Source organism: Gracilibacillus timonensis (assembly GCF_900086715.1).
Lineage (GTDB): Bacteria > Bacillota > Bacilli > Bacillales > Amphibacillaceae > Gracilibacillus > Gracilibacillus timonensis.
In genome coordinates this window covers 1-461,373 of sequence record NZ_FLKH01000011.1, presented here as the reverse complement: position 1 = coordinate 461,373, position 461,373 = coordinate 1, and the positions used below count along the sequence as shown (strand labels likewise).

At 39.4% G+C, this 461,373-nt stretch carries 462 protein-coding genes, 2 rRNA genes, 8 pseudogenes, 1 riboswitch and 2 other annotated features (1 of these 475 only partly in view); of the genes and pseudogenes, 118 read left to right on the top strand and 354 right to left on the bottom strand.

What is annotated here, in order from left to right:
- The 15 genes from BN6556_RS09535 to rfbA all read right to left on the bottom strand — a co-directional run.
- Window positions 1-634 carry the 5' portion of a M20 family metallo-hydrolase gene (locus BN6556_RS09535; RefSeq protein WP_066190246.1) on the bottom strand. 632 nt of this gene lie to the left of the window's left edge, so the window shows 634 of its 1,266 coding nt (coding positions 1-634); its start codon is at window positions 632-634; its stop codon lies off the left edge, out of view.
- Window positions 635-2,059, bottom strand: a complete 1,425-nt coding sequence (gene hydA, locus BN6556_RS09530) for a dihydropyrimidinase (protein ID WP_066190243.1) — start codon at window positions 2,057-2,059, stop codon at window positions 635-637.
- A 56-nt stretch (window positions 2,060-2,115) separates the two neighbouring features.
- A complete protein-coding gene (locus BN6556_RS09525; RefSeq protein ID WP_316245319.1) occupies window positions 2,116-3,189 on the bottom strand; it encodes an ABC transporter substrate-binding protein in 1,074 nt (357 codons plus the stop codon).
- 55 nt (window positions 3,190-3,244) lie between these two features.
- Window positions 3,245-4,096: an ABC transporter permease gene (locus BN6556_RS09520; RefSeq protein ID WP_066190240.1), complete on the bottom strand. Its 852-nt coding sequence runs from the start codon at window positions 4,094-4,096 to the stop codon at window positions 3,245-3,247.
- Between the two features lie 13 nt (window positions 4,097-4,109).
- Window positions 4,110-4,862: an ABC transporter ATP-binding protein gene (locus BN6556_RS09515; RefSeq protein WP_066190237.1), complete on the bottom strand. Its 753-nt coding sequence runs from the start codon at window positions 4,860-4,862 to the stop codon at window positions 4,110-4,112.
- Between the two features lie 81 nt (window positions 4,863-4,943).
- A complete protein-coding gene (locus tag BN6556_RS09510) occupies window positions 4,944-5,618 on the bottom strand; it encodes a FadR/GntR family transcriptional regulator (RefSeq protein ID WP_066190234.1) in 675 nt (224 codons plus the stop codon).
- A gap of 375 nt (window positions 5,619-5,993) precedes the next feature.
- On the bottom strand, window positions 5,994-6,398 hold the full coding sequence (locus tag BN6556_RS09505; RefSeq protein WP_066190231.1) for a hypothetical protein: 405 nt from the start codon (window positions 6,396-6,398) through the stop codon (window positions 5,994-5,996).
- Between the two features lie 17 nt (window positions 6,399-6,415).
- The gene (locus BN6556_RS09500; RefSeq protein WP_066190225.1) at window positions 6,416-6,715 is read right to left on the bottom strand and encodes a hypothetical protein; all 300 of its coding nucleotides are present in this window, start codon (window positions 6,713-6,715) and stop codon (window positions 6,416-6,418) included.
- A gap of 131 nt (window positions 6,716-6,846) precedes the next feature.
- Window positions 6,847-8,541, bottom strand: a complete 1,695-nt coding sequence (locus tag BN6556_RS09495; RefSeq protein WP_066190222.1) for a DUF6044 family protein — start codon at window positions 8,539-8,541, stop codon at window positions 6,847-6,849.
- Window positions 8,504-9,634 (bottom strand): dTDP-4-amino-4,6-dideoxygalactose transaminase, encoded by a 1,131-nt coding sequence (gene rffA, locus BN6556_RS09490; RefSeq protein WP_066190219.1) that lies wholly within the window; start codon window positions 9,632-9,634, stop codon window positions 8,504-8,506. Before rffA ends, BN6556_RS09495 begins: the two co-directional genes overlap by 38 nt.
- Before the next feature lie 4 nt (window positions 9,635-9,638).
- Complete coding sequence (locus BN6556_RS09485; RefSeq protein WP_066190216.1) at window positions 9,639-9,995, bottom strand: EamA family transporter; 357 nt, start codon at window positions 9,993-9,995, stop codon at window positions 9,639-9,641.
- Between the two features lies 1 nt (window position 9,996).
- A complete protein-coding gene (locus BN6556_RS09480; RefSeq protein ID WP_066190213.1) occupies window positions 9,997-10,689 on the bottom strand; it encodes a GNAT family N-acetyltransferase in 693 nt (230 codons plus the stop codon).
- Complete coding sequence (locus BN6556_RS09475; protein WP_066190211.1) at window positions 10,686-11,651, bottom strand: glycosyltransferase family 2 protein; 966 nt, start codon at window positions 11,649-11,651, stop codon at window positions 10,686-10,688. The genes BN6556_RS09480 and BN6556_RS09475 overlap by 4 nt, the downstream gene beginning before the upstream one ends.
- Window positions 11,627-12,655 (bottom strand): dTDP-glucose 4,6-dehydratase, encoded by a 1,029-nt coding sequence (rfbB, locus tag BN6556_RS09470; RefSeq protein WP_066190207.1) that lies wholly within the window; start codon window positions 12,653-12,655, stop codon window positions 11,627-11,629. Before rfbB ends, BN6556_RS09475 begins: the two co-directional genes overlap by 25 nt.
- Entirely contained in the window at window positions 12,648-13,580 is a 933-nt protein-coding gene (gene rfbA / locus BN6556_RS09465) for a glucose-1-phosphate thymidylyltransferase RfbA (protein ID WP_066190203.1), read from the bottom strand. The genes rfbB and rfbA overlap by 8 nt, the downstream gene beginning before the upstream one ends.
- A gap of 297 nt (window positions 13,581-13,877) precedes the next feature.
- Between rfbA and BN6556_RS09460 the strand changes: the two genes are divergently transcribed.
- Complete coding sequence (locus tag BN6556_RS09460; RefSeq protein ID WP_066190199.1) at window positions 13,878-15,050, top strand: MFS transporter; 1,173 nt, start codon at window positions 13,878-13,880, stop codon at window positions 15,048-15,050.
- A 52-nt stretch (window positions 15,051-15,102) separates the two neighbouring features.
- Here the strand turns inward: BN6556_RS09460 and BN6556_RS09455 are convergent, their stop codons facing one another.
- The 10 genes from BN6556_RS09455 to BN6556_RS09410 all read right to left on the bottom strand — a co-directional run bounded on the left by BN6556_RS09455 (window position 15,103) and on the right by BN6556_RS09410 (window position 24,521).
- The gene (locus BN6556_RS09455) at window positions 15,103-15,324 is read right to left on the bottom strand and encodes a hypothetical protein (protein WP_066190197.1); all 222 of its coding nucleotides are present in this window, start codon (window positions 15,322-15,324) and stop codon (window positions 15,103-15,105) included.
- A gap of 195 nt (window positions 15,325-15,519) precedes the next feature.
- Complete coding sequence (locus BN6556_RS09450) at window positions 15,520-15,732, bottom strand: hypothetical protein (RefSeq protein WP_130860575.1); 213 nt, start codon at window positions 15,730-15,732, stop codon at window positions 15,520-15,522.
- A gap of 22 nt (window positions 15,733-15,754) precedes the next feature.
- Window positions 15,755-16,999 (bottom strand): cytochrome P450, encoded by a 1,245-nt coding sequence (locus BN6556_RS09445; RefSeq protein ID WP_066190193.1) that lies wholly within the window; start codon window positions 16,997-16,999, stop codon window positions 15,755-15,757.
- A gap of 203 nt (window positions 17,000-17,202) precedes the next feature.
- Window positions 17,203-17,622, bottom strand: coding sequence for a NusG domain II-containing protein (locus BN6556_RS09440; protein ID WP_066191279.1), 420 nt, complete (start codon window positions 17,620-17,622; stop codon window positions 17,203-17,205).
- A 175-nt stretch (window positions 17,623-17,797) separates the two neighbouring features.
- Entirely contained in the window at window positions 17,798-19,513 is a 1,716-nt protein-coding gene (locus BN6556_RS09435; protein ID WP_066190190.1) for an ABC transporter ATP-binding protein, read from the bottom strand.
- A 32-nt stretch (window positions 19,514-19,545) separates the two neighbouring features.
- Window positions 19,546-20,595, bottom strand: coding sequence for an NAD(P)/FAD-dependent oxidoreductase (locus BN6556_RS09430; protein ID WP_066190188.1), 1,050 nt, complete (start codon window positions 20,593-20,595; stop codon window positions 19,546-19,548).
- A gap of 78 nt (window positions 20,596-20,673) precedes the next feature.
- A complete protein-coding gene (locus BN6556_RS09425; RefSeq protein ID WP_066190187.1) occupies window positions 20,674-21,696 on the bottom strand; it encodes an ABC transporter substrate-binding protein in 1,023 nt (340 codons plus the stop codon).
- A 13-nt stretch (window positions 21,697-21,709) separates the two neighbouring features.
- The gene (locus BN6556_RS09420) at window positions 21,710-22,471 is read right to left on the bottom strand and encodes an ABC transporter ATP-binding protein (RefSeq protein ID WP_066190185.1); all 762 of its coding nucleotides are present in this window, start codon (window positions 22,469-22,471) and stop codon (window positions 21,710-21,712) included.
- Window positions 22,472-22,474: 3 nt separating this feature from the next.
- Entirely contained in the window at window positions 22,475-23,500 is a 1,026-nt protein-coding gene (locus BN6556_RS09415) for a FecCD family ABC transporter permease (protein ID WP_066191276.1), read from the bottom strand.
- Between the two features lie 364 nt (window positions 23,501-23,864).
- Window positions 23,865-24,521, bottom strand: coding sequence for a LiaF transmembrane domain-containing protein (locus BN6556_RS09410; protein WP_066190182.1), 657 nt, complete (start codon window positions 24,519-24,521; stop codon window positions 23,865-23,867).
- A gap of 151 nt (window positions 24,522-24,672) precedes the next feature.
- On the opposite strand from BN6556_RS09410, the gene BN6556_RS09405 reads away from it, so the two are divergent.
- The 4 genes from BN6556_RS09405 (at window position 24,673) to BN6556_RS09390 (ending at window position 26,714) form a co-directional block, all read left to right on the top strand.
- A complete protein-coding gene (locus BN6556_RS09405; RefSeq protein ID WP_066190180.1) occupies window positions 24,673-24,942 on the top strand; it encodes a ribbon-helix-helix domain-containing protein in 270 nt (89 codons plus the stop codon).
- Complete coding sequence (locus BN6556_RS09400; RefSeq protein ID WP_066190177.1) at window positions 24,929-25,348, top strand: type II toxin-antitoxin system VapC family toxin; 420 nt, start codon at window positions 24,929-24,931, stop codon at window positions 25,346-25,348. The genes BN6556_RS09405 and BN6556_RS09400 overlap by 14 nt, the downstream gene beginning before the upstream one ends.
- Before the next feature lie 74 nt (window positions 25,349-25,422).
- A complete protein-coding gene (locus tag BN6556_RS09395) occupies window positions 25,423-26,352 on the top strand; it encodes a hypothetical protein (protein ID WP_066190172.1) in 930 nt (309 codons plus the stop codon).
- Window positions 26,353-26,486: 134 nt separating this feature from the next.
- Window positions 26,487-26,714: a hypothetical protein gene (locus BN6556_RS09390; protein ID WP_066190168.1), complete on the top strand. Its 228-nt coding sequence runs from the start codon at window positions 26,487-26,489 to the stop codon at window positions 26,712-26,714.
- Window positions 26,715-26,845: 131 nt separating this feature from the next.
- On the opposite strand, the gene nhaC is transcribed toward BN6556_RS09390, so the two are convergent.
- Window positions 26,846-28,291, bottom strand: a complete 1,446-nt coding sequence (gene nhaC / locus BN6556_RS09385; RefSeq protein WP_066190165.1) for a Na+/H+ antiporter NhaC — start codon at window positions 28,289-28,291, stop codon at window positions 26,846-26,848.
- 29 nt (window positions 28,292-28,320) lie between these two features.
- On the bottom strand, window positions 28,321-29,481 hold the full coding sequence (locus BN6556_RS09380; protein ID WP_066190163.1) for a trans-sulfuration enzyme family protein: 1,161 nt from the start codon (window positions 29,479-29,481) through the stop codon (window positions 28,321-28,323).
- Window positions 29,482-30,018: 537 nt separating this feature from the next.
- On the opposite strand from BN6556_RS09380, the gene BN6556_RS09375 reads away from it, so the two are divergent.
- The gene (locus BN6556_RS09375; RefSeq protein WP_066190159.1) at window positions 30,019-30,702 is read left to right on the top strand and encodes a FadR/GntR family transcriptional regulator; all 684 of its coding nucleotides are present in this window, start codon (window positions 30,019-30,021) and stop codon (window positions 30,700-30,702) included.
- Window positions 30,703-30,786: 84 nt separating this feature from the next.
- Here BN6556_RS09375 and BN6556_RS09370 read toward each other — a convergent pair whose 3' ends face one another.
- A complete protein-coding gene (locus tag BN6556_RS09370; protein WP_066190157.1) occupies window positions 30,787-31,365 on the bottom strand; it encodes a sugar O-acetyltransferase in 579 nt (192 codons plus the stop codon).
- 146 nt (window positions 31,366-31,511) lie between these two features.
- Between BN6556_RS09370 and BN6556_RS22630 the strand changes: the two genes are divergently transcribed.
- Window positions 31,512-31,679, top strand: coding sequence for a zinc-binding dehydrogenase (locus BN6556_RS22630; protein WP_262361301.1), 168 nt, complete (start codon window positions 31,512-31,514; stop codon window positions 31,677-31,679).
- Window positions 31,680-31,789: 110 nt separating this feature from the next.
- Here the strand turns inward: BN6556_RS22630 and BN6556_RS09365 are convergent, their stop codons facing one another.
- The 9 genes from BN6556_RS09365 to BN6556_RS09325 all read right to left on the bottom strand — a co-directional run bounded on the left by BN6556_RS09365 (window position 31,790) and on the right by BN6556_RS09325 (window position 40,810).
- Entirely contained in the window at window positions 31,790-32,668 is an 879-nt protein-coding gene (locus tag BN6556_RS09365) for an AraC family transcriptional regulator (protein ID WP_066190155.1), read from the bottom strand.
- 87 nt (window positions 32,669-32,755) lie between these two features.
- Entirely contained in the window at window positions 32,756-33,733 is a 978-nt protein-coding gene (locus BN6556_RS09360; protein ID WP_066190152.1) for a zinc-dependent alcohol dehydrogenase family protein, read from the bottom strand.
- A gap of 17 nt (window positions 33,734-33,750) precedes the next feature.
- Window positions 33,751-34,626: a 23S ribosomal RNA methyltransferase Erm gene (gene erm / locus BN6556_RS09355; RefSeq protein ID WP_078060011.1), complete on the bottom strand. Its 876-nt coding sequence runs from the start codon at window positions 34,624-34,626 to the stop codon at window positions 33,751-33,753.
- Window positions 34,627-34,959: 333 nt separating this feature from the next.
- Entirely contained in the window at window positions 34,960-35,688 is a 729-nt protein-coding gene (locus BN6556_RS09350) for an ABC transporter permease (RefSeq protein WP_066190149.1), read from the bottom strand.
- Complete coding sequence (locus BN6556_RS09345; RefSeq protein WP_066190147.1) at window positions 35,689-36,399, bottom strand: ABC transporter permease; 711 nt, start codon at window positions 36,397-36,399, stop codon at window positions 35,689-35,691.
- Window positions 36,396-37,307: an ABC transporter ATP-binding protein gene (locus BN6556_RS09340; RefSeq protein ID WP_066190145.1), complete on the bottom strand. Its 912-nt coding sequence runs from the start codon at window positions 37,305-37,307 to the stop codon at window positions 36,396-36,398. The genes BN6556_RS09345 and BN6556_RS09340 overlap by 4 nt, the downstream gene beginning before the upstream one ends.
- A 546-nt stretch (window positions 37,308-37,853) precedes the next feature.
- The gene (locus BN6556_RS09335; RefSeq protein ID WP_066190142.1) at window positions 37,854-38,708 is read right to left on the bottom strand and encodes a YitT family protein; all 855 of its coding nucleotides are present in this window, start codon (window positions 38,706-38,708) and stop codon (window positions 37,854-37,856) included.
- 81 nt (window positions 38,709-38,789) lie between these two features.
- Entirely contained in the window at window positions 38,790-40,145 is a 1,356-nt protein-coding gene (locus BN6556_RS09330; RefSeq protein WP_066190138.1) for a sensor histidine kinase, read from the bottom strand.
- A complete protein-coding gene (locus tag BN6556_RS09325) occupies window positions 40,142-40,810 on the bottom strand; it encodes a response regulator transcription factor (RefSeq protein ID WP_066190135.1) in 669 nt (222 codons plus the stop codon). Before BN6556_RS09325 ends, BN6556_RS09330 begins: the two co-directional genes overlap by 4 nt.
- A gap of 173 nt (window positions 40,811-40,983) precedes the next feature.
- On the opposite strand from BN6556_RS09325, the gene BN6556_RS09320 reads away from it, so the two are divergent.
- The gene (locus tag BN6556_RS09320; RefSeq protein ID WP_148436713.1) at window positions 40,984-41,445 is read left to right on the top strand and encodes a hypothetical protein; all 462 of its coding nucleotides are present in this window, start codon (window positions 40,984-40,986) and stop codon (window positions 41,443-41,445) included.
- A gap of 46 nt (window positions 41,446-41,491) precedes the next feature.
- On the opposite strand, the gene BN6556_RS09315 is transcribed toward BN6556_RS09320, so the two are convergent.
- The 4 genes from BN6556_RS09315 to BN6556_RS09300 form a co-directional block, all read right to left on the bottom strand.
- Window positions 41,492-41,845, bottom strand: a complete 354-nt coding sequence (locus tag BN6556_RS09315) for a DUF4260 domain-containing protein (RefSeq protein ID WP_066190130.1) — start codon at window positions 41,843-41,845, stop codon at window positions 41,492-41,494.
- 50 nt (window positions 41,846-41,895) lie between these two features.
- Window positions 41,896-42,468, bottom strand: coding sequence for a TetR/AcrR family transcriptional regulator (locus BN6556_RS09310; RefSeq protein WP_066190128.1), 573 nt, complete (start codon window positions 42,466-42,468; stop codon window positions 41,896-41,898).
- A gap of 210 nt (window positions 42,469-42,678) precedes the next feature.
- On the bottom strand, window positions 42,679-42,945 hold the full coding sequence (locus tag BN6556_RS09305; protein WP_066190126.1) for a hypothetical protein: 267 nt from the start codon (window positions 42,943-42,945) through the stop codon (window positions 42,679-42,681).
- Between the two features lie 36 nt (window positions 42,946-42,981).
- On the bottom strand, window positions 42,982-44,724 hold the full coding sequence (locus tag BN6556_RS09300) for an ABC transporter ATP-binding protein (protein ID WP_161485681.1): 1,743 nt from the start codon (window positions 44,722-44,724) through the stop codon (window positions 42,982-42,984).
- A gap of 456 nt (window positions 44,725-45,180) precedes the next feature.
- On the opposite strand from BN6556_RS09300, the gene BN6556_RS09295 reads away from it, so the two are divergent.
- Window positions 45,181-45,585, top strand: a complete 405-nt coding sequence (locus BN6556_RS09295) for a DUF4269 domain-containing protein (RefSeq protein ID WP_316245318.1) — start codon at window positions 45,181-45,183, stop codon at window positions 45,583-45,585.
- 11 nt (window positions 45,586-45,596) lie between these two features.
- Window positions 45,597-45,701, top strand: a complete 105-nt coding sequence (locus BN6556_RS22745) for a DUF4269 domain-containing protein (protein ID WP_316245317.1) — start codon at window positions 45,597-45,599, stop codon at window positions 45,699-45,701.
- Window positions 45,702-46,034: 333 nt separating this feature from the next.
- Here the strand turns inward: BN6556_RS22745 and BN6556_RS22065 are convergent, their stop codons facing one another.
- From BN6556_RS22065 to BN6556_RS09260, 9 genes are all read right to left on the bottom strand, one after another.
- On the bottom strand, window positions 46,035-46,175 hold the full coding sequence (locus BN6556_RS22065) for a hypothetical protein (RefSeq protein ID WP_161485680.1): 141 nt from the start codon (window positions 46,173-46,175) through the stop codon (window positions 46,035-46,037).
- Between the two features lie 209 nt (window positions 46,176-46,384).
- Window positions 46,385-46,543, bottom strand: a complete 159-nt coding sequence (locus BN6556_RS22295) for a hypothetical protein (protein ID WP_162840595.1) — start codon at window positions 46,541-46,543, stop codon at window positions 46,385-46,387.
- Window positions 46,544-46,892: 349 nt separating this feature from the next.
- The gene (locus BN6556_RS09290; RefSeq protein WP_066190119.1) at window positions 46,893-48,575 is read right to left on the bottom strand and encodes a glycoside hydrolase family 13 protein; all 1,683 of its coding nucleotides are present in this window, start codon (window positions 48,573-48,575) and stop codon (window positions 46,893-46,895) included.
- 18 nt (window positions 48,576-48,593) lie between these two features.
- Window positions 48,594-49,913: a class-II fumarase/aspartase family protein gene (locus BN6556_RS09285; protein WP_066190116.1), complete on the bottom strand. Its 1,320-nt coding sequence runs from the start codon at window positions 49,911-49,913 to the stop codon at window positions 48,594-48,596.
- 96 nt (window positions 49,914-50,009) lie between these two features.
- Window positions 50,010-50,828, bottom strand: coding sequence for a carbohydrate ABC transporter permease (locus tag BN6556_RS09280; RefSeq protein ID WP_066190114.1), 819 nt, complete (start codon window positions 50,826-50,828; stop codon window positions 50,010-50,012).
- 1 nt (window position 50,829) lies between these two features.
- Window positions 50,830-51,690, bottom strand: coding sequence for a carbohydrate ABC transporter permease (locus tag BN6556_RS09275; protein ID WP_066190111.1), 861 nt, complete (start codon window positions 51,688-51,690; stop codon window positions 50,830-50,832).
- A 54-nt stretch (window positions 51,691-51,744) separates the two neighbouring features.
- Entirely contained in the window at window positions 51,745-52,974 is a 1,230-nt protein-coding gene (locus BN6556_RS09270) for an ABC transporter substrate-binding protein (protein ID WP_066190109.1), read from the bottom strand.
- Between the two features lie 177 nt (window positions 52,975-53,151).
- Complete coding sequence (locus BN6556_RS09265) at window positions 53,152-54,156, bottom strand: LacI family DNA-binding transcriptional regulator (protein ID WP_066190107.1); 1,005 nt, start codon at window positions 54,154-54,156, stop codon at window positions 53,152-53,154.
- Between the two features lie 464 nt (window positions 54,157-54,620).
- Complete coding sequence (locus BN6556_RS09260; protein WP_066190105.1) at window positions 54,621-55,517, bottom strand: DMT family transporter; 897 nt, start codon at window positions 55,515-55,517, stop codon at window positions 54,621-54,623.
- A gap of 319 nt (window positions 55,518-55,836) precedes the next feature.
- On the opposite strand from BN6556_RS09260, the gene BN6556_RS09255 reads away from it, so the two are divergent.
- Both BN6556_RS09255 and BN6556_RS09250 read left to right on the top strand, forming a co-directional pair.
- Entirely contained in the window at window positions 55,837-56,580 is a 744-nt protein-coding gene (locus BN6556_RS09255) for an SDR family NAD(P)-dependent oxidoreductase (RefSeq protein WP_066190103.1), read from the top strand.
- A gap of 651 nt (window positions 56,581-57,231) precedes the next feature.
- A pseudogene (locus BN6556_RS09250) lies at window positions 57,232-58,101 on the top strand (IS4 family transposase); the annotation flags it as partial.
- Between the two features lie 131 nt (window positions 58,102-58,232).
- Here BN6556_RS09250 and BN6556_RS09245 read toward each other — a convergent pair.
- Window positions 58,233-59,389 (bottom strand): IS3 family transposase gene (locus BN6556_RS09245; RefSeq protein ID WP_205410313.1). Its coding sequence is split into 2 segments (ribosomal slippage): window positions 58,233-59,131 and window positions 59,131-59,389, totalling 1,158 coding nucleotides; the frame shifts between segments, so codons are not numbered across the junction.
- A 70-nt stretch (window positions 59,390-59,459) separates the two neighbouring features.
- On the opposite strand from BN6556_RS09245, the pseudogene BN6556_RS09235 reads away from it, so the two are divergent.
- From BN6556_RS09235 to BN6556_RS22625, 3 genes and pseudogenes are all read left to right on the top strand, one after another.
- Window positions 59,460-59,966: pseudogene (locus tag BN6556_RS09235) on the top strand (IS4 family transposase); the annotation flags it as partial.
- A 35-nt stretch (window positions 59,967-60,001) separates the two neighbouring features.
- On the top strand, window positions 60,002-60,583 hold the full coding sequence (locus tag BN6556_RS09230; protein ID WP_066190100.1) for an NADPH-dependent FMN reductase: 582 nt from the start codon (window positions 60,002-60,004) through the stop codon (window positions 60,581-60,583).
- Between the two features lie 159 nt (window positions 60,584-60,742).
- On the top strand, window positions 60,743-61,039 hold the full coding sequence (locus tag BN6556_RS22625; protein ID WP_316245323.1) for an SDR family oxidoreductase: 297 nt from the start codon (window positions 60,743-60,745) through the stop codon (window positions 61,037-61,039).
- A gap of 238 nt (window positions 61,040-61,277) precedes the next feature.
- Here the strand turns inward: BN6556_RS22625 and BN6556_RS09225 are convergent, their stop codons facing one another.
- Both BN6556_RS09225 and BN6556_RS09220 read right to left on the bottom strand, forming a co-directional pair.
- A complete protein-coding gene (locus BN6556_RS09225) occupies window positions 61,278-61,823 on the bottom strand; it encodes an NAD(P)H-dependent oxidoreductase (protein ID WP_066190099.1) in 546 nt (181 codons plus the stop codon).
- Window positions 61,824-61,883: 60 nt separating this feature from the next.
- The gene (locus BN6556_RS09220) at window positions 61,884-62,924 is read right to left on the bottom strand and encodes an LLM class flavin-dependent oxidoreductase (protein WP_066190097.1); all 1,041 of its coding nucleotides are present in this window, start codon (window positions 62,922-62,924) and stop codon (window positions 61,884-61,886) included.
- 205 nt (window positions 62,925-63,129) lie between these two features.
- On the opposite strand from BN6556_RS09220, the gene BN6556_RS09215 reads away from it, so the two are divergent.
- The 7 genes from BN6556_RS09215 to BN6556_RS09185 all read left to right on the top strand — a co-directional run bounded on the left by BN6556_RS09215 (window position 63,130) and on the right by BN6556_RS09185 (window position 67,487).
- Window positions 63,130-63,501: a winged helix-turn-helix transcriptional regulator gene (locus BN6556_RS09215; RefSeq protein ID WP_066190094.1), complete on the top strand. Its 372-nt coding sequence runs from the start codon at window positions 63,130-63,132 to the stop codon at window positions 63,499-63,501.
- A 694-nt stretch (window positions 63,502-64,195) separates the two neighbouring features.
- Window positions 64,196-64,525 (top strand): hypothetical protein, encoded by a 330-nt coding sequence (locus BN6556_RS09210; protein ID WP_066190090.1) that lies wholly within the window; start codon window positions 64,196-64,198, stop codon window positions 64,523-64,525.
- A 159-nt stretch (window positions 64,526-64,684) separates the two neighbouring features.
- Entirely contained in the window at window positions 64,685-64,960 is a 276-nt protein-coding gene (locus BN6556_RS09205; RefSeq protein ID WP_066190088.1) for an autorepressor SdpR family transcription factor, read from the top strand.
- Window positions 64,953-65,600, top strand: coding sequence for an SdpI family protein (locus tag BN6556_RS09200; RefSeq protein ID WP_066190085.1), 648 nt, complete (start codon window positions 64,953-64,955; stop codon window positions 65,598-65,600). Before BN6556_RS09205 ends, BN6556_RS09200 begins: the two co-directional genes overlap by 8 nt.
- On the top strand, window positions 65,597-65,809 hold the full coding sequence (locus BN6556_RS09195) for a PLDc N-terminal domain-containing protein (protein ID WP_066190082.1): 213 nt from the start codon (window positions 65,597-65,599) through the stop codon (window positions 65,807-65,809). Before BN6556_RS09200 ends, BN6556_RS09195 begins: the two co-directional genes overlap by 4 nt.
- Window positions 65,810-66,724 (top strand): ABC transporter ATP-binding protein, encoded by a 915-nt coding sequence (locus tag BN6556_RS09190; RefSeq protein ID WP_066190079.1) that lies wholly within the window; start codon window positions 65,810-65,812, stop codon window positions 66,722-66,724. It abuts the gene before it with no gap.
- Window positions 66,711-67,487: an ABC transporter permease gene (locus BN6556_RS09185; protein ID WP_066190077.1), complete on the top strand. Its 777-nt coding sequence runs from the start codon at window positions 66,711-66,713 to the stop codon at window positions 67,485-67,487. The genes BN6556_RS09190 and BN6556_RS09185 overlap by 14 nt, the downstream gene beginning before the upstream one ends.
- Window positions 67,488-67,634: 147 nt before the next feature.
- Here BN6556_RS09185 and BN6556_RS09180 read toward each other — a convergent pair whose 3' ends face one another.
- Together BN6556_RS09180 and BN6556_RS09175 are read right to left on the bottom strand one after the other, a co-directional pair.
- Window positions 67,635-68,543: an Rpn family recombination-promoting nuclease/putative transposase gene (locus tag BN6556_RS09180; RefSeq protein WP_235817499.1), complete on the bottom strand. Its 909-nt coding sequence runs from the start codon at window positions 68,541-68,543 to the stop codon at window positions 67,635-67,637.
- A gap of 110 nt (window positions 68,544-68,653) precedes the next feature.
- The gene (locus tag BN6556_RS09175) at window positions 68,654-69,502 is read right to left on the bottom strand and encodes an AraC family transcriptional regulator (protein ID WP_078060007.1); all 849 of its coding nucleotides are present in this window, start codon (window positions 69,500-69,502) and stop codon (window positions 68,654-68,656) included.
- A gap of 84 nt (window positions 69,503-69,586) precedes the next feature.
- Here BN6556_RS09175 and BN6556_RS09170 point away from each other — a divergent pair, with 84 nt between their 5' ends.
- Window positions 69,587-71,584: a beta-galactosidase gene (locus BN6556_RS09170; RefSeq protein ID WP_066190070.1), complete on the top strand. Its 1,998-nt coding sequence runs from the start codon at window positions 69,587-69,589 to the stop codon at window positions 71,582-71,584.
- Between the two features lie 366 nt (window positions 71,585-71,950).
- Here the strand turns inward: BN6556_RS09170 and BN6556_RS22620 are convergent, their stop codons facing one another.
- From BN6556_RS22620 to nagZ, 6 genes are all read right to left on the bottom strand, one after another.
- Window positions 71,951-72,076, bottom strand: a complete 126-nt coding sequence (locus tag BN6556_RS22620) for a hypothetical protein (RefSeq protein WP_262361287.1) — start codon at window positions 72,074-72,076, stop codon at window positions 71,951-71,953.
- Complete coding sequence (locus BN6556_RS09160; protein ID WP_066190065.1) at window positions 72,076-72,480, bottom strand: HI0074 family nucleotidyltransferase substrate-binding subunit; 405 nt, start codon at window positions 72,478-72,480, stop codon at window positions 72,076-72,078. The genes BN6556_RS22620 and BN6556_RS09160 overlap by 1 nt, the downstream gene beginning before the upstream one ends.
- Window positions 72,481-72,596: 116 nt before the next feature.
- The gene (locus BN6556_RS09155) at window positions 72,597-73,262 is read right to left on the bottom strand and encodes a hypothetical protein (protein ID WP_078060006.1); all 666 of its coding nucleotides are present in this window, start codon (window positions 73,260-73,262) and stop codon (window positions 72,597-72,599) included.
- A gap of 138 nt (window positions 73,263-73,400) precedes the next feature.
- The gene (locus tag BN6556_RS09150) at window positions 73,401-73,940 is read right to left on the bottom strand and encodes a hypothetical protein (RefSeq protein ID WP_066190063.1); all 540 of its coding nucleotides are present in this window, start codon (window positions 73,938-73,940) and stop codon (window positions 73,401-73,403) included.
- Between the two features lie 81 nt (window positions 73,941-74,021).
- Window positions 74,022-75,203, bottom strand: coding sequence for a sugar efflux transporter (locus BN6556_RS09145; protein WP_066190060.1), 1,182 nt, complete (start codon window positions 75,201-75,203; stop codon window positions 74,022-74,024).
- Window positions 75,204-75,346: 143 nt separating this feature from the next.
- Window positions 75,347-77,017, bottom strand: coding sequence for a beta-N-acetylhexosaminidase (gene nagZ, locus BN6556_RS09140; RefSeq protein ID WP_066190057.1), 1,671 nt, complete (start codon window positions 77,015-77,017; stop codon window positions 75,347-75,349).
- Between the two features lie 268 nt (window positions 77,018-77,285).
- Between nagZ and rhaM the strand changes: the two genes are divergently transcribed.
- Together rhaM and BN6556_RS09130 are read left to right on the top strand one after the other, a co-directional pair.
- The gene (gene rhaM / locus BN6556_RS09135) at window positions 77,286-77,600 is read left to right on the top strand and encodes an L-rhamnose mutarotase (protein WP_066190055.1); all 315 of its coding nucleotides are present in this window, start codon (window positions 77,286-77,288) and stop codon (window positions 77,598-77,600) included.
- A gap of 172 nt (window positions 77,601-77,772) precedes the next feature.
- A complete protein-coding gene (locus BN6556_RS09130; protein ID WP_262361299.1) occupies window positions 77,773-78,492 on the top strand; it encodes an SDR family oxidoreductase in 720 nt (239 codons plus the stop codon).
- Between the two features lie 95 nt (window positions 78,493-78,587).
- Here BN6556_RS09130 and BN6556_RS09125 read toward each other — a convergent pair whose 3' ends face one another.
- The 3 genes and pseudogenes from BN6556_RS09125 to BN6556_RS22740 all read right to left on the bottom strand — a co-directional run.
- Window positions 78,588-79,142: a DUF4256 domain-containing protein gene (locus tag BN6556_RS09125; protein WP_066190053.1), complete on the bottom strand. Its 555-nt coding sequence runs from the start codon at window positions 79,140-79,142 to the stop codon at window positions 78,588-78,590.
- Window positions 79,143-79,264: 122 nt separating this feature from the next.
- Complete coding sequence (locus tag BN6556_RS22395) at window positions 79,265-79,426, bottom strand: hypothetical protein (protein ID WP_205410318.1); 162 nt, start codon at window positions 79,424-79,426, stop codon at window positions 79,265-79,267.
- 45 nt (window positions 79,427-79,471) lie between these two features.
- Window positions 79,472-79,525 (bottom strand): annotated as a pseudogene (locus BN6556_RS22740) (alpha-L-rhamnosidase-related protein); the annotation flags it as partial.
- A gap of 106 nt (window positions 79,526-79,631) precedes the next feature.
- Here BN6556_RS22740 and BN6556_RS09120 point away from each other — a divergent pair.
- Together BN6556_RS09120 and BN6556_RS09115 are read left to right on the top strand one after the other, a co-directional pair.
- Window positions 79,632-80,006 carry a hypothetical protein gene (locus tag BN6556_RS09120; RefSeq protein WP_066190051.1) on the top strand — a complete coding sequence of 125 codons (375 nt, stop codon included), beginning with the start codon at window positions 79,632-79,634 and terminating at the stop codon, window positions 80,004-80,006.
- A 30-nt stretch (window positions 80,007-80,036) separates the two neighbouring features.
- On the top strand, window positions 80,037-80,306 hold the full coding sequence (locus BN6556_RS09115; RefSeq protein WP_066190048.1) for a hypothetical protein: 270 nt from the start codon (window positions 80,037-80,039) through the stop codon (window positions 80,304-80,306).
- A 258-nt stretch (window positions 80,307-80,564) separates the two neighbouring features.
- Here BN6556_RS09115 and BN6556_RS22290 read toward each other — a convergent pair whose 3' ends face one another.
- Entirely contained in the window at window positions 80,565-80,735 is a 171-nt protein-coding gene (locus BN6556_RS22290) for a hypothetical protein (RefSeq protein ID WP_162840594.1), read from the bottom strand.
- Window positions 80,736-80,858: 123 nt separating this feature from the next.
- On the opposite strand from BN6556_RS22290, the gene BN6556_RS09110 reads away from it, so the two are divergent.
- Window positions 80,859-81,788, top strand: coding sequence for an SDR family oxidoreductase (locus tag BN6556_RS09110; RefSeq protein WP_066190044.1), 930 nt, complete (start codon window positions 80,859-80,861; stop codon window positions 81,786-81,788).
- Window positions 81,789-82,131: 343 nt separating this feature from the next.
- Here BN6556_RS09110 and mmsB read toward each other — a convergent pair whose 3' ends face one another.
- From mmsB to BN6556_RS09070, 9 genes are all read right to left on the bottom strand, one after another.
- On the bottom strand, window positions 82,132-83,292 hold the full coding sequence (gene mmsB / locus BN6556_RS09105; protein ID WP_066190041.1) for a multiple monosaccharide ABC transporter permease: 1,161 nt from the start codon (window positions 83,290-83,292) through the stop codon (window positions 82,132-82,134).
- On the bottom strand, window positions 83,276-84,826 hold the full coding sequence (gene mmsA, locus BN6556_RS09100) for a multiple monosaccharide ABC transporter ATP-binding protein (RefSeq protein WP_066190039.1): 1,551 nt from the start codon (window positions 84,824-84,826) through the stop codon (window positions 83,276-83,278). The genes mmsB and mmsA overlap by 17 nt, the downstream gene beginning before the upstream one ends.
- A 64-nt stretch (window positions 84,827-84,890) precedes the next feature.
- A complete protein-coding gene (chvE, locus tag BN6556_RS09095; RefSeq protein ID WP_066190036.1) occupies window positions 84,891-85,982 on the bottom strand; it encodes a multiple monosaccharide ABC transporter substrate-binding protein in 1,092 nt (363 codons plus the stop codon).
- Window positions 85,983-86,478: 496 nt separating this feature from the next.
- Window positions 86,479-86,985: a type II toxin-antitoxin system PemK/MazF family toxin gene (locus BN6556_RS09090; RefSeq protein WP_066190034.1), complete on the bottom strand. Its 507-nt coding sequence runs from the start codon at window positions 86,983-86,985 to the stop codon at window positions 86,479-86,481.
- Window positions 86,986-87,496: 511 nt separating this feature from the next.
- A complete protein-coding gene (locus tag BN6556_RS09085) occupies window positions 87,497-88,684 on the bottom strand; it encodes a response regulator transcription factor (RefSeq protein ID WP_066190031.1) in 1,188 nt (395 codons plus the stop codon).
- Entirely contained in the window at window positions 88,653-89,489 is an 837-nt protein-coding gene (locus BN6556_RS22735) for a sensor histidine kinase (RefSeq protein WP_316245316.1), read from the bottom strand. Before BN6556_RS22735 ends, BN6556_RS09085 begins: the two co-directional genes overlap by 32 nt.
- An 8-nt stretch (window positions 89,490-89,497) precedes the next feature.
- On the bottom strand, window positions 89,498-90,478 hold the full coding sequence (locus BN6556_RS22730) for a cache domain-containing protein (protein WP_316245315.1): 981 nt from the start codon (window positions 90,476-90,478) through the stop codon (window positions 89,498-89,500).
- A 30-nt stretch (window positions 90,479-90,508) separates the two neighbouring features.
- Window positions 90,509-91,507 carry a substrate-binding domain-containing protein gene (locus BN6556_RS09075; RefSeq protein ID WP_066190029.1) on the bottom strand — a complete coding sequence of 333 codons (999 nt, stop codon included), beginning with the start codon at window positions 91,505-91,507 and terminating at the stop codon, window positions 90,509-90,511.
- A gap of 269 nt (window positions 91,508-91,776) precedes the next feature.
- Window positions 91,777-92,775, bottom strand: a complete 999-nt coding sequence (locus tag BN6556_RS09070) for an SDR family oxidoreductase (RefSeq protein ID WP_066190023.1) — start codon at window positions 92,773-92,775, stop codon at window positions 91,777-91,779.
- A gap of 104 nt (window positions 92,776-92,879) precedes the next feature.
- On the opposite strand from BN6556_RS09070, the gene BN6556_RS22285 reads away from it, so the two are divergent.
- On the top strand, window positions 92,880-93,044 hold the full coding sequence (locus tag BN6556_RS22285) for a hypothetical protein (RefSeq protein WP_162840593.1): 165 nt from the start codon (window positions 92,880-92,882) through the stop codon (window positions 93,042-93,044).
- A gap of 336 nt (window positions 93,045-93,380) precedes the next feature.
- Here the strand turns inward: BN6556_RS22285 and BN6556_RS09065 are convergent, their stop codons facing one another.
- The gene (locus BN6556_RS09065) at window positions 93,381-95,150 is read right to left on the bottom strand and encodes a heparinase II/III domain-containing protein (protein WP_066190021.1); all 1,770 of its coding nucleotides are present in this window, start codon (window positions 95,148-95,150) and stop codon (window positions 93,381-93,383) included.
- 317 nt (window positions 95,151-95,467) lie between these two features.
- On the bottom strand, window positions 95,468-96,334 hold the full coding sequence (locus tag BN6556_RS09060) for a LysR family transcriptional regulator (protein WP_066190016.1): 867 nt from the start codon (window positions 96,332-96,334) through the stop codon (window positions 95,468-95,470).
- A 120-nt stretch (window positions 96,335-96,454) separates the two neighbouring features.
- Between BN6556_RS09060 and BN6556_RS09055 the strand changes: the two genes are divergently transcribed.
- From BN6556_RS09055 to BN6556_RS09045, 3 genes are all read left to right on the top strand, one after another.
- Window positions 96,455-97,222 (top strand): class I SAM-dependent methyltransferase, encoded by a 768-nt coding sequence (locus tag BN6556_RS09055; protein WP_066190012.1) that lies wholly within the window; start codon window positions 96,455-96,457, stop codon window positions 97,220-97,222.
- Between the two features lie 82 nt (window positions 97,223-97,304).
- Window positions 97,305-97,547, top strand: a complete 243-nt coding sequence (locus tag BN6556_RS09050) for a DNA alkylation repair protein (RefSeq protein WP_066190009.1) — start codon at window positions 97,305-97,307, stop codon at window positions 97,545-97,547.
- A 24-nt stretch (window positions 97,548-97,571) separates the two neighbouring features.
- Window positions 97,572-97,730: a small acid-soluble spore protein P gene (locus tag BN6556_RS09045; protein WP_066190006.1), complete on the top strand. Its 159-nt coding sequence runs from the start codon at window positions 97,572-97,574 to the stop codon at window positions 97,728-97,730.
- A gap of 47 nt (window positions 97,731-97,777) precedes the next feature.
- Here BN6556_RS09045 and BN6556_RS09040 read toward each other — a convergent pair whose 3' ends face one another.
- Window positions 97,778-98,131, bottom strand: a complete 354-nt coding sequence (locus tag BN6556_RS09040; protein WP_066190000.1) for a DUF2200 domain-containing protein — start codon at window positions 98,129-98,131, stop codon at window positions 97,778-97,780.
- Between the two features lie 190 nt (window positions 98,132-98,321).
- Window positions 98,322-98,843 (bottom strand): general stress protein, encoded by a 522-nt coding sequence (locus BN6556_RS09035; protein WP_066189994.1) that lies wholly within the window; start codon window positions 98,841-98,843, stop codon window positions 98,322-98,324.
- Between the two features lie 173 nt (window positions 98,844-99,016).
- Here BN6556_RS09035 and BN6556_RS09030 point away from each other — a divergent pair, with 173 nt between their 5' ends.
- Entirely contained in the window at window positions 99,017-99,559 is a 543-nt protein-coding gene (locus tag BN6556_RS09030) for an HdeD family acid-resistance protein (RefSeq protein ID WP_066189992.1), read from the top strand.
- Window positions 99,560-99,588: 29 nt separating this feature from the next.
- Here the strand turns inward: BN6556_RS09030 and BN6556_RS09025 are convergent, their stop codons facing one another.
- The gene (locus BN6556_RS09025; protein ID WP_066189990.1) at window positions 99,589-101,100 is read right to left on the bottom strand and encodes a sulfatase family protein; all 1,512 of its coding nucleotides are present in this window, start codon (window positions 101,098-101,100) and stop codon (window positions 99,589-99,591) included.
- Window positions 101,101-101,257: 157 nt separating this feature from the next.
- A complete protein-coding gene (locus BN6556_RS09020; protein WP_066189987.1) occupies window positions 101,258-102,091 on the bottom strand; it encodes a class I SAM-dependent methyltransferase in 834 nt (277 codons plus the stop codon).
- Window positions 102,092-102,284: 193 nt separating this feature from the next.
- Here BN6556_RS09020 and BN6556_RS09015 point away from each other — a divergent pair, with 193 nt between their 5' ends.
- Window positions 102,285-103,154: an Hsp33 family molecular chaperone HslO gene (locus BN6556_RS09015; RefSeq protein WP_066189984.1), complete on the top strand. Its 870-nt coding sequence runs from the start codon at window positions 102,285-102,287 to the stop codon at window positions 103,152-103,154.
- Window positions 103,147-103,899: a MerR family transcriptional regulator gene (locus BN6556_RS09010; protein ID WP_066189982.1), complete on the top strand. Its 753-nt coding sequence runs from the start codon at window positions 103,147-103,149 to the stop codon at window positions 103,897-103,899. Before BN6556_RS09015 ends, BN6556_RS09010 begins: the two co-directional genes overlap by 8 nt.
- Before the next feature lie 45 nt (window positions 103,900-103,944).
- Here the strand turns inward: BN6556_RS09010 and BN6556_RS09005 are convergent, their stop codons facing one another.
- Entirely contained in the window at window positions 103,945-104,547 is a 603-nt protein-coding gene (locus BN6556_RS09005) for a class I SAM-dependent DNA methyltransferase (protein WP_066189979.1), read from the bottom strand.
- A gap of 143 nt (window positions 104,548-104,690) precedes the next feature.
- Here BN6556_RS09005 and BN6556_RS09000 point away from each other — a divergent pair, with 143 nt between their 5' ends.
- On the top strand, window positions 104,691-105,485 hold the full coding sequence (locus BN6556_RS09000; protein WP_066189976.1) for a YwqG family protein: 795 nt from the start codon (window positions 104,691-104,693) through the stop codon (window positions 105,483-105,485).
- Window positions 105,486-105,677: 192 nt separating this feature from the next.
- Here the strand turns inward: BN6556_RS09000 and BN6556_RS08995 are convergent, their stop codons facing one another.
- From BN6556_RS08995 to BN6556_RS08985, 3 genes are all read right to left on the bottom strand, one after another.
- A complete protein-coding gene (locus BN6556_RS08995) occupies window positions 105,678-107,444 on the bottom strand; it encodes a DUF2207 domain-containing protein (protein WP_066191264.1) in 1,767 nt (588 codons plus the stop codon).
- A 239-nt stretch (window positions 107,445-107,683) separates the two neighbouring features.
- Window positions 107,684-108,181: a DinB family protein gene (locus BN6556_RS08990; protein ID WP_235817481.1), complete on the bottom strand. Its 498-nt coding sequence runs from the start codon at window positions 108,179-108,181 to the stop codon at window positions 107,684-107,686.
- A 71-nt stretch (window positions 108,182-108,252) separates the two neighbouring features.
- Window positions 108,253-109,197: a helix-turn-helix transcriptional regulator gene (locus tag BN6556_RS08985; protein ID WP_066189971.1), complete on the bottom strand. Its 945-nt coding sequence runs from the start codon at window positions 109,195-109,197 to the stop codon at window positions 108,253-108,255.
- A 121-nt stretch (window positions 109,198-109,318) separates the two neighbouring features.
- Here BN6556_RS08985 and BN6556_RS08980 point away from each other — a divergent pair, with 121 nt between their 5' ends.
- Complete coding sequence (locus tag BN6556_RS08980) at window positions 109,319-109,876, top strand: nucleotidyltransferase family protein (protein WP_078060004.1); 558 nt, start codon at window positions 109,319-109,321, stop codon at window positions 109,874-109,876.
- A gap of 35 nt (window positions 109,877-109,911) precedes the next feature.
- Here the strand turns inward: BN6556_RS08980 and BN6556_RS08975 are convergent, their stop codons facing one another.
- From BN6556_RS08975 to BN6556_RS08900, 16 genes are all read right to left on the bottom strand, one after another.
- On the bottom strand, window positions 109,912-110,829 hold the full coding sequence (locus BN6556_RS08975; RefSeq protein ID WP_066189965.1) for a sensor histidine kinase: 918 nt from the start codon (window positions 110,827-110,829) through the stop codon (window positions 109,912-109,914).
- Window positions 110,830-110,852: 23 nt separating this feature from the next.
- Window positions 110,853-111,620 carry an ABC transporter permease gene (locus tag BN6556_RS08970; RefSeq protein WP_066189963.1) on the bottom strand — a complete coding sequence of 256 codons (768 nt, stop codon included), beginning with the start codon at window positions 111,618-111,620 and terminating at the stop codon, window positions 110,853-110,855.
- Entirely contained in the window at window positions 111,613-112,536 is a 924-nt protein-coding gene (locus BN6556_RS08965) for an ATP-binding cassette domain-containing protein (RefSeq protein ID WP_066189958.1), read from the bottom strand. Before BN6556_RS08965 ends, BN6556_RS08970 begins: the two co-directional genes overlap by 8 nt.
- Window positions 112,537-112,623: 87 nt before the next feature.
- Window positions 112,624-113,313 (bottom strand): response regulator transcription factor, encoded by a 690-nt coding sequence (locus BN6556_RS08960; RefSeq protein WP_066189955.1) that lies wholly within the window; start codon window positions 113,311-113,313, stop codon window positions 112,624-112,626.
- Between the two features lie 21 nt (window positions 113,314-113,334).
- Window positions 113,335-113,916: a hypothetical protein gene (locus BN6556_RS08955; protein WP_066189952.1), complete on the bottom strand. Its 582-nt coding sequence runs from the start codon at window positions 113,914-113,916 to the stop codon at window positions 113,335-113,337.
- A 196-nt stretch (window positions 113,917-114,112) separates the two neighbouring features.
- Window positions 114,113-114,949 (bottom strand): alpha/beta hydrolase, encoded by an 837-nt coding sequence (locus tag BN6556_RS08950; RefSeq protein WP_066189949.1) that lies wholly within the window; start codon window positions 114,947-114,949, stop codon window positions 114,113-114,115.
- 157 nt (window positions 114,950-115,106) lie between these two features.
- Complete coding sequence (locus BN6556_RS08945; RefSeq protein ID WP_066189947.1) at window positions 115,107-116,093, bottom strand: tRNA dihydrouridine synthase; 987 nt, start codon at window positions 116,091-116,093, stop codon at window positions 115,107-115,109.
- A 103-nt stretch (window positions 116,094-116,196) separates the two neighbouring features.
- Window positions 116,197-118,044, bottom strand: a complete 1,848-nt coding sequence (locus BN6556_RS08940; RefSeq protein WP_066189944.1) for a YecA family protein — start codon at window positions 118,042-118,044, stop codon at window positions 116,197-116,199.
- Between the two features lie 1,293 nt (window positions 118,045-119,337).
- On the bottom strand, window positions 119,338-120,120 hold the full coding sequence (locus tag BN6556_RS08935) for an IclR family transcriptional regulator (protein ID WP_148436709.1): 783 nt from the start codon (window positions 120,118-120,120) through the stop codon (window positions 119,338-119,340).
- 514 nt (window positions 120,121-120,634) lie between these two features.
- Window positions 120,635-121,537 (bottom strand): dihydrodipicolinate synthase family protein, encoded by a 903-nt coding sequence (locus BN6556_RS08930; RefSeq protein WP_066189941.1) that lies wholly within the window; start codon window positions 121,535-121,537, stop codon window positions 120,635-120,637.
- A 115-nt stretch (window positions 121,538-121,652) separates the two neighbouring features.
- Entirely contained in the window at window positions 121,653-123,083 is a 1,431-nt protein-coding gene (locus BN6556_RS08925) for a glycoside hydrolase family 1 protein (RefSeq protein ID WP_066189938.1), read from the bottom strand.
- 130 nt (window positions 123,084-123,213) lie between these two features.
- On the bottom strand, window positions 123,214-125,049 hold the full coding sequence (locus BN6556_RS08920; protein ID WP_066189935.1) for a beta-glucoside-specific PTS transporter subunit IIABC: 1,836 nt from the start codon (window positions 125,047-125,049) through the stop codon (window positions 123,214-123,216).
- 72 nt (window positions 125,050-125,121) lie between these two features.
- Window positions 125,122-126,315 (bottom strand): L-rhamnonate dehydratase, encoded by a 1,194-nt coding sequence (rhmD, locus tag BN6556_RS08915; RefSeq protein WP_066189930.1) that lies wholly within the window; start codon window positions 126,313-126,315, stop codon window positions 125,122-125,124.
- 854 nt (window positions 126,316-127,169) lie between these two features.
- Window positions 127,170-127,880 (bottom strand): MBL fold metallo-hydrolase, encoded by a 711-nt coding sequence (locus tag BN6556_RS08910; protein ID WP_066189925.1) that lies wholly within the window; start codon window positions 127,878-127,880, stop codon window positions 127,170-127,172.
- Window positions 127,881-127,953: 73 nt separating this feature from the next.
- Window positions 127,954-128,382, bottom strand: coding sequence for a hypothetical protein (locus tag BN6556_RS08905; protein ID WP_066189921.1), 429 nt, complete (start codon window positions 128,380-128,382; stop codon window positions 127,954-127,956).
- An 89-nt stretch (window positions 128,383-128,471) separates the two neighbouring features.
- Window positions 128,472-129,137, bottom strand: a complete 666-nt coding sequence (locus BN6556_RS08900; RefSeq protein WP_066189919.1) for a TetR/AcrR family transcriptional regulator — start codon at window positions 129,135-129,137, stop codon at window positions 128,472-128,474.
- Between the two features lie 136 nt (window positions 129,138-129,273).
- Between BN6556_RS08900 and BN6556_RS08895 the strand changes: the two genes are divergently transcribed.
- Both BN6556_RS08895 and BN6556_RS08890 read left to right on the top strand, forming a co-directional pair.
- Complete coding sequence (locus BN6556_RS08895; RefSeq protein ID WP_066189917.1) at window positions 129,274-130,209, top strand: DUF2268 domain-containing protein; 936 nt, start codon at window positions 129,274-129,276, stop codon at window positions 130,207-130,209.
- Window positions 130,178-130,960, top strand: coding sequence for a MerR family transcriptional regulator (locus BN6556_RS08890; protein ID WP_066189913.1), 783 nt, complete (start codon window positions 130,178-130,180; stop codon window positions 130,958-130,960). Before BN6556_RS08895 ends, BN6556_RS08890 begins: the two co-directional genes overlap by 32 nt.
- Before the next feature lie 128 nt (window positions 130,961-131,088).
- Here the strand turns inward: BN6556_RS08890 and BN6556_RS08885 are convergent, their stop codons facing one another.
- A complete protein-coding gene (locus BN6556_RS08885; protein ID WP_235817480.1) occupies window positions 131,089-133,659 on the bottom strand; it encodes a LuxR C-terminal-related transcriptional regulator in 2,571 nt (856 codons plus the stop codon).
- A gap of 361 nt (window positions 133,660-134,020) precedes the next feature.
- The gene (locus tag BN6556_RS08880) at window positions 134,021-139,009 is read right to left on the bottom strand and encodes an OmpL47-type beta-barrel domain-containing protein (RefSeq protein ID WP_066189910.1); all 4,989 of its coding nucleotides are present in this window, start codon (window positions 139,007-139,009) and stop codon (window positions 134,021-134,023) included.
- Window positions 139,010-139,257: 248 nt separating this feature from the next.
- Between BN6556_RS08880 and BN6556_RS22060 the strand changes: the two genes are divergently transcribed.
- Window positions 139,258-139,407, top strand: coding sequence for a hypothetical protein (locus tag BN6556_RS22060; RefSeq protein WP_161485679.1), 150 nt, complete (start codon window positions 139,258-139,260; stop codon window positions 139,405-139,407).
- Window positions 139,408-139,519: 112 nt separating this feature from the next.
- Here BN6556_RS22060 and BN6556_RS08875 read toward each other — a convergent pair whose 3' ends face one another.
- The 11 genes from BN6556_RS08875 to BN6556_RS08825 all read right to left on the bottom strand — a co-directional run bounded on the left by BN6556_RS08875 (window position 139,520) and on the right by BN6556_RS08825 (window position 149,966).
- A complete protein-coding gene (locus BN6556_RS08875; protein ID WP_066189907.1) occupies window positions 139,520-139,813 on the bottom strand; it encodes a hypothetical protein in 294 nt (97 codons plus the stop codon).
- Between the two features lie 300 nt (window positions 139,814-140,113).
- Window positions 140,114-140,776, bottom strand: coding sequence for a CadD family cadmium resistance transporter (locus BN6556_RS08870; protein WP_066189904.1), 663 nt, complete (start codon window positions 140,774-140,776; stop codon window positions 140,114-140,116).
- 223 nt (window positions 140,777-140,999) lie between these two features.
- Window positions 141,000-142,421 (bottom strand): dihydrolipoyl dehydrogenase, encoded by a 1,422-nt coding sequence (gene lpdA, locus BN6556_RS08865; RefSeq protein ID WP_066189901.1) that lies wholly within the window; start codon window positions 142,419-142,421, stop codon window positions 141,000-141,002.
- A 208-nt stretch (window positions 142,422-142,629) separates the two neighbouring features.
- Window positions 142,630-145,038 carry a heavy metal translocating P-type ATPase gene (locus BN6556_RS08860; RefSeq protein WP_066189899.1) on the bottom strand — a complete coding sequence of 803 codons (2,409 nt, stop codon included), beginning with the start codon at window positions 145,036-145,038 and terminating at the stop codon, window positions 142,630-142,632.
- Window positions 145,039-145,284: 246 nt separating this feature from the next.
- Window positions 145,285-145,725, bottom strand: a complete 441-nt coding sequence (locus tag BN6556_RS08855) for a ZIP family metal transporter (protein ID WP_235817479.1) — start codon at window positions 145,723-145,725, stop codon at window positions 145,285-145,287.
- Between the two features lie 150 nt (window positions 145,726-145,875).
- A complete protein-coding gene (locus tag BN6556_RS08850; RefSeq protein WP_066189527.1) occupies window positions 145,876-146,130 on the bottom strand; it encodes a DUF5348 domain-containing protein in 255 nt (84 codons plus the stop codon).
- A complete protein-coding gene (locus tag BN6556_RS08845; RefSeq protein ID WP_066189525.1) occupies window positions 146,127-146,927 on the bottom strand; it encodes an ExeA family protein in 801 nt (266 codons plus the stop codon). The genes BN6556_RS08850 and BN6556_RS08845 overlap by 4 nt, the downstream gene beginning before the upstream one ends.
- Window positions 146,920-148,188: a DDE-type integrase/transposase/recombinase gene (locus BN6556_RS08840; RefSeq protein WP_066189521.1), complete on the bottom strand. Its 1,269-nt coding sequence runs from the start codon at window positions 148,186-148,188 to the stop codon at window positions 146,920-146,922. Before BN6556_RS08840 ends, BN6556_RS08845 begins: the two co-directional genes overlap by 8 nt.
- A gap of 86 nt (window positions 148,189-148,274) precedes the next feature.
- Entirely contained in the window at window positions 148,275-148,856 is a 582-nt protein-coding gene (locus BN6556_RS08835) for a DUF6431 domain-containing protein (protein WP_066189519.1), read from the bottom strand.
- A gap of 119 nt (window positions 148,857-148,975) precedes the next feature.
- On the bottom strand, window positions 148,976-149,311 hold the full coding sequence (locus BN6556_RS08830; RefSeq protein ID WP_235817478.1) for a ZIP family metal transporter: 336 nt from the start codon (window positions 149,309-149,311) through the stop codon (window positions 148,976-148,978).
- A 253-nt stretch (window positions 149,312-149,564) separates the two neighbouring features.
- Window positions 149,565-149,966, bottom strand: a complete 402-nt coding sequence (locus BN6556_RS08825) for an ArsR/SmtB family transcription factor (protein ID WP_002454665.1) — start codon at window positions 149,964-149,966, stop codon at window positions 149,565-149,567.
- Between the two features lie 159 nt (window positions 149,967-150,125).
- On the opposite strand from BN6556_RS08825, the gene lspA reads away from it, so the two are divergent.
- Window positions 150,126-150,602 carry a signal peptidase II gene (lspA, locus tag BN6556_RS08820; protein ID WP_162493120.1) on the top strand — a complete coding sequence of 159 codons (477 nt, stop codon included), beginning with the start codon at window positions 150,126-150,128 and terminating at the stop codon, window positions 150,600-150,602.
- Between the two features lie 101 nt (window positions 150,603-150,703).
- Here lspA and BN6556_RS21550 read toward each other — a convergent pair whose 3' ends face one another.
- Window positions 150,704-151,420 (bottom strand): cytochrome c biogenesis CcdA family protein, encoded by a 717-nt coding sequence (locus tag BN6556_RS21550; RefSeq protein ID WP_078060000.1) that lies wholly within the window; start codon window positions 151,418-151,420, stop codon window positions 150,704-150,706.
- A gap of 536 nt (window positions 151,421-151,956) precedes the next feature.
- A complete protein-coding gene (locus BN6556_RS08810) occupies window positions 151,957-153,216 on the bottom strand; it encodes a cytochrome P450 (RefSeq protein WP_066189896.1) in 1,260 nt (419 codons plus the stop codon).
- A gap of 383 nt (window positions 153,217-153,599) precedes the next feature.
- Here BN6556_RS08810 and BN6556_RS08805 point away from each other — a divergent pair, with 383 nt between their 5' ends.
- The 4 genes from BN6556_RS08805 to BN6556_RS08790 all read left to right on the top strand — a co-directional run bounded on the left by BN6556_RS08805 (window position 153,600) and on the right by BN6556_RS08790 (window position 159,803).
- Window positions 153,600-154,151, top strand: a complete 552-nt coding sequence (locus BN6556_RS08805; protein WP_066191254.1) for a recombinase family protein — start codon at window positions 153,600-153,602, stop codon at window positions 154,149-154,151.
- A gap of 36 nt (window positions 154,152-154,187) precedes the next feature.
- On the top strand, window positions 154,188-157,136 hold the full coding sequence (locus BN6556_RS08800) for a Tn3 family transposase (RefSeq protein ID WP_066189894.1): 2,949 nt from the start codon (window positions 154,188-154,190) through the stop codon (window positions 157,134-157,136).
- 161 nt (window positions 157,137-157,297) lie between these two features.
- Window positions 157,298-157,666 carry an ArsR/SmtB family transcription factor gene (locus tag BN6556_RS08795; protein WP_066189891.1) on the top strand — a complete coding sequence of 123 codons (369 nt, stop codon included), beginning with the start codon at window positions 157,298-157,300 and terminating at the stop codon, window positions 157,664-157,666.
- Window positions 157,659-159,803, top strand: coding sequence for a heavy metal translocating P-type ATPase (locus tag BN6556_RS08790; protein WP_066189888.1), 2,145 nt, complete (start codon window positions 157,659-157,661; stop codon window positions 159,801-159,803). Before BN6556_RS08795 ends, BN6556_RS08790 begins: the two co-directional genes overlap by 8 nt.
- Window positions 159,804-160,379: 576 nt before the next feature.
- Here the strand turns inward: BN6556_RS08790 and BN6556_RS08785 are convergent.
- The 11 genes from BN6556_RS08785 to BN6556_RS08735 form a co-directional block, all read right to left on the bottom strand.
- Complete coding sequence (locus BN6556_RS08785) at window positions 160,380-160,601, bottom strand: helix-turn-helix domain-containing protein (protein ID WP_066189885.1); 222 nt, start codon at window positions 160,599-160,601, stop codon at window positions 160,380-160,382.
- A 10-nt stretch (window positions 160,602-160,611) separates the two neighbouring features.
- Window positions 160,612-161,103 (bottom strand): DUF2975 domain-containing protein, encoded by a 492-nt coding sequence (locus BN6556_RS08780; RefSeq protein ID WP_066189883.1) that lies wholly within the window; start codon window positions 161,101-161,103, stop codon window positions 160,612-160,614.
- A 114-nt stretch (window positions 161,104-161,217) separates the two neighbouring features.
- Window positions 161,218-161,823 carry a response regulator transcription factor gene (locus BN6556_RS08775; protein ID WP_066189881.1) on the bottom strand — a complete coding sequence of 202 codons (606 nt, stop codon included), beginning with the start codon at window positions 161,821-161,823 and terminating at the stop codon, window positions 161,218-161,220.
- Between the two features lie 17 nt (window positions 161,824-161,840).
- Entirely contained in the window at window positions 161,841-162,944 is a 1,104-nt protein-coding gene (locus BN6556_RS08770) for a sensor histidine kinase (protein WP_066189878.1), read from the bottom strand.
- A 57-nt stretch (window positions 162,945-163,001) separates the two neighbouring features.
- Window positions 163,002-163,868 carry an alpha/beta fold hydrolase gene (locus BN6556_RS08765; protein WP_066189875.1) on the bottom strand — a complete coding sequence of 289 codons (867 nt, stop codon included), beginning with the start codon at window positions 163,866-163,868 and terminating at the stop codon, window positions 163,002-163,004.
- A gap of 138 nt (window positions 163,869-164,006) precedes the next feature.
- Window positions 164,007-164,690 (bottom strand): ABC transporter permease, encoded by a 684-nt coding sequence (locus BN6556_RS08760; protein ID WP_066189872.1) that lies wholly within the window; start codon window positions 164,688-164,690, stop codon window positions 164,007-164,009.
- Window positions 164,687-165,424: an ABC transporter permease gene (locus BN6556_RS08755; RefSeq protein ID WP_066189869.1), complete on the bottom strand. Its 738-nt coding sequence runs from the start codon at window positions 165,422-165,424 to the stop codon at window positions 164,687-164,689. The genes BN6556_RS08760 and BN6556_RS08755 overlap by 4 nt, the downstream gene beginning before the upstream one ends.
- 1 nt (window position 165,425) lies before the next feature.
- Window positions 165,426-166,373, bottom strand: a complete 948-nt coding sequence (locus BN6556_RS08750) for an ABC transporter ATP-binding protein (RefSeq protein WP_066189867.1) — start codon at window positions 166,371-166,373, stop codon at window positions 165,426-165,428.
- Between the two features lie 103 nt (window positions 166,374-166,476).
- Window positions 166,477-167,334 carry a CPBP family intramembrane glutamic endopeptidase gene (locus BN6556_RS08745; protein ID WP_066189864.1) on the bottom strand — a complete coding sequence of 286 codons (858 nt, stop codon included), beginning with the start codon at window positions 167,332-167,334 and terminating at the stop codon, window positions 166,477-166,479.
- 233 nt (window positions 167,335-167,567) lie between these two features.
- Window positions 167,568-168,131, bottom strand: coding sequence for a winged helix-turn-helix transcriptional regulator (locus tag BN6556_RS08740; RefSeq protein WP_066189861.1), 564 nt, complete (start codon window positions 168,129-168,131; stop codon window positions 167,568-167,570).
- Entirely contained in the window at window positions 168,131-168,493 is a 363-nt protein-coding gene (locus BN6556_RS08735; RefSeq protein ID WP_066189858.1) for a VOC family protein, read from the bottom strand. The genes BN6556_RS08740 and BN6556_RS08735 overlap by 1 nt, the downstream gene beginning before the upstream one ends.
- Before the next feature lie 365 nt (window positions 168,494-168,858).
- On the opposite strand from BN6556_RS08735, the gene BN6556_RS08730 reads away from it, so the two are divergent.
- The 5 genes from BN6556_RS08730 (at window position 168,859) to BN6556_RS08710 (ending at window position 175,074) form a co-directional block, all read left to right on the top strand.
- A complete protein-coding gene (locus BN6556_RS08730; RefSeq protein WP_078059998.1) occupies window positions 168,859-169,980 on the top strand; it encodes a C40 family peptidase in 1,122 nt (373 codons plus the stop codon).
- Between the two features lie 320 nt (window positions 169,981-170,300).
- On the top strand, window positions 170,301-172,022 hold the full coding sequence (locus BN6556_RS08725) for a DUF6583 family protein (RefSeq protein WP_066189855.1): 1,722 nt from the start codon (window positions 170,301-170,303) through the stop codon (window positions 172,020-172,022).
- 40 nt (window positions 172,023-172,062) lie between these two features.
- A complete protein-coding gene (locus tag BN6556_RS08720; RefSeq protein ID WP_066189852.1) occupies window positions 172,063-173,289 on the top strand; it encodes an ABC transporter permease in 1,227 nt (408 codons plus the stop codon).
- Window positions 173,286-174,407 (top strand): ABC transporter permease, encoded by a 1,122-nt coding sequence (locus BN6556_RS08715; RefSeq protein ID WP_066189849.1) that lies wholly within the window; start codon window positions 173,286-173,288, stop codon window positions 174,405-174,407. Before BN6556_RS08720 ends, BN6556_RS08715 begins: the two co-directional genes overlap by 4 nt.
- On the top strand, window positions 174,400-175,074 hold the full coding sequence (locus tag BN6556_RS08710) for an ABC transporter ATP-binding protein (RefSeq protein WP_066189848.1): 675 nt from the start codon (window positions 174,400-174,402) through the stop codon (window positions 175,072-175,074). The genes BN6556_RS08715 and BN6556_RS08710 overlap by 8 nt, the downstream gene beginning before the upstream one ends.
- A 217-nt stretch (window positions 175,075-175,291) precedes the next feature.
- Here the strand turns inward: BN6556_RS08710 and BN6556_RS08705 are convergent, their stop codons facing one another.
- The 6 genes from BN6556_RS08705 to BN6556_RS08680 form a co-directional block, all read right to left on the bottom strand.
- The gene (locus tag BN6556_RS08705; RefSeq protein WP_066189842.1) at window positions 175,292-176,137 is read right to left on the bottom strand and encodes a carbohydrate ABC transporter permease; all 846 of its coding nucleotides are present in this window, start codon (window positions 176,135-176,137) and stop codon (window positions 175,292-175,294) included.
- A 2-nt stretch (window positions 176,138-176,139) separates the two neighbouring features.
- Window positions 176,140-177,021 (bottom strand): carbohydrate ABC transporter permease, encoded by an 882-nt coding sequence (locus tag BN6556_RS08700; RefSeq protein ID WP_078059996.1) that lies wholly within the window; start codon window positions 177,019-177,021, stop codon window positions 176,140-176,142.
- 273 nt (window positions 177,022-177,294) lie between these two features.
- Window positions 177,295-178,551: an extracellular solute-binding protein gene (locus BN6556_RS08695; protein WP_066189836.1), complete on the bottom strand. Its 1,257-nt coding sequence runs from the start codon at window positions 178,549-178,551 to the stop codon at window positions 177,295-177,297.
- A 154-nt stretch (window positions 178,552-178,705) separates the two neighbouring features.
- Window positions 178,706-179,446, bottom strand: coding sequence for a glucosamine-6-phosphate deaminase (locus tag BN6556_RS08690; protein WP_066189833.1), 741 nt, complete (start codon window positions 179,444-179,446; stop codon window positions 178,706-178,708).
- A gap of 53 nt (window positions 179,447-179,499) precedes the next feature.
- Window positions 179,500-180,876 carry a 6-phospho-beta-glucosidase gene (locus BN6556_RS08685; RefSeq protein ID WP_066189830.1) on the bottom strand — a complete coding sequence of 459 codons (1,377 nt, stop codon included), beginning with the start codon at window positions 180,874-180,876 and terminating at the stop codon, window positions 179,500-179,502.
- A gap of 16 nt (window positions 180,877-180,892) precedes the next feature.
- Window positions 180,893-181,807, bottom strand: coding sequence for a carbohydrate kinase family protein (locus BN6556_RS08680; protein ID WP_066189828.1), 915 nt, complete (start codon window positions 181,805-181,807; stop codon window positions 180,893-180,895).
- A gap of 462 nt (window positions 181,808-182,269) precedes the next feature.
- On the opposite strand from BN6556_RS08680, the gene BN6556_RS08675 reads away from it, so the two are divergent.
- Window positions 182,270-183,001, top strand: coding sequence for a GntR family transcriptional regulator (locus BN6556_RS08675; protein ID WP_066189825.1), 732 nt, complete (start codon window positions 182,270-182,272; stop codon window positions 182,999-183,001).
- Between the two features lie 127 nt (window positions 183,002-183,128).
- Here the strand turns inward: BN6556_RS08675 and BN6556_RS08670 are convergent, their stop codons facing one another.
- The 3 genes from BN6556_RS08670 to BN6556_RS08660 are packed head-to-tail and all read right to left on the bottom strand — an operon-like array spanning window position 183,129 to window position 186,708.
- A complete protein-coding gene (locus BN6556_RS08670) occupies window positions 183,129-185,018 on the bottom strand; it encodes a PTS fructose transporter subunit IIABC (protein ID WP_066189824.1) in 1,890 nt (629 codons plus the stop codon).
- Complete coding sequence (pfkB, locus tag BN6556_RS08665) at window positions 185,018-185,947, bottom strand: 1-phosphofructokinase (RefSeq protein ID WP_066189821.1); 930 nt, start codon at window positions 185,945-185,947, stop codon at window positions 185,018-185,020. The genes BN6556_RS08670 and pfkB overlap by 1 nt, the downstream gene beginning before the upstream one ends.
- On the bottom strand, window positions 185,944-186,708 hold the full coding sequence (locus BN6556_RS08660; protein ID WP_392388589.1) for a DeoR/GlpR family DNA-binding transcription regulator: 765 nt from the start codon (window positions 186,706-186,708) through the stop codon (window positions 185,944-185,946). The genes pfkB and BN6556_RS08660 overlap by 4 nt, the downstream gene beginning before the upstream one ends.
- 150 nt (window positions 186,709-186,858) lie before the next feature.
- Between BN6556_RS08660 and BN6556_RS08655 the strand changes: the two genes are divergently transcribed.
- Window positions 186,859-188,208 (top strand): hypothetical protein, encoded by a 1,350-nt coding sequence (locus BN6556_RS08655; RefSeq protein WP_066189815.1) that lies wholly within the window; start codon window positions 186,859-186,861, stop codon window positions 188,206-188,208.
- Window positions 188,209-188,280: 72 nt separating this feature from the next.
- Entirely contained in the window at window positions 188,281-188,751 is a 471-nt protein-coding gene (locus BN6556_RS08650; protein ID WP_066189812.1) for a DinB family protein, read from the top strand.
- A gap of 127 nt (window positions 188,752-188,878) precedes the next feature.
- Here BN6556_RS08650 and serC read toward each other — a convergent pair whose 3' ends face one another.
- A complete protein-coding gene (gene serC / locus BN6556_RS08645) occupies window positions 188,879-189,958 on the bottom strand; it encodes a 3-phosphoserine/phosphohydroxythreonine transaminase (RefSeq protein ID WP_066189810.1) in 1,080 nt (359 codons plus the stop codon).
- 54 nt (window positions 189,959-190,012) lie between these two features.
- Window positions 190,013-190,094, bottom strand: a riboswitch (ZMP/ZTP riboswitch).
- Window positions 190,095-190,290: 196 nt separating this feature from the next.
- Here serC and BN6556_RS08640 point away from each other — a divergent pair.
- The 3 genes from BN6556_RS08640 to BN6556_RS08630 all read left to right on the top strand — a co-directional run bounded on the left by BN6556_RS08640 (window position 190,291) and on the right by BN6556_RS08630 (window position 192,924).
- Complete coding sequence (locus tag BN6556_RS08640; RefSeq protein WP_066189807.1) at window positions 190,291-191,004, top strand: HAD family hydrolase; 714 nt, start codon at window positions 190,291-190,293, stop codon at window positions 191,002-191,004.
- Between the two features lie 57 nt (window positions 191,005-191,061).
- Window positions 191,062-192,219, top strand: a complete 1,158-nt coding sequence (locus BN6556_RS08635) for an MFS transporter (protein WP_066189804.1) — start codon at window positions 191,062-191,064, stop codon at window positions 192,217-192,219.
- Between the two features lie 306 nt (window positions 192,220-192,525).
- A complete protein-coding gene (locus BN6556_RS08630; RefSeq protein ID WP_066189801.1) occupies window positions 192,526-192,924 on the top strand; it encodes a helix-turn-helix domain-containing protein in 399 nt (132 codons plus the stop codon).
- 52 nt (window positions 192,925-192,976) lie between these two features.
- Here the strand turns inward: BN6556_RS08630 and BN6556_RS08625 are convergent, their stop codons facing one another.
- Window positions 192,977-193,204, bottom strand: a complete 228-nt coding sequence (locus BN6556_RS08625) for a hypothetical protein (RefSeq protein WP_066189799.1) — start codon at window positions 193,202-193,204, stop codon at window positions 192,977-192,979.
- A gap of 431 nt (window positions 193,205-193,635) precedes the next feature.
- The gene (locus tag BN6556_RS08620) at window positions 193,636-194,364 is read right to left on the bottom strand and encodes an EcsC family protein (protein ID WP_066189796.1); all 729 of its coding nucleotides are present in this window, start codon (window positions 194,362-194,364) and stop codon (window positions 193,636-193,638) included.
- 418 nt (window positions 194,365-194,782) lie between these two features.
- On the opposite strand from BN6556_RS08620, the gene BN6556_RS08615 reads away from it, so the two are divergent.
- From BN6556_RS08615 to BN6556_RS08605, 4 genes are all read left to right on the top strand, one after another.
- Window positions 194,783-195,499: a DUF421 domain-containing protein gene (locus BN6556_RS08615; protein WP_066189793.1), complete on the top strand. Its 717-nt coding sequence runs from the start codon at window positions 194,783-194,785 to the stop codon at window positions 195,497-195,499.
- Between the two features lie 220 nt (window positions 195,500-195,719).
- Window positions 195,720-195,893, top strand: a complete 174-nt coding sequence (locus tag BN6556_RS22055; protein ID WP_161485678.1) for a hypothetical protein — start codon at window positions 195,720-195,722, stop codon at window positions 195,891-195,893.
- A 147-nt stretch (window positions 195,894-196,040) separates the two neighbouring features.
- Complete coding sequence (locus BN6556_RS08610) at window positions 196,041-197,204, top strand: DUF4317 domain-containing protein (RefSeq protein WP_066189792.1); 1,164 nt, start codon at window positions 196,041-196,043, stop codon at window positions 197,202-197,204.
- 132 nt (window positions 197,205-197,336) lie between these two features.
- Window positions 197,337-197,918 (top strand): thioredoxin family protein, encoded by a 582-nt coding sequence (locus BN6556_RS08605; RefSeq protein WP_066189789.1) that lies wholly within the window; start codon window positions 197,337-197,339, stop codon window positions 197,916-197,918.
- Window positions 197,919-197,992: 74 nt separating this feature from the next.
- Here BN6556_RS08605 and BN6556_RS08600 read toward each other — a convergent pair whose 3' ends face one another.
- From BN6556_RS08600 to BN6556_RS08580, 5 genes are all read right to left on the bottom strand, one after another.
- Window positions 197,993-200,008 (bottom strand): putative bifunctional diguanylate cyclase/phosphodiesterase, encoded by a 2,016-nt coding sequence (locus BN6556_RS08600; RefSeq protein WP_078059993.1) that lies wholly within the window; start codon window positions 200,006-200,008, stop codon window positions 197,993-197,995.
- Window positions 200,009-200,183: 175 nt separating this feature from the next.
- Window positions 200,184-200,918 carry a glycerophosphodiester phosphodiesterase gene (locus BN6556_RS08595; protein ID WP_066189786.1) on the bottom strand — a complete coding sequence of 245 codons (735 nt, stop codon included), beginning with the start codon at window positions 200,916-200,918 and terminating at the stop codon, window positions 200,184-200,186.
- Between the two features lie 155 nt (window positions 200,919-201,073).
- The gene (locus BN6556_RS08590) at window positions 201,074-202,678 is read right to left on the bottom strand and encodes an extracellular solute-binding protein (protein WP_066189783.1); all 1,605 of its coding nucleotides are present in this window, start codon (window positions 202,676-202,678) and stop codon (window positions 201,074-201,076) included.
- A gap of 21 nt (window positions 202,679-202,699) precedes the next feature.
- Window positions 202,700-203,584, bottom strand: coding sequence for a carbohydrate ABC transporter permease (locus tag BN6556_RS08585; RefSeq protein WP_066189780.1), 885 nt, complete (start codon window positions 203,582-203,584; stop codon window positions 202,700-202,702).
- A gap of 21 nt (window positions 203,585-203,605) precedes the next feature.
- Window positions 203,606-204,520: an ABC transporter permease gene (locus BN6556_RS08580; protein ID WP_066191246.1), complete on the bottom strand. Its 915-nt coding sequence runs from the start codon at window positions 204,518-204,520 to the stop codon at window positions 203,606-203,608.
- An 803-nt stretch (window positions 204,521-205,323) separates the two neighbouring features.
- On the opposite strand from BN6556_RS08580, the gene BN6556_RS08575 reads away from it, so the two are divergent.
- A complete protein-coding gene (locus tag BN6556_RS08575; protein WP_066189777.1) occupies window positions 205,324-205,890 on the top strand; it encodes a glycerol-3-phosphate responsive antiterminator in 567 nt (188 codons plus the stop codon).
- A gap of 98 nt (window positions 205,891-205,988) precedes the next feature.
- Here the strand turns inward: BN6556_RS08575 and BN6556_RS08570 are convergent, their stop codons facing one another.
- The 8 genes from BN6556_RS08570 to BN6556_RS08535 all read right to left on the bottom strand — a co-directional run bounded on the left by BN6556_RS08570 (window position 205,989) and on the right by BN6556_RS08535 (window position 214,674).
- On the bottom strand, window positions 205,989-207,359 hold the full coding sequence (locus BN6556_RS08570; RefSeq protein WP_066189774.1) for an extracellular solute-binding protein: 1,371 nt from the start codon (window positions 207,357-207,359) through the stop codon (window positions 205,989-205,991).
- A 61-nt stretch (window positions 207,360-207,420) separates the two neighbouring features.
- Window positions 207,421-208,263: a carbohydrate ABC transporter permease gene (locus tag BN6556_RS08565; RefSeq protein WP_066189770.1), complete on the bottom strand. Its 843-nt coding sequence runs from the start codon at window positions 208,261-208,263 to the stop codon at window positions 207,421-207,423.
- A gap of 15 nt (window positions 208,264-208,278) precedes the next feature.
- Complete coding sequence (locus tag BN6556_RS08560; protein WP_078059991.1) at window positions 208,279-209,226, bottom strand: carbohydrate ABC transporter permease; 948 nt, start codon at window positions 209,224-209,226, stop codon at window positions 208,279-208,281.
- A gap of 93 nt (window positions 209,227-209,319) precedes the next feature.
- Entirely contained in the window at window positions 209,320-210,213 is an 894-nt protein-coding gene (locus BN6556_RS08555; protein WP_078059990.1) for a helix-turn-helix transcriptional regulator, read from the bottom strand.
- Window positions 210,214-210,261: 48 nt separating this feature from the next.
- The gene (locus tag BN6556_RS08550; protein ID WP_066189766.1) at window positions 210,262-211,020 is read right to left on the bottom strand and encodes a sugar phosphate isomerase/epimerase family protein; all 759 of its coding nucleotides are present in this window, start codon (window positions 211,018-211,020) and stop codon (window positions 210,262-210,264) included.
- 524 nt (window positions 211,021-211,544) lie between these two features.
- Window positions 211,545-212,618, bottom strand: a complete 1,074-nt coding sequence (locus BN6556_RS08545) for a Gfo/Idh/MocA family protein (RefSeq protein ID WP_066189763.1) — start codon at window positions 212,616-212,618, stop codon at window positions 211,545-211,547.
- Between the two features lie 25 nt (window positions 212,619-212,643).
- Window positions 212,644-213,660 (bottom strand): Gfo/Idh/MocA family protein, encoded by a 1,017-nt coding sequence (locus tag BN6556_RS08540; RefSeq protein WP_066189762.1) that lies wholly within the window; start codon window positions 213,658-213,660, stop codon window positions 212,644-212,646.
- A 150-nt stretch (window positions 213,661-213,810) separates the two neighbouring features.
- A complete protein-coding gene (locus tag BN6556_RS08535) occupies window positions 213,811-214,674 on the bottom strand; it encodes a helix-turn-helix transcriptional regulator (RefSeq protein ID WP_066189760.1) in 864 nt (287 codons plus the stop codon).
- Between the two features lie 192 nt (window positions 214,675-214,866).
- Between BN6556_RS08535 and BN6556_RS08530 the strand changes: the two genes are divergently transcribed.
- The 3 genes and pseudogenes from BN6556_RS08530 to BN6556_RS08515 all read left to right on the top strand — a co-directional run bounded on the left by BN6556_RS08530 (window position 214,867) and on the right by BN6556_RS08515 (window position 217,239).
- The gene (locus BN6556_RS08530; RefSeq protein ID WP_066189755.1) at window positions 214,867-215,436 is read left to right on the top strand and encodes a xanthine phosphoribosyltransferase; all 570 of its coding nucleotides are present in this window, start codon (window positions 214,867-214,869) and stop codon (window positions 215,434-215,436) included.
- A 102-nt stretch (window positions 215,437-215,538) separates the two neighbouring features.
- Window positions 215,539-216,098 (top strand): annotated as a pseudogene (locus BN6556_RS21545) (IS607 family transposase).
- 16 nt (window positions 216,099-216,114) lie between these two features.
- Entirely contained in the window at window positions 216,115-217,239 is a 1,125-nt protein-coding gene (locus BN6556_RS08515) for an RNA-guided endonuclease InsQ/TnpB family protein (protein ID WP_066189747.1), read from the top strand.
- 193 nt (window positions 217,240-217,432) lie between these two features.
- Here the strand turns inward: BN6556_RS08515 and BN6556_RS08510 are convergent, their stop codons facing one another.
- From BN6556_RS08510 to BN6556_RS08475, 8 genes are all read right to left on the bottom strand, one after another.
- Entirely contained in the window at window positions 217,433-218,572 is a 1,140-nt protein-coding gene (locus tag BN6556_RS08510; protein WP_066189744.1) for an MFS transporter, read from the bottom strand.
- Window positions 218,573-218,643: 71 nt separating this feature from the next.
- The gene (locus BN6556_RS08505; protein WP_066189742.1) at window positions 218,644-219,693 is read right to left on the bottom strand and encodes a Gfo/Idh/MocA family protein; all 1,050 of its coding nucleotides are present in this window, start codon (window positions 219,691-219,693) and stop codon (window positions 218,644-218,646) included.
- Window positions 219,694-219,706: 13 nt separating this feature from the next.
- On the bottom strand, window positions 219,707-220,570 hold the full coding sequence (locus BN6556_RS08500; protein ID WP_066189740.1) for a sugar phosphate isomerase/epimerase family protein: 864 nt from the start codon (window positions 220,568-220,570) through the stop codon (window positions 219,707-219,709).
- Window positions 220,571-220,594: 24 nt separating this feature from the next.
- Window positions 220,595-221,584, bottom strand: coding sequence for a Gfo/Idh/MocA family protein (locus tag BN6556_RS08495; RefSeq protein WP_066189734.1), 990 nt, complete (start codon window positions 221,582-221,584; stop codon window positions 220,595-220,597).
- Window positions 221,585-221,586: 2 nt separating this feature from the next.
- On the bottom strand, window positions 221,587-222,564 hold the full coding sequence (locus tag BN6556_RS08490; RefSeq protein WP_066189732.1) for a Gfo/Idh/MocA family protein: 978 nt from the start codon (window positions 222,562-222,564) through the stop codon (window positions 221,587-221,589).
- Between the two features lie 93 nt (window positions 222,565-222,657).
- Complete coding sequence (locus BN6556_RS08485; RefSeq protein WP_066189728.1) at window positions 222,658-223,623, bottom strand: Gfo/Idh/MocA family protein; 966 nt, start codon at window positions 223,621-223,623, stop codon at window positions 222,658-222,660.
- A 14-nt stretch (window positions 223,624-223,637) separates the two neighbouring features.
- Window positions 223,638-224,462, bottom strand: a complete 825-nt coding sequence (locus tag BN6556_RS08480) for a sugar phosphate isomerase/epimerase family protein (RefSeq protein ID WP_066189726.1) — start codon at window positions 224,460-224,462, stop codon at window positions 223,638-223,640.
- 10 nt (window positions 224,463-224,472) lie between these two features.
- A complete protein-coding gene (locus BN6556_RS08475) occupies window positions 224,473-225,708 on the bottom strand; it encodes an ROK family transcriptional regulator (RefSeq protein WP_066189722.1) in 1,236 nt (411 codons plus the stop codon).
- Window positions 225,709-226,275: 567 nt separating this feature from the next.
- On the opposite strand from BN6556_RS08475, the gene BN6556_RS08470 reads away from it, so the two are divergent.
- The 5 genes from BN6556_RS08470 (at window position 226,276) to BN6556_RS08450 (ending at window position 232,086) form a co-directional block, all read left to right on the top strand.
- Entirely contained in the window at window positions 226,276-227,226 is a 951-nt protein-coding gene (locus BN6556_RS08470; RefSeq protein WP_066191241.1) for an ABC transporter permease, read from the top strand.
- 41 nt (window positions 227,227-227,267) lie between these two features.
- Entirely contained in the window at window positions 227,268-228,161 is an 894-nt protein-coding gene (locus BN6556_RS08465) for a carbohydrate ABC transporter permease (RefSeq protein ID WP_066189719.1), read from the top strand.
- An 87-nt stretch (window positions 228,162-228,248) separates the two neighbouring features.
- On the top strand, window positions 228,249-229,877 hold the full coding sequence (locus tag BN6556_RS08460) for an extracellular solute-binding protein (RefSeq protein ID WP_066189716.1): 1,629 nt from the start codon (window positions 228,249-228,251) through the stop codon (window positions 229,875-229,877).
- Window positions 229,878-229,946: 69 nt separating this feature from the next.
- Window positions 229,947-231,209, top strand: a complete 1,263-nt coding sequence (locus BN6556_RS08455) for an alpha-L-fucosidase (protein ID WP_066189712.1) — start codon at window positions 229,947-229,949, stop codon at window positions 231,207-231,209.
- Window positions 231,210-231,243: 34 nt separating this feature from the next.
- Entirely contained in the window at window positions 231,244-232,086 is an 843-nt protein-coding gene (locus BN6556_RS08450) for an MBL fold metallo-hydrolase (protein ID WP_066189707.1), read from the top strand.
- A gap of 305 nt (window positions 232,087-232,391) precedes the next feature.
- On the opposite strand, the gene BN6556_RS08445 is transcribed toward BN6556_RS08450, so the two are convergent.
- The 10 genes from BN6556_RS08445 to BN6556_RS08400 all read right to left on the bottom strand — a co-directional run bounded on the left by BN6556_RS08445 (window position 232,392) and on the right by BN6556_RS08400 (window position 247,799).
- Window positions 232,392-233,627 carry an MFS transporter gene (locus BN6556_RS08445; RefSeq protein ID WP_262361286.1) on the bottom strand — a complete coding sequence of 412 codons (1,236 nt, stop codon included), beginning with the start codon at window positions 233,625-233,627 and terminating at the stop codon, window positions 232,392-232,394.
- Window positions 233,628-233,853: 226 nt separating this feature from the next.
- Window positions 233,854-234,831 (bottom strand): Gfo/Idh/MocA family protein, encoded by a 978-nt coding sequence (locus BN6556_RS08440; protein ID WP_066189704.1) that lies wholly within the window; start codon window positions 234,829-234,831, stop codon window positions 233,854-233,856.
- Window positions 234,828-235,841 carry a Gfo/Idh/MocA family protein gene (locus BN6556_RS08435; protein ID WP_066189701.1) on the bottom strand — a complete coding sequence of 338 codons (1,014 nt, stop codon included), beginning with the start codon at window positions 235,839-235,841 and terminating at the stop codon, window positions 234,828-234,830. The genes BN6556_RS08440 and BN6556_RS08435 overlap by 4 nt, the downstream gene beginning before the upstream one ends.
- Before the next feature lie 23 nt (window positions 235,842-235,864).
- Entirely contained in the window at window positions 235,865-236,677 is an 813-nt protein-coding gene (locus BN6556_RS08430; protein WP_066189699.1) for a carbohydrate ABC transporter permease, read from the bottom strand.
- Between the two features lie 14 nt (window positions 236,678-236,691).
- A complete protein-coding gene (locus BN6556_RS08425) occupies window positions 236,692-237,612 on the bottom strand; it encodes a carbohydrate ABC transporter permease (RefSeq protein ID WP_066189697.1) in 921 nt (306 codons plus the stop codon).
- Between the two features lie 67 nt (window positions 237,613-237,679).
- Window positions 237,680-238,936, bottom strand: a complete 1,257-nt coding sequence (locus BN6556_RS08420) for an ABC transporter substrate-binding protein (RefSeq protein WP_066189695.1) — start codon at window positions 238,934-238,936, stop codon at window positions 237,680-237,682.
- A gap of 33 nt (window positions 238,937-238,969) precedes the next feature.
- The gene (locus BN6556_RS08415; protein WP_066189693.1) at window positions 238,970-240,193 is read right to left on the bottom strand and encodes an ROK family transcriptional regulator; all 1,224 of its coding nucleotides are present in this window, start codon (window positions 240,191-240,193) and stop codon (window positions 238,970-238,972) included.
- 415 nt (window positions 240,194-240,608) lie between these two features.
- Window positions 240,609-243,761, bottom strand: coding sequence for an alpha-mannosidase (locus BN6556_RS08410; protein WP_066189690.1), 3,153 nt, complete (start codon window positions 243,759-243,761; stop codon window positions 240,609-240,611).
- A 9-nt stretch (window positions 243,762-243,770) separates the two neighbouring features.
- Window positions 243,771-246,029 carry a glycoside hydrolase family 3 N-terminal domain-containing protein gene (locus BN6556_RS08405; RefSeq protein ID WP_066189687.1) on the bottom strand — a complete coding sequence of 753 codons (2,259 nt, stop codon included), beginning with the start codon at window positions 246,027-246,029 and terminating at the stop codon, window positions 243,771-243,773.
- A 156-nt stretch (window positions 246,030-246,185) separates the two neighbouring features.
- On the bottom strand, window positions 246,186-247,799 hold the full coding sequence (locus tag BN6556_RS08400) for an extracellular solute-binding protein (protein ID WP_235817477.1): 1,614 nt from the start codon (window positions 247,797-247,799) through the stop codon (window positions 246,186-246,188).
- A gap of 751 nt (window positions 247,800-248,550) precedes the next feature.
- Between BN6556_RS08400 and BN6556_RS08395 the strand changes: the two genes are divergently transcribed.
- Entirely contained in the window at window positions 248,551-249,522 is a 972-nt protein-coding gene (locus BN6556_RS08395; RefSeq protein ID WP_066189685.1) for a tetratricopeptide repeat protein, read from the top strand.
- A 122-nt stretch (window positions 249,523-249,644) separates the two neighbouring features.
- On the opposite strand, the gene BN6556_RS08390 is transcribed toward BN6556_RS08395, so the two are convergent.
- From BN6556_RS08390 to cstR, 18 genes and pseudogenes are all read right to left on the bottom strand, one after another.
- On the bottom strand, window positions 249,645-251,432 hold the full coding sequence (locus BN6556_RS08390) for an L-fucose isomerase (protein WP_066189684.1): 1,788 nt from the start codon (window positions 251,430-251,432) through the stop codon (window positions 249,645-249,647).
- A gap of 13 nt (window positions 251,433-251,445) precedes the next feature.
- Window positions 251,446-252,921: a rhamnulokinase gene (locus tag BN6556_RS08385; RefSeq protein WP_066189682.1), complete on the bottom strand. Its 1,476-nt coding sequence runs from the start codon at window positions 252,919-252,921 to the stop codon at window positions 251,446-251,448.
- Between the two features lies 1 nt (window position 252,922).
- Complete coding sequence (locus BN6556_RS08380; RefSeq protein WP_066189680.1) at window positions 252,923-253,573, bottom strand: class II aldolase/adducin family protein; 651 nt, start codon at window positions 253,571-253,573, stop codon at window positions 252,923-252,925.
- Between the two features lie 139 nt (window positions 253,574-253,712).
- Window positions 253,713-254,732, bottom strand: a complete 1,020-nt coding sequence (locus tag BN6556_RS08375; protein WP_066189677.1) for a LacI family DNA-binding transcriptional regulator — start codon at window positions 254,730-254,732, stop codon at window positions 253,713-253,715.
- Window positions 254,733-255,018: 286 nt separating this feature from the next.
- On the bottom strand, window positions 255,019-255,846 hold the full coding sequence (locus BN6556_RS08370; protein ID WP_066189674.1) for a sugar phosphate isomerase/epimerase family protein: 828 nt from the start codon (window positions 255,844-255,846) through the stop codon (window positions 255,019-255,021).
- Window positions 255,847-256,006: 160 nt separating this feature from the next.
- Window positions 256,007-256,768: an SDR family NAD(P)-dependent oxidoreductase gene (locus tag BN6556_RS08365; RefSeq protein ID WP_066189669.1), complete on the bottom strand. Its 762-nt coding sequence runs from the start codon at window positions 256,766-256,768 to the stop codon at window positions 256,007-256,009.
- Window positions 256,769-256,818: 50 nt separating this feature from the next.
- Window positions 256,819-257,535: a sulfite exporter TauE/SafE family protein gene (locus BN6556_RS08360; RefSeq protein ID WP_066189665.1), complete on the bottom strand. Its 717-nt coding sequence runs from the start codon at window positions 257,533-257,535 to the stop codon at window positions 256,819-256,821.
- Between the two features lie 221 nt (window positions 257,536-257,756).
- Window positions 257,757-257,981 carry a helix-turn-helix domain-containing protein gene (locus tag BN6556_RS08355; protein WP_066189662.1) on the bottom strand — a complete coding sequence of 75 codons (225 nt, stop codon included), beginning with the start codon at window positions 257,979-257,981 and terminating at the stop codon, window positions 257,757-257,759.
- Between the two features lie 6 nt (window positions 257,982-257,987).
- Entirely contained in the window at window positions 257,988-258,614 is a 627-nt protein-coding gene (locus BN6556_RS08350) for a DUF2975 domain-containing protein (RefSeq protein ID WP_066189658.1), read from the bottom strand.
- 271 nt (window positions 258,615-258,885) lie between these two features.
- Window positions 258,886-260,103 (bottom strand): annotated as a pseudogene (locus BN6556_RS08345) (dicarboxylate/amino acid:cation symporter).
- 207 nt (window positions 260,104-260,310) lie between these two features.
- Window positions 260,311-260,922, bottom strand: coding sequence for a DUF624 domain-containing protein (locus BN6556_RS08340; protein WP_066189655.1), 612 nt, complete (start codon window positions 260,920-260,922; stop codon window positions 260,311-260,313).
- A gap of 21 nt (window positions 260,923-260,943) precedes the next feature.
- The gene (locus BN6556_RS08335; RefSeq protein WP_066189652.1) at window positions 260,944-261,813 is read right to left on the bottom strand and encodes a carbohydrate ABC transporter permease; all 870 of its coding nucleotides are present in this window, start codon (window positions 261,811-261,813) and stop codon (window positions 260,944-260,946) included.
- A complete protein-coding gene (locus tag BN6556_RS08330; RefSeq protein ID WP_066189648.1) occupies window positions 261,814-262,704 on the bottom strand; it encodes a carbohydrate ABC transporter permease in 891 nt (296 codons plus the stop codon).
- Between the two features lie 72 nt (window positions 262,705-262,776).
- Window positions 262,777-264,078: an extracellular solute-binding protein gene (locus BN6556_RS08325; RefSeq protein WP_066189647.1), complete on the bottom strand. Its 1,302-nt coding sequence runs from the start codon at window positions 264,076-264,078 to the stop codon at window positions 262,777-262,779.
- A gap of 222 nt (window positions 264,079-264,300) precedes the next feature.
- A complete protein-coding gene (locus tag BN6556_RS08320) occupies window positions 264,301-265,803 on the bottom strand; it encodes a response regulator (RefSeq protein WP_066189646.1) in 1,503 nt (500 codons plus the stop codon).
- On the bottom strand, window positions 265,800-267,542 hold the full coding sequence (locus BN6556_RS08315; protein WP_066189642.1) for a sensor histidine kinase: 1,743 nt from the start codon (window positions 267,540-267,542) through the stop codon (window positions 265,800-265,802). Before BN6556_RS08315 ends, BN6556_RS08320 begins: the two co-directional genes overlap by 4 nt.
- Window positions 267,543-267,712: 170 nt before the next feature.
- Entirely contained in the window at window positions 267,713-268,813 is a 1,101-nt protein-coding gene (locus tag BN6556_RS08310; RefSeq protein WP_066189640.1) for a GGDEF domain-containing protein, read from the bottom strand.
- A gap of 505 nt (window positions 268,814-269,318) precedes the next feature.
- Window positions 269,319-269,579, bottom strand: coding sequence for a persulfide-sensing transcriptional repressor CstR (gene cstR / locus BN6556_RS08305; protein ID WP_066189638.1), 261 nt, complete (start codon window positions 269,577-269,579; stop codon window positions 269,319-269,321).
- A 134-nt stretch (window positions 269,580-269,713) separates the two neighbouring features.
- Between cstR and BN6556_RS08300 the strand changes: the two genes are divergently transcribed.
- Entirely contained in the window at window positions 269,714-270,769 is a 1,056-nt protein-coding gene (locus BN6556_RS08300; protein WP_066189635.1) for a DsrE/DsrF/DrsH-like family protein, read from the top strand.
- Between the two features lie 15 nt (window positions 270,770-270,784).
- Window positions 270,785-272,110 carry a persulfide dioxygenase-sulfurtransferase CstB gene (gene cstB, locus BN6556_RS08295; protein ID WP_066189633.1) on the top strand — a complete coding sequence of 442 codons (1,326 nt, stop codon included), beginning with the start codon at window positions 270,785-270,787 and terminating at the stop codon, window positions 272,108-272,110.
- A 99-nt stretch (window positions 272,111-272,209) separates the two neighbouring features.
- Here the strand turns inward: cstB and BN6556_RS08290 are convergent, their stop codons facing one another.
- From BN6556_RS08290 to BN6556_RS08250, 9 genes are all read right to left on the bottom strand, one after another.
- The gene (locus tag BN6556_RS08290; RefSeq protein WP_066189631.1) at window positions 272,210-273,163 is read right to left on the bottom strand and encodes a 2-hydroxyacid dehydrogenase family protein; all 954 of its coding nucleotides are present in this window, start codon (window positions 273,161-273,163) and stop codon (window positions 272,210-272,212) included.
- 15 nt (window positions 273,164-273,178) lie between these two features.
- A complete protein-coding gene (locus BN6556_RS08285) occupies window positions 273,179-273,931 on the bottom strand; it encodes a maleate cis-trans isomerase family protein (protein ID WP_066189629.1) in 753 nt (250 codons plus the stop codon).
- Window positions 273,932-273,986: 55 nt separating this feature from the next.
- Window positions 273,987-274,670: a GntR family transcriptional regulator gene (locus BN6556_RS08280; protein WP_066189627.1), complete on the bottom strand. Its 684-nt coding sequence runs from the start codon at window positions 274,668-274,670 to the stop codon at window positions 273,987-273,989.
- A 22-nt stretch (window positions 274,671-274,692) separates the two neighbouring features.
- The gene (locus tag BN6556_RS08275) at window positions 274,693-276,012 is read right to left on the bottom strand and encodes an amidohydrolase family protein (protein ID WP_066189624.1); all 1,320 of its coding nucleotides are present in this window, start codon (window positions 276,010-276,012) and stop codon (window positions 274,693-274,695) included.
- A complete protein-coding gene (locus BN6556_RS08270; RefSeq protein WP_066189621.1) occupies window positions 276,013-276,822 on the bottom strand; it encodes a carcinine hydrolase/isopenicillin-N N-acyltransferase family protein in 810 nt (269 codons plus the stop codon).
- 15 nt (window positions 276,823-276,837) lie between these two features.
- On the bottom strand, window positions 276,838-277,632 hold the full coding sequence (locus BN6556_RS08265) for an ABC transporter ATP-binding protein (protein ID WP_066189618.1): 795 nt from the start codon (window positions 277,630-277,632) through the stop codon (window positions 276,838-276,840).
- 14 nt (window positions 277,633-277,646) lie between these two features.
- Window positions 277,647-278,456: an ABC transporter permease gene (locus BN6556_RS08260; RefSeq protein WP_066189615.1), complete on the bottom strand. Its 810-nt coding sequence runs from the start codon at window positions 278,454-278,456 to the stop codon at window positions 277,647-277,649.
- A gap of 64 nt (window positions 278,457-278,520) precedes the next feature.
- A complete protein-coding gene (locus BN6556_RS08255) occupies window positions 278,521-279,576 on the bottom strand; it encodes an ABC transporter substrate-binding protein (RefSeq protein WP_078059986.1) in 1,056 nt (351 codons plus the stop codon).
- A gap of 104 nt (window positions 279,577-279,680) precedes the next feature.
- Entirely contained in the window at window positions 279,681-280,904 is a 1,224-nt protein-coding gene (locus tag BN6556_RS08250) for a M20 family metallo-hydrolase (RefSeq protein WP_066189611.1), read from the bottom strand.
- 179 nt (window positions 280,905-281,083) lie between these two features.
- On the opposite strand from BN6556_RS08250, the gene allB reads away from it, so the two are divergent.
- Window positions 281,084-282,460 (top strand): allantoinase AllB, encoded by a 1,377-nt coding sequence (gene allB / locus BN6556_RS08245; RefSeq protein WP_066189609.1) that lies wholly within the window; start codon window positions 281,084-281,086, stop codon window positions 282,458-282,460.
- 91 nt (window positions 282,461-282,551) lie between these two features.
- Here the strand turns inward: allB and BN6556_RS08240 are convergent, their stop codons facing one another.
- The 5 genes from BN6556_RS08240 to BN6556_RS08220 all read right to left on the bottom strand — a co-directional run bounded on the left by BN6556_RS08240 (window position 282,552) and on the right by BN6556_RS08220 (window position 287,283).
- Entirely contained in the window at window positions 282,552-283,292 is a 741-nt protein-coding gene (locus tag BN6556_RS08240) for an SIS domain-containing protein (protein ID WP_066189607.1), read from the bottom strand.
- A 12-nt stretch (window positions 283,293-283,304) separates the two neighbouring features.
- Window positions 283,305-284,570 (bottom strand): PTS ascorbate transporter subunit IIC, encoded by a 1,266-nt coding sequence (locus BN6556_RS08235; protein ID WP_235817476.1) that lies wholly within the window; start codon window positions 284,568-284,570, stop codon window positions 283,305-283,307.
- An 88-nt stretch (window positions 284,571-284,658) separates the two neighbouring features.
- Window positions 284,659-284,940: a PTS sugar transporter subunit IIB gene (locus BN6556_RS08230; protein ID WP_066189598.1), complete on the bottom strand. Its 282-nt coding sequence runs from the start codon at window positions 284,938-284,940 to the stop codon at window positions 284,659-284,661.
- Window positions 284,933-285,385, bottom strand: coding sequence for a PTS sugar transporter subunit IIA (locus tag BN6556_RS08225; RefSeq protein WP_066191232.1), 453 nt, complete (start codon window positions 285,383-285,385; stop codon window positions 284,933-284,935). Before BN6556_RS08225 ends, BN6556_RS08230 begins: the two co-directional genes overlap by 8 nt.
- Window positions 285,382-287,283 (bottom strand): BglG family transcription antiterminator, encoded by a 1,902-nt coding sequence (locus tag BN6556_RS08220; protein WP_066189596.1) that lies wholly within the window; start codon window positions 287,281-287,283, stop codon window positions 285,382-285,384. Before BN6556_RS08220 ends, BN6556_RS08225 begins: the two co-directional genes overlap by 4 nt.
- Before the next feature lie 327 nt (window positions 287,284-287,610).
- Between BN6556_RS08220 and BN6556_RS08215 the strand changes: the two genes are divergently transcribed.
- Window positions 287,611-287,997, top strand: coding sequence for a GNAT family N-acetyltransferase (locus BN6556_RS08215; RefSeq protein WP_066189593.1), 387 nt, complete (start codon window positions 287,611-287,613; stop codon window positions 287,995-287,997).
- 133 nt (window positions 287,998-288,130) lie between these two features.
- On the opposite strand, the gene BN6556_RS08210 is transcribed toward BN6556_RS08215, so the two are convergent.
- Window positions 288,131-288,547 carry a helix-turn-helix domain-containing protein gene (locus BN6556_RS08210; protein WP_066189589.1) on the bottom strand — a complete coding sequence of 139 codons (417 nt, stop codon included), beginning with the start codon at window positions 288,545-288,547 and terminating at the stop codon, window positions 288,131-288,133.
- Window positions 288,548-288,975: 428 nt separating this feature from the next.
- On the opposite strand from BN6556_RS08210, the gene BN6556_RS08205 reads away from it, so the two are divergent.
- The 7 genes from BN6556_RS08205 (at window position 288,976) to BN6556_RS08175 (ending at window position 296,621) form a co-directional block, all read left to right on the top strand.
- On the top strand, window positions 288,976-290,136 hold the full coding sequence (locus tag BN6556_RS08205) for a XylR family transcriptional regulator (RefSeq protein WP_066189586.1): 1,161 nt from the start codon (window positions 288,976-288,978) through the stop codon (window positions 290,134-290,136).
- Window positions 290,137-290,505: 369 nt separating this feature from the next.
- Window positions 290,506-291,831: an ABC transporter substrate-binding protein gene (locus BN6556_RS08200; RefSeq protein ID WP_161485677.1), complete on the top strand. Its 1,326-nt coding sequence runs from the start codon at window positions 290,506-290,508 to the stop codon at window positions 291,829-291,831.
- Window positions 291,832-291,888: 57 nt separating this feature from the next.
- Window positions 291,889-292,827, top strand: a complete 939-nt coding sequence (locus BN6556_RS08195) for a carbohydrate ABC transporter permease (RefSeq protein ID WP_066189584.1) — start codon at window positions 291,889-291,891, stop codon at window positions 292,825-292,827.
- Window positions 292,828-292,840: 13 nt separating this feature from the next.
- Complete coding sequence (locus BN6556_RS08190; protein ID WP_235817475.1) at window positions 292,841-293,668, top strand: carbohydrate ABC transporter permease; 828 nt, start codon at window positions 292,841-292,843, stop codon at window positions 293,666-293,668.
- A gap of 114 nt (window positions 293,669-293,782) precedes the next feature.
- Window positions 293,783-294,892, top strand: coding sequence for a Gfo/Idh/MocA family protein (locus tag BN6556_RS08185; protein ID WP_066189577.1), 1,110 nt, complete (start codon window positions 293,783-293,785; stop codon window positions 294,890-294,892).
- Window positions 294,893-294,917: 25 nt separating this feature from the next.
- Window positions 294,918-295,769, top strand: a complete 852-nt coding sequence (locus tag BN6556_RS08180) for a DUF6807 domain-containing protein (RefSeq protein ID WP_066189572.1) — start codon at window positions 294,918-294,920, stop codon at window positions 295,767-295,769.
- 57 nt (window positions 295,770-295,826) lie between these two features.
- Window positions 295,827-296,621 (top strand): SDR family NAD(P)-dependent oxidoreductase, encoded by a 795-nt coding sequence (locus tag BN6556_RS08175; protein ID WP_066189569.1) that lies wholly within the window; start codon window positions 295,827-295,829, stop codon window positions 296,619-296,621.
- Between the two features lie 254 nt (window positions 296,622-296,875).
- Here BN6556_RS08175 and BN6556_RS08170 read toward each other — a convergent pair whose 3' ends face one another.
- The 5 genes from BN6556_RS08170 to BN6556_RS08150 all read right to left on the bottom strand — a co-directional run bounded on the left by BN6556_RS08170 (window position 296,876) and on the right by BN6556_RS08150 (window position 302,319).
- Window positions 296,876-297,952 (bottom strand): alcohol dehydrogenase catalytic domain-containing protein, encoded by a 1,077-nt coding sequence (locus BN6556_RS08170; protein ID WP_066189568.1) that lies wholly within the window; start codon window positions 297,950-297,952, stop codon window positions 296,876-296,878.
- Window positions 297,953-297,974: 22 nt separating this feature from the next.
- Window positions 297,975-298,949 carry an ABC transporter permease subunit gene (locus BN6556_RS08165; protein ID WP_066189567.1) on the bottom strand — a complete coding sequence of 325 codons (975 nt, stop codon included), beginning with the start codon at window positions 298,947-298,949 and terminating at the stop codon, window positions 297,975-297,977.
- Complete coding sequence (locus tag BN6556_RS08160; RefSeq protein ID WP_235817474.1) at window positions 298,949-300,451, bottom strand: sugar ABC transporter ATP-binding protein; 1,503 nt, start codon at window positions 300,449-300,451, stop codon at window positions 298,949-298,951. The genes BN6556_RS08165 and BN6556_RS08160 overlap by 1 nt, the downstream gene beginning before the upstream one ends.
- A 34-nt stretch (window positions 300,452-300,485) precedes the next feature.
- On the bottom strand, window positions 300,486-301,433 hold the full coding sequence (locus BN6556_RS08155) for an ABC transporter substrate-binding protein (protein WP_235817473.1): 948 nt from the start codon (window positions 301,431-301,433) through the stop codon (window positions 300,486-300,488).
- A 295-nt stretch (window positions 301,434-301,728) separates the two neighbouring features.
- On the bottom strand, window positions 301,729-302,319 hold the full coding sequence (locus BN6556_RS08150; RefSeq protein WP_262361284.1) for an ANTAR domain-containing response regulator: 591 nt from the start codon (window positions 302,317-302,319) through the stop codon (window positions 301,729-301,731).
- A 272-nt stretch (window positions 302,320-302,591) separates the two neighbouring features.
- Between BN6556_RS08150 and BN6556_RS08145 the strand changes: the two genes are divergently transcribed.
- On the top strand, window positions 302,592-304,442 hold the full coding sequence (locus tag BN6556_RS08145) for a histidine kinase dimerization/phosphoacceptor domain -containing protein (protein ID WP_066189559.1): 1,851 nt from the start codon (window positions 302,592-302,594) through the stop codon (window positions 304,440-304,442).
- Between the two features lie 161 nt (window positions 304,443-304,603).
- Here the strand turns inward: BN6556_RS08145 and BN6556_RS08140 are convergent, their stop codons facing one another.
- Together BN6556_RS08140 and BN6556_RS08135 are read right to left on the bottom strand one after the other, a co-directional pair.
- Window positions 304,604-305,125 (bottom strand): GNAT family N-acetyltransferase, encoded by a 522-nt coding sequence (locus BN6556_RS08140; protein WP_066189556.1) that lies wholly within the window; start codon window positions 305,123-305,125, stop codon window positions 304,604-304,606.
- Between the two features lie 165 nt (window positions 305,126-305,290).
- Window positions 305,291-305,614 carry a nucleoside triphosphate pyrophosphohydrolase gene (locus BN6556_RS08135; protein ID WP_066189554.1) on the bottom strand — a complete coding sequence of 108 codons (324 nt, stop codon included), beginning with the start codon at window positions 305,612-305,614 and terminating at the stop codon, window positions 305,291-305,293.
- 120 nt (window positions 305,615-305,734) lie between these two features.
- On the opposite strand from BN6556_RS08135, the gene BN6556_RS08130 reads away from it, so the two are divergent.
- Window positions 305,735-307,276, top strand: coding sequence for a histidine kinase N-terminal 7TM domain-containing diguanylate cyclase (locus BN6556_RS08130; protein ID WP_066189552.1), 1,542 nt, complete (start codon window positions 305,735-305,737; stop codon window positions 307,274-307,276).
- Window positions 307,277-307,624: 348 nt separating this feature from the next.
- Here the strand turns inward: BN6556_RS08130 and BN6556_RS08125 are convergent, their stop codons facing one another.
- Entirely contained in the window at window positions 307,625-309,334 is a 1,710-nt protein-coding gene (locus BN6556_RS08125; protein WP_066189549.1) for an ABC transporter ATP-binding protein, read from the bottom strand.
- Between the two features lie 116 nt (window positions 309,335-309,450).
- Between BN6556_RS08125 and BN6556_RS08120 the strand changes: the two genes are divergently transcribed.
- The 3 genes from BN6556_RS08120 to BN6556_RS08110 are packed head-to-tail and all read left to right on the top strand — an operon-like array spanning window position 309,451 to window position 314,183.
- Window positions 309,451-310,860 carry an ABC transporter permease gene (locus tag BN6556_RS08120; protein ID WP_235817472.1) on the top strand — a complete coding sequence of 470 codons (1,410 nt, stop codon included), beginning with the start codon at window positions 309,451-309,453 and terminating at the stop codon, window positions 310,858-310,860.
- Window positions 310,861-310,871: 11 nt separating this feature from the next.
- Window positions 310,872-312,368, top strand: a complete 1,497-nt coding sequence (locus tag BN6556_RS08115; RefSeq protein ID WP_066189544.1) for an ABC transporter permease — start codon at window positions 310,872-310,874, stop codon at window positions 312,366-312,368.
- Window positions 312,369-312,386: 18 nt separating this feature from the next.
- Entirely contained in the window at window positions 312,387-314,183 is a 1,797-nt protein-coding gene (locus BN6556_RS08110) for an ABC transporter substrate-binding protein (RefSeq protein ID WP_066189541.1), read from the top strand.
- Window positions 314,184-314,291: 108 nt separating this feature from the next.
- On the opposite strand, the gene uidA is transcribed toward BN6556_RS08110, so the two are convergent.
- From uidA to BN6556_RS08095, 3 genes are all read right to left on the bottom strand, one after another.
- The gene (gene uidA, locus BN6556_RS08105; RefSeq protein WP_066189537.1) at window positions 314,292-316,025 is read right to left on the bottom strand and encodes a beta-glucuronidase; all 1,734 of its coding nucleotides are present in this window, start codon (window positions 316,023-316,025) and stop codon (window positions 314,292-314,294) included.
- A gap of 262 nt (window positions 316,026-316,287) precedes the next feature.
- The gene (locus BN6556_RS08100) at window positions 316,288-317,598 is read right to left on the bottom strand and encodes a hemolysin family protein (RefSeq protein WP_066189535.1); all 1,311 of its coding nucleotides are present in this window, start codon (window positions 317,596-317,598) and stop codon (window positions 316,288-316,290) included.
- 160 nt (window positions 317,599-317,758) lie between these two features.
- The gene (locus tag BN6556_RS08095; protein WP_066189534.1) at window positions 317,759-318,076 is read right to left on the bottom strand and encodes a hypothetical protein; all 318 of its coding nucleotides are present in this window, start codon (window positions 318,074-318,076) and stop codon (window positions 317,759-317,761) included.
- A gap of 886 nt (window positions 318,077-318,962) precedes the next feature.
- On the opposite strand from BN6556_RS08095, the gene BN6556_RS08090 reads away from it, so the two are divergent.
- Window positions 318,963-319,286 (top strand): hypothetical protein, encoded by a 324-nt coding sequence (locus BN6556_RS08090; RefSeq protein WP_066189532.1) that lies wholly within the window; start codon window positions 318,963-318,965, stop codon window positions 319,284-319,286.
- Between the two features lie 175 nt (window positions 319,287-319,461).
- On the opposite strand, the gene BN6556_RS08085 is transcribed toward BN6556_RS08090, so the two are convergent.
- The 4 genes from BN6556_RS08085 to BN6556_RS08070 form a co-directional block, all read right to left on the bottom strand.
- Entirely contained in the window at window positions 319,462-319,716 is a 255-nt protein-coding gene (locus BN6556_RS08085) for a DUF5348 domain-containing protein (RefSeq protein WP_066189527.1), read from the bottom strand.
- Entirely contained in the window at window positions 319,713-320,513 is an 801-nt protein-coding gene (locus BN6556_RS08080; RefSeq protein WP_066189525.1) for an ExeA family protein, read from the bottom strand. The genes BN6556_RS08085 and BN6556_RS08080 overlap by 4 nt, the downstream gene beginning before the upstream one ends.
- Entirely contained in the window at window positions 320,506-321,774 is a 1,269-nt protein-coding gene (locus BN6556_RS08075; protein WP_066189521.1) for a DDE-type integrase/transposase/recombinase, read from the bottom strand. Before BN6556_RS08075 ends, BN6556_RS08080 begins: the two co-directional genes overlap by 8 nt.
- A gap of 86 nt (window positions 321,775-321,860) precedes the next feature.
- Complete coding sequence (locus BN6556_RS08070) at window positions 321,861-322,442, bottom strand: DUF6431 domain-containing protein (RefSeq protein ID WP_066189519.1); 582 nt, start codon at window positions 322,440-322,442, stop codon at window positions 321,861-321,863.
- Window positions 322,443-322,635: 193 nt separating this feature from the next.
- Here BN6556_RS08070 and BN6556_RS08065 point away from each other — a divergent pair, with 193 nt between their 5' ends.
- Together BN6556_RS08065 and BN6556_RS08060 are read left to right on the top strand one after the other, a co-directional pair.
- Window positions 322,636-323,292 carry a matrixin family metalloprotease gene (locus BN6556_RS08065; protein WP_066189517.1) on the top strand — a complete coding sequence of 219 codons (657 nt, stop codon included), beginning with the start codon at window positions 322,636-322,638 and terminating at the stop codon, window positions 323,290-323,292.
- A gap of 15 nt (window positions 323,293-323,307) precedes the next feature.
- The gene (locus BN6556_RS08060; protein WP_066189515.1) at window positions 323,308-324,015 is read left to right on the top strand and encodes a hypothetical protein; all 708 of its coding nucleotides are present in this window, start codon (window positions 323,308-323,310) and stop codon (window positions 324,013-324,015) included.
- Window positions 324,016-324,351: 336 nt separating this feature from the next.
- On the opposite strand, the pseudogene BN6556_RS08055 reads toward BN6556_RS08060, so the two are convergent.
- Together BN6556_RS08055 and BN6556_RS08050 are read right to left on the bottom strand one after the other, a co-directional pair.
- A pseudogene (locus tag BN6556_RS08055) lies at window positions 324,352-324,636 on the bottom strand (IS4 family transposase); the annotation flags it as partial.
- Window positions 324,637-324,654: 18 nt separating this feature from the next.
- Window positions 324,655-325,128, bottom strand: a pseudogene (locus BN6556_RS08050) (IS1634 family transposase); the annotation flags it as partial.
- A gap of 45 nt (window positions 325,129-325,173) precedes the next feature.
- Between BN6556_RS08050 and BN6556_RS08045 the strand changes: the two are divergent.
- Complete coding sequence (locus tag BN6556_RS08045; RefSeq protein ID WP_078059983.1) at window positions 325,174-325,656, top strand: helix-turn-helix domain-containing protein; 483 nt, start codon at window positions 325,174-325,176, stop codon at window positions 325,654-325,656.
- A gap of 16 nt (window positions 325,657-325,672) precedes the next feature.
- Entirely contained in the window at window positions 325,673-326,212 is a 540-nt protein-coding gene (locus BN6556_RS21885; protein WP_066191219.1) for an IS630 family transposase, read from the top strand.
- Here BN6556_RS21885 and BN6556_RS08035 read toward each other — a convergent pair.
- Window positions 326,204-326,473: a hypothetical protein gene (locus BN6556_RS08035; RefSeq protein ID WP_066189504.1), complete on the bottom strand. Its 270-nt coding sequence runs from the start codon at window positions 326,471-326,473 to the stop codon at window positions 326,204-326,206. The genes BN6556_RS21885 and BN6556_RS08035 overlap by 9 nt on opposite strands.
- Before the next feature lie 93 nt (window positions 326,474-326,566).
- Here BN6556_RS08035 and BN6556_RS08030 point away from each other — a divergent pair, with 93 nt between their 5' ends.
- A complete protein-coding gene (locus BN6556_RS08030) occupies window positions 326,567-327,238 on the top strand; it encodes an IS630 family transposase (protein WP_262361297.1) in 672 nt (223 codons plus the stop codon).
- Between the two features lie 136 nt (window positions 327,239-327,374).
- Here BN6556_RS08030 and BN6556_RS08025 read toward each other — a convergent pair whose 3' ends face one another.
- From BN6556_RS08025 to BN6556_RS08010, 3 genes are all read right to left on the bottom strand, one after another.
- Window positions 327,375-328,451: a C45 family autoproteolytic acyltransferase/hydolase gene (locus tag BN6556_RS08025; protein ID WP_066189498.1), complete on the bottom strand. Its 1,077-nt coding sequence runs from the start codon at window positions 328,449-328,451 to the stop codon at window positions 327,375-327,377.
- Window positions 328,452-329,076: 625 nt separating this feature from the next.
- Window positions 329,077-329,649, bottom strand: coding sequence for an ATP-dependent Clp endopeptidase proteolytic subunit ClpP (gene clpP, locus BN6556_RS08015; protein WP_066189493.1), 573 nt, complete (start codon window positions 329,647-329,649; stop codon window positions 329,077-329,079).
- A 37-nt stretch (window positions 329,650-329,686) separates the two neighbouring features.
- Window positions 329,687-330,346, bottom strand: coding sequence for a sigma factor-like helix-turn-helix DNA-binding protein (locus tag BN6556_RS08010; RefSeq protein WP_066189491.1), 660 nt, complete (start codon window positions 330,344-330,346; stop codon window positions 329,687-329,689).
- Window positions 330,347-330,801: 455 nt separating this feature from the next.
- Here BN6556_RS08010 and BN6556_RS08005 point away from each other — a divergent pair, with 455 nt between their 5' ends.
- The 5 genes from BN6556_RS08005 to BN6556_RS07985 all read left to right on the top strand — a co-directional run bounded on the left by BN6556_RS08005 (window position 330,802) and on the right by BN6556_RS07985 (window position 335,549).
- Entirely contained in the window at window positions 330,802-331,764 is a 963-nt protein-coding gene (locus BN6556_RS08005) for a metal-binding protein ZinT (protein WP_066191216.1), read from the top strand.
- A 147-nt stretch (window positions 331,765-331,911) separates the two neighbouring features.
- Window positions 331,912-333,645, top strand: coding sequence for a metal ABC transporter solute-binding protein, Zn/Mn family (locus BN6556_RS08000; RefSeq protein ID WP_066189488.1), 1,734 nt, complete (start codon window positions 331,912-331,914; stop codon window positions 333,643-333,645).
- A gap of 167 nt (window positions 333,646-333,812) precedes the next feature.
- Window positions 333,813-334,529, top strand: a complete 717-nt coding sequence (locus tag BN6556_RS07995) for a metal ABC transporter ATP-binding protein (protein ID WP_066189485.1) — start codon at window positions 333,813-333,815, stop codon at window positions 334,527-334,529.
- The gene (locus BN6556_RS07990; protein ID WP_066189482.1) at window positions 334,466-335,296 is read left to right on the top strand and encodes a metal ABC transporter permease; all 831 of its coding nucleotides are present in this window, start codon (window positions 334,466-334,468) and stop codon (window positions 335,294-335,296) included. The genes BN6556_RS07995 and BN6556_RS07990 overlap by 64 nt, the downstream gene beginning before the upstream one ends.
- Window positions 335,297-335,366: 70 nt before the next feature.
- Window positions 335,367-335,549 (top strand): hypothetical protein, encoded by a 183-nt coding sequence (locus BN6556_RS07985; protein WP_066189478.1) that lies wholly within the window; start codon window positions 335,367-335,369, stop codon window positions 335,547-335,549.
- A gap of 11 nt (window positions 335,550-335,560) precedes the next feature.
- Here the strand turns inward: BN6556_RS07985 and BN6556_RS07980 are convergent, their stop codons facing one another.
- On the bottom strand, window positions 335,561-335,782 hold the full coding sequence (locus BN6556_RS07980) for a hypothetical protein (protein WP_066189475.1): 222 nt from the start codon (window positions 335,780-335,782) through the stop codon (window positions 335,561-335,563).
- A gap of 101 nt (window positions 335,783-335,883) precedes the next feature.
- On the opposite strand from BN6556_RS07980, the gene BN6556_RS07975 reads away from it, so the two are divergent.
- The gene (locus BN6556_RS07975) at window positions 335,884-336,354 is read left to right on the top strand and encodes a hypothetical protein (protein WP_066189469.1); all 471 of its coding nucleotides are present in this window, start codon (window positions 335,884-335,886) and stop codon (window positions 336,352-336,354) included.
- 222 nt (window positions 336,355-336,576) lie between these two features.
- On the opposite strand, the gene tpx is transcribed toward BN6556_RS07975, so the two are convergent.
- A complete protein-coding gene (gene tpx / locus BN6556_RS07970; RefSeq protein WP_066189466.1) occupies window positions 336,577-337,074 on the bottom strand; it encodes a thiol peroxidase in 498 nt (165 codons plus the stop codon).
- 158 nt (window positions 337,075-337,232) lie between these two features.
- Here tpx and BN6556_RS07965 point away from each other — a divergent pair, with 158 nt between their 5' ends.
- From BN6556_RS07965 to BN6556_RS07935, 7 genes are all read left to right on the top strand, one after another.
- On the top strand, window positions 337,233-338,591 hold the full coding sequence (locus BN6556_RS07965; RefSeq protein ID WP_066189465.1) for an MFS transporter: 1,359 nt from the start codon (window positions 337,233-337,235) through the stop codon (window positions 338,589-338,591).
- Window positions 338,592-338,999: 408 nt separating this feature from the next.
- Entirely contained in the window at window positions 339,000-339,530 is a 531-nt protein-coding gene (locus BN6556_RS07960; RefSeq protein WP_066189462.1) for an ABC-2 transporter permease, read from the top strand.
- Between the two features lie 31 nt (window positions 339,531-339,561).
- Window positions 339,562-339,747: a hypothetical protein gene (locus BN6556_RS07955; protein ID WP_066189460.1), complete on the top strand. Its 186-nt coding sequence runs from the start codon at window positions 339,562-339,564 to the stop codon at window positions 339,745-339,747.
- Between the two features lie 96 nt (window positions 339,748-339,843).
- Window positions 339,844-340,047 (top strand): hypothetical protein, encoded by a 204-nt coding sequence (locus BN6556_RS07950; protein WP_066189458.1) that lies wholly within the window; start codon window positions 339,844-339,846, stop codon window positions 340,045-340,047.
- A 48-nt stretch (window positions 340,048-340,095) separates the two neighbouring features.
- The gene (locus tag BN6556_RS07945; RefSeq protein ID WP_066191213.1) at window positions 340,096-341,004 is read left to right on the top strand and encodes an ABC transporter ATP-binding protein; all 909 of its coding nucleotides are present in this window, start codon (window positions 340,096-340,098) and stop codon (window positions 341,002-341,004) included.
- Window positions 340,997-341,947 carry an ABC transporter permease gene (locus tag BN6556_RS07940; RefSeq protein ID WP_066189455.1) on the top strand — a complete coding sequence of 317 codons (951 nt, stop codon included), beginning with the start codon at window positions 340,997-340,999 and terminating at the stop codon, window positions 341,945-341,947. Before BN6556_RS07945 ends, BN6556_RS07940 begins: the two co-directional genes overlap by 8 nt.
- 15 nt (window positions 341,948-341,962) lie before the next feature.
- The gene (locus BN6556_RS07935; RefSeq protein ID WP_066189453.1) at window positions 341,963-342,361 is read left to right on the top strand and encodes a DUF4064 domain-containing protein; all 399 of its coding nucleotides are present in this window, start codon (window positions 341,963-341,965) and stop codon (window positions 342,359-342,361) included.
- Window positions 342,362-342,459: 98 nt separating this feature from the next.
- Here BN6556_RS07935 and BN6556_RS07930 read toward each other — a convergent pair whose 3' ends face one another.
- The 4 genes and pseudogenes from BN6556_RS07930 to tnpB form a co-directional block, all read right to left on the bottom strand.
- Window positions 342,460-343,266 carry a DUF899 domain-containing protein gene (locus tag BN6556_RS07930; protein ID WP_205410316.1) on the bottom strand — a complete coding sequence of 269 codons (807 nt, stop codon included), beginning with the start codon at window positions 343,264-343,266 and terminating at the stop codon, window positions 342,460-342,462.
- Between the two features lie 130 nt (window positions 343,267-343,396).
- Window positions 343,397-344,473 carry an RNA-guided endonuclease InsQ/TnpB family protein gene (locus BN6556_RS07925; RefSeq protein WP_066189449.1) on the bottom strand — a complete coding sequence of 359 codons (1,077 nt, stop codon included), beginning with the start codon at window positions 344,471-344,473 and terminating at the stop codon, window positions 343,397-343,399.
- A 5-nt stretch (window positions 344,474-344,478) separates the two neighbouring features.
- A complete protein-coding gene (gene tnpA, locus BN6556_RS21540; RefSeq protein ID WP_078060055.1) occupies window positions 344,479-344,877 on the bottom strand; it encodes an IS200/IS605 family transposase in 399 nt (132 codons plus the stop codon).
- Window positions 344,878-345,219: 342 nt separating this feature from the next.
- Window positions 345,220-346,340 (bottom strand): annotated as a pseudogene (gene tnpB / locus BN6556_RS07920) (IS200/IS605 family element RNA-guided endonuclease TnpB).
- An 83-nt stretch (window positions 346,341-346,423) separates the two neighbouring features.
- Here tnpB and BN6556_RS22280 point away from each other — a divergent pair.
- Entirely contained in the window at window positions 346,424-346,564 is a 141-nt protein-coding gene (locus BN6556_RS22280; RefSeq protein WP_162840592.1) for a ribbon-helix-helix domain-containing protein, read from the top strand.
- A 472-nt stretch (window positions 346,565-347,036) separates the two neighbouring features.
- On the opposite strand, the gene BN6556_RS07915 is transcribed toward BN6556_RS22280, so the two are convergent.
- The 5 genes from BN6556_RS07915 to BN6556_RS07895 form a co-directional block, all read right to left on the bottom strand.
- Complete coding sequence (locus BN6556_RS07915; protein ID WP_066189446.1) at window positions 347,037-347,390, bottom strand: RpnC/YadD family protein; 354 nt, start codon at window positions 347,388-347,390, stop codon at window positions 347,037-347,039.
- 127 nt (window positions 347,391-347,517) lie between these two features.
- Entirely contained in the window at window positions 347,518-347,961 is a 444-nt protein-coding gene (locus tag BN6556_RS07910; protein WP_066189443.1) for a GNAT family N-acetyltransferase, read from the bottom strand.
- Between the two features lie 26 nt (window positions 347,962-347,987).
- A complete protein-coding gene (locus tag BN6556_RS07905) occupies window positions 347,988-348,491 on the bottom strand; it encodes a DUF523 domain-containing protein (protein ID WP_066189440.1) in 504 nt (167 codons plus the stop codon).
- A 62-nt stretch (window positions 348,492-348,553) separates the two neighbouring features.
- A complete protein-coding gene (locus tag BN6556_RS07900) occupies window positions 348,554-349,210 on the bottom strand; it encodes an HAD hydrolase-like protein (RefSeq protein WP_066189437.1) in 657 nt (218 codons plus the stop codon).
- A gap of 283 nt (window positions 349,211-349,493) precedes the next feature.
- Window positions 349,494-350,015, bottom strand: a complete 522-nt coding sequence (locus BN6556_RS07895) for a helix-turn-helix domain-containing protein (RefSeq protein ID WP_235817471.1) — start codon at window positions 350,013-350,015, stop codon at window positions 349,494-349,496.
- 95 nt (window positions 350,016-350,110) lie between these two features.
- Between BN6556_RS07895 and BN6556_RS07890 the strand changes: the two genes are divergently transcribed.
- The 4 genes from BN6556_RS07890 to BN6556_RS07875 are packed head-to-tail and all read left to right on the top strand — an operon-like array spanning window position 350,111 to window position 352,711.
- On the top strand, window positions 350,111-350,350 hold the full coding sequence (locus BN6556_RS07890) for a PLDc N-terminal domain-containing protein (RefSeq protein ID WP_066189428.1): 240 nt from the start codon (window positions 350,111-350,113) through the stop codon (window positions 350,348-350,350).
- Window positions 350,337-351,215 carry an ABC transporter ATP-binding protein gene (locus BN6556_RS07885; protein WP_066189425.1) on the top strand — a complete coding sequence of 293 codons (879 nt, stop codon included), beginning with the start codon at window positions 350,337-350,339 and terminating at the stop codon, window positions 351,213-351,215. The genes BN6556_RS07890 and BN6556_RS07885 overlap by 14 nt, the downstream gene beginning before the upstream one ends.
- Entirely contained in the window at window positions 351,212-351,979 is a 768-nt protein-coding gene (locus tag BN6556_RS07880; RefSeq protein WP_066189423.1) for an ABC transporter permease, read from the top strand. Before BN6556_RS07885 ends, BN6556_RS07880 begins: the two co-directional genes overlap by 4 nt.
- A 12-nt stretch (window positions 351,980-351,991) precedes the next feature.
- Window positions 351,992-352,711, top strand: a complete 720-nt coding sequence (locus tag BN6556_RS07875; RefSeq protein WP_066189418.1) for an ABC transporter ATP-binding protein — start codon at window positions 351,992-351,994, stop codon at window positions 352,709-352,711.
- A 1,267-nt stretch (window positions 352,712-353,978) separates the two neighbouring features.
- On the opposite strand, the gene mobL is transcribed toward BN6556_RS07875, so the two are convergent.
- The 20 genes from mobL to BN6556_RS07770 form a co-directional block, all read right to left on the bottom strand.
- Window positions 353,979-354,560 carry a relaxase MobL gene (mobL, locus tag BN6556_RS07865; RefSeq protein ID WP_066189414.1) on the bottom strand — a complete coding sequence of 194 codons (582 nt, stop codon included), beginning with the start codon at window positions 354,558-354,560 and terminating at the stop codon, window positions 353,979-353,981.
- A gap of 3 nt (window positions 354,561-354,563) precedes the next feature.
- Window positions 354,564-355,034, bottom strand: a complete 471-nt coding sequence (locus tag BN6556_RS07860; RefSeq protein ID WP_078059980.1) for a hypothetical protein — start codon at window positions 355,032-355,034, stop codon at window positions 354,564-354,566.
- Window position 355,035: 1 nt separating this feature from the next.
- Complete coding sequence (locus tag BN6556_RS07855) at window positions 355,036-355,368, bottom strand: hypothetical protein (protein WP_066189410.1); 333 nt, start codon at window positions 355,366-355,368, stop codon at window positions 355,036-355,038.
- A 218-nt stretch (window positions 355,369-355,586) separates the two neighbouring features.
- Window positions 355,587-356,672 carry a hypothetical protein gene (locus tag BN6556_RS07850; protein WP_066189407.1) on the bottom strand — a complete coding sequence of 362 codons (1,086 nt, stop codon included), beginning with the start codon at window positions 356,670-356,672 and terminating at the stop codon, window positions 355,587-355,589.
- A gap of 23 nt (window positions 356,673-356,695) precedes the next feature.
- Window positions 356,696-357,835, bottom strand: coding sequence for a peptidoglycan DD-metalloendopeptidase family protein (locus tag BN6556_RS07845; RefSeq protein ID WP_066189404.1), 1,140 nt, complete (start codon window positions 357,833-357,835; stop codon window positions 356,696-356,698).
- Entirely contained in the window at window positions 357,835-358,545 is a 711-nt protein-coding gene (locus tag BN6556_RS07840; protein WP_066189401.1) for a hypothetical protein, read from the bottom strand. The genes BN6556_RS07845 and BN6556_RS07840 overlap by 1 nt, the downstream gene beginning before the upstream one ends.
- A 3-nt stretch (window positions 358,546-358,548) precedes the next feature.
- A complete protein-coding gene (locus tag BN6556_RS07835) occupies window positions 358,549-360,519 on the bottom strand; it encodes a VirB4 family type IV secretion system protein (RefSeq protein WP_066189399.1) in 1,971 nt (656 codons plus the stop codon).
- Between the two features lie 7 nt (window positions 360,520-360,526).
- Window positions 360,527-361,222 (bottom strand): hypothetical protein, encoded by a 696-nt coding sequence (locus BN6556_RS07830; RefSeq protein ID WP_235817470.1) that lies wholly within the window; start codon window positions 361,220-361,222, stop codon window positions 360,527-360,529.
- Between the two features lie 5 nt (window positions 361,223-361,227).
- Window positions 361,228-361,551, bottom strand: a complete 324-nt coding sequence (locus BN6556_RS07825; RefSeq protein ID WP_066189394.1) for a DUF5592 family protein — start codon at window positions 361,549-361,551, stop codon at window positions 361,228-361,230.
- A complete protein-coding gene (locus BN6556_RS07820) occupies window positions 361,523-363,397 on the bottom strand; it encodes a pLS20_p028 family conjugation system transmembrane protein (protein WP_066189391.1) in 1,875 nt (624 codons plus the stop codon). Before BN6556_RS07820 ends, BN6556_RS07825 begins: the two co-directional genes overlap by 29 nt.
- Before the next feature lie 167 nt (window positions 363,398-363,564).
- Window positions 363,565-363,852 carry a YjcQ family protein gene (locus tag BN6556_RS07815; RefSeq protein ID WP_066189388.1) on the bottom strand — a complete coding sequence of 96 codons (288 nt, stop codon included), beginning with the start codon at window positions 363,850-363,852 and terminating at the stop codon, window positions 363,565-363,567.
- A 95-nt stretch (window positions 363,853-363,947) separates the two neighbouring features.
- On the bottom strand, window positions 363,948-364,763 hold the full coding sequence (locus BN6556_RS07810) for a DUF2268 domain-containing protein (protein ID WP_066189385.1): 816 nt from the start codon (window positions 364,761-364,763) through the stop codon (window positions 363,948-363,950).
- A gap of 165 nt (window positions 364,764-364,928) precedes the next feature.
- On the bottom strand, window positions 364,929-365,474 hold the full coding sequence (locus BN6556_RS07805) for a hypothetical protein (protein ID WP_066189382.1): 546 nt from the start codon (window positions 365,472-365,474) through the stop codon (window positions 364,929-364,931).
- A 70-nt stretch (window positions 365,475-365,544) separates the two neighbouring features.
- On the bottom strand, window positions 365,545-365,781 hold the full coding sequence (locus tag BN6556_RS07800; protein ID WP_066189379.1) for a YdbC family protein: 237 nt from the start codon (window positions 365,779-365,781) through the stop codon (window positions 365,545-365,547).
- 21 nt (window positions 365,782-365,802) lie between these two features.
- Window positions 365,803-368,061, bottom strand: coding sequence for a VirD4-like conjugal transfer protein, CD1115 family (locus BN6556_RS07795; protein WP_066189375.1), 2,259 nt, complete (start codon window positions 368,059-368,061; stop codon window positions 365,803-365,805).
- A gap of 34 nt (window positions 368,062-368,095) precedes the next feature.
- Window positions 368,096-369,136: a toprim domain-containing protein gene (locus BN6556_RS07790; RefSeq protein WP_078060052.1), complete on the bottom strand. Its 1,041-nt coding sequence runs from the start codon at window positions 369,134-369,136 to the stop codon at window positions 368,096-368,098.
- Window positions 369,129-369,773 carry a hypothetical protein gene (locus BN6556_RS07785; RefSeq protein ID WP_066189369.1) on the bottom strand — a complete coding sequence of 215 codons (645 nt, stop codon included), beginning with the start codon at window positions 369,771-369,773 and terminating at the stop codon, window positions 369,129-369,131. The genes BN6556_RS07790 and BN6556_RS07785 overlap by 8 nt, the downstream gene beginning before the upstream one ends.
- Before the next feature lie 87 nt (window positions 369,774-369,860).
- Window positions 369,861-370,040: a hypothetical protein gene (locus tag BN6556_RS07780; protein ID WP_066189366.1), complete on the bottom strand. Its 180-nt coding sequence runs from the start codon at window positions 370,038-370,040 to the stop codon at window positions 369,861-369,863.
- 39 nt (window positions 370,041-370,079) lie between these two features.
- Complete coding sequence (locus BN6556_RS07775; protein ID WP_066189364.1) at window positions 370,080-370,313, bottom strand: pilin; 234 nt, start codon at window positions 370,311-370,313, stop codon at window positions 370,080-370,082.
- A 35-nt stretch (window positions 370,314-370,348) separates the two neighbouring features.
- Entirely contained in the window at window positions 370,349-370,624 is a 276-nt protein-coding gene (locus BN6556_RS07770) for a hypothetical protein (RefSeq protein ID WP_077706725.1), read from the bottom strand.
- A 456-nt stretch (window positions 370,625-371,080) separates the two neighbouring features.
- Between BN6556_RS07770 and BN6556_RS07765 the strand changes: the two genes are divergently transcribed.
- The 3 genes from BN6556_RS07765 to BN6556_RS07755 all read left to right on the top strand — a co-directional run bounded on the left by BN6556_RS07765 (window position 371,081) and on the right by BN6556_RS07755 (window position 372,752).
- Window positions 371,081-371,296, top strand: a complete 216-nt coding sequence (locus BN6556_RS07765; RefSeq protein ID WP_066189362.1) for a WYL domain-containing protein — start codon at window positions 371,081-371,083, stop codon at window positions 371,294-371,296.
- Window positions 371,297-371,617, top strand: a complete 321-nt coding sequence (locus BN6556_RS07760) for a YolD-like family protein (protein ID WP_066189359.1) — start codon at window positions 371,297-371,299, stop codon at window positions 371,615-371,617.
- Window positions 371,618-371,912: 295 nt separating this feature from the next.
- Complete coding sequence (locus BN6556_RS07755) at window positions 371,913-372,752, top strand: tyrosine-type recombinase/integrase (protein WP_066189356.1); 840 nt, start codon at window positions 371,913-371,915, stop codon at window positions 372,750-372,752.
- Between the two features lie 168 nt (window positions 372,753-372,920).
- Here the strand turns inward: BN6556_RS07755 and BN6556_RS07750 are convergent, their stop codons facing one another.
- Complete coding sequence (locus BN6556_RS07750; RefSeq protein ID WP_066189353.1) at window positions 372,921-373,772, bottom strand: AraC family transcriptional regulator; 852 nt, start codon at window positions 373,770-373,772, stop codon at window positions 372,921-372,923.
- A gap of 317 nt (window positions 373,773-374,089) precedes the next feature.
- On the opposite strand from BN6556_RS07750, the gene BN6556_RS07745 reads away from it, so the two are divergent.
- A complete protein-coding gene (locus tag BN6556_RS07745; protein WP_066189350.1) occupies window positions 374,090-374,293 on the top strand; it encodes a hypothetical protein in 204 nt (67 codons plus the stop codon).
- 504 nt (window positions 374,294-374,797) lie between these two features.
- On the opposite strand, the gene BN6556_RS07740 is transcribed toward BN6556_RS07745, so the two are convergent.
- The 8 genes from BN6556_RS07740 to BN6556_RS07705 form a co-directional block, all read right to left on the bottom strand.
- A complete protein-coding gene (locus tag BN6556_RS07740) occupies window positions 374,798-375,505 on the bottom strand; it encodes a Crp/Fnr family transcriptional regulator (RefSeq protein WP_066189347.1) in 708 nt (235 codons plus the stop codon).
- Between the two features lie 64 nt (window positions 375,506-375,569).
- The gene (locus BN6556_RS07735; RefSeq protein WP_066189344.1) at window positions 375,570-375,803 is read right to left on the bottom strand and encodes a heavy-metal-associated domain-containing protein; all 234 of its coding nucleotides are present in this window, start codon (window positions 375,801-375,803) and stop codon (window positions 375,570-375,572) included.
- 66 nt (window positions 375,804-375,869) lie between these two features.
- Window positions 375,870-376,169, bottom strand: coding sequence for an iron-sulfur cluster repair di-iron protein, ric (locus tag BN6556_RS07730; RefSeq protein ID WP_066189342.1), 300 nt, complete (start codon window positions 376,167-376,169; stop codon window positions 375,870-375,872).
- Between the two features lie 47 nt (window positions 376,170-376,216).
- Complete coding sequence (locus BN6556_RS07725) at window positions 376,217-376,450, bottom strand: heavy-metal-associated domain-containing protein (RefSeq protein WP_066189340.1); 234 nt, start codon at window positions 376,448-376,450, stop codon at window positions 376,217-376,219.
- A 193-nt stretch (window positions 376,451-376,643) separates the two neighbouring features.
- Window positions 376,644-378,497, bottom strand: a complete 1,854-nt coding sequence (locus BN6556_RS07720) for a heavy metal translocating P-type ATPase (protein WP_066189335.1) — start codon at window positions 378,495-378,497, stop codon at window positions 376,644-376,646.
- Window positions 378,498-378,830: 333 nt separating this feature from the next.
- Complete coding sequence (ltrA, locus tag BN6556_RS07715) at window positions 378,831-380,099, bottom strand: group II intron reverse transcriptase/maturase (protein ID WP_066189333.1); 1,269 nt, start codon at window positions 380,097-380,099, stop codon at window positions 378,831-378,833.
- An 897-nt stretch (window positions 380,100-380,996) separates the two neighbouring features.
- The gene (locus BN6556_RS07710) at window positions 380,997-381,587 is read right to left on the bottom strand and encodes a DUF1989 domain-containing protein (RefSeq protein ID WP_066189330.1); all 591 of its coding nucleotides are present in this window, start codon (window positions 381,585-381,587) and stop codon (window positions 380,997-380,999) included.
- A 219-nt stretch (window positions 381,588-381,806) separates the two neighbouring features.
- Window positions 381,807-382,166 carry a winged helix-turn-helix transcriptional regulator gene (locus BN6556_RS07705; RefSeq protein WP_066189328.1) on the bottom strand — a complete coding sequence of 120 codons (360 nt, stop codon included), beginning with the start codon at window positions 382,164-382,166 and terminating at the stop codon, window positions 381,807-381,809.
- Between the two features lie 230 nt (window positions 382,167-382,396).
- Between BN6556_RS07705 and BN6556_RS07700 the strand changes: the two genes are divergently transcribed.
- Window positions 382,397-383,119, top strand: a complete 723-nt coding sequence (locus BN6556_RS07700; RefSeq protein ID WP_066189325.1) for an NADPH-dependent F420 reductase — start codon at window positions 382,397-382,399, stop codon at window positions 383,117-383,119.
- Between the two features lie 385 nt (window positions 383,120-383,504).
- Here the strand turns inward: BN6556_RS07700 and BN6556_RS07695 are convergent, their stop codons facing one another.
- The 9 genes from BN6556_RS07695 to BN6556_RS07655 all read right to left on the bottom strand — a co-directional run bounded on the left by BN6556_RS07695 (window position 383,505) and on the right by BN6556_RS07655 (window position 387,557).
- The gene (locus BN6556_RS07695; RefSeq protein WP_066189322.1) at window positions 383,505-383,732 is read right to left on the bottom strand and encodes a hypothetical protein; all 228 of its coding nucleotides are present in this window, start codon (window positions 383,730-383,732) and stop codon (window positions 383,505-383,507) included.
- The gene (locus BN6556_RS07690) at window positions 383,732-384,211 is read right to left on the bottom strand and encodes an ArpU family phage packaging/lysis transcriptional regulator (RefSeq protein WP_066189319.1); all 480 of its coding nucleotides are present in this window, start codon (window positions 384,209-384,211) and stop codon (window positions 383,732-383,734) included. The genes BN6556_RS07695 and BN6556_RS07690 overlap by 1 nt, the downstream gene beginning before the upstream one ends.
- Before the next feature lie 417 nt (window positions 384,212-384,628).
- A complete protein-coding gene (locus BN6556_RS07685; protein WP_066189316.1) occupies window positions 384,629-384,880 on the bottom strand; it encodes a hypothetical protein in 252 nt (83 codons plus the stop codon).
- 39 nt (window positions 384,881-384,919) lie between these two features.
- Window positions 384,920-385,126, bottom strand: a complete 207-nt coding sequence (locus BN6556_RS07680; protein WP_066189313.1) for a hypothetical protein — start codon at window positions 385,124-385,126, stop codon at window positions 384,920-384,922.
- 100 nt (window positions 385,127-385,226) lie between these two features.
- A complete protein-coding gene (locus tag BN6556_RS07675) occupies window positions 385,227-385,409 on the bottom strand; it encodes a hypothetical protein (protein ID WP_066189310.1) in 183 nt (60 codons plus the stop codon).
- Window positions 385,410-386,204: an ATP-binding protein gene (locus BN6556_RS07670; protein WP_066189308.1), complete on the bottom strand. Its 795-nt coding sequence runs from the start codon at window positions 386,202-386,204 to the stop codon at window positions 385,410-385,412.
- Window positions 386,205-386,216: 12 nt separating this feature from the next.
- Window positions 386,217-387,032 (bottom strand): phage replisome organizer N-terminal domain-containing protein, encoded by an 816-nt coding sequence (locus BN6556_RS07665; protein WP_066189306.1) that lies wholly within the window; start codon window positions 387,030-387,032, stop codon window positions 386,217-386,219.
- 52 nt (window positions 387,033-387,084) lie between these two features.
- The gene (locus BN6556_RS07660) at window positions 387,085-387,285 is read right to left on the bottom strand and encodes a hypothetical protein (RefSeq protein ID WP_066189304.1); all 201 of its coding nucleotides are present in this window, start codon (window positions 387,283-387,285) and stop codon (window positions 387,085-387,087) included.
- A 35-nt stretch (window positions 387,286-387,320) separates the two neighbouring features.
- Window positions 387,321-387,557, bottom strand: coding sequence for a helix-turn-helix transcriptional regulator (locus BN6556_RS07655; RefSeq protein ID WP_077356198.1), 237 nt, complete (start codon window positions 387,555-387,557; stop codon window positions 387,321-387,323).
- 80 nt (window positions 387,558-387,637) lie between these two features.
- On the opposite strand from BN6556_RS07655, the gene BN6556_RS07650 reads away from it, so the two are divergent.
- From BN6556_RS07650 to BN6556_RS07640, 3 genes are all read left to right on the top strand, one after another.
- A complete protein-coding gene (locus BN6556_RS07650) occupies window positions 387,638-388,105 on the top strand; it encodes a helix-turn-helix domain-containing protein (RefSeq protein WP_066189301.1) in 468 nt (155 codons plus the stop codon).
- An 8-nt stretch (window positions 388,106-388,113) separates the two neighbouring features.
- The gene (locus tag BN6556_RS07645) at window positions 388,114-388,563 is read left to right on the top strand and encodes an ImmA/IrrE family metallo-endopeptidase (RefSeq protein ID WP_066189299.1); all 450 of its coding nucleotides are present in this window, start codon (window positions 388,114-388,116) and stop codon (window positions 388,561-388,563) included.
- A gap of 91 nt (window positions 388,564-388,654) precedes the next feature.
- The gene (locus BN6556_RS07640; protein WP_066189298.1) at window positions 388,655-389,677 is read left to right on the top strand and encodes a tyrosine-type recombinase/integrase; all 1,023 of its coding nucleotides are present in this window, start codon (window positions 388,655-388,657) and stop codon (window positions 389,675-389,677) included.
- Window positions 389,678-389,942: 265 nt separating this feature from the next.
- Here BN6556_RS07640 and BN6556_RS07635 read toward each other — a convergent pair whose 3' ends face one another.
- From BN6556_RS07635 to BN6556_RS07235, 82 genes are all read right to left on the bottom strand, one after another.
- A complete protein-coding gene (locus BN6556_RS07635; protein WP_042529639.1) occupies window positions 389,943-390,317 on the bottom strand; it encodes a VOC family protein in 375 nt (124 codons plus the stop codon).
- Between the two features lie 29 nt (window positions 390,318-390,346).
- On the bottom strand, window positions 390,347-391,012 hold the full coding sequence (locus tag BN6556_RS07630; RefSeq protein ID WP_078059979.1) for a PadR family transcriptional regulator: 666 nt from the start codon (window positions 391,010-391,012) through the stop codon (window positions 390,347-390,349).
- Window positions 391,013-391,237: 225 nt separating this feature from the next.
- A complete protein-coding gene (locus tag BN6556_RS07625) occupies window positions 391,238-391,600 on the bottom strand; it encodes a DUF3021 family protein (RefSeq protein WP_066189296.1) in 363 nt (120 codons plus the stop codon).
- 319 nt (window positions 391,601-391,919) lie between these two features.
- Window positions 391,920-392,312 carry a 30S ribosomal protein S9 gene (gene rpsI / locus BN6556_RS07620; RefSeq protein ID WP_066189294.1) on the bottom strand — a complete coding sequence of 131 codons (393 nt, stop codon included), beginning with the start codon at window positions 392,310-392,312 and terminating at the stop codon, window positions 391,920-391,922.
- 19 nt (window positions 392,313-392,331) lie between these two features.
- Window positions 392,332-392,769 (bottom strand): 50S ribosomal protein L13, encoded by a 438-nt coding sequence (gene rplM / locus BN6556_RS07615; RefSeq protein ID WP_066189291.1) that lies wholly within the window; start codon window positions 392,767-392,769, stop codon window positions 392,332-392,334.
- A gap of 152 nt (window positions 392,770-392,921) precedes the next feature.
- The gene (truA, locus tag BN6556_RS07610; protein ID WP_066189288.1) at window positions 392,922-393,671 is read right to left on the bottom strand and encodes a tRNA pseudouridine(38-40) synthase TruA; all 750 of its coding nucleotides are present in this window, start codon (window positions 393,669-393,671) and stop codon (window positions 392,922-392,924) included.
- A 12-nt stretch (window positions 393,672-393,683) separates the two neighbouring features.
- Window positions 393,684-394,481 (bottom strand): energy-coupling factor transporter transmembrane component T family protein, encoded by a 798-nt coding sequence (locus tag BN6556_RS07605; RefSeq protein WP_066189285.1) that lies wholly within the window; start codon window positions 394,479-394,481, stop codon window positions 393,684-393,686.
- On the bottom strand, window positions 394,478-395,344 hold the full coding sequence (locus BN6556_RS07600; protein WP_066189282.1) for an energy-coupling factor transporter ATPase: 867 nt from the start codon (window positions 395,342-395,344) through the stop codon (window positions 394,478-394,480). Before BN6556_RS07600 ends, BN6556_RS07605 begins: the two co-directional genes overlap by 4 nt.
- Window positions 395,320-396,153 (bottom strand): energy-coupling factor transporter ATPase, encoded by an 834-nt coding sequence (locus tag BN6556_RS07595; RefSeq protein ID WP_066189278.1) that lies wholly within the window; start codon window positions 396,151-396,153, stop codon window positions 395,320-395,322. Before BN6556_RS07595 ends, BN6556_RS07600 begins: the two co-directional genes overlap by 25 nt.
- A 1,267-nt stretch (window positions 396,154-397,420) precedes the next feature.
- Window positions 397,421-397,774, bottom strand: a complete 354-nt coding sequence (gene rplQ / locus BN6556_RS07590) for a 50S ribosomal protein L17 (protein WP_066189275.1) — start codon at window positions 397,772-397,774, stop codon at window positions 397,421-397,423.
- A 39-nt stretch (window positions 397,775-397,813) separates the two neighbouring features.
- Window positions 397,814-398,758, bottom strand: coding sequence for a DNA-directed RNA polymerase subunit alpha (locus tag BN6556_RS07585; protein ID WP_066189273.1), 945 nt, complete (start codon window positions 398,756-398,758; stop codon window positions 397,814-397,816).
- A gap of 291 nt (window positions 398,759-399,049) precedes the next feature.
- Window positions 399,050-399,439, bottom strand: a complete 390-nt coding sequence (rpsK, locus tag BN6556_RS07580; protein WP_066189270.1) for a 30S ribosomal protein S11 — start codon at window positions 399,437-399,439, stop codon at window positions 399,050-399,052.
- Window positions 399,440-399,462: 23 nt separating this feature from the next.
- A complete protein-coding gene (gene rpsM / locus BN6556_RS07575; RefSeq protein WP_066189269.1) occupies window positions 399,463-399,828 on the bottom strand; it encodes a 30S ribosomal protein S13 in 366 nt (121 codons plus the stop codon).
- 19 nt (window positions 399,829-399,847) lie between these two features.
- Window positions 399,848-399,961 (bottom strand): 50S ribosomal protein L36, encoded by a 114-nt coding sequence (rpmJ, locus tag BN6556_RS07570; RefSeq protein ID WP_003156543.1) that lies wholly within the window; start codon window positions 399,959-399,961, stop codon window positions 399,848-399,850.
- A gap of 30 nt (window positions 399,962-399,991) precedes the next feature.
- Complete coding sequence (gene infA, locus BN6556_RS07565) at window positions 399,992-400,210, bottom strand: translation initiation factor IF-1 (protein WP_062321807.1); 219 nt, start codon at window positions 400,208-400,210, stop codon at window positions 399,992-399,994.
- Complete coding sequence (locus tag BN6556_RS07560) at window positions 400,188-400,523, bottom strand: KOW domain-containing RNA-binding protein (RefSeq protein ID WP_066189266.1); 336 nt, start codon at window positions 400,521-400,523, stop codon at window positions 400,188-400,190. The genes infA and BN6556_RS07560 overlap by 23 nt, the downstream gene beginning before the upstream one ends.
- Window positions 400,524-400,607: 84 nt before the next feature.
- Window positions 400,608-401,261 carry an adenylate kinase gene (locus BN6556_RS07555; protein WP_066189264.1) on the bottom strand — a complete coding sequence of 218 codons (654 nt, stop codon included), beginning with the start codon at window positions 401,259-401,261 and terminating at the stop codon, window positions 400,608-400,610.
- A gap of 42 nt (window positions 401,262-401,303) precedes the next feature.
- Window positions 401,304-402,599, bottom strand: a complete 1,296-nt coding sequence (gene secY, locus BN6556_RS07550) for a preprotein translocase subunit SecY (RefSeq protein ID WP_066189262.1) — start codon at window positions 402,597-402,599, stop codon at window positions 401,304-401,306.
- Window positions 402,599-403,036: a 50S ribosomal protein L15 gene (gene rplO / locus BN6556_RS07545; protein WP_066189259.1), complete on the bottom strand. Its 438-nt coding sequence runs from the start codon at window positions 403,034-403,036 to the stop codon at window positions 402,599-402,601. The genes secY and rplO overlap by 1 nt, the downstream gene beginning before the upstream one ends.
- Before the next feature lie 29 nt (window positions 403,037-403,065).
- Entirely contained in the window at window positions 403,066-403,248 is a 183-nt protein-coding gene (gene rpmD / locus BN6556_RS07540) for a 50S ribosomal protein L30 (protein ID WP_066189257.1), read from the bottom strand.
- Between the two features lie 13 nt (window positions 403,249-403,261).
- Window positions 403,262-403,768 (bottom strand): 30S ribosomal protein S5, encoded by a 507-nt coding sequence (rpsE, locus tag BN6556_RS07535; protein ID WP_066189254.1) that lies wholly within the window; start codon window positions 403,766-403,768, stop codon window positions 403,262-403,264.
- An 18-nt stretch (window positions 403,769-403,786) separates the two neighbouring features.
- Complete coding sequence (rplR, locus tag BN6556_RS07530) at window positions 403,787-404,149, bottom strand: 50S ribosomal protein L18 (RefSeq protein WP_066189251.1); 363 nt, start codon at window positions 404,147-404,149, stop codon at window positions 403,787-403,789.
- A 32-nt stretch (window positions 404,150-404,181) separates the two neighbouring features.
- On the bottom strand, window positions 404,182-404,718 hold the full coding sequence (gene rplF, locus BN6556_RS07525; protein WP_066189248.1) for a 50S ribosomal protein L6: 537 nt from the start codon (window positions 404,716-404,718) through the stop codon (window positions 404,182-404,184).
- A gap of 33 nt (window positions 404,719-404,751) precedes the next feature.
- Window positions 404,752-405,150 (bottom strand): 30S ribosomal protein S8, encoded by a 399-nt coding sequence (gene rpsH / locus BN6556_RS07520; RefSeq protein ID WP_066189245.1) that lies wholly within the window; start codon window positions 405,148-405,150, stop codon window positions 404,752-404,754.
- Between the two features lie 29 nt (window positions 405,151-405,179).
- Window positions 405,180-405,365 carry a 30S ribosomal protein S14 gene (rpsN, locus tag BN6556_RS07515; RefSeq protein WP_066189242.1) on the bottom strand — a complete coding sequence of 62 codons (186 nt, stop codon included), beginning with the start codon at window positions 405,363-405,365 and terminating at the stop codon, window positions 405,180-405,182.
- 29 nt (window positions 405,366-405,394) lie between these two features.
- Complete coding sequence (rplE, locus tag BN6556_RS07510; protein WP_066189240.1) at window positions 405,395-405,934, bottom strand: 50S ribosomal protein L5; 540 nt, start codon at window positions 405,932-405,934, stop codon at window positions 405,395-405,397.
- Window positions 405,935-405,961: 27 nt separating this feature from the next.
- A complete protein-coding gene (gene rplX / locus BN6556_RS07505; protein ID WP_066189237.1) occupies window positions 405,962-406,273 on the bottom strand; it encodes a 50S ribosomal protein L24 in 312 nt (103 codons plus the stop codon).
- A gap of 39 nt (window positions 406,274-406,312) precedes the next feature.
- On the bottom strand, window positions 406,313-406,681 hold the full coding sequence (gene rplN, locus BN6556_RS07500) for a 50S ribosomal protein L14 (protein WP_066189234.1): 369 nt from the start codon (window positions 406,679-406,681) through the stop codon (window positions 406,313-406,315).
- A gap of 42 nt (window positions 406,682-406,723) precedes the next feature.
- The gene (rpsQ, locus tag BN6556_RS07495; protein ID WP_066189231.1) at window positions 406,724-406,987 is read right to left on the bottom strand and encodes a 30S ribosomal protein S17; all 264 of its coding nucleotides are present in this window, start codon (window positions 406,985-406,987) and stop codon (window positions 406,724-406,726) included.
- 20 nt (window positions 406,988-407,007) lie between these two features.
- Window positions 407,008-407,211 carry a 50S ribosomal protein L29 gene (gene rpmC / locus BN6556_RS07490; RefSeq protein ID WP_066189228.1) on the bottom strand — a complete coding sequence of 68 codons (204 nt, stop codon included), beginning with the start codon at window positions 407,209-407,211 and terminating at the stop codon, window positions 407,008-407,010.
- Window positions 407,201-407,635: a 50S ribosomal protein L16 gene (gene rplP / locus BN6556_RS07485; protein ID WP_066189225.1), complete on the bottom strand. Its 435-nt coding sequence runs from the start codon at window positions 407,633-407,635 to the stop codon at window positions 407,201-407,203. The genes rpmC and rplP overlap by 11 nt, the downstream gene beginning before the upstream one ends.
- Window positions 407,636-407,653: 18 nt before the next feature.
- Window positions 407,654-408,295, bottom strand: coding sequence for a 30S ribosomal protein S3 (gene rpsC, locus BN6556_RS07480; RefSeq protein WP_066189222.1), 642 nt, complete (start codon window positions 408,293-408,295; stop codon window positions 407,654-407,656).
- A gap of 3 nt (window positions 408,296-408,298) precedes the next feature.
- Window positions 408,299-408,640 carry a 50S ribosomal protein L22 gene (gene rplV, locus BN6556_RS07475; RefSeq protein ID WP_066189218.1) on the bottom strand — a complete coding sequence of 114 codons (342 nt, stop codon included), beginning with the start codon at window positions 408,638-408,640 and terminating at the stop codon, window positions 408,299-408,301.
- 19 nt (window positions 408,641-408,659) lie between these two features.
- Window positions 408,660-408,938 carry a 30S ribosomal protein S19 gene (gene rpsS / locus BN6556_RS07470; protein WP_066189215.1) on the bottom strand — a complete coding sequence of 93 codons (279 nt, stop codon included), beginning with the start codon at window positions 408,936-408,938 and terminating at the stop codon, window positions 408,660-408,662.
- A 57-nt stretch (window positions 408,939-408,995) separates the two neighbouring features.
- Window positions 408,996-409,826: a 50S ribosomal protein L2 gene (rplB, locus tag BN6556_RS07465; protein ID WP_066189212.1), complete on the bottom strand. Its 831-nt coding sequence runs from the start codon at window positions 409,824-409,826 to the stop codon at window positions 408,996-408,998.
- Window positions 409,827-409,852: 26 nt separating this feature from the next.
- Window positions 409,853-410,143 (bottom strand): 50S ribosomal protein L23, encoded by a 291-nt coding sequence (gene rplW / locus BN6556_RS07460; protein ID WP_066189208.1) that lies wholly within the window; start codon window positions 410,141-410,143, stop codon window positions 409,853-409,855.
- Window positions 410,143-410,766, bottom strand: coding sequence for a 50S ribosomal protein L4 (rplD, locus tag BN6556_RS07455; protein ID WP_066189205.1), 624 nt, complete (start codon window positions 410,764-410,766; stop codon window positions 410,143-410,145). The genes rplW and rplD overlap by 1 nt, the downstream gene beginning before the upstream one ends.
- 25 nt (window positions 410,767-410,791) lie before the next feature.
- Window positions 410,792-411,421: a 50S ribosomal protein L3 gene (gene rplC / locus BN6556_RS07450; RefSeq protein WP_066189202.1), complete on the bottom strand. Its 630-nt coding sequence runs from the start codon at window positions 411,419-411,421 to the stop codon at window positions 410,792-410,794.
- A gap of 31 nt (window positions 411,422-411,452) precedes the next feature.
- The gene (rpsJ, locus tag BN6556_RS07445) at window positions 411,453-411,761 is read right to left on the bottom strand and encodes a 30S ribosomal protein S10 (RefSeq protein WP_018934210.1); all 309 of its coding nucleotides are present in this window, start codon (window positions 411,759-411,761) and stop codon (window positions 411,453-411,455) included.
- 446 nt (window positions 411,762-412,207) lie between these two features.
- Window positions 412,208-413,398 carry an elongation factor Tu gene (gene tuf, locus BN6556_RS07440; RefSeq protein ID WP_066189198.1) on the bottom strand — a complete coding sequence of 397 codons (1,191 nt, stop codon included), beginning with the start codon at window positions 413,396-413,398 and terminating at the stop codon, window positions 412,208-412,210.
- A gap of 116 nt (window positions 413,399-413,514) precedes the next feature.
- Window positions 413,515-415,593: an elongation factor G gene (fusA, locus tag BN6556_RS07435; protein WP_066189195.1), complete on the bottom strand. Its 2,079-nt coding sequence runs from the start codon at window positions 415,591-415,593 to the stop codon at window positions 413,515-413,517.
- 39 nt (window positions 415,594-415,632) lie between these two features.
- A complete protein-coding gene (gene rpsG / locus BN6556_RS07430) occupies window positions 415,633-416,103 on the bottom strand; it encodes a 30S ribosomal protein S7 (protein ID WP_066189192.1) in 471 nt (156 codons plus the stop codon).
- Window positions 416,104-416,142: 39 nt separating this feature from the next.
- The gene (rpsL, locus tag BN6556_RS07425) at window positions 416,143-416,556 is read right to left on the bottom strand and encodes a 30S ribosomal protein S12 (protein ID WP_066189189.1); all 414 of its coding nucleotides are present in this window, start codon (window positions 416,554-416,556) and stop codon (window positions 416,143-416,145) included.
- A 100-nt stretch (window positions 416,557-416,656) separates the two neighbouring features.
- A complete protein-coding gene (locus BN6556_RS07420; RefSeq protein ID WP_066189186.1) occupies window positions 416,657-416,908 on the bottom strand; it encodes a 50S ribosomal protein L7ae-like protein in 252 nt (83 codons plus the stop codon).
- A 180-nt stretch (window positions 416,909-417,088) separates the two neighbouring features.
- The gene (gene rpoC / locus BN6556_RS07415) at window positions 417,089-420,706 is read right to left on the bottom strand and encodes a DNA-directed RNA polymerase subunit beta' (RefSeq protein WP_066189183.1); all 3,618 of its coding nucleotides are present in this window, start codon (window positions 420,704-420,706) and stop codon (window positions 417,089-417,091) included.
- Window positions 420,707-420,889: 183 nt separating this feature from the next.
- The gene (gene rpoB, locus BN6556_RS07410; RefSeq protein WP_066189180.1) at window positions 420,890-424,432 is read right to left on the bottom strand and encodes a DNA-directed RNA polymerase subunit beta; all 3,543 of its coding nucleotides are present in this window, start codon (window positions 424,430-424,432) and stop codon (window positions 420,890-420,892) included.
- A 525-nt stretch (window positions 424,433-424,957) separates the two neighbouring features.
- On the bottom strand, window positions 424,958-425,557 hold the full coding sequence (locus BN6556_RS07405) for a class I SAM-dependent methyltransferase (protein ID WP_066189177.1): 600 nt from the start codon (window positions 425,555-425,557) through the stop codon (window positions 424,958-424,960).
- Between the two features lie 100 nt (window positions 425,558-425,657).
- Window positions 425,658-426,023: a 50S ribosomal protein L7/L12 gene (rplL, locus tag BN6556_RS07400; RefSeq protein WP_066189174.1), complete on the bottom strand. Its 366-nt coding sequence runs from the start codon at window positions 426,021-426,023 to the stop codon at window positions 425,658-425,660.
- A gap of 60 nt (window positions 426,024-426,083) precedes the next feature.
- Window positions 426,084-426,584 carry a 50S ribosomal protein L10 gene (gene rplJ / locus BN6556_RS07395; RefSeq protein WP_066189172.1) on the bottom strand — a complete coding sequence of 167 codons (501 nt, stop codon included), beginning with the start codon at window positions 426,582-426,584 and terminating at the stop codon, window positions 426,084-426,086.
- A 36-nt stretch (window positions 426,585-426,620) separates the two neighbouring features.
- Window positions 426,621-426,784 (bottom strand) — a sequence feature (ribosomal protein L10 leader region).
- A 65-nt stretch (window positions 426,785-426,849) separates the two neighbouring features.
- Window positions 426,850-427,545: a 50S ribosomal protein L1 gene (gene rplA, locus BN6556_RS07390; RefSeq protein WP_066189171.1), complete on the bottom strand. Its 696-nt coding sequence runs from the start codon at window positions 427,543-427,545 to the stop codon at window positions 426,850-426,852.
- A 146-nt stretch (window positions 427,546-427,691) separates the two neighbouring features.
- Window positions 427,692-428,117, bottom strand: a complete 426-nt coding sequence (gene rplK, locus BN6556_RS07385) for a 50S ribosomal protein L11 (RefSeq protein WP_066189169.1) — start codon at window positions 428,115-428,117, stop codon at window positions 427,692-427,694.
- Between the two features lie 280 nt (window positions 428,118-428,397).
- Window positions 428,398-428,937 carry a transcription termination/antitermination protein NusG gene (nusG, locus tag BN6556_RS07380; RefSeq protein WP_066189165.1) on the bottom strand — a complete coding sequence of 180 codons (540 nt, stop codon included), beginning with the start codon at window positions 428,935-428,937 and terminating at the stop codon, window positions 428,398-428,400.
- Between the two features lie 531 nt (window positions 428,938-429,468).
- Window positions 429,469-429,648, bottom strand: coding sequence for a preprotein translocase subunit SecE (gene secE / locus BN6556_RS07375; RefSeq protein ID WP_078059978.1), 180 nt, complete (start codon window positions 429,646-429,648; stop codon window positions 429,469-429,471).
- 37 nt (window positions 429,649-429,685) lie between these two features.
- Entirely contained in the window at window positions 429,686-429,832 is a 147-nt protein-coding gene (rpmG, locus tag BN6556_RS21535; protein ID WP_078059977.1) for a 50S ribosomal protein L33, read from the bottom strand.
- Window positions 429,833-430,051: 219 nt separating this feature from the next.
- Window positions 430,052-430,696: an RNA polymerase sporulation sigma factor SigH gene (gene sigH / locus BN6556_RS07370; RefSeq protein WP_066189162.1), complete on the bottom strand. Its 645-nt coding sequence runs from the start codon at window positions 430,694-430,696 to the stop codon at window positions 430,052-430,054.
- Window positions 430,697-430,804: 108 nt separating this feature from the next.
- Window positions 430,805-431,314, bottom strand: a complete 510-nt coding sequence (locus tag BN6556_RS07365; protein ID WP_066189160.1) for an NYN domain-containing protein — start codon at window positions 431,312-431,314, stop codon at window positions 430,805-430,807.
- Window positions 431,314-432,060 (bottom strand): 23S rRNA (guanosine(2251)-2'-O)-methyltransferase RlmB, encoded by a 747-nt coding sequence (rlmB, locus tag BN6556_RS07360; RefSeq protein ID WP_066189152.1) that lies wholly within the window; start codon window positions 432,058-432,060, stop codon window positions 431,314-431,316. Before rlmB ends, BN6556_RS07365 begins: the two co-directional genes overlap by 1 nt.
- Window positions 432,057-432,464, bottom strand: coding sequence for a Mini-ribonuclease 3 (locus tag BN6556_RS07355; RefSeq protein ID WP_066189145.1), 408 nt, complete (start codon window positions 432,462-432,464; stop codon window positions 432,057-432,059). Before BN6556_RS07355 ends, rlmB begins: the two co-directional genes overlap by 4 nt.
- A 1-nt stretch (window position 432,465) precedes the next feature.
- Window positions 432,466-433,869 (bottom strand): cysteine--tRNA ligase, encoded by a 1,404-nt coding sequence (gene cysS, locus BN6556_RS07350; RefSeq protein WP_066189143.1) that lies wholly within the window; start codon window positions 433,867-433,869, stop codon window positions 432,466-432,468.
- Window positions 433,859-434,521: a serine O-acetyltransferase EpsC gene (gene epsC / locus BN6556_RS07345; protein ID WP_066189139.1), complete on the bottom strand. Its 663-nt coding sequence runs from the start codon at window positions 434,519-434,521 to the stop codon at window positions 433,859-433,861. The genes cysS and epsC overlap by 11 nt, the downstream gene beginning before the upstream one ends.
- Window positions 434,522-434,688: 167 nt before the next feature.
- Window positions 434,689-434,909: a binding site (T-box leader), on the bottom strand.
- Window positions 434,908-436,374: a glutamate--tRNA ligase gene (gene gltX / locus BN6556_RS07340; RefSeq protein ID WP_066189137.1), complete on the bottom strand. Its 1,467-nt coding sequence runs from the start codon at window positions 436,372-436,374 to the stop codon at window positions 434,908-434,910. It overlaps the preceding feature by 2 nt.
- Before the next feature lie 149 nt (window positions 436,375-436,523).
- Entirely contained in the window at window positions 436,524-437,015 is a 492-nt protein-coding gene (gene ispF, locus BN6556_RS07335) for a 2-C-methyl-D-erythritol 2,4-cyclodiphosphate synthase (RefSeq protein ID WP_066189134.1), read from the bottom strand.
- Window positions 437,015-437,710 (bottom strand): 2-C-methyl-D-erythritol 4-phosphate cytidylyltransferase, encoded by a 696-nt coding sequence (gene ispD / locus BN6556_RS07330; protein ID WP_066189131.1) that lies wholly within the window; start codon window positions 437,708-437,710, stop codon window positions 437,015-437,017. Before ispD ends, ispF begins: the two co-directional genes overlap by 1 nt.
- A 92-nt stretch (window positions 437,711-437,802) precedes the next feature.
- The gene (locus BN6556_RS07325) at window positions 437,803-438,906 is read right to left on the bottom strand and encodes a PIN/TRAM domain-containing protein (RefSeq protein WP_066191187.1); all 1,104 of its coding nucleotides are present in this window, start codon (window positions 438,904-438,906) and stop codon (window positions 437,803-437,805) included.
- A 199-nt stretch (window positions 438,907-439,105) separates the two neighbouring features.
- The gene (gene radA / locus BN6556_RS07320) at window positions 439,106-440,476 is read right to left on the bottom strand and encodes a DNA repair protein RadA (protein ID WP_066189127.1); all 1,371 of its coding nucleotides are present in this window, start codon (window positions 440,474-440,476) and stop codon (window positions 439,106-439,108) included.
- Window positions 440,477-440,973: 497 nt separating this feature from the next.
- Window positions 440,974-443,421, bottom strand: a complete 2,448-nt coding sequence (gene clpC, locus BN6556_RS07315; RefSeq protein ID WP_066189124.1) for an ATP-dependent protease ATP-binding subunit ClpC — start codon at window positions 443,419-443,421, stop codon at window positions 440,974-440,976.
- Between the two features lies 1 nt (window position 443,422).
- On the bottom strand, window positions 443,423-444,499 hold the full coding sequence (locus BN6556_RS07310; protein ID WP_066189120.1) for a protein arginine kinase: 1,077 nt from the start codon (window positions 444,497-444,499) through the stop codon (window positions 443,423-443,425).
- A complete protein-coding gene (locus tag BN6556_RS07305; RefSeq protein ID WP_066189117.1) occupies window positions 444,496-445,032 on the bottom strand; it encodes a UvrB/UvrC motif-containing protein in 537 nt (178 codons plus the stop codon). The genes BN6556_RS07310 and BN6556_RS07305 overlap by 4 nt, the downstream gene beginning before the upstream one ends.
- Window positions 445,033-445,044: 12 nt before the next feature.
- Window positions 445,045-445,509, bottom strand: a complete 465-nt coding sequence (locus BN6556_RS07300) for a CtsR family transcriptional regulator (RefSeq protein ID WP_066189114.1) — start codon at window positions 445,507-445,509, stop codon at window positions 445,045-445,047.
- Window positions 445,510-445,667: 158 nt separating this feature from the next.
- On the bottom strand, window positions 445,668-446,360 hold the full coding sequence (locus BN6556_RS07295) for an MgtC/SapB family protein (RefSeq protein WP_066189112.1): 693 nt from the start codon (window positions 446,358-446,360) through the stop codon (window positions 445,668-445,670).
- Window positions 446,361-446,506: 146 nt separating this feature from the next.
- Window positions 446,507-447,679: a GNAT family N-acetyltransferase gene (locus tag BN6556_RS07290; RefSeq protein ID WP_066189109.1), complete on the bottom strand. Its 1,173-nt coding sequence runs from the start codon at window positions 447,677-447,679 to the stop codon at window positions 446,507-446,509.
- 197 nt (window positions 447,680-447,876) lie between these two features.
- Entirely contained in the window at window positions 447,877-449,349 is a 1,473-nt protein-coding gene (locus BN6556_RS07285) for a PH domain-containing protein (protein ID WP_066189107.1), read from the bottom strand.
- A complete protein-coding gene (locus tag BN6556_RS07280) occupies window positions 449,346-449,852 on the bottom strand; it encodes a PH domain-containing protein (protein WP_066189103.1) in 507 nt (168 codons plus the stop codon). Before BN6556_RS07280 ends, BN6556_RS07285 begins: the two co-directional genes overlap by 4 nt.
- Window positions 449,853-450,163: 311 nt before the next feature.
- Window positions 450,164-450,787 carry a YesL family protein gene (locus BN6556_RS07275; RefSeq protein ID WP_066189100.1) on the bottom strand — a complete coding sequence of 208 codons (624 nt, stop codon included), beginning with the start codon at window positions 450,785-450,787 and terminating at the stop codon, window positions 450,164-450,166.
- A gap of 27 nt (window positions 450,788-450,814) precedes the next feature.
- On the bottom strand, window positions 450,815-451,654 hold the full coding sequence (locus BN6556_RS07270; RefSeq protein WP_066189097.1) for a carbohydrate ABC transporter permease: 840 nt from the start codon (window positions 451,652-451,654) through the stop codon (window positions 450,815-450,817).
- 3 nt (window positions 451,655-451,657) lie between these two features.
- Window positions 451,658-452,554, bottom strand: coding sequence for a carbohydrate ABC transporter permease (locus tag BN6556_RS07265; RefSeq protein ID WP_066189093.1), 897 nt, complete (start codon window positions 452,552-452,554; stop codon window positions 451,658-451,660).
- 74 nt (window positions 452,555-452,628) lie between these two features.
- Window positions 452,629-453,930 carry an ABC transporter substrate-binding protein gene (locus tag BN6556_RS07260; RefSeq protein WP_066189090.1) on the bottom strand — a complete coding sequence of 434 codons (1,302 nt, stop codon included), beginning with the start codon at window positions 453,928-453,930 and terminating at the stop codon, window positions 452,629-452,631.
- A 141-nt stretch (window positions 453,931-454,071) separates the two neighbouring features.
- The gene (locus BN6556_RS22725; RefSeq protein ID WP_066189087.1) at window positions 454,072-455,550 is read right to left on the bottom strand and encodes a response regulator transcription factor; all 1,479 of its coding nucleotides are present in this window, start codon (window positions 455,548-455,550) and stop codon (window positions 454,072-454,074) included.
- 5 nt (window positions 455,551-455,555) lie between these two features.
- Window positions 455,556-457,307, bottom strand: a complete 1,752-nt coding sequence (locus BN6556_RS07250; RefSeq protein WP_066189084.1) for a cache domain-containing sensor histidine kinase — start codon at window positions 457,305-457,307, stop codon at window positions 455,556-455,558.
- Between the two features lie 394 nt (window positions 457,308-457,701).
- The gene (locus tag BN6556_RS07245) at window positions 457,702-457,917 is read right to left on the bottom strand and encodes a GNAT family N-acetyltransferase (RefSeq protein WP_262361295.1); all 216 of its coding nucleotides are present in this window, start codon (window positions 457,915-457,917) and stop codon (window positions 457,702-457,704) included.
- A 215-nt stretch (window positions 457,918-458,132) separates the two neighbouring features.
- Window positions 458,133-458,247 (bottom strand): 5S ribosomal RNA (rrf, locus tag BN6556_RS07240).
- 114 nt (window positions 458,248-458,361) lie between these two features.
- A 23S ribosomal RNA gene (locus tag BN6556_RS07235) occupies window positions 458,362-461,280 on the bottom strand.
- Window positions 461,281-461,373 lie beyond the last annotated feature (93 nt).

Genomic DNA, 461,373 nt, shown 5'->3' with positions numbered 1-461,373 from the left:
CTGCAATAGCTGAAACAATTCCGACTGGCAGCTGCTGCGCCTCTAAAACTGGTCCTTGTTCGATATGCATTTCTAAAAAGGCACCAATGACTCCATCCGGATAGGCAGCTTCAGCAACCTTATCTGGGTCACAGCCAAAATCTAATAAAGCTTGCCTTCTAGTAACACCATCTTTATCTTTTCGTTCTAATTCCTCTGGCTCAAATTGTCCAACGATCGCTCTAGAGCCAAACACTCCTTTCTTAAAACGCCAACTCTCTTCATCACAAAATGCTACAACTTCCATCGGAGATTCGGGCACTATATCTTGTTCTTTCATCGTCATTGCTACTTCCACACCTGCTAAAACACCTGATGTCCCATCAAAGCGACCTCCGTATGGCTGAGAATCCAAATGCGATCCTATCATTACAATTGGTGCACTCGGATTCTTTCCTTCTAGCCGTCCAATTAGATTTCCTGCATGATCAATTTTCACAGTCATGCCTGCTTCCCTCATCCATTGAGAGACGACCTTAAATGCTTCTTTCTCAACCTTTGAAAGAGTAGGACGACAAAGACCGGTTTCACCTATTTTTCCGTATTCGGATATTATTTCGAAGTGTTCCTGTAAACGCCATTTATTTATCTTCATTTAGATCACTCCTCTATCATCTGTAGTGATGGAATCATAGGCAGCTCCATATGGCTCGGCTTTTATGAATCTACCCTGTTGAAGATTTCCAATATATTTTCTATCTTTCACGATAAGTTCACCACGTAGAAAAACATGGCGTGGACTGCCTTCAATATCAAATCCTTCATAAAAGTTATAATCACTGGCTTGCAGTTGTGTTTCCGCTTTAATGGTTTGTTTTATATCGGGATCGAATAGAACAATATCCGCGTCACTTCCGATGGTGATTGTTCCTTTTTGTGGATATAATCCCATAAACTTTGCAGGATTGGCAGAAATCAGCTCTACTAACTGTTCAAAAGAAATTTTTCCCTTCTTCACACCAAATGAATATAACATTTGAACCCAGTTTTCAATGCCATTTCCCCCATTAGGAATTTTGGTAAAATCGTTGATGCCTCTATATTTCTGTTCATGATAATTAAAGGAACAATGATCTGTACCAATTGCCTGTAAAGTACCAGCATTAATAGCTTTCCATAACGTTTCTTGATGATATTTATCCCTGAGCGGAGGTGAGCAAACATATTTGGCCCCTTCAAAATCAGGCAGCTGCAGATAGCTTTCATCTAAAAATAAATAATGTGGACAAGTCTCTCCATAGACTGCTTGACCGTTTAAACGTGCCTTCCGAATTTCTTCCGCAGACTCTTCCCCAGAAACATGAACTACAAAAATTGGCGCCTCTGTTATCTTTGCCAGAGCAATTGCTCTTCGTGTTGCTTCTGCTTCTATTTCAATAGGACGAGTAACCGCATGGTAAATGGGTTCTGTCTTGCCACTTTCCATGTATTCATTCTGCAGCACAGAGATAACATCTCCATTCTCTGCATGCACCATGACTAGTCCGCCTACTTCCTTCGATTTCTTAAGTACACGGTAGAGCGTGGCGTCATCAACCATTTTATCATCTTTATAAGCCATAAATAATTTGAAAGTGGAAACGCCTTTCTTCACGGCCAAAGGTATTTCGTCTATCACGGCATCATTTAGATCAGTGATAGCAACATGAAGGCTGTAGTCAATAGCTGTATTATTATGTGCTTTTGTCTGCCAAGTATGGATAGCCTCCAATAATGTCTGACCTTTTTCCTGAATGGCAAAATCGACAATGGTTGTTGTTCCACCTACGGCAGCAGCTACTGTCTCAGTCTCCCATGGCATAGAATGTGTCCCAGGACTTGGCATCGACATATGAGTATGCTCATCAACAGCTCCAGGTAAAACGTATAGCCCTGTTGCATCTACCATTTCCACACCTGGACGATTCCGTTCTAAATTATCACCAATTGCTTTAATCTTTTCACCTTTTATTAAAATATCCGCATTATATTGGTGAGTTGGTGTTACGATACAACCATTTTTGATTATTTTATATGTCATATGCATACTCCCTTATAAGAATAAAATAGCTATCTTTATCTAATTGCTTCAGGATATTAGTCCTGCAGATTATCAGCAGTAATTAATTCTGGATAAACCTCTTCCAATAAACTAAAATCATGGTAAGAAGCCACCTTAGGTTTTGATTGGATATTACCAACACTCATAAAGTAATCCATAATTCCATCACTATTACTCTCATTCCAATAGGTGTTATCTACTTCCATAGAATAAGTATTACGCCCCATAATCTCTTCTAATTCACTCTCACTCAAACGCAATTCCGGAGACAGTGTCTTAATAGCTTCTTCTCTATTTTCATTAATATAGTCGGTCCCTTTCTTTAGTGCTCGAATGATGGCCTTAATCGTATTTGGGTTTTCTTCCAAGAAATCATCCGTAGCCATCAACGTGGAATGAACACTTAGCCAGTCCACTTCTCCTTGCTTTTCTGGTAAATTACTTTCTCTACCACTTAGGATAAAATCGCCACCTGCTTGTGTTCCTTTTGTAATAAACGGTTCCCAAGCCGCTAATGCATCGATATCGCCACGTTGCAAAGCTGCCAGTCCGTCACTTGGTCCAATGTTTACAAACTCTATTTGATCGACATCGACCCCAAGCTCTTCTCCCATGCTGTCAATGGCATATCTAACTTCTGCACCATTTGGCATTCCAATTGTCAATCCTTCTAAATCTTTTGCGGATTCTAATTCGAGGTTCTCTGATCCAACCATCGCCTGTGTTCCAGCCATTTGATCAAGAACAGCTACTACATTAATGGGAACATCTGAAGCTTTTAGTGTGATCGAAAGAAAATTGGACATTAAGCTTATAGGAGCACTTCCACCAGCGATCATGGAGCTCATTTCCGGACCATTTTCGATTAAATAATTGGTAACATCTAAGCCTTCCTCTTCAAAATAACCTAATTCATCCGCTATAATTTGTGCAGCAGAGATTTGTGGATCACGCACTCCTGTCAGTGTTAATTCACTCATTTCCAATTCTTCACTTGCTTCTTCTCCTGAGGCTTGTGAAGCATTGGTGTCACTTCCACAAGCCATTAAAACCATAGCTAATAATGTCATCAGTAAATATTCCCATTTAAAAAACTTAGAATAAATCACGGTAATCCCTCCCATTAATATAATATTCTTAATTTTCAGTTAATTTATCTTGCATTTAGCTCTCAATGGCTCCGTTTGCACCACCTTTACGCCAAAATAAGATTCTTTCCTTTATCTTTTTAATGATAAAAGCAAAAAGGCTATACTCTAATCCAATCAAAATAATGGCTACAAACATATTTGAGATCTTAAAATAGTTTCTTGCGTCAACAATGATATATCCGAGTCCTGTTTTCGCACCCATCATCTCTGAAACGACCAGTGCGGAAAAGCTCAGGCCTAAACTTACCTCAATACCTACTAATATATTGGGAATAGCGGATGGAAGAACAACCCGAGTGAAAATCTGCCTTTGATTTGCCCCAAGGCTTAGAGCTGACCTTACTAATGTTGTATTCACAGACTTCAGTCCATCTAGTGTATATATAAATACTGGTATGAAGGTAGACCAAGCAATTAATAGAATTTTGGGAAACTCACCGATTCCAAACCAGATGATAAAGAGCGGAAGTAAGGCTAGGGCTGGTATGGGTCCAACCAAATTAACAATGGGACCAACCCAATTCTCTACTAATTTATACCGGCTCATAATAATCCCACATGCTATTGCTACAACACATCCCAAACCAAAACCTGCTATAATTCTTAGCGTGCTGGCTATAATACTGCTAGTAATGATACCTGTTTGTGCTAATGCCCAGCCATCCTGAATAATCAACGTAGGTGGCGGCAGAAAAAGCGGATTGATCAAATTCAAATTTTGATTTAACCTCCCGACTATTTCCCATACAACAAAAAACATGATGATAGGTAAGGCCTTTTGTAACATTATTTTGTAGTTATTCAGTTTCGTTATTGACTGTTCTTTTTGAATCGGTCCAACCTTTATAGCAGTTGATGATTTCATGTATCCTCCTCCTCTAATCTCTAATCACTTGCATTAATTCGTCTTCTCCCATTAATATTTGCTCAATTTCAGCCATTAATTGGCTAAAGCGAGGGTGATCATACATTCTTGGATGATCAATTCCTACTTTAAAATCTCCCGCTACCTCACCATCTTTCATAACAACTACTCGATCGCCTAAATGGATGGCTTCACTAATACTATGCGTAACAAATATCACCATCGGATGCAGTTCATTACAAATCCGAAGTAACTCCTTACGCATAATATCACGGGTTAGTATATCCAGAGCACCAAATGGTTCGTCCATTAACAATATGTCTGGGCCACTCGCTAACGCCCTAGCAATACCTACCCTCTGCTTCATACCACCTGAGAGTTCATCTGGATAATGCTTTTCATACTCTTCCAAGCCAACTAATACAAGAAATTCCCTTGCCTTTTCCATTGCTTCATCTTTTTCCATTCCTTGAACCGTTAATCCAAATGCAATATTAGTAATGACATCATACCAAGGAAATAATGCATGATCTTGAAAAACCACTCCACGGGATTTAGAAGGTCCATCAACTGGTACGCCATCTACTTTTATACAACCTACATCCTCCTTTAAGAAACCAGCCACTAGGTTTAACAAGGTAGATTTCCCACACCCGCTATGTCCCAGTACACATATTATCTCTTGTGGATTTACTTGCAGATTCACATTTTTAAGTACTTCTTTTTCTCCAAAAGATTTATTGACATCTTCAAGTGTTAAATTCATCTTTTTTCACCTCTTGTAATCATTTTCGCTGATTGTGAACTTCTTTTAAGTCCTATTGTCTGACATATTATTTCACCAACATTATATATGCTCCAAGATGTCTCCAATCTTTTGAATATGCATTCTCATACAATAAATAGCCGACTGTTCATCCTTATTTCTAATCGCCTGTACAATCTGCTTATGTTCCCTTATAATTTCATCTAATCTTCCAGGATAATCGATGGTTTTTTCTTGCAGCTGGTTCATGATCTCTTCTAAAGATTCAATAATATTCAGCATGACTTGATTCTGGCTAATTCGAGCCAACGTGATATGAAAAACAATGTCTGCTTCAGCAGCTTGGTCTGGTCTATTAATCATCCAATCAATGGTTTTTTCTAGTTCATCAATGTCTTGTTCACTTGCTCGATTTATCGCGAATTGAACAACAGAGGTTTCCAGCACTTCTCGAGTTTCAAGTAAATCGTATAACGCCACATTTTCTGTTTTAGGTGTGTACATATTGGCAATATCTTTAAAAGTAATGCTGCGAATAGTAGTTCCACCTTTTTTGCGTCTATTTACATATCCAGTACTTTCTAATATCTGCATGGCGTCTCTTACGGAGCTTCTGCTCACACCAAACATTTCTGCTAACTTTAACTCAGATGGTAGTGATTGACCTGGCTTTAATTCCCCATCTACAAGCCTTTTCCTAATTTGAGCAACAATCGTTTGAGGAATTTTTTCTACAGCCACTGTTTCAAATTTCATTTAACCCCCTCTTTTCCTCTTTAAAAATGTGGCATGTTCTTTTGTATATATCTTAATTTAAAACAAGAATGTATATTTTACTAATAGCTTGTTATACTTCTTAACACGGTTTTTACTTAGCTATTATTTCTTTGTTAGATATCCTATCCATCACCACATACTTGTTCAAAGCAGCTGGAAGCTATTCTGAATAGTATGTTGCATGGTATCGATTTATCGATTGAAATTTTTTCATGCACAAACGATAGTAAATAGTCGTTCACCTCCACATTGTTTTTTTTATTTCATCACATATTGCTAATAATAGAAAAAACGCAAGGAATAATCCTCTGCGTTTTTCGCGTCTCGTTATTATCATGTGTGAATAAGACTCATCTACATTTTCCCAATCCCATTAATAAAAAGACTAAATAATAAGCTTATCACCGTTAAACCAGCCATTGTGATGGCAAAAAGTCGAAAATTTTTCATTTCATAAATCGTAATACATGCACCTGCTAGAGATATTATCAGCCAGACAGGCAGAAAAATAGCATCAGCAATATTTACTGGAAATAGGGCATAACCACCAACAAGGAAAAAGACCCAATGAGTAAGCAGCAACCCTAAGACACCATAGGAAATCTTTCGGGGAGCTTTCTTTTGTTTGTATATCTCCACCACCAGAAAAATAGAAACGAGACAAGTCACCATCAAGATAAAGCCCATCAGCAGCATAAATAGCAAAGAAAGCCCAATAATGTCCACGCCCCTCCCTTTCATCCGATTCGATTTGGTCATGCACCACGTGCTCCACACTAATGATTGCTAAAAATATAACTAGAAATAGCAAAAAAGACAATCGCTACCACGATACTGAAGGTTAACGTGATATGTTCCTGATCCACGAGCTTCTTTTCCACTCCCAGCGTCATCATCAATAAGCCCATGCCAATCATTCCATACCCTAGCCAAACTTCCTCCAAGCCAATAGAAAGAAAAGCAAATACAACCACTCCTGCCATCAACATCAGCTTTACAATCAGAATGGGTAGAGGCGTATCCTTAAAGCCATTGATTTTATGAAAAATAATATCTCTCCTTAGATAACCGAACATCTTTATCTTCTCATTTTAACATGGATGAATGAGGTTAGCTAACAGGTTCCTCGCATTGTGATAAAACAAGCCTGCACCTTCTCACGGGTACAGGTTATGTCTTTACTTTCCTCTATGGAATGAATGCCAGACTATCCATTCGCCCTATACAAATAAATTTCCCATGGAGATTCTTTATCCGTAAAAACTTCCTCCAAATCTAAACTTAACGATTCGGCATTGCCAATCTCCATTGCAGACAAGATATACTCGCCCCCAAGCGCTTGAAGGGCGTCTGTGTTAATATCCAATTGTTCGATCGGCTCGTTTTTATCCTTGGTATACATATAATTTTCCCCATGTTCGGCTACATACATATACAATCTGCCCCCCCAGTTATCGAAATAATTTTTCAAGTGAGGATTTTTTTCCAATTCTCCGGAAATAATCTCACGAAACGCATGCTTATACGCTAAAGAAAAACTATTATTATACGTATCCAGGGTGTAAAAACCATTAAATTGGGCAATTGTCGGGTGCATTCCAATACTAACTACGCGGTAACTGCTGGGATCTTCGCCAATATACTCCTGAATATCTGCAAATAGATCTTCCGAATAAAATTCTTCAAAGCTTGGCGTACCAACTTCCCTATATTTTATATCCTCTGTTAAAACAAATAAAAACATGCACTGCCCAACGACAGCCAACATCGCTAAATACTTTCCGAATTTAAGGTGTTTCCACATAATCAGCAGGGCAAGCGCAAAAATAATATACCAAATTGGCGGGTCTAAAAAGTGGATCCGAGCAAAATTAAACTCATTAACAATCGAGATATGATCCTTAATCAGACGCCAGCCTTCCCAATACCAGAAGGCATACCAGAACGACAATACCAGATTGGCTAAGAATAAGATCATTAATAATTTAGGCTGACGATTTTTCAGAATGGCTGTCAAAAGAGCAAGAAGCATAAAAGGAACAATAATATAGGCTTGATGGGCCTCGTCATGGGTATGTCCATACAGAAAATTCTCCCATCCCAATTCATAACTTCGTTGAAAGGTATTTTCTCCTAACTCCAGTTCTGCTCGATGGGAAGTGAAATCAGAACTAAAAAACATCGAGGTAATCAGCAAATAATTTTTCAGCAGATAGATACTCGTCATTCCTGCTATAGCAGTAAAAAACGCCCAGTTCCAATTACCAAAACGGATACGATCAACGAACCACCATATCCCCATAATTGCCAAAAAGAATACAAAGCTCAAGATAAAATTCGAGAAAAACGGGATCAAAAATAAGAGCAGCCATACGTGCCTTGGCGCCTGTTTACGGTATTTACGTATCATTAAAAAGCCATACAAAGCCAGCGGTATCCCTGCAATCGATAAAGCACCCGAAGGCCAGTAGGGAAGCAAGGCAAACGCCAACGGTACGCCTACTTTTATCCACGGACTGGTTTCTTCTTTTAATATAAACCTCGTTAATAATAAATACATCCCAAAGAAAGCGGCAAAGCGCATCACTGTTTCACTAATCGTATAGGCGGCCATCGGTTCAAAAAGGACATATAACCAAACCACGGCATCGAAAGCTGACGGTAGAGCACTTCGTGGTAACCCATTCACGGCATATGGAAGCTGAATATCTTGCAAGGTGAAAATATGACCACTTTCAGCTAACACCTTATACCAGACAATATTGGAATCCATATTGTCATGGACACGAATATGAGTAGCTTCACCGAATATTAGATAAGGGGATAGGTAAGCCAGGATAACCAGACACCCTATCCAAATCCATTTAGCCTTCATAAAATTGTTGAATCTTTTCCACCACATAAGCTACATCCCTTTTACTCATTCCATAATAAAGTGGTAAACGCAGTAATTTATTGCTTTCATTGGTCGTATAACGATCAATCCCGTGAAATCTGCCATATTTCTTACCAGCGGTTGAAGTGTGCAATGGCACATAATGGGTAACGGTCATAATATCTTGCGCTGTTAGCCATTCCATCAATCGTGGTCTACTCGTTGGATGGACCGTTTTGATGAAAAAGAGATGGGCATTATGCTTGGCATACGCGGGGATATATGGAACCTCTAGCATACCGCTTGTCGCCAAAGCACGTAATCCTTCTTCATAAGCATACCAGCTTGACAATCGATCCTGATTAATGGCTTCAGCATGGTCCAGCTGAACCGATAAATAGGCAGCATTCAGCTCGCTCAATAGATAAGAAGAGCCAATATCACGCCAGCTGTATTTATCAACCTCTCCTCTAATAAACTGGGAGCGGTCTGTTCCTTTTTCCTGGATGATTTCTGCACGGGTGATCAGGGTTTTGTCGTTGACCAGCAAGGCACCACCCTCTCCACAACCATAATTCTTCGTTTCATGAAAACTAATGGTTCCTAAGTGACCAATCGTACCAAGCGGCTGTCCATTGTACTGGCTCATCAATGCTTGTGCAGCGTCTTCCATCACCCATAACTTATGCTGATTTGCAATCGCCATTATACGGTCCATATCACAGGCCACACCTGCGTAATGTACTACCATAATGGCCTTTGTTCGTTCGGTTACTGCCGCTCTCACTTGTTCCGGATCGATATTCATCGTGGCTGGATCTACATCGACAAACACGATTTGCGCTCCCCTTAAGGCAAATGCATTGGCAGTTGAGACAAAGGTGTAAGAAGGCATAATCACCTCGTCTCCCGACTGAATATCAATCAGCAAGGCACACATCTCCAATGCCGCTGTACAAGAAGGGGTCAGCAGTGCTTTTTTGGTATGTAATTGTTGCTCTAACCATGCCGCACACTGCTTACCGAAAACACCATTGCCGGACATTTTCCGATTGGCAATAGCTTGAGCGATTGCTTGCTCTTCTTCTCCGATATAACATGGTTTGTTAAAAGGTATCATCTGCTCACCTCATTACGATAATCCCAATGATAATTAAGGCAAAGCCAATCATTTTTTGCGGATTGACTGGCTCGGCAAATAGAATCGCTGACAGGATAAATACTAAGACAAAGGAAAGACTCATAAATGGATAGGCATAGCTAATATCGAATTTCGTCATGGCAGCCATCCAGCTTAAAGCCGCTAGAAAGGCAGCAAAAAAACCAGACAATATCCATGGGTTCCCAATCATTTGCACTAAGAAAATAAATTTATCGAAAAGCCCTTCCGGTAATTCCCCTTGGCGATCCATCGTCCATTTAATAATTAACTGTCCATATACGGTAAAGATAATCGTTGCTGCAATATATAAATATCCCAATTTAATCTCCCCCAACCGAGCCATTTACTTTATGATAAATATCCTTACAAGGACCCATCCGAAAGCCTACGCCAAGGAACACATTCAACGAGGCAGGGTTACTGGGAGAAATCGATGTAATCAGTTTGTCAGCATCGGTTCGTTCCCATTGTTCCTGTAAACAAGCCGCTGCAAACGGTGTGGCAAAGCCCTTGCCCCGAACCCTTTTGTGCATCGCCATCAGGAGAACATGTTCCTCTTGATAGGCAAAAAAACCATCCACATTTCCTTGCTGTACATAAGCAAGAATCAAATCTTGATCGATTAAATCTTTCACCCAATTACGATAACGTAAATCGGCTAAATCATTAGGGACATTAAAATCACGATGATAGCGTCCGCCTTGAAACGCTCCTTCTGCAATAGTCAGCACCTGATCGTTGTCATAATCTTTGGTAAAGGTGATATCACCAGCACGATCAGCCAAGAAGTGCTCTCGCTTGCAAAAGGGTTCTGATAAGGTATCCACATAGTAGAAGCCATATTGCTGCAATAGGGACTTATCAGCAAACGGATCCACCTTTATTGTAAAATGACCTTCGACTTTGTTGGTTTCTTGCAAGGCTTCCTCCCTATATTCCGTTAGTTGATAAGTAGCGATAGCAAAATTACGCCGATCCCATGGTGTTGCTTCTAAAAAGGTATTGTTGCTCATTGCCTATCTCCTTTCTTTTCCGCATTAGCATCGGTCACATCCCTAATTAAGTAGATGGGCCGATTTTTCGTTTCGTTGAAAATTTTCCCCAAATACAAGCCAATAATGCCAAACTGAAAAAAAATCAGCCCGCCAATAAAGAAAAGCGAGACCATCACACTGGTCCATCCTTGCACAGGTTCTGCCAAAAAAAAGTAGCGAGTAAATAAATATAGTGCATAGATAAACGAAAGTGTAGCCATCAAGAAGCCGACGGTAATCGAAAGCCGTAGTGGCTTATTAGACTGTGATACGATAGCGTCCGTAGCAAGTACCACTAGTTTGCGAAAATGGTACGAGGATTTACCTTCTTTCCTTGCATCATGCTGAACGGGAAGCTTGGTTTGCTTATAACCAATCCACTTGATAAAAAGCGGAAAATAGCGATTCTGTTCTCGTAATTCGCGATAACTTTCAACAACTTTGCGGGATACAATACTGTAATTGGCAATCGTTGCATCACTTTTTTGACCACTGAAGTAGTCATATATTCTGTAAAATAATTTCGAGGATAGTTTTTTCATCGATCGATCCTGTCGTACCATGCGCTGAGCAAATACAACATCGTAACCTTCCAACGCCTTGTAGTATAAGGATATGATTTCCTCTGGTCGATCCTGCAAGTCACAGTCCATCACCACCACCCAATCTCCGGCAGTAAAATCAAGTCCAGCAGTAATGGCATGATGCTGACCAAAATTACGCGTTAAATCAATCCCCTTCACCTGTGGATCTTGGGCATGCAGATTTGTAATTACTTCCCAAGCATGATCAGGACTTGCATCATTAACAAGCAGAATTTCGTAGCGAGCTGGAATGGACTGAATCGTTTGTTTGACGCGATCACATAATTCTGCTAAGCAAGTCTTACAGCCATAAACCGGGACAACGACGGAGATCAGCGGTTGGTTGTTCTTTTCCATTTCTCTACGTACCAATCTACCGTTTGTTTCAGTCCATTCGTCAATGATGTCACTGGTTGCCAGCCTAACTCTCTCTTTGTTTTACTTGCATTTACGGCATAACGGCGATCATGCCCCTTTCGATCTTCCACAAAGGTCATCAGCTGTTCAAAACGTTCTAAGCGATATTGCCGCAGAAGTTCGGGACACACTTGATCTAAAAGCTGACAAACTTGTTTGGTTATCGTGATATTGGTCTGCTCATTTTCCCCGCCAACATTATAAGTTTCCATTGGTCTACCTTGATGATAGATCAAATCAATCGCCTCACAATGATCATGAACATAGAGCCAATCTCGAATATTTTGACCATCTCCGTAAATAGGAATGGACTCATTGGCAAGCGCATGCCGAATAATAGTAGGAAGCAGCTTTTCTTCATGTTGTCTCGGACCATAATTATTCGAACAAGAGGAAATCACAATATTCATCCCATAGGTATAGCCAAAGCTCTTTACCAACAGATTGGCACTAGCCTTGGAGGCACTATAAGGATTTCGCGGGTCATACGGGGTGTCTTCGGTAAATTGACCTTCTTCACCTAATGAGCCATAGATTTCGTCCGTGGATATCTGGTGAAAACGACGGGATTTTAGTTCCCCTTTTTCTTCCCAATTCTTATACGCCGTTTGCAGGATATTCATGGTCCCTACCACATTGGTATGAATAAAAGGAATGGAGTCGGCAATTGAACGATCCACATGGGATTCTGCAGCAAAATGAATCACCCCATCAATATCCTCTTGATTAAAAATGTCCTCGATAAGCTTCAGATCAGCGATATCTCCTTCCACAAAAGTATAATAGGAATCCTCTGTGATACTGCTGAGATTTTGAAGAGAGCCAGCATACGTCAACTTATCCATATTGATAATTCTGTCTTCTGGGTGTTGCTGCCGATAATAATGGATGAAATTGGAGCCGATAAAACCGGCCCCACCTGTAATTAGTATGGTTTTATTCATTTTCCACCAGTCCTAACATGGGATGATGATCAATGGAATCCCAATATTGTTGATGGTGTTTGCGACCTGCTATTTCCATTAAATATTGTCCATAGTCGTTTTTCTCCATCGCCTTTCCTTTTTCGTATAATGCGTCTTTAGAAATATAGCCCATATAGAAGGCGATCTCTTCTAAACAAGCAATCTTGAAGCCTTGACGCTGCTGGGTGGTCTTGATAAACTCACCTGCTTCAAATAATGATTCCTGTGTGCCGGCATCCATCCAGGCAAAGCCGCGGCCTAACAGTTCCACATGTAACTGCCCAAATTTTAAATACTCCTTATTCAAGTCGGTAATCTCCAATTCACCACGATCGGATGGCTTTAATTTTTTTGCTAGTTGGACAGCGCGATGGTCATACATATATAGGCCGGTAACCGCAAAATCAGATTTGGGATCTTCTGGTTTTTCTTCGAGTGAAATAGCGCGTTGTTGATGATCAAATTCAACTACTCCAAATCGTTCAGGATCCTTGACACGATAACCAAAGATCGTTGCATGCTTATGCTCTTTGATCGCTTTCCTTAATAGTGTAGTAAAGCCCTGCCCAAAGAAGATATTGTCAGCAAGAATTAAGGTCACATCATCTTTTCCAATAAAGCCTTCTGCAATCACGAGGGCCTCTGGGATTCCTTTTGGCTCTTCTTGTACACGATACGTTAGGCTAAGGCCCAGCGAGGAACCATCTCCTAATAATCGTTCAAATCGTTCAGTATCTTCTGGTGTACTGATAATCATGATCTCTTTCAGTCCACCTAACATTAAGACAGACAGCGGGTAATAGATCATCGGTTTATCAAAAACAGGTAATAGGTGCTTATTTAAGCTATCCGTACTTGGTGATAACCGTGTGCCGCTTCCTCCGGCAAGAATAACACCCTTCATCCTTTTCACACACCTTCCCATATTATAATTTCACATTTTTTAGTACTTATTATAGAGGTTGTTCAAAAAGCCCAATAAAAATGACGCTTGGTTCTTTTTAAACGCATACTTATAGTTGTTACCTCATTATTCCTTTTTCTTGACCATTATAAACTTACATTATGATGTCAAATATGTTTCAAATTGAAATATTTTTTTCTTACTTTTTACTTAATCAAGACACTTTTCTTTTTTGTCATAGGAAACTGCGGTATAATTAAATTTCGATTACCGAAATAATTAAAGGAGTTAGTATATATGCAACAAACAAAAGAAAGGATTTGGACGAAGGATTTTATTTCTATTTGTGTCGCCAACTTCTTTATTTTTCTTGGCTTTCAAATGACACTGCCTACCGTTCCTTTACTAGTGCAGGAATTAGGTGGCAGTAATCAAATGATCGGAATTATTACTGGTATTTTCACCTTTTCGGCTTTACTTATTCGGCCTAATGCCGGACACGCCTTAGAATCAAAGGGTAGACAATTTGTTTATTTAATCGGATTGTCTATTTTTGTTATTTCAGTTGGGTCATTTGCTTTTATAACGAGTATTGTCTTCCTCTTGCTTATGCGTGTCGTGCAGGGGCTTGGCTGGGGCTACTCTACAACCGCTACCGGTACCATCGCCACGGACTTGATTCCACAAAGCAGACGTGGTGAAGGAATGGGCTACTTCGGCCTGTCAGGTAACTTAGCGCTGGCTTTTGGACCAACATTGGGCTTGACTCTATATGGTTATCTGTCATTTACGTGGTTATTTATTATCGCCGCCAGCCTTGGTTTGATGGCCTTTATTCTGGCTACTCAGATCACTTATAAAAAGGTAGAACCCCCTCTTTCTGAGGAAAAAACATCGAGATTTGATGTGGTGGAAAAATCGGCACTTACACCAGCGATATTACTGTTCTTTATTACAACGACTTTTGGAGGGATTGCCTCCTTCTTGCCATTGTATACAGCAGAAGAGAATATTGCAGGCATTGAAATCTATTTCTTGCTTTATGCCTTATTTTTGATGGTTTCTCGAACATTCTCTGGTCGTTTATATGATAGATACGGGCATGTCGCTGTCTTTCTACCCGGCGCCGCTTCGATTATCATTGCCATGTGTTTACTGGTTTGGATGCCTAACGCCGTTGTCTTATTTATCGCGGCCTCTTTATACGGGCTTGGTTTTGGCTCTGTACAGCCGGCATTACAGGCATGGGCAGTCAATAGTGCAGCCAATCACCGGAAAGGAATGGCCAATGCTACCTTCTTCTCCTTTTTTGACTTAGGAGTCGGCACGGGCGCAATGGTATTTGGTCAAATAGCGAATAGTTTTGGCTACAGCTATATTTATCTAACTGCCGCCATCTCTGTTAGCTTATCGATCTTGTTATATATTTATTTATTTTTCTTGCGTCGTCAGCGACCGGCACAGATATGAGTTTGGATAACAGTGAGTCCTTATCCATGTTTAAAAAAGGTAGTGCAGAGAGTCATTCTTCCGCACTACCTTTTTGCTTATAAATATCTGTCCAACGTTTGCGCTTTCGGATACTTCCCGCCGTTTGTAAAAGCAAGTGCACGGTGATCACGGATACTAAGAAAAGAATAGCTGGTTCATTTGTCCAAAAAATGGACACCATTAGCACAAACAAGCCGAGCGATAATACTAACAGAATAAGCAGATATAAGACTAAACTGAGAATAAAAGCCATATTTTCTCTCCTCAAGCTCATTTCCATAACGATGGCAAAAACTTGACATAGGTAATGGGAAATACGAACATTTCCAATGTCGATCGTTTTCTTGAGTAATCCCCATCATTTTACCAGAATCGTTAGTTGTTGACTAGATCCCCTATCCTACAAATAAAGACTGTGCAGTCATAAAATGCACAGCCTTTATGGTTCTTAATTCTCTTTATACTTTTTCTCTGATTGAGAAGTGCTTTGACTGTTTTTCTTATCCTTCTCATTCTGTCTGTCAATTTTCTGATCTTCTAATGGCGTTTCATCGACAAACTGTTGTTCTTTGAATTGATCCAATTTGCTACGTTTTTCCTCATGAATGGTTTTCCGCTTGTTCTTTTCCCTTTCTTTCCTGTTTATTTCATCGTTCATCATTTGCCCCCTCCCTTCTCCTTGTTTACTTCATGTGTACCTGCTCCATAACCACACGACTTTTCGGCAATGGTGGAATATCATTCATTTTATACGTCAGGTCCTGCTCTGGAAAGATATACGTGATTTGGTTAACGAAAAAATCTAACGTCACTTTCAACACTTCGAGCGTAAGCCATTCACCGGCGCAGCGATGACCAATATCAAATTCGCCTCCTCCTTGAGGAATAAAATCAAATGGAGAACCGCTCCATTCCTTAAACCTCTCTGGCTGAAAAGTATCCGGGTGATCCCAAATAGCTGGGTCATGGTTGGTGCCATATAAATCTAACAGGACTAATGTTCCTTTTGTAAAACGATATCCTTCCCATTCAAAATCCATTTTTACACGTGCAGGAGCTACGGGAAAGAACGGATAAAACCGTCTTACTTCTTGAATGAAATGCTCCCTTTCCTGTTCCGTTTCCAATTGACGAACCGCTTCTGGATAATCATGGATCGCTAAGGCAAGAAAATCAATATAGACAGCAATCGCCACAATCGGACGTAATAAATTCAATAATTCGACGGCCACAATCGACTTGTCCAGCAATTCTCCATTCCAATCGCGATGCCAGACAAAATGGTAAAGTGGGCTGTCTTCGCCGACTTCAATCTCTTTTTCACGTACTTTACCGACTAATTCCTTGATCCAATCCTCTGCCTTGTTTCTGGACCTTCTTGCCTGCCAATGTTTCAGTCCAACTGCTCCAGCGTCTTCAAACATATCACCTAAGTGATCGCTCCACGTTTCTATCTGATCCTCTTGATAAGGAACCCCTGTCCATCTTAAAGCAGCTCTGGTTAAAACCCGCTTGGCTAATGAATAGATAATCACCTTTTCGTCTTGGTATTGATCCATTTCTTGCTCCCACTCTTCTTGAATGAAAGACGCCATTCTTGCCAAGCCATCCTGCGACATTAACGACATAAACATCTCCTTGCGATGGTGATGCTCCTGCCCATCTAAACCTTGCACGCCACCTTCGCCAAATAACGTTTTCTGAATTCTGCTCGGAGATGCGTCCTTCCGAGAAAATTTCGCATTATCGTAAAAGAGTGCTGCCTCTTCTTGACCGACCATACAGATGACCTTTTCCCCTAACAGCTTCGTTTCAAATAGCCGGGAATCGAATTTATCCGAACGATTCATTACGTAATGATATCCCTCATGTAACAGCTGTAATGTGTGGTCCAATCCTTTATCCCTCGGCATATGTGTATCCGTCATCTTCCATACCTCCTTGATAAAAAAGCTTCTTGAACGAATTATTCCCTTTTTTGTGATCTATTAAAACAACAAGAAAAAAGGTTACTTTCCTTCGACGCAAAATAAGACTGAACCCGTTGTGGATTCAGTCTGTATACATTTTATTAATAAGCTCTTTTACTTGTTATGAGACGATTAGCACTAATTGGTATCGCCTCTAGCTCCTAATGAGAAATAATTACATCTTCTTCCCCGCCGTTATCTTCGTTTTCCGAGGATAATTCAATCAGTAACTTATGCGGCAGGCAGACAATGGTCTCGCCAGGTTTATCTTTCCAGCCCATTCGTACTCCCACTTGATCTGGACTGTTGTCTTCTTTGATCCTAATTCTCTCTCCATCTACTTCGATGCGGTTATATTGGTCGCCTTCTCCTTCAATCGTAAATTCTTCATTTCCTTCATTTCCTGTCAAGGTAATCTCGCGTAACACTTCACCATCTCGGGAAATCTCAGCCACAACGGTATCTCCCTTTTGTTGTGCCTGCATAATAGAAAAATAAGTAAGCGGAATAAGGGATATAAATATAAGTACAACAATAATGACAATATCAAAGGGTTTTAACATTTTCATAAAGTTTCGCATGGGAATCGTTCCTTTCTGATTAAAGGAGTCCATAATAAGGATTCTCGTCAGTAAACCTTATAAGTCTATTTTATCATATAAAGGCTTGTTCCTTCCAGCTTGATTTGTATGGTTATCATCATAAGAAAAGACGGAATCTGCCATCGATTCCATCTCTTCCGTCCAGTTATTTGATTTAGCCAAATTGTGCCTGATGCAGACGACTATAAGTTCCCGTCCGTTGCAGCAATTCTTGATGAGATCCTTGTTCGGCGATGCCATCCTTGGTTAATACAATAATTCGATCCGCATTCTTAATCGTCGCCAAGCGGTGAGCAATCACTAATGTCGTTCGACCTTTTGATAGCTCAGCAAGTGACTGTTGTATGGCCAACTCAGTTTCTGTATCTAAAGCTGAAGTGGCCTCGTCTAAGATTAAAATAGGCGGGTTTTTCAAAAACATACGAGCGATTGACAAGCGTTGTTTTTGACCACCAGAAAGCTTAACGCCACGTTCGCCAATTACGGTATCCAGACCATCTGGTTGCGCCTCAATAAATGTCTTCAGTTGGGCTTTTTCAGCAGCTTCCATAATCTCTTCATCGGAGGCCTCCAATTTACCGTAGGCTACATTTTCTCGAATTGTACCTGAGAATAAAAACACATCCTGCTGCACGATGCCAATCTGATTCCGCAATGAACGAAGCGTGAAATCCTGAATGGAATGACCATCGATATAAATATCACCTGACATCGTCTCGTAAAAACGAGGCAGCAGACTACATACAGTTGTTTTCCCAGCACCGGAAGGACCAACGAATGCGACAGTTTCTCCTGCATTAACCTCGAAACTAAGCTGTTCAAGAATACTCTCTGTTGGGCTGTAACCAAAGGAGACATCCTGATAACGTATTTCTCCGTGAATCGGAATATCCCGTGCTTGCGGACTGTCAGCAATATCAGGATTAGTATCCAGCACCTCTGTATACCGCTTAAACCCAGCAATTCCTTTTGGATAACTCTCGATAATCGCATTGATTTTCTGAATAGGTGCCAGCAAAATATTCGACAAAAGCAAAAAGGCAACAAATTCACCATAAGTCATGGAACCGTTGATCACAAACCAAGTTCCGAAAAATAGGGTGAACAAAGTAACAATGCGCATCAAAAAATAATTGGACATAATATTTTTTGCCATGATCTTGTACGAGGCCAGTTTGGTTTGACGATACCGTTCATTATTCTCAGCAAATTTATCCTGTTCATATTTTTCATTAGCAAATGCCTGTACAACACGAATACCACCAATACTGTCCTCAACTCTAGAATTGATATCGGCAATATCATGGAACATCCTGCGAAAGGTTCTAGTCATCAGCTTGTTAAAGTAAATGGCAAAGACCATTAGCAAAGGAATGACGATAAAAGAAATCACGGCAAGTGGCCAATTGATGCCAAGCATAATCGCAAAGGCACCAGCTAGCGTCATCAAGGCAACAAAGGCGTCTTCTGGGCCATGATGTGCCATTTCCCCGATCTCTTCCAAATCTTTGGTTAACCTCGAGATGGAGTGACCGGTTTTGTTATTATCATAATGGCCAAACGATAGCTTCTGCATATGAGTAAACAACTTTTGACGCATATCTGTCTCGATATTGATACCTAATCTATGCCCCCAGTAAGTGACGATATATTGCAGTAAGGTATTCAAAGCATAGATCAACAATAAGGCGACACACGCCCAAATGATCAGTGTCCAATTTCCTTGTGGCAAGAGACGATCAATCACCTGATTAACCGCAAGCGGAAAGGCTAATTCTAAGATTCCTACAAAAATAGCACAGATGAAATCTAAAAGAAAAAGCCCCTTGTAAGGACTATAATAAGAAAAGAAACGCTTCAAGTAATCCATGAGATACCCCCCTATTTATGACCTTTTTTTACTTAATTCACGAGCTGGGCAACCAATTTTTTATTGCGTTTTTTGAAGAGGTCATTGTGGGAAGATACCATTCCAGAGGCCAATGCGTCGGGCTCAATAAACTGCTTCGCTTTATTGACAGCATTCACTGCATCTTGAAAAGCACCAGCAATTAAATGAACCTTGCCATCGTATTTAATCACATCTCCAGCTCCATATAAGCCCGCCACCGATGTCTCACTAAATGGGCTGCTTGCAATAAAATACTCGTTTGCCATCTCAATGGGCAGGTCACTTTCTTCCAATAATTTCTTCTCGCGAACAAAACCATGGTTTACCACTAATTCATCAATCATTATATGGGATTTTTGGTTTGTTTGGCAATGACTTAGCTCAACTTGCTCGATATATTCTCCTGAATCGTTAGCAATCAAACGTTTTATATCGGTATCAAAGTGACATTCGACGGAACTATTCATCAACTGGGTTACCTGCGCTTCATGAGCATTAAGTGCATCTTTACGATAAACCAAATAGACTTTTCGCGCGATCGGCTCTAATTCATTCGCCCAATCGACTGCGGTATGACCACCACCAGAAATAAGCACGGTTTTATCTTTAAATCGTTGGAGTGACTTAATCGTATAGCTAAGGTTAGCAACCTCATATTTTTCTGCCCCGTCTATTTCCAGCTTTTGCGGGTTGAGAATACCACCGCCGATTGCCAGAATAATTGTCCTAGAATAATGCTTTTCACCTGAGGCTGTATGAAGAATAAATATCCCTTGTTCATCCTGAGCAATCGTGGTTACCTTTTCCTTACAGACAATTGTTGGGTCGAAGGTTTTTGCCTGTTCTATCATTTGTTCAATCAACTGTTCACCAGACACCGGTGTTAAAGCGCCAATATCCCAAATCATTTTTTCCGGATAGACATGTACCTTACCACCCAAGCGGTCTTGGTACTCAATCACCTTTGTTTTCATTTCACGCAATCCACTATAAAAGGCAGAGAAAAGACCCGCCGGCCCTGCTCCAATAATGGTCACATCGTAAATCTCTGGATTTCTCATTTGATAACCTCCTCGGTTTTTTATAACAACTTCTGTGATCAGCAAACAAGAGAAGGAGAAGGAACTCCTCCTTCTAGTTTACTCGAATAATTCTGGATACATTTCTTTCGCCAAGATTTCCATACCATCTAAGGCATTGTAGCTGTAGCCAAACATGTAATTGTAATCCACCGCATACACTTGCTCGTTCTGAATCGCCTTCATACTAGATAACTTTGGATTACTGTATAAGCCTTCTTTTACCTTTTCTGCATTCTCAGGATCATTATCTATCCAAGTCGGAATAATTAGTACATCCGGGTCTGTTTCGATTAACGTTTCTAAGCTTACCTCGCCTGTTTCCCCTTCAAAAGCATTGGTGAGTTTCACTTTACTAAATACATCATTAAAAAAGCTTTCCTCTCCAGAAGCGTACACTGATACCTCATTCGGATCAGTCATGTGTAAATAGACAAATGTCTTATTCTCCTCAATACTTGATAAATTATCGATAATGGCTTGTTCTTGCTCTTTTAATTGTGAAATAAACGCTTCTGCTTTATCTTGCACGTTAAAAATAGCACCAACCTGTTCGATATCTTTGTAGATCGATTCATAGGTTGCACCAGGTATCGAGGATTCCAGCACGTAAGTATTCACATCCATCTCATTTAAGGAGTCTACTGTCCCGACACCCCACTCATCATTCGTAAATAAGCCGCCTCTGCCAAAGATTAAATCGGGATCAGTGCCTAAAGCTACTTCTTTGCCTACATAAGAATCACTTAGGATGTTTAAATCATTATAGTCCGTTTCAACGGTTGAATCTGGAGCACCGAAACTAGCTCCAACACCCGCAATCTTATCTTTCAAGTCTAAATGCAATAATAATTCGGCAGCTGGTCTTGTATTAGCCATGATTCGTTCAGGAGCTTGATCAAACTCTTGATCCTTTTCTTCCCATTCCGCGCCACCCTCTGCTTTGGTATAGTTGGTAATCGTTACGGGATATTCTTCGGCTGTCCCCTCTTCTGCTGTTGCATTACTCTCTGTTTCATTTCCACAAGCTGCTAGTAGGCTTATCATCGTAACAACCATACATATATATAAATATTTTTTCATATTCATCCTCCTGTTATATGTTGTAAACAAATCCTAGTTGATTCGTTACTGGATTTGTGTATGTTTCACATTTGATTTGATATAATTCACCAATAATATCCGGGGTTAACACCTCTTCCGGTGTCCCGGACGCATATACCTTCCCATTCTGCATTGCATAAAGATAGTCACAATAATGAGCAGCCATCTCTAAATCATGTAGTGCCGCCAAGACACCAATCTTTAAATCTCTGACACATTGTAAAATTTCCAGTTGATAACGAATGTCTAAATGATTGGTTGGCTCATCTAAAATCATAAATTGCGGCTGTTGCGCAATGGTTCGTGCCAAAATGGTCCGTTGTTTCTCACCACCTGATAGGGATAAATAACTTCTGTTCTTGTAATCTAATAAATTCGTTTGTCTTAATGCCTCTTCCACGATATCAATATCCTCTTGATTATCTACTTCTAACAACTTCTTATGCGGCGTTCTGCCTAACAGCACCATTTGTTCCACCGTTAAATCAAAATGCATTTCATTAAACTGCCCGACGACGCCTAATTGCTGTGAAATCTTCTTTTGTGATGTGTTTAGGACATCGATATCCCCCAAAACAACCTTACCGTTATGTGGAGGAATGCTTTTATAAATACTCTTTAATAACGTGGATTTTCCACAGCCATTCGGTCCGATCACGCCGACAAACTTTTGATTGTTGACTTGCAATGAAATATTCTTCACAATTTCCTTTTTTCCCAATTTTGTCTTCAATTGATCCACTACTAGCTGCATCGCTTACCCTCCAAAATTATAGCCTTTTTTCACAATCATATAGATGAACAATGGAGAGCCGATCACAGAAGTAAGAATACCGATCGGAAGCTCCACGTTCTCTACCAGTATCCGCGACAACACGTCTGCCCACATCAAGAAGAGGCCTCCTAAGAGCAAGGATGTTGGCATTAATCGTTTATGATCGGAACCAACTAACCCCCTGCATATGTGTGGGATAATCAGACCAACAAAGCCAATCATTCCTGAATAAGCAACCATGGTGCCGGTAATCAATGCCGCGATGATCATGTATAGTTTTCGGAACACACTGAGATTAATGCCTAAGGTGATGGCCGATTCATCGCCTAATAACATGGTATTTAACACGCGATGCTGAAAAAGAAAGAGAAAACATCCTGCCAGTACAATAATAGTCATAATAGGTAATTTGCTCCAACTCGCTGACGCCAAACTTCCCATGGTCCAAAAAGTGACACTCTTGATTCCCTCCGCATCATTCGCAAAGAAAATGACCAGACTAGATAATGAACTGCATAAGGCGCCGATCACGACACCAGACAACACCAATTTAATCGACGTTACCTTTCCCCCAATGCTTGATATACCAAGAACGAGAACGGAGGTAATCATTGCACCCATGAATGCACCAAATGCGACTCCAAACTGGGCCAATACCGTTCCACTGCCAAATCCCACAAGAATAGCAAAGGTAGCCCCTAATGAACCACCTGACGAAATACCAAGTATGTATGGGTCGGCTAGTGGATTTTGTACGATGGCCTGCATCACTACACCACATAGCGCAAGGCCCATACCTATCAATAAAGCAAATAGGACACGCGGCATACGAACTTGCATGATAATATTGGTATATGAATCACTCTCTATCTGATCTAAGGATCCAAGGTGACCACTGGTGATGGTATGTAGCACCACTTGCATCGACTGTTGAAACGGGATAGGGACCTGACCGATAGAGACGGAATAAACAGCAGTAATTGCAATTGCGCAAATAAGGAAGACCATGGCAAACAGATAATAGGTTTGCTTGAGTCCTGCATTGCTTACTTGTTCACTACGCAAATATTCACCTCCTCACTTTTCTTAAATGATAATGAGAATCATTTTCATTATAGAGGAAGGTCGTTATTTTTGCAATCTGTTTTTGAATTAAATTGGAGGAGTTGTGATTTTTTATGGAAATGAACCAATGTATGCTGAGGATTTTTTGATAAAAGTAGAGAATTGGTTACCGAAAAAAGGCCATTAGACAAGAGCGTGCTCACAATATCCTTTATTCATGCAACTCAAAAACCCACACTACTCGATGTGTGTGGGTTGATGATTTTATATCACTAAGATGTTTAACAGCGAGGATTACAAATGATGATTAATTCTTAATCTCTGCCCCGCCAAGAATGGTCAGACAGTGAAGCTTTAGTCGAATAACTTCTCCCTCTCCATTAGACCGTCTTGTGCTATCTTCCCATCCTCCTAATATGGGAATACCCGTCACTTCGACTTGAACGTTTTCTGGAACCATAACGCTAGCCCCACCTAATACAGACGTTACATAAAGCATAGCTCCATCAACAATATGTGCGTCGCGAAGATCAATTTCCGCTCCTCCCACGATCGTTGTGACACTACCACCACGAAAATTCTGCGATTGACTCCGGATCTCTGCACCCGAAAATAGTGCAAATGTGTTTAAATCTGTGTCCGTATGCGCTCTTTTTCCACGATTAAATCGATGGAAGATAATGATAATACCGATAATGATCAGAAGAAAAGGCACCAAATAAGGACCCACATTTAAGTTAAACACTTGATTTACCAAAAAGAAGACCCCAACAAATAAAAACATGAAACCAGATACTTTAGAAGCCTGATGACGATAGAATAACTGAATAATACCAATCATGATTAAAATAAGCGGCCACCAGGTAGATAGTAATTGTCCGAAGTTAATGATATCCACTTGATGTAAAAGAAAACCAATACCAAACAAAAGAAAGCATAGACCAATCCATACTCTTCCAGCCATTAACATCTCCCCTAACGTTGCAATTTGTCTTACTGCCTTCATTATTTACTTAATAATATATGTTGTCAATGCAAACCCGCCGTAATTAGGTAAGCCTTTTCAATTGTATACATCATCTATACATTATATAATGTATATGAGGTGATAAACAATGAACGATGATACACATAAAGTCAGAAAACAAGTTTACCTAGAACCTAGTCAAAACAAACAAATTAAACAACTCTCTGCACGCGAACGAAAAACGGAAGCCGAGATAATTAGAGAGGCTGTGGATGATTATCTGGTGAAGAGGGAGACAAGTAAAGATCCCTTAGCCCAGCTTATTGGCATGGTAAAAGATGGTGACAGCAAAGGCTCCACTCACCATGATTCTACTGTTTATCTAAGCGAGGAGCGTGAAACCAATGAAAAGGAGTAAATTATTCATTGATACAGGGGCATGGATTGCTTTAATGTCAACGTCTGACCAACATCACAAAAAAGCACGTCATTTTTTTGAGCAGCTTGATTTTTCCATTACTCGCATCACTTCAAGTTGCGTCATTGCAGAGACTTATACATGGCTTCGGTATCGAGAAGGGGCTATCTATGCCCAGCGCTTTCTTGACATCATTAACCACTCTAAAGCAAACAGAGCCTTGGATGTCATAGATGTAGATACAGACACGCGTGAATTAGCTGAACAGATTTTGTTGGATTTGGCGGACCAGCGTTTGTCTTATACAGATGCTGTTAACTTAGCCATAATGAAAAAGGAGCAAATTCAACAAGTTTTTGGTTTTGATCAATCTTTTTACCATACGGAAATGGAGATCGTTCCGTAGCTGAGGCTAGAAAGTGCAAATTTATCAAAAGGTAGGAATGTGGTATACTAAATATATACAGGGAGAGTGCAATAATGGGAGAGGGAATAGCTTATCAGAATAAAGATATTCTACTGAGGTTCTTAAGTGATTTTTATAAAGATGTGACGCTTGATGTTTTCGGTCTAGAAGATATGCCAAAAATTAAGGGGCTGCTGCCCAATGACTTCCCAGAGATTACAGCAGACGATGCACGATCGGATACTTTTTTTGAGCTAGACGACAGTTCTATCCTCATGTTGGAATACGAAAGCAACACTCGTTTTGTAGAGAATCATTTGAAGTACATGCGATATGCACACAGGATGTCGCAAAGATTTCTACAAAAAGAAAAACAGATCCGGCATTTACATGTTGTCGTTGTTTATACGAGCGATGTGGAAAAAGTTAGCGATGGCTTAGATATTGGCGATGTCTCCATTTCCTCCACACCGATCCTCTTATCCGACTATAATGGGGACACTATTATGGAACAGCTCGGAGAAAAAATGGAAGCAGGAAAACCGTTAACGCACGAAGAATTATTCCAGTTTAGCCTCGTTCCTTTGATGCACAGTGTCAGAAAACGCAATGAATTAATCCAGGCGTCCGTAGAACTAGCTAAGAGAATGGACAATGAGCAGAATCAAGTGCAAGTTATTGCGGGAATCCTTACGGCGACAGACAAATTTATCGACGATACGTATGCCAAACAAGTAAAGGAGTGGTTGAGAATGACAAAGGTTGGCAGAGCTTTTGAAGAAGAGAAACAGGAAGCTGTTGAAAAGGCTAGCAAGGAAGCTGCTGAAAAGGCCAGCAAGGAAGCTGCTGAAAGGGCCAGTAAAAGACGGAATAAAGAAATTGCCCAATCTCTACTTGATGTTCTATCGTTAGAACTGATCGCTGAAAAAACAGGGTTAACCCTGGACGAAGTAAAAGAATTGAAACAAGAGCAAGAAGAAAAACAACAACGAAAAAATGCTTAAAGATACGTATGTTTAGCGAGTAAGGCAACACTTATCAAGACTCCGTGTACTTTATCACTGACTTAAACTATTTTAGTCACTTTTTTAAGGTTGTAACCATTAATCCTATTGAACAAGTAAAGGAGTGGTTGAGAATGACAAAGGTTGGCAGAGCTTTTGAAGAAGAGAAACAGGAAGCTGTTGAAAAGGCCAGCAAGGATGCTGCTGAAAGAGCCAGTAAAAGACGGAATAAAGAAATTGCCCAGTCTCTACTTGATGTTCTATCGTTAGAACTGATCGCTGAAAAAACAGGATTAACCCTGGACGAAGTAAAAGAATTGAAACAAGAGCAAGAAGAAAAACAACAACGAAAAAATGCTTAAAGATACGTATTTTTTGGTAGATAAAATGCCAGCATAGCCTCCCCACCTGATAACAGATGGGGATTTCTTATGCCATAAACACCAGACCCTCGTCGCACCATTTTCACCAGGTCTTTGAAACTTTATGACCCTTATTTATCCGTGCTACTTGTCTGATCAACATCCAATTTCCGAATACCAAATCCTCCGGTAATCGGTGCTAAAAAGCCATAAAGGGCAGAGAATACAAAGCCACCCAGATTAAAAATTGCCCAAGGTAAAAACTCGAAATTGTCTACCCCTAAGGTTGTCGCCATAAACACCCCGGAAACGGTCCAAGGCATTAACACCTCTGTAATCGTAATGGAATCCTCCATATTACGGGACAAATTGACAGGGTGCATGTTCTTTTCCCTGTATGCCTTGCCATAGATATCTTGAATCAAGAAATAAGACACAAGCGCATTGGATGTACAATTGATCACCGCAAACCCTGTAACAAGGGCAGAAAACGTTAAACTTCCGATGGTTCGTAAATGCTTGATAATGCCTTCTAAAATCGTGTTTAAGGCTTGTGAAACTTCCAATGCCGACGCAAAGAAAAAGGCAACAAAAATAAAAAACGTCGCATTATACATCGAATAGAGTCCACCGCGGTTTAGTAGCTCCTGTAAGTCCTCGCTGATTCCTGCTGCACCAGCTTCCAGCATATCGGCGTTAAACCCCGAAACCGCAGAACTGAATATATTCGCAAAAGAAGCACCTTGGAAAAATAAGGCTAAGATCATCGCAATCACAGATGAAGAAAATAATACAATAATCGGCGGCTTTTTCATTAATGATCCCGTAATAACAATAAGCGCTGGAATTAAAAGTAACAGATTCAAATGAAATAACTCATCTAATCCCGTTACCATTTCTTGAATACTGGAAAGTCTTGCTTCATCCGTCTCCGTACCAGTACCTGCAAAATAGAAGACAATAATAGCCAAGATAGAAGATGGCACGGCGGTATAGAGCATATGCTTAATATGATCATATAAATTAGACCCAGCAGCAATGGCACTCATATTCGTTGTATCCGACAATGGAGATAGCTTATCCCCAAAATAAGCACCGGATACAACGGCACCCGCTGTAATAGCTAACGATAAATCCATGGTCTGCGCAATACTCATGATGGCTACCCCAATCGTACCGGCAGCTCCCCATGAGGTACCCACACAGGTCGAAATAATCGCGGTTACTAGGAAGGCCAATACGTACAAGTAGTTAGGGTTTATCAATTCAAGCCCATAGTATACAAACAATGGAATCGTACCAGAAATCATCCACGTTCCAATCAATAACCCGATACAAAACAAGATGAGAATGGCTGGTAACGCCTTTTTGATTTTGGACCCCATCGTCTCAATAATCGTGTCCCACTTATTCCCATACAAAACAGCAAAAATGGCAAAGATCACCCCAGCAAACAACAACATCAATTCAGCTGGGTATTGGAGGATTCCAATTCCACCAATAAAAACAATTAAGGCAAGTGCAATGGGAATCAAACTCATCACAAATGAAGGACGTCGAACATTTTTCTCGCTCATAAATTAGTTCTTCCTTTCTCTATAGAGTATCATGACAACTGTTGAAATGCCTTTTCCAAGTCATTAATCTGCAACGTGGCACCTTCTAAACCGATCGATAGACGGATCAAGCCAGGAGAAATACCCTGTTCAAGTAGTTGCTGCTTATTATCATCTTTTAACGGCGAGTTGACCAGACTTTCATAACCACCCCAGCTTACTCCAATTTTAAATAAAGAAAGGGCATCGATAAATCGAGAAATACTAGCAAAATCGTCATGCTTGATCTCAAAGCTCAATAATCCCGAAAATCCACTCATTTGCTTTTTCACATATGGCTTATCTGCCGTATCTATGCTTGGGTGGTGAATGGCAACGATTTCCTCTTTGGTTTGTAAATACGCAATCACCTTCATCGCGTTTTCCTGATGCTGCTGGAGCCGGATTGGCAAGGTACGTAAGCCACGATTAATCAAGTAGGCGTCATGAGCCCCTAAAACAGCCCCATTGAGCTGGTAACCATATTGGAAGATTTCATCTACTAACGCATGATCGCCAATCACTGCACCACCAACTACATCGCTATGCCCGCCAATATATTTGGTAAGGGAGTGAATCGACAGGTCAAATCCCAGCGTCAACGGTTTCTGAAAAATCGGTGTGGACCACGTATTATCGATTACCGTAGTAATACCTTTTGCCTTTGCTGTTTCTGCGATAGCCTGAAGATCGATCGTTTTCATTAACATCGTTCCCGGGCTTTCGGCATAAATCAGCTTGGTATTATCTTGTATCTGATCCTCCCAATTCGCGAACGACTCCTCTGCAAAGCTATAGGAAATACCAAATTTCGTTAAATACTCAGCCAATTGAATGGTTGGGCCATAAATGTTATTAACCAACAGCACATGATCACCGTTCTGTAATAAGGTGTGTAGTGTGGCACTTATTGCCCCCATGCCTGAGCTAAAGCATTTACATGTTTCTCCTCTTTCCAGGGCTGCCAGTTTTCTTTCCAGTATGTTGACGGTTGGGTTTACCCCTCTTGAGTATACATAATTTTCCCTTTCCAGCTTCTGTGCTTCCGTAAATTCCCTAAAGCTGTTAAACGTAAACAAACTGGTTTGATAAATCGGAGGGGAAACTGCCCCTTCATATTGGGATGGATTTTCCCCAAACTGTGTGCATATTTCTTCATCTGTATATGTCATACGAGCCATCCTTCTTTCTTTTATGATGAAACTGGAAAATTTGTTTATTATTCTATCATACTTTCAACCTGTATGAAAGGTTTGATTATTCAGACTATTTGACGGATGGACATCCCGAGTAAAAACTACCCGCTCTATTCATTCTCTTACTCCTCTGTTATACTGCCAATAGAGGAGTGATGATATCCAAAATCTAAAAGTGAGGAGAAACTATTTCTTAATAATATTTATTAGTTGTACTGTGGGGATAGTCATTCGAGTTATTGGTACTATTACTAATAAGGAAGCGCTGTTTAACCTCCACCATGTTGATATTCTCATCTTGTTTATCTTATTTATCATTTGTCTAACAGGCTACCTGTTAAGTGGTAAACCCTCCGATTAACTATTTTACTTGATGGAATATGACAACCTTCATAACCAGTTTATTAAACCTTTTGATGATCCTTGCACCTGTCTGTTTATCTGTAACCAATAGTTAGGTTATAATAAAAGATATACTACACGCAGAACATCATGCTTTTTGAGGTGAATCAAATGAAGATATTAAAGAAACAACGGCTATCTGAATTAGTTGCAGAAGAGATAAAAAGCTACATAAAATCGGAAATGCTGCAGGAAGGGGATCGACTCCCCTCGCTTGTCACACTAATGGAATCCTTGGACATTGGTAGATCAACATTGCGAGAAGGACTGCAATTACTAGAATCACAAGGATATCTAGAAGTCTTAAACGGGAAAGGCACGTTCGTAAAAAATACAAAGCCTTTTCACATCCAAACCGCTTTTGAAGTAGAAAATGAACGGGATTTTTTGCTAGAAGCGTTGGAGGTGCGACTTGCTCTGGAAGGAAAAGCGGTTGAATTAGCTGCCCAAAAAGCAACATCAGCAGATACAGATAAAATGACATCCCATTTAAAGGAATATGTCCGCTGTATCCATGAACAGGAACGAGACAAGGCCAATCAGTCTGACTTTTTATTTCATCAAGCCATTTATGAAGTGGCGGACAATGACCTATTAAACAGTATTATCGACTCAGTTTGGGATACCTTTCACCAGTTTTGGAACGAGCCTTTTGGAGTAAAGGACATTTTTGATCAAAGCTATCCTTATCATGAAGACATGCTGGAAGCGATTAAAGCCCATCAACCTCAAAAAGCGGTAGAGGCATTTGAAAAAATGATGGCATCCGTTAGACATTCGATCGAGGATTATTAAATCTAGTTTCGGTCAAAAAATAGCGAAATACCCATCCTGGAGTGTTCCATTGATGAGCGTTTCGCTATGCTGTCGACTTCTATTTTACGAATCTTCATTGATTTCTTTAACGACTTTTGCCGGTACACCTGCAACTACGGTGTTTTCAGGGACATCCTTCGTAACCACCGCACCAGCTCCAACTACTGCGTGATCCCCAATCGTCACACCCGGCAGAATAGTTGCTGCCGTTCCAATCCAAGCATGTTGCCCAATATACACTGGAGCAGCATAGGTCGTACTTCTTGTTTCCGGAGTAAAGCCATGATTTAACGTTGCAATATTGACATTCATACCAATTAAGGCTCCATCCCCAATATAAATGCCTCCTCGATCTTGAAAAGAACAACCCGTATTAAAAAATACATTCTTACCAATATCAATGTTCTTCCCAAAATCCGTATAAAATGGAGGAAAACACATAAACGAATCATCGACATCACTATCCGTTAATCTTCGAAAAATCTCAACAATTTCTGCCTTCGAGTGATAGGACGTATTCAGTTCCATCGTTATTCTTTGCGCCTCATAACTACACTGGGTAAGCATAGTGTGCAGTTCTTTATCTTCTCCGCTAATTGGATTTCCTGCCTTACAATAGTCAATAAACTCCTGCATATCCATGTTATCGTTTCCCTTCTATCGATTGTGCTTATCATTTACCATTTGGATCATCTTTTGAAACATGATTTTCCCCTATCCCATGGCAATTGTCCACTAATCATATACTAACATTTCTACACTTGCTATTGCTACTGCTAAGCTGTTAAATATTACTAGATGGCTTCCTAGTTTGTAGAAAAAACGGAAAACTAATGGAGACGAAAAAGAGCACACTATTGGTAACCCCTGGCATTCCGTTTGAAGATACCCAACAAGCAATGGAATATTCTGAATCTGGCAGGGCCAAAGGGAAAATTATTATCAAAATAAAGTGAAATTGTCATTGGGGTACTTAACGCTGTAGTAACAAACAGTCACTAAATTAGAAAGAAACCTGCATTTCACTCCATTAGCAGGCCTCTCTTCTATTGTTTGTATACTCCTCCTAGTTCTGTTCTTTTCTCTTCACCGCTATCCAGATCTCACTATATACATCATCCAGATTGGTATAATCTTCTACAAATGAAAGCTCTGGCGCCTCGACCAGCTCATAATCGGAAGATGGCAACCATTCGGAGACGATTTTAGCCCAGGTATCCTGCATTACTTTAGGAAATGCACCCTTAGAAGAGAAGATGGCCCATGTAAGACTTGGGACCTCTAATACGTCCAAGCCTTCAAAATGACCAGTCTCTGTTGTAAGCATTCCTATCATATGATCCAGAAACCCTTCCTCCTTCATCCTACCTTCATCAAAATGATAGGAAGCATTCATCACCTTTTTTGGCTCCATATTTGCATATTGGTGCATCGTTTTTCGCTGTTTATCGGTAATACTACTAGCCAATTGCTCGATTTCGCGGTTCACACCTTCAAACTGCATCGGAACACGGCGTTGAACACCAATCACGTTAAATGCCTCTTTCTCAACGATTTTATAATCCATATTTACTCCTCCTTGAATGGTTAATTGGAAGGAGAGCTTCGGGAATGTTTTTAATGATTGCCTGTGTTGCTTGCTTATCTCAGAAGGACTAAAACCTGCCCACTCACGAAAGGCTCGCGAAAAGCCATCCACCGAATCATAGCCATATTTAAACGCCAGATCAGTCACCCGGACGTCTTTTCTTAATAAATCAAATGTTGCATCGGATAGCCTACGTTGACGGATATAAGCTGTTAATGACATTCCAGCTAAATAAGCGAACATTCGACGGAAATGATAAATCGATGTGCCCGCGATCCTCTCGATTTCCTGTTCGTCTATGGTCTGATCCAAGTGCTCTTCGATATATTGCATAGCCTGATTCATGCTTTTCAACATACCTTTTCCCTCCCTTCCATTGCTTTCTAGTATAGCGAAAAGAGACAATCGTCACCCGACAAAAATGTAACGACTTTTATCGGATTTTTAACTTGTTAGTAAGACTTTTCCTTTTCGACCATCCAAGGCAGCGAGAAGGGCTTTATCGATAGATTTCAAAGGAAAGGAAGCCTTCACTGGCAATAATTGCAGCCGTTTTTTCGCTGTTAATTGTACGATTTGCTGCAGTGTATTGTGCCACTTATGATCCGTTACCTGCTGATTCCAATGTCTCAGATGGAAAAGGTCAGCCCGTATGTCTCGCCGTAATGCTTGCCAATCAATTGGTATGCCCGATAATAAACCGATACTAATAAAAGAACCATTCGATTGTAAGCAGCCTGCTAAATCCACTGCCTCCTGTCCACCAATCGAATCGATAGCGGCGTCTGCTCTCAAACCATTGGTGAGATCCATTACCGTTTCATACAGCGGATATCTAGAGGTGTCGATTACCGCTGTTGCACCAAGTTCCAACAAGTCTTGTGAATGTTTCAGATTTCTCGTCACAGCAATGAGGCGAAAACCCACAACATTCGCTAGTTGGGCGTACAGATGACCAATCATTGAGCCACAGGCATTCACCAGCAGTGTCTGACCTGCATTTAACTGCAACTTTTCCATGATCGTTACCAAAGCCGTCACCGGATTGATATAGAGCTGAGCGGCAGTAGCATCCGAAATCGAATCAGGAACAGGTATCGCAAAGGGTGCCGGGACTTTGACAAAATCCTGCCACGTACCTTCCCCGCGTAATGACAGTACTCGTTTTCCTAGTATCGATTGTCTCACTGATGATCCAACATCCTCCACTATGCCAACTCCTTCATAGCCAGGGGTGTAAGGCAATGAAATCCGATTGGCATAGCTACCATTTACGGGAAGAATGTCGGATGGATTGATGGGCCGTGCGATCATACGGACCAGTACCTCCGAAGCCTTTGGCGGCTCAATATCCTGATATTCTAGCTGCAAGACCTCATCAGCCTTGCCAAATTCATAGCAACAAATGGTTCGCTTATGCATGATGGAGATGTCCTTTCTTACCTTCTGCTGTTGTTCTTTATATACCTAGGAACATGATGAACAATAGTCTCAAAAATCATTCCCCACTGTCTCTCTGAAAGATAACCTATCGGGAACTGATTATCAACTCCTAATTTTTTCCTGACTATTTTTAATTGTTTGTGTGTAAATAGCTGAGCAAGGGCGATTCCAATAGGCATATCCGGCTTTTTTAACAACGGCTTTACTACTTTTCTAAATGCATTTGCATGCTGGCAAGCAATACATGGTTGTTTTTTCCTCGTAATGATTACCAATGCAGAATCAACCTTAGGTGGCGGGGCGAAGTTGGTTTTGGATATATACCTTGCTATTCTTATATCAAAATACATTCTCCATTGCAATACATAGTCATCCTTTATCCGCTGAGATGTGAAGCGTTTGGCTGCACCCTTTTCCATCACTATCAAGGCTCGGGACAGATGATTATACGGATTACCTAGCAATGTCTTCATAATCGGTGTCGTAATAGCATAAGGAATATTAGATACCACCACAAACGCTTTTTTCGGTAAGGCAAACCTTAAAATATCCTGATCGATCACTTTGACACAATGATTGTCAGCAAATTTCCGTTCTAAAACGGTCAAGAAATTTACATCCTTCTCCACTGCCAGCACTTGATTAGATTTCTGGGCAATCGCTTCTGTCATCACACCTTTACCTGCACCAAAATCAATCACGGTTTCCTCTCGCTGTATCGAAGCTTGCTTCACAATACCTTTGATAATTCCTTTGTTGTGCAATAAGTGCTGCCCTGGAAAATTGGGTGGCTCGCCTCTTTGTATATTGCCATCTTTACCTCCCTTACTCATATTTCTATTGATCCTCTTATGCTTCTTTTGTTTCCTCATATTTTTTCATCTCCTTTTTTCTAAATCAAGACACAGTTCTAGCCCATATATGATCAGAAAAAAGGGGTCTACACCTACATTAATAAACCTTTTCAAAAAAGGACATACAAAAAGAGAAAGGCAGTACATCCACCTTTCCCTTTTACATATACCGAAGAGAGATTATAAAAATGGACAAACGTATCCCGTATTGCTCTGATCACTACAGAGCTAATGAACTATTCATTTACCAGTTCAAAACACGGAATATTAAGATCATTCGGTAAAATCCCTCCTTAAGTTAATACCTGTATTATGGCAAATATCGGGATTGATTGCAAGCCTTTTTTATTCTCATGATACAGCTTTACGTTGAAAATACAGATAACCGCCAATAAAAAATAAGACAAAGCTGCCGCCAACCACGATGAATAATTGCCCCCATGGTATGAAAAAGACGTTTTCTGCCTCTCCACCAATATTCATCATTAAAAACGGTTGTGCCCAAGGGTAAAAGGGACCAAATCGTTCCGAATTAACAATTAAAAGTGTTGGCAGGGTGAAGATCACATTGACTGCAAATGGAGCAGCGAAGCTTTTAAATAACAAGGACATCCATAGTTGTAAGGCGAGCAAGGGAAAAGCAGCGACCCAGCCGCCTAAGACTGCTTTCCAAACAATCTCACTAGGAAAAGGGTCGGTAATCCCATCGATCATGCCTACCAGATAAACGGCCCCCAGATATAAGAGCTGCAGCAGCAATACAATCAATATTAACAGCAGATATTTCACCAGAAAAACGCGCCCTCTTGTGACAGGCAAGGCCAATAATTGTTTCCAACCTCCTGCTTGATGTTCATAACGACAAATGATGCCGGCAAATACTGCTGTAATCAATGGAAGAAACAAACTGCCATAGTTAACATTGATGGTAACTAGTTTACTTTGCCATTGGTTAGCTCCTCCCAGATCATAGGTGACGGACATACCGATCATTAATACAATCAATGGGGCAGTAAGTACCAGCAACATAATCTTTGATTTTCGTAATTTATACCATTCCGAACTCATCGTAGCCAACATCTATTTAACGTCCCTTCTTTTGAAATCTGTCATGCCAACCAAATAGATAGCAATCCCTACCGCAATACCTAATAAACCATTGATATAGGGCTCACCCCACTCATTATCCAAGGTTGGCCATTTCCAAATCACCCAATCCGGTAAACTCATCGAAGCATAGGCAAGAATCACACTAATCACACCAATCGTTGTCGGAATCGCCTGATTTTTACAAACGAGGGCAAGCCACAGCTGCAAGCCAAGCACAGGTAAAGACGCAAAGAATGGCAATAGGCTATGCTGAATGATTTGCAAATAGGGGATATCCTCACCTAAGCCTAAGGTTAATCCATATAGATACGTCAAAAGCAGCAATACCAGTGAGGAAATAAGCAGTAAACAACTTATCACCGTGAACTTGGATAAATATACTTCTCGCTTAGATATCGGTAAGGCGATTAATTGTTTCCATGCATTGGTTTCATCTTCAATACTCGCCATAAAAGAGGTCAAAATAACAATCCCTAATATGATGGCAAGTGGTGTAAAAGAACTGACAAGTGATATATACTGCTGCCAGTGATCATCGGTTTGCTGAAATAGATAATCTTTACGGAATCCATAATTGACCATTTGCAGGGCAACCACACCAATCGGTCCAAGTATACTCAGAAACCAAAGTCCTTTATATTTAATTTTCAGAAAATCCGTTTTTAGTAATCGAAGGATCATCCTGTCTGCTCCTCCTTTGTCATCTCAAGGAAAATATGCTCTAGCGATCGTTTCTCTTCTTCCACACGATAGATAGACAGGCCTTGTTCAATCAAATATTTGACCGTTGCCGCAACACGTTCATCCCCTTGCATATGGATGGCGACACTATTTTCCGTTAAGTCTGCTCGCTGACCGTTTGCCAGCAACACCCGCCATGCTGCTTCATTGTCATTTGTTTTCAATTGGATCGAAGGCTTCGCGAATGTGCGCATTGCCTCAATCGAATCCTGAAAAATCATCTTGCCCCGGGAGACAACACCAACTGTCGTAGCCATTTGATCGATTTCCGACAATAGATGACTAGAGATCACCACCGTCATACCATATTGCTGTGGCAGACTTTTGATCAGCTGGCGCATTTCTATAATACCAGATGGATCTAAGCCATTCGTGGGTTCATCTAAGATTAATAGCTCTGGTTTATGCAGCATCGAAGCCGCAATTCCTAGGCGTTGCTTCATCCCTAATGAAAAACCTTTCACCTTTTTATTGGCTGCACCTTGGAGTCGAACCAAATCTAATACGTCATCAATCCGTTTTTTAGGCACATCAAGGATTTTTCGAATGGCTTCTAAATTTTCACGGGCTGTCAAATGGGGATAATAAGACGGGTTTTCCACTAAGGAGCCGACCCGTTTTAATATATCAATTCGCTCCTTTTTCAAATCTTTACCGAAAAGCTGAATGGAACCATACGTTGGACGCATTAAGCCTAATAACATACGAATTGTCGTCGTTTTCCCTGCTCCATTCGGCCCAAGGAAACCATATATCTCTCCCTTTGGTATGTTCATTTCCAGATCCGCTACCGCCATTTCTTTCCCGAATTTTTTAGTTAATCGTTTGGTCTCTACGATATATTCCATGTTTATCACCTCTATTCTTATGATAGAGGTTCAAGGTTAAAATGGAGGTGGCATTTTGTTTAAGGTTTGTTTAAAAAATGGGGATTATCTGCATTTCAGCAGTGAACGGAATGCAAAGCTGAGTATTCTTATGGACTGTGGAATGAGATTTGCTTTCCTCAGTCCGCGAGATTCGTTCTTATGGACTGTGGCACGCGTTTTGCACTCCTCAGTCCGCGAGATTCGTTCTTATGGACTGTGGCACGCGGTTTGCTCTTCTTCAGTCCACGAGATTCGTTCTTATGGACTGTGGCACGCGGTTTGCTCTTCTTCAGTCCACGAGATTCGTTCTTATGGACTGTGGCACGCGGTTTGCTCTTTTTCAGTCCGCGAGATTCTTACGGACTGAGGAACAGGATTGGCGCTCTCCAGTCTGCGATTCGCTTTTTTTGTCTGTTACATTCATTGTGCAGACTCCAAAACGGGATTGGCATAATTTCACCTCTTGTAGAATTTCCCAATGAACAAAAAAAGCGAACCTCCAAAAAAGACTCGCTTCTTCATTATTTATTTTATTCCACCTTTTTTCGTATCGTCCCAGGCAAAACTGCCGCCTAATACGTCACGCACATCATGAATAACAACAAATGCGTCCTTATCAACAGTAGAAATTATTTTTTTCAAACGCATCAATTGGTACTTATTGATAATCACATAGGTCATATCGGCGTCTTGTTTTAGATAACCACCATAACCTTTAAATACCGTCACACTAATGTTCATTTGGGCAATGATTTCATCGGCAATCTGGGGCGCCCTTCCCGAAATAATACTGACTGCTTTCCGTGGATCTAACCCTTCCATCACTATATCGGTAACTTTTTTAGCTACAAACAAGGCCACAATCGTATACATCGTATTTAGCGGACCTATAACAAGCAAGCCAGAAAGCACAATCACAATATCGAATACAAAATTAGTCCGTACTAAATCCCAGCCAAGCCTATCTTGACACATCCTGGCGATTAAACTCGTTCCTCCCATGGCACTTCCCGTCCGGAAAATAAGACCTGTACCAAAACCGATAAATACCCCTGCGAAAATGGCGGAAATAAGAGGATCACCCAAATTTCCAACTAGATTCTCTGTACTATATATAAAAAAGGAAATCAAAGGAACCGTCAATATGGATAAAAAGATCGATCGTTTCGGTAAATAACGGAAACCAATCGTCGTCACAATGGCGGTTAATATAAAGGTCACTATCCCTGGAGACCAGCCAAAAGCATAATGTAAAATAAGCGAGGCACCTGGCACTCCACCTTCTGCCAATTGGTTTGGTATCGCAAGCAGTGTCAACGCAAGGGCATAGACTAAACAACCAATAATAACCATCACTAAATCTTTGATGAATTTATTCATGCACATGACCTCCCCTCTGTTTTAATACTCTTTCTATTATTAAGAGGTTAAGAGATTTTGTCAATACGTGAATTCGGTCATTCAGCGATACTGAATAATCCTAATCGTTGTGCCTCGTTCACTTGAATCTATCTTCCAATCAAGCCCCATGCCTTTCACCATCATATCAACAATCGACAAACCAATACCGGCTCCTTGCTGATTGCTATTCATCTGCATCCCTTTTCCTCTGTCCGAGATAACAAAGGCATCATACGCCACTGTTGACTCCGTACTCACTGATACATATTTACCATCACCGGCATGACGCAGCACATTTTGTAATAGATTATCCAGAATGCGGCTAAACCAAAGGGGATCTATCTCCCACTTTTTTTGTAAAAATGGCTCAATTTCCATATCGATGGTAAAGCCTTTCCGCTCAAATACCGAATACCACGTCGCTAAGCATTGGCGCACATGGCGAATAATATCTACTTCTTCTACTTCCTTCTGGTATTTACTCGCCATTAATAGGGTATAAGACATTAGGTTTTCAATTAGTTTATCAATATCGCGGATTGATTTCTCCACTAATTGTATCGACCGCTGGGCTTCTGCTGGCAGGTTCTGTTTTTCCAAAGTAAAGGCTTGGGCATTGATTTTGGTTAATGGCGTCCGTAAATCATGCGATAAATTGGCAATCAACTCTCTGCGTAGCTGCTCTTCTTCTTGTTCACGCTGCTTGCTTTCGCGCAATTCTTTTACCATCTGATTAAAGGATTTTTCTAAATCACCGATCTCATCCTGTTTTTTAACTTCAATTAAAATGGGCAAGCCGTCGGTATCACGAATGGCCATCGCTTCCTCCAACTGCACCAATCGCTTTCTTATGCCCCTGAAAAACCAAAAGAACAGGATCAAAAAGAGAATGACTACGCCAAATGTCAGAAAGATACTCGCCCAACCATATCGCTCTGTCACCGTTTGAGCGGGTGAGTGCAAAACTTGACGCGGCAGCTGAAAGACAACAAAACCGTCACTCTCTCCTTCTCCCAAGAACGCAACCACCGTAAATGGGTCGTTGTCATAATGATCTTTAATAAATCGGACCGTATAGCCAGCGTCCCATTCTAAAGGGATATCTTCGTTAAGATTATGCTCCGCTGTCAGCACACCATCCCCATTAATCCAAAACATAGCAGCCTCCGGGTATTCCTTTTGCCAATCTGCAAAAATTTGTTGGATGCTCTCCGCTGAAGTCTCCTCCACTTGGCTAGCTGCTTGATGCCACTCCTCTTCCAACTGCTCGAAGCTTTCCTCTTGGGCTAATTTTTCATCTTCCGTTAGCAAAAGGAAAGAATAGACAATCACAAGATACGCCGCATACACCAAAAACAGGGCGATAAAAATAAACAGTAGATACTTAGCAAACAAGGATCGCAGAAATCGTTTCATCGCTTCACCCGATAGCCAATGCCACGTATGGTCTCGATAATCACTGGCTTGGCGGGATTCTCTTCCAATTTTTCGCGCAAATGACGAATATGCACCATTAATGTCTTATCCCCTTCAATATATCGCTCTTTCCATACCCCTTCATATAGCTGTTCTTTCGTTAATATTTGATTTAAATGACGAATAAAATATTGAAACAGATAAAATTGCTTGCCCGTTAGGATGATCTCTTGTTTTGTATGTGTGTCGATAACCATCATAGACTGCGTATCGATTTCCAAATGACCAATTTTTAGAACATCCTGCTGCTTTTGAAAACGACGCAATAACGCCTCCACTCTGGCTGCCAATTCTTCCGGATAAAAAGGCTTGGTCAGATAATCATCAGCAAAGCTTAATCCTTCGATTTTATCTTCTACAGTCGAACGTGCCGATAACATAATAATCGGGATATCGTCATTGACATTTTTGATTCGCTTACCGATGGAGAATCCGTCTAATCCTGGCAACATAATATCCAAAATGGCAAGATCCATATGAGGCAAATGGGCATCCATTCCTTCCCCTGAAAGCAGCCAACATACCTCATGACCTCTTATTGTTAATTCATCGCTCACCCATCGGCCAATTTCCTGTTCATCTTCAATATATAATATCTGTGCCATCTATGTCATCCTCCATTTCTCATACTCCATCCCTGTCATCATATCAAGAAAAAGGGAAAAAGCGATAGACTTTCTCTTTTTTTAAACGAAATTTAAACCGATGTTGGCATCATTGTTTATGTTATCATGAAGGTAATGGAACATTGATGAAAAGGAAAAAAGTAGGTGACGATATGAAAAAGGCTATTTTGTTTTTACTCGTTTGGACCCTATTTTTAAGTGGTTGTACAAAAGAGGAAAGCAGCGAACAGATCTATCAAACGCAACAAGCAGCCATTCATGATATTTTTAATCAATATCATATAAATGGTTTCTTCGTACTGATCGATACAACCGATAATCAGCAGCTTTTTTTAGCTGAAAATAAGGAGAATTTTTTTGTGGGTGACATTAAAGAGCGAGAAGGTGGATTTGTTCCTCGCAAACTAACGGCTAATATCGCATTAAATAATACGACTGGTGCAACATTTGAGGTTCCTATAGAAGATCAAAACTACATGCTCACCGTGACTTCCGATGCAAAGGAGGGAAGCTTCTCCGTGCCAAATTCTAATTATTACTTTGATCTTGTCACAGAAGAAGATTCTCATCGTATGGTCGATGATTTTCGTGTTATCGACCAAGATTCCTTGTGATAAGGGGATTTTAGCTTTGCACAAAGCCAAAGTCCCTTCTCATGTTTTAGATGCGCTCTAAATGGGTATCCTGAAACTTTGTCGGATATTTTAGCCCATAACCAAACAATCGATCCATCCCAATATGGGCAACCCAAATCAAGCTAATCAACAACAAAACCGTGTGATGAATCGCTACACTCAAGATAATCAAGAGCATTGGTATCGTGTAGGTATGAAAAAAGTTATATATGATGGAACCAATCTTATTATTTTTCATATACCCAATCATAGACAAATCAGGTGCTAACAACAAAAGGACAAATGCAAGCCAATGAAATTCCAGAACAATAAAATAAACATAAACACTTACTGCTAAAACCGCTAACCCCTCTACCCGTAAAATCGTTGTCGTTTTCATTCTACACCTCCACCTTTTATTGAACGTTGGTCAATTAATGCGTAAAAATTTTATCTTAGACCATTTAACAAAAATTGAACATGTTGCTCTGCCATTCCTTTGACATCTTCGTACGTTAATTCTGGGAGACCACAATAATAAGCAACAAAACCATGTAAGGATAAAAATATTGACCAGATCAGCCTCGGATCCATTTGATTCCCGGATAATGCGTGAAGAACCGAAGCGAATTTTTCATACGTGACATTTGGCTCCTGCTGCAGCTTACTTTGCAAACTTTCCTCTTGCATCAGAAACATAACCCGATAATGATCCGGGTGTTTGATACCAAATTCAATATAGCCTAACAAAATGCTGCTCAGTTTCTTTTCTACATGTGTATCTTCTTGTAAAATATCATCCAACGTTTCATTAAGCAGGTTAAAATCTTTGGCAACCAGACTGTAAAACAATTCCGCTTTATTTTTGAAATGATAATACAAAGAGCCATGGCTATAGCCAAGCGACCTTGCAATTTTTCTCATCGTAACATGCTGGTATCCTTCTGACACGAACAGATCGCGTGCCGTTTCCAGAATAATTTCCTTCGTTAACTCTTGGTTCACCGCTTTTCTCGCCGCCATCTAAACACCTCTTCTTAATTGACCATTGTTCAATTAACAGCATAACCTGACCTTGTTTGATTGTCAAGATATGTAGGAATTTCACAGCAAAAATTAAAGTAAAACGAGATTTATTAATATATTGAAGTGATGATTTATGGGCTATTAGTGCTATGGTTAATTGAAAATTATTAATCCATCATACACCAGTCATTTATATAGATCTCCCCCTTATTTATTTTTAACATAATTATAATGGGTGTTATAAATAATTCCTGCTATCATACCCACAATCACACTTGATTTGAGCATCCCAATTAAGTCGTTTATATTACCAAAGAAGACTATATATAGGATACTTGAAACCATCCCCCATAAAAGAGCGCCAATGGCCTTTAGCAAAACCTCGCGATTATTCAAATGATGATTTTTACTGGAAAAAGTAATGGTTATGGAGGATATCCCTCCTATTATGAAAGCAAAAAATACATGGATCATTATCTTCACCTCTCCGTCATTCTCATTTATATCATTTTAAATAGTGGTAAGTTGCTCATTCCCTGTTTCATATTCTCTATATAAATCCTGATAATACCTATTCGTATGTATTAACTCCTCATGCGTCCCCGTCGATCGTATTTCCCCTTGATCCAAAACGACAATGCAATCTGCCTGTCTAATAGTAGAGGCGTTATGTGCAATTACCAAGATTGTTTTTTCGTGTTTAAATTGCTGTAAAATAGCTTGAATCTGTTTTTCGGATTGATAGTCTAATGCGGAAGTCGCTTCATCAAAGAGAAGGATCGGCGCATCACGTAAAATAGCTCGTGCAATCGATACTTTCTGCCGCTGTCCACCTGATAAATTCACACCTCCTTCGCCCGCTTCCGTAGCCAATCCTTGCGGTAAATGATGGATGAGATCATCTAATTTTAGTGTTTCTATCAGATCTACTATTTCAGCCTCACTGGCCTCCGGTTTACCATATCTTATATTCTCTAACACGGTATCAGAGAATAGATAGTGATCTTGACTAACAAAAGAAAAATAACTCATTAATTCGGCGTATGACATCTTCTCAATCACTTGATGATTAATTTGTATCGAGCCTGAAAAAGGGAAAAATCCTAATAGTAACTTAAAAATCGTCGACTTACCTGATCCATTATGTCCTGCAATAGCTATAAATTGATGGCTTTTCACCTCTAAAGTGATATCTTTTAACACTTTTTTGTCTTCTTTTTCGTAGGCGAAGCTAACATGGTTCATCGTAATACGGCTGTCTTCCTTCGCAACCTTATGTTTTTCGGGAAATTCCTCAAATTGTTTATTTTCTTGAAACACACGGAATATTCGATCACAGGCAGATAATGATTCTTGCGTTAACCCCCACACCTGCGCTAATCCCGAGAATGGCCAAACGACATGATTTAATAATTGGATAAATGCCAAGAGTGCACCAACAGTAATATCGCCAACTAATACGAAATACGAACCAAACCCAAAAGCTACTAAAAAGGTTAAAAATCCTATTGCTTGTGAAGAGCCTTGTAAAGCAGCCTGTGCTTTCCCTTTTTGCAGGTCATGCCGAAAAATCGTCTTAGCCAGACCTTGAAATTTTCTGGACATGGCTGCACCTAACACGTAGGTTCGGACAAAAGGAATATTACGTACAGATTCCTGTACAAAACTTTGACTATGAGCGACCTGTTCTTGTAACTCGCCAGACACTTTTCTCATCGATGAACCAAAGATTTTTCCAATCAAAATAATTAATGGGCCTAAGAGTCCGCATATTAAAGCTAACTGCCATTGAATATTTAATAGAAAAATAAAAGCAGCTATCGCAACTAATGGACCATGGATGAGACTAATCAAGGTACTACCCATTAAGTCACCTACCACATTAACATCGTTAAATATTTTGGAAGCAATCTGACCAGATTTTGTTTTATTAAAAAATGTTATCGGTAACTTAAAGTAGTGATTAAATAAACGAGTACGCAGATCATTTCTTATATAGGAGGCAATATAATTCTTGATTAACACATCAAAATAATTTTGAAAAAAGGTAAGTATCAATAAAACAATCCCCAAAATTAAAACAAAACGAAATCTGTCGGTATTCCCAATTAAAGCGGAATCCGTAATATTCATCATAAACCACGGCAAAGCCAAGTCTAAGAATATACCGGTTAATAGGCAAATGAAGAGCAATAAATATGTAAGCCTTTTCTTTTTAACATAAGCAAATAGTTCTGAGCGAACACTTTCCATTTCCATCCACACTCCTTCATTTCTCAGATATCACTGTATTTGTACTCTGTAAAAATAGTCCATCTTAGAGCCATTTTCTAATAATGAATGTTGTGATCTTTCACTGTTGGCTTGGGGTACTGGTATAATCATGGTGAGAAACATAATGATGATATATAGGCAGGAAGTGATGCTAACAGATTATTGATCATTTTTCTATCTTTCAATCATTGCCGCCTCTTTATTTTCGTCTAATACATGACCATCTATCTATATATTACCATATTTTCACTTCTTTAGGTATCATGCTTTAAAAATTAATTGTCCATTTTGGTTTTAATCCAATCATTAGCTTTTGAAGAGGCTGATTTTGAGGCAATAACAAAGGCGATGGAGAAACAGTATAAAGCAGAAGCATAGCTTAACTTCACGATTTTGTTGATAATGAAGCTATAACGAATAGGAGGAGAAATGCACATGTTCGAAGCAATAGACTATTTACAAAATGGCAACACCAGACAACAACAGGCTCACCAAGCCATTCAACGGCTACAATTGCTGGAGGCGTTGCGGGAATATCAGCCAGCCTTATGCGGAACAATTCCCATTGGCATTGACATCGCTAGTTCGGACATTGATATCATCATGGAAGTACATGATCATCCCCTTTTCGCAGCAAAAATAAAGGCATTATATAGCGATCAAATATTTTTCACCATCAAAGGAACCCCTATTCGTGGAAAATATGTGACCAAAGCAAACTTTCGTTATCAAGGGTTTGATGTTGAATTGTTTGGCCAACAGCAACCCGTTCAGCAACAGCATGCATATCGCCATATGGTGATTGAAAAACATCTGCTTGATCAGCATCCAACGCTCTAAAAGAACAAGGGGTGAAAACCGAGCCAGCTTTTTGCCAAATCCTTGAATTACCAGGCGATCCCTATCAGGCATTGATTGAATATGGGTTAGCAGAAGGGATTATCTTCAATAGTTGATTGACTATCGTATACACCATACCGTTATCCTGCAATGGAAACGCTGCATCAAAGATTTTTCCTGTTTTTAAAGAATATTTTTCCTATTATAAGGACAAGATATGACTACCTTTATTTTAGTTTTATTGTAACTAGGACATTGCTATTGCGGTGAATATTATCCGTAATGAAAAGCAGGTACCTCTTCTTTTATTGACAGAAAAACAATATTAGCTTAAACTAAAGGTGTAAATTAATTGCGAGATGACATTGGTAAAAAGAAGTTGGAGTGGTTCCCAACTTCTTTTTCTTTCTTTATAGAAAAGACCACCTTCATAACGAAGGTGGGAAACATTATAAGAGCAAGGTTTTGATAAAGTAATAAACAGTTTTTATACTGTTTGCTACAACACTAACGATGATCGTTAGGTGGTTCGCTGTAGCTACTCTATCTGATTGTCGCTCCTGTTTCTTTTTTTGTTTGCGAGATGACATCGGTTTCACCTCCCTCCAGGGAAGCCTGTACATTAACAAATTCGTTATGTACTATTATATTTTAACATAAAAAATTAAAAACAAGAGGTGAAAACAAAGGCAGGCTTTTGCCAAGTTCTTGGGTTGGCATAATTTCCAAACACTAAATCTGTTGTTGTTCCATGCATTTAGAAGAATAAAAAGGGTTAGATACCAGCTTCCCTTCCGTTTTAACTATCCTTATCGTTCCATTCTTTTAATAAATCGATTATTTGATTATTTTGTTTTTCCATCGTTTGTAACCTTTTTTCAATAATACTGGTGGATAAGAAAAGTACAATTAAAATAATGATAAGCGTTAATAGCAGAACTACTCCCTCCCTGTTCAATTGCTAATCATCTCGTACTGGAAATTATATCACAATGAAATGATCATGTGTATAAGGGAATAAGCTTCATGCTCAAATGGCAGTCCAATTTACTCTCCAGAAAGAAAGGGACAGATGAATGATGAGACAAAATTATACAGGAAAATTCCTTATTCTCAAATTGATCATTACTATCATCATGATATTATGTTTAGCTTTGCCCTCTTTCACTTCGATTTCTTATGATGTCAATATACTACTAGCTATCCCATTACTTATTTTCTTTGTCTTTAACGCCATACTCAAGAAAAGGGAATCAAGCTAAATATAAAACGGCAGAAGATGGCCTCGCCACCTCCTGCCGTTTCCATTAAACCCCTTTATAAACCCTTGCCTCATACGGTTTTAATGTAAAGGCTGGCAATGAATCAGCGGCTGTCTGATCATAATTACTAATCAGCAGCTCCTCTGCTTGAAAGGACACATCACTTGGTAATTGGAAATCAACGGATTGATCACTAAAGTTGGTGATTACCAGCAGTTTTTCCCCCTCATCATGACGCAGATAAGCATAGATCTGCTCATGATCATCCAAAATCAGCTGATACTCTCCATAAACAATAATCGGGTGCGTCTTGCGTAATTGGATCAACTGACGGTAATAATGGTAAATAGATTGTTCATCGTCGACTGCTTGCTTGGCATTAATTTCTGGATAATTACCGTTCACCTTCAGCCATGGTGTGCCATCTGTAAAACCAGCATTTGCGGAATCATCCCACTGGAAAGGGGTTCGAGCATTATCTCTCCCTTTAACATAAATCGATTCCATCACCTGATCAGGGTCTGCATCCCCTTCGATTACTTTATCCTTGTACATGTTCAAGATTTCGATATCCTGATAGTCGTCAATCGAATCAAAGCGGACATTGGTCATCCCGATTTCTTCCCCTTGATAAATATAAGGTGTCCCTTGCAGCATATGCAAAAAGGTTCCGAGCATCTTCGCGGATTCGACGCGGTATATCTGATCATCTCCCCAGCGTGAAACGACGCGAGGCTGATCATGATTATTTAAGTAGAGACTATTCCAGCCAACACCATGAAGCCCATTTTGCCATTTTGAAATACTGTCCTTTAGGTCACGTAACTGCAAGGGACGCAAATCCCATTTCCCTTCTGGACCGGAATCGAGATCCATATGTTCGAATTGAAAGACCATTTGCAGTTCTTCCCGTTCTGGATTGGTGTATTTTTTGGCTTCTTCTACATTAACACCCGGTGTTTCCCCAACTGTCATCACATCATATTTAGACAAGGCCTCTTGATTCATTTCATGTAAAAATTCATGCACACGCGGACCGTTCATATAGTACGGTGAACCATCTCCATACTTATGCCCCTCCGGTTTAGCACCATCTGGCAATCCTGGCACCTTCGAAATCAGATTAATGACGTCCATGCGGAAGCCGTCTACCCCTTTATCCATCCACCAGCGCATCATCTGGTATATTTCTTCGCGAAGGCGTGGATTTTCCCAGTTCAGATCGGGCTGTTTTTTACTAAATAGGTGTAAAAAATATTCTTCGCTTGCTTCATCGTATTCCCATGTGGAACCACTAAAAAAGGATTCCCAATTGTTCGGTGCTCCACCATCTTTGCCAGAACGCCAGATATAATAATCTCGATATGGATTATCCTTTGCTTTCTTTGCTTCCTGAAACCAGCGGTGCTCATCAGAAGAATGATTAACCACTAGATCCATCATTAATTTCATATCTCGCTGATGAATCCCTGCCAACATTTCTTCCCAATCGGCCATTGTGCCAAATTCGTCCATAATCGCTTGATAATCCGCAATATCATAACCATTATCATCATTTGGTGATTGGTAGACAGGGGACAGCCAAATCACGTCCACTCCTAAGTCTTGGAGATAATCCAGTTTTTCCGTAATACCGGGAATATCTCCAATGCCATCACCGTTGCTGTCATTAAAACTACGAGGATAAATCTGATACACGACGCTTTCTTTCCACCATGCTTGTTTCATCTCTATCTCCTCCATTTTTTACTTATTATTCGCTATACTGCTGGCACGTTTACTTGCTTCTCTAGCTAATTGTGTACTCAAACCCGTATGGGTAGCTGGATCAAGCAATGTCTTTAATTCCTCTTTGCTAAAGTAATAGTCAATTTGTGAATTCGCCAGCAATACTTGATAAAAAGTGAGCTCGCCTTCACTAGCAGCAACTTGATGGGCCGCGTCATGAACAATCGCATGGGCATGTTGACGCCCCATCGTTTCCGCCAGTTCCATCATAACCGCCTCTGCATTAATTAACCCTTTGGTAAGATCCAGATTGGTTCTCATTCGCTTTGGATAAACCTCCAAGTCTTGAAGCACTATATGCATGGCTTGATAAATCTCACTTGATAAAATAGTTGATTGCTCGATCGCCTGATTCAACATTGCCGAACGTGTACCATCGACTTCATGAGATTGGATCATCGCCTCCAATGATGTAGGTACTAGCGCCCTTACTTGTGCTGCTTTTGTGACAATATCCATACAACGCTTAGCATTGCGTTTCTGAGGCATCGTTGAACTTCCCACATCTCCTGCTGGTAAGCTCTCACTGACTTCGCCAAACTCATTTGCCATTAACCGTGAAATCTCCTCAGCGATCGAAGCAAAAGTCGATGATACCATGCCTAGCAACAGTACATATTCGGTAAAATGATCAACAATATTTCTAGCTGGCACCGCCATCGGTGAAAGTCCCAATTTTTCGGCAACACCAGATTGAACAGCAGGTCCTACCTCTCCTAAGCTGGCAAAATTCCCTACTGCTCCACCAGTCATCGATTGAAATAACCTTGGCTGTAATTGTTCCAAGCGTTCCATATGCCGCAATAAAGGATCTATCCATGTCGCCACCTTAAAGCCAAACGTAATCGGTACGGCTTGCTGCTGATGTGTTCTGCCTGCCATGATCGTATCGGCATGCTTGTCTGCCAGCTGCGCCATGTCTCCCGCAACAGCAACTAATTGCTTCACTAATTGGTGCACAGCATATTTCATGCCTAATACATCACCAGTTTGTTCGATGTTTTGCGTGGTGGCTCCCCAATGGACATAACCTCCCTCAGGATCGCCAACCACACGAGCGAATTCCTCGATCACTGGCACCATAAAATGGCTGGTTCTTTCTTGACCGTCTTTGATTTTCTCCAAATCCAGCAACGACACATCAGCGGATTGCCTGATTTTTTGTGCTGCGGTCTCAGGAATAAGTTTTAGTTCAGCTTGTGTCGAAGCTAAGGCAGCTTCTACCTCTAAATAACGTTGTAGTTTTGCTTCTAATGAAAATAGTTCCGTCATGTCCATCTAACATCTTCCTCCATTTGTAAGCTATCTATTTCTATTATAGGTGCTGGCACTTCCAAATAAAAGTGCGGAAGATGCTTTAAAAATCTTCATGCTTTATTTAAGTGATCCCCTCATTACACCACCGATAATCCATTTTTGCGCAAAGATATAGACAATAATCATTGGCAGCATCGCCATCAAGTATGAAGCAAAAGCCAAGTTATAATCGGTACTGAACTGCCCTTGGAAAGCATATTGTACTAACGGTAATGTATGCTGACTCGTATCACTTAAGATAACCAACGGAAGCATAAAGTCATTCCAAGCAAATAAAGCTGTCAGAATGGCGACTGTCGCATGCATCGGTTTCATTAGCGGAAAAATGATTCTCCAGAAAGTCTGCCAAGTACTTGCCCCATCGATGGTTGCTGCTTCCTCTAGCTGCGTTGGTATTGTCTTAAGAAAGCCAACATAAACAAACACGTTGAAGGCAAGCTGCATTACTACATTAAGAAATGCCAATCCGAGCAAATTATCGAGCCCCAGTATACTGGTTTGTTTCACAATCGGTAACATGATAATCGGAAACGGAATAAACATGGCACTGATAAAATAGAAATAGAGAAACTTATAAAACTTCTTGTGCATATTTCGTGCAATCGCATAAGCGACCAAGGAATGTGTTAACAACACAAGCACCACGGTAATTACGGTAACGGTCAAACTGTTTCCTAATGCACGAAAGAAATTGGTCATCTCAATCGCTGTTGCAAAATTATCAAACGACCAAGATTGCGGCAAAGCTAACAAGTTGCCTGACATTTCTTCGGGTGTTTTAAATGCGATGGTTATCGTTAAATACAATGGAAAGAAGATAAAAATCGAACCAAGTATTAATAAAGTGGTTACCTTCCAATTTGTTTTTCCCATCATGTTACTTCACCTCTCTTCGTTCAAGTACTCGTAGTTGAAAGATTGAAATGACAACGATCACGATAAAGTAGATCACGGCATTGGCTGATTGATAGGCAAACTCGCCGCCTTCAAAACCACCACGATAAATCAATAAGGATATCGATTCTGTCGCTTGTCCAGGACCACCATTCGTTAAGGCCACTACTTGATCAAATGCCATGAGGAAGTTCTTCATCGCTACCACCATATTAATCGTGAAAAATGGCGCGATTAATGGAAAAGTGATCTTCCAAAACTTAGCCCATGGTCCTGCTCCATCAATGTTAGCCGCTTCATATAATTCATTATCAATCGTTGACAAACCTGCTAAATAAAGCAATGTGTTAAACGCAGCTGACTGCCATACCGCTAGAGCAACAACGCCAAGCCATGCCAAATCTGGATTACCAAGAATATTAGAGGATAGGAATCCAATCCCCAGTGCTTCTCCCAAGTCTGGCAGTAAATGCGTAAACATAAACTTAAAGATATAACCTACAATTAACACACTTAATATAAAAGGGATAAAGTAAGTTGCACGTAAGGTCTTACGAAATTTAATATTAGCGTTCAACCCTAATGCAATAAGTAAACTGACAATGTTGACAAGAATGGTAGACGCGATGGCAAACTGAAAGGTAAAGCCATAGGAGCTTAAAGCCCGTCCGTCCTGAAACACATTCAAATAGTTGCTAAATCCTGTAAAATCCCACTCTCCATATCCTGCATAGTCGGTAAAACTATAAAATATACCCATTAAGACGGGATACGTATGAAAGGTGAAAAAGATGACGAGGGCTGGAATAACCATCAATAGATAGGTGCGATTTTTTTTCGCCACGATAACCTCTCCTTTGTATATTGATTTAATAATTTGTTAAGGGAACTCGTCCATTTAACGATTAATGACTTTGTCCCATTCATTATCTAATGTTTGTAGTGCAGTTTGTTTATCTTTATCAATCAAAAAGCCTTGGATTAAATTTTCGGCAGATAACCCTGCAGGATAAAAGTGATCCGGAAAGCCAGTCAAACGATCTTCCTCAAAGTTCCTTCTGATCCCATCAAATATTGGATCTTCCTGCAACACTCCCTGAAAGGCAGAAAAGGCGCTCTGTTCATCGATATAACGTTGAGCGATTTCCTGTTCAGCCATAAAATTGATAAACGTTAAAGCCTCTTCTTTATGATCTGTATCTTCACTAACCGTCAAGGCAACGTCCACACCTGAAACTAAATCATTTTCTTCCGCTTGATTACTAGACGGCAACGCAAAGGTACCGAGTTCCACATCAGGATTGGCACTTAAAACATCCGGAATCGCCCAGTTACCTTGAATATAAAAGACCCCTTCTCCATTAGCAAAACTGTTATTCCCATCGTTATAACCAATACCAAAGTTATCATCGCGACCATAATCTAACAGCTGCAACATTTTATCAGCGACCCTGTCATATGCTTCGACAAAGGTAGCCTGCCCCTGATTCTTAAGCTCAGGAAATTCCTCCGATACATCATTACCTGCAATCCCATTCCAAATTGGCATCGCGGTCCACGCCTCTTGCAAAGTGAAATTAATCGGCAACTCACCTGCTTCTTCTGCTGTTTCTAATGCGGCGATAAACTCATCCCATGTTTGAGGAATCTCTATATCCAATTCCTCTACTTTTTGCTTATTATAGATAACGGTATTTGCATTAGTTGCGTAGGGAACACCGTATATACCATCATCCTCTGATCCTACTAACAACCCAAGCATTTCTAAGTAAGAAGGCTGCACCTTATCCAACACATCCGACTCCGAAAAGTCATGAAAAATCCCTGCACGAGCCAGTTCACCATATGTCGCATTTCCACCTATCGACATCACATCTGGCACATCTTCTTTTACTAATCTGGTTTTCAGTACGGTCTCAGCCTCTGGCGGGGCTTCTAGTTCTACATTAATATCAGGGTGCTGACGCTCGAACTCTTCAATTAAACCATTGTACGTATCAAAATTCTCCGATTTATTGGAGAATAATTCAATTGTTACTTGTCCATCATCGCCTCCGCTACTGCAACCTGTTAAAAATAATGCGGTCATGATTCCTGCAGCCGCTAGTCCTTTCGTTATCCTTTTCATCTAAAATCCTCCATCCTATCTCATTTACTTGATGTCTATCTATATCATCCTCACTATCAGGGTATAAATACCTCGAAAAAGTATGGATCGCAAGACATGAACATGCCGGGATTTTTTCACCTCAGCGTAAACGTTTACTGCATACGTAAACGTTTACGTATCAAACAGATGCATCTTTCAAGATAATGCTCGCACACTTTGTCTTTCGATGATGGTATGTGGAAAGATGCGACTTTCTACTGTTGTAGCCGAAGCCAACATGTCAAAAATCATTTCAACTGCCTTTTTCCCCATTTCCACAGAAGGCTGTGCTACGGTTGTTAATGGCGGTATACTCATTTCAGCCATTCTAAGATTATCATAACCAATCACCGATAATTGTTCAGGAACCTTGATATTCATCTGATAAGCAGCAGAAAGCACGCCTAAAGCTGCCTCGTCACTAGCCGCAAATACAGCAGTGATATCAGGGAATTGACCGATTAACTCGGTAAATCCTTTGACACCTTCTTCAAAAGCAAAACCAATGGGAACAATAGAGGTTTCTGTTACTGGTAAATCATGATCTTTCATCGCTGCAATAAAACCGTCTATCCTCGGCTGACCTGCAATACTGTCTTCCCTGCTACCACTGACCATACCTATTTTTTGGTGGCCTTTTCGAATCAAATATTCGGTTGCACTATAAGCCGCCCGACGGTCATCTACCTTTACATATGGTACAGGAAAATCGAATGATTCTGTTGATAAAAGGACGATTGGTTTTCCCATGTCCTTCATTAATTGATAATGCTCTTGCAATAACACTTCACTTGTAAATACAATCCCATCTACTTGCTTCTCTTGTAATAATTGCAAATATTGGGTTGTTTTCTGTCCTTGTTGCTCTGTGTGGCAAACGATAACACTTGATCCATAGGCATGAGTGACCTGTTCCATGCCACTAATAAAATCTGACATTAACATACTGGAAATCGCCGGTACTAAAACGCCGATAGTATGAGTTCGTTTACTAATTAAACCACGCGCCACTCCATTGGGGTAGTATCCTAATTCTTCAATAACCTGCAATACTTTATCTTCCGTTTCCTTCGAAAATCCAGGCTTATGATTGAGGATTCTTGAAACGGTTGCAATGGATACATTCGCTTTTTTAGCTACATCCTTAATCGTCACAGTCATTATACATGCCCCCTTTCAACGTAAACGTTTACTAAAAAGATAGTATCATGAAAAATGATGAATTGCAAGAGTGAGTTTTTTTATAAGACTCTATTAACATATCATTTATTATCATAAAACTTCATACAGCAAGGATTAAAATGAATCCCATCTGCATAGCTAAGCTAACTAGCACATTTTTTTATCACTTCTAGTTAAATCAAACTACATAACAAACCAATCACCAAAATCAGCAAACAGATTTTATTTTGCATGATATCATGTTCTCACCTTTTTAAGATTGTTTTGACACAATTTTTTTGTTAATGCAATAATTGTTATCCAAGTGGTTTCATTGGAAAAAGTTAATAATATAGCAACCACCACGTCAAATGATAGTTGCTGTATTGGCATATTTTTCTAAAAACGTAAATCCCAATTCCATACCTCATCGTAATAAACACCCTGTCTCTCCACACATTAGATTACAGGTTTTCCGATTCTCTAGGTGCAACTTGTTTCGAACCTGATTGCAACCGTAAAAAGTAGAATATCCCGACAATAATTAAAACGCCGCCAATCATCTCTACCGGAGTAAGTATTTCCTGTAAAAGAATAACGGCTAACATCGATGCACCAACCGGTTCTCCCAAAGTGCTCATGGAAACAGTTGTTGTATTTACATGGTTTAATAACAGGTTAAAAATAATATGGGCTCCAGTCGGAAAAATCGCCAGCATGATAAAAACAAGCCAGTCATTTGTACTATATCCTGTGAACCCTATACTACCAATAAGGTTAAACACTGCTACTGTCATTCCCGCTACCAAAAATACTAAAAAGCTGTATACCCAATGATTAATGGACTTTACATTGCGTTGGCCGATCATCAAGTAAAGCACTACAGAAACCACAGCTAGGAAAGACAGTATATTTCCGAACATTGCTGCGCTGCCGCTTCCTAAACCACCACCTCCAACAACAACCACTCCAATAAAAGCGATTCCCATTGCTATTACCGTGCGAATATCTATTTTTTCTTTGAAGAAAATCAGCCCTCCAATTAACGCAATTACTGGCTGCAATGCTAAAATTAAAGTTGAACTCGCCACTGTGGTATGTTTTAAAGACTCAAACCACAAACCGAAATGGCCTGCCAGGAAGATACCAGCAAATATAATGGCAATCCATTCTTTTCGCTTTATCTTTTTAAACGAATGACGATATTTTATCACCATCGGCAAAATAAATACACACGCTAAAAACATCCGATACATGACCATAACAGTGGAAGGTGCATCCGATAATTTCACAAGTATTGCGGATAACGATATGCAAATGGTGGTGATAACTAAAAGTATATTAATGGTTCCCTGTTTCACTTATTATCCCCCCTCTTGGATTTGATGTTGCTTAGTCACGAGAGATTCATGTATCTCCACTACAAAAATCAACTTTCCAAATAACCGTAATTATAAACAAGAATCTGATAATAATAGCATGATATGTCTATTTTTTAAATTGATTGGTTCACACAAAATTTAACACAGTCTTTAAAACAAATAAAAAGGTTCTGTTCATATAATGGAAGCAGCCATACAATCTTCTGCTCACTTCCTTTATTCATCGAGCAATTAATTTTCAAAATAACATTTTCTATGGTAAATTCTAATGGAAATAATCAAAATCAAAGGAGAAATTATGCCAAATTTAAACGATCAAGTCGTACTCATAACTGGAGCTAATCGTGGACAAGGGAAGGCGATCGCCAAACATCTTGCTTCACTTGGCGCTAAAGTTGCTGTTGGAGCAAGGAATGTTGAAGATGCAGAGACTCTTTCATTAGAAATCAGTCAGAATCAAGTTCTCCCTGTTCAATTAGATGTAACGAAAGTAGCAGATTGGACAGCAGCAGTTCAAACGGTTATAGATACGTATCATAGAATAGATGTACTTATAAATAATGCTGGTATTTTCATAAAAAAGCCACTGTTAGACACAACAGTAGAAGATTTTCAACAGCAGGTTAATGTTAATCAACTGGGGGTTTTTATGGGTATCAAAGCCGTCGCACCCTACATGGAAAAACAGCGGAAAGGGTCCATTATAAATAATATATCTATCTCTGCTTTTGCGCCGATCAATGATGCGGCAGCCTATGCAGCTTCCAAAGCAGCAGTATCAAACCTTTCTAAATCTGCTGCTATCGAGTTAGGACCAAAAGGAATACGGGTGAATTCTATTCATCCAGGCGTTATTGAAACGAATATGGCAAACGGCAGCAATCTGAACCTAAATAAAATTGATGCAATACCCTTAAGAAGAATGGGACAATCCAACGATATCGCACAAGTAGCAGCTTTTCTTGCTTCGGATGAGAGTGCCTATTGTAATGGTGCTGAAATTGTGGTCGATGGTGGGCTCACTTTAGGAACAGATGTTTAAATGAACATGTATGCATAGCAACACGCACAAAACAATCCAGGCGAATATACCTGGATTGTTTTTTTAGAGTATTACGGTTGCTTTTTGTAAAAACAAGCATTCCAAATTTTACTTCAATATAAAATATTCCATTCATAAGTCCATCATCATGATTTTATAAAGGTACAAACAATGACTGCTTCAAGTAATCAGATAGTTCATACAAAAATATCCCTTCTATTCCGAAATGGATTATTCTCTATAAGATGGAATTAAATCATCGACTTCTATTTATCTGAAATAAGAGCAAATGTAAGTTGTTCATCACAGTTTGGTTTATTATTTTTAATTTTTTCTCTAATAATTCTACTGCAAAACCTTTTTATATCAACTAGTTTCCTAAAAGTAACTAGGTTTAAATAAAGTGCCTTCTTCTCAAAAAGAGACATTAGGTTTATTATAACCCTAGTAATCAAATTAATATAATTTTTTATTATTTGATTTAACTCAACTTTCGCAGCTAGAAAGAAGCATTCCATTTAACTAGCCGTAAAGCTTATTACTGTTCAAATATGGTCGTTGACATTAGAAATAGGTATAAAAAACACCTCAACTTTTGGTATAGTGTAATTGTCTAGAAAACACTACCAATACAGAAGAGGTGTCTCCTATATGATAGCGAATAATGACCACAATAATCAACTACCAAATGAACTTTCTTCCACTTTTAAAGAATTAGACGTGTTTAAACATCTTAGAAAAGCTGGTATTACAAAGTCTGTCGGTTTTACTTGTGCCTATCTTTTTCAATTGATTTTTTGTTTGATCTTTGAAAATAAGAACTGGTATCAAGTACTTCAAAGTAACAAAGCGAATGAATGTCCAGAAAAGAATGCTGTCTATCGTTTTTTAAACAAATCTACCTTTGCTTGGAGAAGGTTTTTACTATTTCTAAGCGCTCATACCATTGAAAAAGTAACCAACTTAACGAGTCATGATCGCCCAAAAGTATTGATTGTCGACGATTCTTCGTATGATCGTAATCGCAGTAAATCGGTTGAATTATTAGCTCGCTGTTTTGACCATGCATCTCAAAAGATGCGCTTTTATAAAGGGTTCCGTATGCTCACGCTTGGTTGGTCAGATGGTGCAACGTTCATTCCCGTGGACTTTTCATTATTGAGCTCAAAGAAAAGCCAAATCAATGGTATATCATCAAAAATTGATAAGCGTAGTTCCGGTTATAAACGCAGAGTCGAAGCATTACAAACCGCACCTGAGCAAATACCAGGTATGGTTGAACGGGCGATGAATGCTGGTATAGATGCTTCCTATGTGCTGATGGACTCTTGGTTTACGTATCAACCTCTCGTTAAGGAGATAAAAGAGCAAGGTTTGGACGTCATTGGCATGGTAAAGAACTTGAAACAGCGTTACCTTGTGAATGGCCAACGTGTAAGCTTAAAAGAACTTTATCGTTTTGCGAAACCAACAGATGGAAAGAAAGACATTCTTCGTTCGATTCATACGACACAAGTGGATCTATGTCAAGAAATTGGACACTAGAAATGGTGAATTTCTTCAAATTCCTACCGCACTCCGTTTGCTTCCCTCTGTGTTAAAAGAAGGGGAAGTTCGCCCCTTCCTTTAACACAGAGGCTAATTACGCTTTTCTATGAAGCTATTTTACGTAGATACATTTTTTCATACGCCATTGGTGACATATATCCAATGGTGGAGTGAATTCGCTTGGAATTATAAAATGTCATGATGTAAGAAAAGATACTACGCTTTGCTTCTTCTCGGCTTTGATAATCTTCATGAAAGATTAATTCCTTCTTGATCACGCTATGAAACGACTCGATACATGCATTATCGTAACAGTTGCCTTTCCGGCTCATGCTTGTGGTGATATGATGTTTTCTTAAAAGCGCTTGATACTCTTTAGCCGCATATTGGCTACCTCTATCGGAATGGTGAATTAATCCTTTTTGCGGCGTTTGCTGATTAATGGCTCGTCTTAAAGCGGTGAGTGTTAATTCTTTGGTCATTCGATGACTCATGGCCCAACCAATAATCCTTCTGGAAAACAAATCCATGATGGTCGCTAAGTACAACCATCCCTCTCTGGTCCAAATGTACGTGATATCGCTTACCCATACTTGTCCTGGTTTATCTGCCCGGAAATCTTGATTTAATAAATTCGGATAGACAGGATGCGAATGTTTGGAGTTCGTTGTCGCCTTATATTTCTTCATTGTTTTCGAACGTAAACCATTTTCCTTCATGATACGAGACACTGTTTTTGGAGAAACAGGTACCCCTTCATTGCGTAAAACCTGTGTGATTTTAGGACTGCCATATCTTTTTTTGGATGCGATAAATATGCGTTTGATTTGAGCTGTTAGCTTTTGTTTACGTTTAGATTGATCGCTGACAGGGCGATCTCTCCACTCATAATAGCCACTCTTAGAAACACCTAATACTTGGCACATCTTCTCTACACGAAATTCGTGGTGGTGTTCTTGAATAAATCCATAGATTACTTCGGCTTTTTTGCGAAGATGCCCATAGCCTTTTTTAAAATAGCTACCTCCTCTTCCAAATCACGAATCCGTTTATCTTTTTCATACCCAGCTTGATCTTTGGGACTGCGATTACCGCTTCCTACAAAGCTATTCTCTTGGTCCTCCTTGTACCTAGCTACCCATTTTTGCAGCGTCTGGGGAACTAAGTCTAATTCTCTTGCCACTTCGGCTGCTTTCCTTCCATCTTCCACTACTAATTTTACTGCATATACTTTAAATTCTTTATCATATCGTTTTGCCATGTTAGACACTCCTAGAGATTATTATATTTAGTATAAAAATCCCCATTTGGTATGTCCAATTATTAGACTATCATCACAAGCGAATGGCATTCCTATTAAAGTTGTCTTTGTTCGTAATCGGAATAAAAAGAGCGAATGGTTAGCTATTCTAAGCACCGATTGTACACTTAGTGATCAAGAAATCATTCGTATTTATGGGATGAGATGGGACATTGAAGTTTTTTTCAAAACAACAAAATCTCTTTTGAAACTCCAAAAAGAGTTCCAAAGTCGTTCGTATGACGGCTTAATTAGTCATACGACCATCGTATTCGCACGATATATTATTCTCTCGTGGCAAAACCGATGTAGCACAGATGAGAGAACACTTGGCGGCATGTTTTATGAATTATGTGATGAAGTTCATGATCTCGATTGGGCTGTGGCACTTCAGCAGTTGATCGACCTTCTTGAAGATGCCTTGAAAATGAGCAACAAAAAGGTACAAAAATTAATCAAAAGTCAAGTCCAACAATGGATTGCTGGCTTACCCAGCTATATCAGGGCTTACCTGCCTATTTCAGTGTGCGAAAGTTGAGATTTAATATATAAATTTATTCGGAGGGTTATACAATGACAAGAATTGGCATTATTACAGGAAGTACACGTGACGTACGTGTGAATTTGCAGGTTGCAGAATGGATTAAAGATTTTGCAGATAATAAAGAGACGGATGCAGAATTTGAAATAGTTGATATTAAAGAAAGTGGACTTGGACGTTTTAATGAAGCAGTACCGCCTCTGATGGCAAATAAAGAATATGAAACAGAAGCACATCGTGCATGGTCAAGGAAAATTGATTCCTTTGACGGGTTCATTTTTGTTACACCGGAATACAATAAAAATTTCCCTTCAGGTCTTAAAGATCATTTAGATTATTTAGGTATGGAATGGCATCATAAAGCAGCTGGAATCGTCAGCTATGGTTCTACTTTAGGAATTGCAGCTTCCCTTGCACTGCGTACAACATTAGCAAACTTAAAAGTAGCAACCGTAGAACCACAGGGTGCCTTCAGCTTATTTAATGATTTTGAAAATATGACCACGTTCACACCAATGGAAGTGCATAAACCAAGACTTGGCGAGATGATTGATGATGTTATTGCCTGGTCAAATGCACTTAAATCTGTGAGAAAAGAAAAGAGCTTCGTATAATCAACACTTTATTCAGGCGAGGTTTTGCTTTTCTGCCCTGAATAAACCTCAGTGATTCAGATAGTTAACGCTCATTATCTCTCGACTAAATAGATATATTTTCACATTCTATTTTAAGACAGGGGTTTATGGGCGTTTTTTCATAATGAATAATCAAATATAAATAGTCTATCCAAAATATTATGGAAAAGAGGCAAGTGTAAAAATGAAACTAACAAACAAAAAAGTTGTTATTATTGGTGGAATGTTGTCTTTCCTGGAGTTATCGACACACCATCACGTTATGGCATGCCTGAAGAAGAACGAAAGGCATTCTATAACGCCATTGCAGAACAATTGCCAGTAAATCGTGCCGGAAAACCAGAAGATGTAGCTGAGAGAGTTATTTATTTGCTGCGTAATCGCTTTTCAACTGGAGAAATTATTCATGTAGAAGGTGGACACAAATTAATCTAAATCCCCTCTTAATCACCTTAATCAATAAATATTACATTTTCAGTAAATTATTCCTTTGGTTATAAGGTATCCAAAGGGATAAAATAATATTATTTTATGGTGAGACGCTTAAAATCATTAGACAATATTACCCGAGATTTAATGAATAAAGAAATAAACCAAACCCATCAAAGTTGATCTGGAGGTTTGGTTTATTTTATCTGTTGTGTTGTTTTGTTAAGCCTCTATCATTGCTAAATTAGTGAATAGCATGTAACCGGAGTTCTGGATTTAATGCATAAGTCACATATTCTTTAGCAATTTCTGCAAGCTGTTCATCTGATTTGTGCCCTACACCATTTAGTGCAAATGGTGGTAAATAGTATGCACTGACAAAATTAGCAGCTGCCTCTAGAGGACGTAATAATTCTGGAACCGTAAATGCAACGTCCCCCTCTGCTGAATAGCCTTCCTCAGCAACACCTGTAGTTACAGCAACAAGTACTTCTTTCCCTTGAAACTTGTCTCCGTTTGTTCCAAAAGCCCAGCCATAGGTAATAACTTCTTCCAACCATTTTTTTAATAATGGAGGTGCACTATACCAAAAGAAAGGAAATTGAAAAATGATACGGTCATGATTTTCTACCAGTTCGTGTTCCGTTTGCACATCTATTTTTTCATCTGCATAAGACGTGTAAACATCATGAATCGTAACATCAGGTTGCTTTTTTATTTCTTCCGCTAAATAACGGTTACCACGAGATTCAGACAAGTTAGGGTGAAATATCAATACTAATGTTTTCATATTATATTAACTCCTTTTATTCATATTTGTGGTTTTCTAAGCTAACTTAATAGCTATTTATTACTTAATTAATTCTTTCACTCTTGGAATTACTTTCTCACCATAAAGGCGAATGGTCTGGAAACGATGTTTTTGAAGTTGTCCTCCCACACTATAAACTAAATTAAAACGCTGAACACCAACAGCCGGTATCATTTGAGCAATTTTCTGTGCAACTGTTTCTGGGCTTCCAACATAATAAGCTCCATATTTTACTTGGTATTCAAAGTGTTCTTTTTTCATTGGTGTTCCACCTCGTTCTTTGGATACTCTGTCCATTGTAGCCTTTACATAGGTCCAAGCAATCTCTTTTGCTTCTTCATCCGTTTCGGCAATAACCCCTAGAGAATGCATACCTATAGATTGCAATGGCTTCCCTAGTTCGCGGGTTGTTTTATGATAAAGATCTACTAAAGGCCTAAAACGTGCCGGATCTCCACCAATGATAGCTAACACAACAGGGAAATTATATTTCGCAGCACGAACGATAGACGCAGGAGTACCTCCTACACCAACGACTACATCCAGTTTTTTATCTAGCTTTGGATAGATTTGAACATTATCAAATGATTGCGTAAGATTTCCTTTCCAAGTGACTGGTTCATTTTTAATTAACTCATGAAGAAGAGCAATCTTTTCCTCAAAAAGTTCATTATAATCTTTTAAATGATAACCAAAAAGCGGAAATGACTCCGTGTAGGCTCCACGTCCTATCATCATTTGAGCGCGCCCATTTGATAAAGCATCTATTGTCGCAAAACGCTCGTATAACCTCACTGGATCATCTGAACTTAAAACCGTCACACCTGTACCTAAAGTAATATTCTTCGTTACTAAAGAAAGAGCAGCTAAAACGGTATCAGGGCTTGAGATGGAATATTCTTCACGGTGGTGCTCACCTAAACCAATCGCATCAACTCCATGTGCATCCGCTAATTTCACTTCCTCAACAATGTTCCGTAATGATTCTTCATAGCTCATTCGTTCTTTTGTCCCGTCTTTATAAGCAATATCACCAAATGTATCCAGCCCAAATTGTAATTGATTCCTATTTATATTCATATAGAACCTCCATACATTAATCCTTCGTATATATTTTGAGGCATCAAATAATAAAGTTGTTTTTATTTGATCACTAGGGTTATAATAAACCTAATGTTTCTTTTTGGGAAGAAGGCACTTTAATTAAACATAGTTACTTTTAAGAAACTATTTGATATACAAAGCTTCTACCAATAAACATTTTTTATAAAGGGGAGTTTACTCAATGACAAATCAATCTAAGGGAGAAACTTGTAAAGAACTTCAAGCTGCGTTAGATATTATTTCTGGTAAATGGAAGCCGATTATCTTATTCCATCTGATGGAGAATGAAAAATTACGTTTTAGCGAATTACAACGAGCTATCCCAGAAATAACCAGAAAAATGTTAACCTCGCAATTAAGAGAATTAGAATATAATAACATTGTTCATAGGGAAATTTATCATCAAGTACCTCCAAAAGTGGAATATTCCATGTCAGAATATGGACACGGATTAAAGCCGCTATTAATTGCTATGAGAAGTTGGGGATTTGACCACTTAGAACATTTGGAAAATTTATATCGGCAAGATAATGAAAAACTGATTAAGGAATAATTTTTGCCAATCAAGAGACAATTCATATCTTCATTTGGCTCCTCGCCATTTCATATTGAAAATCAAATTAGAAATATTCAGAAAAACGTGTGACAGGCAAGTCTTTGCTCACATGATTACCTGATAATTCTTCGTTTGATCCATTTACGCAGTATGATGAGGTAACCAGGGGCATAAATGCATTTATGCCTTGGTTATCTCATCATACTGCTACCTTTCAGCTCTACTGAAAGGCGCTTCACACGAATGGATCAAGAGCACCTTTCCGATATCCATGAGACATGATTTCATTTTACTTATATCATCAAAATAACATGCGTACTACCGATAAGTTCCAGATCAACATCATTCCAAGTCCTATTATACCAAGGATTATATGCTTTCTTTACCTATCAAAAAGTCTGACCTCTCAAAGATATAATTGAGGTCAGACTTTTGCTTTAGTTGTTAGATATCAATAATTCAACTATAAGTGTGTTCTAAAATCCCGATAAAAAGGATCAGAAAGTTTAAGCGGCACAGAAATTCGAAGTGGCAGCTATATTTTCTAAATACACTTTTGAAAATTCAATTCGTTTTTACATTTTAAAAAGAATTATAAAATTGACCTATTGTATCTTATATACACTATTTCGTATACTGTTCTTTAACATGGAAAAATATGATACACTAGAACGTTAAAGGAGATGAATGTATGTCAAAGTTATTACTCGGAATCATTGAATTTTTTGCTGCTATTTTACTATTTGCCATCCTGCTCTTCTTGCTTGGTAGCATAAACGAAACAGTCATATCAAACTTGACGGGTAAAAAAATCATAGAAATTACTCATCAAAAAGCTTCCTTTGTCCTTATGGGGTTGCAAGTGGCAGGGGTTTTTCTTATCACGCTATGGCTCTTTCGTAATAAGGTCCAGTCTAATCGTTGGCGTCATCACAAACCATTTTCTTCAAAGACGAGCAAAATGATAATTGGTTTAGCTCTATTATTTATCCTCCCATTCTATCTTATTCCATTTTTCTAACGAAGCGATAGGAGGCGTACATACATTTGTACGACCTCCCACCTCTTGACTTTTACACGATTAATGTGAAAAAGCTAAACTCATTGACAATCATTCTTTTTTAATTTATTATTTAGTTAATTACTTAAATACTTAAATGAAGAAAGGAATCACTTTCTTATGAAAGAAGCATTTAAAGCCTTAGCAGACCCAACTCGGCGTGAAATTCTTGACCTGCTCAAAAAAGGAGATTTAACAGCCGGCGAAATTGCCGACCAGTTTGACATGTCCAAACCGAGTATCTCGCAACATTTACGCTTATTAAAACAGGCTGGTTTGGTCGATGATGAGAAAAAAGGACAGTTTATCTATTACCATCTCAACATCACGGTTTTTCAAGAGCTGATTAGTTGGGCGATGACATTTACGCACAAAGGAGATGATCACAATGTATAAACATTTAGGAGCTATCGCACTCATAATCGCCACTTTAGGGATGTGGCTTATTAGTTACCCATACTTGCCGAACGATCTTCCCATGCATTGGGGAACAGATGGTTCGGTGACCTGGTCTGCACCAAAATCGATTGGAGTACTGATAAACATGGGACTGCTCATCCTCATCTATGTAATGTTTGTATGGATACCTAAACTAGACCCCAAACGAAAAGGATATTTACTTCAGTCCAGGGCTTATCGAGTTGTTATCTATGCCACAATGTTACTACTGGTTTTCGTCAATGTATTAGTAGTTGTACAAAGTTTAGGCATGGATTGGAATGTGGAGATTATTGTTCCGTTAGCTGTAGGAGCCCTCTTTATCGTCATGGGAAACTACATGCAAGCAGTCAAATCCAATTGGTTGATGGGAATACGGACACCTTGGACATTATCCAGCGAAAAGGTGTGGCAAAAAACCAACCGCTTAGGCTCTCGTTTGTTTATATTAGCAGGACTTAGTTTCTTTATCATTCCGTTTATTGATCTTAACATAGCCGTATATTTTATTATCATCGGAGCACTACTAATCGCCCTTATCCTAACCGTTTATTCCTATGTGATATATAGGCAAGAACAGAAGGAGGAGTATCAATGAATGAGCCGGATGTACGAGAATTGATTCAAATATTGGCACCATTTGTGATTATCCAGTTTATCTTGATGGTTATTGCACTTGTCGCCTGGTTTAAAGCAAGGCAAAATAACACCCTGAAAGGGAATGAATGGGCCTGGTTCTTCGCCATTATCCTATTAAACACCCTAGGCCCCATTTTATTCTTCATTTTCGGAAGGAGGCAGGATTAAATGACACTGATCATTGACCAATTAAACAAAACATATGGACAGAAACAAGCTGTCCATCGATTAAATCTAGAATTGGCACCAGGTCAGACCTACGCCCTATTGGGGCCAAACGGCGCAGGTAAAACCACTACCCTGCGTATGATTAGCGGCTTAATCAAACCAACTGCAGGCACGATCCGCTTTGATGAGATTAGAGAAAATGAAGACCTACGCCGCTATATTGGATACCTACCACAATATCCACATTTCCACGGATGGATGTCTGGACGCGAATTTCTGATTTATGTAGGTGAACTAAGTTATCTATCGAAAGAAGAGGCAGCCACACGAGCAGACAGGTTACTGGAGAAAACCGGCATTGCAGAAGCTGCCAATAAGCGGATTAACACCTATTCAGGTGGGATGCGACAACGCTTAGGGATTGCCCAAGCAATGATTCACCAGCCAAGATTCCTGTTGCTTGATGAGCCAGTCTCCTCACTCGATCCTGTTGGCAGACGCGATCTGCTTAATTCATTAGAAGAACTAAAAACAGAGACGACCATTCTCTTTTCCACCCATATTTTATCCGATGCAGAAGAAATCAGCGATAGCTTGATTGTGATGAATCAAGGGCGTGTTGTAGAACAAGGGACATTGGAAACTTTACGTAAGAAATATCAGCGGCAGGTCATTGATCTGCATTTTACCGAGGCTTCGCAAGAACTGCAGATCCAAATAAAGTCGATTAGTGAAGTGACGGAGGTACATGAACAAAAGGGTCACCTTGTCGTTGAAGTTACCGATGTTGAGACAGTAAAAAAAGCAATCCTTCAGCTCACCCTCGAACAAGGCTGGTCATTGGATTATTTCTCTGTTCATCAGACGTCACTGGAAGAAATGTTTATGGAGGTGATCGGCCATGAGACAAATTAAAACCGTCTTTAAAAAAGAACTACTCATGCATACGCGAAATTACAGCCTAATTTGGATTCCTATTGTTTTTATTGTGCTGAGCATTATGGATCCGATCACTACCTATTACTTGCCGATTATTCTAGAAAAAGTTGGCGGAATGCCGGAAGGAGCGACTTTTGAAATGCCAGATGTCCTCCCCGTTGATGCCTTTATGATGAGCCTTAGTCAGCTCAGTATGTTCGGCGTCCTGATTGCGATTTTGTTAACATTATCGACCGTAAGCGGGGAACGAAAGAGCGGCGTGCTCGAGCTTATATTGGTGAAGCCAGTAAAAACCATCAACTATTTAGGGGCAAAATGGCTGGCGAAAATATTCGTATTTGCCATTGCCACTATTATTGGATTACTGATAAGTTGGTATTATGTAGACTTGTTATTTGGAGCGCTAAGCCTCCTTTATACCATACTCGCGATTTGCTTTTTTACGATTTGGTTTGTATTTGTTATCAGTGTAACGATGGTATTCGCTTCCCTGCTGCGCTCGCAAGTCTTGAGCTGTGGTTTAACGGTGATCACCTTCATCATATTATCGATTATCAATAGCATTTTCCAACATAAAATGCCTTGGTTTTACAATAATTTATCCAATCTAATTCAAGAAATGCTCTACCAAGAACAAATCTCCACTGATCTGATCATCAATCTTGTCCTTTTAGTTGGTACTTCGATATTGCTGCTGGCGGGGAGTGTTTATTTGTTTAATCGGAAAGAGAGTTTATAGTTTTCACTGCGGTTTGGTTATGAACTAGATTCATTTAGAGTGATGTAACAGCTTGTATAAGGGAATACTATCGTTGGTTCTGGTTAGTATTTGACTAATTTTTCTCATTTGCAAAAGGCATTCACATGGATCTGTGAATGCCTTTTATTATTTTATTTCTTTTTTGATTTGTTCGATTTCTTCCATGGTCAAATCCGTCGCTTCCATAATTTGTGTTTCATCCATATTTAATAGTAGTAACTTTTTGGCTACTTTTAATTTTTCTTCCTTCCTACCTCTTTTTTTACCTCGTTTCTCGCCTTCTTCTCTCAATTGTTCAGCAATAGACATGAGTCGTTTCCTCCCTTCTATTGTTAGCTGTTCTTTTAGCGTGTCAATCGGCAAATCATCGCGCACACTTAATAAATAAATCATAATCGTGTCAAAATAAGATGGATCGTATTCATTTAAGAGATCCTCGATTGTAATGATCACATTCATCAATAATTCCATATCCTTGATGAAAATGTGTCTGGATAATTCCAAATATGCTCGCAATTTGGGATTCCCTTCTGCTACTTCATTACCATCAAAGGAAAAATCACAGAAAACAAAATCGTAATCCGGAACGTACTTCTGGATACTAGTCGAAAAACGATCGTAACCGGAAATCCAGTCACTTATTTTTCTGGCTCTTTCCCACTTTCGCTCTCCATGGTAGAAAAGGATGGGAATAATGATCGGCAAGTTGGTTGCTTTATCGTTGATAATATGTTGGCTCCAAATTTGAAGCATATACGCCAAAAGTTGAAAAGCAATATCTGGTGCCTGATAACTCTTATGCTCAAAAAGGAAGTAAAGATAACCTTTTTGATTATCGATTTCTACATCGAATAACAGGTCAGAATACGAATCTTTTAGTTCTGCTTGAATGAAGCTATCTTTCTTTATCGCTAATGTTTCCGTATCTACGATGTTCAATATTTCTTTGGGTAAATAATGATGGACAAAATCAGTGGCTACTTCAATATCTTCAAATGTCACTTTGAATATCTTGTCGTGGGGTTGGTGGATCATACTCACTCGCATCATCTGCCTAACGGATTGATTTATTACATATAGTATAGCACGATTCTAAGGAAAAATAAATGTGATCATGGTGCGGTGAAGTGCTGTATGCCCACCCCTCACTGCAAATGTCGATTCAGATATAATCTTCTGAACTGTAACGGGGTGTATTTCGTTGTCTTTTTAAAAAAAGCGACAAAATAACTGGCATCTGAAAATCCAGTCAGATCGGAAATCTCTTGAATTTTTAAGGAAGGATGATTAATCAACAATTCCTTGGCCTTATTGACTCGATAGGCTTGCAGATAGGAGATTACGGTTTCCCCCATAAACCTTTTGAAAATTCTTGACAGATATTGTGGACTGACAAACAAATCATCTGCCAAACCTGCTAGTGTCAATGGTCTGTCATAGTTGTGTTTCAAGGTGCGAAGCGTAGGTGAAATATAGTGAAGATACAAAGGATCGTCACTATACTCGGTGATACGATCTTTTTGACTTAAGTTCAACAAAAAGGCATAAGCAGAAGTGGATAACTCTAATGGATTTTTATCGCCAGACATATGCTGAGCAATCACTCTGTCAATCCAAGCTCCAAAAGGGAAAGCACCCGTATACTCATCCGTTATATAATGCCCCTTCCCTACCATATTCACCAAATGATCACTCAACGTACCATTGAAAGTGACAAACTTAGTTAGCCATCCTTGATTTGCATAATAATAATGAGGCACAAAAGGGCGGATCAGCACCCCTTTACCTTTTGGCAATCGAATGATTTTTCCATCTATACTGATTTCCCCATAGCCTGCTTCTGTCTGCAGCCAGTGAAAATGAGGGTAGCCATCAGGCCGAACAATGCTTTCTTGCTCCCACTGATTCCCAATACTAGCGATCGCAATCGGCAAGGAACTGCTGGTTACTTGAAAAAAAATAGGCATACTGTCACCTCGGTTTCTTAAATTCATATAAACTCTTTCATTTATTTATACAAATAGCGCTTTCACTCTTTTATAATAATACTATCATAACAAAAGATAGGGTGATAATAAATGAAAGAAATACAACATTTCCTATATGGTGGGGATTACAACCCTAATCAATGGGATCGTGCCACATGGAAAGAAGATATGGTCTATTTTAAAGACGCTCGAATTAACAGCGCCACGGTCAATGTATTCTCATGGGCAAAAATCCAACCTTCCGAACATGAATATGATTTTTCCGAGTTAGATGATATCATGGATATGCTGACAAGAGAAAAATACCAAATTGTGTTAGCTACCTCCACTGCGGCACTGCCCGCTTGGATGTTCAAGAAATATCCCGAAGTAGGCAGAACCGATTTTGAAGGACGACATCACAAATTTGGACAACGTCATAACGCTTGTCCGAATAGTCCGATTTATCAAAAATTCGCCAGGCGACTAGCCTCCAAGCTGGCAGAGCGTTATGGTGATAATCCGCAGCTCGCCTATTGGCATATTAATAATGAATATGGTGGAGAATGTTTCTGTGAAAATTGTGAAAAGGCCTTTCGCGTCTGGCTAAAAGATAAATATGGAACGATTGAGGCACTGAACAAGGCCTGGAACCTGGAATTTTGGGGACACACGGTCTATGAGTGGGATGAGATCGTCCTGCCTAACGCCTTAAGCGAAGGTATCTCTTATGAAAATACCGCTTTTGCTGGTATCTCGATTGATTACCGCCGATTTAATTCAGATAGTATGCTGGAGAACTTCAAGATGGAGCGGGATGCCATTAGAGAATGGGATAAGGATACACCGATCACAACGAATTTAATGGGTACGTACCGTTACTTAGATTATTTTAAATGGGCCAAAGAAATGGATATTGTTTCTTGGGACAGCTATCCTGCTTATGACACACCATGGAGTGAAGTAGCGCTACGTCATGATTTAATGCGTGGCTTAAAGAAACAACCTTTTATGTTGATGGAACAAACCCCGAGTCAACAAAATTGGCAGCCATATAATTCATTGAAGAAGCCTGGGCAACTACGTGCACAAAGCTATCAAACAATTGCCCATGGCGCCAATACGATTCAATATTTCCAATTGCGTCGTTCGATTGGGGCCTGTGAGAAGTTCCACGGAGCAGTAATTGCCCATAGCGGCACCACCAATACCCGTGTATTCCGCGAGGTTAAACAAATCGGTGAAGAACTTGAAGCGATAGGAAAAGAGCTGCTTGCGACTAATATCAAAAGTAAAGTAGCCCTAATCTTTGATTGGGATAACTACTGGGCCTTGGAATATACTAGTGGTCCGAACAAAGACTTAACGTATGTTGACCAAATTCATCACATCTATCAATATTTTTATTACCGAAATATTCCTGTTGATTTGGTCTCCATCGACGACGATTTTTCGGATTACCAATTGGTACTAGCACCTGTGTTGTATATGGTAAAAGAGGGAGTAGCAGAAAATATCGAGAAGTATGTCGCCAATGGCGGTGTTCTCGTTACCGGCTTTATGAGCGGACTCGTGGACCAATCCGATAATGTCTATCTTGGCGGCTATCCAGGCCCTCTCCGCGAGCTTTGTGGCATTTGGGTAGAAGAAATTGACGCTTTAGCACCTGAACAGAGTAATCAAATCGCATGGAAAGACGGTCAAACCGGTATTGGCACACTTGTTAGTGATATTATCCATTTGGAAACCGCAGAAGCATTAGCCAGCTATGATTCCAACTTTTACAAAGGGACACCAGCTGTAACGGTCAATGACTATCAAGACGGAAAGGTGTATTACTTTGGAACAGAATTGGATGATTCTCTTTTAGCAACGCTGCTAAATGAAGTGGTGAGTCATACAGAGATCGAGAGGCAGGTTCCCGATACAAAACTAGAAATCATCTCACGGGAAGGAAAAGAGTCTACGTTCACCTTTATCATTAATTTTACAAACGAGGATGTGCAAATTCCTGAAATGTTTGCTGGCCAAACAGACTACTTAACGAATCAAACAATTAAGGACCAACATGAGCTTGCGCCTTTTGATGTTTTGTTGATGAAGGAATAGTAACACGCAAGAAAAAGATATGGTTCCTATTACATTTAGGTAATCATATCTTTTTCTGATTTTAACAGTAATATCGAAAAGCGTTAAGCCAATCAAAGAGGCTTAAAAAACTATTAAGATTAATGCTTTTCATCACTTTTCACAGTGATTATACTCTATAATATCTCTACTTCGTTTATCAACTTTTTTTCATCACACTTATAAATTATTTTACCTTCTATATCAATATGAGTTTTTAAGTTTGGGTTAGAGGTCGCCTCATAGTGAATCAAGTCAAAAAATAGAGCAGAGAACATCCCTCATTCAGTAAATCAAATAATTCATATAGCGTATTGGGCTTAATGCTTGTTCCTTTAATGGCAAGATCTATTCAGACCCTCTTTTGTAGTTAACCATTGCTCGATTTCCAAAAATGATTCCATGCTCAATTTCACTAAAACTTTGCAATGTATTATTTATTTCACGAATATCACTTTCCAATAAACCAAACATTATGATACTTCCTTTAGTAATGTAAGATATAGTTTTCTAAGCATAGGCAAAAATTTTTCTTGTATTTCTCTCACTAGTTTTTCTGTCAATTCTTGATCATAGGTATTTGCGATTAAATATCGCTTGGACAATGCTTCCATCCACAGATAGCCGTTTTCAATTATTTCAACATGGAACGCTTGCTTAATCGATTCTCTTGGGCTTTTAACCATGATTCCCTCTGCTTCTAAATAATCCTTTAATACCTTCCATGCTAATTCGAAAGTTGTTTCAAAAAATTGAATAATGCCTGCTCGTTCCAATTCCGTCGATATGGGAGTAGCAGCGTATTTTTCTAGGAGTTTGAATGATCTCTCAAAGTTTTCAAATTTTTGTTTCCAACGAATATCCTTCGATTCATCCATTATTTCATTTCTCCATGATACGTAAGCGGTTTTTTGAAAAAAGCAATCTTATGCTTTTATTTCATATAATAGGTTACATTAAATTCCATACCCTGCAAACAGACAAATGATGGGAACTACTCATCCCACCAATTAGTCTCCATATCTATTAACCAATGATTTCGCAACATTAAGGCACGTTCCAATGCGGCGATGGTCGCTGCAACTAGCAGACTTATATTCAGCCAATCAGGCAGGAAGAAAGGCGCTTCGAAAATGCCCCAGCGCTCAGCAATATACGGGATATGCGAAATCAAGGAAATTAACTGAGGCAAACCAATGACAAGGGATAGCAACAAGACGATAACTGCCATTAAGCCAATCAGCGAACTGACCTTGGGAAAACGGGCATCAAATCTTAACCTTAGCCCTTCTGCTGAACGACGATCGGGGGTTAACACCTCTTCCCCGCTCTCGTCATCGGCCACATAATGCATGCGTTTCGCACCATAGGTGGTCGTCGCCACTTCGATCACACCTCCTGGAACAGGAAAAATGGCTGGAAGGCCAGAGAAAGCATGATGCTTACCATCACGATACAGATCAGCCGAAGGTTCTTCACTGAAATAATTGATATCGATAGTATACGTATGACTGCTGCCATCCGCTTCAGGCAGCGTTATGTAGAATAATGAACGATATAAAACTTCATAAAAACGGTACGGTTTGAGCGCATGCCCATCCCCTTGCTTTACTTTTTTGATCGACTTCTGGCGTCTCCAGCGTTTAAACAAGTGCAACACCGCTTTCTCCTCCTTCTTCCATATAACCTCTTAACCATATACGCAAGCTACCAGGGAAAGGTTTCAGTATTCATTCGCGAATAGAAAAAAACCTCTTTAAGCCATCCCAGCTAAAGAGGTACTCTATCCCATGCCTACCTACTCACTGCCAACACTAAAACCAATGAGCATTTGCATCTCTAACATTTGCAGTTTTCGCAATGCCATGCCTTTATCGCTATCTTCTGCACCGTTCCGATGTACTTCTTCTACTTCATCAACCATCGCAGCTGGATCCCACGTCCCTCGTTGCTCTAAATCTGCATCCATTTTCCGTCCTTCGTCATATAACAGGGCATGGATCGGGTGCTCTCCCGCCTTACGAAACCAGTATTTTGCATTGGGGAAATCCCCTTCCCGTCGATGCATAACGCCATGCAAATAAGAGCCTAATGGATTATCCAGGCTTTGTGAAATCGTATGAGAGCTATACAAGTCATCATTTAACAACAGCAGACTGCTGCGCACCGCTTCCACGGTCTGCGGAGAAGGTGGTGCTTCTCCTTCCGGGCGAATCTCCTCTGCGGCTAACGTATTAATTTCTTCACTCAACTGATCATCCCATACTTGCTCCGGTAAAAGTCGCGGTAATGGCTCACGTTCATTTAAACGTTGTAAAATAGCAGTAATTTCTTTCAATGGACATCTCCCTTTCTATGTTAATAGGTGTCATTATATTAGGCAATTCCCGTAACCACTGTATTCTAAACAGACCATATTCTAACGTTTATCTTTTTTGAATAGAAGAAAGATAGAGGTCACTAATACCACCAGACAAAACCAATTTATGTAACGAAAGCCAACCAATGTAGCACCAAACCCTGCTAATAAGTTGCCTCCCAATCTTCCTAAGGTAGAAGCATTGGCATACATTGTCGCAGCAACACCAGCCGAATGGGGTAATAGATTGGAAAAATAACTTAAGCCATTCCCCATCACCACAGCGACAAAGGTGGCTTGAAAAATCTGTGCTCCGATTAATTGCCATGTATCAGTAGACAATGCCAAAATACTGTAGTACAGCAAAGCAGCAGCACAGCCAATAAGCGTAATCCATTGATTGGAGATTCTTGTGCTTAGTGCCCCAAATGTCAGCATAAGAGGAATCTCCAAACCAGCACATAAAGCAACCATTACCCCGACATTGGCAGGTGTACCCTGTAATTCATTGATAATAAGCAACGGTGTATTGATACCGTTAACAGAGTTAACAGCAAATAACAGCGTAAATGCTATAAATGGCCATATCATTCCTTTCATTTCTGATGAAAAGAAAAGGTTTGGCTTACTGTGCACTGATTTTTTTACAGAGGCTTTCCGTTTAGGTAGAAATAGAAAGACAATGCAAGCAAGGATAAGAAAAATAAAACTAGTCCCTAGAAAGAGCCCCTGATAGTTAAAAGCCCCCAGAAGTAGCGTGCCAAACAACGGGCCAATGAGAAAGCCTAGCGAGAATAAAGATCGCAAAGTAGATTTGGCAAAAGTCTTATCTTGCGACTTACTAGCATTAGCCGACTCATCTGCATAGGCAAACATTTGCGGCATCGCTGCCGCTCCCAATCCATTAAAAAAACTAACAGACAATAATAATCCGATAAAAGATTCAAAAATAAGATACGAGGTATAACCACAAGCGGAAGAGAGTAAGGCTGCCAAAATCAACCACTTTCGACTCATACCATTGTCCGAATAGTTAGCGATAATCGTATTCGCAATCACTCCAGCGAAAGAACTAACGGCCATAAATACTCCAAAAGCAGATGGACTCATCCCAATCACGGTTGTTCCATATATCGAAAGGTATGGGGCAGTGATCGATATACTTGTCCCCACCAATAGCATACAAATAATAAAAAGCCAAAAATACGGAATATGAAAAAGCATCTTTAACCGATTAAACACTACAGCCATCTCCTATACAGCACCATTACAAACAAGCATTATCACATAACTTTTATTATAACGAATGTAACCTCTCGAAACAATGGGCTATGTGAAAAGCGGCTTATTTCAGAACACACAAAAAATCCTAGGAGCTATTGATGTCACTTGGAAGATATCACTTCCCTAATTGTCTCCACATGCTCATTAACCGATTCGATATCATGCTCTGGTGTGAGGCTGTCAGACAATTGATACTTTTCTTTTAACTGAATAATACGCTCTACACTCTGATCGATTCTTTCTTCGCTGATTTCGCCATTTTCAACTGCTGACTTTAACTCTTCCACCACAGTAGCAATTTGCTCCGGCTGATGGGCAACCAGTAATAAGTCTCCACCTGCCTTGACGGACTGAACCGCTGCTTCTGCTATACTATAATGATCGGTAATCGCCCCCATTGTCAGATCATCGGTCACTACGACACCATTAAAACCTATGTCTTCGCGCAGCATATCCGTAATAACTGATTTTGACATCGAAGCAGGATACTCGGATTTCATTTGAGGCAGTAAGATATGCGCAATCATCACCATATCTGCTCCTTGTGCAATAGCGTTCTGAAACGGAATCAATTCCAATTCCGCTAGTTCATCTTGGTTTTTATCGACTTTTGGCAACTCCAAATGGGAATCCACACCTGTATCACCATGACCAGGGAAATGTTTGACAACCGAAATCACTCCATTTTCTTGAATCCCCTTCATCGTTTGAATCCCTAAATTCGAGACGATATCAGGATTGTCTCCAAATGAACGGTCACCAATCACTGGATTATTGGGATTACTGTCCACATCAAGCACGGGGGCAAAATCCAAGTTAAAGCCCAATGTCCGCATCTGCTCTGCAAGGATAGTGCCTACCTCGTAAGATAGATCTGGATCATTCAATGCCCCTATCGAACGGCTATCCGGTAAGCTGTTTATTCCTTCAGGCATACGAGTCACACTGCCGCCTTCTTCATCCACCCCAAGCAATAAGGGATACTCGTTTTCTGCATTGGCACCTTTTATATCATCTAAGAAATCGGTCGTTTGCTCCCTATTTTCGATATTAGGACCAAATAGAATGATACCCCCTACATGATATGATTGAATCATATCAGTGGTTGCCTCTGTAATTTCCGTTCCATCTACCCCACTAAAAATCATTTGCCCGATTTTTTCATCTAGACTCATCTCTTCCGTTTCATCCATTTCTTTCGATAATGAAATATGATCTACCGACGGGTTAGCTTCCTGATCAGTCGGCTCTGGCAACACCCATTTTAAAACATAACCATTATCCAATTCGTAAACCAGAATAACCTGATCATGATCCTCATCTTGATAATAACGTGTATCATCTGGCTGTTGATATGACTGAATCATCTCCAAATCAATTGCAGAAAGCGTCTCCCCTGCTGCACGTATATCCGTCACCGTATCCTCTGTCATTCCCACATCTGCCTGTTGCTCGGAATACTCCAAAAAACGCCCAACATCGGTATCCGAAGTATGATCAGGAGCTCCCCAAGCGGCTTCCACTTCCTCCCCAGTGGATACGCCAACAACAAACGGATAATCCGCAACTTTTCCCTGCTCTGCCTGACGAAATACCTCTTCAAGCGCCGCTTCGGGGTTACTCATCATTTGACCTTCCTCATCTGTAGCTGTATTTCCAGGCAGCTCGCCTACTTGTTCATTAGGATCATTCCCTATAAATCGGATAGTGAGCCATGCCACTGCACAAACGATAACAGCCAAAAAAACAAATCGAGTTACACGTTTGCTCATTTAAATTCCTCCCATTATGCTAAAAACAAATTCATTCCAAGCTAATTGCTGTTTATTGTAGGATGCCCCTCTCCATCTTTTCAAGCAATAACACTATTTTTGGATAGGAAAAGCGCTGTTTTTACCATTCCACTGATTCCCTTCCACTATCACCATTTTTCTTCCTTCACACGCAAAAAAGGACACAAAATAGGCAATTAACGTTATTCCTATCATCCTCCTATTCCTGTATTCTCTAAAGAAAACAGCACTAGCAGGAGGAGATAACATGATCAAAAAAGGCTTTGTAATGGAAGTATACCCGGATATGCATGAAGAATATCAAAAAAGACATGAAGAAATTTGGCCAGAAATGGTCGAAGCCATCCAAGCTCATGGTGGACGTAATTATTCGATTTTTTTAGAAAAAACTACTCATCAACTCTTCGGCTATATCGAGATAGAAAGCGAGGATAAATGGCAGCAATTAGCGAAAACGGACATTAACCAAAAATGGTGGGAATACATGGAGCCTGTTATGAAAACTAATCCAGATAATAGCCCCGTTACCACAAACCTGAAACTTGTATTTCATTTAGAATAGCCAGTATTATTTCCATGACAGACTCAAGACAAGGATGGATCCAAGCTGGAAAATCCCCAAAACAGGCGAATTCTAGTATACTATTACTAGACACTTTTGGAAACGCATTCACAAAAGGAGTGAGAGCATGTATTTGGAAAAGTTGTTTGGTCTGTGAGGAAAAACAGCGGTAATTACAGGCGGAAGTATGGGAATTGGTCAAGTGCTTGCTATTGGTTTAGCACAAGCTGGGGCAAGGGTGTTTATTCTTTCAAGGAGCTCTGCAACACATGTAGTAGAAGAAATCTCCATGGTAAACGGAGAAGCCCATTGGATCGAGACAGATATAACAAAAGAGGAGCAGATAGAACAGGCGATTCAGCAAATTCTCGCACAGACAGGTGGAATTGATATATTGGTGAACAATGCTGCCATGTGCATTCACGAGAGATCACTGACATCCACTTCAGAGAAATTCAGCAAGGTGATGAATCTAAATGTTAATGCACAATTTGTCATAAGCAAATATGTGGCACAAGCAATGGTTGACAAGGGAACGGAAGGCAACATCGTCAACATTGCCTCGATGTCCGGTTCCATTGTCAACATACCGCAAATGCAGGCTGCCTATAATGCCTCCAAAGCGGCACTGATTCATTTAACCAAATCTTTAGCCGTTGAATGGGCAGAATACGGAATTAAGGTGAACAGCCTAAGCCCAGGTTATGTGGCAACCAACATGTCGGTGAATACGCCAGAAGCATTAAGAGACACTTGGTCCGAGTTGATTCCAATGAAACGAATGGCCAAACCGGAAGAACTGATTTCGCCACTGTTATTTTTAGTCTGTGACAGCTGTAAATACGTTACCGGCAGCGATATTATCGTTGATGGTGGATACACCGCATTTTAAGGAATGGTTAATAATGGATCGACAAACGTTTTAAAACGTGATTTATCGCCCATAAGCGCACAATGACATAAGTTGTGCGCTTGTTTAAAACACGATTAGACCTCTAATCCCCCACGAAATCCTCTGGCACCATAGTAAGATTCTGCCCCATTATGATATAAAAACACATGTCCAAAACGGTAATCACAGAAAAGCGCCCCACCACGTTCTCGAATATCAGATGGTGTCTGCACCCAGCTTGAAGTCTTCTTATCGACTTCTTCCAATTCTTGCAACTGGCGATATTGTGCTTCTGTCAACAAGACAATTCCCATATCCTGCGCCATACCTACTGCACTATTTTCTGGTTTATGCTTTTTCCTTGATTCCAGTGCTGCATGATCATAGCAAACACTTCTCCGGCCTTTAGGGCTTTCTGCGGCACAATCATAAATCATATAGACATCTTTTTGTTCATCGTAGCCAACAACATCCGGCTCACCACCTGTTCTTTCCATCTCATGAAGCGACCATAGTTTGTTGTCGTCAGCCTCTAACCTTATTTGAATAGCGTTCCATTCCAACCCTTGATGACGATGCATGTTCGTTTCAAAGCGGGTTTGTAGCGTTTTCCATAATTCCTCGCGCTGTGTTTCGTTGATCATTGACATGGTTTGTTCCCCCTAATGATGGTTTTAGCGTAATGGTGCTTTTAGTTTACAACAAGGGAGGTGTGAAAGTAAATGGAACACTAAGAACAACCTTCATTTTCATTTTTTTAAATATAAACACGTTAACTTTTCAATGGTTTATAAATGGGTGCTGTAAATACATATTTATCTGATTTCAATTCATATACGGCAGCTGGTTGTTTCGGGTCACGCTGAATTCCTAACGAATGCATATACATCCAAGCAACAACCGCCCCAAAAGAATAATGATTAAATAAATTCATACTATTATTACCACCAAAACCAGCTTCTTCTGTATAAGAATTTAGTCATTCCCAGATGGTCGTTGCACCATTCCTAATAGAGTAAAGCCAGGATGGATACTATCTCATCTTAAGCGAACGCGTCTTTAATAATGAACATAGTCCTAATACTCTTACTTTAAATATTGCTAGACCAGAAACCAATCGTTCACCAGGAAAAAATTTAATGGATTCCCTTGTGGAAAGTGATGCCACGTCCCAACAAGTACTATCTACACTCCAAGAAATTACCATAGACAATGAATCAGAGCCCTCCTTTGTTTTCACGCCTCTACAACTATTTTCTAGTATGGCCTCAACGGAGCAAGCACATTTCCAGGAGATGTTATTTCAAATTAGTTCTCTTTACGGAATTGATCTGCTTCGTTTTTATACAGGTGAGCAAGTAGGCATCATGTTCGGACAAGCTGGTGAAATAGAATCCATGAAAGTAGAAGCAAAGGAAAATAGAGGAGACTATCTTTTTCCAACCGACAATGGAACTTATCAATATATAGCCGGGGTAAGTGGTGGCAAGGACATTCATGATAAAAACGGATAACTACTTGATTTTGCTGAAACGGTAGAAGCAATGCGGACCGTTAGTGATCATAATGCGGCAAGGAAGTCAGATATCCCAGATTGGATTACTATTCATCACGCAACGATTAATGAGGATAATCAAGCAGAGATAAGCTACTCGATTGCAGAAGGGCAAGAATCTGAGTGGGTGGAAGAAGAGGAGACGCAATGGAAGAATATCCTTCAATTAACCGCACTAGATTTCCACGTCGAGGCATTACGTCGGGTAAACGAAACCGAACAAGTCATTTCAATCTTTCCTTTTAAAAATAACAATTAAATCCTAAATGCAAATAATCTCCACCGGAAGTATAGTTCTGATCATTACTTACTACCAGTAAAAACGTATGACTTGGGTATCTCTATTCATACGTTTTTACTAACAAGATGCCATTGCCTCTGCAATAATTTTTACTCCTTAACCACACATATATACATTTTTCATCCCATTCTAAAAACTTGTCTTGAACTACATCTGTGCTTGCTGTGCGCTTATCATTTGTGGACCGATCTCCTTTGTTCTAGGTGTCCTCTCCCCCTAAATAATAGGAAAATACTGCCCATATCTCGGATTAGTATAATAAGGTGGCCTAGGTCCTATTTTCGGCAATTGGAATGTATGCTGACCAGCCTCATATCGCACTCCCACTTTCTCATTTGATTGATTCACTAACAATAATTTCACTTCGGGGTTATAATAATATTGCATGGTGTTAACCTCCTTGTTTCCTTCTACCTCCTACTTTATTCAAATCCCAGCGATATGGTGTTTCACTACATCCGCCTATTTTGCATAAAGTATTGCATCCATGTTATTTCAAGGAGGATTATCATGACGCATAAAAAACAAAACGAACCGACAAGATCCCATTATCCAATGTATCCAAACTATGGTCAGATCACACAATATCAAGATGTGCCGGTTACAGTTCCGGAACAACGTCAATTTCGTCAGCCAGGTTTAGAAAAATGGATGGTGCCCAGACCCATTATCGAGAATCCGAATGATAAAGGAAGTAATAAACTAGCCGAAAAAATTGCACTAATTACTGGAGGGGACAGCGGTATGGGAGCAGCGGCTGCCATTGCCTTTGCCAAAGAAGGGGCAGATGTAGCCATCGCTTATTTGGATGAACAAGAAGATGCAGATAGGACGAAGTCTCGAATTGAAGAGCTTGGACAGCAGTGTTTACAGCTTCCAGGCGATTTAAAGGATAAACAACAATGTATCGATATTGTAGAAAAAACGGTGGACACTTTTGGAAAATTAGATGTGCTTTGTAATCATGTTGGCATTCAATTTCAACAATTAAGTCTGCTCGATATTACAGATGAGCAATTTGATGACACATTTAAAGTGAATGTGTACTCCCACTTTTATACTACACGTGCCGCACTCCCTTATTTAAAAGCAGGCAGTTCAATTATTAATACGGCTTCTGTCGTCGCTTATGAAGGATATGATCAATTAATCGATTATTCAGCAACAAAGGGAGCTATTGTCAGCTTCAGTCGGGCCTTGGCCAATAATCTTGTAAGCCAGGGAATTCGAGTGAACGCCATTGCTCCAGGACGAATATGGACACCATTGATTCCTTCCAGTTTCTCCGCAGATGCCGTTTCATTAGCCGGAAACCCCATGCAACGTCAGGGACAGCCATTTGAAATTGCTCCCACTTTTGTTTATCTCGCTTCTGACGATTCACGATTCGTAACGGGGCAGACACTGCATGTTAACGGTGGACAATGGACAACATCTTAATTTATTCTAAACATTTAGCGATTCGATAATCAATCATTTTCGCTCTTATTAACTATCCAAAACAGAAACCCCCCTCTATTCCCATGATACGAAGGAATAAAGGAGGTTTTTGTTTGTTTTAACTGCGAAATTCAACCTTCAATGATAAATAAACTGTTTAATCAACAAAAATAAAACACAAAAATGTATTGAAAATCAAGTCACCTCCTCCCTTGGAAGTCTCCAACTTAAAGACTACCGACAGGACGACAGTGCCACCCTAACCCCTCATGTGAAGCCAGTCTATTGATAGGTCTATCGTATCATAAAATAGTGCTTAGTTAACAAGCTCTCTATTTTTCACTTATCCTTTATTTTTATTATAGACATCAAATCCTACAGCGATCAGCAGTACCATGCCTTTAATCGCCTGCTGCCAGTCAATACCGATCCCAATCAGAGACATACCATTATTCATAACCCCCATAACAAGACCGCCAACAATCGCTCCAATCACCGTACCAACACCACCAGCCATGGACGCACCGCCAATAAATACTGCAGCAATGGCGTCCAACTCTAGCATATTACCAGCTGCAGGTGTTGCAGAATTGAGACGTGCCGCAAACATCAGACCAGCAAGTGCTGCCAGTACACCATTGTTGACAAATACCCAAAACACTACTCGTTTGGTTTTGATGCCAGACAAATCGGCCGCTTTTTTATTACCACCTGTTGCATAGATATGGCGACCCATTACCGTCTTTTTCATAATAAAGGTATACACCATAATGAGAACCAAGGCAATCACTAAAACGGTAGGAATCCCTTTATTCAAGGCCAGCTGATAAGCAAACCAGTTAATCACCAGTAGTAATAAACCAATTTTCACAATGCTAACCCATAACGGCAACACTTGGAGATTGTATTGTAACTGATTTTTCCTTTTACTAAATTCCATATAGATTAACACCAGCGATAATACAATGGACAACACCATCGTAAAAATGTGGATATTGCCACCTTGAAAGAGATCAGGAACAAATCCACTGCTGATCTTCTGGAATGACTCTGGAAAAGGCGCTAACGATTTGCCATCCAGCAACCATAAAGTCAGCCCGCGAAAAATCAACATACCAGCCAAGGTCACGATAAAAGATGGAATACCAACGTATGAAATCCAGAACCCTTGCCATACGCCGATCAGAGCACCTGCAACAATCGCAATGACTACCGCCAGCCAAACCGGGACACCCATGTTAATAATTAAAACCCCAGCCACCGCCCCAATAAAAGCAACCACAGAACCGACCGAAAGATCAATATTCCCTGTAATAATAACCAAAACCATCCCTACTGCCAACACCAGAATAAAACCATTTTGCAAGATTAAATTGGTAAGGTTCAACGGCTTTAGATTCACACCATCCGTTAGCAGAAAAAAAAGTCCTGTAATCAGTATAAGGGCAATGATCATACCATATTCTCTAATATTATTCCGAAACAGATTAACGATTACTTGCATGATTGGTCCCCCCACTTCCTGTCATGTAATGCATCATTTTCTCCTGATTAGCTTCTTCTCTCGATAATTCGACTGTGAAACGACCTTCATTCATGACATACATTCGATCAGATAAACCTAATATCTCTGTCAATTCAGAGGAAATGACCACAACTGCCATTCCTTGCTGGGCAAGTTCATTAATCTGTGTATAAATTTCAAACTTCGCCCCTACGTCTACCCCTCTGGTTGGTTCATCCAAAAGAAGTACTTCAGGCTCGGCGAACATCCATTTACTCAAGACCACCTTTTGCTGATTACCGCCACTCAAGTTCCCGGCTAGCTGTTCCAGTGTAGGTGTCTTGATATTTAATTTTGTTTTTAACCTTTCTGCCTCGATCCGTTCTTTATTTTCATCCATTACAGATGCCTTAGAGACCCTTTTTAAATTAGCAGATGTAATATTGCGTTTTATATCATCGATCAGATTCAGTCCATAGGTCTTACGGTCCTCTGATACATAGGCAACCCCATTCTTAATCGCCTGTGCGACGGTATTTACATCGATCCGCTGCCCGTTTTTATAGACATCACCGGAGATGCGCTTTCCATAAGATTTACCAAATATACTCATGGCTAATTCGGTGCGACCGGCACCCATTAAACCAGCAATACCTACGACCTCACCTTTTTTTACATAAAAATTAACATTATCTATTATTTTTCGGTCACTATGCTGCGGATGATAGACCTGCCAATTCTTCACTTCGAACAATGTTTCTTGAATATTATCGTGGCGTTCTGGAAAACGACTCGTTAATTCACGACCAACCATGCCTTTGATAATACGTTCTTCTGATACCTTCTCTGTTCTTGCATCTAATGTCTCAATCGTCTGCCCGTCACGTAATACGGTAATCGAATCCGATACGTGAGAAACTTCATTTAGTTTATGGGAAATCAAAATCGAGGCAATTCCTTGCTCTTTCAGCTCCAACAATAATTGCAATAAGTTTTCACTATCGGTTTCATTCAAAGCCGCTGTCGGTTCGTCCAGAATTAACAACTTTACATTCTTCGATAATGCCTTAGCAATCTCGACTAATTGCTGTTTCCCCACGCCAATATCCATTACGATCGTTTCAGGAGAATCCTTTAATCCTACTCGATCTAACAGCCTTTGTGATTCCGCATATGTATCTTGCCATTTGATGATCGTATTCGATTGGCGTTCGTTTCCTAGAAAAATATTTTCTGCAATCGAGAGATAAGGACTTAACGCTAATTCTTGGTGAATAATCACAATACCAAGCTCTTCACTTTGCTTGATATTTTTAAAATGACACGTTTCTCCTTCAAAATAGATATCACCTTGATAACTGCCAGAGGCATACACCCCGCTTAATACCTTCATTAACGTAGACTTGCCTGCACCATTTTCACCAACCAGGGCATGTATTTCGCCTTGTTTTACCTGGAGGTTTACTTGATCCAAAGCCTTCACACCAGGAAAGCTCTTGGTAATGTTTTTCATTTCCAAAATATAATCAGACATCTGTTCACCACCTTATGGAATGAACTTAGCAGTGAGTCTATCACCGCTAAGTTCTGATGATTTATTACAACTCGTCTTCGGAATAATAGCCACTGTCGATAACCACTTCTTGATAATTATCGATATCTACAGATACAGGCTCAACGAGGAATGTTGGCACTACCTTCACACCGTTATCGTATGTTTCTGTATCGTTTACTTCTGCTTCCTCATCATTTAGAATCGCTTCTGTCATAGATACCGCACTTGCTGCCAAGTCACGCGTATCCTTAAAGACGGTTTGTGTTTGCTCCTCAGCAATAATCGATTTGATGGATGCTAATTCTGCGTCTTGTCCAGAGATAACTGGTAATGGCAAATCGCCGGAACCGTAACCCACCCCTTTAAGCGCCTGAATAACCCCACGGCTGATCCCATCATAAGGTGAAAGCACTGCGTCTACTTTTTCCTCACCGGAGTATGAACTGCTTAGAATGTTTTCCATTCTTGATTTCGCGGTGTTTCCATCCCAGCGCATGGTCGCTGCTTGCTCGAAGTCCGTTTGTCCACTTTGAACAATTAATTTTCCTTCATCTATATAAGGCTGAAGCACACTCATCGCACCATCCCAAAAGAAATAGGCGTTATTATCATCTGGTGAACCACCAAATATTTCGATATTAAAAGGTCCATCCTCATTAGCTAAATCGAGTGCCTCTTCCAAATAAGTCGCTTGCAATACTCCTACTTCAAAATTATCAAAGGTCGCATAATAAGTGACATGCTCGCTTTCCATAATCAAGCGGTCATAAGCGATCACTGGAATGTCTTGAGAAGCGGCTTCTTCTAATACATTGGTTAGCGCCGTTCCATCAATCGAAGCAATTACTAATGCGTCTGCCCCTTTTACAATCATGTTCTCAATTTGCTCCACTTGTTTGTCAACATCATCTTCGGCATACTGTAAATCCGTCTCAAAACCAAGTGCCTCCAACTGCTCTACCATATTGTTCCCATCATCTACCCAGCGTTGTGATGATTTGGTCGGCATCGCCACTCCTATCAACGCATCCTCTGTCGCTGCATCATCGGATCCACCAGCTGAACTATCCTCACCACATGCTGCCAAAAATAAAATAAGACTGAATAACAGTGCACCAAAAACGAACTTCTTCATAACGTAACCCCTTTCAAAAATATATTTCTCTTTCTTGTGTTATACGTTATCACAGTTGTTTTTGTAAGCCTTTACAATATTTTAAATAGTTTTTATAAAAATTTAAGGTGGGGAAGATAGTAAGCAAACCACACATAGTCTATACATCAAAAAAGGGACGATTGCTGAACTCCTATTTTCATTTTTTACCACAAAAAAACACCACTTCATCCCAGTTGTAGCAAAGAATGAAGTGGTGTTTTTAACTCTTTTTACTGTAAAGATCAAAATAAAAGAAGGATTCAACCAAAAAAAGAACTTCTAATCGTCTAATGACTAGAAGTTCTTCTGAATTATTAACAGTAAACCCTATCATGGATAGGTGTCATACGATTGCGACGTGGCAATCTAACATCTCTATGTTCAGAATAACCTAATTCATTTGAAATGTCAACATAAACCCTATCCATAATAAGGATAATATAGCTTATGTAGTTATGATACATTTATTCCACCACTAATATCCCATCGTATATAAAATTCTTGTTTTTATGAAACGCATATCTTCTTGGTAGATATTAAAAATCAAATCTCCAATTCTGGCCACATCAATACTTCTGATATCCTCGCACTTAATAACGGAATTATCATCCAACTCCCTATACGTTTGTTTGTAGAGAATGAAGTGATTCTTATACTTAGGTATTTTTCTTCCTTTTTTTATTTGATATTTGAACTTGGAGGAAATAGGAATCACGATAACCGTTTCAGCTTTATTCATATGATTAGGAGAAATAATTACTCCAGGCCTAGTTTTATTTTTCTCTGCCCCTACATTTCCATTACCAAAATTCACCCAGTATACGCCTCCACGAAATAATTCACGCAAGGGTTCTTTATGTCCCGTCTGTTGTAACTTTTTTTGTTGTGTTTTAATCATGTTTTCTTTTGCATCGAGCAGTTTGAATTTCTCCACTAACCACTCTGAAGCTTCTCTTATATTTTTATTTTTATTCCAAGCCATATTCTTTCTCCTTTTCATGGGCATTCATCAAAAAAGAATGCAACTCTAATAAAAATGCTTAAGGTGTAAGAGGGCTTTAAATCTCACTTTCTCTATCGGATCATTTTTGTATACTTTTCATTCGTTGTTGTCCATATTAAAGTTTAACCGAACTGCAAATACATATTATTTTCAAACAGTTAGCGTCGCATCACATGTTTTTAAAATTTAGTCATGCAAACCTCATTCATCAGGAACTAACATTTATGTTTTATTATATCACCACCTCTTTGTTTATGGGCATTTCCCGCCTACCAGCAACTTTGCAGTAGCGTTCCTGTCCTTTTGTTAGGTTGATCGACTCTTTCATTAATGTTTGTTCTGTTCATTATACCAAACAAACGTTCTGTGATCAAGCTATTTTTTATAAAAAAGATACGCATGTAATTTAAAATGTTAAGATTACCTTTTCATCATCTCATCTCTAAAGAAATGCGCTTTCTCGTTTGAAAAACCTATAAGAAAAATACACCTACCCTTTCCGCTTAAACTGCACCGGTGTCACCCCATTCTTTTTACGAAAGGAAGTGCTAAAGTAATGCTGTGAATCATAACCGACTTGTTCGGCAATTTCCCGGATATTATAGTCGGTCGTCCTCAATAAATCCTTTGCAACGGCCAGCCGCATATCCGTCAACACTTGTACATAAGAAACACCTAACTCCTGTTTGATCATTTTACTGAGGTAGACGGAAGAGACATGTAAAGAGTCAGCTACCCGTTCCAAGCTGAGATCTGGATCTTGATAATAATGCCGGATGTATAATAAAGCCTCCTTAACTAATGGTAATAGCTGTACCTGTTTGTCCACTTTCTGTTTGGCTTCATGATATACTGTGGTGATATTGGTGTCCTGGATATCCATGATAGAAGCCGCAAGATGTTGCTGCAATTCTTCCACTATTTCCTGCTCCCATTGCGTGACAACAGACCGGGGCAGCTTATCCCATAAAAAGAAGGTCATCCATTCGTTTTCTATAAAAGAAGCAAAGCGATAACCTCGCAATCGATTCTCCAGCCATTCTATTACCTTCTGTTCCATATACTTATGCCGCTGATTCTGTGTGAAATATTGTTTCTTTTCCCCCTCCAGCCACTTCATTACAAGTAAAGATTGGGGTAACGTTTGTGGCAACTGAAAGAATTGTAGCTGACTGAATATTTCCTTTTCAGACAAATTACGCGCCAGCCAATCTTGGAAAAATCGATTTTTGAGCTGTTGCTGATTTTTCTCCACTTGGGAGGAAGCCTGTTGTATATATTGTTCAGACGCTTGTCGCTGCTCCAGCTTTTGTTGAATGATACGCAGAATCTCCGCTAACTGATCTGGATCCACTGGCTTTAACAGGTAGTCTTCCACCTGCAAACGAATAGCTTCCTGCGCAAATCGAAATTCGTCATAACCTGAAATAACCACCATCAAACAATCTGGTAACTTCTGTTTTATTTTCTTCATTGCGGTGATGCCATCCATAATCGGCATATTCAGATCAACTAGCGCCATATCTACTTGATGCGTGATTGCTTGTTCTAGTGCCTCTTCACCATCTTCTGCTTCCGCGACCACCTCGATATGATAGGCTGGCCAATCTACAAAAGAACGAATGCCATCTCTAATAATAAACTCATCATCTGCTATCAAAGCTTTCCAATTCTCCATCTCTCTCCTCCTCTTGGTCACAAGGTAATAAAATGGTAACCTTTGTCCCAACGTTTCTTTCACTGGCAATCGTTAAGCCATACTCCGGTCCGTGCGTCAGTTGGATCCTTGCCTGTACGTTTAACATGCCGTATCCTTTTTTATGGCGAGTTTCTTCGGGATTTTCCGTACGTGCTATCGCGTCCTTTAGGGCTGTTTTCATTTCTTGTAATGAGGCTGCAGACATTCCTTTCCCATCATCACTAATCTGAATCATAAGTGACTCCCCTGTTCGTCTGGCCTCTATCTTGATATGGCCAACGCCACGCCGTTCTTTAATTCCATGATAAATAGCATTTTCTATAATAGGCTGCAGAATAAACTTTAATACTGGCACCCCTTTCACCGAGTCCTCTACCTCAATCTGGTAATTTAATTTATCCCGATACCTGGTTTGTTGTATTTTTAAGTAGCTATCAATATGATCCAATTCCTCCAATAATGAGATAAAATCATGCCCTTTACTTAAACCAATTCTAAATAATTTTGCCAGGGAAGCGACCAATTCTGCTACGTCATTCGCTTGGTGTTTTCTTGCCATCCATTGAATCGTATCCAAGGTGTTATATAAGAAATGAGGATTAATGTTGGCTTGCAAACTACGAAATTCCGCTTCACGCTTCTGCCTTTCCTGCCGCTCCGTTAAATGCATTAGGTGATTCACCTTGATAACCATTTTATTAAAACTTTTGCCTAATAGACCCATCTCATCGTCTCTTTTTTCTTGATAACGCACTTGAAAATCACCAGCTTCTGTCTTTTTCATAAACGATACTAATTGAACAATTGGCTTGGAAATAGAGTAAGAGAGATAATAAGAAACCGATATCCCAAAAACAGCATAATAAATAAGAACACCACTAAATAAAAATGGATTTCCTTTAGACCAAACACGGTTTCTTTGGCAGGAAAAACCGCGATGGTTGTCCAAGCTACAAAGGGAGAGCGTTGATAAATAAATTGCATTTTGTCACCATTGATCGTTCGAGAAAAAGAGCCGCTCTGTTCAGAACCTAACCATTCTAACGGGATATCCTCGATAATCGGCTGACTAGGCTGGTATATAGCATCTCCATTATCATCCATGACCATCAGATAACCACTTTTACCTAGTGTCACGTTTTGTACCTCTTCGGCAATGGTTCGTAATTTTAAATCCATCATCACCACACCATGGGTTTCTTCCGTAAAAGGATCGACACTGGATTTTACTACTGTCACAACATCGGTATTGGTATAATCAACAATCGACGTAAGGCGCCGTCCTTCTGGGTGACCGATCACTTTTAATATACCGTTGTTTTGAACGGCTTCCTGATACCAAGTCGTTTTCGTTAAATCCATGACGGCAGGGGCATATAATTCATTGCTAATAAAGGCACCATCATTATTAACAACCATAATTCCGGCAACTTCTGGTGAAACGGTGGTGAACGTCCGCAAAAAGCTTTGCACATTGTACGAGATATCATTTGTTTCCTGAGCCTCTGTTTGACCAAAAAAACTTTCTACATCTTCGTTACTGGCAATCATATAGGTATAATTTTGTAGATTATTAATATGAAATTCGAAAGACTCATTTACTTTTCCAATCAACTGCAGCGTATTTTCATTGACTTGTTCCTCCATGACCCGTTCCACTGTCCAGCTGATCAATAAGGCAAGACAGAAAATCGGCAGCATACTGATAAGCAAAAAATGCGTAATTAACTTATAACGTATCGGTAAATTGTTGATTTGCGTCCATCTCTTCAAAGGAATCCATCCATTCTATTTTTACGGGTATTATTCAATCGAATAGTAATCCTTTACATTCTCTTCTGTGACAATTTTAATCCCTGTATCCACATGGGGGGGCAGTGTTGTCTCTCCATTGATATCGCTTACTAGATTGTGCTGCAAATGAAAAAGAAACTGCAAAGACCAGTACCCCATCTCTCTTGTCCCTTGAGCCATCGTAGCTGATATCACCCCTTCTTCAATCATATCCAACGTACCTTTATCTGTATCAAAACTAATGATGTGTAATGAATCCTCCTTATTTTGTTCCAGTGCAGCCATCCCAACCCCCACTCCACCATTTGCTTCTGAAGCAAAAATACCTTTTAAATCAGGATACTCACTGATTAACTCCAAGGAAGCATCCTTAGATATCATCTGATCTCCGCGACCATCTTTGATATCCACAACTGTCATCTTGGGATACTCCTGTTTCATCGTGGCATGAAACCCATCCGTTCGTTCCTGATGATTCAGCTGATAGGGGTGAGTGATGATACCTACCTGTCCTGTCTCATCCAGTAACTCAGCCATTTTATGCGCTGCCGTTGCTCCTGCCTCATAGTTATCTGTTCCGATAAAGGCATATGCCTTGCTATCAGGGGCATCGGCATCAAACATAACCACAGGAATCCCTGCTTCGACTGCTTTATCTATGGCAGGATTTAAGGCTTCTGGATCCATTGTTGACACCGCAATACCGGCTGGATGTTTAGCAATCACTTGCTCTAAGGCCGTAATCTCTTCATTAACATCATATTGCGTCGCCCCGCGATATTCGACCGACACATTAAGAGCTTCTGCCGCATCTTCAAAACCTTTTAACGCCCGTTTCCAATAGTCAATTCCTGTTTGAAAGGTCACCATGACATAGGTCTCATCGACAGAACCGCGCAATTCATGTTCTTCCCACTCCCTGTTTGTCGTCTCACTGTTTTGATATTGATAGACATAGATCACAAACAAAGAAATCAGCGCCAGATAAATGAATAATAATTTCTTCAATATGTAACCCCTTTCATTAAAATGATGATCATTCTAGTTTATTAATGATGGCCAAGCTTTATGTGGTAGGTGATGTTATTATGCTCCTATTATACTATCATTTTTGAAATCGGATTACCATTAGTGATTCTATAGAACGAGAAAAAGGACAGTTAGCAAATGAAGCACAAAAAATGTAGCGCTGTTCTACCTTCCTGTTTGGAGTACAATTCCATTTTAAAACCACCAGTATGGGAACTGATGGTTTATATGATATGTCGAGCAAACGGTTAAGAACTGGTTGATTCCCCACCATCTACGTGAAGCACTTGCCCGGTGACATGCCTGGAATCATCAGAGGCCAAGTAGACAAAAGTCGGTGCTACTTCAAAAGGCTGAGCCATCCTGTGAAATAGATTCACGCCATGCAAAGCATTGAGATCGGCAGACAGGCTGGATGGAGTAAGTGGTGTCCAGACTCTTCCTGGAGCGATAGCATTCACTCGAATCTGACGTTTGGCGATACTTTTGGCTAGAGAACGGGTCCATCCAACGATTGCTGCCTTTGTAGCTGAATAGTCCATTAATAATGGTTCCCCGGCATATGCCACCACAGATGCGGTTCCAATAATCGAGCTTCCTGCCTTTAAATGGGGCAGTGCCGCTCTCGTTGTGTAGAAGTGAGAATATACATTCAATTTAAAAGTTTGATCAAATTGTTCATCGGTAATGTCTGTCAGTTCATCCTGTTGAAATTGGATACCAACATGGTTGCACAAAATATCCAGTTTCTGAAATGTGGCTAACGTTTCAGTCACGATATGTTCGCACTGACTTTTTTCGCGGAGATCTCCTGGCAACAGTAGGCATTCCTGGTCAAGTTCCTCCACTCGCCTTTTCGTTCGATTGGCATCTTCGTGTTCATCTAAATAAGCAATCGCAACGTCGGCACCCTCTTTGGCGAAAGCTATCGCCGCTGCTGCCCCCATTCCACTATCACCACCAGTAATTAGCGCCACTTTACCGTTTAATTTTCCACTACCCTGATAATGCGGATTCTCAATGATCGGCTTTGGCACCATCAAGCTTTCCAGCCCTGGTTGAACCAGTTGTCTTTGCTCAGGCTGAGTCAGCGGTACCTCTTGATAACGCGTGATTTTTCCGTATATCGGATAATATGGATAAGGATCTTCTATTTTATTATCTTCAAACCATTTTTGATAGGCTCGAATTTGTTGCAGTACTTCTGCCGATACCTGTCGATAATGATCATTATTTTGATTTTCCATAACGATTTCCCCTTCCTTTTCATAGATTATGATTAGGCAAGTGCATATGTGATGCTGTTTCCTATTACAAAAGCCATTTTCAGCAATTATAAGGAGGAACTAAATTGGAAATCGAATTTCACCCGCAAGTAGTACGTTTATTAGAAAATAGCAGACAGGAACTGGAGATGCATTATTTGGACGATAAATGGAGCACGCCATCTATTATGATCAGACCTCCATACTATACTAGACCTGTTTATCAGCCTTATTATCCGGAGATGGATTGAAAAGAAGACAGCGCTTGATTCCCCATGTTCAACCAAAGACTCTGTATTCTTAGGCCATTAGTGGGATTCACTGTCTCCACTAATGGCAAGGTCGGCATGTATCGCTTTGATAGTGAAACCTAATTTGCACAAAAAAAAGAGCAAGTAACTAACTCACCCCTTTCTGTCAGTTGCGCTAACTGATCAAATAAGTATTTGCCGATGCTATCGGAAAGATAAAAGGCCCTTCTCCACCTGTAAAATCTTATCCATTTACCAGGATTGCTGCAGCGATTCTTGAAGAGAGGTATTTACCCGTTTCTTTATGTGTGAATCATTTCTAAATGGACTCTTGCACTAACAAAATTGGAACACAATCGTTGCAGCTATTTCCGTTTTAAGATCCTCTAGAGATAACTGCAACTGTAGAAAAGCCTCTTCTTTTCCTTGATGATTGGTAAAGGTCTTACGCCTTATCTGCGGTATCATATTCGAATCATAAACAATCTTTAGAGATTGTTTTGCCCCTTTTAACACAATTTGGCTATCTTCTATCACATAAGGCATATCCAGCAAAATAAAATGTTCTATCAGAGAGGATGGCTCATCAGTGAAACGAAATCGATCGGTTAACGTTAAGGCAGGGTGTCGGTCTCTATCAAAAATAAACGTTCTATTCAAACGTAATAAAGTTGGATCGTTGTAAGCCTTATGCATATGTAATTGAAATATCGTTTGATTCCTACAATGATCTGCCTGTTGAACTGTTGCCTGATATTCTTTCCCAGCAAATTGAGTCTGTCCATTAATGACGGGGACTGAATGACCATAACTGCTATTACAGATGAAATCATAGCGCTGCTCACTGAAATACGCCTGATTGTACTGTCCCGCACCTAAATCCTTCAAAAATACTTCTTCTCCGCCGAATAATAGAAAGTGTCCGATATCATTATGGTTATGGGGTTCATCGTTATGTCCTCCCTTCGCAGCAAACGCATAGGTTTCCTCATTACACTGGAATCGCGTCATCAAAATCGCGGATGGATCCCATAAGACATTAGCATCTCGCCAATTCGATCCTTGTTTGCCTACATCATACCATTGTAGTTCACGAAAAGCTGGTGCCCATCTCCCACAATGATCGACAATCTCTTTTTGACCAACTTCTTTAACTGGTAGATGTACCTCAGGGAATTTTTGCTGAAGATAGTGGGTGAACCCAAGCATTGGCTGAGCAAATGACGGCGCATCCGAGAAATTGATCAGATGGTTTCCAGATAGAAAGATATGCTGCTGAAATTGCGCAATTTTGCGTATCTTGTTGGAATTAAATAGCTTATACCTTTCACCTGTCACTCGTTCTAACAAATCCATAAAATAAACAAAATATCCAAAACCATATTGCCAGTAAGTATAACCCTCCGTGCACGCCCCATCTGCTTTAAAGCCACTCAGATAGTGTTCCATACTGTCTAAAACTCGATCTATTATCTTCGCCAGCTGCTCTTGGTCTTCTAACATATAAATAGCAGCCGCCCCCACTGATCCAGCACATACAGAGGCCCAGTTGTGACTGGCGCTCTCCCAATGGAATGGCCCATTATTGATAAAATTACTTAGTACACGTCGATCAATCTCTATTTTTATTTGCTCTATCAAAAACGGGTCCAAGTGGTCTTCTAGTAAATAAATTATTTCTGCGAGTGAAAAAGCGGTTTCCGCTGCAAACAAATCAATCGTGTATTCTAATGTCTGTGATTGTTGATACGAGACATAGATTTGCTCCTCCTTCTGTTGATCGATATGAGCAGGAAGACACCACGTAAACTCCTGACAAATTTGCCATATCTCATTTTCTAACGCCTGCAGATACTGCTTATTTTCTGGCTCTATAGAGCTTAATAATCCAAATGTTGTTAACCTTTTTCTGCGCTCAAAATAAGCCTTCTCGTATGTACTGCGTTCACCGTCTCTTTGAAACTGGCGAAAAGTTTGAAAAGAAGTCAAACTGGATTGCTGAGAAAGAAAGTACGCTGCTTCTTTTGTTAAATAGGCTATCGTTTCCTGATGTTGCTCCTTATCCAATTTCCCCCACAATTTCTTTACCTGATCTGTTTGTGTCATTTTGGCTGCTCCTTTTTGTTAAAGGTAGTTCTTTATAATATTTCGATTATTTCCCACTTTCATTAAAACATAATTATTAGACAAAGAACCACTCTGGCATATATATAAGTTGGTTTTTAGTAGGAATAGCTACGATAAAATATGTACTAATTTTATGAAGAATGTACTGCTGAAATTGATTATCCATTGTTTTAACGATTGAATGATCAATAACACTTGTCTTGTTAAGTAAAATGTCACTTCTTCCAGCATTATTGCATGCAATAACCTATATATCTAGGTTCTTTGATTTAACATAACTTATTTAAACAAAAGCTTTAAATGGTCAATAAAGCCTCCTTGAAAAAAGCTACAAAACTCTTCACCTCACTAGTCTCTATCCTTGTAAGCAAATAAGTAGCAGACATGGGAGCCATCACTCTCTCAGGTGGTATTTCTAATAAGGTGTGATTCATTACCTCTTCTTTAACCGTGGAAACAGGTAGATAAGAAACTCCTAAAGCCTGCGCAATAAACTTTTTCGTCACTTCCATCTGATTAACCGTCATGGTTCGAACTTTTGGGTAATGATTTTTCACTTCATGCAATAGCGAATCCCAATAATCAGGATGGTTATAGGTAATGAGACGGTGAGTAGACAACGCCTCCCGTTCATTCCAGTTTTGTGTACCCCAGGGCCCTACCAAGATAACAGGTTCTTCATGAATTTTCTCCACCTTAAGATTCACTTGTGAAGGCTGCAATCGGCTCAAACCTAGATCTGCCTTCCCTACCGCAATTTCATTTCCGATTTCGAAAGAGCTACTTACATGGATTAATACTTCTATATCACTGTTTTCTTTAATAAACGTCCTTAATAACGATGGTAAAAAAGACGAAGCAATCTGTGGAGCAACTGCAATTGTTAATTTACGCTGATATCCTTGCTTCCATGACTCAAAACGGTCCATTCCTTGTTCATATTTGGAGAGCCATTCTTTTGCAACAGGAAGAAATTGATAGCCTGCCGGAGTTAATGTTACTGTTTTTCCCCTCCGTTCGAACAAGTTACTATCCAGATGACTTTCCAGCTGTTTGATATGTTTAGTAACAGCTGGCTGCGTGAGAAATAATTCTTCGGAAGCTTTTCTGAAATTTTCCCATTTTGCCGCAACAAGAAAGGTTTTCAACCATTTTATATTCATTGTCTACTCCCCCATCTGACATTAATAACGAATAGTTATTAATACATGCTATTTATTTTAATTTCAATTATATAACTTATCCCCTATAATGCAATTAACACCACCGAAGGAGGAATACGTATGAAACGTCCAACAAAAGATAACTGGAATGCCGATTTATATGATGGAAATCATGCCTTTGTATCACAATACGGGGAAAGTGTCATGGATCTTTTAGCACCAAAGAAAGGAGAGAAAATCCTTGATGCAGGCTGCGGTACGGGAGATTTAGCAAATCAACTCCATCAACGCGGTGCCCATGTCATAGGGATTGACCAATCCCAAAATATGATCCAGCAAGCACAACATAAATACCCAGATATTACATTCGAAGTCCAGGATATGTTGACTTTAGCATATCACGATACCTTCGATGCCGTGTTTTCTAATGCTACACTCCACTGGATCAAACAGCCTAGACAAGCACTTCAATCCATCTATAACAGCCTGCATACGGGCGGCAGGTTGGTAGCAGAACTTGGCGGAAAGGGCAATGTTCAGCTGATTACGGACGCCATTATTCAGCAAATAGAGCGTATGGATATTCCTTATACGCAAGAACAATTCCCTTGGTATTTCCCAAGCATTGGTGAATACACCTCATTAATGGAGGAAGTCGGGTTCACCGTAACTTTTGCCCATCATTTTGATCGGCCAACCCCTTTAGCCGGAGAGGATGGCTTACGCAATTGGATCGAGATGTTTGCTGGCAGTATTTTAGCAGAGCAACCAGATACTCTAAAAGAACAGCTTATTCAACAAGTCGAACAAAGCTTGCGAGAAGTTCTATATCAAGATGGTCAATGGGTGGCAGATTATAAAAGATTACGTGTTATTGGCGTTAAATAATCTCCAAGTTGAAAAACGTTCGTATAATTCAGCATAAACTTGAAAAGATAAAGGTAAGTGAAAACCATTGGAGGTGGTCTATGTGAGTCAACCTTACCTTTGTCCCAAGTGTAAAACGAACAAATCCCGCTTTAATGTCATCGAACAAGTGGTTAGATCAGTAAAATTAGATGCAAATACGGGCGCTGTCGTCCATGATTATCAAGATGAACCATTAGAGGTTTTCCACCTTGCTTATAATGGACCGGACAGGAGAATACAGTGTGGCGTTTGCGGCTTGATTGAAGATGAAAATGCCTTTATAAACTATGCCAAAACACCCTAAACAGCAAACGGAGGAGGTATGAAGATGTCTAAGCATAAGAATCGCAAAGGACCAAAGCAACAAGAACAGCCAGACTTGCCAAACAGTGTTCAACAACCCTACGGCGAGCCAATGGCAGGCTCCCATAAAGTGAAAAATAAAAACCATTCCCGACAAAAAAAGAACGCCTCCCACGATATGTAGAAGTGTTCCTTCCCTTGGCTTGCATGATGGCATGCCTGGGGAACTCTTTATGCCTTCCGCAAAATCTTTTCCATCGCTTTTCCTTTGGCTAGCTCATCGATAAGTTTATCCAGATAGCGAATTTCCTGCATAAGGGCTTCTTCTATGTCTTCCACCCGCACACCGCAGATCACACCTTTGACCATGGTCCGTGCAGGGTTCATTTGTGGAGCTTCCGCAAAAAACGTGTCAAAATCTTTCTCGTTTTCCAATATTGCTTCCAACTCTGCTTGACTATATCCCGTCAACCAGTGAATAATCTCATCCACTTCTGCTTTGGTACGTCCTTTTTTCTCCGCTTTTGTCACATAATGCGGGTAGACACTGGCAAAGCTCATAGCATAGATACGATGTTTTTTCATGATACACCTCGTTTTCATTTATAATTCGTACTTCATTTTGTTTCTTTCAAATAGAAGCCAAACCTAACACCTCTTTTCATCTCCATTATAACCTAATGTAAATATAATTAATGGATGAGGTTATAATTTTTCCAATAATTAAGTCATTATATATTCGATCGTTTTGCTAGAAAAATAATTAAATAAACAATTAACGCAATAAACGATCAAGATCCTTATTTAAGCAAGATTGTTTTAACTTCTTGGTTTTTCGTAAAAATTGCAGGTCCGCTTTGTTACCATAACTCAATTGGCGATAAAAATAATTAATAAATTCTAAAACAGCAAATAGCAAGATAAACCCAGACCACATCAACCCACTTATTGGTAAATGAGAAAACCACCTATAAATATCTATTATGAACGCAGATAACGCAGTAATAAAGACTACGATATTGAAGATTCTTGCCTTTTCTAATATTTGGACGGTTTTGAGAGAAGTGTTGAAATTACCCTCTAATCTATATCGTTTTAATTTAGCATACCAGTAATAAACACCTTGAAGTAGTATCATCTCCAATAAAAGGAAAGAACACCAAAAAGAGATCAAAAAATATAATTGTAAGCTCGGATAATTACTCTGTACTAAATAACTCAAAAAAGCAAAGAGGATGGCTGCCGCTAATTCACCCGAATACAAATATACTAACCTTTTTTCTAAGTTTTTTTTCATTCTATATTATCTCCTCCGTATGATAATAGCTGTATATCTTTTATCGTACCATAGGCTCAGCATACAAAAGAAGATTAATCTACAAAATTCAGGGTAAATAATGGATAGACACGTAACCACTCATTTCTTCACTATCAACGGAACAAAATGCGTGCGACAGGAGGGAATCTTGAATGTTCAAAAACTTTAAAGAAAACTTTCGGCGCCATGCGCTGCTCCGTGCGGTTATTTTTATATTAATTGGCGCCGCCATTATTATCAATCCAGAGGGTTTTCTTCGCTTTATCGGTTATATCATCGCAGGGTATTTAGCCTTGTTAGGTATTATAAAGATCTACCAAGACCACAAAATAAAACAACAAATTGGTACGTATGGAATGGGGTTGGCAGGTGGTATTATTTTAATATTATTAGCTGCTGTTTTCCTTTATTTTGCGCCAAATATTTTCTCCATCTTACCATTCTTATTAGGCTTGGCGATTATCATCAATGGTCTGATGCAATTGATCGTCGCCCTGAACATGAAAAGTACGGGTTGGATTATTTTTTGTATCCTGCTCATCATTGGAGGGGCAGTGCTCGTATTTGATCCCTTCAAAAGCACCTTGGTACTATTCCAAACCTTTGGCGTGATCCTTGCCTGTATTGGAATCTCGGAGGTTGTCGGCCATTTTCAGAATAGGCAAACTCATAATAACCCAAGCACCAGTCGTTGATAACAACACTGGTGCTTGGGATTTATTTACTAAGCATGCGACACACGTGGCATTGCTAGTGGTTCCTTGCCTAATTCTGCCCAAATATACTGCATGAGCAACTGCTGTTTCAATTCTTGATGCGCCTTACTATCCCATAGATTATTTAACTCCAACGGATCTTCTTGCAGATCAAATATTTCCCCATACGTTTGCTGATAATACACCGTCATTTTGTATCTCTCCGTGATCAATGTTTTTTGGTGAATCGTGGTCGGTTCATGGCGAAACTCACAAATGGCATGATCTCGAGCCCTGTTTTGATCGCCCTGCCAGACTTCTTTCTGATCCACGCCAGTCATGTGAATGGGAATATCCGCATCCGCAAAAGAGAGAAAAGTCGGTGCCAGATCCACTAATGATTGAATGGACGAAGATGTTGCACCTGCTGGCACATGATTGGGATACCTTACAACAAAGGGAAGCTTGATTAAATCTTCGTAATGGAAGCCACCTTTGTATTGCAGTCCATGCTGACCGAAGAAATGGCCATGATCGGTGGTAAATACAATCAGCGTATTGTCGGCTAAACCAAGTTCATCTAACTTATCTAGTATTTTCCCGATATATTTATCCATTAAGCTGATCATGCCATAATACGTGGCAACCAATTGTTTGCGATCATACTCCGAAATATTCCGGTGAGAAAGATAACCATGAATCGCCTTTCCTGTTTCCTGTAAGTGTGAAAAATCCGGATTTTCCTCTTGTGTCTGCCCAAAGTGAGGTGGATTTTGATCATGTTCGCCTGGCACCATTTCTGGTATCGTCAAATCATCTGGATTATACATCGTATCCCACGGTTTTGGGACTAAATACGGTGGATGCGGATCGAAAAAGCTGGACCAGAGAAAAAAAGGTTCCTCCTGCTCCTTATAGATTTCCAGTCTTTTATTCGTTTCTTCCACAATCCATTTGTCATAATGAAATTCCTCCGGTATATCCCATGTGTGCCGAGTATCCGGATCCATATTTCCAGTTGGCGGCGCAAAGTAATCCTTCCAGTTCGTGCAGCCTTTCTCCTCTAACCAATTCGCGTAATGTTGACCAACATGCTGCTCATTGGTATGATTCCTCGCCAGCTCCACATGATCAAAACCATAAAACGGCCCATGAAACCCTTTCCAAAAATCAAGGTCTTGAAGAATCGGATAAGACTCCAAAGAAGGGTATGTTTCCGTACTATGTAATGGCTGGAAATGAGCTTTACCAATTAACGATGTTTGATAGCCTACCTCTTTCAAATCATCATTCAAGGTATGGGCATCTTCCTGCAATTTAGTTCCGAGTGTCCATGCCCCGTGCTGGCTAGGGTACTGTCCTGTTAAAATCGATGCTCGTGTAGGCGTACAAGTAGGGTTCGGGCAGTAAGCTCGATCAAACGTCGTTCCTTCCTTCACCAGCCGGTCCAGATTTGGCGTCGATATCTCTTTATTAAATGCCCCCAATGTGTCCCAATGCTGCTGATCACTAGTGATTAGTAAAATGTTTGGTTTGTTCATTCTAGTTAATACCTCCTTTTGGTTCTTATTTTAAAAGAAAACGATATCCATTGAAATAGCTTCATGTTAGCTTTTGTTGTTATTTTGTTAGGTTAAGAATTCGATGATGTAATGCCAGTCGAATGTTAACGGATGATGAAAAAGAGTGAGCTTCGTACTATCCATCTTTTTCTACCAACAAGGCGAGTGTTTCATTCCCCGCTTGATACGGTGCACCCGTTACATCATTATAAACATCTATCAGTGTGAAACCTGCATCCTCTATTTCCTGTATAACCCATGTTTTTGCGAAATATTGATGCCAAATGTAATAGCTTTCAACTGTTTCATTGGTGATAATGGTGGTCTGTTCCAGTGAAACATCCTCATCGTATTTTACATTTTGCGTCAATTTCACATGTGTCTGCGGAGACCAAAAACCGCCTTCATGGACCATCCAGTCTTTTCCTTCGATAAACTGTTGATATTTAGCTATAGTAAATACATCGAAAAGTAGTCTTCCACCCTTTTGCAGGCTGTTCCAAATACGGCGCAATAATTGCTTGCGGTCACCTGGACTAAGCGCCCCATAATCACAGTAAATCAGTGTCGCTAAATCATATTGTCGATCAACGGTTGCCGTCAAATAATTGTCATAACGATAGGTAATATTCAGCCCCTTTTCCAGTGCAGATGCTTTGGCATGCTGAATGGATCTCTCCGAAAAGTCAATCCCGGTTACTTGATAGCCCGCCTCAGCTAATCGTTCACAATATAACCCTGGTCCACAGCCAAAATCAATGATGGTCTCCGTTTCTGCTTGAGCTGCTGTCTGAGTGATAAACGCCACCGATTGATCGATAAAATCAGCCGTTCTGCTCGCACCTTCATGACCTGGATCCAGATGTGCCTCTAACAAGTATGTGGAGATATGCGAATCTTGCCAAAACATTTTTTCGGAAGGTGTGAATCTTTCAGGTAGTTGCAATTGATCTATTAAATAAGTAAACATATGTATCCCTCTTATCTTTTTGCAGTATTCTAAAGCATGTACTTATATGTTATCACAAAAAGAAAATCATAATTACATTTTACCTCGATTCCATCACTTGAAATCCTCACGATACATATGATTCTCTCTTGAACCTTACGTCACGTCATGATTTATACTAACCATACAAGGATCACATAAGGAGAGAATATAGATGTCCACTTCCATCATCAAAACATTGATTTTCGACAAGCAAGTCCGCCTCTACTTGACGAATAACACAGGATTACTCAATGAAATCATTCCGATACACCAAGAGGCTAACCACGTTATCAAAGCGACGCTAGCTAACTCTCTTTCTGTTGTCAGCCTGTTATCTGCTACACTTAAGGAGAAGCAACGATTGAGCACGACCCTGCTTATGAGCCAGCCGAAAAACAAGATGCATATCGATGTAGACGCCCAGGGTAATCTGCGTGGTTATGCTAATGATCATTTACTAGCACAAGAGCCAGCCTCTGTTAAACAGCTAATTGGTCAAAAGGGATCGATCAGAATGATAAAAAGTTCTAACATGAACCAATTTACCGGGATCACCGATATGCCTTATCAGGATATTGACAAAGATTTCTCTCATTATTTCCAACAAAGTGAGCAGACGGATACGTTGTTCAAGACACACATCGACTGGACAAAAAAGAATGCGATCGCTAATAGCTACGGTTTATACGCCCAATTGCTTCCACAGGCCTCTAAAGAGCTATTAATGTATGTAGGGGAAGCTTTTGATATGCTAACCTCTGTGTTAAGTAAGCTATCTAATGTGACGGAAACCGAGTTGGCAGCTACATTAAGGAAATATTTTGGCGAATCCTCTATAATAGGTTATGATGAGGTCCAATTTTTCTGTGACTGCTCGAAAGAAATGTTTTTTGGTTTGTTACATGCCATGAATAAAGGCGAAATAGAAAATCAGATACAATCGGGACAACCAATGCCAGCATCATGCAATATATGTGGTAAAACTTACTTGTTCACCACGGAAGAGTTGAGAACCTATCTACAGGAGGACGTAAATGGATAAATATTGGAAAATCGGAGAAATTGCCGAGATAACAGGATTATCGATTAGAACGTTACGATATTACGATCAAATTAATTTGCTAAGCCCTTCCCTGTACACTGAGGCAGGACACCGCCGATATTCGCTGAAAGATCTGCAGACATTGATGGAAATTCTTTCGTTAAAGCAAATGGGGTTTTCTCTAGAAGAAGTCAAACAGCTCCAAGAACAACAGGCTCCCTCCACTGTTAGAGAAACTTTAGCTATGCACACCGAGCGAATAAAGGCAGATATGGAAGCCCAGCAGCAGCTTTTAACACAATTGGAAGAGGTGCAGCAAGAGTTTTCCAGCTCGCCAGATAACATGATCTCTTTACAAAGTTTAACCATGCTATTTGATGCCATGAGAGCTGATCGTTCCAAGTATTTCAACCAAGCTCAGCTAGACTGGATGCGGGACCATTTTCACACCATGGATAAAACTACCTTACAGCATAGTCAATTGGCGTTTTATAAGCTGTTAACCAGATTGAGAGACAAAAAGGAGAAGCACTACCCTCCATCTGATCCATCCGTGATCGAAATCGCCACCAAGTGGAAAAGCATGATGAATAGCTTCTTACCTGAAAACAATGAGTTGCAACAGCAAGCCGAAAAATTCTATGCCGATAATCCTGATCTTGCCGCAAAAACAGGGTTGGAAGCAGATTTGTACGCTTATTTACACCAAGCCTTATCCTTTACAAAAGCAGATAACGAGCGTTAATGGTAGGTTATCTGCTTCTGTTGGGCTTTTATAAAGAAAAATGATTTATCCCCTGCTTGTTGCGATAAATAACGAAGCATCTTGGTTCACAAATAGGTTCTTCCCATGATAAAACGTATTTATTTCGATATCATGTAGACCCATATTCGTTAATAGCTCGTTTATTTCTTCCCTAGTAAAACCATTGTGCACCTTTGGATGATCTACTCGTTCATTTTTGTCAAAATCAACAATTAGAAAAAGACCGCCTTCATTTAATCGATTTTTTAATTTTTGTAACAAGGCTTTTACGTCTGGCACATGTATTAAAACCAATGATACAAGGATGACATCAGCGTTAACATCCAATTGATCATCTTCCATTAGATCAAGCTTCCTTGCTTCGATATGATGGTACGGAATTTGAGCCAATTTATCTTGGGCCACATGAATCATTTCTTGTGAGGCATCAAGCAAGAGGACATTATCAAAATGTCCTGCTAATGGTAAGGTAACCAGGCCTGTTCCCCCACCATAATCTAATAGGGAGTGCTGTTTCTTGTCAGGTAGCACCGTTTTAACTTTATCCGCAATAATATTGGCGAGTTTTCTTCTATCTTCTGTATCATACCTTTTTGCATGCTGTTTGTTAAATGCATTATTTCCCATTTCACCTACTCCTCTGCAATTGATAGTGACAAGCCTTATTATATCTCATTCAACTTTTTATCGACACCCTAGTTGCTTGTAGGATTATTCCCCACTATGTGCTATATTATTAAAGAAACAACAAAATAAGAGGAGGTTTCAACATGTCAGCGAACACATCATTTGTCATTCCTAAAGAACTCGAAGCCTATCGCCCCATCTTAGAAAGCACCTTAGAGCCTGTGCTCCTCATCCAAACGACAGAAAGAAAAACCTCATTATGGGAAAGCAAATTCGGCGGCAATCCTTATTTCCCTTTGACGATGGAATACCCTAAGACTCCCAAAGGACACCCATTACGGTTACTGGCGCAAATTAATTTTGCAGACCTACCAGAGCCATTACCTTCCTTCCCTCCTAAAGGCATACTGCAATTCTATATTGATGGCTCTGATGATATGCTCGGCCTTGACATCGATGGCGACTTAAATCAATCAGGCTATCGTGTGCTGTTTCATGACAATGTGATAGAGGGCGAGGAAGCATTGCTACAGAATTTCTCATTTTTAGACCAACAAGATAGCGACATGTTTCCCGTTGAAGCTGAACTGGCTTTGTCCTTTGAACCGGGTTTTGAACCCCTCTCCACCGGCGATTTCCGCAGTCGTGAGACCTATGCAGCAATCCTAGAGGAACTGGATGGAAATGATGCATTAGAGGATGCTTTCTACGAGACGTTCGATAGTTCAGGTCACCGAATTGGTGGGTATCCTTTCTTTATCCAAGGGGATCCGCGTGACTTCGGCGATTTCCAAGAGTCAACTACCCTGCTGCTGCAACTCGATAGTGATGACGATATTATGTGGGGCGATGTAGGGGTAGCCAATTTCTTCATTTCCAAAGAGGACTTGGAAAAGAGAGACTTTAGCAAGGTGTTGTATAACTGGGATTGTTCGTGAAAAGTGAATCACTGATAGGGCGTCGTGAACCCAGCCTGCTTCCACCTCTTTTGAATCAATCCCTTTTCCTAGATGTTGGAACAATCATTTCACAGCATAAAAGGAACCAACGAAGAAAAGCCCAAACATTCATTGGTTTGAGCTTTTCTTCGTGTGATTACTGGATGAATCATTGAAAAGCGAAAGAGCCGTTTAACGGGCCCCGCCCCCACCTCCTCCGCCAGCTCCAGCGCCACCGCCGACGCCTGTAGTACCACCACTGCCGCCAGAAGCAGTTGTCGCCGACGTACTGGAATGAAATCCGCCGCTGATTAGCCCTGTAGACCAGCTTGTGCGAGTGTGGTAAGCTCCATACCAGTAATGATAATAAATCCAGTCTTCTTGATGATCGTTATCTGGAACAAAACCTTCTAGCTTTTTGGACACTTTTTCACTTTTACCAAAGAGTACGCTCCACAGCATCATATCTTTTAATGAAAGAGGTCTGGAATAATTAGTAAATGCATCCATATCCGATTGGGTCAAATAATTATTAAACTGAATCAAGCGCTGCGTGAGTTGCTCTCCTTCTTCGCTAGGAACTATAATAGGCTGCTTTATACCAAATGGTTTTATTTCTTCAAAAGAAAACCATCCTTGCCGTTCTAGATAAGCTTCTGAATAGTCTTGGAGATAATCAGCAAAAATAGTGACTTCATCTGCATACTTTTTGCCCCATTCCTGAATGGCGTCATCTGTAACCATACCATTGGTATCTGCAACATCTAAAAGCATTGTCCACAAGCCGCTTTCATACGTTCCATCATACATTTCGTTTTCGATTTGATCCGTAATCTCCCCAAAGGTTGTTGGATGTTTTTTCAATTCCTTTTCTATATCATTTATCGTGAGGGAAGTACGGTATTTCTTTCCGAAAAACTTGCTTTCTTCTTCTGCTTCTATGGATACTTTTTCATTCAGTGACCACTTTAACAGATAAGCTTGAAAGATATCTTCAAAATAGCCAAGCTGCAAATGTTTTAAAAGGGCACTTAAGCCTGCATAATCTTCTCCCGTATACGGGATCGTTTGATACGTCATATCCTTATTTTCTGATACAAGCTTGTACATAGACTTCATTGCGCCAGCTTCTCTTTTGGCTTTATTGGTTTTAGAAACAAGGAGGTAAGTTCCGATACCAATGATCAGACAAAGAATGACAAATATACTGGCAATGATAAAATTCACCGTGGAATTGTCACTTGTATTGTAGGTAGAACCATCCATTGCCTCTTCTTGTTGTTCGGATAAGGTCATATCCTCTGTGAGATCGGCTTGAAATAGATCAGACGGAAACTGGGTTAAAGCAATGACATCACCATCTGCCTCACCGTCTGACTCCCATACAATCCGGTCACCAACCAGCTGCATATCCCCCTCAAAACCAAATCCCCAGAAATCTACTATATCCTGCGTAAAAGGTTGAAAGCCAGAGATTTCAACGGTTAAGTTTTGAGCGGGAATATCTGAAAAAGTATCGAAGTTCCAAAGCATGGCCTGTCCATCTTCCAAATTGCGAACCAGATTAGATAGAGTGTAGGTTACCGTATACGAGTTTTCACCGTATTCTCCTATACCCCAAATCAGTTCAACCCCCTCATCCGTAGGTAACATTCCATATTTCCCCGCCTTTTCTTCTTGTGAAGCATCAACATCCCAGTCAGGCTCTTCGGTAAAACCGTTCACTGAAAAATGGATCACCTCTGACCCCTCAAGGTTTTCCATTTTAATGAAAAGTTCTGTACCTTCATCTAAATTCATTTGACGGTGCTCTGTCACAACACCTGAACCATCTTCCTGCAATTCCACTTCGATATGTAAATCACTCATCTTATTTTCTGCAACTGCCGTTAATGTAAATCCCAGGTTTATTGCAACAGCCATCGATAAAACAACAAGTGCCTTTATCCAATTACTCATCGGAGGCATCCCTCACCTTCCTCTACTTTAAGCAAGTATTTTTCATAAACTCTCTGCATTTATTATAGCAGATAATGACTTGCGAAAAAGTAAAATAAAAAAGCTGGCGTCATTTAGTACCACGCCAACTTTTAAATAGCTGTTTTCTAAATCCACAGGGCAAATGAACTGCCATTTCTGAGATAACTGTTCTGCTTTTTATCATACCACAGCAATTTATCCCGATCCCTGTTTTTCCATTAAACGTATAGGTCAAACATATTGATATCGTAGCCAAGCTGCTTTAGATAGTTAAAGAATTGTCCCCGATGATGAAATAAATGAGAAACCTCTTCCACAAGCCAATGTGCCTGTGTCTCTCCCTCTTCTAAATAAAAAGGCTTTGTTTTCTTGGTCAAAAAATCTTCGTCTGATAAGGACTGCATATACGTCTTGAATAAATGGAAACCTTCTTTCATCGCCTTGATCCATTCTTCAGAAGACTCCATGCTCTCATACTTTGCTTCCAAGTTTTGAATCATCTTCTGATCTTTTTCCTGCCAGAGATTCAAATCAACTTCTGGTATGGAGACTATATGTCTGGCTAGTTCTTGAAGACTGCGCATGTTCTCTGCTGGCCGGTAAGTCCAATCCTTTGCCTCCACCTTCTTCAATAATCCTTCTATAGATCGGATGCCAAGCTCCAGCTCTACTAATAATTCCTCTCTTAACTTAGATACGGCATACATCATCATCATCCTTTCCTTTTTTCTAGCCTATCATGGAATGGTGACAAATCCTGTCACCCTTCAAAAAATAGTGAAAAAAATTAGTGATATTTCTCCATCAAGTCCGCTATTTTCTTTTTTATAGTGTCTACTGCCTCTTCTGGTGCTACGATTCGTGCTTCACTGCCAAACTTCCAGATAAGATCGACAAAATAGGTTAATTCTGACTTAGGTATAGCCATTTTCACAAACCCTGTCTCATCCTCCCGCTTCTGAACATTTTTTTCTAAATCAAGCTCTGACAGCGCGCGCCGCACCCCTTTCCTCGTCAATTCCACTGAAAAAGTAACTGGATCAGAAACTTCGGACTCGGACCATTTAATCCATTCCATGATAGATGCATACGGTAATTCTTGTCCTTCTTCACTCGCATGTATCGCTTTTTTTATTCGATCCGCTCGAAACAAACGGATATCCTCACGCAAAAAACAATAAGCCGGACAATACCAGAATCCATTATGACTATACAAACCAATGGGCTGAATCGTTCTCTCCTTCACTTCCTTCTGACTGTCATAGCAAATTGTCAGCGTAGATTGATCGACGGCTGCAGTTAATAGTATATCCAGCTTATTCGCTTGTTGAACACGGTTGGGATTCCAAAAGACTATTCGATCTTTCATCGTATCAATACGCGTTTTCGCCTCAGCGGGTAAATAATGATACAATTTCTTTAGAACATAGCCTGTTTCTGTTTCAAAAGGAAGGGCACCTATAAACTGCAAGGATTGAAAAGCGAAATACAGCGCAATGGCTTCTGACTCTTTTAACAAAACGGGTGGCAGCATCCGCTCATTCAATACATAATAACCACCGTCCGCGCCAACTTCTGAATAAAGCGGAACACCAAGTTCACTTAATTCCTCCAAATCTCTCAGAATCGTGCGATAGGAAACGCCAAATTCTTCTGCCAGTTCTCGCGCTGTAAATTTTCGTTTTGCATTTACTGTCATCATTAGCTCTATTAAACGTTTTGTTTTGGACATTATACGGCCTCCATGTCGTGAAGCATGCCTACTGATAAGCATATTTTCAATACTTCTATCTTACATTCTCATTTCATTCAGCTTTATTATGTTGTAGGATAAAGGTGGGAGTGGGATATATATGATGAAATTTGAAGATAGATTAATCTCTATTCTCCAACAAGACAATTATATCATGTCGATTTTAGAAGCTGTAGAAAAGCTGCAGTTGCCTGATTGCTGGGTTGCTGCCGGATTCATCAGAAATAAAGTTTGGGATACCCTGCACCACTGTCAGACCAACATAAATGATATCGATGTGATTTACTTCGAACAAACAGACCTTTCCAGGAGTACAGAGAAAAAATTAGAGGCCGCATTAGAAAGCCAAATGCCGAATCAACCTTGGTCCGTGAAAAATCAAGCTCGAATGCACGCCAAAAATAATCAAGCACCTTATCGCTCATCCTTTGACAGTGTTTCTCATTTTCCAGAAACAGCTACTGCCGTTGCCGCACAGCTCTTTCATCAAAAAATAAAAATAATGGCTCCCTATGGCTTGGAGGATTTATTTCAAGGGATTGTTAAACCAACTCCGAATGATGAGAAAGACACGAAACGCCACTCCGTTTATAAGGAACGGATGCAAAACAAAGAATGGGACGATATATGGAAGGGCTTAATCATAAAAGATGTCTGAACATCCTAGATGCCATCGCCATGCAGAAAAAACAGTCATGTTTCTAAGGATATTTTTGCACATTGCCACTCACAGATGATAGACAACTTCCCATCAACTAACTTTCCTCTGGTGGTTCCGCCCATTTTTTCCATGAAACTTTTGACGATAGACAGACCTAAACCCGTGCTGGCGTTAGTACGGGAGTGGTCTGCCATATAAAATCGATCAAACATGCGGCTGATATCTTGCTCCGTTAAGGAATGCGCCTTATTGTTCACTACTAGCCTTGCCTTGGTACCTGCTCCCTCGACAACGATCTCTATGTTTCCTTCAGAGTGGGCAATCGCATTCGATAATAGATTCTCCACTACCCGCGTGACAGCTGACTTATCCGCAACAATCGATATAGCAGCTTCTGGCATATCCATGATTGGCTCTCGATTCTGTTTATGAAAGCGATCATAGAAACTCATCAAGACATCTGTAACTACGTTTTTCAAGTTGATTCGCTCCGATTGTAGCTCATAATCCTTAGATTCGATCGTACTCAACTCAAAAAAGTCATTTAATAACGCCTCCAGCCTGTAGGCTCTTTTCTTAGCAACAGCTAATAATTCCTTGCGCTCCGTCTCCGCAATATCTTGATTCTCTGCCATCTGGATATATCCTAAAATAGAAGTTAATGGCGTTCGTAAATCATGTGACATATTAGCAACAGCTTGCTGCTGCTCCTTTTGAAAATAAATTCGCTTCCTGTGCTCTGACACATGCCAATCAATCAGTTGGTTGATTTCCCATCCCAGTCTTTCGATATCTTTATCTAAAAGAGACACATCTATTTTTTTGTTGGTTTTGCGATGGTTATACTTCTGCAGCTGTTGGCTTACCTTTTTTACTTCTTTCTTTAACGTCATGCAACGAATAAGCAAAAAAAGGCTTACGCATAATAGCACGACTATTGCATACCACATGTTCATCACCTGCTGACCGAATATTATTTGATTTCTTTTCTATTAAAAACAAATACTCCACACCCGAGTAGAAGCAATAATGATACCATTCCTACCAGAACAGACTTGATAACTTCGGTACTGGTTAGCTGATACTGAAACACCTCACTTAATTGATAGAAGAAGGTAAGTTCATACACAGCTTGGACAAATGGGACTGTCACCAGCTTTTCGATGGCAAACATTACAATTGCTAGCAAAAGCGTAAATAAGATCGTCTTACCACTGTCCTCTGTCGCTACTGCAATCCATAACACAATCGCTGTAAAGCTGAGAAACTGTAAGACAAATAAACTGTACGCTCTCGCTAGATAAAGGTTATTGGTATCGTTCAGTATCTCCCCATGACCTAATAACCAAACGAAGATAAGTGCTGTTACGAATGGAATCAAGATAGCAACAAGCACTGATCCCAACGAATAGATCACATATTTAGCAAGAAAAATATGGCTTCTTTTATGGCCGCTCATGATTTGGTTTTTAATCACACCACTTTGGGTGAATTCTGTTGCCAGATAAAAACCGGCCAACGTACTGATGACAATGTTAAAAAATAAGGACAAATGAAATGCTGTTAGGGCATTCCATTCACTTAATCCAGCCTGATCGAATACTGTTCCTGATAATTGCCACCAATCCAAGATAACGAGAAGATGCAGTAAGAGACTGAGGCCTGCCATCGTTACGATCAGCACCCAAAATGTCTTATTCCGTGTTAACTTATAGCATTCAGCCTTGATTAAATTAGTCATGTTCGGCACCCCCTACTAGCTTGGCAAAATAACTCTCTAGGCTGTCACCATTCTGCGAGAGGTGTTCGATGACTAAATCATGACTGGTTAACGCACGTGATACACGACGAACATCGTCAGTGTGATGATATAGTTTGATCATACCATCCGGCATTACTTCAAAATCCGTTGTGGACAGCTCCTCTTCTAAAACAATGACAGCTTTAGATGGCTGATCCACTTTTATCTGCAAATGCTGCCTGCATTTTTCATCCAATTCTTCTGCCGTCAACTCCTCTAATAGCCTTCCCTTATGAATCATACCATAATTGGTGGCAAGCTGATGGAGTTCGCTGAGTATATGACTGGATATTAAAACAGTTAGTCCCTTTTCTTGATTGAGTTTTTTGAGCAATTCCCGCAGCTCGACAATCCCCATTGGATCCAGTCCATTGGTCGGCTCATCCAGGATTAAGAATTCTGGATCACTTAATAACGCGAGACCAAGTCCAAGTCTTTGTTTCATCCCTAACGAAAAGTTTTTCACCTTTTTCTTTCCGGTATTCGACAAACCTATTAGATCAAGGGTTTCTTGCATCGATTCTTCTCCCGGAATCCCTTTCTGCAATCGCTGCACGGCTAGATTTTGATACGCAGTCATATCTGGAAAAATGGCAGGATTCTCAATGATAGCTCCCATTCTTTTCTGGGCCTCGGGCAAGGCTTTAGGATCGTCATTGCCAAATAACTCCACCGAACCGCTTGATGAAAAGGCAAGTCCCGCTACTAAACGCAACATCGTAGATTTACCTGCACCATTTTGTCCAATAAAGCCGTAAATCTCGCCTTTTTTTATGGAAAGGTTAATATGATCAAGAGCTACACCGCTTTTATATATTTTGGTTAGCTGCTTGGTTTTTAGAATATAGTCACTCATTCCTTTTAGCTCCTTTCTTAATGGACGTACCTTCTTAGTATGCCCGCTAAAACTTAAGAAAGGCTTAAATGAAACCTTAGGAAAACCTTAAGATTTCATACGGTAGCCCATTCCCCAGATCGTCTCTATATATTCTGCTTCTGGGTTAGCATTACCGAGTTTCGTCCGTAAGTTACTTATATGGACATTTACTGTATTATCATCCCCATGAAACGGCTCCTCCCACACGCTTTCGAAGACATTTGCTTTAGAGAATACCTTTTGAGGAGTGGTCATTAACAAAAGAAGAATCTTATATTCTCGGATAGTTAACGTGAGGTGTATGTCATTTACATAAACCGTTTTTTCTTCTACATGAAGTTCGATATCTTTATGGGTTAATAGCTGGCTAGGGGTCTCCTTCGTATGTTTATATCTGCGCAAAAGTGCATCGATTCGAGCAGACACCTCATCCAGATCAAAAGGTTTGGTAATAAAGTCATCAGCACCCGCACGCAAACTGGTAATTTTCGTTTGTTTTTCCTCTTTAGCAGAGATAATCATAACGGGAATAGAACCCTTTTCCCTTATATTAGTAAGAACCTGTTCCCCGGCCATCCCTGGCAGCATTAAATCAAGTAACACCAAGTCCCAATCTTGCTGCTTTAAATAAAGGAGTGCTTCTGTTCCAGAATAGGCAGGTTGGGGATGATACTGGCTCTTGGTCAGCATCCTGCATAATAATTGGTTAATATCATTGTCATCTTCTACAACTAAAATATTGGTCGATTGCTCCATATGAGTTCCTCCTTTACCTTGTTACCCCCATTCCATTGGGAGATCCATATTCGGAATGCACCATTTATCTATTGTCCCGTGATTATTATAATCCTTTAACCTCCCCTGATAGAGCCACTCCCACTCCGCTATCTCCAGCAAATGATAAGGCGTCATCAGTGCTGGTTGCCGCTCCAAATCAAGGATTTCTGCTTGTTGCAGTACAGTGGCGACAAATTGAGAACAAAACAGCGCTTTTTCTCTTGGAATCGGCGTACCGAAGAGGAATCCTAATAAACCCAAGAAATTGTAGCGATAGTGTTCCTTCTCTTTTTCTATTTCCTGTATATATTGTTTCATTTGATGCAGCTGTATGTCCGTGACGGTAAGAGAACAAACAACGGCTTCCGCTTGTTGAAAAAAGCACGTTTTCAAGTTCTCTTTGACAAAACCTCCCACGAACGGGTTGTTCATTTTTTTGCGACCAAAACTATAGGCCTCTGCTACATTCGATTGAAAAGAGATCGAAGCATGATTATAGGGCTTTTTTGTATATAATTTGATCAGTTTTGTGAAAAAGGAACCCGTATCCGTTAAAAGAAGATACACCTTGTTTTCTGCCATGATTATACCTCTTTTCTGTTATGATAGAAAGCCTTCTCTCCATAACTTTACAGGCTAAATCATAAGAACAGCTTAACAGGTTCCTTAAGAAAATCTTAAATATGGGGCGGATTATGTTTTGAATATAAGGAGAGTATGATGGAAGACGACCAGCATGGGAAGAGAGGAAATCATATCTCCTCTCTAGCAGTAAGTTCTATTTTTCACCATACTGTTCTAATAAAAACCGAGTGATTTCACCCTTTTGAACAGGATCACCGGCGTGTCGCAGTGTGAAGGGAATGCCTAACTGATCATATTTTTGTTTTAATAGATAACCATGCATGGGATGATGAATGACTTTATCTACCGAAGCATCCGCTGGAATAGTCGTCCCTTCTAATGGAAAATCATAGGACATAAAAGCAGGAGGTGCATGTTCAGACATATACGTAATGGCCGATGCTTCCTCCGCCAATCGAATAATGTCGGGGCGGTCTAGTTCATCCAAACTGGATATGCCATAAAAAAGAGTTAAATTAGGTTGGATATGAGGACCAGTATAGATTGGCTCGTAAAACCGTTGATCTTTAGAGACTTGTGTAGCATGTCCTACGAATGCCGTCACATCAGAAGGAATACGCTCGATCGGATCTGGACTTGCTGGGTCAGCCAAATCTCCGTTTAATGCATTCCACAAGGCAATATGTCCTCCTGCCGATGAGCCGGCGGAGGCGATGCGCTGGCCATCAAATCCCCACTCCTTCGCCATACTCCGTACGAACTGAATCGCCCGCGTGCCATCTTGCATCGGGGCCGGGTATGGATCGGTAGTGATAAATCGATAGTTGCACGTGACAAAGGAGATTCCTGCCGCTAAGCAATCATGCATTAGTTCCGTGGCTGCTCCTTCCTTCTCGCCACCAACATAACCACCTCCATGGAAGAAAATCACGAGTGGTGACGGAACAGTCTCGTTTTTCACAATATAAGCGTCCAGCTTATTTCTACCATGTGGACCATAAGCAACGTTTTTGTATTCTTGAATAGACAATGAGATCAGCCTCTTCTCTAGCAATTATTTTACTATGTATTATACCAGTACATCCTTTGCAGCAGAAATGGTAGTCATCCTCAATATGACGACCATTATTCGTCTCAATCCATGAAAAACAGTCGTCATCCATAACTGCTAAAGGATATTTATTATTCTACTCTGAATGAGCTGATTCAACGGCCTTTTTTTCTGCAAATTGATCCAGCATCGCTCGTACCTCATCAGTTGTTGATGTGCTCATCAATTGATTTCTTAACTCGCTAGCCCCATGAAAACCTCGGACATATACTTTAAAAAAGCGTCGGAGCGGTTTAAAGGGGCGCTGCTCTAATGCAGAATATTTGTCATACAGATTAAGATGCACCCTTAACAGATCCAACAAGTCTTGGCTGTCATGTTCTTGCGGCTGCTTCTCAAAGGCAAAAGGGTTGGCGAAAATTCCGCGGCCTATCATCACGCCATCCACACCGAATTGCTGAACAAGCTCCCAGCCTGTTTGACGATCAGGAATATCCCCATTAATGGTTAATAAGGTGTCAGGTGCAACTTCATCACGCAATGCCTTAATTTCTGCAATTAATTCCCAATGCGCTTCGACCTTGCTCATCTCTTTTCTGGTGCGCAGATGGATCGAGAGGTTAGCAATATCTTGCTCAAAGACATGCCTCAACCAATCATGCCACTCCTCAATATCCGTGTAACCCAACCTCGTTTTGACACTAACCGGCAGGCCACCTGCTTTTGCCGCTTGAATTAATTCCGCTGCCACTTCTGGTCGCTGAATTAAGCCGCTTCCCTTTCCTTTCACGGCCACGTTGGCTACGGGACAGCCCATATTAATATCGATACCTTTAAACCCTTGTTCCGCCATACCAATACTCATTTGCCGAAAATATTCCGGCTTATCTCCCCAGATATGAGCAACAATCGGTTGTTCATCCGCTGTAAACGTCAGGCGGCCGCGCACGCTATTGCGTCCATCAGGATGACAATAACTCTCCGAATTAGTGAACTCCGTAAAAAACACATCCGGCCTGGCTGCTTCACTTACGACATGACGGAAGACGACATCTGTCACATCCTCCATTGGTGCTAATATAAAAAATGGTCGTGGTAAATCACGCCAAAAATTGGTACTCATATTTTGCTTCCTTTCATTCACAAGCTGCTTTTTTTCCTTCCATATCATAGCATAAGTGCACGGAAGAAAACAAAAGGATCGTCTCTATGACCATCTTAAGGCCCTATTTTCTCAAGCTATCAACGGCTTCAAGCAGCTTGATAGAATCATCATATAAGCTTCTATCCCTTTCCGCCTCTTGAATAATAGTGGTGATGTCTTGTTGCAAATGCAGCTTTCCTTGCAGTGACAGCCACTGTACAAACGCCCGAACGGTTGTCAGTAAATGCTGATATTGGGTTTTGCTCACGTGTTGCTTTCCACCAAAAAGGGCATAAATATCGTTGGTTAACAACTGCTTCCAGAATGTCTCCTCACACTCCGTCCAGCTGTGCAATGACTTGATTTCCATTATTTCTCGAATGTCATACAAACTATTTCGATACTTTCTTTCGGTTCCTTTTGATTTACCGCTCGTTTTTTCTTGATAAAAATCGACAATATCCTTAACATAAAAAGCATCGATTGTGTCTGGGGTAAAACCTAACCTTTCATACGCGTAGATATCTTTCTCTGATACACTCACTTGTGCCATCGGCGTGATGGAACTTTGGCGGTTTTCTCCTCCTGTTACCCATGGTGATAACGGAAAGCCTAATTCTTTTCGAGCTGTATTATAGTCTGGCGTAATTTCTACCTGTCCATAGTCTTGTTGCACGATTCTATTTAGTTCAAATTCAGAATGCTTCAGCCAAGTTTCTGCCAATTTGGTATCCCCATTAGCCACAAGTTGATGGACGGATTGATGATCGTACTGAGGCAAAGGCTGATCCAGCATAAATTCAATCCTGAATGAAGCGTAGGTGCTTAAATATTCCGGAAATTCCTCTGCTGATTGCACCAAGTATTGATCAAGTACGATATTCTTAGGAACATTAGATACCTCTTCCTGCTCATCGATTAAGGAAAAGGAATGGTTTACTTTTTTTATCTTATTTAATATTTTATTATAATACGCTTGTTTAGTTGTCGTACAGGTGATGACATCGCCGTCGAGTTGAATGGTTGCGTCTACTTTATACAAGGTAATGTCTTCCGGCCATTCACTATCTCGATAGATACTACCTCCCCTCACCCACGAAAGCTTCTTATGGGCGTCATCCCATTTCTCAATAACAAAATCAGGGTCATGATACAAACTCTCCGCCATCGCCTCTGGTTTACCAATTGTGAACTTATACGTATAATAGACTACTTCTTGTGTTTCCTGTTTATCCTTTGGTAAATCCTTTTGTGAGAGCAGAATTTCAGGGAAGTAGTCCAACATTACCTGCTCCCTATCTATTTGTTGCTCTTCGGCCACTCTTTCGACATAATCAATCGACTCTTGATACTTTTCGGGGCTGACGAGCATTCTTACACCATTAAAATAATAGACGTCCTCGATGGGCTCTAAGAAGGCAATCGTACTCATCCACGGCAAAACAACTGGTAAGTTTTCTGTCCGTTTTGGCACATGATACGTTTGCTTGGTGTGATAGTCTTCAAACACAACAGATCGTTCTGTTTCATTAATAGTTTGCAGAAATTGCGGGCGTAATGCTGCCCACCGCTCAGCCATTACTTTTTCGGCTGATGTTAACTGATCCCCCATCTCTGATAGAAAATATTCAATACCACGTTTACCGTTCTCGAAACGATGGAAAAAGTAAAGCCAAAACTGAAAAAATCCCCTATCCATTGTATGTTGTGTTCTTTTTTTAAATTCAGATTCTAAAGTATAGTACTCTCTTGATGACAAGCACGATCCCGACACAAAATCCTTTAGCTGCTCTAAAAGTTCATGTTTTGCCGCATATAATCTTTCTTCCTTGATTTTTTGTAATGAGACCAGATTGTCCTTTTTCATACAACACTTTTTATATTTTTTCCCGCTACCACATGGGCATGGGTCATTTCTTCCAACTTCCATTATAAGACGCTCCTCTTAGGTTTGGAATAACTCCTTTTCTTTCATTATAATTGGTTATTGGAAAGATGAAAAGTTCAAAAGGCTGAACCTTTTATTATTACGGCTATTTCTATCTTCCCTTAAAAATTAGAGGTGATTTGGAGAAGAAATTGCTAAAGTATTTCATTTTGTCAACTGGCAAAGACCACAATTAAGAAGGACTCCATTATTCATTTGTATATTAGAATAGAAAGGATAGTGACCAAATGAAGAAAATTATTTTATATCTATGGTAATGTCGTTAGACGGTTTGTTGCTAGTGAAAACAGAAATATTTCATGGCATATGATGGACCAGGAAATGCATGATTACATGGATAGTCTCCTAGACTTTGTGGATACGTTACTTTATAGACGGGTAGCCTATGACATGTTACTCCAATATTTTACAATATATGCATTAGATCACCAAAATACAGCAAAAAACCATTCATTCGCTAAAAAATGAATCAAATGGAGAAAATGGTGTTTTCTCGCACATATTGGAAAAGGAAACATGAGGTACAAAAGTGGTAAAAGAAAAGGTGGCTTTGAAAATAGACAAGTTAAAATCTTAACCCGGTAAAAATTCGCTCTATTGCAGGTGTTACTATTGCTCAATTCTTTATTCAACAAGATCTAATTACTGTGTATCTCTTGATCATCAATCTTATTTTGCTTGAGAAAGGGCAACAATTATTTAACAATTTTCAATCAAAGCTTGAATTAATAGAAACTCAAACATTTCAATGTGGAAATGTGTTGCTAGTTTATCATACTGGATAGAGCTTGAGGCATATACCTTAACTATGTTTCCACTACAAATAAAAATCTTCGATCGTCTGGTATTCCATTGATTTGGTCATCCGTGTCGATACTGAGAAGCAAACCCTCGATGCCAGCCAACAACATCGAAACTGGCTTGGGATCGAGAACTGTGCTGTCTCTTATTGCTTGGTCTTTTGTTAAAGGTTTTTAAGATTTCTTAGATGTCAATGAATGAAAAATCTTCATCAAAAAATCCAAATATTTCTTCCGATTCATCTTCTAAGATGATGATGAATTTATTGGTATGCAGGATTTTAAACTTATTTTGATAAGATGTTACTAACCTCTCATTCCATTCTTTTCTTTAGATTAGTTTTTTTGTTTGTTGGGATAACTGTTAAATATGATGATCATGTCGGGTTATTTATCCTAATACAAGTCATACTTCGAGTTTTTTATTAAATTCGCTTCATATGCCCATCTGCTTTGGACAGTAGTTAAGATATTTTCATAAACTTAATACTTTTTCATAATCTTCACAGCCAGCCAACCTAGATAGACGCTTTGCTAACTCTATTATTTCTTCTGTAGCCTCTTCCTTTTTTATTTTCCAACTATTTTCTAGCATTGCAAAACTAACTCCTGCAATCAATTTACCTTCATAATTAAAAATGGGCGCAGACACACAGCAAAAACCTTCTGCACCTTCTTGTTCTTCATAAATAAATCCTACTTCTTTCGCAGCCTTCAATTGTTCCCATAGTTCATCAATATTTTTTAAGGTATTGGGCGTTAAAACGTGCAGATTATAATCAGGATATAAATCTTTTAGTTGTTGATATGTGTATTGAACAAATTGAATCTTACCAATTGCTGTTGCATGAGCGGGAAATTGCATGCCCGGTTCAGTAACAAGTCTTACTCGGGAATCACTCTCTTTTTTTGCCAAATACACTACATTTGTCCCGTGCAAAACACCTAGTTGAATCTTTTCATTAATCTTTTTTACCGATTGCTCTGCTTCCGTATAAAAAGACTGCAAGATATTAAACTGGCTAAAATATGCAGTGCTTAACGATCCAAGTGTTGGACCCAGTGTATAGGTATCTCCTTCTTCCTTAACTACCCATCCGAGCATTTCCAACGTATTCAGCATAGAAAACATAGTGCTTTTATTTATATCAAGTGATTTTGATAGATCAATTAGCTTATATTTTCCAGGTTCTTTTGCAATTAAATGCATCACTGAATTGGTTCTTTCAATCGCCGGAACCCAATATTTTCCTGACACACTATCACCACCTTCTAAAATTTAAGTAATATAACTCATTTCCTAATCTTCAGTAAGAAAAGAGCTTAACGATATACCATGACATCTATACTATCTTATAACAGCTCCGAGCCTCTTATGGATAAACACATCTAACACATGCCACATCTATTGTCACGAGTTACCAATATTTTAGCACATTTATATTCGTTTAGGAACAAGACATACCATTCATAATGTGCAAGACACTCTAATTATCCCTTATAAAATACGATTGCTATTAGCAATTTTTTCTTCATTCCTACTGAAGAACATTGAAGCTTATTGAAGTGTTAACATCCGTTATCTCTCCACCTAAACTTCTTCTAAATTCTCAAATGGGGGCTTAGAATGCTTGCACCAAGATAAATATGGATAAGAAATTATTTTTGTAAGGTTATCAATCATATGCTGTTATAAGCTGGGGCACAATTCATTGGTCTTTTCGAAATATTCATTGCTTGATATCATCCACAAAAGCAAATTTCTATAAACGCTATTTATTTAATACATTTTCTAAAAAGTCTTTTACATATTTGACTTTGTCTATACTAAGTGAACGGGCTGGTGCTAGAACATCTGTTGAAACTTCGATACCGCGAGCTCGTATTGCTTCTTTTGCAACATTCATGAATGGTGTGTCTAGTTTATACAACTGTAACAGAGGGGCTAGTTTGCGATGAAAGTCGACCATCTCTCTGAAATTATTATTGGTAAAAGATTGATAAATTCCTACAGAAAATTCTGGCACAAATGACGCTGTTAACGGAATGGAACCATCACCACCATTTACTAAACAGGATAAGAAGTGATCATCATATCCTGAAAATACTGCAAAATCAGGTTTTTCCGATTTCACCGTTTGAATCATTTCTCGAGTATGTCCAATTGACTCCACTGTTTCTTTAATACCTACAATATTGGAATGTGTTTTCGCTAATTGAAGAACAAATTCTGCAGTCAAATCTTGACCCGTTAATGCCGGATAGTTATATAAAATAATTGGTAACTCGATCTGATCTGCGACTTCTGAAAAATATTGAAAAAGATGTTCCTCCGCTAAATGATAGTAATATGGATTGATTACTACCACTGCATCAGCACCTATCGCCTGTGCATGCGTACTTAATGCAATCGTCTCCTTTGTACTAGGAGTGCCAGTACCAATTAATACTGGCACTCGTCCGTTCACATATTGAGTTGCAAATGCAGCTACCTTTTTTCTTAATTCAACTGACATTTGTGCAAACTCTCCTCCTGAGCCTAAAAAGAATAGACCATTTACCTTTGATTCTATTAAGAAGTCGATGAGGTTTCTCATTCCTTTCTCATCCACCTGCCCATCTCTATATAAAATAGTTGGTACTGGCACAACTACACCATGAAATTGTATGTTCACTTTATTGACCTCCCTTATTATTCTGTAACTATGGCAACAACATTATATACAATTTATTTATAACTTAATTCATCGTACATGTAAGAAAACTTATACTATTAGAGTTCATTCTAAATTAATCAAACAGAATTCCACCGTTTGTTTCAATAATTTTCTTATACCAATCGAAGCTTTTCTTCTTGTAACGATTAAGGGTTCCCTCCCCTTTATTATCTTTATCTACATATATGAATCCGTAACGTTTTTTCATCTCTCCTGTACCAGCACTTACAATATCAATCGGTCCCCACCATGTGTATCCGAGTATTTCGACACCATCTTCTATGGCATTGGAAATTTCAATAAGATGTTTGTTTAAAAAACTGATTCTGGCATCATCAACGATTTCTCCATTTTCATTGAAATGATCTACTCCACCATATCCATTCTCAACAATTAATAATGGTTTTTGATAACGATCATAAACAGCATTAAAAACATACCTAGCCCCTTTGGCATCAATCCCCCAACCCCATTCCGTTTTTTCAAGATAAGGATTGTCTAGACCTAAAATACCTCCTGTATTTCCTTCGGCTGACATATTTGCTTGGAAAATAGAACTCTTATAATAACTACATCCTAGGAAATCAGATGTATTTTCCATGATCATATCTAAGTCGCCATCTGCCATCTGCACTTGTATATTATTCTCTTTCCAAATTCTTTTCACATAGCTAGGATAATAGCCCCTTAACATCACGTCGGAGAAAAATAATGAACGACGTTGCAATTCATAAGCAGCAAAAACATCATCTGGATTAGGGGTGTTAGGATACACCGTTGCAGTACTTAGTGTTAACATACAACCAATTTTTGCATCAGGAATTATTTCGTGACAAAGTTTTGTAACCGTAGCATTAGCAACAAATAAATGGTGGGCTGCTTGATAAATTTCTTGCAGTTTATTATCTTCGTTAGAAATTCTAATAGCACCTGCCGCGTACGGAATCGTGTGTAGATTATTGATCTCATTAAAGGTCAACCAAAATTTCACTTTATCTTTGTATCGACTAAACACAACCCTGCAATAATTTTCAAAGAAACCGATTAATTTCCTATTTGTCCATCCACCGTACTCATTTACTAAATGTAAAGGCGTTTCGTAATGTGAAAGGGTAATAACTGGCTCAATGCCGTATTTTAAGAGTTCATCAAACAAAGCATCGTAAAACTGCAGGCCTTTTTCATTTGGTTCTTCCTCATCCCCATTAGGAAATATACGAGTCCATGCAATCGATGTTCTAAAACATTTCATCCCCATTTCTGCAAATAAAGCTATATCTTCTTTATAGCGATGATAGAAATCAATAGCCTCATGACTTGGATAATTTTCTCCTTCTATAACGTGTTCATCCGCTGCACCTGCAACTATGCCACCACGAACAACGTCTGTAATAGCTACTCCTTTGCCATCAACGTTCCAAGCCCCTTCGGCCTGATTAGCTGCTATGGCTCCACCCCAAAGAAAGTTTTCAGGAAATTTTGGCGTTTTATTATTTCTAGTCATTTTACTACCTCCAATTTTTTATCGTTCCTTATTTTCGTGAATGATAGTTTAACCTTCATCTAAGGATTGATTCGGAACAAACTCAGTCACCCATTCCGAATCAACCTCAAAAGATGACAGAATACTTAGGTTAATTAATTCTGAACACAGTGTCATCTTCGGTATCTGTTTCTACCTTATTAAATTCAGTACTATTCGTAATAACTATTAGTACGGTAGGATCCAAACCACTCTCTTGAATTTTTTCCACATCAAATGTTAGCAGTTCCTGCCCTTGTTTTATATCATCTCCTTCTTTAACACTTCCTATAAAGTATTTACCATCTAAAGATACTGTATCTATCCCTACATGAATGAGCATTTCCACTCCTCTTTCACTTTTTAAACCAATTGCATGTTTTGTAGGAAATATCATGGAAACAGTCCCATTGAATGGAGAGACGATTCTCCCTTCTGTTGGCATATAAGCTTTGGTTGGTCCCATTGTCTGTGTTGAAAATACTTGATCATCAATAGTCGATAAATCAACATTAGTACCTATTACGGGTTTTCCTATATCTATTTTTTCGTTGCTCCTTTTCTTTTCTACCGTTGAACTACCTTCATCAGTTATATTAATTTTTGCATCTTTACCCACTCCTAAAATATAGACAGCAGTAAAGGTTACCGCAAAAGTTAAGACCATAGTAACGATGGCATGAACAATATTCATAGGATTATCTCCTATAAAAACTGGTAGTGTTGCTACACCAGGTGTGCCAAAAGAATATCTTACTAAACCAGATATACCGGCATATAATCCACCAGCACCTCCACCAATAATGACTGCGATCAACGCTTTTTTTACTTTTAATGTTACACCATACATGGCCGGTTCGGTAATTCCAAATAGCGCAGTAATACCTGTACTGATTGATAATTGCCGCATATCCCGATTCTTGGTTCTTAATGCTACTCCAAATGACGTAGCTGATTGTGCCATATTACTTGCCAGAAAGCCTGGCCCCATTACGATCTCATGATTCAAGTTACTAAGCTGAATGGTCGTAAGTGGAACGAGTGTATAATGCATACCTGTCATAACTAATAGCGGAGCAAATGCACCAGTTACAAATGGAATTAACCAAGGTGCTAAGCCGTTTAGAAACTCAAGAGCAACAGCAAGCCCTTCACCAACGATCGTACCTAATGGGCCAATAATTACTAACGCTAATATACTAGTAACAAAAAGTATAGTTAGTGGTTTGAAGATAGCCTTAATAACACTTGGAACTACTTTTTCAGCAAATACCTCAATGTAAGACATTATCCATACTGTTAGTATAATGGCAATGACACTAGCACCGTAGTTAGCCATAACAATTGGCGCCCCGAAGATCGATAAGTCGAGTTCATCTATTCTTGCTTGAGAAAAATCTGGATGTAGCAAAACACCAGCTAAACACATAGCTAAAACGGGGCTACTCTTAAATCGACGCGCAGAAGTGTAGGCCAATAGAAATGGTAAAAAGTAAAAAGGAGCATCGGAAATAAAATTTAAAACGTAATAAGTGTTTCCGCCTTCTTCTAATATGCCTGTAGTTCGTAAGATTGCCAAAAGAGCTTTTATCATCCCTGCCCCAGCAATTGCAGGAATAATAGGAACGAATATTCCACTTATTGTTTGCATTAATCTTTGTATTACACTGCCGCTTTCGGGTTCATTTTTTTCTGAATTGATTTCTCCTAGATGAGATAATACCTCCTTATACACAACACCTACATTATTCCCAATAACAATTTGCAACTGATTTCCTTCGCTGATAACGCCCATTGTTCCTTCGAGCTTTTCCAGTTGACTGATGTCTGCTTTATTCTTATCTTTTAATTCAAGACGTAAACGAGTTGAACAGTGATCATAGCTATTAACATTTTCTTTTCCGCCAATATATTGCACAATTTCACTAGCTAATTGATTGGTATTCATATCTGTTCTCCTTTACAAGTTATTAACCCTTTGACTAGTTACGTGTTACGAAATACATTTTTTCGCAATTTCTTATACACTTTTTCCTTTATTAATAGGGATTAAATGTTTATCTCGATTTAATTCAACACCAAACCCTGGTGTATCCTCAACTTTTAATTTCCCATTTTTAGGGATAGGTTCATTTGCGACTAAGGGATAGTACTGAGGTAGAATCTTATCTCCTTTTGGACTTGTAATAATATACTCTGTGAATGGACTATTAACCTTTGTGGTCACATAATGATGACTGTATACACCGCTTCCATGGGGAATAACTAATTTCCCATAACTCTCAGCTATGTTGCCTATCTTCATTAATTCCGTTAAGCCACCACACCAACCTACATCTGGTTGTATAATATCTACATCACAATACTCTAATAAAAGACGAAAACCATAACGAGTTGCTTCATGTTCCCCACTAGTCACCATGATGTTGTTACCAGCACGTTTCTTTAAATCACGATAACTCCAATAATCATCCGGATTAAAACATTCCTCAATCCATTTGAAGCCTAATTTAGCCGATTCATCCATTAATTTTTGAGCATATGGCAAATCTAATGACATCCAACAGTCCCACATTAACCAAAAGTCAGAACCCACTCGATTTCGCATTTCTTCTGCTTGTTGTATATTTTTCTTTAAACCGATATCGCCGTCTGCAGGACCATAAACAAGTGGTAATTTTCCACCGATAAAGCCCATTTCTTTTGCTAAATCCGGACGTGGGCCGGTTGCATAAAATTGCAGTTCCTCACGCACTTTACCACCTATCATGGCGTAAACAGGTTCTTGGCGAAGACGACCAAGCAAATCCCATAGAGCTAGATCGATAGCAGATATTGCATTCATTACAATGCCTTTGCGTCCATAATAAATGGAGGAACGATACATCTGATCCCACATTAATTCAATATTTTCAACAGGTTTTCCGACTACAAATCGATCTAAGTGATTCATTATCAACCATGCGGCAGGGTAACCTCCAGTTGAAATTCCAAAACCTACCACTCCATTATCAGCCTCTACTTCAACGACTATAGAATTTAAAACATTTATGCCAAAACTAGTACGTGTTGCTTTATATTCGGGATAAATACTCATGGGAGTAGCAATTTGTCCAACGATCCAGTGGTCTTCACTCTGGTCGTGATAATCTGCTCCTCCCCCTTCTACAACATAAGCTCTAATCGCAGTAATTTTTTGTCCTGTTTTAGTCACTTTTTAATCCCCCATCATTTAGTTTTTCTTAAAATACAACCATAAAGATAAGAACATCTACTATCATTTTTTAATTCCTCTCCCCCTCTTATACTTTCACATGTTAATTTCTTTAAATAACCATGATAACTCCAGTAATGAAGGGAATATGACTTTTTTAAAATAGCACTATGATCATCTTTATTTGAAGAAGGGCACATTATTATTTCACTTATAACGATTACTTCGTCTAAAAATTTTTATTTACTTCAAGCATTACATAGTTTCAAAACTATTAAAATTCGCAAAAGTCAACGAATCCATATAAATGGTCACCCTCTCTTTTGGTTTTTTATATAAAACCTTTGTTTTTTATTTAAAACTAAAGTAATTATAACATATCTCGCTAAATTTAAAACAGAAAATTGAAAGATTTTGTTGCAGTTACATGAAATTTATATTCATGTTTGTTTATAAGTAAGTGGACAAAAGAGGAAATAGCAACACCTGCATATTTTCGCCCTAGAACTTTGGATTATTATCGAATATAGCGCTTTATATAGTGAAGCAATTGTTAAATCTTGAGGAAGTAATCCATACTCTACTACAAAAAATACCCAACACACTCGATAATCGATGTTAAAAAAGATTAACGAAAGTATTGGATATTTTTTGAGTCAGCTTATACTCATTCTAATGATGTTTTATTGAAGCGTTCTTGTGTAATAATGGCAAATATAGCTACACAATTCTTAAAATTTTATCAATGTCTTTAGAACTTCTCAAAAATTACTCCATTGATTTTTGAGAAGGAGCTAAAGTAGTCTCGATGATCATGATAATCACCATGAACCTTTGTCCTTCCATATATTTCATTAAATAGATTTAAAAAAACCTTCAACCACCGTATAGCGCCCACCATGATAACAATAATAATGCTCTGCTCGCATATTTTTCAGCTTCACTAAAGAGTGTTCTGCTTGCTCCAGATCCAAACAAAATTCTGGATTAGCGATGGCTAATTCATGTTGCTCTTTTACAGCAGCGTCTCCTGTGATAATACTGTCCAGACTGGGAATATACAAAGAAATGTGCCCAGAAGTATGACCAGGCGTTGCTATCACTTGACACTGGTTATTTAGGATCCAATCGCCATCACCGACTGTTTCATCAATTGGTACATGTTGCAAACTTTTTAATTGTTGGATAAACCACTCCCCAAATGCCTGATGCTGCTTGGGCATAGTTTCTAGCATTTTCTCAGCTTGGACTAATCGCTCTGACTTCTCCTCACCGCTAATATATGTTGCTTCCATTTCACTGGCTATGATACGAATCCATGGATATTTTTCTTTGAAATCAGACAGGGAGCCGATATGATCATCATCGTAATGTGTAAGAATGATATTCGTTAGATCGTTCATCTCATATCCATTTGCTTCGATTTCTTTTTCGATGATCGGTAAAAAGCCTTGATATCCTGTATCAACTAAGGTTAGTTCATCATTGGATCGTATCAAGCTAGGATAAATATCGTTTTTTTGACCATTAAATTCAAATGCAATGGGTAATTCAATTATCTTCATCTCACTTCTCCTCTCCTTTATTCCATCATTTCTGCTATCTGCTCCACCCACGCTGGAATCTCGGTACACACGATTATTGCTTTTGATCTTCTTTGCTCCATTCAATCACTTGATCGATACCTATGGAAACAAGGTAGAAACATAACGCGGCAACTACACTAGGATACAAGATAAAGGAGTCTATCTCCTGAGCCAATAACAGAGAAAGAAGACTTCCGAGTAGGAAACCTGCCAACAAATAGAAGAGAGAATGAACCATAACCTTGTATATTCGCTTTGAAAATTTTATATTTTTCATGAGCCCATCAATAAGGAGTGCGGATGGAATGCCGCCAATCAGAAAAATAATGCCTGATACCACCAATACAATGATAAAAATCTCATCAAAAGTCCAAGCTTCCGGATAGTCAGGTTGCTCGGGCTGGGCATACAAGACCGCCCAGATGATACTGAAAAGAAAACTGGACAGGATTGCCGCACCCAACTTTTTCAACACAATCATGGTTCCACCCCCATTCTTTTTGGTGATTAACTACTAGAGATCCACGGTCACTTTCATTTTTCAAAAGAACCATAAAAGGCAATCATATATTACTTCTGTTGACCCTGACTTTCTGGATACAATTTCTCCAGCAGTTGTGCCGTTTCATCAATCACTCGGTCACTTACGATATCTGCCCCCATTGATTTCATCATTGCTTGAACAAACTTTAAGCGCCTGAACAATTTCTCTGGATTTGCCTGAAAGATTGCTGGATCACACCAAATATTAATTAACAAAAAGAAAACCTCTGCACATTCATCTGGATATTCCGTCGTAATCGATCCATCTTCCACTCCTTTTTTTATGATGTCGGCAAATGCTGGGGCGCTGCTGTCGATGGAACGCTTCATCATCGATACAATAAAATCCGGGCTTGCCATTTGTGTACTAAATGTCTCATCCAAAGCATGAGCTTGTTGATCTGTTGTATTTTTTTCCAGGATAGCGGTTAATTCCTCTCTGGCAGAGGACGCTACAATCGTTTCTCTCCATTGCTTTAAACGATCTTCTATACTATTTGCTTGATTCTCTCTGACAATATCAATTATTTCTTCCTTTGACTTAAAATGATGATAAATCCCACCTTTGGAAATGCCAAGCGTGTTCGCAATATCCTGCATACTTGTTTTCTCAAATCCTTTTTCCTTGAATAACTTTACAGCCGTTGTAATAATATCTTCTTTTGTCTGTTTTGCATTATATTTTCTGCTCATTTTTATTCGCTCCTCGAAAACCATCCGGTCGGTTTTCTTAAGGTTAACGAAATCTCTTTTTAGTGTCAAGTTTTACCTTGACCGTCACGTAACGTGATACTGTACAGTAAAACAAAATAGATGAAGGTGGGATACAATGAAGATTAACGTATTACGGTCGGATGAGATTTATAAGCAAGTAATGGCTTGTCCGCCAGAAGAAAAAACAGAAATGTATCGCCAGGAGATGCTAGCCCCTTTTATGAAAAAATGGGAAATACAACAGATTCCATACCGAGCAAGGGAAGAAAATGGATTTGATGCTATGACGATTAATAACATGGCTCATCTGTCACCAGAGATGATAACGCCCGACATGGAACCAGCTGTAGAGCAGATTTCCTCGGATATATTATGGGATGAGTTAAAGAAGACGCTGGAACACTGCTTACATCTATTTACACAACACGGGATTTCTTTGCCTGTGTCGGAGTATTTATTTACGATTTTATTAGGGAGTCCAGACAATGAATTATTACGGCTGAGTGAAGGATACAGTGGGGAGGGAGGAATTCCCGGTTATATTTTTCTAAGTCTCATTCCAAATGACTATACACGGAAACGATTAAAGCCTGCTTTGGCCCATGAATGTAACCATAATGTCCGTTATCAATTTATTAAATGGAATGATACAATTAATCTGGGAGAGTTGATTGTTAGCGAAGGACTTGCCGAAAATTTTGCGACCTCTTTATATGGTGAAGATTTAATGGGCCCTTGGGTTAGCAAAACAGATGCGCACACACTAAACAATGTCATTAAACCAATCATGAAAGAGCACTTGGAAATAACAGGATTACCACACATTATGGCTTATCTTTATGGAGATGACGTTGCTAAAATACAAGGGTTGCCGATTGCAGGAGGTGTTCCACATAGTGCCGGGTATGTGTGTGGGTACTATTTAGTGAAGTATTACCTGCAAAAAACAGGGAAATCCATCGTGGAAGCAACCACACTTCCAGCCGATGACATATTAAGGGAGGTGGAAGAATATTGGGATGAAGAAACCGAAACCGTACTACACCGTTAAGGATTTGATGGCGATAACCGGTGTAACGAAAAGAACCTTGCATTATTATGATGAAATTCATTTGCTAAAGCCAGAAAGCTATTCCGACAAAGGGTATCGGATGTACCATCCAGACGATGTAAAGAAATTACGAATGATTTTGCTATTAAAGGAACTAGACTTGTCCTTGAAGGAAATTGCAACCATTATACAGATGCCAAAGCAGGAGAAAAAAACGGTTTTAGCTGGACATTATCAAGCCTTGCAAATAAAAAAGCAACAATTAGACAAAACCCTAACCCATTTAGAAGATTTTATTGCTGGAACAGACCTTTCTTTTTTAGATGTTTTCCAAGAGGGTGATATCTTGCCGTTAAAAGAGCAGTACCAAATAGAGGCAAAGTATGTGTATGGCGATACGGAGAAGTTTCAAGAAATGGAGAATCGTATGAAACAATTTTCCGAGAAAGAACAGGCTGTTGTATTGGAGTCATTTGATCAAAACATGCAGAATGTATTCCGTCAATTTGCCAATCTTGCCAACGAACCTCCTGCCTCTGCAAAAGTACAGCAGGTTGTCCATAAATGGAAAAGCAGCTTGGAACCATTTATAGTTTGTGATAAAGAAATCCTGCAATGCATTGCCTATACGTATAGGGATGACGAAGCCTTTCAAGCATATATCAATCAATTTGGAAAGAATACGCTAAATGAATTTGTCTATCAGGCCATTATGCAGTATTGCGAAGATGAAAACCAGCCAAATCCATAGAGGTTATTTAGAAACCGATTAAAAGTCTATGTTGATTAACACACGTTTATATTTTACTTCTCAACCTTTTAACGTGTCAGCTCACAAAATTTAATAAGAATAAGAGGCGTTTACCGGCAAAATCACACTCAGAACAAGTGATAATTTTTGGCACATTCCAATGCTTCGATGCGGTTTTTAACCTGTAATTTGCTGTAAATATGATTAATATGTGTTTTTATTGTAGAAAGAGAGACATTCAGTTTCTGGGCCATTTCAGCGTTTGTTAAACCTTTGTCCATTTGTTCAAGTACTTCTTGCTCTTTTTTTGTCATCGTTGGTTGCTCCCCATCAATCGAGACAAATTCATTTCTCTTATTTGACAATGGTGTGATCAATCTTTCTAGATTTTTCACATAAGATAAAGGGATCTTCTTATCTGAATGGTACTGTTGGCTTTGACGAAAGTGAATGTACTGTTCAAGTAACTTTCCAATCGCTAGCCCTTTATCCACAAACGTACGGATATAATTTCCGGACCAAGCCAGCATAAGAGCGTCTTCCAAGGTGCCCATTGCTGAGGCACGCTTTCCTTGCAGAATAAGTATACTACTTTTGGAAATAAGCAGACGAATTTGATCCGTTTTTCGATCCGTCTTACCTACCATCTTTAACAATCGCTCTATTAACGTCATAGATTGTTTCATTCGGCCTTGTTCGGCCAGACAAACAGCTAACAGATCATATTCTTCCATCATAGAAGTCGGAATCTCATCCGTATAGCTTAAACCACTTTCCAAAAAGTAGCGATAAACCTGTTGTTTTGTCTGTTGCATCCTAGCCACTATCGCCTGAACCGATAAAAATCTTCTTGATAAATGCGGATTCTTTTTCGGAGCTATTTGCGTACTTATTGCCTGTATTTTTGCATTGGCATCCTGCCACTCACCTTGCGCAGCCATAATACGAGCAAGCCACAGTTCAGCGATCACAAAAAGACTGAAATTATCGTCAGATCTTCCAATATCCCTTGCTCGGCGCATATGTTGATTAGCTTCTTTCAATAAGTTACGTTCATACTTCAATTTACCCAAATCAATATAAAGATGAGCAAGGAAATGGGTATGGCTCGTCTCTGACCAAATCGCAATCAGCGGATCTATCATTTCCTCTGCTAGATTAAGATTATCATCTGATATATACGTATCCCAAGCTGGATGATAACCATCACGATCGTAACCCAGCCCTACAAATAAATCCCCTTCTGGATGCTGATCGACATATTCTTTGGAATATTGCACGGTAAACTCGAAATCACGCTCTAAAAATGTTCGAAGCGCTATGAGAAGAGCCAAACCACCCTGCAACGTTCGGCTTGCTTCCATGGACAAAGAAGAGGTTTCTTCTTCTAAGTGATGAACGACATTCCAATAATTGGTTGACGATGTTTCCGTTCGCTCTGATAAATATTGAGCGGCAAGTTTAACTAACAACATTCTTGGTTTGGTAAATAAGATGGCTTCAGGGATACTTTCCAGCCATCTGCCAACTGTTGCCCATTCACCACTCATTCGATCAGTTGCTTCCATCTCCACTAAAGAGAGGACGGACTTATAACTCATCCCAGACAGGTAATGACTAACAGCTTCATCAAGATATCCATGCTCCTCTAACCATTCCCCCGCAACATGATAGAGTTTCTGCCATTTAATCGGTTCCGATTTTTTCAGTTGTTTTATTAGAAAAGATTGAAATAAATGATGATATCTGTACCATTCTTGCTGTTCATCTAAGGGCACAAGAAATAAATTATCCTGCTCCAACTGCTGCAAATATTGCCCGCTATCTGCTATACCTGTTACAGCTTGACAAAGTGCTTCTGACATTCGATCTAAAATCGAGGTTTGCATTAAAAATTGCTGCATCTTTTCTGATTGACAAAAAAATACTTCCTCCAGAAAAAAATTAGAAATATCTCGTCCTTTTCCCGACATCCGTTGGACAAGCGTGTCCGAATCTGCGTGTTCTGGCAGTGATAACATGACAAGACGCATGGCAGTTGCCCAGCCTTCTGATTGTTCATGCACTGTCCTCGCCTCTTTACTGGTTAGTTGCATACCACTGTTTTTTGCAAAAAATGCACTCGCTTCTTCCAGAGTAAAACGTAAATCATTCGTATCTAACCAATTCAAGGCATTCCTCAAGCGTAGTTTGGAGAGAGACAAGGAAGGGACTAGTCGACTTGCCATATAAAGATGAACATTAGATGGTAATCGTTCCAGCAAATACACAACGCCCTCCCGAACAGTAGAATCAGTAATAAAATGAAAATCATCCCATACCATAATCAATGTGTCTGGTAGGCGGTGTAATTCGTTAATCAATCCCGCAATTAAGGAATCTTCAGAGAACTCTTCCCCTGTATGACGAAGGACAGATTGGTCATTAAAACTCGAGTAGGCTTGTTTTAATGCAGCCACGGCATGCCCCCAAAAACGTGATGGATCATTATCTCTCTGATCCAATGATACCCAAGCAACCATCCGAAAGCGTTTCCTTGCCCATTCACTGAGCAAAGTAGTTTTTCCATATCCTGCAGGTGCTGTAATTAAAGTGAGTGAATGATGGAGCCCTTTATCCAAAGATCGAAACAGATGCGTTCGATCAATAAGGATGGATTGTCGTTGAGGAATATGTAATTTCGTTGTAACAATGATCACATGAAATCACTCCTTATTTATCATTAAATGGATAATGACAGGGAATTTCTACTAATTACTTTGTTACCATTATAACAGACAAATCCACATTTGGATCACCAACTTGAAAGTGAACAAAGTCTATATAGGAAAAGGGCAGTATGCAATAAAGTGAGACTGCTCTCAGAATGTCAGCGTCTGTTATACCCTGCTTAGGCTCCCTTTTAGCTCTCTCCCATTCTGAAAGTGGAGGTCTAACCGGATAATTGGACCGTTTTGAAAGTGAAATATCTATAAAAAGACCTAAACATCCTGCTATTCTAGTGTCAGAATACAGGGGCGTTTAGGTCATTGAAAATTATGTTCTATACTTCTATCCGTCCTATAGATGATCCTCGTTATACTTCCTTTTTCGATGGATGAACCATAAGCCGCTCCCCAAAACAATGAATACGATACCAGTAATCACCCAATTATATTGATTCGTTGCGGTAGCTGGCAAGGAAGTGGGCTCTTCCTCTGCGGATTTATCGTCTTTTGGTTCTTGCGCTGGTCCCTTCGCTTCTGGTTTTTCTTTTACTTCTGGTTTTTCCTTCCCTGATGATTCTTCTTTCACTGGTGGTTCTTCCTTTATCTCTTCTTCCACAAACACACCGTATATCGAGAAGTCGGATACCGTTGTGCTGATGGCGTTACCTTCTATGGTTCCGCCAATTCGTTGCCATTCATTCCGATAATGATAAAGACCTGCCTCTTCCCTTCCATCTGTAACGCCCATTGTCAGGGTGAAGTCTCCGCTATAATCCTTCTGTCCGTCTGGATAAGTAAAGAGAAAATCATATACTTCTCCAGCCTGCGTTAGACCTTCCTGTTCTTCTACTTCTACAGTATGAACTTGCAACATCGTACCTGGTGGAAGAGTAGCAGGCAATTGAATCGTTGTTTGTGTGTCTTTAACAGTCACCGTGATTCCCGGAAATACTTCTACTGGTGGTTCATCTAATATAATTTCTAGGCTCGCTGGGATTTCAGGTTCTTTCGGTTCTTCTTGTACTGGGACATACACATAAGTCACCGTTAGGACTGCTTTGGTAAACACACCATCTACATTCTCTGGGTTTTCGATTAACTCATAACCCTCTATTTCTTTTGCTTCTGTGTGATACACTTCTCCGATCTTGCCGGTTAGTTCTTCAGAATCAGCTAATGCGTTACCTGCTTCATCTACATAGATGACTTCTACTGGCATTCCTTGGGCTTTCTCCGTTGTTACCTCTACTGTGGCAGAAGCGGTATTATCAGATGGATCGATAGCTGCTAGTTCATACTGATAAGTCATACCTGCTTCTACGGTCTGATCGGTAAAGGTGACTGCTTCCCCATCGATACGAGCTAGCTCTTCGCCATCTCTGGATAAAATATACTTTTTGATTCCTGCTATATCTTTAGCAGAAAAGGTTAACACGATTTCTTCTGTCATGACTTCCGTTGCCTCCAGTGAAAGATCGGTTGGTGCCGTTGTATCTTTGACACGAACTTCACGAGTGGCACTGGCGATATTATCGGAGCTATCCTTCACGATATAGGTCACATGATAAGTTCCAGGCTCGCTGGTGTTGACACCTCCCGTAATGGCAACTGCTTCACTGATATCTCCATCATAATTATCGGTCGCTACTGCTCCTGGTTCCTCATAGCTGTCACCAAGCTCCAACGTGATTGCTGTTTCCCCATTTAGAGTAACTTCTGGTGCAGTCGTATCGACGACTTCCACCGCACGAGTGACTTTGGTTGTGTTTCCAGAGTCATCTTCTACTTCATAGGTAACGTGATAGATTCCTAGTTTTGTTATATCGATCGTCTCTAGGATATTCATTTGATCACTTATATCATCGCCTGCTTGATTGATTGCCGTGGCACCAAGCTCTTCGTACGCAGTATCTACTTCTAATCGCAGCGGATTGTCTCCGTTTAAATGAATAATAGGAGATGTCTCATACACGACATGTACCGTTCGAGTCTTGCTTGTTTCATTGCCTGCTTGATCTTGTGCGGTATAAGTTAATTCATACACACCTGTTTGACTCGAATTTACTTTTCCAGTCACTTCCACAGCAACATCATCGCTAAAGTTATCTTCCACTTCATAACCAGGATCTTCAAAAGCAGCCTTATATCCGACAAACATCGGATTATCACCTAATAACGTTAATGCAGGATCAGTGCGGTCGATTTTCACTCTGGCTTCCGTTACGTCACTCTCATTTCCTGCCTTATCTACCGTGCGAGCGTAAACCGTGGTGATTCCTTCTTCTGTTATCGCCAAACCCTCGGCATAGGTGCTCCAACCTTCGTTCTCATTTAGTTGGTATTCTATCGTTCCATCCCCTTCACCGTTTCTCAGTTCTACTACAACAGTATCTGCATTCGTCCACTCGCCAGTTTCGACATCAATCTCAGGTTTATTGGGAGGGCTTCGTTTAATTTGGACAATGGCATCCGTTATGTCACTAACATTCCCCGCTTTATCGATGGTACGCGCTTCGATTTTGGTCTCACCTGCTTCAGTGGTCGATAAAGGCTGATCATAGGTTAGCCATTCTCCTTCCCCAATTCGATACTGCGTTTGATCGACACCACTTTCCTGATCTTCCCCTGCCGTAATTGATGTCGTTATTTCTTCGGCGTTGGTCCATCCTTCTTCACTCAACCGAATGGATGGATCAGAAGGAGGGGTTTGATCCACACGGATTGTACGAGTTTCTTCCGCTTGATTTCCCGCCTGATCCACAGCTGTCAGCGTGATGGTATATGTTCCTGCTTCTGCAATGGAAAAAGCGTGCGTAAAACCATCTACATTGTCCAGCTCTTCTTCATTAACTGTTATCGCCCATTCCTTGATGATTGGATCGGTTGCTTCCATGAATAGATACACCGTTTGATTAGTCCATGTATTGTTTTCATAGTCCTTTTCTTTGTTTCCTTGTGTCATATCTATGGTGATGTCTGGATTACTTTGATCAATTTTTACCGTTGCTTTAACTATATCACTACTATTTCCTGCTTCGTCCATAGCTCTGGCATAAATAGTGGTTTTACCTTCTTTAGTGATAGGAAACGCTTCTTCATATGCTGACCAGCCTTCTTCCTCTGTTCCATCCAACTGGTATTCGATTGTTACAACATTTTCCTCCGCCTCGATAGTCACTTCCACTTCGTCATTCGTCCAATCCGTTGTAGCTGGACGGATTTCTGGAGCCTCTGGTGGTGTGTTATTCAATATAAAAGGATTTGTCACCACTTGCGTCTGATTTCCTGCATGGTCTGTCGCTTGAACATGCAAATACCAGTCACCATCTGCTTCTGCTTTTGTCAATTCCTCTTCATTATCAAAAGCTTCCCAATCCGCCTCGTTGTCTGGTGCGTCATCACTTTCTGACCAAGTATAAACAAGCGAATCTTCATCTAACCCGCTACCTTCATCTGTCACGGTTACCTTCGTAGTAACTGCTTGTGCCGCGTTTGCATTACCGTTTGGATCAAAAGCAATTTCCGGCTCCGTCTTGTCTATTTTAACCGTAGCTTCAACCAGATTACTCTGATTCTCTGCCTGATCCAGCGTCCGTGCCTCCAGCTTGGTTTCTCCTTCTGTTTCCAGCTTAACTTCACCTGAATCATCCAGCGTATGCCAGTTTCCCCAGTCCTCGCTTCCCGCTTCCTGCAGTCGGTATTCGGTTTTATCTACACCGCTGTGGTCATCTTCTCCAGCAGTTATCATCACCGTTACTTCCTCATTTGTCCATTCATCGGGTGCCTTTATTTCCGGCGGGTTCGGACTGGTGTTATCCACCTGAAATACTTCCGAATGCAGATGAAAATCTTCACCCTGCATGTCTGTCCCTTGTATATGAAGATAATATTCTCCTGTCGCCTTTTCGGGTGTTAAGATAGTCTCCGATTGACCATCGCTATCTAATGTTAATGCTTCCCATCCTTCATTTGGCAGCATTTTTTCTGTCGCCCATGCATACTGAATTTCCTCAGAAACTTCGACAAATTTATTTACCGTTATCATCAGTTCGTATTCCTGAGCCCATGTGTCTCCTCCACCATTTGGGTCAAACATTACATCTGCCACCATCACTTCATTATCATCGGAAATAAAGTTATCGGACTTCAGTGTTAAAGTGGGATGTACATCAAAATAATAGACTACTGGAAGCGGGAGTAAATTACCATCTCTACTGACTGTATGCGCCATTGTATTATCATTAGGGACATACGTTCGCAACCACATTTCCTGTTCGGGATTATCTAAAAACCCTTTTTCCGAACTAAAGTATTTGCTGTAATGCATCCATTCTTCATTGGACAATAAACCCACGTTGGCATTTACTTGCTCCTCATTCCCCTCATCAATTCTCCACATTCTTTCTTCTATGACCGCTTGTTCCGCAGAGGTAAACGCCTCGTTATAGTACTCCTCGTTTAAATAATGAGCAAGTTGACTTTCATCCTCTGGATCAAATCGATTCGACAAAGAGGATTCATTATCAGAGTCAAAAGGCCTCCATCCAATTGATTCCTTGCTGAAGATATACCCCTCGTCCGGATCGAGCACAATCCATGTTTTATCAGAAAAAGTAATTTCATCACCTGGGTCTAAATCTTTCAGTTGTTTTGAAAGTTCTGGCACAATTACTTCGTTGTCATCAGATACAAAAATGTCAGATTCCAGTGTTAGAGCAGGACGCACAATGGCATTAGTGTCGTCCACTTTAAGATTATTTAGATAACCAACCTCCCAGACCGCCCATACACTATCATTACTGGAGGAATATGGCGTTCGTAACCACATCTTCTGTTCTGGATTATCTAAAAACCCTTGTTCCGGACTAAAGTCTTTGCTGTAGTGTATCCATTCTTCATAGGACAATAAACCCACGTTGGCATTTACTTGCTCCTCATTCCCATCGCCGACACCATTTATATCAATACTTTCAATTCCCCATGTTCTTTCTTCTATGACAGCTTGTTCCGCAAAGGTAAATGCCTCGTTATAGTAATCCTCGTTTAAATAATAAGCAAGATTGTTTTCATCCTCTGGATCCAATCGATTCGACAATGGGGATTCATTATCAAAAGGCTTTGTTCCAATTGATTCCTTGCTGAAGATATACCCCTCGTCCGGATCGAGCACAATCCATTCCGAACCAGCAAAAGTAATTTCCTCACCTTGATTCAAATCCTTCAACTGTTGCTGTCCTGACTCCTCTGCATAAATATTCTGTGACTCCATAGAGGGAAATAATGGGCTGACCAGCAAGATTATCAGCATAAAAATAACGGTTTTACGTTTTCGTTTCGGCATCTGATCCATCCTTTTCATTTTTAAGACTATGTAATAGAAACAAGTATAAAATCTCTACCTGTTTTTTTAGATGCATGTTAGTTCATGATACCTGTATTTCCAACCATTGTCGTCCACCTTTTGCGCAAAAAAATTGCAAAGGTGGAGGAAGGGGGTGGAGACGTTTTATTCTCCCAACACTTTCTATCATAAATTGGCGAGAAAAGAACCACCATTTCGGCATTTATAGACTTATTTGCGAGAAGTTTATGGTTTGTGAAAAAGAAATCCTGCCATGGATTGCCTATACGTATAGGGATGACGAAGCCTTTCAAGCATATATCATCCAATTCAGGAAGAATACGTTAAGTGAATTTGTCTATCAGGTCATTAAAGGTGAAAACCAGCCAAATCCATAGGGGTTATTCAAAAATCCGTGTTGTTTAACACCGCATATGACAATCGTCTTGTTTGAGTTTGCCTCTATTTAAATGTTTAAAAAACCCTTATGACGTTGATATGTCATAAGGGTTAATTCTGAAATATTAATTCTTTCGTTCTTCTGGGTAGATCATCCTTGTAGTGTTCTAAAATAAACTTCGCCCAATAGTGTGGTCCCATATGTTGAGACCATTCCACATCACTTGTTAAATGATCACTCATTTCTTGCTTCCAAAGCCTCTTTTTAGCTGTTGGAAGATCAACATTATACCTTTCTTGTAGAACTTTCACAATTTCATCTCTGAATAATGGATAACCATTTTCTTGTTCAGATTTCAAAAGAAGCACCAATTCTTCTTTGGTCATACGATTCTTTTTTATCATGTGCTTTCACCACCCTTACATACTTTATTACATTATATGTGAAAATAGCTTGATTGTGTATTGATAATGGATCATAAGTTCCATATTTCGCAATTTCCTCATAAAATAAATAATCCACCCCTTTATTCAAATATTCATTTGAATGTATATGGCAGTTATGGGGTACAGCCAACATTTCGGAAATTTTGTACGCTAAGCAAAATATAGATGAGCGTATCCATAGAATTATTTGTCAGAGGATAAATATTTACTCTAAATATCAAAGTCCTACTGTAAATCAGAGGTACTTTTGAGAAATTTTTAATTCACTAAACTCAAAATGGCGCGGAAAGTTTCGTTCTCCACCATAATATATATTCCTAATCCTATAAACACAATTGGGATAATCCAGCGGCCGTATTTCTCAAGTGTTTCAGAAACATATCTGAACCTTGCTAGACGATAGCCAATTAAACACCAGACAGCAACCATTATAAAGAAAGTAACAACTGTAATTATCAGTTGGCTGTTATTTAAGGTAGAAAAGAATGGAACATAAATTCCAATATTGTCTCCGCCATTGGCGAATGTGATAAAGGCTACACTTAAATAGAACTTATTAAATTTGTTTAAGCTGGAAAGAATGTTACCTTCATCCTCATCTTCACCCTTTATAAAGAGTTTTACTCCTAGATAAATCGGTATTAACCCTAGCAAACCTACCCACTGATCAGGAATGAGTGTTACTCCAAATGTTGCTAAGAGACTGATTAAAACTAAAAGTGCAAAACCAAGATATTGGCCAATGACTATATCTCTTGGAAAAATACGGTTTCCTTTCGATTCCATGCTAACTACTCCGCTGTTACTCGTTTGAGCTTGTGACCTTGCCTGAGAGAACAGCAACATCAAGACAAAAATATCATCGACATTGGTTACTATAAAAGAACCTAAAGCAGAGAGAATGGTTAAAATTAAATTCATTTATATCAACTCCTTCATCGTTCATAAACAGTTAGAAAAACGATTGGATATATTTCATAATTTATATTAACCCAGTTCATTAGAGATTCATGAATAGTGATTAAACCATACCATCCGGAATTTTATACAGTAATGCACCCATCAATAAAAATGTGCATGAATCTCCATCCTTTAATAAAAAATTCAACCTGCACTATAAAAAGTGCAGGTCTGCCTGCATTCATTATTGTTTTTTATTCAACATATGTATAGCATGTCCCATCACACCTTCTGCTGCCTCCATAAGTGGCTCCGGTAAGGTTGGATGAGCATGAATCGTGAGGCTAAGATCTTCCGCATTTGCCCCAGCCTCAATCGCAAAAACGGCCTCTGCAATCAGAGAGGATACCTCCGGCCCTACCATCTGTACTCCTAACACTCTTTTCGTATTCTTTTCGGCTACAACTTGTACAAAGCCATCTGCATCCGAGACAGATAACGCCCTAGCATTTGCTTGGAATGGAAAACGACTGGATACTGTTTCGTATCCTTTTTCCTTTGCTTCCTTCTCTGTTAAACCTGTATAGGCTACTTCAGGATCGCTGAAAATAACAAAAGGCATCGCTTGAAAATCAATCACACTGTTTTGACCGCTGATCACTTCTGCTGCTATCTTCGCTTCATAACTAGCTTTATGAGCAAGGAGGTCACCACCAGCACAATCCCCTATTGCATAAACATGGTCAACGTTTGTTTGACATTTGTTATTTATCTTAATAAAACCTCGGTCGTCTAACTCTACTCCGATATTTTCCAGACCGATTTTTCCTGTGTTTGGTTTTCTCCCAATAGAAACTAAGCAATAATCACCTTGAATATTTTCTTCCTTTCCATCAACTTGAACATGAACGTTAACTTCATCCCCTGTATTTTCCCCACCTTGAACTAGCGCATCTGTTATAACAGTGACTCCAAGTTCCTTTAAATGACGTTTTACCGTTTTTGTTAGGATAGGATCCGTCCCAGACAAAATTGTATCCGATCCCTCAAGGATGGTCACTTTTGCCCCAAACTTTGCATAAGCAGTACCTAACTCTAATCCGATATAACCACCACCTACCACAACTAAATGATTGGGTACCTCCTGTAGTTGCAATGCCTCGGTTGAAGAGATAATTCTTTTTTGATCAAATGGCATACTTTTTAACTCGACTGGCAAAGAACCTATTGCAAGAATTAAATCTTTGTAAGAAAAAATTTGTTCTTCATTCTCTATTTTTATTTTTGCAATATGTGCTTCAGTGAGATAGGCTTCCCCATTGATGACCTCTACACCATTTCCTTTTAACAAGGTGCGAATCCCATTTGTTAGCTTGTTAACGATTCCATCCTTCCACTTCACTACTTCTGGCATATCTATTTCAATATCTCCCGACACCTTGATGCCCATTGCATTGGCATGTTTAATATGTTTGACTCGTTCAGATGCACTAATTAGTGCCTTTGATGGTATACAGCCGCGATTGAGACAAACCCCTCCTAGCTCGGCCTTATCAACCAAGACCACTTTTTTTCCTAATTGAGCAGCACGTATAGCCGCCACATAACCTCCGGACCCTGCTCCTATCACTAATAGATCTACATCTTTTTTCCCTTCCCTGGTCATTCTAGTTTCCTCCTTTGATGAGTAAAAAATAATTACTACTATTTACACTTAAGAATATGGTTGTGCAATATATAACTAATACAAATAACTTTTTTCTTACTTTAACCTATTTTTCTTCACTTATTAGACTAAACTCGACATTTAAAAAAATTAACCTATATTTGATGAAAAGGGCTTTCCAAATTATAAACGGAAAGCCCTTTTACTTTTACTCTTTCACTCGCATAAGTCGTAAACCATTCAACGCTACAAGAAGGGTTGCCCCCATATCTGAAACGATAGCAATCCACAGTGTTAACCAACCAGGGATAACCAAAAGCAAAGCAATCAATTTAATTGCAATAGCAAAAGTAATGTTTGACTTAATTATATTTAGTGCTTTACGACTAAGTTTTACAGTAAAAGGAAGTTTTGTTAAATCGTCCCCCATTAGAGCAACGTCTGCCGTTTCTAGTGCTGTATCAGTGCCAGCACCCCCCATTGCTATTCCAACAGTAGAAGCAGCTAATGCAGGGGCATCATTGACACCATCTCCAACCATGGCTACATTGCTGTATTGAGATCTAAATTGTTTAATATAATCTAATTTATCTTGTGGCATCAGTTCAGCCTGAACATCCGATACTCCGACATGACTACCAATCGCATGCGCAGTACCTTTGTTATCACCTGTAAGCATAATAGTATTTTTGATGCCAAGTTGATGTAGTTTTTGAATGACTTCTTTACTTGATTCACGTACTTCATCTGCTACTGCAATAATAGCTAGTATTTCTTTGTCAGTTCCAAAGACCATAGCAGTTTTCCCTTGATTTTGAAGTGCTGTAACTTTTTCCTCTAAATTATTATCAAAACTAGAGTTTGACAGTTCCTTAAATAGTTTTGGACTTCCAATATAATAGGTTTTTCCGTCCACTGTACCCTTAATTCCTTTTCCCGTAATGGAGGAGAAGTCATCTACCACAACATCTGAATAAGAAATATTCGCCTCTTCTGCTCTTTTCATGATTGCTGATGCAAGAGGGTGCTGAGAACGATACTCTAATGCAGTAATGATGGATAGCATTTCATTTTCATCTATCTGTTTGTTTAACACGTTAAAATCAGTTACAACAGGAACTCCTTTTGTTAGTGTACCCGTTTTATCAAATGCTATGGCTTTTAAGGCACCCATTTCTTCTAAATAAACGCCACCTTTTATAAGGACACCTTTTTTCGCTGCATTCCCGATAGCCGATACAATCGAAATCGGAGTGGAAATAACCAACGCACAAGGACAACCAACAACAAGAACAGCTAATCCTTGATAAATCCATGTTTCCCAACTGCCATCAAAGAATAATGGAGGGACTATAGCAACTAATGCTGCAATGATCATAATAATCGGTGTGTAATATTTTGCGAATTTATCAACAAATGCTTGCGAAGGAGCACGTTCCCCTTGTGCTTCCTCTACAAGATGAATAATTTTTGAAATGGTTGTATCTTCTACTAATTTAGTTATTTCTACTTCAAGTAATCCTTCTTCATTTATAGTACCTGCAAATACTTCATCGTCAGTCGTTTTTTCAACAGGGACTGACTCACCTGTAATGGCTGCTTGATTCACAGCAGAGTACCCACTTACAACCACACCGTCCATGGCAATCTTTTGACCAGGTTTGACAATCATAATATCTCTAACCGCAATATCATCTACATGGATCATCATTTCTTGACCATTTCGTCTAACAAGTGCCTCTTTAGGTGCAATGTCCATTAATGAACGAATCGATTGTCTTGCCTTATCCATAGAGAAACGTTCTAGAGCTTCACTTATCGCAAAGAGTATGACAACAATAGAAACTTCTGCCCATTCACCTATAATGGCACCACCTATAACAGCCACTGTCATAAGTGTTTTCATGTCAAATTCAAAGCGCAACAAGTTTTGGAAACCGACTTTAAAGAGCGATAATCCCCCGATTAACATCGATGCTACAAATAATAATGTAGTAACAATGTTCTCATCCCCATTTACAAATGATGAAAGGTATCCGAAAACAATCAATAAGGTCGAATAGAGTAAAGTACTGTGCTTTTTATAAAATGGCACTTTTTCTTCTTTTTCAACCTCTTTCTCCTCTTTAACCTCTTGTGTGGCTTGACGTACAGGTTTTTCCGGAGCCACTTTAAGGTTCTCGAAAGCACCTGCATCTTCTAATTCTTCAATCGTTGCTTCACCGTATACAGAAATTTTAGATGCTCCAAAATTCACTTTTGCATCCTCCACACTCGGAATTTTTTTAACATTTCTTTCAAACTTCCCTGCACAGTTTGTGCATGAAAACCCTTCAACACGATATATATTTTTGTCTTTTTTAGCCTCTTGCGGAGCCTGCCGCCTAGGTTTTTCTGGAGCCACTTTAAGGTTCTCAAAGGCACCTGCTTTTTCTAATTCTTCAACCGTTGCTTCTCCGTAAACGGAAATTTTGGATGCTCCAAAATTTACTTTTGCATCCTCTACTCCCGGAATTTTTTTAACATTTTTTTCAAATTTACCTGCACAGTTTGCGCATGAAAATCCATCAACACGATAGACATATTTCTCCTCTAATGGCTTCGTTGCTTCACTCATATTTAATAACCTCCTTCTTAATTAACCATATCTTTTATCAATCAATGCATGTGGAATTCCTATTTTCTTGACCACCTCTCATTATGATATTCATTTGAATATTACGTTATGTTGCTATTATATATCCACACATATAGATAGTCAAATGATTATTTGATTGTATTTTAAATTTTTTTGCTAAGACTAAACTCAACTTTTCTGTTTAATTTCCTCAACTTATTATTCAAGGCTATTCCTTTAATATTTTCATTCCAACCCAACAACTCCTATGATCCAAGAAGCTATATAGAAAACGGCTACACCAAGCAAAACGTAAAGACCAGTTTTTCGATTTTCAGATTGATTAACAACTGGAAGTAAGTCCGTTGCTGCAACATATAGAAAAACACCTGCTGAAAAGGACAAAGCAATTCTTGCAAAAGAATCGCCAAGTACTTCAGCTGCAAATTCTGTGTCACTGAGTAGCCATACTAAAGCCCCTCCAAATATAGTAGCCAAAGCCAGTACTGCAGAGGCAATAAACGCCTTTTTCCTGTCATTAAATACTACAAGAACAATCGAAGAAATGGTTAAGCCATCTGGTATTTTATGAAGTAATACAGCAACAAACACAAGGAAACCTAATTCACTGCTTACTTCGAATCCCGCAACAATGGAGACCCCATCAAAGAAACTATGAATGGTCATTCCTGTAAACTACCACATTAATTCAGACATCCTTTTCCATTTTATATCAGAGAGAAATCTGGAGTAATGTGCTCGTTTATTCATTTAATTTCCGATTTGAAAAAACTTTGTAAAATTATTTCAGATACTATTCCAGAAAAAATGCCCCTTTTAAGAGGCATTTCCTGATGTGATATCTATGTATTCTATACGAACTTTGTAAACCTCGAATACACGTAAATTAAATGCTACATCTTCATCTAATATCACATACCACTCTTGATCTTCTTTTCCTAAATATGCTTTGAAATAATGCTTTTGAATACGTAATTCAAAAGCCATTCCTTCAAATGTTTCATAGTCTTGCTGGCCAATCCAGATCTTCCATCCCTGTAAATCAAATATCATGATTCCTTGCCGCATCATAGGCCACTTTCCTCTGTTGCCATACGAACAATCTCTTCATCAATTTGTTGTTTTTTTAACTGCGCTCCATACAGAAGACAATTTGAAGCTAATGTGTTAATGATGCGTGGCCATCCTTGCGAACGTAAAGCGATAGCTTCTAAACCTGTCTCTGTAAAAATCGGCATCTTTGCCCCTGCCAGTTTTAACTGATGCTCCATATAAGCAGTAACGTCTTCTTTATTCAATGGCTGGAATTGGTATCTCATAATAATTCGTTGAGCCAACGGGCGATGGTGATTCAAATGGAGCCGCGTTTTCAAATGCGGCAGACCAGCTAGTATCAGAATAAATGGATTCGACGAATCCATTTGGAAATTGAAAAGAATAGCTAAGTCCTGTAAAAAAGCATCTTTTGCCATATGCATTTCATCTAAAATAAATATGGGCGTTATTTTACGCTCCTGCTCCATCCGTTCAATTCCTTGTTGAATCTGACGAAATAAATCTACTTTACGAAACTTAGGTTCTTCTCCTAGTCCGTATGCTAGCCCCCGGTAGAAATCCATCACCCCTCCGGTGGACAACGGAAAATAGACGACATGGTATAAGGCTGGGTTAAGTGAATTCTTAAAGGCTCGTAAGGTGTACGTCTTCCCAGCACCAGGGTCACCTATCAACAACCCAATTCCTTTAGACTTTTGTAAATACCCAAGACCATTCATTGCCTCTTGATAACTCGTCGATTGGAAGGCATTTGTTGCTGTTGCTTCCTTGGTAAAGGCTTCCTTTGCTAAGGAATAGTATGTTTTATACATGATCCTTTCCCTCCTCCTGCCTTGCTTCAGAGAGAGAAAACGGCGATGGTCCACGTTTGATATGGGCGTTATCGTGGATGGTGACCGCTCTGGCTTCAGCTGCCTTTTTTCCGTCCTCAAATACATAAACATGTTGTTCATCCATACGAACTTCAATTCGCTGACCAATATATTCCGAAGGAACTTCATATAACTGCTTGTCCAATGTAATCGTTCCATCTTGCTTTACTTTTCTCTCTACCCGTCTTAAAAAGATGGTTTCTAAAATAGAGAGGTCCTCTAAAAAGCTGATTCGATCTAGCTGCGATTGGAATACTTCATGTGGCGTTTTTCCTTCTAAGGAAGCGTGTACTCTCCGATGATAATCCTCTTCGAGCCAACACCAGAATCTCTCATTTAATTCCTCCAAAGAGGTAGCTGGATTGGTTTGAAGTAGTGGATAAAAACGCGTTTGTATCGTCTTAAATAACCTTTCTATTTTCCCTTTGCTTTTAGGATCGTAGGGTTGCGTATGAGCTAAGGTAATTCCTAATTGGGCACATGCATACTGTAGCGTTTCTGACCGATAGATCTTTCCATTATCTGCATAAATGATGTTTGGCTTTCCTCTGCGTATGAATGCCTCTTTGGTCACTTCTCTTAAACCATCAAATTTCTCAGAAGAGAAAAATTGTCCATACGGTACCAATCTCGAACAATCATCAATATAAGCAATAAGAAACGTTTTCTTCATTTTTCCATTAACCGGGACATAAGGGCCGTGTGATAAATCTGCCTGCCATAGTACATTGACTTTATCATGCGCAAAGCGTTTTCGTTCTTTCTCTGGATGATAATGAATATAATTCCTTCCTGCCATCTTGTGTTTTTTTAGTAATCGGTTTATAGTAGAGTAAGAGATTTGATTTTTGTTGATTTCTCCATTTCCTATTAGTTGTTCGTAGAAAACACTAACAGGCATATGGAGAAATTTTTTTCGTGTTTCTAGTATATGATCTTTGTCATCCGGAGATAATCTTCTGGCGCCCCCTCGATCAGAACGCCTTTTAGGCTTTAATGCATCAAATCCATTCCTTCGGTAATGCAGATGCCATTCTTGCATTGTCTTGGCTGCAACCTTTCGTTCCCCATAATAAGGAATCGTATGCATTTTCCCTTCCATTTCTTTCAAATAATCCTTTGGCTTTACTTGTCCATTCAAAAGTGGGGCAATCAATCCATAACGAAATAAAGCAATTTCTTCCCGTGTTTTTTCATTCATGAACTTTTCCTCCTTTTTATAGAAGGATAACCGGTTATCCATTGCTTTTATTCTACTTTGTCCTTCCCATCAGTGCTAGGAAAAGTCTATGTGGGATGAATAGTATTCTTTTTTGGTGGTAAATATGGTAGAATTAATTTGCCCATAAAATAGGATGATAAATGACCCCAGCTCCTTCGGAAGAAGGAGGTTGATTCGCCAAAATCTTGGATCATTGTCACGTATTTTTGGGCTTCTTTTTTTATATCCTTCGTGAAACCCAATTGATATCCTGCGTCTGTAAAAAAGCTATGGGTCCAATGGATGCTTTCATAAAAACGTTTCAGATGTTGTTCTAATTGCTGGCGACTTCCTTTTACTTTCTCTCCCTTAAGCACACTGCTTAATCTTTCCATCATGGTATCCAATGTATGTTGAAAATAGGGAATTAAGAAACTCGGTAAAATAGAGATCGTTACTTGACAAACCAAACACCTGAAACGACATATAGGAATGTGTAGTTCCTCTTCCTGGTTTATTCCGTATCTCCAATAATAACCATGTCTGTGCAAGTTTCCATAAGCAATTGCTTGGCAATTTGGGCACCATTTAAATAACGGAAAGTTATTCTTTTTTCCTTTCTTCTCATATTCTTCTATCCCAATTCCAAAGTCGTGTAAAAAAATCATTAAAAAACTCCCCCTTATAATATGCAAAAAATTTAGCATATTACTTCAGGAAAGTACAGTAATTATCCTGGAGGAGTTTGAACAAGATAACCCTATTTGAGAGGAAATAAAGTGATGCTTTACATCATTCCGATAAAGGCACCTAAACCGCCCGTTTTTTTACTGAGTTTATCCTCATGTGTTTCATAGCCGAAATGAAAATGAGTTGTGAGGATTCTTTGAAAGGCAAATAATACTAAAAATCCTATTAATATATAGATTCCATTTTCAGGTGAATTTTCTAATCCTTCTGGCATTAGATCAAGAATACCTATGGATAAAAGAAAACCTGCACTAAAAGCCATTAAATATGTAAGAGCTTTGGGGGACCATTCTTTTCTCACGACAATAAGTCCTCCAACAAGATTAGCTATACTTGTGAGTAACACAAGAGATACTACAGTCCATGAGAACATTACAAACTCTCCTTACTTTAATTCATTCCATTTCACAAATAATTTGGACCATCAGGGTACAATTCAGAGAAAAAACAAGATTTAAGCCCCAGTGGATACCAGGGCTTAAATCTCCTGAGATGATTTTTTATCTACTGGTCTTTTCTTAGGTAATTTTTATGGTTTATTTTTGAGCAACTGCATTCCATCATGTAAAACGGAGGACTGAGTTGTTTGTAACATTTTAACTAATTTTTCCCAACACTCATCACATTTACTTCTTTTCCTTCAACTGTAGTGCTTCTTGCATAAGGTGATGCACATGATTACTTACTAGCCTATAAAAAACCATCTTCCCTTTTTTACGGTACTCGGCAAGCCCCATATTACGTAACATACGTAGGTGGTGTGAAGCAGTAGCATTCGTAGAACCAATAATCGTTGCTACATCACAGACACACATTTCATCTTCTTGCGTAAGTGCATAAACAATTTTCAACCGTGTATCATCCGCAAAAACTTTAAACAATTGTGATAAGCCATCCGTTTGACCGACTTCCTGCTGACGGCGCTCAACCTTTTCTGGGTCAAATATAAATGTCTCACAAGCATCTTTTCCCCTTGATTTTATACCATCTAAATCATGTTCTTTTTTATTTATGGAAGTAATACTCAAAACAACCCCTCCTCTGTAATTAGTGTATACAATAACATTCAAATTATTATTTGTATATATATTAGTATAAATAATATAACGTTTTATTGCAACAATAAAATATACATTTGTTCGTTATATCATGGTATACTTTAAAATAATGAATATTGGAGGAGGAGAATCAGGATCTACTATATCATTGCAGTCATCGTTTTAATCATTGATCAACTATGGAAATCTGCGATTGTCAAATGGATGGAAATAGGTCAAACCATTCCTTTATGGGAAGGAGTATTCCATATTACTTCTCTTCGAAATAAAGGAGCAGCATTTGGAATTTTGCAAGGTCAACGCTGGTTTTTTATTATTGTAACGTTAATTGTTGTACTGGGTATCATTTATTATTTACAAACAGAAGGAAGGAATAACCGACGAATCTCTTTTGCCTTATCACTGTTGCTAGGTGGAGCATTAGGGAACTTTTTTGACCGCTTGATTAGAGGAGAAGTAGTAGATAGCCTTGATTTTCGGCTCATTGATTATCCTATCTTTAATCTCGCTGATGTTTTCATAGTTTCTGGTGTTGCTTTAATGATATTGGATATGTGGTTGGAAACTCGTACGGGGCAACAAAAACAGGAAAATGAAAAAGTATAGTTTAAAACGAGGATTTTTAGTGGAATTAGGAACACAAAAACCAAATATAAATGTACAAAAAATCGGTTCATTCGTAATATAGAGAACCGATTCTTTAATAGCTATTCAAAAAAGAAATACAAACCGACAAGAAATAATCCAACGCCAATTGCTTTACTCAAGAGTTTCTGCCACCTTACCATCCATCTGGTATTCTTCAATACCCTAGCCAACCATCCAATGATCAAAAAGGGCGTGCCATGTCCGATCCCATATACTAGTAACAAAAGGGTACTTTTAACTAATGACCCAGTAATTGATGCGAAGGCGATCATAGCAATAATCATAGGTGTTGTACATGGTGATGGTGTAAGGCCAAACAAGGTACCTAACGAGTAAGCCTTCATTATAGGATTACGAGGTTTTTGTTGTTTTTTTTCAGGTTTGGAATAAAAGGTAACAACTCTAAAAGGAAGTAACCCTAGAAAGTGATGAAGCCTTAAACCGAGAACATAAAATCCAATTAATAAAAATAAGAAACCTAGAAAATTATGAAATAAATCTTCATATTGTTCCGTCCATTCTAATACTTGCTCACCAAAAAAAATACTAACCACACCAAGAATCGTGAACGTAAGTGTAAAAGAAATCATAAAAGTCAAAGTGATGGGTAAAATGCTTTTGTTTTTAGATTCTCCTTTAAAAGCAAAGATACTGGAAGCCATCCCTAGCATACAGGGATTAAAGCTTGTCAATAATCCGACCGAAAAACTAACTATTAATGCAATAGAGAAATGTATATTTGCCAATTGGTCTATAATATGTGTCGCCCACTCCATTTTTATCACTCCTTGTACAAGTCTATTTAAGGATGATAAATATTAGTCATATTTTTTAATAGAATTTGTGTTAACACTAAATAAAACTTAAAATTCCCTTTTATCAATATCAAACAATAAACGTCACAACGTAAAACAACAGAGGTTCCAGCAGCATTTAAATAAAAAACCGATTTTCAAAAAGTTGAGAATCGATTGTGATTAAATATCTGGAAAATCTCTTTTAAATTGTTTCCATAAAGGAATTGAACATTCAGGTAAAGTCTTGGATTCGAGTGACAGTCAATTCCAAAAAAACCTCCGTACAATTTGGCATACGGAGGGAGGGGAGACTTACCAGTTACGTATCTCTTCATCATCAAGGCAGCCGGATTAAAAATGCAGCATAATTTATTTGGTTTGATTTGCTGCATGAATTGAAAAAGCAGCCTAAGAGGGTGTTTTATCTCTGTCTCATTTTACTATGTCAGTCTAGTTAGGCTGGTTTTTCATAGAATTTCATAGGTTGAACTCTTAGTAATCCTAGTAGGAATTAATCATATCCTTCTCTTAACATCTTTAATCACTACTTTACTATGAGGAATACTTGGAACTCTCACCATGCTGTAACTTAAATCCTGGTTAGGAACTTCATATTCCATTCGGTTAGCCAAATAATCAAGACTTACTTTCATGACTTCAATGGTGGCCCACTCTCCGGCACAGCGATGCCCCATAAAGTAATCACCACCACCCTGCGGAATAAAGCTAAAAGGACTGCCTTCCCATTTGTGAAACCTATCAGGTCTGAAAACGTCAGGATTTACCCAAATTTCAGGGTCATGATTTGTTCCATATATATCCAGTAAAGTTAATGTGCCTTCTTCAAATTTATAGCCTTTCCAGGTGAAATCTTTTTTTACTAATGCTACGACAAAAGGAAAAAACGGATAAAAACGGCGAACTTCCTGTACAAACATCTGAGAATACTTTTCGTCATGGGATTCAAGCTTCTCCCTTTCTTCTGGAAAATGATGCAATGCCAGCGCAGTGAAATTGATGAATATAGCGATTGCCACAATAGGTCTCAAGATATTGATCACTTCCACAACAGCAGTCTCGATATCCAAAAGATTCCCTTCTAAATCGCGATGCCAGGAGAATCTATGGAGAGCTGTATCTTCTGGAGGATTTATTTCCCCGTTACGCACCTTATCGACCAGATCACCAATCCTATTTTCTGCTTTATTCCGTGCATTTCTCCCAAGCCAATGGTTTGGACCAACTGCAGCCGGAGACTCGAACATCGCGGCCAAGTGTTTTGTCATTTCTTTAACATCGTTTTCTTCCAACGGGACGCCTGCCCACTGGCAGGCTGTTCTGCACAGGACTTCTTTAACTTCTTCGTAAAGAATAACTTGATCCACCTGTTTCCATTTATTTAGTGCTATCTCCCACTGTTTTTTTGTAATGTCTGTTAGGCTTTGAAGTCCCTCAGGAGACATGATAGACATAAACATTTCCTTCCGATGTTTGTGATCTTGTCCATCTAACGCCTGAACACCATTCTTCCCGAACAATGTTTGAACCGCCCGGTTCGGTGCTGCATCTTTCCTTTTGAATTTCTCAGTGTCATAAAAAACTTCTGCAGCTTCCTTTCCTACCATGCAGATCGCTTTCTTGCCAAGTAATCGGGTCTCAAAAACATTAGAATTAAAACTTTGGCGTCTGTTCAAAATGTACATATATCCTTCTCTCATAAGGCTCAAGCTATGAACTATTCCTTCTTCCCGAGGCATTTGATTTTTATCTGACATAGCATTCATCTCCATTTTAATTAATGATGATTTTATTATTTGTAACTTTTTCCTATTTACTCTCAAAAGAAACTTTGATTTGTCCCATCCGTGTTCAACTTGACATTTTATAAACTTCTTAACGAGAAGAATTGCAAATTGCTCTTAGTCAGGACTCAATCAACAATCTTCTATTCAATAATAGAACCTATTGTAAATTGGTGAAGACAAGACCCCTAAACGGACGTTTATGGAACTAAAAATAATTTTATCAGAAAACAACCTTTCTCTATTAATTCACAGAACCAAAACTCATTCCCAAAAACAAAGTCACATTTTTAATTACTAAGTCCCTTTTTGGTGCTACAATAAGTTTATAAACAACTTGAAGTAGGTGATGAATGTTGATTTTTGGTTACGCACGAGTGAGTACGGTGGAACAAAACTTGGATATGCAAGTTGATGCTTTAACCAAATTTGGAGTGGAAAAGATTTATAAAGAAAAGTTAACCGGTACAAGAAAAGACAGACCTCAATTAGAAGAGCTTCTTAAAGTCTTACGTACTGGCGACAAAATTGTTGTATATAAACTTGATCGTATTTCACGTTCTACAAAACACCTTATTGAACTTAGTGAATTATTCAACGATTTGGGAGTCGGTTTTGTATCTATTACTGACAGTATTGATACTTCAACTGCAATGGGTAAATTTTTCTTTCGTACAATGGCAAGCATTGCAGAATTAGAACGAGATATTATAAGTGAAAGAACAAAGTCTGGTCTTCAAGCAGCACGTGCCAGAGGGAGGAAAGGTGGTAGACCAAATAAAAATAGCGACAAAGTAGAAATGGCGATAAAAATGTATACGAGCAAGGATTACACAATTAACCAAATCACAGAAGCAACAGGAATCAGTAAAACCTCACTGTATAGATACTTAGAAAAAGTAAATTAGGAACATACCAAAATTACTTATAAGGATTGATTTAACTTGAGTGTAAAAGAATTACTGACACCAGAACAAAGAAGGGATATCTTAAACCTTAATAATTTATCGGAATTTGAATTCACTTCATATTACAGTCTATCTGACTATGATATTGAAGTTATAAATCGCCACAGAAGAGACCATAATCGACTGGGATTTGCGCTCCAATTATGCATACTAAGAAATCCTGGTTGTACTTTAAATAACATGTTAGAGATACCAGATAACCTTATTACCTATGTGGCTAAACAAATTGATGTAGACCCAGACGTTTTCTCTTCATATGCTCAACGCGATACAACAAGACGTGAGCATTTAGAGGAAATACGTCAAGTATATGGATATAGAAATTTTAATAATACTAATTATCGTACGTCTTCTAATGCTCTTTTAAAATCCGCATTAGAAAATGGAAATACAATGTATCTAGTACGTAATGCAATTGATTTATTACGAAAAGAAAAAATAATATTGCCTGTAATACCAACATTAGAGAGAATGGTTTGGTTAGCAAGAACACGTGCAGAGAAAAAAATATATGCCATACTAATCAGTAATCTTTCTGAAAGAAATAAGCACGGACTAGAAAAGTTGATTGATTTAACTGTAAGTAATAACAAAACACAATTAGCTTGGCTTCGAGAAATTCCTGGTCAGTCATCACCAGATTCCTTTTTAAAGGTCATAAAAAGATTACAGTACATTAAAGAAATGAATATCACTGCCGATACCTCATTAATACATCCCAATAGACTTTTGCAATTAGCGCGAACTGGGGCAAGGTATGAACCACATTCCTTTAGAAGATTTAAAGAAGATAGAAGATATGCATTATTGATCGCTCACTTATTAACTCTTTCCCAAGACTTAACTGATCATGCCATTGAAATTCATGATAGACAAATGATGGTGTTACAATCAAAAGGAAGAAAAACTCAAGAAGAAATGCAAAAGCAAAACGGTAAATCGGTCAATGAAAAAGTAGTGCATTATGCAGATATAGGGACGGCTTTAATCAAAGCTAAAGAACAAGGAATCGATCCTTACGTGGCACTTGAACAGGTAATGACTTGGGAGAAAATTGTAGAATCTATTGAAGAAGCTAAAGTATTATCAAGACCAATGGATTATGATTACCTCGATTTAATAAAAACACGATATAACTATTTAAGAAAATATACTCCAGTCCTGTTGAATTCTTTAATGTTCCAATCTACTAAATCAGCAGATCCTTTGTTGAAAGCAATGGATACGATACGTGAATTAAATGATTCCGGAAAAAGAAAAATCCCTGATGGATCACCTTTGGATTTTGTTCCTAAACGTTGGCAAAAACATGTTTTTGATGATGAAGGTAACATTAACCGTCAATATTATGAAATGGCTGCTTTAACAGAACTCAAAAACTATATCCGATCTGGTGATGTTTGGGTTGAAGGCAGTCGATTACATAAGGACTTTGAAGAATATTTAGTGTCAAAGGACGATTGGGAAAAAGCAAAGGTTAAAGGGAATAAGATAGCTGTAAAAGTAAGTTTTGATCAGTATATACAGGAAAGAATGGAAACTTTAAATACTAAACTACATTGGATTTCAAAAAACATTGACAAGGTCGAAAGTATCAACATTGAAAAACAAAAAATACATGTTGAGAGACTACAAGCAGATACTCCCGAAGAATCTAGAAACTTTAGCTTATCTCTTTATAATATGCTTCCAAGGGTTAAACTCACTGATTTATTAATGGAAGTTGCTGAATGGACTGGATTTGAAGAATCATTTGTTCACGCTTCTTCAAATCACCCACCTAAGGGGGAGGAAAAATCCATAGTAATGGCTGCCTTGATGGCGATGGGTACGAATATTGGACTAACTAAAATGGCAGAAGCAACGCCTGATATTTCATATCGCCAGATGGCTAATGTTATGCAATGGAGATTACATGAAGATGCAATGACACGGGCCCAAGCTACACTGGTAAACTACCAACACCGTCTATCCTTGGCTTCATATTGGGGAGATGGATCAACATCCTCTTCGGATGGTATGCGTGTACCTGTTGGTGTATCATCATTACATGCAGATTCAAACCCGCATTATGGAACTGGGAAAGGGACAACAATTTACCGTTTTACAAGTGATCAATTTTCTTCATTTTATGCAAAAGTTATTAATACGAATGCCAGAGATGCTGTACATGTGATAGATGGATTATTACATCATGAATCTGACCTTACAATAGAAGAGCATTACACTGATACAGCCGGATACACGGATCAGGTTTTCGGATTAAGTCATTTGTTAGGATTTCGTTTTGCACCTAGGCTAAGAGATATAAGTGACACAAAATTATATACCATTTCTTCCCCCAAAGATTTTCCAAACATAAAAGGCATACTTCAGGGTAAGATTAACACAAACGTTATTAAAGAAAATTTTGATGATGTATTAAGGCTGGCGCATTCAATTCGGGAAGGAAGAGTTTCTGGATCATTAATCATGGGGAAGTTAGGTTCATATGCAAGGCAAAACAAAGTAGCCACAGCCCTTCGAGAGATTGGGAGAATTGAAAAAACAATTTTTATTCTTGATTATATTACAAATGAAACATTAAGAAGAAGGATACATCGTGGGCTAAATAAAGGTGAAGCCATGAATGGATTGGCTAGGGCTTTATTCTTTGGTAAACGTGGTGAATTCAGAGAGCGAGGCATACAAGATCAACTCCAAAGAGCTAGTGCATTAAATATATTAATCAATGCAATAAGCTTATGGAACACTGTATATTTGGGTGAAGTGACAAAAGAGTTTAAGAAAAAGGATGTTCTAAAAGAAAATTTACTTCCACACATTTCACCTTTAGGATGGGGACATATTAATTTTCTTGGGGAATATAAATTTGATTCGAATAGCTTGCCAGGGAATTCTCTAAGATCATTGAATAAAAGTTAAATTAAAGTATAAGCCAAATTCCCTAACGTACAGGTATTTGGCTATATTTATGTCAAAATGTGCTTAGCGTACAAAATTTCCGAAATGTTGGCGGTACCCCGTTATGATATCATTGTACATTATAATCAAATATATATTTGAATGATGATGGAGTGATCCTATTGATTAAAAAAGACATGTGTGAAGTTTATTGTTATGACGAGGAAAAAGTCCACCGTATACAGGAAGAATTACAAAATGAAAATTTGTCTCGTGTTTCTCAATTATTCAAAGTACTGGCAGATGAGAATAGAACAAAAATATCTTACGCGTTATGCATTGATGAAGAGCTATGTGTTTGCGACATTGCAAATATCATTGGTTCAACCGTAGCAACTGCCTCCCACCATTTACGGACACTTCATAAACAAAAAATTGTGAAGTATAGAAAGGAAGGTAAACTTGCCTTTTACTCATTGGATGATGAACACATTAAGCAGTTAATTTTCATTACGTTAACTCATCAAAAAGAGGCGAAAGTAAATGTCTGAATCACTCACAAAAAAAGAAACAAAAACATATCGAGTGCAAGGATTTAGTTGTGCAGGCTGTGCGAAAACATTTGAAAATAACATCAAGAAATTACAAGGTGTGGAGGATGCCGAAGTGAATTTTGGAGCATCAAAGGTATATGTTCAAGGTCAAACCACTGTTGAGGAATTAGAAAAAGCAGGGGCATTTGAACATTTAAAAGTTCGAGATGAAAACGAACAAAAAGTAGATCATGAACCTTTTTGGAGGCAAAAAGAAACGATCAAAGTTTATATTTCCGCTATATTACTTTTAGTTAGTTGGTTTTTAGGAAAACAATTCGGAGAAGAACACCTCCTTCCGACAATCGGATATGCAGTATCCATTTTAATCGGGGGGTATACCTTATTTATAAAAGGGCTTAGAAACCTCAGCAGATTACAATTTGATATGAATACACTGATGACGATTGCTATTATCGGTGCTGCCATTCTCGGAGAATGGATGGAAGGAGCAACGGTTGTTATCCTTTTTGCTATTAGTGAAGCGTTAGAACATTTCTCGATGGATAAAGCCCGTCAGTCGATTGAATCGTTAATGGACATTGCTCCAAAAGAAGCGCTCATTCGCCGAGGAAATAAAGAAATGCATGTTCATGTAGATGATATTCAAATGGGCGATACGATGATTGTAAAATCTGGTCAAAAATTAGCAATGGATGGCTTGGTGGTTAAAGGTACTTCTACCTTGAATCAGGCTGCCATTACAGGTGAAAGCGTTCCTGTTGCCAAAACCGTAGATGACGAAGTTTTTGCTGGAACACTAAATGAAGAAGGATCGCTTGAAGTTAGAGTAACCAAACGAGTGGAAGACACCACACTTTCTAGAATCATTCACCTTGTCGAAGAAGCACAAGCAGAACGAGCACCTTCTCAGGCATTCGTGGATAAATTCGCCCAATATTATACGCCAGCTATTGTTATTTTAGCTATCTTGATAGCTGTTATGCCGCCATTATTGATTGGTGGCGATTGGAGTACATGGATTTATCAAGGATTAGCTGCTCTTGTAGTTGGTTGTCCTTGTGCTCTTGTTGTTTCTACACCAGTAGCTGTCGTAACCGCTATAGGGAATGCTGCAAAAAATGGCGTGTTAATTAAAGGTGGCGTTTATTTAGAAGAGACCGGAAATCTAAAAACCATTGCGTTTGATAAGACAGGAACCCTAACCAAAGGAATTCCTGTCGTTACAGATATTATCACTGTTAATGGTAACGAAGATGAACTACTGACAATTACCGCTGCCATGGAGAAAGGATCGCAACATCCTCTTGCTTCTGCCATTATAAAAAAGGCAGAAGCAAGAGGATTACATTTTAATGATGTACCTATGGAAGAATTTCAATCTATTACAGGAAAAGGCGTTACAGCAAGGATCAATAATGAAATATATTATGTGGGCAGCCCAAGTCTCTTTGAAGAATTGTATATTTCAATAGCATGGGAGCAAAAAGAAACCATCACTCATTTACAAACAACAGGAAAAACAGTCATGGTTTTAGGAACAAAAACCGAAATCCTTGCTTTCATTGCGGTAGCAGATGAATTAAGAGCATCATCCAAAGCAGTCATCAACAAACTCAATCATCTAGGAATCGAAACAGTCATGCTGACAGGTGACAACCAGCGAACGGCAAATGCCATTGGAAAACAAATTGGGGTTACGGATGTTGAATCTAATTTACTGCCAGAAGATAAGTTAACTTTCATTAGGGAGCTTCGGGAAAAACGTCAAAATGTAGCCATGATTGGGGATGGCGTAAATGACGCTCCTGCACTTGCAGCTTCTACAGTTGGAGTTGCCATGGGTGGTGCAGGAACAGATACAGCATTAGAAACAGCGAATATCGCTTTGATGTCTGATGATTTAACAAAACTGCCTTACACCATTCAATTAAGTCAAAAAGCATTGTCCATTATCAAACAAAATATTACCTTCTCTCTGGTAATTAAAGCACTTGCTTTGTTGTTAGTCGCACCTGGTTGGTTAACATTATGGATCGCCATTTTTTCAGATATGGGAGCAACATTACTTGTGACCTTGAATAGCTTACGATTATTAAAAAGAAAAGAAGAAAATGGTGTTCCATACGTTTGATAAAAAGAACCCCTCGGCTAAAGTCGCGATGTCCTGTGCATCAAACCAGCCTGGAGTACCGGAGTGTATTTGGTTATTATGTGAGGAACGAATTTGCACAGGATGTATGGACTACTGCATTACCTACGGTAGGTGACTTTAGCTGAAGTTCCTATTTCACCAACGCAGAAATTCGATGTGTCATTTTTATTGGGGTTTTGAACAACGCTATCATTCTATATAGTTAAACCCGCTTTTCATGGAATGGGAACGTCTATATAGATATAAAGGATATTTTCTTCTTTTGCCAATTCATGGCGAAACACCTATCATGATTTTGGAATCTCTACAACAGTTTGGAATACATCATATTTTCTTAAAAATCTCTCATGAAACCATTAATTCTAGATATTTTCACAGCATCTAGTATAGATAGCTAATGTGTTTACAGAACTTTTGTCTATTATGATCTCTGCTATCTTTCATAATAGTGCTATGACAATTGGTCTGGTCACATCTGCCTCGCCCTTTCTATAAGCTGCAGTTTTGGCTTAAAAACCGATTTGCGTAACAACAAAATGTACATCACATTTTCTATCAGTTAAGATTACCTTCCTCATCCTGGTATTCGAGAATATCCCCAGGTTGACATGCTAAAGCTTTACAAATGGCTTCCAACGTGGAAAATCGAATGGCTTTTGCCTTGCCATTTTTTAATACCGAGAGATTTGCCATAGTTATACCGACTCTCTCGGACAGTTCGGTTACGCTCATTTTTCGTTTCGCCAGCATCACGTCAATATTTACCACAATCGGCATCTTATTCACCTCAGATCGTTAACTCATTTTCTGATTTGATCTCTATCGCTTCTTGCAACAGCCTTTTAAGCACTGCAGCAAAGACGGCAATCACTACAGAAGCACCCATAACGACTAGTCCGATCAATAGAAGACCCGGCGCGTCATCCCATTCCGCTATGATAAAAATCAATGGCATAGCCACCACATACAAACCACTAATGGTAATAGCAGCATTTCTGATTTTCGTTAAAGTTTTTACAGATAATTCCGAAAAGGCCTTGTTATGATCAATATAGCCTAAAAGCTTAAATGCTTGATACAAAGCGATGTAAAACGGGATCGTCGATATATACATAACGCTTAAAAGACCAAATACCATATAAGCCAAGGAGGAACCATTTTCAGCTGCAACCATTGCTGTATGGGCTATCCGAGGCAATAGAAATATACAAAGCGCAAGTACTGGAATACCTATTAACACAACAGCTACTTTCAAAAAGAGTGTTGATTTTCGTTTCATGGAAAGCACCTCATTTATTTTAGCGTAACTTTATTATAATATGTAATTTATCGTTTTACAATAAATTTTTACCTTTTATAGATGAGGCTTTTCCATACACGAATCCACTAAGCTTTACCTTCTTCGCCAATAATAAAGCGCCAACTGTGTTCTATCGCGGACTTCCAGCTTATCTAGAATAATCGACAGTGTATTACGTACTGTTCCTTCCCCCAGAAACAGCTGACTGGCAATTTCTTTATTGGAGCAGCCTTGTGCCACGAGCTGAAGAATATCTTTTTCCCGCGCCGTTAAACCATCAAGTCCTTTTGGTTCTGGCTGTGTTAACTGCTTTAATACATCGGCATCAAGTACCGAGCTTCCGGAAACTAAGGTTCGCAATTGATGAGCCATATCCTGAGGTTGAGCGGATTTAAGCAAATAACCCTCAGCTCCCGCTAAGAGTGCCAGTCGGATATTCTGTTCATCTTCAAAAGTCGTTAACATCATCACCCGTATTTGCGGCCAGCGTTTTTTGATTTCACGGGTGGCCTGAATACCGTCCATTCCTGGCATTTGTATATCCATCAGGGCGACATCTGGCGGCAATGCTTCACATAATGCAATGGCTTCTTCTCCGTCATTTGCCGTTCCGATCACTTGGATATCTTGTTCACGGGAAAGTAACAATTGCAGGCTCTCATATACCATCTCATCATCATCAACAATGATTATCTTCATTTGATAGACCTCTTTCCTTATTCGTCTTTATCCAGCGGCAATACACAAACAAGCTGAAATCCTTTTTTGACAAAGGAAGCCGATAAACTCCCGCCGACTGCTTGTGCTCGTTGGCGCAAATTCCTCAGTCCAATACCGTCTCTTCCAGTCTGTTGCGATACACCATCGTTAAAAATAGATAGGCGTACAATGTTCTCACTTACGTCCAAAGTCACCGTTATGTGTGTTGCTTCTGTATGGCGCGCCACATTGGTTAAAGCTTCCTTCAGACACGGCTCCAATATTCCCCACAGATAGGCAGATATCCTCGATGTATCTCCATACACTCTTACATCAACGGGACACATATTAAATTGTTCGCTTATTTCTTTAAAACGTTCCATACCCATTATATTCACTGGTTTCATATGACGCACCGTTTCTCTCAAATGACGAGAACTCTCCGAAAACCTTTTTTTTGCCTTGAAAAATACCGAATCAGCTTGGGGATCTCCTTCCTTCCAAAGTTGTTCAAACGCCTGTAAAGCCAGAATAGCCCCTGTTAATTCATGACCCACATGATCATGCAATGATTTGGAAATACGGTTTCGCTCCATTATCTCTGCTACTTTTGCACTTTGCACATTTGCCTGCAGCAACTCACGCTTAAAATTTTCTAATTCATAGCGCTGTCTCCGCTCCTGATCGGCCTCCTGTTTATATACAGCTATTCCCTTTGACCAATAATAGATGGCCATTCCAGTAAACGAAGCAGCAATTAAAATCGTTATGAATAGCAATGACATTTGGGATTCTATGAAGAAAAACAGTAGAGATAACAGAATAAACCAAGGTCTCCCCTTCAGCATGGTTTCAAAAAAAGGGATAGCTAGAGCAAACCACGCCCCAGGCCAAAAGAAGCTCGCGATAATACATGCAGCCTGATCAATCAGTGTTGTCCAAGCAGGCATATTGATTCTGCCTCTCATGAAAACCATGGTTATCAAAAACAGTAAAAGAAGAATCCCTGCTTCACCAACATCATTTAAAAGCCAAAAGGTAGCAAACAAAAGAATAGCCAGAAAACGCCATATTAGCGCACATGTAACGGGGGTCAACATTTCATCCTTATTTGGCGTCATCTATACGGGACTCCCTTCTCGGCAAGTGCATCTTTTTTCAAAAAGAAATGAAGCAATTCACTCATCAACATAATCCGTAAGAAATTCTACAAGTTTTTCATTTACTTGTTCAGATCCATGCCCAAGCCATATTAAATGGCCCCACGTCTCTAACAAACAAAGTTGAGAATGTGGAATGTGTTGATCAGCATAGCTGGCGTGCTCTAATGGAACTGCTCCATCATGTCTACTATGCATGATAAGCGTGAGACAAGTAATAGCCTGTAAGTTTTTAATCGTAATCTCCTTCGTTGATAAATCGATTAAAAATCCATAGACCGATCGTTGGCGATTATTCATTCTCTGGATTGCTTCCATATCCGTATCAAAACGTTTGCTTTTTATTTTCTTATTGGAGAGATTGCTAAAGGAAGGTGCCATCATTTTAAACATGAATGTCGGAAACAGATTGCTCATACGGGAGACTAGTTTCCATGTGATTTTTTCGATTGGAGGGCGAAATAACGTCTGGGCAATCTTATATATATTATCTTCAGGCGTCAGCCACTCTTTTGTCACAGCACTCTGCAATGTCAATGTTTTTACCCTTTCTGGGTAGTGAGAAGCTAAATAAAGCCCACTTGGTCCACCGGCAGAAATGGCAAGCAGATGCACCTTATCCATTTTCAAATAATCTAACAGCTTCACATAATAAGCACAAGCTTTGGACAAATCCTCTCCCATTTCTTTTGATGTTTTTCCATATCCAGCCCTCGAAGGTGTGATGATAGTGAACCCATTTTTAATCAGGAAACTGTATCCAAACTCCTCATGACAGTTGGAATGGCCGCCACGCATCACAAGAACGGGCGTGCCAATCTTTCCTGTGACGGAATACTCGATCGTGTAACCATCTACGGTATACGTCCCAATCCATCTTTCCATTGCCTTGTCACACCCCTACTTAGCGATTGTTTACTCATACTTTAGTATAACTAACGCCACAGTTCAAGCCTGCTTTCCCATTTTCAGCAGGAATTGTTTAAAAAAAGACGTTCCGACGATAAAAAGCGGCAGCGCCATCTATGATAGACGTCGCCTACTGCCAACAACAAGGAAAGCCATGGTAAACATCAGCAGCATGACAAGCGGAATGAATAGTTCCGTCTTATCTGCTTGGGTCGTGACAATCGTTAACGATTCTATCAGCCAATAAGTTGGTAATAACATAACAAGACGTTGCATAAATTCCGGCATCAAATCGATCGGCCACAACATTCCGCCAGCCATTGACATCAACATAATCAAACTCATCAAAATTACCAAAGCTGTTTCTTTATGTCTAAATAACATAAACCACGCCAAAGAAAAACTAATAGACGTTATCGCAAATAATAAATATACCAAAAATAGAAACAATGGATCAACTAAATCATACCCATATAACAATCCGCCTATCATCACGAGGATAATCTGTACCATAAGAATAAGCGTATAAGCTAGAAGATTCTGCCAAAGATACTGAAAATGTGTAACAGGGGCAACGCCAATCCTCATCAATACCCCTTTCATTCGATCTTCCATCATGATACTAACAAGCTTGGCAGCAGCAAAAAATAACACCGCCCCATATAGTTGAAAACCTAATGGCAGTGGCGTCCACTCTGCATCCGGCATCCATATGACGATAATAGGCAGCACACAGAGTAAAACGATATTCATGATATCTCTAAAGCAACGTTTGATCGCAAAAAGGAAGATGGTCATGCAAACCGCCTCCTGCCAAATAGCATGATTAGCACCACTAATATAGCCGATAACATAAGCAGCATGCCCATACTTAAGTAAGCTTCTTTCATTTCTGTTCCGATCATGTTATGGATGACCACCGTCTCACCAAGTGTCAGTGGGTTAATGAAGCGATTGATCCAGTCAAGGAATGCGATATCAGGTACTGGAATGAACAAATAACCTGCTAAAAATATAAAGAGAAAAACATACGTATATCCCAATAATTCTGCTACCTTGTATTTCTTTATCACCATCACGGATAACAAGAATACTAATTGCGACACAATAGAAACAAATATCAAGACAAGGATTACCCAAGCCATATTCCCCCAATTCACACCATAAACCCAGTGTGTAAATAACACCATAATGGTGCCATTTAAGATATTGAATAAGACACTGCTGATCACAATCGAAAAGGTATGGATATATGTTGGATAAGGCAAGGAAAGTAAACGCCATTTATGTTCCGAAAACAAGTCAAATTTCACCGTTTCCATTGTATAAAAACCGCCAACAAGTTGAAAGCCGATAATAATGGGACCTGCAACTATTTCCATCCCAGAACGTCCATGTTCATCAACGAATCCATCCCCGATCGCAAAGCCATTTACGGTAATAATAGCTAAAGGAAGCAGAATTAGCATGGCATAGCTAATATAACCTCGCAGCATTCTTCGCAAAGCAAAATAAACAGATCTGAGTAACATGTTATTCCTCCTTCCCATCACGTAGCGTCTTTCCTGTCAACGTAAGAAATACATCCTCCAGCGTTGGTTTCTCCGCTGTAACAGAACGAACTCCCCCTACTTTCTTTACCACAGCAAGCACATTATCCACATTCTCTGCACCCCCACTAGAGATGATCTGAATTTTCTTCTTATCTTGGATAACTTGTTTTACCCCGCCTAAGTTTCGCAGTTCAGTTAATACATCATTGGTTGGCTCCTCGATTATTTCCAAATGAATCTTCTCTTCATGCTGAATATTTTCAATCAATTCATCTAATGTCCCTTGAGCAATCACATGACCTTGGTCCATAATAGCTACTTTCGAAGCAATGGATTGCACTTCTTCCATGTAATGTGTTGTATATAAAATGGTGGTGCCTTGTTGTTGCAACTCGCGAACCGATTCCAGAATATAATGCCGTGATTGTGGATCGATTCCTACGGTTGGTTCGTCCATAATCAAAAACTTCGGTCGATGCACAAGTGCACAGGCAATATTCAAACGTCGCTTCATCCCACCAGAAAACTTCGTCGGCAAGCTTTTTGCTCGATCGGTTAGACCAACAAAGCGAAGTGTTTCATCCACTCGTCGTTTCAGTTCCGTCCCTCTCAAACCATAAATTCCGCCAAAGAATTCCAGGTTTTCACGGGCAGTCAAGTCTTCAAAAACGGCAATCTCCTGGGTGACCAAGCCAATCTGCCGTTTAATTTCCATCATATTTTTACCCAATACCTTTCCAAACAAGGAAATATCTCCAGAATCCACCTTAATCAAACCGGCTAATGAATGAATCAATGTAGTCTTACCCGCGCCGTTTGGCCCAAGTAAGCCTAGAATTTCGCCTTCTTCTATCTCCAGATCAACATGATCCAAAGCTCGGAAAGAGCCATACCTTTTTACAATATCGTTCATATGCGAAATGATCATGCATGGTACCTCCTCTTATTTTGATAGCCTTATTATGGCAGAGAACCATAAACCGTTGTAGTTACAAATGTAATACATTTAACCTCTCTGCTTCGACAACCAATTAAAATAGCAGCGTAAAAATCTGCAAAGGTAGATTAATCAATCCATGGATCATAATCAACACCCAAATATTGCGGTACTTTGACCATAAGAATCCTAAAAATAACCCCGTTACCCCTTGATTAACGAATACATTAGCCAGCGCAATATCCGCAGCGGCTCCACCTTGGATTGCCATATGCCATACAGCCCAAAGCAAGGAAGATAACATAATAGCCGGCCAGGTACCAAGCAAAGCTTCCAACCTCGTCTGCAGCCATACCCTGTAAAAGAATTCCTCCAGCACACTATTGATTAAAAATGAAACAAAGGTACCTGCTATTAATACCGGAATCCCAACCTCATATGCAGGTGCTTTCGGTATGGCTAACGGACTGTAAAAATACAGAACCATCCAAACCGCTGTGATGAGTAATGGATATATCCACTGGTTATTCTTAAGATAGGAAGACTTTTTTGTCATATCTTTCTGGGCAGCCATGCGGAACATGGTTGCCGGAATGATCAACAATAGCACCATCTTCAGTATCGGAAAAAAAGTGAATACATGTTCATCTGGAATGAGAATCAGAGCCATCATAAAAAGCAATGCCAAAACCGTCAAAATTGTTGTTTGTTTGATTAGTATTTTCCTAGGTGTCTGAGTAAATGGATTGTTCTGAGATACTTTTCCACTTAAGATAAAAATCAGGCCTATCAATAAACCGAAAATAACCCACTGCTGCCAAAAAGGAATGGTCATGTCATGGTCTGCACTAGTTTCTATCATTCCGTTATTTTGGATGATCAGCCAGACTGCTGCCATGCCAATTAGAAAGAATCCAGCGTATGTGATCCAATGGTAATTGTTTTTGGTCATCTATTTCCCCCCCCACCATTACATTAGTATAAATTTTATCATGACAAGGGCAGATGAAACATAATAGTTACAAATGTAATATTACCTAAATTTGAATTGTGTATTATAAAACCCCTTTAGATAAAAAATCCAAAGGGGAAGACGATTATGATTCTCTTTCTATATCACAGTACCAATCAAGTATTTACTTCTAACATGTGAAAACCCTATTTTCTTCTCAAAGCATACGATTATTATAATAGTGAAAATAAATCATGATTTGTCACTTTAAGAATCGGCTCCGTGTCTGGATTTAATGCATACGTATATTTCGGTGTTGGTTCTGTCACTAATATTTTCTGAACTAAGTTACCTTCATGCAGTTGGCCAAGCCGTGTAGAAAGTATACGCGGTGTCGCCGTTTGCAATAATTGACGGATCGCATTAAATTCATGGTAGTGATGATAAAGAGCCATTAACACGGGCCAATTCCATGCTTTGGCAGCAAGAAAGCCACGATTCAATTGTTGCTCAGAGCTTGAAAGTACCAGAGCGGCTTCTTTCATAAAGCGCCCCTTTTCCGTGAGTTGATATTCCGGGAGCAATGGGTGGTTTCGCTCAAAAGGAGATAAATGTTGGACAAGTCCTGCATTAGACATTGTTTTCAAATTATCGCTCAGTCGGGACGGCGCAATTTGCAGCTCGTTTTTTAATGGTGTGAATCGTCCGCCTGATTTCTCGAGTGATAATAGAATAGGAATCGTCCATCTTCCGGAAAGTTCTTTCGTGATGTGTATGATCTGAACAACTTGATCCATTACGACACCATCAATGTTTGGGATAACTCCATGTCGTGCCCATCTGGATCTTTAAACGTAATCAATTTAGCATACCCCGGAATAGTAGAAATTTCTCCGTTAAACGTGATTCCTTTCGCCTCTAGTTCTTTGACTGCGTTCTCAATATCCTCTACTTCAATAACTGCCGCTGCTGTGGAAGGTACCACCTGCTCCGCCTCTGAAAATCCAATAAAACAATCTTTGGTATTTGTGTGTACACTTCCCATACCATGTTCTTTGTCATAAGAATCCATTTCAAAACCTAACTGCTCCGTGTAGAATTCCAACGTGCGCTCGACATTACTGACATTGTACCATAACGTAAAACCAGCCTTATACATGGAACCACTCCTTCTATTCTATTTGATGCCGAAAGTATACTTAGTATATTTATGTTTGTCAATAATTAATTATAAACTTTTATTACACCTTTATTGATGCCGTCACACACGTTCTTATTATTTATAAATCACTTCAAAAAATACCCTTTTACCCTCATCCCCATCAAACCTCACTTTTATATTACAATTAGATCACAAATTCATTGCATACCTATTAAAATTATGTAGAAAAAGTTATAATGTAATAGATATTTGTCGTTATATCCCATATCTATTCATCTAATATAAATACTTACATATTTACTCGTGTTTACACTAATTAAACTAATTTTATTCGTTTTTTTATTGAAAAAGGAGGATTTCCATTGAACAACAAGAAAGTTCTTATGTCCGTTACAGCAACCGCTGCGATTGCCTCTGCCTTTTTTATAGCAGATGAAGCGGAAGCAGCGTCTCACAAAGTAAAGAGCGGGGACTCACTATGGGGAATTGCACAAAAATATGGTACAAGCGTATCTTCCCTAAAGTCAATTAACAACTTAAGCTCCGATCTGATTCACCCTAATCAAGTGATTAAAACAAGCAAAACATCCAGCTCCAATTCCAGTTCATCGGATTCATCTAATTCGAATAACAGCAACAGTGGAAACAGCTCGAACGGATCTACATATAAGGTAAAAAGTGGGGACACCTTAAGTGGTATAGCATCGAAATACAACACTTCCGTTCAAAACATTATGAAATGGAACAACTTAAGTACGACGCTGATTTACCCTGGAGATGTGTTTGTTGTCAATAAAAATGGATCATCAAACAATTCCAGCAACAATAATTCATCCAATTCTAATAGTTCTAACAATAACAACAGCTCGAATAACAGCAGTTCCAATAGTTCATCTGCAACTACACATACCGTGAAGTCCGGAGATACTCTTTCACACATCGCAGTTAAGCATGGGGTAACGGTGACAAAGCTTAAAAAATGGAATAATTTAAATTCTCATATTATTCTTGTAGGACAGAAGTTAAGTATTAACGCTTCTTCTTCCAATTCGGGATCTAATTCCTCATCGAGTGGTAACAGTGGAGCTTCCAAGGAAGAGGCGCCATCTGATGTGAGCTATAATGTCAATAAACTGATCAGTGTTGCGAAATCGCAAATCGGCACTCCGTATGTTTGGGCAGGATCATCTCCAGGTGGTTTTGATTGCAGTGGTTTTATCTATTATGCTTACAAACAAGCAGGCATGGATATCGGTCGACTGTCCACCACTGGTTATTATGATCGTTCTTATGAGGTAAGCAAACCTAAGGTAGGCGACCTAGTCTTTTTTGCTGGCACTTACAGATCTGGTATTTCACATATGGGTATTTATATTGGCAATAATAAATTTATTCAAGCAGGATCCAGTAAAGGTGTACAAATCACTTCCTTAAGTAATAGCTACTGGAGCAAACATTTCGATAGCTTTAAACGTTTTTATTAATAAAACTTATCCTATAAAAGATGAAGCAGTAAAAATCAGCTGCTTCATCTTTTTATATTATATTCCACCATTCTTTTAATAGGTATTCGTATCCACTTATAGAACGCATAATATATGACTTATAGATCAATAAACCACCCTACTCCTCTATCAAAAGAATCATTTGTTAGTCAATGTTGTCGAAACAATAGATGCTTATCATTTGTTTATGGTAATTTAGTATTTATATGTGATCTAATCTATTATCCCCATTTCCATTGTGGGTAATAGATACATTCACGCAGACATCATATTTTCGTACATCATAAGGAGGAAACAGATTGGAAGATCAAGTACAGCAAGAAGCAATGCAACCTAAGTCGAAGATGAAATGGATTATCATAACCATTGTTGCCGTAATCGTAGTTGCTGCTGGTGCATTCGCCTTACGAGCTTTTGTGTTTACTACGGATAAAGAAAATTATTTCTTAGCGGAAAAGCAAAACCTTGAACACCTTCAAGAAACACTTGAAAACCGTTTTGAACAAGAGCTTGCCTGGGTAGAACACAGCAATGAAAATGCGGTAGAGTCAGCCTTTGACATTACGGCACAAGTAGATCACCCTAATTTATCCGGTTTCGGCTATAATGAAATCATTAATAATGCCAGTATCTCTGTTCAATCTGCTATAGACAAAGAAAACCAAATGGCTTCTGGAAGTCTATCCGCTTCCATAGCAGATTTTAAGATTGATGGATTAGAAGGATTTTTAGATTCTAATGATTTGTATACCGGATTACCTTTTTTAGAGGAGTATTTGCAAGTAAACGGTGATGACTTGGGGAGAATTCTCAGTGAAATCGATCCAGCGTCTTATACCGGAGATGAAAACGTGGATTTCACCATGCTTTTTCAAGATAATGCACTTCCAGAAGAGGATCTAGAATACTTACAAGATGAGTATCTCACTTATTTATACGATCAGCTCCCGGACGAGGCCTTTGACAGTACATCAGAAACTGTTACTGTCGGTGATAATGAGATCAACGCAGATAAAATAAGCTTCCAATTGACGGAGGAACAGTTTCGAACGATCTTCACAGAGTTGTTCGATAAAATGGCACAAGATGAGCAATTACAGCAAATGGTGGTGAACCAGCTCGGCTATGCCACTTTTGTCAATACGCTCTCTCCAACCGATGTGATGGAATCGATGAAAGAGGATTTTTCATCATCTTTACAAGAGGCTTCTGAAAACATCAGTAACCTCGAGCTTCCCGATGGATTTAACTCCACGATATGGGTAGACGATGGCGTTATCGTACAGCGGGATTTACAGGGAACATTTGAAATGAACGGACAATCAGAAAATATTAGCATTACCGGCTCTCATGCCGTGTCTGATACCACACAAACACTCGAATATACCTTTACCTCTGGAACGGATGGAAATGAGGAAACCCTCACCGTGAATGCCGACTTATCTAACGAAGAGGGTGAAACAAATGATACGTATACCTTTTCCACAGAGATGGGTAGTGCCACGGTAGGTCTCCAGCAATCCGAGCAAGGAGATAACGATAAGCAGTTTGAATACAGCCTATCATTAGAAGAATATGACTCGCATCTGTTTTCGGTTTACTGGCTTGGTGAGGCAACCTATGAAAGTGACCAAATGTCGATTGATCACACCCTTTATGCCGATGATGGTATGAATGTCAATCAAGATGTGGCTTCGCTGCATATTGCACAAACAGGCTCTACCATTAATGAAGTAGAAATCCCGAATCCAGACCAAGTACAAAACCTAAGTGACATGTCTGGCGACGAGATTCTCAACTACTTTGAAACAGATGTAGCGCAAGCATTCCAAGAATGGGCAAGTGAAATATTTGGACCGGAGAGTTTGATGCCTGGTATGGATCCTAACCCTGGATCTGGCTTCGACTCTGAGATGGAACAACCCTTAGAGCCAAGTACAGAGTTCGATGAGAGCGACTTTGACAGAGAATTAACCGAGGAAGAACAGCAAGCACTAGATGAACTACTGGAATCTCAGTAATATGCATCGTTCGCAATGGTAAAAAAAGAAGGTGTTCAAGTTGCATACTTTAAAACTAGTAAACCTATTTATCAAAAATAACCTATTGCAGCTTGGGAGGAAGTGGCTATCACTTCCTCTTCTTTTGCTGTCTCCGATTATATTAGTATCATTGCTGGCATGGGCGATTATCTCCATGGTCGACACAACCGAACAAGAAACCATGGAAGTTGGTCTGGTTAACCTTGATCAATCGGAAGAAACCGCATTGATTGTTGACTTATTAGCAGAATCCTCACAGTTAGGGGAAGGCCTGCACATGGAGAAGATTTCAGAAGCAGAGGGACAGACTGGCATTGAAGCCAATCAGCTTAGCTCTTATATGGTCTTTCCAGCCGACTTTTTTCAAGGTTTATTAAACGGCCAACGCTCCCAAGTAACCATTGTTGGAAATCCTGAACAACCACTAGAAAGCCAATTAATCAACGAACTGATGGAAACAGTCACCCGACATATCCGCGGTTCTCAGGCCAATATCCTGACCATTAACGACTATGCCAAGCGACTGGATATGGACAACGAGGCCAGAAACGATATGCTATTTGAACAATTTGTTGACTTTTTCTTTTATGTACTAGGCAGTAATCAAGTAGTCGATGAACAAACACTTACGAATCATGCCACTGCCTCACCTGTTACATACTTTAGCTTGGCTGGCTGGTTTACGCTTATCACTATCTGGTTGTTTATCCTTTATACGATGTTACATCGAGATAATGATGAGAAAATGAGAACAAGGATGAGGCTGTATGGCGTGACAGATTGGCAGCAGGCAGTAGCTGCCATGATCGTTTCTATCATCATACTCGCTGTTCTCGCCGTGTTAACCTTTGCCGGGCTTGTTTACCTTTTTGATGATTTAGATTTGACCAGCGAAAATTATGGAAGAATCGCCATTCTGACTCTATTGCACAGCAGCATCTTTTTGCAGTGCTTGATTTTACTAGATTGGCTGTTGAAATCACAAAAGCTAACCCTGCTCGTCCATACTGCATTCACAGGTATGGTGCTTTTATTCAGTGGTGCTATTATTCCAGAGATATATTTCCCTGCTTATTTGGAAAAGGTATTCAGCTATAGCTTTGGCTACCAGTCCTTTCACTGGATCGAGCAAATCAGTCTGAATGGACGCTTTTACGCCGAATACCAGCCCTTAGTCTATATGCTGGTCGTTAGTTTTGTCATTTCACTCATCGTCTCACTTGGAAAGGGGCGTGCCTATAAATGAAAGACATCCTATATACACGTTTACTACTCTTCAAAAAACAATGGCTCAGTTTAGGTTTTTGGTTATTGCTTCCTGTTCTTATCACCGTCTCTTTTCTTACCATCGCAGACAATATACAAGACGACTTTCGTGTACCGATTGGGATTGTCTTAGAAGAAGAGAACGAGGCCGTAAGCGACTTATACGAGGAGATACAAGCTTCCGAATTGGTCACCGTCACACCTTTTTCAGAGAGTGAGGCTCTAAGAAAGGTCCAACAGCATGAATTAGACAGTGTTTTCATCGTAAGGGAAGGTTATCAAGAGCAGATTCGAGCTGGTGAAAGAAGTGACTTGCTGGCAGCTTATCATACGAATCGTTCGTTGGCCTACCAACCAGTCAAAGAAATGATTGTGTCGATTATTCAACAAACTACCGGCAGAGTAAAGGCTGCTGAGGCAGTCCAGTCATTGGAACAACAAATCGAGGGAACTTCTACCTTTACAACGGAGGAGATTATCGCAACGTCTCAGCAGATTCAACAAGAAGAGGATTTATTACACCATGTCTTTCGTTACCAGGGTGAAGAGCGTCCGGAAACCGATGAAATCATTCAATGGAATCCATGGATGGCTTGGGCTTTTACGGCATTTTTGATGACACTATTTATCTTTGATTGGGTTAGTAAAGAACGGCAGGCTAGTGTAGCTATTCGTCTGCCTTTTATGAGACATAGCTTTCCTGTCTACATGCTACTTCATCTCTTAGTATATTTTTTGTTGTTCCTCATCATCGACTTAGGGACGGCGGCATTATTTTATCTATTATATGATGAAACGATCTCTATTTTGACCTTGCTGACCTACCGGCTGATGTTATGTCTGTTTGCCTTTTTATTTGTCTGGCTGATTCGCCGTGTCTACGCTAGTTATATTGCTGCCATCGTGTTAACCATCGTCTTAGTGATGCTAAGCGCGACCGTGCTCCCTTTTGGTAACAGCGACATGACGATCACCTGGCTGACCTATATTAATCCCCTTTACCCATTCTTATCTGGGGAGCCAACTATCAGCTGGTTAATTATTTGCTTGATTGGAATAGCTATTTGGTTTGTACGAGAGGAGAAAAAACATGCTTGAGATAGCTGGATTAAAGAAAAAATATCACCGCCATACGATATTAGACAATTTATCTTTGCATGCGAACCAAGGAGAGATAGTAGGGCTGGTCGGCGAGAATGGAGCAGGTAAATCAACCTTGCTTCATATCTTAGCTACTATCTCCAAGCCAACTGCTGGCTCCATTCACTTGCATGATTGGGACTACCAAAAACATACCGCACAAATCAGGAAACAGATCGGTTTTGTGCCACAGGATATTGCCATCTGGCCAAAGCTTACGGTCGAAGAAAACATGGTGTTTTTTGAAAAATTATCTTGGCAGAAGAAATCCAAGGAAGAACTGAAGCAAATCTGCCTCGAGATGCATTTAGATCGTTGGAAAGACCCGGCTAAAACATTATCCGGCGGAATGCAAAGAAAGCTGAATTTAGCCATTAGTCTAATCCATGATCCCTCCCTATTATTGCTGGATGAGCCAACGGTAGGGATTGATTTAAAGTCACGTAAAGAGATTGGCGCCTATTTACGACGACAAGCCACCGAGGAGAACAAACTGATTATCTACACCTCACATGATATGGATGAAATCAAACAGCTTTGCGATCGGGTTTTGGTGATTGGCGAAGATTCCTTTTATCATGATCTGTTGAAGGAAGCGGGGAAAGAGGTAGTGGTGGTTGGGTAAGAAAACTTCGACGATAAAAACAGTTCCTACCACCTACAGTTAATTGCTTTTAAACATCTAAGCTTAACCGTAACTTCATCTGTAATATCAACCAAAGTGACAACATGAACCTTATAAAAAGGGTTGTTACTAATTATTATCAAACGTAATATTATAATTATGCTTTAGCCATCCCAAAAGAAAAGGCTAAAGCATAATATCTCGTCACACCCCCCACTCACTCTTTAACACCTCCACTCAAACCAGCTATCAAGAATTTTCGAAAGATGATCGCAATGAGTATTGGTGGTATAGAAGCAACTATTCCTCCCGCGGCTGTCATTCCATAGTCTGTCAAATGTCTTCCACTAAATTCTGCAATGGCTACAGAAATAGTCTTTGCCTCCAAACTTGATGTAAAAATTAACGCATAGAAAAATTCTTCCCACGACATTAAAAACGCTAAAATTCCAGTTGCAATAAACCCAGACCTTGCCACAGGAATAATGATATGCCATAGTGTTTGAAATCTATTACATCCATCAATTGCTGCTGCCTCTTCATAGTCTTTGCTAATCGAGCGAAAATAGCTTTGCATAATCCAAATAACGAATGGAATGATAAACGTTGCATTTAAAAGAATCAGCGATATTTTAGAATCAAGCATATTTAAATTGCTTACCATCAAATATAACGGCAAAACAATGACTACCGGTGGAATCATATAGGTGAATAAAAATACATATATCATATTTTGTCTAAACTTAAATTTCAATCTGGCAAATGCATAAGCTGCTATCCCTCCAATAATTAACGATAACAACGTAACAGCTAACGCTACTTGAATAGTATTAACCATTGCCTGTCGAAAGGTCGAAGTCACTTCATTTCCGCTATCAGTAAATATATCTATATACCTTTGCCATGTTACTCGCTCAGGCATCCAATCCAATGGAACTTTGGTTAAATCTTCTGTATATGCAATACTAGTGATAAACATCCAAATAAAGGGCCCTAAAGTACATATAGTGACTACTAAAGCAAATATATATTGAAGCATGATAAATGGCTTGTTCTTGTACATTCCTATCTCTCCCCTTTATTCAAGATTTTAATATAAGTAAAAGTTAATAGGGCAATAATCAGTGCGATTAAATAAGAATAAGTTGCCCCTCCGGAATAATCAAGGTTTTCAAAAACCTGAGCATATGCCTGGTAGCCGAGAACCATCGTACCATTTGCTGGCCCCCCTCTAGTCAATACATAAATCAAATCAAACACCTTGAAGGTTTCCATTGTACGCATGACGATAACGACTAAAAGCATTGATTTCAAATAAGGAAAAGTAATAGAAATGAACCGTTTGAATAATCCTGCCCCATCCATAACCGCCGCTTCATAGACAGATTTATTTGTTAATTTCAAAGCAGATAACATAAAAATAACAACCAAAGGCGTCATTTTCCATGCATCTGCAATAATAACCATAAACAGCGCTAACCACGGCGTCCCTAACCATGACTGATAATCAGATAAAATGTTGAGTTGAACAAGTAAAGCATTCAGAGCGCCGTATTCAGGATGGTAAATCCATTTCCACATGGAACTACTCACAATATTTGGTATAGCCCAAGGAATAATAATAATCGTAATCAAAATGCCTTTTCCACGAATATTATCATTTAGAAGTAACGCAATTAGCGTCCCTAAGATGATTTCTATAAGTATGGATACAATCGAAAAGTATGCCGTTCTAGCCGCACTTGACCAAAAATACCCATCTCCAAGTATTTCTATATAATTTGAGAGCCATACAACTTCACCAGAACCCCCAAGTGATAAATTCATATCTTGAAACGTATACAAAAACGTACGAATTAATGGATATATAACAATCCCTAACACAATAATTAATGCTGGTAATATCATAACCCAAGCAAACTTCTGCTCCGACAATTTACTCTTCAATTTCATCCCCCTATGTGTAAAAATGAATACATGCTCTGGGTTTTCGCAAAGGAGAGCAATGTTTATTGCATATTTAAAACACCACTTAAATTGAGCAATTTTTCTCGCAGCTATATATACAACTTCTCTCCCAAATCCTATCCACGTAAGATTGATTATGAAGGAACGTGCTTTTCCGACAATAAATCTACATGTTTCCTGCGAAGGATTTTATCTCTCCACAGGAATGATTCCAATGAAAGTATTTACCATTTTCACCTATTAACAAACGGTTTACTCCTCTGCTACTTCGCTTTGCAAATCAGTCAATCCACTATCAATTGTTTTAGTCCCAGTTAAAATTCCTTGTAGTTCTACTTGAATATTTTGTGATAATTCACCATATGAAGGAATTTTCGGTCTGCTTATCATATTTTTAAACTGTTTATTTGCCACTTCTACTAATTCAGGATTCTGCTCTAATATCTCTGTATCTTCATATAGAGATTCCCAAATTGGCAAGGTAACCTCTGCATGCTCCTTTTGCACTTCTTTAGATGTTATATACTTAATAAATTTCCATGCAGCTTCTTTGTTCTCACTTCCTGAAGTGACTCCTAAACCTTCTCCACCATAGACAGAAGCGCTCTCTACATCATCACTTCCCGGCACTACCGTAACCCCTAATTGTTCGCCAACATCTGAATTTTTCGCTTCACTATACATAAAAGACCAATTAATAGCAAAAGCAGAATTTCCATTCGTAAAATTGTCCAGTACATCTTGCTCGATATATTCGGTTGAATTTGGATTTGAAATCCCTGTTTCAAGACTATCTACCATAAAAGATGTCGCACTAAAAATATTATCTCCTTCAAAATTTGGTTGATCATTATGCATAATTTCCCCGCCATAACCACCAACTAAAGTTACAAAATCACAAACTAAGGCCTCACTCTGACTCCAACTCCAGACAATAGGATACTCTACTAAACCCTGAGATTTTATCTCTTCAGATTGTTGTTGCAATTCTTCCCAAGTAGTTGGTGGATTGTCGAAACCTGCTTCACTTAATATTTGCTTATTATAAAATAAGAACTTCGTATCATTTTTCCATGGCATAGCATATATACCTTCGTTAAAAGTCATACCGTCAATGAAATTATCAAATATATCTTCTTGTTCGTCTGAAGAAAGCTCCTCTGGCATTTCTTCAATAATTCCTGAATTCGCAAATTGAGCCAGCCATGGTTGGTCAACATAGGTTACGTCATAACTACCTGCCTGAGCCGACGTTAATATTTTTTGTTTTAATGAATTATAAGCAATAAACTCCAATTCTACTGTAGTATTTGGATTATCTTCTTCAAATTCTTTCGCAATACTTTCTAAAGCCTCTTCTGTTCCAGCACCGCTTGGAAATATAGCACGAATGGTAGCGCTGCCATTTTTGTCAGAACTTCCACTGGAATCATTACTAGAACAACCTGCAATCAACATGCTGATTATCACAAAGATGCTTATCATGATATATTTTGATTTTTTCCTCATAAAATGACCCTCTCCTTTTTCACTATATAAAATGAGGTTTCCAACCATTTGCTCACTTGTCTTTAATTGGTCTATGCCCTGTTAACATCGAACTACGTCTTCCCGTATGAATCTATGTCTATCACCTCCCGTCGCAAGTTATTTTATAGATCAATTACGATAGCTGATGAAGTTCAACTGCCGCTTCTTCATCCAATATCCACGAGATATTCTTATGTCTTCTTAACTTCGTTGCAGGTATATTATTGGTGATTGGTCCTTCAATGATCTGCTTAACGATCTGGGCTTTTTTCTTACCGCTTGCTATCACTAATAATTCCTTTGCTTGCAGAATAGCTTTAAGCCCAAGAGTAATTCCTTGAGACACGGGAATGGTCGCTTGAAAATACTTCCTTGATACTTTTTTTGTAAGATCATCTAACGGTACAACCTGCACCCACTCCTTTTCACCAATAAGATTTGGTTCATTAAAACCGATATGCCCATTTAAACCTACCCCTAATAGGATAAAATCAATTCCATTGACCTCTTTCATTTTATTCGTTATACGCTCTTTTTCATCGTAAATATTATTTGCTTTTCCATTAAAGAAAATGATTTGTTGTTCATTTAAATGTAGAGGTTTATATAGATATTCATTCAACATCTGTCGGCAACTGCCTATATCTTCCCCATCCAAACCCACCCATTCATCTAAACTTACGAACGTTAACTTACTAGTATCTATTTTTTCTTCCTTCACTTGCTTTACCAATTTTGCATAAGTAGTTAACGGAGTATCACCTCCTGCTAAGCAGATAACGGCGTTAGGATTTGCTTTTATGCACTCCATAATCTTCGAGGCAGCTAGCCATGATAATTGTTCATGATTGGGAACAGTCCGTAAATGATTCATTCTGATATTTCCCCCTATATGATCTATTGAAATTCATACAATCCATGATTTTATTATGAAAACTGAGGTAAATAATCACGGTAAACTTGTAAGTAGTCATCTAGTATTGCTTTCGCCACTTTATAAGAAGGTACCAGCGGATGAACCGCTAACGCCTGAAGGGCCTCCTTATAATTACCCGTTACCGCAGCACTTACTGTTAACCTTTCGTAAGTTTTTACAGGTTTAATTAAAGACATGGATACATCAGGAACTTCTCCGACATTTAGTGGAAAATATCCATTCTTGTTGACCAGGCATGGAATTTCTACCACATCGTCATCACGCAAATTGTTAATAGCACCATTATTAGGAACATTTAAAGTTAAAACTTGTTGTTTATTATTAACAATACTCTTAATTATGTTTAGTGCTAGCCCTTCGTATCCTTCTTCTTCAAAAGTTATATCAATCGCCTCTTCATTTTCATGCACATCATGTTCATCACCAGTGGTTTCTTTCGACATATAAGTAGATGATCTAGATTCCATGGTCTTTTCGTACTTTTCTAACGCCTTTTCCATTTTCTTCTCTTTTACAAGTGGGATTAATTGATCTAATAGTTCCCGATTCAATTTAACTATTTGTTCACCGCGTGTTTCCTTAGCATTTCTAATGTTATTTAATGCTTCACTCTTATAATAAAAATAATATAAATATTCATTAGGTAGCATCTTTATATTACGAATTAATTCCGGGTCAAAAAAGCTAAAGATATGAGAGACACTGGCTAATTTTTCATAATTATCAATAATTTCAGGCAGCCGGTCTTGACCATTTACGTAGACATTGGGCACCCACCCTAGATGATTCAAACCAAAGTAACCTGCTTGTAGTTCCGTATGAGGTACTTTTAAATACTTTCCTAAAGCATTTTTTATTCCAGCATGTGCGTCACAAATGCCAATCACTTTTTTATGACTACCATATGTATTAAGGGCTTGTGCAAGTAAACCAGCCGGATTAGTAAAATTAAGAAGCCAAGCATTCGGAGCCAGTTCATTTATGATTTTTGAATAATCTAACATCATTGGAATGGTTCGAAGTGCCATCGCAAATCCGCCAGGTCCAGTAGTTTCTTGACCTATCACTCCATGATTTAAAGAAATCCTCTCATCCATCGTTCTTGCTTCTTCTTGTCCTACCCTGATAGCAGAATAGATAAAGTCTGCTCCTATCACAGCTTCTCTAATATCTGTAGTTAATGTTAGCTTAAATGCATTGTCCTTACTTTCAACGATAAAGCGAGAAATGTGTCCCATTATTTCTAGTCGCTCTTTATCATTGTCGAATAAGACGACCTCTTCGAATTTGATATCTTCATGCTTGAAAAGACCATTAATTAGCATAGGGGTTCGCATTCCTGCTCCACCAAGAATTGTTAATTTCATTTTTATTCCTCCCATATTATTGTAATCGTAATTCTTCTATCACTTGATCCCATGTTGGACTACACTTAGTCCCGCCTAAACCTTGCACAGAGCATCCTCCACAAAAGTTTCCAAGTTGTATAGACTCTGACAAACAATATCCTTTTAAAATACCTGTCATTACACCTGCAACGAAAACATCCCCCGCACCAGTTGTATCCATCACCTGTTTTTTAGTAGTGGGAACCATCTGTTTTGTGTTACCACTCTTAAAAATCGCTCCATCTTCCCCTAATTTAATGATTGTAACGCCCTTAGTGTTAAATGTATTTAATTGGTCTAGCGCACTTTCTATCGTGTGTTCATTTGTCATAATAAGTGCTTCTTTAAGATTGGGTAAAAAATAATCACCTGCTGATACTAATTGTTGCAACTTGACTTCCTGCAGCCATTCTTCATCCCAACCTACATCCTGAAATATCAACCAATTTTTATTTTTCGCTGATTCAACAATAGATACAGCGTTTTCATTCAATGATATATATAGTGCTCTTGCACTCACCTTATTTACAACAGAGTTTATATAACCTTGATAATCAAAATCGTTTATTTTGTCCTCATATGATATAAAAGAGCGATCGCCATCATAATTTAATGCAACAGACAACGTACGCAATGGCTTATCAAGGTGTACTATATGTTCTGTGTTTACTCCTTCTTTTTTTAAATTCTCAAGAATAAAAGAGCTCAAAAAGTCATTACCTAGCGGGGCTGCCACTGTCACTTTTAAACCAAGCCGCGCTAATGCAACTGCTACATTATAAGAAGCCCCACACGTGAATTCAAAATCACCACAATATACCTCTTCTCCTAAGTTAGGCAGTCTGGGTATCGATGAAAATATAACATCAACTGAAAATGGGCCAACTACTAACACATCATAATGATCCATAATATTCTCCTTTCTAAATTGTTAATGATGTAATGACAAATTTAAATAAAATAATAAAAACAAAACTGTAATATCATGGTGTTGTACTTATATTCATTTTGTTGTAATTATGAATTTTACTACAAGAACCGTTTGTAGTCAATTTAATTTTTATTTTTATCTATAAAAGATGCATATCCCATCTTAATTTCTAACAAAAAAAGATTATACTTGTTAGCCATAAAATAATTGAATAGCTGGGCTTTACAATAAATTCATATGGTTATCACTATAAATTTTATTGTAAAACAAAATGAGATATGCAAGATATTAAGAAAAATTTATTACAAAGACTCTATTTTATACCCTTTTAATAAATTTCAAAATGAATATCGCTAATATAGTTTCTTAAAATTTGATATTATATTATTATATAATAATATAAATAGGTATTAAATTAATTATTTTTAATGAGGTGAAAACATGGTGCAACACAAACACGGCATTTCATTATACTATGCTGTCAAGGAAAAAATACTAAATAGAATTACGGATGGCTTTTATCCTGTTGGAAGTCAACTGCCTACGGAAGCAAATCTATGTGATGAATTTAATGTCAGTAGAACAACAATCCGTGTAGCACTGCAACAACTTGAGCTGGAAGGGAAAATTAAAAAAGTGCAAGGAAAAGGTACTTTCGTCTCGTCTCCCAAGTTTAAAGAAAATATTAGTCAGAACATAAAAAGCTTCTCTGAACAGATGAAAGAAGCGGGATTAAGTTCTTACTCAAAAGTTCTAAATTTAGAAATCGTTCCAGCAACTACTAAATTGGCACATGACTTGGAAATTAACGCTGATGATCCAGTGATTAAACTGATTAGACTTCGTTTTGCAGAAAAACTTCCATATCAGTATTCTATATCTTATGTACCATGGAAAATTGCTCCAGGTCTCATTAATGACGATTGTTCTCATTCCTTGTTTGAACTTTTAAGAGAGAAATATCACGTAGATACTCATAAATCAGTAGAATCTATTCAACCTATCCTACCCAGCAAAACAGTTTGTGAGTTACTGGAAATCAATAAGAACACAGCTTCTTTTGAATTAGAATCTTATACTTATACAGCTGAAGAAACATTAATAGAATATTCAAACACCATTGTCCGAGGAGATTATGCAAAATTTGTAACAGAAAGATATTATGACAATTAGTCATTGAATAAAAGAATGCAAATCTGTAAAAACCCCAAAAAAAACTGATGCTTTTTTTGGGGTTTTTTAAGTGTCATAATATCTTGTTATATAGCTGATTCCTGCATTTTATATATTAGAGCTAATGTTATTCTTTATCCACTGGCTTTTTCCAAATACCTAATATCAAACCAGATATGATAGCACCAATAATAATCGCCAGCAAGTACATCATCCAGTTGCCCACCACGGCTGGGAAGGCAAAGATGCCGCCGTGTGGTGCTTGTACACCAATACCAAATAACAAGGTGAGACCACCGGCAATCGCAGAACCAATAATCGAAGAGGGAAGCACTCGACCTGGGTCCGAGGCAGCAAATGGAATCGCACCTTCTGTAATAAAGAAGGAACCAAGGGCATAGTTTGTTTTACCAGCTTGTCGCTCCTCATCAGTAAACTTGTTTTTGAAAAAAGTTGTTGCAAAAGCGATAGCTAATGGTGGCACCATCCCACCTGCCATAACGGCCGCGTGTGGTCCAAAGTTACCAGCATCGATCATGGCAATACCAAAGGTAAAGGCCGTTTTATTGATGGGACCGCCCATATCAACCGCCATCATACCACCAAGAATAATGCCTAGTACCATCACATTGGCTCCCGTCATACCGCTTAGCCAGTCGCTCAATACATTCATCAGCCAAGCAACAGGTTCAATAATGACAAAGTACATTAGAAGTCCCGTAATCAAAATATTTAACACTGGATAGAATAGAATCGTTTTAATCCCATCAAATGTTTTAGGCATTCCTGATAGTAATTTTTTCACACCTAATGCGACATAACCACCGAGGAAACCGGCAATCAAACCACCGAGGAAACCGGCGTCACCAGCCGTTGCCATAAAGCCACCGATCATCGCCGGCGCAAAACCTGGCCGGTCGGCAATACTCATCCCGATAAACCCGGCTAATACGGCTACCATTAAGGCAAGCGCATTATCGCCACCAATGTTATTCAAGGCAGCCGCAAAGATATTATATTCGTCACTTGTTGGGTCTGCTGAATTGATACCAAACAAGAAAGAAATAGCTACTAAAAGTCCTCCACCCACAACAAATGGCAGCATGTTGGATACACCATTCATTAAATGCTGATAAAAGCTGGAACGATTACCCCCGCTTGAGCCTGAACCGGAACCTTTGCCGTCACCTTCATAAACGGGAACATCCCCACTCATTGCCGTATCGATTAATTCATCGGTCTTGCGAATACCATCGGTTACTCCACGGCGCAGTACCTTCTTACCATCAAACCGATTCATTTCCACTTTGGTATCGGCGGCAACGATAATTGCCTTGGCTTGTTGAATCTCGTCGTCTGTTAAACGGTTCTTCACTCCATCGGATCCATTGGTTTCCACCTTGATGGATATCCCTTTTGCCTTTGCCTTATCCTTCAATGCATCGGCCGCCATATACGTATGGGCAATACCTGTCGGACAACCCGTAACAGCTAACAATTCGATACCATTTGCCTTTGATGCTTCCGCTTCTTTCGCCTCCGATTCGGCTTTTCCTAATTTCTCTTCTTCTTTTTGATTAATAATCGAGAGAATCTCATCTTCTGATGTTGCTCCCATCAATTGTTCACGAAAATCCTCATCAATTAATAAGGTAGATAGCCTTGATAAAGTTTGCAAGTGATCATTATTAGCACCCTCACTCGCTGCAATCATAAAAAATAAATGCGCTGGCTTACCGTCTAATGATTCGTAGTCTATTCCGTCTTGCGATCTTGCAAAAGCAATCGCTGGCGTAGATACAGCGCTAGTCTTCGCATGAGGAATGGCTACATGGTCACCCACTCCAGTACTAGTTTGCTTTTCACGATCCCAAATAGCCTGCTCAAACGCAGCCTTATCATTCAAATAACCACCTTTATCCAACTGCCCAGCTAACTCGTTGATAATGTCATCTTTTGTATGTGCCTTGGCGTCCAAAATGACAATATCTCGTCTTAATAACTCGGTAATTCTCATTAGTTATCCATCCTTTCCTCACTCAGTTTAACTTGTGACAAAAGCGCCTCTGCTTCTTCTTTGGTACATAAGGTTTTCGAGAAGGCCGTGGCACTACCCGAAGCCACGGCAAATCGGGCCGCTTCTCTTGGATCAGCTGTTTGCTGTAATTTATAGATAAATCCTGCAACGGCTGAATCACCCGCCCCTACCGAATGAACAGCCTGCCCAACTGGTGCCGTTAACCGTAACACACCGCCTTCCCCAACATAAATGGCACCATCTTTCGCCATCGAAATCAACACATGATTAATTTGATTTTCCTGATGAAGACGTGTGGCTAAACGAATAATATCCTCATCCGTTGCTATTCTCTCACCAAACAAATCGGCCAATTCATGATGGTTGGGCTTGATAAACGTCGGACTTGCCTGAATCGCTTCCTCCAGCGGTAGTCCGCTTGTATCCAGGATAGCCATCACACCTTGATCGTATAATTGAGCCACTATTTCACGATAAGTGGCTGGAGAGAGGGACGATGGCAGACTACCCGATAGCACCACAATATCGTGTGATCGCAGTTGACCTAGCTTGTCCAAAAGTTGTTGATAGGAGGCTTGATCGATCTGTGGGGATACGCCGTTTACCTCCGTTTCTTCTTCACCTGATTTCATCTTTAAGTTGATACGTGTATCCTCTTTTAAGTAGACAAAATCATGTTCAATGCCTGTTCCTGTTAGGTAATCGGTGATGAATTCCCCTGTAAAACCTCCGATAAATCCTAACGCAGTACTTTCTCCACCGAGACGTTGAAGCACTCTGGACACATTAATACCTTTTCCTCCCGCTTCCTTATAATCTGACTTGCTTCGATTTAAACGGCCAGCTGTAAAATTCTCTACTTGTACCACATAATCAATGGCAGGGTTTAAGGTAACGGTATAAATCATAACGACACCACCTCCAAGTTTGTTTGTTTACGCAGAGCAGTTTGTTGTTCTTCTGATACATGATTCGTTGTTACCAGGTTGACTTGAGCTAAGGAAGCTACATTGGCAAAAGAGACTTCCCCAAACTTTGAGGAATCCGCCAGTACATAAGTTGCTTGTGCTTGTTCCAGTGCAGCACGTTTCACGCTTGCCTCTTCCGGATCCGGAGTAGTTAGTCCTTGTTCTAGATGTACCCCATTTATCCCTAAAAAACACTTATCAAAACGATATTCACGCACCGACTCTACTGCCTTGGTGCCCGTTAATGCTGCGGTACCCTGCTTTGCCTTACCTGCTATCACATAGGTTTCAATATTATGCTCAATTAATAACGGAACATGCGGAATACCATTCGTAACGACTACTACCGATTTTTGTGCAAGAAAAGGTATAAGTGCTAACGTCGTGGAACCAGCGTCCAAAAAGATCGAATCACCTGCTTCAATATGCGAAACAGCTTGTTCACTGATTGCTTCTTTTTCATGATAGTTTCTGGTTGTTTTTTCGACAAAGGTCGGTTCATCTCTTTTTTGTTTGATTAACGAGGCACCACCGTGTACTCGTTTGATGTACTGCCTCTTTTCTAGTTCTGTTAAATCCCTGCGAACCGTTGATTCAGAAGCGTTTGTTAAATCACATATATCTTTCACCTTGACTACTTCCTGCTCTTTTAATAAAGATAAAATCAAGTTTTGCCTTTCAATTGTGAGCACCAAGATCATCCTTTTTATATTAGTTATGAATCGCTTACAGTCATTATACAATCAAAAACGTTCACAGTCAACCAAAATCTATCAAAAACATTCACAACGCTTCATTTTATGTTATAATATTCACAAGTAAGCTGAAATCATTCGAAAGCAGGTGCAGCTATGAAACACACTTATCTATTTTTTGCCGCTATCTTTATTTTACATATCTATTCGTTATTTTTTCCTTATCCTTGGTTAAAATTCACACTTGGACTTTTGGCGATTGTCATATTACTGATTAGCTTCCGGCAAGCGACCAAATTGTTTCAAATTCTTGGAAGCAGCTTCTTACTTATTGGTCTTATTCTTTTGCCATTTACCGATTTATCATGGGGAGATATCATCTCTGGAATGGGGGATAACCTGTCGCTGTTAACCTTGCTTGCCGTATTACCTTGGATGAACAGCGTGGTAGCTGCTGGACGATTTGATAAATTGCTGCAGCGTTTATTACGAGGAAATGTGCAACATTTGGGGCAGCTTTATCAACGAAGCAGCACGGTGATGATGGCCTTAACTTCCTTTCTCAACGTGTCGGCTGCTACACTGGCACAAGATGTACTAGTCGATAATCTAAAACCAATCAAACAGAGAATTGCCAGTAAGTTTATTATGATGGTTTCCTTGCGCGGTTATTCTTTGGCATTGCCTTGGAGTCCATTAGAAATGGCGATGGGAATGATTCTTTTGGTCACTGGTGTGGGATTTGGCGAGCTGTTACCTTGGATGATTGCCATATCCGTCATTATGTATGTGTTGGACAGCCTATGGGGCAGATGGTTTTTTAAACGCTACAACTACCCTGCACCACCGCAGCAACAAACAAGCAACATCCGTCAAAATCGGTCAAGCATGCTACAATTAATCATTGCACTGGCCACTTTTTTATTTCTAGTGATTGCGATTGGAAACGTGTTTGATCTTGATTTTCTATTGACGGTTATTTTACTTGTACCGCCATTTGCCTTTTGTTGGGCCTTAGCTATGGGGAGATGGAAAAGCTTCTGGACAATTGGCTGGAATCGTTGGAAAAATACACTGAACACTATGCACAATTTTATTGTATTGTTTGTAACACTCGCACTGTTTACCAATGCCTTAAATGGATCGCCAGCACAAGACATGCTACAACAGCCGATCATTGCCTTAGCAGATAAACCGTTGTATGTCTTAATCATCATTCAACTATTATTTGTTTTTCTAAGCATGTTTGGCGTCCATCCATTAGCAACGATTGGAATCTTAAGCGGAATTAGCGGGATTTTAATGGAAGTATTATCCCCGTTAAGCCTTGCTGTCAGTTTAATGATAGCCACGGTTGCCACCGTCCCGATTGGAACTTACGGATTGGTCGTCACCATTACTTCCATGAGTTTAAGACAGAGTCCGTACTATATCACTTATTATAATATGATATATTCGTTAGTGTTCGGAATTGTCGGCATTATCTTTGCTTATTTCCTGATCTAAATCCTCCAACATGCATTTCGCCAAATTATTTGATACAGTGAAATGAGATCAATGATAAAGGAGAGAAATGACATGTATCGTACCGTGCAAGATTTTATTACCGATTGGGAGCACGAAGCACAAGGAACCGTTGCGGTGTTGAAAGCTGTAACAGATGATAAGCTAGGACAAGCCATTGTAGAAGGTCACAGCACACTTGGATGGCTCGGTTTTCACCTGGCGAGCTCTCCTGCCTTTTTCTCTAGTTTGGTTGGATTGGATATAAAAGCAGCCATCGCTTCTGAACCTAGCCATGCGGAAGAAAATGTAGCTGCCTATCAAAAGATTGCAGCAGCCGTAAAACACGAGGTCGAAGCCCATTTGTCCGACGAAGCTTTACTAGAAGAGGTAGATGGGATTGGCGGCAAGACACCACGCGGGGCTATCTTGCGTAAATTAATTGATCATCAAACCCACCACCGCGGGCAAATGACCGTATTGTTACGCCAAGCAGGTTTGCATGTTCCTGGTGTGATGGGGCCTACGAAAGAACAGCAATCATAAGTAGGGAGAAGAACAACAGCCTTCTTGGATAAAATAATGAGAGGCCTCTGATTTATGGAGTAAAAAAAACACGGGGGAGACCCGTGTTTTTTTATGTCAACTATCGTTTTATTACTAGTAACATTTTTTAACGATATTCTTTGGCGAAATTATCCATAAAAGCCACTAGTTCATGAACGCCTTCTACTGGCATAGCATTATAAATACTCGCACGCATTCCGCCTACAGAACGGTGCCCTTTTAAGGTTTCTAGGCCTGCAGCTTGTGCTTCTTTAACAAATGCTGCATCCAAATCATGATTTGGAATAACAAAAGGAATATTCATAATCGAACGACTATTCTCCTCCACAGGAGAGTGATAGAAATCTGATTGCTTTATATAATCATATAAAATAGCTGCCTTTTGCTGATTCCGTTTCTGCATTTGGGACAAACCACCCAAATCTTTCAACCACTCAAACACAAGCTTGGCAACATATATACCAAAAGTTGGCGGTGTGTTATACAAGGAACCACTTTCACTATGTGTTTGATAGTCTAACATCGTCGGGCACTCTGTTGCCGCATGTCCGATTAAATCTTCTCGAATAATGACCACGGTTAATCCTGCAGGTCCAATATTTTTCTGGGCACCAGCATAAATCAAAGCAAATTTGGTCACATCGATTTCCTCCGATAAAATGTTAGATGACATATCCGCTACCAACGGAACATCTCCAGCATCTGGAATGTCGTGAAACGCGGTACCTTCAATCGTATTGTTAGTCGTAATATGCACATAATCCGCTTCAGGATCTATCATATCTCTTGTAACGGTTGGGATATAAGTGAAATTCTTATCCGCAGAAGAAGCTATCTCCTTTACTTCTACAAATTTTTTCCCTTCTTTGATCGCCTTCTTAGACCAAGATCCCGTATTCACATAATCTGCCTTACCATTCTTCTTTAAATTTAACGGAATAGCAGCAAATTGCTGAGATGCCCCCCCTTGCACAAAAAGCACCTTATAGTTATCCGGAATCCCCATCAATTCTCGTAACAAACGTTCAGCTTCGGTTATGATATCCGTAAACAACCCTGAACGATGACTTAATTCCATTACAGACATACCGGAATCCTGATAATTTGGCAGCTCAGCTTGCGCTTTTTCCAACACCTCTAACGGCAGTATCGATGGACCAGCAGAAAAATTGTATACTCGTTTCATGTTCACCACACCTTTATATAATTTTAGACAGAAAGAGGTAAGGAATCTTTTTCCTTACCTTGCCCAGGCGAGCGGCTAGCGATACTATGTGCTCCCCTACGGTTGATCCGTATCCTCGCCAGTTACACATAGCCGATTAACTTTGTGAAAATTATAACAAGTTTCCCTTCCTTTTTCAATCATAATTTTATTTTTCGTCTGATTTCGCCGTTTGTCTATCTATGCAAAAGAAGTACAAAAATTGTAACAGTTTGATGCCCGAAAGTATGATAAAATAGACAATGGTCTAAAAATGTGACCTAAGATAAATCGGATAACAAGGATGGATATACATGCAAACCATCATTTTTGATGTTGATGATACATTATACGATCAATTACAGCCATTCCGTCATGCCGTTCAGCAAATAATTCCTGAAAGCTTTCAGCAGCATGAAATAATCGACCTTTATAAAAAAAGCAGGGAATACAGTGATGCCGTTTTTGAACAGCATATCCGCGGTGAGATCACCGCCTTGGACTTGCAAATTTATCGCATTCAAAAGGCATGTGATGATTTCTCTATCTCACTTACTAGAGAACAAGCTACTGCCTTTCAGCAATGCTATCTAAGAGAACAGCAAAATATCAAACTATTCCCGGAGATGGAATGCCTGTTAGATCAATTATATCAATCTGAGATATCATTAGCCGTTTTAACTAATGGGGAATACCATCACCAAATGATGAAAGTAGCTCAATTAAACGTAACCAAATGGATACCAGAAAGTCATCTATTTATTTCGGGACAAATAGGCTATTCCAAACCAAATGTACAAGCATTTCAATATGTAGAAGATAAGATGAACTTAGTCAAGGGACAAACGCTCTATATCGGGGATTCCTTTCCTAACGATGTAGCAGGGGCCAAACAAGCTGGCTGGCAAGCAGCTTGGCTCAACCATCGCCAGCGGCCTGTTCTTGAGCCATCTATCGTACCAGACTATACCTTCTGCCATGTGCAGGACGTATTAGCAATTGCCAAGGATATAGGGATTAAAATTTAATGAGGAACGGGATGAGTCCACCATTGATTCATCTCTTTCGTTTTTGGGGTGAGATTGTTGAATTCAAAAAAAGTATTAGGTATTCTATTTGCGGTCATGTTCTTCGTTATGGTAGGCTTTGGAATTATTATTCCCGTCCTCCCTTTCTATGCGGAAGAACTTGGCGCTTCACCATTCCAGTTAGGTTTATTGATGGCCACCTACTCGGTCATGCAATTTTTATTTGCCCCAATGTGGGGACGACTTTCTGACAAAATCGGGCGCAAGCCGGTTTTGCTTATTGGAATTGCTGGATTAGCCCTTTCCTTTTTTCTATTGGCATGGGCATCGCAGCTATGGATGCTATTTGCCGCTCGAATCATTGGCGGCTCATTATCTGCCGCAAACATGCCTACCGTAATGGCTTATGTTGCCGATATTACCAGTGAGGAAGACCGAGGGAAAGGCATGGGCATTATTGGCGCTGCCGTTGGACTTGGTTTTATTTTCGGACCAGCGATCGGAGGGATCTTCTCTTCTGGAAATCTGGCATTACCGTTTATTTTATCAGGAATTTCTTCCTTATTCACATGGTTCCTGGTGCTATTCGTTTTGAAAGAATCCTTAACAAACAAACAGGAAGCAATCGACAAGAAACGTCCTTCTTTGATAGACGGTTTGAAGACGCCGATAGCTAATCTCTATATTCTGCAATGGTTCGTTTCCGTTTCACTGGCAGGACTGGAGGCGACCTTTGCGTACTTCGCCTATGATCGTGCAGGTCTTGGTACATTGGAACTCGGCTATATTTTTATGATCATGGGACTAGCAGGAGCCATCGTTCAAGGTGGTTTAGTCGGTCGCATGACGAAATCGTTAGGAGAAGGCAAGGTTATTCAAATCGGCGTCCTCGTTTCTGCACTTGGGTTTGCTCTTATTTTGCTTGTGGAGAACTTTATCACTGCCGCTATTTTTTTAACAATATTTGGGTTGGGAAATGGCTTGATTCGTCCCAGTGTGTCTTCTCTATTAACAAAAACAGCCAAATCAGGCTATGGACAAACCACTGGCTTACTATCCTCTTTTGACTCGTTGGGACGGATTATCGGACCTCCGCTCGGCGGCTTACTATACGGATGGGCGATTTTCCTTCCTTATCTATCAGGGGTGGTATTGTCGCTGTTTGCATTAGCCATCTATTACGTATACAAAAAGAAAGTTTATTTAGCACTTTGATTGATAAGACACTAGCACAAAGAATCCACCTTTGTGCTTTAATTATGTCAAATCTCCTATATACAAGGTCCCTTTGGTCATGATAATCAGAACGGAAATGTCCTATCTCTTTTTTAAAATGATGCAAAAGCACCGACAGCTGTCTGACCTCTACAAAGCTACTATTCACTATTGCTTTTAGAAGACTTGAGTCCCTGTAATTCAAACAAGTTTAAATTGTTTAAAAATTATTCGACAATTTTTGCTTGCATTTTAATTTTCGAAGCGGAATTCATTGTATAATGCTTCCTAGAAAGGGAGAATCGTATGGTGAAATTTCAAGAAAGGCTTCGGTATCTTAGAGAAAGACAAGGGATCAAACAAGAAGAAATGGCCAAAAAACTAAATATATCGACCAGTGCATATGGATATTATGAACAAGGCCGAAATGAGCCTTCTTTAGATTCCATCAAAACAATCGCCGAGATATTTGATGTATCTGCCGATTACTTATTAGGCATTATTGATACAGAAAAACATCCTACCACTGTAGCAGATGGATTAGTATTGTCGGATGAAGACCTGCAGTCCATTCGTTTATTAAGAGAGCTTCAATTATTAGATGACTTAAACCGTTCCCCAGATTTTCAAGTGGAACGTCTCGGCAGAGCCTGGCAATTTATTAAACATGAAATACATATAGAGAAGACTCAGGAATCGGAATGAACCTTGTTTCGTTACTGAGTTTTCTTGTGCATTCTTTCTTAAACTGCTTAATTTATAGCTTCTTTAACTCTCTACAAAGCTGTTCAATTTTATGTGGACCTTCTTCTAATTCTATTAACGGTATGATTTGTAATAATGCCCAAGCCGCATCATCTTTGGTGTATATAGAATCCTGAAGTAATAAACAAATAACCTCTAATAATTGCGCCTTCACATCCGTTAATACCTGCTTGGACATCAAGTTATCAATAACTTCCGCATCTAATAATGACTTTTTCACTGGAAAGACCTCCTATTTAATTATGTTTATTGTTATATTGGGATATTACTTTAAAACACCATGGTGGATTATTCTACACGAAAAGAGGAACATGCTTAGAGGCGAATAAAATAGGAACGTTTGTTCTTATTAATATATCATATTCTCTTCAAAAGAACAAGATATATCAGAAAACAATATAAAAAAATCACAACAGGCGAATGAACCTCGCTACTCTAAGATTTCTATATAAATTGAACTTATAAATGTAACAAAAACAGGTAACAGAATCTATACCTCCACTCCAAACACAAAATAATGGAGTAATCATCCGACAAAGCCGGCAATTACTCCATTTATTTCGGGGATAACGGACGCTAACTCCCCGATAAGTTTCACTACCCATTAGTGGGAGCTGAAGAAAACTTCCACGGATGGAAGTCTCACTTTATTTATTTGATTTGTCTGTCTTCTTGTGCAAACCAGCGAATTCGATAACTATTTTTTGCGGTTGTTCCTAGCTGTTCTAACAAATTATAATTGGCATATGCCCCTACGACCGCACCGAATCCCGGGATTAATTGGAACATTTTCACCAAGTCAATATAATCGCGATATTCTTGTTGGAATTCGCGCCAATCCATATCGGTTAAGCGTCCCTTTTCCTCGTCCCAGTGTTTAATCAAATAGTAGACTTCTCTGCGTTTATCTTCATTGGAAAAGGCCAATTGAAAGACGTGCAGAATAAATAAACGTTCTTCATATTTCGACACATCCCATCCATATATCGTAGCAACCTCAAATAAAAACTTGATTTTAATCGATAAAAGCAAAGGAAAGTCAGCTAAACCTAACAAGAATCCTCCCGCACCTGTCCCTGCTCCTTCCAACATAGCAGTTTTTCGATATCCTTCCAGTTTCTCTTGGACAAGCTGCTCCTTTTCCTCTAGGGTCTTTTCTACATACTGCGTTTTATTGGTAGTCACATCAGAACCAAACAATGTCGTCTTTACCATTTGTTTAATCGACTCCGTGATAATCTGATGCGCTCTTTCTGGGATATATTGATTGATCCGATTTTGCGTGCGTTTTGATATTTTTTGAAACATGCTCTGTTTTTTCAGCAGGCTTAATTCCCAATCAAGCAGCTCTTGATAAACTTCATGCTCATATCCGTTCATTTTATTTATTCCCTCCATAATATGCAACTAGCTTTTATACGTAATAACCAAGCTTTATGCTTCAAAAAAATCCCCGAATACCACAACTTTACTTAGAATCAACAGATTTGATCTCTAGTCTATTGTCGAAAAGCATCTTTATATAAGTTGAATGAAATCATTTCTCATTGTTTTGATAGATGCTCTTGATCCATTTTCGCGAATGAATCAAACGAAGTATTATCAGGAAATAATGTGAACATAGACTTGCTTGTCACACGTTTTTGTTACATTTATAACTTCAACTTATATAGTTACGAATTTTCGCATTATCTAAGCGAAAGATATTTAAAAAAAAAATGAGCAATCAAGCCATACATATTATGTCGTCTCATGGAGCAACATATAGAAAAACAAATCACAGGAGGTGCTTTTTACCATGCTATCTGATCTAATGATTGTGGCAGGAAGAGTATTAACGATTCTCCCTTTATTTTTAGCAATTGCCCTCTTTATGGGAAGACGAGCCATGGGAGAGGTACCCATCTTTGATTTTCTCGTCATTATTACCTTGGCCTCGGTGGTGGGGGCGGATGTCGCTAACCCAGATGTAAGCCATATTCCAACCGTTACGGCTCTCTTACTTATTGCTATTCTACAAAAAGTAGTTTCTCATTTAAAGCTGTCCCATCGCAAATTCAATAAGCTCATTAACTTTTCCCCAACTACCGTCGTTTATGAAGGAGTTATTCTACATAAGCACTTAAAAAAAGTTGGTTTTTCTATCGAAAATTTACTGCAAATGTTGCGTGATAAAGGAATATTTGATTTACAAGAGGTGCATATTGCAATCATTGAAGCAAATGGTGCTCTTAGTGTATTAAAAACACCAGACAAGCAGCTGGTGACACTCGGAAACTTAAACATGACATCTTCCCTTCTACCACTATCTTTCCCCGTTATTATGGAGGGAAACATTCAGACAAAGGTCCTAGCATCCAGAAACCTGAACAAACAATGGCTGTGGACTGAATTAGAGAAACAAGGCATTGTGGAGATACAAGAAGTATTTTTTGCCTCCGTCAATTTACAAAACGAGCTGCACCTCTCTCGCTATCAAGATCAGCAATCTCAAGCACCGATGATGGACGATTAATCCCTCTTATTATTACAGTTTGATTACACTTTGCTTTTAGAAGATTATTTGTTTAGAAATCGTGGTATCTATTACTAACCCCTTCATAATATAAAAAGCGGTAGGATGATTTTAGCGTCTTATTTGCTTAGCTGTGACGCCACTATAACATTATTTATGGCGTTACAGCACACCTTTACGAACATTTTAAGTAAAAAAACTTAATAAGGAGGAACCCCCCATGAAGTGTAAAGATTGTAATGGTGAAGGTTTAAAACGATGTCCAGATTGTTCAGGTGAAGGTATTGATTATGGAATACACAAGTGTGACACATGTGCTGGGGAAGGGGAAATTGCTTGTTCGGGTTGTCAAGGCAGCGGGAAAATAAGCATACTACAGAAAATAAAGGATTGAGTTTATGACGAATTGGAAAATCAAGCTACGCTAACACCTCAAGCACGTCACCATTTATCGTGCCTGAGGCGTTTTTTTATGATGCCAGACATCGTCAAAACATGGTATAGTGAAGGATGACGATAATGATACAGGAGCGATGAGTGAATGAATAAACAAGATATTGCTAATATACGTAAACAATTTAAGGTAGATAATGATAAGATGAAAATTCATGAAATATTTAATGTCTATATCATGAAGGAATCCAGTGATATTTACCATCAGCAAAGCCAGCCTTTCGATATGCTTGATCAAGATGAACAAGAACTATTTATCACCAACTTTAAAAAAGTGTTAACTGGACAGCTGGATGAAAAGTTATTCGAATTGAAATTTCACGCCGAAACAGAAAACCCAACCCAGCTCATTTTACATAAAGGATTGCTAGCAGGTGAAAATCAAGAATGGCAGCAACAAATGCTAGTTATTGTTGAAAAAATACTCCAGGACCGACAATATGAAATGGACGTGGTCGTTACATTTATACGCGGTGAATATGTTAAACCGATGGGAAGAAGTCAAGATGATGAAGGTAGCATTCATGATTCGGTTTATGCACACCCATTTATATTATGCAGCATCAACAAAACACAAGATCCCAAGAAAGAGTTGCAATTCGACTATATCGCGAAAGAGTTTAAATATAACGTGATGGTAGACCCGGTTATCAATCTAAATGCGCCAATGGGCGGGTTTCTCTTCCCTTGTGTGACAGACAATGCGCAGGATGTGAATCACGTGTTGTACACTGCTGGTAAAGCCAACGAGCCTGATGAGGCATTTATTGAAAATGTATTAGAAGCGGAAGAAACGATGACAGCCAAAGATGATAAGATCGCCTTTGAAGAAGTGGTTCGTGACGCTGTCGGGCACCAACTGAACTCCTCGACCCTCGCCAATGTATATGAAGAAATTCACCGCGTGGCAGAAGACAACGAGGAAGAAGAAGCACCTACCTTAGATTACAAGGATGTCGAACGTATCTTGACTTCAAGCGGTGTAGCTGATGTGAATACAGAGAAGATGGAAGCCGCCTTTCAAAATGTCATCGACGACACCAATTATGAATTAAAAGCACGTAATATTGTGCCCAAATTTAACTCTAAGTCTATTAAAATCAATACAAAAGTCGCTAATATTTCTGTTAGCCCGGAAGATTTACGCCACGTCCGACAGATACAAATGGACGGGCGCCGTTATTTGATGATCGAAGTGGAAGAAGACACGGTGATTGACGGATTTACATTGATTCCGGAGGCGTTTAAGTGAGAAGGGGGATTCCGTTGTAATTGCCCTGTAAACATGACCTTATCACACCTTTCAGACGCTTTCAGTTGGCAAAACGCTAGGTTTTTGATATCGTTTTCATATATGATTTAATAAATCTTTGGAGGTTGGTGTATGGTTTTTACATTAGAATTACGAAAAAAGGCCCCCGATTTTTATCTGAAAGCAACCGACGGGAAAAACTATCAGCTAGATGACTTTCAAGATGCAGACGTCCTTGTGGTGTTTTTCACCTGTAATCATTGTCCTTTTGTCCTCGGTTCCAATGAGGTAACTCGAGCTACTGCTGAAAAACACTGCGCTGATGGGGTGAAATTCGTTGCTATTAACTCCAATAGCGTGAATACTAAACCTGATGATTCTTATGAAGTAATGGTTGAAACCATGAATGACCAGCAGTTTCCATGGCCCTATCTGCACGACTCCACCCAAGAAATTGCCAGGGCATATGGTGCTTTACGCACTCCACATTTCTTTGTGTTTGATCGGAATCGAAAATTGATATATACAGGAAGAGGTATTGACAATCCGCGTGAGGCAGACAAAGCCACGATGAATGATTTAGACAATGCCTTGAAAGAACACTTAGCAGGAAAAGAAATTACGATACCTTTAACCAATCCACTTGGTTGTAATATTAAGTGGGAAGGACAAGACGAACATTGGATGCCTGCAGAAGCATGTGATCTAGTCTAATCTATTGTTTTCATTACTTGAATGGAAAAATCCAAGGCTTATTCCACCTATTGAAAAAGCCTTGGATTTCCTAATTACATATAAGTTAAACATTTCTTCGTCTGCAGCATACGCTCCATATCTCCCACTCGAAGCGGTTTACTAAAATAATATCCTTGCACCTCATCAATACCTAACTGCACGACTGCCTCTACCTCTTCTTTCTCTTCCAACCCTTCCGCCACAACGGTCATATCAAGACTTTTCCCCAGTTGAATAACGGTAGAAGCAATTAGCTTCTCACTGGATTGGGTAGAAATCCCTTTAATCAGCGATCGGTCTATCTTTAATATATCCACCTTAAATTTACGCAAATAAGCTAACGAGGAATAACCCGTACCAAAATCATCTAGCGCAACTTTGATGGACTTATCTCGTAATTTCTGCAGGATATCTCGTACCCCTTTTTCATTCTCAATCAACAATGATTCCGTGATTTCTACTTGAACCCAAACCGGGTCCACCTTAAATTCTTGTAAGATTTGAAAGAAATGATGAACAAAATAAGCTTGCATAAATTGACTAGCGGACAAATTGATAGAAACCGGAATGAGATCATAACCATTGGAAGACCATAAGCTGATTTGCCTACAAACAGATCGAATCACCCATGTACCAATAGGATTAATCATCCCCACTTCTTCCGCCAGTGGGATAAATTCAGATGGGGATATTTCACCAAACTCCGGATGTTCCCAACGAATTAAAGCTTCAAAGCTTTGGATCGAGGCATCGATTGGATTGACCCGGGGCTGATAAACAAGGGAGAATTGCTCCTCCTCTAAAGCCTTACGCAAATCATTTTGGATTTGAAACGTACGCTGACTCATATCATTCATATCCATGTTAAACATTTGATAATCGTTCTTCTGCTCATTTTTAACATAATACATCGCTAAATCGGCGTGCTTCATCATTGCCTCCGGGTCTTCTCCTCCACCTGGGTAAGCGGCAATGCCAATACTTCCTGTTATATTCAACTCATAATCTTCTATAAGAAAAGGTTGTTTAAAATCATCTATAATAGCTTCCGCAAACTGCTGCAATTCATTGTAACTATCAATTTGGTCAATCAGAATGGCAAACTCATCTCCGCTAAAACGGGCAACAATTCCTCTTTTGGAAACCATCTGCTGGAATCGTTCGCCTACAGCAATCAGCAACTTATCCCCAGTCACATGACCCAAGGTGTCATTTACATATTTAAAACTATCTAAATCGACAAACATAATGCCGAACTTAATGTTACGTTGTTTCGCCTTGTTTATTGCTTCTTTCAGGCACTTATCAAACATCCGCCGGTTGGCCAACCCAGTCAAGTGATCGTAAAAAGCCATATATCGAACTTGTTCTTCGTTTTGCTTTTTGTCTGTAATATCATAACGGATTGCTAGATATTGATAGGGTTGTCCGTTCTCATCCTTAATAGGAACAATGGTCGTATTCACCCAGTAAGTGGAACCATCTTTCCTTCGGTTGCGTATTTCACCCTTCCACACCTTACCTAAACCAATAGTACGCCATAACTCCTTGAAAAAATCCCGTGAATGATAATGAGAATTGATAATCTGATGGGTTTGACCAATCAGTTCCTCAGCTGTATATCCCGATATTTCACAAAATTTATTATTTACATATGTAATCTTGCCTCGTCGATTCGTAATCGCAACGATAGCAGCCTGATCGATGGAATATCGCATATCGGCAAGATCCTTCAAAGAACGTGTTAGTTGTTCTCCTTTTTGCCTTACATCGGTGATACACCCAATCACTTGCGGACCCACTGCAGAATGAACATAATGGCCATAGATATCCAAGATGATAACTTCATGTGGATTGGTATGAATCATGGCCGTGGTATGAATGTCTGTTTTGTTACCATCTATTAACGATTTAAAACAATGTGCCGTCTCTTTATTTATCCACTGTGCAATAGCCGTAGAATAATGGCAGTCTTGATATTGCTTCACATCCAAATCTAATATGTCTACGCATACTTGGTTCATATATGAAATGCGTTCTTGAACGATTACAAAAACCCCTTGCTTCATTTGATCACCTCCAGATTTGGTGCCATTATAATATCTTAGATTATACCATATTTTAGATGTACTGGTAACTTTTCAAAAGATGAGGCATTGCTTGTTGGTGGGAATATAATCAAAAAAATAGTGGCGCTGTCTATTTAACAGCACCACTAGGACATTCTTAATTATACGTTAAAAGCTATATCAGGGAAAAGCCGCTGGATGACTTAAACAACAATGGTTTATTCGTAATCACACCATCTACCCCTTTGGCCAAATATTGCTCAGCCAACTCCATATCGTCAATCGTATAGGGGTACACCTTTATCCCGCATGCATGAGCTTCTGATACCATACCTTTCGTCGTGTAAAAATGGTGTGGATGGATACTATATGCTTCGATCCCACTATTTTTGATATAATCAAACAGGTGGACCAAATTCATGTGCAGTATAAAACCGATCTTAACCCTTGCATCCAATAAGTGAATTCTTTTCAAACATTGGTGATCAAAAGAAGAAAACAGCACACGATCCTGCATCCCATATTTATGAACCAAATCTATCATCTTCTGCTCAATGCCTACATGAATAATCGGGCTATTCTTCACCTCAATATTAAGATCCATGTCCGTGTCTTTCACCAATCGCAAGGTTTCATCTAGTGTTGGGATTTCCTCCCCAGCAAATGAAGGATCAAACCAGGAGCCGAAGTCACATTGTTTTAGTTCGCTTAAATTTGCTTCATGAATGGCAGCTGTCCCATCACTAGTTCTTTTAATCGTTGCATCATGACATATAACCGGAACGCCATCCTTTGTCAGTCGAACATCCAGCTCAATACTATCCGCTCCATGGTCAATCGCTTTTTGAAAAGCAGCTAACGTATTTTCGGGGGCATCACTGGACGCACCTCGGTGTGCTATTATCTTCACTGTTGTTCCTCCTCCTCACTATCCTGTGTATGCAGCAATAGAAATTCTATCCTGAATATATGATAAACTCATCGGTTTCATTACCGCAAATCTTTAACAGAGACTTGCCCTGCAACTCACAACATAGAGGATCGGGCAAGTCCTGTTATACATAATTAGCTTTCTTGGTATCGTTCATGCGCTGCTGATTCAATTTGCATATATTCTTCCAGCCCCATTTGTTTTACCTGCTCAACGTAGGCATCCCACTCGCTGAACGATTTTGAACCATTGATGAATAATTCTTCTTGTTCTGCTACAAAGCTTTTAATGTCAGCACCTGGACCTTGCATAAACGTTAATTCTTCCTCGGTATAATTAAAACCATTCCAAATCTCTTCCGGAACATCCGGCTGTGCCTTTTCCCCTGCTTCAATGGCATTTGGCATCGACTCTGATCCCTTGAAATACTCCTCCTGTACATATCCTGGATAACTGCCTCCCATCCACGTTACATATGGTGTTAATGCTTCATCCATCGTTAAGCCATCAGGATTATTGGTGATTTCCTCGGTATACTCCATTTCTCCATCTTCTGTCACTTCGTATGTTTCTCCCTCCACACCCATAAATTGGAATGCAGCGCCTTCTTCACTAAAGAAATGGTCAATCCAACGAATCGTCGCCTCTGGATGCTCATTAGCACTAGTAATTGCAAATGCGGCAACATGAATTAATGGTGATTTTACTTGACTATATAATTTGTCACCATGTGGTCCTTCTAAAGCCCCTAGGCCAGTGAAATTATCCTGGTTCATGACGGTAACCGGGTTTGGTGAGATATTCGCTCCTAAAATACCTTGAGCACCTTTTGCGTTTAATTGGGCATCGTCCATCGTGAAAATCTCTTCATCTATTAATCCTTCTTGATATAACTGATGAATATATTCGAGCATTTCTTTATATTTTGGCTCTGTCGGCATAAACCTTAATTCGTCGGTCTCTGGGTCAACATCAACATATTTATTGCCAACACCTCTTGTGCCAAAACCCCAAGCACCTTTCACCATATCACGAATTGCTCCGGTACTGGTGGCACTAAACGGTATCTCATCCTGTTCGCCATTACCATTTAAGTCTGTCTCCTGAACGGCCTTTAAATAATCATAAAATTCATCGGTTGTGGTTGGTTCATCCATATCCAACTCTGCCAGCCAATCCTGATTAATCCATAGCGGCTTACCAATCAACATTGGTAAGAAATCTGGGTTGTAATAAGAAGGGATCGAATATATATTGCCATCCGGCATCGTTAAACCCTTTTTGGCATCTGGGTGTTTTTCCAAGAAAGCTTGTATATTCGGCGCATATTCTTCAATTAGATCATTCAAAGGAACAAACACTCCCTGTTGACTATACGATACTACATCTGCCGAAGGAATCCTAGCTGAATAAAAAACGTCTGGGTATTCGCCGCTAGCTAAAACCAAGTTCCTCTTCTCGGTTAATGTTCCAAAGGGGACCTCATCGAAAGTTACGTCAATACCGGTTTTTTCTGCATACGTATCAAAAACAAGTGTTTCTTCATAATCATCTAGATTCGGTTCATATTTTCCTGTAAAAAATTCTAATTCAATCGGTTCTTCCACAATCGGAAAACCTTCCTTATTGACATTTTCCCTAGATTCCTCTGATCCTGCCCCCTCTGCCGCATCTTCATTCTGACATGCTGCTAACAACATTCCTACTATTACTAACATCAAAGCGAATATTTTCTTCATTTTTCCATTCCTCCTCATATGTTAACCTTTTAATGAACCAATCATAACGCCTTTAATAAAATATTTTTGCAAAAACGGGTAGATAATTAGCATAGGTAAACTGGCTATGATCACCACTGCATATTTCAATCCCTCTACTCTTAAAAGATGCTGTGCAACACCTTCCGTTCCAGATGTGGACATCGCCGTCATATCATCCTGAATCAGCATTTGCCGTAAAAACAGCTGCAAGGGATATTTTGCTGAGTCCTGCAAATAGATTAAGGCATCGAAATAAGAGTTCCAATGTCCTACCCCATAAAATAGTGCCATTACAGCAAGAATTGGCGTAGATAACGGCAAAACAATTTTCCACAAAAAATGTAAATTGGTAGAACCATCAATCGCTGCAGCTTCGCGTATCTCATTCGGAATTCCTTGAAAAAAAGTTCGCATGATAATCACGTTATAGACAGATACTGCCCCAGGTATCATGACAGCCCAAAATGTGTCTAACATCCCGACATCTCGGACTAGCAGATAGGTTGGAATCATCCCACCGTTAAAAAACATCGTGAAGATGATAAACGCCGTGATAATCCCTCGACCATAGAAATCTTTCCTTGACAACGGATAAGCAATCATTACAGACATAATCAGATTAATAAGCGTACCAAGCGCCGTGTAAAAAATAGTGTTTCTATAACCTATCCAAATATCCGAATTCTGAAATGCCAACAGATAGGATTCAAAGTTTATATCTTTAGGAAATAGCCATAATTCTCCTAACAACATCTTTTCCGGGTTGCTAAAAGACGCGCTAATAACATAAATTAATGGGTATATCATTAAACAAATGACCAAGGATAAGAGAAAGTAGTTTGTCACGGTAAAGAGCTTATCGCCTTTATTTAAACTATAAAACATTCGTCTTCTTCACCTCATCTTTTACCATAGACTCACCTTATTCACCTTTCTTGCTACATAGTTCACGATTAACAAGATGGTAAAATTAATCACAGATTCAAATAATCCGATAGCAGTAGAATAACTGTATTGCGATCCCAATATACCGGTTCGATAAACATGGGTAGCTATGACATCAGATGCTGCCATATTTAGGTTGTTCTGCATCAAGAATACCTTTTCAAAACCTACACCAAAGATACTGCCACACTGTAAAATCAACATAATAATAATGGTTGGTTTAATAGCTGGTAAGTTGATATGCCAGATCGTCTGAAGTTTCGAAGCCCCATCAATCATTGCCGCCTCTTTTAACTGCGGATCAATACCGGATAGTGCCGCTAAGTAGATAATCGAACTCCATCCCATTGTTTGCCAAACACCAGATAATACATAAGTGGTCTTAAACCAGCCGGGTTCCGTCATAAATGCTATTGGTTCGCCTCCAAAGGCTGCAATAATATTATTCAGCACTCCTGTCGCCGGCGATAACAGCATAAACAGCAAAGCAACTACAACCACTGTAGATAGAAAATGTGGCGCATAGGTTACCGTTTGAACAATTTGTTTAAACCGCTTGTTCTTCACTTCGTTAATCATCAATGCCAAAATAATTGGAATTGGAAACCCAAGCGCCAATTCATACAGCCCGATAAATAAGGTGTTTTTTATCAATCTCCAGAAATAAAAACTATCAAAAAATCGAATGAAATGGTCAAAACCAACCCACGGACTACCCGTAATTCCTTCTACTGCTAAAAAATTCTTAAAGGCTATCTGTGCCCCGTACATCGGGTAGTATTTAAAAATTAAGAAATACAAAATAACAGGCAGTATCAGTAGATATAAATCCCAATTTTGACGTACAGACTTGATACCGGCATGCCGTTTTGTCAAAGAAGGTTTTTTTGTTCGTCTATCATTGCTTAATGTCTGATCAGCAGTATCGTTCACTTTCAATTGATTTACTCCCCCCTAAAAGCAATGTCATAGTAACTCGTTTACAATGCCTCATCCTCCTTCTGGTCACTCTATGTGATTGGACTATCTCTTTCATCATCGGTTATGTAACAATAAGTAATATCGCACATTTTAGTTTAAAACACCCCTATGAAGATGGTATAAATGGATTGTAAAGAAACCGTTAAAAAGAGAGTCTTACAGAGCGATACGAAACCGTTAAACTAAGTGACCATCTCTTCTATCATCTTTATGTATATCCAACTCATAACAAACAAGAAAAAGAGAAGACAGAAAATTAGACACACCTTTACCCAAAAAGGTATCTATCTAACTCTATATTCTCTGTGGACTCTAAGAGTTATTTCACTATACATATGTACGTTTAAATGACAGAAGATTTGATTTACGGCCAAATTATTAGCCTTTTATCCATTTGTTCCGCTCTAAGAATAAATAGATTTTCTTTCCTATTTCTAAGAATAAACCACTAATATGAAGCGAATATAAATAGAATGTAAAAAAGATGTAAAGAAACAATAAATAGACCAGCGAAATGATGTTTCCTTCCAATATGCCCAAAATTATGGATTGCCAGAAATATTGGCTTAAACATTCATTATCTTCTACTCCTACATCAATGGGCTAATTCATTTCATTTTCATTAAAATATAAATATGCTAGGATAGTAGTAATATCTGTATTCACTATTGATTAAAAAGTGGAAAGGAAGCGTTATTATGGACCAAATTACTGATATGGTTCAATCACAAGTTATTGCGTCTATAAAGAGGCCGGAAGATATAGACAAGGCAATCCAGGCACATGCGAATATTACTTTTCTATTAACTGGTGATCTACTTAACACGCCGGAATATATTGAGCGCCTAAAACAAGCTGGTAAAAAAGTTTTTTTGCACTTGGATTTTATCGATGGATTAGCTAATACACAAAGTGCATTACGATACGTTTCTGAAAAATGGAAACCAGACGGTGTCATTTCCACCAAAAGTGGTATCATCAAAAACGCCAATGAAGTAGGATTGATGACCATCATGCGTGTCTTCTTAATCGATCACAGCGGTCTGGACAAAGGGATTGAAATGGCCCACAAATGTAAGCCTAGTGCTATTGAAGTTTTACCAGGTATTATGCCCACCGTTATTGACAGCCTAACAAAGAAAACACATTTGCCGATTATTTCCGGTGGTTTAATCAGCACGAAACAAGACATACTTCAAGGACTTCAGGCTGGTGCACTAGCTATTTCAACAGGATCTTCTGCATTATGGAATTTTGATTTGTAGCTGGAGGGTGTGAAAGGGAAAGTTGATTTTAAAAAGGATAATTAGCCCTTAAAACAGACTAATTATCCTATCATTTGTTACGCCATTTTAAATTCTATCTAATTTCGATTCTCCAACCAATCTGTACTTTCCTGCTGTGCTTTTTCCAGCGCTTCTTCTGCCGACCTTGATCCTGTCATGGCCGCCTCTACTTCAGAAGTCAGAATGAAGCGTGGCTGTGAAGAGCCCCATGGATAGCGTGGGGTCATAGGAGCACTTAAAGCTTCCATTGTCGGATCCATTAAATGCTGCACTTCCTCATAACTATCCCATTCCGTTGCTGCCTTAATTGTTGGCATCGCATTGACATTTTCAAAGACATATTGTTGCATAAATTCACTGGTTGCAAACTTTAACCATTCCCACGCAAGTTCTTTATTTTCACTATTCTTCGCAATGGTAATTGGACTACCTGCGAATAAACCACCTACACCTTCATCATTTTTAAATTCCTGAGCAATGCCAATTCGTTCATCAAGGCCTTGGGCATGGGATGGCATGATTAAATCCCCTGGCCCTTGGTTCAGCATAATCGCAATATCGTTTTCAGGTGTTAGCCATTTTTCATTACCCTGATTACTAGTCAATCCCTCTGGTGCGTATTCTTGCATTTCCAATAACCATTCTAAACCTTCTGTCATTTCAGGACTATCAAATTCGAATTCAATTTCATCCCAGGCAAAACCAGTACCCCAACGTCCATTCTGACCTTCTGCAAGATTCACCAATGTAAAGGCAGAGGACCAATCACCGCGAAACCAAATACCATAGTTTTGTTCACCAGTTTCTGGATTTTCTCCGGTCATTTGTTTCGCCTTTTCCATCACTTCTTCCATCGTCGGATAATCGGACAAGTATTCAACCCCCCACTCATCAAACAGTTGCTTATCATAAGCGATAAAACGAGCGTCACCCAAGAATGGAAGTCCATAGGTTTCCAATTCATCCGAATCAGGTCCAATTACTTCCCATCCTGCCATCTGATTATCAATAAATACACTTTCATCAAATTCTTCATCCTCATCCATATAAGATTGCAACGGCTCAAGCACATCTTGTGGTGCAAAATCGGCAATACCTGGCATTTGATAAACATCTGCTTCTCCAGATGTGATCATCGCCTGTGTTTTTTCGGTATAGCCTTCCCATGGCATCGTAACAAATTCTACAGTAGCTCCTGGATGTTGGCTTTCAAACTCGTCTTTTACAACATGCAAACCTTCTGCTGTATTTCCCGTGATCGGGTCTGTGGAATCCTCCATATCAAAATCACCAATTAAATGGACGGTGATCGACTGTCCATCCCATTCACCGCCAGAATCACCACTTCCTCCTGACGCACCTTCATCTCCTGAATTGCTGCAACCTGCTATGACCATACCCATCAACATCAGAAACAACAACGTCATGATCGATCGTTTTGCAAACATTTTTCTACCCCCGTTTTTTAAAAATTTATTGTCCTGCAAACGCAGCCAGTCTAGTCAATGATCACTCCCCTTTCACTCCACTAAGTGCAATACTTTGAATAATGTATCGCTGTAAGAAAAGATACAGCACTACTATCGGTAAAATACTTACCGTAGCTAACGCCATCGTTAAACCACCTAAGCTCGTTCCATTTTCCAGCGAGAAGCTCGCTAAATATAAAGGAACGGTATGAAGATCTTGATTATTTAATACAACTAATGGCCACATAAAGTCATTCCAGCTCCAGATAAAAGATAGAATCACCATCGTGGCAGCAATGGGACCAGCTAAAGGAAAATATACCTGAAAAAAGATTCGAAATTCTCCGGCCCCGTCAATTTGTGCCGCCTCACGCAAGGTATTCGGTAATTGATCAAAAAATTGCTTCGACAAGAAAATCAACATCCCATTAATCACCGTTGGCAGAATGATAGGCCAGAAAGTATTTAACAACCCAACACTGTTAAATAACGTGTACAATGGAATTAATCGTGGCTCCATTGGGATCATTAAAGTACATAACACTAAAATAAAAAGTAAGCGTTTAAACTTAAAATCCCCTTTAGAAAAGGCATAACCAGCAAACAAAGAGGCTCCTACTTGAATCACTACCGAGCTGACCGTTACAATTCCTGAGTTAATATAAGCCTGAATCAGCCTGCCATTTTCAAACACAATCCCATAGTTAAACGATGATATAGTTTCTGGTATCAATCGTGGCGGAAAAGGCATCGTTATATTCGCGGTACGGTCAAATCCCACACTTACCATCCAAATAAAAGGCATCATTAAGATCGTTCCAAAAATGAATAATGCCGTGAATTTCACCACACTGTTGGTTCTTCGCATTGCTTTATCACTCATAATTTTCCTCCTTTCCTACAGCTTCATTTTCGATATTTTTAAATTAAAGAAAGTAAAGATCAAGATAATCACAAACATAATATACGTAGCAGCCGAGGCGATCCCAAATTCAAAACCGGTAAAACCTCGCTCATAAATGAAGGCTCCCATTGTTTGAATCGACCTTGCCGGACTTCCATTTGGCCCGCCTAATACGTAGATTTCGTTAAAGCGCTGCAGACTGCCGATCCATCCAGTTATTAGCAAAAAGGCAAAGGTTCCGCTCATGTTTGGTATCGTGATAAATAACCATTGTTGAATGGAGCTGGCCCCGTCTATTCTTGCTGCCTCATACATTTCTGGAGATATAGCCTGCAAATTGGCCAAACAAATGATAATTACAAAACCAATCCAGTGCCACACAGCCAGCATAATAACGCCCCACTTGGAAGTGCTAGGATCGGAAAACCAGGTGGATGTCGGCAATCCAAGTGCATCAAGGGCATAATTGGCGACTCCCATTTCCGGATGTAAGACAAATTGAAAGATCATCGCTGCCGCTACAATCGAGGTAACATTCGGTAGAAAATAGACTACCTTAAAGAAGTTCTGACCGAATCGAACCGAATTGATTAATGAGGCAAAGATAAAACCTAACGGAATCGTGATCACAATCTGAAATACTCCAATAAAGAAGGTATTCCACACCGTATTCCAAAAGGTTGCCGACGTTAACACATACTGAAAGTTACGCAAACCAATGAAATTCTCGATCGTTCCATTCGATTGAAAAAAACTTAGCCGAAATGATTCGACAATGGGATAAACCATAAATAGGATGATCCCGAGGAAACTTGGTAACAAGAACAAGTACCAAGTCAACGCTGATTTTCTTTTTTTACTATGAAGCGTATCGACATCTGCAGCAATACTTGGATTGCTATCTAGCTGTCCATGTTCCGTTTCTGTTTTCTTTGTAGACAAGACTTCCGCCTCCTTTGCTTGATAACGCTTACTAATCAGTTTAGTGAGTTGTTATACCGCAACTCTGTTATATTCAAATGAATAAAACAAGATTTACAACCGCTTACAACGAGATAAGCGTAAATTTCTATACTCGGTAGGGCTTACTTGATAATGGTGCCTGAATTTTCTACTAAAATGGGATGAACTCTCAAAACCTGACTCCATTGCAATATCCAGCATAGATTTACTTGGATACATCTCCAACATGTACTTCGTGCGCACTAATCTTCTATTCATGAGATATTGCATAACGGTCATACCAGTAACATCCTTGAAAATTCTCGACATATAATACTTGCTTAGGTGTAAATTTTCCGCCATCTCATCCAACGTAACGGCGCGTTGATAATTCTGGTCAATCCAGGATATTAATCGGTTGACATGATTATTTTTCTCATTATTCGCCAATGGTATTTGAATCAACTCACTATTACTAATCTCATAAATAATAAATAATAGTTCAATCAAACGATTGGTAATCTGTCCTTCTAATAAATCCTTCTCCAATTCTGATACTGTTAAATCAGCTAAGTACAGTTTTTTTAAATGAATATCTTCTAAAATCGCAATCAATTTCTCATGATATTTTTGATCAATCCCTCTAAATAAGAAATTGGTCAGTTTCTCGAAGGGATCCAACAGCATCGGCACATTTAATTGCTGAATAATTGGTCGTGTCCATTCTGCCGAGAACTCCACTACACTTCGAATATATGGTATATCTCGTTGTGGATGCGGGCCATGCAAGGAGGATCCATTCATAATGATAAGATCATTTTTCTCCAACTGAATCACATGGTCATCGATCAGATACTTACAATCTCCTTCATGAAAGTAATAGATTTCGTAATGCGAGTGAGAATGCGTATAGAAGTTATGGGTGTATAAATCTACCGACGTATTCTTATAAAAAACACGCACGTTTTCTGTCGTCTGATCATTCATCGCCATTCTCTCCTTCAATTTTGATGGTTAAATCGAAGTTTACTCCAGTCAGAAAATCTCATGCAGGAATCTATTAGCTTCTGCGGCCTCGGCCTCCATATCTTTCCATTGACATTCTATAGATAGGCGCTGATGATAGTCTATTGATTCCAGTTGCTCTCGCAAATCATGATAAGGATAGCTACCTGTACCTGGAGCAAACCTGTTACTATCTGCCACATGAATATGCCTAATCCACCTATCTGCTTTTGCAATATTTGTTAAAGGTTCTTGTTCTTTTTGCATATGATAGAAATCGGCTAGTACCTTAATAGACGGGTGATTCACCTCTTCTGCCAGCGCTGTTGCCTCTAAGACGGTATTAATTGCATTACTCTCCTCTCGATTTAATGGTTCTATCACCATCGTCAGTTCCAATGATTCCGCATACCAGGCCACCATTTGTAAAAAATGTACGATTTGACGATGGGCTTCCCCCGCTGAAAAGTCAGTAGGATAAGTCCTGGCACCCCCGCTCCCAAAGACCACTGTGTCCGCTCCAATTTCCTTCACACGTGGCAACATTTTTGCTAAGTAAGTATCCAGTGCTTGTTGATCTACTTGATTACCCGTTACCTTCAGCGAACCCGGCAGCAATATATTACATACCTCAACCGGCAACGGACTGTCTTGGTAAGCCTTGATTCGTTCATTTACCTGCTGCTGATTCTCTCCCATCAACGAGACAACCGGCACCTCCAGAAAATCGAAACCCGCTTCTTGCAGCATAACCGCCTGATCCAGACTAGCACAACAACCTATTTTCATCTTATCTCCCCCTTGTGTCATGTTATCCGTAACATAGATAATGATAGTGAAAAGTTTGTGATAAATGCATCAACAAGCCCTTCGTTGTAAGCGTTTTATAATTGAAGCAATGACCTTATTTTAACAATCGTTTGGCTGACAGGCTCGCACCTCTTTGCTATGGTTTTGTCTGAGATTGCTCTGATGAATAGCCGTTTTTCTTATTATTCGCTTAAAACTGCATATTTAAGCGACTTTTGTTGTGTGTTGTAATTGTACTGTTGGTTACACCTATTTAATGACTCATAAGCATTATTAGTCACCTAAAAGGGAAAATATAGAAATGGGATTGTGGATATAAATGAAGAAGTAATATAGACACCTCCATTTAAAAATTGTCGTGCGGGTACGAGAAGATATGATAAAGGCATGGGTAGATGCTGTTCGTACACACTTACATATGATAACCATTCATAGTTCTAGATCATCATCTGACACAAAAAAATCCTAGAAGTCGATAAGACCTCTAGGATAACCTCTATTCTTTATTCTACTTTCATGGCTTGCTTCTGGGCGATTAAGCATAATTCTGCTGCTTTAAACGTATGAGCTTGTGTCATTGCCTCTTCCGTTCGATGAATACAATCCTTAATTAATGCGCCAAAGTATGGGAAGCCTACTTTGCCTTGCAGGTTGAAGTGTTGTTCACCGTTTTTATTCACTAAATAAAGCTGGTCGCCACCTTTATCCGTTGCCAAATCCACATATTTTCGAATTTCAATCGTTCCCTCTGTTCCCGTAATAAAGGTTCTTCCATCACCCCAGGTACTCAATCCATCCGGGGTAAACCAGTCGACACGAAAATATTGGGTTGCCCCATTTCCACCAACTAATGTGGCATCACCATAGTCATCTAGTTCGGGATAAGTTGGATTGTCATAGTTTGCTATTTTACTATGAACCACCTCGGCATTGGTATTACCGGTATAATAGAGAAACTGTTCAATCTGATGACTGCCAATATCCGCCAATATCCCACCATACCTCTCCTTCTCAAAAAACCAATCTGGTCTGCTTGGGGCATTTAGGCGGTGTGGACCGAAGCCTGTAACCTGCAATACTCTGCCTATCGCTCCCTCTTGAATGAGCTGACCTGCAAAAACGGCACTCTCAACGTGCAATCGCTCGCTATAATATACCATATACTTCTGCCCTGTCTCTTCAACAACTTTCTTTGTTTCTTCTAATTGTTCTAATGTAGTGAATGGTGTTTTATCAGTGAAATAATCCTTACCCGCCTTCATCACACGATTACCAAGTGCACTTCGATCGGAAGGAATGGCCGCAGCCGCTACCAATTTCACTTCCTCATCCTGCAATATATCCTCCAACGAGGTCGCTTGTTGTGCTTGCGGAAACGTTTTTAGAAAAGCGTCCACCTTAGCTTGATCTGGATCATATACCCACTTCAAGGTGGCACCTGCTTCAACTAAACCATTGCATTGCCCATAAATATGACCATGGTCCAACGCAGCAGCTGCAAAAACAAATTCCCCCTCTTGAACGACCGGATTCGGCTTTCCTTTTGGTGCATAATTCATTCCATCTGCTTTACTCATTATGAAGACACTCCTATCTTTTTTATTATTTATTGGTGCTTACTTTTCGAGACAAAGTCTGTTTGGTTCGTGAAGATTCATTTATCAGTGCGATCATTTCCATCGACGAATATGCGTCCTTGGCATGAATATAATCATCCCCATCCTGCTCTATTTGGCGGTAAAAATGGTTAATTAACTTCGCATGACTCGCTCCATAATAAAATTTGCTACCAGGTAATTTACGGTCCTCCGCCAGTATTTTCTTTTCTTCATCTACCTGTGTTATGGTTAATATGCTGTCTTTTATCGTAAACTTAGCTTTTTCTAGGATAAGCTGCAACTCCACCGACGAGTTATCGCCATTAGCATTTGTAGCAAAAAATAAGCCAGTAGCCCCACTCTCGAACGTAATATAGGCGCTTGCCGTATCCTCTACATCATAACCATAATCTAGTAATGTATCGATAGAACCGCGGATTGTATTAATTCCACCACCAAACCATTGCAGCAAATCTAATGTATGAATCGATTGATTGATCATCACACCACCGCCTGCTGTTTCCATAGAAGCCCGCCATGGTTTCACTTCGTAATACGATTTGGGGCGGTGCCATGCTACCAAGCCTTTTACACTTAACAGATCGCCATACGTACCACTTTGCACCAACTCTTGTAAACATTCCACCGTTTCATTCAGTCGATTCTGCAAATTGACAGCTATCTTCACATGAGGATTGGCGGCTTCTAAATCCACAATTGCCTGACTATCGCTTAGCGTGTGCGCCAACGGCTTTTCCAAAATAACATGAATCCCCCGCTCTACGGCCACTTTTGTTGCTGGATAATGCAGGTGGTGTGGCAGGCAAATATGCACACAATCCAACTTCTCCTCCTGCAACATGGTACGGTAATCCGGATAACACGGAATATCAGGCAAACTGCTATATGCTTCTTCATCGATATCAGAAACGGCAATCAGCTCTGCTTCCGGATGTTCTGTGATCACCGGAACATGAATCTTCGAGATGTCTCCTAGACCAATCACACCTATTCGTAACATGATTTTCTCTTCCTCTCTCCTTGACAAAATATATATGAATTTATATTCTTACAAGCGTATAACGCTGTGGTAAAGCGAGACTTATCAGGAGGTTTAGGGATCGTTGGTTTCCATACCCACTGTTGGTTACCTCTCCTATAGCCGGAAAACTTACGAACCCTTAACGCTGTGGTAAATCTGCAGCCGCTGTTTCCGGTATTGTTTTGCCGTCATCCCAACACTTTGTTTAAAAAAACGGCTAAAGTGAGAAGCGCTTTCAAAACCACATTGATCAGCAATTTGTTGCATGGACTTATCCGTATCCATCTCTAACAAATATTTCACCTGTTGCAGCCTGACCGCCATCACATATTCCATCACGGTATAACCTGTCATCTCTTTAAACACATGAGAGACATAAAACCTGCTCACATTAAGAGTATCTGCAATCTTTTGGATTGACAGCTTTTCATGAAAATGTCCTTGAATAAAAGCAGCAATATTCTCCGCATGTCTTGCCTTGTCCATTTTATCTGGCATCACCTTATGGGATTCTCTTTGTCCTAATTGATTCACTACAATCAACAGCTGCACCACTAATGTTTTAAGTTCCCATGTTTTCTCATAGGATTCTGTATCAAACAGACGCTCAACCTCCACTATTTGATGGATAAGCGTTTCTACTTGTTGGAGCTCACCTAATTGACTGGGGCGAATCAAACAATGATGTAGCTGATCGAAGACATCTAATAATGAAACAGCCCCCATCGCTTCTAACACAGGCAACACCAAATCTGGTGTAAAATGCACATGACTTCTCACATACACACTATCCTTAGGTACATTTGGTTTGTGCAAGGCTAATCCATCCATTAACAGAATATCTCCAGGCTGTAAATCATAGATTTGGTTGTGAATCAAATAGCGGCACGTGCCCTCGTGAAAGACATAAATCTCATACTCCTTGTGAGAATGTGCCTGCATTTCACCTACTGGACCTTGCAGCCGATAACTTGCTATCAGGGTTTCTTCCATATCTCTCCCCTTCAATCTTCTGATCTTTTCATTTTATTGTATATGATTAGATAATAAAATGGCTAGTATTGTCCATTTTTATTTATTTTTTGACTGAGAGTGTTTTCTATTTTTCGTGATAGGTCCTGAGCTCTGCTTTCACCCATTCCATATGGTAAAATAGTAAAACCATACATCAGGGAGGAAACAGTCGTGGAAAAACTTAAACAACGAATCATCAATGATGGCGTCGTACTTTCCGAAAAGGTACTGAAGGTAGACCAGTTTCTAAACCATCAAATAGACCCCGCTTTGATGCAAGATATTGGAGAGACTTTCGCCAACCATTTTCGTGATCAACAACCTACAAAAATTGTTACAATCGAATCCTCTGGAATTGCCCCTGCCATATTTGCAGGTCTTTCTTTGAACGTTCCGGTTATTTTTGCCCGTAAAAAGAAGTCATTGACACTGACAGAAGGGCTGATGACAGCAGACGTATACTCTTATACCAAACAAGAAACAAGTACCATTTCCATTGCTTCTAAATTTTTAGAAGCCTCTGATCACGTGCTGATTATCGATGATTTTCTAGCTAACGGTCAAGCAGCATTAGGATTAATTAAGATAATCGAGCAAACACAGGCAAGGGTTGCAGGAATTGGTATTGTGATTGAAAAGGCATTTCAAGATGGTGGAAAGCTGCTTCGCGACAAAGGCTACCACGTAGAATCGCTAGCGCAGATTAAGAGCTTGGCGAATAAACAAGTTACCTTTCTCTAATCATCAGAGGTTCGTAACTGTTTCTGAATAACTATAAAAAACTATAAAAAGATATTAAAAATTTGTGGTTTTGACCGATATAATGATGAAAGAAGTGAAACGATGAATTATTATTCGATGGGTGAGTTTGCAAAGAGAATCAGTGTTACCGTTCCAACCATGAGGAACTGGCATAAGCAAGGGAAGTTCATTCCAAATCACATCACTGAAGGTGGACACCGTTATTATCGTGAGAGTCAGCTACAAAGATTTTTAGGTGTGGCAAGTGGTAAAGAAAGAGTTGTTATTGGTTATTGTCGTGTAAGCAGTCATAAACAAAAAGATGACCTTGAGCGTCAAATGGATCACATGAAGGTTATTTAGTTGCACAAGGCAAATCGTTTAAAATAATACAAGATGTAGGCAATGGGATTCATGACAATAAAAAAGGCCTACAGGAATTAATAAGAAAAATGACGCACAATGAAGTCGATAAAGTCGTTATTTTCGATAAAGATCGTTTATTACGATTCGGTTTTGAGTTAGTCGAGTATGTGGCATCATTGCATGATGGTGAGGTCGAAATCATGGAGCAAGAATTAGTGGAAGATTTGATTCCAATTGTCACCGTGTTCTCTTGCCGGTTGCAAGGTAAAAGAGCGAACAAAGCTAAAAAATTATGAAAGGAGTTGAGTAATAATGATGAAAGCCTACAAAATCAAACTCAATCCAAATAACAAGCAACGCACTCTGTTAGAACGTTCCGCAGGAGTGTCGAGGTGGGCGTATAATTGGGCGTTGGAACAAAAGAAAAAACGGTACGAAGAAACTGGCAAGACGGTTTCACAAGCGGATCTAAGGAAACGGTTGACGAAGCTGAAGCAAACAGACGACTATCAATGGCTGTTCCAGTTCAGCAACAACATCACGAAGCAGGCTATTAAGGATAGTGACGAAGCGTTCAAACGTTTTTTTAAAGGACAGGCGAGGTACCCCCGATTCAAGAGTAAGAGAAAATCGAAGTGGTCATTCTACAACGACAATCATAAAGTGAAACGGTCTGATACACATATTCGACTTGAAAAGATAGGGTGGATTCGTTTCGCTGAAACAGGGTATTTACCTATCGAGTTCAAACCGCTGTCTTACCGTGTCAGCCGAGAAGGATTGCACTGGTTCGTCAGCATAACGGTTGAGATACCCGATTCATCGGATTATTCAACACCTGTAAATGAGCCAATCGGCATTGACTTAGGTATTAAGACGTTGGCGACGGTCAGTGATGGTTCGGTGTATGTCAATATCAATAAAAAGCACGAAGTTAGACAGATGGAGAAACGTCTACGAAGGTTGCAACGGCAGATTTCTCGTAAATACAAAATGAATAAGGAGGGAAGCCGATATCGGAAAACGTGCAACATTATAAAAACCGAAAAAGAGATAGCAAGGTTGCAAACACGTTTGAACCATATCCGAACGAACTATATTCATCAAATGACGAGTGAGATCGTGAGAACCAAACCATCCCACATTGTCATGGAGGATTTAAACGTTCGGGGTATGATGAAGAACAAGCACTTAGCTGACCACATTGCAAAATGTCATTTTCGTGAAATCCGCAGACAACTGACTTACAAGGCAAATCAGTCGGGTGTTTCCCTTGTTGTGGCAGACCGCTGGTATCCTTCTTCAAGAATATGTTGTGAGTGTGGTGTGATGGATAAAACACTGAAACTGTCTGATCGGAAGATGAAATGTGAATGTGGAAATCGAATCGACAGGGACATGAACGCTAGTATCAACCTTTCAAGATTAGCCGTATAGTCACGAACAAGACACGGCTAATAGGTACCGTGAGTTACACGGGAATGAACGCCCTCGGAGTGTTACAGCAAACGAGAGTAGTATCTGAGACAGATACAAAATCGGACACGGTGAACAGGGAAGAAAACAAAAAATCTCTTTTACAGGTTTTTATAAGTTTTTCGTAACGGGAGCAGTTACCCTCTGATGATCGTCAACTTCCTTGTAACGTTTTCTTTTTAGGCTTCAGCCAAAGGATCACAATACTGGCTAAGGCCACAACCGTAGCCAGCTGATACATCTGTTCAATGGTCATAAAGGTCAGCACCCAGCCAGCTAACATGTTCCCTACAACTCCACCTAAGCCAAGAGAAACGGCCCAAAAGATTGTCTGACCAGTAGCTCGGTAATTCTCAGGGGTTAATTCATCGACATAAGCAACAGCGACAAAATATTGAATACTGTAGGATAAAGCCAATAGGATTTGTGACCACAGCAAAATATCTATATTGGTACTAACGCCAAGTATAAGCCATCTCATTCCATACACAAAGGCAACCGCTGTTAACAAAACAGGATAAGAGAAGGCATTCATTAATTGTCTTGATAACGAGAAAAAGGGCACTTCTAGAATCGATTTAATTAGTAAAGCGAATCCGATTAAACTGATAGAAGCTCCTAAGTCCTGCATATGTATCGAATAAAAGGAATTGTTGGCGTGCACAGTCAAATGAACCATAAAACTAAAACAAAGAAACAAAACAAAATGATGATTTCGGAATAAGGCAAGTATTTCTTTCAAATGGAATTCCTTTTTCGCCGCCAATTGAACCGGTAATTTCAAGGCCAAAAACAAGGCTACAACAATCAACACACTGTGCAAGATAAACATCAGATTTAAACCAAAGATATCCAACAGCCGCCCTACCACCAGGACACCTGCCGCATAGCCTAACGAACCCCACAGCCTGATCTTGCCAAACTCTTTCCGGCTATCCAGCATCGCCATTGCCGTCACATCCGCAATCGGCGGAATCGCGCTTTGAAAGAAAAAGAAGAGAATATTTAACCATAACAGATGCTCAAATTGACTTGATATCGGAAAAAAGAGGATCGTTGCAGCCGCACCGACAATCATCACACCAAGCGTTACTTTGGCAGAATTCATATAATCCGTTACCATGCCCCAAAACGGTTGTGCCACAATCATTACCATTGGCCCTACTGCAAACAAAATCCCAATCTCACGCGCATCCAAACCAAAGTCAGCATAAAATAGATTCAAAAATTGAAAGGCCCCTGTCGACATTGTAAACATAAAGTAAAACAGCTTCAGCAGCCCATATTTTTTCATGTTTTCCAACTCCCTTGTTCTCCAATAGATAAGCCATGCCAGTTCACCTGACATGGCCTATCTAGATACGCTTAAAATTGAATTTCTTTACCTTTTTCACTGGACTCATAAATTCCACAAAGGATTTTCATCATCTCTACCCCATCTGACACAGGGCTGCGTGTTTCCTTATCTCCGTTAATAGTATCTACAAAGTAATCAATCTCATTTTGAAATGCCTGTTGGAAATTAAAACTATGATGATCCGTTTGCGGGGTTGCGTTTAACATCGTATTATATTTCTCCGTGATAATCTCAAGCGATGGTTCTAATTCTGCACCACCCTTGTCCCCATACAGATTCACCGCCATTTGATCTTGCTTAGCATGGAGGGTAAAGCTGACATCTACCATTAAAGATGCACCATTTTCAAAGGTTATCAGGGCATTCGCCATATCTTCTACGGTATTTTTATTGGGATCATAGTCAGCCGCTTTATAAAAATCCAGATGTTCTACATTCGAACGATTTCCTAGCTGATGGTACGTATTCCCTCGGATTGATTTCACCTTTGGTTTCCCCATTAAATACCAACAAATGTCGATGATATGTACACCTAAATCAATTAAAGGGCCACCACCGGATCTTTCTTTATCCGCAAACCAGCCACCTGGGTTGCCTAATCGCCTTAAACAGGTCGCTTTGGCATAATAAATGTCACCCAAATCTCCATTATCAATAAAGCGTTTGACAATCTCCGTATTGGCAGCATAGCGTCGTACAAAACCAACTTGGAGGGTTTTTCCGGAAGATTTTACAGCTTCTTCTACCGCTAGGGCATCTTCCACAGTTTTACATAGTGGCTTTTCCACTAGTACATGTTTCCCTGCTTGAAGTGCTGCGATAGCTATCTCGGCATGCGTGTTATTCCATGTACAGATACTAACCGCCTCGACCTCTTTATTAGCCAGTAATTCATGGTAACCGGTATACGTATGCGTTGCCCCATATTGTTCTGCTTTTTGCTTCGCCCGCGTTTCATTTAGATCACAAATCGCAAAAATTTCTGCTTGTTCATTATTAGCATACGACTCGAAATGTGCTCCAGAAATCGACCCTGCTCCAATAACACCTATCTTCATGATTAATACCCTCCTATATTTCTTGCCACATGTTTTTCAGATTGGTCAAACTTAATTTCGAGGCAAGTTTACATTCTTCCAGACCTTCAAATTCGATCGACACATACCCGTCATAATCAGATGCTTTAATCACTCGCAACACTTCCCGCATCGGAATATCTCCATGACCGATGATCGCACTGCGCAAATAATTACCGGCGATAGTAGGTATCCAGCCTTCTCCTGGATTAAGATGAGCCGGCCGCTGGTAAAAATCTTTAATATGCACCATGGAAGCAAACGCAATATTCTTTTGAACAGCCGCCAGCGGACTTTCATCCGCACAAAGAAAATTCCCTACATCCATTGTTGTTTTGAAATTTTCCCGATCCACATGGTTAATCACGGACTGAACACGATCACTCTGCTGGATATAATAACCATGATTTTCGATACTTGTTGTGATCCCATACTGATGGGCATAATCGGCCACTTCTTGGCATGCGCTTACTAATAAAGGCAAATCCTTTTCAAAATTAGCAATGGTTGTCTCTGGAATTCCCCTTGAGGCAATATCATGACGCATTAACTTTGCTCCCAACCGATGAGCGATATCCACTTCCTTTTTCACCCGCTGAATCTCCGCTTGATAGTCTTCTTCTGTCGGCTGCAAAAAATTGGCTCCGATAGCATAGTTAGAAATTTCAATCCCTTTTTCCGCTGCACGCTCCCGAACTTGATCGATTAAATGATCGTCTTCCCATGCAAAGCCCAGATTCGGCACGATTTCAATATGCTCAAATCCTTGTTCACTTGTCCAATCGATCACATCCAATATCGTCATTTCCCCCGTCTTCATCGCCGCAAATAAACTATATGAACTTAATCCTATTTTCATATGATCACTCCTTGTTTTCCACCGTTATACCTTTATCCTTTCCATGGTAACGACTTGATTTATCTCCGCAGATTGATAAGCAGCTTTCACCACTTCCAATGCACGCAAGCCATCTTCTCCTGTGATAGAGGCTGGACGTTTGGTCTGTATACATTGGACAAAGTCATTTACCAAGCCCTGGTCCATATCATCTACCCAAGGCAGCTGTTGTACAGCATTCTCCCGATCGTTATATAATAAAAAGTGTTGCTTGAATGCATCAATTGTAAGGCTTCCTTTTGTCCCCACAACTTCCATTGTCACATCTCCCCAAGTAGGAAAAACATTTGGCCTGGACCAGCTTGGATCAATGGTGAAAATCACTCCTGATTCCATCTCCAACGAAACAATGCCACAATCCTCGACATCAATCGAATGAAACTTGGTATCCAGTTCGGCATAAACCGACTTTACCTCGTCATTCAGCAACCAGCGTGTCACATCCAGCAGATGCACAATGTGATCGGTCGCAGCACCTCCGCCTGACATTGCTTTATCAATAAACCAACTGCCTGGCATTTGTCCATGATTTGTACCATTAATCGCTACTACATCACCAATGTCTTGCGCCTCAAGTATGTTCTTGACTTGCTGCATAACAGGAGAAAAACGGACAGGATAAGCAATTTGCAAGGTGACTTGCTCTCGATTACAAACGTCAATCATAGCTTGTGCGTCATCCAACGATGTCGCTATCGGTTTCTCACATAAAATATGTTTCTTTGCCTGGGCAGCGGCGATGACATGCTCTTTATGTTTTACATTTTCAGAACAGATAACAACTGCTTCTACCTCTGTCGCTAATAATTGCGACAGATCATGATAAAAGCGAGTTTGATAGGTCTCTGCCATTTCTCTTCCTCGTTCGGCATGATCATCCCAGATTCCTATTATTTCAATATCCGGATGCTGACGCAGATACTGGGCGTAAGCAGTAGCATGCATATGTGCAAAGCTAATCATTCCAACCTTCATTTTTAATCCTCCTCCCCCATATGTATGGCTTGACCTAACTGTGCTGAAGTAATAGCAGCCTCCACCACTTTGACAGATTGGACGGCATCATTTAGTGAAATAACAGGAGTAACTCCTTCTCGTATACAATCCCTAAAATGTTTCAACTGTCTATAGATAGGTGATTCACCAATAAGGTCAGCGGATAGATATCCCTTACCAGATGAAGCATTAAACTGGTGGACTTTTATCGCCTCTTTGTTTTCATTACTTGCTACAAGGAGCCCTTCTTTTCCAGCGACTTCCACTGCTGACTGCAAACGATCTGCACCCCAGGATAACTCTACATGAGCCATTACTCCAGATTTCATTCGAACAGTAATAAGAGCATATTCGAATTCACTCTTTGTAATATGGCGAGCCATTACTCGTTCGACATCACCAAATGTCCACATCAACCAATCCAAATCATGAATCCCTAAATCCATCATAATACCGCCACTTTTGGTCGAATCAGCAAACCAGCCTCCTGGAAAGGCTGTTTTTCGAGAAAGCCGAACCACTCCTGGCTCACCAACCGCTCCTTCCAACACGCGATTTCGGAGGGCACTATATTCCGGATCAAATCGAAGGGTATGCCCGACAAAAATCCGCGCCTGTTTTTGCACACTTAATGCTTGAATTTCTTCCGCTTGTTCTCCTGTTAAACATAATGGTTTTTCACAAACAATCGACAACTGATCCTGCATTTGAATAGCAGCAGTAATCGTTTCATAGTGTAAAAAACTCGGCAAACAAATATCCAGTACATCGATATCCTCTTTCTCTAATAATGACTGGATATTTGCAAAATAGGCCGTATCCCACTTTGATAGAAGGGGTGATAGTTTATTCTCATCTCGACCTACCAGTGCTACTAACTCCGCATCATACAGACTATGCCAAGCCTCAGCATGACGCTGCCCCATTTTCCCCAGACCAATAACAGCTATTTTTAACATTTGCAAGCCCCCTTTTAAGCTATTAATAGCGCATCAAACCTAGAATGAAAATAGGTTTGGTGCTTCCTTCTCTTCGTTTTTCACCACAACTGTTTAGCTTAAAGAAATTACATTGCCCGAGTCCTGTGATTCATTCGCTGCCAAGGTCACCGCTAATGTTTTTAAGCCATTGGTATAGTCGGATAAAATGCCATCTGTGTTTCCGGTTACAATCGCATCAATAAAGGCTTGATCCTGTTCTGCATAAAAATCCACCTCTGCATCAGCGCTAACCACTTCGTTATTTTCTAAAATTGTAAGACCTGTTCCATCAATGGTTACACGGAAATTCTTACCTAATACTTCCACTCCCATACGATGATCCGTTTGTGTAATTGAACAATCCAAGTGACCAACCGCTCCATTAGTAAAGGTGAAGTTTACTGATGTAACATCTGGAATATCGATATTCTCTATCTCATCAGAAACACGCAAAGCCATATTGGCATACACCTTATCGATATCTCCACCTAAATGACGCATCATATCCATAATATGAGTAGCTTGTTCTACCAGCTGTCCGCCTGACTTAGACATCGTGCGATACCAAGGTGTTTCTACAAAACCACTGATATAGTGACCACGTACCATAGCAATCTCTTTATCTGCCAAATATTCCTTTGCCCTTTTAACCGTGTCAAGATAGCGCAAACAATAACCGGTCGCACAGATAATACCAGCTTGTTTAATGACAGCCTGTTTTCGTTTGGCTTCTTCGACATTTAACCCAACTGGTTTTTCGACCATTAAATGAATGCCCTTTTTTGCAGCCTTTTCTTCGACATCTCCATGTGCAAATGGTGGTACACAAATAAACAGAACATCAAGTACTTCGTTATCCAACATCTCCTCAGCATTGGTATAGGCAGTTGCCTGATGTTCTTCACCTACTCTTACAGCATTCGCTTCAACAATATCACATACAGAAGTGATATCCACCGCCTCATTGGCAGAAAGATTTTTCAAATGAGTAGCTGCAATTCCTCCAACACCAACAAATCCTACCTTCACTTTAGTCATTCATTCTCCTCCTCTTAACCTGCATTTATGATTAATTGAATATGTCTTGCCGTATCGATCGCCAGCGTTTTTGGATCAAGCTTATAAGGTGATAATTCGGCGGTTACTGGTCCATCATAACCTATCTCTTTCAGCGCCTTGCTGACCTCTTTCCAATTAACATCGCCGGCTAATAGATGAACAAATCCGGTGATATTTCCTGTCGCTGTATTGAAATCCTTGACATGTACCTTGCGAATACGCTGATCCAGTATACGAATCCATTGTTCAGGATAGCCAAATTGCAACACATTTCCAATATCTAAATAAACGCCGATATATTCGGAATCTAACTCGTCAACATAACGTGCCATTTCCATTGGAGAAAGCAAAAATTTATTCCACACATTTTCAATTCCAATATGTACTTGATGCTGCTCCGCTATAGGAAGTATTTTCTTAAGTTCTGCTTGACTGCGTTGATAACATTGATCATAGGAGACATCCTCTGATACAGAGCCAGGCACGACAAGCACCGTGTCAATATCCATTGCGGCGGCTAATTCAATTTGCTTCTCAATCACCTTGCGCCCTTCCGCTCGGGTGGCCTCATCTGGTGATGATAAAGGCACTTGCCATAGCAATGCAGTGGATAGGCTCTTAATCTGCACACCATATTCGTCTGCTAAGCGCTTAATCTTTTTGGCATCTTCCGGGGCTGAATCTATCGTCAACCCTATACCTCCAGCAGGATTCACGTTTAATTCCACAGTATCGAATCCCGCTTCTTTACTGTAAGCCAATACTTGTTCCAAACTTGTGTCTGCTGGGTAACACCATTGATTAATACCTGTTAGCATAATCATCCTCCTATAAACTTGTTTTTAGTCTGTTCGAATCATGAGTAAGCTTAAACTGAAACTTATCTTGCAATAAAACAGATGCCGCTCCTACCATTTCAAATTCCTTGCCAAGAGAAGACGAGGTAATAGAGACATCTTTATATAGAGCTTTTAACGCTCTTTGTTCCACCATGTCTTGTAAGCAAGCATATAATATTGGATTTTGATTTGTGACATCCCCCCCTAAAATAATCGCCTCTGGGTTAAATAAATGGACTAAGTGCACCACTCCTGCTGAGAGATATTCTGCCATTTGGTGATTAATTTCAATAGCCAAGTCATCTCCGGCATTCACTGCCTCCACAAACTCTGAGGGTGCAATAAACGTTTTATGATTGGTAAGATAATCTGCCAGCATCGTTTCTCGCCCTATTTCTATCTCTTCCATAATCTTCTGAGCAGTGGCAGGCCAGCTGATGTAATTTTCCAGACACCCCTTATTCCCGCAGCTACACGGTTTCCCATTCCAATCAATGCTTGTATGCCCCAATTCACCTGCACCACCGCTTTCTCCGCGCGATAGTGTATGGTTGACAATCACTCCGGCACCGACACCTTCGCCAATGGTAATATAAATTAGGTTTTCTACCTCCTGAAAATGACCAAAGTGTTTTTCTGCCAGAACATAGGCATTTGTATCGTTTTCAAGCCAAGTAGGCAATTGAAAATGCTGTTCCACTGAGTCACGCAGATAAACATCTTCTAGTAATAACACCGGATTATAATGAACAATCCCTTTTTTGGAGTCAACGATCCCTTGTATAATGATAGAAATCCCTACACATTGCCTGTGATCTTGCTGCTTGGTATAGAAATCTTCTAGTAACTGTAATAAATAATTCACCAAGACCGCACCAGTATATCCTTTCGTAGGGTAAATCTTTTTAATATTAATCTCCGCTTCTAAATTAATATCGGCAATCGTAATCTTAGAATAAGAGATGGATACACCAATGAGGTAGTGGTTATCTGGCGAAAATTGCAGCAAAATTGGTCTCCTGCCTCCGCTGGAGATTCCCGTTCCTCCTTCGTTGACATAGCCATCATTAATAAGCTCGGTGACGGCGGAAGCTACCGTTGTTGGGCTTAGCTCATTCTTTTTGGCAATCTCACTTCTGGAAATCGGACCATATTTGCGAATCGTCTCTAAAATAATCGAGCGATTAAGTTCTTGAATTAACTTGAGGTCACCTGTTCTTTTCATAGGTATACACATTCCAATCTAAAAAAGTTTGTTCATTTGTTGCTAGTAAATAAGTTATATAATTGATAATATCACACTTTTTCCAATGGGTTTATTAAGTTAAAAATACTATACCACTCCTTTGCAAACGGTGTCAATATAAGCACCTATTCTTTTCTCCATTTTTGAAATTCCTTATTTATAGAGGTTGTTCAAAAAGCACTTATATAACCATTAAGCAATTCCATCTCTTGTTCCAATTCTGTGACATCAAGCAATAAATTTTATAAATGAATATTTCAAACAAACATAGATATGCGAAAAAACTATTCTATTACTCCTAAAAGGCAGTGAATATTATTTCAAAAAAATAACTTGACAACGCTTACATTTGATTGTATAGTTATCCCAACTTAATAAACTTATTGGAGAAAGTTTTAATTATTAAAGCATATCCTGATGAAAGGGGCCAATCCTAAAAATGATACCGATATCAGCATTGCATATTTAAAATGTTATCGGTCACAAATGAGGAGCTTGATATATCATTACCCAGGAAATAAAGTGAGGAGGAAACAAACATTGAAAATGACAAGCGAGTATGCTGGCAAACAACTAGGTGTGAAGAAAAGGTCCAAGCTATTAAAGGATATCAAGAATGGATGGCAATTATACGTCATTTTTGCCCTGCCACTACTGTATATCTTAATCTTCAAATACCTGCCCATGTATGGTGCCATTATTGCCTTTAAGGATTTCAACCCATCCTTAGGAATTTGGGGCAGTCCCTGGACTGGCTGGGATCATATCACCACCTTTATGAGTTCTTTTGAATTCTGGCGGGTAATGAAAAACACCATCTTGTTAGGTATATATCAGGTCTTAGCCACCTTTCCTCTGCCCATTGTATTAGCCTTAAGTTTAACCTACATCTACAACAAACGGTTTAAACGCGCGGCTCAAATGATAACCTATGCACCACATTTTATTTCCGTTGTGGTGATGGTTGGGATTATCTTTATTATTCTAGATCCAAGAGGACCGGCTAATTCTTTATTGAGTAATTTAGGATTTGACACGATTAACTTTATGGGAGAAGCAAGCCTGTTTAAATCCATTTTTGTTTGGACAGACGTATGGCAGAATGTTGGGTTTGGCTGTATTATTTATCTCGCTGCCTTGGCTGGTATTAGTCCAGAACTACACGAAGCTGCGATTATCGATGGTGCTTCTAAATTAAGACGAATATGGCATATCGATATACCAGGTATCATGCCTACCGCAATCATCATTCTTATTCTTAATATGGGAGGATTTTTAGATACCGGTTTTGAAAAAGTGCTGCTCATGCAGAACCCATTGAACTTAAAGGCCTCTGAGGTGATCGATACGTATGTCTATAAAGTGGGACTCACAGGAATGATTCCGCAATATTCCTACTCTGCAGCCATTGGATTATTCAAAGCAGTTGTTGGGCTAATTCTAATAGTAGGTTCCAACCAATTAGCAAAAAAAGTAACCAAGCAAGGACTATGGTAGAAGCATAGAATATTTCATTTTTATAGAAAAGGAGTGAGAAGATGCATTCGCATATTAAAGAAACAAAAAGCGATAAAATATTCACGATTTGTAATTATGTACTATTGTCTCTCTTTGTTCTCTCGGTGCTTTATCCATTAATCTTTGTCATTAGTTCGTCCTTTAGCTCTGCACAAGCGGTGTCTACTGGCAAGGTATGGCTGTTACCCGTTGATTTCAGTTTAACTAGTTATAAAGAGGTATTTAAGCATGAAGCAATCTGGACAGGGTATGCCAACTCTCTATTTTATATGGTAGTTGGGACGATCATCAACGTTGCGTTAACCATCTTAGCCGCCTATCCCCTAACACGGAAAGACTTCAGGGGTCGAAATATATTTATGTTTCTGTTTGTCTTTACAATGATGTTTAATGGGGGATTAATCCCTATGTATCTTCTAGTTCGCGACTTAGGTTTGTTAAACACGAGATGGTCCTTATTATTGCCCAATGCCTTAGCTGTCTTTAATGTGATTGTCACCATGTCATTTTTTAAAACTACTATTCCTGACGAATTATTGGAATCTGCCCAAATTGATGGTTGTAATGATTTTAAATTTTTATTCAAAATAGTGATACCGCTATCAGCTCCTATTATGGCAGTTATGACTTTATTTTACGCTGTCGGACATTGGAATCAATACTTCAATGCCTTGATTTTCTTACGTGACGCTAACCTATTTCCATTGCAGCTGGTATTAAGAGATATCTTGGTGCAGAACGAAATCGATCCCTCCATGATGGGAGATGTCAGTCGAATGGAAGATCGGATCGGACTGCAGCAGTTGTTGAAATACTCTACGATTGTTGTCGCTTCACTGCCTGTGTTAATTATCTATCCTTTTGTTCAGAAACACTTTGTCAAAGGCGTAATGATTGGCTCCTTGAAAGGTTAACATGCTATTTCATTTAAAGGGGGTGAAAACATCGGGGTAAGTGATAAACAAGGACATTAGATGAATATTATTTAGGAGGGGTTAAGCATGCAAAATGCAAGTAAAAGCTTATGTTTCATCTTGTTGGTCATGACCATGTTGATCGTAGGATGTTCCAATGACGAATCTACTGGTGGAGAAAGTGGAGATTATGAGCCCATCGTAACCGAAGCAGGTACATTCCCTATTGTGGAAGAAGAAGTCGAATTGAATGTAGTAATACCTAGTAATGCGCTTGTGCAAGACTTCGAAACCAATGAATTCACTGAATGGTATGAAGAAAAAACCGGGGTGAAAGTCAATTGGGAGGTACTTCCTGAAGAAGGTGCTCAAGAACAACTAAACCTTATGCTAGCTAGCGGAGAATACCCTGATATTATCATGGATTTAGAATTAAGCCCGGCTCAGTTACGTATTTATGGCGATAACGGTACCTTTTTGGCATTAAATGACCTCATCGAAGAATACGGTGTTGAAACAAAAAAAATGCTGGAAGAAATGCCAATTGTAGAAGATGCTATTACCACACCTGAGGGACAAATTTACTCTTTGCCACAAGTAAACGAATGCTATCATTGTACTATGCCACAAAAAATGTGGGTGTATCAGCCATGGTTAGATGAACTTGGCCTTGAGATTCCAACCACAACAGAAGAATACCGAGAATTATTAGTAGCAATAAAAGAAGAAGACCCGAATGGTAATGGAGAAGCAGATGAAATCCCGCTAGCAGGCATGTACAATGGCTGGCATGGAGATATAGCTGCACCGTCTAGCTTTTTAATCGACCCCTTCATCTATAGTGATACCCATGTAGTAGATGGCGAAGTAGTAGTGCCATGGGATAAAGAGGAGTACAAAGAAGCATTGACGTATATTCATGATCTTTACCAAGAGGATTTGATATACGAAGGCTCTTTTACGCAAAACCAAGAACAATTCAAACAATTAGGAGAAAACGGAGAAGCGCCTCTTTTAGGAACAGCCGTATCTGCAGTTCCAAGTTTTTTCAGTGACCAACAAGGCAGATTAGCTGATTATGTAGCGATCCCTCCATTAGAAGGACCAAATGGACAACGTGTTACTTTCTCACTGCCTAACCCTGTAACGAGACCATCTGAGTTTATCATCACAGACAAGGCAGCTCATCCTGACGTTGCACTGCGCTGGGCCGATGCCATGTATCAGGAAGAAATCACGATGAGATCCGTTCTAGGACGTGAAGATGAAGAATGGAAAGTGCCCGAGGAGGGAACCACTGGATTAGACGGAAATCCTGCTCAATATGAAATGATTCCGCGTGAAGAACCGATCCATAACGCATTCTGGGATCAAACTGGTCCTTCTCTTCGTACAGCAGCATTTCGTGCTGGTCAGGCAGTACCTGATGGAGACCAGGAGAAAGTATTATGGGCTGCTACAGAACAATATGAACCTTATCTGTCAGACGAAATAGAACCAATGCCTAAGCTTTTCTTTAGTGAAGAAGAATCTAATCGATTAGCACAGCTCGAACAATCGATTACCGAATACATTGAGGAAATGACAGCTGCCTTTATTACCGGATCTTCGGACCTTGATTCAGAATGGGACCAATATATCGACACCTTACATCAAAAAGGGCTGGAAGAGTATATGGAAATCTATCAAACTGCTTACGATGAAAAATATAAATAAACCACAGCAAGGAAAAAGAGAAACGCCTCTCACCGTTTCTCCTTTTCCTTATGTAAAGGGAGAGAGAACATGTCAAACCTAGAAAAGATGAAACCTAGCACCATGCAGTTAGCCTATCAAGATTGGGAATATGGATTATTTTTACACTTTGGACTTCGCACCTTTTATGAAGGATACCACGATTTTGATAGTAGAACGATGTCTCCAAGTGCCTTCAACCCCACAGATTTAAATTGTAATCAATGGGTTCAAGCAGCAAAACAGGCAAACATGAAATATGCCGTTCTCACAGCGAAACACCATGATGGCTTTTCTAATTGGCCATCTGCCTATACCGATTTCTCTGTCAAACAGTCTCCTTGGAAAGATGGTAAAGGCGATGTCGTCCAAGAATTCACCGATGCCTGCCGTAACTATGGCTTGAAGATTGGATTATATTATTCCCCTTATGACGGTTCTGTGGACTTTTATAATAAAGATGCGAAAGAATACGACGATTATTTTATTAATCAAATCACTGAATTGTTGACCAACTACGGCGAAATAGACATTCTTTGGTTTGATGGGGCAGGTTCAGAAGATCATGAATATGACTGGCCAAGAATTGTGAAGCAGATTCGATCATTGCAGCCCAATATTCTTATTTTTAACATGGTCGATCCCCAGTTTAGATGGATTGGCAATGAAGATGGGCTTGCCCCTACTCCTACTTGGAATGAAGTAGAGTCTACCGAATTTTCAATCTATGCTGATGAACAAAGCACCTTACAGGAGCGTAAATGGCTCCCAGCAGAATGTGATGTGCAATTAAGAGATACCTGGTTTTATAGTGAAAATAACGAGGACCAAATCAAGAGTGTGGAAGAATTAATGGGACTGTACTATCATTCGATTGGCAATGGTACCAACCTGCTGCTCAACATTGGACCAGATCGGCAAGGGAAACTGCCCACAGCAGATGTAGAGCGTCTCTACCAATTCAAGGAGGCGATCGAGCACAGATTTTCGAATCCATTGGTTTCCTTCTCTCCATTTCAACGGGATGGTCATTGCTGGCGGTATCGTCCTGAAAAACCAATTTTCTTTGACCATGTTATCCTAGAAGAAGACTTGACCAATGGGGAAAACATACAACAGTTTCAGCTCACGATCAAAACCAAGAAATCAGGCGTAGTATGTTCTGTCTATCAGGGACAAAACGTTGGTCATAAACAAATCATTGCTATACCGCCAGTGATGGCAAAAGAGGTGATCATAGAAGTAACAGAAAGTGCTGATGAACCTAAGCTAAGAGATATTGCTGTCTTTCATGTTGGACTGTATCATTCTTAGTAATTAACATTTTTATTTATTGGAGGCATTGATCTTGAAGTTAACTTATTTAGGAACAGGTGCTGCAGAACGAGTGCCAGCCATCTTTTGTAAATGTCGAGTCTGTAACAACGCCCGAATAACACAAGGTAAAGAAGTGCGAACACAAAGTCAATTCATCTTAGATGATGGACAATTAATGATTGACTTTCCAGGTGATGCTTATTTGCATATGATAAAATATAACCTCCATTATAACGACTTAGAGCATCTGTTAATTTCTCATTGGCATTCAGATCATTTCTATCCCGAAGATCTTGCCTTTCGATTGCCGGGTTATGCAGCAGGGTTAGATAAAAGCCTGCATGTCTATGGCAATCAAACGGTTAAGAGTTTTTACGACAAGGCCATAAAGTTGGAAGGCGGAAGCGAGGAGAAGGCATTACACTACCATACAATTCAACCCTATCAGAAATTTGAGGTGAACGGCTATACGATTTATCCATTCCCTGCTCGACACGGCTGGTTTCAACAGGATAGTTTTAATTTTGCCATTTCTGATGGAAAAGATACCTTGCTTACTACCCATGATACCGGCTATCCTTATGAAGAAACATTTACTTATTTAGAGAAAGAGAATATCCGTCTTTCCATCGTCTCGTTAGATTGCACATCGCAAACCAAGGCCAAAAACCAAAGCCATATGAATTGGGAACATAATAAAGAACTCATACAAGAATTGCGTGCACGTGGTTTGTGTTCTCCAGACACCACATTTGTCGCCAACCACTTCTCCCATAATGGTGGATTGACTTATGAAGAAATGAAAGCCTTGTCTGAACAGGAAGGTGTTATCACGAGCTATGATGGGTTAGAGATTGACACCGTTCACCGATGAAGTGAGATGGGCCCAGACTTTATCAACTTACATTGTCCCCTCTTAGATTTCTTTGTGAATTTAGGAAGTGGGGGGACAGTGGTGGTTAAACTAATATAAATTCAGTATATCTGTATCTGCGCAAGTAAATCCTAAACAACACCTTAGATAAAAAAGAATGGTTTCCGTATTTCTCCACTTAGGTTAGAGATAATACGATTCCATTCTATCTAATCATCGCAACATTTTTTCAGTTTGCTACGAATCATATTAGAGAGAGTAAATATATAGTTAAACATAGTGATGTTTTTCACCTAATTACTATTCTATAAAATAGACACCTGTTGCTTTTCTTTTTTGAATTGAATAAACCAACCCACCGCTAACACAAGAAGCAATACAGCGCAGCCTATATAAAGCATTTCATAACCGAACGTGAGTGACAGCAAAAGATAACCAACAAATGGGCCAAAAGCTGCTCCTGTATCCTGCACAACCGTATAATAAGTGAAAAAACGAACAGTTCCAGCTTCATGAGAACGATCGCCAGCCATTGCATCCATGAGTGTTGTTAATGCAGTTGATGTTAGCAACACACATAGAGTGAAAAATATCCAAATCAAAGGGATGGATGAAAAAGCTAGCATTGGTAACCCTATACTTCCCAAGAGTAATGATCCAATGAAGAACGGTTTCCTCCCCTTCGAACCATCTGACCAAATACCAACCCTCGTCGCTAAAAAAGGTTCCCACATCCACCGTAGTGCTTGTAATATTCCTGAAAGAGCTGAAGCGGCGATGACTACATTCAGAATTTCTACCTCTTCCCCGAAATGATAAATGATAAGTGATGACAAAGTTGCCATAAGTACCCCTTGTATTATAAATGTAACAACGAAACTACTGCTCATAATAAGGGTATAATCCTTCAAAATATCCAATCCGAGGATTCCTTTCTTTCTGTCTGTCGATTTTGTTTTCGATAAAGACGCTTCATTTTGAAAAAATACACCGAGTATCACTACACCGATGCCGGACACCAGACCAAAAGATAAAGATATCCAAGTTAACCCTAAAAATGGTGTCAGCACACCGCCGACAAGCATACCTACAAGACTCCCCATCCGATAAAGACCATTATATAAGCCCATTGCCTCTCCTTGCTTATGTTGTTCACCATAAACGGCCACGGTTGATAGCCCCCAAATACGTAAAAAAGACCAAGCTAGCCCCCAAATACAACGGAGAATCAACCATGCCAGGAATCCTTTTACCAATCCGTAACCTGCAGTTGTCATTACACTAAGAATGACAGCAAATAACAACCCTATTTTTAAGGACATTTTTTCATACAGCCAACCAACAAAGGGATCTAGCGGCAGGCGAATAAATCGATTAACAGCAAGTAGCACACCGACCTGCCAAACACCATCCAAACCAGCTTCTCTCCAATAAATGGGGAGCGCAATATAAAGCATAGAATCGCCAAGTATACAGCAAGCAGTAACTAAAGCAATGATTACGACATTATGTTTTCTTTTTGCGCTGTGAATAGGAAACACCTTCTTCTGTTATAGTACTGGTTAATGGCAAGCTCCTCAAAAAAGAAGCTTCATTAAGTTTGAACAAATTCATTTCAATAAAAATTCTGGATTAAGAGTTTCCAGCAATTTAATCAGGGGAAATCAATGGTCTATTTGTAATCGCACAAATGCACGGAAACCATCCCTATCAACATTCAAAAAGGGATGGTTTCAGCATTTACATTGATTCTCTTCACTAATATCTTTACAGATGCTCGAGGGTTACTACTTCTTTTCGTTCCGATGATTTATAAGCTGCCATCGCAACTTCCAGTGCCCTCAATCCGTCTTCACCACTGATAGAAGGTTTTCCTTTGCTTTCTACTGTCCGTACAAAATCCTCGACTAACCCAGCGTCCATATTGTCTCCCCAGGCATTCCAACGAACACCTTCCGCATGATAAACATCCATTTTCTGTGCAAAGGCGTCGACAAAGAGCGTGCCTTTTGTGCCGACAATCTCCAACGTGACATCTCCCCAAGTAGGATAATTCTTATTCCTCGACCAGCTGCAATCGAGCGTAGCAAACATACCATTATCAAATTCCATCGTTAATAGACCCGTGTCGTCTATCTCATAGTCCGATAACTTATCATCTACTTCGGCATACACCTCAGCAATTTCAGCCTTGGTAAACCAGCGAATAATATCCACGACATGAACCGTATGATCAATCACTGCCCCACCACCTGATTTATCCTTCTCTACAAACCAGCCTCCCGGGTTTGTTCCTCTATTCGTACCTTTGATTGCGATAATGTTACCTAACTCACCCGCATCAATCATTTTTTTGGCGTGTTGAATCGGGGTATTAAACCTAACAGGGAAAGCCGTTTGTAAAATAACACCTTTATTGTGACAAATCTGAATCATATTTTCGGCGTCTTGCACGTTAGACGATAACGGTTTTTCACATAATATATGTTTGCCATGCTCTGCCGCTGCTTTTACATGTTCCAGATGCTTTTGATTCTCTGAGGTAATCACAACAGCATCGATGGGCTCGTTCAATAAATCATGATAATCGGCAAAATAGTTGGTGTGAAATTGCTCTGCTGCCTGCTTTCCTCTTGTTTCTTCCTCATCGCTAATGCCATATAACTCTACACCTTCTATATTCTTCAAGGCGTTGGCGTAACCAAACGCATGCCCATGAGCAAAACTAATAATACCTACCTTCATTTTACTCCCTCCAAACCGGTAAATTCCTTGAGATAGACTGGTTTTCCTAGCTTAATAGATTCCAAAGCTGCCAAGGCTATCTTCACAGCCTCATAGGCATCTTCTGCCGTTACAATCGGTGCTTTATCTTCTTTTATACATGTAATAAAATGCTGTATTTCTAAATAATAAGGGCTATCCTTAGCTGGGCTTGAAGGTACAGCAACTCCACCAGCCTCATTCGCCGCAGCACTTTTCTCTAATACAACAGGATTGACCTTAGAGCTGTCATGCTCAATAATCCCTTCTTTACCAGCAATCTCTAATTTGGTATGGAATTTCTGATGAGCCCATGTTCCTTCCACATGCGCAATAACACCACTTTCAAAACGCAAGGTGATCAAGGCATATTCTATCTTACCAGCAGCTCTACCTCTGCTTGTTTTGGCATAGACCCGCTCTACCTCTCCAAAACACCAACGCAGAAAATCAAAATCGTGAATGACCGTATCTAAAATAACACCACCGCTTTTGGCAAAATTGGCATACCAGTCGTTGGAGGCTTCAGGGAATGATCCACCTCTGGTTGTTCTTGCCATAATCGGCTGACCTATTTTCTCTGAATCTACTACTTTTTTTGCCTGAATATATTCTGGGAAAAATCGCACAACATGACCGACAAACAAGTGCACACCCTGCTGCTTACATTCATCCATCATTTCCCTTGCATCATCCAAATGACGGGCTAGCGGCTTCTCACATATCACATCACATTTATCCTGAGCAGCCTGAATAACCGCTTCTTTATGAGACGGTGTTGGCAAGCAGACAGATACGACATCGATATCTGCTAGTTGGCGTTTTGCTTCTTCATAAGAAGCAAAAGCTTTGGTGCCGTACCTGTTTGCTAGCTGCACCGCCTTTTCCGAATTCACATCGACAATGCCGCTAAGCGTCACGTCTTTCATTTTTGCATAAGCAGCGGCATGGGCATTACCCATGGTTCCTGCTCCTAAAACTAAAGCATTCATCTGTTTTTACACCTCTTTTTTTATTATCTTCTAACTCCTTGTAAAGCAATTCCTGAGACCAAATGTTTCTGTAAAATAACAAATATAATCAACATTGGAATGGTAGATAATACGGCCGCTGCCATTAACAAAGGATAGTCCGTCGAGTACTGGCCTTGAAATGCCGAAATACCAACAGATAACATTCTTGTTTCTTCTGAATTTGTCATAACCAGCGGCCACAGGAAGTCATTCCAAGAAGCTAAAATAGTAAAGATACCTAATGCTATCAATGCCGGAGTAGCATTTGGTAAAATAATGCGCCAGTAGATACCGAAATAGGAACAGCCATCAATCGTCGCCGCTTCATCTAACTCTTTCGGAATCCCCATGAAGAACTGTCTTAACAAAAATACGCCAAACGCACTAAACATCCCCGGAACGATCAAGGCATAGAAGGTATCGATCCATCCCAATGTAGTTAATATACCATAGTTAGGGATTAAAATGATCTGCATCGGCACCATTAGCACTGATAAAATAACCATAAAGATAATGTTTCGACCAGGAAAATCCATCCTTGCAAAAGCAAAAGCTGCAAGAGAACATAGGATAATCTGCGCCAACGTTCTACCAAAGGTCACAATGAACGTATTAAAGTAATACCTTAAAAGATCTACACTTGAGAATACTTCCACATAATTTTCAATCAGCCATTCCTCGGGGAGAATAGTAATAGGTACTTGCATCGCCTCCCCAAATGATTTTAGAGAGGTTAGCACCATCCAGAGAAACGGGGAGACCATTACCACTGCACCAAGAATCAACACCAAATGAATCAGCCATTTCCTATCCATCGTTCTCCTCCTTATTATCCATCATAATGCACCCATTTGTCTTGGAAGGCAAATTGAATGATCGTAACGGTTAATATCGCTAAAAACAACAAGAATGCTTGTGCGGAGGCATAACCCATTTGTGAATATTCAAACCCAGATTCATAGACCCCGTATACAAGCGTACGCAATGGCTCTAGTAACACATGACTATCTCCAATCATGATAAAAATCAAGTCAAACACTTGTAATGAACTGATCATCCCAGTGATAAACACGAAAAACAAAGTCGGTGTCAGCAAAGGGATGGTGATAGTCATTAATTGTTTAAATTTGGATGCGCCATCTATTTGTGCTGCTTCATAATAAGTTTGCGAAATGCCTTGTAAACCAGCCAAAATTAAGATGACATTGTTACCAACTGTCATCCAAACATAAACAACAATAACGGATAACAAAGCAATACTCGGATTGAACAACCATGCAGGCTGTGGTAAGTGAAGGGCTCCTAACACATGGTTAATCAGACCATAGTCTGTATTATACAACCACTTCCACACCATCCCCACTGCAACCGGCATGGTTACTACTGGAAGAAAGTAAATGGTTCGATAAACGACCATTCCCCTGATCTTCTGGTTCAACAGGACAGCGATTCCTGTCGCAAAAATCACGGCTAATGGCACGGACACAAACGTAAATACAAACGTGTTAAGCAGTGTTCTTAAGAAGGATCCAGATTGAAACAGTCGAACAATATTGTCTAAACCAATAAACTCTGGAGAGGTGATTCCATTCCAATTGGTAAAAGAGAGACCAAAGGAAGCAAGGGCAGGCATCATATAGAAAACGAAAAGCCCTAATAAAGTGGGAGCAATAAACAGATAGGCCCACAGCGCTTCCTGGCGTTTACGTCTGCTTCTTTTCGGTTTAGTAAGCACACTTGAGTTATTCATTCATTCGAAACTCCCTTCTTGTAATTGCATGTTCAAAAAGTTTGATCAGTAAAGTTTGCTGGACTTTTTAATCTATTTGCTCCGTTTCCAAGATTAAATCCATTTCATGCACGACATTATCTAGTGCTTGATTTAAAGGCTTATATCCTAAAAATGCCCCTTGAATTTCGGCCTGCTCGACATCTTGCCACTGTATCGTATTTTGTGATACTGGGTAAGGAAAGGAGGTTTCCTGCGCATCGATAAACACTTGTAAATCCAATTCCGGTAGGGAATCCACCCATAAATCACTCATCTCTTCTTGAGCAGGGATACTAAAACCTGATTCTGCAATAAACTGATTCCCTTTCTCCCCACTTAAATGCTTTATTAAATCCCATGCTAGTTCTTCCTTCTCGGTATCCCCGTTCATAGCCCAACCAATACCATGAGCTATAGAACCTTCTTTCTCACCGGCTGGTAATGGAGCTATACCCACATCATCCCCCAGTTCATCATAAAACATTTCCGTATTAACCGAGATTTCAGGATGTATAGCAATCTTCCCTGACATAAACAAATCTCTAGGATTGGTCTCTATCTGCGTCTGAACCGATGGTGAGATTCCCTCATTTATCAGGTCCTGCATGAAAGTAAAGGCTTCTTTGGCCTCTGGCGAATTAAAACCCGATTTTGTTTTCTCCTCATTGATCATGTAGCCCCCAGCCTGCGGAATTAAGTTATAGTATCCAGCTTGATTGCTTACCACACTTGCTGAGTACCCATATACTCCATTCTCTTGGTCCGTGAGTAACTCGCCTTTTTCTTTAATATCCTCCCACGTCCATGATTCATCAGGGTAGTCTAAACCTGCCTCGTCAAAAAGTCGTTTATTGTAGAACAGTCCCACGATATCGGCAAAATAAGGAGCTGCATACAAATGATCTTCATGAGAATATAAATCAATCATCGAATCAAAGTAGACATCCTTAGAAAATTCGCTGTCTTCTTCAATAAATGGTTCCAGATCTTTAATTAACCCAAAAGACATATATTCATAGAAATTTGGACCGTTCATCCAAAACACATCCGGACCACTGCCTCCACCTAGGCTTGTTCTTAATTTGGTAAAATAATTGTCATAAGGTGTATAGGTTACTTTCACTTCTACATCTGGATGTTCTTGATTAAACTCTTCAATGGATGCTTCTACTGCTCCACTAATTTTTTCATCCCATAAAGCTACTTCCAGTGTATTGGCGTCACTACCTGCATTGGATCCACACCCTACTAACAGTACACCTAATACCATCATCCAAAGCATGACATGTACAGATTTTCCCATTCTATCTCCTCCAACGTGTTTAATAATTCCGCGTTAGTCTGACGCGGCGAATGTAAATCTAAATTTATTATTAAACAATACAGCTGCAGCGCCTACCATCCGATTTTCACTGCCTAAAGGTGTGAGTTGTATATTGATTTTACTTCTTAAATTTGGGATTACTTTCTTTTTCACGGCCTGCTGCAATTGCTCTACCAACAGCTGATTCCCTTGAACCACACTGCCGCTCAATATAATCGCTTCCGGATCGAATAAATGAATATAATTCTTAAGCGCTATCGATAAATAGCGAACCATTTCTTGCATGATACGTAAAGCTAACGGATCTTCTTCCTGTAGCGCTTTCAAAAAGACTTCTGGCGTTAGCTTACGAATATCACCTCCTATCATGGTATACATAGTGGACTGTATAGCATTCGCCATCATAGCAGCTACGATTTTGGCATAAATTACCGGCCAGCTCACATAATTCTCTAGGCAACCCCTGCTACCACATTCACATTTCATACCATCTGGGACAACCGATGTATGTCCTATTTCACCAGAACTTCCATTACTGCCTCGAAAGATTTGTCCATTGATCATAATCCCTGAACCGATTCCTTCGTCGATCGTAATATAGATGAGATTCTTATAATGTGTAAAAGATCCAAAGTAATATTCAGATAATACTAATGCATTCGCATCATTATCAATAAATACGGGAAGATGAATCTGCTCTTCTATGATTTTGGCCAAGGGTACATCAAATAAGTCTAATTTAGAGTTGTAAGATACGGTACCGTGTTGTGCATCAATAATACCGGGCAATACAACAGAAATACCTTGACAGTGTGGCAAGTCTTCGTATAATTGTACAAATTGGCTCACCTTTGTCACTAACAGTTCCACCATCACTTTCCCTTTTGCATAATTTGTTGGATGGACTTCGCGCTTTCGAATATTGCCATGTAAGTCTAATACCGCAATGGTTATCTTCGTATTGGTGACAGATACCCCGATGATAGAATGAGCAGTTGGATTAAATCGTAAAAGAACCGGTTTCCTTCCTCCGCTAGAAATGCCAATTCCATCCTCGACGACAAGCTCCTTGGCCATTAATAGATTAACAGCTGATGTTACAGTCGTAGGACTTACTTCCAGCACCTTAGCAATCTTACTTCGTGAAATCGGACCCTTCTCTCTAATTACCTCTAAAACAACAGATTCATTTAATTGTTGAATAAACTTTAAGTCGCCGGTACGATGTTTTTTCAAATCTGCACCTCCACACACTTTCTCCACTAACTGCAAAAAGTATCTAAAGAAACACCCCATTTCACAAGAAATAAATCCAACATCCCTTGTTATTAGTGATTTATTTCCCATTCGCACCAAAACTTATTCCTCTTACTGCATTAAGTCTAAAATAATTTATCGTGCATTGCAATCGCTTACCTTCTGACTTTGTTGATTTAACCGAATATGAAAAGCCAAAAACTATACTATTTTCCTATTTTTTTAATCTGAACAAGCAACACAGAAAAAAATAACCCCATATACCCATTTAAAGAAAGAGTATAAACACGACGAGGTTATTTGAGCAATATATATTTTTTTGATGGAAACATTAGCTGAACTATATGAATACTATGTTATTTTAAATTTACCGCTACCTTATGCTTTCCAATAATTAATCAAATTTTGCATTTATTTCTCTTCCATTTTTAGTGACACAGAACGTGGTAACTTCGTAAGGTTTGGATTTCATTTCTAAGTCATTAACTTTTCGAGGATCGTTAATAGGTTTTTCAAGCAAATTTGTTTCATAACAGATTAGTTTATCCTTTAGTTTAAGCTCCATTATTGTCTCACTTCCTTCTGCTTCATACAACCTCATAATAATACCTTTTCCATTTTCAGCTAATTTTATGGTATCTAGTATAGTACTCTTGCTTTCCATACTAATAAATGAATGAGAAGGTGGAAGCTTACCTTTTTGTTTATCCGTCTGAATAATAGAATCATTTGTATTAAGTTCATGTCCTTTACGTACTGTATGCGCATTTCTCCAATCACCGATGTGTGGATATAATGAATACACAAATTCGTGTTTCTCTATATCAGCACTTTCATCTGGCCATTTCGGTGCACGTAAAAGTGATAAACGAATATTTTTCCCTTTTATGTCGTATCCGTACTTACTATCATTCATTAAGCTAACTCCATAATTCCCTTCTGATAGATCCGCCCACTTCTGCGCACACACTTCGAATTGCGCTTGTTCCCAAGATGTATTATTATGTGTCGGGCGTTGGATCGTCCCAAACGGAATTTCATATGTTGCATGAGCAGATAATATATTTACAGGAAAGGCTACCTTTAATAGCTTATGTTTTTCTTTCCAATCAACTTCCGTATGAAAATCAATTAACTTCGAAGTGTGATGAAAAATAATTTTTTGTGTAATTATTGATTGGTTAGCTTTCCATTGAAAAGAAAGCTCATCGGTTACAGTACCTGAATAGATAACTTTTGCCTCAATTAATTCCATTACATCTAATTGCTGTGATTCAAATTCCGGGTCCACATCCCAGGCATCCCAATTTGTTGGTAGATCATCGAATAGCTGTAACTCATTTGCTAGTTGCCCTGTCTCCACCACTTCTCTATCAGCTTCTTTATCGTATAACCTTGTAATAAACCCTTTATCATTAAATAGAACTTTATAATAAACCGTTTCCCATTCTTTCATAAACGTTTTCGATGCTACTAAATGATTGGTATTTGAATCTGTAAGCCATACGGTTTTATATCCAAATTGTGGAACATTAGAAATCACTACTTGCATTTCAAATTCTGTATCATTGAGCTTGATATAATCAGCTTGATAAGGTTCTCCTTTCTGGTTTACTACCGTCTTATTTAGTAACTCTTTCCCCCCTTTTAATATAAAAATTCGTTCTCGATCCCAACCAAGACTATTAAATACAACATAAGGCTTCCCAGATCCTTCCGTATGAATAGAAGAAACAATCTGGCTTAATGCTTGTTGTTGTAATTCCTGGCCTTCATGCAACACTTTTTCGTACTGCTTTCGCGATAATTGATAAACTGGTTCAATGGCAGTCCCAGGTACAATATCATGAAATTGATTTAACATAATTAATTTCCATAATTCATTTATTTTTTCTTTCGGATAGGCAACACCTAAATATAAATAACTGAAAGAATACCAAACCTCAAGGGTACGAAATAAATTCTCTACTAATCTGTTATATTTTTTCATTTTTGCATGGGTAGTGTAAGTACCACGATGCAACTCCAGATATAAATCACCATACCATGTTGGTAAATTTGGCCCTCTATCTTTCACATGGTCAAAAAAATCATGTACTTTACTGAACTTTACGTCTGGTAAACCTGGAAGTGACTCAGAACGCGCTAGAGATTCAATCATTTCACGAGTAACTCCACCTCCTCCATCACCATAGCCATACACTAACATTCGCTCATCATATACTTTCTTCTGATTAAAATTATTCCATGTTTCTTTAATGTCTTTCGGTGTTGTTTGCTGGCCTAAAATCGTGTGTAAATAAGACAGAATACTTGTACCATCGATTCCTTCCCAATAGAACAAATCATAAGGAAAACGGTTCGTATCATTCCAATTCAGTTTAGTAGTCATAAAATAATCAATCTCAGCCTTTTTTAACAGCTGGGGTAATGAAGCACAATAACCGAACGTATCAGGTAACCATTCTACCCTCGTTTTTTGTCCAAACTCCTCTTGAAAATATTTTTTACCAAAGAGTAACTGTCTAACTAGAGATTCTCCTGATGGTATATTTAGATCTGGTTCAACCCACATCCCACCGATAATTTCCATCCTGCCCGAAGATACTTGTTTTTTTACACGTTCAAATACTTTGGGATGATATTTCTTCACAAATTCAAATAATTGTGGTTGGCTTTGTGCATATTCAAAATCGGTATATTCATCTAACAATGTGCTGGCAGTAGAGAAAGTACGGGAGGCTTTACGAATCGTTTCCTTTAATGGCCACAGCCACGCAACATCAATATGTGATTGACCAATTGCTTTAATCGTGCCTTCTCGATAACCGGCTAATGATCCCAATACATTGCGTACCTTTTTATCTTGTTTTTCTATAAATGCTCCATCCATTAACTCCATATCTGTGATGATGCGAAATGCATCAGCAACTTCTGATAATGTACGGTATAGAACATTAGAACGAGAAGGTTCCTCTTTCAATAAATCCAAAGTAGAACAAGCAGTTTGTACCGTGAACAATAAATTTTGCACTTCTTTTCTTACTTTTACCACTTTGCTACTCTCTAAATAGAGTGGCGGTGGATCTGTTTCTGCACTAGCCACTTGATTAAATCCTCTCAAATGATCCTCTGGTATACCAACAGGATTAAATAATTCTAGCTCCATTTCTAATGACGTTTCATTGGATAGATAGGTCGGAAGTTTATAAAAGGAACGATTGCGATCAAACCCTTGTAATGGTTCTCCATTGATAGATAATAATGCCTCATAATGTGAAAGTTGACCACCTGGTCCTGCTACTTTAAAAGTAATGCCGACAAGTTCTCCATCGATAATAGTCGGGAGATCAATAGTCGCTTTTAAAAAAGCAGTTTCCCCTGAATTAATCAGATGATCGCCAATCGTTATCTTATTTTCTTTTATAAAAGAGTAAGTTGCTGCCTCTTCATAGATATATATTTTTGAATGCCAATTATTGATCGTAATTACATCAATATGTTGTAATTCTCTTAACTGTCTGATCAAACGATAAATTCTTTGCATAGTTATCCCTCATTCATTAATAATCAGTTCTTTTTCGATGAACCCTCTGGAAAAATCCCCCACCATCAGCAATACTTTACCTGCTTCTACTTCTTGCTTCATTTGTAAATTCCATACTGACAAATCCTCTTTTGTTAAAGTTAATGTGATTGTTTTGGTTTCGTTCACTCGAATCCAGCTTTTCTGAAAATCTTTTAATTCTAACATTCTTTGAGTAACAGATGATTCGATATCTTTTATATATAATTGCATCACAGCGTACCCATCGTAAGGTCCGTCATTCGTTACTTCAATCGGAAGTTCTACTACCTTACCTTTATTTAATGCCTCTCGTTTAATTAATAATTCTTGCTTTGAATCAAATTGATAATCAAAAGAAGAATAAGAAAGCCCATAGCCAAAACTGTACATCGCTTCTCCTAAACCATCATAGTAATCTTTTTTTCCACCGCTATCTTTATAGTTATAGTAAACGGGAAGCTGCCCTGAAGAATATGGAATAGAAATTGGCAATTTACCACTAGGGTTTATCTCCCCAAAAATAATTTCTGCTATTGCCTTACCGCCTTGTTGTCCAGGATACCAACCAATTAAAATAGCATCCAGAAAAGGTTCAATGTTCTTGATACTATGTGGACGCCCTTGGACAAGGACACCAATCATCGGGATGTTTAATTCTGCTAACTCTTGTACCAATTCCTCTTGGGCTCCACCTAATCGTAGATTTTCTACGTCAACATTCTCACCACTGTCCATTTGTGATTGGTCCATATTTATTACTGCACCATTTGTATGAAACGACATTCCAAATTCTCTAGCACTCGAACCGCCTAATGCTAAGATAAGCACATCTGATAAACTTGCTATTGCTTTCGCATGTTCAAAATCAGATTTGTCCTCTGATCGAATATCGCATCCCTTTGTATACAACACTTTACAATGATCATTGACAATAGAAGAAACTCCTTCTTTTATCGTCACAACAGCATCTTCCCGTTGCGGTGGTGTATAATCTCCAAGCATGTTATACACATGATCTGCATTGGGGCCAATAACAGCAATTGTTCGCTTATCTTTTGCTAATGGTAATAGATTTTGCTTATTTTTAAGAAGGGTAATCGATTCCCTAGCAATTTCCACGCTTAACTTCCTACCTTCCTCTCGGTTTACAATGGATGTAGTATCTTCTTGATAATCTGCAGAAAATAAACCCAAAAGGAATTTCACATATAGAATTCTTCTCACTGCCTTATCTACTGTTTCTTCTGCTATTTGTCCATCTTTCACTGCACATTCTATATTAGTATATATATCATCCCATAAACTTAAGTCTACACCTGCTTCTAGTGCATATTTCGCTGCTAAACCTATATTACCAGTAAGTTGAAGTAACCTCTCTAAAGCGACACCATCCGCCATTACGAAGCCTTGAAATCCAAGTTCATCTCTCAGAAGATTTGTTAATAAATATGGATTGGAATGGCAAGGAACACCATCAATTTCGTTATATGCTGCCATACATGCTAATGCTCCTGCCTCAATCCCTGCTTTCATTGGTGGAATATGTATTTCCCTTAATTCACGCTCACCAATTAAGGCTGGTCCGGCATTATGGCCACCAGTTGCAGAACCTTGAGCAGCAAAATGTTTTAACACTGCTAGAACTTTCGGGGCTTTTTTGCTATCCCCTTGCATCCCCTTTACTACTGCTTCCGTCATTTTAGATGATAAGTACGGATCTTCACTGAAACACTCTTCCGTTCTACCCCATCGCGGATCTCTTGCTATATCTAACGTTGACACCAGTCCAAGATGCACCCCTTTTTCCTGTAGTTCCTTTGCTACATAGTTTGATACTCTTTGTTGGAGTTTTGGATTCCACGAGGCACCGGAACCAATATGTGTTGGAAAGACAATACTATTCAATCCTTGATGGCCATGAGGACATTCTTCTGAAAATAATACCGGAATACCTAATCTTGTATGTTTTTTTAAATATCGTTGAATCATATTTGTTACATATTTACAATCTTCTAAAGGAATACCATTATCAAAATGAATACCTGACCATGGATCTGCTCGGAATAAACCATATAGTGCTCCAATCCCCTGGAATTCTTCAACATGTTTTTTAAATATATCTGTTAGTTCATATTTGTCCCCCTCTTTTTTGTATACTTGCCAGCCATATAGCTTTTGGTTTAATTGTCCTACTTTTTCTTTTAAAGTCATTAGACTTAGTAATTGATCAACCTGTTGTTCTATCAATCGGTCTCACCTCTTTTTCCACTCGATTTAATAGCTACTTTTTATTCATAGCAATTTGTTGTCTTATGTAAAATTTCTTCCAGCAAATTATGGTGTGTCAAAGACTTGTTATCATACTCGATGATATAAATAACAAGCCTTTGATTTCATTCCTTATTAGTTTTCTGCCCAACGATCGTATGCAGCTTGATAAATTTTTACATAACGATCAATATTCATGTTTTCGATTGTTTCTATATATTTATCCCAATTTGTTAATGGTTCTACTCCTGTGATAAACTTTGCTTCCATTTGTTCTACATAAGACTCTAAGTCCACTTCAATTGTGTTAATTTCTTCTTGCTCCTCCTCTGTTAGGTAAACTAATGGATACGCTGTTTCTGCATATGCATCTACTTTCGTTTTCGTTTCTTCCTCAATGAATAACTCAAAATCAGATCTTGGTGCGGTTTCTACTAAATCCACTAGCATTGGTGTATTAATAGCATATGCTGGTGTTAAAGAACCACGATAATCTTCACTACTATCGAATTCTTCAGGAACATCTTTAAAAACTCTTTGACCATCCTCGCCTTCTTCCCACAAGTAACCTTCTGGTCCTTGATCAAAGAAATCTCGCCCTTCTTGAGAATAGAGATAGTCAATCCATCGTATGGAAGCTTCAGGATAGTCATTGTTTTTGGTAATGGCAAAAGCCCCTCTACTAATTCCAGGATTTCCAGGTAAAACTATTTCCGGTGACACATCACTTGTCAAAGGATGAAACATCGGATTATTCATTGCTTCTTCTTCCGTTTGCCCTGTTGTAAAGAAAGAAAACCAATCAGGAAATAAACCTAATTTATTTTGCTGTCCTTTTGCCTTTTTCTGTTCATCCGCTTGTGAGAAGGTCTCGGGATCAAGTAATTTCTCGTCATACAATTTATTCATATACGTTATATATTCTTTATAATTCTCTGTGATTGGTGCATATCTAACTGTTCCATCAACTTCTTCAATTCCCCACTCTTTCATTCCAAAGGCGGCTAGCAACCATCTTCTTGTACTTTCCATTTTGACATCAATTAAAGGAATTTCATCAGCTTCACCATTGCCATTGGGATCTTCATCACGAAAACGCACTAACAACTCATATAACTCATCCGTCGTTTTTGGTAATTCCTCTACACCTAGTGCATCTAACCATTCACCGTTAAACCACATAGGACCCGCTGGCCACGCTGATGTAGGATGTTGATTGATAGCTGGTAATACATAAATATGTCCATCTGTCGTGGTGATTGACCTTTCTATTTCTGGATTTTCTTCCATCAATGCTTTAAGATTTGGAGCATATTCATCAATCAATTCTTCTAAAGGGATTAAAACACCCTGTTCACCATAATTAACTTCCATACTTGGTGTTAAGTCATCTGTTGAGGCACCGAATATAATGTCTGAAATATCTCCACTTGCAAATGCTAAATTCAATTTGGTTTGAAAATCACTTAATGGTGGCGTATCGTAATCAAAATTAATATTTGTTTTCTCTGAGTATTCTTGTAATGTAGGCATATCTTTCCATTCTGCGATACCGGTACCAGGAGCCATTAATGATAATGTTATTTCTTCATCTACAATTGGATAGCCCTCTTTATTTACCTCAACCGATTTGTTATCGCTATCATTTTCACCATCATTTTGATTTGCTGAGTCATCTGTATTACATGCTATTAAAATAATTAAAAGTACTGAAAACATTATTGATAACCAAAAATTTCTCTTCATCATTTAACCTCTCCCCTTATTTTTTCATAGATAACAACTTTTTTCATATCAACTCCTTAAACAGGACTAGCCTGTATAATCCTAAAATTAAACAATTAATGCCAATTGATCGTTCTATTCTTAGAAATAGCAATTGAAACAAGGGATTCTAATCTGCTTTTTAAATACTAAGAACATGTGATAACTAATTCTTACTTTATTGTTTAACTACAACAAAATTCAGTTTACCAGTAAATAATTTGCATCCCTCCTTTTCTATTTTTCAATTTATTAACTGTCCTCATCATAACGATAAAAGTAAGCGTTATCAATATGTTGTTTTTGTTTTAAATTGTCACTATTACTTTTACTTCAATACAAACCCACTAGTGATACCGCTTTCAAAAATTGTTGATATGTATTGTTTTACCTATATGTGAAATGTGTTATTAATATTTATTATCCTTCATCATAACTAGTCAGGCATGGTTTCCTTCAAAAGCCAATCATATGGATAATTAGTTTTTCATAAACCTAACTGTTGAAAAAAATAATGAAATTGATGATACCATAAAGTTTTTTAAAAAACAAATACTAATCAATCTAAATAATCTAAGTATGAAAGAAGCACTTGAAGATAATGAAGTGTACACTATGCTCACATTGATTCATTAATACTTTTATTGTATATAATACTTCCTTTTATATTTCATTTGTATTACAATATATATTGTTCTTTTGCAAATTAATTTCAATGCTTATCCAGGGGGAAAACATGAGACAAAAAACATTCATCTTAAGCACTTTATTACTTTTCATCATGACAGGCTGTAGTCTGCTTAGTTCAACGGATACTTCCTTTTCAAGGGAAGATTATGATAATTGGTATCAACAAGGAGAATTTGAAACTGCACTGGTCGATGTGAATGAACGATTGTCCGATTACCCAGAGGATGCTTATCTGCTCAATGAGAAAGGCTATATTTTAAATGAATTGGAACGCTATGAAGAAGCCCAAGAAACATTAGAAGAAGCGGTGGAGATTGATGACCAATCAGACAGCGCTTATACGAATCTAGCCTTATCGTTAAATGAGCTAGATGAGTATGAACAAGCAATTGTCGCTGCCCAAAAGGCGATTGATATTAGTGAAGATGAACCTGAGCAATTTATCAATATGGGCAATGCACATTCCATGTTAGAAAGAGATGAAAAAGCCTTAGAATACTACAACAAGGCGTTGGAAATAGATCCAACCGCACCTTATGCCTTGTACGGAAAAGGGGTATCCCTTTATTTCTTAGAAAGATATGAGGAAAGCATTCCTTTTCTAGAGGATTACTTACAAACATATCCAGAAGATATTGACGCACTTCGGTACCTTGTTTATTCCAATGACTTAGCGGAAAACTATGAGGGCACCATTCCCTATATTGAAAAACTGATTGAATTAGAACCTGAACGTGAAATAGACAATATGGACTATAAAGGATTAATGCTTACTTACGCAGGTAAATTGGAAGAGGCAGAGGCTTTTTATACCGATATGACCGAACAGTTTCCTGAAGAGGGTGTCGGATTCTATGGTCTGAGCGTGGCACTTATTCAACAAGGCAATACAGACGATGGTCTTGCAAATTTGGAAGAGGCGATTGCCTTAAATTCTGAGTTACGAGATGTTGCCTACAGTGATCCATTACTAGAACCGGTTTATGAAGATGAGACGTTTATTCAGTTGACGGAGTAACGCACACTAAAAAGTAGTACAGCCAAGCTTGGCTGTACTACTTTTTACTTTGCTACAACGTTCATTCTTGCAATAACTTATCATGATGCTGCCGCTTATATCCGTCTGGAATTATATTTTTTCTATTTATACAACGGCCCATACGTCTGACATGCCCGATAATCCGCTCCTTCTAAGTCATTCGTACCAAACATATTCCAAGCACTTGGACGGAAGATGGCTTCTTCCTGTACATTGTGCATATTCACTGGAATACGGAGCATGGAAGCAAGGGTAAGGAGATCGGCTCCAATATGACCATAGCTGACTGCACAATGATTGGCTCCCCAATTGTTCATCACGGAATACACATCACGAAATGCTCCTTCACCGGTTAGCCTAGGTACAAACCATGTGGTTGGCCATGTTGGATCAGTACGGTCATTTAATGTGGCATGCACCTTATCCGGCAGGTCAACGGTATATCCTTCTGCGAGCTGCAGCACTGGGCCTAATCCTTTGATTAAATTAACACGGGCAATCGTAACTGGCATTTCTCCCTTTGTTTTAAAATTACTGGAGAATCCCCCACCACGGAAATACTCCGTATTGGCTGGGCGCCACTCGGTTGCTTGCATGCATTTGTCTGCTTCCTCTTCTGTAATGTTCCAGAACGGCTTCATGACTGGCTGACCATCGACTTTTTGTTCACCGGTCCCGTCTAATGCCGCTGCACCTGAATTTAATAAATGAATAACCCCTTGCTCGGCATGTCCTGCTAAGCTATGATCGGTTACACGCTTCACTGCCTCAGGGCTCCAATACGTACGCACATCGGCAAAAATCTGTGCACGGTTGGTTAATAAATGACCAAACAGCATGGTGGCTGCATTTAAAGTGTCATTTTCAGTTGCTACCATATACGGTGCGCGAATACCATTCCAATCGAAGGAAGAGTTTAAGATTGCCTCCATAAAATCACCATTAGGAAAATGGTCAGTCCATTGCCTCTGCCCTTGGAAACCAGATGCGATAGCATGATGTCCCATTGCCTCTTCTTCAAAGCCCATCTCCGCAAGCTTTGGATTACCCTCCATCAAATCCCTGACGATCAAGGTCATTTTAATGTTCATTTGTAAATCGGCATCTTTTTGCTCGTCTGTACGTTTGTTTTCTTCCTGGTTAATATCTGATCCAAACACACCGTTTTGTTTTATCCAAGTATAGGCTTGGGCAAATTCCTCTTTATCATAAATCTCTTCCTCTACCCGGCGAGTTAATTCTGACATATCAACATATTCATTACGCATGCCTAAATATTCTTGGAAAAACTCTTCATTCACCATACTGCCAGCAATCCCCATCGACACCGAACCAATCGACAAGTATGATTTATCCTTCAACATAGCCACCGCTATCCCAGCACGTGCGAAACGGAGTAGCTTCTCTGTCACATCGGCAGGTATACTCTGATCCTCAATGTCTTGCACATCATGACCATATATACCAAAAGCAGGAATACCCTTCTGATTATGCGCCGCCAAAACAGCTGCTAAATAAACGGCTCCTGGGCGTTCGGTTCCATTAAAACCCCAGATGGCATTCGGTCGATTCGGGTTCATATCCATTGTTTCAGAACCATAACACCAGCAAGGAGTAACCGTAATGGTAACGCCAACATTTTCTTTATCAAATTTGGCTTTTGCCTGTGCAGCCTCCGCTACGCCTCCAATACAAGTATCAGCAATTACCGTCTGAATTGGCTCTCCATTGTTATAATGCAGATTGTCAGCTAGTAATTGCGCTACGGTTTTTGCCATGGTCATCGTTTTCTCTTCTAACGATTCCCGTACTCCCTTTCTTCTTCCATCAATTGTCGGACGAATTCCGATTTTCGGCATTTCTCCTATCCATCTGCTAGTTGCTGTCATTTTTCTTCCTCCTCTACGATTCTTCTATATATTGAGTAAAGCGTTGATACACCTGTTGCCATTCTGCTGAATCTTCGGGGTAATAATGTGTCACTGGAAAAGAATGCTGAATGACTTCTCGCGCTTCTTGCATATCAGCTATTTCCCCTAACGCTATCCATTGTGCGATCGCATTTCCAATAGAACTTGCTTCAATAGGTCCTGCCACCACTTCCCGCCCGGTGGCATTTGCGGTTAATTGACATAAGTGCTGATTACGAATGGCTCCACCTCCCATATGTATACGGTTCAATTTTTCTCTTGTAAGCTGTTCTAATCGCTGAATGACCCAATTGTATTTCAGAGCCAGACTTTCTAAAATGCAGCGGATCATCTCGCCTTGTGTTTCCGGGACCGGCTGAGCAGTCTCGCGACAAAAATGCTGGATTTCCTCCACCATATTATCTGGATTGAAAAATCGCGGATCATCCGGGTTAATCAACGAACGAAAGGGTGGTGCATCTATAAAACATCTATTTTCACGATCAAAATCAGTGACCGTTCCTTGTCTTTCCCACACCTTGCGACACTGCTGCAACAGCCACATGCCCATGTTGTTTTTCTGTAACCGCGCACCACCATCGATCGTCCCTTCATTGGTAAATCCCCATTGCATTGCTTTGATATCAGTAACAGCCTCAGCTATAGGTACGCCAATCAACACCCAGGTACCACAGCTCATAAAGACGGATGGGACATCTGCTAATGGTAGTGCGGCCAAAGCACTGGCTGTGTCATGTCCGGCTACATGGACGACCTTGATCGCATCCATCTGCAATTCCTGATTAATAGCTGGCAATGTCTCCCCAGCGATGGTCGCCGATTCGACTAATGGAGTCAGTATGTGGGTCGGAATATCTAGCTGTTCCAAGATGGAAGTCTCCCACTTCCTTCCTCTTATAGCAAGCATTTGCGTGGTTGAACTGATCGTAAACTCATTGTATTTCTCACCACTGAATAAATAAGACAATAAGCTCGGCGTCAGTAATAAGGTCTCGGCCTGTTCTAATAATGCTGGATGCTCTTTCTGGATCGCATACAATTGAAATAGGGTATTAATCGCCGCCGTCTCCACTCCGGTTAAACGAAATAATTCCTCTGAACTAATCCATTGTAACGCCTCTTCCATTGCCTGCTGATTACGAGGGTTTCGATAGCTGTATGGATTCATTAATAACTCTCCCGTTTCTGCAAGCAGGCCAAAGTCCACTCCCCATGTATCGATTCCCATACTTTCAATATTGGTATGCCCTTTTTGTAAACTAATTTGCATGGCTCTTTTCATCTCTGAGAAGATATGAAGAATATCCCAATAGTCATGGCCTGTTACATGAACAGGGTGATTATCAAACCGGTGTATCTCCTCCATATACATTTTTTCCCCGTTGAAGCTACTTAGCATCAGTCTTCCATTAGAAGCACCTATGTCAAATGCCCATATCTTCTTCATGTTATCCCTCATCCTTCAACAATTTGGCTCGATACTTTTCACTGGAAAGATTACGCAGGTCTTCGCACTCTTCCGTCGATAATAGTCGTGGCGTGCCCACTGTGCTTGAAATCGTGAAGACCTTAGCCGCTTCTTCTACTAATTGCATAAAAAAATAGGCTTCTTTGATCGATTTCCCTACGGTTAATACCCCATGATTCCGCATAACAATCACATCGGTTTCTTCCACCACATCTGCAACAGCATCTGCTAATACATGGGTGGTCGGAATCATATATTCTAAGTACCTTACTTGCTTAATCATGGCTGGAAAATCCGGAAACATACTCGGTATCTCCTGACCTGCAGAAGAAACCCCAACAGAATAACTAGGATGCGCATGTAAAACAGAATCAATATCTGGCCTTTTTCGAAAACATGCCAGATGCATGAGGATCTCTGAAGATGGCTTTAAATCACCATGTATCTCACCAGAATCAATGTGCACCTTCACCCATTGATCCTCACCAATTTCTTGTAGATCAAAGCCGCTTGGAGAAAGATACATGTATTCCCCTTCCCGCATACTTAAATTCCCTCCAGCCCCTACTACCAGTCCGGATTGTACAAGCTTCTTTGCGTATAAACCCAATTGTTCTCTTACATGGTTCATTTACATCCCCCTCCTTATTAATGCACGATACATTCGTTACCGGTAACATAAAATGAGACACCTTTCATCATGTTGAACGCAATGGATAAAACGGTTACAAAACCGATGAAAGGGGCGACGTTCCTGCCCCTCTGCTTGCCTATCTTTTTAATGTTGATTTGCGGATGTGAATCTCTGGCTGAAGGACGATTTTTTTTGCTTCATCCATCTCTTTATTTTCCACCCGATCAATGAGCAGCTGGATCCCCACTCGACCGAATTCAGTGGCTGGCTGAGCAGATACTGTAAAGAAAGGATCAAAATACACCACAGGCTCTACCTCATCAAAGCAAACCACCGATATATCCTTTGGCACGCTTAGCCCCATCTCCCGCAAGGTTCTAATCAAACTCACGGCGATAAAGTTATTCGCTGCAAAGATAGCGGTAGGGCGCTGATCTGGATCAAGACTCCATAAACGTTCGAGAATTTTTTTGGCCTTACCTTCTTGCGCATGCTTATAATCTAATTCCGAAAGATAATGTTCATACTGCTCCAACCCGTTTTTCTCAAGCGTCTCCAAATAACCTCGGGCACGCTCTCTTGCCGTTGACACATTAGATGGTCCATTAATTAAGGAAATATTTCGATGGCCTCCATCAATCAAGTGCTGCACAAGCTGTTGGCTTCCTGCATAACTATCACCAATCACATAATCCCCAGAAAACCCTTCAATGGTTCGGTCAAGCAATACCACTGGAATATCATGCTGCCTCAATCGTTCAATCTGATTAATCGTTGTGTCACTAGTAGGTGCCAACAATACACCATCGACCCTAGCCGAGATCATCATGTCAATATAGTTGATCTCTTTTTGACTGTCTTCATCGGTATTACTAATTAACACACGATAACCTCTCTCTACCGCCATATCTTCTACCCCTCTGGCAATTTTAGAGAAAAAAGGGTTCGTAATATCTGGTAACATGAGCCCTAAGGTCTTCGTTTGGTTCGAGGTAAGGCTTCTTGCTGCTGCATTTGGTATATAACCCAATTCAGCAATGGCCCTCTCCACCTTCTTTCTTGTGGTTGCCTTGATATTAGCCGAGTTATTGATCACTCGGGATACCGTCATCGGTGAAACATTGGCATTCTTCGCAATATCATAAATTGTTACCATATCCATAGCCCCATTCTATGTACGTTATATCCTCAAGGATAGCGATAACATAACGAGATTGCAAGGATTGACTATGATTCTTGTGAATTTCACGTATTTACATAGAATAGAGATAATTTTTATTATATCACTATTTGTTATCGGTAACAATTGAAATGTGCTATCTTATTTTATAACAAATAAACAAAATAGCTTGCTAAAAGATGGAACTATTACCTAGCACAATCATCATGCAGGCGACTGGTTGTACAGCAGATCAACCTGTACGACGGCGCCTTTTTTCTTGCTAAATCATATGTTGTTTTAAAAATTCCATACTCTTATGGATCTGTGCTTCCGATAATCCATGCATAATTAACGGAATATGATCATATCCCTGAGCCAACTGTGCGAGGTAATAATCATAATCAAGAATCCCTTCTCCTGCTGCAACAAAACTCCGTCCTGGTTCGGCAGAGAGATCCTTCGCATGAGAAAGAACCACTTCTTCCCCTAATAAATCAAATCCTTCTTGAATGGTAGCTTGCATTTGATCATATTGATTAAGTTGAAACAAGTTGGCAGCATCCATAATCACCTTCAAGTGAGGCGACTGCATTTGATCCAATATTTTTCTACAACGCGCTGCTGTGTTCACCACATTGGAGGCCTCTGTTTCAATAGCTAGGATAACATCATGCTCTGCTGCAATATCCAAAGCTTGTCTCAAACAATCCGACATATCACGCCAAGCCTCTGGCGTATTATTATCCGGATGCCACCTCCACATATTTTCCTCATCCCTTGTTCCTGTACACAAAGTAATTACGGAGGAACCCATTGATTTGGTCGTTACGGCAAGGCTTTCCAACCGCTCCAAACCAGCCCGTCTCACATTCTCATCAGGATGGGACATATTGAAAGTACCAGAAACTGCGCTAATCGTAATATCATTTTCTTGAGCAGCATCTTTGATTCTTTTGACCATCTCTACCTCAATTTTTTCCGGCATGGTAGAGAGGCCAGCACTTGTTAAATCTAGCTGAATATAATGCAAACCATACGAGTTGATCACTTCCAAGGTCTCTTCTATCGAATCACGTTTGATGGTATCTGTCAGAATACCTAATTCCATTTCGATTCAACCTTTCTATTATATGTTGACGCATTTTTTTCGATGCAATTATCCGCCAAACATCCATGAGCCGCATCCTGTGCAACGAATAGACATTAGCAGAGGCTAAAAAATAAGCCTTGATATATTTTACTTTATCTATCCTATTCTATGTTAAGACTTATACCCCAAATGTATTCCCACCATTAACAGACAGCGATTGTCCTGTGATAAAGTTTGCTTCATCCGCTGCGATAAAGACAATAGCATTTCCAATATCATCAGGCACTCCCATTCTCTGCAACGGGACATTGTTTTGATATTGCGCTAATACATCTGCTGGGGTTTCTGCGTGCTTCTCCACAGGGATAAAACCTGGATTAATTACGTTCACGGTAATTCCAAACGGCCCAAGTTCACTTGCCCATGACCGCGTCATACCCAACTGTGCAGACTTCGCTGTAACGTAATTGGCGAAACGAGCATTACCAAGCTGAACGACCTCACTGCCAATATTGATAATACGACCACTCCGCTTCATCTTCATGCCTGGAAGGACAGCTTTTGTTAGTAATAAAGGCGCCTTCACAAAAAAGCGAAATTGCGCTTCATAATCGGTCCATTCGCTCTCTTCAATCGATAATTGTGGCTGAGCTCCGGTCGCATTATTAACCAAGATATCAATCGTACCACCTGTTTCTTCTCCAATTTGCTTAATAAGCTGGTCTACCGCTTCTTCATCGGTCACATCTGCCTGCACGGCTCTCGCCTCACCGCCATTGTCCCGAATCCACTTCACCGTTTGTTCAGCACTCTCTACATCATTAGCATAATTGACAATGACGGTTGCCCCAGCTGCCGCCAAGGCTCCACTAATACTTTTTCCCAATCCTCTAGAGCCACCAGTTACTAGAGCTAGTTTACCTGTTAAGGAATATGTCATGTTCTACCTCCATTCTCTTTATCTGTTGCCAAACTGCTGATAAAGACGCTTCATCTTATACTCTCCAGTAATAAGTAAATACCTGTGAAGATTAATAATAAGTAAGTCAACACTTGAAAGAATCGCGGGCTCATTTTTTTGAACCACCATTGACCAGCTACTAATCCAATGCCCACCACCGGCAATGCCCATAAACTAGATAACCAAACCGTCTGGTTCGTGCCAGCAAATATGATTTGTACGATCAAACTGGCAAAATAGATAAACAGATAATAGCCCAACGTGGTGGCTCGTAACGTTTCCTTAATCGTATTCGTCCCTGAAAAATAGAGCAATAGCGGTGGACCTGGCATCCCAATACTGGTTGTAAAAGCTCCCGATAAACCACCAATCGCAAGGTCGCGTTTCTTTGTTTGACGCAATCGCCATCTACCAATCAACAACACGGTTAACACTAAAATAATCAAACTAACAGCAAGCTTCAGACCATTGATATCCATAGCCAAGAAAATATATATTCCTAGTAATAAGCCTGGCAGACTCCCTAGCACAAAACGCTTAAGAATCCCCATGTCTATATCTTTTCTGATCTTCGCAATTAAAGCACACGATATGACTAATGACAAAATCAAGTTAATTTGAATCGCTTCCATTGGCTGAAACAATAATAATAGGAATGGTGTCGCTAAAATAGAAAAACCAAAACCTGTACTAGTTTGCAAGATGGAAGCAAGAAAAATAATCACCATAAAAATGAAGAACTCCATATAAACCCGCTTTCCCCATGTTCATTTCCTACTGCCCTATTGTATCATAAGCCTACCTCAAGACGCTTTGTATAACACTTGGAATGTATAACAAACTGTTTGTAAAAACCAAGTGCAGGGCTTGCTGAGTCGCTTCCCTATCACAGAAAAATAAACAAATACACTACATAGAAAACGAAATATTCTAAGCTAATCTGTTCCCAATCGAAAAACAGATATTTTTATGCCTCATCCTGTTCTTCATCTTCTGTATATTCCAATATATCACCCGGCTGGCAACGCAATGTCTTACAAATAGCTTCCAATGTCGAGAATCGTATCGCTTTAACGTTGCCTGTTTTTAATTTAGAAAGATTAACATTGGAAATTCCCGTGATCCTTGCCAAATCATTTAATTTCATTTTCCGCTCAGCTAGCATACGATCTAATCTAACAATAATCGCCATCTTTCATCACACCGTTTCATCCATTTCTTTTTGCAAATAAGTTCCATATTGGAAGATTTGCGCCACAACAAAAAATAATAAACCTGCAATCAGGGCAGAATAACTAATAATCATCGAGAGACTGATACTCACAATTTGAGTTACAAACACGGACATAGCAAGGTTGATAATGAGTTTTCCAAAAATTCCATATAAAAACAAAACAAGGGCTAACCGTTGTAAACATTTCACATTCTGATCAGAGAAAGGGGTACGACCCTCCACAATAGAGGCTAGTATCGTTTTTATTTGCCGAATTCCGTACAAGAGCGGGAGGGAAAAGGTTAATCCGTTAAAAAACACATAGGTAATAAAGGCATGTTTCGCCTCGAAATAATCCTGACCGACAAATAGTAGAATATCAAAAGGAATATATGCACTAAATAACAGATTTCCAACTACTGGTCCATCGATACGCCAAGCATTCACACCCGATTCCGCCTCAAATGCAGAGGCAGGCAGAAACAAAGACCAAATTGCTTCTCCTATGGTATAGACTAAAAACACAAGCGTAAACCACTTGACAACATTGAGTAACGTTATCATTCTTCCAGAACGTTGAGGCAGCAGCTGACTTACTTTTTTCTTAACCATATATAATCATCCTCTTTTCGTTTGTTGATTATTTTGATAATAACGGTTTATTTTATATTATTCAATAAACAATTAACGATAATCATTAATAAAAAGACATGCAAAAAGAAAATAACCTAACCTCCTATGGATCAATATCTATTCCTTAGGCTATTAGAAGGTTAGGTTATTTATAGCTTTTTCTTATTTCGTGAATATTTTTTATTGGAAGATGATTACTTTGTCGTGTAACCATTTATTGCAAACGATATACCATCGTTTAACCACTACTTCATTTCCGCTTCTTTTCTGATTTGTCAATAATAGATGTACCGACCAAGTCACCAGTGACATTCAGCGCTGTACACCCCATTCCAATCAGGGCGTCTACTGCGGTAAGAAGGGCGACTGCTTCCATGGGCAGACCTACCTGCACAAATACGGTAGCAATCATCACAATACCTGCACCTGGAATACCAGCTGTTCCGATCGAGGCTAATGTTCCGATCAATACGACCTGCAGCATTTCTATATAGCTCAACGGATCACCAATAATATTGGCGGCAAATACGGCGGATACGGCAATACGCATGGCAGCTCCATCCATGTTTATCGTTGCACCCAATGGAAGACTAAATCCATAAAGACTTTTGGAAAGTCCCATGTCTCTAGCTGCATTTAATGTCAAGGGGAGAGATCCCGAACTACTTTGTGTAACAAAAGCGGTAATCATCGGCGTACGCGCATGGGTAAAAAATGTTTTCAGTGGTACTTTTGTTAGAAACATGAACATCATATAAAATCCGACCTGAACGATTAATGCAATATAGAGAACGACAACCATACTTCCTAATTCTAGCAATGTATCTGCACCTTGATCACCAACCGTTTCTGCAATGATAGCAAATATACCAACCGGGATATATTGCAATATAACCTTCATAATCTTTAAGGTTGCTTCGTTTAATCCATCTATGACTTGATAAACAGATTCTCCAAGCTCCTTATGGCTTTCAGAAGATCTCAGAGCAGCGATTGCGATCCCGAAAACAAGCGCGGTGAAAATGATTCCCAAAAGATTTAGTTCGCTAAAGGCAGTTACAATATTTTCTGGCACAATATTTAACAGAACACTTGTAATACCAGGATTGTCTGGCACTTCGAATTCCTGATCTGTATCCAGCGTCATCCCTGTCCCTGGAGAAAAAATACTAGCAACTGCAATTCCAACAGCGATGGCTACAGCAGAAGTAAGCAGATAATAGAGAAATACCTTTCCGCCCATCCGTCCTAAATTCCCAATATTTGTTTAATTCACCCCAACGATTAGTGTGAATAAAATGAGCGGGATGATGAGAAAGGTGAGTAAACGAAGCAAAAGATCACCAAATGGCGCTAATACTGCTGCATCCTCTCCAAAAATCAAACCAACACCAACACCTAAAATGAGGGCAATCGATATTTTTAAAATAAGTGGTGCAACGATATAGCCTTGCCAAATCCGCTTCATGAATCGTTCCTCCTCCACTGTATCGTATGTCCTAATAGATTGCTCATTTAACACTTTAATTCATACAAAAATACTATGATTAATCTCTTCTAACATACAAGGTGAGGAATGAAGAGTCAACAGGATTGCTTGCGAAAGTGAGATCGCTAACTTATATAGATTCGACAGATAAGGAAATGTCTAAATGGATCATTCCGTTTTCCACTACTAAGTAGCAGAAAGCTGGTGTGTCTTCAATTTATGCTGCAACTGCTCACTTTCTTTAGAATATCCAATTTTATTAACCAAAAACATAGCTGCACTCATCCCAAAGAAAAGAGCAAGTCCAGGCATAAATGCAACTAATAGCAACATACCTACCAACACGCCCATATGTCCTACGTTGCTTTTCGGAAGCATCCATAGAAGTAAAAAAGCACGCTTCACTTGATGGATAAGTGGCTTATCACGTTCAAAGTATTGCAAAAAATGAACGATACTCAAGAAAATCAAGCCAAGGAAAGCCAAGACAAGCAACCTTATATAAACAGCTTCTATAAAAAGCAAATTCATACTAATCAAACCCGCCATCACACCATATAGAATGCCCGCTCCATTCATTACAAAGAAGGAACGACGAAAAACCTCACGGAAGATTTGAAAGGTCTGTTTAGAAGTGAGCGATTCCTGTTTCCATACACTCAGTAGCGCATATGTAGCAGGAAACACACCAAATACAACCAACCCTGCCAAAGAAAAAATCAGCCATAGCATTTGTAAATAAGCAAACCAATAAATCGTTTGAATAACAATTGCGTATTTAGACAGAAACGTATCCATTTGTCACCTTTCCTTTCTTTATTATCCCTTGACCGATCCATCTACCATCCCTTTCATAATCTGCTCCTGAAAAATAAGATACATCACTATTGTCGGAACAACCGCAATCGTCATAGCAGCCATGGTCAGGGCATAATCCGTACTAAACCCATCCGAAAAAATCGCCAGACTTAATGGCAACGTTTTAAGTGAACTGTCATTAATAAATACCAATGCGAAAACAAATTCATTCCAATAGCGCAGAAATGCCAGGATTGCAACAGTAGACATGGCAGGTACACTTAAAGGCAGCATTACCCGAAAAAATATTCCCCAATAGCCACTGCCATCTATAACCGCAGCTTCTTCTAATTCTTTGGGAATCGTGCCCATATAAGCCATTGTTAAAAAGATGGCAACTGGAAGCTCAAAAGCTGTATAGGGCAGAATGAGTGCCCAATATGTGTCCAGCAAGCCTACCTCGTTCATCATCGTAAACAAAGGCACTAATGTGCTATGCACTGGAATTAACATCCCCAATAAAAAGAATACCATCAAAAAACCTTTGAACTTAAATGAATACCGGGACAATACATATGCCGTTAAAGCACCAAGAAACACTGTTAATATAGTTCCTGCAATGGTCACTATTACCGAATTAATCATTGCTTGACCAAGCCCAGCTACTTCCCAGGCCCGTTGAAAATTCTCCCATTCTATTTTGGTAGGAAAAGAATATGGTTGAGAAAAAAATTCCTCGTTTGTCTTTACTGAGCTAGTGATCAACCAATACAATGGATAAATCATCAGTAACGAAAAAACAGTTAAGAACCCAAACTTCAGAATTTTAAACAAGGATTCTTTAATGAAAACACTAGACGAAGCCTTCTTTTGATAAACTTCTGTACTCATCTAGATACCTCCTCCTGCAGCATCTTTTCTGCGCATGAATATCTGGCTGATGACAATCAAAATCATGCTCAAAATAATTATCATCGTAGATATAGCGGAACCAAAACCATAACGATACACAAGAAAGGTGTTATTGTACATGTAAGTGGCTAAAATTTCAGTAGACTGCGCCGGTCCACCGCCGGTCATGACAAAGACTTGATCAAAGGCCTTCAAACTCCCAGAGATACAAAGGACAATGACCACCTTGATCGTTCCCCACATGTTTGGCAAAATAATATACACTAATTTACGCCAGCCTAATGCCCCATCAAGAATGGCCGCCTCTTCAATTTCTCCAGGAATATTTTGAATCGCCGCTATAAAAATGATTAAGTAGGGGCCAATATAGTTCCAGATAATCGGAACCGAAACGGCATACATATTTACGGATGGGTCAGACAGCCAAGCCCTTGTCCAAGACTCCAATCCAATCGTTCGAAGTACTGTGTTAACTACTCCCAACTCTGGATCAAAGATATAACCCCAAATCAATCCTACTACTACCGTGGAAATGACCATAGGTAAGAAAACGGCAGAACGAACAAAGCGTTGAAACATATTACTTTTTCTTAGTAACAAGGCCAGTCCTAATGCTATTGGCACTTGACCAAGCACAGAGGCAGCAACAATAATCAAATTATTCTTAAAGGCTTTCCAGAAGATAGGGCTTTGAATAACCTCCAAATAATTCTGCAAACCAATAAAAGTAGTATCGCCTAACCCTGTCCATTCAAAAAAGCCGTAGTAAGACGACCAGAAAATTGGAATAATGACAAAGAAACTATAAATGAAAAGGGCCGGGAGTAGTGTTATGGTCAATAAACCCGTTAATTTTACTTTTGATTGCATACGATCCCTTCCTTTCCTTACGAGGCAATTACTATCCAACAGCGGAAACCGTCCACTGTTGGAATTCTTTCATTACTGATTTCCCGCTTCTGCCTGCTGAATGTTCTCCGCAATGGACTCCACATCGCCACCTAACATAATTTCCTGCAAGCCATTATTTACTGCCTCAGCACCCGCCGACGTCATATAAAGATCATAAACTGGTGCAAATTCTACCTCTTGAATCAAATTAAATGCCTCATAAAACAAAGGATTTACTACTTCCCGATCAAGTTCCAAATTATACATAACCATGGAGTCACTTTCCGCAATTGTTTTTTGTGCCTCTTCATTACTCAACGTATAGATAAGATCTAGTGCTATTTCTTTCGCTTCCCCTTCTGTTTTACTATTTAGCAGAAAACCGCCACCTGGCCCACCAGTAATCGTGTTACCAGAACCAGATCCCCCTTCGATTTCAGGTACTGTGGCAATACCGATATTTTCTAAATCTTCCTCCGAAGCAGACGCTACCAAACTGCTAATTGTCCATGATCCATTAATCATCATCGCTGCATTGCCCTGCACAAATTGCTGCTCTGCCTGTGTATTATCCATACTATTAGCTCCATCTGAATAGGCATTATGTGCAACAAGTTCCTCAAAGTATCCTAATGCCTCAATGAATTCAGGATCCGTAAAACTGGCTCCATCTTGATTAACAGCGTTCATAAACCAATCCGTTCCTGTCACCCGATCAGCAATCGCACCGAATGTCGTAGATTGTGCCACCCAAGGTGCTTTATTCCCCATAGCAATTGGGGTAATATCCTTTTCATTAAAATAATCAATGGTGGAGATAAGTTCTTCCCATGTTTGTGGAACCTCTATATCGTGCTCTTCAAACAAATCACGATTATAATATAAGAACGAGGTAGCTGACATAGCAACTGGTGCCGAGTACAGTTCTCCATCATAGTCATACGGATCTAAAGCACCAGCCAAGAAACCATCACGCCATTCCGGATTCTCCTCAAATAAAGAATCAATCGGCTGGATTAAATCATTCTCCTGAAATTCATCCGTAAAACTACCAGCATACGTTAAAAAAATATCTGGTAATTCATCAGCAGCTGCAACTGTACTTATTCGCTGGCGATAACCGTCCACTGGAATAGCCTGTTCATCAATCGCTACGTTAGGGTTATCCTCTTCAAATTGAGCAATCATTTCTCGCACCGATTTTGCCCGCAAATCATCGCCAGCAAAGTTATGCCAAATCGATAAGGTTACATTATCAGAATCAGTGTTATTACCACCGCTTTCTTCATCTGATTCTCCACATCCTGCCAAGATCAGTAAAAGCATAACAAACCATAAAAGCATCCTTTTCATTATGAACCACTCCTTTTTCTTTGCTTATCTCTAGTTTATAATAGCGCTTACATTTTAATAAGGTAGGGATTTAACAGGTGAGGGGTGACAAATCACAGATATTATTTTCTGCATATGTTTATCAGTACGCAAAGACACAGAAAAGGAATCACACGGGTAGCAATTATAAATGCCCAAACATGGAAGGGTCCGGGCATGATTAAACACAGCATTGTATTTATACTACTGAATCTTGCTCCGATAACGAGTTGGTGTCATTTGATAAAAGCGTTTGAATATCTTTGTGAAATATTTACTATCCTTATATCCTACTAATTCTGTAATTTCTTTTACACTAATGGATGTATACTGCAAATATTCTGCCGCCTTGTGAATACGTAATTCTGTTAAAAGCTCCATATAGGCTTTGCCTGTCTTCTTACGGATCACTTCACTAAGATAGTTTGGGTGCACTGGGATAGTCTCAGCAACTTCCCTTAATGAGAGCGGCTCTCCTAAATGGTTCTCCATATAAGACATCGCATATTCTACATAGTCAGTCCGTTTATGGTAATCCGACCTAAAGTTGGACATAATCATAGATAATCGTACAAACAATTCTTGCTTTGGTTGTTGGAACCACTGTTGGAACGGTGGAATCGATTCGTACTTTTCCGGCTGTTTTTCCTCGACGAATTGATTCATAGAACGGATGCTTTCAATATATAAATGTTGAACGTAGAATTGAATAGATTCTGGTGTTGCCTCGGGATGATTCATTAACCAACCCACAAAATCCTCAATCCATTGTCGAAGCTTTTCTTCATCCCCCTCTTTCAAACAGTGAAGGAGTTCTTCTTTATGTATCACCATCCGCTCTGTATAAGGAATACCATGCCTATTTGTAATATTCTTCTCGGTAATCATTCGATCGTTTAGCAGGATCCTTTGATAGGGCAAAAAAGAAAGTAATTGCTGATATAATGCTGGCAATTGATTTAAAGAACTAACTACCGTGCTCATCATCATTGGTTTGTGATAGATCTCATGTATTTTTCGGGAAGCAATTTGCAAAAGATAATCATCTTTGAGATACTCTTTTCGTCTCACCAATATCAATATTTGATTATAATAGATAAACCATTTGCCCTCGATATAACTATTCCATAATTTCTCGCTGGCTTGAAGTTGATGAGGGTCTTCATCCACATCTATCATCAGAAGTTGATAGGGAGGATTTTCTAAAAATGGCATTGCTTCAACGAACGAACGATAATCCCAAGTCGTGGATCGATTAGAGATCGCCTCTTTCAATAATTCAATAACCATACGCTCTCCCTCTGACTCTTTTAACTGATCGTATTCCCTTACTCTTTCCAGTCTAGACTTGGCACGGTTAACAGCCGCAATGATCTCATCAGGGGAGCTCGTTTTTAATAAGTAATCACAGACACTTTGTCGGATAGCCTCTTGGGTATATTCAAAATCATCATAACCGGTCAACAGAATAGACTCGACCGGATAATGCTGTTTAGTAATATACGAGACTAATTCTAGTCCTGTCATTCCCTTCATCCGAATGTCTGTGATCAAAATATCTGGAATCACGCCCTCCTCTAATTGCTGGATCACTTCCTCTGCAGAAGAAGCGGGAGGTAATAAACGAAAACCATAGTCATCCCAAGGAATGACGTTAGACATGCCCTCTCTGATAATCACTTCATCATCTGCAATTAATACCTTCATTCTCTCACCCCTTGTATAGGAATAGAAAAATAAACTACCGTTCCCCCTTGCTGCTTACTATCAATTTGCAGGCCCGATCTGATACCATAATGTAAGATTAACCGTAAATTGACATTTCGCAACCCATAATTTTTCCCAACAACGACTTCGGTCTCCTGATCCTCTTTAAATTGCTGTTTTATTTGATCTAATGATTCCGTTGATATCCCCGTTCCATTGTCCCTCACCACAAAAAATAAATTGCTTCCCTCTTTCCTAATGGCCAGTTCAATATTACCATCATAATCATCAACAGAAAAAAATCCGTGTGTGATACTATTTTCAATTAAGGGCTGTAATACTAATTTTAGCATGGCATATTGTTTTACTTCTTCCGGAATGTCTAAATGGAGTTGAAAGCTATTCGGATAACGTATTTTTAATATTTCTAAATAATGAACAAGGTTTCCTACCTCTTGCTCCACCGTGCAATACTCATTTCCTTTATTTAAACTAAACCGTAAAAAACTGCTTAAATGGGAAACGACCTTTGCAATATCATTTGATTTGGTGCTCAAAGCAATCCAATGCACAGATGCCAATGTATTATATAGAAAATGTGGATTGATTTGCGATTGCAACGCTTGCATATCAACCGTTCGCTTCAACGACTCATTCTTCCTCACTTCATCCATTAGCATCGCAATTCTCGCATTCAGGTCATTATAACTAGTAATTAAATCACCAATTTCATTATCCTCATTAGAAATAACCGCTTTCATTTTCTCGCCTGGTGTTGATTTTTGAATAGAATCTTTTAAAGAAGTTAAAGGTTTAAATACCTTTGCGATGAAAAAAATAACCAAACTGGTAATTAATATCACAGCCAAAATGACGGCATAAATAGTTAACCACAAGACATAACGGTTCTGTGAACTATACTCCTGAAATGGAATGACCTGCACCAAACTCCAGTTGACTTCTGGCAAATTCCTAGTGAATACAGTTGCCTTTTGTTTAGCTGATTCATAGATAAAGCTATCTTTATTAGTCCATTTTTGTACTTGTTCGCTCAGTGTCCTAACGTCTAAATCCGCAGTTGCCTCTTGTTTATTTGCTGCCAATACCTTCTCTTCATTCATAATTAATACCGAGCCATTCCACTCCAGATCAATCGAATTTAAATACTCGGCAAGGACTTCTTGGCTAAGACTTATCGTGAGGTAACCTAACAATCGAAAATTATGTGTGCTTCTTACCGGGCGAATCAAGGTAATCATATCCCTTTTTCCATCTAACGTATCGTTTCTTTCTTTCACTGACCACCAATTTCCCTCTGCCATATCCTCCTTATCCAACTCCGGCTCTGTTGTTGTTATGGATGTAGCGATGCGCTCATTATTATTGATAGGAGTAATGACAATGTTTTCTATGTAGCGTTTAGAAAAAGCGAGATTTGAAAGAAAACCAGATATTTCCCTTCGTTCCGCATACAAATCACCTTCGTGGCTCAAATAATCCTGAACGGCTTGGTGACCAATCAAAAATACGGATATATTCTCAATATCATCAATTATAAATGTCATCGTATCTTCTAGTTGATTAATGGAACCTTGACCAGAGACAACTGCACGCTCTTTTGAGACTTGTACTGTCATAAAATAGGAAAATAGGCCAAGTAATCCGACTGGGATTAATACTACTACTAAGATAAAGACAGTGAGCTGATTTTTTAAAGAACGATGAAACCATTTTTTCATACTATATAAATCCTTTTTGTAGAGCCATGCTATCGCCTGCTTTCTAACAAGTTTACATCCTGTCACATAGTTTACCATATTTCTTAATGACCGTTACTCCATTTTCTGAGCTCAAAACCCGAGTCGTATAAAATACCATCTGTAACGTCCCCATTGACAACAGTCTGCCTTCAGCTTTCCACTCGATCACAAACCCTATTTCTCCCCAGATGCTTTGCTTGATAGAGACACTCATCTGCCATACGGACAATACGCACCGGATCATTTACGGTATCTGGATAGGTGGCAACCCCAATAGAAATGGTGATCTTAATGGAAAAAGCGGAGGATATAGCAAAAGAATGAGATTCAACATTACTGCGTATAAGCTCGGCCGTTGCTAAAGCCTGTTGATGTGGACAATTCGGCAAAATAATCGAAAACTCCTCACCTCCATTGCGAGAAACTACATCCAGTGAACGTGTCGCATTTTTAAAAATCACACCTAGTTCTGTCAAAATATAGTTTCCCGCTGCATGACCATAAGTATCATTCACCTGCTTAAAGTAATCCACATCCAAGACCAACAGCGATAATTGTTCGCCATTCTCTCGAGCATGACTTGCTAGTCTATTCCAAAGCGCAGCAAATTGACGTACATTATTTAATCCAGTCAGAAAATCCGTTGCCGATTCTTGTTCATATTTCATTAACAGGTATTGCGTTTGTTGAATATACTTCATGAAGAAAACGGCTGTCCAACCACAAATAAAAGACACTATCCAATAGACAGGCATAAACTGAGCTAAAAGCATCCCATCTTGAATGAGCGCAGACATGATAATCGTAAATATTAGATTAGAATACAAAATCATCAGCAGCGCTTTTTTATAAGATTGCTGGTTTGGTTCGTACCATCGATTGATCAGAATAAATCCTGTTACTAAGGCTATCATTAAGATAAGCGAGGCAACAGAGGAAGTAGTCATCCCTAGTGTAAACCTTCCTAAGATAATTAGTATCGTACTAATAACAGCGGGATAAGGACCGATAAACATCACTACCAACAGTACTGGTATAAAACGTAAATCCACTAAGGTATCGCCTAACACCTCAATGGAAAAATTCATTAAGATAAACCCCATCAAACCACCAACAGCCCCATCTATAATACTCAATTGAAAGTAAGGCTTGTCTTGCCAGTTCAATTTCCACCTGATTTGTAAGTAGATAAAAAGGAGGGCAATAATGATACATAGGTTAATGAAAAAATCACTAATCACCGCCAACATTAAGTCCTCCTCCTTTCTTTTTCTATCCTAGAGTCAGATTGCTATCAGCAGGTTGAAATGAACAATCTCCTCCCCTATTGTAACCTACTTTTAGCAAAATTCGCAGGTGAAATACGGAATTTCTAGCAGTTTTCCATCACCGTACTTGCACATAGCTATCCACCAATTCTTCCTTTTCTAACCTACATAAAAACTCCTACGAGCATATCAATTAACCGGACTGTTAGGGGAAAACTTCATGGAATATTGGTTATTGAAATCAAAAAAAGAACCATAGTAAAGAATTTTTTATTTTTTTTCTTTTTACGTTTAATTTCGCTTCACCAAAATCTCTTTATCTCATATAGCAGAAAACACAGATTGTTATAAAAAAAAGAGGTGCTCAACTTAAAAGACTGAACTATCCTCTCTCAAAACATTGCCCCTGTTTCCAATATTTTATTCATCTTTTCGTATATTAGACAATGATCTTCCAAGTATTTTCACATCAATCATACGCTCATCCTTACTTACTCTTCACCAACAATTCGATCGCCTCGTTGATCATTTCTTGGGAAGAAGCTCCTTCTTGATCCGCTTCTCTCACACATTCAACCAAATTCTCACTTATAATCACACCCATCAGCCGCTGCAAGGATCCCTTCGAGGCGCTTAGCTGGGTAACTACTTCTTTGCAATCTTGTTCTTCTTCCATCATTTTGATTACACCATTCAATTGCCCCTGTACACGTTTGATACGATTAATCATTTTTTGATTATACTCCATTGCTACATTCTCCTTTTTTATTCTGTAAAGCAAATATACTGGATTTCTGCAACCACGTCAAATACCTAATGGGGTATTTGACAAAATGATTTCTTTATATTAATATACCCCTATAGGTATTTTAGAAGGAGGATATAATGAAGTTAAAAACCATTCCGATTCAGGATTTTAGTAAAGAAGACTTAGAATGCTTAGGGGCAAATAACCAATTGCTTGATGTACGCGAGGAGGAAGAATATCGACTTGGCCATATCAAAGGAGCCATTTCTGTTCCTTTATCCACCATCGAACAAACACACCCGACTGAGCCAAAATCATACTACATCTACTGTAAGTCAGGAAACCGCAGTAAGCAGGCCGGAGAATTTTTAGCCGATCAAGGTCTCGATGTCGTCAACTTGGATGGAGGTTATAGCTCTTTTAGCGCCGACGATCACAAACAGGTAAACGAGAAATCGTCCGTTCAATCCCAGCGAAAAAAACTTAATTATAGCGGCATGCAGTGCCCCGGACCGATTGTAAATGTCAACCGGGAAATACAACTGCTTAACATAGGCGAACAACTAGAGGTGACCGTCACCGATGTCGGTTTCGCCAGCGATGTTCAAAGCTGGGCACAGCAAACGGGACACGCATTAGTAGATCTGCAACATGACGAAACCCAGGTCACCGCCGTTATCCAAAAAAATGAGGGGAAACCTCAGGATCCACAGATTTCCAAAAACGGAACGACGATTGTACTGTTTAGCGGGGACTTGGATAAGGCCTTAGCCGCGATGATAATTGCCAATGGAGCCAGGGCAGCCGGGAAGGATGTATCAATCTTTTTCACCTTCTGGGGGCTTAATGCTTTGAAGAAACGAAAAAAATCACAAGTAAGAAAAACAGGCATGGCCAAATGGTTTGATAAATTTTTACCAAAAACACCTGCACACATGCCGATCTCTAAGCTCAATATGCTTGGTATCGGAAATAAAATGATGCAAGCTATGATGAGAAAGAAAAATGTCGATAGCCTACCTGCCCTAATCGATCAAGCGATTGAACAAGATGTTACATTAATCGCCTGCACGATGAGCATGGATGTAATGGGCATCACGCAAGAAGAATTACGTCCAGAGATACAATTAGGTGGAGTAGGTACTTATATAGGGCACACACAGCACGCGGATCACCACTTATTTATTTAAAAAGGGGAGCTAATGATGTTTTTTAAACAATTCTATGATCAATATTTATCACAGATGTCTTATTTAGTTGGTTGTCAACGAACAGGTGAGGCGATTATTATTGACCCCATTAGGAATGTCACACCTTATATAGAGGTTGCGGAGCAAGAAGGATTGCGGATTACCCATGTCACCGAGACACATATTCATGCCGATTTTGCCTCAGGACTTCGTGATGTGTCCCATCAACTGGGAGCGCACATGTTTATCTCTGGAGAAGGCGATCAAGCATTAAGTTATAACCATTTACCAGGACCCGCGACGCGTGTAAAGGACGGTGATATCATTAAAGTAGGCAATGTTGAACTGCAAGTGTGGCATACACCAGGTCATACCCCGGAGAGTATCAGTTTTGTTTTAACGGATGTTGGAGGCGGAGCAGATGTACCAATGGGGATATTTACAGGAGACTTTCTATTTGTCGGATCGATTGGTCGCCCTGACTTATTAGAAAAATCTGTCCAAATCGCCGGTTCTACAGAAATTGGTGCTAAGCAGATGTTCCAATCTATTCAACGCGTGAAGGCATTGCCAAATCACCTGCAAATCTGGCCTGGTCATGGGGCAGGAAGCCCGTGTGGGAAATCATTAGGTGCTGTTCCTATGTCTACATTAGGATATGAGAAACAAACCAACTGGGCCCTCCAAGAACGTGATGAGCAATCCTTTATCGAAGAATTAACAGCAGATCAACCAGCACCACCCCATCACTTTGCCAATATGAAGGAGCTTAATCAAAATGGGCATCGCCTTTTCCAGCCATATCAGGTATACCCCTTGCAAGTAGATGATCGCAAGGAGTTAATGTTCGATATTCGCTCACGTACTGCTTATCACGGCGGCCATCTACGCGGCAGTATCAATATTCCATTTGATAAAAACTTTATTAATCAAATCGGTTGGTATCTCGATTATGATCAACCGGCTGTTCTTATCGGTGAAAGTTGGCAGGTGCAAGAAGCTGCACATGTATTACAATTGATCGGATTTGATCAAGTCAAGGGCTACCTACCACCCAAAGATGAAGTCATCACCCAACATGTACACAGTCGTGACATCACTGGTGACGAAGGGAATGTGTTAGATGTCCGCAATGAAACAGAATGGGCAGATGGACACTTGCCACAAGCACATCACCTGCCACATGGACAATTATTAAATCAGCCCGTACCTTTTGATAAACAGGAGCCGATTTATGTACATTGCCAATCGGGTGTAAGAAGTTCGATCGCAGTAGGCCTCTTAGAACGAAAAGGGTTTGAACATATTGTACATGTAAAGGAAGGATATCAAGGGATTTAAGTATAGTCCATTCGTGGTAAACTTCCAGACCATCATAACCCCTGTGCCAATTAACCTTGATACAGGGGTATTTATGTTGTGGTATTTCTTAAATAACATCTACAACACAGGTGTCAACGCGGGTTGTTCGGACAACACCTTTAAAATATTCTCGGCCGATAGCTTGGCCATATTATTACGCGTTTCGATCGTTGCATTTCCGATATGCGGTGTGATAACCAGATTGTCCATTGACTTAAGCTCTGCCGTAATCTCTGGTTCAAACTCAAACACATCCAACGCCGCTCCTGCAATACCTTCTTCCTTCAGTATTTCGGCAAGGTCCACTTCTTTTACCACTGGCCCCCTTGATAAGTTAAGAAAGTATGCCGTTTCTTTCATTTGTTCAAATTCTTTTTTCGTAAAGAGATGATGCGTATCTTCTGTATAAGCTGAATGGACAGTAATGACATCACTTGTCTCCAAAAGCTCAGCAAAGGATAGATAGGTGGCGTTATATCTTTCCTCTATTTCTTGAGGCTTACGTGTACGACCTGTATAATATATATCCATACCAAATGCCTGCGCTCGCTTAGCTACCGCTTGACCGATTTTGCCAAAACCTACAATTCCCAGCTTCTTATTCGTTAATTCCCTTCCTAAGAAAAACAGCGGTGCCCAGCCGTTAAATCCTTTAGTTCTGCATAATTGATCACCTTCTGGAATACGACGCATTAAGCTGATCATCAAACCAAGTGCTAATTCTGCGGTCGCCTCTGTGGAAACCTTTGGCGTATTAGTCACTATAATACCCCTTTCCTTTGCCGCTGCTATATCAATATTGTCAAAACCAGCCCCAAAGTTGGCTATTACCTTTAGACTCGGAGCTGCTTCCATTACTTGTCGCGTTATCTTTGTCGATAATGGCGTCAATAGTGCTTCTACATCTTGCACCCGTTCGAGTAATTCTGTCTCCGTTATCAATTCTTCGCCTGTGTACACATCGAAATCATGACCATCAAGCAATGCATAGCCTACCTCAGGGATTTTCCCTGAAATAAAAATATTCGCCATTACGTAAACCCCTTTCTATGAGTTATTAACTACCAACGGACCAGTATGAAAAATACCTCCCCAACCCTTGATGGTATCCGTTTCTTGACCCATCATCCGTAAACACTGCCACAATAAAGTATTGATCGTATCATAAATAATAATGCCGTATTTTTTTTCGTAATAATCCACTTTTGTAATACCAGGAAAATTCGTACATACCATACTAATACCATCTACTTGCTCTTCGGCCACTTCTTGAATCATCGCTTCAATCTTTTCATCGGCGACTTGACTGAAGGAGCGGTTGACCGTCTGTCCTAGTCCTCTCGCTTGTAAGGTTTCTATATCGCAATATTGTTGATATTGTTCAGCAATCAAGGTATTAATCTCTGAAATATAGGGAGTTACCAGGTGAATATTTTTGATATTATGAGCTTTAAATGCCTCTACCTGAGATAACATCGATGTTGTAGCTGGAATTCCCGTTCTTTCTTCAATTTTTTTGCATAGCTTCACATCAACATCGAATCCCAGCCAGCCGCCAGATGTACCATTCCAGGCAATGACATCCACCTCCGCATGTGCCAGTAATTCCGCAGCCTGCAACATCGGCTCAAAATCGAATTGAGCTAATGCCTCATCCTCCAGTGAGATTTTGGTCACTTCAAAACGAGAAAAGTGACAGGTTACATTGGGTAATTCACGTACCATTTCCATACAAATTGGCTCTAACACCGTATTGGATGATGGTGTCAGCATCCCTATCTTCTTAGGTTCTGTTCTCATTATTTTCTGCCCCCTTATTTTATCTGGCCATAGGACATCCCTGCGGCACAACACTTCACTTGATTGCCTGATATGTTTCTCCATTTATTTCACAAAAATGGATTAAGTCATTCTCAATATGTTTGGTCATCGCCTGCGCAGCCATTTCACTGTTTCGTTGTTTGATATACTGATAAATTTGTTCATGCTCCACAAATAACTCTTTCCCCCGGTGGGTACCTTTGAAATTTAATACACGAAAGAAAAAACTTAATGAATGAATAGATTCCAGTTGTTTATACAGTAAATGATTCTTACTGTATTGAATGATTAACTGATGAAACTCTGTATTCAATCGGATCAATTGTTCTCGATTCTCTACTTCATCAGGCAGCAGCAACTCAGTTTGCTCTATCACCTTACCGATTTTTTTGATTTGAGAATCCGTTGCTACATGGGCGGTTAATTTGGCGGCTAATGACTCTAATACGGTTCTGCATTGATAAATTTGAATAATATCATCGAATGTGGGGGCATAAACAAAAATACGTGATTTATCATCGATAATAAGTAATCCTTCTTTACGTAAAGTCTTCACAGCTTCCCTTACCGGACTCCGGCTAGTATGGAAAAACCGAGCCAGTTGCGCTTCATAAACGCGTTCTCCCGGCTTTAATTCCATGAAGATAATCATTTCACGTATCTTATAATAAACTTGGTCATAATATGGCTTTGATTTTTCTATGGAAAATTGAGACATTCTACTCCCCCTTTGTTTTCATTTATTGATAGCGGCTCCAACATCGATCAGATATTTGCTGTACTTCCTTGCTCAACTGTCCTTCATCGATGCCTGCTACATGACTGTCTTTCACACACCATTCCCCATCAATCCACACATGTGCTACATCACTGGCCTGCACGGAATGAACCAGCGTTCCATATCTGGAAACAATAGGAGCGATATGAAACTTATTTTTATGAATTGCAATGAAATCAGCTTTCTTACCAACTTCCAATGAACCTATCTCATGATCCATCCCTAAGGCCTTGGCGCCTTTTTGTGTTGCCATCTCCAAGATATGACGAGGGTTCGGTTCTGTCCTATTCCCTGATGACAACCGATGTACGGCCAAGCCAAAACGCATCGACTCAAACATACTTCCAGACATCGAATCCGTACAAATCGCTACATTGACCCCCTTCTCTTCAAGTGCTGCAATAGGTGCGATATCCCCTTTTTTTAAATTCCCTTCTGGAACGTGGGCGACGCTGGTATTTGTTTGGGCTAATAACGCTTGATCTTCCTCTGTGACATGGATACAATGGGCGGCTACCGTTCCAGAGCCTAGAATTCCTAAATCATGATATAATTGTACGGGTGTAACCCCATCCCTTCGCTGGATCTCAGCTACTTCCATCTTACTTTGCGCAAGGTGGGTGGTAATGCCCACGTCATACCTCTTGGCAAGCGAGGTGATTTCCGCTAAGAAATTCGTGGTACAGGTATCTGGTGCATGCGGTCCAAAATGACAAGTGATTCTGCCATTCGCTTGGTTATGCCATTTATCGATTATCTCGATATTTTTGGCTAATGTTTCTTCTTGCGCCTTCGCATCTAATGCATAGATCCCTTCAGGAACCCTGAAAAAATCAATATTATGAATCCGTTCGCTGATAACAGCACGAAGCCCTAAATCTTTCATAGCAGTAATGCTTTTCATTGATTGGATGTAGTTAGAGGCTATACAGGTATTACCTGCTCGAAGGGCCTCCACATAACCAAAAATATTAAATAAATCGCATTCTTCCTCTGTTAACAACACACCCTGAGGAACATTACGTGAGTATAATGGCGGAACACCGGTATCAGAACCCACTCCACGATTGACGACCAGCGCGCCATGGTAATGTGGATTAACAAAACCTGGCATAATCATCATGGAGGAGCAATCCACTATCTCTGCCTGAGGGTATTGTTTTTTTAATGTCACTTCCTCACCAATTGCCTCTATCTTATCATCATTAATAACCATTGCTCCTTGAGGTAGTATATCCCCTGTTTCGTTCATGGTGATGATGTCTCCCTTTATTAATAACACTTATCTCACCACTTTCTCATCCATTGATAGTATCTTCCATTGTCCATTACAAGGAGAGCCTTCTGAGTAGATAAATCGTTTATTTGCCACATCGAAGATTAAAGCAGTCGCCGTGGAATGTGGCGTAAGATCTTTGCTCCTTGACCCTGTATTTTCAAACTGATGAATGCATAATTGACCTAGCTGATCTTCACCCGGTGCTACGTGCTGACTCAACAACTCTTGCAAATGCGCCAGCCACGCTTTTCCTTGAATATTTTCTATTGCTTGTGTCGCTTTTTCATATCGCATGCTACGGTCACTGCCTTCTGCTCCTCGCCCTTTTAATAAAAGCGGATGGTTAGCTCGAATAACCGAATTATCCGCTATTATTTGCTGTTGTATTTCTCTTGTAACAGGGTCATGTTCCAAGATGCCTATCGTATAATTGGCATCGACTAGAAAATGAATACCACCTACATCACTCGGCGTCTGTTGCAATTGCCGCTCTAGAGTTTGCAGGCCATCCTGTACATGGCTACAGTGTTGAAGTACATATTCATTGGCCGTACCTCTTGTATCCACCAATTCTGAATTCTTACTAGGTGGATGTTCTGTTAGGCTGGCATAAGAAGAGAGCACCGCCAGCCCTGCTTCATTCATGCCAGAATTAATCCCTTCCTGCCAGCCCATTTTAAAGAAAAAATAGCCATTATGTTGCAACGAGCTTGGTTGATAGTCAAATGTAAGTACCGTATCTGGGGTATCTACCGTTTTAGCGGCAAATAGCAAAGCATTTTCCTGATCACGTTTCATGAACATCGTACACATAGAATGATTCTCCCCTTAAATCACTTGATGGATAGACGCCTGCTCTGAAGGCTGCTCTTCATTCTGATCAATAAGTGCTAAAATTTCACGCTTATATTTGTTAAAAATAGGGGAGGTGGAATCCCTAGGCCTTTCCATATCAAGGTCAATAATCTTGTTCACCCGACCTGGACGTTTACTTAGAACAATGACCTTCGTCCCCAGCGTCAAGGCTTCCTCCACCGAGTGGGTGACAAATATAATCGTACGTTGATGCTCCTGCCAAATTCGAGCCAATTCTTCCTGCATTTCCGATTTCGTAAACGGATCAAGGGCCGCAAATGGTTCATCCATTAAGATAAGGGCCGGATTTTGCAGAAGTGCCCTTGCAATTCCTACGCGTTGGCTCATCCCTCCAGACAATTCATGGGGATAATGTTTTTCAAAACCGGTTAGGCCCACCATATCAATATACTTTTGCGCTTCTTCCTTTTTCTTCTTTCTGCTTGCACCTTTTAGTTTTAGATGGAAAGCGATATTTTTCTGCACACTTAACCAAGGCATTAATGTTGGCTGTTGAAAGACCATTCCTCGATCTGCCCCCATCGAATCTATCTTCTTATCGTTCATACGAATCTCACCGGTAGTTGGCTTTTCAAACCCTGCCACCAAGTTAAGCAAAGTAGATTTACCACACCCGCTTCCTCCTAGCAAGCAGACAAATTCATTTTCTTCAATGTTTATTTGAATGTCTTTCAGCGCCTGTACCTCGGTACTACGTTTTTTGTCTGTAAATATCTTATCCACTTGGTCTATTTCTAAAAAAGCCATCTTTATCATTCCTCCTATATATTTTCAATCGAGGCTCCCCGTTGCCACGGAAGTAATGCTTGACTCGCTTTTTTAATGGCGAAATCTGTCAAAAATCCTAGTAAACCAATACTTATCATACTTGCGATAACCAAGTCATATCTTAGGAAATAGTAGGAATCCCAAAGCACATAACCTAAACCACTGTTTACAGCTACCATCTCTGCCGTTACGGTTAACATCCATGCTGCACCAATACCAATCCTCATCCCTGCCATAATGTTCGGAAGGGCTGCTGGTAAAATAACATAGCGTAAGATGTGCCATTGTTTTGCCCCCATCATGCCTCCAGCACGCACCAGATTCTTATCAACTGATTTCACGCCATGAATCGTATTGATTAAAATGGGAAAGAACGCTGCTAGAAAAACTAAAAATATCGCTGGTTTATCGGCAATCCCAAACCAAATAATAGCTAGCGGTATCCATGCTACTGGTGGGATCGGACGGAGCATTTGAATCGTCGGTTCTACTAATTTCTCCATCGGCTTCCACCAGCCAATCATAATACCAACAGCAATCGCTGCTACTGTCGCAATACTGTATCCAATCAGTACTCTCAGTGCACTATTTCCCGCGTCCGTCAGCCACTGACCACTATTTGATTCTACTAATCCTGTTGTTCCAAATACCCAATCTATCAAAGCTGCTAGGATACTGGAAGGGGCAGGTAACAAAGAACTTGATATCATGCTTGCCCTTGATAAAAACTCCCATAACAAGATAAAAGTAACTGGGACGATAATTTTTAATAAAAATGATGTTGTCTGCTCTGCCAGCTTCATGTTCATTCCCCTTTTGATATGTTTTCTCTTTGGCGCTTTGCAACGTTTCGTCCATTTGTCGTTATTACTTTCCTAATTCTTCGGCGCTTTTACCCGTCGCCTGTTCAATAAAGCGATAGTCCATATTCGCTTCCGCTTCTTCTGTCACATCAGATTGAATATAGTTAAGCTCTTCCATCATGTTTGCAATGGCCAGTGTTTCCTCCAAGTGCATTTGATAATCTGGAAAAGAGTTCTCCAATGCTTCTCTACTAACCTCTTCACTTAAAGAAGTATTTTCACCTAAGACGTCTACCCAAAGTTCTGGATCAGCCTCTAGACCGTCTACTAAATTCACCACGCCATCTACTACTTCATATATGGCATCTTCTTTTTCTTCAATCACATCGGAGCGCGTAACGATTAAATTAGTTAAATTACCTGCATCCTGTTCATAAGGATAGACAAAATGTTTCCCTGCTTCACTTAGACGAATCTGTGAAGCGAATGGCTCTACAGTGGAAATCATGTCTACCTCTCCACTCTCTAAAGCACTTGCGTGGTCAGCAGGGTTCGCAATATTAATAATCTCTAGGTCTTCTACGGGATCAATACCATGCAGCATGAATTCGCCTCGCATGTGAATATCCTGCGCATTCCCTCTGGAAGCAGCAACACGGAATTTCTCACCAGATTGTTTATGCTCTTCAATCAATTCTTTAAATCCATCCCAATCATCTGCCTCAAGAGGTACATCATTTCCTACTACGATCTCTGATCCTCCATTGATCTGACCAGATATGGCGACCAAATCAAATCCTTTATCCAGAGCAGTAATGTAATGAAGATAGGTTACTTGCGCTACATCTAAACTCCCGGAAACTAAGGCTGTCAGTACATCATTACCTGAAGCAAAGCTTGTTGCTTCTACATCTATATCCTCCACATAATCTGGTGTTAATGACATCGGTAAACAGTGTGCACAGGTTGCATAACCCAAGGTGATGCTGTCTGCTGTCGACACTTCAGAAGAAGCATCTGCCTGACCGCCTTGGTCACCTCCACAAGCAGTTAATAAAAGTAAAACTAACCCTACTACAGTTGCCCACAACCCAACTCTATTACGGCTTCGATTCAACATCGATTCATCCTCCTACACAAAAGTGTTTGTTTATTTGTTATCTCTATTTTTATATACTTATGGCACGATCGGCAATCACCTTGTCATATAATTTCCCAAACTTTTTAATTTTTGTCACCTTCATATGCTAATCGAAATAAGGTATCTTCTAATACCTCCATCCCCTGAATCAAACTCTTTTCTTCCGTAAACTCCAAAGGCGAATGGCTGATTCCTGATTTACTCGGTACAAATAACATCGCTGTTGGTACCGTTGTTGCTACCACTTGGGAGTCATGGGCAGCACCACTGTGCATGGACTTATATGGGATCTTTTGTTTCTTACAGCTTTGTATGAGCTGCTGGATAATCCGTTCATTCATTTGCACAGGCTGTGAAGAAAACCACGTCTCGATAGCTACCTCGATGGATTGATCTTTCGCTATTAGTTCTATTTCTGCTATCATTTTATTGGCTGCCTCTTCTAACGATTGCTCATCAATATGACGAACGTCTAAAGTGAAATGGGCACTACCTGGTACGACATTCGAAATATTTGGCTCTAATTCAAATTGGCCGACCGTTGCCACAAGCGGATCCCCCCATTCATCTGCTATGGACAAGAGACGATTCACCATTAGACTTGCCGTCTTCATTGCATCCTTGCGATAAGCCATTGGCGTTGTTCCCGCGTGATTTGCCTCCCCTGTAACAGTAATCCGTAGCCTTCTCTGTCCTACAATACTATGAACAATACCCACATCGATCTCCTCTGTCTCTAACACATTACCTTGTTCTATATGCAATTCTACAAAGGCTTCTACTTGTTTTCTTGGTTCTTGTGTACCAGAGTATCCCAATTCCTTTATCACCTGTTCCATCAACAATCCAGCAGTATCCTTAATTCCTTTGATATCATCTATCGTTGCCTTTCCAAACATACTCTTGCTTCCCCACATGGCAAAGGGAAATCTGCTTGCTTCTTCTTCAGCAAAGGCAACTACCGCTATGGTTTTCTTTGGGGCTCCATATTCCTTTACCAGCTTTGCTATAGCCAAGGCTCCAGCAACAATGCCATATTGACCATCATATATTCCTCCACTGACAACTGTATCTAGATGGGACCCTGTCATAATCCATTCATCTGGTGATTCCGCACCTGGTATCCACGCAATGACGTTCCCTGCAGCGTCTACTTCTACACTGAAACCCTCTTCTTCTAACCATGTCTTCAAGGCCTGCTGTGCTTGTTGCCAAGCATCTGAGTATACCAGTCTCGTTATCCCCCCTTGCTCATCCCAGCCATAACCGGCAAGCCACTGTAATTTTTCTAAAATCAAACTAGACATTCTATATCTCTCCTCTAAAAAACTGACCTGTTTTAACTATTTTGTTATGGCACCTATCATCTTATGAAAACAATCATGCTTCAAGTTCATTGTTACATTAGCTGACACACTACTTCGCAATTATCGTGTTCTTGATTATGATGAGCAGTAAGTTAGATAAGGAAAAGGAGTTTTTCAATATGTCACACGCGAGCATGATTATAAATGGAAAAATAGTAACAGAAGATGACGTCATCGAAGGAAATATGGAGATAATAGATGGGAAAATCAAACGAATTAGCAAAGACCAGCCGCACCAGTCTATACATGAAGTGATTGATGCGAAGGGACAGTATGTACTTCCAGGTATGATTGATACCCATGTGCATATCAACGAACCCGGCAGAACAGAGTGGGAAGGATTTGAAACGGGATCAAAGGCACTGGCTGCAGGTGGAACGACTACCTATATTGATATGCCGCTGAACGCATTGCCCACTACTGCTACTCGAAACGCCCTACAACAGAAAATAGATAAGGCATCGACTAAAAACTATAGTGATTACGCCTTTTATGGTGCCTTAACACCAGACAACCTCGAACACCTGGAGGAATTGACGGAAGCAGGAGTTGTAGCCTTTAAATGCTTCCTATCTACCTATCAAGCGGAAACACCAGATGATTTCAAAAGCATTGATGACTTCACTCTATTGGAAGGAATGAGAAAGATTGCTGGGCTCGGCAAAATACTGCTTATCCACTGTGAAAATGCCGAGATCACAGATGGTCTGGCTTTAAAGAAAATAAAACAAGGAAAAACAACGACCTATGATTTTGTAGATTCCCGACCGATCATGGCAGAAGTGGAAGCAGTATCTCGTGTTATTTATTTTGCTAAAGAAACAGAATGTCCTGTCCACATCGTCCATGTCAGTTCTTGGGAAGCTGTGCAATTAATCCAGCAAGCAAAACAAGAAGGAGTAGATATTACATTAGAATCATGTACTCACTATTTTGCAATGAATGCGGAAGATTTCATGCGTCTTGGTCCAGTTGCCAAGTGTCAGCCGCCGCTTCGATATCCGTCCGAACAGGAAGCATTATGGCAGTCTCTTCTCCATGGCGACATTGATTGGCTGAGCTCTGATCACTCTCCGTGCAGTCCTGCCTTAAAAAAGGGAAATATATTCGAGGGAATGGGCGGAATAACCGGCTGTCAAAACAATGTTGACCTCATGTTTGACTTAGCCGTTAATAAGCGAGGAATGAGCGTCGTCCAATTCGCTAAACTTATCGCCACCAACCCAGCCGAACGATTCTCCATTCCGAATAAAGGAAGGCTGGCACCCGGTTATGACGCCGATCTAATATTGCTTGATCCTAGTCAAAGCTATACCATACAGCCAGAAGATCTTTATTATAAACATCCAAAAAACAGCCCCTATATCGGCATGGAAATTGGTACACGCGTCACCGGGACTTTTCTGAGAGGAGAACAGATTTTTTCTATCTATCAAGGGATTATTGGTGAACCAAAAGGTGAGCATTGGAGCCATTCCTTAACGGCTGTGCAATGACATCACCGAGCAGCCAAGAAGAGCCTTCCTGTTAAGTATCTGTGTCAACAGCAAAAACTCCTGAGCCATAGCAGCACAGGAGTGTTCTTGCTTACATATAATGAATCTGGTCTTGATACCGATCAAATAACCCCGCGTTATAATCATCGCCGCCATCTAAATTAGCACTTCGAAAAATCGGGATATCTGTTCCTTTTTGTTCAAAAATCTCAATCATCTTTAGTACAATCGAATGAATGGTATAGCTTCCCACTATAGTCGAAATAGGAGCAACCTTTTGCGAAAGAGATTGAATGGACACTACGGCATCCCCTGGTTCACCGCCATTATCAATCACGATGTCACTGACTTCAAATAGACGTTTCCCAGAAGAATGGCGCGAGGAGACTTGTTTGGAGTAAGTTACATTCGTTAAGCTTATCACCGTTACTCCTCTTTCTTTCGCCGCTAATGCCATATCAATCGCTACCGGATTTCTACCTGATACAGAATGAATAAATAGCACATCGCCTGCTTTTACTGGCTTGGCATCTAACAGGATATCGCCATATCCCTCCAGTCTTTCTAATTGACTGGTCAACGTAACTGGCTCTACATTGAGCATCAAACTTGGGCTGAAAATCGGATTAAATAAGGCAAATCCGCCCGCTCGATAAAAGGCGTCTTCCGCAACAATACCAGCATGAGAAGCACCAAATAAATAGATAGACTGCCCAGCCATTACGGCATCTGCCATACATGTAGCCGCCTCGCCAATTTCATTTTCTTCCTTCTCCAAGATCCAATCCAATGCCTCGGTAATTTTTGCATGATAATCCTTCATGTATGTCATCTTCTCACCATCCTATCCAAATATCTTCGCTATCCAATCACCAATAAATGACCATAGAGAGAAATCATTTCCACCAAAGATCACAATCCAATCGGCTATGGTGCCATTTAAAACAGGTACTGATAATCCTACCAGCAGTATCATCACAACCCCTGCCACGGCTGAGCCTCCAATCGCACCTTTTAACCCGCCGGTACCGTTTCCGATAATAGCGGCTGTCCCTATCTCAAAGAAACAAGTAATGGTAAGTGGCACAATTACAAAACTAAAAACACCTAAACTTCCCGTAATAAAAATCGTTGCCACCGATGTAATCATTGATACAATAAAACCGATTAACACAGCGTTCGGCGCATATGGGAATAAAATCGGTGCATCCAGTGCTGGTACTGCGTTAGGAATCCATTTCTGCGAAATCCCTTGGAAGGCAGGAATAATTTCAGCAAGCATCATCCGCACACCAAGTAATAAAATCGTTAAACCAGCACCGAATAGAACTCCTTGCATTAGGCTGTAAATCACGATATTCTGCTCGGCACCAAAGGTGGTTGTTGCCGTGTTAAACCCGATAATAATACTTACTACCAGATAAACGAGAAACATCGTAATCGAGGAAGTAATACTGATTTCCCGTAAAAATTCAGTAGACTTTGGAAACTTGATATCCTCTGATGACTTTCCTTTATTACCAAACAGCTTACCAACCCCTGCGGAAATAAGTGATAAGATCGTAGTTGGGTGCCCAATAATAAAATCATCTGACCCTGTTACTTTCCGAACAAACGGACGTAATAATGCTGGCGCAATAATAATATATAGAGCCGTCATAATCGAAGCAAAAATAATCATTTGGGTGTTCCCTAAATTATTTTCCACCCCAATAGCAACGAAAACAAACGGGAACCAAAACAGCATATGACCGGTTAAGAAAACGTGTTTAATTTTAGTAAAACGGGCCACTAGCAAGTTGATCGCAAAGGCTACCAACATGGCAATTCCAATCTGTGTACCATATTGACTGAGTACTTGATCTGATCCCATTGCCGGATTGACCTCAGACTCCTGAATATCATACATAAGGTTAAACCCTGCCGTTAAGGGTTCGATCGAGCTAACCAAGATATTTGTCCCTTGGGTTAAAATCACAACCCCAATCACCGTCTTAGCTGTACCCGATACAATCGTCGAAAAATCTTTTCTCAATAACAGTAAACCTAATAATGCGATTAAGCCTAAAAAGATGGCCGGCTCACGGATAATTTCAATAACAAAATTCATAACTGATTCCACTTTTTATCCCTCTCTTTCTTAAATCGTATACGCTCCAAAAAGTTCGCTTAACGGAACTTTTTGGAACATCCTGTTATCAGGCTTTTATTTCTGCTTGTGCCTTTTCTTTAATCTCGTTCTTATCAACAAAGCTATTGATAACGACTACTGGCGTAGAGGTAGAAGCCTTGAGATTACCGGCTAGCTCATTGCTGGTGAAAATATAATCACTGTCTGATCCCGTTGCCGAACTCACATCCCCTGTCGTTACATCTGCTTCTATATCTAGGTCTTTTAGTGCCGCCTCTAAATTCATCTTTAATACCATCGAAGATCCTAAACCAAAACCACATACTGTCATTATTTTTAATTTACTCATTCGTCACACTTCCTTCTGTTATTATTTGATAAGCTTCTTCGGTAGATTGTGCATTCCTTAACTGATTCACTGCTTCTTCTTTCATCAGAAACAGGGATAATTGTTCGATCATTTTCAGATGCGATGCATCCCCTTTTGCTGAGAATGAAAACACCAAATCGACTGGATCATTCTCTTTACTGTGAAAGGGAACAGGCTTCTTTAAAATGGCCAGCGCCAATGCATTTTCAAGTACGCTCGCACTCGGTCTTGCATGAGCCATTGCAATCCCAGGAGCAATGACAATATAGGGTCCATTCTCTTCAACCGATTGAACCATGCTGTGCACGTATTCCTTGGTCACAGCTCCTGAATCCATTAGTAATTGACCAGAGACTTCAATCGCCTCTTTCCAGTTCTCTGCTTCTACTTGTACTACTATTTGATCCTTTTGCAACTGTTTCAATTCTTCTTCCTCCACTTCTCCTTACGGTCATTCAATAATTGATGGAATACTTCTGGGTTCTCCAAGTAGCGGTATAATTGTAGAAAATCCTGATTGTGAGACTCTTTAATAGCTAGCACAATGATGATTTTTACTTTTTCCGGATTTTTGGAACCAAAGACGAGTTCTTCATCAAAAATGGTCATACTGATTCCTTCTTTGAGCACATTATCTGGATGAGCATGGACAAACGCCACCTTAGGAAGAAATACCATATACGTGCCATTGCGTTCCACAGACATAATCATTTCTTGAATGTAGCCTTGTTTGATATAGCCTGCTTGTAACAATGGCTGGGCCGCCAGTGCAATCGCCTCGTACCAGTCTTGGGACTTGTGATAGTGTATTTGCTCATCGAAAAGGGTTGGCACAACAGACCTTGGCTGTTGATATACCTGATTAAATCGCTGGAGCTGTTTGCGATTGACAATCTTGTGTGCCTCATGTTGAATTTTGGCTTTCTCGTCATCCAATAATAAGGGGCTGACGCGATACGTTTTGATATCACTGATATTTGGTGCAGCCTGTTTACTCGTCGTGAGAATAAAATCAATCTCCTCTGGATCTAATTCCTGCTCCAGCTCTTGCGAATGAACAATACGCAACAAATTAAATCCTGGTTCAATATGCTCTAACTTGGTCATGAGAATAGAAGAAGTGGCTAATCCCGTTGTACAAACCACAATCACATTCGGTAAATATCTCTTACTATTACTTCGTTCTAGTGCTGAGCTGATATGCATCGTGAGATAAGCTACTTCCGCCGCAATCAAGCGATACCCTATATCAAGGGTGATTTGATGAACCATCTCGTAAATGGCTCGAAATCGTATCTTGATTTCTTCCGTATAAGGATTGTCGATCTCCGTTCCTTCTTCAATCCTTAGGAATGCTGCTTTCACATGATATATTAAATCGTTGTTTAGCTTCCTATCTGCAGATAAATTCACCTGAAGAATACTTGATATTTGGTCGATAAGATAACGGCAAAAAGTATATTCCTTTTGATAATGATCCAAATCATTAGCTTCAAATTTATATTTGACCACCTTGATCTGATCAAATATTTGGTGGATAAAATTCTCCTCATTTACTCGTAATGCTTGATCCGTCGACAGTTGATTTAAATAAGTAGCTACACCGCCTGAAACAGGGTTAGCGATCCGCTGTTTCTTTGGAACAAAAACAATATGCATTCCATCCACCCGACGTTTCCACCATATTAAGTAAATAGCGAGAGCGGGCCGAGAATCTTCACTATATGCCACACCACGTTCCTGCTCGCAGATATCTATCCATTCCTCGGCCAGTTCCTGTTCTGCACTTGCTATCGCTAACCATCTTGATAACGTATCCAGATTAGTACCCTGTCTCGTTAACCAATAAAAAACGGCCTTTCGTTTGCTTCGTTCTGTGCCGTAAACGAATAAACCTTTCCTGACTTCTTTAGAAAGCTGCAAATTATATTGATCAAAGAGCTCCTCCACTTCTCGAAGAAGGTGCTGCACACTAGTCCGACTTAGAAAGAACTCATCCGCTACATCCTGTATCGTAACCTTGTTATTCAACAGTAGATACAAACTAATCATCGTTAGCTGAACTTCTCTATCAAGCAGAGAATCTGTAAGCTCTAGTGACTCCAAAAGTTTTTCCTCATTATCGGTCACAAGCTGTACTCCTTTACCCGGGACTCTTTGTAGCAAGCTGTCCCTCCCTTCCAGAAAACTCGCTAATGTGTCTAAATCATTTCGAACCGTTTTCGCGCTGACTTCCAACCACTTGGCCAGAAACTCCACCGTCATAAACTGTTCACTTTCGATAAGCCTTGCTAGCAACTGCTTTTGTCTAGTAGATAACATGTTTATCACCCTTATCGTCAGTGTAATACGCTAACCGAAATATCGAAAGAACAATAATTGACACAACTGTGGTAAAAAAGTATACCTTCCGAGTTATTCTTTGTTAAATTGGGTTGGGTTATACATGGAAAGCCGTGTAGATATGGTGAAGTAAGAGTTTTTTCGTCTATCATTTACGCGCTATCATCACGGAGTTAAACGTGCTTTAAGACTTTAAAAACTACTTCTGTTTTATAGCGCTTTTTGTTGTATACTTGTGTTAAAAAGAGTTAATGCCATGAGGTGTACATGGAAGAGGCTGCATGGCATAAAGAGGAGTGATCTATCATGTATCATGTAAAAATAAATTCAGATATTTCAAAGAGTGAAGTTCCTGATTTAAGGGAATCTGTAGGCTGGGATCGTCACGACCAATTATACCCTGAACTACTTGATCACATTTATTTTTGGGGCGCAGTCAGAGATCATCAAGGTAAACTCATAGCGTTTGGTTATGTTTCCAGTCCTGGTAATTTACACGGTTATATGGAAGACATTATCGTTCATCCCGATTACCAGAGAAAAGGTATCGGTGTCAAGCTGGTACGCAGGTTGTTAGAAGAAGCGAATTTGCGCAAACTAGATCATGTTTCAGCAACATTCCAAGAAAAACACCAAGCATTTTATAAGCGTTGTGGTCTTAAGCCATGCAGCGCTGGGATTTGGAAAAGATAACATATTTCTTATTTTCGCTCCATTTTCTATTACAGTACTAAGTATTCACTTTTAAAATAAGGAAATGGTTTTTTGCTTTAAACTTTATTGTAAAATCATACATGGTTAATAAGTTTACCAAAAGGAATTAAAATTAAGCCTCTTCTCCCCCATTTTCTGTAGCCTCTTCTTCATACAGCGAATTAGATAACACGTTTTTTTCACTATGTTCTTTTTCTATAGTTAGCAATGCATCAAGGTATCCCATAATCCTCATTAAATTATAATCTGATAGCTTGCGTATTCTATCCAATATTTGAAATTCATTAGATGAAGCTTTTTCTTTTATAATAGGCTGTTCCTCTCCAGTAAGTAACCATTCGATGGAAACAGAAAGAAATTTGGAAAGTTTGTATATTCCTACAGTGTCAGGAACTCTTTTACCGCTCACATAATTACTCATTGCATTTTTAGAAATACCAGTAGCTTTAGATACATCCACTTGTTTTAGCCCTAAATCATTCATTCGATCCAATAAACGATCCCCGACTCCAATGAAGTTTTCATTCATAGTAAAATACACCTCCAATCTAATCAAAGTAACCAATACAATTGAGAATAAAACATTGAATTAAGTTCTCGATTGTAGTATTTTATAAACTAGGTAAACCAATTAACCATTAAAAAAATTTTACCACGTTCGTAGTATTACTGACACAGCTTCTATTGTTCTTTGGTCATTAATTATAGAAAGGAATGATTTTATAAAATGAGGAAAATTTGCTAATACTTCAACAAATATAAACAATCTACTCTCCAAAAATCATCATAGCTATTGATTGATAAACAAGACAAGCAATCATCCTTCCTATTGTTTCTTTTCTATTTGCTAATAAGCAATTGAAATATCAAAAAACATTATTGAAAGCGGATTATTAACCTTTTAAATTTTTAAAGTAAGGAATTAATTCTTTAAATAACTAATCAAAGGTGGAAATTATGAATTATCTTACAAATCACACAAAAAAACCGAACTATCATGTAGCCCTTATTATCGAAACATCCAATGAGTATGCAAGAGGATTACTTCGAGGAATCAAGTCTTACTTGAATGAGAATCGTCCCTGGTCGATATATTTAGGAGAACACAGCAGAGACCATACAGATCTTAGCTGGCTTAAAAACTGGAAAGGTGATGGAATTATTGCACGAATAGAAACGAAAGAAATTGCCTCCATTATAAGTGACATTAATCTCCCAACTGTCGATGTGAGTGCAAATCGATTTTTACCTCAGCTACCTTGTGTTGAAACCAATAATCAAGCCATTGCTACCATGGCAGCCGAGCATTTAATTAGTAAAGGGTTTAAGCATTTTGGTTTTTGTGGTGAAATGCAGTTCCCTTGGGCTAGACAAAGGTACCATTTTTTTATGAATTATGTGAAAAGCAAAGGTTTCGACTGCCATACTTTCGAATCCAATCGGAACAACTCATGGACTAAAGATAGGGAAGATATGGCTCAATGGTTAAAAACATTACCTAAGCCAATTGGAATTATGGCTTCATATGATATCTTAGGTCAAAAATTACTAGAAGCATGTCAGCTCGCTGATATAGCTGTACCTTATCAAGCAGGAGTCATAGGAGTAGATAATGATGAGCTGCTTTGTAACCTTTCTGATCCATCTTTATCTAGCATTGTTCCAGACACACTAAACACAGGATATAAAGCAGCGGAAATTTTAGATTTGATGATGGCTGGAGAAAAGGTTAAACCAGAGCTGCAGCTATTTTCCCCAATCACACTATTAACACGAGTATCTACTGATGTTGTCACCGTAGAGGATGAACTGGTTTCAGAAGCTATCCAAATGATTCGAAGCCATGCTTATGAAGATATTAAGGTCGAAGATATCCTGAAACACGTCCTTGTTTCACGAAGTGTGCTGGATAATCGATTTAAAAAAGCACTAGGGAGAACTCCTCATCAGGAAATATTGGAAGTGAAAGTAAATCTTGCGAAACAATTGCTATCTGAAACAGACTTACCTTTATCTTTAATAGCTGAAAAGATTGGATTCAAGCATTTCGAGTATATGAATGTACTTTTTAAAAGAAAAACAGGACTAACTCCAGGCCAATATCGAAAATCCAACTAATAAATCTACATTTTTAACAAAAAAATCTAAATAAGATAAATTCGCACATGTCGTATATTCAACTGACTGTCAGAAATAAATAAGGCTTCATGCCAATACGAAAAATCAAAATAAAGTAACGTAATATCTCATAGACTTTAAATTGCTAATTACCTATACTTGCGTTAATTACCTACACTACGAGCTAAGATATTCGGCATTCCATTCAGATTTTATATCTCACTCTGAATCCAGGTAATGAAATAATCAAACACATCAACAGAAGGGGAATTTTAACAAACGGGAGAAAGGAGGTAACTTAACAAGCAATTTTACGTCTTATCGAGAGATCATATGACAAGAAGTATACATTACAAAGGAGAAATGAAAATGTTTAAACCTAATTGTATGCGCTTACTATCACTCGTATTTTCCATATTTATTTTATTTTTTATCATTGGTTGTTCTACTGAAGAAGGCAGCGGCACGAATGGTGAGCAGTCTGAAGATGATGTGACTCAAATAACCTATTGGCATAATTGGGAAGTAGGTCCAGGTGGTGAAGAAATCCAACAATCCGTAGCCGCGTTTAATGAATCACATCCAGATATAGAAGTTGAACCAGTATATGTAGCTGCTGATGGTGGAGATTCTGTTTCCTCTAAACTAGTTACTGCAGTTGCAGGAGGAAATCCACCAGATGTGATGTTGGCAAGCCGTTATGGAATTGCAGAATATATGGATTCATTAACCTTACTAAACGATTTGGCAGAACGGGATGGGATTAATCAAGATATTTACTACGATTGGGCATGGGGGGAATCAACCTTTGAAGGGGATATCTTAGGCCTGCCATATGACGGTACTTCAAGGGCATTATATTATAACAAGGATCACTTTGAAGAGGCAGGACTAGATCCTGAAGATCCACCTACGACCATAGAAGAACTAGAGGAGGCAGCACTCCAACTAACGAAAGAAGAAGATGGTAGGTTTACACAGTATGGGCTGATTCCTTGGCTTGGAGAGGGCTGGTTATATTCTTGGGGCTGGTCTTTTGGGGGCGAATTTGTGGACGATTCTAACCAAGTGACCGCAAACAATCCTAAAGTGGTAGAGGCATTGGAGTGGATGACTGATTTCGCTTCCGAAATAGGTGCGGAAAATGTACTAAGTTTTGCAAATTCAGAGGGAAGCGAAGCACAAGACCCGTTTATCAGTGAGCAAGTTTCTATGGTAGTACAAGGTAACTGGATTATGGAACAAATAGCAGAGTACAACCCCGATTTGAATTACGGAGTTTCCTATATCCCTACTCCGACTGGCGATGACTTCACGACTTTTTTAGGGGGAAGAGCACTCATTATACCAAAGGGAGTAGAAGGAGATCGTTTGGAAGCAGCATGGGAATTTGTAAAGTGGCTTAGTTCTACAGAAGAGGGGCAAAGATTCAAAGAAATTAAGGGAGAATATTCGGTGATTCCGGAAGTGAACGAGGAATTATTTGGCGACATTCCAAATCATCAGCCATTCTTAGATGTATTGCCAAATGGGAAGCACCGACCAGTTGTATTAGCTGGAAATATGATGTGGGATGAATTAGCGAAAGCACCTGATCTCGTTCTTGATGGGCAAGGTACGCCTCAAGAAATCTTGGATAGAATTAATGAAACCATTAATAACGCCATTGATCAGGAAGAAGCCAGAAGGGAATAACAAAAAAAGGGGAATCTTCCCCTTTTTCACACATCGAAATAGTATGGGGGGTTCACAATGAAGTCAGTTTCACTAAAGAATAAGCAAGCTACTAAAACAAAAGTGAAAAGTACCATAGAAAGAAAACGTTCAAAATATGGAGTTATCTTTGCACTCCCATGGCTTATTGGATTAAGTGTTTTTTATTTCTATCCATTGCTTAGTTCCATGTATTACAGTTTTACAAATTACAATATCTCTGGTGTTTCTCAATTTGTTGGTCTAAGTAATTATATACAATTATTTAACGATCCAATGTTTTGGACAGGAATCAGCAATACCTTCTTTTATGCTTTGATGCAGCTCCCTTTGGCTGTCGTGACAGGCGTTTCGATCGCTTTATTACTCAATATGCGAATTAAAGGTCAAGGAATATTTAGAACACTATTTTTCATTCCATCCTTAGTCCCAGCAGTTGCCGTCGCTATTTTATTCCAATGGCTACTCGAAGCACAATTTGGTTTAGTCAATTACCTTTTAGATTTAGTTGGAATAGCAGGGCCAGGGTGGTTGGGCGATCCTACTTGGGCAAAACCTTCTGTAGTCATGATGTCTTTGTGGATCATCGGAAACACGTTTCTAATATATCTTGCTGGTTTACAGGATATATCACAAGAGTATTACGATGCAGCTGAAGTAGATGGCGCCAATCCTATTCGGAAAATATGGCATATTACCATCCCGCTTTTAACACCAGTTATCTTTTTTAATGTAGTAATGGGATTAATCAATGCTTTACAAGAATTCACACTACCATACACCTTAACATCCGGCACTGGTTCGCCAGCTGATTCACTAATGTTCTATAGCATGTATTTATATAACAACGCCTTTTTATATATGAGAATGGGATATGCTTCGGCTATGGCCTGGATTCTATTCGTGCTTATCATGGTTATCACTTTAATTATATTAAAATCGTCTAAACGATGGGTATTCTATCAAGGTGATGATTAGGAGGGATTTGAAATTGAAGAATAAAAAATTAAAAAGAGTATTAACCTATTTTTTTATAAGTTTAGCTGGAATACTGTTCGCGCTTCCCTTTTTCTGGATGTTTAGTTCATCCATAAAACCTAATACGCAATTGTTTAGTTACCCACCCATTCTAATACCAAATCCATTGGAATGGCAACATTATTATGATGCTCTTACCATGATTCCATTTTTTACTTACTTTAAAAATTCTTTAATTTATTCTGGATTATCTACACTGGGAGTTGTGGTTTCTTGCCCAATAGTGGCATACAGTTTAGCAAGGTTAAAATGGAAAGGTCGTGACACCCTCTTTGTTATTACATTGGCTGTGATGATGATTCCATTCCCTGTAACGATGGTACCTTTGTTTCTATTATTTTCTCAACTTGGACTAGTAGGTGGATTATTACCACTTATATTACCCTTGTGGTTTGGTATGCCTTTCTTCATTTTCTTAATGAGACAATTTTTCAAACAATTACCTAACAGTTTGGAGGATGCCGCTCGTATTGATGGCTGTTCCGAGTTCGGGATTTTTTTCAGAATTATGCTTCCGATATGCCAGCCTGCTATATTAACGATTGCGTTATTTCAATTTATGTTTTCGTGGAATGACTTCTTGGGACCATTAATTTACCTAAGTGACCCCTCGAAATACACTTTGCAAATTGGCCTGCAACAATTTCAGCAAACAGAAAGCACAGCTTGGGGACCTTTAATGGCCGCCGCTGTATTGATTGCAGTACCAATTATAGCACTCTATTTCTTTGTTCAAAAATCTTTCGTAAAAGGGATTTCCTTAGGTGGTGTTAAGGGTTGATTATTAGTCATCCTCAAAAATCTAAATAAAGTAACGTGATATCACATAGACTTTCCATCATTTATTCACTAGATTAATAGTGAGATAAAAATCCAACACGAAGGAGGAATTTGATTGAGAAAGAAACTGAACATAGCTATTGTCGGACTAGGATTTGGAGCTGAATTCATCCCCATCTATCGTGATCATCCAGACACCGAAATGTATGCTATTTGTCAACGGAACAAAAAAAATCTCCAAAGTATAGGTGATCATTTTGACATTAAAATGAGGTATTCAAATTTTGATGAGTTAATTCATGATGACAATATTGACGCCGTTCACATTAACTCACCAATACATTTACATGCAGAGCAAAGCATTGCTGCTCTTAAAGCGGGAAAACATGTAGCATGTACAGTTCCCATGGCTACATCAATTGAAGAATGCCAACAAATTGTGAAAGCACAGCAACAGCATGGGAAAAATTACATGATGATGGAAACCGCTGTCCAAACAAGAGAGTTTTTATACGTGAAAGAGCTTCGAGATAAAGGAGAACTCGGGCGCATACAATTTTTAAGAGGAGCACATCAACAAGAAATGGCAGGGTGGCCAGGTTACTGGGAAGGACTTCCTCCTATGCATTACGCTACTCACGCTGTAAGCCCTTTATTAGCTTTAACTGACAAAGAAGTAGAGTATGTTTCCTGTTTAGGATCAGGAAACATAGCAGATCATTTAACGGCGAAATATGGTTCACCCTTTGCAGTAGAGTCCGCATTATTCAGGTTAAGAGATTCTAATCTGGCGATGGAAGTAACCAGGTCACTATTTGAAACTTCTCGTGAATATGTGGAAAGTTTTGATGTTTATGCAGACAAGAAAAGTTTTGAATGGCAGCAATTAGAAGCTGAAGATCCCGTAGTCTTCACTGGAGAAAAGCCTAAAAGGGTTAACATACCAGATTACGCTCATTTTCTGCCTGAACCTATTCAGCGTTATACAACAGAAGGAGTATATGATTCGGAAGAAAATCAACATCTATCTTTTACACAGGGAAGTGGTCATGGTGGATCTCACCCACATTTAGTACATGAGTTTATTAGTAGCATTCTTGAAGAACGAGATGCTTTCCCAAATGCTCTCACCTCAGCAAATTGGACTTGCGCAGGACTATGCGCGCATGAATCGGCAATGAAGAATGGCGAAATCGTAAAAATACCTATATTTAAATCCCAATAAACGATCACTTAAGGAGGTGATTCACATGAAACGTACTGAATTCAATATGTTGCAAGCAAAAAGTTCCAAACAAACCATTCATATTTACCGACAGAATGGACGTACCCCTATAATTACACAACATGCAAAAACGAACAAGCGTCCATACATTCATCCTATTGTTTCACCAGATGGTGTGGGAGTCATAACAGAGGATGCTCCATCTCACCATCCATGGCAGCATGGGCTTTATTGTGGATTCAATAATATTAATAATATTGGATTTTGGGAAGAAGGATTAAGAGGTGGTTACGATGGTACCATTCGCCCTAAGCCATTATCTGAACCAGTCCTAAAAGAAAATAGAGCATCATGGAAAGTAGAAACGGAATGGCATGCGCCCGATGGAACGCACATGATCACAGAAAAACAAATTTGGACATTTACCGACCATCGTGATAAATACGAATTAGATCTTGTTTGGTCTTTACGAGCTGAAACATTACTTACTTTTGGTCAACACATAGCCGGTGGGCTGTTTCTGCGTATGCCATTCAGAGAAGAACTGGGTGGCAGAGCAATTAACAGTTACGGATTGGAAAACGAGGAAGCTGAAGCAAAGCCCGCCAATTGGGTTGCCGTCAGTATGCCCATTGAAAATCGCAAAAACTGGGCTGGAATTGCTATGATGAACCATCAAGATAACCCACAACACCCTGTTACTTGGAGGGTAGACGATCAGCTCGGTATTTCTCCAAGTAGATGCATCAGTGGAGAGTGGACTCAAGAGCAAGGACAAATAGAAAGATATAAGCATCGTTTATTGATTTACTGCGGTGAATCGAATACAGAACAAATAGAAGAAAATTGGAACACTTTTAACAATAGTCTAGTATAAACATATCAATCCAATGGGAAACAATATAAAAAATCATAAAAGATTGGGGATAGAAATATGACTGGAAATAGATTAAAGAATAAAGTGGCTGTAGTTACTGGAGGCGGTTCAGGTATCGGACGGGAGACATGTCTATTATTTGCAGAAGAAGGTGCACAAGTTGTAGTAGTGGACCGTTATGAATCGGATGCGCAAAATACGGTAGATTTGATTGCTGATCAAGGTGGCTTGCCCGCACTACCCGCAACTGCAGATGTGGGTAGTGAGAAAGACATAGCGAGAGTAGCTCTGGATGTGAAGAATAAATTCAATCGAGTAGACATTCTTGTCAATAATGCTGGGGTTCGTGTTTTTGGACCAATTACGGAAGCAGATGAGGAAACATGGCAATTTATCTTTGATATTAACTTACGTGCAGTGGGCTATTGCTGTAAACATTTTATTCCAATAATGTCTGAAAGCAATGGTGGTTCTATCGTCAACGTCTCATCGGCCAATGGTGTAGTAGGGCGCCCAGGTATGGGATTATATGATGCTACCAAAGCAGGCGTTCTTGCCCTTACACGCTCAATGGCATGTGATCATGCAGAAGAGAAGCTACGTGTCAACGCTATTCTTCCCGGTCCTACCTTGACCGACTACCATATTAAAAGGGCAGAAGCTGCAGGGAAAGAACTAGATCAAAGTGTAACTAAACCTAATCCTGATGGACCAGGTATCCTTAAACGTCAAGGAACCCCAAGAGAATTGGCCTATGGAATTCTATTCTTAGCCTCAGATGAAGCTTCTTTCGTAACAGGAGCATGTTTAAATGTGGATGGCGGGCTATCTGCACTTGCTCAGAGGAATTAGTCTTTAAAATTGAATAAAAAGAAAAGCTATGAATAGGATAGGAACATTAGTATCAAGAGGTTATTGGGAATAAGGATTTTTAGAAATATAGCCACACAAGCACATTTTAATACAAAAATAATATACAATGAAAAGACGACTCACACTTTTATAATGTAAAATGAGTCGTCTTTTTAAATAATTGGATATTTTAGAGTCACTAACAATTTTCATTGTTTTTTTGTTCTTATTCGTTAACTTTTTGTTATAACTGTTTAAGGTCTTATAGAAACTTTAATAGCACTAGAATCTTGAGCCATCTCCATCGCTTCTTGAAAATCATCTAATTTGTATGTGTGTGTTACGATACCTTCTGCACTTATCAACCCTCGCTCAAATAGATCAATAACAACCGGGTAGGTATATGGGCCAAGATGAGAACCTCGAATGTCTAATTCTTTTTTGTCTCCGATGACACTCCAATCAGTAGTCGTTTCTTGTCCAAACACACTAAACTCAACGAATCTACCTAATTTCCTAGTCATTTCTAAACCTTGTGTAACTCCTTTTGGATTTCCCGTAGCTTCAATGTAAACGTCACAGCCATAACCATTTGTCAGGGATTTTATTTTCTCAATGGCATCTTCTTTTACAGGATTAATACATAGATCAGCACCAAAACTTTTGGCCAATTCTAATCGTTTATCATTTGCATCGAGCACCACTATTTCTTTCGGTGTTTTTAATTTAATAAACTGAAGCATGCATAATCCAAGAGTTCCTGCACCTGCTAAGACAACACAGTCCTCAAATTCGATAGTTGCTCTTTGTACAGCATGTACCGCACATGCCATTGGTTCAATGAGACTTGCTTCGATATCGGTTACTCCATCCGTAACCTTATAAATGGTAGACTTGTTACTAAATTTCATATACTCTGCCATGGCACCCTCAGCAACACCCTGTTGAAAACCATACATGTTATGAACTTGGCACATCCAATATTTACCTGTCCTACAATACCAACAGTTTCCACAAGGATTAATTTGATCTGTGGTTACTTTATCACCCACTTCAATTCCATGAAGTTCTGCCGCTCCATCTCCTAATTGTACAACGGTTCCATAAAACTCATGTCCGGGAATTACTGGAGCCTTTAACCATGGATCTTCTCCTGCCCAATACATATCAGCACCATGGTAGACTTTTATATCGCTGCCGCAAATTCCACAGGCCTCGACTTTAATAACCACTTCTCCTGCACCTGGTACTGGCGTTTTTGCTTCCTCTACTCTATAATCTTCTGGCCCGTAACAAACAACTGCTTTCATCATTTCAGGAATCTTATTCATATTGATACGCTCTCCTTACTGATTAATCTTTTTTTACACGGCTACTATAATAAATAGCACCGATAATGATTGCACCCTTTAAAACTCGTTGAACATATGGCGAGACACCTAACAGATTTAAACCATTACTTAAAACTCCTAATAACAAAGCTCCTAATAAGGTTCCGAAAATATGTCCACGTCCTCCAGAAATTGCTGTCCCACCTAAGACTACGGCAGCAATTGCGTCTAATTCATAACCTACACCTGCATTCGGCTGCCCCGATGCCAATCGGGAAGTCATAATTAAACCACTTATACTGGCAGTGATTCCACTAATTAAATAAACAAAGGCTTTTATTCTTTTTACCTTAATTCCCGATAATCGGACCGCTTCTTCATTACCGCCTAAGGCATAAATATATCTACCTAAAGGTAAATGGTTAAGAATTAAATAAGCGATTAAAAATACAATAGCCATTATCACGACAGGCATTGGTATAATGCCAAAAAGATAACCTCGTCCAAGAAAGGTAAAGGAATCAGATAAACCTGATAAAGGATATCCACCTGTATACAAGAGTGCTGCTCCCCTAGCTATTTCCATCATAGCAAGTGTAACAATAATAGCAGGGATCTTAGCATAAGCAACGAAAACTCCATTAATATACCCAATAGCAGCACCAAGAAGTATACCTAATAAAATAGCTAAAATTGGAGGAAGCCCACTATTAATCATCAATCCTGCCATAATTGTACCGGAAAAAGCCATCACAGACCCTACGGATAAATCAATACCTCCTGTCAATATAACAAAGGTCATCCCTACAGCCATGATCCCATTGATTGAAACTTGCCTAAATATATTTGAAATATTGGTTCCAGTTAGGAATTCACTACTCGCCACTGAAAATACAATACAAAGCAGGATAAAACCTAGAAAAGTTAACATTTCAGGATTTTTAAATAATTCTTTGACATTCTTCTTGTCTGTAACTTGATAATTCAATGCATTCATCAACCTTCACCCCCTGTTGCATAATGCATAACTCTTTCCGAAGTTGCTTCACTACTTGATATTTCCGATTTAATTCGGCCTTTATGCATTACTAACAAACGATCACTCATCCCTAAAACTTCTGGTAATTCTGAGGAGATCATAATAATACTGATACCTTTGTCTGCTAAATCCCTCATTAATTTATAGATCTCTTCTTTGGCACCTATGTCAATTCCTCTAGTTGGTTCATCAAAGATTATAAGATGGCAATTTGTATTCAACCATTTAGCTAACACCACTTTTTGTTGATTACCTCCACTTAAATTCTTTACTGTTTGGTTCATACTCGGTGTTTTAATGAGCAGATCCTGAATTGAAGCTTTTGTAAGTTCATTTTCTTTCGTCCGATTGATGATACGAAAACTATTGGATAGTTGTTTAAGAATAGGTAAACTTATATTTTTTTTCACGGTTGAATCTAAAATAAGTCCTTGTGTTTTCCTATTTTCAGGAATTAGACAGATCCCGTGGTTTAATGCATCTGTTGGTGTTTTGATATTGATTTTTTTTCCATTAACGAGTACGTTCTTTGTCTGGGTCTTATCTGCACCAATCAAAGCTCGTACTATTTCTGTTCTTCCTGAACCAACTAAACCTGCAATTCCCAAAATCTCACCTTTACGCAAATGAAAATTGATGTCTATCACATGTTTATTTCCAAGATCTTTTACCTCAAGCAAGATATCATTATGTTTAGTTGATTCTCCTTTAATTGGAAACACATTAGCAATCTCTCTTCCAACCATCATCTTAACAATTTCCTGTTTATTTGTGTCTGCCACTCTTTTCGTATCCACCCATGTCCCGTCCCTCAAACAAGTCATTGAATCACACATGGTGATGATTTCATCTAAATGATGAGAAATATAAATAATTGTGACTCCTTCTGCTTTCAATTTTTCAATTAGCTGAAATAAATCTTCAATTTCTTTACCTGTCAGACTAGCCGTTGGTTCATCAAAAATTAATACCTTTGTATCTATCGAAATGGCCTTAGCTATTTCTACGAATTGCTGTTGTGCAATACTTAATTCTGAGACAGGCGTTTTAAGATCAATTTCTGCATGTAGTGTTTTGAGTATATCTACTGCCTTTTTTTTCATTTTTTCCCTATGGAGTAATCCACTCTTATTTCTAATTTCACGCCCTAAAAAAATGTTATCAATTGTATTGAGATAAGGTATCAAACTAAATTCTTGGTGAATAATACTTATCCCTAGCCCCTGTGCCTGTTTAGGATCAATCAGTTTGATTTCCTTTTCCTCTAAGAATATTTCTCCCCCAGTAGGCTGGTACACTCCTGATAGTATTTTCATTAGAGTAGATTTTCCAGCACCATTCTCTCCCACTAATGCATGCACTTCTCCTCTTTCAATGGAAAAGCTAACATCCTTCAGTGCTTTAACTCCCGAAAATTCTTTTGTTATATTTTGAATTCTGAGTATTTCTGACATCTTCATTCCCCATCCTTCAATTGAATGTTTTGTTGGTCCCTTACCAACTAAAACCTTCTGCATTTTCTGGTGTCAAAAGTTCTACGTCAATCGGCACTTCTTCAGGTACTACTTCAGCTCCCCAATATTTTGCTAAAGCCATACCCATACCAACTCTTATTTGATCTCTCGGAAACTGAGCAACGGTTGCCTTGAAGATATCTCCTGAAGTAATTGCTTCAATGGCTTCTGGATGACCATCGACACTATATAGCGCAACATCTCGGCCTGAAGATTCAATAGCGCCTAGGGACCCCATAGCTCCACCATCATTGACACTGAAAATGGCATCCAAATCTGGGTTGGCTTGAAGAATATTTTCCGTTACATTCAAAGCTTTTGACCGCTCTTGTTCCCCATTCTGTATGTCTACGATTTCAATATCAGAATTCTCACTTATAGCATCTTCAAAACCTTCCACACGTTGCAAAATTGGTACAACAGGAATCCCATCCAAAATAGCTACAGAACCGGTCCCTCCTAAATCCTCTGCCATTTTTTCTCCTGCCAAATAACCAGCGTCATAGTTTTTTGAACCTACAAAAGAGTCGATAGGCCCCTCGGCTTGAGCGTCTATAGCAACAGTTATAACACCAGCTTCTTCTGCTTGCATAACAGCACTTTCCACTCCGTCACTATCAGCAGGATTAATAAGTAAAATATCAATATCTTGCTGGACCATGTCACTGATATCATTTACTTGTTTTGTTACATCATGCTGGGCATCCGCAATAATTGTTTCTGCTCCAATAGAAGCAGCAGCATCTTCAAAAGATTCTTGCATAGAAATAAAGTAAGGATTATCCATCTCCTGAAATGACATACCAATTCTTAAATCATCGGCACTTTCTGCTTCTCCAGATGTTTCATTACCTTGGTTGTCGCATGCACTAAGCAATATGAAGACAAATACTGACATTACCATAAATACAATATTAGATTTTTTCAAATTCATTACCTCCCACAATTTTATTACCACATAAACCTTATTAGTTCCATCGCTTCATCTAATTCTTGCTTAATTACTCACATCACCTCCTTAAAAATTTTGAACACAAAAAAGCGCCTTATTAGAGACTATATTTTCGTTTTTAGCACACACGAAAACATAGCTCTGACAAGGCGCTCTTAGCCCAAATATATACATACCACCCATAGGTATATATAAAATATTTAAATTTATTAACTCTACAACAAGATTAAAATAAAACGGTTACAAAGTCAAGAGATTATTTCAAGTTATTTTAAAATAAAGATTCCATCGCAATAATATTTTTAGCAATCTCAACCAATTTCTTATTTTGATTTCTACTCATATGCTGCATTTTTTGCATAGCTTCCGGTTCTTTTAAACCTTTAGATTCCATTAATATTCCTTTTGCCTTTTCAATATATTTTCTAGCCTCTAAAGCTTTTTTTGTATCGTGAAGTTCTTCTTGTAGATCTTTAAACTCTTCAACTCTATCCAAAGTAATATTGATAGCAGCCTTCAAATCTTTCAAATCCACTGGTTTTACTAAATAACTAAATACTCCTTCTTCAGACGCTCTTTTTATTAAACTTTCATCGTGATAAGCACTAATAATAATCGAAGGAACAAACATTTCTTCATTGATTTCATGAATCGCTTCAATACCATCCATTTTAGGCATGCTTACATCCACAAGTACCACATCTGGTTTTAAATTCAAGACTAAACGCACTGCTTTTTCACCATCTGCAGCTTTTCCCACCACTTCATGACCTAGTTCTTTTAGATTTGATTCCAAACCCATCATTACCAAGAGCTCATCTTCTGCAATAACCGTTCGTAGCTTATTATCGATTGATCTCACCTCCTTAACAGCATTTATTTTTTTAGTGACGTGTCACTTGAATCACAAGACCTATATAATGACAAGTTACAATAAAACCTACTTTCTAGTCAATACTAATTAACATAAGTAAATCATTAGTCAATATCTTTTATAGAACTAATATGACTTCTTTTCAATAACTCTCTTATCCCCCATTATATCTTTCTACTTCATTTAGTATTGATTTCTTCTACATGCTTCCTTTATACTATTTCAAAGTAACGTAATTCAACTTGAAAAGAGGTATGAACATGAAACAATCGTTACTCGACATGAATAACTTCATTTATCTTAATTCTCCCAAAGGCATTCAACTAAGCATTGAAGAAAATGAAATTCATTCGTTGATGATGAAAGATTCTAGTGAACAGGAGCAATTCATGAAGGCATTGCAATTCACGAAACAAAATGATGGTAACATTTATTTTATGGGGAACAAAGTAACAGCGCTTCCACATAATTATGACATCTGGGAACATTACCCTATTGAATTTCTTTATAGACACCCATTAACACTCGATAACCTAACCGTTGCAGAAAATGTACATTTAATGTATCTACCAAAATACCGCTTTATGCCTTTTTTAAATCGATCCAAAATTCATAAAAATACAATCGACATTTTTAACAAATTGGGCTTAGATTATAACCCGAAAGAGAAATTATATAACCTATCTGCAGAAGATAAAAAATTCATCTATTTATGTCGCCTCCTACTTTTGAACCCGAAACTTATCATTATGCATGAACCAATAGAAAATCTTTCTTCCACTAATGCAGCTAAAATGTATAATATTATCAGACAGTTTAAAGAGATGAGAGGCAGCGTTTTGTTCATAACTAGGCAATGGGAGAATTCTCTAAAAATAGGAGATTCGATTTCTATCTTGAACAATGGTGTTCTCGCTGGTAAAATGACCGCCTCTGAGGCTAAGGCAGATCCTCAGTTATTTCTTAGGAAAATTGAAGGTTATTATTTCAAAGAAAACGATCGTTTCAGTCAAGATAGTAAAAGTTTCTTGGATACAGTATTTAAAGCAGCAGAATTTTTGACCTCTGAATATGAATTAAAAGATGTATTACTTCTGCTAGCAAAAGAGGTTTGTCAATTCATGGGTTCAGATGGTTGTGCCATACAGTTACTCGATGAGAATACCTGGCATACTATCGATAAATTTGAATACCAAGAATTACGTGATATCCATGTACAGCTGACTAAAGAGACTATTATAAAAATTGCCCAATCTAACGAGATTTTCTATATCAATAGAAAAGACAAGGAATTTAATACATTATTTAAGGAACAAGAAGGAATGAATACTTTCATCTGCATCCCTATTCTGATTCGATCTCAGGTGACAGGACTTATCAGCCTGTATTATAAAGATTTTTACATTTATTCAAAAGCAGAGTCGCAGTACCTTTTCGCATTAGCAAAACATGTTGCTATCGCTATTGAAGATACAAGATTGATGGGGAGATCCACCTTACTTCAGGAAAGCCATCATCGCATCAAAAATAATCTTCAATCAGTTATTGGTCTAGTTACCTTACAAAAAAACGTCTATAAACAAGATAATTATCGATCTATTGATGAATTACTAGATAACGTTATCAGTCGCATTAAGAGTATTGCCACCGTACACGATTTATTATCTAAGGATCGCATGGGCAGAAGCATTATTAATTTAAAAGAACTTATCGAATCTATCATAGAGATCTCAAGTGCTGATCCTAAAATACAAATAAAATCGGAGTTAGAAGATATTTTCATTCCTTACAATAAAGCCACTTCTATTGCACTAATCATTAATGAACTTGTCATTAACAGTCAGAAACATGCCTTTAAAAATAGAAATACAGGGATCATTTTAATCCATTCCTATAAAATATCAGATTGGATTACTATTTCTGTAACAGACAATGGAGAAGGTATGCCTGCTGATTTTGACCTTGAGAAAACAGATAGCCTTGGTTTAAATATCATAAAAGATATTCTTAAAAATGAATTACAAGGAGATTTGGAGATGGGACACTCGCCAAACAATGGGAGCTCCTTTACAGTCTCTATTCCTAGTAAAGTTTTATTTGGAGTTCATTAAGAATAGCATATGATATTCCACATTCACACTACCACTAACTATAAAGAGGTGTCTTCTTTTTAAGTATAGAAGGTGGGCACCTTCTTTACAAATTAGCTTGTCAAAAGATTATATCTCACTCCATAAAATTAAAATTCCACCAAACTTCACTTTCATAATCATTACTCCACACCCAAAAACTCGTCTCTCAAAATAGCATAATAATATTCATCCCACCATTCATCACCGTGTGGAATACATTGTTTAAAAAATCCTTCTCTCCTCATACCAATCTTCTCCATTACACGATAGGACGGCCTATTTTCAGGTTGACAGGTTGCAATAATTCGATGCAGATGCAATTGATTAAAACCAAATGCAAGCACAGCTTTGGCGGCCTCTGTAGCATAGCCCTTTCCGTGATACAAAGGATTAAATACCCAGCCAATCTCAAAGGTGTGGTCGCCAAAATACGGATGGAAAACAATATGTCCAATCAATTGGTGTGTATCCATTTCTATAACAGCATACTTTTCTGCCTCGTCTCCTTTATTGTCTATAACAAATTGCCTGGCATCTTCCTTTGAAAATACCTCTTCAGGAAGGTATTTCATCACTGCTTGATCAGATGTATACGAATACACCGCCTCCCAATCGGATTCATTAAATTCTCTTAGTTGTAATCTGTTTGTTTTAATATTCATAGGTTCTCCTTTATCAAAGTCTATTGTATGTATTTGAACACCACTATTATTGAGCAACCTCTGTTAATATGCACTTTTTACAAATAACACCTTTATTCAATAATCTGCCCTAATACCCTATGCTCTGCGATAGACTTTCCACAATCTCACGCAAGCATATATTATTTACTCGCTAACTTCCTCTAAAAAAATTTTATTATCAAATCCACCACGTGTTTTAAGCTTCTGCTCCCTCATTTGCAATAACGTTTGCTCTGATACTTGATGTGTTTTTGCTAAAGCTATCACCACTTCCATCATATCTGCTAATTCTTCGACAGCTGCTTGATCATTATTTGCCTTTAGATATTCCTTCCATTCTTCTTTAAGTTTTTGTATTAGTTCCAGTTTATAAGATTTCTCTTCCATTATTCTTATTTGACAGTACTGCCCTTGTTCTTCAATAATTTCAGGAATATAGTCTCGAACCAATTTATTATAAATAGTCATGATAATACCTCTCTTTTCAAAAATAAGATCATCTAACTAACATTAATATGTCGATTATCTCATAAATACTTCTCCTCATCCTCCCCTATTTATGCTACATTATAGAAAGGGGGTAAGCTTATGGACTCACAAATCACAGCTTTTATAGCGTTAATGGTAATTTCTGGCGTTATCAACCTCGTTTTAGCCGTTTTTGCCTATGCACGTCGCCATTATTATAAAAGCATTGCCTGGACTTTTATTATTTATATTTTACCCATTAGCATCTATTGTTTTGCCGGTGCATTTGGACTGCTTGCTACCAACATTGAACAAATAAAGACATGGACCATTATACAATACATAGGTATAGGTTATTCTCCACTACTTGGATTATTATTTATCCTGCGCTATTTTGGGATGGAAACAGCGTTTAAACGAGTATTACTTTTATTAATCATCCCAACCATTACCATTATTTTAGTAGCAACCAACGACTTGCACCATCTCTACTATCGCACGTTACAAATTGACCCTTTGTTAGGCGCACCTTATGTGGAACAAGAGGTTGGTATATGGTACATTGTTCATGGCATTTTCACTTTTTCATTTATGTTTATTGCACTTATTTTAACGTTACTACAATTAAAAACGGCAGCCCGTGCTTATTGGAAACAAATTATTGTCTTAGCACTTGGGCAATTCCTTCCCATTGTCATGTCTTACTTTTATTTAACAGGTTTAACTCCATCTGGAATTGACCCTGTCCCGATGATATTAGGACTTTCATCTACTCTTTACCTATGGGCCATCACCACTTCACAAATGTTTACGGTAGTGCCTATTGCAAAAGACGTTATCTTCCAAAGTATGGATAATGGTGTGATCGTCTTGGATAATTCCTATCGTCTAGTGGAATATAATCAAGCAGCACAGAAAATGTTAATAGGCATTAACCAACAGATGTATGGACAAAATTTCTATCATATTTGGAAGAATTTATCGGGACTTCCTTTCCCATATAGTTTATCAGAAAGCCCACTGGAAGCAGAAATCACTTACAATCGACAGCATAAACCACGTGTGTTTCAATTACGTGTATCCCCTCTGTCCCATACTACAAAAAATAGTGGTAGATTGGTTATATTTACGGATATTACGAAAATGAAAAATATGCAGACACAACTTGAATACTTGGCCTATTATGATGAACTGACTAATATACTTAATCGGAGGGCCTTTTTCCAGCGAGCAGAAATTTCCATTTCACAAGCAAAAAACAGTTTTGCTATACTCCTTTTCGATATTGATCACTTTAAGAAAATAAATGATACCTATGGACATCAGGTCGGAGATCGTATTTTGAATGAAACGAGCCAACTTTTCCGAAAAATATTGCCCGACCATTGTCTCTTAGCTCGTTATGGCGGGGAAGAATTTATCCTTACGTTAAACGACATGGATATAAAAGAAGCATATCAATTGGCTGAAACCATGCGGCAGCAATTAGAGGAGCACCCATTTAAAATCGATTCACTCTCCATCCCTGTTACCATCAGTCTAGGCATCTCCAGCATAGACAACTTAAATAAACACACCTTAGAGCAATTGCTATATCAAGCAGATCAGGCATTATACCTGGCGAAAGAGAGAGGCCGTAACCAAGTGCAAATCTTTTCCTAACAAAAGGAGAGAGCGGCTTTCCGGACGGTTTTGGGTGTGTTCCGGACAGTTTAAGCCTCTTCCCGGACAGTTTTGGGCTTTTTACTGACGGTTTCACCCTGTTACTGGACGGTTTGCCTGTTTTTCCGGGCGGTCTCGTATTATGTCAACTAAAAAGAAGTAGAGCATCACCGCTCTACTTCCTTCATTACTTTATAATCCGCTCGATTTTGATTTGATTATCTATTTTAACGGACATATTTGGAGATTCTCTACTATACTAATACAATATCATTTCGTGATTTAATCGGTTTCCGCAATGGGGACATTCTGGCATAAGTCTTTTTCGCAAGCAATGCACCATACCATTCAGACAAGCACCCAGTGATCCGGACTCTTTTCTTCTAATCTATTTTCCTCAAAATGATAGACTTGAGAAACAATGTTATGCTCTTTTAATTTCTTCGCCTCCAACATAGGGTCCGGGATTGGCACGGCCTCGAGTAATGACTTCGTGTAAGGATGCATCGGGTTTCGATAAAGTTCCTCACTTTCAGCCACTTCAATGATTTTACCCGAATACATGACGGCAATTCGATCACAAATATGTTTGACCATCGCTAAATCGTGTGCGATAAATAAATAGGTCAACCCCAACTTTTGCTGCAGGTCTTGTAATAAGTCGACAATTTGGGCTTGAATCGAGACATCCAGTGCGGATAAAGGCTCATCACACACGATGAATTTAGGATTAACAGCAAGTGCCCTAGCAATCCCAATTCTCTGCTGCTGCCCACCAGAGAATTCGTGTGGATACCTGCTGGCGTGCTCTTTCTCCAATCCAACCAGTTCCAATAACTCCTCCACTCGCGCTCGACGCTCCTGCTTAGTGCGACAAAGTTTATGGATATCTAAAGGCTGGCCAATAATATCCAGCACCTTCAACCTTGGATTCAACGAGGAATGCGGATCTTGGAAAATAATCTGCACATCGCGTCGGAGCTGCTTTAACTCTTTACGTTTAAAACGATGAATCCCCATTCCTTGAAAAATAATTTCTCCTGCCGTTTCCTGTTGTAACTGTAAAATCAAACGTCCGGTTGTTGACTTGCCTGACCCTGATTCACCAACTAACCCCAATGTTTCCCCAGGGTGAATTTGAAAGTCGATCTGATCAACCGCATGGACAGAACCGCCCAATTTCAATGGAAATATTTTTCTTAATTGCTGGACGGTCATCAATGGCTCGGTTTTCGTAAAGGTCTTGTGTGCCAAGTGTTTCTTTTCCTGATCAATTCTAGGTAAGGCGTTTAATAATCGTTTCGTATAAGGATGTGCGGGTCGCTGAAAAATCGATTCCGTATCATTTTGCTCCACCGTTTTGCCATCCTTCATGACCACTACTCGATCACACATCCCGGCAACCACCCCGAAATCATGCGTAATCAAAATAATACTCATATCCATCGTTTCCTGCAGCTTTTTCATTAACTGCAAAATTTGTGCTTGGATGCGTACATCAAGTGCTGTGGTAGGCTCATCGGCTATTAACAGCTTGGGACGACAGACTAAAGCCATCGCAATCATCGCTCGCTGCAGCATCCCGCCAGAGAATTCATGTGGGTATTGATGGTAGCGATGTTGAGGCTCACCAATGCCAACCAAATCCAACATCTCGATCGTTTCCTTTCTCGCATCCTGCGGGGACAGATTTCGGTGTTTTATACTCATTTCATCAATCTGCTGACCAATCTTCATCGTTGGATTGAACGAACTCATTGGATCTTGAAAAATCATACTTATTTCTTGTCCCCGGATTTGCTGCATTCCTTTATTGGAAAATGTCGAGATATCCTGGCTCTGATAGTTAATGGCATCAGCTTCAATTCTTGCCGTGTGTTCTGGTAATAGCTGCATAATTGCCTTGGCTGTTACACTCTTACCTGAGCCAGACTCTCCAACAATACCCAATGTTTCTCCCTTGCCAACCGAGAAGGAAACCCGTTGAACGGATGACACGACTTGCTGTTCAGAATGAAACGTAACGGATAAATTCTTTACTGCTAATATATCTTGCATATGTCATAACCCCAATATAGTTTATTTGATTTGACTTCTACTTCAAAATTGCCTATAATTCTTCATATTCCATTCTATACTAAATCAATAGGAATTATCAAGATTTATGGAGGTGAATGTTGTCAATGGGATCCAATGCCTTGTCCAAAGGCTTTATGATGATAAAACGATATCCTTTCCTACATTACATTCAATGGTTGATCGGTTTACCAGTTCATTTGATTGCTTTTCTCTTATTTCTTTATAGACGTAAGAAAGAGAAATATCCAGAACTTGTCCAACAAAGAATCGATCAATTAAAACAAACGAAGGAATATCTGTCACTTAAACAAAGATACGAAGATCAGTTTCGTAAAAAAAAGGAATATTTTGATCAGACTATGAAGCAAGCGGAATTAGAAGAGTTTGTCAGTCAAGAAACAGACACAAAAATAAAAGAGGCTGCTATTCAGGAACTCGCAGAAGAACAATTCATGCCTACCACCTATCAAGAATACTTTCTACAGTTATTATTAGATAAGCGATTTGTTATTTGGACTTTTATACCAGGTGGTCTGCTTTATATTTTATGTCTCATTTACCAACAAGCCTTTATCCGTTTTGTCTTTGAACGGCTGGTAATGACCATATTTGTGATATTTTCAGTGATTATCATGGTTTTTACCATTCTTTATATTTCACCATCGGATGCCGCTGCTAATATTCTTGGTGAATCTGCTTCAGAAGCACAGCGCGTAGCATTCGATCGCCAATATGGATTGGATCAGTCTTATTGGGTGCAGTTGTGGGAAGCGATCAAAGGCTTCTTAACCTTTGACTTGGGGCTCTCTTATACTGGTAATGAAAATGTGATGCATAGTATTGCCAACCGATTGCCCGTAACATTGATAATCGCCAGCTTTTCTCTGATTCTAGCGATTCTCATTGCCGTACCAATTGGCATGATCTCAGCTGCGAAGGTCAACTCTTTTTGGGATTATAGTTTTATGTTCATCGCCTTGATCGGTTTATCTATCCCTAGTTTCTGGCAAGGACTAATCTTTATTCTAACATTCTCTGTTAATGCCGATTTGTTACCATCTAATTATTCTCCTGGGAATGCTTGGTCTCTTATTATGCCTATTGTGGTGCTAGGTACTGGTTTAACAGCTACGATTGCTCGGATGACACGATCCTCTATCCTTGAGGTGATGCACGAAGATTATATGATAACGGCCAAGGCAAAGGGGCTATCGGAACGTAAGATTTTCATTCAACATGCCCTAAGAAACGCCTGGATTCCTATTTTAACGGTTATTGGCTTGCAATTCGGCGTCATGCTCGGTGGTGCAGCAGTTACCGAAAAGGTATTTAATATTAGTGGATTGGGCAGTTATATTGTTGATAAGCAATTTATTCCAGATATACCAGCCATCTTAGGCGGTGTGGTTTATATTGCGATTGCCATTTCCATTGTCAATTTGATTGTAGACCTTCTCTATGCTGTATTAAACCCACGCATTCGATCACAGATGAAGGATAGTTAGGAGGGAAGAACGTGAGTCATCGGGCAAATCAACAACAGTTGAAACAATCAGAGCTATATAAACATGGTTATTTCACTTTTGTCATAACACTTGGGTTAACCCTAATTTTTTTATGGAACAGTTATGACATAGCTACACAATCATGGCAAGGCACCCTTACATTATTGACGGTTATCTATGGCTTAATCAGCGCCTATCAGCTCATCCTTTTGGTTTTCTTGCGAAAAGACTTGTTAGTGTACGGGGCTGTTCAAGCTCGAACAAGACGTCTTGCCAGGGTTCAATTCCTTTCTTTATTATGTGGAAATATATTTACCGCAATTTTTGCTTTTCGTATATCAAAGAAAGGGTCTTCCATCGAGTATACCTTTATTTATTACATGCTGATCACGGATTTTCTTATTATTGCGGTAACATCCTTTAATCTGTTTAAGCCTTATGTGTCGAACACCTTTCTGCCTGCCATGTCCGTATTATTAGGCCTACTGCTGTTGGATGTGGTGTTACTGATCCTGTTTAGTCGGCAGCTTGACGTGGGTCAACAGAAGCGAAAGCCGATAAAATGGCTTGCTGTGTTATTATGCATCTTAAGTATAACCGGCAATATTTTCCGACTTATTTTGGCCTACAGCTTGTTTTTAAAGGCGTCCGATAAGGATGAATCCGTCAAAGATAAGTGGCATTTCTTCTGGATGAAATTAAGTAAAAGCTTTACTGCCATGACTGGCTTATTATTTGTTATTTTTATTTTCTCTATTTCTATTACTAGCTTTGCAACGTTTGTAACGAGCTTTGCAACGGCGAATAATTATGGAGCATTGCTGACAGACCCCAGTCTTGCCCATCCATTTGGCACTGATAACTTTGGGCGTGATGTATTCTCTCGTATCATTTTTGGAGCAAGAATCTCATTGGTTATCGGTCTCTTGACCACTCTTATTCCGATGGTCATTGGCGGTATTCTTGGTGCCATATCCGGATATTTCCATGAGGCAATTGATCAAACGATTATGCGGATCTTAGACATCCTTTATGCTGTACCAGGTATTTTGCTTGCTATTGCGATTATTGCCGCTTTTGGATCGAGTACGGTCAATTTAATTATTGCGTTAAGCATCGGATCTATTCCCATGTATGCTAGAACTATGCGGGCCAATGTGTTAATGGTTGCTAATCTCAACTATATTGAAGCCGCAAAATCATTAGGGGAATCCGACTGGAAGATATTATTTCAGCATGCCGTACCTAATGCATTTGCACCAATGATTGTCCGGGCTACTTTAACCATTGGGACTGCTGTTATTGCCACAAGCAGTTTGAGTTTTCTAGGGTTAGGTGTGGAACCGCACATACCTGAATGGGGGAATGTATTAAGAATAGGTAGTGAGTATTTAGAAACAGAGCCTTACTTAGCTATTTTTCCAGGGTTAGCCATTATTTTATTAGTATTATCATTTAACTTTCTGGGGGATGGGCTACGTGATGCCTTAGATCCCAAAATAAATTAAACAACAGGGGGAGAAAACATGAAAAAATTAAGTATTTTGCTATTTTTTGCTTTAGTCATTGGATTAACCGGCTGTTTGAATACCGAATCTGACGTACAAGAGGATTCATCAGAGGACTCAGGAGGCGGTGAACAACCTCACATCGAATTGTTAGGTATGAGTACGAATGAAGATGATATGAATATTTTACGTGATGAATTAACAAGTAACGGGTTTGACGTGGAGCTGAATATTCAGCCTGACTACGGTAGTTTTACCACACAGCGGGACGCAGGTAACTATGATATTGCTGTTAATAGCTGGACAACGGTAACAGGGAATCCAGACTATGCCGTCCGCTCGTTATTCACATCGGATGGTGATAACAGCTTATTTGCAGATGAAGAAGCAGATGAACTAGTTGACTTGGCCAGCACGCAATTACCAGATGAATATCAAGAGACTTATAAGGATTTGGAGCAGCGTATTGTCTTTGATCAGGCCTATATCGCGCCATTATATACATCCTATAAGGCACAAGGTGTCAATCATGAGATATTAGATGAATCCACCGTCCGTCTGCCAAAATCACGGGCAGCTGTATGGGAGGCAATGGACTATAATGATACATCATTGAGAGAGACGGAGCCGTTACAATTGCACCAAGCCATCGGTTCTTTAACTTCCTTGGACCCTATTAAAGGAAATGATGGGTCAATCAACACCTTGAACACAAATCTTTATGTACGATTAGTTAATCTAACGGATGATGATGAAGTAGTTTCGGATGGTTCCCTTTCTCTGAATCACGTGATTGCGGATGGAAATCAAGAGTACTATTTCGTGCTTCGGGATGATATTAATTTTGCCGCTATCGAGAATGACGAAGCCGTCGATACCGGAGAACGCGTAGGCGCTGAAGACGTGAAATTCTCCTTAGACCGTGCCAAAGATCCCGATTCTGTACCAGATCACCGCACATACAGCTTACATGAAAACATGGATACGATTGATATTGTGAGTGATCTTGACGAATTAGAATCAACCAATTCAATTGATGGTGAGACCGTCAAAGAGGCATTAGAAAGTGGTCTGGATTCCAATATTAACGAGTTAACCACTGACAAAACAGCAGCAGATAATAGTAATGGTGTTTACCAAGTAGTGAAGATAACAACCGTCGATCCTTTCCCGCAGGTACTTAATTATCTAGCCCACCAATCGGCAGGTATCGTATCCCAAGAACAAGTGGAAAGTATTAATACGTATGATGTAGATGATTATGATGTCAATGAAGATATTGCCTATGGCGATCAACGAACCGTTACAGAAGGAAGCGGTGAAGAGAACACAATTTATGCCAGCGGTCCTTACGTTATCTCTTCTAAAAATGATTATGAAGCACAATTTTTGAAAAATCCGGGTTATATGCCTGGTACAGACTATGAACCGAGAATCAACGAGGTAGTAGTCAACTTTATTCAAGACGCAGAGAGTACATTGAATGCCTTGCGTAATGATGAAATTTATATCTTTAATGGTGTAGCAGAGAACCGCTATGACACAGTTACAGAGGATGAGCATTTAACGCTACAACAAAATGACAGTAACGCCGTCAGCTATCTGAATTTCAATATGGAAGATCGTGAGGTTTCCTCTAATCTTGCCTTGCGTCAGGCTGTTTTATATTCTATTAATCAGGAAGAGTTTATTTCTTTCTATCAAGGGAATAAAAAACCGGCCGTATCAACACTTAGCCCACTCGTGGATACTGGTTTAAGTCTGGAGCCAGATCCAGAAGAAGTACAGAGTTTGTTAAGTGAAGCGACAGAATAAAGAGAGACTATGATTCCATATGATGAATCCCCTTCTGATTAGAGAAGGGGATTTTTTGGTTAGGCTTGACGTGGCCCGGCCATCAACAGTAGTATGCACTGGCTTTTGTTATTCACCCCACAGCTCCTTGATACGATGCGCCGCCAATTTAGGTTGTCTATCTCTCGCAAACAATCCTTTGCGATTGACAACGACTCTTGAAGGTGTCTGACTTGTTTTAAAATCGGCAAAGGACCAAATGTGGGCCCCAATCGTATAGGTCTTGTCCGCAATGATCTGATATTGCCGTGTAACCATTTCTGCTTGGTATTCCTCGGTAAACTGTTCTGGCGGATTGGTGTGTAGACCGGCAATCGCGTCTGCCCCAAACTCCGTTACAATAATCGGTTTCTGGAACACCTCAAAGCAGCGATCAAGCTTCTTACTCAGCATCTCACAGCCTTCATCCAAGCGGCCAGCCTGTTCATACCAGCCATAATAACGGTTTAAACTAATAAAATCGAAATGCTGCAGGGCATGATCTTCCTCGATATCTACACAATTTACGATGGTAACCAGGCGGCTAGGATCCAGCGACTTCGCGCATTGATATAACGAATGATAGAACGCGCTCGCCTCTGGGACAAAGGTATCCCCTTCATTTGCCAAGCTCCAGGCAATGATAGACGGGTGATTTTTATCTCTATTAATCATTTCTCCAATAACTTTCTTGGCCTGCTCCTGTATTTTATCGTTTTGATAATGGCTTTGTACAAAACCAACAAAAGGAGTTTCCCCAATCACTAACATCCCTTGCCGATCCGCTTGCCGCAGGAATTCCTCACTATACGGATAATGCGACGTGCGAAAGGAATTGGCCCCTGTCCATTTTAACAGATTCATATCCTTCGCAATGACGGCATGGTTAAGACCTTTACCCAATACAGGGAAATCCTCATGCAGACCAAACCCATTCAAGAACACAGGCTGTCCATTTAAGTACAGCTGATGATCCATTAATTCGATTTCTCGTATGCCTACTTCCAGTGTGTAACTATCTAGACAAATCTCATCGTCAAATAATTGAATGCATAGCTCATATAAATAAGGATCCTCCATCCCCCACAGCCTCGGTGATGGAATGGTTAACTGCCCTGTCACACGCTTATGGTTGTCGACAGTAACTTGGCTCGTGGCTGCCTCTTCGTCCAATGTAATAACTGCCGTACCTTGAAAGGGCTGATTAATCTGACAATCATACGATAAAACAGCTGTTTCCCCCTGTATTTCTGTGTTCACAGTTATATCTTTTATATAAGTAGGTGCTGTAGTATATAAATAGACAGGACGGTTAATCCCGCCATACGGAAAAAAATCATAGTAATTATTCGGATATTGTCCTTTAAAGCCAATCACTTGCTCTTCTTCCACATCTCCAGGCGGCAAGCGATCTGACTTAATCTGAGCATCCACTGAGATGATCATGGTATTCTTTTGACCACACTTCATATAGGAGGAAACCTCAAATTCGAATGGTAGATGCGCTCCCTCATGACTTCCTACGTATTGTCCATTGATCCAAATCTTTGTGAGATAGTTAGCTGCCCCAATCCTGAGCCACAATAATTCTGATCGAAAATGGCTAGGAACCTCCAATGTTGTCTCATACCAACCTGTTTCAAAGAAATACATTAAATCCTGAAATTGCTCATTCCAGCTTGCAGAAACAGCGACTTCTCGTTCTCTTGGAATACCATATGGCCAACCTTTCTCTTCTCCCTTATTGTCTTGATCTGCAGCAAAATGCCAAAAACCATTCAGCTCGGTTAGCATACGTTGCGCATTCATTTGTGGATATAGCATATCGATCTACTCCTTTCGTTACTCATATGTTCTATTGTAATGGGCAATCCAACGGCTTACACGGTTTGATTTTTGGCAGCTTGTGCACAATTTTTACTTTTGAGATAGGATGTTGATTCCGTAATTTACAGGTTCTCACGCTAGTGAAAGTTACACAAGGTAAGTGACAGCACTATGCCTTCATAATTGTTCAAACATTCACAATAAACAGAAAAAGAAAAGGTGAAAGATTCACCTCTATACAAAACGTTCAAACTCCCCCTTACTCCGAAACACGTGTAATCATCAGTTTATCAATCAGGACTTGATCCATATCTACTATCTCCAGCTTCCAGCCTTCCAAATAAATATAATCTCCTTCTTTTGGAATACTACCGATCTCGCTTGTCAGAAATCCACCTAAGGTTTGGAAAGATGTATCCTTTAGTATTTCTATGTCTACTTCATCTTCCAAATCAAAATAACGTAAAAAAGTGTCAAAAGGAACTTGTCCGTCCGCCAACCAAGAGTTTTCATCCCGCTGTGTAATCGTAGCCTTGGCTCTGTGACCATCACTTTGGATCTCACCGACAATCACCTGAATAAAGTCATTTAATGTTACGAATCCTTCCACTCCACCATATTCATCGACAACAACAGCTTGATGACTGCCTGCTTCTCTCATCGTTTCCAAAGCCTTGAATACCTTCACATGTTCTGGTAACACCAACGCCGGTTCAATACAATCAGGTATCGTGAAGGATTCGTTGGCTTGCAGCTTGGCAAACACCCGCTTAGTATGTATCATCCCCAGGAATTGATCCAAACTGCCTTTACCCACAGGAAAACGAGAATGTTCACTTTTGCTGATCAATTCCATGTTCTCCTCAAAACTACTTTCAATATCAATCCAAGTTAATTGCGTTCTTGGGGTAAGAATGTCACTGATACGCTGATCACCCAGATAAAAGATCTGATCAACCATCTCATGTTCAATTTCTTCAATATGACCACTATGTACGCCCTGTTCGACCATCTGCTGGATTTCCTCTTCCGTGACATCCGGTTCTTCATTGGTTTTAACCCCTAGCATTTTTAACACTAAAACTGTGGATTTATCTAATATCCAAATCAACGGTTTAGCGACTTTCGAAAAGAAATACATTGGCCGCGCAACAGCCATCGCCACCTTCTCTGGATTGGTTAAGCCTACTTGCTTTGGTGTCAATTCACCAATCACTAAAGTCAAAAAGGTAGTCAAGGTTACTACCAGCACCATACTTATTTGCAGACTCCATGGTGCTAACCACGGGATTTCTCTTACATACACATTTAGATCTCCGGCAATGGCTGCCCCGCCAAATGCTCCCGATATAATCCCGATTAAGGTAATACCAATTTGAATCGTGGATAACAGTTCACTGGAGTTGTTCGCTAAGTAAAGGGCTGTTTCTGCCTTTTTATTACCTTCTTTGACCTTCTGTTCCAGCCTTATTTTCCTTGATGTAACGACTCCAATTTCCGTCATCGCAAAAACACCATTCGCAATAATCAAAATAAGCAAGATAACAATCGATAATACGATAGAATCCATCTCTACACCTTTCCTTCTTTGATCTGGCTCACCGTTTAGAGGTTGCTCTTTCCTCTATTTTGTCATAGTATGTATCATATTCCCACTAATAGCCTCGATTATACCTTGATATACCATGAATTTATGATTTGTTTGTGACACAGGGCTTCCGCAGAAAAACTCAATCATCTAAACTGGCGACCATGAAGGTGCTGATCAGCCAAATGAAGACTGCTGGGAGATAGAACAAACTGACAATACCCGTACCGCCTGCAACAGGATATAGATAATGGAAGTACACATGGTTATACGAGATAAAAAGAAGAAAAACAATAATTGCTTTCATAACCGAACTGCCATATACGATGAAGCCTATACCTGGAACAAGCATATTTGCGATGGTGCTGACACGTCGCTTGAACGATTTCTGATCATTTTGCAAAACGAGGATCTCTTTATATAATTCCTCTTTCACCTGTTTCAATTCCTCCTGTTCCATGGATCAATCCTCCTTGTATCATGCACTTCCTACACTAACATATTCCGTTATTTTATGGAATTAAGTTCCCGCATGATACGTCTCTCGGGAACATAGATCGATCGAAACCACTTTCCACAGCATATTGAATGGAAACAATACCAAAAAATGAAGTAGTTTATACGTGAGAAGGATATTATTGTCTTTGCTGAATTGGATCGTCTAGGTAGAAATAAAAAGGATATGGTATATTTAATCTGCTAAAGCGGGTTACAATATTTGCTTTGCCATGGATACTGTTATATTGGATAATCAGACTAGGTAAAAAACAAGTAAATAATGTCGAACAGATCTATTAAACTTACATATATACTATAACAGATTGGCTTCATATGAGGGGTGGTGCACCGATATTACCTTCTTTGACAATGTTCAAGAAGGGAAGTGACGCTCATGGGTATAGAAAACATGTTGACAATAATGATTTCATTTTTGTCACTAATGATCTCTTCTGGGATGTTAGTTGCATTTATCATGTTCAATAAAAATGATAAAAAAACCCCTCATATGCTTTTGCGTAGTATAAAACAATTAACGACTTTGAGGAGGTGCTTTTCTCATGTGGTCACTACATGCGATTCTCTTCTTTACTCTACTCTTTAATTCTTTCGACAAAAGAAGCTATAATTCGCTATAGACATAAAAAAGTAAAAAATGTTACCTTTTATATAACTTATTTTAAAGGAGGGTAGAAGTAGTTGTACCTCTGTAAAATATTCTAACCTCTGACCTCTACCTTATCTAGTAAAGATATTAAGACGGTAAATTATCATTATGTGGATTTTTACTGACTCTTTTTAGTTATTATCCCATGTATGTAACTATTTTTTTCTAAAGGAGAGGTTAAATGACTACACATGCAAAAAAAGAAATGCACCTATTTGTTAAGTTTTTTATAGTGTTTATTGTCTTTGCTACTCTATTAATTATTCTATGGATCTTTTTGAAAGCGGATTATCAAGGGGAGATTTTGGAAATAGAAAATAATCATATAACATTAGGACCCACTGAAGTAGACAATGAAGCAGATTATAATGTATATACAATAGTTTTTAATGATAAGACAAAAATAGAAGGCACATTAAATATAGGAAGTTATGTAAAAGTATGGGGAAAAAGTAAAGAGGATATTATTCGTGCAGAAAAAATTACAGTAATGGAGAATGATTAAAAAATTAATAAACTATTATTTCTAATTCTGTAAACTACCACATTAATTCAGACATCCTTTTCCATTTTATATCAGAGAGAAATCTGGAGTAATGTGCTCGTTTATTCATTTAATTTCCGATTTGAAAAAACTTTGTAAAATTATTTCAGATACTATTCCAGAAAAAATGCCCCTTTTAAGAGGCATTTCCTGATGTGATATCTATGTATTCTATACGAACTTTGTAAACCTCGAATACACGTAAATTAAATGCTACATCTTCATCTAATATCACATACCACTCTTGATCTTCTTTTCCTAAATATGCTTTGAAATAATGCTTTTGAATACGTAATTCAAAAGCCATTCCTTCAAATGTTTCATAGTCTTGCTGGCCAATCCAGATCTTCCATCCCTGTAAATCAAATATCATGATTCCTTGCCGCATCATAGGCCACTTTCCTCTGTTGCCATACGAACAATCTCTTCATCAATTTGTTGTTTTTTTAACTGCGCTCCATACAGAAGACAATTTGAAGCTAATGTGTTAATGATGCGTGGCCATCCTTGCGAACGTAAAGCGATAGCTTCTAAACCTGTCTCTGTAAAAATCGGCATCTTTGCCCCTGCCAGTTTTAACTGATGCTCCATATAAGCAGTAACGTCTTCTTTATTCAATGGCTGGAATTGGTATCTCATAATAATTCGTTGAGCCAACGGGCGATGGTGATTCAAATGGAGCCGCGTTTTCAAATGCGGCAGACCAGCTAGTATCAGAATAAATGGATTCGACGAATCCATTTGGAAATTGAAAAGAATAGCTAAGTCCTGTAAAAAAGCATCTTTTGCCATATGCATTTCATCTAAAATAAATATGGGCGTTATTTTACGCTCCTGCTCCATCCGTTCAATTCCTTGTTGAATCTGACGAAATAAATCTACTTTACGAAACTTAGGTTCTTCTCCTAGTCCGTATGCTAGCCCCCGGTAGAAATCCATCACCCCTCCGGTGGACAACGGAAAATAGACGACATGGTATAAGGCTGGGTTAAGTGAATTCTTAAAGGCTCGTAAGGTGTACGTCTTCCCAGCACCAGGGTCACCTATCAACAACCCAATTCCTTTAGACTTTTGTAAATACCCAAGACCATTCATTGCCTCTTGATAACTCGTCGATTGGAAGGCATTTGTTGCTGTTGCTTCCTTGGTAAAGGCTTCCTTTGCTAAGGAATAGTATGTTTTATACATGATCCTTTCCCTCCTCCTGCCTTGCTTCAGAGAGAGAAAACGGCGATGGTCCACGTTTGATATGGGCGTTATCGTGGATGGTGACCGCTCTGGCTTCAGCTGCCTTTTTTCCGTCCTCAAATACATAAACATGTTGTTCATCCATACGAACTTCAATTCGCTGACCAATATATTCCGAAGGAACTTCATATAACTGCTTGTCCAATGTAATCGTTCCATCTTGCTTTACTTTTCTCTCTACCCGTCTTAAAAAGATGGTTTCTAAAATAGAGAGGTCCTCTAAAAAGCTGATTCGATCTAGCTGCGATTGGAATACTTCATGTGGCGTTTTTCCTTCTAAGGAAGCGTGTACTCTCCGATGATAATCCTCTTCGAGCCAACACCAGAATCTCTCATTTAATTCCTCCAAAGAGGTAGCTGGATTGGTTTGAAGTAGTGGATAAAAACGCGTTTGTATCGTCTTAAATAACCTTTCTATTTTCCCTTTGCTTTTAGGATCGTAGGGTTGCGTATGAGCTAAGGTAATTCCTAATTGGGCACATGCATACTGTAGCGTTTCTGACCGATAGATCTTTCCATTATCTGCATAAATGATGTTTGGCTTTCCTCTGCGTATGAATGCCTCTTTGGTCACTTCTCTTAAACCATCAAATTTCTCAGAAGAGAAAAATTGTCCATACGGTACCAATCTCGAACAATCATCAATATAAGCAATAAGAAACGTTTTCTTCATTTTTCCATTAACCGGGACATAAGGGCCGTGTGATAAATCTGCCTGCCATAGTACATTGACTTTATCATGCGCAAAGCGTTTTCGTTCTTTCTCTGGATGATAATGAATATAATTCCTTCCTGCCATCTTGTGTTTTTTTAGTAATCGGTTTATAGTAGAGTAAGAGATTTGATTTTTGTTGATTTCTCCATTTCCTATTAGTTGTTCGTAGAAAACACTAACAGGCATATGGAGAAATTTTTTTCGTGTTTCTAGTATATGATCTTTGTCATCCGGAGATAATCTTCTGGCGCCCCCTCGATCAGAACGCCTTTTAGGCTTTAATGCATCAAATCCATTCCTTCGGTAATGCAGATGCCATTCTTGCATTGTCTTGGCTGCAACCTTTCGTTCCCCATAATAAGGAATCGTATGCATTTTCCCTTCCATTTCTTTCAAATAATCCTTTGGCTTTACTTGTCCATTCAAAAGTGGGGCAATCAATCCATAACGAAATAAAGCAATTTCTTCCCGTGTTTTTTCATTCATGAACTTTTCCTCCTTTTTATAGAAGGATAACCGGTTATCCATTGCTTTTATTCTACTTTGTCCTTCCCATCAGTGCTAGGAAAAGTCTATGTGGGATGAATAGTATTCTTTTTTGGTGGTAAATATGGTAGAATTAATTTGCCCATAAAATAGGATGATAAATGACCCCAGCTCCTTCGGAAGAAGGAGGTTGATTCGCCAAAATCTTGGATCATTGTCACGTATTTTTGGGCTTCTTTTTTTATATCCTTCGTGAAACCCAATTGATATCCTGCGTCTGTAAAAAAGCTATGGGTCCAATGGATGCTTTCATAAAAACGTTTCAGATGTTGTTCTAATTGCTGGCGACTTCCTTTTACTTTCTCTCCCTTAAGCACACTGCTTAATCTTTCCATCATGGTATCCAATGTATGTTGAAAATAGGGAATTAAGAAACTCGGTAAAATAGAGATCGTTACTTGACAAACCAAACACCTGAAACGACATATAGGAATGTGTAGTTCCTCTTCCTGGTTTATTCCGTATCTCCAATAATAACCATGTCTGTGCAAGTTTCCATAAGCAATTGCTTGGCAATTTGGGCACCATTTAAATAACGGAAAGTTATTCTTTTTTCCTTTCTTCTCATATTCTTCTATCCCAATTCCAAAGTCGTGTAAAAAAATCATTAAAAAACTCCCCCTTATAATATGCAAAAAATTTAGCATATTACTTCAGGAAAGTACAGTAATTATCCTGGAGGAGTTTGAACAAGATAACCCTATTTGAGAGGAAATAAAGTGATGCTTTACACTAATTCTTATTGAAAAAGTAAAATAAGTTATATTTAACATATAACAAAGAATAAATAGGAGGGATAGTGTGAAAAAAATTTACAGGATATTGACCAGTTTATGTTTGCTAGGCATAGTGTTTTTTGGTATTGGGATTTATTTAGGTAATAGCGTAAAAGCCGAAGATTGTACAAACATCGAAGATCAATCACTTGTTTCAAGCGTAGCTTCTTTATTTATTGGTGAAGAAGTTTTTGCATGTAGTAACGATGTGTATATGGGGGCAAAATGGCAAAGTAAGAATGCACCTATATATTTAGGAGAGCTTAATGATAGTACTATAAAATCAAGATTTACTAGTGCTATAAGTCATTTTAATAGCAGTCAATCGTATATGAATGTTACACAAGTAAGTAGTTATCCTGGTCATTCATACGGTTATATTTATGTAACTGATGGAAATTACTATGGTGCTAGTTGGACAGCAAAAGCAGATGGTTCATGGTGGGGAGGGTATCCGATTGATAAAAACTACGAACACGTAAAACCTATCCATATTAGAGTAAATCAATTGAAGTTTGATGGATCCTATTTTGATGAAATTGGAACAGCAAGACATGAATTAGGACACAGTGTTGGATTAGGTCATAGTTCAAGCTCTAGTAGATTAATGTATTGTAGTAGGGGGAGATCTGTTAATTACTTAACATCTGGAGATAAATCTGTATTAAACTTCATTTATTAAGAGGGAGGAAAAAAGATGAAAAAAATCTTAATGTTTTTATCTGTTGTAACAATGTGTATCTTAAGTCTATCAATAGGCTTCTTAACGACTACAATTGATGGAACAAAACAAGTTGCAAATGAAGATCATATAAAGAATGAGTCAATAGAAATTTCTGCAGAATGGGAAAGTGAACCTGAATCAATAGAAGATCTATATAAAAATTCTGATTTAGTTGTAGTAGCTACTACAAAAACTAAAAAGGATAATGATGGAAACGATAGAACTATAATGCCATTTCCTAATGATAATACCGTAGTATATACTGAGTATGATTTAAAAGTAAAAACATTATTGAAGGGCGATTTAACTGAAAAGAATAAAAAGATAGATTTGATAAATTATGGCGGTAAAAACAACGAAGGCGTTAATGTGGATTGGGAAAATATAATAGAACTTAAAGATGGCCAATTGTATTTATTGTTCTTAGAAAAAATGCCGCACTTCTCAGAAATGAAAAATGATCCTAGATCTGGAAAATATAGACCGATTTCTGGACCGATGGGAGCATATATGATTACTAAGAGTGATAAACAAAATATCGACTCGATAATTAAACAATCTGAAATTAAAAAGCAAGAATTAATAGAAGGTTTTGACTTAAGTGTTGAAGAAGAAGTTACTAATATACAAAAAAAGGTAGTTAAAGAAGGGTTTGAAGGAGTGGTTAAAAATTCCAAATAATTATAAGTTAGAAAATTCAAAACCACCAGTGCGAACTGGTGGTTTGCATACGATAGAAAGCCTTTATTACCGGCGCAAACCATAAAACCCACCCACAGGTGTTTATTATCCATAGTTATACAGACCTCTCTTTTGAAAATAGGCATATTTTTTCAAAACAACCATCATTTCCGAGTGCCAGTCTATCGGTAAGCTATTTTTTAGTAATTTTCTTTGGAAGGGGATAAATGATAGATAATTACTCAAGTTTCGCACCCCTAAAACACAAGGGATTTCAGGCATGAAATAGACTGGTTTCCCTTGTTACGGTGTTTTCACTAATTCCATGTTGTGCATTTAAGCAGCGTTATTCTTTCCAAACAATTGATTTCCTAAAAATGACGCCTCAAATAAATCCTCCAAATATTTGTATTCTGGGGATTTTTTAAAGGTTTTGATATCAATTGATCCAGATTCAGAAATTGCCGCGATGACAACGTCCAATAGCTCATCAAACATTTCCCATAACTGTTCAGCAATATTTTTCTGCGTCATGTCATCTCTCATATCTGCAAAGAGACCTCCCAGCGTCTCGTAATCATTGATTCTGCGGAAGTACGATAAAAAGACATACAAAATATACCCTGAAATCCCACCAACTCATAACGAGGTTGGTGGGTTAATATCCATTTTTTTGTAGATGGCTTTTTGTGCTTCTAATAATTCGCCAACTTGAAGTTGGTGTCCTGGTTTTTCAAAGCATTCGATCACATCAAGCTTATCCAACATCTCTGGCAAGGTGTAATCACGGTATAAATGATGATCTTGCATTTGTTTTTTGATATAAGCCAGATAAATCAAGGCAATAAATTCGACAAATAGTTTGCCATCTAAGCTTTGTTCGGAGGAAATCCTTGCCCGACGCATATTTAGGTGATCTTTAAAGTTTTGGAAACCCTTTTCGACCAAGTCTTTATTACGATAGAGCTCCAGAGCGGTAACAGCATCCATCGCCTCATTGGTCAAGAGGGCAAAGAAACCAACATACCGTTTCGTTTGCTGCACAGCTTCTTCTTTCACGGTGGCCTTGGTTCCACGTTTCGGTGTCGTGTGCACGTCAAAAAACTGCTTATACTAAAACAACTCTAAAAAATCTTTAAACTGTGATATAATATAGACATGACAAAAAAATATAAATTAACTCAAAAACATATGGATGAATTACTCGCAGCTTTAAAAAATAAATCATTATCTAAGTATCATCTTCGCATCCAGGCGGTTCTACTCACTGGACAAAATAAAAAACGAAAGGAAATTGCAGAGATTACCGGTTATAGCCCACGTCATATTACGGTATTAACTAAAAAATATCTGGAGAAAGGATTAGAGGCCCTCACGGTAGATAAGCGAAAGAGCAATCATTTTCTCATGACTCCAGAAGAAGAGGCCGCATTTTTAGCTCCCTTCGTGGAGAAATCAAAAAAAGGAGAAATCGTTACGACAAAGGAAATGCATATCGCCTATCAAGAAGCGGTTGGAAAAGAAACAAGTGAATGGGGATTTCATAAACTATTGAAGCGACACAAGTGGAGAAAAATAACGCCAAGACCGCATCATCCGAAACAAGCCAGCGCTCAAGACATTGAAGCGCAAAAAAATTAAATCCGAAATTAAAAAAATGAGAAAGCGATTACAAGAAGAGGATCCGCATCAAGATCTCTTGGTTATGTTTCAAGATGAAGCAGGTTTTGGTCGCATTTCTAAACCCAAATCCTGTTGGACACCCTTAGAACGTCCCATCGTCCCGAGTCATCATATTCGAGAATATCGGTATGCTTACGGAGCAGTTGGTCCACAGAACGGCGATTGTTTCTTTTTAGTCTTGCCACGTTCGAATACAGCTTGTATGAACATCTTTTTGAGTGAGTTATCTCAGTATTACGAGAACAACCACATTGTGCTCATTTGTGATAATGCGAGTTGGCATAAATCCAAAGCGCTAATCATTCCGAATAATGTGACCATTTTGCATATACTACCTTATACACCAGAGATGAATCCGATTGAGCAGATATGGAACGAGATCAGGAAAAGAGGCTTCGCAAACAAGCTATTTCATACGTTAGAAGCCGTAGTCGATCAGCTTTGTGAGACCATGATGTCCTTCACACCAGAGGATATTCAATCGATTACACATAGAGAATGGGTTTTAGGGTGATTTTAGAGTTGTGTTAGTATTATATTTCGTCTCATGCGCCGGCTGTCGCTGATTATTTTCTAGTTCTTTCCGCCATTGAAGTAGTTTTCGGTCTAATTTTTTCTCGTCTTCAGCTGCTTTCTCAATATTATAGTAAAAATGAAGATAAACGCGTCGATGCTCGGTGCGGACATCTTTTTTATAAGGGCGTTTCCGCTTATACTCCCACTTCATCGGGACTGTTTGGCAATACAGTTCATAATCTTCGTTGTAGTGATCCATGTGTCGGAACTGCTCATACATCGGATCCAGAGCGTCTCTCACATAACGCAAAGACATTCTTGGTACCGATCAAAAATTTAAAACGCTGGTGCAATAGGTCCTCGATGTTCGCTTTCGAATAAAACCCGCGATCCAGCATTCGATACGAAAATGGCTCAAGTACTTCACGTGTACCAGCAAATAGAGTGGACACTTGAAGATGGGGAGTTTCAGCCTGTTTGGGATGTGATGCTGTCGTATGATGAAAAGCCTGGCATTCAAGCGGTTGAAAATAAAGCAGCAGATTTACCGCCAGTTCCCGGAAAACATACTACCATTGGACGTGATTCTGAATATATTAGACACGGGACGCTTAGCTTATTAGCAGGTATTGACTTGGTCACCGGAGAAGTCATAGGGGCTGTAGAAGACCGTCACCGCAGCAGAGAATTTGTAGACTTTCTAAAAATGTTAGATGACCGTTATGACTCCGATTTACGCATCCAAATTGTGCTTGATAATCATTCTGCTCATACATCGAAAGAAACAGGAGCCTATTTAGAAACCGTTCCTAATCGCTTTGAGTTTGTATTTACTCCGAAACACGGATCTTGGCTCCATATTATAGAAGCCTTTTTCGCCAAGATGAGCAAGAGCTTTCTTCGCCATATCCGTGTTCACTCAAAAGAAGAGTTAAAAGCGCGCATAGAACTCTATCTTCAGGAAGTCAATGAAAACCCTATTCCATTCAGATGGAAATATGGTTTAGAATCTGCAAATCAATGATACAATATGTTAACGATATTTATGAATCGATCTACTAGGTCTAATCTTTGGCATATTATTCACCGCTCCTTTTGATATCTATACAAGAAGCCACCTGTTCCTATGTCATTGATCAAAAAGAAAGAAATGATCACTATTATTTCTCCACTGAAGAACGATACCAATCCGCCTTCTCCATATGCGCAAACGGGATTGCTGTGTCTATTTCACCAGTCACTTTGGAAACAGAACATGCCTGCCCCTTCAGCCATGCCGCAAAATCGAATTTGGTTGGCTGTTGATCACCACCAAGTGCAAACCACGCCTCTCGTTTTGCCGGAAAATAGGCAGAGGTATGAATCGTACCTGCCCACTGACCGTACAGCTTAGAGAAAACACCTTTTTCTGTGCTATTTAACAGGCGAAATGCTTCTCCCCCATTTAAAGCATTGCCGTGCCTATCCTCCAAGATATTCAAGCGACGCTGAGAATCCTTTAGATAATGACGATTTTCTTTGGTCAACCGTTGAAAATGATTCGTACAGGCCATACCTTGTCGAACCTCCACTCCTCTTGGAGATGTCTCCACAATAGTAGCTCCTGCCTGTTTTTGATCAAATAACACATAGCTAAAAGAACCTCGGTGTGGGATGTTTTGCAGCAAATCAACCGCTTCATCGCGATCATCACATCGCTCCAAAATCAGTCTGCCAATCATATTACAAACAAATCCATCGCCTGGTCTTTTGCGGTGAATGAAGGTATACCCCATCGCCAACCCTTTCTCGTTCATCCCATCTGATCTGCCAGTCACCTTTTGTGTCGCGCCAATCACTGCATTACCACTGTCTGTGGGCTGGTATATGCTGTAACAGCCTTCATACGTTTTCGGATGATAATCATAATTGCGTACCAGATAATCAGAGCCCGTTAAAATAGAACAGCCAGAACGATTTACTGGTACTCGATACCCGCCAAATTCCAAGAGCACACGCTCCATCGGCCATTCCAACGCATCCCGAAAACCTTCTAGCTCCTCCCAGATCGGTGGTGCCACCTTGAGAAACATTTCCCTTATCTCATCCGGCTTAATATCAAAAAGCGGTCTTCTTACCTTCCATTGCCGCTCACGGTTAGCTAATAACATATGATTCCGTAATTGTTTTCCTTGATAGTAACCAAAATCATAGTGCGAACCACGAAATGGCAGCACTCTCGAATAAACCTGCTTCATAGCAAATACCCCTTTCACATCAGTTCTAGGGTACTAGAGACAGGAAAGAAAGGGAAAAGATTTGATTATAAAATGAAAAGGGACATAACTCATCCGTTCTATATGAAACTAGGATGTTAATTTGTCCTGTTCATTCAAATTCGTTACATAAGCATTACTTCACTTGATCCCTTTCGTTATGTACGTGCCTTATTTGGTTCCTTACTTAATTTTTTAATCATTTGCAGAAGGGAACGGAGTACTTGACTTACTAATAAAGTGAACCTTCATTCTCCAAGGAATGTTAATTGAATCAAATGGCTGTTAGATCTTCCAAAGTGGGATCACAGCCTGTTACACTGCGATAAAATAAAAGGGACCAACCGATAATAATCAGCTAGTCTCTTTTTATAGAGGTTGTTCAAAAAGCCCAATAAAAATGACGCATCGAATTTCTGGTCAATCTCCTGTCTAGTTCCCGAACCTCTATGACTCGTAGGTATCTTTTCGTTTAGGGGTATATACCGTTTTTCCATGTTCACCTCCGAAAGAATAACCACCGTACGATATCATTGTAGTGCATCTCCCTGTCCATTGCAGAAACGGCACAACAAAGGATAGTGTCTCCGTAAGAACTCCACCCCTGTTAAATAATTTGATCGATCAATCCATATTCCTTCGCCTCTTCTGCCGTTAGAAAAAAATCACGATCGGTGTCTGTCTTCACCTTTTCTATAGGTTGACCGGTACACTCGGCAATAATCTGATTTAGTTTCTTCCGAAGCTTTAGGATTCGTTTGGCGGATATATCTATTTCCGTCGCTTGACCACGTGCCCCACCTAATGGCTGATGTAGCATTACTTCACTATTAGGCAACCCATAGCGTTTTCCGGGGGTACCAGCCAGTAACAGCATCGCCCCAAATGAAGCAGCTAACCCGGTACAAATAGTGCAAATATCTGGCTTCACATATTGCATGGTATCCAGAATAGCAAATCCAGCAGAAGTTGAACCGCCTGGACTATTGATATAAATAAAGATATCTTTTTCTTCGTCTTCGGCAGCCAAAAACAACAATTGGGCCACAATGCTATTAGCCATCTGATCGTTAACCTCATCACTCACCATAATGATTCGATCTTTTAACAGCCTAGAGAAGATATCATAGGATCGTTCTCCATAGCTCGATTGTTCAACTACATATGGTATGGTATTCATATATGTCCTCCTCTAAAAGGCATGAATTCTTTCTAATCTATGCCGTCATCGCGAGAGCGTAAGAAGAAGGAGTATGATGCATACAGAAGCTCACAGAGTCCTTACTAAATAATTCTGGAATTCGTTTTATCAACCAGGACGGATCATTTACTCTCACTACATGGACAAGGATAGGAATGATCGTTTCCACGGAATCCTGATAAAAGCGCGTATCAACGATGGACTCTGGTTCTTGTTGTACACGGCGCGCCTGTCTTCTCGCCCTGTTCAACATCGCCTTTACCGCCGTCTCTGACATTCGACAGTGCTCGGCTATTTCGGCTATCTGATAGCGAAACACATCTTTCATCAGAAAAACTACCAATTGTTTGGTCGTCATGAAGTCAAGCAGTCTTTCCACAAGCGCTGTGATCTCTGCATACTGACTATCTGGTGCTTCTCTGTTTTCCATTGATGATTCTGTTTCCTCTTTTCTTTTACGCTGCTTATCAATCCATGTATGATAGGCGATCTTCTTTAATAAAGCTGGCTTCCAAGTATGGGAAACTCCATATTTCACTAATGCTTTATGGATCGTTTCCTGAATTAATTCTTCTCCATCCCACTTATTCTGCGTTAAGAAAAAACAATAACGAGAAAGCTGTTGATAAACGGATTTAATAATTGAATCTTCCTTTGTGCTAGGCCTAGCGCACATCTCACTCACTCCTTTTACGCTTCTCTAATTATATGAACGATTAAATGGCTCAAAAAGATATGGGCTCCAGTTAATTTCAATCGATAATTTTGTAATCTACCTTTTCGGATGGCTACTATTTCGTTTCATTTAATATAGTATATCCTAAAAGAAGCAAACTTTCAGAACAATGCTATACTTTCACAAATGCTTCAGATAACTGTAACTTTTTCTACACATCGAACATTTACATGATATATGGAAAATGGCTACTAGTTGTACGACTGTTTATATACTGGAATGGAGAGCTTCTACAGAAAACTACCACTACTGATCAGCCCCCCTTTCACAAACAGCGGGACACTGTAACTTCTCTCTACCAATATAATAATAAAAGATGCTTGACAACTATTAAAAATCCATGTAATCTATAAAACGAAACGATTTCGATTTATTAATGAAGGGATGAATATATGTTGAAGAAGACATTTTTGTACTTATTAAGTTTATTATGCTTAAGTATTGTTCTAGCAGCTTGTCAAGGCGCTGATGACGAAGCGGATGCAGATCAAAGCTCTGGAGACGAAGAAGAAGTAGAGGTAACAGATGTAGATATTGATATAAACGGTGTTGCCGATCATTATCACACAGGAGATGCCATTGAATTGACGGCTGTTCCTAATAAAGTGGTTGATCATGACCATTGGCATTGGCATACACGAGAAAGTGAAGATGCGGAATGGGAAGCTGTTGCCGATCAAGAAAGCTCTACTTTTACAGGAGAAGCAACGACGGATGGCTTACAAATCAAAGCTACCTTGTATGATGATAACGAAGAAGTATTTGCGGAATCCGAGCCTGTAACGGTTGTTATTGATGACCACCATGGACATGATGAAGAAAGCCAGCAAATCTATAATGGCTACTTTGATGATGAGCAGGTAGAAGATCGAGAATTGACAGACTGGGAGGGTGACTGGCAATCGGTTTATCCTTACCTATTAGATGGTGATTTGGACGAGGTCTTTGAACACAAAGCTGAAGAAGGCGATATGACCGCTGAAGAATACAAAGAATATTATACCACTGGCTATGTAACAGATGTAGACCGCATTACGATAGAAGATCATACCGTTACCTTCTTCCAAGAAGGAGAAGAAATGTCTGGCGAGTATGAGAATGATGGGTATGAAATCCTTGATTATGAAGCCGGTAATCGCGGGGTTCGTTTCGTCTATAAGTTGACAGACGGCTCAGAAGGTATGCCAGAGTACATTCAGTTTAGTGACCACAATATTTTCCCTACCGATTCCTACCACTATCATTTATACTGGGGAGATGATCGCGAAGCATTATTAGAAGAGGTCGACCATTGGCCAACCTACTATCCTTCTGATCTAGACGCAGATGGATTGGTTCGCGATATGTTAGCACACTAAAAAGACACTAGTTGATTATCATTGTGCTCAACCAAAGCAAGGAGAAGACAGCGTCCAATCGCTGCGCTTCTCCCTGCTTGCGTTTTTGGACACTTCATTTACGAATCATTTTATTTTATTTTATTAATAAAAAAGGAGAATCGATTGATGAATAAAAAATGGCTTTATACGTTATTGCTCTCCCTTATTACAGCAGCAGTTCTTGTAGCTTGCCAGTCAGAGGACAATGCTGATAACGAAGAGGGAGAAATTTCTGTTGTAGCCTCCTTCTTACCAATGTATGAATTCACACAACAAGTAGCGGGAGACCGAGCAGATGTACAACTAATGCTATCAGAAGGACAAGATGCCCATCAATATGAGCCTAGTGCTCAGGATGTCGCCACTGTCAATGAAGCAGATGTGTTTGTCTACAGCAGTGAAGAAATGGAATTCTGGGCGGAAAGCCTACTTAATACCGTGGAAAATGAAAACCTTGTGGTAGCACGAGCTGCAGATGGAATCGAAAATCATGAGGGAGAAGCTGGACATGATCACGAAGGACACGATCATGAAGGGCATGATCACGAAGAGGAAGGGAATTCAGACGCTCAAGCCAGTGTTTCTATTGAAGGACAAGCGGATCATTATCATACGGGTGATCAAATTGAATTAACCGCTAATCTATCAGAAGTAGTTGATTATGATCATTGGCATTGGTATCAAAGAACCAGTGAAGAAGAGGAATGGGAAGCCGTTCCTGATCAAGGTACCGCCTCCTTTTCTCTTGAAGCACCAGAAGAAAGTTTTGAGGTACAGGCCGTGCTATATGATGAAGATCATAATGTATACGCTGAATCTGAACCTGTCGAATTAGCGATTGATAACCATGAAGGACATGACCACGGGGAAGAAGCGGACCACGCAGAGGAAGAACATGCGCATGACGAAGAAGCCGAACATGATCATGGAGATGAAGCAGAGCATAACCATGAAGACGCTGAAGAACACGATCATGGCGACGAAGCAGAACATAACCATAGCGACGATGAAGGACATGATCACGAAGGACACGTCGACTCCGAGACAGGAGAAGCAGAAGAATCCCTAGATATTTCAGGCCTGTCAGATCATTATCACACTGGTGATGTGGTTACACTTGTTGCGGAATTAAATGAAGACACCGATTATGACCACTGGCATTGGTTTATGAGAGAAGACGCTGACCACGAATGGGAAACCGTCCCTGATCAGACAACTGACCATTTTGAATATCAAACAACGGGAGAAAGCTTTGAAGTAAGAGCGGTACTCTACGATGGCGATCATAATGCCTATGCAGAATCAGAGCCTGTTTCAGTAGTGATCGATGACCATGAAGGACAAGATCCTCACATTTGGCTCGATCCAGTACTAGCACAGGATCAAGTCGCTGTCATTCGCGATGCTCTCATTGAGGCAGATCCTGATGGACAAGAGATTTATGAAGAAAATGCCGAGGCATTTATCGAAGAACTTCAAGCTCTAGATCAAGACTACCAAGACGCCTTTGCGGACGCGCAACATCGAGCCTTTGTTGTACAGCATCAGGCATTTGGATACTTAGCAAATAGCTATGATTTAGAACAAATAGCGATTGGCGGACTGTCTACTGAAGTAGAGCCAAGCCCTTCTCGCATGGCGGAAATTGGTGATTTAGTCAACCAACATGACGTACCAGTGATCTATTACCAACAAGGGGCCAATTCGTCCATCGCACAAACCATTGCCGACGAAACCGAAACCGAGACAGAGGCACTATATGATTTAGAAGTATACTCCGAAGAGCTAAAAGAAGCAGATTTAGGCTATTTGGAAGCTATGCAGCATAATTTAGAGGCATTGCAAATTAGTATTAACTAGTTCATTCCATGCAAACCGTGCTATAATGAGGAGACAGATCAGAATACTAGACCATTCTGATTGATTCCGCTATACTATCCATCAATGGGGGTTCCGCCTCTGTTGGTGGAACTCTCATTTTATAGACTTTTTTCTATGTTAGAAGGAACAGAAAGGTAGATGTCACCATGTACTACATTAAAGTAGACGATCTTGCTTTTCACTATGAAAAAGAACCCGTCTTAACCAATATATCATTTGAAGTGAATCCGGGAGATTTCTTAATGCTGACCGGTGAGAATGGGGCAGCCAAAACAACTCTGTTACGCAATATCTTAGGTTTACTTAAACCAACAACCGGACAAGTCACCATAGCTGACAAAAATCGCTCCGGGAACAAGCTGTCCGTAGGTTATGTGCCCCAGCAGGTCGCTTCCTTTAATGTTGGCTTTCCTAGTACCGTGTTAGAACTCGTGCAATCCGGCCGCTTTCAAAAAGGCAAGTGGCTGAGAAGGCTAGATAAAGCAGACAAAGAGCAAGTTAGGCGTTCCCTCGAATCCGTAGGCATGTGGGATATGCGCCATAAGAAAATCGGCGAGCTGTCTGGCGGACAAAAACAGCGGATATCGATTGCCCGTGTATTTGCCACCGATCCAGATTTATTTGTATTAGATGAACCTACCACCGGGATGGATATCCATTCACGAGAGGAATTTTATAAGCTGTTACGACATAACAGCGAACATCATGGCAAGGGAATTCTGATGGTCACGCACGATCACGAAGAATTGCGCAATTATTGTAATAAACATATTGAACTCGTGCGAAAGGAGGGATTACCTTGGAGATGTTTCTCTATGGATTCATGCAAAGAGCTTTCCAAGCCTCACTTCTCATCTCATTAATCGCACCCTTATTGGGGTTATTTTTAATACTAAGACGGCAGTCACTCATGGCAGACACCCTGTCCCACGTTTCCTTGGCTGGTGTCGCACTAGGGCTGTTAATCAGTATTAATCCGACATGGACAAATATCATCATGGTTACCATCATTGCCGTTCTGCTCGAATACCTGCGCATGCTCTATCGCAGCTATTCCGAGGTGTCCATTGCCATTCTCATGTCATCTGGTATGGCCTTGGCTTTATTTTTGATGAGTTTGAATCAAGGTGGTACTACGCTAAATATTAATCAATTCCTATTCGGTTCCATTGTCACCATTAGTACGGAACAAGTTTGGATGCTGTATATTCTAGCCGTTCTTATCATTGGTTTGTACATTATCTTTCACAAAGCGATGTATGTCCTAACATTTGATGAAGATACCGCGTTTACCGCCGGACTGCCCATCAAAATGATGTCGATCTTATTTAATATATTAACTGGGGTTACGATCGCGATTATTATGCCAATTGTAGGCGCCCTGCTCGTTTCGGCCATTTTAATCTTACCTGCTGCAATCTCGATGCGGGTTAGCAGAAGCTTTAACAGCACCATCTTGATTGGCATACCCATCGCCATAACAGGGATGTTGAGCGGATTGGTTACCTCTTATCAATATGGGACACCGCCAGGAGCAACGATCACCTTAATCCTTGTCGCCATTTTCATCCTGATTATTGCCGTTAAGAAGTTAAGCAAATGGAAAAAGACAGAGACCCTCAACGAGTAGTATAGAGGGTCTCTTTTCGTTTTAGCTTGACACCTATGGTAACATGATAGAAAAGATAGGAGCGTGTCGCATGAACAAAAATAGAATCAACAGCCTTATCCCTTTAGGTATGGTATTCGGTAGCATGATAGGGGTCTTGGTCGGTATATTCTTGCAACAGCCAATAGCACTAGCATTTTCCATTTCGATTGGGGCTGGATTTGGCTTATTAGTTGGCTCCGTGGCTTTTGCCTTTTATAGTGAGAAGGAATAGGAATAATTTCGTTAAATATTTTTGTCATCTTTTTCTTTCCTTTCATATCTTTTTAGAAAAATAAACCCTATTACAACGGCAATCATCGCAACAATACTAATCACAACGCTAAAGTTTTCAATCGAGAATAGCGAGGAATCATTATTCAGATACCCAATAATATCCATTAGTATGATGATGGGAGTGAACATCAGTAATATAATTAGACTGTTTTTTACGGTTTTTCTGCTCATATTATCAACCCTTTTTTTAAATTTGAATTACTAGACTCATTTCCCCCTATTATGTTACCGCTTTAATAGAAAGTCAAAAAATAAAAATAGGAGTGATAGTGATGAAAAGAAAAATTGTTTTTTTATTTTTAGTCGTTGTACTTATTTCTAGTGTGTTACTTGTTCCTGTTTCGGCTTCTTCTCAGGCTAATGCTTCTGAGACTACTACAGAAAATTTGGAGGTTGAACCATTTGCTATTCCGTACCCCGTAGATAAGCCCATTCACGACACCGCTTTCATAACGAATAGTCAAATAGGGGATATTTTAGAGCAAAGAGGAAAGCATGTAGGTTGGTTTGGTATAGTTACAGCTTTAGGTTCAATGATACCCCCATTTTCTTCAGTTGGTGCGGCAAACGGTGTGGCATTAGCATTTAGGGATATGGGTGAGTCAACTCTTGAAAGGGCATATAGAAACGGGCACGATTTATATGTTGCTATTTTAAATGCTAATGGAGAAAGTTCAAGTTTAACTAAAGAAGCTGTCCTAGCCCCCTCACAGTCAACAGTTATTTTTCAATATTATGGATAAAGAATGCAAATGATTATAGAATAGGGTATTTTCATAAAAACAGACAATATTATTCAAGGGGCTGTTGCCAACTAAATAATGGATGTGCAACAGCCCCTTGTTTTCATTAAAAGTGAATCGTATGATTTAAAATTTGCGAAGAATTGGAAGAGGATATGGATCGGTATATCCAATCCAAACCGGGCAATTTATTCCAAATTATACCATCCGATACGACATTTATTATATTGCTTTCAATGCCTCGATCGCTTTATGATAGTCTGGTTCATTCGTGCCTTCAGAGACATATTCCACATACGTGACTTTATTGTCTTCATCCACCACAAATACACTACGCGCCAATAATCTCAGTTCTTCCATAATCGTACCATAATTTTCACCGAATGATAGATCTTTATGGTCGCTTAATGTAATGGCATTCTCAATCCCTTCCGTAGCACACCATCGCTTTTGCGCGAATGGTAGGTCGTTAGAAATCGTAATAATTACGGCATTATCCACAGAAGACGCTTCTTCATTGAATGTACGCGTCTGTTTGCTACATACACTTGTGTCTAGAGAAGGCACTACACTGATTAATTTCTTTTTACCTGCAAAATCTTGCAAGCTGACCGATTCTAAGTCATTGTTCAAAACGGTGAAATCTGGAGCTGTATCGCCAACTTTCACCTCATTACCCTTAATCGTCATCGGACTTCCTTTAAATGTGATTGCTGTCATGATCTATCTCATCCTTTCCCTCATCTATTTTCCACCTTCCATTATACATACTTTTCGCCTGTTTTTATAATCATAGGGCTGAGAGGCTGGTTTTTCTATACGTGTTATAATGAATATAGCAATCTTTCTTACATACATACAAAAGGTGATGCATACCAATGAAAAACCATATCCACAAGCCATGGCTGCTCATTTTAACAATTGGCCTTGGCATATTACTAAACCCATTAAACTCATCGATGATCTCTGTGGCATTAACCAGATTACAACATGCCTATGCGCTGACATTTGCCGATGCTTCCTGGCTGATCTCGATATTTTACCTTGCGAGTGCCGCGGGGCAACCAGTCATGGGGAAATTGAGCGACATGTTTGGTCCGAAAAAATTATTTCTATCAGGGCTTGTTATTGTAGCGACTGCGTCTATTTTAGCTCCCTTTTCACCAAATTATCCGTTTCTCTTAGGGTGTCGTGCGTTGCAGGCAATTGGTAGCTCGACATTATTTCCTAGTGGCATGAGTATGGTACGAAAACATATTACACAAGGACAAGGAAGAGCCATAGCTATATTATCGGTCTTTGCTTCCACATCCGCTGCCTTTGGCCCTTCTATTGGGGGTTTTTTAGTAGCGTCTTGGGATTGGCAAGCCATTTTCCTTATTAATTTCCCGTTTATTATTTTATCCTTTGCGCTGGCTCTGTTTATTTTACCGAATACAGGCCAAGGCAAGTTTGACATCAAACGGATTGATTTCACAGGTATCATGCTCTTTATTGTTTCAATTGTCGGTCTGATCTTATTCTTGCTGTCTCTGGATCAACAGATTCGCTGGTGGGCATTATTGCTCTTCTTGACTGCGGCTATTGGGTTTTACTTTTTTGAGCGCAGACAGCAGGAGCCATTTATCGATGTAAAGGGGTTAACCAAAAACCGTTATGTGTCCCTGATCTACTTACAATTTATGAGTATTAATTTGATTTTTTATTGTTATTTTTTTGGATTCCCTACTTATCTCCAGCAATATTTGCAATACAGCGAACAACATACCGGCATTATTATGCTGTCACTGGCGGGATTTGGTGTGGTTGTTGCACCATTAGCCGGCAAAATGATCGACAAATATGGTTCGAAGCTGCCCCTGATTATTGGTGCCTCTTTACTGTTAGTGGGTACAGGCCTCTTATTAACGTATCAGGATACGTCGCCTTTGGCCTGGCTGCTTATCATTATGGCAGTGCTTGGCTTGAGTAATGGGTTTAACAACATTTCTACCCAGACCGCCCTTTATGAACACGTCGAACCAGAGGACACCGGCGCGGCCTCCGGATTATTTCAAACAAGCCGCTACCTCGGCTCTATTCTATCCTCTAGTTTGCTTGGTTTAACCTTTAATCGTCACTTAGATACAGAGCACTTACATCTAGTTGCGATAATCTGTTTTGTCTTCTGTATATTTGTCGTTGCCATGGCATTTATGCTTCCGGCAAAAGGGAAAACAGCTAGCAAGTCTGCCTAACGGGGAATAAAAGGTCGACTATGTTGGAATATGAACAGTTTAATGATAGGCAATAGCTTTTAAACGATCACAACCGAACGCGTTATAGTACTCCCCAAACTGTAACGCGTTCTTACATATGCAATTATTAACTAAAAATAAAGAATGCAGAATCAGCTTAGGACATGATTTATACTGAAAGTAATCAGAGAAGAGGGTTACGTTTAGATAAGAACATAGAAGAAATTGCAGATGCTGATCATTTGGAATCTATGTTACAGAACATTCCAGGTAAGGTGTGACATACTAATGTGGGGACTCGTTTTAAAAGATATGCTGTTGTTAAAAAAATACTGGCTGAAAGCAAAGTATACTGTAACTTTACTATTGATCATCATTCTATCGCTAATTTTCTAGAAAGAATCTTCTATGATTGTCGCTATTTTTATAACCATGCTGCTTCTTAATAGTGTGCAAATGTTATTTATCGATGATAATAAATCAGGATGGACTACATTTCTACATGCAACTACTAATTTGAAAGCGGGAAAAATTGTGTTAGGACGTTATACTGTCGCTATCACTATCATCATATTCGCTAATTTATTGTTCTTCTCTTTAAATTTGATTATTGATTTTTTATATCCATCCCTCTCCCTAAAGGGTGTCATGTTGTTGGGAATAGTGGTACTAAGTATCTCTCTATTATATATGTTGGTGCTTATCCCTTTCACGTATTTATTTGAACAGAATGGAATGATTTACACTTTTTTATTCTTTATTATCACAGGATTTTTGTTATCGAACATAAATAATATAGACTCAATAGCAGCCCAATTCATGAATGAAACAAATAATTTCTATTTAATATCTTTAGGAATCATAGGATTAATGATCGTTGGCTTTGTTTCTTACGGTTTTTCAGCATTGATTTATAAAAGACGTTTTATGAATCAATGAGAAGTTACTCTAGGTCGGGAGGTGATGTGCCATGAAAAAAATAAAGATACATCCACTAATTATTGTTGGTTTGTTCATCAGTTCTACGGCAAATGGGCTAGCTGTTTATCGCCATTATCATGACGATAGACAAACGACAGTTGTGTTTGCGGTGTTGTGTTTACTCACCCTTGGCATGGCTGTCTTTGGTCTCATTCGCAATCAGAAAATGAACTAATGGGGATGCCCTGTCTGTTGTTTGATGGATTGCCGTATCCAACGAACTGGTGCAATCTGCAAACGAAAGAGAGTGAAACTAAGGAGTGGGCAGATAATGAATAACAAAATGATGAAACGTAAGCAAACTTTAAAACGTATAAAACTTGTGTTAGGATTTATTCCATCCATTCTATTGGCAATAGTTGCATGTATACTAGCTAGCTATCAGACTAGTTACTGGGTGTTTTTTGTTTATGCTGCCATGGTGGCTCTGTTTTTAAGTGGGCACAGGGCTAGTAAAATGTTGAAAGAGGAATAATGAAATTAATAAGGACAGGGAGGGAACCTTTTGGAACAACAAACAGCAATGAAATTGATCGACTTAAAGAAAACAATTGGAAGCAAAGAAATTATTAAAGGGTTGGACTTTGAGATTAACAGAGGTGAAGTCTTTGGCTTTATCGGTCCAAACGGGGCTGGTAAAACGACGACGATTCGGATGATGGTAGGTTTAATGAGTATCACTGCTGGCGACGTACAAATATTAGGCAAAAGCATTAAAAAGGATTTTAAGGAAGCCATTGGCGAAGTGGGCGCCATCGTCGAGAATCCAGAAATGTACCCATTTATGACAGGAAAGCAGAATTTAAACCACTTTGCTCGGATGATTCCTTCGATTACTAAGGAGCGAATACAAGAAGTTATTTCCTTAGTAGGATTGGAAAAGGCAATCAACGAAAAAGTAGGCAGATATTCCTTAGGGATGCGACAAAGATTAGGAATTGCCCAAGCCTTATTACATAATCCGTCTGTTTTAATTTTAGATGAACCAACTAACGGGCTTGACCCTGCCGGTATTCGAGAGATTCGTCATTACATTCGACGCTTAGCCACCGAACAAAATGTGGCGGTGATCATCTCCAGCCACTTACTATCCGAAATTGAACTCATGTGTGACCGGATTGGCATTATTAAGAATGGCGAGTTGGTTACCATCCAAACGGTTAAAGATTCCACCACTGGATCTGGTGAGGATAATCAAGTAAAACTGGAAGTAAACCTTGCCGAGAAAGCCATTGAAATAATCAAAACAGAGTATGAAATAGAGGCGGTTCTCGAAGAGGCTTTCGTCTCCTTTCCATGCAAGAAAGAAGATATCCCCAAGATTATTAAAACGTTGGTGCTTCAGGATATTTTAGTTTACCAAGCAGTAGTATCAAAGGCCACATTAGAAGAAAAATTCTTGGATTTGATAGGAGAGAATGTCATTGAGTAACCTATTTCAATTAATTCGTAATGAAGTAAACAAGATCTATATCCTAAAATCCACTTGGATCATGTACATCATCTTAGCGGTGATCATTCTAGGAAGTGGAATGATGACTCATTTTTTTGGGGAAGTTAGTGACGGATATAGTCAAGATTCATGGCGTGCGGAATTGCAGGAAGAGAATGAAGCACTAACTACAGAGATGGAAGAACAGGAATTTATGCAAGATTTCAATACAGGTGAGATAGAGAAAAACAATTACTATCTAGATAATGACATACAGCCAGTGGGATATGACACCTGGCAATTTGTGCTGGACAATAGCATGTTGCTATCCATCGTGAGTTTATTAACCATCATCGTTGCAGCAGGAATTGTTGCTAATGAGTTTAGATGGGGTACGATCAAACTATTACTCATCCGCCCCATTTCCAGATCGAAGATATTATTATCCAAATACATATCGGTTCTGTTATTCGCACTCATTACCTTGCTATTTGTCGTTTTCTTTTCCTGGATTATTGGTGCCATTTTCTTTGGCATAGAAGGCTGGAACCCTCATATGGTCTTATCCCAAAGCGGTGGCTTAGAGTATGTATCGATTATTCATGAAGTGATTACTGGTTATGGTTATAAGCTAGTGAACCTGGTTATGATGGCCACCTTTGCCTTTATGATTTCGAGTATTTTCCGTAATAGCGCATTGGCCATTGGTACGGCAGTGTTTCTGATGATGGCTGGCAATTCCATTGTCTCTTTTGCCTCGCAATATGATTGGGCAAAATATATCCTATTTGCCAACACTGATTTGAGCCGATATGCGAATGATATGCCTTGGGTGGAAGGCATGACATTAACATTTTCCATCATCATGTTACTCGTGTATTACGTCCTATTTATCGTAGCTTCTTGGGCTGTATTTACCAAACGTGATGTTGCGGGACAATAAGGAAGGATGAAGATTATGAAAAGAACAGGTGAAACGATATTAAGTATCATCGGAATGCTCGGGTATGGACTGATTGCCGCTTTTGGCTCCATCATGTTAGTCCTACAAGATAACGAAACTTTCCTGCAAGATTTAGAAGAGAATTCACGCGAAACAAGTTCTGGTGATCTAAATGTAAATGCCGTATTAGATGGAATGAGTATTGGTGGATGGCTTTTTGTCATTGCTTCTATTCTGGCGATCCTATTGAGTTTTGTAGCGATTTTCTTAATGAAAGGAAATAAGCGTCCGAAAACCGCTGGCATTATTTTCATTGTGACTGCTGTTTTAGCTGCCATCTCCACAGTAGGGATCGGCATTATTCCTGGCATCTTTTTGCTTATTAGCGGCATCATGTGTTTGGTTCGAAAATGAGCCAATAAAGTTGGTAGTTTAAGATAAATAAAGAGCCCGTATTGATACTGAATGGCTCAATATGGGCTCTTTCTGCATTTAGATATATATTTACAAAATTACAAATCGCTTTTTTCTGAATGGCAATGAGACTCCGATTCAAAAGAGTGATCATATTCATCGTGGCGACGAAGCCATGTCTTACCGTTCCCATCACTGCGTCCAGATGGCTGTTCCCAGTCCTCCTGCCTGCCAAGAGCTGTTAAATCAAGGTAGTTAAAGGTACCAATGAGTAGATCCGTTCCACGGGCATACGTCGTGTAGGTGTGAAAAACTCTTTCACCATCACGAAGAAAAGTACTTATGCCAGGCACTTCCATGGACTGGCCTGCATCAACGGGTACTCCCATTTGAACCAGCTCATTCTTGGTCAAATAATTGTACTCAACAGGGGCCACGGATTCGTCCAGTGTCACATGAAAATCATAATTGAAATCACTATGGTAAGATGAATACCAAGGGATATTCCACCCCATACGTTCCTTATATTGTTGAAGCTTGGCAAATGGAGCCCGGGATACTAGAGCTAATGATGTGTTACGCGCATGAAGATGAGCAAGATGCCCCATGTTGTCTGCAGCCAGAGAGCAAGCAGGACAGCCAGCTTCCCAATCAGGATCAAACATAAAGTGATGCACAATAAGCTGAGCACGTCCTTCAAACAAATCAAGCAGCCTAGTCTTGCCCTGCAGACCATCGAAGACATAGTCTTTATCCACTTCCACCATAGGAAGTTTTCGCCGCTCGGCATTCATCGAATCTCGCAACTTCGTAAACTCCTTCTCTTTAGCTAGTAATTCCTTACGCGCCACGAGCCATTCATCATAGGATACGACATCGGTTGAGACTCCCACGACTAAAGTCACAAGCCCTAAACCTTATGGTTTAACGGGTGGGATTCTTGAATGACTAAACGTTCGCAGTCCATTTCTGTTTTGAACAGCCTTCAAGATGAGGGTATCTCATTACCCTTCCTAAGACAGTGCATATAGCATCTTAGGCTGATTGACTGTTACCATCAATCACAGGTGCATAACGAATATTCATAGCACCGACTAAATCACGATGTTTTTTGAATCCACATTTACACGTATATTTTCGATCTTGTGCCTTATTCTTTTCAAAACATGTAGGGCATGTTTGACTTGTGTATGCAGGATTCACATATTCCACTTTAATACCTTCTAAGTTCGCTTTGTATTCAATGAATTGAGATAGACGATAGAATGACCAGCTGTGCAGGTTCTTTTCGTTTTTACGGCTTGTTCTTGCCGTCTGTCTAATATTCGCTAATTGTTCTAAACGAATGACAGAAACCCTATGATCTTTTGCAAAATTTACGATGGCACGACTAACCTGATGGTCTTGGTCTTTCATCCATCGTTGTTCCTTGTCCTTTGAATTGCGAATAGCATTTAACTTTTTTCTTTTGCCTAATGCTTTGCGTTCAGAACGGAATTTTCGTTTCACGTATTTATTTTGTCTGCCATTACCAAAGAAGCGTACCTTTTCATCATCTGTTACAGCAACAGCAGGTACTTTTAAACCTAAGTCTACACCCATGACTTTTAAACCTGTTCCTTGAACGGTAGGTATAGTGACAGAAATTTGTGCCATCCATTTATTCGCTTTCTTTGTGATACGAAGTGTGCCTAGTTTGTGTTTCAGCAAATCCATGTTACGGTTATCCTTATCCATGAATAAGGCACGTATAGGTATTTTCTTCGCTTTCCCATCCATCATAATCGGCATGGAAATGTGCGTAGAATCAAAAGAATAGTTTTGGTTATTCCAAACACATACAGTTTTTTTGAGTATAGGAATAACTTTGTACTTACTCTTCTTCCCTTTTTTAAATACGCTTTTAGCATCTTTGATTGCTTGATTTTTAACCGCACTCGGCAAAGATACAGAAATATCTTTACTTGACTTCTTTGTGCTTTTCTTTTCATCAACCATTTCAGAAACGAGCGTATTGATTACAGAAATATACGTTTTACTCATTTCCGACAAAATAGAAGCTTGTTCTTTTGTAGGTATCAATTTAACTTTTATCGTTATTGTCTGTGACACATCATTCACCCCCTTGTTTTTTGTTGTTCAACATAACGCTTCATCGTTTCACTTGATACTTTTCCTGCGGTAGATACAAAATAGGAACGTGTCCAAAGACTTGGCAAGTGTTGAAGATGAGGAAATTCCTCTCTCAACTTTTTAGAAGTCACTCCTTTGATTTTTGCCATAATAGCAGCAGGGCTAAATGTTGGTAGTGAGTTCAGAAACATGTGGGTATGGTCTTTGTCACATTCTAAAGCGACAATAACGATTTTTAATTCTTCACATATTTCTTGGACTAATTGTTTGAATCGTTCCTCTACATCAGTACGAAGGAATATTTTCCTTCTATACCGGGGACAAAAAACAAAATGATAGTTGATTAATGATACGGTTGTGTTTGTTCTTCTGTATTCGTTCATATACACATTGTATCAGTTTCGTTTACAAACTACAACGGATATACCATAAATATAGAGTGAAATTTTCAGATACTTGAAGCACCACAAAACCTTATGGTTTTTAGTGGCACTCCGTATCTGACCTCACTCTCATCCCACCCCTAAAGGGGGGGCTGTCGCACCGTAGTGGGCTTTCCCGTTCGGAAAATCTGTAATTGCAGATGTTGTTGTGTTTGTTTCATATCATTTTCTCCCTTCTAAGTTTCTCTTAGCTTATCTTGAACTACCCGCCACTTATTCGACCTTACGGCCTAATGGAAGTGGGGGATTCCTAAGAACATCAGTGTAACCACCGATTATTGATTAGGCTAACCCCGTCGCACCGACGGTTAGAAGTCTTATCGCTTCATTTTTAAGATTTGTGCTTGCGTTAATATCTCTATCGTGATAAGTTCCACAAGAAGGGCAATCCCATTCACGCAGTGCGAGATTTTTAACGTCTTTGTTTTTATGACCACAACAAGAGCAAAGTTGACTGGAAGGGAAGTTTTTAGCAACGATTACAACCTGTTTTCCATACCATTTGGCTTTGTACTCCAACATGGTACGAAATTGTGACCAAGATATTTCACTGATTGCTTTTGCTAATTTGTCGTTCTTGAGCATATTTGACACTTGCAAATCCTCCATACCGATTACATCGTGGTTTTTGATGATTTTAGTAGAGATTTTGTGCAAGTAGTCCTTACGGGAATTTTGTATCCTTTCATGAATACGTGCAACCTTCATTCGTTGTTTATGCCAATTGGAAGAACCTTTAATGCGTCTTGAAAGTATACGCTGTGCGTTTGCTAATTTTTCTTCTAGTTTGCGTAACCATTTTGGATTGGGAAATACTTCACCAGTGGAAAGAATAGCGAAATCCTTTAGTCCTAAATCAACACCAACAGAAGCATCTGTCTTTTCTAATGGTTGTACTTCGGTTTCAACAAGAATAGATACAAAATGTTTTCCACTCGGGTTACGTCTAACAGTCGCATGGAGAATACGACCATTCGCTTCACGACTTTTAGCAAAACGAACAAATCCGAGTTTAGGTAGCTTGATTTTGTTGTCCACAATGGCAATATTACCGTTTGTATGCTTAGTTGTGTAAGATTGAACCTTATTCCTTTTAGACTTGAACCGTGGTGCTTTGTTTTGTTTTTTGAAGAAACGAGTGTATGAATCGGCAAGGTTTTTAAGGGAGGATTGAACAGCTATACTATCCACTTCTTTTAACCAGACTAACTCTTTCTTTAGTTGTGTTAATTGAGCAGAACAAGCGTTGTATGTTAAGCCTTTGCCAGTCTCTTTGTATGTGTCCTTCCACTTAGCTAAGAAATGATTAAAAACAAAACGTGAACATCCGATTGTTTTAGCAATTAGAACTTCTTGTTTTTTTTTGGATAGATACGAAATTGATATGCTTTGTTGACTATCATTGATTTTCATCTCCTTTTTATGTATTATTATGATATACAACCATTATATCGTGTATCATTTTAATCCACAAGGAGGATTCACAATGTCACAAGTATTAAATATGCGTTATCCAAAAGAATTGTTGAAGCGTATTGATGCGTTTAAAGAAAAGAAGGGTTTTACAACTCGTACCCAAGCTATTATATATCTCATTCAATATGCACTCGATAAGTCGGATAGTTAACGTGGCATAAGCCACACCCTATCCGAAGGCGATTCATCCCCCACTTACTCATTGAGCTAACGCCCTTCACATTCCTTGAAGATGGAGGTTTTCTCGCCTATTTTCGATAAAAAGTGAGCCGCTTTCCTGTAAGCAGACTCACATTTGATTACATACTCTCGATTAGATTACTGACTCGCTAGCTTTTCTATTTCATCCTTGCTTAGTTCTGTGATCTCAGCTATTTCATTAAGGTACATTTCTTTAGCTAGCAGTTTCAAGACTATTTTCTGCTTCATAACTTGCCGCCTACCTTCTCTCACTCCCCATTCATAATAGGAATTAGGAAGATGACGGATCATTTCTTTTTCCTCTTATGTCAATTGCTCGAGTCCCTCCGACATCTATCTCTTCTCCTTTTTGTATCACTTTCCACTACCTATATATGGTCTTATTTGTTATCATTTAAGAACCATTCACATACTTTGCTTGGTTACTGGTCCACAAGCTTTTTGATTTCTTCCTCACTCAGTTTTGTGATCTCGGCTATTTCACTGACGGACATTCCTTTGGTTATCATCCGCAAAGCTATTTCTTGCTTACTTCCTCTCGTGCCTTCTCTTATACCTTCTTGCTTTCCTTCTTCCATGCCTTTCTGCTCTCCTTCTCTCATCCCCATTTCATAATAGGAATTAGGAAGATGACGGACCACTTCTTTCTCCTCTTCCGATAAGTTTTCTAAGTTCTCGATTTCCTTCAGCACTTGTTTTTCCTCCTCTTCGTTTAGTTGCAAATACGTATCAAAAAAACCATACAGCAGTTCCATTCTCGCTGGGTCGATTTCCATTCGATGAAGCTACTATTATTTTCTACTCGTCTTCCAAATCTATAACATCCTGCAATACCGTATTACCACTATCATAGTGTTACAGGTGTTTTTCATTAAGTTGTTACCTTACCATATGGTTCTGAGGTCAAGTATCTTCCAAATTCGCCTTAAATACATAACTTACTTTGTCATAATCCATTTTATCTTCATAAAAACGATGTGCATCCGTCCGCTGCAGTCCAGAAGATAAAGCAACACGCTCATAATGATTTGCTTTGGTCCATTCATGAACATAGCTAAGTAGTTTCTCGCCGTAACCTTTGGAGCGCTTATTCGTATCTGTTACCAAATCACATACCCAGACAAATCGGCCATAATAGAGTGTGATCATCGGCTTGAAACCAGTAACTGCTACTATTTCGCCTTCATCCATTAAAGCAAACATATGATATCTATCTTTCTCTTTTGCTTCTACTACTAATTCGAGATAAGTTTCTTCATTAAGATGCGTACGCAATTGTTTTATAATTGGAAATGCTGCCATTACTTCATCTTGTGATTGGAGTTCTTTGATGGTTATAGTGGTCATATTTATCTCCCTTTTTTTGAATATGGTTACTTGTTACTTGTTTTCTGTTCAGAATGATCCGCTGCCCTGCGTTCATCAAGCAATAATGAATAGTTAGTCTCATCTTCCACCTTTATATTATGTAATGTAAGTAAAGCTGTTAATACGCCTGAGCCTTCTTTTTTTGTTCCATTAAAATCACCAGAATATATTTTTTGAGATCCACATGAAGGACTGTCAGCTTTTAATATTAATGTGTCACACCCTAAACGTTTGCAAATGTTCAGGGTCTCTAATGCTCCCACTTTGTATTGCTCGGTTACATCTTCACCGGAAATAGTTACTACCTTCGCTTGGTGATTCCATACATCAAAACCATCTCCATTAACTATTTCAGCTGGTTCTCTAGGTGTAGTAAGACCCCCTAATATTTCGGGGCAGATGCTTTTTGCATAACCGTCATCGACTAACTTTTTTAGTTTGTCATTTAATTTATTACCTCCATCATATCTGACATTTTTACCTACTAAACAGGCACTGATTAGAATCATGGTTACCGCTCCTCCAATTTGCAAGATTTTTATGAAACATAACAAGAACATAGAGACAGTGATTACATGCATATACGAGATAATAAATGGTGCAGTTCCATTAAGTCGTAAATGACATAATCAGCTTGTGAAAGTTCCTCCTCTTTTGCAAAATCGAAATGACAACCTACTGCCGTTAATCGATTATCTTTTGCCGCTTTAATGTCTGATATCCGATCGCCAACTACTACCGCTTCTTTTATTTCATATGTATGTAAAATGTGCTGAACGAGGTCTGATTTACTGTACGATTCTATTTGTTCTATACTAAATGTCTCTGAAACCCAATTGTCTAACTGATAATAATCAACAATGGCGTTTAAATATGCAGGCACTCCATTACTAGCAATAAATATGGAAAAACCGCTATTTACTAAATGCGCAAATACCTGCTCTACATTGGGATATAATGCACCTTTTCCACTATTTATATTTTCCACTAAGCTCTTTTGAAAATAATCATTGATTTGTTCTCTTCCCTCGATGGAGTGATTAGGCAGCAGTGTTGCCCATACTTCCGGCAAGGGCACTCCCATTATTTCACGGAATTTGTCGAGAGGTATAGCATCTTCCCACTGACCTACAGAAGCTAAGTGATTGAACGTATCCTCGAGCGCCACCTCTAATATTTTATTGGTTTGAAACAACGTACCATCCATATCAAAAATAACTGATTTCATTCTGTTTCGATCCTCTTTCCTCATGGGATAATCATTCATACTAAAGTTTTAATGTTACTAATCCATAAAAAGCCAAAACCAACGAACTGACTGCGAGCATAAGAATAGCCGTCTGCACTATGACAGACATGATGGATTCAAAAGTGGACCATTTCCTTTGTTTCTTCTTTTTGTTAAATACATAAATGAGCTGAAAACCAACAATGCCATAGCAACTACTTGCAGAATTTCTATCATAATAATCATTAGATCTCCCCCTGCCCCTGGCTTAATCCCTGAACCCTCATGGAATAATAACCAGCGAGACCGTTCTTTCTTTGTTGCTATCCTTTTCTGATTCCTCATAATATTTATTAAATAAAGCATTCAGTTCTGACTGGAAATCTTCAAATTTGTCTTCATCCAAGTGAAGTTTTGCAAGGGAAAAGGTTGTCTCATCTTTTTTTCCATCCATGGTCTTATGATAGCTCTGATAGGCTTGAAGAACATACATAAAATAAAAAGTGACAAAATTCACCTTTTCATCATAACTGGCCTGGTTCCATTCTTCCTCGTTAATCTTATAGGTTTCCGCATTGATGGCGTAAAATTTTTCTTCTCCGGAGCGTGTTTTCTTCGTATTTACAATCTTCACCAAGCCATCTTCAAACATGGCGTTCATATGCCGATATAATGTCGCCTGTGGTACATCTTCCAATAATTGATTTAGCTGCAAGATCGATAATCCTTCTTCTTTATCAATTAACGCTAAAGCTATTTTAAAACGTATCTGATTTTTAAATAGTTTGAATTCCAAATTGTTCACCAGCCTTTCTTTATCACTTATTTTACTTGATTTTTAAGAAAAAGTACAGTAATATTATCATTATCAATAATGATAATTAAAGAGGAGGAAACGATTTGAATACGGATATTCGCGCGTTATTTAACGTAGATTGGGCGGCGATTTTACCTTTAGTAATTCCGATTCTCGTGCTGCATTTTTTACTTTTAGTTGTTGCACTAGTTGATTTGTATCGTCGTAGAAAGCTCATTCATCATCCCATCATTTGGTTGATTATCATTGTATTATTAAACACCATTGGACCTATTATTTATCTTGTTATTGGCAGGGGGATGTTAAAAAATGATCGCTATTGATAAAGTGAACAAGTCTTTTCGAGGGAGACAGATATTGAAAGATATTACGTTTGATATCATGGAAGGAGAGTGCATAGGCTTATTGGGGCCAAACGGCGCAGGAAAAACGACACTGATTAAATGTATGACGGGGATTATCACTTATGAAGGTGGTGATATTACCTTTCATGGCAAAGATATTTTAACACGTAAGAACGATATCGGCTATTTGTCACAGCATACCGATTTTAAACAGTGGATGACTTGCGAAGAAACTTTACGATTTTTTGGCAGTTTATCTGGTTTACGAAAAAGATATCTTGATGCTCATATAGATGACATTTTGACAGACGTAGGGCTTAAAGATAAAAACAGTCATAAGGTGGAAGAACTATCAGGAGGAATGAAACAGAGGCTGGGGATAGCACAGGCCATTTTACATCAGCCCAAACTGTTAATCTTAGATGAACCTGTATCTGCGTTGGATCCAGTTGGTAGAAATGAAATCAAGCATTTAATCAAAAAATTAAAAGCCTATACGACGATTCTACTATCCACCCATATCTTAGATGATGCCAGCGAGTTCTGTGATCGCTATCTTATTATCAAAAGCGGGAAGATTATTGGAAACATCACCAATCAAGCGGAAACGATCAACAAGAAACAAGTATATTTAGAGACCTCTGCGATACCACCTGCACCATTAAATGAATGGTACACCGTACAAGAGATCAAACCTGGGCAATATTTGATCACGAGTAACGAACCTATCCTTTTCCAACATCTTGTTGAAACATTGGATCAACATAACGTCGAAATTCATGCTCTAGCATATGACAAGAAGAATGTAGAAAAAATATTTTTAGAGTTGGTGTCCGAAGCATGAGGAATATATCTATTTTATTAAAAGTGGAGGTGCTGGAAGCCATTAGAAATATCAAATTGATTTGGTTAACCTTATTTTTCACCATTCTTGGCGTCACACAGCCATTAATTGATAAATACATGGACGTCATCCTGGAAAATGTCGGAGGTGTGGAAGGGATCATGATCGATCCAAATGCCTCTGATCCCAAAGCCAATGAAGTGTTACTCGCTACTTTTTCCGGTCAATTTAATCAAATCGGATTAATCGTACTTATTATCAGTTTTATGGGAATGATCGCCAACGAAAAAAATAGTGGTGTGCAAGGCTTTATTTTCACAAGACCTGTATCCAGTTTACAGTATATCAGTTCCAAACTGCTGGGAAATTGGTTGATCAGCATGGTATGTATGGCAATAGGTTCATTTATTTCCTATTTTTACACGGTATATCTATTTGGTTCTTACGCGATCGTTGATTTTTTAGGCTACCTGATCTGTTATAGTGTATGGATTTTTTTCATCGTAAGTTTAGCCGTGTTGTTTAGCACGATGATAAAAAGTTCGTTATTTATCGGTGTTGCCACCATTTTACTATCGATGGTTTTGCTCTTACTAGGAAATCTTAATGACACCCTTTCGTTGTTCTTGCCGAGTGGAGTTCTGACCTTAGCAGAAGACCTACTTCTGCAAACAGGCAATGCTAATTTTCTGTTACTAATCGCACCCATCGTCTATTTGATTACCAATATGTATATAGCCAAGCTTTTTATCCAACGGGTATAGGAGGAATCGAGCATGTTATCCATTAAAAACGTAAGTAAAACCTATAAAGGATCTCATAAAGGAGTCAAAAACGTATCCCTAACATTGCAGCAAGGCGATATCTGTGCTTTTATCGGGGCGAATGGCGCGGGAAAAACGACCACGATTAAATCGATTGTCGGCATCCACTCATTTGATCAAGGGGACATCACGCTGTTTGATACCAAATTAAACGAGAACCCCGAACGATTTAAGGCGATGATTGGCTATTCTCCAGATACTCCCACTGTCTATCCACATATGACAGGGAAAGCCTATATTGAGCTGATTGCTTCTCTCTACAAACTAGAGGAAGAGGAGCTAAATAAGAGCTTAGCCTATTTACTTAAAGAACTAGAATTTGAAAGTGCTGTGCATGAACTGGTATCTAGTTATTCACATGGAATGAAGCAAAGACTAGTGCTTATTTCATTATTCATGCATAACCCCAGACTAATTATTTTGGATGAACCATTTGTTGGTTTAGATCCAAATGCCACCCACTTTTTGATCCATGAAATGAAAAACAGAGCCAAAAAGGGGGCCATCATCTTATATTCGACCCATGTGCTTGAAGTTGCTGAAAAAGTATGTAATAAATTGATGATTTTAAATCAGGGAGAAGTCGTTGTAAACGATACGATGCAAAATATCACCGAACACGCATCACTATATGAACGCTTTAGGGAGGTAACGTCGCATGAAACGTCTTAAGTTATTAGGTTTATTTCGCCTAAAAAATCAACTGAGACTGGCTAACTTGAATAGCTCCAACAAGGAGGTACGAAAATATGCCATGTACACCATTTCAGGTTACACAGCCGCTCTCTTCATGTTTTTAGGATATGTGCTATTTATCGCCATCGATCTACAGACCAGTCATAACATCGAAACTTTTTTTGTTTTATTAGCCTCGATCTTGTTTTGGGTGTTTGGCATATGGCATACGCTTAGTGGATTTGATGAGGTTATCGAGAGTAAAGACAGTGACTTTATTTTTAGCTTGCCGATAAAAAGCTGGCAAGCTAAGCTTCTCCCGCTTGGTAGCAAGTATTTGATTTCTATTTTTCTCACCTTTGTAGTACTGCTATTTGGATACCTTATAACGATTTCTTTTATCAACCATTATGTCTTGGTACTGCTTTTGGTGTTATTGTTGAGTGTGATTATCCCACTGCTGGCGACCAATGTAACCTTTTTACTTTCATTGCTTGTGCGCAGCTTGCTTACACTTATCAGATGTCGTCATCGTGTCATAGAGTCTATCCTCACTCTAGGACTTTTTGTGGCACCACTTCTTTATACGATCGTGAACGCAAGGTCTATCGATTATAAAGACTGGTTTATCGACGCTTCTATTTTGCAATATTCTCTAACTGCTATTCCTTTTTTATGGAATCTTATCTGGTTAATCGTACTTGTGATAGTTACCAGTTGGATCACCATCTTTGCATTTGTTTACTTTCATGATTTTCTTGTTAGTCAAAAAAACAAACAGCGAAAACAAAGACATACCAATACAAGGTGGACGGTGCAAAAACCCATCCTTGCGTTATTGTCGAAGGAATTCAGGTTATACTTTTCTTCCCTTACTTATGTCAGTAATACGATTTTGACCCCGGTTATAATGGTGGCAGGGAATATATGTCTCTTAATGGGAATTATTCCCCATGTGCATTCTTTTTCTTATGATATAATCGGTTTAACAATCACGGCTCAAGATTTATTTACCATGGTAACGTTCCTATTGCTCGTTCTGACAACTACTACCTCTTGTAGCCTTTCATTCGAAGGTAGCAATGTCTGGGTCATGATCGTTGCTCCAATCCGTCTCATCAACATGGCATTCGCGAAAATCTTGTTAAATACTATTTTATTTTTACCTGGTTTGGTATTAACGGTCATCGTGTACGATAGCATATTTCATGTCAGCCTACCTTACTTACTCTGCCTAACAGTCTTTATGTTACTAACGTTATGCTTAATTAGTGTGATTGGTTTTTTCGTCAACTTGTCCTTCCCATCCTATACATGGAGTAATGACATGGAAGTAGTGAAACAGAGTAAAGCGACCACCCTCACTGCCGTTATCAGTATGGTAATGCAAGGTTGCCGTCCATACTGCTGATTGTTGCATTCCTTCCGCTTGTAACATAGCTTGCATCGTTTCACGTACAACACTTCTCATCTTTGTTTCATCAACGGTATGAGTCGTTGCATTGTATATTTTTTGCTTTGCCAACCATTCATTATCAAAAGAGATCACATCTTGCCACATTGGTGATTCATTTTGTTGTGCTAGTTGAAATTGTTCTTTGACTGTTTGCTTTTCTTTGTCATTCAATCTGTCTTTACTGGAGGTAAATAACTCACCTTGTTTTTCGTCATCATCCATATAATCCATGAAGTGATAGAACACATCAAAATCATTTTCTTTATCAGATGAGGTATCCATTTTCACATGTTGTTTCGCATCCTCACGATCCATATAATTAATGTAATCGTTAAATGTACTCGATCTAGGTGTAACAAATTTACTTCGCAATACAACTGCCGGACTCATGGTTTATTCCTGACTTTCTGATTGTGCTTGTTGCTTTAATTCCTTTTTTCGTTCATAGTCTAATTTCTTTTGTCGCTGTTTATGAATCCTTTTTTGAACTAATTCTTCTGCTTGTTCCATTCCTTTTGTTTTATATTCTTCTGTTGTAATTAAATTTTTGAATTTATTCACCAGGTAGTAATGGTTCATGAACTCAAGAATGATTTTCGTGTCACGATCAATAACATTACTTGCTACTTGAATGCGATTCATTTTCTCTTTTACGAAACCTAATTTTTCATCCAGTAAGTCTGAAATCGTTTGTTTGAATAGAACATATTCTTCTTCTCTATTTTCAAAATAAGCATCCACCATTAAGGCAATGGCATTCGCTTGAGATGTATGATTTTCATTCGCTGCCACTTTAATTTTTTCTTTCGTTTCAGTGCTTAACAAAAAATAGGAACCCTGTTTTTTCTCTTCTGTCATGCTCATTTTAATTCTCCTCCTTGTCGCCCATTGCAAAAGTTTTATCTAAAATGTGATCGGCTTCTTCAGGATTTAATCCAAGTGCATCACATAAAATCAAATACAGATGGAGCGTTCGTTTTTCTATATGATTTAATCGTTTGAACGTCATTTCCAATCCGTCAGCAACTCGGTTCACGGTAACATCTAATTCTTTTTCTGCTGACTTAATCCCATCAAATTTTACTGCATCCTCTACCATTCGTTTCAGTAATACATTCCTTGATACCTTTTGTTTTTTGGCTTCTTCATCTAATACTTTTACTGCTCGAACATCTACATCCCGAATCTTTATTTCCATTCAAATCCACTCCTTCCACGCGTCGCTTAAAAAATAGGAAAATCCCCGTTCACAAGAACAGGGATTGTTGAACAGGATAAGGGGAAAGTGTACCCACATAGCGTGGGTGACTAGGCAGCGCCTAGTTTTCCAGTAAGCCCATTTTTTCAATAGTAAATATACCTTTTATATAGGTGTTTCTTGCTGAATATATAGGTTTTATATAGACCTTTTGATGCTTACTTCCCCTCTTTTCCTGAAGGCACATCTTTATTTTCCTTCTTTTGTTGTTTCTTTTTAGATTGATCCTTTTCCTTATTGTCCTGCTTTTTCGCATCCTGCTTCTGGTGCTTTTCATGTTTCTTTTTCGATTTTTGCTGCTGTTTCTTTTCTTTTGGTTCATGGTTTTCTTCTGCTAATTGACGTTCAGGATGAAGCAGTGCATCGAGTTTTTCTTCCCGATTATCGTACTTTTCCTTGAGCTCTTTTACCTTTGATTTGTATGCTTCAATTTCTTCCTCTGCGCTGGAAATGGCATTCTTCTTTTTGTCAATTTCCTTTTCTGTTTCAGTTTGTTCTTCCTTCGTTTCAAATTCCATTTCATTTTTTAATGATGTTTTCTCCTTTGTTAAAGTCGCAATTAATTCCTCTTGGAAAGGAATATTTTCATCTATAATTGTAGATATTTCTTGTTTAATTCGTTCCATGTCTGTGACTATTGCTTCTTTTTGATATGCCTTATCCGATTTTGCAACAAGGTTCTTATTTACTTCAATTTCACGATAATCCCCCACAATAATCACATCTTCCGGCTTCGGCAAATCGGACTTTTTAATTTTATCTGTCTCCTCTGTAGCAACATCACTATCATTTTCCAGTTGTCGTTTATACTCTTGTTTCAGTATTTTGTCATCCCGGTGTTCTGTCACAAACAAACCGATAACACGGTATTCAGTTGGAACATGTTCAATGTGAATGACCATCACATTGTCGGATTCATACACTTTTTTTGCTGGGTAGGTTTCTTTTGATTCCTCTCCCTTTGCTTCAAACGTAAATGTCGGTTCCGCTGCATCGGTACCCGTATGAACCGTTTCAATCGTTACCTCCATGAGTTGATTCTTCGGATTATACTCCCAACTCCTTAAAACTAATGTTGTTTGATTTAAGCCATTGACGGATTTATTATATGGCGTTTGTGCGATGGCACTATCATCATACATCCATGATTTAGACGTTAAAAAAACACCAAGCAAAACGCCTAGTGTAACGATAATGCCAATATAGACTTTATTTTCCCTTCCACGATTGAATTTACTTTTCACGCGGCTAAATCCTCCTTCCCTTATCATTTTTCGCCTGTTAAAAATGATTTGACGTGTGGCATAGGGTCAACCTTCTCCCCCTCCATTAAAATCTCAAAATGAAGATGAGGCGCAGTTGATGCCCCGGTTGAACCAACATGACCAATCACATCACCTGCCTTCACTTCACTTCCGACAGGTATTCCTTTCTTGCCCATATGAGCATAACGGGTTTTAATTCCGTTACCATGATCAACTTCTATATACCAGCCATAACCTTTTCCCATATTTTCTAAAGTGGAGTCAAATGTTGTTCCGTTCGATTCGCTTATGGTCACTTTTCCATCCGAAAAGGACACAATCGGCGTATTCCTTATCCCGGCACTTGCAATGTCTAATCCGGCATGAAATGTGGTGCAATTTCCACATCCTGAACGATAACCAAAGCCGGAAGTAATGGTTTTGGTATATGGTGAAACCCAAGACTTACCACCGATTAAATCCATATCAACATGATCTTCTGCTTCACAATTCATGGTTAATCCACCCATGTTTGCAGTTAACTTTTTCATCGTTGGCATCCAATGTTTGTTTAAATTGTTTGGATCATTTTCTGCGCCAATCGGAGCATACACTTCCCCCAGTTGTTCAATTGTTACTAATCCATCTACAATAATACGATTATATAAAGTATCTGCCATGGCTTCTAAACCATCTTTTAATGTTGGAAAACGTTGTAGCGTTTGCCAATCTGTTGCAGGATCCATTAACCCTCCAGGATTATTTTTATCGACTACTCCACTGGAAGTTCCGTAACCTGTTTCATGTAAAGCGATAGCACCAAAAAGAATTGGATCAATTCCCTTTTCTTCAGATAGTTCGATAATGTCATCACCATATCCCTTAAAAACGCCAGAACGATCTTGATGCTTAAAATAATTGTCCCATTCCTTTTGATTCATATCACCTGTTGGAGAGCAAATATAACTACCTCCACCATCATCGCCTTCACCATTATGCTGATGATCAACACTACCACTTAATGCACCAATAACCGCCATCAACAATGTACAAAGAACAAGAAAGATTAGGACAGGAATAATGTTCGCAATTAAAAAACTACCCGTTCCTACGAGTAGCTTTTTCCTTATCAGATGTTTTGCAAATTGTTTTAAATGCTTCACTAATTCTTCTTCCCTTCTCCTTCCATGTTTTGATTATTCGGTGTCACCATGTTGCTAACAATCCACTTATCACCTGCCTTTTGTAATGTAATATAGTATAACTGCATTGGTTTAGATGTTGATTTTCCTTTCACAGTTACATGCCATGTCGCATATGCGCCATACATTATTTCTCCATCTTTCAAAGGTTGAGAGACAAATAGATCAATTGTATCCAGTTCTCTTTTTGCTTTTTCGTCTTTAAAGTTTGTCATTTCCTTTTGAACATTTTCAAGATAATTTGCTGTAACTGCACCCTCCCATTTATCCCAATCCGTTACTTGCAACAAATAAAGAGCAAGCACCTTTTCTGCCTGCTCTTTCGCTTGTTCCACTTCCCGTTCACTATATTGGATGATATATTTTTGTTCTAAATCGTCCTCTTCCTGATTACTTTCTGTTTGTTCACTTTGCTTATTTTCATCTGCTGCGTCCGGCTTCTTGGATTCTCCTTCATCTTTTAATACAGCATTTATTTTTTCCTCATCTATATTAACCGGCTCTTGCATGTTTTCTTGTTGGCTGGACGTTTCAAACATTTCTTTCGGATCTTGCTCTTTTGGATCATCGGCAGTCCATTTCCATATCCAAACAATCACAATTAAACCTGTCACGACTAATAGAAAGATAAACTTATAAAACATTCGTTTTTCATGATTATCTTCTCGCATCGTTTACAACCCTCCAGTGAACAGTTTTAATTCTTCTTCACTTGCCTCAATGGATAACATGATGTTTCCTACACCTGAAATACTTAATAAACAATCTCCCTGCTGGAGTTGAGGGACGTGTTCCAATTCGCTTTCCGTTAGTTGCCCTTCAAAAATTGTTCGTAAAGAATCCAATGTGTTTGAGTCCTGCTGCATCACAAACTTATATTGAGTTAGTTCAAATAACGTACGTATTTTTGTGACAGTTGCAGTGTCTTTATTATCTGGAACAAAGTCTCTAATGGATTGACTTGCTAAAATCATCCCACCAAAATATTTACGGGCTTCTCTTGCAAAATCTGTTAAGAATGAGACAGCTAACATATTTTCAGCATTAACTAAACGATGTGCTTCATCAATCATAATTAAAAATCGGACGGCATCATCAGGGTCAAACGTTTCACTCTGATACATCTGTTTCATTTGTCTTGCTCCCACTTGGATCAAGTTATCCCAGATTAAATTTAATGTATTATACATTTGTGCTTGAAACACATTCTTTTCCAATTTCGTCAGGTTACGGATAGAAAAGAAAATCACTTGTTCATCGGTGATATCCTGAATCGTTGTATGACCGTTAAACAATGAAGCGTAGCTGTTCACTAAGTTATCAACGACTAATTCAATTTTCTCCAACCTATCCACCCGTGAAATAGATAATTCAGGACGTATCGTTCGTTTCTCTGGGTTGTCATATAGCTGTTCTCGAATATATTCTAGCAAGTCGCTAAAGATTGGATATTCTTTGTTTCCCAATGTCGTCACACCTGTTGCTTTAGTTTTTTCCATAAAGCCCAGCGATTCATAAAACATGCGTAAGATCTTTTTAAATTCTTCAATTTCCTCTGTAGAAGGACTGCCAGCAAGAAATTCATAAAAGATAGCAACCTTTGATATATGTTGCATAAAGCACTGCTTTTCATATTGTTCAAAGCTTGCCTGTTCTTCCTTGTAATTACTTTTATCATCTGCCCGATAGATCTGTAATGGATTAATAATCCCATCACTGCCATCCAAACTAATGGATTGCCCTCCCAGTGCATCGACTAAGGTTTTAAATTCTCCTGTCACATCAAATCCTCGAATGAAATTTCCCCTTGCTTCATTATCCATAAGTAACTTTTTTAACGTAGTCGATTTACCAGCACCCATTTTTCCAACAACAACTGCATTGTAAAAGCGTCTTAGTTTATCTTTATGAAACAAATCGAATAGAACATTTCCACCGGTAAATGATGTACCTAGAAAACTGCCTGTTCGATCATTTAACTCTGAGAAGTGGTACGGTAATCCAGAGGCAAGCGTAATTGCTGGCATCCCTTTTCCCTCTCTTTTATTCGGAAATCTAATTTGTTGCTCATAAGGCAGGAACAATGATTGCCATTCATAGTAGGTTTCGTTCAAAAATATTTGCCCTTTAAATCCGATGGAATTGAGTTTAGATATGGTTTGCTCCACCTTTCTCTCCAATTCCCAGATTGTCGGTGAAGCAACAAATAAGCGAATATGAAGCAGTTTAATGACTTCCCCCATTTCAGAAATTTGCTGATATAAATCTTCCATTTCTTTATAACTTCGCTGGGCATCCATCCGGTCAGATTCTTGTTTCGCGCTACGAAAACGGACATCATGTTCCACCATACTCTTATTGATAGAACTAATCGTTTCATCCTGATCCATCGTGGTCACATCAGCCACAACGGTAACATCATACATAGCCATCACTTTATCCAACCAAAGCAAATTGACGTTGGAAGGATAATCCCACACATGGACGCACCCTTCATAACCGTCTCCTTTTTGAATGTACTTATCTTTAAAACTGATACCGCCTTGGGGTTGTATTTTCGTTAAAAATGCTTTATCCAGTTTTGGTTTCTTAGAATACTTTTCTTCCTCAATAAAAGTATTTGTATGTTGTTTCACACCTACCATCCTCTCTTTAAAGTTGCGTATTTTGATTATTTAATAGAAACAATATCTGCTCTTTTTTGTTCTTAGGTAACTCCCGCAATGGAAATGAACTTTGCATCCCTTGCCTACAATCATTTTTTCGATCTTCCAGTTCTTCTTTATCATCTGCATAGATAAACATGAAAAACTCCCGATTATACCGTTCTCTTTCTAAATACTCAAATTCGAATAACTTTTGCTCAATATACTTTAAACGTGAAACATTCTTTGCCTGTTGCTGTTTTTTCACCCAATATGCTCGCTGTACTTCCGTATTTGTCGGAAAGTTTAATATGACTTCCTTGAAAGAACGAAAATAACTTCTGAGGAATTGCGCTCGATTTAACAGCAAATAATTTAAGTCCGCATCATTTAAAGCATGAATGTTTTTTGTTTCCACTTGAAAAATGTCCATGACCCCTTCTTTCAGCAGAATGTAATCATCGTGTATTTGTACAAAAGGAAGAATATCGGATGTTTGTTTTAACAACTTGGGCTTTTTGCCTTGTTCTTTCATATCTTCTTGAAATTCTTTTTTCACTTTCTTCTGATGTTTGAGCTTTTGCAGTAGCTGAACCATTTTGTTAGGTTTTTTATTTGTCTTTGTAACCATTTCCGTCTCTTCTTCACATGTGTCCTCATCCAGCTTTTCCGGATTTGATTTAATTAACTTTAAGGGTTGCATTCTGTTTACTCACCCTCCTTGTCTTTTAGAAACTGTTCATTTTCTACTTCATTTCTATCCATTGCATGGTACACTCCCTTTTTATGGCGAAACATTAATAGGATAGATTCATAATTTCGCTTCTCGGGATTGTTACCGCTCGGCAGAAACAAATAAATCATGCCTATGATGGCTATACCGAAATAAAATAGAACAAATAGGCTATGCACCAATTCCCGTAAGACCGTTAATAATAAAAGAGAGCTAATCAAAATAATGACCAGCTCCCTCATTTCTAATCCTACTATTTTTGGCTTGGACTTAATCTCTTTCGGTATCTCGTATTTCATTTGATTTTAATCCCCTTTTTTCTATTTTGATTTGCTTCGCCTGTTGTACGTTTCCTTTAAATTGGCTCAATTTTTGTCCAATGTCATAACCTGTATTATGTGCTCGTGAAAGAAAATGATTTGCACGTTGTACAGTACGATTTCCGCCAAGTAACGTATGTTTGCGTTGCGGATGAGTATATCCTTGTCCACCAGCATTGACAAGCGGCTTATGCTGACTAGATGAAGTTGCTCCTCCACCTACATTACTGGACCCGTCACTATCACTTCCTGACACATTACTTGTATTGACAGGGATACTACTTGCCAGCGAACCACTGCGGCCGGGAATACTTGTATTTGGCTTTGTTGGAACAGTGTTTGTTTTTGATTCAACGTTTGGATTGTTTATGGCATTCGTTGAAAATTGTTGCTCATTTTGAGAAGCTTTTTGATCTGGATTGCGCGGAGGAACAGGCTTCGTATTGTTGTTTCGCATACCGGCTTTCATCCCTTTGTATGCACCAACTCCACCTGCACCAATACCTCCTGCTGTTTTGCCACCAGTCTTAACAACTTTCCCAGCACCTTTTCCTACCATGGATGCACCAGCACCAGCCATTTTCGTACCAGCATATGCGCCCATCATCGCCTGCCATCCTGAACGGAGTCCTGCATCTATTCCCATTGTTCGCTGTACAATGTCTGGAGCATCAATAAGCGCCCATGCACCAGCAATGAGCAAGATAATGACACCTACAATGCCAATCTCTTGCTCCAAATCGTTCGCCCACTGTGCATAGATAATGAACAATTTCAGAAGTACAATCATCACAAAGATAACAGCAAACGTACTAACGATTTCTGTTAACACTTTCTTCAAACGCTGACCACCTGTTATATCCGTTGATGCGGTGAACATAGCGTAAATTTGATGAAAAGCTAAATCAAACATGGCACGGCCAATTTTTAATGTTGTTACAGTTAAGGCAAATCCTGTTACGGCCAATATCGTAATGGCAATAGCCCAATTGACGTGATAACGGTAATAACTTTGCTGCCCTAAGTTCGTCGCTGGAACCGAGTTTTCACTTAGTTTTTCAACTCGTGAAGTACCATCTCCATTTTGAATAAGTGTATGTTTTAAAAACTCCTTTTCATCGTTCGTCAATTCCTTAACCCAATCTTCTGTTGTCCAACTAAACCAACCTTCATCTTCATAGATATCAAGCTTTTCGGTTACATCAATCAAATCGGGGTTCTTCAGCTTATTTGCATAATAGTAATTACTTGTTCCAATATCCTTTTCTGTTCGATGAGGAGGATGTGGCAATGTATTCTCATCACCCATTACAGTGTCTTTATTTGTCCCATCAGCATAGTTGAAATCACTATCCAGATAGTATTTTAAATCAGAGATATTTCTTTTTAAGACATTATCAGAAATATTCCCATCTGCCTCCACCGTATCTAGCCCTTTATGCAGCAAATCCTCCATCATTCCCATTAAACTGGGAAGAATGACAATGACACTAACTGCAATTAACACATTCATAATGATTTCATTCCGTTTTTCAACTTTATTCAGCATGAACATAAAACCAAGGACTGTTACAGAAACAACAAATAGCCCGATTGCAAGGGGCTGCAAGACATCTATGAAACCACCCATGTCTTCACTGTCATACAAGCCACCTAAGGTAATTACTTTCGTAGCAACGCCTTCAATCCAATCATTAATCCATACTAAAAGCTGTATAATGCCCCAACCGATATTTCGGAGAAGATCATCATACAGCCAGCCACTGGAAATATCGAGTATGTCCGATAAATCCTCATATAACTTTTTCATTGCCTCATCGTTCATATATTGTTTTCACCACCTTTAGGAATTAAAAAAAGAACCCATGGAAAATGGATTCTTTTTGTTGAACTTATAATTAAGAATGTAAGACTTTTGGTACCACGGTATCTCCTTGTACCGTTAACGCGCAAAGATTGCAGCACAAAGAATTAACAGCTTACTATAGGTCACTATAGTTTTAACCAATCCCTTATTTCTTTTAAACCTTTATATGTCTTAGCTAATGAACTGTTTTCTTCTAAGTAACTCTCGCCATCTTCTGTTAAATAAGCTGTCCCCTCAATTAACCATGGTCTATCGTCCGCATAGAAAACCCCTCCTAAATAATTTTCTCTGTTAAGAAACCTAATAGCTTCATCAAATTGATCTGCGGTAACCGCAAAATTCTCTTCAGTAAGTGCTTTATTACCGTTGTCAATTTCTTTCAATATGGCATACCTTAGTTTCTTTTTATTCATTATTTCCCCTCCTTTTTTTAAACGTTGATTAATAAAATAATCCTTACATGAGATACGTGCAATATTCTTTATTAGGTTTGTACCCGTTTGTTGAACTAGGAGAATAATTCGGAGCCATTAATTATTTCATCAGTTGAGGCCAAAGTCGCTTCGTATATCGTCTTATTATCCTTCTCCATAAAGGATTGAACGGTCTTGTAGCCAACTGCAAATCCTTTTATATCAAGGGATTCGCCGATAACATCGATTGAATACTTCAACTCCTCCTTATCCATGTTGGTAACCCAAGGACCTATTTGCTCCGTTCCGTATAATTCTTTTGCAAATGATTCAGCTAAACCCTCTATAACGAGATAATCTCCTACTGTTACATTCCCATGATCCCAATCAAAATAAGAAAAACGTATATTATGGTTAAATTCATGGGCTATAACTGCCGGTATTTTGGGTAAATTATAATCGTTTGGATATATATTTACAGTTATAAAGCCCGGTATTCCACCAAACCCTGTATATCCTTTCTGTAGCTTTAGTTTTTCAGGGTCTGAAATATATAATCCAAATTTGATTTCATCCGCATTTATCTTCAATCCCGCATTATTCGCTTTAGCAATGCAATTTTTAAGAGCGTTTTCGGCAACCGCATAGGAGTTATTTTCTCTTAGAATAGATAATCCTTCTCTAATATTTTCATCATCTGAAACATCAGCAAAACCAAGCATTTTTGATGCCATGATAACGTCATATCCATTTTGTTGTTTCGCTTTTATGGGAACGTTAATTAAATTCCACATTTGTTTGAATGGTTCCATCATTTCATAACGGAAATAATCTTTGCGTTTTTCTAAATCCTGAATTTCAAGCAATTCACCATACTGACTTAATGTATCCATAACTTCATAAGCATTCATCTTATCAACTCTCTTATAAATTATCGTTTGGTTATTAAGCTACAGTATTACGCAACGTTAATGTCAAATATAAACTAGTTTTTTGATAAAATAGCTCAATCGTATTAAGGAATAAAACAATTCCTTAGAGTAAATATCTGATATTAGTTTTGCATATATTAAATATCAATAACTTAATTCAATATTATTTTGCTCCGCAAAATCCAATGCACTAGCAATCCCTGCATCTATATCATCCATGTATTTCATAAAGCTAGTTTCATAGCCGTCATCTCCATTTGCTGTGCCTTCAATTAATGATTGAGATAACAGTGTTTCTCTTGGATTTTTCATTACACCACCATCTTCAATTAGAACCAATCCATCATCTTTTGGCTCCCATACATCCCCTTTATAGTCAGAAGGGGTATATTTTTCACCTAATTGATCAAGGGTGTCTTGACTTTCCCCATCGAAATTCACATAAAAAGCCGTCTGTTCTTCTTTGTTCAATGACTTATCAAATGCCTCTACTAGTTCCGATTTTTCCACATCTTCCTTACTTGCTGAGAATGTTACTAAAAGAAATGATTCTTCATTATCTAATTTTTCCTTTAACTCTTTTAGAGTCATTTCATTCATGCCAACTTCTGCTTTATTGCCACACGCACTTAAAACAAGTAGAAATGACAATAAAATCAAGCTGAACCACCATCTTTTTTTCATCTTCACCCATCAACTCCATTTTTGTTCATTTTTTTCAGTATAACAATAATGGTCTGCGGTAGAAAATATTTGCCTATTATATATGAAGTGCTTCTGGTAAAGTGTCATACAGTATTTTCAGTTCTTCTTTGGTAAAAGTGAACCCCTTACCAACCCTTGTTTTATCAGGGTTCCACCACCTCACGTCAAACTTTGGATTATCTCCATTCCAACTGATCAAATTTAGCTCTTTTGCCCAGCCTCCTTGGCTTCTATGCAATACAACAATTTCCTCAATAACTTCCCAATCCACACGATAGCTCTTTTCCTTCATTCAAAACAATCTCCTCCCTCTTTAATTTGCGCTAATAGCCTTTTGTATTAACGCTTCCTCTTCATTTTCTTGTTCACTTTCATTTTTTTGCTTCCTCAGTTCAAGTTGGTGTTCCATTCTCTCATTTATTTTTTCTTGCCAGCTAGACACAGTATCCTCTGGCAAATATTTATATACCGGTTCCATCAATTTCAAGTGCAATGCTTCAAGATTTGGATGATAGACAAGGTAACTTAAATAATGTAAAAATGACCATTCTTCCACTTCCAGCATTTGTTTTTGCAATGTACTTCTATCTTTTTGCGACAGCCCTTCTACTTGCATTAAATTACGTTTCAGTCTTATAAAGTCATCGGATTCCATTACATCTGCCATTCGTAAATATAAATCGTCCCGTACTTTGGCTGAATATACCATTTCATTTAAATTCATTTCATAATAAGCATCAGAAGCAATCGGCAAGGATAGAATGGACTTGCTTGTATCAAAATCATTTGCTAGGTATTCATAACGGAATTTCTGCTTCGTTTGGACTTTATTAAAAATCGGTTTCGGTTCAATTTTTCTTCGTTTCGTATCTTGTCGTTTGTTTACTCGAATCACAACGGATTGTCCTTCTTGTAATCTCATCAATTCATCTGAGGTCAACAATGCCCTCTCCTTGGTTGATTCACTATGCGATTTATCAAACGAATGCAATTCCCCACTTCGACTCACATCTGTAATCGTTCTTGTTCCCAACATACTCGAATAATGTTCGGCAGTGCTTTTATCTTCCGTTAGAATATATATTTGATTGGAACAGTTTCCAATGATGGTGTCTGATTCTTCGCCATACATTGATTTAACCTGGGAGTAAGCTTGGATAATTAAGTGATAGCGAAAACCTCGCCCAGCACCAACTGTCACCATTCCGGCCATTCCCTCAATCGTTGGCATATTTCCAAATTCATCTAATAGGAAGTGAACATTTCGCTTCATTTTCCCGCTCTGGCTTTTTGTTGCTTTCTCAGAATTTATTCTATAAAGTTGACTGATTAAAATGCTTGCCAATACCTCATTTGACTTATCAGAATCAGGTGTTGCTATGAATAATGCAATTGGTTTATCACCAAACCCTATATCCGTTAGATCCAAACTATTATACCCAGTTACTTTCGCATTCGGTTCTAACGTAAATATCTGCAATTTATCCATGGCCACACTGAAAATACTTCCTCTTGTATTTCCTGTCGCGAAGTTCGATGTCGCATACATCATTCTTGCTGGATTATTTTCATCTCTTGCTTGAAAAAACAAATCCAAGGCATTATTTCCTTCCTCGTCATTGTCACTTCCTTTTGTTGAAAGGAAGTTTGCTACGGAATACATCGTCACCCGTTCTTCTTTTCCTTGAGTGACCATATCCTCTGTTAATGCAAGGATAATTGCAGTCACAAGTGATTTTGCACTGTTTGACCAGAAAGGATCTTTGGCATTTGGATCATGATATAAGCTATATGCAACACTGTTAGCATATTTTTGTGCATCACTATAACGGCCGTTCTTCCATGAATCAATGACCAACTGCAATGGATTAAATCCCATACTCATGTCATGTTGAATAAGATTAAAAACATGAACGTCATAACCTCGTTCTGTTAATGTTTCATAAGAAGCACCAACCAGTTCACCTTTTGGGTCATTGATAACCATAGATGGTTTTTCGCTAGCTCTACTTTGCACATCAATCATTGGCACAACAAAAGTTTCACCTTTACCACTTCGTGTAATACCAATCACCATCGTATGGACAGGAGCATCATCAATTAATAATTGATAGTTATTCCCTTCATGTAATCCAGCAATAATTGTACCGCCTTTCCCCTCATATTCTTTTATTTTTGATGGAATACTTAAATATTGTTTTTTCATATTCTTCACTTTTTCAAATTCGTTGGTTCCGTGTTGACCTTTGTTAATCGATTGATAGTTCATTTTCACATTGTATAGGAGTTTCAATACACTGATCCCAATCAATATATAAAATCCCACATAAAACTCTATCCACTCGTATTGGAAAATGAAAAAGTAATGCCAATCGACAGAGAATGTATGGAAATTTACCTTTTCTGAATTCGTTGCAAAACCTTCCACTAAATGTAATACTTGTTGCAAAAAATGTAACAGGAAATTCGCAACGAAAAATCCTACAACAGCAATACATACTATAAAGAAACTTATGGTTTTCCAATCGCTTAAACGTTCTGTTAATGACTTTTTATCATTGGCATGCTGCATCTTTTACTCCTTTCTTTACAGATCATCATCATTTTTATGATAATGATATTTCATTTACATTTTGTTTAGTCTGCTCCAACTGATTCGTATCTTGTAAATATCTTTTGGTGAATTGCTCTCGGTTACCTTGTAAAAATTCGTTTGCATCTTGATAGCCGTCACTATAACGGAATAACGAAACATTTTCACCTAGACCTTCCTTTTCTAGTGCAAAAACAAGTTTTCTTGTTGCTTTCCAGCCTGCTTTATCATCATCCATTGCCACTAGAATATGCTTATCTGTAAATGTATCTTTGTTCTCCCGGATATATGCTTGCACTTGCCGTGTTTTAGATGCACCTGTTAATGCAATAAATCCACAATGTTCATCTACTTCACGAAAAGAAAGAGCATCCAACAATGATTCGCTAAATACAACCGTCTTTGTTTCCTCTGGAATCTCAATAAAAAAATCCTTCGTGTCTTTAGAAAGATTCATGATTAACTGTATTTCTTTGGGCTCCAGTGTTGGATCAATACTAGAACGTAACAACACTCGATCTAAAATGTTACTTTTATCATAAAGAGAAAAAACCAAATTTCGCTTACACATCCAGCTATTGTTAGAGTAATCTTTTCCTAACAAGCTACTTGTTTTTTTGAAAAAGTATTTTGCCACCTCTTTATTTTGTAAATCAACAATATGTTTTCTTGCTGTTTCTTTTGATAATCCACGGTAGCCATTATCTAGTGCTTCACTTTTAAACCCTGTTTTGGCAAAAGAAAAGAGCCTCATCGACCAAGTTAATGCTTCTTTTTGGTCATCTGAAAGGCTCGGATAGGTTTCTTGCATCTTTCCTATTTCGGGATGTAAGCTCTTTTTCTCCTGGAACTGTAATAGCATTCGTTCTCCACAATGATTCTCACGGTTGCATTGAATAAAGTTTGTGTTGTTCTTATATATAAATGCCTCATGTTCGTTGCATTCTGGACAATTACAGATATAATAACGTCCTTTATCTTCTGCATTCAGCTCATCTAGCGCATTTTCGATATTTTGATAAACCAACCTTTTATACAAACTTTGTTTATGCATTTTCACCACCCTCAAGCATCCTTCGTATTTTCACGGCATATCTTTGGACAATCGGCTCAATGACTTTCACTTCTACTTCTTCATCCGTATCTAGCATTGTGCCCTCAAACAATAAGTGATGGTAACAATGGTGAAACGATTGGATTAATTCATTATGGAGCTGGTATGCTTTTTGAAATCCTTTATCAACTACGAAAGTTTCCCCAAACAATTTATCTTCTAGCCTTTGATACGCCATATTGTGTATCATCAATATGTTAATACGTTGTTCCTGTAGTGATTGATAATTGGTCACTACATGAGTAATGATCCTTTTAAAGTTTTTATCGTTATTCATATATGATTTTAGCTCTATATCGTCACCTACTCTATCAATCACAGCATCAAAACTAGTACGTATTGCAGTCATCACATGTTCCATTTCTGCAAAGATGCTTGTTTCAATAATAGGACTAATTCCATTGTAGAGTGATTTTAATTGTTCATTGTTTAAGTCTAACGGGATGCTTCGTTTCGATGGATCACACATCACTTTACAGAAACGAATTTCAAATGCTGAATATGGATCAACAGATTTTCCATGAACAGTATTATTCTTTGTATTTGAGGACTTTTTAGTTACTTCTTCTACTTCCACCAATTTCACCTCACGTCTATATCCAATTCGTATTGTTCATGCAAGGCTTCTCCATTAAAGAGAAGCCATAAACTATAACTGACTCCCTTATAGTGCTATAAAGTTTTGCACACAAACCGATTCATCCAACTCTTGTTTTTCAGCAATCGCTTGTTCCATAGATCGAATGTCATCAATATTTTGAATGGGTTCAGTTAAGGTAACATCAATGTTTCCCCACCCTTCCGAATAAATGTAACTTACAAAATACTTGTGCTCTTTCGCCATTGTTCAAACACCTCCTGAATGCAAAAAATAATTCAGACATTAAAATCCAACAACACGTCCTCCCATCCAACTAACAAGGCTCGCTGCTAAATAAACAATGCCAAAACCAATGGCAACATTAACCATCCAACCAGTGTACAATTCCTTCTTTTGAGGATCTTTTGCAAAAGTCCACAGTAGACCAATGACAACAAGTACTAGCCCTGCTAGAACTGGTGCAACTGGTTTAATTCCATCAGTTATATTTGTGATTGTTTGAATTGCATCTTGCATAGATTTTCAACTCCTTTCCCTTCAAGTAGTTGTCTTTAGGATTGCTTAGCTACCTCTGTAATTTGTTTTCGATTATGAACATTAAAATTCAAGATAATTTCCTGATGTTGCATATGAAGCCACTCATAATAAGATTCACCATTTGCTTCTACAATTTCTTTTGCCAATGCTTCAAATTCTTTAAAGGCAGTTGGTTTTGTTGGTTTCTTCTTTTTTGATTGTGAAGCCTTCTTTTGTGAATCAGGTGAATGTTTCTCTTTAACTTTCAATGTTTCGACTTGTTGATTTTCCTTTTGTGTATGATCAGACATTCTGTTTCACCTCCTAAAAAAGAGCAAAATAAAAACTCTTTTCTCGTAAAAGAAAAGAGTTTTTAGGAAGTATCAAACTTCCTGATACTAATACTTTAACACCGTTTTTATGGAATTTGGTTCGTCATTTGTTCGGTAAATGTTCGCAAAAAGTTCGTAAATCATATTAATTTTAATGGTTATTGGCAGACTTCATTGTAATGGATGTATCCAAGTGGTTAAAGCAAGATCATCTGTAGTTATCAGTGAATTTCATACTTTGGCTCATGAAAAATGTTTTCATTTGATTAGAGTGTCGAAGAAGGACTGCGGAAGACTTGAATGCATAGTAATAACATATTTAAAATGAAAAGCTATCCAATAGGACGGCTTATTTTTTTGTTTACATTATACAATTATTTGCTATAATAAGAACAAGTGTTCCAAAAGAAGATTCCTATTATGGGAGGGTTCAACATGAAGACATTGTTTTTAAACTCAATTGAAATTAAAGAAAAGATTGTTATTTTTTATATGGATAGCAATAATAAGGTCACACAGCGTTATATAAGGGTACTGCAGGTACATGATAATTACATACTTGCGTATTGTTATTACCGTGAAAAGGTGCGAACATTTAGGTTAGATAATATCCTTTCTGCTGGACCTTCAAGAAAAAGGGTAGGTGCTTAAATGAACGAAAGAGGAACAATCAAATGGACATCACTAATGCTGCCAGAACATGTCCAAATGTTAAATGAATGGACGGAAGAAGATAATTGGAAAACTAAGCCTATCCTGGATGAACAACAAATAGAAGAAAACAGTATGAAGCTCCAGCTGGCTATACACAATAATTTAACTGTAGAAATTAAGCATTATAAAGATCGTTATTTTCATATGGCTAAAGGGAAACTGTATAAAATTGATATCGTGAATAAATACATCAAAATTGATAACGAAGAACGTACTAAAATTAATTTGAATGATCTAATAGATGTCGCTATTGATTAACCCCCAGTGCATAAAGGGGTTAATTTTTTGTCTTTCAAAATAATCATCCACAATCTTAACTAAATCCTCAATACCCTGCTATTTTGCTTCCAGGTTCATTTTGTATCCGTCCTTCCATAGAGATCATCGACTTAATACAACAATTCAGCGAGTTTCACAACTTTATTGAATAACTCATATTAATTTAATTTGATCATTAATTTTTATTACATTCATCGTAATTGTAAAAATAGTTATTTAATTCTACTTATCTGGTAAAAATGTATAACAAAGATCAATATGGGAGTGAATTTTATTGTTGATGTCTGAAGCTGCAAAATCTTATGAATCTGATAAAAGAATTGAAGGATTTTCGCCACAAACATTGATTGCTTATAAGCTTCAAGCAAAGTTGTTAATGAATTATTTTGGCAACACCAAAATAAAGCACATTACAACCCAGCATCTAAAGCAGTATTTAGGTGAATCAAGCAAAGAATTGAAACCATCGAGTTTGTCTCATCGAATAAGGTTTATTCGATCTTTATTTCGTTGGTCACACGAGGAAGGAATTATTGAGACTAATCCTGCTAGTAAAATAAAAGAACCAAAAGTTGGTAAACGTATTCCAAAGTTTTTAACAGAAAGAGAGATTGAACATTTAAGAGATGCTTGCTTTACCTCAATGGAGAAAGCCTTATTTGAATATATGTTTTCTACAGGATGTCGAATTGGAGAAATTGTTACACTTGACCGAAATAGTATTAACTGGGGAAGTCAATCCGCAATTGTTCGGGGGAAGGGAGATAAGGAGAGAGAGGTATATTTCAATATACGTTGTGATATTTGGCTAAAAAAATACCTCGATAGACGAGATGATAATGATCCAGCTATATTTGTCACGGAGCGCAATCCACATAGAATGAGCATAGCTCAAATGAGATACGTCATTAAACGTATCTCTAATCGGGCTGGAATTAATAAAATCATCCACCCCCACCAATTAAGGCACAGTTACGCAACTCATCTATTGAACAATGGAGCCCCACTTGAAGTTATACAAAGTTTGCTGGGACACGAGAAAAGCGAAACAACACGAATCTATGCTCAATTAACTGGGAGGCTGCGACAAGAGTTTTATAGAAAATACTTTTAGAGGTTAAAGAGCAACAAGATATTGCGTTGCTCTTTTCAATTTTTGCACCAATATAGTTGAAAATGAAAAAGAGACTTTCATTTCAGAATCGCGCCCGATCGTATTGCGGATTAAAATAATTTCTTGAAGCAGTGGATTCATGATGAAATCCACTGCTTATATAGGTTCCTATTTTACAGGGATCCAGATTTCTGAATATAAATCAGGACTGGATGGATTTTCATCTGAATATACCTCTAGTTCTGGTGCACCTGCATGTTTGTAACCACTTGAAGGAAACCATTCTGAAAAAATTTGTTTCCACGCTTTTTGCATAGCATCCGGCATCGGCCCGTGAACCTCAAATACGGCCCATTTGGATTCGGGGATTTCCAAAGTTGATAATCCATTAGGAGCACTGCCCTCGTGTGCTGTACCTATCCAATAATCAATGGACCCGGAATCTATTTCAACACATACACCCACTACACCTTCAACTGGACCATTGTTCAATTTAAACAATCGCTCGTCTGTGCCCTCTCCGTTTATCTTATCCCACATTTTGGGGATACCCACTAGGTTCTCCTCATTAACCAGTGAAAATTCCTGTTTAAACCCCACAATCTGAAATCCCTCACGTTCAACAATTTTGACCTGCATTGGTTCTGCTCCCTTCAGACTCACCTGTACTACCAGGCGGTTATAAGATTTTAGCTTTCCCGTGTACTTTCGTGCTTCACTTGGTGTTACACCATGTTGCCGCCTGAAGGCCTTCGAGAAAGCTTCAGGAGTGTCGTAACCATATTCGTAGGCGATATCAATAATCTTTGTGTTTGATCTTGTTAACTCATAGGCAGCTAATGTTAGGCGACGACGTCTAAGATATTCACCAACAGATATATCAGTTAATATCGCAAATGTACGCTGAAAGTGAAAAACCGAAAAGTTAGCCTGTTGGGCAATGTTTTCTATCGGAAGGTCATCAAGTAAATGATCTTCCATATAGTCTATTGCTGCCTGTAATGATTCAACCCACGTCATGTCACTCACTCCTTATTTAAAATCCTAACAGAGCATCATCAATTAATCCTGTCTTTCCGTGCTTTGGTCGGACAGTATTTTTGAGTTAGTTAAGCTAACTGGCCCGTTTTTTGAAAAGATTATCAGACCACACTCTTAAACTAAACTACCAAATGGCACAATAAAAGGCGACTGCTCTTATTGTGTTATCGCACCAATTAGTTTAAGTACATTTGTTCACAAGTTTAAAGTTTTTAGAACCTGCCTGTTATTTTTTGAGTATAAGTTTAAATGCCGTTACAAATAATACCCCTATAACAAATGAGGGGGTTAATAAAATGGAAGAAGCACCTACAAGTAATAATGGAATGAACACAAGCAATAATGGAATGAGTACATCTAATAAGATAAACCTTGCAGGTCTTGGTGTTGGAGCAATTGTACTAACCACTGTTTATACGGCGGTTTTGGCTTCACAGTTAATGGCTACCAAGTATAAAGTCGATTACCTTTATTACAAAGAATTAACACAAAATAAATAGCTAATTATAGACGGTGCGTTTTCACCGTCTTTTATTTATATAAAACAGAATTTGAACTAACCTGCCCCGTTAGCTAAATAACACCTATCTAAATACTAACATAATATTCCAATGATAAAACTCGAATTTTATAAAGCAAGGTGACCCCATAAGGATCACCTTGCTTAACTCTTGCACCATTTACTTTAAGTACACTAATTCACAATCCAAATTATAATTTTAACATAAATTTCCAATTCCTTAGCTATTTATCAGAGGAATTCGCTAAGTTATTAGGGAGTTGTTCTGCTAAATAATGAAGTTGACACAAAATTATGTCATCTTGGTAAAATAAGTGCCAAATAAGGAGCCATTTTTCTTTCTTTTTTGTAGATAGACATTGTTAAACCAACAAAAATTAGCAATCCATTTTATATGCTAATTGGATTGCTAAAAGGTTTGTTATTTTATGTTTTGTACTATTAAACTTAACCCGTTAGATGATGGCACGCTACTCTCTTATATTTATTCAGTATGAAGTAACAATTGATCTAAATCCATTATTTTAATTTTCTTTTTCGGTAACTGTTTAATCAATCCAAGTTCTTCTAGAGTAGTAAATTTACGGCTGATTGTTTCTGGTGTGGTACCAAGATACGAGGCTAAATCCTTTTTGGACATTGGTAAGATAATCGTTGGACTATTGCCACTTCCCTTTTCAACATTCTCAGCTAAAAAGGATATAATGCGGGTTTCTACATTTTCAATCGCTACTTGTGTGGTTTGTTTTTCAGAATCCTTCAAACGCATCGTTACTTCTGACAGTATTTTTAATGAGATCTGCGGATATTCCACCAAATACTCTTGTAAATCCTCTCGTTTAATTAAACAAATGGATGTATTTTGTAGTGCTTCCGCATAGTTCTCATGAATACTTCCAGGTTGGAAAATGGCGACTTCACCTGTAAAATCACCGGGATTTAAAATGCGAACAAGTTGTTCTTTTCCAGAATCCGATAAGCGGTAAATCCGAGCCTTACCTGAATTGATAATATATAAGGTATCATCTTTCTCACCTGCACGGAATAACATTTCCCCTTTTTGTAGATGAAGTGTCTTGGCAGATTCCGCAATCAAATCCATTTGTGAGTCTTCCAGATGGTTGAAAATGGGAACAATACGAATACATTCTGCATGTCCATGTTGGTGATGACAACATTGGTTTTGTTCCAAAATAACCTCTCCTTTTTATAAAAAGCCTAAGAGGGCATCTTAGGCTTCCTTTCTATTCACTCGATTAAGCAGGTTTTACCTTTGATTTGACAACAGGATATCCTAAGTCTTCAATTGCCTCTTCGATATCGTTAATAACGACTGCTTCTGAATCAAAATCTACTTTTACTTTACTAGCATTGAACATTACCTTCAAGCTATCTTGATTCACACCGTTTATTCCTTTCACCGCATTTTCAATCTTTTGGAGACAAGATGGGCAAGATAAGGTTTCTAATTGAATCGTTGCTTTTTGCATAAATCATTTCTCCCTTCATTTTTTAACGACCGTAAACCAATTTATTCTTTTGTTTTTGGGTTACTTTTAAGCCTGATATGCTTTGTCTACTTCTGATAACATTTCGTAGGTGCCTGCATATGTTTCACATACATCTCCAGGAATGGCGTAGTTGTCTGTGATTTTTCGTAACTGAGCAAATTCAACATCCAAGTCTGGTTTGTTTGCACCAGCATCTTTTACCTTTTTACTGAGTTTTTCAAATAGTTCACGTACTTCAAAGGCTTCTGGATGGTTCTTACCATGGGCCCGTGTAATCGCAGTAGTGTATAAATCCAGTTTTTCAAAATGGTTTGTTATTACTTCGTTAAATGTTTGTTCAGACATTATTATTTCCCTCTTTCTATATATAATTTTTGTTATGTGTGTTTGTCTTAGGCAGATTTTACTTTTGATTTAACAACGGGATATCCTAAGTCTTCAATTGCCTTTTTGATATCGTTAACGGTGATCGTTTCTGAATCAAAATCTACTTTTACTTTACTGGCATTGAATAATACTTTTAAGCTATCTTGATTAACCCCATTTAATCCTTTCACCGCATTTTCAATCTTTTGCATACAAGATGGACAAGATAATGTTTCTAATTGAATAACTGCTTTTTGCATGAATTATTTCTCCTTTCATCTTATCTTTGACTTTTTTGTTTTCCCTCTTCTTCTTTACAATTTAAGTATAGCTGAGGTTCAACGAAATGAAATTGACGCAAATCAAGTTTTAAGAAAAAAGTAGGGGAGTATTTTGTTCTTCCTACCTGAATACTTCCCCTTTATCATTCGTCAAGACCGCTTTCTATTAAATTTATCCTCTCAAACGGTATCGAAGCAATCTCATACCATTCAAGATGACTACTAAGATACTTGCTTCGTGAACCAACATCCCGATTGACATATTCATCCATTCACTAAATAGTAGGCTAGCAAGTAAGACTAATACCACACCAACTGCTATGGTGATGTTCTGTTTCATGTTTCTTGAAGTTAATTTTGTTAAGCCTAATGCGTGTGGTAAACGACTAAAGTCAGAATTCATTAAAACGACATCCGATGTTTCAATTGCAACATCTGTTCCACTTCCCATTGCGATTCCGATATCTGCTAAGGCTAATGAAGGACTATCATTCACTCCGTCACCGACAAAGGCAATGAGTTGGCCTTTTGCTTGCATTTTTTCAATATATGCGGATTTTCCTTCTGGAAGCATATGACCGTGTGCTTCTGTTAATCCAAGTTCTCGAGCAACTAAATCTACGGTTCCTTGGTTGTCCCCTGAAAGAACGACTAGGTTTTTGACTCCAAGTTTTTTTAGGTTTTGAAGATCTTTTTTAACACCTGGACGGATTTGATCCCGAATACCCATCAGAACTTTTAATTCTCCGTCAACCGCAGTTAACACAAGAGAATTCCCATTTTTCTCAAAGCGTTCGACGTCTTTTTTAGCTTTTTCGCTTAATTTCACATTTTCTTTTTCCATTAAAGCTACGTTACCAACGGCTATACGATGAACACCTATTTTTGCTACAATTCCGCCACCTTTAACGACTTCGGTTTCTTCAACAGTATAGAAAGTTGTCTCGCCAATATCCTGTAAGACAGCTTTTGCTAGTGGGTGGTCCGATTCGCGCTCCACACTTGCTAAGTATCCTAGAATTTCTTCAGTGTTGTTGCCGTAAAATTCTTTTTCGGCAACTTCAGGGTTTCCTACTGTCAATGTTCCCGTTTTATCAAAAACGATAGTATCTACTCTGCTAAAGTCATTGATAACTTCACTACCTTTTAGGAGGACACCATTACGTGCACCGTTTCCGATACCGGCAACGTTGGATACAGGAACCCCGATAACTAATGCACCTGGACATCCTAAAACAAGAATCGTGATAGCTAGTTCAATATCTTTTGAGAATAGCCAAACAATAAAACCAAGGACTAAAACAGCTGGTGTATAATATTTAGAGAATCGATCAATAAACCGCTCTGCTTCTGATTTGGAATCCTGTGCTTCTTCCACTAATTCGATAATTCTACCAAATGTTGTATCTTCCCCTACACGGTCAGATCGAATTTGAATCGTTCCATTTTCTAAGATTGTTCCCGCAAATACTTCAGAATCGACCCTTTTGCTTACTGGAACAGACTCTCCGGTAATACTTGCTTCATTGATGTGACCTTCACCTGTTAACACGGTTCCATCTACGGGGACTTTTGCACCCGTTTTGACTAATAAAATGTCACCTTCATCTACATCATCGACATCAACTTCTTCAAATTCTCCATTTTCCATTTGCTTTAAAGCACTTTCTGGTGCCAGCTCTGTTAATTCTTTAATGGCAGAACGTGTTTTGTTCAAGGTACGTTGCTCCAAGTAAGAACCAAATAAGAATAAGAAAGTAACGATGGCTGATTCCTCATAATTTTGAATCAATACTGCCCCAATTACTGCAATGGTAACTAAAACATCAATACTGACAACTTTTACTTTTAATGCCTGAAAGGCTTGAATCGCAATTGGTGCTACACCAAGAATAGATGCAATGATGAGCGACCAATTGAAAATGGCCATGTTGTCTAAGGAAAATCGTCCGAAGAATGCAAGTGCAATCAAAATTGCACTGATCAGTGTAATGGAATTCTTTTTACTTAATATATATCTTTGCATGTTGATTCCCTCCAATTTCATTTTCATTTGTATTCCTTGTTGATGACTCTAGTATAGGATGTTTCTATGAAATAAAAATTGATTAGGATCAAGTTCTATTGTAAAAGTGAAAAATTATAAAAGAACAGCAAAACAAATCCAACTGTTTTACTGAATAACTGAATAACTCTTATATATTATCGAACATACAATCAAAAAAAATCATTATATTGTACATTCTTTATTCAGCAGGCTTTAGAAAAGCATTATAAACTGCAAATCGAGTAGGAGGGGGTGACTAACCCCCGACCTCTCACACCACCGTACGTACGGTTCCGTATACGGCGGTTTCATTTAGGTCCAACGCATGGTCTGATATCGCTTGGATAGACTCTTCAACCCTTGCTCTAACCAATATTGGTTGCCAAGGGCTCTAGACAAGATGGGGCTCTTGGCTATACGCCAATATGCCTTCCTTGAATTTGCCCATTCCCACGCTTTTCCTTTCTTAATTCCAAGTTTCATGAGATTCTTGTATTTTGTTTTGACTTTCTTCCATTCCTTCCAGCGTATCATTCGAAGTCTTCTTCTTATCCAGCCATCTAGAGCTTCAAATATGGTAGGTGTTTCTGCTAGCTGATAATAACCAAGCCAGCCTACTAAATATCGATTTAGCTTTTCGATTCTATCCCTCATATTCATAGATCTCTTTCTGGAGGTTAGTTCTCTGACACGGTGTTTAAACCGTTTGATACTCTCTTTAGAGACCCGAATCTTTGGGTTCACCTTATGGAAAGTGAAAGAAAATCCAAGGAATTTACGTTTCCATGGGCGGTCTACTGCACTTTTCTGTTCATTTACTTTTAACTTTAGTTTTCCTTCGATAAATTCAGTAATACTTTTCATCACTCGTAAACCAGCTCTCCTGGAACGGACATAGATATTACAGTCATCCGCATAACGGACGAAGCGAAGTCCTCTTTTCTCTAATTCCTTGTCTAGTTCATCTAAAACAATATTAGAAAGTAGTGGACTTAATGGTCCACCTTGAGGTGCTCCTTCCATGTTCGGCTGTACAATCCCACCGTCCATAATACCAGCTTGGAGATATCTGCGAATCAGTTTAAGCACTCTCGCGTCTTTGACTCGTTGGCTCAACGTTCGCATTAATCTGTCGTGATGTACTTTATCAAAGAATTTCTCTAAATCCATATCGATAACCCACCGATAGCCATCTTTGATATAGCTTCTTGCTTCTCTTACTGCGTCGTGGCCTCGTCTATTTGGACGAAAACCATAACTGTGCTCTGAGAAGGTTGGGTCATAAATGGTTGTAAGAACCTGTGCGATTGCTTGTTGGATGAATCGGTCTAACACGGTAGGAATTCCTAGCTTCCTCATTCCGCCGTTTGGTTTCGGGATTTCGACACGACGAACGGGTTGAGGATAGTAGGTACCTTCTTCGAGTTGTCCTCGAATGGAAGTCCAGTGTTCCATGATATGCGCTCGTAGGTTTTGTACAGGCATCTCATCCACACCATGACTTCCTTTATTTCGCTCAACACGTTTAAGTGCGAGTATTAGGTTTTCCCGTGATACATGATATCTTACTCCTACGTGAATTGTTCCTTCTTCTTGTGTGGCAATAACTTTCAGCCCTTCTAATGTCCCCCGCGGGATTCACCGTTTCCTCCACTAGGAAGGTTTACATGTTTCTGCTTCATCAAGTTTTGCGTACGCAAAGCGACAATTCTTCTTAAATGATTCAGCCCTTCCTAGATATCCTAGAAATATCTAGTACTACGGCTTCGGCTGACTTCTGATAGTTCAGCGAACACTTACATGTTCGGTTACGGCGTGTGCACCGCATTTCTATCAGACCTCCCAGGGTAAGCACACATTCTTCCTCTCCATGTCCCCACTTCATTTACTTTGTATACCCTTTGGCAGTAAGGGTTTTAGTTTGTAATGCAACCTCACCCAAGTATACCTAGCCTGATGAAGTTCGTGTTCCTAAGGGCGGAGATTTGCCGCCGACTTCCTTCAGATTCTGGGTCGCCCCAGACACCCTTGTCTTAAGCTAACCACTACTACTGCCTTCGTGGCTCGGGACTTCAACCCTAAAGAATGTGTGCATGCCTGGCACACACTAAAACGCTCAGAAAATATTCTGAGCGTTTTTATCTTAATATTTAATTTTTCTTCTTCAACTAAACTGCCACTTACCTCAATGTCGCTTCTTTCGCTAATGCACCAGTTCGTTTAAGTACATCATTTCACAAAGTTTATTTTCCGATAAACGAAACTGTAAAAATTAAACCTTTCATTACGAAGATTGCCAATGGAAATAACGAAGTAAATAAGGATATAATTATTTTCGCTTTTTCACGCTCAAAATTAGCTTTGAACAAAGGGAAAGCTGAAAGAAGCCCTAAAATAAATGTGGATAATGTACCCAACAATAAAAAATTATGGCTGTTTCATTATAAATCCATAAAAACAGAGGTGCGAGGTTATAAATTAATCTATAAATTGAACCAGTACAGGCTTACATCTCCCCGCATTACAAGCCCCTTCTGTAATACTGCAAGCAGAAATCCCTACGATTAAATTCATTTCTGCATTAAATGTGATTTTGCTTCCTGCTTTAGATACAGGTGGCTCAATAATAATTTTTTTGTCCTGTGTGATTGTAGTATTCATAAATATATTCAATGGTTGAATCGAATGAAAGTGAGAAATGCCATATGTCTTTAAACTATCATTAAGATTATCAAAACAATTGCTATGATGGTGGTTCACATTATAGAAATGCTGATAGGTTTCCAGTCGACATGATGGTATCATCATATCATGAACACCAACGTCATCTTCTATGATTGTGAGCATCGGTAAATATTTGTTACTGTATAAAATGTCCCCTGTTGAAAAAAATAACGATTCTTTACAATCTATGGTAACAGGTGCAGAAAAAAATTCATTGAATGCAGAAGCATTTACAGCAAAAAGATCTGCAACCTGCTGTCCTTCAATATCGATAACGGAGAATTTTTCTCCCCTATTTATTTTAAAGGCTTGTCCTGTTTGTTTATCTATCATTAACTCTCGCATTTTGTTTTCCCTTCTAGTTATAATTAGTGTCATACAATTATGTTGCTTAGATGTAAGGCCAAATCATTTTTCAATGGACATAAACACTCTTCAATTAGCCCCATTACTTAATATATTCGATAAAAAAGTGTTAACTCTTGTTAAATTAACGCACCAGTTAATTTAAGTACAACACTTCACAATATCGGCTCAATTAATAAAAAATATCATTTTATTATTTCACTCAGGTTTCTCCCCGAATTTTTTGCCGAAATTCTCCATCATATCAAGTATTGGGATAAATTCACGCCCTTTAGTTGTTAATGAATATTCAACACGTGGAGGTACCTCAGGAAAAACCTCTCGTTTAATTAATCCATCTGTTTCTAATTCTCTCAACTGTTTTGTAAGAGAACCTTGTGAAATGTCCCATAAAAAAGCTTTAATTTCGCTATAACGACGTTCTTTTGTTTTTAAAAACCAAAGAATAATATACTTCCAGCGTCCTGTAAGCATATTTTGGGTATACGCAATACCATAAACGTCTCTTTGCTCCTTAATAAACTCTTTTTCAAATCCATCCTTGCATATTCTAGCCATACTTACATCCCTTTTCTTCTATAAAGTACAAAAAAGTGTACTATGTTATTTTTTATTGCCTACTTTAAAAATAAGAGTAATGGGTTCATTATATTATATATAACCAAAACACTCAATTACCTTTTTGCTTGCAAAAAAGAAATGTAGACAATTTCGTGTTGAGGCAATTGGAAAATTTCATAGCTATATTTAATCATAATCGAACAAAATTATTATTAGGAGGAACAATAATGAGATTTGGAATTATAGGTGCAGGACCAATAGGGACAATTATTTCTAAAAAATTAGTTAAGAATGGACATGATGTCAAAATTGCAGATGCTCGAGGAATTGAACGCTTAGAAGGAAAAGAGCTTGCTGGAACACCTGTGAGTGTAGAAGATGTAATAACAAATATTGATGTTCTTATAATATCTATCCCTCTTCATGTAATGCCAAGCATTCGCAATATTGTAGATAAAGCTGGAGAGGAGGTAATCGTTGTAGACACTTCAAATTATTATCCTTTTAGAGACAATAAAATTGAAGAAATTGAGGACGGGATAGTTGAAAGTGTTTGGGTTTCAAATCAATTAGGTAGACCTATCATTAAAGCTTTCAGCAATCTATTAGCTTATACTTTAGAAAATAAAGGAACCCCCGAAGGTACTAATGGTCGCATTGCCATGACGATTTCTGGTAATGACCTATCACAAAAACAAATAATCATGGACGTAGTAAATGAGCTAGGCTTCGATGCAGTGGATAGTGGCTCTTTAAGTGATTCTTGGAGACAACAGCCAGGAACCCCTGCATACTGCACAGAACTAACAAAAGAAAAACTAACGGAAGGATTGAAAAAGGCGGATAAAGAAAAAGCTCCATTCCTACGAGATAAGGTAATAGAAAAGTTTTCAGCTGGATTGTCACATAAAGATATTGTAAATCTAAACAGAGAAATATATAATTCATAATTCAGGAAATCCATATTGATTTATTGCTCTGGTATTTAATTTTAAATTACCATAGAAGGCATAGGGAAATTTGGAATCAAAAATAGTGATCAAAATAATCTTGATCACTATTTTGGCATATTTTAAATCTATTACAGTAAACTCTGTTCATCCACCTTGGGTCGCCGTAAAAAAAACTTTATTGTTATTACACTAAACTGCCCCGTTAGTTTAAGTGAAACAATTCACAAACTCCACCTATTGTTACGTAAATATCTAATTATATCCGGAAATATCTTCCCAAACTGACAATGGTAAATAATAACAATTATTTCACCAAAAAAATTCCCTTTAGACAAATTATAACTAAAGGGGTATGACGATACAACGTTAAATTAAATTTACTTTAAGCAATTTTTGCACAAAACACAAGAAAGATAATAATAAACGGAATTCCTAACACCCATATCCAAAATTCAACAGAGCCAACCATGCTCAAATAAAATTCAGTATGCATAAACCACTGGAAAACAGCCAAAAATATTATCCCACAAATGGTAGAAAAAGTGATAAACAGTACTAGCAAAAACATAACTAATACTGTTTTCTTCACCGCCCGAATCATAGCAACCATTACGAAAAACCTCTTTCACTAAATAAACCATATAGTTTTCTTCCCAGCATTTCTAAAGCTTCCTTTTTCAGCTCATAGTATCTTGTCTTTCCGATAAACAACTGAGGATAAATAACTTCATCACAGTATCTGGAACCATCATTACGCTTCTTCATGTACTTTAATTCAATTAATTTTTGTTCAGCTGGAGCAAGAGATTCCACTGCATATAATAATGTGTCTAACCATTCACTCGCTTGAACAGATTTTAGAGCAAATTGTTCTGTTTTACTATTGTTAAGATTTGATCCACCTGGTGTATCCGATATGACGGAAGTAATACTAGGTACGTGTGTTTTTTGCGACATTGCCTTTATTTTAAAATAACGGTCTAACCAGTTTTCCTCTGCATATTCAATATAAAATTGCTGTTCATCTTTTAAAAATGATTCAATTTCTTCTTTCGTAAAAACTCCTTCAATTTCAGCAGCAAAATTCATTTATCATCATCCTTTCTTATAAATAGAAATTTATATATTGTTCATTTCAACTTCTTGTTCCTTTTCAATAGATGGATGATACTTTGATAAAGAATGAAGTACCCAAGCTATTCGTTTAAAGCATTCAGAAGCACATTGTAAATCACCCTTTTCAACCTGCTCTCCCGAAAACACATAACGATGGTCTTGCAACACGCATAAACATAGGAAAGCACCCTTGTTATGCGTTAGTAAGCATAACGATGATATTTTAAAAGATTGTAGTACTAAAACCTTGTCACAACAGTATTTGTGCAAAATTCTCGTTATGTAATACCGGGAGTTTAGGTTTCAACTGACTCTAATGCTTGACCTAAATTAGTATCGTAAAGATCCCACTCTTTCTGCTCAAAGTTTTTCATACTTAGTGTCATTTCATCACCTCCTATGTGAAATGGCATTCAGTAAAGCGCTAATACGATCATATAATGATTGTGGAGACGAATAACATTCATGCCGTTCATCAGATACTATCTCGTACATTCCATATCTATTTTTCGTTACTTTTAGTTTTGTTTCAGGAATTAATAAAGAATGATTTACCTTTACACGCAATATATCTTCATAAATAGGATCATTTTCTTTCCCAAGATATTCATAAACATGCGTTTGTTCAATCGCATCATTCATTTTGTTCCTCCTTCCACTTCTCATATCACTTTTTTAAAACTATCTTACATGCTTCTCTTTTCTGACTGCTGGATTTTGAATTGCATACAACAGTTCACCGATATATTTTGCTTCCTCGCTATTATTTCGGTAAAGTTGCTGCATAAATAGTTGATAGGATGAAAGTACTTCACCAATAAAATGTGCCTCTGAATAACTTGCGTGTATATTAATTTCCTTTTTATTAGTGCTATTTACAGCTTGCAAAACGATACCTCCTCAAATTCATTTAACCGCATATCACGTTTAACTATCCTTCAATGAATGCTATAATATCTATGAGTAAGTCGGGAACGTTGCAAAGATACTAGGCATATCTTTTATTGTGACGTTCCTGTTCTATTAATCTTTTTTTAGTTTCTTCTGCCGTTGGTACATATTTGTCGCTAACAGCACTTTTATGCCTGTTCCACTCCATCCATTTACGTTCAGTTTCTTCTTGACTGTCCTTAGGGTCAAATACCATTACACTTTTCATTCCTTGCCACATTTAAAACCGCTCCTTTCGTCTATAACTTTCTCCTTCAAGTCGGATTGCTTTTGCTAAATCCATCATCCGATCAATAATACGATTGCCATGATTCCCATATTTTTCAGTAAGCATTTTCTCAGAATAATTCGTAGAACAAATGACTGATTTATTGAGTCGCATATCGAATATCTTATACAACACATCAGATGCCCAACTTTCATGTCCATATTCGTTTGCTTTCACATATTCAGAGCCAATATCATCAAGTACCAACAAATCCAATTCACCTATCATTTGGAAAATCTGCATTTCGCTTATGCTAGAATCCGGACTGTATGTGTTCTTGATAAAATCGAATAAATCAGTGACCTTGATATAGAGCGTTTTATAACCTTGTTGCCGCAGCGTTTTCGTGATTGCAAAAGATAAATGGCTTTTCCCCAGACCACAATCTCCACTAAATAGAAGTGAATGAACACCATCAAAGGTTTTCACATATTTTATTGCTGCTTTTTTTGCTTCGGATTGCGACGTTTCTTTCGGTATATAGGAATCAATCGTTGCTTGTTTCAAATCATGTGTAACTCGCTCAAAGGTTGCAATAAATCGTTTTTCTTTTAGTCTTTCTCTTTCTTCCTTTGTTGGTACGTTTAGCTCTTCTAATAACTGTTGTTCCATACAAGGTTTACATGCGCCAAGAACGCCTTTGGGAGTTTCATATAATTTGTATAGATTTCCGCATTGCTCACATTCCTTTTCACGACATTCTTTAAAAGGTAAAGATTTTTTAAGCAGCGTTCCTATAGTTTCCATCGATGACACCTCCTAAAATCTATCTCTATTCGGATCGTAATCTATTTGGCTTACAGCTTGCTTATTTCGGTTTTTGTGATTCTTATCGATTTCTTCAACGGTTAGTAAGGATTCGTTTTGCCAGTTTCTTAAGATGCCTTCCGTATATTTAAGTCGTCTAGCATCATTTTCACAAGCAATATTTAATGCCTTTAAAATGACTTCACTGGGATCCTTAAATGATGAATCATCCAACCACAACAACAACTGTTTTTTTGCATGAATGTTATTTACACCAAATCCGTTTTTATCCCAAAACTGAATAATCTGCGCTACGTCTTTATCTTGCACTTGTTCTTGTTCTATTTCTATATCTTGTTCTTTATCTCTTTCTAGTTCTTCTTCTGTAGCATCACGTGACGTCACGCTAACGTCATCTGTTTTATTTTCAAGTAGCTGCTGTTTCTTTCTTTCGCGATACCTTTTGTTACGCTCTGCATTCAACTTCCTTACACGGTCCATTCCTTCAACATTTTGATGCTTTTCCCAGTTTGAAATTCGAATAAAGGAATCATCATCAATAAAGATCATCCCGAACTCCCTTAGTGTTTTTAAAGCGAGCCTTACTGTATTGAGTGACCTATCAAATATCGTTGCAAGCATTTCCTCTGTATACGGAACATTTTCGTTCAAATAAATATAACCGTTGGCATTTGTTCTTCCGGCCTGAGACAGAAGTTTAATCCAAATGATTAAAATGGTATCAGCCTCTGGAAGCTTTTCTATTAGCTTTATTTTTTCGTCCTCGAACATGGCAGTACTTAACTTAATCCATTTAATGTTGCTCATTTTTTACCTCCAGAATTAAACAGGTTTAAATTACTTCAAGCAATTTAGATGCTTACTTCCCTCCTACATACTCTTTGAGTAACTTTGGTGAGATATGGTATGTCCATTTACTAGACATTTGAATGGCAATACCAATTGGTAAAATATCTCGTTGTAATCCAATCCGCACAAATTGTTCAGATTTACCCAAAATCTTTGCTGCCTCAGAAACTTTGATATTCATGCTTTCTTTCTCATCAATACTTGTTTCCAATTCAATCCCTCCAAACGAATTGTTTTATCTTTTATTCAGTTGACAATGCTTTTGTCATAGTAAAATACTTCATCGAAACTTAAATCGTTAAAGCTCCGCAGAACACCTGCAATAAACTTACCTCCCGGATTTCTCTTGCCATTCATAATCCGGTTAACAGTAGTTTGTGTAACTCCTACCTTATCCGCAAATTGACTTTGAGAAATATCCTTGTCTTTCAAATATGCTTTCAAAAAGTCTAAATTAATTAAAATGACATTGACATCTTTCAAATGAACCCTCCTTTTACCTTTTGGTAATTATTTTTAGTAATATAAGGGTAGAAGGGTATCAGTGTTTAGGAGAGAAAACTATGAGCAATCAATTTGGAGAATATCTAAAAGCAAAAAGGGATGAAAAAGGTTACACCATCAATCAACTTTCTTTGTATTCAGGTATTAGCGCTGCGCAATTGTCCAGAATCGAAAATGGAAAAAGAGGCATTCCAAAAGCCGAGAATATCCAAAAACTTGCGGAAGCATTATCCATTCCTTATGATGAAATAATGAGGATGGCTGGTTATTACAAACCAAACAACACCAAGCAAGAGGAAGATCTTCCTGAGCTGTCTGATAAAGAAGAGCGTGATATAGCTAAGGATCTAGAAAAGATGATAAATAACTTATCTAATGATGATGCATACTCACAATTCGATGGAAGGGCGATAGATGAAATGGATAAGGAAGATAGAGAACTATTAATTGCTTCATTGGAAAATTCACTTCGCATGGCTAAACGAATGGCAAAACAAAAGTTTACCCCCAACAAATATAAAAAATAAGGTATTCTATGGCGCATTTAATGCCTAGGAATACAGCAATAAAACTTATTGATAAATATGGAACAAATTGCCCTTTTGAAATAGCAGAGCGTAAAGGTATCTTAATTATTTTTGAATCTCTGGGGGGATCTTTGGGATACTACACGTGCTACAAAAGGATTCAATCTATCCATATTAATGATAATATAGATGAGACATTGCAAAGGTTTGTCTGTGCTCATGAATTAGGCCATTCGTTATTGCATAAAAGTGAAAATGCACCTTTTTTAAAAAAGAACACCTTCTTTACTACAAACAAAAATGAGGTAGAGGCTAATACATTTGCAGTTGAATTGCTTATTCCAGATAAATGTATTTATGAATTTAAAGATACAAGCGTTACCATAAATGAAGTAGCTCAAGCGTATGGCGTTCCAGAAGAAATGTGCAATCTGAAAAAAATTGATCATATAAAGTAGGTATGCAAATATTGCATTCTTTTTTTTAACACATATATAGAACATATATTCCCGTATGTCTATCCTGCTGATATGAAAGGTGGTAAGGAAATTGAAAAACCCAAATGGATACGGCTCCGTATGCAAATTATCCGGTAAACGAAGAAAACCATTCGCGGTCATAGTCACTACTGGATGGAATGACGAAGGGAAACAAAGACGGGAGTATCTAGGATATTATAAAAGTAGAAGAGAGGCAATGGTAGCATTAGCTGATTACAATAATAACCCATATGATTTATCAGCTGGCAAGCTCACATTTAAAGAAGTATATGAACGGTTAATAAAAGAACGTTTCCCTAAAATTTCAAAGTCAAATCAACTTGGCTATGAAATGGCTTTTAGAAGATCCGAACCTTTACACGATATGAAATTTAATGAAGTAAGAAAGGCTCATCTACAATCTGTAATTGATAACTGTGATAAATCATGGGGTACAAAGAAAAAAATAAAAGTATTATTTAATCAAATGTATAAACATGCTTTAGAAAACGATTTAACACATAAAGATTATGCTAGATTTGTTGAGCTTCCAAAAAATGATACAAAGAATTCCAGAAAACCATTTACTTTGGATGAGATTAATATTCTGTGGGAAAACATCGACCGCTTCAATGACATTGATTCTGTTTTAATTATGATTTACACTGGTTTGCGCCCTGGGGAACTTGTGGAAGTAAAAAATAAAAGTATTCAATTAGATGAAAGGTATTTTCGGGGTGGCTTCAAAACGGAAGCTGGGACGAATAGGGTCATACCAATTCATAAAAAAATCCATAAATTAATTGAAAATCGTATGGATCCTAATAATGAATATCTGATTACAAACTTCGAGGGAAGTAAGTTGAGTTATTATGTTTATTATCACGAGAAGTTTAAGAAGATTATGCAGCAACTAGAATTAAATCATAGACCACACGATTGCAGACATACCTTCGCAACCCTTATGGATAATGCTGATGCAAATAAACTATCAATCAAACGGATCATGGGTCACGCAGCTAAAGATATCACTGATAAAGTTTATACGCATAAAGATATCAAGCAGCTTCTTATGGCAATTGACAGGCTATAAGAATGCTACTTTTTGTAGTTTTGAAACAAAGTTTGATCAGAAAGACCTGACAAACCTGTATAATACCGTAATCAAGACGAATCCATTTTGAAAAACGGATTGATCAAAATGGATTCTCTCTTTGTGAAATGATATACAACTTTTATAATTTATAGGAAAGTTTGATCATTTCCTCCTTTTGTTGTTCAACAATAGCGCCCGATTGAGGCAGAATCAAAGAGTCCATATTTGCAATATCCAACGTTTTTATCAACATTGATTATGGCTAATCAGTCATAACTTCAAATAGGCAACCATCTAAATTGGTCCAAAACAACCCACGGGAAGCAAATGGGTGATCTGTGCGTCGATTTTCTGTTTCAAACGGGCTGTTCCCAAAGGCTACATTCCTTTTACGAAGTTGTTCATGAATCTGGTCAAAAGTATGTCCATCAACACTGAAAGCCAAATGCTGTTGTGGAGTATCATCCTCGATTGTCATAAAGAAAACAGAAAGATCGTCATTAACTTGCACTTCTGCAAACTTATTGTCTATCCCTTCATAACCATTAAGTTTTAGGCCCATATTCTCTGCAAATTCGTGTGCAGCTTTATCATTATTTTTAGCGAATACCACTGTGTGGTTAAGTGTAATTGTCAATTTAAAGTCTCCTTATATATTTTTAAAAATTATTGTCCATCTGAGTTTTTCTCTTCGTCATCAACTATTTTCAAAAGCTCTGCCCGTGTTTTTTCGAGCAGGTTTTGTAGTTGTTCCTTCTTTTCGGGCTTTTCTATAGCTTGACGGCCCACCTTAAAAAATTCATGGAATAAACCCTGAATGTCAGATCTTAAAGTCTGAATTTCGTCCAGGTCCACATTTTCAAGCACATTCATTCTTGAGTTAACAGGATCTTCATCTTGGTTTTTTTTCAAAAAGGCTTGCCCCTCATCTGTAAGATGATAAACTTTTTTCCGACCTTCTTTGATTACATTAACTAAATCTTGATCCTCAAGCATCTGTAGAATAGGATAAACGGAACCGGGACTAGGCGAATAAAGCCCCTTAAACTTTTCCTCAAGCTCTTTGATTAATCCATATCCATGTCTTGATTGTTCTTGTAACAATTTTAATAAGACAATCTTGAGATCACCACGCCCGAAGAAACGTTCACCACTAGTATCCTCAACAGATTCTTTGCCTGCGAAGATATGAGGTCTGCCTTGCCCGTCAAAGTTACCGTTTCCTATTCCAACTTCCGCGTCGAATCTGTTGCCTCTAAAGACACCATGATGATAAAAATGACTCTGTCCTTTTAAAAAAGGATATTGGGCCATATCAGGTCTTTTGTACACATTCAAAACCTCCTGTTAATTTTATTTTAAGTTAACGATATATCGTTACGCTAAGAATAAACGATATATCGTTAACTGTCAAGTTGGTGAATATACTTTCTTCAGTTCATTTTACCTATAACACGCTTTACTTAGAATAATGCCCTCTCTTATTCAGGTCCTACAATGAAAAATAAGCGCTTATCCTTATTTAAGGATAGCGCCCGTTAATGGAACACCTATTTATCACCATGAAAAAACCTTTGCTAATATAAACATGACAATCCATAAAATCACACCAACCAAAACAAAAACAAGAAATACTTTTAACGCATCAAATACAGAAGCTATTGTAAACCATCCACTTAATAGCAATATAGGATAAACAGTTATTAGCATGATTAAAAAATGAACAACACTTTGCTTAGTTAAACTCCAATGGTCTATATTATAAATTACGGTTGCTGCACCAACAAAAAAAGCGATTAAACTTGCAAAAAATGTGCTTTTAGCATCTGAATATTTTTCTTGATAATTAAGTAGTAAAGCGATTCCACCCATAATAATAAAGGGTATTCCACCTCTTAAAAGAGCATTGATAACCAACACTTTTTTCCACCTCTCTCTTTTTTGCCATCGAAGGTCACTATTAAACAATCTGGCCCGATTGTTGCATTGTCACAATTCAGCTAATCAATACAATAGTATCAAACTTCTTTATAAATATCGAACTTTGATTTAAATAATCCAACTTTATTATAAATTATCAATCTTTATTTCAAAGCTACACTTTTTCTATAAATTATTTGTTTGCTACTTGTATGTTACGTGTATGCTACGTGTGAATTTTCCCCTGTTTTTAGAGCCCCGCATATACAGTAAAATCCCCCAACCATAGGTGGTTGAGGGATTTGCAAGTGTTGATTTATTAACGTTTTGAGAATTGTGGTGCACGACGCGCTTTCTTAAGACCGTATTTCTTCCGTTCTTTCGCACGTGCGTCACGTGTCAAGAATCCAGCGCGTTTAAGCGTTGCGCGGTATTCTGGATCTGCTTCTAATAATGCACGAGCAACGCCATGACGGATGGCACCGGCTTGGCCAGTGAAACCTCCACCTTCTACGTTTACCAATACATCATAGCTACCTTCTGTTTCCGTTGATACCAATGGTTGTTTGATAATAGTACGAAGCGTTTCGTAAGGGAAGTAGTTCTCCGCATCACGTTTATTGACAAGAATACGTCCAGTACCTGGAACTAAACGTACACGAGCAGTTGATCTTTTACGGCGTCCGGTACCGTAATATTGTACTTGTGCCACTATGTTAACCTCCTTTTAATTATCCGCGAAGTTCGTAGACTTCTGGTTTTTGTGCTTCATGCTTATGTTCAGCTCCACGATAAACATGTAATTTCTTACCCATTTTACGACCTAGTTTACCTTTTGGTAGCATACCTTTAATCGTAAGCTCTAGCATTTGTTCTGGATATTTCTCACGCATTTCACCAGCCGTACGTGATTTTAGTCCACCTGGGTGGTTAGAATGACGATAGTACAGCTTATCACTTAATTTCTTACCTGTAAGTTCGATTTTTTCCGCATTGATGATGATCACATTATCACCAGTGTCTGCATGCGGTGTATATGTTGGTTTATGCTTGCCGCGAAGGATTGCTGCAATTTCACTTGCTAAACGTCCTAACGTTTGACCTTCTGCATCGACAACCAACCATTTGCGTTCAATATTATTTTCATTTGCCATGAAAGTTGTGCGCATGATCTTACCTCCTATTTCAATGATCCAATTGATTCATTATTATCCGATTTATATTCTAACACGAGTAGTTTTCCGGGGCTATTCGTGGTTTAGAAAATAAAATGCCATAGACCATAATATAACAAGTCGTCCCAAAAGTCAATAGATTGTTTTCATTTCTTTTCATATTGTACATCCCATAAATATAAGCCTTGAGCCGGTGCCGTTTTACCAGCTGTCGAGCGGTCCCTTGCCTGGATAATCGATGGTACTTCGGTTGGTTGACGTTTGCCTGTACCTACTTCCAACAGTGTGCCTGTAATAATGCGTACCATATTGTATAAAAAGCCGGTCCCACGCACCCGAATAATCAATTGGTCTGTGGACTTCTCCTGCTCCACTTCCAAATCTGTTATTGTACGGACTTTATCCCCTTTTAACGTATGGTTGGCCGAGCAAAACGAGCTAAAATCGTGTGTACCTAATAGCTGCTGGCTTGCTGTTTGCATCGCAGCTATATCTAGCGGTTCCTTAACAAAGTGGCAGTAATGGCGTTTAAAGAGGTCATAGGCGCCAGTATGAATAAAATAGCGATATTCCTTCTCCATCACATCAAAGCGAGCATGAAAGCTCTCAGGGGCCGCTATGATATCACTAATCTCGATATCATCAGGGAGCATAGTGTTGAGCGCACGTAACCAATTTGTATAAGGAATGTCTAAGCTTGTATCAAAGTGAATGACCTGTCCAACAGCATGTACCCCCTGGTCCGTCCTCCCAGAGGCTGTCACACGAATTGGCTTTCCTTTATGCATTTTGCTTAAGACCGTCTCTATTTTTCCTTGTACGGTACGTTTCTTCGGTTGTATCTGATACCCGGAGAAGGCTGTCCCATCATAACGAATCGTTGCTTTCAATCTCATATCTCAAACTCCTTATTGTCGCAAATAGAAAAAAATAACCAGGATCATCAGATAACTTATGGCTGCTACATAATCTCTCGATTGAAACTGTAACTGCCGTAGTTTAGTTCTACCATCACTGCCTCTATAACCCCGTGCCTCCATCGCCATCGCTAAATCCTCAGCACGCTTAAAGGCACTGATAAATAATGGCACTAGTAAGGGAACAACGGCATACATTCGACTTTTTATTGATCCCGTACGAAAATCCACCCCTCTGGAGGCTTGTGCCTTCGATATCTTTTCTGTTTCATCTAATAATGTTGGGATAAAGCGCAAAGAAATCGACATCATTAAGGCCAACTCATGTACTGGTACTCGTATCCTCTTCAGCGGACTCAATAATGCCTCCAGGGCATCGGTAATCTCCATTGGCGAAGTCGTTAATGTTAGCAAAGAGGTCACCAGTACCAACAAGAGAAAACGCCAGGAAATCATCAATCCGGTTTCGATGCCGCCTAGATGAATACGAAAGTTCCATATTTCCCATAAAACAGGTCCTTCTTTGGTTACAATTAAGTGTAAAATCATGGTAAACACAATCAAGAACCATACTGGGGTGATCCCTTTGACAATATAACCAATACGCTGTTGTGTTAAGATACAGGCCGTGATAGCAAATAAGGTAAGCCAGCCATAGCTAACCAAATTATTAGCAAAAAAAACAATAAACACAAAGGTAAAGATAATCATCAACTTGGTTCTTGGATCCAATCGATGAATATAGGAATGTCCAGGTACATATTGACCAATAATCATAAAGGACTTCATTTGCTGTTCTCCCTCAATTTTTCTGCGATTTCTCTGGCTAACGTTGCTACAGATTGATAATGGTAGGGAAGCTTTATCGAAAACTTCTCCTCTAAGGAATGAAGTAATGCTAATACTTCCGGCATATCAAGATTCGCCTCTCTTAGTAATGCTGGTTGTGAAAAAACTTCCTTCGGTGTTCCTTGCGTCAGCACACTGCCATTGGCTAAAACGACAATTCTATCCGCATAAGCTAAAGCTTGGTCCATCTGATGGGTAACCAAAACGGTCGTTGTTCCTCGTTCTTTATGTAATTGATAGAATACATCCATTATTTCCTGCTGCCCTTGAGGATCCAATCCTGCAGTGGGCTCATCTAAAATAAGCAGTTCTGGTTTCATGGCCAATACTCCTGCAATAGCGATTCTTCGCATCTGGCCGCCGCTTAATTCAAATGGTGATTGTGTTAGTACCTCTTTTCCTACATTTACCTTTTCCAATGCATCCTCGATCCTAAGTGGAATCTCCTCTTTTGCCACACCAAAATTATCCATAGCAAAACGGATATCCTTTTCAACCGTTTCCTCAAATAATTGATGCTCGGGGTATTGAAAAACAATTCCTACCTTCTCACGCAGCTTTTTAAGATCCTGTTTTTTTTGGTCTTTTGCCAGAAGATAGTCACCAATTTGCACTTGACCAGTGCTTGGGATTAATAAGCCATTCATGTGCTGCAGCAAAGTTGATTTCCCCGAACCAGTATGACCAACTACTGCAACAAACTCTTTGTCATGTATACAGAGGTTGATGTCCTGCAATGCTTGGTAGCGAAAAGGGGTATTCGGCTGATAGATATAACTTACATCTTTGAATGTGATTTCCATAATGCATCTATAAGCTCCTCTTGATCTAGTGGATAATTAGTAAAGGAATAGCCTTGCTGTTCTAATTCTGTAGCCAATGCTACCGTTAACGGCAATCTGAGTCCAATTGACTGTAAATCAAATTGGTTATCATATAACCGATCCGTCGTACTATCTTTAAAAATCTGTCCATCTTTCATCACTATCACCCGATCAGCCATGGTAATCTCGTTTAAATCGTGGGTAATCATCACGATCGTGATAGACAGTTGTTTCTTTAACGATAAAATCGTGGAAAGCATTTCTTTTTTACCACGGGGATCTAACATGGAGGTTGCCTCATCTAATAAGAGAATTTGCGGATGTATGGCTAAAACACTGGCAATAGCAACTCGTTGCTTCTGCCCCCCTGATAAGTGATACGGCTCATGGTCTTCATAGCTTTCCATGCCAACCTGCTGCAGTGTCTCTTGAATACGAACCAACATTTCATCTCGTGAAATGCCTCGGTTCTCTAATCCAAATGCAACATCATCTCGAACGGTGGTACCAACAAATTGATTCTCGGGATTTTGGAACACCATGCCAATTTTCTGTCTCATTTCCCATATATTCGCTGGGGTCATTTTTCGATCGTCTATATATATTTCACCAGCTTGGGGCTGTAATAGTCCATTGGCAAGCTTAGCAATGGTGGATTTACCCGAACCATTATGTCCAAGTATGGCAACCGTTTGATTACTGTCCATCTTTAAATTAAAGTGTTTTAACACCCATGGGGCTTCTTCGTGATAACGAAAATATACATCACGGAATTCAATTGCAGCCATTTTTCCAAACGCCTCCCCTTATTATTTCCCAGGCAATAATTATATTCTATCAGCTTTTATAGTGGATTGACCAGTGGATTCATAGATACAGCAATTTTCTTTTTAAAAAGGATAAGAAAGTTATACTGTCTTTTATGAGTACTTGTTGATAATGCGCGTGATGCAACATAGTTTTATGGCTATTTTGAGAGTCTGTGTCACTCCAGTCAACCACTATACTTTCCGAAGTGCTTACAGAACACTCAGAAATCATTTGGTTCATTATCGCTACGCTAAGGCAGATAGAAACATATAATGATCCTTAAGCCTAACACTACCAATAATGTGGATTATGTAAAGTAAGCTTGCGATTATTTTGAGAGAATATGTGTGCAAGATCAACGCTCCGGCCAACCACTCCGCTTTCCATGGGCACGGCCTTAGCTAACTTGTAAAAGAAAAGCGCTTTTACAAGTGGATCTGCGGCTCGTGCTGTTCCCATAGGAGTCTACGTGGTTGGCCTACGCTAAAGAATCGTTCAGCATTTCTAATAAGAAGGAGCATGCACGCCAAGAATAATCTACATACCTGCTTATTCTTCCTGATGTATATGGATTCTTGTTCATGTTACGAGCACAGTTTATCTAAGCAGTTTTAAACGTAAGAATATCCCTATTTATCTTGCGTAAACGCAGTCAGTTACGCTTTTAGTGATCACTCATGTTGCTATGAACTCTATGAAGAGAGATTCATTCCTTAGTATGTTTTCCTCGCATGCTCGAATGTAGTCCTAATATTTAGTAATATATAAAAGAAGACTAATGAAACACTTCACCTTACTGCTACAGGCTTCTTGATTAATAGAAGTTCATGTACTAGAGCGCTGGATCCTTGCAGTGATGAACATTGTGGTACTGTTATCTAGCGGAGGGAATAGGTGGAGACTCCTATGGGACCAGGACGAGCTGAAGATCCACTAAAAAGTGCTCTTCTTTTTAGTTAGCTGAAGCCGGCCCCATGGAAAGCGGAACCTATTCCCGCAGCGGTCTACCCAGCACAAAAAACGGGCAAACTCACCACTTAGGAAAATGCACTACTCTACAAAATCCACATTATCGGCATCTTCGCTAGAGGCGACGTTCATTTACAAATGAAAAACGGGCCTACTTACCAGATGAATAAACCGACTTAGTATCATTCTGTGTATCCGTAAAAAAAGCAAAAAAGGGCCTGGATTCACCTCTGAACGAGATTGTGTCCTGCCCCTTAACATTGCGGTTATGGAATTTTATACCAATTCAATGATTGCCATATCTGCTCCGTCTCCGCGACGAGGTCCTAATTTTAGCACTCTCGTATATCCGCCTTGACGATCTTCATAGCGCCCTGCAATATCATTGAAAAGCTTTTGAACGGCATCTTCCTCTTCACTCGCCTCCGCATTGTATAGAAACGATGCTGCTTGACGACGTGCATGAAGGTCACCACGTTTACCAAGTGTAACCATTTTATCTACTACTGAGCGTAGTTCTTTTGCCTTCGCTTCTGTTGTTTCAATACGTTCATGGATGATTAAATCTGTAGCTAATCCACGAAGTAAAGCTAAGCGTTGATCTGTCGTACGACCTAATTTTCTAGCCATGGAATATCCCTCCTTCGTTCGATATCGCTAGTGGCCTCATTAATCTTCTTTTCGTAAGCCTAGACCTAGATCTTCTAACTTGTGTTTCACTTCTTCTAGTGACTTACGACCTAAGTTTCGAACTTTCATCATGTCTTCTTCCGATTTATGAGCCAATTCTTGTACCGTATTAATACCCGCACGCTTTAGACAATTATAAGACCTTACCGATAGGTCGAGTTCTTCAATTGTCATCTCGAGCACTTTCTCTTTCTGGTCTTCTTCTTTTTCAATCATAATTTCAGCATTTTTTGCTTCATCTGTTAAACTCACAAAAATATCCATGTGTTCCGTAAAGATTTTTGCTCCTAATGAGACAGCTTCTTCTGGACGGATACTTCCATCAGTCGATACATCAAAAGTTAGTTTATCGTAATTTGCGTCTTGCCCGACACGCGTATTCTCAACTTGATAGGTTATTTTAGATACTGGAGTGAAGATAGAGTCAACTGGAATAACACCAATTGGTCGATCTTCATGGTTATTAGAATCATCTGGGCGATATCCTCGACCACTTTGTGCTGAAATTCTCATTTTCAGATGGCCATTACTCCCAACGGTAGCAATATGAAGATCCGGATTTAAAATTTCGACATCACTGTCAAAAATAATATCCGCAGCCGTAACCTTACCCTCACCTTGAACATCTACTTCTAATGTCTTCTCTTCATCTGAATAGATCTTTAATGCAAGTTTCTTCAAGTTTAAAACTATCGTAGTTACATCCTCTACAACACCTTCAACTGTTGAAAATTCATGTAAAGCACCATCTATTTGAACAGATGTGACAGCAGCGCCAGGGAGCGAAGATAATAGAATACGACGCAAGGAGTTCCCAAGTGTAGTACCATATCCACGTTCAAGTGGTTCTACAACGAATTTACCATAAGTAGCATCATCGCTGATTTCTACTGTTTCAATTTTTGGTTTTTCAATTTCGATCATTCATTAAACCCTCCTTTAAAACGTCGAAACCCCGGTTAGAGCCAGGTCTAACCGAAATTCCCCAGGTAGGCAGTTCCCGTTTCTGCACTATGCAATTGTGACCTTGTTTCTGTCGATGCAATGGTGTATCTACTACTCCTTCCATTCTATGTTTGAAAGGGAATAGGTATCTTAAAATAGCTGCACTCCCTACTTTAAGCCACACTTATCCTTCAAAACGAACGGATGTAGTAAAAAACTTTATTAAGCTATCATAAACCATTATGGACAGATTAACAAATAATATACTAATTAAACTCGACGACGTTTTGGCGGGCGGCAACCATTGTGAGGAACTGGTGTTACGTCAACAATGGCAGTTACTTCTAAACCTGCTGCTTGAAGTGAACGAATAGCTGCTTCACGTCCAGCACCAGGTCCTTTCACTGTTACTTCTAAGGTTTTCAAACCATGATCCTGAGCTGCTTTTGCGGCAGACTCAGCAGCCATTTGTGCTGCGAAAGGAGTAGATTTCTTTGAACCTTTAAAGCCAAGTGCACCAGCACTGCTCCAGCTGATTGCGTTACCTTGCACATCAGTAATCGTTACGATAGTGTTATTAAAGGTAGAACGAATGTGTGCCACACCCGTATCTATATTCTTTTTCACACGGCGTTTACGCGTATTTGTTTTACGTGCCATAAACAAGCAAACCTCCTTTTATATTATTTCTTTTTGTTAGCCATTGTCTTTCTAGGACCTTTACGAGTACGTGAATTGTTTTTCGTTTTTTGTCCTCGAACTGGTAAACCACGGCGATGTCGTACACCACGATAAGAGCCAATTTCAATCAGACGTTTAATATTCAACGATACCTCACGACGAAGATCACCTTCGACAGTAACGTTATCGATTTTCTGACGAATTTGTGCTAATTCTTCTTCCGTTAAATCACGAACGCGAGTGTTTTCGTTAACACCAGCTTCTTCTACTACTTTTTTGGCGGTTGTTTTTCCAACACCATAAATGTAAGTTAGAGCAATTACTACACGTTTTTCACGCGGAACATCTACACCAGCAATACGTGCCATAGATTACTTACACCTCCTCTTATCCTTGTTTTTGTTTATGCTTAGGATTTTCGCAAATTACCATTACTTTTCCTTTACGACGAATAACCTTGCATTTTTCACAGATTGGTTTTACAGATGGTCTTACCTTCATCTTCCATACCTCCTCTTGTATCGGAGCATTTTATTTATAACGGTACGTAATTCGACCTCTAGTTAAATCATATGGAGAAAGTTCAACCGTTACTTTGTCTCCTGGCAGGATTCGGATAAAGTGCATTCTTATCTTACCAGAAACATGAGCCAAAACGGTATGACCATTCTCTAGTTCTACTTTAAACATTGCATTAGGCAAAGTATCTACTACTGTACCTTCGACTTCAATTGCATCGTCTTTCGCCATCGAGTTGATCTCCCTTCTTCAAATCTGTCTCGTATTCTTCGACAAATTTCTTTATAGCATAACGCAACTTACCATTGGTTACGCGCCCTGTTTCGAGAAGGCTTCTTTTCACTTCAGGAGATATGAACGGTGTATATGCTATATGCTGCATATTCTTCTTCTTGGGACGATCATATTTACGTTTATCTCCATCAGCCAACAACACAAAACGGCTGTCTACTTTCTTAATTACAACTGCAAACTGACCTGCTTCGCGTCCTTGTAGGATCTGAACAACCTGACCTAACTCCGGATAACTATCTGATTCGCTCAATCATCATCACCTTCATTTAGGTTTTACGTTATACCTTATTCATCATGTTCAACCTCGGTCATATTATACCAAGTTTCTCCTGCTTCATGAAGAAATTGCTTTTAATTTCTCATCGATCGCATCGAATACTTGGTCAATATCCTGACCACCATCAATCGTTACTAAGTCACCTTTAGCGGAATAGAAGTCTAACATCGGTTGTGTTTGCTCTAGGTTTACTTCTAAACGATTTTTTACAGTGTCTGGCTGATCATCTTCGCGCTGGATCAATGCCGCACCATCTTTGTCACATTTCCCCTCTACTTTCGGAGGATTAAATATCACATGGTAGGTGGTACCACATTCTGGACAAATACGACGACCTGTTAGACGTTCGACTAATGCCTCTTTGTCGACATCAACATGCAACACATAATCAATACTACGATCCATATCAGATAGTAACTGATCAAGCGCCTCGGCTTGTGCCAAGGTACGTGGGAAGCCATCTAACAGAAAGCCTTTCTCGCAATCTTTTTTATTAAGTCTTTCTTCTACGATTCCGATTGTGACTTCATCAGGAACTAGAGCACCTTCATCCATATAGCTTTTTGCCTTCTGTCCAAGCTCCGTTCCTTCCTTAATCGCTAACCGGAACATATCCCCAGTTGAGATATGAGGTATATCATATTTCTCTACAATCTTCTCTGCCTGAGTACCTTTTCCTGCACCGGGCAGTCCCATAAGGATTAAATTCAAGGATTTTCCCCTCGCTCTCTGTCTTGTCAGACACATAACGTTTTATTGAATGAAACCTTTATAGTTACGTTTGACTAGCTGTCCTTCTAACTGCTTCATGGTTTGTAGTGCGACACCAACCACAATTAGAAGCCCTGTACCACCGATTTGAACGGTTTGTGGCAAATTAGCGACAGGTCCCAATACTAGAGGTAACACAGCTATCGCAGCTAAGAAAAGTGCTCCAACAAATGTTAGTCGATACATAACACGTGTTAAATAAGTCTCCGTTGTTTTACCCGGGCGAATACCTGGGATATAACCGCCTTGTTTCTTTAAATTATCTGCCATTTGTTCTGGATTTACCTGAACAAATGTATAGAAATACGTAAATGCGATGATTAACGCAACGTAGATTATCATACCAGTGGCGTTCGTATAATCAAAGATACTTGCAATCGTGTTTGCAATTTGATTGCCCTCAAAAAATTGTGCAATTGTACGAGGTGCAATGATAAAAGAAATTGCAAAAATGACTGGAATTACCCCAGCTGCATTTACTTTGAGTGGTAAATGGGTGGTGTGTCCACCAACTGGTGAGCGATTCACTATTCGTTTGGCATATTGTACTGGGATTTTACGTAATGCTTGTTGAATGAATATGACACCTACAATAACTGCAAGTACCAATAACACAATCAACGAGACAATAATAATATTGATGAATAGATCATCTCCACTACCAGATCCAAAATATTGTGCGTAAATTTGGTTAATACCATTTGGAATACCTGCAGCAATACCAGCAAAAATAATGATAGAAATACCATTACCTACACCGTGTGCTGTGATTTGTTCCCCTAGCCACATTAAGAAAGCCGTACCTGCTGTTAAAACAATCGCAATAACCATAAACTTTCCTACGCCAGGATCGGTAATCAGCATTCCGCCAGACATCGCGTTAAACCCAACAGACATGGCACATGCCTGTATAAAAGCCAATACGATCGTTGCATATCGTGTTACTTGTGCAAGCTTCTTACGCCCCATTTCACCTTGCTTCTTCCACTCCGAGAATTTCTGAACGACATCCATCTGTAATAATTGCATAATGATGGAGGCAGTGATATAAGGCATGATCCCCATTGCTAAAATGGAGAAGTTCTGTAATGCCCCACCGCCGAATGTATTCAGTAAACCAAATACACTCTGCTCATTCATAAAATCAATAGCGTTTCGGTCGGTGAAAGGAACCGTAATAAAGGTCCCAATACGAAATACGATTAACATAAGAAGTGTAAAAACGATTTTCTGTCTTATATCAGCTACGCGCACAAAATTGGAAATTGTACGAAACATTACATCACCTCTGTTTGACCGCCCGCTGCTTCGATTGCTTCTTTCGCTGAAGCAGAAAACTTATGAGCTTTTACAGTTAATTTCTTTTCTAATTTACCATTACCAAGAATCTTAACGCCAGACTTCACCTTGCTGATGGTGCCTGTTTCAAGTAAAAGCTCAGGTGTCACTTCCGCACCTTCATCAAAGTTATTTAATGTTTCCAGGTTTACAATCGCAAACTCTTTGCGATTAATATTAGTAAAACCACGTTTCGGTAAACGTTGGAAAAGTGGCATTTGCCCACCTTCAAACCCTAAACGTACACCGCCGCCTGAACGGGAGTTTTGACCGCCATGACCACGTCCAGATGTTTTACCGTTACCTGAAGACATACCGCGACCAACGCGATTACGTTGTTTTTTCGCTTGTGCTGGTTTTAGTTCATGAAGTTTCATTCGAGCACCTCCTCTTCTGACTTATTTCATTATACTTCTTTTACGTCTACTAAATGTGATACCTTGTTAATCATGCCTCGCACGACAGGAGTATCTTCACGGACTACTGATTGTTGAATCTTTCTAAGACCTAGTGTTTGTACAGTAGCTTTTTGTCCTTCTGATCTACCGATGACACTGCGTTTGAGGGTTATTTCTAATTGATTAGACATTCGATATCCCTCCCTATCCTAACAATTCTTCTACAGATTTGCCGCGAAGTGATGCTACTTCTTCAGCACGTTTTAATTCATTTAAACCATTGATGGTTGCATGAACCATGTTAATTGGCGTATTAGAGCCTAATGATTTAGAAAGAATATCTCCTACACCAGCAAGTTCTAATACCGCACGTACAGGTCCACCTGCAATAACCCCGGTACCTTCTACAGCTGGTTTCAATAAGATATTACCAGCTCCAAATTGTCCGTGAATTTCATGCGGAATGGTAGTACCAACGATCGGTACTTCTATTAAGTTTTTCTTAGCATCATCAATTGCTTTTCTAATGGCCTCTGGAACTTCTTGTGCTTTTCCAGTACCAAAGCCAACGTGACCATTCTTATCTCCGACTACCACTAATGCAGCAAAGCGAAAACGACGTCCACCTTTTACAACCTTCGCTACACGATTAATTGTTACAACGCGTTCTTCTATATCTAATTTATTTGGGTCGATGTTAGTACGCAACATATGTCCCTCCTTTTTTTATTAAAATTCAAGACCTGCTTCACGAGCAGCATCTGCTAAAGATTTAACACGTCCATGATATAAATATCCACCACGATCAAAAATAACATTGGTTAAGCCTTTGTCGATCGCTCGTTTTGCGATTAGTTCACCAACTTGCTTAGCAGCTTCTACGTTTCCAGTAGCCTCTAAGCTTAATTCTGTATCTACTGTAGATGCACTTACTAATGTAACGTTGTTCACATCATCAATAATTTGTGCGTAAATGTGCTTGTTGGAACGAAATACGTTTAGACGCGGACGCTCCTGTGTGCCGAATAGGTTTTTACGGACACGTTGATGTCTTTTCTTCCGTACACTGTTTTTATCAGGCTTTGTGATCATCTAGGTCACTCCTTTCTGTTCCCTACCTAACCTTACTTAGCTGTTTTACCTTCTTTACGACGTACATATTCATCTGCATAACGAATTCCTTTGCCTTTATACGGCTCAGGCGGGCGGATGGCACGAATATTCGCAGCAATAGCTCCGACTAGTTCTTTATCAATACCCTTAACTACCACTCTGGTATTAGAAGGCACTTCCACTTCAATCCCATCTACAGCTTCGATCTCTACTGGATGAGAATAACCGGCATTCACAACTAGTTTGTCGCCTTGTTTCTGCGCACGATAACCTACACCTTGGATCTCAAGTGCTTTTTCGAATCCTTTGTGCACACCTTCTACCATGTTGGCAATAAGGCTTCGGGTAGTACCGTGTAATGCTTTATGTTCTTTACTATCTGATGGACGTTCTACAGATAGTACATTATTGTCAATGTTCACTTTCATGTCACTGCTGATGGTACAGCTTAATTCGCCTTTTGGTCCTTTAACAGCAACATCGTTACCATCCACGTTTACTTCCACGTCTTGTGGAATTTCTAATAGTTTTAAACCTATACGAGACATGCTCTGGCACCTCCTGTCATTTAGAAAATCATCTTACCAAATGTATGCTAGCACTTCGCCACCGATAGCTTGTGAACGTGCTTCTTTATCTGATAATACACCTTTTGAAGTAGAAACGATCGCAATTCCAAGGCCGTTTAACACCTTAGGAAGTTCGTCTGCTTTTGCATAAACACGTAAGCCAGGTTTGCTAATACGTTTCAAACCAGAGATTACACGCTCATCGTTTTGTCCATACTTCAAAAAGATACGAAGGATTCCTTGTTTGTTATCCTCTACTAATTCATAGTCACGGATAAATCCTTCACGCTTTAAAATATCTGCCAATTCTTTTTTTAGATTCGACGCTGGGAACTCCAATTTTTCATGGCGAACCATGTTTGCGTTACGAATACGAGTAAGCATATCTGCAATTGGATCTGTCATAACCATTATTTTTACCTCCTTCCCTGCTTGGGGATTTACCAGCTTGCTTTTTTGACACCAGGAATTTGACCTTTATAGGCAAGTTCACGGAAACATATACGGCATAATTTAAACTTACGTAAAACAGAATGCGGGCGTCCACAACGTTCACAGCGAGTATATTCTTGCACTTTGAATTTTGCTGGTCTTTGTTGCTTTGCAATCATTGATTTTTTAGCCACTCTTTTACCTCCTTATAATAGCTTTACACTTATTTTTGGAAAGGCATGCCAAGCTGTGTTAATAGTTCAGAAGCTTCTTCGTCCGAATCGGCAGTTGTTACAATAACAACATCCATACCTCTTACTTTACCTACTTGGTCGTAATTAATTTCTGGGAAAATTAATTGTTCTTTAACACCTAATGTGTAATTACCACGGCCATCAAAGGCTTTATTAGAGATACCACGGAAATCACGTACACGTGGAAGTGATACATCGATTAGCTTTTGAAGAAAGTCATACATACGCTCACCGCGCAAGGTTACTTTCGCACCGATTGGCATTCCTTCACGCAAACGAAAGCCTGCGATTGATTTTTTTGCTTTTGTTACAACTGGTTTTTGTCCCGTGATTTGTGTTAATTCCTCAACAGCTGAATCGAGTGCTTTTGAGTTCTGTACAGCATCACCAACACCCATGTTGATCACAATTTTTTCGACTTTTGGTACTTCCATCACAGAAGCATAATTAAATTTCGATACTAATGAAGAAACAATTTCACTATTGTATTTTTCTTTTAAAGTGTTCATCACGTAAACCTCCTTTCACCGCTAAGACTATTTATCTAATACTTCACCAGATTTTTTAGCGATACGAACTTTCTTTCCATCCCGAACTTCATGCCCAACACGAGTTGGTTCGCCTGATTTTGGATCTAATGGCATTACATTTGATACATGAATGGCTGCTTCTTGGCTTAAAATACCACCCTGTGGATTTTCTTGTGAAGGTTTAGCGTGTTTCTTCACGATATTAACGCCTTCGACAAGTACACGATCCTTCTTAGGAAAAGCAGCTAATATTTCACCTTGCTTGCCTTTATCTTTACCGGAAATAACTTGTACTTTATCACCTTTTTTTACATGCATGCTATCCGCACCTCCTTACACGGTTTTTCCGTAACGTGCTTATAATACTTCTGGAGCTAGAGATACGATTTTCATGAATTTCGCATCACGCAATTCACGTGCAACTGGTCCAAAAATACGAGTACCTCTTGGACCTTGGTCATCACGAATGATAACCGCTGCGTTCTCATCAAATCGAATATAAGAACCATCTTTACGTCTTACTCCACTTTTTGAACGTACAATTACTGCTTTTACTACTTCACCTTTTTTAACAACGCCCCCTGGTGTTGCTTGTTTCACCGAACAAACAATGACATCACCAATGTTCGCTGTCTTGCGACCAGAGCCACCAAGTACTTTGATTGCCAATACTTCACGTGCTCCAGAGTTATCTGCAACTTTCAAACGAGATTCCTGTTGGATCATCTTTGTGTACCCTCCCTTCGGAATTACTCCGAGCGAACTTTATTAAATAATTACTGCTTCTTCCACCACTTCTAATAGACGGAAACGTTTTGTTTTCGACTGTGGTTTAGTTTCCATGATTCGCACAACATCACCGATTTTTGCTGTGTTGTTTTCATCATGCGTTTTGAATTTCTTTGAGTATTTGACACGCTTGCCATATAAACTATGGAATTTATAGGTTTCTACAACAACTGTGATGGTTTTATCCATTTTATCGGATACGACACGTCCAGTGTAAACTTTACGATTATTACGTTCACTCATATCGAGGCTAACCTCCTTTATTATCCGTTATTTACGCTTAGCTCTCTTTCACGCACAACTGTCTTCATGCGTGCGATCGATTTACGCACTTCACGCAAACGCGCTGTGTTTTCCAATTGACCTGTAGCTAATTGGAAACGCAAATTGAAAAGCTCTTCTTTTAATGATTTGACCTGTTGTTCAATTTCGGCAGTGGTTAATTCTCTAATTTCATTAGCCTTCATTGATTTCACCACCAATTTCTTCACGTTTTACGAACTTCGATTTGATTGGTAATTTATGTGCTGCAAGACGAAGTGCTTCGCGAGCTACTTCCTCTGATACACCAGCGATTTCAAACATAATCTTACCTGGTTTTACAACAGCTACCCATCCTTCAGGCGCACCTTTACCAGAACCCATACGAACCTCTAGAGGCTTCGCTGTATATGGTTTATCTGGGAAAATTTTAATCCAGACTTTACCGCCACGTTTCATATAACGAGTCATTGCAATACGGGCAGCTTCGATTTGACGGCTAGTGATCCATGCTGATTCTGTTGCTTGAAGACCATACTCACCAAAAGCTACTTGTGTACCGCCTTTTGCTTTACCTTTCAAACTTGTACGATGTTGCTTACGATGTTTTACACGTTTAGGCATTAACATAATACGTTGCCCCCTTCCTTAGTTGTTATTTTTCGTTGGAAGGACTTCTCCACGATAGATCCATACTTTAACACCAAGTTTACCGTATGTTGTATCTGCTTCTGCAGTTCCATAGTCAATATCTGCACGTAAAGTATGAAGTGGAACAGTTCCTTCACTGTAACTTTCAGCTCTTGCCATATCTGCACCGCCAAGACGACCAGATACTTGGGTACGAATACCTTTCGCTCCAGCACGCATAGCACGTTGGATCGTTTGCTTCTGTGCACGACGGAAAGATACACGGTTTTCTAGTTGACGAGCGATGTTTTCAGCTACTAATTTCGCATCTAAATCTGCTCTTTTCACTTCTACGATGTTGATATGGACTCTTTTACCAGTAAGTTTATTTAATGATTTACGAAGTGCTTCTACTTCTGAACCACCTTTACCGATGACCATACCAGGTTTGGCTGTTGAAATAGAAATATTCACGCGATTTGCTGCTCTTTCAATTTCTACTTTCGATACCGCACCATCTTTTAATCGTTCTTCAATATATTCACGAATTTTAATATCTTCATGTAATAGGTCTGCATAATCTTTGCCTGCATACCACTTAGATTCCCAATCGCGGATAATACCGACACGAAGACCCGTTGGATTTACTTTTTGACCCACAGATTATCCCTCCTTTTTCTCAGATAAAACCACTGTAATGTGGCTAGTACGTTTGTTGATTTGTGTTGCGCGACCTTGTGCACGTGGGCGAAAACGTTTCAGTGTAGCACCTTCGTTTACAAACGCTTCTGACACGACTAGTTCATCAGGGTTCATTTCATAGTTGTGCTCTGCATTTGCGATCGCAGAGTTCAATAATTTCTCAACAACTGGTGAAGCACCACGTTGTGTATGTTTTAATATTGCAATTGCTTCTCCTACCGCTTTACCGCGAATTAAATCGATCACTAAGCGAACCTTACGAGGAGCAATACGAACTGATTTTGCAACAGCTTTTGCTTGCATTAGGAGTACCTCCTCTCAATTAGCGTTTTGTTTTTCTGTCATCTCCGGCATGCCCTCTATACGTACGTGAAGGAGCAAATTCGCCTAATTTGTGTCCAACCATATCTTCTGTTACATATACTGGGACATGTTTGCGACCATCATATACCGCAATGGTATGACCAACGAAGCTTGGGAAAATAGTAGAACGACGAGACCAAGTTCTCACTACTGTTTTCTTATCATCTTCATTTAGTTTGTCAATTTTTTTCAATAAATGATCATCTGCGAAAGGTCCTTTTTTTAAGCTACGACCCATGGATAAGCCTCCCTTCGCGATTGTGAGACGGGTGATAATCCCCGTCGTACAATCCCGTTATTTTTTACGTTTACGTACAATAAATTTATCGGTTGGTTTGTTGCGTTTACGCGTTTTGTAACCAAGTGTCGGTTGACCCCAAGGTGACATTGGTGATTTACGTCCAATTGGTGCGCGTCCTTCACCACCACCGTGTGGGTGATCGTTAGGGTTCATAACAGAACCACGAACTGTTGGGCGCTTGCCTAACCAACGAGAACGTCCAGCTTTACCAATGCTGATTAATTCATGTTCCAAGTTACCTACTTGACCAACTGTTGCACGGCAAGTTGCTAAAACTAAGCGTACCTCACCAGAAGATAAACGAACTAATGCATATTTACCTTCACGTCCAAGGATCTGTGCTTGTGCACCAGCGGACCTTACTAGTTGGCCTCCTCGGCCTGGTTTGAGTTCCACATTATGGATAATCGTACCTACCGGAATATCAGCTAATACCAATGCATTGCCTGGTTTAATATCTGCATTTGGTCCAGATTCAATCTCTTGACCTACTTTTACTCCTTTAGGTGCTAAAATATAACGTTTCTCTCCATCTGCATAGTTTACTAATGCGATGTTTGCTGAGCGGTTCGGATCGTATTCAATTGTAGCAACTTTGCCTGGTATTCCATCTTTGTCGCGTTTAAAATCGATAATACGATATTTACGTTTGTGTCCACCGCCTTGATGACGAACAGTTAATCTACCTTGATTATTACGTCCACCACGTTTACTCAATGGTGCTAACAAGGATTTCTCTGGCTGATTCGTTGTAATCTCAGCGAAATCAGACACTGACATTCCTCTGCGGCCATTAGTAGTTGGTCTATACTTTTTAATCGCCATCTGTTTTCCCTCCTTTATATATCAACTTATACTGTTTCAAAGAAATCTAATTCATCACTGTCTTCTGACAATTGAACAATTGCTTTCTTACGGTCTGGACGATAACCGCCATAACGACCCATACGCTTGAATTTACCTTTTTTGTTCATGGTATTGACATTGACTACCTTCACTCCAAAGATCTCTTCTACTGCTGCTTTGATTTGTGTTTTGGTAGCTTTCTTTTCTACTTCAAACGTATATTTCTTTTCTGCCATTAAGTCAGCAGAGTGTTCTGTAATTATCGGGCGCTTAATAATATCGCGTGCATCTGCCATTATGCAAGCACCTCCCCTGCTTTTTCAGCTGCTTCTTTTGTTAAGATCAGCTTGTCATGCGTAAGCAAGTCTAAAACATTTACTTCACTTACTGTTAAAACTTTTACGTTTTGAAGATTGTTAGCTGATTTTGCTAATACTTCATCCGTTTCTGCTGTTACGAATAATGCTTTTTTATCTGCATTTAATGAAGAAAGTATGGAAACTACTTCTTTTGTTTTCGGAGTTTCAATAGAAATCCCTTCTAGAACTACTAAGCTCTCCTCTTGTACTTTAGAAGAAAGAGCAGATTTGATTGCTAATCTCCTTACTTTCTTAGGTAGCTTGTAGCTATAGCTTCTTGGTGTTGGACCAAATACTGTTCCACCACCAACCCATTGTGGGGAACGAATAGAACCTTGACGAGCACGACCTGTACCTTTTTGACGCCATGGCTTACGGCCTCCACCACGTACTTCAGAACGGTTTTTAACAGCGTGCGTTCCTTGACGTAATGAAGCGCGCTGCATTAATATCGCATCGTGTAGTACATGTTCATTTGGTTCAATCCCAAATACAGCATCGTTGATTTCAACATCACCAACTTGTGATCCACTTTGATTAAATAGTGCTACTTTAGGCATGACATATCCTCCCTTCGATGATTAATTAGTTAGCCTTTACTGCACTCGTAACCTTTACGAATGATTTTTTTGCACCTGGAACGTTACCTTTGATTAGAAGAAGATTACGTTCTGCATCCACTTTCACAACTTCAAGGTTTTGAATAGTGATTTGTTCTCCGCCCATTTGTCCAGGTAACTTTTTACCTTTGAATACGCGCATAGGATCAATGACACCCATCGCACCAGGACCTCTATGATAATGGGAACCATGAGTCATCGGACCACGTGATTGGTTATGGCGCTTGATCGCACCCTGGAAACCTTTCCCTTTAGAAGTACCTGTTACATCAATCATATCTCCTGCTTCAAAAACCTCTACGTTAATCTCTTGACCTAAATCATATTCATCAAGATTTACGTCACGGAATTCACGAATGTAGCGCTTAGGGGCTGTGTTAGCTTTTTCAGCATGTCCTTTCGCAGGTTTGTTTGCATTGTTTTCCTTTTGATTCGCAAATCCAAGCTGAACTGCTTCATATCCATCATTTTCGTTCGTGCGTTTTTGTAATACAACATTTGGTTCAGCTTCAATTACTGTTACAGGGATCAATTCTCCTTGTTCTGAGAAAAGCTGAGTCATGCCGATTTTACGACCTAAGATTCCTTTCGTCATCCGTCACACCTCCTATATTCTAATTTCTATATTATAATTTGATTTCAATATCCACACCAGATGGTAAATCAAGACGCATCAATGAGTCTACTGTTTTTGGTGTCGGACTTACAATGTCGATTAGTCGTTTGTGAGTACGCATTTCAAATTGCTCACGAGCATCTTTGTACTTGTGTGTCGCACGCAAGACCGTGTATACCGATTTCTCTGTTGGAAGTGGAATCGGACCAGACACGCCTGCACCAGATCTTTTTGCAGTATCCACAATTTTATCTGCAGATTGATCTAAAATACGGTGATCATACGCCTTTAAACGAATTCTAATTTTTTCTTTTGCCATTATTTTCCCTCCTTTTCGCCCATTTAAATAATAGACATTCTCCGCGAAAATATCTTGGTACACTAGCCATGGCAAAGGGGCCGGGTGTTCCAACAACCTTCCGCATCATCGCCTGTTTTATGACCAACATTCTTTATTATATAGAACTTTGCAGGCCAATGCAACATTTATGTGAAATTTTTTTTGATTTTTTTATGTGCTGCATCGATTGATATAAACAGGGTTTGTCGCACATAACAGATGCTTGTCATAGGTATTTATCAAAACTTAGAAACATACTGACCTTCACTTCTCATATATACACTATTGGTGCAGCTTTGTTGGGAAGATGCGTATGTGTTTATTTTCAAACTTAACAAGCTCCATCCCTTATCCTATTGTGATGATAGTTGTGGTCAAAAAAATGGAGTGGCGCAAAAGCCACTCCATTTTATTTTGCTTCATCATTACTTGATAATTTCAGATACAACACCAGAACCTACTGTACGTCCACCTTCACGGATTGAGAAACGAGTTCCGTCTTCAATCGCGATTGGAGAAATAAGTTCAACTGTCATTTCTGTGTTATCACCAGGCATAACCATTTCAGTACCTTCTGGAAGTTCGATAACTCCAGTTACGTCCGTTGTACGGAAATAGAATTGCGGGCGGTAGTTAGAAAAGAATGGAGTGTGACGTCCACCTTCGTCTTTAGACAATACATATACTTCTGCTTTGAAGTTAGTATGTGGTGTAATGGAACCTGGTTTCGCTAATACTTGACCACGGTTGATGTCTTCACGAGCAACCCCACGAAGTAAGGCACCAATGTTGTCACCAGCTTCTGCATAGTCAAGAAGCTTACGGAACATTTCTACACCAGTAACTGTTGTTTTTGCTTTGTCTTCAGCAAGACCGACAACTTCTACTTCGTCACCTACTTTTACAACACCACGCTCTACACGTCCTGTTGCAACAGTACCACGACCAGTGATAGAGAATACGTCCTCAACTGGCATCATGAATGGTTTTTCTGTGTCACGGTCTGGACGAGGTACGTACTCATCAACAGCATCCATAAGCTCAAGAATAGCATTTACATACTCTTCATCGCCTTCAAGTGCTTTAAGAGCAGAACCTTTGATTACTGGTACATCATCACCAGGGAAATCATATTCACTTAATAGATCACGTACTTCCATTTCTACTAGTTCAAGAAGTTCTTCGTCATCTACCATGTCACATTTGTTTAAGAAAACAACAATCGCAGGTACACCTACGTTTCTAGAAAGCAAGATGTGCTCACGAGTTTGTGGCATTGGGCCGTCTGCAGCAGATACTACAAGAATAGCTCCGTCCATTTGTGCAGCACCAGTGATCATGTTTTTCACATAGTCAGCGTGACCTGGACAGTCAACGTGTGCATAGTGACGGCTATCTGTTTCGTACTCAACGTGTGCAGTTGAGATTGTGATTCCACGTTCTTTTTCCTCTGGAGCACCGTCGATTTGATCGTATGCGCGAGCTTCCCCGCTACCAAATTTGTTGAAAAGAACGTTAGTGATTGCTGCTGTTAAAGTTGTTTTACCATGGTCAACGTGTCCAATTGTACCAATATTAACGTGGTCTTTGGAACGGTCAAATTTTTCTTTACCCATGTGTATTTCCTCCTTTTAATTAAGTAAAATAGTTATTTATTTTCATGTATTATCGGCTTGGTTACATAACCTACACCTATAATACAAGTTATACGTTAGATTGTGAAAAAAATCAATTATTCACCAGCATTTTTCTTAATAATTTCTTCAGAAATGCTCTTCGGTACTTCCTCATAGTGATCAAAGTGCATAGTATATACACCACGACCTTGTGTATTAGAACGTAGAGATGTGGCATAACCAAACATTTCTGCAAGTGGAACGAATGCCTTCACTACTTGAGCAGTCCCTCTTGCTTCCATTCCTTCTACACGTCCACGGCGAGATGTTACATCCCCCATGATATCACCCATGTATTCTTCTGGAATAATAACTTCTACTCTCATCATTGGTTCAAGAAGAACAGGATTACACTTATTTTTCGCGGCTTTAAGTGCCATGGATGCAGCTACTTTAAAAGCCATTTCGTTGGAATCCACGTCATGATAGCTTCCATCATATAATGTAGCTTTAACATCAATTAATGGATAACCAGCAACGATACCATTTTCCATTGATTCCTTAATACCGGCCTCAACAGATGGGATATATTCACGCGGTACTACACCACCAACAATCTTATTGACGAATTCAAAGCCAGCACCTTCTTCGTTAGGTTCAAATTTCACCCAAACGTGACCATATTGACCACGACCACCAGATTGGCGAACGAATTTACCTTCTACTTCCGCACTTGCGCGGAACGTTTCACGGTAGGATACTTGTGGTGCACCTACATTTGCTTCCACTTTGAATTCACGCTTCAAGCGGTCAACAATGATATCAAGGTGTAATTCACCCATACCAGAAATGATCGTCTGACCTGTTTCTGGGTTTGTTTCTGTTCGGAATGTCGGATCCTCTTCCGCAAGCTTACCAAGAGCAATAGCCATTTTATCTTGATCAGCTTTCGACTTAGGCTCAATAGCAACAGAAATAACTGGTTCAGGGAATTCCATTGACTCTAAGATAACCAAGTCTTTTTCTCCACATAATGTATCACCAGTACCTGTATCTTTCAAGCCAACCGCACCAGCAATATCACCAGCATAAACTTCACTGATTTCTTCACGAGAGTTGGCGTGCATTTGCAGGATACGTCCTACCCGTTCACGATTATCTTTCGTAGAGTTCTTCACGTATGAACCAGACTTTAAGGTACCGGAATACACACGGAAGAAAGTAAGTTTACCAACAAATGGATCGGTAGCCACTTTAAATGCTAATGCAGAGAAAGGACCGTTGTCATCTGCTTTACGAGTTACTTTTTCTTCTGATCCTGGCAAGATACCTTCGATTGGAGGGATATCTAATGGTGATGGTAGGTAATCAACTACACCGTCAATTAATAATTGAACCCCTTTGTTTTTGAAGGCTGAACCACAGAATACAGGATAGAATTCTACACTTAAAGTTGCCTGGCGAACTGCTGCCTTTAATTCTTCTGTAGAAATCTCTTCACCTTCTAGGTAACGTTCCATAAGATCTTCGTCGAATTCTGCAATAGCTTCAATTAGGCTTGTGTGATATTCTTCTGCTTGCTCTTTATACTCATCCGGAATAGGTTTTGCTTCTGAACGAGTACCTAAATCATCAAGATAGAAATGTGCTTCCATGGTGATCAGATCAATGATACCTTCAAACTCATCTTCCGCACCAATTGGAAGTTGTACCGGATGGGCGTTTGCGCCTAAACGGTCACCTAATGTACCTACGGAATATAGGAAATCTGCTCCTACTTTATCCATTTTGTTCACAAAAACAATACGTGGTACGCCATATGTTGTAGCCTGACGCCATACTGTTTCTGTTTGAGGTTCTACACCAGACTGTGCATCAAGAACAGCGACTGCCCCATCAAGCACACGCAAGGAACGTTCTACTTCTACTGTGAAGTCTACGTGTCCTGGTGTATCAATGATGTTAATGCGATGACCTTTCCATTGTGCAGTTGTTGCAGCAGATGTGATGGTAATCCCACGTTCTTGTTCTTGCTCCATCCAGTCCATTTGGGAGGCACCTTCATGTGTTTCTCCAATTTTGTGGATGCGTCCTGTGTAAAACAAAATACGTTCTGTACAAGTTGTTTTACCGGCGTCAATGTGAGCCATAACACCGATGTTACGTGTATTCTCCAAGGAGAACTCTCTAGGCATGAATCTTTCTCCTTCCTATGACGAATATTGTTTGTTTTCTTACCAACGATAGTGTGCAAAAGCTTTGTTCGCTTCCGCCATTTTGTGCATATCTTCGCGACGTTTCACAGAAGCTCCTGTGTTATTCGAAGCGTCTAATATTTCATTAGCAAGGCGTTCTTCCATTGTTTTCTCACCGCGTAGACGAGAATAGTTAACAATGTAACGAAGACCTAATGCTTGACGACGTTCCGGGCGCACCTCAACTGGTACTTGGTAGTTAGAACCACCTACACGGCGAGCACGAACTTCTAGTACTGGCATGACGTTTTTCATCGCTTGCTCAAATACTTCCATTGCATTTTGCCCACTGCGTTCTTGCACAAGTTCAAATGCACTATAAAGAATTTTTTGTGCCTTACCTCTTTTTCCATCAACCATAATCTGATTGATTAAACGTGTAACAAGTTTTGAATTGTGTAACGGATCTGGTAAGACATCACGCTTTGGTACTGGTCCTTTACGTGGCATATCTCCCCCTCCTTCCTGTTATATTATTATAAGAAAAAATTATTTTTTAGGTTTTTTCGCACCATATTTAGAGCGGCCTTGCATACGTCCTTCTACACCAGAAGTATCGAGCGCTCCACGAACAATATGATAACGTACACCTGGTAAGTCTTTCACACGACCACCGCGGATTAATACAACACTGTGTTCCTGTAAGTTGTGACCAATTCCAGGAATATAAGCTGTTACCTCGATTTGGTTGGACAAACGAACACGTGCATATTTACGTAATGCAGAGTTTGGTTTCTTTGGAGTTAGTGTACCTACACGAGTACAAACACCACGTTTGTGCGGTGCATTTTGATCCGTAGCAATTTTTCGATGACTGTTATATCCTCTGTTTAATGCAGGGGAGTCAGATTTTTTTGATCTGGATACTCGTCCTTTACGTACTAACTGATTAATAGTTGGCATGTGTTTTCCTCCTTTCTCTAGCAAAAATGTAATACCACACATCCAGGTGGTTCATAATAGAGCAAAAAACAAAGTCTTCGCAAAAGAAATTGCCAAAACTTTATTGTTTGATCGCTACTGTCGCTGCTCCTACATCAATTCCACATGATTTACCAAGCTGGGTCATCGAATCGACATAGTTACACGGAACTTGATGTTCAGCTGCAGCCTGTGATACTTTGCTGGTGATATGCAGATCTGCATCACTAGCAATAATCACTTCTCTTGCATGACCATTTTTAATGGCTTTAAGCACTTGTTTGGTTCCAATGATCGTTCCATTATCTGCTTGTGCCACTTTTTCATAAGACATTCTCATATCCTCCAAAGTAACAAGGATAACAGAAGCACCTTAAATATACTACCATCACAAAAAATGAATGTCAACTTTTATTTGTGAAATTAAAGAATATTTAAAGTGTTTCTTTATGCCTTGTATTTCTAACAAACCATGGTAGAGGAAGATTACCTGTAAAGGCAATCTTCCTAATCATTAAGACTGGGTGATTTCTTCTTCAGCGTCTGTTTCTTCTGCTGCAGCAGGGTCGACAGCCAATTTTTCTTGAATACGTCGATAGCGTTGCATTCCAGTACCAGCCGGAACCAACTTACCAATAATCACGTTTTCCTTAAGACCCAATAGTTCATCACGTTTTCCTTTTATTGCTGCGTCGGTTAACACCCTTGTAGTTTCTTGGAAGGAAGCAGCCGACAAGAACGAATCAGTCTCAAGGGAGGCTTTGGTAATACCAAGTAATACCGGACGTCCAACTGCTGGCTGTCCGCCAGTTAGAAGCGACTGTTTATTCGCCTCATTGAACTGATGGATTTCAAGCAAGGAACCAGGTAATACCTCTGTATCTCCAGAATCAGCAATCCGCACTTTACGAAGCATTTGTCTTACCATTACCTCGACGTGCTTGTCGCCAATTTCCACCCCTTGCATACGGTATACCTTCTGTACTTCTTTCAACAAGTAAATTTGAACACCATCGATACCCTGAACCTTTAGCAGCTCTTTTGGATCAATGGAACCTTCTGTTAGTGGTTCACCTGCCGCTACTTCATCACCAATAGCAACCTTCAGCCTTGCCCCATATGGCGCCGTATACGTTTTTGTTTCTACCGGACCTTGAACCATGACTTCTTGTTTGTCCTTCACTTCGGTAATGTCTTTTACGACACCTTCTATTTCTGTTATGACGGCTTGACCTTTTGGATTACGCGCCTCGAAAATCTCCTGGATACGCGGTAAACCTTGAGTGATGTCACTTCCTGCAACCCCACCAGTGTGGAACGTACGCATGGTTAACTGTGTACCTGGCTCACCAATAGACTGGGCGGCAATAATACCAACTGCCTCACCAACTTCAACTTCTTCACCAGTTGCCAAGTTACGGCCATAGCACTTCTTACAAGCGCCGTGTTTCGTGTTACAAGTAAACACAGAGCGAATGGTTACTTCTTGAATACCAGCGTCATCAATGGCTTTGGCTGCATCTTCTGAAATAACTTCATTTTTATGGACAATAATGTCACCTGTTTCTGGATGTGTCACGTTTTGGAATGCTGTTCTTCCAATTAAACGATCCACTAATGGTTCAATCATTTCTGTACCTTCTGTAATAGCAGATACAGTTAAACCTCGATCCGTACCACAGTCATCCTCGCGAATAATAACATCTTGTGCCACATCTACCAGACGACGTGTTAGATAACCAGAGTCGGCTGTTTTCAATGCGGTATCGGCAAGACCCTTACGAGCACCGTGCGTTGAAATAAAGTACTCTAGTACCGTTAGACCTTCACGGAAGCTGGATTTGATCGGTAATTCGATAATTCGACCTGCCGGGTTGGCCATTAAACCACGCATACCTGCTAGTTGCGTAAAGTTAGACGCATTACCACGAGCACCAGAATCACTCATCATAAAGATTGGGTTACGTGGATTCAAGGATTGCATTAGTTTATCCTGAATAGTATCTTTCGATTGTGACCAAATCGAAATAACACGATCATAACGTTCTTCATCTGTAATCAAACCACGACGGAATTGCTGTAATACCTTATCTACTTTCTCTTGTGCCTCCGTCAAAATAGTTTCTTTTTCAGATAGTACCACGATGTCAGATACACCTACTGTGATACCTGCCTTCGTCGAATACGCAAAGCCTAAGTCCTTCATGCGGTCTAGCATTTTAGAAGTTTCGCTGATTTTAAACTTCTTAAATACTTCTGCAATGATATCACCAAGAATACCCTTCTTAAATGGTGGTAATAACTCTCGGCTTGCGATTTCTTCCGGCACGTTTGCACCAGGCTCAACAAAATACTTCTCTGGTGTTGCCACTTCTAAATTTTGCTGTGTCGGTTCATTCATGTAAGGGAATGACTCTGGCAGCATATCATTAAAAATCAATTTCCCAACCGTTGTAATCATTAGACGGCTGTTTTGTTCTTCGGTAAATGACTCCTTATTTAGTGCAGACGGTTGAATCGCTACACGAGTATGAAGGTGTACATAACCGTTTCTGTAGGCGGTGATCGCCTCGTTTAAATCTTTGAAAATCATTCCTTCTCCAATGGCATCTTCCCGTTCCATCGTTAGATAATAATTACCTAATACCATATCCTGCGAAGGTGTAACAACTGGTTTACCATCTTTTGGATTAAGGATGTTTTGCGCAGCAAGCATTAAAATACGAGCCTCTGCCTGTGCTTCGGCTGACAATGGTACGTGAACCGCCATCTGGTCACCATCAAAGTCGGCGTTATATGCTGTACATACAAGTGGGTGCAGACGAATGGCACGCCCTTCTACCAAGGTAGGTTCAAAGGCTTGAATACCTAAACGGTGTAAGGTTGGTGCACGGTTTAGTAAAACGGGATGTTCTTTAATAACATCTTCTAGCACATCCCAGATTTCTTCACGTAGCCTCTCTATCTTACGTTTTGCTGATTTTATATTGTGAGCCAAGCCACGTTCTACTAATTCTTTCATAATGAACGGCTTGAATAATTCCACCGCCATTTCTTTTGGCAGACCGCATTGATACATCTTCAAATGTGGTCCAACAACGATAACCGAACGACCGGAATAATCCACACGTTTACCCAATAGGTTTTGACGGAAACGACCTTGTTTCCCTTTTAACATATGAGATAATGATTTTAATGGACGGTTCCCTGGCCCTGTTACCGGACGACCGCGACGACCATTATCGATCAGAGCATCGACTGCTTCCTGGAGCATTCGTTTTTCATTCTGTACAATAATGCTTGGAGCACCTAAATCAAGCAATCGTTTCAGACGGTTATTACGGTTGATTACCCGACGATATAAGTCATTCAAGTCAGATGTTGCAAAGCGTCCACCGTCTAGCTGAACCATTGGTCTTAATTCTGGCGGGATAATCGGGAGCACATCCATAATCATCCAGTTAGGTTCGTTGCCTGAATTACGAAATGCTTCTAATACTTCTAAACGTTTGATCGCTCTTGTTCTGCGTTGTCCTTGAGCAGATTTTAACTCTTCACGCAACAACCCAACTTCTTTTTCAAGATCAATATCTTGTAAGATTTTCTTGATTGCTTCTGCACCCATTTGTGCTTTAAACGAGTTGCCGTACTTTTCATAATAGGCGCGATATTCTTTCTCAGACAACAGTTGTTTTTTCTCCAGCGCCGTATCACCAGGATCAGTGACGATATAAGCGGCAAAGTAGATAACCTCTTCTAAGGCACGTGGTGACATATCCAGCACAAGACCCATTCGGCTTGGTATCCCCTTGAAATACCAAATATGTGATACAGGCGCTGCCAATTCAATATGCCCCATGCGTTCACGGCGTACTTTTGCCTTGGTAACTTCTACCCCGCAACGGTCACAAACGACACCTTTATATCTCACTCGTTTGTATTTACCACAATGACATTCCCAGTCCTTTTGTGGACCAAAAATACGCTCGCAGAATAAACCATCTTTTTCTGGTTTCAGCGTACGATAATTGATTGTCTCCGGCTTTTTCACTTCACCAAATGACCAAGAACGGATTTTATTTGGTGAGGCCAATCCGATTTTCATATATTCAAAATTATTTACATCTAGCAAAGGGTAAACCTCCCTTTTCGTCTTTGGGTTATGTTTCGAATGATCCGATATTATTTACTTTATTTTCATAGAAGCTTGACAAGCCGTTTCATTATAATTTATGCAATAAGCCACTCGCACCCAGTCCTTTTGAAAAGTAGACTGGGTGTGAATGACATCTGCTCACTGGTTACAAAGCTACGATTAACTTGGCGTTTCTTCTATTTCTAAGTTGAAATTATCTGCTGACTGTGTATCATCGTCCTCATCGTCACGAAGTTCAATTTCTTCCTCGTCACCAGACAGCATTTTTACATCCATACCGAGACTTTGTAATTCCTTAATCAATACCTTGAATGACTCAGGGATACCTGGCTCTGGTACATTATCACCTTTTACGATCGATTCATAGGTTTTGACACGGCCAACCGTATCATCTGATTTCACGGTTAAGATTTCTTGCAAGGTATAAGCAGCACCATATGCTTCTAGTGCCCACACTTCCATCTCACCAAAACGCTGTCCACCAAACTGGGCTTTACCTCCCAGCGGCTGTTGCGTTACTAAGGAATATGGACCGGTTGAACGGGCATGCAATTTATCATCTACCATGTGGGCAAGTTTGATCATATACATCACACCGACCGACACACGGTTATCAAATGGTTCTCCTGTTCGACCATCATACAAAATCGTTTTGGCGTCTCTTGGAAGCCCAGCCTCTTCAAGTGTCTCCCAGACGTCTTCTTCACTGGCGCCATCAAATACTGGTGAAGCGACATGAATACCAAGTTGTCTAGCTGCCATACCAAGATGAAGCTCCAGCACTTGTCCGATGTTCATACGAGATGGTACCCCTAATGGGTTAAGCATAATATCAATTGGAGTGCCGTCTGGCAAGAATGGCATATCTTCTTCTGGTAAAATTTTAGAGATAACCCCTTTGTTACCGTGACGACCAGCCATCTTATCCCCTTCATGAATCTTACGTTTTTGTACAATATAGGCACGAACGAGTTGGTTTACACCTGGTGGTAACTCGTCACCATCTGCGCGATTAAATATTTTTACGTCTAACACAATCCCGCCTGCCCCATGTGGTACTCGAAGCGAGGTGTCTCGCACTTCTCGTGCTTTTTCACCAAAGATGGCATGTAATAGACGTTCTTCTGCCGATAATTCCGTCATCCCTTTAGGTGTTACTTTACCAACCAGCAGATCTCCGTCTGTTACTTCCGCACCAACACGAATGATTCCACGTTCATCAAGGTCGCGCAAGGCGTCTTCTCCAACGTTTGGAATATCTCTGGTGATTTCTTCCGGACCGAGTTTTGTGTCACGAGCCTCTGATTCATATTCTTCAATATGAATGGAGGTATATACGTCATCTTTTACTAAACGCTCACTCATGATAATCGCATCTTCGTAGTTATAACCTTCCCAGGTCATAAAACCGACTAATACATTTTGACCAAGCGCTAATTCACCTTGTTCCATGGATGGTCCATCTGCTAGAATTTCACCTTTCACTACTCGATTGCCTTTTGCAACGATCGGGCGTTGGTTATAGCATGTTCCCTGGTTGGAACGGATGAATTTCTGCAGGCGATAACGATCTAAGTCGCCTTCTACTTCTCTTCCATCTATTTCTGTAATCCGACGGACATGGACCTCTTTGGCCTCTACCCGTTCTACTACACCTTCATGTTTGCAGATCACGGCAGCACCAGAGTCTTTTCCAGATACATACTCCATCCCCGTACCAACTATCGGTGACTTCGGGCGCATTAACGGCACTGCTTGACGCTGCATGTTCGCACCCATCAAGGCACGGTTAGAGTCATCATTCTCTAAGAATGGAATACACGCGGTCGCAGCGGAAACAACCTGCTTCGGCGAAACGTCCATATAATCAATTTTCTCACGCTTCACAATGGTGTTTTCCCCACGGAATCTGGCAATAACTTCATCATTGACAAACGTGCTGTCCTCACCTAATTTGGCGTTCGCTTGTGCTACTACGTAATTGTCTTCCTCGTCTGCCGTTAGGTAATCCATTTGAGCAGTAACCTTTCCTGTTTCAGGGTCTACCCGGCGATATGGTGTTTCAATAAAACCAAACTTGTTCACCTTCGCGTAAGAAGATAACGAGTTAATTAAACCAATGTTTGGACCCTCAGGTGTTTCAATTGGACACATACGGCCATAGTGGGAATAGTGAACATCACGCACTTCAAAGCCTGCACGTTCTCTTGTCAAACCACCTGGACCTAATGCTGACAAACGTCTCTTATGTGTCAGCTCTGCTAACGGGTTGGTTTGATCCATAAATTGTGATAGCTGTGAGCTGCCAAAGAACTCCTTAATGGAAGCAATCACTGGTCGAATATTGATCAACTGCTGTGGTGTAATGGAAGAAGTATCTTGAATAGACATTCTTTCGCGTACCACACGTTCCATACGAGATAAACCAATACGGAATTGATTTTGCAGCAATTCCCCAACGGAACGTAAACGACGGTTTCCTAAATGGTCAATGTCATCTGTATCGCCCACTTGGTGCAGGATGTTAAAGAAATAACTAATAGCAGAAAGGATATCTGCTTGTGTAATATTCTTGATCCCGCTATCTACGTTACAGTTTCCTAAAACCGTGAGTGTGCGCTCACCTTCCGGATCGGTTGGATCCATAATTTTAATCGACTGCACATTGATCGGTTCGTCTACCACACCTTCATGAGGTTCTAAAACTTTTTCACCAAAACGATTTTCATCTGAATCAAGAATTGGTAAAATTTTATCCAATAAGCGTCTATCTAATTGATCACCACGGTTGGCAATGACCTCCCCAGTCTCGGGGTCTACTAATGGTTCTGCCAGGATCTGATTAAACAGACGATTTTTTAAATGTAATTTTTTATTGATTTTATAACGGCCTACATGGGCAAGATCGTATCTCTTTGGATCAAAGAATCTTGACACCAATAAACTCTTAGCATTTTCAACCGTTGGCGGCTCTCCAGGGCGGAGGCGCTCATAAATTTCTAACAATGCCTTTTCACTTGTTTCCGTATTGTCTTTCTCCAGTGTATTTCTTAGGTATTCATTTTCCCCTAATAAATCGATAATCTCTTGATCATCACCGAAGCCTAATGCCCTTAACAACACTGTGATTGGCAATTTCCTGGTACGATCTATCCTTACATGTACGACGTCCTTAGCGTCCGTCTCAAACTCCAACCATGCACCACGATTAGGAATAACAGTGGCTCCATAGCCGCGCTTTCCATTTTTGTCAATCTTCTCATTAAAATACACACTAGGTGAACGAACAAGCTGTGATACAATGACGCGCTCTGCCCCGTTAATAATAAATGTACCTGTCTCGGTCATTAACGGGAAATCACCCATAAATACTTCTTGTTCTTTCACTTCACCTGTTTCGTTATTTAATAAACGAACCTTGACACGAAGAGGAGCGTTATATGTTACATCCCTTTCTTTTGATTCATCGACGGGATATTTTGGTTCTCCAAGGCTGTAATCGACAAATTCTAATGACAAATTGCCAGCGAAATCCTCGATCGGAGAAATATCCTGGAACATTTCTCTTAACCCTTCATCTAAGAACCATTGATAGGATGCGGTTTGAATCTCAATTAAATTTGGTAACTCTAATACCTCACTGATACGCGCATAGCTTCTGCGTTGGCGGTGTCGTCCGTATTGAACTAGTTGACCTGTCAACTGATTCACCCCTCAATCAAAATTAAAGATAGTTGCTATGAAAATAGCACAAATGAAAGCACACTTACTCTTTATACTAACTCCACTATAGAATAAGACATTGACAATTTGCTATAGATCGTATAAATTTAGTAAGTGTTCGATACTCGTTCGGTTAACTCACACCGAACAAACCTGTGAACTTATAGGACACAAGCCTTTATATAGACATTTGCAAATGCAAATGTTATGCAATTACTAATAGTACTGTGGAAAAATTAATAAAGGATTCAAAAAAAGTTACGTAGACAAATTCTATTAGCTAATAGCCTGTGATAGTAACAATAAAGCTGTCAAGTTAAAAATCGTCACCATAAGCAGGATTGCCTATTTCCTGAAAAATTATACATTATTTCGATTTTTCTCTTGACATGCCTTCCGTTCTATTGGCATTTTTCAATACTATCACAAACGCCAATCAGAGTCAAATCTTTTTGCACATGAATGGCATTTTTTAAAAATATAGGTGGAACGATTGGCGGTTGACTATTTTCGGGCTCGTATAATAAAATACCCCTTCGTCTTCTTGATCAGTTCAACTGTATCGAACAAATCACTCAATTTCTTTTGTGCCGAGGGCGCCCCTTGTTTCTTTTGAATCACTACCCATAATTCTCCGCCAGACAATAGCGCCGTTTCCGCTTGTTCAAACATTTGGTGCACAACGGCCTTACCTGCTCGAATAGGTGGATTGGTTATGATGGCGGCAAACGATTGACCTGCAAGTCCTTCCAACATATCACTTTCTTTAAAAGAAACGTTATCGATGTGATTATGCTCTGCATTCTGTTCAGCCAACATCAACGCACGTCGATTCACATCAACACCTATCACCGTATGCTCTGGATAGGCAAAACCTAAGGCTATTGCAATCGGGCCATAACCACATCCCAAATCTAAGAGCGGGCCCTCGATTCCTGGAATACGAAATTGTTCAATCAGTACTTTGGAACCGAAATCCACTTCATGTTTGGAAAAGACACCATTGTCTGTCATAAACGTAAACGTATGTCCTCTCAAATCGTAAGCCCATGATTTTGGATCACTCTTCACCGCTGGATTATTGGAAAAATACTGATCCACCACTGATCACCCACTTTTTCTCATTATAAAAAGGAGCAGAGCCCTTGTTTTTAGTTAACAAAAGCCCGCCATGTATCATAGCGAGCTTTATGCTTTCATGTACCTATTTTAATTCTACAGTAGCTCCAACTTCTTCGAGCTTAGCTTTCAATTCTTCTGCTTCTTCTTTGTCTGCCCCTTCTTTGATAGCGCCTGGTGCGTTATCTACAAGCTCTTTCGCATCTTTAAGGCCAAGACCAGTGATTTCACGAACTGCTTTAACTACTTTGATTTTAGACGCGCCAGCACTTTCAAGTACTACGTCAAATTCTGTTTGTTCTGCCTCTGCTTCGCCGCCTGCTGCTCCACCAGCTGCTGCTACAGGAGCTGCTGCAGTTACTCCAAATTCTTCTTCGATTGCTTTAACTAAGTCATTCAATTCAAGAACGGACATTTCTTTAATTGCTTCAATGATTTGATCTTTTGACATGTTCATTTCCTCCTAATTTCATTATATAATTATGACGAACATCTTACTTTCAGATAAAAATTATGCACCTTGTTCTTCTTTTTGCTCCGCAATTGCCTTCGTTGCATAAGCAAAGTTTCGCACTGGCGCTTGTAATACGCTGAGCAACATAGAAAGCATACCTTCGTAGTTTGGAAGGTTACCAAGTTCATTAATCTGCTCAAGCGTTGCGATAGACCCTTCTACCACGCCACCTTTGATTTCCAATGCCTCGTGCTCTTTTGCAAAATTACTTAACACTTTTGCAGGAGCTACAACATCATCTGTACTAAATGCGATAGCCGTTGGACCAACTAGAATATCATTTAATTCCGTAAGCTCCACTTCTTCCACTGCACGACGAGTCATCGTGTTTTTGTACACCTTGTAATCTACACCTGCTTCACGTAGTTGAGCACGTAATTCGGTTACTTCTGCTACGTCAAGACCACGATAATCTACAAGGATAGTCGATTGACTGGCACGAAATTTGTCTGCAATTTCAGAAACGACTTGTTGCTTTTGTTCGATTATCTTTGACATGATTCCACCTCCTAAAAAGCGATCATTATACCCCATCCATCCAAATAAAAGCCCTCAAATCCAGGAAGACATGAGGGCTGATATTGAAACAGATCGACCTTCTAAAGAAAAAGGGTCTCTGTTATATATCCAGACACACCTCGGCAGGAAATTAAGCCATATCTGACACCTGCTGTCTACGGTATAATGTATTCAATTCAATATTAATTTCAGTCAACTTGACCTTGTGAATTATACCTAACTTTCAAGTGAAAGTCAAGGATAATTATTTAACAAATTCGGAAGAGTCTACACGCACTCCAGGTCCCATAGTAGATGAAACCACTGTGTTACGGACATAGGTACCTTTAGAAGCCTGAGGTTTTACTTTGATCATTGTATCTGCTAAAGCATTGAAATTCTCTACAAGCTTCGTATGATCAAATGATACCTTACCGATTGGCACGTGAATATTGGACTGTTTATCTACACGGTATTCTACTTTACCGGCTTTAATTTCTTGAACAGCCTTTTCTACTTCGAACGTTACGGTTCCTGTTTTAGGGTTTGGCATAAGGCCTTTTGGTCCTAGCACACGCCCAAGTTTACCTACTTCTGCCATCATGTCAGGAGTCGCCACTACTACATCAAATTCAAACCAACCTTGATTGATTTTGTTGATTAAGTCTTGGTCTCCAACATAGTCAGCTCCGGCTGCTTCTGCTTCTTTTACTTTATCGCCTTTTGCAAATACTAGTACGGTTTGTGACTTACCAGTTCCGTGCGGTAATACCATCGCCCCGCGAATCTGTTGATCTGCTTTCTTAGGATCTACCCCTAAACGAAAAGCAGCTTCTACTGTTTCATCAAAATTAGCTGTTGAAGCCTTTTGCACTAACTCAAGTGCTTCTTCAACACCATAAGCTTTTGTACGATCAACAAGCTTCAATGCTTCTTGTTGCTTTTTGGTTTTCTTTGCCATGATTACATTTCCTCCTTTGTGGTTTTAACGGTTATACCTCCCACTTCATTCGAGCGGAACATTTCTCTCAAAATGAAAGGTTGCAGGTGATGCTTATACTCCCCCATCACTACCGCAACCTTTCGCTTTGGCACAACGCAGCGAGATTAGTCTTCGATGACAATCCCCATACTGCGAGCAGTACCTTCTACCATACGCATGGCAGCTTCTACATCAGCAGCATTTAAGTCAGGCATTTTTAATTCGGCAATTTCTTTCACCTGATCTTGTTTAAGTGTTGCTACTTTGTTACGATTCGGTTCACCTGAACCCGATTCAATACCTGCTGCTTTCTTAAGCAATACCGCTGCTGGCGGTGTTTTAGTAATGAATGTATATGAACGGTCTTCATATACCGTAATTTCTACTGGAATAATCATACCAGCTTGATCTTGTGTTTGTGCATTAAACTCTTTACAAAATCCCATGATGTTAATACCTGCTTGACCTAAAGCAGGACCAACTGGCGGTGCTGGATTCGCTTTACCTGCCGGGATCTGAAGTTTTACAACTGAATCTACTTTTTTAGCCACGAGACACACCTCCTTAAGTCCGTGATGTGGTAATAGGGCAACATATTTACCCTCCCACTCATATGCATCAATCAATCTTTTACTCGAGGCATAAAGAACATAAAAATTTTAGCATTATCTAGCCCAAAATGCAAGTGGATTTCTTATATTTTTACAGAATGTCACTTTTAGCGCCTGTACAATAAGTTCGATAATAAGGCCGCAAGCTAAAACCAGAGACATCCTGTTGCAACGCAGAAATTTGCTGCGTCCTTTTTGAAAGACTTTTTGAAGGTTCTGTTTAGGATAATTTTTTAACTTGAGAAAAATCCAATTCCACCGGAGTTTCCCTGCCAAACATGTCCACAAACACCTTAACCTTCTGTTTATCGATATCAATTTTCTCGATTTTTCCGGAGAAACCATTAAATGGCCCGTCGATTACTTCGATGGTTTCCTTTAATTCGAAATCAACCTCGGCTGCTGGCTGTTCGTCATAGCCCATTCGTTTTAAAATGGTTTCTACTTCTTCTTCCAGTAATGGCGTCGGCTTTGATCCCGACCCAGCAGAACCAACGAAACCTGTAACACCAGGTGTGTTCCGAACAACATACCATGAATCGTCTGTCATTACCATTTCAGCTAACACATAGCCTGGAAACACCTTCTTTTTGGCTACCTTCTTTTTACCGTTCTTAATTTCGGTTTCTTCATCTTCAGGAACCAGCACGCGAAAGATCTTATCCTCCATGCCCATTGATTCCAGTCGTTTCTCTAAGTTCGTCTTTACTTTATTCTCATAACCTGAATAAGTATGTACGACATACCATCTTTTTTCCATGTTCAATTCGGCCGACGTACGCCCTTCCCTCCCTTTTCTGAATAATATTTTATACGCGGTTTATTATTGTTTGATATATAGCGTCAATGGATTGTGTTAAAGTTCGATCTGCATGTCCGTTTATCGGACACTAATATCACTTTACAACCCTATCAAAGTGATGATTATAATAGATTTTTACCTATTAAGAAAAACCAAGCAAACCCCATCCGTCCCTTTATTACTATATAAGTTGAACGTATAAATATAACAAAAACGCGTGACAAGCAAGTCTTCGCTCGCATGATTTCCTGATAATACCTCGTTTGATCCATTCGTGTGAATGGCCAATCACACGCCTTTCAACTCTGCTGAAAGGTAGCATCTATCAGATATCAACGAGAAATGATTTCATTCAACTTATATCATCAAAAGAAAAAAAGTCCTATTATACCAAGGATTATTTACTTTCTGTGCTTACAACGAAAAAACCCGCCTAACGGGTTCATCATTCAACGTATTTAATATTAGTATAACATATATAATGGCCAATTATTCAAATAACATATTAAGAAGTTGGGTGATTCCCAAGTCCACGATGGCGAAAAACACCGTTACAAAAGCAACTGTAGCTACTACGGTTATTGTATAACGAGTGAGTTCACGCCCTTTTGGCCATGAAACCTTCTTCATTTCACGGCTAACGTTTTTCAAAAAAGTAATTGGTTTCACAGATAGTACCTCCAAACTGTCTCATACTACCGCCACATCATTTCGTTTCACAATGGGTGGTATGTCGGTTGCAATGTTTACAAAACTTCCTTATTTCCATTCTACTTGCATCCGACAGGTTCTTATCTGTACTATAATTTCTGCTTTGACAAACCTCGCATGCAAGTGCTACTTTATTCCCCATTAATGACACCTCTTCATTATCGTGCATGTAAAAAGGGTGGTGATATAATTTCGCTTGTCCAACTAAGAAATAGGGATGGATTACAAGTGCTATTATAACACAATCCACAACTTGCTGCTGTTTCACAAGCTTTCCGCACCATTTTTATATGGGTTTACACACCTACTATACTTTAGCACGGTTAACGATGGCTGTCAACGCAATCAGATGATGAATCCATTAAGAGATATCAATACCGCTTTCTGCTAAATATTTTTCCAGTTTCTTCTTCACTCGTTGCAATGCGTTATCGATTGATTTGATATGCCGTTTAAGTTCAAGGGAGATCTCTTGATACGTTCTTCCTTCCAAATACAACAAAAGGACTTCACGTTCTAGCCTGCTTAACACCTCTGCCAAACGGTTCTCCATGTCACCGAAACGCTCCCTGCTGACTAGCAATTCTTCTGGATCCATTGCAATCGTGGCCTCAAGAACATCCACCAATGTTCGCTCCGACCCCTCATCATAGATCGGTTTATCCAATGATATGTAAGAATTTAGCGGCATATGCTTTTGTCTTGTGGCCGTTTTAATCGCTGTAATAATCTGTCTTGTAATACATAATTCCGCAAATGCTCGAAAGGATGCTGGCTTATCCGCCTGAAAATCTCGTATTGCCTTGTATAAACCAATCATTCCTTCTTGGGTGATATCTTCATGGTCGGCACCAACAAGAAAATAAGTTTTCGTTTTGGCATGAACGAACATTTTGTACTTATTAATAAGAAAATCGAGCGCTTGTTTGTCTCCGGTCTGCACTAACCATACTAGTTCATTATCCTCTAAAAGTTGATAGTTGAGATCTCTTTTTTCTACTCGCATGTTGGTTTCTAGGACTCCTCCTGGCATTATGGCCGAAAAATTAGGTATTGAAGACTACATTAGCCATATTATACAGGAAGCGCTTACCTTGCGTCAACTGGTAATTTGTTATTTATTACCACGTCGCCAATTTTCGAATAGTTTCAACATTTCTTGATCAATTGGTATCTTTGTTTTTAGTTGCTGTGCTTGATGCTCTCGAATATCGACGTCAATCTCCCCTTGAATATTATTCAGCTCTATATCCAATTCCCTCGCTGACATACGAAACGCCCCTTGTGCAAAGATCGTGCGCTGCTCTGTATAATCAGAGGTGGCGACAAACACCTTTGTCCGCACGTTTTTAAATTCCTTGATCAAACGTTCAATACATTGGTCGGCCGTTTCGTTTTCTTTCGTAAAAATTACCTCCACCTTATATTGTTCCTGATGATTCTCCAGCCCCCGCACTTCATAGGCATCAAAAACAATAATGACCTTGCGCTGACGATAAGCTTGATACTCCGCCATTTTCTCGATTAATAATTGTCTTGCTTGCTCCAAATCTTTGTCTTTTAACACCTTTAATTCTTCCCAAGCTCCAATCATGTTGTATCCATCCACTAATAGTACATCCATCAGGCGTCACCCTGCCCGTCCCGTTTTCGTAATACTTCATACATCAACACACTCGCAGCAACAGAAGCATTGAGGGAAGAGACCGCACCGATCATTGGCAGGCTTACCGTCCAATCACAATTTTCTTTCACTAATCTGCTGATTCCTTTGCCTTCATTACCGATAACCAATGCGATCGGGAGCTGTCCATCTAATTGGCGGTAGTCTTCAGAAGCGTCCGCTTCCGTTCCAACTACCCATACCTGACGAGATTTCAACTCTTCGATAGCTTGAACAATATTCGTCACCCTTGCCACCGGGATATGCTCGATGGCTCCGACCGAGGTTTTGGCAACCGTTGTGGTTAAGCCGACAGCTCGTCTTTTTGGAATAATAACACCATGCACACCTGTGGCATCTGCACTTCGTAATATCGAGCCGAGATTATGAGGGTCTTCTATCTCATCCAATATCAGAAAAAAGGGAGCTTCTGATCTTTTTTCAGCCGCAGCAAATAACTCATCAATGTTAGCATAGGTGTATGCCGCCACTTGTGCCGCTACTCCTTGATGATTGCCAGAGACCAACTGATCAAGTTTTTTCTTTGGCACATGCTGAATAGGCACATTCTTTGCTTTGGCCAGACCTTGCACTTTTTTTGCAAAGGATGGATTTAGTTGTTCTGCGATATATAATTTCTGGATGGGCCGCTTGGATTCAAGTGCCTCTATCACTGTATTCCTTCCCATGATCCAATCGTCATTCATTGGTGTTCATCTCCTTTCTCTGTCCACTCGATGGCTTCCTGTACTAACGTCTCTAGTCGATCTATTTGATGATCCAGATATAAGAAGCCGAGCAAGGCTTCAAATGCCGTACTGTAACGGTAGTCCTGCACCCCAGTATTCTTAGGGACAGAGCCTGATTTGGCATTTCGTCCCCTTTTGACAATCGCTAACTCTTGCTCGGTTAGTGTGCCCTGCTCCATCCAGAAATGGATGACACTTGCCTGAGCGGTGGCGCGGACAAAGCTGGTTGCATATTGATGCAGTTGCTGTAGTTTTACCACGCCGCTCCTCAGTAAATACTCACGAATATATTTTTCATAAATGGCGTCGCCCATATACGCCAAGGCCAGACTTTTCATTTCTCTTGGATTTTGTTTTTCCATGTTATCCTCGTTTCCACCTTGTACCTTGAGGTGTATCTTCTAGTATAATATAACGATCAGTTAATTCATCTCTAATTTGATCAGCTCGCTGGAAGTCTTTATTTTTTCTTGCCTCGACACGCTGTTCAATCAATGCCTCCACTTCTTCATCCAATAATTCATCTCCTGTTGTTTTTTGCGGGATACCAAGCACCTCCAAAAAGCTGTTTAAGGTTTCGGAAAAGCCATCTAGCACCACTTCATCTGTTTGATAAGACTGTAAGTACACGTTGGCTTCCTTAACGAGGTCAAAGATAACTGAAATGGCATTAGCGGTATTAAAATCATCATCCATCTCTTGTTCAAATTGCTGTTTGAAGCGTTGGATTTTATCCTGCCATACTTGCGTGTCGTCCGTTAAATTCATACTCGTCTGTTTACGATGATGTAAATTGGCCAAGGCATTTTCAATTCGTTCATAGCTGTTCTTGGCACTGGCTAACAAGGTATCACTAAAATTGATCGGATTACGATAGTGCACGCTCAACATAAAAAAGCGTATTACCTTCGGATCATGCTTCTGAATCAGATCATGTGCCAATACGAAATTCCCCAAAGATTTGGACATTTTTTCATTATCGATATTGATATAACCGTTGTGCATCCAATAATTTGCAAACGTAGCGTGATTGCATGCCTCGGATTGAGCAATCTCATTCTCATGGTGAGGAAAAGTTAAGTCCTGCCCGCCTGCATGAATATCAATCGTATCGCCGAGATATTTCTTGGCCATTGCCGAGCATTCAATATGCCAACCGGGACGACCTTTTCCCCAAGGAGAATCCCAAGCAATCTCCCCTTCTTTTGCCTGCTTCCACAAGGCAAAGTCTAACGGATCTTCCTTTTTCTCACCAACCTGAATACGTGCCCCAGACTTCAATTCGTCAATTGATTGATGGGATAGTTTTCCGTACCCTTCGAATGAACGGGTTTTAAAATAAACATCTCCATCCGATGCGTAAGCATGCCCCTTATCAACCAAAGCAGCAATAAATTCAATAATATCAGCCATTGATTCGGTCACCCGCGGGTGAATAGCTGCCTCCTTTACTCCAAGTGCCCCTACATCTTCCTTGTAAGCCTGAATAAAACGTTCCGCAATAACCGGTACTTCTTCATCTAACTCTTTGGCCGCACGGATTAATTTATCATCCACATCGGTAAAATTAAGCACGTAATCGACATGATATCCCTTATATTCAAAATATCGCCGAACGGTGTCGAATACAATCGCCGGACGGGCATTGCCGATATGAATATAATTATATACGGTTGGTCCGCAGACATACATCTTGACACGATTTGGCTCTATCGGCTGAAATACCTCTTTTTGACGAGTCAGTGTGTTATATAAATTAATCGTCATTATTTTTCTCTCCTTTTTTCAATGCTGCTACCTCTGATTGCAGCTGGCTGATTTCCTGTCTCATTTCTTTCATGACTTCACTAATCGGATCAGGGAGCTTATGATGATCTAAGTCTTTACGCACTTTCTCCCCATTCTGGACGACTACCTTTCCTGGTATACCTACGACAGTGGAATGGTCAGGCACATCCTCCAGCACTACCGATCCAGCACCGATTTTGGAACTGGTACCAATCGTAATCGACCCTAACACCTTTGCACCAGTGGCAACGAGTGCATTGTCATGGATCGTTGGATGCCGCTTTCCTTTCTCCTTACCAGTTCCGCCTAAGGTCACCCCTTGAAATATCGTGACATTATCTCCAATCTCACATGTTTCACCAATGACCACCCCCATACCATGATCAATAAAAAAACGACGGCCAATGATGGCTCCAGGGTGGATTTCAATCCCGGTAAAAAAACGACTGATTTGAGAAATTACTCGTGCGATAAAAAAGAATTTCTTGCGATAAAAGGCGTGCGCTACTCGATGCGCCCAGATGGCATGCAACCCAGAATAAGTCAAACAAACCTCGATATAGGTGCGTGCCGCTGGGTCTTGATCAAATACTACATCCATATCTTGTTTTAACAACTTTAAAAACCCCATCTCTGCTCCCCCTCCTTTTTATCAGAGTGTCAGCCTCCTTCCTCGACGCTAACACTCTGATAAGTCTCGTTATCCATCAACAGGCCTTGCTTTATTTGTGTATAGCATGCCAAGTCTTGCTGCTCAAGTGCGGCTAAAAACACAAAAGACGCCTCTAAGCTGTTACACTCAGAGACGCCTTGCGCGCGGTTCCACTCTGTTTAAGGACAGAATCATCCTTCACTTTCACCTAATAACGATGGTTAGCCGTTTCTTCCTACACTCTGTATTCAGAAGAAAAACTCGGAGGTGCATTTCAAAGGCAGCTGCCTTAACCATTTTCAGCCGATGATGGTTTTCTCTGTCATAAGCAGGTATACCTTCTACTTTTCCTCGTCTACGTTAAATTATTGAATGAATGCCAAGGCGTTTTTCAACCTTGCTTTTACCGTATCTGGCCCTAATAAATCAATGGCATTAGGTAACTCAGGACCATGAACTTGGCCGGTTGTCGCCACACGGATAGGCATAAATAATTTTTTTCCTTTTTGCTTGGTTTGTTTTTGAGTTGCTTTGATACTTGCTTTAATCGCCTCTGGAGATAATTCTTCGATCGCGTCAAATTGCTCCAGAAAACCAGTCAACACTTCTGGTACTTGTTCCTCTTTCAAGACTGTCATTGCTTCTTCATTATAGTCTATTTCTGTTTTAAAGAAAAGTTCCGTTAACTCCACAATTTCGGCACCAAAAGATAATTGCTCATGATACAGACCAATCAGTTCGATCGCCCAATCACGCTGCGCTTCCGTCATATCCTCCGGCAGTTTACCTGCTGCGACCAGGTGAGGCAAGCTTAGCGCCACTACCTCGTCCAAGGACAGTTGTTTGATGTACTGGTTGTTCATCCATTTGAGCTTCGCCGGATCAAACACAGCTGGGGAAGTAGACAGGCGTTCTGGGTCAAACATTTGGATAAATTCCTCTTGCGTAAATAATTCATCCTCCCCAACCGGAGACCAACCTAACAAGGTAATAAAGTTAAACAACGCCTCTGGTAAATAACCGAGATTCTTGTATTGTTCAATAAACTGCAAAATATGTTCATCGCGTTTACTCAGTTTCTTACGATTTTCATTCAAAATCAGTGTCATATGGCCATAGATTGGTGATTCCCAACCGAACGCCTCAAACACCATCATTTGTTTCGGAGTATTGGAAATATGCTCTTCTCCGCGTAATACGTGGCTAATCTTCATCAAGTGGTCATCAATTGCCACGGCAAAATTGTATGTCGGCATACCATTCTTCTTTACCATCACCCAATCACCAAAATCACTGGATTCGAACGTGATATTACCCCGGACGATATCACGGAAGGTATATGTCTTCCCTTCCGGCACGCGGAATCGAATACTGGGTTGTCTCCCTTCTGCCTCGAACTGATCGATTTGCGCTTGTGTCAAATCACGATGCGCCCCGGAATACTTTGGTACTTGTCCATTTGCCCGTTGCTCTTCCCGCTCTGCTTCCAGTTCTTCTTCAGTCATGTAGCACTTATAGGCAAGACCACGTTCCAGCAAATCCTCTACATACTCCTGATAAAGATCCAAACGTTCTGTCTGACGATAAGGGCCATAGTCTCCGCCGATATCCGCACCTTCGTCCCATTCCAAACCGAGCCATTTTAAGTAATACAACTGGCTTTCTTCGCCACCTGCTACGTTTCGTTTATCATCCGTATCTTCCGTACGAATAATAAATTTACCACCTAAGTGTTTCGTATATAAATAATTAAATAGTGCTGTTCTTGCGTTTCCAATATGCAAATGTCCGGTCGGGCTTGGTGCATATCGCACACGTACTTCATTTCCCATTATCCATTGTCCCTCCATCTATCATTTTACAGTCTGTTATTTTCTATTTTATCACTATCTTTGATAAATTGTTATCATTTTTTATCTTAGAAGTGCGTTTGGTTCATGATCCGAAACGTCTGACGATCCCTAGCAATCCGGTTACCGGGTTAGTCCAATTCATGTTTAGCTGCTTGTAATAATACAACTGCCTGAGCTGCCATTCCCTCTTTTCTCCCGGTAAACCCTAGCTGTTCGGTTGTTGTTGCCTTGACATTGATTTGCGAAACATCTCCCTCTAATAGCTTGGCAATATTAGCACGTATTGACTCCATATAAGGAGCCATTTTGGGCGCTTGGGCAATCACGGTGCAGTCCAAGTTTCCTAAGGTATAGCCTTTCCTTTTTACCAGCTGCCATACTTCCTGCAGTAACTGCTGGGAGTCTGCATCTTTATAGGCTACATCGTCATCCGGAAAGTGTTTGCCAATATCCCCTTCTCCAATCGCTCCTAAACAAGCGTCCGCAATCGTATGTAACAACACATCTGCATCCGAGTGTCCTAATAAACCATAATCATAGGGAATCTCTATCCCGCCAACGATACACGGTCTTCCTTCTACTAGTTGATGTACATCAAAGCCTTGTCCAATCCGAAACATTATCCGTCCTCCTGTTGATTTAAGATCATTTCTGCCCGTACGATATCTTCCGGGGTTGTCAATTTCACGTTTTGATAAGAACCCTGCACAATGTCAACGGGTTTATCTAAGGCCTCCACCAACGACACATCATCTGTTCCCAAAAATTGTTGGGCCAGGGCATGTTCATGTGCTTGTCTAATTAATTGGTAATCGAAAGCCTGTGGGGTTTGCGCCGCCCATAAAACCGATCGATCCAATGTCTCTATCTTCTCTCCATTTTTTTGTTTAATGGTATCGGTTACCGGTACAGCTAATAATGCAGCCTGTTTCTCCTTTGCTGCCATTGCCAGTTCATGCAATTGCTCTATCACAACAAAGGGACGAGCCCCGTCATGGATCATGACCACTTGGTCATGCGCAGATGCATCGATAGCCAGCAAGCCAGCATACCCACTTTCTTGCCGTTCCTTGCCGCCGTGTACCAATTGCACCTTGTCCTGCCAGTGATAATCGGCAATAAGTTCCTCCATGATCTGCTGTTCGGTCGGGTTAATCACTAGATACACCTTTTGACACCAGTCATCTTGAATAAATTTCGCTAATGTATGTGCGATTAAAGGCTTGTTTAATAATTCGATAAACTGCTTGTTTCTGCCTGCCTTCATACGTTTTCCTTGTCCTGCCGCTAGTACAATCACATGATATTCAACCATGCGGCCACCCCTATCTAATGCTAATTCAGACTAAAAAGTGATAACAGATGTTATCACTTTTTTTAGTCTATCCTGTATAAGTTATACCTTTTTTACAGTGCTTTTTCAAGCAATTTTGGTTTTGCAAAGATCATTCTGCCGGCAGAAGTCTGTAAAACACTCGTGATAATGACACCAATATTCTGACCAATATAGGCTTTTCCTTCCTCTACGACAATCATAGTGCCATCATCCAGATAGGCCACGCCTTGATTCTGTTCTTTACCATCTTTAATAACCTGTACCATCAATTCCTCGCCAGGTAACACGATTGGCTTAACGGCATTAGCCAAATCATTGATATTCAGCACAGGAACATTCTGGAATTCACAGACCTTATTTAGATTAAAGTCATTAGTTACGACGATACCATCCATCACCTTGGCCAGTTTTACCAATTTACTGTCCACTTCACTAATTTCCTCGAAATCACCTTCGTAAATCTCGACCTTGATCGGTAAATCTTTTTGGATTCGATTAAGAATATCTAATCCTCTACGACCGCGATTGCGTTTTAAAGCATCTGAGGAATCGGCAATGTGCTGCAACTCCTCTAGAACAAATTGCGGGATAATGATCGTTCCTTCTAGGAAGCTGGTTTGACAAATATCCGCAATCCGACCATCGATAATCACACTTGTATCGAGGATTTTAGGCTTTGGTGTATCCTGTTTGATGTCCTCTGACACGGTTGTTTTCTTCTTCTCTTTTTTCGGAAGAGTAAACAAATTCAAGAATTCATCCCGCCGCTTGAATCCGACTTGAAAACCAAAGTAGGCAAACAATAAGCTGATAAACAGAGGTAAAACCTGTGAAATTACTCTTATTTCAATCATCTGAATCGGTGTAATAACGAAATAAGCAATAATTAAACCGATAATAATCCCCAGACTGCCAAATAACAAATCAGCTACTGGAGCCTTCATCAAAGTCTCTTCAATCCATCCAAAGAAACGGATAAAGTAGTCTGCAAACCATAAAGATAGAATAAATAAGATAATTGCCCCTACAACTAATCCAACATAAGGTGCTACGTATCCAGACATAATCCATGTTCCCTCAGCAAAACCAAGTAGTTCCAACAGGCGTGGTATATAGAGATATCCTGCTGTTCCACCTGCAATAATAAAGAAAATTTGTACAAATCGTTTTAGCACCATCGTCACCTCCTATATAGTATTCTCTCCATCTAGCTTATTTTTAAACATTCTTTCTAGTGTATGATTAAAAAGTGTGCCGTTAGCGGAGAGAGACACCCCCGCTAATCACCTTATTACGGTAAAAAAAGAGAGACTTATTGTCCTTGTTATTCCCTTTTTTTTCTTTTTTAATCTTTCATTTTCAAAAATCAAATCTTTAATTGCCTAGTGTCGCTTGGATCGCCTCTTGCACTGATCGTACACCAATTAGTTCTATTTGATTAGGAGGTGTCCATCCCTCCATATTCTTGGCAGGAATGATCGCTCGTTTAAAGCCTAGTTTTGCCGCTTCCTGTATTCGTTGTTCAATACGAGAGACACGCCGTACTTCACCGGTTAAGCCAACTTCTCCGACTAATACGTCATCCATTTGCGGCGGCTTATCGCGAAAGCTGGAGGCAATACTAATGGCAACTGCTAAATCAATAGCAGGCTCATCCAATTTGACGCCGCCAGCCACCTTAACATAGGCATCTTGATTCTGAAGCATGAGTCCGACCCTTTTCTCTAATACAGCCATGAGAAGCGGTACACGGTTATGGTCAATACCTGTTGCCATTCTCCGGGGATTACCAAAACTAGTTGGCGATATCAAAGATTGTATCTCTACCAATACTGGCCTTGTTCCCTCCATGGAGGCAACCACTGTCGCTCCTGCTACGCCTCTTGATCGTTCTTCCAAAAAGACTTCTGATGGATTTAATACTTCAACCAGACCTTTTTCCTTCATTTCAAATATGCCCATTTCATTTGTACTGCCAAAGCGGTTTTTGACTCCTCGTACAATTCGGAAGGTATGGTGCCGCTCCCCTTCAAAGTACAAGACGGCATCCACCATGTGCTCTAATAACCTAGGCCCAGCAATCGATCCTTCTTTGGTCACATGCCCGACGATAAAAATTGGGATATGCTTCTGTTTGGCAATGCGCAATAGTTCACTTGTACATTCACGCACCTGTGAAACACTGCCTGGTGCACTGGTTACCTCTTCTTTAAAAACCGTCTGAATCGAGTCAATTACCACAAAACCAGGATCAAGCTGATCGATTTGGTTGGCAATATCCAGCATATTCGTTTCAGATAATACATACAAGCTATCAGAGACAACTCCCAGACGATCTGCCCTGAGCTTCGTCTGTTTAATGGATTCTTCTCCAGAAATATATAAGACATCGACCTTTTCTGCCGCTAATTGCTGTGAGACTTGGAGTAACAAGGTTGACTTTCCTATCCCCGGATCACCGCCAATCAGAACTAATGATCCAGGCACGACACCGCCACCGAGCACGCGATTTAGTTCTTGCATTTGTGTCTTGACACGTGGTTCCTCTTGCAATTGAATATTGGCCAGTTTCTGCGGCTTTTGTGCCGTTGTTTGATCCCTTGTCCAGTTTCCTCTTGCGTGTTTAGTTGCTTCTACCTCTTCTACTAGTGTATTCCATTGTTGACAACCTGGGCATTTCCCCATCCATTTTGGCGTCTCATACCCACAGGATTGACATACAAATTTGGTTTTGCGTTTGGCCAATGATATCGCCCCTTTCTATTATATACGAAAAACAAGGCCTGTAAGTTACAGAGTTCTATCAATTTGATTAAAGTATATGTAAAAAGTGTATAATTCCGATACTGACACCGTTTTTTATTGTAAATTTTGGATAAAAAGGACATAAAATACACATTATGTTTTGTGAAGACAGCAACGTTTCTATGAAATATGATCAAAACATTTTTTCATCATTACCGATAAGGTGAATTATGTTAAGTAGCTTATTTTTTATGCAGTTAGTTTGACTGTTTTCTTTGTGCTAGGCAAGCCGATGCGGGAATATGCTGCGCTTTCCATGGGGCCGAAGCGCAATTAAGCACACATAAACTCTCAAAATAACAGCGAGACTAGTTGACATAATTCATCTTATCGGTGTTGTGATTATAGAGATATGCGTGTCTGTTGTCTGCTTGAATGATACCATCTGTGCTGGTTAAAAAATCGGAAGGATGTGTCTCCCTCCGATTTTTTTACTGCTATTCTGTTACTGTATCTGCGGTTTTCATTACCTTGAATTCATCTGCGTCATTGACATCAATCCATACCTTCTGACCCTTTTGAATATTTTCCTTTAACAGCTCCTCAGACAGTAAGTCTTCCACGTTCTTCTGAATCGAGCGACGTAATGGTCTTGCGCCATATTCTGGGTCGAAACCTTCATTTGCAATTTTTTCAAGTGCCTGATCGGTTAACTCAAAATCAATCTCTTGGTCCACTAAGCGTTTCTGTAGTTCTTTCACCATCAACTCTACAATATACTTCATATGTTTACGCTCTAGAGAATGGAAGACAATGGTTTCATCAATACGATTCAAAAACTCAGGTCGGAATGCCTTTTTCAATTCCGCTGTCACCTTGGAACGCATATCTTTGTAACTCTGCTCCGCTTCCCCTAGGTTAAAGCCAACATATTTATTCTGTTTCAATTCATTGGCTCCGACATTAGATGTCATAATCAAAACGGTATTGCGAAAGTCTACCGTGCGTCCCTTGGAGTCAGTTAAGCGTCCATCCTCTAGCACCTGCAGCAAAATATTGAATACCTCTGGATGGGCCTTCTCTACTTCATCCAATAACACAACCGAATAAGGCTTTCTACGAACCTTCTCCGTTAATTGTCCACCCTCTTCATAACCAACATAACCCGGAGGGGAACCAACTAATCGAGAAGTGGCATGTTTCTCCATGTATTCTGACATGTCAATTCGAATCATCGAATCTTCATCACCAAACATAGACTCCGCCAAGGCACGAGCCAATTCCGTTTTACCCACACCAGTTGGGCCTAAGAAGATAAAGGAGCCAATTGGACGTTTTGGATCTTTTAAGCCAGCTCGAGCCCGACGAATAGCCTTGGACACCGCTTTGACGGCTTCCTCTTGCCCGATCAAACGATCATGGAGAATCTCTTCCATGTTTAACAACCGCTCACTCTCATCTTTGGTAAGAGCAGAAACAGGAACTCCCGTCCAAATCGATACTACACTTGCTATATCTTCTATGGTCACTTCTGAGTTCTCTCGGCCTTGCTTTTCTTTCCATTTGGTTTCTGTCTGCTCTAATTCTTTTTTCAGTTTCTGTTCATTATCCCTTAATGAAGCAGCTTTTTCGAATTCTTGACTTTGTACAGCGGCATCTTTTTCTTTACGCACCTCTTCCAGCTGCTGTTCTAAACCTTTTAGATTTGGTGGTGTCGTATAGGAACGAAGTCGAACCTTCGAGGCTGCCTCATCAATCAAATCAATCGCCTTATCCGGAAGGAAACGGTCGGTAATATAACGATCAGAAAATCTTGCCGCTGCATCAATGGCATCATCGGTAATCGTAACACGGTGATGCGCTTCGTATCGATCTCGCAGTCCCTTCAAGATTAACACAGACTCCTCAACCGTCGGCTCATCAACTTGAATAGGCTGGAAACGACGCTCTAATGCGGCATCTTTCTCAATATATTTTCGGTATTCATCCAACGTCGTCGCACCAATACATTGCAGTTCCCCGCGAGCTAATGATGGCTTCAAGATATTCGAGGCGTCAATCGCACCTTCTGCACCACCCGCACCAATTAACGTATGCAATTCATCAATAAACAAAATCACGTTATTGGCTTGACGGATTTCCTCCATCACTTTCTTGAGACGATCTTCAAACTCACCACGGTATTTGGTACCTGCCACCACAGTTCCCATATCCAAAGTCATCACACGCTTATCACGTAACGTCTCTGGCACCTCGTTATAAACGATTTGTTGTGCTAATCCTTCCGCTACAGCTGTCTTACCAACCCCTGGCTCCCCGATAAGAACGGGATTATTCTTGGTTCTCCGGCTTAACACTTGAATGACTCGTTCAATCTCTTTGCTTCGCCCAATAACCGGGTCGATATTCCCTTCCTTTGCAATCGCCGTTAAGTCACGTGCAAGGGAATCGAGAGTTGGAGTGGTAGCATTGTTGTTTTGTGTACTGCGACTATTTTGCGAGTTTGTCTCCGTACTACCTAACAGCTGCAACACCTGCTGCCGAGCTTTGTTTAAGCTGACACCTAAATTATTCAGAACTCGAGCCGCTACACCTTCTCCTTCACGAATCAGTCCTAACAGGATATGTTCTGTACCCACATAAGAATGACCTAGCTTACGAGCCTCATCCATGGAAAGCTCAATAACTTTTTTGGCGCGCGGAGTATAATGTATCGTTTGAGATACTTGGTTGCCTTTACCAATTAGCGACTCGACTTCATTGCGAATTTTATCTGCTCCTAAGCCAATAGCCTGGAGAGCCTTAGCAGCAATGCCTTCTCCTTCACTTACCAAGCCTAATAGAATATGTTCTGTACCTATATTATTATGCCCTAAACGTACTGCCTCTTCTTGCGATAGTGCTAATACCTTCTGTGCACGTTCTGTAAAGCGATCAAACATCATCTTACAATTCCTCCTTCTGTTCCATATTAAATCGTTCTCGAATGAGAGAAGCTCGAAATATATCACGTTCTTCCGGGGTTAACCTTCTCTGGGCATACTGCTGGAGAAAGGCCGGTTGTGTTAAAACAACCAGTTCATTCAGAATCGACTTGGATATATGATTAATAAAGCCCAGATCAATGGCTAAACGGACATCTGATAGACAAGTCGCCGTCTCTTTTGATTCAATAATCCTACTATACTGCAGCGCCCCAAGGGAACGAAATAGGCGATCTTCTAATTCTAATTGAGATCGTTCCACTAACATGGCTCGAGCATGTCGTTCATGCTCAATCAGCTGCTCCACCACTCCCTTTAGATCTTCCATGATATCCTTTTCTGCGCGGCCCAGTGTCACCTGATTAGAGATTTGAAAGATGTTACCTTGAGCCTCGCTGCCTTCCCCATAAATTCCACGCACAACTAAGCCTAGTTGATTGATGGCTGGGACCATTTGATTGATTTTACGCGTGATGGCCAGTGCCGGTAAATGCATCATGACAGATGCCCTTAATCCTGTTCCTACATTGGTAGGGCAGCTGGTTAAGTAACCTCTATGTTCATCAAAGGCATAATCAATCTCTTCCTCCAGCCAATCATCCAGCTGAAAGGCCTGTTCTAAAGCCTGTTCCAATTGGAAACCTGGAAAATAGAGCTGCGCGCGTAAATGATCTTCTTCATTAATCATAATGGATACCTGTTCATTCTCCGAAATAAGGGCGGCACCATGACCAGATTTGTTAGCCAGATAAGGGCTGATTAAATGTTTCTCCACTAACCCTTGTTTTTCAATCGGCTTTAGGTCGGTCATTTTGACAAAGGCCAAATCTTTATAATCCAAGTAGGAGCGCTGGCTAAACGATTGTTCCATTTTCTCAAGCACTTCATCCAATTGTTCTCCCTCAGCAATTAACGGAAAAGGATAAGCAGAGAAATTACGCGCGAGCCGAATACGACTGCTCATTACGATATCGCTATCTGGACCATCTTCTTTCAACCAAGGGCTAATGGCTTCCTTCATAAAATGTTCCAGGCTCATTGACTACCATCCTCCTCTACTTGCCTTTCCAGTGTCTTGATTTGATCTCGTAAATCAGCGGCCTCCTCAAACGCTTCCTCGGTAATGGCCTGCTGCAGGGACTGTTTCAAATCACGAATTTGTTTACGGTGTTGAATATTATATCCTGTACGTTTCGGAACTTTCCCTTCATGTAAGGTATTACCGCCATGTACTTTTCGAAACAAGGAATCCAAATGATCTGAAAAGGTATCGTAACAGGCTGCACAGCCAAATTTTCCTATTCTGGAAAACTGCTGATAGGTCATACCACATTTGTTACACACCAATTCCTCATGTGGGTGCGTATGCTTTGAAGAATGCGATAGCGCATCGGTCTTTTGATGAAATAATCCCGACAAGAGCTGATGCAAGGAATACGGATCCTCTTCTTGAGGAACATAACCCTTCTCTTTCGCACACTGCGCACACAAATGGACCTCTAACTTCTCTCCATTGATCACTTGGGTAAAGTGGACAGTGGCCGGGTTTTGCTGGCATTCTTGACATTCCACGTTAGACACCTCCTAGAACTGATATTTTAACGAATGAAGCATCGCCGCCAGGATTCTGGAACGAATTTCATCCCGTAATGGTAATTGAAATGGCAGAGTATTACGGTCAATAGCGCTCACCATCAGCTTTGCTTCGCGCTCCGTAATCAACTCCTCTTCCATTATTCTTTCTAAAATATTGATTGCCTTCTGCTGTGATATCTTAGGATAAATCATTTCAATAATCTCATCAATCAGTTTTGCCTTATCTTCATTGGTAATGCGACTAATTCGGATATAACCGCCGCCACCACGCTTGCTTTCCACCAAATAACCTTTTTCTAAGGTAAACCTTGTATTGATCACATAGTTTATCTGAGAGGGGACACATTCAAATCGATCGGCAATCTCACTACGTTTAATCTCAATAATCTGATGATGGTTATCATACATAATTTCTTTCAAATATTGTTCGATAATATCTGAAATATTACGCATTTTCCCTCCTCCATTCTGACCTTGACTATATTTGACTATACTTATATTATACTGTATGTTGCTGCTGTTGAAAACTATTTAATCTTTTTCTTAACGTCTTAAACGGTGATACGTGCTTGTTTCTAGTATTACCGCTATCCAGTGGAGGCAAACGTGCATTAAGACCGAAAGCGAAGTTTTATTCGATGCACATCCTCTTGATTTAATAACCACTCGTATAAATTCGTCCGTTTTTTTTCGTCAATGGCATTAATATACATTTTCACCTTGGTATATTCTTCTTCTTTTACGATATCGAACTCCCGTATATCCACTGTAAACTCCCGCACATTTTCCAGAAATAGCGCTGCCTCCTTTTGCTTGGACAACCTTACTTCAAACATCACATGATGATTCTTGCGGTGTATTCTTCGTTCCCATTTATTGAGTAGCACTAAGCTTAATAGAATAATGATCGTTGTGACAAATGCTTCCCGATACATACCATTTCCAACAATCAGGCCAAGACCCGCTACCGCCCAGATCGAGGCAGCTGTAGTAAGCCCCCTGATCGTGCCGCTATTCACAATAATCGTGCCTGCACCTAAAAAACCAATCCCACTGATGACATACGAAGGAATACGGGCTGGATCGAACCGTACATTATCATAACTATCCATAAATTCTTGAAAACCGTTGATCGATAATAGCATCATTAAGCAAGAACTTACCCCTACCAGTATATGCGTACGAAACCCAGCTGAATGTTTATTTATTTCTCTTTCAAAGCCAATTAGCCCTGATAATATAAGGGCAGTGATCAGCTTTACGATAGAGTTTAGAAATTCATCATCAAAAATCATTTCCCACATGAAAAAACGACTCCTTTGACTAAAGTGCGGGTGCAAAAAATTCGGATAAAACCGCATCACCCCGTGTCTTGAAGTTCAAGGCAATGCCACGGAGCATATGCGGTTACATACACAGACATGCGATCAGCCAAGTTGTTGGGCAACCATTAAAAGAAATCAGGTAGATACGTTTGACGGTGCGGAATCATCTCTTCCAGCAGTTCGACTGCCGCTGGATCCCCTTCCACTAGAAGAACCGCCGCCAATTCTTGAGGTCGTTTATAGCCCAAAAAGATTTGCGTTAACTGTTGAATATTCATTTTCACACGAGGAAGTGATGGATCTTTCTCAGGATGAATCACAAGTTGCGACTGTTTATGTGTGATCTGATAGCTGCCTGTGTTTTCTACTAAAAAATCATCCTCAACTTCTATGATAAAGGATTGATTACTTGAAACTGTCGAAGAGTATGGATATTGCTCCAAAAACCCCTTTACATCAACGATTCGTGCCATGAAATAGGGTGCTAGCTTCTGTTCAAAACTTGGTTCTTCTACTAGTAATGATAAGGGATCATCAGCCGGAAGCGTCCATTTCACTGTTTCCACCATCGAATCATGGTTTCTAATAAACTGAAGGATTTGTTTCCTGCCATTCAAGGTAGAAAAGGCAGCATCTTTAATCGTGAACGTATGATCCGCTACTTGATACACGAGATAACCTTCTGAACTGCCTTGTTGCTGTGCCAAGATGATCTGGTCTCGTTCATCCAGCTTATGATCCCACCAATCGGAGGTTCTATCTAACATACCTGTAAAGTGCTGGGCGTAATCTTTATATATTTGCTGCAGCAAGGAAACAGTCTGCTTGCTTTTCTTGCGTCTGATCATCTTTCCCTTGCCATTCCAATCCTTCAGAAAATGCTGAATCGGGATGGTACATTCTAATTGATCAAAGGCTAATTCCCAACCATATTTGCGGTAAAAAGGCACAGAAAAAGGGTGTAAATAGGATAGCGTTTTCCCTTCTTCTCTCATCGTATATAACGCCTTTTGCAATAGTTGCTTCACCTTGCCTCCTCGGCGCTGCTCTGGCCAGGAAGCAACCGCCGCGATACCACCCATATCTAACACTGAATCGCCTAGATACACTTGAAAAGGAATAATATGTACCTTAGCAGCCAATTCATCGCCTTCCATCCAACCAAAAATCGTATGTGATTTTATTTTATCACCGTATTGTTCGTTTTCCTCTTCCGTTCTAGTATATTGGAAGGCATACTGATTCAATGCCAAGATTTCCCGATAATCTGCCTTGGTTAGCCGTTTAATTCCAGACATTTCTTTGCTCCTCTCTCCCTGTCACTTTCTTCTACTATACATCAGATTCCTATACTTATGAAACCATTTTCACTTTTGTCGTTAAAGAAAATAGCTTGTGCAGCGATAAACCATCAGAAGCTTGGTTATCGCATGGTTTCTCTTTTTATCGTATAGTGATTTTCGACCAAGCTTCTGTATTTGTTTAACCGTTCCTTTTATTGCTTTCCATTTCCTACATACCATTGATAAGCTCCTGCTGCCATTTCTTGTGGAATATCACGTAATTTCTGTGTGAAGATAGGTTTACTGCGATTGATGGTAGCAAGGCTTGCTAGCCCAAATCGCTGCTTCATCAGCGATTGTTCAACCGACAATTCAATTACCTTCTGCCTTCGTGTCACCAGTGTAGACGTCACCCAACCGCCTTCTTGTAACTGGATAAATTCATCATGAATGACAAACCCGGAATAACGATAATTGATATACCGCTGCAGCAAGGTTAGCACAAGCAAGACGAGCGAAATCCACCAAAAACTTTTGAAAAAGAAGAAAATAACTGCCGTAACGATCAACCAAAACCAAGGAAAACGGCAAAAACGGGCAACTAATGATTTCCGCGGCAAGGCACCCACATCTTCTGTAATAGTAAAATTAGGAAGCATTTCAGATACTAAGGAAATGGCTCGTTTCGTTGGCAGAAAAGGGTACAGAGAATTGATGGAATCACCTGCATCTCCGCCGGCATTGATTAATGTTATCCCCGTAATACCTAACCAGCGCTTCAATATGGACTGCTCCATCTGAATCGCTTGAACGTTCTTTTTACGAATCGAGAAATGCTTTTCTGTCAAAATGCCTTGTGTGATATAAATTCGTTCTGCATCCGAAGAAATTTCGTATCTGCCATATTTTAAATAGGTAGTTACCACCCCAAATAATACAGATATCAGCACAACGACTAGAATGGCCAGCGTCAAAAGCAACCAGGAATCAGAGATGAACGTGTAGGCTTCTTCCAAATAACGCATGATATCCAGCACGCCATCTAATTGTTGCACGAACGAAAAAATAATCGGAAACAAGATAAGATAGCTTGCTGAAAGAAGGAAGGCCTTTCCCAGCTCTTTCTTGGTCGGCGTGAAGTGAATCGTTTTGGTTTCATGAGAATGATCCGATGTAAGACCGCTAACTGTTGCTTCGCTCGTTTCCGTTTCCGATACGTCTGTTTCACCATGTGTATCCCGCTTGTATTGATCGAGGGCTTGTTCGATCTTTTCCGCTTCGGTTCTCGTAATAGCAAGAAAAGCAAACGAGGCCTCCTCATCCCCAGAGGCCGTCTCTATTTTCAGCGATGTCACACCAAACAAGCGTAAATAAGCGGGAGTCTGAATTTGAACGTTCTGAATTCGGTCAAAAGGAATATGACGTCGTTTTAATACCATTGCGCCCTCACGAATTTCTATTGCTGAATGGGTTAAGTGATAATAGGTCCGCCACCACTTCAACGTGTAACGAACTATGGAAAATAGGACATATCCAAATAGAAGATATCGCCCAATCGTTACCCACAACGCCTCCGAAGACCAATTAAAAACAAATAGAACCAAAATAAGGAAAAACAGTTCCTTCACCGTACGAATAAGCGAGACGGGAATCATCAATGGATGCATGCGTTTTGTTTCTTTCATTCTAGTTCGCCTTTCTCATCCGCAATATTTGCTAAATACGCAATCTGATCGCGGATATGTGTTGCTTCTTCTTTCGGTATGGTCGGGATACGATGAGAAGAACCCATCGTCCCAATCGAAACCGTATATAAATCATATTTCCTCAGGATCGGACCTTGCTCTAAACCGACATATTGAATCTTGGCCATTGGGATCACTTGATTTCTCTGCTTAAATTTGCCCTGACGCAGATGAACATAATCCTGATCTATTTCATAACGCCAGTACTTTTGTAGCAGAATTGGTCGGAACACAATACTCCAAATACCGGAAAATATATCAATAATAAGCAATCCCCAAAGGACATATCCAATCCAGCTATACCATGAAAAGGAATAATCTAAGCATAGTAAAACGATAAGGATCGAAGTCGAAATGGCCTGTTCAATAAGGCTGGATAAGCGATTGACGTGAATTGCTTTCTCCGAGATTTGTTTAATTGGTGTATGTATTTCGGGATACATGAAATTCCTCCTGAAAAAGTTCTCTATTAGGATAGGATACGAATGTGGCTTGTTTATTTGCAGGATGATCGTGCTATGGACTCTTCATGCTAGCAGTTCATTCGATTGTAGTACTACTAAGCGGAACCTATTTCCGTAGCGCTTCCTAGTACAAACAACTTTACATCATCCCACTTATCGGTACTTCGCTTCGTTCAAAGTCAGATCGTTCCACATCCTATAACGCCAAGAATGTCATACTTTATCATAGCAATAAAGGAAAAGCCACAATTGACTTTTCCCTGATCATCTTATCGTATAACATGCAGACATCACTTTTCTAATAGAAGCTTCTGTTGATACCTTTCTGCTATTTTGTTACTCGCCTTCAAGGCCGGCATGACTAGGATAATCGCCAGCACACTCATACTAAAAAACAAGAAAAGCCACTGAAAATGCCAAAGTCCAAACCATAATGCAAATACCCCCAAAGCCATTGTCATCGTTTGAAAAGGGTGAAGCAACATCATAAAAAAACTAGCTTTCAACACCTCTATTGTCTTCATATCAAAATGAACATACATCGGAAAAATATACAAACTCGTTAAACCCGTCACCACTAGTATCAGAAAAAAAGGAATCGTTAATAGCAACATAGGCTCATTATCTATCAACGTAAGAAACACAAAGTCTAAATATAAAATATAATAAAGAGTTACCATGATATAACCTAGTATATTGGCTTGCAGCAATGATTGTTTATAGGCAAGCCAAAAAGTTTTAAAAATGGGCTGATCCACCCCTCCTGTAAACCATTTCCTTACAACGGCAAAGGTTGCTGCCGTTGCTGGAAATAAGCCCATCACCACGAAACCAAGGAGGCTGAAAGCAAGCCACAATATATTCAAATAAGCAACTTTCATGATCCATTCTAACGCTGTATGAACAGCTCTCATCTGGCCTCTCCTCCATCCTTCAATAATTTACCCTTTTAACCCACTCGTACTAATCCCCTCTACCACATAACGCTGGAAGATAAAGAAGATAATAAAGACAGGGACCAAAGAAACGACCGACATCGCAAACATCGCTCCCCAATTCGAGACTGTTTCATTACTTAGAAACATATTAAGCGCCATCGACACCGTATACTTACCGGGACTGTTTAAATACAATACAGGGCCTAACAGGTTATCCCACGTCCAATAGAAGGTGAAAATCGCCGTAGTTGCTAAAGCTGGCACAATTAACGGCAGAATAATACGATAATAAATCGAAAAGGTATTACAACCGTCCATCGTAGCGGCCTCATCCAGCTCCCTTGGGATAGTGCGGATAAACTGAATCAAGAGAAAGATAAAAAACGGATGACCAAAATAAGCAGGTACGACTAACGGCTTTAAGGAATTCAGCCAGTCTAACTGAGCAAAAATAATATACTGCGGTATCATAATTACTTCATATGGCAGCATCAAGGTTAAGATCATAATGGCAAACCAGAAGCTGCGCCCAGCAAATCGCAACCTGGCAAAGCCAAAGGCAATAAACGAACAGGACAGCAAATGCCCGATTAAAACAAGTACAACGAACACCGCCGTATTCGAAATAAAGGTACCAAAACCGTAATCACCAAAACCTTCCCACCCTTGGGCGTAGTTATGCAATACAAAAGGGCTAGGGATTAAAGACTCGGCCGTTACAAAGATTTGGTCACTCTGTTTAAAGGAACTCATCACTAACCAGACAACAGGGTAGAGAAGCAATACAGCAAATCCGCCCACTACGATATGATAGATCCATTTCTTTACATGTTTTGGCTTCATCCGCTATCTACCCCCTTCTGATTCATAATGGACCCAGTATTTCGATGAAAAGAAAATCAAGGATGTAAGAATCGCAATAACAATCAACATCACCCATGCCATTGCCGAAGCGTAGCCCATATGGAAGAACTCGAATCCTTGCATAAAGAGATAAAGGGAATAAAGCAACGTACCATCTAACGGACCACCTGTACCCTTTGATATGATAAATGCCGGTACAAACGTCATAAATGCAGCAATCGTCTGCATAATCGCATTAAATAAAATCACAGGACTTAACATCGGAATCGTGATGCTGCGAAACTTTTGAAAAAAGCTAGCCCCATCCACACTGGCCGCCTCATAATAACTCTGTGGTATGGATTTCAAGCCAGCAAGAAAAATCAACATCGATGAACCAAACTGCCAAACAGAAAGAAAAATGAGCATCCATAATGCTGCCGTTGGATTACCAAACCAGCGAACCGGATCTATTCCCATGGTTAATAATGCAATATTAACAATCCCCTCGTCCCCAAAGATATTTCTCCACATAATTGCAACGGCTACACTCCCGCCTATTAAGGAAGGCAGATAATATAAGGTGCGATATAACCCTACTGCCCGAGAAGCTGTGTTGAGCAGCATAGCCACCATTAAAGCAAAAATCAGCCTTAGCGGCACCCCCGCAAAAACGTAAATAAACGTGATCTTCAATGAATGCAAATATCTTGGATCCGCAGTAAACATTTGCTTGAAATTATCTAATCCTATCCACTGCGGCGGATTAAATAAATTATAAGTGGTAAAGGAAAAATAGAGGGACGTTAGAATCGGAATAATCGTAAAAGCCAGGAAACCAATAATAAATGGACCAATAAAAAGATATCCCCAAAGATTTTGTTTTAATCGAGTTTGCATGATCTGGAACCTCCTCATCTACTCATTAGAAAAGAGATAGCTGATCCAAAGCAGATCAGCTATTCTTCCTATCATCAATGTCCGAGAATACCTTCTGCTTGGCTCCTAAAGTGAGCGGCGGCATCCTCTGGCGTTACTTCGCCATAGGCCAGTTGTTCCGCCAAGCTGTCCAATGCCGAAATGATCTCACTAGCACCAGCTGGGTCAGGGGCACCCATCTCTGAACTGTTTTCCTCTACCCAGGCTACGTATTCAAAGACCTTTGCCTGAGAATCAGAAACCTCCTCAGATAAGGCCTCTTGCACCTCAGAAGATACCGGTACTCCACGTTCACCTAAGATCAATTTATTGGCTTCGATATCATTCACAAAAAAGCTGATAAATTTGGCTACTTCTTCTTTTGCTTGCGAATTCTCCGAAACAGAGAAGAACATACTCGGTTTTAAAAACAGCCCATCCTCTGTGTTCGGACCAGGCATTGGTGCAAATGTAAAGGTATGCTCCGATATTTGTTCCAAACCAACAAACTGGTTGGACCATTGAAATACACCTATGCCCTCTCCCATTACTGTTGGATCTTCCTCAGGACCTGCTAACTGCGCCATATAATCCGGCGTTGGGCTAGCCCCTTTTTCAACTTGATCTTGTATCATCGTAAAGAAATCAATAAATAATTGATCGTCGTCATATCCCAATTCGCTACCATCTTCGGCGTATAAACGTTGGCCATGCTGACGCAAATAATAATTAAAGAAAACATCTGCTTGAAATCCTGTATCAAAATAGACATCACTATCTGCCGCCGTTTGAGATAAAGAGAGGTAATCCTCCCATGTCCAATCTTCTGGTATCTCATCTATTCCAGCCTCATTCAATAACTCCTCGTTATATTGAAAACCAACGGCATTTACACCTACATTCATCCCATAAATACCTTCCTCTACGGATCCACCGTTAATAATATCCTCAGCAATGTGCTCAACATCGATTTCTTCACCAATAAACGGGCTTATATCGGCTAATTGATTATTCTCCGCATATTGAGACAAGTAAGACAAATCCATGGCCAAAATATCAGGTAGTTCATTGGCTGCGGCTTGTGGCGCAAGCTTTTGCCAATAATCATCCCATCCAGCGTATTCCGGTTCAATGGTGACATGTGGATTTTGCTCTTCATACATCTCAATCACTTCTAATGTGTAATCATTTCGAACCTGATCACCCCACCAGGCCATGCGCAAGGTAATGTCGCCATCTTCTTCAGCAGCCGTTTCCCCATCACCTGCTGTCTCCTGCGTCGTTTCCTCGTCATCACCACCACAAGCGACTAAGATCATCATTAACATTCCAATAAGTGCGACTAACCATTTTTTCATTTCATCACCCCTTTATATATTTGAAAGCGATTGCAAATTTATCATAACAATTATTCCATCCAAAGCGTAATAGACAAAACAGAGGTAAATGTTCAAAAAAAAGAGGTCTTACGACGACGGAAAGACCTGCTCGCATGTTGACTAGTTTGAATGCTCTTGTTTGATCATTTCAGATGGTGTACTCCCTTTTATCCGCTTGAATAATTGACTAAAGTATTGCGGGTTATTACCAAAGCCTATTTTTTCAGCTAACTCAAACACTTTAATATCCCTTTCTCGTTCAATAATGTCGACAGCTTTGTTAATACGAGCATTTGTCACGTAAGAAGAAAAGCCTTGGCCTACTTCTGCTTTAAACGTCTTGCCTAAATAATCGGCATGCATAAACAAATGATTGGCCGCTAGTCCTTGTAACGACAAATCCGGGTTACTTAGCTCGTCATCAATAGCGGTCAACATACGCTGTACTACTTTTGAATATCTTTGCCATACGGGAGAATAAGCAATCAATCGTTGAAATAATGCTTTGAAAAAATCCACTAACGTCGAACCATGTCGACAACTTTCTATTTGCTTGATTGCTTCTACTCGATCTTCAGTAGTGATATGTGGGTACTTATTCATCAACAGGAGATAAAACGAAATGGCATATCCTTTCATTATATTAGGAGAAATAGGATACTGCTTAGCCCGATTGATAAACGCCTGCATATATATCATTAGATCTTCGCTATTCTCCTTTTTCAGCAAACGCAGGATCTGTTCCATATCTAGCCCCATATCGGAAGGCATTTCCTCTCGAAACTGGACAGAACGGGTATATTCTACTATGCTTCCTTTATCATGATAAAAGAGCTGGTCCAGCCATTCGTCCGTCGGTGGCAGCTGCTCAACTCCACTGGATTTATCGATAGGAATGACCATTGCCGAGACCTGCTGCTCATCAGTTGACCAAAAGCTGGATATATAACTGTGACTTGGCAACAACAGTACCCACTTATCATCCAAAAAAGACTCCAATATGTTCTCTTTGGTAATTCCCTTTCTCATTTCCAGACAAGTCTCATGTGATAGCTTATCTTCTGCTACCACTGCCAAGAAGATACATGCACGAGTCTGATAAAAGGACTCTAGTAGTCTGTTGGTTTTTGCTGCCAAGTTTTTGGTAATTGGGTATCCATTGAACAATTGCTGTGAAAGCTCGTGCCACTCCATTTGTAATCCTAACTGCTGATCTTTCTTTGAGGTATTCAGTTCGTGGATCACCTCTTGTAACGCCTCGCCAATTTGTTGTGCGTTACATGGCTTTAACAAATAATGCTTCACCCCATAACGCATCGCTTGTCTAGCATATTCAAATTCATGATAACCTGATAAAAAAATCCATTTTACTTGCGGAAATTCAGCTTGCACTTTTTTCAAAAGACCAATCCCATCCAGTCCAGGCATCGTAATATCGGAAATCACGATATCCGGCTGATGTTTCTGAATAAATTGATAACCTTCCACCCCATTCACCGCCTTGCCAATTAAGCTCGTGCCATGCGCCTGCCAATCTACAATAGAAGCAATTCCCTCTAGGATCATGCGCTCATCGTCGATTAATAATACGCTATACATTTATCTCACTCCGTCCTTTTTGGTAATATGATAGAAACGATCGTACCATGATTCTCTTTACTATCGATTCGCAAACCGTATTCCTCTCCAAACAGCATCTTAATCCGTTCATTAATATTCCGAATACCAATTCCTGTCCCTGTTGGCTGGTAGCTTCCTTGCTCTATTTGCTGCAGATAGTCTTGATCCATCCCCGGTCCATTATCCGCCACCGTTATAATTATTTTTTCTCCTTCTTCTCTTAGGGACAAAGAAATCGTGCAAACACCTATTATCTCTTGTAAACCATATTTAATCGCATTTTCTATCAATGGCTGCAGGATAAATTTAGGCACCAGCAGCGTGAGATATTTTTCCTCCACATCTTTGAAAAACTGTAATCTCTCTTCAAAACGGAAGCGTTGAATGGTTACATAATGATCAACAATGTTCAACTCCTCCTGCAAAGGTATGAGCGCTTCTTTTTTATTAATAGAGGCACGTAGAACATAACCTAACGACTCTGCCATTTGAGCTATTTTCTTTTGACCGGTCATTTGAGCTGACCAGTTGATCGATTCTAACGTGTTATATAGAAAATGAGGGTGCACCTGCGCTTGTAATGTCTCAAACTCTGATTCCTTAATCAGTAATTGTTTTTTGTAATTTTCAATAACTAGATCATTAATCTGTTGCATCATCTTTGTGAAATTTTCATGCATTTGACCTGCTTCATCTTTCGTCACTGGAAAATCGATTCCCTCATCTGTATAGTTAAAGTCACCCGTTTCTACTCTCTTCATTTTCTTATTAAGACTTTCAATCGGATTGACAATCGTACTGGTAAATTTAATGCCCAAAAATACGACTAGGATAAATAAAAGTGAATAAGTTAAGAAGACTGCTGTTCTTGCTTTTGTAATTACCGCAAACAGATTGCTGTATGGAGTGACAATCACATACGTCCAGTCCAGGTGATCGGCTGCTGAGTAAGTAAAAAAATATTTCTCACCTTGATAACTAATCATTTGATAGCCCTGTTTTCCCTCCATATATTGCGAGGGTTCAAATCCCGTCAAGGATTGTTCACTGGCGAAAATAGGATGTTCATCCTTATCAAAGATTAAAAAATTGGCCTCCTGTGCCTCCAAATTATTGGTCAGCTCATCCATCATTTGTTCAATATCTACTCGGATTCCTATGATTCCTAAATCCTCAAATGAAAAATTTAAGTATTCTCTAATCCCCCTTACCGCTGTCACCACTTCATCCTCTGGAGAAGGAGGAATCCAGCTTACACCACCTGCAGTCTGATCTGTTGCCTTCTTAAAAGTATTCAGTCTTTTGTTAGACAGGCGAACCACCATATTCCCACTGGCATATTCATTGTTTTGTGCATCATACACTTGAATCGATTTCACATATTTGTTTAATGCACCTATTTGCAGTAATCGCTTTCGTAATTCGCTGCCAAAAAGAAACTTGTTATAGTTAGAAGCTGTTTGATTCATATCTAATAAATAAGATTGAATATACCGATCCGTTGCTATTTGATAGGATAACCGCTCCATTTTCTTCAATTCTGCTTCCATTGAATTAGTGGATACTTGCAACACTTGAGCGGATTGACGATAAATTTCTTTATTATATAGGTGGAACGCATACTGCAATATGGATATCCCTCCTACACTAAAAGACAGCAAAACCAATGTAGTTAAGATAACCATTTTATACTTCAACCGCAGATTCAGAAAGAAATGGGTTACATAGTAAATCATCTATTTTCCTCCTATAAAAACAAATGACAACGTTTTCATTATTACTGTCTTCCATTATAATATATGCTTGTACAGAATGGATCATTAATTTGTAATAACAGATATATGGGATGGTATTTCTCCTAAAGGAGATGAAGTTTTGGGGGGATGGAATATATACAAGTCACCAACAAAAGTCCTATTCATCAGCAACTAATCAGATTTCAGCTCTGTTTTATGGATTATCTCTTAAGGGCTAAAATATATGCAACTTACATAAGAGCTATTTAGTTACCAAATATGTCTAATTTGATATTTTCAAGGGTTATTTAATGAATTTTAGTAATGGGGAGTCATAAAGAATAGTGGGAAATATGACGAAATAGACAAGCTCTCTACCTTGAATTTCGCCAAATCATATCTGCGGTGCGTCATTTACTTCCCAGTACAACATACCATCTTTCTCACTCATTTGGATCATGTGTGTCTTTTCTAATACTCTTATGGAGGCCATGTTATTGGTCATACACTCTTCCATTACCTTGTTAACCAGATTAGATTGAAAGGCCCATTCTATTAAGGCAATTACTGCTTCTGTTGCATATTCCATATTTTGAACATGCGATCGAATTCCATACTAGGATCAATTAACTTCGTATGATGTACTACAATGTACATTTACGATAAAATGTTAGTTTATTAATTGGCTGATAGTAAGCTGTTCCTTTTAATATAGCAATCATTTTTTAACTAAAATAACTTTTCCTTTTATAGAAAGATGTTTTCAATGCCTTACGTCAAAAAAACCCTACTAGTCTAACGAGACCAATAGGGTTCTTATGTAATGCCTGGCAACGTCCTACTCTTGCAGGGGAAATCCCCAACTACCATGGGCGCTGAAGAGCTTAACTACTGTGTTCGGCATGGGAACAGGTGGGACCTCTTCGCTATCGTCACCAGACTTTCTTTTGATAAGGACAAGACATATTATAACGCATGCCTTATACGAAATGCAAGTGTTTTTTATATACTTTCAAAACTAGATAAGAATTCATCGGACAAGCCAACATCATGTATAGATAAGTCCTCGATCGATTAGTATTCGTCAGCTCCACATGTCACCATGCTTCCACCTCGAACCTATCTACCTCCTCGTCTTGGAGGGATCTTACTCTATCGAATAGATGGGAAGTCTCATCTTGAGGGGGGCTTCATGCTTAGATGCTTTCAGCACTTATCCCTGCCACACGTAGCTACCCAGCGATGCTCCTGGCGGAACAACTGGTGCACCAGCGGTGTGTCCATCCCGGTCCTCTCGTACTAAGGACAGCTCCTCTCAAACTTCCAACGCCCACGACGGATAGGGACCGAACTGTCTCACGACGTTCTGAACCCAGCTCGCGTACCGCTTTAATGGGCGAACAGCCCAACCCTTGGGACCGACTACAGCCCCAGGATGCGATGAGCCGACATCGAGGTGCCAAACCTCCCCGTCGATGTGGACTCTTGGGGGAGATAAGCCTGTTATCCCCGGGGTAGCTTTTATCCGTTGAGCGACGGCCCTTCCATACGGTACCGCCGGATCACTAAGCCCGACTTTCGTCCCTGCTCGACTTGTAGGTCTCGCAGTCAAGCTCCCTTCTGCCTTTACACTCTGCGAATGATTTCCAACCATTCTGAGGGAACCTTTGGGCGCCTCCGTTACATTTTAGGAGGCGACCGCCCCAGTCAAACTGCCCACCTGACACTGTCTCCGAACCGGATCACGGTTCTGGGTTAGAAGGTCCATACAGCCAGGGTGGTATCCCACCGGCGCCTCCACGTAAGCTAGCGCTCACGTTTCTACGGCTCCCACCTATCCTGTACAAGCTGTACCAACATTCCATATCAGGCTACAGTAAAGCTCCACGGGGTCTTTCCGTCCTGTCGCGGGTAATGCGCATCTTCACGCATGGTATAATTTCACCGGGTCTCTCGTTGAGACAGTGCCCAAGTCGTTGCACCTTTCGTGCGGGTCGGAACTTACCCGACAAGGAATTTCGCTACCTTAGGACCGTTATAGTTACGGCCGCCGTTTACTGGGGCTTCAGTTCAACGCTTCGCTAATGCTAACGCATCCCCTTAACCTTCCAGCACCGGGCAGGTGTCAGCCCCTATACTTCGCCTTACGGCTTCGCAGAGACCTGTGTTTTTGCTAAACAGTCGCTTGGGCCTTTTCACTGCGGCTTCTCGGTCGAGAAGCACCCCTTCTCCCGAAGTTACGGGGTCATTTTGCCGAGTTCCTTAACGAGAGTTCTCCCGATCACCTGAGGATTCTCTCCTCGCCTACCTGTGTCGGTTTGCGGTACGGGCACCTTGTCTCCTGGCTAGAGGCTTTTCTTGGCAGCGTGAAATCCGGAACTTCGGTACTTGATTTCCCTCCCGATCACAGCTCACGCTTCCCGTCTGACGGATTTGCCTATCAGACACGCTTGCTGCTTCGACGCACTCAACCAATCGTGCGCTTTCCTTATCCTTCTGCGTCCCCCCTTCACTCATAATGGAGCTAGGTGGTACAGGAATATCAACCTGTTATCCATCGCCTACGCCTTTCGGCCTCGGCTTAGGTCCCGACTTACCCTGAGCGGACGAGCCTTCCTCAGGAAACCTTAGGCATTCGGTGAAGAAGATTCTCACTTCTTTATCGCTACTCATACCGGCATTCTCACTTCTAAGCGCTCCACCAGTCCTCACGGTCTGACTTCGCCGCCCTTAGAACGCTCTCCTACCATTGATCGTTCGATCAATCCGCAGCTTCGGTGATACGTTTAGCCCCGGTATATTTTCGGCGCAGCGTCACTCGACCAGTGAGCTATTACGCACTCTTTCAATGATGGCTGCTTCTAAGCCAACATCCTGGTTGTCTAAGCAACGCCACATCCTTTTCCACTTAACGTATACTTGGGGACCTTAGCTGGCGGTCTGGGCTGTTTCCCTTTCGACTATGAACCTTCTCACCCATAGTCTGACTCCCAAGGTAATATGATTGGCATTCGGAGTTTGACGGAATGCGGTAACCCGGTGAGGGCCCCTAGTTCCATCAGTGCTCTACCTCCAACATACATCCCTTGAGGCTAGCCCTAAAGCTATTTCGGAGAGAACCAGCTATCTCCGTGTTCGATTGGCATTTCACCCCTACCCACACCTCATCCCCGCATTTTTCAACATACGTGGGTTCGGGCCTCCAGTCAGTGTTACCTGACCTTCACCCTGGACATGGGTAGATCACACGGTTTCGGGTCTGCGACCCCCTACTATGTCGCCCTGTTCAGACTCGCTTTCGCTGCGGCTCCGTGTCTTCCACTTAACCTTGCAGGAGATCGTAACTCGCCGGTCCATTCTACAAAAGGTACGCCGTCACCCATGAAAGGGCTTCGACTACTTGTAGGCACACGGTTTCAGGTTCTCTTTCACTCCCCTCCCGGGGTGCTTTTCACCTTTCCCTCACGGTACTGGTTCACTATCGGTCACTAGGGAGTATTTAGCCTTGGGAGATGGTCCTCCCGGATTCCGACGGAATATCACGTGTTCCGCCGTACTCAGGATCCACTCCGGAGGAGAAACGTTGTCGACTACAGGGCTGTTACCTCCTCTGGCGGGCCTTTCCAGGCCTCTTCGTCTAACGTCTCTCTTGGTAACTCCAATGGAGTGTCCTACAACCCCAAAAAGCAAGCTTTTTGGTTTGGGCTGATTCCGTTTCGCTCGCCGCTACTCAGGAAATCGCGTTTGCTTTCTCTTCCTCCGGGTAATGAGATGTTTCAGTTCCCCGGGTCTGCCTCGTTCAGCCTATGGATTCAGCTCAACGTGCTACTCGATGAAAAGTAGCGGGTTCCCCCATTCGGAAATTCTTGGATCGACGCCTACGTACGGCTCCCCAAGACATATCGGTGTTAGTCCCGTCCTTCTTCGGCTCCTAGTGCCAAGGCATCCACCGTGCGCCCTTCTTCACTTAACGATACATGTTTCACCGCTTCTTACTGTAAAAAAGTCGTTGGTTTGTTTTGTTTGATGTCTTGTCATACTTCTTATCTAGTTTTCAAGGTACATG

Coding starts and splice junctions, on each gene's coding strand:
- hydA (WP_066190243.1), bottom strand. CDS start 2,059: ATGACATATAAAATAATCAAAAATGGTTGTATCGTAACACCAACTCAC.
- BN6556_RS09520 (WP_066190240.1), bottom strand. CDS start 4,096: ATGAAATCATCAACTGCTATAAAGGTTGGACCGATTCAAAAAGAACAG.
- BN6556_RS09515 (WP_066190237.1), bottom strand. CDS start 4,862: ATGAATTTAACACTTGAAGATGTCAATAAATCTTTTGGAGAAAAAGAA.
- BN6556_RS09510 (WP_066190234.1), bottom strand. CDS start 5,618: ATGAAATTTGAAACAGTGGCTGTAGAAAAAATTCCTCAAACGATTGTT.
- BN6556_RS09505 (WP_066190231.1), bottom strand. CDS start 6,398: ATGACCAAATCGAATCGGATGAAAGGGAGGGGCGTGGACATTATTGGG.
- BN6556_RS09500 (WP_066190225.1), bottom strand. CDS start 6,715: ATGTTCGGTTATCTAAGGAGAGATATTATTTTTCATAAAATCAATGGC.
- BN6556_RS09495 (WP_066190222.1), bottom strand. CDS start 8,541: ATGTGGTGGAAAAGATTCAACAATTTTATGAAGGCTAAATGGATTTGG.
- rffA (WP_066190219.1), bottom strand. CDS start 9,634: ATGATACCTTTTAACAAACCATGTTATATCGGAGAAGAAGAGCAAGCA.
- BN6556_RS09480 (WP_066190213.1), bottom strand. CDS start 10,689: ATGAGCAACAATACCTTTTTAGAAGCAACACCATGGGATCGGCGTAAT.
- BN6556_RS09475 (WP_066190211.1), bottom strand. CDS start 11,651: ATGGAAAAGAACAACCAACCGCTGATCTCCGTCGTTGTCCCGGTTTAT.
- rfbB (WP_066190207.1), bottom strand. CDS start 12,655: ATGAATAAAACCATACTAATTACAGGTGGGGCCGGTTTTATCGGCTCC.
- rfbA (WP_066190203.1), bottom strand. CDS start 13,580: ATGAAGGGTGTTATTCTTGCCGGAGGAAGCGGCACACGGTTATCACCA.
- BN6556_RS09460 (WP_066190199.1), top strand. CDS start 13,878: ATGCAACAAACAAAAGAAAGGATTTGGACGAAGGATTTTATTTCTATT.
- BN6556_RS09455 (WP_066190197.1), bottom strand. CDS start 15,324: ATGGCTTTTATTCTCAGTTTAGTCTTATATCTGCTTATTCTGTTAGTA.
- BN6556_RS09450 (WP_130860575.1), bottom strand. CDS start 15,732: ATGATGAACGATGAAATAAACAGGAAAGAAAGGGAAAAGAACAAGCGG.
- BN6556_RS09445 (WP_066190193.1), bottom strand. CDS start 16,999: ATGACGGATACACATATGCCGAGGGATAAAGGATTGGACCACACATTA.
- BN6556_RS09440 (WP_066191279.1), bottom strand. CDS start 17,622: ATGCGAAACTTTATGAAAATGTTAAAACCCTTTGATATTGTCATTATT.
- BN6556_RS09435 (WP_066190190.1), bottom strand. CDS start 19,513: ATGGATTACTTGAAGCGTTTCTTTTCTTATTATAGTCCTTACAAGGGG.
- BN6556_RS09430 (WP_066190188.1), bottom strand. CDS start 20,595: ATGAGAAATCCAGAGATTTACGATGTGACCATTATTGGAGCAGGGCCG.
- BN6556_RS09425 (WP_066190187.1), bottom strand. CDS start 21,696: ATGAAAAAATATTTATATATATGTATGGTTGTTACGATGATAAGCCTA.
- BN6556_RS09420 (WP_066190185.1), bottom strand. CDS start 22,471: ATGCAGCTAGTAGTGGATCAATTGAAGACAAAATTGGGAAAAAAGGAA.
- BN6556_RS09415 (WP_066191276.1), bottom strand. CDS start 23,500: ATGGTCTTCCTTATTTGCGCAATTGCAATTACTGCTGTTTATTCCGTC.
- BN6556_RS09410 (WP_066190182.1), bottom strand. CDS start 24,521: ATGGCTGGAAGAGTATGGATTGGTCTATGCTTTCTTTTGTTTGGTATT.
- BN6556_RS09405 (WP_066190180.1), top strand. CDS start 24,673: ATGAACGATGATACACATAAAGTCAGAAAACAAGTTTACCTAGAACCT.
- BN6556_RS09400 (WP_066190177.1), top strand. CDS start 24,929: ATGAAAAGGAGTAAATTATTCATTGATACAGGGGCATGGATTGCTTTA.
- BN6556_RS09395 (WP_066190172.1), top strand. CDS start 25,423: ATGGGAGAGGGAATAGCTTATCAGAATAAAGATATTCTACTGAGGTTC.
- BN6556_RS09390 (WP_066190168.1), top strand. CDS start 26,487: ATGACAAAGGTTGGCAGAGCTTTTGAAGAAGAGAAACAGGAAGCTGTT.
- nhaC (WP_066190165.1), bottom strand. CDS start 28,291: ATGAGCGAGAAAAATGTTCGACGTCCTTCATTTGTGATGAGTTTGATT.
- BN6556_RS09380 (WP_066190163.1), bottom strand. CDS start 29,481: ATGACATATACAGATGAAGAAATATGCACACAGTTTGGGGAAAATCCA.
- BN6556_RS09375 (WP_066190159.1), top strand. CDS start 30,019: ATGAAGATATTAAAGAAACAACGGCTATCTGAATTAGTTGCAGAAGAG.
- BN6556_RS09370 (WP_066190157.1), bottom strand. CDS start 31,365: ATGGATATGCAGGAGTTTATTGACTATTGTAAGGCAGGAAATCCAATT.
- BN6556_RS09365 (WP_066190155.1), bottom strand. CDS start 32,668: ATGTTGAAAAGCATGAATCAGGCTATGCAATATATCGAAGAGCACTTG.
- BN6556_RS09360 (WP_066190152.1), bottom strand. CDS start 33,733: ATGCATAAGCGAACCATTTGTTGCTATGAATTTGGCAAGGCTGATGAG.
- erm (WP_078060011.1), bottom strand. CDS start 34,626: ATGAGGAAACAAAAGAAGCATAAGAGGATCAATAGAAATATGAGTAAG.
- BN6556_RS09350 (WP_066190149.1), bottom strand. CDS start 35,688: ATGTTGGCTACGATGAGTTCGGAATGGTATAAATTACGAAAATCAAAG.
- BN6556_RS09345 (WP_066190147.1), bottom strand. CDS start 36,399: ATGATCCTTCGATTACTAAAAACGGATTTTCTGAAAATTAAATATAAA.
- BN6556_RS09340 (WP_066190145.1), bottom strand. CDS start 37,307: ATGGAATATATCGTAGAGACCAAACGATTAACTAAAAAATTCGGGAAA.
- BN6556_RS09335 (WP_066190142.1), bottom strand. CDS start 38,708: ATGAATAAATTCATCAAAGATTTAGTGATGGTTATTATTGGTTGTTTA.
- BN6556_RS09330 (WP_066190138.1), bottom strand. CDS start 40,145: ATGAAACGATTTCTGCGATCCTTGTTTGCTAAGTATCTACTGTTTATT.
- BN6556_RS09325 (WP_066190135.1), bottom strand. CDS start 40,810: ATGGCACAGATATTATATATTGAAGATGAACAGGAAATTGGCCGATGG.
- BN6556_RS09320 (WP_148436713.1), top strand. CDS start 40,984: ATGAAAAAGGCTATTTTGTTTTTACTCGTTTGGACCCTATTTTTAAGT.
- BN6556_RS09315 (WP_066190130.1), bottom strand. CDS start 41,845: ATGAAAACGACAACGATTTTACGGGTAGAGGGGTTAGCGGTTTTAGCA.
- BN6556_RS09310 (WP_066190128.1), bottom strand. CDS start 42,468: ATGGCGGCGAGAAAAGCGGTGAACCAAGAGTTAACGAAGGAAATTATT.
- BN6556_RS09305 (WP_066190126.1), bottom strand. CDS start 42,945: ATGATCCATGTATTTTTTGCTTTCATAATAGGAGGGATATCCTCCATA.
- BN6556_RS09300 (WP_161485681.1), bottom strand. CDS start 44,724: ATGGAAAGTGTTCGCTCAGAACTATTTGCTTATGTTAAAAAGAAAAGG.
- BN6556_RS09295 (WP_316245318.1), top strand. CDS start 45,181: ATGTTCGAAGCAATAGACTATTTACAAAATGGCAACACCAGACAACAA.
- BN6556_RS22065 (WP_161485680.1), bottom strand. CDS start 46,175: ATGTCATCTCGCAAACAAAAAAAGAAACAGGAGCGACAATCAGATAGA.
- BN6556_RS09290 (WP_066190119.1), bottom strand. CDS start 48,575: ATGAAACAAGCATGGTGGAAAGAAAGCGTCGTGTATCAGATTTATCCT.
- BN6556_RS09285 (WP_066190116.1), bottom strand. CDS start 49,913: ATGGACATGACGGAACTATTTTCATTAGAAGCAAAACTACAACGTTAT.
- BN6556_RS09280 (WP_066190114.1), bottom strand. CDS start 50,828: ATGATGGGAAAAACAAATTGGAAGGTAACCACTTTATTAATACTTGGT.
- BN6556_RS09270 (WP_066190109.1), bottom strand. CDS start 52,974: ATGAAAAGGATAACGAAAGGACTAGCGGCTGCAGGAATCATGACCGCA.
- BN6556_RS09265 (WP_066190107.1), bottom strand. CDS start 54,156: ATGACTGTGACGATTAAGGATGTAGCTAAAAAAGCGAATGTATCCATT.
- BN6556_RS09255 (WP_066190103.1), top strand. CDS start 55,837: ATGCCAAATTTAAACGATCAAGTCGTACTCATAACTGGAGCTAATCGT.
- BN6556_RS09230 (WP_066190100.1), top strand. CDS start 60,002: ATGACAAGAATTGGCATTATTACAGGAAGTACACGTGACGTACGTGTG.
- BN6556_RS09225 (WP_066190099.1), bottom strand. CDS start 61,823: ATGAAAACATTAGTATTGATATTTCACCCTAACTTGTCTGAATCTCGT.
- BN6556_RS09220 (WP_066190097.1), bottom strand. CDS start 62,924: ATGAATATAAATAGGAATCAATTACAATTTGGGCTGGATACATTTGGT.
- BN6556_RS09215 (WP_066190094.1), top strand. CDS start 63,130: ATGACAAATCAATCTAAGGGAGAAACTTGTAAAGAACTTCAAGCTGCG.
- BN6556_RS09210 (WP_066190090.1), top strand. CDS start 64,196: ATGTCAAAGTTATTACTCGGAATCATTGAATTTTTTGCTGCTATTTTA.
- BN6556_RS09205 (WP_066190088.1), top strand. CDS start 64,685: ATGAAAGAAGCATTTAAAGCCTTAGCAGACCCAACTCGGCGTGAAATT.
- BN6556_RS09200 (WP_066190085.1), top strand. CDS start 64,953: ATGTATAAACATTTAGGAGCTATCGCACTCATAATCGCCACTTTAGGG.
- BN6556_RS09195 (WP_066190082.1), top strand. CDS start 65,597: ATGAATGAGCCGGATGTACGAGAATTGATTCAAATATTGGCACCATTT.
- BN6556_RS09190 (WP_066190079.1), top strand. CDS start 65,810: ATGACACTGATCATTGACCAATTAAACAAAACATATGGACAGAAACAA.
- BN6556_RS09185 (WP_066190077.1), top strand. CDS start 66,711: ATGAGACAAATTAAAACCGTCTTTAAAAAAGAACTACTCATGCATACG.
- BN6556_RS09180 (WP_235817499.1), bottom strand. CDS start 68,543: ATGATCCACCAACCCCACGACAAGATATTCAAAGTGACATTTGAAGAT.
- BN6556_RS09175 (WP_078060007.1), bottom strand. CDS start 69,502: ATGAATTTAAGAAACCGAGGTGACAGTATGCCTATTTTTTTTCAAGTA.
- BN6556_RS09170 (WP_066190070.1), top strand. CDS start 69,587: ATGAAAGAAATACAACATTTCCTATATGGTGGGGATTACAACCCTAAT.
- BN6556_RS22620 (WP_262361287.1), bottom strand. CDS start 72,076: ATGTTTGGTTTATTGGAAAGTGATATTCGTGAAATAAATAATACATTG.
- BN6556_RS09160 (WP_066190065.1), bottom strand. CDS start 72,480: ATGGATGAATCGAAGGATATTCGTTGGAAACAAAAATTTGAAAACTTT.
- nagZ (WP_066190057.1), bottom strand. CDS start 77,017: ATGAGCAAACGTGTAACTCGATTTGTTTTTTTGGCTGTTATCGTTTGT.
- rhaM (WP_066190055.1), top strand. CDS start 77,286: ATGATCAAAAAAGGCTTTGTAATGGAAGTATACCCGGATATGCATGAA.
- BN6556_RS09125 (WP_066190053.1), bottom strand. CDS start 79,142: ATGTCAATGATCAACGAAACACAGCGCGAGGAATTATGGAAAACGCTA.
- BN6556_RS22395 (WP_205410318.1), bottom strand. CDS start 79,426: ATGAATTTATTTAATCATTATTCTTTTGGGGCGGTTGTTGCTTGGATG.
- BN6556_RS09120 (WP_066190051.1), top strand. CDS start 79,632: ATGGATTCCCTTGTGGAAAGTGATGCCACGTCCCAACAAGTACTATCT.
- BN6556_RS09115 (WP_066190048.1), top strand. CDS start 80,037: ATGCGGACCGTTAGTGATCATAATGCGGCAAGGAAGTCAGATATCCCA.
- BN6556_RS22290 (WP_162840594.1), bottom strand. CDS start 80,735: ATGCAATATTATTATAACCCCGAAGTGAAATTATTGTTAGTGAATCAA.
- BN6556_RS09110 (WP_066190044.1), top strand. CDS start 80,859: ATGACGCATAAAAAACAAAACGAACCGACAAGATCCCATTATCCAATG.
- mmsB (WP_066190041.1), bottom strand. CDS start 83,292: ATGCAAGTAATCGTTAATCTGTTTCGGAATAATATTAGAGAATATGGT.
- mmsA (WP_066190039.1), bottom strand. CDS start 84,826: ATGTCTGATTATATTTTGGAAATGAAAAACATTACCAAGAGCTTTCCT.
- chvE (WP_066190036.1), bottom strand. CDS start 85,982: ATGAAGAAGTTCGTTTTTGGTGCACTGTTATTCAGTCTTATTTTATTT.
- BN6556_RS09090 (WP_066190034.1), bottom strand. CDS start 86,985: ATGGCTTGGAATAAAAATAAAAATATAAGAGAAGCTTCAGAGTGGTTA.
- BN6556_RS09085 (WP_066190031.1), bottom strand. CDS start 88,684: ATGGAGAATTGGAAAGCTTTGATAGCAGATGATGAGTTTATTATTAGA.
- BN6556_RS22735 (WP_316245316.1), bottom strand. CDS start 89,489: ATGAAAAAGACAGAAGCTGGTGATTTTCAAGTGCGTTATCAAGAAAAA.
- BN6556_RS09070 (WP_066190023.1), bottom strand. CDS start 92,775: ATGGAAAATCAAAATAATGATCATTATCGACAGGTATCGGCAGAAGTA.
- BN6556_RS09065 (WP_066190021.1), bottom strand. CDS start 95,150: ATGACACAAACAGATCAGGTAAAGAAATTGTGGGGGAAATTGGATAAG.
- BN6556_RS09060 (WP_066190016.1), bottom strand. CDS start 96,334: ATGAATATAAAATGGTTGAAAACCTTTCTTGTTGCGGCAAAATGGGAA.
- BN6556_RS09055 (WP_066190012.1), top strand. CDS start 96,455: ATGAAACGTCCAACAAAAGATAACTGGAATGCCGATTTATATGATGGA.
- BN6556_RS09045 (WP_066190006.1), top strand. CDS start 97,572: ATGTCTAAGCATAAGAATCGCAAAGGACCAAAGCAACAAGAACAGCCA.
- BN6556_RS09040 (WP_066190000.1), bottom strand. CDS start 98,131: ATGAAAAAACATCGTATCTATGCTATGAGCTTTGCCAGTGTCTACCCG.
- BN6556_RS09035 (WP_066189994.1), bottom strand. CDS start 98,843: ATGAAAAAAAACTTAGAAAAAAGGTTAGTATATTTGTATTCGGGTGAA.
- BN6556_RS09030 (WP_066189992.1), top strand. CDS start 99,017: ATGTTCAAAAACTTTAAAGAAAACTTTCGGCGCCATGCGCTGCTCCGT.
- BN6556_RS09025 (WP_066189990.1), bottom strand. CDS start 101,100: ATGAACAAACCAAACATTTTACTAATCACTAGTGATCAGCAGCATTGG.
- BN6556_RS09020 (WP_066189987.1), bottom strand. CDS start 102,091: ATGTTTACTTATTTAATAGATCAATTGCAACTACCTGAAAGATTCACA.
- BN6556_RS09015 (WP_066189984.1), top strand. CDS start 102,285: ATGTCCACTTCCATCATCAAAACATTGATTTTCGACAAGCAAGTCCGC.
- BN6556_RS09010 (WP_066189982.1), top strand. CDS start 103,147: ATGGATAAATATTGGAAAATCGGAGAAATTGCCGAGATAACAGGATTA.
- BN6556_RS09005 (WP_066189979.1), bottom strand. CDS start 104,547: ATGGGAAATAATGCATTTAACAAACAGCATGCAAAAAGGTATGATACA.
- BN6556_RS09000 (WP_066189976.1), top strand. CDS start 104,691: ATGTCAGCGAACACATCATTTGTCATTCCTAAAGAACTCGAAGCCTAT.
- BN6556_RS08995 (WP_066191264.1), bottom strand. CDS start 107,444: ATGAGTAATTGGATAAAGGCACTTGTTGTTTTATCGATGGCTGTTGCA.
- BN6556_RS08990 (WP_235817481.1), bottom strand. CDS start 108,181: ATGATGATGATGTATGCCGTATCTAAGTTAAGAGAGGAATTATTAGTA.
- BN6556_RS08985 (WP_066189971.1), bottom strand. CDS start 109,197: ATGTCCAAAACAAAACGTTTAATAGAGCTAATGATGACAGTAAATGCA.
- BN6556_RS08980 (WP_078060004.1), top strand. CDS start 109,319: ATGATGAAATTTGAAGATAGATTAATCTCTATTCTCCAACAAGACAAT.
- BN6556_RS08975 (WP_066189965.1), bottom strand. CDS start 110,829: ATGTGGTATGCAATAGTCGTGCTATTATGCGTAAGCCTTTTTTTGCTT.
- BN6556_RS08970 (WP_066189963.1), bottom strand. CDS start 111,620: ATGACTAATTTAATCAAGGCTGAATGCTATAAGTTAACACGGAATAAG.
- BN6556_RS08965 (WP_066189958.1), bottom strand. CDS start 112,536: ATGAGTGACTATATTCTAAAAACCAAGCAGCTAACCAAAATATATAAA.
- BN6556_RS08960 (WP_066189955.1), bottom strand. CDS start 113,313: ATGGAGCAATCGACCAATATTTTAGTTGTAGAAGATGACAATGATATT.
- BN6556_RS08955 (WP_066189952.1), bottom strand. CDS start 113,916: ATGGCAGAAAACAAGGTGTATCTTCTTTTAACGGATACGGGTTCCTTT.
- BN6556_RS08945 (WP_066189947.1), bottom strand. CDS start 116,093: ATGAGTACCAATTTTTGGCGTGATTTACCACGACCATTTTTTATATTA.
- BN6556_RS08940 (WP_066189944.1), bottom strand. CDS start 118,044: ATGGAAGTTGGAAGAAATGACCCATGCCCATGTGGTAGCGGGAAAAAA.
- BN6556_RS08925 (WP_066189938.1), bottom strand. CDS start 123,083: ATGACTAGAAATAATAAAACGCCAAAATTTCCTGAAAACTTTCTTTGG.
- BN6556_RS08920 (WP_066189935.1), bottom strand. CDS start 125,049: ATGAATACCAATCAATTAGCTAGTGAAATTGTGCAATATATTGGCGGA.
- BN6556_RS08910 (WP_066189925.1), bottom strand. CDS start 127,880: ATGAAGATAATTGAATTACCCATTGCATTTGAATTTAATGGTCAAAAA.
- BN6556_RS08905 (WP_066189921.1), bottom strand. CDS start 128,382: ATGATTGTGTTGAAAAAGTTGGGTGCGGCAATCCTGTCCAGTTTTCTT.
- BN6556_RS08900 (WP_066189919.1), bottom strand. CDS start 129,137: ATGAGCAGAAAATATAATGCAAAACAGACAAAAGAAGATATTATTACA.
- BN6556_RS08895 (WP_066189917.1), top strand. CDS start 129,274: ATGAAGATTAACGTATTACGGTCGGATGAGATTTATAAGCAAGTAATG.
- BN6556_RS08890 (WP_066189913.1), top strand. CDS start 130,178: ATGAAGAAACCGAAACCGTACTACACCGTTAAGGATTTGATGGCGATA.
- BN6556_RS08880 (WP_066189910.1), bottom strand. CDS start 139,009: ATGCCGAAACGAAAACGTAAAACCGTTATTTTTATGCTGATAATCTTG.
- BN6556_RS22060 (WP_161485679.1), top strand. CDS start 139,258: ATGGTTTGTGAAAAAGAAATCCTGCCATGGATTGCCTATACGTATAGG.
- BN6556_RS08875 (WP_066189907.1), bottom strand. CDS start 139,813: ATGATAAAAAAGAATCGTATGACCAAAGAAGAATTGGTGCTTCTTTTG.
- BN6556_RS08870 (WP_066189904.1), bottom strand. CDS start 140,776: ATGAATTTAATTTTAACCATTCTCTCTGCTTTAGGTTCTTTTATAGTA.
- lpdA (WP_066189901.1), bottom strand. CDS start 142,421: ATGACCAGGGAAGGGAAAAAAGATGTAGATCTATTAGTGATAGGAGCA.
- BN6556_RS08860 (WP_066189899.1), bottom strand. CDS start 145,038: ATGAGTGAAGCAACGAAGCCATTAGAGGAGAAATATGTCTATCGTGTT.
- BN6556_RS08855 (WP_235817479.1), bottom strand. CDS start 145,725: ATGACCATTCATAGTTTCTTTGATGGGGTCTCCATTGTTGCGGGATTC.
- BN6556_RS08850 (WP_066189527.1), bottom strand. CDS start 146,130: ATGATGCGGCAAGGAATCATGATATTTGATTTACAGGGATGGAAGATC.
- BN6556_RS08845 (WP_066189525.1), bottom strand. CDS start 146,927: ATGTATAAAACATACTATTCCTTAGCAAAGGAAGCCTTTACCAAGGAA.
- BN6556_RS08840 (WP_066189521.1), bottom strand. CDS start 148,188: ATGAATGAAAAAACACGGGAAGAAATTGCTTTATTTCGTTATGGATTG.
- BN6556_RS08835 (WP_066189519.1), bottom strand. CDS start 148,856: ATGATTTTTTTACACGACTTTGGAATTGGGATAGAAGAATATGAGAAG.
- BN6556_RS08830 (WP_235817478.1), bottom strand. CDS start 149,311: ATGTTCTCATGGACTGTAGTATCTCTTGTGTTACTCACAAGTATAGCT.
- BN6556_RS21550 (WP_078060000.1), bottom strand. CDS start 151,420: ATGGAGTGGGCGACACATATTATAGACCAATTGGCAAATATACATTTC.
- BN6556_RS08810 (WP_066189896.1), bottom strand. CDS start 153,216: ATGTCAGATAAAAATCAAATGCCTCGGGAAGAAGGAATAGTTCATAGC.
- BN6556_RS08790 (WP_066189888.1), top strand. CDS start 157,659: ATGTCTGAATCACTCACAAAAAAAGAAACAAAAACATATCGAGTGCAA.
- BN6556_RS08785 (WP_066189885.1), bottom strand. CDS start 160,601: ATGCCGATTGTGGTAAATATTGACGTGATGCTGGCGAAACGAAAAATG.
- BN6556_RS08780 (WP_066189883.1), bottom strand. CDS start 161,103: ATGAAACGAAAATCAACACTCTTTTTGAAAGTAGCTGTTGTGTTAATA.
- BN6556_RS08775 (WP_066189881.1), bottom strand. CDS start 161,823: ATGAAGATAATCATTGTTGATGATGATGAGATGGTATATGAGAGCCTG.
- BN6556_RS08770 (WP_066189878.1), bottom strand. CDS start 162,944: ATGACGCCAAATAAGGATGAAATGTTGACCCCCGTTACATGTGCGCTA.
- BN6556_RS08765 (WP_066189875.1), bottom strand. CDS start 163,868: ATGGAAAGATGGATTGGGACGTATACCGTAGATGGTTACACGATCGAG.
- BN6556_RS08760 (WP_066189872.1), bottom strand. CDS start 164,690: ATGACCATCTTCCTTTTTGCGATCAAACGTTGCTTTAGAGATATCATG.
- BN6556_RS08755 (WP_066189869.1), bottom strand. CDS start 165,424: ATGTTACTCAGATCTGTTTATTTTGCTTTGCGAAGAATGCTGCGAGGT.
- BN6556_RS08750 (WP_066189867.1), bottom strand. CDS start 166,373: ATGATCATTTCGCATATGAACGATATTGTAAAAAGGTATGGCTCTTTC.
- BN6556_RS08745 (WP_066189864.1), bottom strand. CDS start 167,334: ATGACCAAAAACAATTACCATTGGATCACATACGCTGGATTCTTTCTA.
- BN6556_RS08740 (WP_066189861.1), bottom strand. CDS start 168,131: ATGGATCAAGTTGTTCAGATCATACACATCACGAAAGAACTTTCCGGA.
- BN6556_RS08735 (WP_066189858.1), bottom strand. CDS start 168,493: ATGTATAAGGCTGGTTTTACGTTATGGTACAATGTCAGTAATGTCGAG.
- BN6556_RS08715 (WP_066189849.1), top strand. CDS start 173,286: ATGAAAGACATCCTATATACACGTTTACTACTCTTCAAAAAACAATGG.
- BN6556_RS08710 (WP_066189848.1), top strand. CDS start 174,400: ATGCTTGAGATAGCTGGATTAAAGAAAAAATATCACCGCCATACGATA.
- BN6556_RS08705 (WP_066189842.1), bottom strand. CDS start 176,137: ATGTACAAGAACAAGCCATTTATCATGCTTCAATATATATTTGCTTTA.
- BN6556_RS08695 (WP_066189836.1), bottom strand. CDS start 178,551: ATGAGGAAAAAATCAAAATATATCATGATAAGCATCTTTGTGATAATC.
- BN6556_RS08690 (WP_066189833.1), bottom strand. CDS start 179,446: ATGAATCATTTACGGACTGTTCCCAATCATGAACAATTATCATGGCTA.
- BN6556_RS08685 (WP_066189830.1), bottom strand. CDS start 180,876: ATGAAATTAACAATTCTTGGTGGAGCAGGAATGCGAACCCCTATGCTA.
- BN6556_RS08680 (WP_066189828.1), bottom strand. CDS start 181,807: ATGGATCATTATGATGTGTTAGTAGTTGGCCCATTTTCAGTTGATGTT.
- BN6556_RS08675 (WP_066189825.1), top strand. CDS start 182,270: ATGGTGCAACACAAACACGGCATTTCATTATACTATGCTGTCAAGGAA.
- BN6556_RS08670 (WP_066189824.1), bottom strand. CDS start 185,018: ATGAGAATTACCGAGTTATTAAGACGAGATATTGTCATTTTGGACGCC.
- pfkB (WP_066189821.1), bottom strand. CDS start 185,947: ATGATTTATACCGTTACCTTAAACCCTGCCATTGATTATGTGGTACAA.
- BN6556_RS08660 (WP_392388589.1), bottom strand. CDS start 186,708: ATGATCTTGGTGCTCACAATTGAAAGGCAAAACTTGATTTTATCTTTA.
- BN6556_RS08655 (WP_066189815.1), top strand. CDS start 186,859: ATGAAACACACTTATCTATTTTTTGCCGCTATCTTTATTTTACATATC.
- BN6556_RS08650 (WP_066189812.1), top strand. CDS start 188,281: ATGTATCGTACCGTGCAAGATTTTATTACCGATTGGGAGCACGAAGCA.
- serC (WP_066189810.1), bottom strand. CDS start 189,958: ATGAAACGAGTATACAATTTTTCTGCTGGTCCATCGATACTGCCGTTA.
- BN6556_RS08640 (WP_066189807.1), top strand. CDS start 190,291: ATGCAAACCATCATTTTTGATGTTGATGATACATTATACGATCAATTA.
- BN6556_RS08630 (WP_066189801.1), top strand. CDS start 192,526: ATGGTGAAATTTCAAGAAAGGCTTCGGTATCTTAGAGAAAGACAAGGG.
- BN6556_RS08620 (WP_066189796.1), bottom strand. CDS start 194,364: ATGAACGGATATGAGCATGAAGTTTATCAAGAGCTGCTTGATTGGGAA.
- BN6556_RS08615 (WP_066189793.1), top strand. CDS start 194,783: ATGCTATCTGATCTAATGATTGTGGCAGGAAGAGTATTAACGATTCTC.
- BN6556_RS22055 (WP_161485678.1), top strand. CDS start 195,720: ATGAAGTGTAAAGATTGTAATGGTGAAGGTTTAAAACGATGTCCAGAT.
- BN6556_RS08610 (WP_066189792.1), top strand. CDS start 196,041: ATGAATAAACAAGATATTGCTAATATACGTAAACAATTTAAGGTAGAT.
- BN6556_RS08605 (WP_066189789.1), top strand. CDS start 197,337: ATGGTTTTTACATTAGAATTACGAAAAAAGGCCCCCGATTTTTATCTG.
- BN6556_RS08600 (WP_078059993.1), bottom strand. CDS start 200,008: ATGAAGCAAGGGGTTTTTGTAATCGTTCAAGAACGCATTTCATATATG.
- BN6556_RS08590 (WP_066189783.1), bottom strand. CDS start 202,678: ATGAAGAAAATATTCGCTTTGATGTTAGTAATAGTAGGAATGTTGTTA.
- BN6556_RS08585 (WP_066189780.1), bottom strand. CDS start 203,584: ATGTTTTATAGTTTAAATAAAGGCGATAAGCTCTTTACCGTGACAAAC.
- BN6556_RS08575 (WP_066189777.1), top strand. CDS start 205,324: ATGGACCAAATTACTGATATGGTTCAATCACAAGTTATTGCGTCTATA.
- BN6556_RS08570 (WP_066189774.1), bottom strand. CDS start 207,359: ATGTTTGCAAAACGATCGATCATGACGTTGTTGTTTCTGATGTTGATG.
- BN6556_RS08565 (WP_066189770.1), bottom strand. CDS start 208,263: ATGAGTGATAAAGCAATGCGAAGAACCAACAGTGTGGTGAAATTCACG.
- BN6556_RS08555 (WP_078059990.1), bottom strand. CDS start 210,213: ATGAATGATCAGACGACAGAAAACGTGCGTGTTTTTTATAAGAATACG.
- BN6556_RS08550 (WP_066189766.1), bottom strand. CDS start 211,020: ATGAAAATAGGTTGTTGTGCTAGTCTGGATCAGGCGGTTATGCTGCAA.
- BN6556_RS08545 (WP_066189763.1), bottom strand. CDS start 212,618: ATGAGTAAAGCAGATGGAATGAATTATGCACCAAAAGGAAAGCCGAAT.
- BN6556_RS08540 (WP_066189762.1), bottom strand. CDS start 213,660: ATGTTACGAATAGGTGTGATTGGTCTAGGAGACATCTCGAAGATTCAT.
- BN6556_RS08535 (WP_066189760.1), bottom strand. CDS start 214,674: ATGGAAGAAACCCTGATAGCAAGTTATCGGCTGCAAGGTCCAGTAGGT.
- BN6556_RS08515 (WP_066189747.1), top strand. CDS start 216,115: ATGATGAAAGCCTACAAAATCAAACTCAATCCAAATAACAAGCAACGC.
- BN6556_RS08510 (WP_066189744.1), bottom strand. CDS start 218,572: ATGAAAAAATATGGGCTGCTGAAGCTGTTTTACTTTATGTTTACAATG.
- BN6556_RS08505 (WP_066189742.1), bottom strand. CDS start 219,693: ATGAAGATAGGTGTTATTGGAGCAGGGTCGATTTCTGGAGCACATTTC.
- BN6556_RS08500 (WP_066189740.1), bottom strand. CDS start 220,570: ATGAAAATAGGATTAAGTTCATATAGTTTATTTGCGGCGATGAAGACG.
- BN6556_RS08495 (WP_066189734.1), bottom strand. CDS start 221,584: ATGAAGGTTGGAATGATTAGCTTTGCACATATGCATGCTACTGCTTAC.
- BN6556_RS08490 (WP_066189732.1), bottom strand. CDS start 222,564: ATGTTAAAAATAGCTGTTATTGGTCTGGGGAAAATGGGGCAGCGTCAT.
- BN6556_RS08485 (WP_066189728.1), bottom strand. CDS start 223,623: ATGACTAAAGTGAAGGTAGGATTTGTTGGTGTTGGAGGAATTGCAGCT.
- BN6556_RS08480 (WP_066189726.1), bottom strand. CDS start 224,462: ATGCTAACAGGTATTAATCAATGGTGTTACCCAGCAGACACAAGTTTG.
- BN6556_RS08475 (WP_066189722.1), bottom strand. CDS start 225,708: ATGAAAAGAACAGGTGACCTCAAGTTAATTCAAGAACTTAATCGCTCG.
- BN6556_RS08470 (WP_066191241.1), top strand. CDS start 226,276: ATGACAAGCGAGTATGCTGGCAAACAACTAGGTGTGAAGAAAAGGTCC.
- BN6556_RS08465 (WP_066189719.1), top strand. CDS start 227,268: ATGCATTCGCATATTAAAGAAACAAAAAGCGATAAAATATTCACGATT.
- BN6556_RS08460 (WP_066189716.1), top strand. CDS start 228,249: ATGCAAAATGCAAGTAAAAGCTTATGTTTCATCTTGTTGGTCATGACC.
- BN6556_RS08455 (WP_066189712.1), top strand. CDS start 229,947: ATGTCAAACCTAGAAAAGATGAAACCTAGCACCATGCAGTTAGCCTAT.
- BN6556_RS08440 (WP_066189704.1), bottom strand. CDS start 234,831: ATGAAGGTAGGTATTATTAGTTTTGCTCATGGGCATGCGTTTGGTTAC.
- BN6556_RS08435 (WP_066189701.1), bottom strand. CDS start 235,841: ATGAATGCTTTAGTTTTAGGAGCAGGAACCATGGGTAATGCCCATGCC.
- BN6556_RS08430 (WP_066189699.1), bottom strand. CDS start 236,677: ATGGATAGGAAATGGCTGATTCATTTGGTGTTGATTCTTGGTGCAGTG.
- BN6556_RS08425 (WP_066189697.1), bottom strand. CDS start 237,612: ATGAATAACTCAAGTGTGCTTACTAAACCGAAAAGAAGCAGACGTAAA.
- BN6556_RS08420 (WP_066189695.1), bottom strand. CDS start 238,936: ATGGGAAAATCTGTACATGTCATGCTTTGGATGATGGTATTAGGTGTA.
- BN6556_RS08410 (WP_066189690.1), bottom strand. CDS start 243,761: ATGCAAAGAATTTATCGTTTGATCAGACAGTTAAGAGAATTACAACAT.
- BN6556_RS08400 (WP_235817477.1), bottom strand. CDS start 247,799: ATGATGAAGAGAAATTTTTGGTTATCAATAATGTTTTCAGTACTTTTA.
- BN6556_RS08395 (WP_066189685.1), top strand. CDS start 248,551: ATGAGACAAAAAACATTCATCTTAAGCACTTTATTACTTTTCATCATG.
- BN6556_RS08390 (WP_066189684.1), bottom strand. CDS start 251,432: ATGACAGCAACTAGCAGATGGATAGGAGAAATGCCGAAAATCGGAATT.
- BN6556_RS08385 (WP_066189682.1), bottom strand. CDS start 252,921: ATGAAGAAGATATGGGCATTTGACATAGGTGCTTCTAATGGAAGACTG.
- BN6556_RS08380 (WP_066189680.1), bottom strand. CDS start 253,573: ATGAACCATGTAAGAGAACAATTGGGTTTATACGCAAAGAAGCTTGTA.
- BN6556_RS08375 (WP_066189677.1), bottom strand. CDS start 254,732: ATGGTAACAATTTATGATATTGCGAAGAATGCCAATGTTTCACCGATG.
- BN6556_RS08370 (WP_066189674.1), bottom strand. CDS start 255,846: ATGGAATTAGGTATTCTGACAGATACCATCAAACGTGATTCGATAGAA.
- BN6556_RS08365 (WP_066189669.1), bottom strand. CDS start 256,768: ATGACATATTCCTTAACAGGTAAACTAGCTCTAGTAACTGGTGGCTCT.
- BN6556_RS08360 (WP_066189665.1), bottom strand. CDS start 257,535: ATGGAGTTCTTCATTTTTATGGTGATTATTTTTCTTGCTTCCATCTTG.
- BN6556_RS08355 (WP_066189662.1), bottom strand. CDS start 257,981: ATGGCGATTATTGTTAGATTAGATCGTATGCTAGCTGAGCGGAAAATG.
- BN6556_RS08350 (WP_066189658.1), bottom strand. CDS start 258,614: ATGGTTAAGAAAAAAGTAAGTCAGCTGCTGCCTCAACGTTCTGGAAGA.
- BN6556_RS08340 (WP_066189655.1), bottom strand. CDS start 260,922: ATGGATACGTTTCTGTCTAAATACGCAATTGTTATTCAAACGATTTAT.
- BN6556_RS08335 (WP_066189652.1), bottom strand. CDS start 261,813: ATGAGTACAGAAGTTTATCAAAAGAAGGCTTCGTCTAGTGTTTTCATT.
- BN6556_RS08330 (WP_066189648.1), bottom strand. CDS start 262,704: ATGCAATCAAAAGTAAAATTAACGGGTTTATTGACCATAACACTACTC.
- BN6556_RS08325 (WP_066189647.1), bottom strand. CDS start 264,078: ATGAAAAGGATGCTTTTATGGTTTGTTATGCTTTTACTGATCTTGGCA.
- BN6556_RS08320 (WP_066189646.1), bottom strand. CDS start 265,803: ATGAAGGTATTAATTGCAGATGATGAAGTGATTATCAGAGAGGGCATG.
- BN6556_RS08315 (WP_066189642.1), bottom strand. CDS start 267,542: ATGAAAAAATGGTTTCATCGTTCTTTAAAAAATCAGCTCACTGTCTTT.
- BN6556_RS08310 (WP_066189640.1), bottom strand. CDS start 268,813: ATGTTGGCGGTGATTAGTGATTTTTTCATTAACCTATGTATCATTATT.
- cstR (WP_066189638.1), bottom strand. CDS start 269,579: ATGGAGTATAATCAAAAAATGATTAATCGTATCAAACGTGTACAGGGG.
- cstB (WP_066189633.1), top strand. CDS start 270,785: ATGTTTTTTAAACAATTCTATGATCAATATTTATCACAGATGTCTTAT.
- BN6556_RS08290 (WP_066189631.1), bottom strand. CDS start 273,163: ATGGCGAATATTTTTATTTCAGGGAAAATCCCTGAGGTAGGCTATGCA.
- BN6556_RS08285 (WP_066189629.1), bottom strand. CDS start 273,931: ATGAGAACAGAACCTAAGAAGATAGGGATGCTGACACCATCATCCAAT.
- BN6556_RS08280 (WP_066189627.1), bottom strand. CDS start 274,670: ATGTCTCAATTTTCCATAGAAAAATCAAAGCCATATTATGACCAAGTT.
- BN6556_RS08270 (WP_066189621.1), bottom strand. CDS start 276,822: ATGTGTACGATGTTCATGAAACGTGATCAGGAAAATGCTTTGCTATTT.
- BN6556_RS08265 (WP_066189618.1), bottom strand. CDS start 277,632: ATGGCTTTTTTAGAAATAGACCAAGTGGATAAGATATTTACAGACAAA.
- BN6556_RS08260 (WP_066189615.1), bottom strand. CDS start 278,456: ATGAAGCTGGCAGAGCAGACAACATCATTTTTATTAAAAATTATCGTC.
- BN6556_RS08255 (WP_078059986.1), bottom strand. CDS start 279,576: ATGTTGAATCGAAGCCGTAATAGAGTTGGGTTGTGGGCAACTGTAGTA.
- BN6556_RS08250 (WP_066189611.1), bottom strand. CDS start 280,904: ATGTCTAGTTTGATTTTAGAAAAATTACAGTGGCTTGCCGGTTATGGC.
- allB (WP_066189609.1), top strand. CDS start 281,084: ATGTCACACGCGAGCATGATTATAAATGGAAAAATAGTAACAGAAGAT.
- BN6556_RS08240 (WP_066189607.1), bottom strand. CDS start 283,292: ATGACATACATGAAGGATTATCATGCAAAAATTACCGAGGCATTGGAT.
- BN6556_RS08235 (WP_235817476.1), bottom strand. CDS start 284,570: ATGAATTTTGTTATTGAAATTATCCGTGAGCCGGCCATCTTTTTAGGC.
- BN6556_RS08230 (WP_066189598.1), bottom strand. CDS start 284,940: ATGAGTAAATTAAAAATAATGACAGTATGTGGTTTTGGTTTAGGATCT.
- BN6556_RS08220 (WP_066189596.1), bottom strand. CDS start 287,283: ATGTTATCTACTAGACAAAAGCAGTTGCTAGCAAGGCTTATCGAAAGT.
- BN6556_RS08215 (WP_066189593.1), top strand. CDS start 287,611: ATGTATCATGTAAAAATAAATTCAGATATTTCAAAGAGTGAAGTTCCT.
- BN6556_RS08210 (WP_066189589.1), bottom strand. CDS start 288,547: ATGAATGAAAACTTCATTGGAGTCGGGGATCGTTTATTGGATCGAATG.
- BN6556_RS08205 (WP_066189586.1), top strand. CDS start 288,976: ATGAATTATCTTACAAATCACACAAAAAAACCGAACTATCATGTAGCC.
- BN6556_RS08200 (WP_161485677.1), top strand. CDS start 290,506: ATGTTTAAACCTAATTGTATGCGCTTACTATCACTCGTATTTTCCATA.
- BN6556_RS08195 (WP_066189584.1), top strand. CDS start 291,889: ATGAAGTCAGTTTCACTAAAGAATAAGCAAGCTACTAAAACAAAAGTG.
- BN6556_RS08180 (WP_066189572.1), top strand. CDS start 294,918: ATGAAACGTACTGAATTCAATATGTTGCAAGCAAAAAGTTCCAAACAA.
- BN6556_RS08175 (WP_066189569.1), top strand. CDS start 295,827: ATGACTGGAAATAGATTAAAGAATAAAGTGGCTGTAGTTACTGGAGGC.
- BN6556_RS08170 (WP_066189568.1), bottom strand. CDS start 297,952: ATGAATAAGATTCCTGAAATGATGAAAGCAGTTGTTTGTTACGGGCCA.
- BN6556_RS08165 (WP_066189567.1), bottom strand. CDS start 298,949: ATGAATGCATTGAATTATCAAGTTACAGACAAGAAGAATGTCAAAGAA.
- BN6556_RS08160 (WP_235817474.1), bottom strand. CDS start 300,451: ATGAAGATGTCAGAAATACTCAGAATTCAAAATATAACAAAAGAATTT.
- BN6556_RS08145 (WP_066189559.1), top strand. CDS start 302,592: ATGAAACAATCGTTACTCGACATGAATAACTTCATTTATCTTAATTCT.
- BN6556_RS08140 (WP_066189556.1), bottom strand. CDS start 305,125: ATGAATATTAAAACAAACAGATTACAACTAAGAGAATTTAATGAATCC.
- BN6556_RS08135 (WP_066189554.1), bottom strand. CDS start 305,614: ATGACTATTTATAATAAATTGGTTCGAGACTATATTCCTGAAATTATT.
- BN6556_RS08130 (WP_066189552.1), top strand. CDS start 305,735: ATGGACTCACAAATCACAGCTTTTATAGCGTTAATGGTAATTTCTGGC.
- BN6556_RS08125 (WP_066189549.1), bottom strand. CDS start 309,334: ATGCAAGATATATTAGCAGTAAAGAATTTATCCGTTACGTTTCATTCT.
- BN6556_RS08120 (WP_235817472.1), top strand. CDS start 309,451: ATGTTGTCAATGGGATCCAATGCCTTGTCCAAAGGCTTTATGATGATA.
- BN6556_RS08110 (WP_066189541.1), top strand. CDS start 312,387: ATGAAAAAATTAAGTATTTTGCTATTTTTTGCTTTAGTCATTGGATTA.
- uidA (WP_066189537.1), bottom strand. CDS start 316,025: ATGCTATATCCACAAATGAATGCGCAACGTATGCTAACCGAGCTGAAT.
- BN6556_RS08100 (WP_066189535.1), bottom strand. CDS start 317,598: ATGGATTCTATCGTATTATCGATTGTTATCTTGCTTATTTTGATTATT.
- BN6556_RS08095 (WP_066189534.1), bottom strand. CDS start 318,076: ATGGAACAGGAGGAATTGAAACAGGTGAAAGAGGAATTATATAAAGAG.
- BN6556_RS08090 (WP_066189532.1), top strand. CDS start 318,963: ATGACTACACATGCAAAAAAAGAAATGCACCTATTTGTTAAGTTTTTT.
- BN6556_RS08085 (WP_066189527.1), bottom strand. CDS start 319,716: ATGATGCGGCAAGGAATCATGATATTTGATTTACAGGGATGGAAGATC.
- BN6556_RS08080 (WP_066189525.1), bottom strand. CDS start 320,513: ATGTATAAAACATACTATTCCTTAGCAAAGGAAGCCTTTACCAAGGAA.
- BN6556_RS08075 (WP_066189521.1), bottom strand. CDS start 321,774: ATGAATGAAAAAACACGGGAAGAAATTGCTTTATTTCGTTATGGATTG.
- BN6556_RS08070 (WP_066189519.1), bottom strand. CDS start 322,442: ATGATTTTTTTACACGACTTTGGAATTGGGATAGAAGAATATGAGAAG.
- BN6556_RS08060 (WP_066189515.1), top strand. CDS start 323,308: ATGAAAAAAATCTTAATGTTTTTATCTGTTGTAACAATGTGTATCTTA.
- BN6556_RS08045 (WP_078059983.1), top strand. CDS start 325,174: ATGACAAAAAAATATAAATTAACTCAAAAACATATGGATGAATTACTC.
- BN6556_RS21885 (WP_066191219.1), top strand. CDS start 325,673: ATGAGAAAGCGATTACAAGAAGAGGATCCGCATCAAGATCTCTTGGTT.
- BN6556_RS08035 (WP_066189504.1), bottom strand. CDS start 326,473: ATGGATCACTACAACGAAGATTATGAACTGTATTGCCAAACAGTCCCG.
- BN6556_RS08025 (WP_066189498.1), bottom strand. CDS start 328,451: ATGAAGCAGGTTTATTCGAGAGTGCTGCCATTTCGTGGTTCGCACTAT.
- clpP (WP_066189493.1), bottom strand. CDS start 329,649: ATGAATACCATACCATATGTAGTTGAACAATCGAGCTATGGAGAACGA.
- BN6556_RS08010 (WP_066189491.1), bottom strand. CDS start 330,346: ATGTGCGCTAGGCCTAGCACAAAGGAAGATTCAATTATTAAATCCGTT.
- BN6556_RS08000 (WP_066189488.1), top strand. CDS start 331,912: ATGAATAAAAAATGGCTTTATACGTTATTGCTCTCCCTTATTACAGCA.
- BN6556_RS07995 (WP_066189485.1), top strand. CDS start 333,813: ATGTACTACATTAAAGTAGACGATCTTGCTTTTCACTATGAAAAAGAA.
- BN6556_RS07985 (WP_066189478.1), top strand. CDS start 335,367: ATGAACAAAAATAGAATCAACAGCCTTATCCCTTTAGGTATGGTATTC.
- BN6556_RS07980 (WP_066189475.1), bottom strand. CDS start 335,782: ATGAGCAGAAAAACCGTAAAAAACAGTCTAATTATATTACTGATGTTC.
- BN6556_RS07975 (WP_066189469.1), top strand. CDS start 335,884: ATGAAAAGAAAAATTGTTTTTTTATTTTTAGTCGTTGTACTTATTTCT.
- tpx (WP_066189466.1), bottom strand. CDS start 337,074: ATGACAGCAATCACATTTAAAGGAAGTCCGATGACGATTAAGGGTAAT.
- BN6556_RS07965 (WP_066189465.1), top strand. CDS start 337,233: ATGAAAAACCATATCCACAAGCCATGGCTGCTCATTTTAACAATTGGC.
- BN6556_RS07960 (WP_066189462.1), top strand. CDS start 339,000: ATGATTGTCGCTATTTTTATAACCATGCTGCTTCTTAATAGTGTGCAA.
- BN6556_RS07955 (WP_066189460.1), top strand. CDS start 339,562: ATGAAAAAAATAAAGATACATCCACTAATTATTGTTGGTTTGTTCATC.
- BN6556_RS07950 (WP_066189458.1), top strand. CDS start 339,844: ATGAATAACAAAATGATGAAACGTAAGCAAACTTTAAAACGTATAAAA.
- BN6556_RS07945 (WP_066191213.1), top strand. CDS start 340,096: ATGAAATTGATCGACTTAAAGAAAACAATTGGAAGCAAAGAAATTATT.
- BN6556_RS07935 (WP_066189453.1), top strand. CDS start 341,963: ATGAAAAGAACAGGTGAAACGATATTAAGTATCATCGGAATGCTCGGG.
- tnpA (WP_078060055.1), bottom strand. CDS start 344,877: ATGAACGAATACAGAAGAACAAACACAACCGTATCATTAATCAACTAT.
- BN6556_RS22280 (WP_162840592.1), top strand. CDS start 346,424: ATGTCACAAGTATTAAATATGCGTTATCCAAAAGAATTGTTGAAGCGT.
- BN6556_RS07915 (WP_066189446.1), bottom strand. CDS start 347,390: ATGGAAATCGACCCAGCGAGAATGGAACTGCTGTATGGTTTTTTTGAT.
- BN6556_RS07910 (WP_066189443.1), bottom strand. CDS start 347,961: ATGACCACTATAACCATCAAAGAACTCCAATCACAAGATGAAGTAATG.
- BN6556_RS07905 (WP_066189440.1), bottom strand. CDS start 348,491: ATGATTCTAATCAGTGCCTGTTTAGTAGGTAAAAATGTCAGATATGAT.
- BN6556_RS07900 (WP_066189437.1), bottom strand. CDS start 349,210: ATGAAATCAGTTATTTTTGATATGGATGGTACGTTGTTTCAAACCAAT.
- BN6556_RS07885 (WP_066189425.1), top strand. CDS start 350,337: ATGATCGCTATTGATAAAGTGAACAAGTCTTTTCGAGGGAGACAGATA.
- BN6556_RS07880 (WP_066189423.1), top strand. CDS start 351,212: ATGAGGAATATATCTATTTTATTAAAAGTGGAGGTGCTGGAAGCCATT.
- BN6556_RS07875 (WP_066189418.1), top strand. CDS start 351,992: ATGTTATCCATTAAAAACGTAAGTAAAACCTATAAAGGATCTCATAAA.
- mobL (WP_066189414.1), bottom strand. CDS start 354,560: ATGAGTCCGGCAGTTGTATTGCGAAGTAAATTTGTTACACCTAGATCG.
- BN6556_RS07860 (WP_078059980.1), bottom strand. CDS start 355,034: ATGAGCATGACAGAAGAGAAAAAACAGGGTTCCTATTTTTTGTTAAGC.
- BN6556_RS07855 (WP_066189410.1), bottom strand. CDS start 355,368: ATGGAAATAAAGATTCGGGATGTAGATGTTCGAGCAGTAAAAGTATTA.
- BN6556_RS07840 (WP_066189401.1), bottom strand. CDS start 358,545: ATGCGAGAAGATAATCATGAAAAACGAATGTTTTATAAGTTTATCTTT.
- BN6556_RS07835 (WP_066189399.1), bottom strand. CDS start 360,519: ATGGTAGGTGTGAAACAACATACAAATACTTTTATTGAGGAAGAAAAG.
- BN6556_RS07830 (WP_235817470.1), bottom strand. CDS start 361,222: ATGCAACCCTTAAAGTTAATTAAATCAAATCCGGAAAAGCTGGATGAG.
- BN6556_RS07825 (WP_066189394.1), bottom strand. CDS start 361,551: ATGAAATACGAGATACCGAAAGAGATTAAGTCCAAGCCAAAAATAGTA.
- BN6556_RS07820 (WP_066189391.1), bottom strand. CDS start 363,397: ATGAACGATGAGGCAATGAAAAAGTTATATGAGGATTTATCGGACATA.
- BN6556_RS07815 (WP_066189388.1), bottom strand. CDS start 363,852: ATGAATAAAAAGAAACTAAGGTATGCCATATTGAAAGAAATTGACAAC.
- BN6556_RS07810 (WP_066189385.1), bottom strand. CDS start 364,763: ATGAATGCTTATGAAGTTATGGATACATTAAGTCAGTATGGTGAATTG.
- BN6556_RS07800 (WP_066189379.1), bottom strand. CDS start 365,781: ATGAAGGAAAAGAGCTATCGTGTGGATTGGGAAGTTATTGAGGAAATT.
- BN6556_RS07795 (WP_066189375.1), bottom strand. CDS start 368,061: ATGCAGCATGCCAATGATAAAAAGTCATTAACAGAACGTTTAAGCGAT.
- BN6556_RS07790 (WP_078060052.1), bottom strand. CDS start 369,136: ATGCATAAACAAAGTTTGTATAAAAGGTTGGTTTATCAAAATATCGAA.
- BN6556_RS07780 (WP_066189366.1), bottom strand. CDS start 370,040: ATGGCGAAAGAGCACAAGTATTTTGTAAGTTACATTTATTCGGAAGGG.
- BN6556_RS07775 (WP_066189364.1), bottom strand. CDS start 370,313: ATGCAAGATGCAATTCAAACAATCACAAATATAACTGATGGAATTAAA.
- BN6556_RS07770 (WP_077706725.1), bottom strand. CDS start 370,624: ATGTCTGATCATACACAAAAGGAAAATCAACAAGTCGAAACATTGAAA.
- BN6556_RS07765 (WP_066189362.1), top strand. CDS start 371,081: ATGAAGACATTGTTTTTAAACTCAATTGAAATTAAAGAAAAGATTGTT.
- BN6556_RS07760 (WP_066189359.1), top strand. CDS start 371,297: ATGAACGAAAGAGGAACAATCAAATGGACATCACTAATGCTGCCAGAA.
- BN6556_RS07750 (WP_066189353.1), bottom strand. CDS start 373,772: ATGACGTGGGTTGAATCATTACAGGCAGCAATAGACTATATGGAAGAT.
- BN6556_RS07745 (WP_066189350.1), top strand. CDS start 374,090: ATGGAAGAAGCACCTACAAGTAATAATGGAATGAACACAAGCAATAAT.
- BN6556_RS07735 (WP_066189344.1), bottom strand. CDS start 375,803: ATGCAAAAAGCAACGATTCAATTAGAAACCTTATCTTGCCCATCTTGT.
- BN6556_RS07730 (WP_066189342.1), bottom strand. CDS start 376,169: ATGTCTGAACAAACATTTAACGAAGTAATAACAAACCATTTTGAAAAA.
- BN6556_RS07725 (WP_066189340.1), bottom strand. CDS start 376,450: ATGCAAAAAGCAGTTATTCAATTAGAAACATTATCTTGTCCATCTTGT.
- BN6556_RS07720 (WP_066189335.1), bottom strand. CDS start 378,497: ATGCAAAGATATATATTAAGTAAAAAGAATTCCATTACACTGATCAGT.
- BN6556_RS07710 (WP_066189330.1), bottom strand. CDS start 381,587: ATGCGAGAGTTAATGATAGATAAACAAACAGGACAAGCCTTTAAAATA.
- BN6556_RS07705 (WP_066189328.1), bottom strand. CDS start 382,166: ATGGCTAGAATATGCAAGGATGGATTTGAAAAAGAGTTTATTAAGGAG.
- BN6556_RS07700 (WP_066189325.1), top strand. CDS start 382,397: ATGAGATTTGGAATTATAGGTGCAGGACCAATAGGGACAATTATTTCT.
- BN6556_RS07695 (WP_066189322.1), bottom strand. CDS start 383,732: ATGGTTGCTATGATTCGGGCGGTGAAGAAAACAGTATTAGTTATGTTT.
- BN6556_RS07690 (WP_066189319.1), bottom strand. CDS start 384,211: ATGAATTTTGCTGCTGAAATTGAAGGAGTTTTTACGAAAGAAGAAATT.
- BN6556_RS07685 (WP_066189316.1), bottom strand. CDS start 384,880: ATGAATGATGCGATTGAACAAACGCATGTTTATGAATATCTTGGGAAA.
- BN6556_RS07675 (WP_066189310.1), bottom strand. CDS start 385,409: ATGTGGCAAGGAATGAAAAGTGTAATGGTATTTGACCCTAAGGACAGT.
- BN6556_RS07670 (WP_066189308.1), bottom strand. CDS start 386,204: ATGGAAACTATAGGAACGCTGCTTAAAAAATCTTTACCTTTTAAAGAA.
- BN6556_RS07665 (WP_066189306.1), bottom strand. CDS start 387,032: ATGAGCAACATTAAATGGATTAAGTTAAGTACTGCCATGTTCGAGGAC.
- BN6556_RS07650 (WP_066189301.1), top strand. CDS start 387,638: ATGAGCAATCAATTTGGAGAATATCTAAAAGCAAAAAGGGATGAAAAA.
- BN6556_RS07645 (WP_066189299.1), top strand. CDS start 388,114: ATGGCGCATTTAATGCCTAGGAATACAGCAATAAAACTTATTGATAAA.
- rplM (WP_066189291.1), bottom strand. CDS start 392,769: ATGCGCACAACTTTCATGGCAAATGAAAATAATATTGAACGCAAATGG.
- truA (WP_066189288.1), bottom strand. CDS start 393,671: ATGAGATTGAAAGCAACGATTCGTTATGATGGGACAGCCTTCTCCGGG.
- BN6556_RS07605 (WP_066189285.1), bottom strand. CDS start 394,481: ATGAAGTCCTTTATGATTATTGGTCAATATGTACCTGGACATTCCTAT.
- BN6556_RS07600 (WP_066189282.1), bottom strand. CDS start 395,344: ATGGAAATCACATTCAAAGATGTAAGTTATATCTATCAGCCGAATACC.
- BN6556_RS07595 (WP_066189278.1), bottom strand. CDS start 396,153: ATGGCTGCAATTGAATTCCGTGATGTATATTTTCGTTATCACGAAGAA.
- rplQ (WP_066189275.1), bottom strand. CDS start 397,774: ATGGCTAGAAAATTAGGTCGTACGACAGATCAACGCTTAGCTTTACTT.
- BN6556_RS07585 (WP_066189273.1), bottom strand. CDS start 398,758: ATGATCGAAATTGAAAAACCAAAAATTGAAACAGTAGAAATCAGCGAT.
- rpsK (WP_066189270.1), bottom strand. CDS start 399,439: ATGGCACGTAAAACAAATACGCGTAAACGCCGTGTGAAAAAGAATATA.
- rpsM (WP_066189269.1), bottom strand. CDS start 399,828: ATGGCACGTATTGCTGGTGTAGATGTTCCGCGTGAAAAACGTGTAGTA.
- rpmJ (WP_003156543.1), bottom strand. CDS start 399,961: ATGAAGGTAAGACCATCTGTAAAACCAATCTGTGAAAAATGCAAGGTT.
- infA (WP_062321807.1), bottom strand. CDS start 400,210: ATGGCGAAAGACGATGCAATTGAAGTCGAAGGTACAGTAGTAGATACT.
- secY (WP_066189262.1), bottom strand. CDS start 402,599: ATGTTTCGTACAATTTCCAATTTTGTGCGCGTAGCTGATATAAGACAG.
- rplO (WP_066189259.1), bottom strand. CDS start 403,036: ATGAAACTTCATGAACTAAAACCAGCACAAGCGAAAAAACAACGTAAT.
- rpmD (WP_066189257.1), bottom strand. CDS start 403,248: ATGTCTAATCAATTAGAAATAACCCTCAAACGCAGTGTCATCGGTAGA.
- rpsE (WP_066189254.1), bottom strand. CDS start 403,768: ATGTTGCGTACTAACATCGACCCAAATAAATTAGATATAGAAGAACGC.
- rplR (WP_066189251.1), bottom strand. CDS start 404,149: ATGATCACAAAGCCTGATAAAAACAGTGTACGGAAGAAAAGACATCAA.
- rplF (WP_066189248.1), bottom strand. CDS start 404,718: ATGTCTCGTATAGGTTTAAAACTATTAGAAATTCCACAAGACGTGGAA.
- rpsH (WP_066189245.1), bottom strand. CDS start 405,150: ATGGTTATGACAGATCCAATTGCAGATATGCTTACTCGTATTCGTAAC.
- rplE (WP_066189240.1), bottom strand. CDS start 405,934: ATGAACACTTTAAAAGAAAAATACAATAGTGAAATTGTTTCTTCATTA.
- rplX (WP_066189237.1), bottom strand. CDS start 406,273: ATGCATGTAAAAAAAGGTGATAAAGTACAAGTTATTTCCGGTAAAGAT.
- rplN (WP_066189234.1), bottom strand. CDS start 406,681: ATGATCCAACAGGAATCTCGTTTGAAAGTTGCAGATAACTCTGGAGCA.
- rpsQ (WP_066189231.1), bottom strand. CDS start 406,987: ATGAGTGAACGTAATAATCGTAAAGTTTACACTGGACGTGTCGTATCC.
- rpmC (WP_066189228.1), bottom strand. CDS start 407,211: ATGAAGGCTAATGAAATTAGAGAATTAACCACTGCCGAAATTGAACAA.
- rplP (WP_066189225.1), bottom strand. CDS start 407,635: ATGTTAATGCCTAAACGTGTAAAACATCGTAAGCAACATCGTACAAGT.
- rplV (WP_066189218.1), bottom strand. CDS start 408,640: ATGCAAGCAAAAGCTGTTGCAAAATCAGTTCGTATTGCTCCTCGTAAG.
- rpsS (WP_066189215.1), bottom strand. CDS start 408,938: ATGGGTCGTAGCTTAAAAAAAGGACCTTTCGCAGATGATCATTTATTG.
- rplB (WP_066189212.1), bottom strand. CDS start 409,826: ATGGCGATTAAAAAGTATAGACCAACTACTAATGGCCGCAGAGGAATG.
- rplW (WP_066189208.1), bottom strand. CDS start 410,143: ATGGCAGATGCACGCGATATTATTAAGCGCCCGATAATTACAGAACAC.
- rplD (WP_066189205.1), bottom strand. CDS start 410,766: ATGCCTAAAGTAGCACTATTTAATCAAAGTGGATCACAAGTTGGTGAT.
- rplC (WP_066189202.1), bottom strand. CDS start 411,421: ATGACGAAAGGAATCTTAGGTCGTAAAATCGGCATGACTCAGCTTTTC.
- rpsJ (WP_018934210.1), bottom strand. CDS start 411,761: ATGGCAAAAGAAAAAATTAGAATTCGTTTAAAGGCGTATGATCACCGT.
- tuf (WP_066189198.1), bottom strand. CDS start 413,398: ATGGGTAAAGAAAAATTTGACCGTTCCAAAGACCACGTTAATATTGGT.
- fusA (WP_066189195.1), bottom strand. CDS start 415,593: ATGCCTAGAGAGTTCTCCTTGGAGAATACACGTAACATCGGTGTTATG.
- rpsG (WP_066189192.1), bottom strand. CDS start 416,103: ATGCCACGTAAAGGACCAGTACCAAAGCGTGATGTCTTACCAGATCCG.
- rpsL (WP_066189189.1), bottom strand. CDS start 416,556: ATGCCAACTATTAATCAGTTAGTACGTAAAGGACGAGTATCCAGATCA.
- BN6556_RS07420 (WP_066189186.1), bottom strand. CDS start 416,908: ATGTCTTATGAAAAAGTGGCACAAGCAGATAATGGAACGATCATTGGA.
- rplL (WP_066189174.1), bottom strand. CDS start 426,023: ATGTCAAAAGATCAAATCATTGAAGCAATTAAAGAAATGTCCGTTCTT.
- rplJ (WP_066189172.1), bottom strand. CDS start 426,584: ATGTCAAAGATAATCGAACAAAAGCAACAAGTCGTTTCTGAAATTGCA.
- rplA (WP_066189171.1), bottom strand. CDS start 427,545: ATGGCAAAGAAAACCAAAAAGCAACAAGAAGCATTGAAGCTTGTTGAT.
- nusG (WP_066189165.1), bottom strand. CDS start 428,937: ATGGAAAAAAGATGGTATGTCGTACATACTTATTCAGGTTATGAGAAT.
- rpmG (WP_078059977.1), bottom strand. CDS start 429,832: ATGGGGAATAAAGTAGCACTTGCATGCGAGGTTTGTCAAAGCAGAAAT.
- sigH (WP_066189162.1), bottom strand. CDS start 430,696: ATGCGAGTAGAAAAAAGAGATCTCAACTATCAACTTTTAGAGGATAAT.
- BN6556_RS07365 (WP_066189160.1), bottom strand. CDS start 431,314: ATGGATGTACTATTAGTGGATGGATACAACATGATTGGAGCTTGGGAA.
- rlmB (WP_066189152.1), bottom strand. CDS start 432,060: ATGAATGACGATTGGATCATGGGAAGGAATACAGTGATAGAGGCACTT.
- BN6556_RS07355 (WP_066189145.1), bottom strand. CDS start 432,464: ATGGAAAAACAAAATCCAAGAGAAATGAAAAGTCTGGCCTTGGCGTAT.
- cysS (WP_066189143.1), bottom strand. CDS start 433,869: ATGACGATTAATTTATATAACACACTGACTCGTCAAAAAGAGGTATTT.
- epsC (WP_066189139.1), bottom strand. CDS start 434,521: ATGGGGTTTTTAAAGTTGTTAAAACAAGATATGGATGTAGTATTTGAT.
- gltX (WP_066189137.1), bottom strand. CDS start 436,374: ATGGGAAATGAAGTACGTGTGCGATATGCACCAAGCCCGACCGGACAT.
- ispF (WP_066189134.1), bottom strand. CDS start 437,015: ATGTTTCGGATTGGACAAGGCTTTGATGTACATCAACTAGTAGAAGGA.
- ispD (WP_066189131.1), bottom strand. CDS start 437,710: ATGGTTGAATATCATGTGATTGTACTAGCGGCAGGACAAGGAAAACGT.
- clpC (WP_066189124.1), bottom strand. CDS start 443,421: ATGATGTTTGATCGCTTTACAGAACGTGCACAGAAGGTATTAGCACTA.
- BN6556_RS07310 (WP_066189120.1), bottom strand. CDS start 444,499: ATGAGCCTGGAACATTTTATGAAGGAAGCCATTAGCCCTTGGTTGAAA.
- BN6556_RS07300 (WP_066189114.1), bottom strand. CDS start 445,509: ATGCGTAATATTTCAGATATTATCGAACAATATTTGAAAGAAATTATG.
- BN6556_RS07295 (WP_066189112.1), bottom strand. CDS start 446,360: ATGTGGGAAATGATTTTTGATGATGAATTTCTAAACTCTATCGTAAAG.
- BN6556_RS07290 (WP_066189109.1), bottom strand. CDS start 447,679: ATGTCTGGAATTAAACGGCTAACCAAGGCAGATTATCGGGAAATCTTG.
- BN6556_RS07285 (WP_066189107.1), bottom strand. CDS start 449,349: ATGAAAGAAACAAAACGCATGCATCCATTGATGATTCCCGTCTCGCTT.
- BN6556_RS07280 (WP_066189103.1), bottom strand. CDS start 449,852: ATGTATCCCGAAATACATACACCAATTAAACAAATCTCGGAGAAAGCA.
- BN6556_RS07275 (WP_066189100.1), bottom strand. CDS start 450,787: ATGAGAGCTGTTCATACAGCGTTAGAATGGATCATGAAAGTTGCTTAT.
- BN6556_RS07270 (WP_066189097.1), bottom strand. CDS start 451,654: ATGAAGCCAAAACATGTAAAGAAATGGATCTATCATATCGTAGTGGGC.
- BN6556_RS07265 (WP_066189093.1), bottom strand. CDS start 452,554: ATGCAAACTCGATTAAAACAAAATCTTTGGGGATATCTTTTTATTGGT.
- BN6556_RS07260 (WP_066189090.1), bottom strand. CDS start 453,930: ATGAAAAAATGGTTAGTCGCACTTATTGGAATGTTAATGATGATCTTA.
- BN6556_RS22725 (WP_066189087.1), bottom strand. CDS start 455,550: ATGTATAGCGTATTATTAATCGACGATGAGCGCATGATCCTAGAGGGA.
- BN6556_RS07250 (WP_066189084.1), bottom strand. CDS start 457,307: ATGATTTACTATGTAACCCATTTCTTTCTGAATCTGCGGTTGAAGTAT.